Source organism: Streptomyces sp. NPDC058326 (genome assembly GCF_042879855.1).
Taxonomy (GTDB): domain Bacteria; phylum Actinomycetota; class Actinomycetes; order Streptomycetales; family Streptomycetaceae; genus Streptomyces.
In genome coordinates this window covers 1-348,688 of sequence record NZ_JBHVZO010000006.1, presented here as the reverse complement: position 1 = coordinate 348,688, position 348,688 = coordinate 1, and the positions used below count along the sequence as shown (strand labels likewise).

The 348,688-nt window shown below is 72.8% G+C and carries 292 protein-coding genes, 12 pseudogenes and 2 riboswitches; of the genes and pseudogenes, 155 read left to right on the top strand and 149 right to left on the bottom strand.

Features of this window, described 5'->3' with window-relative positions; all coding sequences use genetic code 11:
* Nucleotides 1-256 precede the first annotated feature (256 nt).
* The 9 genes from nadE to ACFVYX_RS15280 all read left to right on the top strand — a co-directional run bounded on the left by nadE (nucleotide 257) and on the right by ACFVYX_RS15280 (nucleotide 8,930).
* Entirely contained in the window at nucleotides 257-1,087 is an 831-nt protein-coding gene (gene nadE, locus ACFVYX_RS15320; RefSeq protein WP_389681826.1) for an ammonia-dependent NAD(+) synthetase, read from the top strand.
* A gap of 97 nt (nucleotides 1,088-1,184) precedes the next feature.
* Nucleotides 1,185-1,574 carry a VOC family protein gene (locus ACFVYX_RS15315; protein WP_389681825.1) on the top strand — a complete coding sequence of 130 codons (390 nt, stop codon included), beginning with the start codon at nucleotides 1,185-1,187 and terminating at the stop codon, nucleotides 1,572-1,574.
* Between the two features lie 272 nt (nucleotides 1,575-1,846).
* Nucleotides 1,847-2,527 (top strand): ABC transporter permease, encoded by a 681-nt coding sequence (locus ACFVYX_RS15310; protein WP_389681824.1) that lies wholly within the window; start codon nucleotides 1,847-1,849, stop codon nucleotides 2,525-2,527.
* Nucleotides 2,524-3,198, top strand: coding sequence for an ABC transporter permease (locus ACFVYX_RS15305; protein ID WP_389681823.1), 675 nt, complete (start codon nucleotides 2,524-2,526; stop codon nucleotides 3,196-3,198). The genes ACFVYX_RS15310 and ACFVYX_RS15305 overlap by 4 nt, the downstream gene beginning before the upstream one ends.
* Nucleotides 3,195-4,163, top strand: a complete 969-nt coding sequence (locus tag ACFVYX_RS15300) for an ABC transporter substrate-binding protein (RefSeq protein ID WP_389681822.1) — start codon at nucleotides 3,195-3,197, stop codon at nucleotides 4,161-4,163. Before ACFVYX_RS15305 ends, ACFVYX_RS15300 begins: the two co-directional genes overlap by 4 nt.
* A gap of 124 nt (nucleotides 4,164-4,287) precedes the next feature.
* The gene (locus ACFVYX_RS15295; RefSeq protein ID WP_389681821.1) at nucleotides 4,288-5,385 is read left to right on the top strand and encodes a glycoside hydrolase family 5 protein; all 1,098 of its coding nucleotides are present in this window, start codon (nucleotides 4,288-4,290) and stop codon (nucleotides 5,383-5,385) included.
* A gap of 129 nt (nucleotides 5,386-5,514) precedes the next feature.
* Nucleotides 5,515-6,822, top strand: a complete 1,308-nt coding sequence (locus tag ACFVYX_RS15290; protein WP_389681820.1) for an alpha/beta fold hydrolase — start codon at nucleotides 5,515-5,517, stop codon at nucleotides 6,820-6,822.
* Nucleotides 6,823-6,917: 95 nt separating this feature from the next.
* Nucleotides 6,918-8,054: a substrate-binding domain-containing protein gene (locus tag ACFVYX_RS15285; protein WP_389681819.1), complete on the top strand. Its 1,137-nt coding sequence runs from the start codon at nucleotides 6,918-6,920 to the stop codon at nucleotides 8,052-8,054.
* A 123-nt stretch (nucleotides 8,055-8,177) separates the two neighbouring features.
* Nucleotides 8,178-8,930, top strand: coding sequence for a PIG-L deacetylase family protein (locus tag ACFVYX_RS15280; protein WP_389681818.1), 753 nt, complete (start codon nucleotides 8,178-8,180; stop codon nucleotides 8,928-8,930).
* A gap of 120 nt (nucleotides 8,931-9,050) precedes the next feature.
* Here ACFVYX_RS15280 and ACFVYX_RS15275 read toward each other — a convergent pair whose 3' ends face one another.
* Nucleotides 9,051-9,830 (bottom strand): VOC family protein, encoded by a 780-nt coding sequence (locus tag ACFVYX_RS15275; protein WP_389681817.1) that lies wholly within the window; start codon nucleotides 9,828-9,830, stop codon nucleotides 9,051-9,053.
* A gap of 147 nt (nucleotides 9,831-9,977) precedes the next feature.
* Nucleotides 9,978-10,943: an NAD(P)/FAD-dependent oxidoreductase gene (locus tag ACFVYX_RS15270; protein ID WP_389681816.1), complete on the bottom strand. Its 966-nt coding sequence runs from the start codon at nucleotides 10,941-10,943 to the stop codon at nucleotides 9,978-9,980.
* 66 nt (nucleotides 10,944-11,009) lie between these two features.
* Here ACFVYX_RS15270 and ACFVYX_RS15265 point away from each other — a divergent pair, with 66 nt between their 5' ends.
* From ACFVYX_RS15265 to ACFVYX_RS15220, 10 genes are all read left to right on the top strand, one after another.
* A complete protein-coding gene (locus ACFVYX_RS15265; RefSeq protein WP_389681815.1) occupies nucleotides 11,010-11,600 on the top strand; it encodes a helix-turn-helix domain-containing protein in 591 nt (196 codons plus the stop codon).
* A gap of 89 nt (nucleotides 11,601-11,689) precedes the next feature.
* Nucleotides 11,690-12,658 (top strand): NADPH:quinone oxidoreductase family protein, encoded by a 969-nt coding sequence (locus tag ACFVYX_RS15260; RefSeq protein ID WP_389681814.1) that lies wholly within the window; start codon nucleotides 11,690-11,692, stop codon nucleotides 12,656-12,658.
* Nucleotides 12,655-13,839, top strand: coding sequence for an acyl-CoA dehydrogenase family protein (locus tag ACFVYX_RS15255; RefSeq protein ID WP_389681813.1), 1,185 nt, complete (start codon nucleotides 12,655-12,657; stop codon nucleotides 13,837-13,839). Before ACFVYX_RS15260 ends, ACFVYX_RS15255 begins: the two co-directional genes overlap by 4 nt.
* 5 nt (nucleotides 13,840-13,844) lie before the next feature.
* Complete coding sequence (locus tag ACFVYX_RS15250) at nucleotides 13,845-14,948, top strand: acyl-CoA dehydrogenase family protein (protein ID WP_389681839.1); 1,104 nt, start codon at nucleotides 13,845-13,847, stop codon at nucleotides 14,946-14,948.
* 87 nt (nucleotides 14,949-15,035) lie between these two features.
* Nucleotides 15,036-16,652, top strand: coding sequence for an ABC transporter substrate-binding protein (locus tag ACFVYX_RS15245; protein WP_389681812.1), 1,617 nt, complete (start codon nucleotides 15,036-15,038; stop codon nucleotides 16,650-16,652).
* Nucleotides 16,649-17,641, top strand: coding sequence for an ABC transporter permease (locus ACFVYX_RS15240; RefSeq protein WP_389681811.1), 993 nt, complete (start codon nucleotides 16,649-16,651; stop codon nucleotides 17,639-17,641). Before ACFVYX_RS15245 ends, ACFVYX_RS15240 begins: the two co-directional genes overlap by 4 nt.
* Complete coding sequence (locus ACFVYX_RS15235; protein ID WP_389681810.1) at nucleotides 17,634-18,470, top strand: ABC transporter permease; 837 nt, start codon at nucleotides 17,634-17,636, stop codon at nucleotides 18,468-18,470. Before ACFVYX_RS15240 ends, ACFVYX_RS15235 begins: the two co-directional genes overlap by 8 nt.
* Nucleotides 18,471-18,580: 110 nt before the next feature.
* Nucleotides 18,581-19,477 carry an ABC transporter ATP-binding protein gene (locus tag ACFVYX_RS15230; RefSeq protein WP_389681838.1) on the top strand — a complete coding sequence of 299 codons (897 nt, stop codon included), beginning with the start codon at nucleotides 18,581-18,583 and terminating at the stop codon, nucleotides 19,475-19,477.
* On the top strand, nucleotides 19,470-20,135 hold the full coding sequence (locus ACFVYX_RS15225; protein WP_389681809.1) for an ABC transporter ATP-binding protein: 666 nt from the start codon (nucleotides 19,470-19,472) through the stop codon (nucleotides 20,133-20,135). The genes ACFVYX_RS15230 and ACFVYX_RS15225 overlap by 8 nt, the downstream gene beginning before the upstream one ends.
* A gap of 113 nt (nucleotides 20,136-20,248) precedes the next feature.
* Nucleotides 20,249-20,443 carry a hypothetical protein gene (locus ACFVYX_RS15220; protein WP_367827185.1) on the top strand — a complete coding sequence of 65 codons (195 nt, stop codon included), beginning with the start codon at nucleotides 20,249-20,251 and terminating at the stop codon, nucleotides 20,441-20,443.
* Between the two features lie 69 nt (nucleotides 20,444-20,512).
* Here the strand turns inward: ACFVYX_RS15220 and ACFVYX_RS15215 are convergent, their stop codons facing one another.
* The 4 genes from ACFVYX_RS15215 to ACFVYX_RS15200 all read right to left on the bottom strand — a co-directional run bounded on the left by ACFVYX_RS15215 (nucleotide 20,513) and on the right by ACFVYX_RS15200 (nucleotide 23,455).
* Nucleotides 20,513-21,307 carry a VOC family protein gene (locus tag ACFVYX_RS15215; RefSeq protein ID WP_389681808.1) on the bottom strand — a complete coding sequence of 265 codons (795 nt, stop codon included), beginning with the start codon at nucleotides 21,305-21,307 and terminating at the stop codon, nucleotides 20,513-20,515.
* 172 nt (nucleotides 21,308-21,479) lie between these two features.
* Nucleotides 21,480-21,980, bottom strand: a complete 501-nt coding sequence (locus tag ACFVYX_RS15210) for an NUDIX hydrolase (protein ID WP_389681807.1) — start codon at nucleotides 21,978-21,980, stop codon at nucleotides 21,480-21,482.
* Nucleotides 21,981-22,021: 41 nt separating this feature from the next.
* Entirely contained in the window at nucleotides 22,022-22,978 is a 957-nt protein-coding gene (locus ACFVYX_RS15205; RefSeq protein WP_389681805.1) for a universal stress protein, read from the bottom strand.
* Between the two features lie 78 nt (nucleotides 22,979-23,056).
* The gene (locus ACFVYX_RS15200) at nucleotides 23,057-23,455 is read right to left on the bottom strand and encodes a DUF5997 family protein (RefSeq protein WP_389681804.1); all 399 of its coding nucleotides are present in this window, start codon (nucleotides 23,453-23,455) and stop codon (nucleotides 23,057-23,059) included.
* A gap of 64 nt (nucleotides 23,456-23,519) precedes the next feature.
* Here ACFVYX_RS15200 and ACFVYX_RS15195 point away from each other — a divergent pair, with 64 nt between their 5' ends.
* Both ACFVYX_RS15195 and ACFVYX_RS15190 read left to right on the top strand, forming a co-directional pair.
* Nucleotides 23,520-24,368, top strand: coding sequence for a LysR family substrate-binding domain-containing protein (locus ACFVYX_RS15195; RefSeq protein ID WP_389681803.1), 849 nt, complete (start codon nucleotides 23,520-23,522; stop codon nucleotides 24,366-24,368).
* A 99-nt stretch (nucleotides 24,369-24,467) separates the two neighbouring features.
* Complete coding sequence (locus ACFVYX_RS15190; protein ID WP_389681802.1) at nucleotides 24,468-25,052, top strand: Type-2Aa cytolytic delta-endotoxin; 585 nt, start codon at nucleotides 24,468-24,470, stop codon at nucleotides 25,050-25,052.
* A gap of 69 nt (nucleotides 25,053-25,121) precedes the next feature.
* Here ACFVYX_RS15190 and ACFVYX_RS15185 read toward each other — a convergent pair whose 3' ends face one another.
* The 5 genes from ACFVYX_RS15185 to ACFVYX_RS15165 form a co-directional block, all read right to left on the bottom strand.
* Nucleotides 25,122-26,780: an FAD-dependent oxidoreductase gene (locus ACFVYX_RS15185; RefSeq protein WP_389681801.1), complete on the bottom strand. Its 1,659-nt coding sequence runs from the start codon at nucleotides 26,778-26,780 to the stop codon at nucleotides 25,122-25,124.
* Between the two features lie 33 nt (nucleotides 26,781-26,813).
* Nucleotides 26,814-27,725, bottom strand: coding sequence for a diiron oxygenase (locus ACFVYX_RS15180; protein ID WP_389681800.1), 912 nt, complete (start codon nucleotides 27,723-27,725; stop codon nucleotides 26,814-26,816).
* Nucleotides 27,726-27,926: 201 nt separating this feature from the next.
* A complete protein-coding gene (locus tag ACFVYX_RS15175; protein ID WP_389681837.1) occupies nucleotides 27,927-29,696 on the bottom strand; it encodes a S8 family serine peptidase in 1,770 nt (589 codons plus the stop codon).
* Nucleotides 29,697-29,926: 230 nt separating this feature from the next.
* Complete coding sequence (locus ACFVYX_RS15170; protein ID WP_389681799.1) at nucleotides 29,927-32,905, bottom strand: carbohydrate binding domain-containing protein; 2,979 nt, start codon at nucleotides 32,903-32,905, stop codon at nucleotides 29,927-29,929.
* 291 nt (nucleotides 32,906-33,196) lie between these two features.
* Complete coding sequence (locus ACFVYX_RS15165) at nucleotides 33,197-33,664, bottom strand: MarR family winged helix-turn-helix transcriptional regulator (protein WP_389681798.1); 468 nt, start codon at nucleotides 33,662-33,664, stop codon at nucleotides 33,197-33,199.
* A gap of 139 nt (nucleotides 33,665-33,803) precedes the next feature.
* Between ACFVYX_RS15165 and ACFVYX_RS15160 the strand changes: the two genes are divergently transcribed.
* Complete coding sequence (locus ACFVYX_RS15160) at nucleotides 33,804-35,267, top strand: MFS transporter (protein WP_389681797.1); 1,464 nt, start codon at nucleotides 33,804-33,806, stop codon at nucleotides 35,265-35,267.
* Between the two features lie 220 nt (nucleotides 35,268-35,487).
* Here ACFVYX_RS15160 and ACFVYX_RS15155 read toward each other — a convergent pair whose 3' ends face one another.
* Together ACFVYX_RS15155 and ACFVYX_RS15150 are read right to left on the bottom strand one after the other, a co-directional pair.
* Nucleotides 35,488-36,282: a VOC family protein gene (locus tag ACFVYX_RS15155; RefSeq protein WP_389681796.1), complete on the bottom strand. Its 795-nt coding sequence runs from the start codon at nucleotides 36,280-36,282 to the stop codon at nucleotides 35,488-35,490.
* 227 nt (nucleotides 36,283-36,509) lie between these two features.
* Nucleotides 36,510-37,421 carry a MerR family transcriptional regulator gene (locus tag ACFVYX_RS15150; RefSeq protein ID WP_389681795.1) on the bottom strand — a complete coding sequence of 304 codons (912 nt, stop codon included), beginning with the start codon at nucleotides 37,419-37,421 and terminating at the stop codon, nucleotides 36,510-36,512.
* 156 nt (nucleotides 37,422-37,577) lie between these two features.
* On the opposite strand from ACFVYX_RS15150, the gene ACFVYX_RS15145 reads away from it, so the two are divergent.
* Both ACFVYX_RS15145 and ACFVYX_RS15140 read left to right on the top strand, forming a co-directional pair.
* Nucleotides 37,578-39,113 carry an alpha/beta fold hydrolase gene (locus ACFVYX_RS15145; protein ID WP_389681794.1) on the top strand — a complete coding sequence of 512 codons (1,536 nt, stop codon included), beginning with the start codon at nucleotides 37,578-37,580 and terminating at the stop codon, nucleotides 39,111-39,113.
* A 106-nt stretch (nucleotides 39,114-39,219) separates the two neighbouring features.
* A complete protein-coding gene (locus tag ACFVYX_RS15140; protein WP_389681793.1) occupies nucleotides 39,220-39,942 on the top strand; it encodes a TetR/AcrR family transcriptional regulator in 723 nt (240 codons plus the stop codon).
* Between the two features lie 36 nt (nucleotides 39,943-39,978).
* On the opposite strand, the gene ACFVYX_RS15135 is transcribed toward ACFVYX_RS15140, so the two are convergent.
* From ACFVYX_RS15135 to ACFVYX_RS15125, 3 genes are all read right to left on the bottom strand, one after another.
* Nucleotides 39,979-40,191, bottom strand: a complete 213-nt coding sequence (locus ACFVYX_RS15135; protein WP_389681792.1) for a hypothetical protein — start codon at nucleotides 40,189-40,191, stop codon at nucleotides 39,979-39,981.
* 110 nt (nucleotides 40,192-40,301) lie between these two features.
* Complete coding sequence (locus ACFVYX_RS15130) at nucleotides 40,302-40,742, bottom strand: hypothetical protein (RefSeq protein WP_389681791.1); 441 nt, start codon at nucleotides 40,740-40,742, stop codon at nucleotides 40,302-40,304.
* A 421-nt stretch (nucleotides 40,743-41,163) separates the two neighbouring features.
* Nucleotides 41,164-41,829 (bottom strand): GPP34 family phosphoprotein, encoded by a 666-nt coding sequence (locus ACFVYX_RS15125; RefSeq protein ID WP_389681790.1) that lies wholly within the window; start codon nucleotides 41,827-41,829, stop codon nucleotides 41,164-41,166.
* A gap of 211 nt (nucleotides 41,830-42,040) precedes the next feature.
* On the opposite strand from ACFVYX_RS15125, the gene ACFVYX_RS15120 reads away from it, so the two are divergent.
* Together ACFVYX_RS15120 and ACFVYX_RS15115 are read left to right on the top strand one after the other, a co-directional pair.
* Complete coding sequence (locus ACFVYX_RS15120; protein ID WP_389681789.1) at nucleotides 42,041-42,985, top strand: LysR family transcriptional regulator; 945 nt, start codon at nucleotides 42,041-42,043, stop codon at nucleotides 42,983-42,985.
* Between the two features lie 241 nt (nucleotides 42,986-43,226).
* Nucleotides 43,227-44,597, top strand: a complete 1,371-nt coding sequence (locus ACFVYX_RS15115) for a carbohydrate-binding protein (protein ID WP_389681788.1) — start codon at nucleotides 43,227-43,229, stop codon at nucleotides 44,595-44,597.
* 86 nt (nucleotides 44,598-44,683) lie between these two features.
* On the opposite strand, the gene ACFVYX_RS15110 is transcribed toward ACFVYX_RS15115, so the two are convergent.
* The 4 genes from ACFVYX_RS15110 to ACFVYX_RS15095 all read right to left on the bottom strand — a co-directional run bounded on the left by ACFVYX_RS15110 (nucleotide 44,684) and on the right by ACFVYX_RS15095 (nucleotide 49,449).
* Nucleotides 44,684-46,087: a GH1 family beta-glucosidase gene (locus tag ACFVYX_RS15110; RefSeq protein ID WP_389681787.1), complete on the bottom strand. Its 1,404-nt coding sequence runs from the start codon at nucleotides 46,085-46,087 to the stop codon at nucleotides 44,684-44,686.
* 57 nt (nucleotides 46,088-46,144) lie between these two features.
* Complete coding sequence (locus tag ACFVYX_RS15105; RefSeq protein WP_389681786.1) at nucleotides 46,145-47,083, bottom strand: carbohydrate ABC transporter permease; 939 nt, start codon at nucleotides 47,081-47,083, stop codon at nucleotides 46,145-46,147.
* On the bottom strand, nucleotides 47,080-48,045 hold the full coding sequence (locus tag ACFVYX_RS15100) for a carbohydrate ABC transporter permease (RefSeq protein ID WP_389681785.1): 966 nt from the start codon (nucleotides 48,043-48,045) through the stop codon (nucleotides 47,080-47,082). Before ACFVYX_RS15100 ends, ACFVYX_RS15105 begins: the two co-directional genes overlap by 4 nt.
* Nucleotides 48,046-48,144: 99 nt before the next feature.
* Nucleotides 48,145-49,449 (bottom strand): extracellular solute-binding protein, encoded by a 1,305-nt coding sequence (locus ACFVYX_RS15095; RefSeq protein ID WP_389681784.1) that lies wholly within the window; start codon nucleotides 49,447-49,449, stop codon nucleotides 48,145-48,147.
* 284 nt (nucleotides 49,450-49,733) lie between these two features.
* On the opposite strand from ACFVYX_RS15095, the gene ACFVYX_RS15090 reads away from it, so the two are divergent.
* Nucleotides 49,734-52,511 (top strand): glycosyl hydrolase, encoded by a 2,778-nt coding sequence (locus ACFVYX_RS15090; protein ID WP_389681783.1) that lies wholly within the window; start codon nucleotides 49,734-49,736, stop codon nucleotides 52,509-52,511.
* A 61-nt stretch (nucleotides 52,512-52,572) separates the two neighbouring features.
* On the opposite strand, the gene ACFVYX_RS15085 is transcribed toward ACFVYX_RS15090, so the two are convergent.
* The gene (locus ACFVYX_RS15085) at nucleotides 52,573-53,598 is read right to left on the bottom strand and encodes a LacI family DNA-binding transcriptional regulator (RefSeq protein WP_389681782.1); all 1,026 of its coding nucleotides are present in this window, start codon (nucleotides 53,596-53,598) and stop codon (nucleotides 52,573-52,575) included.
* A 197-nt stretch (nucleotides 53,599-53,795) separates the two neighbouring features.
* Here ACFVYX_RS15085 and ACFVYX_RS15080 point away from each other — a divergent pair, with 197 nt between their 5' ends.
* Entirely contained in the window at nucleotides 53,796-58,685 is a 4,890-nt protein-coding gene (locus ACFVYX_RS15080) for a hypothetical protein (RefSeq protein ID WP_389681781.1), read from the top strand.
* A 120-nt stretch (nucleotides 58,686-58,805) separates the two neighbouring features.
* Here the strand turns inward: ACFVYX_RS15080 and ACFVYX_RS15075 are convergent, their stop codons facing one another.
* From ACFVYX_RS15075 to ACFVYX_RS15040, 8 genes are all read right to left on the bottom strand, one after another.
* Nucleotides 58,806-59,438 (bottom strand): hypothetical protein, encoded by a 633-nt coding sequence (locus ACFVYX_RS15075; protein ID WP_389681780.1) that lies wholly within the window; start codon nucleotides 59,436-59,438, stop codon nucleotides 58,806-58,808.
* Complete coding sequence (locus ACFVYX_RS15070) at nucleotides 59,435-63,910, bottom strand: SNF2-related protein (RefSeq protein WP_389681779.1); 4,476 nt, start codon at nucleotides 63,908-63,910, stop codon at nucleotides 59,435-59,437. Before ACFVYX_RS15070 ends, ACFVYX_RS15075 begins: the two co-directional genes overlap by 4 nt.
* A 42-nt stretch (nucleotides 63,911-63,952) precedes the next feature.
* Nucleotides 63,953-64,141, bottom strand: coding sequence for a hypothetical protein (locus tag ACFVYX_RS15065; RefSeq protein ID WP_389681778.1), 189 nt, complete (start codon nucleotides 64,139-64,141; stop codon nucleotides 63,953-63,955).
* Nucleotides 64,123-65,214, bottom strand: a complete 1,092-nt coding sequence (locus ACFVYX_RS15060) for a FecCD family ABC transporter permease (RefSeq protein ID WP_389681777.1) — start codon at nucleotides 65,212-65,214, stop codon at nucleotides 64,123-64,125. The genes ACFVYX_RS15065 and ACFVYX_RS15060 overlap by 19 nt, the downstream gene beginning before the upstream one ends.
* Nucleotides 65,211-66,245 (bottom strand): FecCD family ABC transporter permease, encoded by a 1,035-nt coding sequence (locus tag ACFVYX_RS15055; protein ID WP_389681776.1) that lies wholly within the window; start codon nucleotides 66,243-66,245, stop codon nucleotides 65,211-65,213. The genes ACFVYX_RS15060 and ACFVYX_RS15055 overlap by 4 nt, the downstream gene beginning before the upstream one ends.
* Before the next feature lie 15 nt (nucleotides 66,246-66,260).
* A complete protein-coding gene (locus ACFVYX_RS15050) occupies nucleotides 66,261-67,313 on the bottom strand; it encodes an iron-siderophore ABC transporter substrate-binding protein (protein ID WP_389681775.1) in 1,053 nt (350 codons plus the stop codon).
* A 233-nt stretch (nucleotides 67,314-67,546) separates the two neighbouring features.
* Nucleotides 67,547-68,215 carry a winged helix DNA-binding protein gene (locus tag ACFVYX_RS15045; RefSeq protein WP_389681774.1) on the bottom strand — a complete coding sequence of 223 codons (669 nt, stop codon included), beginning with the start codon at nucleotides 68,213-68,215 and terminating at the stop codon, nucleotides 67,547-67,549.
* Between the two features lie 26 nt (nucleotides 68,216-68,241).
* The gene (locus ACFVYX_RS15040) at nucleotides 68,242-69,189 is read right to left on the bottom strand and encodes a methionyl-tRNA formyltransferase (RefSeq protein ID WP_389681773.1); all 948 of its coding nucleotides are present in this window, start codon (nucleotides 69,187-69,189) and stop codon (nucleotides 68,242-68,244) included.
* Between the two features lie 237 nt (nucleotides 69,190-69,426).
* On the opposite strand from ACFVYX_RS15040, the gene ACFVYX_RS15035 reads away from it, so the two are divergent.
* The 4 genes from ACFVYX_RS15035 (at nucleotide 69,427) to ACFVYX_RS15020 (ending at nucleotide 86,621) form a co-directional block, all read left to right on the top strand.
* Nucleotides 69,427-70,794: a lysine N(6)-hydroxylase/L-ornithine N(5)-oxygenase family protein gene (locus tag ACFVYX_RS15035; RefSeq protein ID WP_389681772.1), complete on the top strand. Its 1,368-nt coding sequence runs from the start codon at nucleotides 69,427-69,429 to the stop codon at nucleotides 70,792-70,794.
* Between the two features lie 109 nt (nucleotides 70,795-70,903).
* Nucleotides 70,904-71,962 (top strand): iron-siderophore ABC transporter substrate-binding protein, encoded by a 1,059-nt coding sequence (locus ACFVYX_RS15030; protein WP_389681771.1) that lies wholly within the window; start codon nucleotides 70,904-70,906, stop codon nucleotides 71,960-71,962.
* A gap of 131 nt (nucleotides 71,963-72,093) precedes the next feature.
* Nucleotides 72,094-86,415: an amino acid adenylation domain-containing protein gene (locus ACFVYX_RS15025; RefSeq protein WP_389681770.1), complete on the top strand. Its 14,322-nt coding sequence runs from the start codon at nucleotides 72,094-72,096 to the stop codon at nucleotides 86,413-86,415.
* Nucleotides 86,412-86,621, top strand: a complete 210-nt coding sequence (locus ACFVYX_RS15020) for an MbtH family protein (protein ID WP_389681769.1) — start codon at nucleotides 86,412-86,414, stop codon at nucleotides 86,619-86,621. The genes ACFVYX_RS15025 and ACFVYX_RS15020 overlap by 4 nt, the downstream gene beginning before the upstream one ends.
* A 91-nt stretch (nucleotides 86,622-86,712) precedes the next feature.
* Here ACFVYX_RS15020 and ACFVYX_RS15015 read toward each other — a convergent pair whose 3' ends face one another.
* Together ACFVYX_RS15015 and ACFVYX_RS15010 are read right to left on the bottom strand one after the other, a co-directional pair.
* Nucleotides 86,713-88,542, bottom strand: a complete 1,830-nt coding sequence (locus ACFVYX_RS15015; protein WP_389681768.1) for an ABC transporter ATP-binding protein — start codon at nucleotides 88,540-88,542, stop codon at nucleotides 86,713-86,715.
* 74 nt (nucleotides 88,543-88,616) lie between these two features.
* On the bottom strand, nucleotides 88,617-90,314 hold the full coding sequence (locus ACFVYX_RS15010) for an ABC transporter ATP-binding protein (protein WP_389681767.1): 1,698 nt from the start codon (nucleotides 90,312-90,314) through the stop codon (nucleotides 88,617-88,619).
* A gap of 286 nt (nucleotides 90,315-90,600) precedes the next feature.
* Between ACFVYX_RS15010 and ACFVYX_RS15005 the strand changes: the two genes are divergently transcribed.
* Genes ACFVYX_RS15005 through ACFVYX_RS14985 form a run of 5 tightly spaced genes read left to right on the top strand, consistent with a single transcriptional unit; the run spans nucleotide 90,601 to nucleotide 95,540 of the window.
* Nucleotides 90,601-91,695 (top strand): FecCD family ABC transporter permease, encoded by a 1,095-nt coding sequence (locus ACFVYX_RS15005; protein ID WP_389681766.1) that lies wholly within the window; start codon nucleotides 90,601-90,603, stop codon nucleotides 91,693-91,695.
* Entirely contained in the window at nucleotides 91,692-92,807 is a 1,116-nt protein-coding gene (locus ACFVYX_RS15000; RefSeq protein ID WP_389681765.1) for a FecCD family ABC transporter permease, read from the top strand. The genes ACFVYX_RS15005 and ACFVYX_RS15000 overlap by 4 nt, the downstream gene beginning before the upstream one ends.
* The gene (locus tag ACFVYX_RS14995; protein WP_389681764.1) at nucleotides 92,804-93,703 is read left to right on the top strand and encodes an ABC transporter ATP-binding protein; all 900 of its coding nucleotides are present in this window, start codon (nucleotides 92,804-92,806) and stop codon (nucleotides 93,701-93,703) included. Before ACFVYX_RS15000 ends, ACFVYX_RS14995 begins: the two co-directional genes overlap by 4 nt.
* Nucleotides 93,704-93,729: 26 nt before the next feature.
* Nucleotides 93,730-95,304: an amidohydrolase gene (locus tag ACFVYX_RS14990; protein WP_389681763.1), complete on the top strand. Its 1,575-nt coding sequence runs from the start codon at nucleotides 93,730-93,732 to the stop codon at nucleotides 95,302-95,304.
* Complete coding sequence (locus ACFVYX_RS14985) at nucleotides 95,301-95,540, top strand: hypothetical protein (RefSeq protein ID WP_389681762.1); 240 nt, start codon at nucleotides 95,301-95,303, stop codon at nucleotides 95,538-95,540. The genes ACFVYX_RS14990 and ACFVYX_RS14985 overlap by 4 nt, the downstream gene beginning before the upstream one ends.
* 36 nt (nucleotides 95,541-95,576) lie before the next feature.
* Here the strand turns inward: ACFVYX_RS14985 and argB are convergent, their stop codons facing one another.
* From argB to ACFVYX_RS14970, 3 genes are all read right to left on the bottom strand, one after another.
* Nucleotides 95,577-96,470: an acetylglutamate kinase gene (gene argB / locus ACFVYX_RS14980; protein WP_389681761.1), complete on the bottom strand. Its 894-nt coding sequence runs from the start codon at nucleotides 96,468-96,470 to the stop codon at nucleotides 95,577-95,579.
* Nucleotides 96,471-96,657: 187 nt separating this feature from the next.
* Nucleotides 96,658-97,389 carry a hypothetical protein gene (locus ACFVYX_RS14975; protein WP_389681760.1) on the bottom strand — a complete coding sequence of 244 codons (732 nt, stop codon included), beginning with the start codon at nucleotides 97,387-97,389 and terminating at the stop codon, nucleotides 96,658-96,660.
* A 145-nt stretch (nucleotides 97,390-97,534) separates the two neighbouring features.
* Nucleotides 97,535-98,230, bottom strand: a complete 696-nt coding sequence (locus tag ACFVYX_RS14970) for a beta-glucanase (protein WP_389681836.1) — start codon at nucleotides 98,228-98,230, stop codon at nucleotides 97,535-97,537.
* A 205-nt stretch (nucleotides 98,231-98,435) separates the two neighbouring features.
* Here ACFVYX_RS14970 and ACFVYX_RS14965 point away from each other — a divergent pair, with 205 nt between their 5' ends.
* Complete coding sequence (locus tag ACFVYX_RS14965) at nucleotides 98,436-99,122, top strand: hypothetical protein (protein WP_389681759.1); 687 nt, start codon at nucleotides 98,436-98,438, stop codon at nucleotides 99,120-99,122.
* A 93-nt stretch (nucleotides 99,123-99,215) separates the two neighbouring features.
* On the opposite strand, the gene ACFVYX_RS14960 is transcribed toward ACFVYX_RS14965, so the two are convergent.
* Together ACFVYX_RS14960 and ACFVYX_RS14955 are read right to left on the bottom strand one after the other, a co-directional pair.
* Complete coding sequence (locus ACFVYX_RS14960; RefSeq protein ID WP_389681758.1) at nucleotides 99,216-100,784, bottom strand: polysaccharide lyase family 1 protein; 1,569 nt, start codon at nucleotides 100,782-100,784, stop codon at nucleotides 99,216-99,218.
* Between the two features lie 554 nt (nucleotides 100,785-101,338).
* A complete protein-coding gene (locus ACFVYX_RS14955) occupies nucleotides 101,339-101,803 on the bottom strand; it encodes a MarR family transcriptional regulator (protein ID WP_389681757.1) in 465 nt (154 codons plus the stop codon).
* Nucleotides 101,804-102,004: 201 nt separating this feature from the next.
* Between ACFVYX_RS14955 and ACFVYX_RS14950 the strand changes: the two genes are divergently transcribed.
* The 3 genes from ACFVYX_RS14950 (at nucleotide 102,005) to ACFVYX_RS14940 (ending at nucleotide 105,047) form a co-directional block, all read left to right on the top strand.
* Nucleotides 102,005-102,388 carry a VOC family protein gene (locus ACFVYX_RS14950; protein WP_389681756.1) on the top strand — a complete coding sequence of 128 codons (384 nt, stop codon included), beginning with the start codon at nucleotides 102,005-102,007 and terminating at the stop codon, nucleotides 102,386-102,388.
* 279 nt (nucleotides 102,389-102,667) lie between these two features.
* Entirely contained in the window at nucleotides 102,668-104,176 is a 1,509-nt protein-coding gene (locus ACFVYX_RS14945; RefSeq protein WP_389681755.1) for a DUF4246 domain-containing protein, read from the top strand.
* A gap of 496 nt (nucleotides 104,177-104,672) precedes the next feature.
* Complete coding sequence (locus tag ACFVYX_RS14940) at nucleotides 104,673-105,047, top strand: VOC family protein (RefSeq protein ID WP_389681754.1); 375 nt, start codon at nucleotides 104,673-104,675, stop codon at nucleotides 105,045-105,047.
* Nucleotides 105,048-105,100: 53 nt separating this feature from the next.
* Here the strand turns inward: ACFVYX_RS14940 and ACFVYX_RS14935 are convergent, their stop codons facing one another.
* Nucleotides 105,101-106,483, bottom strand: coding sequence for an amidohydrolase family protein (locus tag ACFVYX_RS14935; RefSeq protein WP_389681753.1), 1,383 nt, complete (start codon nucleotides 106,481-106,483; stop codon nucleotides 105,101-105,103).
* 159 nt (nucleotides 106,484-106,642) lie between these two features.
* Nucleotides 106,643-107,278: a GntR family transcriptional regulator gene (locus ACFVYX_RS14930; protein WP_389681752.1), complete on the bottom strand. Its 636-nt coding sequence runs from the start codon at nucleotides 107,276-107,278 to the stop codon at nucleotides 106,643-106,645.
* Nucleotides 107,279-107,598: 320 nt separating this feature from the next.
* Here ACFVYX_RS14930 and ACFVYX_RS14925 point away from each other — a divergent pair, with 320 nt between their 5' ends.
* Nucleotides 107,599-109,326, top strand: coding sequence for a BCCT family transporter (locus ACFVYX_RS14925; protein ID WP_389681835.1), 1,728 nt, complete (start codon nucleotides 107,599-107,601; stop codon nucleotides 109,324-109,326).
* Between the two features lie 9 nt (nucleotides 109,327-109,335).
* Here the strand turns inward: ACFVYX_RS14925 and ACFVYX_RS14920 are convergent, their stop codons facing one another.
* The 4 genes and pseudogenes from ACFVYX_RS14920 to ACFVYX_RS14905 form a co-directional block, all read right to left on the bottom strand.
* Nucleotides 109,336-110,643 carry a sugar ABC transporter permease gene (locus tag ACFVYX_RS14920; protein WP_389681751.1) on the bottom strand — a complete coding sequence of 436 codons (1,308 nt, stop codon included), beginning with the start codon at nucleotides 110,641-110,643 and terminating at the stop codon, nucleotides 109,336-109,338.
* Nucleotides 110,640-111,419 carry an ATP-binding cassette domain-containing protein gene (locus ACFVYX_RS14915; protein WP_389681750.1) on the bottom strand — a complete coding sequence of 260 codons (780 nt, stop codon included), beginning with the start codon at nucleotides 111,417-111,419 and terminating at the stop codon, nucleotides 110,640-110,642. The genes ACFVYX_RS14920 and ACFVYX_RS14915 overlap by 4 nt, the downstream gene beginning before the upstream one ends.
* 70 nt (nucleotides 111,420-111,489) lie before the next feature.
* Nucleotides 111,490-112,575, bottom strand: coding sequence for a sugar ABC transporter substrate-binding protein (locus ACFVYX_RS14910; protein WP_389681749.1), 1,086 nt, complete (start codon nucleotides 112,573-112,575; stop codon nucleotides 111,490-111,492).
* A gap of 142 nt (nucleotides 112,576-112,717) precedes the next feature.
* Nucleotides 112,718-116,817 (bottom strand): annotated as a pseudogene (locus tag ACFVYX_RS14905) (molybdopterin-dependent oxidoreductase).
* A gap of 312 nt (nucleotides 116,818-117,129) precedes the next feature.
* Between ACFVYX_RS14905 and ACFVYX_RS14900 the strand changes: the two are divergent.
* The 7 genes from ACFVYX_RS14900 (at nucleotide 117,130) to ACFVYX_RS14870 (ending at nucleotide 124,317) form a co-directional block, all read left to right on the top strand.
* Nucleotides 117,130-117,618 carry a DUF1269 domain-containing protein gene (locus ACFVYX_RS14900; RefSeq protein ID WP_389681748.1) on the top strand — a complete coding sequence of 163 codons (489 nt, stop codon included), beginning with the start codon at nucleotides 117,130-117,132 and terminating at the stop codon, nucleotides 117,616-117,618.
* 117 nt (nucleotides 117,619-117,735) lie between these two features.
* Entirely contained in the window at nucleotides 117,736-118,830 is a 1,095-nt protein-coding gene (locus ACFVYX_RS14895; protein WP_389681834.1) for a chemotaxis protein, read from the top strand.
* Between the two features lie 88 nt (nucleotides 118,831-118,918).
* Entirely contained in the window at nucleotides 118,919-119,512 is a 594-nt protein-coding gene (locus ACFVYX_RS14890; protein WP_389681747.1) for a hypothetical protein, read from the top strand.
* 44 nt (nucleotides 119,513-119,556) lie between these two features.
* Nucleotides 119,557-120,060, top strand: a complete 504-nt coding sequence (locus ACFVYX_RS14885) for a DUF1269 domain-containing protein (protein WP_389681746.1) — start codon at nucleotides 119,557-119,559, stop codon at nucleotides 120,058-120,060.
* Between the two features lie 607 nt (nucleotides 120,061-120,667).
* Complete coding sequence (locus tag ACFVYX_RS14880; RefSeq protein ID WP_389681745.1) at nucleotides 120,668-122,080, top strand: family 2B encapsulin nanocompartment shell protein; 1,413 nt, start codon at nucleotides 120,668-120,670, stop codon at nucleotides 122,078-122,080.
* A gap of 110 nt (nucleotides 122,081-122,190) precedes the next feature.
* Entirely contained in the window at nucleotides 122,191-123,417 is a 1,227-nt protein-coding gene (locus ACFVYX_RS14875) for a family 2 encapsulin nanocompartment cargo protein terpene cyclase (protein WP_389681744.1), read from the top strand.
* 15 nt (nucleotides 123,418-123,432) lie between these two features.
* Nucleotides 123,433-124,317 (top strand): geranyl diphosphate 2-C-methyltransferase, encoded by an 885-nt coding sequence (locus tag ACFVYX_RS14870; protein ID WP_389681743.1) that lies wholly within the window; start codon nucleotides 123,433-123,435, stop codon nucleotides 124,315-124,317.
* Nucleotides 124,318-124,344: 27 nt separating this feature from the next.
* On the opposite strand, the gene ACFVYX_RS14865 is transcribed toward ACFVYX_RS14870, so the two are convergent.
* Nucleotides 124,345-125,262, bottom strand: coding sequence for an adenosine kinase (locus ACFVYX_RS14865; protein ID WP_389681742.1), 918 nt, complete (start codon nucleotides 125,260-125,262; stop codon nucleotides 124,345-124,347).
* 234 nt (nucleotides 125,263-125,496) lie between these two features.
* Here ACFVYX_RS14865 and ACFVYX_RS14860 point away from each other — a divergent pair, with 234 nt between their 5' ends.
* Nucleotides 125,497-126,639, top strand: a complete 1,143-nt coding sequence (locus ACFVYX_RS14860; RefSeq protein WP_389681741.1) for a S1 family peptidase — start codon at nucleotides 125,497-125,499, stop codon at nucleotides 126,637-126,639.
* A 132-nt stretch (nucleotides 126,640-126,771) separates the two neighbouring features.
* Here the strand turns inward: ACFVYX_RS14860 and ligD are convergent, their stop codons facing one another.
* Together ligD and ACFVYX_RS14850 are read right to left on the bottom strand one after the other, a co-directional pair.
* Nucleotides 126,772-127,680, bottom strand: coding sequence for a non-homologous end-joining DNA ligase (gene ligD, locus ACFVYX_RS14855; protein WP_389681740.1), 909 nt, complete (start codon nucleotides 127,678-127,680; stop codon nucleotides 126,772-126,774).
* Nucleotides 127,677-128,411, bottom strand: a complete 735-nt coding sequence (locus tag ACFVYX_RS14850; protein ID WP_389681739.1) for a nucleotidyltransferase family protein — start codon at nucleotides 128,409-128,411, stop codon at nucleotides 127,677-127,679. The genes ligD and ACFVYX_RS14850 overlap by 4 nt, the downstream gene beginning before the upstream one ends.
* 434 nt (nucleotides 128,412-128,845) lie before the next feature.
* Here ACFVYX_RS14850 and ACFVYX_RS14845 point away from each other — a divergent pair, with 434 nt between their 5' ends.
* Nucleotides 128,846-129,058: a hypothetical protein gene (locus tag ACFVYX_RS14845; RefSeq protein WP_389681738.1), complete on the top strand. Its 213-nt coding sequence runs from the start codon at nucleotides 128,846-128,848 to the stop codon at nucleotides 129,056-129,058.
* A 24-nt stretch (nucleotides 129,059-129,082) separates the two neighbouring features.
* Here ACFVYX_RS14845 and ACFVYX_RS14840 read toward each other — a convergent pair whose 3' ends face one another.
* Nucleotides 129,083-130,096, bottom strand: a complete 1,014-nt coding sequence (locus tag ACFVYX_RS14840) for a DNA topoisomerase IB (protein ID WP_389681737.1) — start codon at nucleotides 130,094-130,096, stop codon at nucleotides 129,083-129,085.
* A 174-nt stretch (nucleotides 130,097-130,270) separates the two neighbouring features.
* On the opposite strand from ACFVYX_RS14840, the gene ACFVYX_RS14835 reads away from it, so the two are divergent.
* From ACFVYX_RS14835 to ACFVYX_RS14810, 6 genes are all read left to right on the top strand, one after another.
* Nucleotides 130,271-130,927, top strand: coding sequence for a UdgX family uracil-DNA binding protein (locus ACFVYX_RS14835; protein ID WP_389681736.1), 657 nt, complete (start codon nucleotides 130,271-130,273; stop codon nucleotides 130,925-130,927).
* A 191-nt stretch (nucleotides 130,928-131,118) separates the two neighbouring features.
* A complete protein-coding gene (locus ACFVYX_RS14830) occupies nucleotides 131,119-132,915 on the top strand; it encodes a thiamine pyrophosphate-requiring protein (RefSeq protein WP_389681735.1) in 1,797 nt (598 codons plus the stop codon).
* A 114-nt stretch (nucleotides 132,916-133,029) separates the two neighbouring features.
* Complete coding sequence (locus ACFVYX_RS14825; protein ID WP_389681734.1) at nucleotides 133,030-133,377, top strand: DUF3040 domain-containing protein; 348 nt, start codon at nucleotides 133,030-133,032, stop codon at nucleotides 133,375-133,377.
* 90 nt (nucleotides 133,378-133,467) lie between these two features.
* Nucleotides 133,468-134,055, top strand: a complete 588-nt coding sequence (locus tag ACFVYX_RS14820; RefSeq protein WP_389681733.1) for an SRPBCC family protein — start codon at nucleotides 133,468-133,470, stop codon at nucleotides 134,053-134,055.
* Between the two features lie 87 nt (nucleotides 134,056-134,142).
* Nucleotides 134,143-134,643, top strand: a complete 501-nt coding sequence (locus ACFVYX_RS14815) for an STAS domain-containing protein (protein ID WP_389681732.1) — start codon at nucleotides 134,143-134,145, stop codon at nucleotides 134,641-134,643.
* Nucleotides 134,644-134,804: 161 nt separating this feature from the next.
* Nucleotides 134,805-137,777 carry a HAMP domain-containing protein gene (locus ACFVYX_RS14810; protein ID WP_389681731.1) on the top strand — a complete coding sequence of 991 codons (2,973 nt, stop codon included), beginning with the start codon at nucleotides 134,805-134,807 and terminating at the stop codon, nucleotides 137,775-137,777.
* 84 nt (nucleotides 137,778-137,861) lie between these two features.
* Here the strand turns inward: ACFVYX_RS14810 and ACFVYX_RS14805 are convergent, their stop codons facing one another.
* From ACFVYX_RS14805 to ACFVYX_RS14790, 4 genes are all read right to left on the bottom strand, one after another.
* Nucleotides 137,862-140,147, bottom strand: coding sequence for a SpoIIE family protein phosphatase (locus ACFVYX_RS14805; RefSeq protein WP_389681730.1), 2,286 nt, complete (start codon nucleotides 140,145-140,147; stop codon nucleotides 137,862-137,864).
* A 171-nt stretch (nucleotides 140,148-140,318) separates the two neighbouring features.
* Entirely contained in the window at nucleotides 140,319-142,508 is a 2,190-nt protein-coding gene (gene katG, locus ACFVYX_RS14800) for a catalase/peroxidase HPI (protein ID WP_389681729.1), read from the bottom strand.
* 227 nt (nucleotides 142,509-142,735) lie between these two features.
* Nucleotides 142,736-144,295 carry a DUF4139 domain-containing protein gene (locus ACFVYX_RS14795; RefSeq protein WP_389681728.1) on the bottom strand — a complete coding sequence of 520 codons (1,560 nt, stop codon included), beginning with the start codon at nucleotides 144,293-144,295 and terminating at the stop codon, nucleotides 142,736-142,738.
* Nucleotides 144,296-144,300: 5 nt separating this feature from the next.
* Nucleotides 144,301-146,385: a DUF4139 domain-containing protein gene (locus tag ACFVYX_RS14790; RefSeq protein ID WP_389681727.1), complete on the bottom strand. Its 2,085-nt coding sequence runs from the start codon at nucleotides 146,383-146,385 to the stop codon at nucleotides 144,301-144,303.
* A gap of 268 nt (nucleotides 146,386-146,653) precedes the next feature.
* Between ACFVYX_RS14790 and ACFVYX_RS14785 the strand changes: the two genes are divergently transcribed.
* Nucleotides 146,654-148,132 carry a glutamate--cysteine ligase gene (locus tag ACFVYX_RS14785; protein ID WP_389681726.1) on the top strand — a complete coding sequence of 493 codons (1,479 nt, stop codon included), beginning with the start codon at nucleotides 146,654-146,656 and terminating at the stop codon, nucleotides 148,130-148,132.
* 78 nt (nucleotides 148,133-148,210) lie between these two features.
* Entirely contained in the window at nucleotides 148,211-149,086 is an 876-nt protein-coding gene (locus ACFVYX_RS14780) for an SDR family NAD(P)-dependent oxidoreductase (RefSeq protein WP_389681725.1), read from the top strand.
* A gap of 95 nt (nucleotides 149,087-149,181) precedes the next feature.
* Here ACFVYX_RS14780 and ACFVYX_RS14775 read toward each other — a convergent pair whose 3' ends face one another.
* Together ACFVYX_RS14775 and ACFVYX_RS14770 are read right to left on the bottom strand one after the other, a co-directional pair.
* On the bottom strand, nucleotides 149,182-150,099 hold the full coding sequence (locus ACFVYX_RS14775) for a S1 family peptidase (protein ID WP_389681724.1): 918 nt from the start codon (nucleotides 150,097-150,099) through the stop codon (nucleotides 149,182-149,184).
* Between the two features lie 713 nt (nucleotides 150,100-150,812).
* Nucleotides 150,813-151,433, bottom strand: a complete 621-nt coding sequence (locus ACFVYX_RS14770; protein ID WP_389681723.1) for a TOPRIM nucleotidyl transferase/hydrolase domain-containing protein — start codon at nucleotides 151,431-151,433, stop codon at nucleotides 150,813-150,815.
* A gap of 227 nt (nucleotides 151,434-151,660) precedes the next feature.
* Here ACFVYX_RS14770 and ACFVYX_RS14765 point away from each other — a divergent pair, with 227 nt between their 5' ends.
* On the top strand, nucleotides 151,661-152,758 hold the full coding sequence (locus tag ACFVYX_RS14765; protein WP_389681722.1) for a glutamate--cysteine ligase: 1,098 nt from the start codon (nucleotides 151,661-151,663) through the stop codon (nucleotides 152,756-152,758).
* A 78-nt stretch (nucleotides 152,759-152,836) separates the two neighbouring features.
* Here ACFVYX_RS14765 and ACFVYX_RS14760 read toward each other — a convergent pair whose 3' ends face one another.
* Genes ACFVYX_RS14760 through ACFVYX_RS14750 form a run of 3 tightly spaced genes read right to left on the bottom strand, consistent with a single transcriptional unit; the run spans nucleotide 152,837 to nucleotide 160,495 of the window.
* A complete protein-coding gene (locus tag ACFVYX_RS14760) occupies nucleotides 152,837-158,938 on the bottom strand; it encodes an amino acid adenylation domain-containing protein (protein ID WP_389681721.1) in 6,102 nt (2,033 codons plus the stop codon).
* A complete protein-coding gene (locus ACFVYX_RS14755; protein ID WP_389681720.1) occupies nucleotides 158,935-159,696 on the bottom strand; it encodes a class I SAM-dependent methyltransferase in 762 nt (253 codons plus the stop codon). Before ACFVYX_RS14755 ends, ACFVYX_RS14760 begins: the two co-directional genes overlap by 4 nt.
* A gap of 46 nt (nucleotides 159,697-159,742) precedes the next feature.
* The gene (locus tag ACFVYX_RS14750) at nucleotides 159,743-160,495 is read right to left on the bottom strand and encodes a thioesterase II family protein (RefSeq protein ID WP_389681719.1); all 753 of its coding nucleotides are present in this window, start codon (nucleotides 160,493-160,495) and stop codon (nucleotides 159,743-159,745) included.
* A 208-nt stretch (nucleotides 160,496-160,703) separates the two neighbouring features.
* On the opposite strand from ACFVYX_RS14750, the gene ACFVYX_RS14745 reads away from it, so the two are divergent.
* A complete protein-coding gene (locus ACFVYX_RS14745; RefSeq protein ID WP_389681718.1) occupies nucleotides 160,704-161,432 on the top strand; it encodes a hypothetical protein in 729 nt (242 codons plus the stop codon).
* Between the two features lie 83 nt (nucleotides 161,433-161,515).
* Here the strand turns inward: ACFVYX_RS14745 and ACFVYX_RS14740 are convergent, their stop codons facing one another.
* The 6 genes from ACFVYX_RS14740 to ACFVYX_RS14715 are packed head-to-tail and all read right to left on the bottom strand — an operon-like array spanning nucleotide 161,516 to nucleotide 167,068.
* Nucleotides 161,516-162,760 (bottom strand): cytochrome P450, encoded by a 1,245-nt coding sequence (locus ACFVYX_RS14740; RefSeq protein ID WP_389681717.1) that lies wholly within the window; start codon nucleotides 162,758-162,760, stop codon nucleotides 161,516-161,518.
* On the bottom strand, nucleotides 162,757-163,986 hold the full coding sequence (locus ACFVYX_RS14735; protein ID WP_389681716.1) for a cytochrome P450: 1,230 nt from the start codon (nucleotides 163,984-163,986) through the stop codon (nucleotides 162,757-162,759). Before ACFVYX_RS14735 ends, ACFVYX_RS14740 begins: the two co-directional genes overlap by 4 nt.
* Entirely contained in the window at nucleotides 163,983-164,600 is a 618-nt protein-coding gene (locus tag ACFVYX_RS14730; protein WP_389681715.1) for an ATP/GTP-binding protein, read from the bottom strand. The genes ACFVYX_RS14735 and ACFVYX_RS14730 overlap by 4 nt, the downstream gene beginning before the upstream one ends.
* Complete coding sequence (locus tag ACFVYX_RS14725; RefSeq protein ID WP_389681714.1) at nucleotides 164,581-164,934, bottom strand: DUF742 domain-containing protein; 354 nt, start codon at nucleotides 164,932-164,934, stop codon at nucleotides 164,581-164,583. The genes ACFVYX_RS14730 and ACFVYX_RS14725 overlap by 20 nt, the downstream gene beginning before the upstream one ends.
* On the bottom strand, nucleotides 164,931-165,332 hold the full coding sequence (locus ACFVYX_RS14720; RefSeq protein WP_389681713.1) for a roadblock/LC7 domain-containing protein: 402 nt from the start codon (nucleotides 165,330-165,332) through the stop codon (nucleotides 164,931-164,933). Before ACFVYX_RS14720 ends, ACFVYX_RS14725 begins: the two co-directional genes overlap by 4 nt.
* Nucleotides 165,329-167,068 carry an ATP-binding protein gene (locus tag ACFVYX_RS14715; protein ID WP_389681712.1) on the bottom strand — a complete coding sequence of 580 codons (1,740 nt, stop codon included), beginning with the start codon at nucleotides 167,066-167,068 and terminating at the stop codon, nucleotides 165,329-165,331. Before ACFVYX_RS14715 ends, ACFVYX_RS14720 begins: the two co-directional genes overlap by 4 nt.
* Nucleotides 167,069-167,338: 270 nt before the next feature.
* On the opposite strand from ACFVYX_RS14715, the gene ACFVYX_RS14710 reads away from it, so the two are divergent.
* Nucleotides 167,339-168,532: an MFS transporter gene (locus tag ACFVYX_RS14710; protein ID WP_389681711.1), complete on the top strand. Its 1,194-nt coding sequence runs from the start codon at nucleotides 167,339-167,341 to the stop codon at nucleotides 168,530-168,532.
* Between the two features lie 141 nt (nucleotides 168,533-168,673).
* On the opposite strand, the gene ACFVYX_RS14705 is transcribed toward ACFVYX_RS14710, so the two are convergent.
* Nucleotides 168,674-168,937, bottom strand: coding sequence for a DUF6479 family protein (locus ACFVYX_RS14705; RefSeq protein WP_389681710.1), 264 nt, complete (start codon nucleotides 168,935-168,937; stop codon nucleotides 168,674-168,676).
* 332 nt (nucleotides 168,938-169,269) lie between these two features.
* Between ACFVYX_RS14705 and ppk2 the strand changes: the two genes are divergently transcribed.
* On the top strand, nucleotides 169,270-170,253 hold the full coding sequence (gene ppk2, locus ACFVYX_RS14700; RefSeq protein WP_389681709.1) for a polyphosphate kinase 2: 984 nt from the start codon (nucleotides 169,270-169,272) through the stop codon (nucleotides 170,251-170,253).
* Nucleotides 170,254-170,293: 40 nt separating this feature from the next.
* Here the strand turns inward: ppk2 and ACFVYX_RS14695 are convergent, their stop codons facing one another.
* Together ACFVYX_RS14695 and ACFVYX_RS14690 are read right to left on the bottom strand one after the other, a co-directional pair.
* Nucleotides 170,294-170,779, bottom strand: coding sequence for a flavin reductase family protein (locus ACFVYX_RS14695; RefSeq protein WP_389681708.1), 486 nt, complete (start codon nucleotides 170,777-170,779; stop codon nucleotides 170,294-170,296).
* A 2-nt stretch (nucleotides 170,780-170,781) separates the two neighbouring features.
* Nucleotides 170,782-171,822: an iron-containing redox enzyme family protein gene (locus tag ACFVYX_RS14690; protein WP_389681707.1), complete on the bottom strand. Its 1,041-nt coding sequence runs from the start codon at nucleotides 171,820-171,822 to the stop codon at nucleotides 170,782-170,784.
* 377 nt (nucleotides 171,823-172,199) lie between these two features.
* Here ACFVYX_RS14690 and ACFVYX_RS14685 point away from each other — a divergent pair, with 377 nt between their 5' ends.
* The 5 genes from ACFVYX_RS14685 (at nucleotide 172,200) to ACFVYX_RS14665 (ending at nucleotide 176,809) form a co-directional block, all read left to right on the top strand.
* Nucleotides 172,200-172,826 carry a flavodoxin family protein gene (locus ACFVYX_RS14685; protein ID WP_389681706.1) on the top strand — a complete coding sequence of 209 codons (627 nt, stop codon included), beginning with the start codon at nucleotides 172,200-172,202 and terminating at the stop codon, nucleotides 172,824-172,826.
* A 43-nt stretch (nucleotides 172,827-172,869) separates the two neighbouring features.
* Nucleotides 172,870-173,766 (top strand): SDR family oxidoreductase, encoded by an 897-nt coding sequence (locus tag ACFVYX_RS14680; protein WP_389681705.1) that lies wholly within the window; start codon nucleotides 172,870-172,872, stop codon nucleotides 173,764-173,766.
* Between the two features lie 147 nt (nucleotides 173,767-173,913).
* Nucleotides 173,914-174,561, top strand: coding sequence for an alpha-ketoglutarate-dependent dioxygenase AlkB (locus ACFVYX_RS14675; protein WP_389681704.1), 648 nt, complete (start codon nucleotides 173,914-173,916; stop codon nucleotides 174,559-174,561).
* 108 nt (nucleotides 174,562-174,669) lie between these two features.
* Nucleotides 174,670-174,778, top strand: a riboswitch (ZMP/ZTP riboswitch).
* 28 nt (nucleotides 174,779-174,806) lie between these two features.
* Nucleotides 174,807-175,661 carry a bifunctional 5,10-methylenetetrahydrofolate dehydrogenase/5,10-methenyltetrahydrofolate cyclohydrolase gene (locus ACFVYX_RS14670; RefSeq protein ID WP_389681703.1) on the top strand — a complete coding sequence of 285 codons (855 nt, stop codon included), beginning with the start codon at nucleotides 174,807-174,809 and terminating at the stop codon, nucleotides 175,659-175,661.
* Nucleotides 175,662-175,795: 134 nt separating this feature from the next.
* Nucleotides 175,796-176,809: a hypothetical protein gene (locus tag ACFVYX_RS14665; RefSeq protein ID WP_389681702.1), complete on the top strand. Its 1,014-nt coding sequence runs from the start codon at nucleotides 175,796-175,798 to the stop codon at nucleotides 176,807-176,809.
* On the opposite strand, the gene ACFVYX_RS14660 is transcribed toward ACFVYX_RS14665, so the two are convergent.
* Together ACFVYX_RS14660 and ACFVYX_RS14655 are read right to left on the bottom strand one after the other, a co-directional pair.
* Nucleotides 176,790-178,208, bottom strand: a complete 1,419-nt coding sequence (locus ACFVYX_RS14660; protein WP_389681701.1) for an SWF or SNF family helicase — start codon at nucleotides 178,206-178,208, stop codon at nucleotides 176,790-176,792. The two genes, ACFVYX_RS14665 and ACFVYX_RS14660, sit on opposite strands and share 20 nt — an antisense overlap.
* The gene (locus ACFVYX_RS14655; RefSeq protein WP_389681833.1) at nucleotides 178,205-181,183 is read right to left on the bottom strand and encodes an SNF2-related protein; all 2,979 of its coding nucleotides are present in this window, start codon (nucleotides 181,181-181,183) and stop codon (nucleotides 178,205-178,207) included. Before ACFVYX_RS14655 ends, ACFVYX_RS14660 begins: the two co-directional genes overlap by 4 nt.
* Nucleotides 181,184-181,450: 267 nt before the next feature.
* Here ACFVYX_RS14655 and ACFVYX_RS14650 point away from each other — a divergent pair, with 267 nt between their 5' ends.
* Nucleotides 181,451-182,539 (top strand): fatty acid desaturase family protein, encoded by a 1,089-nt coding sequence (locus ACFVYX_RS14650; protein ID WP_389681700.1) that lies wholly within the window; start codon nucleotides 181,451-181,453, stop codon nucleotides 182,537-182,539.
* An 86-nt stretch (nucleotides 182,540-182,625) separates the two neighbouring features.
* Nucleotides 182,626-183,171 carry an MOSC domain-containing protein gene (locus tag ACFVYX_RS14645; protein WP_389681832.1) on the top strand — a complete coding sequence of 182 codons (546 nt, stop codon included), beginning with the start codon at nucleotides 182,626-182,628 and terminating at the stop codon, nucleotides 183,169-183,171.
* Between the two features lie 25 nt (nucleotides 183,172-183,196).
* On the opposite strand, the gene ACFVYX_RS14640 is transcribed toward ACFVYX_RS14645, so the two are convergent.
* From ACFVYX_RS14640 to ACFVYX_RS14610, 7 genes are all read right to left on the bottom strand, one after another.
* The gene (locus ACFVYX_RS14640; RefSeq protein WP_389681699.1) at nucleotides 183,197-184,573 is read right to left on the bottom strand and encodes a tannase/feruloyl esterase family alpha/beta hydrolase; all 1,377 of its coding nucleotides are present in this window, start codon (nucleotides 184,571-184,573) and stop codon (nucleotides 183,197-183,199) included.
* A gap of 120 nt (nucleotides 184,574-184,693) precedes the next feature.
* A complete protein-coding gene (locus ACFVYX_RS14635) occupies nucleotides 184,694-185,713 on the bottom strand; it encodes a hypothetical protein (RefSeq protein ID WP_389681698.1) in 1,020 nt (339 codons plus the stop codon).
* Nucleotides 185,714-186,019: 306 nt separating this feature from the next.
* Complete coding sequence (locus ACFVYX_RS14630; protein ID WP_389681697.1) at nucleotides 186,020-188,956, bottom strand: hypothetical protein; 2,937 nt, start codon at nucleotides 188,954-188,956, stop codon at nucleotides 186,020-186,022.
* Between the two features lie 2 nt (nucleotides 188,957-188,958).
* Complete coding sequence (locus tag ACFVYX_RS14625; RefSeq protein ID WP_389681696.1) at nucleotides 188,959-190,842, bottom strand: HSP90 family protein; 1,884 nt, start codon at nucleotides 190,840-190,842, stop codon at nucleotides 188,959-188,961.
* 156 nt (nucleotides 190,843-190,998) lie between these two features.
* Nucleotides 190,999-191,985: a hypothetical protein gene (locus ACFVYX_RS14620; RefSeq protein WP_389681695.1), complete on the bottom strand. Its 987-nt coding sequence runs from the start codon at nucleotides 191,983-191,985 to the stop codon at nucleotides 190,999-191,001.
* Between the two features lie 129 nt (nucleotides 191,986-192,114).
* A complete protein-coding gene (locus ACFVYX_RS14615) occupies nucleotides 192,115-192,453 on the bottom strand; it encodes a hypothetical protein (RefSeq protein WP_389681694.1) in 339 nt (112 codons plus the stop codon).
* A 386-nt stretch (nucleotides 192,454-192,839) separates the two neighbouring features.
* Nucleotides 192,840-193,481: a class I SAM-dependent methyltransferase gene (locus ACFVYX_RS14610; protein ID WP_389681693.1), complete on the bottom strand. Its 642-nt coding sequence runs from the start codon at nucleotides 193,479-193,481 to the stop codon at nucleotides 192,840-192,842.
* 151 nt (nucleotides 193,482-193,632) lie between these two features.
* Between ACFVYX_RS14610 and ACFVYX_RS14605 the strand changes: the two genes are divergently transcribed.
* The 5 genes from ACFVYX_RS14605 (at nucleotide 193,633) to ACFVYX_RS14585 (ending at nucleotide 199,139) form a co-directional block, all read left to right on the top strand.
* The gene (locus ACFVYX_RS14605; RefSeq protein WP_389681692.1) at nucleotides 193,633-194,457 is read left to right on the top strand and encodes an MHYT domain-containing protein; all 825 of its coding nucleotides are present in this window, start codon (nucleotides 193,633-193,635) and stop codon (nucleotides 194,455-194,457) included.
* A 73-nt stretch (nucleotides 194,458-194,530) separates the two neighbouring features.
* Nucleotides 194,531-197,680, top strand: coding sequence for a nitrate- and nitrite sensing domain-containing protein (locus tag ACFVYX_RS14600; RefSeq protein ID WP_389681691.1), 3,150 nt, complete (start codon nucleotides 194,531-194,533; stop codon nucleotides 197,678-197,680).
* The gene (locus ACFVYX_RS14595) at nucleotides 197,677-198,111 is read left to right on the top strand and encodes a roadblock/LC7 domain-containing protein (RefSeq protein ID WP_389681690.1); all 435 of its coding nucleotides are present in this window, start codon (nucleotides 197,677-197,679) and stop codon (nucleotides 198,109-198,111) included. Before ACFVYX_RS14600 ends, ACFVYX_RS14595 begins: the two co-directional genes overlap by 4 nt.
* A gap of 13 nt (nucleotides 198,112-198,124) precedes the next feature.
* Nucleotides 198,125-198,541, top strand: coding sequence for a DUF742 domain-containing protein (locus tag ACFVYX_RS14590; RefSeq protein WP_389681689.1), 417 nt, complete (start codon nucleotides 198,125-198,127; stop codon nucleotides 198,539-198,541).
* A complete protein-coding gene (locus ACFVYX_RS14585; RefSeq protein WP_389681688.1) occupies nucleotides 198,522-199,139 on the top strand; it encodes an ATP/GTP-binding protein in 618 nt (205 codons plus the stop codon). Before ACFVYX_RS14590 ends, ACFVYX_RS14585 begins: the two co-directional genes overlap by 20 nt.
* A gap of 21 nt (nucleotides 199,140-199,160) precedes the next feature.
* Here ACFVYX_RS14585 and ACFVYX_RS14580 read toward each other — a convergent pair.
* Nucleotides 199,161-199,331, bottom strand: a pseudogene (locus ACFVYX_RS14580) (PPOX class F420-dependent enzyme); the annotation flags it as partial.
* Between the two features lie 150 nt (nucleotides 199,332-199,481).
* Here ACFVYX_RS14580 and ACFVYX_RS14575 point away from each other — a divergent pair.
* The 7 genes from ACFVYX_RS14575 (at nucleotide 199,482) to ACFVYX_RS14545 (ending at nucleotide 205,881) form a co-directional block, all read left to right on the top strand.
* Entirely contained in the window at nucleotides 199,482-199,895 is a 414-nt protein-coding gene (locus tag ACFVYX_RS14575) for a roadblock/LC7 domain-containing protein (RefSeq protein ID WP_389681687.1), read from the top strand.
* 187 nt (nucleotides 199,896-200,082) lie between these two features.
* On the top strand, nucleotides 200,083-201,333 hold the full coding sequence (locus ACFVYX_RS14570) for a DUF6397 family protein (RefSeq protein ID WP_389681686.1): 1,251 nt from the start codon (nucleotides 200,083-200,085) through the stop codon (nucleotides 201,331-201,333).
* 72 nt (nucleotides 201,334-201,405) lie between these two features.
* Nucleotides 201,406-202,953, top strand: coding sequence for an ATP-dependent DNA ligase (locus tag ACFVYX_RS14565; RefSeq protein WP_389681685.1), 1,548 nt, complete (start codon nucleotides 201,406-201,408; stop codon nucleotides 202,951-202,953).
* 115 nt (nucleotides 202,954-203,068) lie between these two features.
* Nucleotides 203,069-203,446, top strand: coding sequence for a hypothetical protein (locus ACFVYX_RS14560; protein ID WP_389681684.1), 378 nt, complete (start codon nucleotides 203,069-203,071; stop codon nucleotides 203,444-203,446).
* 190 nt (nucleotides 203,447-203,636) lie between these two features.
* Nucleotides 203,637-204,422 carry a polysaccharide deacetylase family protein gene (locus ACFVYX_RS14555; protein ID WP_389681683.1) on the top strand — a complete coding sequence of 262 codons (786 nt, stop codon included), beginning with the start codon at nucleotides 203,637-203,639 and terminating at the stop codon, nucleotides 204,420-204,422.
* Between the two features lie 377 nt (nucleotides 204,423-204,799).
* On the top strand, nucleotides 204,800-205,513 hold the full coding sequence (locus ACFVYX_RS14550; RefSeq protein ID WP_389681682.1) for a hypothetical protein: 714 nt from the start codon (nucleotides 204,800-204,802) through the stop codon (nucleotides 205,511-205,513).
* The gene (locus ACFVYX_RS14545; protein ID WP_389681681.1) at nucleotides 205,510-205,881 is read left to right on the top strand and encodes a peptidase inhibitor family I36 protein; all 372 of its coding nucleotides are present in this window, start codon (nucleotides 205,510-205,512) and stop codon (nucleotides 205,879-205,881) included. Before ACFVYX_RS14550 ends, ACFVYX_RS14545 begins: the two co-directional genes overlap by 4 nt.
* A gap of 33 nt (nucleotides 205,882-205,914) precedes the next feature.
* Here ACFVYX_RS14545 and ACFVYX_RS14540 read toward each other — a convergent pair whose 3' ends face one another.
* A complete protein-coding gene (locus ACFVYX_RS14540) occupies nucleotides 205,915-206,364 on the bottom strand; it encodes a peroxiredoxin (RefSeq protein ID WP_389681680.1) in 450 nt (149 codons plus the stop codon).
* A 129-nt stretch (nucleotides 206,365-206,493) separates the two neighbouring features.
* Nucleotides 206,494-207,084, bottom strand: a complete 591-nt coding sequence (locus ACFVYX_RS14535) for a PadR family transcriptional regulator (RefSeq protein WP_389681679.1) — start codon at nucleotides 207,082-207,084, stop codon at nucleotides 206,494-206,496.
* A gap of 146 nt (nucleotides 207,085-207,230) precedes the next feature.
* On the opposite strand from ACFVYX_RS14535, the gene ACFVYX_RS14530 reads away from it, so the two are divergent.
* Entirely contained in the window at nucleotides 207,231-207,716 is a 486-nt protein-coding gene (locus ACFVYX_RS14530) for an SRPBCC family protein (protein ID WP_389681678.1), read from the top strand.
* A gap of 130 nt (nucleotides 207,717-207,846) precedes the next feature.
* The gene (locus ACFVYX_RS14525) at nucleotides 207,847-208,164 is read left to right on the top strand and encodes a CU044_2847 family protein (protein ID WP_389681677.1); all 318 of its coding nucleotides are present in this window, start codon (nucleotides 207,847-207,849) and stop codon (nucleotides 208,162-208,164) included.
* Nucleotides 208,165-208,200: 36 nt separating this feature from the next.
* On the opposite strand, the pseudogene ACFVYX_RS14520 reads toward ACFVYX_RS14525, so the two are convergent.
* A pseudogene (locus ACFVYX_RS14520) lies at nucleotides 208,201-208,592 on the bottom strand (ABC transporter permease); the annotation flags it as partial.
* A gap of 1 nt (nucleotide 208,593) precedes the next feature.
* Between ACFVYX_RS14520 and ACFVYX_RS14515 the strand changes: the two are divergent.
* Nucleotides 208,594-208,944: pseudogene (locus ACFVYX_RS14515) on the top strand (hypothetical protein); the annotation flags it as partial.
* A gap of 87 nt (nucleotides 208,945-209,031) precedes the next feature.
* Here ACFVYX_RS14515 and ACFVYX_RS14510 read toward each other — a convergent pair.
* Entirely contained in the window at nucleotides 209,032-210,126 is a 1,095-nt protein-coding gene (locus tag ACFVYX_RS14510; protein ID WP_389681676.1) for a hypothetical protein, read from the bottom strand.
* Between the two features lie 168 nt (nucleotides 210,127-210,294).
* Between ACFVYX_RS14510 and ACFVYX_RS14505 the strand changes: the two genes are divergently transcribed.
* Nucleotides 210,295-210,798: a tetratricopeptide repeat protein gene (locus ACFVYX_RS14505; RefSeq protein WP_389681675.1), complete on the top strand. Its 504-nt coding sequence runs from the start codon at nucleotides 210,295-210,297 to the stop codon at nucleotides 210,796-210,798.
* Between the two features lie 20 nt (nucleotides 210,799-210,818).
* On the opposite strand, the gene ACFVYX_RS14500 is transcribed toward ACFVYX_RS14505, so the two are convergent.
* Both ACFVYX_RS14500 and ACFVYX_RS14495 read right to left on the bottom strand, forming a co-directional pair.
* Complete coding sequence (locus ACFVYX_RS14500; protein ID WP_389681674.1) at nucleotides 210,819-211,139, bottom strand: cupin; 321 nt, start codon at nucleotides 211,137-211,139, stop codon at nucleotides 210,819-210,821.
* Nucleotides 211,136-212,398 (bottom strand): MFS transporter, encoded by a 1,263-nt coding sequence (locus ACFVYX_RS14495; protein WP_389681673.1) that lies wholly within the window; start codon nucleotides 212,396-212,398, stop codon nucleotides 211,136-211,138. The genes ACFVYX_RS14500 and ACFVYX_RS14495 overlap by 4 nt, the downstream gene beginning before the upstream one ends.
* Nucleotides 212,399-212,516: 118 nt before the next feature.
* On the opposite strand from ACFVYX_RS14495, the gene ACFVYX_RS14490 reads away from it, so the two are divergent.
* Nucleotides 212,517-213,401 (top strand): LysR family transcriptional regulator, encoded by an 885-nt coding sequence (locus ACFVYX_RS14490; RefSeq protein WP_389681672.1) that lies wholly within the window; start codon nucleotides 212,517-212,519, stop codon nucleotides 213,399-213,401.
* Nucleotides 213,402-213,412: 11 nt separating this feature from the next.
* On the opposite strand, the gene ACFVYX_RS14485 is transcribed toward ACFVYX_RS14490, so the two are convergent.
* Together ACFVYX_RS14485 and ACFVYX_RS14480 are read right to left on the bottom strand one after the other, a co-directional pair.
* A complete protein-coding gene (locus ACFVYX_RS14485) occupies nucleotides 213,413-214,705 on the bottom strand; it encodes a M20 family metallopeptidase (RefSeq protein ID WP_389681671.1) in 1,293 nt (430 codons plus the stop codon).
* A gap of 103 nt (nucleotides 214,706-214,808) precedes the next feature.
* On the bottom strand, nucleotides 214,809-215,261 hold the full coding sequence (locus tag ACFVYX_RS14480) for an Lrp/AsnC family transcriptional regulator (RefSeq protein ID WP_389681670.1): 453 nt from the start codon (nucleotides 215,259-215,261) through the stop codon (nucleotides 214,809-214,811).
* A 106-nt stretch (nucleotides 215,262-215,367) separates the two neighbouring features.
* On the opposite strand from ACFVYX_RS14480, the gene ACFVYX_RS14475 reads away from it, so the two are divergent.
* Nucleotides 215,368-216,327 (top strand): SMP-30/gluconolactonase/LRE family protein, encoded by a 960-nt coding sequence (locus ACFVYX_RS14475; protein WP_389681669.1) that lies wholly within the window; start codon nucleotides 215,368-215,370, stop codon nucleotides 216,325-216,327.
* A 27-nt stretch (nucleotides 216,328-216,354) separates the two neighbouring features.
* On the opposite strand, the gene ACFVYX_RS14470 is transcribed toward ACFVYX_RS14475, so the two are convergent.
* The 3 genes from ACFVYX_RS14470 to ACFVYX_RS14460 form a co-directional block, all read right to left on the bottom strand.
* Complete coding sequence (locus ACFVYX_RS14470; RefSeq protein WP_389681668.1) at nucleotides 216,355-217,344, bottom strand: hypothetical protein; 990 nt, start codon at nucleotides 217,342-217,344, stop codon at nucleotides 216,355-216,357.
* 204 nt (nucleotides 217,345-217,548) lie between these two features.
* The gene (locus tag ACFVYX_RS14465; RefSeq protein WP_389681667.1) at nucleotides 217,549-218,166 is read right to left on the bottom strand and encodes a TetR/AcrR family transcriptional regulator; all 618 of its coding nucleotides are present in this window, start codon (nucleotides 218,164-218,166) and stop codon (nucleotides 217,549-217,551) included.
* Nucleotides 218,167-218,302: 136 nt separating this feature from the next.
* Nucleotides 218,303-218,887, bottom strand: coding sequence for a TMEM165/GDT1 family protein (locus ACFVYX_RS14460; protein WP_389681666.1), 585 nt, complete (start codon nucleotides 218,885-218,887; stop codon nucleotides 218,303-218,305).
* A gap of 463 nt (nucleotides 218,888-219,350) precedes the next feature.
* Here ACFVYX_RS14460 and ACFVYX_RS14455 point away from each other — a divergent pair, with 463 nt between their 5' ends.
* The 5 genes from ACFVYX_RS14455 to ACFVYX_RS14435 all read left to right on the top strand — a co-directional run bounded on the left by ACFVYX_RS14455 (nucleotide 219,351) and on the right by ACFVYX_RS14435 (nucleotide 226,050).
* Nucleotides 219,351-219,926, top strand: coding sequence for a TetR/AcrR family transcriptional regulator (locus ACFVYX_RS14455; RefSeq protein ID WP_389681831.1), 576 nt, complete (start codon nucleotides 219,351-219,353; stop codon nucleotides 219,924-219,926).
* Nucleotides 219,923-221,383 (top strand): MFS transporter, encoded by a 1,461-nt coding sequence (locus tag ACFVYX_RS14450; RefSeq protein WP_389681665.1) that lies wholly within the window; start codon nucleotides 219,923-219,925, stop codon nucleotides 221,381-221,383. The genes ACFVYX_RS14455 and ACFVYX_RS14450 overlap by 4 nt, the downstream gene beginning before the upstream one ends.
* Before the next feature lies 1 nt (nucleotide 221,384).
* Nucleotides 221,385-222,494, top strand: a complete 1,110-nt coding sequence (locus tag ACFVYX_RS14445) for a PP2C family protein-serine/threonine phosphatase (protein ID WP_389681664.1) — start codon at nucleotides 221,385-221,387, stop codon at nucleotides 222,492-222,494.
* Nucleotides 222,495-222,690: 196 nt separating this feature from the next.
* The gene (locus ACFVYX_RS14440) at nucleotides 222,691-224,637 is read left to right on the top strand and encodes a CocE/NonD family hydrolase (protein ID WP_389681663.1); all 1,947 of its coding nucleotides are present in this window, start codon (nucleotides 222,691-222,693) and stop codon (nucleotides 224,635-224,637) included.
* Nucleotides 224,638-224,838: 201 nt separating this feature from the next.
* Nucleotides 224,839-226,050 (top strand): alpha/beta hydrolase family protein, encoded by a 1,212-nt coding sequence (locus tag ACFVYX_RS14435; RefSeq protein WP_389681662.1) that lies wholly within the window; start codon nucleotides 224,839-224,841, stop codon nucleotides 226,048-226,050.
* Nucleotides 226,051-226,070: 20 nt separating this feature from the next.
* Here ACFVYX_RS14435 and ACFVYX_RS14430 read toward each other — a convergent pair whose 3' ends face one another.
* The 3 genes from ACFVYX_RS14430 to ACFVYX_RS14420 all read right to left on the bottom strand — a co-directional run bounded on the left by ACFVYX_RS14430 (nucleotide 226,071) and on the right by ACFVYX_RS14420 (nucleotide 229,123).
* Nucleotides 226,071-226,655: a nucleosidase gene (locus tag ACFVYX_RS14430; RefSeq protein WP_389681661.1), complete on the bottom strand. Its 585-nt coding sequence runs from the start codon at nucleotides 226,653-226,655 to the stop codon at nucleotides 226,071-226,073.
* A gap of 204 nt (nucleotides 226,656-226,859) precedes the next feature.
* A complete protein-coding gene (locus ACFVYX_RS14425; protein ID WP_389681660.1) occupies nucleotides 226,860-228,248 on the bottom strand; it encodes a VWA domain-containing protein in 1,389 nt (462 codons plus the stop codon).
* Nucleotides 228,245-229,123: an AAA family ATPase gene (locus ACFVYX_RS14420; RefSeq protein ID WP_389681659.1), complete on the bottom strand. Its 879-nt coding sequence runs from the start codon at nucleotides 229,121-229,123 to the stop codon at nucleotides 228,245-228,247. The genes ACFVYX_RS14425 and ACFVYX_RS14420 overlap by 4 nt, the downstream gene beginning before the upstream one ends.
* Nucleotides 229,124-229,418: 295 nt before the next feature.
* Here ACFVYX_RS14420 and ACFVYX_RS14415 point away from each other — a divergent pair, with 295 nt between their 5' ends.
* A complete protein-coding gene (locus ACFVYX_RS14415; RefSeq protein ID WP_389681658.1) occupies nucleotides 229,419-229,784 on the top strand; it encodes a luciferase family protein in 366 nt (121 codons plus the stop codon).
* A 74-nt stretch (nucleotides 229,785-229,858) separates the two neighbouring features.
* Here the strand turns inward: ACFVYX_RS14415 and ACFVYX_RS14410 are convergent, their stop codons facing one another.
* Nucleotides 229,859-230,374, bottom strand: coding sequence for a PaaI family thioesterase (locus ACFVYX_RS14410; protein WP_389681657.1), 516 nt, complete (start codon nucleotides 230,372-230,374; stop codon nucleotides 229,859-229,861).
* Nucleotides 230,375-230,486: 112 nt separating this feature from the next.
* On the opposite strand from ACFVYX_RS14410, the gene ACFVYX_RS14405 reads away from it, so the two are divergent.
* Both ACFVYX_RS14405 and ACFVYX_RS14400 read left to right on the top strand, forming a co-directional pair.
* Nucleotides 230,487-230,960, top strand: a complete 474-nt coding sequence (locus ACFVYX_RS14405) for a winged helix-turn-helix transcriptional regulator (protein ID WP_389681656.1) — start codon at nucleotides 230,487-230,489, stop codon at nucleotides 230,958-230,960.
* Between the two features lie 251 nt (nucleotides 230,961-231,211).
* Nucleotides 231,212-232,081 (top strand): YhjD/YihY/BrkB family envelope integrity protein, encoded by an 870-nt coding sequence (locus ACFVYX_RS14400; RefSeq protein WP_389681655.1) that lies wholly within the window; start codon nucleotides 231,212-231,214, stop codon nucleotides 232,079-232,081.
* 6 nt (nucleotides 232,082-232,087) lie between these two features.
* Here the strand turns inward: ACFVYX_RS14400 and ACFVYX_RS14395 are convergent, their stop codons facing one another.
* On the bottom strand, nucleotides 232,088-232,912 hold the full coding sequence (locus tag ACFVYX_RS14395) for an ABC transporter permease subunit (protein ID WP_389681654.1): 825 nt from the start codon (nucleotides 232,910-232,912) through the stop codon (nucleotides 232,088-232,090).
* The gene (locus ACFVYX_RS14390; protein ID WP_389681653.1) at nucleotides 232,909-233,817 is read right to left on the bottom strand and encodes an ATP-binding cassette domain-containing protein; all 909 of its coding nucleotides are present in this window, start codon (nucleotides 233,815-233,817) and stop codon (nucleotides 232,909-232,911) included. Before ACFVYX_RS14390 ends, ACFVYX_RS14395 begins: the two co-directional genes overlap by 4 nt.
* A 135-nt stretch (nucleotides 233,818-233,952) precedes the next feature.
* On the opposite strand from ACFVYX_RS14390, the gene ACFVYX_RS14385 reads away from it, so the two are divergent.
* The 3 genes from ACFVYX_RS14385 (at nucleotide 233,953) to ACFVYX_RS14375 (ending at nucleotide 236,584) form a co-directional block, all read left to right on the top strand.
* Nucleotides 233,953-235,281 (top strand): sensor histidine kinase, encoded by a 1,329-nt coding sequence (locus ACFVYX_RS14385; RefSeq protein WP_389681652.1) that lies wholly within the window; start codon nucleotides 233,953-233,955, stop codon nucleotides 235,279-235,281.
* Nucleotides 235,278-235,955, top strand: a complete 678-nt coding sequence (locus ACFVYX_RS14380; protein ID WP_389681651.1) for a response regulator — start codon at nucleotides 235,278-235,280, stop codon at nucleotides 235,953-235,955. Before ACFVYX_RS14385 ends, ACFVYX_RS14380 begins: the two co-directional genes overlap by 4 nt.
* Before the next feature lie 113 nt (nucleotides 235,956-236,068).
* The gene (locus tag ACFVYX_RS14375) at nucleotides 236,069-236,584 is read left to right on the top strand and encodes an NUDIX domain-containing protein (RefSeq protein ID WP_389681650.1); all 516 of its coding nucleotides are present in this window, start codon (nucleotides 236,069-236,071) and stop codon (nucleotides 236,582-236,584) included.
* Between the two features lie 95 nt (nucleotides 236,585-236,679).
* Here ACFVYX_RS14375 and ACFVYX_RS14370 read toward each other — a convergent pair whose 3' ends face one another.
* Nucleotides 236,680-237,201: a hypothetical protein gene (locus ACFVYX_RS14370; protein WP_389681649.1), complete on the bottom strand. Its 522-nt coding sequence runs from the start codon at nucleotides 237,199-237,201 to the stop codon at nucleotides 236,680-236,682.
* Nucleotides 237,202-237,301: 100 nt separating this feature from the next.
* Between ACFVYX_RS14370 and ACFVYX_RS14365 the strand changes: the two genes are divergently transcribed.
* The 3 genes from ACFVYX_RS14365 to ACFVYX_RS14355 all read left to right on the top strand — a co-directional run bounded on the left by ACFVYX_RS14365 (nucleotide 237,302) and on the right by ACFVYX_RS14355 (nucleotide 238,783).
* Complete coding sequence (locus ACFVYX_RS14365) at nucleotides 237,302-237,937, top strand: DUF6629 family protein (protein WP_389681648.1); 636 nt, start codon at nucleotides 237,302-237,304, stop codon at nucleotides 237,935-237,937.
* A 7-nt stretch (nucleotides 237,938-237,944) separates the two neighbouring features.
* A complete protein-coding gene (locus ACFVYX_RS14360; protein ID WP_389681647.1) occupies nucleotides 237,945-238,160 on the top strand; it encodes a hypothetical protein in 216 nt (71 codons plus the stop codon).
* A gap of 125 nt (nucleotides 238,161-238,285) precedes the next feature.
* Nucleotides 238,286-238,783, top strand: a complete 498-nt coding sequence (locus tag ACFVYX_RS14355) for a peptidylprolyl isomerase (protein ID WP_389681646.1) — start codon at nucleotides 238,286-238,288, stop codon at nucleotides 238,781-238,783.
* A 143-nt stretch (nucleotides 238,784-238,926) separates the two neighbouring features.
* Here ACFVYX_RS14355 and ACFVYX_RS14350 read toward each other — a convergent pair whose 3' ends face one another.
* From ACFVYX_RS14350 to ACFVYX_RS14340, 3 genes are all read right to left on the bottom strand, one after another.
* A complete protein-coding gene (locus ACFVYX_RS14350; protein ID WP_389681645.1) occupies nucleotides 238,927-239,763 on the bottom strand; it encodes an SDR family oxidoreductase in 837 nt (278 codons plus the stop codon).
* Nucleotides 239,764-239,922: 159 nt separating this feature from the next.
* Nucleotides 239,923-240,171 (bottom strand): type B 50S ribosomal protein L31, encoded by a 249-nt coding sequence (locus ACFVYX_RS14345; protein WP_389681644.1) that lies wholly within the window; start codon nucleotides 240,169-240,171, stop codon nucleotides 239,923-239,925.
* Nucleotides 240,172-240,283: 112 nt separating this feature from the next.
* Nucleotides 240,284-242,908, bottom strand: coding sequence for a SpoIIE family protein phosphatase (locus tag ACFVYX_RS14340; protein WP_389681643.1), 2,625 nt, complete (start codon nucleotides 242,906-242,908; stop codon nucleotides 240,284-240,286).
* Nucleotides 242,909-243,064: 156 nt separating this feature from the next.
* Between ACFVYX_RS14340 and ACFVYX_RS14335 the strand changes: the two genes are divergently transcribed.
* Together ACFVYX_RS14335 and ACFVYX_RS14330 are read left to right on the top strand one after the other, a co-directional pair.
* Nucleotides 243,065-243,829, top strand: a complete 765-nt coding sequence (locus tag ACFVYX_RS14335) for an alpha/beta fold hydrolase (RefSeq protein WP_389681642.1) — start codon at nucleotides 243,065-243,067, stop codon at nucleotides 243,827-243,829.
* 128 nt (nucleotides 243,830-243,957) lie between these two features.
* Nucleotides 243,958-245,241, top strand: a complete 1,284-nt coding sequence (locus ACFVYX_RS14330; RefSeq protein ID WP_389681641.1) for a phosphoribosyltransferase family protein — start codon at nucleotides 243,958-243,960, stop codon at nucleotides 245,239-245,241.
* Here ACFVYX_RS14330 and ACFVYX_RS14325 read toward each other — a convergent pair.
* Nucleotides 245,238-246,110 (bottom strand): transglycosylase SLT domain-containing protein, encoded by an 873-nt coding sequence (locus tag ACFVYX_RS14325; protein WP_389681640.1) that lies wholly within the window; start codon nucleotides 246,108-246,110, stop codon nucleotides 245,238-245,240. The genes ACFVYX_RS14330 and ACFVYX_RS14325 overlap by 4 nt on opposite strands.
* A 4-nt stretch (nucleotides 246,111-246,114) precedes the next feature.
* Nucleotides 246,115-246,298: riboswitch (cyclic di-AMP (ydaO/yuaA leader) on the bottom strand.
* Nucleotides 246,299-246,639: 341 nt separating this feature from the next.
* Between ACFVYX_RS14325 and ACFVYX_RS14320 the strand changes: the two genes are divergently transcribed.
* Complete coding sequence (locus tag ACFVYX_RS14320; RefSeq protein ID WP_389681639.1) at nucleotides 246,640-247,266, top strand: hypothetical protein; 627 nt, start codon at nucleotides 246,640-246,642, stop codon at nucleotides 247,264-247,266.
* Between the two features lie 101 nt (nucleotides 247,267-247,367).
* Here the strand turns inward: ACFVYX_RS14320 and ACFVYX_RS14315 are convergent, their stop codons facing one another.
* The gene (locus tag ACFVYX_RS14315; protein ID WP_389681830.1) at nucleotides 247,368-248,246 is read right to left on the bottom strand and encodes a LysR substrate-binding domain-containing protein; all 879 of its coding nucleotides are present in this window, start codon (nucleotides 248,244-248,246) and stop codon (nucleotides 247,368-247,370) included.
* Between the two features lie 90 nt (nucleotides 248,247-248,336).
* Here ACFVYX_RS14315 and ACFVYX_RS14310 point away from each other — a divergent pair, with 90 nt between their 5' ends.
* On the top strand, nucleotides 248,337-249,293 hold the full coding sequence (locus ACFVYX_RS14310) for a DMT family transporter (RefSeq protein WP_389681638.1): 957 nt from the start codon (nucleotides 248,337-248,339) through the stop codon (nucleotides 249,291-249,293).
* Between the two features lie 181 nt (nucleotides 249,294-249,474).
* On the opposite strand, the gene ACFVYX_RS14305 is transcribed toward ACFVYX_RS14310, so the two are convergent.
* Nucleotides 249,475-249,942, bottom strand: coding sequence for a hypothetical protein (locus ACFVYX_RS14305; RefSeq protein WP_389681637.1), 468 nt, complete (start codon nucleotides 249,940-249,942; stop codon nucleotides 249,475-249,477).
* 69 nt (nucleotides 249,943-250,011) lie between these two features.
* Between ACFVYX_RS14305 and ACFVYX_RS14300 the strand changes: the two are divergent.
* Nucleotides 250,012-250,752, top strand: a pseudogene (locus ACFVYX_RS14300) (transposase).
* A gap of 74 nt (nucleotides 250,753-250,826) precedes the next feature.
* On the opposite strand, the gene ACFVYX_RS14295 reads toward ACFVYX_RS14300, so the two are convergent.
* The gene (locus ACFVYX_RS14295) at nucleotides 250,827-251,243 is read right to left on the bottom strand and encodes a transposase (protein WP_389681636.1); all 417 of its coding nucleotides are present in this window, start codon (nucleotides 251,241-251,243) and stop codon (nucleotides 250,827-250,829) included.
* A 6-nt stretch (nucleotides 251,244-251,249) separates the two neighbouring features.
* On the opposite strand from ACFVYX_RS14295, the gene ACFVYX_RS14290 reads away from it, so the two are divergent.
* Entirely contained in the window at nucleotides 251,250-251,639 is a 390-nt protein-coding gene (locus tag ACFVYX_RS14290) for a transposase (RefSeq protein WP_389681635.1), read from the top strand.
* Between the two features lie 365 nt (nucleotides 251,640-252,004).
* Here the strand turns inward: ACFVYX_RS14290 and ACFVYX_RS14285 are convergent.
* Nucleotides 252,005-252,508, bottom strand: a pseudogene (locus tag ACFVYX_RS14285) (IS5 family transposase); the annotation flags it as partial.
* Between the two features lie 77 nt (nucleotides 252,509-252,585).
* Here ACFVYX_RS14285 and ACFVYX_RS14280 point away from each other — a divergent pair.
* Nucleotides 252,586-253,137: a hypothetical protein gene (locus ACFVYX_RS14280; RefSeq protein ID WP_389681634.1), complete on the top strand. Its 552-nt coding sequence runs from the start codon at nucleotides 252,586-252,588 to the stop codon at nucleotides 253,135-253,137.
* Nucleotides 253,138-253,456: 319 nt separating this feature from the next.
* Here ACFVYX_RS14280 and ACFVYX_RS14275 read toward each other — a convergent pair whose 3' ends face one another.
* The 3 genes and pseudogenes from ACFVYX_RS14275 to ACFVYX_RS14265 form a co-directional block, all read right to left on the bottom strand.
* On the bottom strand, nucleotides 253,457-253,777 hold the full coding sequence (locus ACFVYX_RS14275) for a hypothetical protein (protein ID WP_389681841.1): 321 nt from the start codon (nucleotides 253,775-253,777) through the stop codon (nucleotides 253,457-253,459).
* 281 nt (nucleotides 253,778-254,058) lie between these two features.
* Nucleotides 254,059-254,149 (bottom strand): annotated as a pseudogene (locus tag ACFVYX_RS14270) (IS5/IS1182 family transposase); the annotation flags it as partial.
* A 73-nt stretch (nucleotides 254,150-254,222) separates the two neighbouring features.
* Nucleotides 254,223-254,660 (bottom strand): nitroreductase family deazaflavin-dependent oxidoreductase, encoded by a 438-nt coding sequence (locus ACFVYX_RS14265; protein ID WP_389681633.1) that lies wholly within the window; start codon nucleotides 254,658-254,660, stop codon nucleotides 254,223-254,225.
* Between the two features lie 167 nt (nucleotides 254,661-254,827).
* Here ACFVYX_RS14265 and ACFVYX_RS14260 point away from each other — a divergent pair, with 167 nt between their 5' ends.
* The 3 genes from ACFVYX_RS14260 (at nucleotide 254,828) to ACFVYX_RS14250 (ending at nucleotide 257,307) form a co-directional block, all read left to right on the top strand.
* Nucleotides 254,828-255,619, top strand: a complete 792-nt coding sequence (locus ACFVYX_RS14260) for an alpha/beta fold hydrolase (RefSeq protein ID WP_389681632.1) — start codon at nucleotides 254,828-254,830, stop codon at nucleotides 255,617-255,619.
* Nucleotides 255,620-255,701: 82 nt separating this feature from the next.
* Nucleotides 255,702-256,679 (top strand): threonine/serine dehydratase, encoded by a 978-nt coding sequence (locus ACFVYX_RS14255; RefSeq protein WP_389681631.1) that lies wholly within the window; start codon nucleotides 255,702-255,704, stop codon nucleotides 256,677-256,679.
* 94 nt (nucleotides 256,680-256,773) lie between these two features.
* On the top strand, nucleotides 256,774-257,307 hold the full coding sequence (locus ACFVYX_RS14250; protein WP_389681630.1) for a GNAT family N-acetyltransferase: 534 nt from the start codon (nucleotides 256,774-256,776) through the stop codon (nucleotides 257,305-257,307).
* Between the two features lie 33 nt (nucleotides 257,308-257,340).
* Here the strand turns inward: ACFVYX_RS14250 and ACFVYX_RS14245 are convergent, their stop codons facing one another.
* Nucleotides 257,341-258,612 carry a serine hydrolase domain-containing protein gene (locus tag ACFVYX_RS14245; protein ID WP_389681629.1) on the bottom strand — a complete coding sequence of 424 codons (1,272 nt, stop codon included), beginning with the start codon at nucleotides 258,610-258,612 and terminating at the stop codon, nucleotides 257,341-257,343.
* A gap of 266 nt (nucleotides 258,613-258,878) precedes the next feature.
* On the bottom strand, nucleotides 258,879-259,379 hold the full coding sequence (gene tpx / locus ACFVYX_RS14240) for a thiol peroxidase (protein WP_389681628.1): 501 nt from the start codon (nucleotides 259,377-259,379) through the stop codon (nucleotides 258,879-258,881).
* Between the two features lie 265 nt (nucleotides 259,380-259,644).
* Here tpx and ACFVYX_RS14235 point away from each other — a divergent pair, with 265 nt between their 5' ends.
* The 3 genes from ACFVYX_RS14235 (at nucleotide 259,645) to gap (ending at nucleotide 263,166) form a co-directional block, all read left to right on the top strand.
* Nucleotides 259,645-260,910 carry an RICIN domain-containing protein gene (locus ACFVYX_RS14235; RefSeq protein ID WP_389681627.1) on the top strand — a complete coding sequence of 422 codons (1,266 nt, stop codon included), beginning with the start codon at nucleotides 259,645-259,647 and terminating at the stop codon, nucleotides 260,908-260,910.
* 111 nt (nucleotides 260,911-261,021) lie between these two features.
* Entirely contained in the window at nucleotides 261,022-261,981 is a 960-nt protein-coding gene (locus tag ACFVYX_RS14230) for a GlxA family transcriptional regulator (RefSeq protein ID WP_389681626.1), read from the top strand.
* A gap of 186 nt (nucleotides 261,982-262,167) precedes the next feature.
* Nucleotides 262,168-263,166 carry a type I glyceraldehyde-3-phosphate dehydrogenase gene (gene gap / locus ACFVYX_RS14225; protein WP_389681625.1) on the top strand — a complete coding sequence of 333 codons (999 nt, stop codon included), beginning with the start codon at nucleotides 262,168-262,170 and terminating at the stop codon, nucleotides 263,164-263,166.
* 214 nt (nucleotides 263,167-263,380) lie between these two features.
* Here gap and ACFVYX_RS14220 read toward each other — a convergent pair whose 3' ends face one another.
* The 4 genes from ACFVYX_RS14220 to ACFVYX_RS14205 form a co-directional block, all read right to left on the bottom strand.
* Nucleotides 263,381-263,926 (bottom strand): HAAS signaling domain-containing protein, encoded by a 546-nt coding sequence (locus tag ACFVYX_RS14220; protein ID WP_389681624.1) that lies wholly within the window; start codon nucleotides 263,924-263,926, stop codon nucleotides 263,381-263,383.
* Nucleotides 263,923-264,294, bottom strand: a complete 372-nt coding sequence (locus tag ACFVYX_RS14215) for a PadR family transcriptional regulator (protein WP_389681623.1) — start codon at nucleotides 264,292-264,294, stop codon at nucleotides 263,923-263,925. The genes ACFVYX_RS14220 and ACFVYX_RS14215 overlap by 4 nt, the downstream gene beginning before the upstream one ends.
* A 94-nt stretch (nucleotides 264,295-264,388) precedes the next feature.
* A complete protein-coding gene (locus tag ACFVYX_RS14210; protein ID WP_389681622.1) occupies nucleotides 264,389-267,466 on the bottom strand; it encodes a glycoside hydrolase family 3 N-terminal domain-containing protein in 3,078 nt (1,025 codons plus the stop codon).
* 44 nt (nucleotides 267,467-267,510) lie between these two features.
* The gene (locus ACFVYX_RS14205; protein WP_389681621.1) at nucleotides 267,511-269,475 is read right to left on the bottom strand and encodes a lectin; all 1,965 of its coding nucleotides are present in this window, start codon (nucleotides 269,473-269,475) and stop codon (nucleotides 267,511-267,513) included.
* A 204-nt stretch (nucleotides 269,476-269,679) separates the two neighbouring features.
* Here ACFVYX_RS14205 and ACFVYX_RS14200 point away from each other — a divergent pair, with 204 nt between their 5' ends.
* From ACFVYX_RS14200 to ACFVYX_RS14170, 7 genes are all read left to right on the top strand, one after another.
* Nucleotides 269,680-270,690 carry a LacI family DNA-binding transcriptional regulator gene (locus tag ACFVYX_RS14200; RefSeq protein ID WP_389681620.1) on the top strand — a complete coding sequence of 337 codons (1,011 nt, stop codon included), beginning with the start codon at nucleotides 269,680-269,682 and terminating at the stop codon, nucleotides 270,688-270,690.
* A gap of 295 nt (nucleotides 270,691-270,985) precedes the next feature.
* Entirely contained in the window at nucleotides 270,986-274,357 is a 3,372-nt protein-coding gene (locus ACFVYX_RS14195; protein ID WP_389681619.1) for a CARDB domain-containing protein, read from the top strand.
* Nucleotides 274,358-274,385: 28 nt separating this feature from the next.
* Entirely contained in the window at nucleotides 274,386-278,393 is a 4,008-nt protein-coding gene (locus tag ACFVYX_RS14190; protein WP_389681618.1) for a discoidin domain-containing protein, read from the top strand.
* A 291-nt stretch (nucleotides 278,394-278,684) separates the two neighbouring features.
* Complete coding sequence (locus ACFVYX_RS14185) at nucleotides 278,685-280,103, top strand: ABC transporter substrate-binding protein (protein WP_389681617.1); 1,419 nt, start codon at nucleotides 278,685-278,687, stop codon at nucleotides 280,101-280,103.
* Nucleotides 280,104-280,183: 80 nt separating this feature from the next.
* On the top strand, nucleotides 280,184-281,146 hold the full coding sequence (locus tag ACFVYX_RS14180) for a carbohydrate ABC transporter permease (protein ID WP_389681616.1): 963 nt from the start codon (nucleotides 280,184-280,186) through the stop codon (nucleotides 281,144-281,146).
* Between the two features lie 16 nt (nucleotides 281,147-281,162).
* Nucleotides 281,163-282,038 carry a carbohydrate ABC transporter permease gene (locus tag ACFVYX_RS14175; protein ID WP_389681615.1) on the top strand — a complete coding sequence of 292 codons (876 nt, stop codon included), beginning with the start codon at nucleotides 281,163-281,165 and terminating at the stop codon, nucleotides 282,036-282,038.
* Nucleotides 282,039-282,075: 37 nt separating this feature from the next.
* Nucleotides 282,076-283,680 carry a glycoside hydrolase family 13 protein gene (locus ACFVYX_RS14170; protein WP_389681614.1) on the top strand — a complete coding sequence of 535 codons (1,605 nt, stop codon included), beginning with the start codon at nucleotides 282,076-282,078 and terminating at the stop codon, nucleotides 283,678-283,680.
* A gap of 85 nt (nucleotides 283,681-283,765) precedes the next feature.
* Here the strand turns inward: ACFVYX_RS14170 and ACFVYX_RS14165 are convergent, their stop codons facing one another.
* Nucleotides 283,766-284,542 carry an NADase-type glycan-binding domain-containing protein gene (locus ACFVYX_RS14165; RefSeq protein ID WP_389681613.1) on the bottom strand — a complete coding sequence of 259 codons (777 nt, stop codon included), beginning with the start codon at nucleotides 284,540-284,542 and terminating at the stop codon, nucleotides 283,766-283,768.
* A 55-nt stretch (nucleotides 284,543-284,597) separates the two neighbouring features.
* On the opposite strand from ACFVYX_RS14165, the gene ACFVYX_RS14160 reads away from it, so the two are divergent.
* Complete coding sequence (locus ACFVYX_RS14160; protein ID WP_389681612.1) at nucleotides 284,598-285,011, top strand: hypothetical protein; 414 nt, start codon at nucleotides 284,598-284,600, stop codon at nucleotides 285,009-285,011.
* A 67-nt stretch (nucleotides 285,012-285,078) separates the two neighbouring features.
* On the opposite strand, the gene ACFVYX_RS14155 is transcribed toward ACFVYX_RS14160, so the two are convergent.
* The 7 genes from ACFVYX_RS14155 to ACFVYX_RS14125 all read right to left on the bottom strand — a co-directional run bounded on the left by ACFVYX_RS14155 (nucleotide 285,079) and on the right by ACFVYX_RS14125 (nucleotide 291,795).
* On the bottom strand, nucleotides 285,079-285,648 hold the full coding sequence (locus tag ACFVYX_RS14155; RefSeq protein ID WP_389681611.1) for a phage tail protein: 570 nt from the start codon (nucleotides 285,646-285,648) through the stop codon (nucleotides 285,079-285,081).
* On the bottom strand, nucleotides 285,645-287,633 hold the full coding sequence (locus tag ACFVYX_RS14150; RefSeq protein WP_389681610.1) for a putative baseplate assembly protein: 1,989 nt from the start codon (nucleotides 287,631-287,633) through the stop codon (nucleotides 285,645-285,647). The genes ACFVYX_RS14155 and ACFVYX_RS14150 overlap by 4 nt, the downstream gene beginning before the upstream one ends.
* A gap of 10 nt (nucleotides 287,634-287,643) precedes the next feature.
* Nucleotides 287,644-288,042 carry a GPW/gp25 family protein gene (locus ACFVYX_RS14145; protein ID WP_389681609.1) on the bottom strand — a complete coding sequence of 133 codons (399 nt, stop codon included), beginning with the start codon at nucleotides 288,040-288,042 and terminating at the stop codon, nucleotides 287,644-287,646.
* 34 nt (nucleotides 288,043-288,076) lie between these two features.
* Nucleotides 288,077-289,891: a VgrG-related protein gene (locus ACFVYX_RS14140; RefSeq protein WP_389681608.1), complete on the bottom strand. Its 1,815-nt coding sequence runs from the start codon at nucleotides 289,889-289,891 to the stop codon at nucleotides 288,077-288,079.
* Entirely contained in the window at nucleotides 289,888-290,628 is a 741-nt protein-coding gene (locus ACFVYX_RS14135; RefSeq protein WP_389681607.1) for a LysM peptidoglycan-binding domain-containing protein, read from the bottom strand. The genes ACFVYX_RS14140 and ACFVYX_RS14135 overlap by 4 nt, the downstream gene beginning before the upstream one ends.
* A 1-nt stretch (nucleotide 290,629) precedes the next feature.
* Complete coding sequence (locus tag ACFVYX_RS14130) at nucleotides 290,630-291,067, bottom strand: phage tail protein (protein WP_389681606.1); 438 nt, start codon at nucleotides 291,065-291,067, stop codon at nucleotides 290,630-290,632.
* 68 nt (nucleotides 291,068-291,135) lie between these two features.
* Nucleotides 291,136-291,795: a hypothetical protein gene (locus ACFVYX_RS14125; protein WP_389681605.1), complete on the bottom strand. Its 660-nt coding sequence runs from the start codon at nucleotides 291,793-291,795 to the stop codon at nucleotides 291,136-291,138.
* Between the two features lie 151 nt (nucleotides 291,796-291,946).
* Here ACFVYX_RS14125 and ACFVYX_RS14120 point away from each other — a divergent pair, with 151 nt between their 5' ends.
* The 3 genes from ACFVYX_RS14120 to ACFVYX_RS14110 all read left to right on the top strand — a co-directional run bounded on the left by ACFVYX_RS14120 (nucleotide 291,947) and on the right by ACFVYX_RS14110 (nucleotide 294,082).
* On the top strand, nucleotides 291,947-292,222 hold the full coding sequence (locus ACFVYX_RS14120) for a hypothetical protein (protein WP_389681603.1): 276 nt from the start codon (nucleotides 291,947-291,949) through the stop codon (nucleotides 292,220-292,222).
* A 1,149-nt stretch (nucleotides 292,223-293,371) separates the two neighbouring features.
* Entirely contained in the window at nucleotides 293,372-293,713 is a 342-nt protein-coding gene (locus ACFVYX_RS14115) for a hypothetical protein (protein WP_389681602.1), read from the top strand.
* Nucleotides 293,714-293,863: 150 nt separating this feature from the next.
* On the top strand, nucleotides 293,864-294,082 hold the full coding sequence (locus ACFVYX_RS14110) for a hypothetical protein (RefSeq protein ID WP_389681601.1): 219 nt from the start codon (nucleotides 293,864-293,866) through the stop codon (nucleotides 294,080-294,082).
* On the opposite strand, the gene ACFVYX_RS14105 is transcribed toward ACFVYX_RS14110, so the two are convergent.
* The 4 genes from ACFVYX_RS14105 to ACFVYX_RS14090 are packed head-to-tail and all read right to left on the bottom strand — an operon-like array spanning nucleotide 294,046 to nucleotide 296,702.
* Nucleotides 294,046-294,198: a DUF6760 family protein gene (locus tag ACFVYX_RS14105; RefSeq protein WP_167346856.1), complete on the bottom strand. Its 153-nt coding sequence runs from the start codon at nucleotides 294,196-294,198 to the stop codon at nucleotides 294,046-294,048. The genes ACFVYX_RS14110 and ACFVYX_RS14105 overlap by 37 nt on opposite strands.
* Entirely contained in the window at nucleotides 294,195-294,617 is a 423-nt protein-coding gene (locus ACFVYX_RS14100; protein ID WP_389681600.1) for a hypothetical protein, read from the bottom strand. Before ACFVYX_RS14100 ends, ACFVYX_RS14105 begins: the two co-directional genes overlap by 4 nt.
* Entirely contained in the window at nucleotides 294,617-295,060 is a 444-nt protein-coding gene (locus ACFVYX_RS14095) for a phage tail protein (protein ID WP_073814308.1), read from the bottom strand. Before ACFVYX_RS14095 ends, ACFVYX_RS14100 begins: the two co-directional genes overlap by 1 nt.
* A gap of 58 nt (nucleotides 295,061-295,118) precedes the next feature.
* The gene (locus ACFVYX_RS14090) at nucleotides 295,119-296,702 is read right to left on the bottom strand and encodes a phage tail sheath family protein (RefSeq protein ID WP_389681599.1); all 1,584 of its coding nucleotides are present in this window, start codon (nucleotides 296,700-296,702) and stop codon (nucleotides 295,119-295,121) included.
* A gap of 552 nt (nucleotides 296,703-297,254) precedes the next feature.
* Here ACFVYX_RS14090 and ACFVYX_RS14085 point away from each other — a divergent pair.
* Nucleotides 297,255-298,901 (top strand): peptidoglycan-binding protein, encoded by a 1,647-nt coding sequence (locus ACFVYX_RS14085; protein ID WP_389681598.1) that lies wholly within the window; start codon nucleotides 297,255-297,257, stop codon nucleotides 298,899-298,901.
* 90 nt (nucleotides 298,902-298,991) lie between these two features.
* Here the strand turns inward: ACFVYX_RS14085 and ACFVYX_RS14080 are convergent, their stop codons facing one another.
* The 8 genes from ACFVYX_RS14080 to ACFVYX_RS14045 all read right to left on the bottom strand — a co-directional run bounded on the left by ACFVYX_RS14080 (nucleotide 298,992) and on the right by ACFVYX_RS14045 (nucleotide 307,290).
* Nucleotides 298,992-300,986, bottom strand: a complete 1,995-nt coding sequence (locus tag ACFVYX_RS14080; protein ID WP_389681597.1) for an AAA family ATPase — start codon at nucleotides 300,984-300,986, stop codon at nucleotides 298,992-298,994.
* A complete protein-coding gene (locus ACFVYX_RS14075) occupies nucleotides 300,983-301,714 on the bottom strand; it encodes a DUF4255 domain-containing protein (RefSeq protein WP_389681596.1) in 732 nt (243 codons plus the stop codon). Before ACFVYX_RS14075 ends, ACFVYX_RS14080 begins: the two co-directional genes overlap by 4 nt.
* Nucleotides 301,714-302,364, bottom strand: a complete 651-nt coding sequence (locus ACFVYX_RS14070; RefSeq protein WP_389681595.1) for a LuxR C-terminal-related transcriptional regulator — start codon at nucleotides 302,362-302,364, stop codon at nucleotides 301,714-301,716. The genes ACFVYX_RS14075 and ACFVYX_RS14070 overlap by 1 nt, the downstream gene beginning before the upstream one ends.
* Nucleotides 302,365-302,792: 428 nt before the next feature.
* On the bottom strand, nucleotides 302,793-303,395 hold the full coding sequence (locus tag ACFVYX_RS14065; protein WP_389681594.1) for a hypothetical protein: 603 nt from the start codon (nucleotides 303,393-303,395) through the stop codon (nucleotides 302,793-302,795).
* A 418-nt stretch (nucleotides 303,396-303,813) separates the two neighbouring features.
* The gene (locus tag ACFVYX_RS14060) at nucleotides 303,814-305,019 is read right to left on the bottom strand and encodes an ABC transporter permease (RefSeq protein WP_389681593.1); all 1,206 of its coding nucleotides are present in this window, start codon (nucleotides 305,017-305,019) and stop codon (nucleotides 303,814-303,816) included.
* A complete protein-coding gene (locus tag ACFVYX_RS14055; RefSeq protein WP_389681592.1) occupies nucleotides 305,019-305,708 on the bottom strand; it encodes an ABC transporter ATP-binding protein in 690 nt (229 codons plus the stop codon). Before ACFVYX_RS14055 ends, ACFVYX_RS14060 begins: the two co-directional genes overlap by 1 nt.
* Entirely contained in the window at nucleotides 305,705-306,775 is a 1,071-nt protein-coding gene (locus ACFVYX_RS14050) for a peptidoglycan-binding protein (protein ID WP_389681828.1), read from the bottom strand. The genes ACFVYX_RS14055 and ACFVYX_RS14050 overlap by 4 nt, the downstream gene beginning before the upstream one ends.
* Nucleotides 306,776-306,792: 17 nt before the next feature.
* Entirely contained in the window at nucleotides 306,793-307,290 is a 498-nt protein-coding gene (locus ACFVYX_RS14045) for a hypothetical protein (RefSeq protein WP_389681591.1), read from the bottom strand.
* An 89-nt stretch (nucleotides 307,291-307,379) separates the two neighbouring features.
* Between ACFVYX_RS14045 and ACFVYX_RS14040 the strand changes: the two genes are divergently transcribed.
* A complete protein-coding gene (locus ACFVYX_RS14040; protein ID WP_389681590.1) occupies nucleotides 307,380-308,039 on the top strand; it encodes a response regulator transcription factor in 660 nt (219 codons plus the stop codon).
* 5 nt (nucleotides 308,040-308,044) lie between these two features.
* Complete coding sequence (locus tag ACFVYX_RS14035; RefSeq protein ID WP_389681827.1) at nucleotides 308,045-309,241, top strand: sensor histidine kinase; 1,197 nt, start codon at nucleotides 308,045-308,047, stop codon at nucleotides 309,239-309,241.
* Nucleotides 309,242-309,283: 42 nt separating this feature from the next.
* Here ACFVYX_RS14035 and ACFVYX_RS14030 read toward each other — a convergent pair whose 3' ends face one another.
* Genes ACFVYX_RS14030 through ACFVYX_RS14020 form a run of 3 tightly spaced genes read right to left on the bottom strand, consistent with a single transcriptional unit; the run spans nucleotide 309,284 to nucleotide 312,009 of the window.
* The gene (locus tag ACFVYX_RS14030; protein WP_389681589.1) at nucleotides 309,284-309,685 is read right to left on the bottom strand and encodes a VOC family protein; all 402 of its coding nucleotides are present in this window, start codon (nucleotides 309,683-309,685) and stop codon (nucleotides 309,284-309,286) included.
* Between the two features lie 57 nt (nucleotides 309,686-309,742).
* Entirely contained in the window at nucleotides 309,743-310,348 is a 606-nt protein-coding gene (locus tag ACFVYX_RS14025; protein ID WP_389681588.1) for a hypothetical protein, read from the bottom strand.
* Nucleotides 310,345-312,009, bottom strand: a complete 1,665-nt coding sequence (locus ACFVYX_RS14020; protein WP_389681587.1) for a serine/threonine-protein kinase — start codon at nucleotides 312,007-312,009, stop codon at nucleotides 310,345-310,347. The genes ACFVYX_RS14025 and ACFVYX_RS14020 overlap by 4 nt, the downstream gene beginning before the upstream one ends.
* 248 nt (nucleotides 312,010-312,257) lie before the next feature.
* Here ACFVYX_RS14020 and ACFVYX_RS14015 point away from each other — a divergent pair, with 248 nt between their 5' ends.
* The 3 genes from ACFVYX_RS14015 (at nucleotide 312,258) to tpg (ending at nucleotide 316,101) form a co-directional block, all read left to right on the top strand.
* The gene (locus ACFVYX_RS14015) at nucleotides 312,258-313,136 is read left to right on the top strand and encodes a hypothetical protein (protein ID WP_389681586.1); all 879 of its coding nucleotides are present in this window, start codon (nucleotides 312,258-312,260) and stop codon (nucleotides 313,134-313,136) included.
* Between the two features lie 103 nt (nucleotides 313,137-313,239).
* On the top strand, nucleotides 313,240-315,534 hold the full coding sequence (gene tap / locus ACFVYX_RS14010; protein WP_389681585.1) for a telomere-associated protein Tap: 2,295 nt from the start codon (nucleotides 313,240-313,242) through the stop codon (nucleotides 315,532-315,534).
* A gap of 9 nt (nucleotides 315,535-315,543) precedes the next feature.
* Nucleotides 315,544-316,101 carry a telomere-protecting terminal protein Tpg gene (gene tpg / locus ACFVYX_RS14005; RefSeq protein ID WP_389681584.1) on the top strand — a complete coding sequence of 186 codons (558 nt, stop codon included), beginning with the start codon at nucleotides 315,544-315,546 and terminating at the stop codon, nucleotides 316,099-316,101.
* Between the two features lie 100 nt (nucleotides 316,102-316,201).
* Here tpg and ACFVYX_RS14000 read toward each other — a convergent pair whose 3' ends face one another.
* Both ACFVYX_RS14000 and ACFVYX_RS13995 read right to left on the bottom strand, forming a co-directional pair.
* A complete protein-coding gene (locus ACFVYX_RS14000) occupies nucleotides 316,202-316,894 on the bottom strand; it encodes a response regulator (protein ID WP_389681583.1) in 693 nt (230 codons plus the stop codon).
* Nucleotides 316,891-318,039 carry a sensor histidine kinase gene (locus ACFVYX_RS13995; protein ID WP_389681582.1) on the bottom strand — a complete coding sequence of 383 codons (1,149 nt, stop codon included), beginning with the start codon at nucleotides 318,037-318,039 and terminating at the stop codon, nucleotides 316,891-316,893. The genes ACFVYX_RS14000 and ACFVYX_RS13995 overlap by 4 nt, the downstream gene beginning before the upstream one ends.
* Before the next feature lie 217 nt (nucleotides 318,040-318,256).
* Here ACFVYX_RS13995 and ACFVYX_RS13990 point away from each other — a divergent pair, with 217 nt between their 5' ends.
* A complete protein-coding gene (locus ACFVYX_RS13990; RefSeq protein ID WP_389681581.1) occupies nucleotides 318,257-318,580 on the top strand; it encodes a DUF6223 family protein in 324 nt (107 codons plus the stop codon).
* A gap of 112 nt (nucleotides 318,581-318,692) precedes the next feature.
* Here the strand turns inward: ACFVYX_RS13990 and ACFVYX_RS13985 are convergent, their stop codons facing one another.
* The 5 genes from ACFVYX_RS13985 to ACFVYX_RS13965 form a co-directional block, all read right to left on the bottom strand.
* The gene (locus ACFVYX_RS13985) at nucleotides 318,693-319,733 is read right to left on the bottom strand and encodes a vWA domain-containing protein (RefSeq protein ID WP_389681580.1); all 1,041 of its coding nucleotides are present in this window, start codon (nucleotides 319,731-319,733) and stop codon (nucleotides 318,693-318,695) included.
* 123 nt (nucleotides 319,734-319,856) lie between these two features.
* Nucleotides 319,857-320,753 (bottom strand): NAD-dependent protein deacetylase, encoded by an 897-nt coding sequence (locus ACFVYX_RS13980; protein ID WP_389681579.1) that lies wholly within the window; start codon nucleotides 320,751-320,753, stop codon nucleotides 319,857-319,859.
* A 144-nt stretch (nucleotides 320,754-320,897) separates the two neighbouring features.
* Nucleotides 320,898-323,021 carry a xanthine dehydrogenase family protein molybdopterin-binding subunit gene (locus tag ACFVYX_RS13975; protein WP_389681578.1) on the bottom strand — a complete coding sequence of 708 codons (2,124 nt, stop codon included), beginning with the start codon at nucleotides 323,019-323,021 and terminating at the stop codon, nucleotides 320,898-320,900.
* A 10-nt stretch (nucleotides 323,022-323,031) separates the two neighbouring features.
* Nucleotides 323,032-324,015, bottom strand: coding sequence for an FAD binding domain-containing protein (locus ACFVYX_RS13970; RefSeq protein WP_389681577.1), 984 nt, complete (start codon nucleotides 324,013-324,015; stop codon nucleotides 323,032-323,034).
* Nucleotides 324,012-324,593 (bottom strand): 2Fe-2S iron-sulfur cluster-binding protein, encoded by a 582-nt coding sequence (locus ACFVYX_RS13965; protein WP_389681576.1) that lies wholly within the window; start codon nucleotides 324,591-324,593, stop codon nucleotides 324,012-324,014. The genes ACFVYX_RS13970 and ACFVYX_RS13965 overlap by 4 nt, the downstream gene beginning before the upstream one ends.
* 200 nt (nucleotides 324,594-324,793) lie before the next feature.
* On the opposite strand from ACFVYX_RS13965, the gene gvpO reads away from it, so the two are divergent.
* From gvpO to ACFVYX_RS13910, 11 genes are all read left to right on the top strand, one after another.
* Complete coding sequence (gene gvpO / locus ACFVYX_RS13960) at nucleotides 324,794-325,108, top strand: gas vesicle protein GvpO (protein WP_389681575.1); 315 nt, start codon at nucleotides 324,794-324,796, stop codon at nucleotides 325,106-325,108.
* A 66-nt stretch (nucleotides 325,109-325,174) separates the two neighbouring features.
* Nucleotides 325,175-325,609, top strand: a complete 435-nt coding sequence (locus ACFVYX_RS13955) for a gas vesicle structural protein GvpA (RefSeq protein WP_389681574.1) — start codon at nucleotides 325,175-325,177, stop codon at nucleotides 325,607-325,609.
* A complete protein-coding gene (locus ACFVYX_RS13950) occupies nucleotides 325,606-326,325 on the top strand; it encodes a GvpL/GvpF family gas vesicle protein (RefSeq protein ID WP_389681573.1) in 720 nt (239 codons plus the stop codon). The genes ACFVYX_RS13955 and ACFVYX_RS13950 overlap by 4 nt, the downstream gene beginning before the upstream one ends.
* 3 nt (nucleotides 326,326-326,328) lie before the next feature.
* A complete protein-coding gene (locus ACFVYX_RS13945; RefSeq protein WP_389681572.1) occupies nucleotides 326,329-326,568 on the top strand; it encodes a gas vesicle protein GvpG in 240 nt (79 codons plus the stop codon).
* Nucleotides 326,565-327,068 (top strand): hypothetical protein, encoded by a 504-nt coding sequence (locus ACFVYX_RS13940; protein WP_389681571.1) that lies wholly within the window; start codon nucleotides 326,565-326,567, stop codon nucleotides 327,066-327,068. Before ACFVYX_RS13945 ends, ACFVYX_RS13940 begins: the two co-directional genes overlap by 4 nt.
* On the top strand, nucleotides 327,065-327,376 hold the full coding sequence (locus tag ACFVYX_RS13935) for a gas vesicle protein (RefSeq protein ID WP_389681570.1): 312 nt from the start codon (nucleotides 327,065-327,067) through the stop codon (nucleotides 327,374-327,376). The genes ACFVYX_RS13940 and ACFVYX_RS13935 overlap by 4 nt, the downstream gene beginning before the upstream one ends.
* Complete coding sequence (locus ACFVYX_RS13930) at nucleotides 327,373-328,230, top strand: GvpL/GvpF family gas vesicle protein (RefSeq protein WP_389681569.1); 858 nt, start codon at nucleotides 327,373-327,375, stop codon at nucleotides 328,228-328,230. Before ACFVYX_RS13935 ends, ACFVYX_RS13930 begins: the two co-directional genes overlap by 4 nt.
* Nucleotides 328,227-328,412: a gas vesicle protein gene (locus ACFVYX_RS13925; RefSeq protein ID WP_389681568.1), complete on the top strand. Its 186-nt coding sequence runs from the start codon at nucleotides 328,227-328,229 to the stop codon at nucleotides 328,410-328,412. The genes ACFVYX_RS13930 and ACFVYX_RS13925 overlap by 4 nt, the downstream gene beginning before the upstream one ends.
* The gene (locus tag ACFVYX_RS13920; protein WP_389681567.1) at nucleotides 328,409-328,684 is read left to right on the top strand and encodes a gas vesicle protein K; all 276 of its coding nucleotides are present in this window, start codon (nucleotides 328,409-328,411) and stop codon (nucleotides 328,682-328,684) included. Before ACFVYX_RS13925 ends, ACFVYX_RS13920 begins: the two co-directional genes overlap by 4 nt.
* A 175-nt stretch (nucleotides 328,685-328,859) precedes the next feature.
* The gene (locus ACFVYX_RS13915) at nucleotides 328,860-329,117 is read left to right on the top strand and encodes a hypothetical protein (protein ID WP_389681566.1); all 258 of its coding nucleotides are present in this window, start codon (nucleotides 328,860-328,862) and stop codon (nucleotides 329,115-329,117) included.
* 131 nt (nucleotides 329,118-329,248) lie between these two features.
* Nucleotides 329,249-329,410, top strand: coding sequence for a DUF5670 family protein (locus ACFVYX_RS13910; RefSeq protein WP_158984609.1), 162 nt, complete (start codon nucleotides 329,249-329,251; stop codon nucleotides 329,408-329,410).
* A gap of 172 nt (nucleotides 329,411-329,582) precedes the next feature.
* Here the strand turns inward: ACFVYX_RS13910 and ACFVYX_RS13905 are convergent, their stop codons facing one another.
* Nucleotides 329,583-329,810: a DUF5133 domain-containing protein gene (locus tag ACFVYX_RS13905; protein ID WP_389681565.1), complete on the bottom strand. Its 228-nt coding sequence runs from the start codon at nucleotides 329,808-329,810 to the stop codon at nucleotides 329,583-329,585.
* A 276-nt stretch (nucleotides 329,811-330,086) separates the two neighbouring features.
* On the opposite strand from ACFVYX_RS13905, the gene ACFVYX_RS13900 reads away from it, so the two are divergent.
* Both ACFVYX_RS13900 and ACFVYX_RS13895 read left to right on the top strand, forming a co-directional pair.
* Complete coding sequence (locus ACFVYX_RS13900; RefSeq protein ID WP_389681564.1) at nucleotides 330,087-330,542, top strand: ATP-binding protein; 456 nt, start codon at nucleotides 330,087-330,089, stop codon at nucleotides 330,540-330,542.
* 122 nt (nucleotides 330,543-330,664) lie between these two features.
* On the top strand, nucleotides 330,665-331,549 hold the full coding sequence (locus ACFVYX_RS13895) for an RNA polymerase sigma factor SigF (protein WP_389681563.1): 885 nt from the start codon (nucleotides 330,665-330,667) through the stop codon (nucleotides 331,547-331,549).
* 106 nt (nucleotides 331,550-331,655) lie between these two features.
* Here the strand turns inward: ACFVYX_RS13895 and ACFVYX_RS13890 are convergent, their stop codons facing one another.
* Nucleotides 331,656-331,925, bottom strand: coding sequence for a WhiB family transcriptional regulator (locus tag ACFVYX_RS13890; protein WP_389681562.1), 270 nt, complete (start codon nucleotides 331,923-331,925; stop codon nucleotides 331,656-331,658).
* A 54-nt stretch (nucleotides 331,926-331,979) separates the two neighbouring features.
* Nucleotides 331,980-333,260 (bottom strand): MFS transporter, encoded by a 1,281-nt coding sequence (locus tag ACFVYX_RS13885; protein ID WP_389681561.1) that lies wholly within the window; start codon nucleotides 333,258-333,260, stop codon nucleotides 331,980-331,982.
* Nucleotides 333,261-333,395: 135 nt separating this feature from the next.
* Here ACFVYX_RS13885 and ACFVYX_RS13880 point away from each other — a divergent pair, with 135 nt between their 5' ends.
* The 3 genes from ACFVYX_RS13880 to ACFVYX_RS13870 all read left to right on the top strand — a co-directional run bounded on the left by ACFVYX_RS13880 (nucleotide 333,396) and on the right by ACFVYX_RS13870 (nucleotide 337,731).
* The gene (locus ACFVYX_RS13880; RefSeq protein ID WP_389681560.1) at nucleotides 333,396-334,331 is read left to right on the top strand and encodes a LysR family transcriptional regulator; all 936 of its coding nucleotides are present in this window, start codon (nucleotides 333,396-333,398) and stop codon (nucleotides 334,329-334,331) included.
* A gap of 236 nt (nucleotides 334,332-334,567) precedes the next feature.
* Complete coding sequence (locus tag ACFVYX_RS13875; protein WP_389681559.1) at nucleotides 334,568-335,251, top strand: esterase/lipase family protein; 684 nt, start codon at nucleotides 334,568-334,570, stop codon at nucleotides 335,249-335,251.
* A 1,313-nt stretch (nucleotides 335,252-336,564) separates the two neighbouring features.
* Entirely contained in the window at nucleotides 336,565-337,731 is a 1,167-nt protein-coding gene (locus tag ACFVYX_RS13870) for a twin-arginine translocation signal domain-containing protein (protein WP_389681558.1), read from the top strand.
* Nucleotides 337,732-338,326: 595 nt separating this feature from the next.
* Here ACFVYX_RS13870 and ACFVYX_RS13865 read toward each other — a convergent pair.
* The 3 genes and pseudogenes from ACFVYX_RS13865 to ACFVYX_RS13855 form a co-directional block, all read right to left on the bottom strand.
* On the bottom strand, nucleotides 338,327-338,524 hold the full coding sequence (locus ACFVYX_RS13865; protein WP_389681557.1) for a hypothetical protein: 198 nt from the start codon (nucleotides 338,522-338,524) through the stop codon (nucleotides 338,327-338,329).
* Between the two features lie 238 nt (nucleotides 338,525-338,762).
* On the bottom strand, nucleotides 338,763-339,374 hold the full coding sequence (locus ACFVYX_RS13860) for a helix-turn-helix transcriptional regulator (protein WP_389681556.1): 612 nt from the start codon (nucleotides 339,372-339,374) through the stop codon (nucleotides 338,763-338,765).
* Nucleotides 339,375-339,471: 97 nt separating this feature from the next.
* Nucleotides 339,472-339,681: pseudogene (locus ACFVYX_RS13855) on the bottom strand (AraC family transcriptional regulator); the annotation flags it as partial.
* 167 nt (nucleotides 339,682-339,848) lie between these two features.
* Here ACFVYX_RS13855 and ACFVYX_RS13850 point away from each other — a divergent pair.
* A pseudogene (locus ACFVYX_RS13850) lies at nucleotides 339,849-340,380 on the top strand (LexA family protein).
* Nucleotides 340,381-340,440: 60 nt separating this feature from the next.
* Here the strand turns inward: ACFVYX_RS13850 and ACFVYX_RS13845 are convergent.
* Nucleotides 340,441-341,472: a hypothetical protein gene (locus ACFVYX_RS13845; protein ID WP_389681555.1), complete on the bottom strand. Its 1,032-nt coding sequence runs from the start codon at nucleotides 341,470-341,472 to the stop codon at nucleotides 340,441-340,443.
* Nucleotides 341,473-341,929: 457 nt separating this feature from the next.
* Nucleotides 341,930-342,445, bottom strand: a complete 516-nt coding sequence (locus ACFVYX_RS13840; RefSeq protein WP_389681554.1) for a M23 family metallopeptidase — start codon at nucleotides 342,443-342,445, stop codon at nucleotides 341,930-341,932.
* Nucleotides 342,446-343,567: 1,122 nt separating this feature from the next.
* Between ACFVYX_RS13840 and ACFVYX_RS13835 the strand changes: the two genes are divergently transcribed.
* Nucleotides 343,568-344,008 carry a hypothetical protein gene (locus ACFVYX_RS13835; RefSeq protein WP_389681553.1) on the top strand — a complete coding sequence of 147 codons (441 nt, stop codon included), beginning with the start codon at nucleotides 343,568-343,570 and terminating at the stop codon, nucleotides 344,006-344,008.
* A gap of 35 nt (nucleotides 344,009-344,043) precedes the next feature.
* Nucleotides 344,044-344,622: pseudogene (locus ACFVYX_RS13830) on the top strand (DEAD/DEAH box helicase); the annotation flags it as partial.
* Between the two features lie 32 nt (nucleotides 344,623-344,654).
* Here the strand turns inward: ACFVYX_RS13830 and ACFVYX_RS13825 are convergent.
* On the bottom strand, nucleotides 344,655-345,389 hold the full coding sequence (locus ACFVYX_RS13825) for a hypothetical protein (protein WP_389681840.1): 735 nt from the start codon (nucleotides 345,387-345,389) through the stop codon (nucleotides 344,655-344,657).
* Nucleotides 345,390-345,583: 194 nt separating this feature from the next.
* On the opposite strand from ACFVYX_RS13825, the pseudogene ACFVYX_RS13820 reads away from it, so the two are divergent.
* A pseudogene (locus ACFVYX_RS13820) lies at nucleotides 345,584-345,985 on the top strand (helicase associated domain-containing protein); the annotation flags it as partial.
* Nucleotides 345,986-346,359: 374 nt separating this feature from the next.
* On the opposite strand, the pseudogene ACFVYX_RS13815 reads toward ACFVYX_RS13820, so the two are convergent.
* Nucleotides 346,360-346,644, bottom strand: a pseudogene (locus tag ACFVYX_RS13815) (ATP-binding protein); the annotation flags it as partial.
* 904 nt (nucleotides 346,645-347,548) lie between these two features.
* Between ACFVYX_RS13815 and ACFVYX_RS13810 the strand changes: the two are divergent.
* Both ACFVYX_RS13810 and ACFVYX_RS13805 read left to right on the top strand, forming a co-directional pair.
* Nucleotides 347,549-347,887: a MerR family transcriptional regulator gene (locus tag ACFVYX_RS13810; RefSeq protein ID WP_389681552.1), complete on the top strand. Its 339-nt coding sequence runs from the start codon at nucleotides 347,549-347,551 to the stop codon at nucleotides 347,885-347,887.
* Nucleotides 347,888-348,131: 244 nt separating this feature from the next.
* Nucleotides 348,132-348,335 (top strand): cold-shock protein, encoded by a 204-nt coding sequence (locus tag ACFVYX_RS13805; RefSeq protein ID WP_030325187.1) that lies wholly within the window; start codon nucleotides 348,132-348,134, stop codon nucleotides 348,333-348,335.
* Nucleotides 348,336-348,688 lie beyond the last annotated feature (353 nt).

Genomic DNA, 348,688 nt, shown 5'->3' with positions numbered 1-348,688 from the left:
ACCCGCTACGACAAACGAGCCACCCATTACCAAGCCATGGTCACCCTCGCCTGCCTCCGACTCTGGCTCCCATGACTTTCCGGACACCCCCTAGGACGCGACCGCTGCCTGAGGCCGGGGACGTACGGGGGCAGGGCGACGGCCGGGGGCACCGGTGCGTAAAGTCGACCCTCGTACCCCTGTCGGCGGGCTGCCCCGGTACCCCTCGGTACCCGCCGCGTGTCCGCCGCCGACCGAACCCGACGAGGAGACCTCCGTGACCGACCCGGCGTCCACCGCCCTCCAGCAGCAGATCGCCCGGGATCTCCAGGTCTCCGAGACCTTCGATCCGCGGACGGAGATCGAGCGCCGGGTGGCCTTCCTCACCGAGCGGCTCACCTCCACCGGTCTGCGTTCCCTCGTGCTCGGCATCAGCGGCGGCGTCGACTCCACGACCGCCGGCCGGCTCTGCCAGCTCGCCGTGGAGCGGGCCCGCGCCGCCGGCCACGACGCCACCTTCTACGCGATGCGCCTGCCGTACGGCGTCCAGGCCGACGAGCAGGACGCGCAGACCGCCCTCGGCTTCATCCGCGCCGACCGGGTCCTCACCGTCGACGTCAAGGCGGCGAGCGACGCGGCCCTCGCGGCCTGTGTCGCCGGCGGGGTCACCTTCCGCGACGCCCACCACCAGGACTTCGTGCAGGGCAACATCAAGGCGCGCCAGCGCATGATCGCGCAGTACGCGGTCGCCGGCGCGCACGACGGTCTCGTGGTCGGTACCGACCACGCCGCCGAGGCCGTCTCCGGCTTCTTCACCAAGTTCGGCGACGGTGCCGCCGACGTCGTCCCGCTCACCGGCCTCACCAAGCGGCGTGTCCGCGCGGTCGCCGCCGAGCTCGGCGCCCCGGGCGACCTGGTGTGGAAGGTCCCCACGGCCGACCTGGAGACCCTGGACCCGGGCAAGCCCGACGAGGACGCGCTCGGCGTCACGTACGACGACATCGACGACTTCCTGGAGGGCAAGCCGGTCGGAGAGGCCGCCTTCGCCTCGATCGTGCGCCGCTACGAGCTCACCGAGCACAAGCGACAGCTGCCGCTCGCCCCCTGAGCGGTCCGGGACGGGAGCGGGACGGGCGGCGGATTCCGGACGGTCGGCGGATCCTGGAAGGGGTGCCTGGGAGCAGGCCCCCGGAAGGGAGCACGTCATGTTCGGCGAAACCTCGGCATTCAGCGGCTTCTCGGTCGACGACCTCGACGCCGCCCGGCGCTTCTACGGAGAGACCCTCGGCCTGCGGGTGGAAGAGGAGGGGGAGGGGGACATGCGGATGCTCCTCCTCACCCTGGCCGGCGGGGCCCGGATCTTCGTGTACCCCAAGGAGAACCACACCCCCGCCACCTTCACGATCCTCAACTTCGAGGTCGACGACATCGACGGGGCCGTCGACGAGCTGACCGGACGCGGTGTGACCCTGGAGCGTTACCCCGAGTTCGAGGCCGACGAGAAGGGCATCACGCGGGCCGAGGGCGGACCGGCCATCGCCTGGTTCACGGACCCGGCGGGCAACGTCCTCTCGGTACTCCAGGAGCAGGGCTGACCGAGTGGACCGGTCCGGGGCCAGGGCTGACCGAGTGGACCGGTCCGGGGCCAGGGCCGACTGAGCGGACCGGGGCCGGGGGCAGAGCCGACCTGGCGGCAGGTCCAGGATCAGGGCCGACCGCGCGGCCGGCGCCCGGGACCAGGTCCGACCGACCCGAGCGGGCCGCTCCAAGCCCGGCCTGACCAGGCTGGCCGCTCCTGGGCGGGCCCGACCGACCCGAACGGACCGGTCCGGGTGCGCCGCGGCCCCGTACCCCCTCGAATGGGAGGGTGATCGCGCCGCCCGACGACTGCCTCGCCCGCAACGAGTGGATCTGCGGCGCCTATCTCTCCTCGCGGCGCGAGATCCTCGGCGACGCCGTCGCGCAGCACCTCCAACTGACCGGCGTCTCCGTGGTCCTCGGCCTGCTGATCGCCCTGCCGCTCGCCGTCGCCGCCCGCCGCTGGCGCTGGGCGGCGGGTCCGGTCCTCGGGATCACCACGCTCCTGTACACGATTCCGGCCCTGGCGATGTTCTCGCTGCTCCTCCCCGTGTACGGACTGTCCGCCGCCCTGGTCGTCGCCGGTCTCGTCCTGTACTCCCTGACCCTCCTCGTGCGGAACATCCTCGCCGGGCTCCGGGCCGTCCCCGAGGAGACCCGGCAGGCGGCGCGCGGCCTCGGATACGGGCCGGTCCGCCTCCTTCTCGCCGTCGAACTGCCGCTCGCGCTGCCCGCAGCCATGGCCGGGCTGAGGATCGCCACGGTCTCCGCCGTCTCCCTGGTCACCATCGGCGCGATCGTCGGCCACGGCGGCCTGGGGAACCTCATCTACGCCGGGATGAACACCTACTTCAAGGCCCAGGTCCTCACCGCCTCCGTGCTCTGCGTCCTCATCGCCGTCGCCGCCGACCTGCTCCTCCTCGGCGTCCAGCGCCTGCTCACCCCCTGGACCCGGGGCCGGGCCGCGTGACCACCGTCGCCGACGCGTGGTCCTGGCTGACGACCTCCGCGCACTGGTCCGGCGAGAACGGCGTCTGGCACCGGCTCGGCGAGCACCTGTTCCTCACGGTCGTCTGCCTCGTCATCAGCTGCGCGATCGCCCTGCCGGTCGCCCTCGTCCTCGGCCACCTCGGCAGGGGCGGCGCGCTCGCCGTGAACCTCGCCAACGCGGGCCGGGCCGTCCCCACCTTCGCGGTCCTGGTCCTGCTCCTGCTGAGCCCGATCGGCACGTACGGCCAGTGGCCGACGATCATCGCCCTGGTGCTGTTCGCCGTGCCTCCGCTGCTGACGAACGCGTACGTGGGCATGCGGGGCGTGGACGCCGACGTCGTACGGGCCGCCCGGGGCATGGGCATGACGGGCGGTCAGACCCTGACCCGCGTCGAACTGCCGCTCGCGCTGCCGCTGGTCCTCACCGGCGTACGGATCGCCGCCGTCCAGCTCGTCGCCACCGCGACCGTGGCCGCCCTCGCGGGCGGGGGAGGGCTCGGCCGGATCATCACCGCCGGGTTCAACCTGGCCTCCACCCCGCAGGTCGTCGCCGGTGCCTGTCTCGTCGCGGTGCTCGCGCTCCTCGTGGAGGGAGTCTTCGAGGGCGTCCAGCGCCTCACGCCCGCCGGGGCGCGGCGGAGCAGCGTGTGAGACCGCCGCGCGTCCCCCTGGTGGCCCTCTGTCTGCTCCTCGGAGCCGCAGGCTGTGCCACGGGCCCGTCCCTGGAGGACCGGGGCGCGGTCACGGCCGCGCCGGGCGACAGCCGCCGGCTGACCGTCGGCTCGGCCGGGTTCACCGAGAGCGACCTCCTCGCCCAGATGTACGCCCTGCTGCTCGAAGAGGCCGGATACCGGACGAAGATCCTCAGCGTCACCAACCGCGAACTGTACGAACCCGCCCTGGAGCGCGGCCAGATCGACGTCGTGCCGGAGTACGCGGCGACCTTCGCCGACTGGCTGAACGCCAAGGTCAACGGGGCGGACGCGCCGACCGTCGGCTCGCCCGACCTGGCGGCGACCATGACCGCGCTCCGCGCGCTCGCGGGTCCGCGCGGCCTGACCGTCCTCGACGCGGGCCGGGCCGTCGACCAGAACGCCTTCGCCGTGACCGCGGCCTTCGCCGCCGAGCACCGTCTGAAGACCCTCAGCGACCTCGGCGCGACCGGCCTCCCCGTACGGCTCGCGGCCGGTGACGAATGCGTCCGGAGGCCGTACTGCGCGCCCGGTCTGCGGAAGGTCTACGGCATCGACGTGACGGCCGTCGACCCCAAGGGCGTCGGCACCACCCCGGCCAAGCAGGCCGTCCAGAACGGCGAGGACCAGCTGGTGCTCACCACGACCACCGACGCCACGCTCGACGAGTTCGGGCTCGTCCTGCTCGCCGACGACAGGCGGCTGCAGAACGCCGACCACGTCGTCCCCGTCGTGAACCGTGCCCGCGCCGGGAGCGCGGGCGTCACCGGGGCGCTCGCCCGCCTCAACACGGTCCTGACCACGGCCGATCTGGCCCATCTGAACGAACAGGTGGACAGCTGGCGGCGGCTCCCGGAGGACGTCGCACGGAACTACCTCGCGGACAGAGGCCTCGTACGACCCCAGGACGCGTCAGCCCGCTGAACAGCGTCTCCTGTCATGACCCTTGCGAGCTGCTTCCCGTCCCTGCTATTCATCCGTTAGGAAAGTTTCCTTCCATTCCTGCGGGACTTCCGCAGCCCTCGTTCGTCGTACCGTGGAGACCCCCATGACTTCGGCACGATCCGCACGATTCGTCCAACCCCCCACCCGCCTCCGCCGTCTCGGGATGGCGGGAACCGCCCTCGGCGCCCTCCTCCTCGGCCTCGCCGCGGCACCGCCCACCGCCAGCGCCGGCCCCGTCGCCGGCACCGTCAAGGCCGTCGCCACCCCCGCCGCGGTCAACGGGCAGCTCACCGTCTGCGGCACCAAGCTGTGCAACCGCCACGGGAAGCCGATCCAGCTGCGCGGTATGTCCAGCCACGGCATCCAGTGGTACGGCAAGTGCCTGACCTCCGGCTCGCTCGACGCCCTCGCCAAGGACTGGAACGCCGACGTCCTGCGCGTCTCCACGTATGTCCAGGAGGGGGGTTACGAGACCGACCCCCGGAAGTACACCGACCTCGCCCACTCCCTCATCGAGCAGGCCACCGCACGCGGGATGTACGTGATCGTCGACTGGCACATGCTCGACCCCGGCGACCCTCACCACAACCTCGCCCGCGCCAAGACCTTCTTCACCGAGATCGCGCAGCGCCACGGCGCCAAGACCAACCTGCTCTACGAGATCGCCAACGAGCCCAGCGGTGTCTCCTGGTCCCGGATCAAGAGCTACGCCGAGCAGCTCATCCCGGTCATCCGCGCCAAGGACGCCGAGACCCCGGTCCTCGTCGGCACGCGCGCGTGGTCCTCGTTCGGCGTCTCCGAGGGCGCGAACGAGTCCGAGGTCGTGTCCAACCCCGTGAACGCCCGCAACATCATGTACACCTTCCACTTCTACGCGTACTCGCACCGGGACGAGTACCTGAGGACCCTCTCCCGCGCCGCCGACAGACTGCCCGTCTTCGTCACCGAGTTCGGCACCCAGAACTACGCCGGAGAGGGCACGAACGACTTCGCCATGACACAGAAGTACCTCGACCTCATGGCCGCCAAGAAGATCAGCTGGGTCAACTGGAACTACTCCGACGACCACCGCAGCGGCGCCGTCTTCAGGACGGGCACCTGCGGCGCCGGCGGCCCCTGGGCGGGCACGACCTCCCTGAAGCCCGCCGGCGTCTGGATCCGTGACCGCATCAGGACGGCCGACGATTTCCCGACCTCCTGAGGCCCCCGATCTCCTGACGTCCCCGGCCCGCTGACACTCCGGGTCCCTTGGGGACCGCCGCCTCCGGTACGCCCCCGCCATGTGATCCACTGTCCTCGCGGGGGCGTACCGAACAGGAGCAGGAACAGCGTGACCACCTACCGGCAGCCGGGACTCGTCCTCACCGACCACCGCTTCCCCGTCCCCCTCGACCACGCCCGCCCCGACGGCGAGCGGATCGAGGTCTTCGGCCGCGAGGTCGTCGCGAGCGGGAAGGCCGGAGCGGACCGGGAACGGCTCCCCTGGCTGGTCTACCTGGAAGGCGGGCCCGGCTTCGGCGCCCGCCGCTTCGTCGGCCCGCAGGCCTGGCTCGGCCGGGCCGTCAAGGAGTTCCGCGTCCTCCTGCTCGACCAGCGGGGCACCGGCCGCTCCACCCCCGCCAACCGCCAGACCCTGCCGCTCCGCGGCACCCCGGCCGAGCAGGCCGACTACCTCGCCCACTTCCGCGCCGACTCCATCGTCGCGGACTGCGAGCTGATCCGCCGCCGGCTCACCGGCGGCGCCCCCTGGACCGTCCTCGGCCAGAGCTTCGGCGGGTTCTGCGCCACCCACTACCTCTCCACCGCCCCCGAAGGTCTGGAACGGGTCCTCGTCACCGGCGGTCTGCCGTCCCTCCACGCCACCGCCGACGAGGTCTACCGCGCCGCCTACCCCCGTATCCGGCGCAAGAACGAAGCCCACTTCGCCCGCTACCCGCAGGACGCCGAACGGGCCCGCGCCATCGCCGCCCACCTCGTCGACCACGAGGTCACCCTCCCCGGCGGCGGCCTGCTCACCCCCGAGGCCTTCCAGTCCCTCGGCATCCTCCTCGGCTCCGGCGAGGGCACCCACCAGCTCCACCTCCTCCTGGAGGGCGCCTTCGTCCCCACCCCCGGCGGACCCGCGCTCGCCGACGCCTTCCTCGAACAGGTCCAGGGCCACGTGTCGTACGCCGGACACCCGCTGTACGCCGTGCTCCACGAGGCCATCTACGCCCAGGGCCAGGGGCCCACCGACTGGGCCGCCGAACGCGTCCGCGAGGAGTACCCCGAGTTCGACGCCCGCGCCGCCCTCGCCGAAGGCCGCCCGTTCCTCTTCACCGGCGAGACCGTCCACCCCTGGCACTTCACCACCGACCCCGCCCTCCGCCCGCTCCGCGAGACCGCGGAACTGCTCGCCGCCCGCACCGACTGGACCCCGCTCTACGACCCCGAGCGCCTGGCCGCCAACCGGGTCCCGGTCGCCGCGGCCGTCTACCACGACGACATGTACGTGGACACCGCCCACTCCCTGGACACCGCGCGCACCGTCCGAGGGCTGCGGACCTGGGTGACCGACGAGTTCGAGCACGACGGGGTACGGGCGGGCGGGCCGCGGGTCCTCGACCGGCTGCTTGCCCTCAGCCGGGACGAGATCTGACCGCCCCGGGACGAGATCTGACTGCCCCGGGGCGGCCCGTGACCGCTCCCGCATAGGATGCGGCGCGCCAGGGAGGAGCGGACGAGGGGGCCCGGATGAAGGGACGCGAGACTCCGGCGTCCGGCCGTGAGCTGAAGTTCCGGGCCCTTATGGCCGAGCTGCGGCGCGGCATTCTCGACGGCACCTGGCCACCCGGCAGCAAACTGCCCACGGAACGCGCCCTCGCCACCGAGACGGGCCTGTCGGTGACGACCGTCCGCCGCGCCTACGAGGACCTCGTCGCCCTCGGACTCGTCGAACGCCGCCAGGGCGCGGGCACCTTCGCCGCTTACCGGCCCGAACGCGACGCCGGCGGACAGCGGATCGTCGGCGTCCTCGTCCCCGACACCACGTTCTACTATCCGCGCGTCCTCCAGGGCATCGAGAAGGAACTCGCGACGGCCGGCGCCCGGCTCGTCCTCGCCTGCTCCCACTACGATCCCGCCGAGGAGGACGCCGCCGTCGCACGCCTCCTCTCGGCCGGCGTCCACGGCCTCCTCCTCGTCCCCAGCCTGCACACCGCCACCGACCCGGGGCGGCGGGCCGAGGAACTCCTCGCCCTGCCCGTCCCCGCCGTCCTCGTCGAGCGCCGGCTCACCGCCCACGGCCCCGGCGACCCCACCGAGCACGTCTGCACCGACCACGAGGGCGGCGCCTACGACGCCGTACGCCATCTGCGCGCCCTCGGCCACGAACGCCTCGGGCTCGTCGCCCGCACCGACGCGCCCACCACCGCGCCCATCGAGTCCGGCTTCGCCCGCGCACTCACCGACCTCGGGCTGCCCGCCGCCCCGGCGTACGAGCGGGACGTGATGGCATGCTGGGACCCGGCCCGCGCCGACCGGGCCCTCGCCGCACTGCGGGACGCCGGAGTCACCGCCGCGCTCTGCTTCGGCGACCGTGAGGCCGCGCTGATTCTCGGAGCGGCCCGCCGCGCCGGGCTCCGGGTCCCGGACGACCTCGCCCTGATCAGCTACGACAACGAGTTCGCCGACGTCGCGGAGACCCCGCTGACGGCCGTCTCGCCGCCCAAGTACCAGCTGGGCAGGCTCGCCGCGCAGATCCTGCTCCGTCGCCTCGCCGAGGGCGAGGCCGCCCCCCTGCACCAGGTGCAGCTGCGCCCCCGGCTCGTCGTCCGGGCCTCGTGCGGCGGTGGAGGCGTCACCGGGGGCACGCGCAAGGCCCGGGGGTGAGCCGTCCTCAGTGCGAACGGCTGTGTTCCGCCCCTCAGTTGAGCCCCCGGCAGCGCTGGGTCGTGTGATCCTTTCCGGAGCGTTCCGCCCGGCGGCCCGGGCGCCGGCCCGTATCCTGCGATCATGAACGGAACCGATGTCACGGACCTCGCGGAGATGCCGGACGACTGGCAGCGCGCGCTCGCCGTCGTCGCCCACCCCGACGACCTGGAATACGGCTGCGCGGCCGCCGTCGCCGCCTGGACGGACGCCGGGAAGGAGGTCGTCTACGTCCTCGCCACCCGGGGCGAAGCCGGTATCGACACCCTGGCCCCGGACGTCTGCGGTCCGCTGCGCGAGCGGGAACAGCGGGACAGCGCCGCCGTCGTCGGTGTGGAGACGGTCGAGTTCCTCGACCACCGCGACGGCGTGGTCGAGTACGGGCTCAGGCTCCGGCGTGACATCGCGGCCGCGATCCGCCGCCACCGCCCGGAACTCGTCGTCACCCTCAACCACCGCGACACCTGGGGCGGCGGCCCCGGCGCCCCCTGGAACACCCCCGACCACCTGGCCGTCGGCCGCGCCACGCTCGACGCGGCGGCCGACGCGGGGAACCGCTGGATCTTCCCCGAGCTCGCCGACCAGGGCCTGGAGCCCTGGAACGGCGTCCGCTGGGTCGCGGTGGCGGCCTCCAGCACTCCCACCCACGCGATCGACGCGACCCCGGGCCTGGACCGCGCGATCCGCTCGCTCCTCTGCCACCGCGCCTACATCGAGGCCCTGACGGACGAGGACCCGGAGTCGTACGTCCGCGACTTCCTCACGACGACGACGGACCGCGCCTCCGCGCGCTTCGGCGACCGCCCGGCGGTGACGTTCGAACTCTTCGCCCGCTGACGGCGTACGCCCCGCCGCCGCGCGCCCGGCCGTCACCCCCCCCCGCCGCGCGCCCGGTCGTCACCCCGGCGACGCGGGCCTGGCCGTCACCCCGGCGACGCGGGCTTCGCGCCGGGCCGGTCAGCCCATCGGCGCGGGCTTCAGCACCGCGAAGGTGGCGCCGAAGGGGTCGGTGAGCCAGGCGATGCGGCCGACGTCCGGGATGTCGGCCGGGGGCATCAGGACCGAGCCGCCGTTGCCCTGGGTGGACATGGTGATCGCGTCGGGGTCCTCGACCTCGAAGTACGGGATCCAGCGCGGGGTCTCGCTCGCGTCCTGGAGTTCCGCGGCGCCGCCGAAGGAGGCGTCCTCCTGGTCGCCCTCCGCGGTGGAGACCACCCGGTACGTCATGCCCGGAGCCTCCATCTCCGCCCACCGCCAGTCGAACAGGGCCCGGTAGAACCCGAGGACGGCCTCCGGGTCGGCGACGTGCAACTCGGCCCAGACGAGGGTGTTGGTGGACGAGGTCCGCTGCAGGCCCTCGATGGTGCCCGGCTGCCAGACCGAGAACTGGGCGCCGCCCGGGTCGGTGAGGGCGGCCATCCGGCCCGCGTCCATGACGTCGAAGGCCGGGAGGCGCACGGTGCCGCCCGCGGCCTCCGCGGCCTTGACGGTGGCGTCCGCGTCCGGTGTCCGGAAGTACACCGTCCAGGCGCTGCGCGCGCCCTCCTCGGTGAGCGGGCCCAGCGCGGCGACCGTGCGCCCGTCCTGCTGGAAGAAGCCGTAGCCCCCGGCGCCGGGTCCCGCCGAGCGGAACTCCCAGCCGAACACGGCGCCGTAGAACGCGGCCGCCGCCTCGGTGTCGGGACTGCCGAGGTCGAGCCAGTTGGGAGAACCCTTGGTGAACTGCGTACCGAGCATGAGAGGTGTCCTGTCCTTCCGTCGTCCGTCGATGTGGGCCGCCGTCCGGTTCCGTCGGCCTCCGGAGCCGCCGGACCCCACGGCATCAGGCCACCATGACCGATGCTCGTCCCTGGCTTCCCGCGGCGCAGCCCCATCCGCCGGGGTTCATCCGACCGGCCGACCGGCCGCCTTCGCCTCCAGGTCCGCGAACACCAGCTCGCCGTTGATCGCGACACCGGCCCGGTAGCCCCGGCTCACCGCGTTGACCACCTGTTCCTGCGGCCCGGTCACGTTCCCGGCCGCCCACACCCCGGGCACGCTCGTCCGGCCCGTCTCGTCCACCACCACGAACTCGCCGAAGGGGGTGGGACGGAGCTCCGCGCCGAGCTGCCGCAGCACCCCGTCGCGGGCCACGAGCCGCGAGGCCCCGGCGAAGAGGATCGAGCGGGCCACGGTCCGGCCGTCGGCGAGCCGCACCCCCGTCAGCCGGTCGTCCTCCACGAGAAGCCCCGCCACCTCGCCCCTCTCGACACGGACGCCCGCCGCGTCGAGGAGGGCCGCGTCGTGCTCCGACAACTCGCCGGCGGTGTGGAGGAACAGGGTCACGTCCTTGGACCAGTGGGCGACCATGAGCGCCTGGTGCGCGGGCATCGCCGGATGGGCGATCACCCCGAACGCCTCGTCGCGGACCTCCCAGCCGTGGCAGTACGGGCAGTGCAGCACGTCCCGTCCCCAGCGCTCGGCGAGCCCGCCGATCGCGGGGAGTTCGTCGACGAGCCCGGTGGTGACGACGAGCCGCCGCGCGCCGACGGTGTCCCCGTCCGCCAGGGCGAGGGTGAAACCGCCCCGGCCGTCGGGGGCCGCGCCCGTCACCTCACCGGCCCGCGTGTGGACTCCGTACCGGGCGATCTCGGCCCGCCCGGCCGCCAGGTATTCCGCCGGGCTCATGCCGTCCCTGCTCAGGACGCCCTGCATGTGCGCGGCGGGGGCGTTGCGCGGCTCGCCGGCGTCGACGACCAGGGTGCGGCGCAGTGACCGGCCCAGGACCAGGGCGGCGCTGAGCCCGGCCGCGCCCCCGCCGACCACCACTGCCTCGTACGCGTACGTGTCGTTGTTCCTCTGTGCGTTCATGGGCCGAGCGTCGCCCGGATCCAGTGATCCGGCAAACAGTCTTGCCGTTTCTGCAACACTGGACGCATGACCGAAGACGATCGCATCGACGCCGTCCTCCACGAGGTCGGCCCCCGGCTCCGCAGGGTGCGCCGCGACCGCGGGGTGACCCTGGCCGAGCTCTCCGCCGCCACCGGCATCTCCGTGAGCACGCTCTCCCGCCTGGAGTCGGGGCAGCGCAAGCCCAGCCTCGAACTGCTCCTGCCGCTCGCCCGCGCCCACCAGGTCCCGCTCGACGAGCTGGTCGGCGCACCGCCGACGGGCGACCCCCGGGTCCGGGCGAAGCCGATCGTGCGCCACGGCCGCACGATGTTCCCGCTGACCCGGCAGCCCGGCGGCCTCCAGGCGTACAAGGTGATCCAGGAGAAGCCGGCGGAGCGTCCCGAGCCGCGCGTCCACGAGGGCTACGAGTGGCTGTACGTCCTCTCGGGGAGACTCCGGCTCGTCCTCGGCGAGCACGACGTGATCCTCACGGCCGGGGAGGCGGCCGAGTTCGACACCCGCGTCCCGCACTGGTTCGGGCCGACGGACGACGGCCCGGTGGAGTTCCTGAGCCTCTTCGGCCCGCAGGGCGAGCGGATGCACGTCAGGGCCCGCCCGAAGAAGCCGGAGCGGTAGCCGGTATTCCCGTCGCGCCGAGCCGTTCCCAACAGAGCAAGCGACCGCTTAGTATGCAACCGACCGCTCGGTACGGAGGAGGCTTCCGGATGCAGGCATGGCGTGTGTACGAGAACGGGGAACCGGGCGCGGTGATGCGCCGCGAGGAGGTGACACCGCCCACGCCCGGCGACGGCCAGGTCCTGCTCAAGGTCCGCGCCGCGAACGTCAACTTCCCCGACGCGCTGCTCTGCCGCGGCCACTACCAGGTGCGCCCGCCGCTGCCCTTCACCCCCGGCGTGGAGGTCTGCGCCGAGACCGGGGACGGCCGCAGGGTCATCACCACCGCGGCCCTCCCGCACGGCGGCTTCGCGGAGTACGTGCTCGCCGACGCCGCCGGGCTGCTCCCCGCCCCCGAGTCGCTCGACGACGCGGAGGCCGCCGCCCTGCACATCGGTTACCAGACCGGCTGGTTCGGCCTGCACCGCCGCGCCGCCCTCCAGGAGGGCGAGACCCTGCTCGTCCACGCGGCGGCCGGCGGCGTCGGCAGCGCGGCCGTCCAGCTCGGCAAGGCGGCCGGCGCCACCGTCATCGGGGTCGTCGGCGGACCGGAGAAGGCCGCCGTCGCCTGCGCGCTCGGCTGTGACGTGGTGATCGACCGGCGCTCCGAGGACGTCGTCGCCGCCGTCAAGGCCGCGACGGGCGGCCGCGGCGCGGACGTGATCTACGACCCGGTCGGCGGGGACGCCTACCAGCAGTCCGCGAAGTGCGTCGCCTTCGAGGGGCGGATCGTGATCGTCGGCTTCGCGAGCGGCACCGTCCCCGCCCCCGCCCTCAACCACGCCCTGGTGAAGAACTACTCCGTCCTCGGCCTCCACTGGGGCCTGTACGCGGTGAAGGACCCGGCCTCCGTCGGGCGCTGCCACGAGGCCCTCACGGCCTACGCGGCGAAGGGCCTCATCAAGCCGCTCATCGGCGAACGCGTTCCCTTCGCCGAGGCCGCGGACGCCGTCCAGCGGGTCGCAGACGGCACCACCACCGGCCGGCTCGTCGTCCTCCCGGAAGGGGTCCGCGCATGACCGACGCCGAGGAACTCCGTGCGCTCACCAGGAAGTTGCTGGAAGAGCACCCGCCCGCCACCACCGACCGCACCGACTTCCTGCGCGCCCGCTTCGACGCCGGACTCGCCTGGGTGCACTACCCGGCCGGTCTCGGCGGACTCGACGCCCCGCGCGCGCTCCAGGCGGTCGTCGACGCCGAACTCGCCGCCGCGGGCGCCCCCGACAACGACCCGCGCAAGATCGGCATCGGCCTCGGCATGGCCGCCCCCACCGTCCTCGCCCACGGCTCCGAGGAGGTCAGGCAGCGCTTCCTCCGGCCGCTCTGGGTCGGTGAGGAGGTCTGGTGCCAGCTCTTCAGCGAGCCCGGCGCCGGCTCCGACCTCGCCGCGCTCGCCACCCGGGCCGTCAGGGACGACGCGGGGGACTGGATCGTGGACGGGCAGAAGGTGTGGACCTCCAGCGCCCACACCGCCCGCTGGGCCATCCTCATCGCCCGCACCGACCCGGACGCCCCCAAGCACCGGGGCATCACCTACTTCGTCTGTGACATGACCGACCCCGGCGTGGAGGTCAGGCCGCTGCGCCAGATCACCGGCGAGGCCGAGTTCAACGAGGTCTTCCTCACGGGCGTCCGCATCCCCGACGCCCACCGCCTCGGCGAGGTCGGCGACGGCTGGCGGGTCGCCCAGACCACCCTCATGAACGAGCGGGTCTCGATCGGCGGAGCCCGCATCCCCCGCGAGGGCGGCATGATCGGGAAGCTCGCCACGACCTGGCGCGAGCGGCCCGAGCTGCGCACCCACGACCTGCACCGCCGTCTCCTCGACCACTGGGTCGACGCCGAAGTGGCCAGGCTCGCCGGGGAACGGCTCCGACAGCAGCTCGTCGCGGGCCGCCCGGGACCCGAGGGCAGTGCCATGAAGCTGGCCTTCGCCCGCCTCAACCAGGCCATCAGCGGTCTTGAGGTGGAACTCCTCGGTGACGAGGGCCTGTTGTACGGGGAGTGGGAGATGCGCCGCCCCGAACTCGTGGACTTCACCGGCCGGGACGCCGGCTACCGCTATCTGCGGTCCAAGGGCAACTCGATCGAGGGCGGCACCAGCGAGGTGCTGCTCAACATCGTCGCCGAGCGGGTCCTCGGCCTGCCGCCCGAGCCCCGCAACGACAAGGACGTCGCCTGGAAGGACCTGGCCCGATGACAGACGTGACGGAACCGGCGGAGCCGACGACCGAGCTCGACCTGCTCTACTCCGAGACCGAGGACGACCTGCGGGCGGCCGTCCGCGCCCTGCTCACCGACCGGGCGGGACACCAGACCCTCCTGAGCCGGATCGAGACGGACAGCCCGTACGTCCCCGGTCTGTGGAAGTCCCTCGCCACCGACATCGGCGCCGCCGGCCTCCTCGTACCCGAGAAGCTCGGTGGCCAGGGCGCGAGCCACCGTGAGGCCGCCGTCGTCCTGGAGGAGCTCGGCCGCGCGGTGACCCCGCTGCCGTACCTCGCCAGTGCGGTGGTGGCCACCGAGACCCTGCTCGCCCTCGCGGGGGAGAGCGGCGCGGCGGCCGGGCTGCTCGCCGACCTCGCGGGCGGGGGCACGGTCGCGGTCCTCGCCGTCCCGTTCTCCACCGCGCCCGACGCGGAGCCCTCGTCCTCCTCCTCGGCGGCCGGGGTCGCCGACGCGGGCGCGGCCGACGTGTTCCTCGTCCCGCGCGCCGACGGTCTGTACGCCGTACCGGCCGGAGAGGCGACGGTCGAGGCGCAGACCCCGCTCGACCTCACCCGACCGCTCGCCCGGGTCACCACCCCGGACGGCAGCGGCACCCGGCTGGCGGGACCGGAGGCGGCCCGCGCGGCGGTCCGGCGCGGACTCCTGGCGGGGGCCGGGCTCCTCGCCTCCGAGCAGCTCGGCCTCGCCGAGTGGTGCCTGGAGGAGACCGTCAGGCACACCCGCGAGCGCCACCAGTTCAATCGGCCGGTCGGCTCCTTCCAGGCCCTCAAGCACCGCATGGCCCAGCTCTGGCTGGACCTCGTCGGGGCCAGGGCGGCGGCCCGCGCCGCCGCCGACGCGCTCGCCGCCGACAGCGCGGACGCCCCGCTGCTCGTGGCCGTCGCGCAGGCGTACTGCTCCAAGGCGGCCGTCCGGGCCGCCGAGGAGTGCGTCCAGCTGCACGGCGGGATCGGGATGACCTGGGAACACCCCGCGCACCTGGCGCTGAAGCGGGCCAAGTCCGACCAGATCGCCCTCGGATCGGCGGGCCGGCACCAGGACACGATCGCCGCCCTGGTGGGCCTGGAGCCGCCGCTGTAAGGGGCCCCTGTGTCCACACCCCTTTACATACTGTTTAATTGCGAGCTGTTCGCAATAACAGTTGATCTTCGAAGAGGTGTGGACACGATGACCGCCCGATTCCTCCGCGGCACGGCCGCCGCGACACTCGCGGGGGCCGTGGCCCTCACCGCCGCGGCCTGCACGAACCCCGGCCCCGCCGCCGGGGGCTCCGGCGGACCCAAGGATTCCGCGGTCGTCGGCATCGCCTACGAGCCCGAGACCCTCAGCCCCCTCCTCGGCTACGGCAAGGACGGCAACTCCAAGATCTTCGACGGGCTCCTCGCCTTCGACGCCGACATGAAGCTGCGGCCCGCCCTCGCCGCCGAACTGCCCCACGTCAGCGACGGCGGCCTCACCTACACGTACACCCTCCGCGAAGGGGTCACCTTCAGCGACGGTGTCCCCTTCACCTCGAAGGACGTCGTCTTCACCTACCGGACGATCCTCGACCCGAAGACGAACAACGCCTCCCGCACCGAGCTCGACGCCCTCAAGAGCGTCGAGGCGGTCGGCGACGACACCGTCGTCTTCCGCCTCAAGTACCCGTACGCCCCCTTCGCCGAGCGCACCGTCCAGGCCATCGCCCCGGAACACGTGGCCGCCAAGCAGGACGTCAACACCGGCGCGTTCACCACCAAGCCGATAGGCACCGGCCCGTTCGTCCTCACCGGCTGGTCCAAGGGCGAGAAGCTCTCCTTCAAGGCCAACCCGTCCTACTGGAACGGCGCACCCGCGGTGAAGAAGTTCACCATGGCGATCATCAAGGACGACGACGTCCGCGCCACCCGGCTGCGCGCCGGCGATCTCGACGGTGCCATCCTGCCGCCGAACCTCGCCGCCGGCTTCAAGGACGACAGGACGAAGAAGACCTGGACGGCCAGGACCTACGACTACCGCACCGTCACCCTCCCCACCCACCACCCCGTCACCGGCGACACCGCCGTCCGCCGCGCCCTCGACATCGCCGTCGACCGGCAGACCATGGTCGACAAGATCCTCGAAGGAGCCGGGAAGCCCGCCTACGGGCCCGTCCCCACCGACAGCCCCTGGTTCACCAAGGGCACCGAGCGCCGCCACGACCTCGCGGGCGCCCAGAAGATCCTCGACGAGGCCGGCTGGAAGCCCGGCCCCGACGGCGTCCGCGTCAGGAACGGTGTCCGCGCCGCCTTCCCGCTCTGGTACCTCTCCGGCGACAAGCTCCGCCAGGACCACGCCCTCGCCTATGTCTCCGACGCCAAGAAGGCCGGCATCGACATCACCGCCCAGGCCGGCACCTGGGAGGTCATCGAGCCCCGGATGAAGACCGACGCCGTCCTCGCCGGCGGCGGCTCGCCCGGCGACCCCGACTTCGACCAGTACCTGCTCCTGCAGTCCGGCCTCGCCGGCGACGGCTTCAACAACATGGCCTGGTACGACAACAAGACCGTCGACCGCGCCCTGGAGGACGGCCGCCGCACGAACGACCCCGCCGAGCGCCGCGCCGCGTACGACACCGTCCAGCGGGAACTGGTGAAGAACCCCGGCTACACCTTCCTCACCCACATCGACCACCTCTACGTCGTCGCCGACAACTGGGAGGGGCTGAGCACCCAGGTCGAACCGCACGACCACGGTCTCGCCTCCGGCCCCTGGTGGAACGTCCAGAGCTGGAAGCCCAAGGACAGCGGAGCGAAGCAGAAGTGAAGCGCCGCCTCCCCTGGGGGGCCATGGCGCGGATGACGGGACGGCGGATCCTGGCCGCCGTCCCCGTCCTCCTCGCGGTCACCTTCGCGGTGTTCGCCGTCGCCGAAGCCTCCCCCTTCGACCCCGTCAAGGCCTACGCGGGCACCGCGGGCCTCACCGCCTCGCAGGAGAACCTCGACCAGCTCCGCGCCAACCTCGGCGTCGACCGGCCCCTCCTCACCCGCTGGTGGGAGTGGCTCACCTCCGCCCTCACCGGCGACCTCGGCGACTCCTCCGTCATGCGCCGCCCGGTCGCCGACGTCATCGGCGAACGCCTCGGCTGGTCCGTGCTCCTCGCCGTCACCGCCTTTCTCGTCGCCATCGCCCTCGGCACGCTCCTCGGCGTCCTCGCCGGACGCCGCCGCGGCGGTCTCGTCGACCGGGCCGTCAGCTCCGCCGCCTACACCCTGGAAGCCGCCCCCGCGTTCTGGCTCGGCCTCCTCGCCATCTGGTTCTTCGCCCTGAAGCTCGGCGTCCTGCCGGCCGGCGGACTCACCGACACCGCGAGCGACACCGTGACCGCCGACCAGGTCGCCCGCCACCTCGTGCTGCCGGCGCTCGTCCTCGGCATCTCCCAGCTGCCCTGGTTCTTCCTGTACGTCCGCCAGGGCGTCGGCGACGCCCTCGACGAGGACCCCGTGCGCGGCGCCCGCGCCCGCGGCCTCGGCGAACGCACTGTCCTCACCGGCCACGCCCTCCGCTCCGGAATGCTGCCCATGCTCACCCTCATCGGGTCCCGCGTCCCCGAACTCATCACCGGCGCGCTGCTCGTGGAGACCGTCTTCAGCTGGCCCGGTATCGCCGCCGCCACCGTCCAGGCCGCCACCTCCGTCGACTTCCCGCTGCTCGCCGCGCTCACCGTCCTCGCCACCGCCGCCGTCCTCCTCGGCAACCTCCTCTCGGACCTGCTGTACGGACTCGCCGACCCGAGGGTGGGATTCGATGGCTGACCCGCGCACCCACCGCCTGCGGCTCTGGAGCTCCGCCCTGATCGTCGGCGCCGTCCTCCTCGCCGTCCTGCTCGTGCCCCCGCTCGTCCAGCTCGACGAACAGGCCGTCGACCTCTCCCGCAAGCTCCTGCCACCCTCCTGGACACACCCCTTCGGCACCGACGACCTCGGCCGCGACCTCCTCCTCCGCTGCGTCTACGGCCTGCGGATCTCGCTCCTCGTCGGACTCGTCGCCGCGCTCGTCGCCACCGTCGTGGGTACCGCCGTCGGAGCCGCCGCCGGCGCGCTCGGCGGCTGGACCGACCGCACCCTCATGCGGCTCGTCGACACCTTCTCCTCCGTACCGCACCTGCTGCTCGGCATCTTCGTCGTCGCCCTCTTCCGGCCCGGCGTCTGGCCCGTCATCGTCTCCGTCGCCGTCACCCACTGGCTCTCCACCGCCCGGATCGTGCGCTCCGAGGTCCTCTCCCTGCGCACCCGCCCCTTCGTCGACGCCGCCGTCTCCGGCGGCGCCTCGCGGTGGCGGGTCGCGGTCCGCCACCTGCTGCCCGCCGTGCTGCCGCAGGCCGGCCTCGCCGCCGTCCTGATGGTCCCGCACGCCATGTGGCACGAGTCCGCGCTGTCCTTCCTCGGCCTCGGACTCCCCAGCCACCAGGCCAGCCTCGGCAACCTCGTACAGAACGCGCGCTCCTCGCTGCTCGCGGGGGACTGGTGGCCCACCCTCTTCCCCGGCCTCCTCCTCATCGTCCCCACCCTCGCCATCGCGGGCCTCGCGGGCGTGTGGCGGGACCGCCTCAACCCGCGCCGCCGATCGGAGCTGATGCTGTGAGCGCCCCCAACGCCTCAGGAGACCGACTCCTCCGCGCACTCGACGCCGTCACCGCAGAACGGGCCGAGGACGCCGTCCTCAGTGTCCGCGACCTCACCGTCCGCTTCCGGCTGCGCGGCGGCCGGACCGTCGCCGCCGTCACCGACGCGGGCTTCGACCTCGCGGCGGGCGAGTGCCTCGCCCTCGTCGGCGAGAGCGGCTGCGGCAAGTCCGTCCTCGCCTCCGCCCTCCTCGGTCTGCTCCCCGGCAACGCCGAGACGTCCGGCACCGCGTCGACCGACGGAATCGACCTGCTCGCAGCCGACGAGAAGACCCTCGCCCGCACCGTACGGGGCCGCCGCGTCGGCCTCGTACCGCAGAGCCCCGCCGCCCACCTCACCCCCGTCCGCACCGTACGGTCCCAGTTGGAGGAGACCGTCCGCGCCCTCACTGGCACCTCCCGCCGCGCCCGGCGGAAGGCCGCGGAGGACGCGGCCGAACGGGCCGCCTTCCCCGCCGGGCACCTCGACCGCTATCCGCACGAACTCTCCGGCGGCCTCGCCCAGCGCGCCGCCACCGCCCTCGCCCTCATCGGCGACGCCCGGCTGCTGCTCGCCGACGAACCGACCACCGGACTCGACCGCGACCTCGTCGACCGCACCGTCGACGAACTGCGCCGTCACACCGACGACGGCCGCGCCCTGCTGCTCATCACCCATGACCTGGCCGCCGCCGAGCGCATCGCCGACCGTGTCGCCGTCATGTACGCGGGCCGCATCATCGAGATCGCCCCCGCGCACCGCTTCTTCGGCCCCACCGGCCCCCGCCACCCCTACGCCCGGGGGCTCCTCGACGCGCTCCCCGAGCGGGCCTTCACCCCGATCCCCGGCATGCCGCCGGAGCTGTCCGCGCTGCCCGAGGGCTGCGCCTTCGCCCCGCGCTGCCCCCGCGCCACCGAACTCTGCGCCACCCGCCCCGCGTTCCACGCCGGAGTGGCCTGCCACCACCCGGAGCGGCCCCGTGCTTGAACTCGACACCGTCACCGCCGGATACGACCGCCGCGCCCCCGTCTTCCGAGGTGCCTCGCTGACCGTCGCCCCCGGCGAGTCCGTCGGACTCCTCGGCCCCAGCGGCTGCGGCAAGTCCACCCTCGCCCGGGTCGCCGCCCTCCTGCACCGTCCCGAGGCGGGTCGCCTCGTCCTCGACGGCGCCGAGGTCCGGGCCTGGCGCCACCGCGCCCCGCGCGCACTCCGCACCGCCGTCGGCGTGGTCTTCCAGCAGCCCCGTACCGCCGCCGACCCCCGGCTCACCCTCACCGACCTGATCGCCGAACCCCTGCGCGCCACCGGCCGCCGCGCCGAGGCGGCCGACCGGGTCGCCGCACTCGCCCCCGCCGTCGGACTCACCGCCGACCTGCTCGGCCGCCGCCCCCACGAGGTCAGCGACGGTCAGCTCCAACGGGCCTGCCTGGCACGCGCGTTGACGCTGCGGCCGCGCTGGCTGATCTGCGACGAGATGACCGCGATGCTCGACGCCTCCACCACGGCCGCCCTGGTCGCCGCCGTCGAGAGCTACCGGGCCGAGACCGGCGCCGGCCTCCTCGCCGTCGGCCACGACCGCGTCCTCCTGAACCGCTGGTGCGACCGTACGGTGGAGTGGAAGGACTGCCTGTCCGCCGCGGCCTGACCACATCTCACCCGTATGGCCGCCCCGCCATACGCCCGGACGGACCGCCCATTCCGCCACACTGTCGGCCGAACGCCGCAATTCCCATGCGGCGCAAGGAGGACGTGAGAGCGATGGCCGTTTCCATTTCTGTCGTGGTGCTGCTGCTGGTCCTGGCCGTGATCTTCCTGCGGAGCGGCGGACTCAAGGTCACCCACGCGCTCGTCTGCGCCCTGCTGGGCTTCTTCCTCGCCGGCACGAGCATGGCGCCCACCATCCACAACGGCGTCGCCGCCACCGCCAACGTCGTCTCCAGCCTCAAGCCGTGAGCACCGCACGGCAAGGGACGCGCGAAAGCCGCCGCGGGAAGCAGGTCCCCGGGCGGCTTCCCGTACCGGTCAGACCATCTCGGGCACCTCGCCGACGGTCGTCTTGACGTCGATCACGGCGAACGCGGCACCCTGCGGGTCCAGGATCGCCGCGAACCGGCCGAAGGGGCTGTCCATCGGCCCGAACACCTTGCGCCCGTCGAGACGTTCGGCCGCCTCGACGGCCTTGTCGCAGTTGTCCACGGCGAAGTACACCTGGATGTACGAGGGGACCTCCGGCGGGAACTCCTCCGTCATCACCATCCGGCCGAGCACCGGATCGGCACCGAGGTCGAAGACCCGGTAGTCCATCTCCCCGTCCTGCATCGTCTTGGACCGGTAGCCGAAGACCGAGCTGAAGAAGTCGTCCGCCTTCGCCGGCTCCCGGGTGAAGACCTCGGCCCAGACGTACGAGCCGCTCTCGCCCTCCAGCTCGAAGCCCTCGTGCGTGCCCGGCTGCCAGACACCGAAGACGGCGCCCGACGGCTCCCGCGCGATGCACATCGAGCCGAACTCGCCGACCTGCATCGGCTCCATCAGAACGGTGCCGCCCGCGCCGCGGATCTTCTCCGCCGTGGCCGAGACGTCCGGCGAGGAGAAGTACAGACACCAGGCCGACTGCGGCTCCCCGTCCTGCCCCGGCATCGGCGGGACCACGGCCGCGACCGCCTTGCCGTTCTTGTACGCCTGTGTGTAGTTGCCGAATTCCGTTGAGGACTCGCCGAAGGTCCAGCCGAGCACGTCGCCGTAGAACGTCTTGGCGCCCTCGACGTCGGTGAACATCGCGTCGGTCCAGACCGGCGTGCCTTCAGGTCGTGCGGCCATGACGGTGACTCCCACTTCCGATTCGATGACGTGTTCCTGTGGGCCACGCTAGTCACGCTCGCTCCGCGCCGCTCGGTGACGCGGTCCGACCGGATCCGAAGACCGCACCCTCGGCGTCGACGACGTGGGCCGCCGCCTCGCCCGCACGCTGCCGCGCCGAGCGGGCGGCGCGTCAGTCCGGCAGCCGGCCCATCGCGTAGCGGTGGAACGGACCGCCCGGCAGCGGAAGGCCGGGCCGCCACATCCGCAGCACCTGCGCCGACGGCACGAACAGCGCCTCCGGCAGGCGGTCCGGGTCCGTCCACTCCCAGCGCTCGATCTTGTCCGGCTCGGCCACGGTCGGCACCCCGCGGAAGCTCCGCAGCACCGTGGCCGCCGTCATCCGGGTCAGCAGCGAGGAGGTGACGGAGTCCAGGACAAGACCGACGACCTCCACGTCGGCCGCGTCCGCGACGAGCGTCGTCTCCTCGGCCAGCTCGCGGACCGCCGCCTCCTCGACGGACTCACCCGGCTCGACCATCCCGCCCGGCAGCTCCCACACCCCGGAGCGGTGCAGCCCGAGGAGCACCCGCCCGGCCTCGTCCGTCACCACCACCCCCGCGCCGAGAGAGGCCTGGGCGACCGGCGGCCGGACATTGCGGTGGGCGGCGGCGGCCGCCTCGGCGGTGTTCATGATCCTCTTCTACCAGCCGTGCTCCCCGCGCCGCCACAGAGCTACCGGGCCACCGGGGGAACCACGGCCACCGGGCAGTGCGCGTGGTGCAGCACCGCGTGCGCGACCGAACCGACGAGCAGCGACCCGAAGCGGTGCCGGTGGTGACGGCCCACGACAAGGAGACCGGCGTCCCGCGAGCCCTCCACGAGCAGACCCGCCGCGTCCCCCGGCATCACCACGGGAACGAGATCGACCTCCGGCCGGCGCGCGGCGAAGGGCCGCAGCCGCTCCTCCTGCTCCCGTCGGCCCTCCCGTACCAGCGAGTCCTCCATGTCGTCCGCGAGGGGCAGCGGGGGAGGCACCTGGAGCGCCGGGGACGGAGCGACGACCAGGGCGCCCGGCTGCGGAGGCAGCCGGAACGCCGTCACGACCTCCAGCGGTACGCCACGGTGGTGCGCCGCCTCGAAGGCGAAGGCCACCACCTCGTCCGGGGTCTCCTCCGTGTGCAGTCCGAGCAGGACCCTGCCGGCCCTCGCGCCGCTCTCCAGGGCGGCCGTGCGCGCCTCGTGCGGAACGACGACGAGCGGACAGGGGGCCGTCGCGGCGAGCGCCCGGCTGGTCGAACCGAGCAGCAGGCTCGCGAAGCCGCCGTGCCCGCGGGAACCGGTGACCAGGAGCCGCGCGCCCCGCGCGGCGGCCGGCAGCGCGTCGGTCACGGACCCGTCGAGGGACTCGTACCGCACGGGAAGGGTGTGCCCGTGCTCCTCGACCACGGTCCGTACGGCCGTGACGACCGTGTCGGGAAGCTCGGGGGAGGGGCCGAGGGAGGCGATCCGGGCAGCGCCGAGCTGGAGGGCGTCGGACCGCACATGGGCCACGACCAGCGGTGCCCCCAGGAGCTCGGCCGCGCCGATGGCCCACTCCAGGGCCCGGAGACTGTGCTCGGATCCGTCCACGCCCACGACGACCGGCGGCTCGGACGCGCTGCTCAGGTCGCCCATGGGGGACCTACTCATGTCGGAAGCACTCATGAGGGAATGACTCCCGTGCCCGGCGCCGCGCCACACCCGTCCGGGCGTGGCACGGCGGGACGGTCAGGCGTTCTCGTCGCGGCGCGCCCGCTCCGCGTCGCGCTCCTTGATGCGGACGGTCTCCTTGCGGACCTCCGCCTGGGTGGCCCGCTCCTTCTGGAGCCACTCGGGGAGCTCCTGCTTGAGCACGTCGATCTGCTCGGTGGTGAGCGGATCGGTGATACCACCGCGCGCGAGACCGGCGATGGAGATGCCGAGCTTCTGCGCGACCACCGGGCGGGGGTGCGGGCCGTTCTTCCGGAGCTCCTGGAGCCAGGCGGGCGGGTTCGCCTGGAGCTCGTTCAGCTCGGTGCGCGAGACGACACCCTCCTGGAAGTCTGCGGGGGTGGCCTCGAGGTACACACCCAGCTTCTTCGCCGCGGTGGCGGGCTTCATCGTCTGGGTGTTCTGGTGCGACGTCATGGTGTCAAGGGTATCGAGCGTGCGGGCGAGTTCCGACCACGGCAGCTACCGGTAACCTGGCGGAGTGACAGGCTCGGACGCTTCCCCCTCGGACACCCCGGCGGATTCCCCCGCGGTCTCCCCCTCTGCCCCCTCCTCCGGCACCCCCGCCTTCCGGCTGGCGTACGTGCCCGGAGTGACGCCCTCGAAGTGGGTGCGGGTCTGGAACGAGCGCCTGCCCGACGTGCCCCTCGCCCTCCTCGCCGTGACACCCGCCGAGGCCTTCGGCGCGCTCCGGGAGGGCGCGGCCGACGCCGGCCTGGTCCGGCTGCCCGTCGACCGGGACGACCTCAGCGCCATCCCGCTCTACACGGAGACGACCGTCGTCGTCATCCCCAAGGACCACCTGCTCGCGGCGGCCGAGGAGGTGACGGCCGAGGACCTCGCCGAGGAGCTCGTGCTGCACCCTCTCGACGACACCCTCGGCTGGGAGCGGCCGCCCGGCCGCCCGGCGAACGAGCGCCCGGAGACGACGGCCGACGCGATCGAGCTGGTCGCGGCGGGCGTCGGCCTGCTCGCCGTGCCCCAGTCACTGGCCCGGCTCCACCACCGCAAGGACCTCACCTACCGGACGCTGACCGAGGTCCCGCAGTCGCGGGTCGCCCTCTCGTGGGCGGCCGCCGACGAGGCCCCGGACCTGGTGGAGGAGTTCATCGGCATCGTGCGCGGCCGCACGGTCAACAGCACGCGGGGCCGCCGCGCCGAGGCCCAGAAGGGCCAGAAGCAGCCGAAGAAGGAGCAGAAGCCCACCAGGTCCGGGAAGCCGGGCGCGGGCTCGCGCACCGGTGGCAGGCCGGCGGCGGCCCGCAAGGGCGGCGGCAAGGGCGGCGGCTCCGGCCGCGGCAAGGGCGGGAAGCCCCGCGGCCGGTCCTGATCCACTCGGTGCTGTCCGTACGGCGGACGGCACACGACGGGGCGGACACCCCTCGGCATACTGACCCCTCCTGATCATCGAGATCACGCAGGAGGAGCTTTGGCCGCCAGTTTCAGGACCGTCGTCGAGGTGGGACCGGACCATCTCGAACGGGCCCGGTCCATCGACCGGGTGTTCCAGGAGGCGATCGCGCCCGCGACCGTCAACTTCGACTTCGAGGCGATACGGGCGGCTGCCGCGGCCGTCCCCGACACCACCGTCGTACGGATGGTCCGGGGCTGGGGGCTCCAGGAGCACGCCCCCGTCCTGGTCATGGTGCTCTCGCTGAAGGAGGCCGTCCGGCAGGCCCTTCCCCCGGAGTACGCGGAAGCGGGGTTCTGGGGGACCGTCGAGCGGGAGCTCGTCGAGGCCTTCACCCACCTCGCCGGGCAGGAGGGGCGGCCCGGACTCTCCTTCTACGAGGAGTCCGAGCACCGCACCCGCTTCTACCGGGACCTCTTCTTCGCCCTCCAGGACGAGGCGACCGGACAGGACGTCTACGCCCTCGCCTTCTGCGTCGACGTGACCGTCGAACTGCCGAAGGCGGAGACCGTCGCCCTGGAACTGACGGACGTCGTCCCCTTCGCCGTCCGGCTCAACGCGATCGTGGTCCGCCAGACGGCGGCCGCGGACGCCACCGTCTGAGCCGCACCGGCCCGCCGTCCCGGGCCGGAACACACTCGGGCCATCAACCCCGGCGGCCAACCCCGGCGGTCAGTCCTGGCGCCGCCACCGTCCGCCACGCGCCGCCGCGACGAGCTCCGGCACCGTCGCCAGTTTCACCAGCGGACGCCCGGCCTCCCGGCCCCTGGCCCGCTCCGTCCTGTCGATGGCCGCGAGACCGCGTGCGTCGACGAGGTGCCGGCTGCGGCTCCTGGCCAGCCTGCGGAACTCCTTGGCCGTGCCCTTCGGCGCCGGCAGCGCACCGGCGACCGCGTCCGCGAGCAGCGTCCCGACCGTCTCCTCGGCACAGGCCCGGTTGGCGCCGATACCCCCGGTGGGCCCGCGCTTGATCCAGCCGACGACGTACCCGCCGGGCAGCCCCGCCACCCGCCCGGCCTCGTGCGGCACCGTGCCGGTCGCCTCGTCGAAGGGCAGCCCGGGCAGCGGGACACCCCGGTAGCCGATCGCCCGTACGAGGAGCTCCGCCCCGATCTCCGTACCGGAGGGTGATCCCTCCTCCGTCACCCGGACCGCCCGCACGGCGTCGGTTCCCAGCGCCTCGACGGGCGCGGAGTGGAAGCGGAGCACGATCCGGCGCCGGTCCCGCGCGGGCCCCCGCGTCCAGTCCACCGTCTCCCGGGCCACGTCCCGCAGCAGCGCCGCCTTCTCCCCGGCCGCCGCCGCGTCGACGGCCGCGCCGGTGCGCGGGTCCCGGTCGTCGAGGACCAGGTCCACGCCCGGCAGGTGCTTGAGGGCGAGCAGTTCGGACGCTGTGTACGCCGCGTGCTCGGGTCCACGGCGGCCGAGCAGCACCACCTCGCGGACCCGGTTCTCCCGCAGTGCCGCGAGGGCGTGGTCGGCGATGTCCGTTCCGGCGAGGCCGTCCGGGTCCATGACGAGGACGCGGGCGACGTCGAGCGCGACGTTGCCGTTGCCGACGACGACGACCCGCCCGGCGGAGAGCCGGACGGCGTCCGCGCCGGTCTCGGGATGCGCGTTGTACCAGGAGACGACGGAGCTCGCCGGGACGCTGCCGGGCAGATCCTCGCCGGGGATGCCGAGCCGCCGGTCGGCGGGCGCGCCCACGGCGTAGATCACCGCGTCGTGGTGCGCGGCGAGTTCCTCGACGGTGACGTCCTTGCCGATCTCCACGCCGAGCCGCATCCGCACCCGGGGGTGGGAGTGGAAGCGGCCGAGGGTCTCGCCCGCGCCCTTGGTCGCCGGGTGGTCCGGCGCCACTCCGTACCGGAGGAGTCCGCCGGCCACCGGCAGCCGGTCGATCAGGGTCACCTCCGCGGCGGTGTGCAGGAGGAGGTCCTCGGCGGCGTACATGCCCGCGGGCCCGGTGCCGACGACCGCGATCCGCAGCGGCGCGAAGTCGGCGGGCAGCGAGCGGGGGAACGAGGGCGCGCCCCAGGTGTGGAAGGTGGGCGAGGCCAGGGCCGGGGCGGGCGTCCGGTCCGCGTAGTACTCGGCGTTGATCGCCTCGTACTCCCGCAGCCGTCCGGTGAGACGGTCGGCCGGGAAGACCGCGTCGACGGGGCAGGCATCGGCGCAGGCACCGCAGTCGATGCAGGCCTTGGGGTCGATGTACAGCATCTCCGTGGTCCCGAAGTCCGGCTCCTCGGGCGTCGGGTGGATGCAGTTGACCGGGCAGACGGCGACGCAGGTGGCGTCGTTGCAGCAGGTCTGGGTGATCGCGTAGGTCATGTCGTCGGCTCTGCTCTGCTCGGCTCGGAGGGGTCAGACGAGGTGGGCGCGCTGGTAGAAGAAGAGCGCGGGCCGGGTCAGCATCCCGACGTCGGCCAGGAACTCCATCAGGCCGGAGCAACTGGCGCGCAGCTGCGCCTTGTAGTGCTCGTTGGCGGCCGCCTCGCGGCGGGCCCGCTCGGGGTCGAGTCCGGCCCGCACGTACACCTCGGGGCTCACCAGGCTGGTGATGATGTAGTACGCGGCGATGGCGACCACGAGGGCCTGGAAGTGACGGCGCGTCCTGCTCGCGCGGGCGAGGTGGCGGCGCGTCTCGTCCCGGGCGAACTTCATGTGCCGGGACTCCTCGACGACATGGATGTTGCTGATGGTGCGGACGAAGGGGACGACCCGCTCGTCGCGCATCCAGTCGCGCTGCATGACGTCGAGGACCTCCTCGGCGACGAGGATGCCCGCGTACGCGGCTTCGCCGAAGCCGACGGTCTTCATCAAGCGCCCGAGTTCGAGGACGGCCCGCTTGGGCCGGTACGCGGGGGCGCCGAGCTTCTGGGAGCCACGGGCGAACATGATCGAGTGCCGGCACTCGTCGGCGATCTCGGTGAGGGCCCACTGGAACCGGGGATCGGTGTGGTCCATGCGGTAGATGTCGCGGAGCACCATCTGCTGGAGGATCATCTCGAACCAGATGCCGGTGCTGGCGACCGAGGCGGTCTCCTGCCGGGTCAGCTCCTTGCGCTGTTCCTCGGTCATCTCGTTCCAGTACGCGGTGCCGTAGAGGGAGTTCCACTCGGGGCTCTGCCCGTGGAAGTCCTTGTCGAGGGGGGAGTCCCAGTCGACTTCGACGGCGGGGTCGTACGAGAGCTTCGCGGCCGATCGGAGCAGCCGCTCGGCGACGTCCGAGTCGGTGACGTGCGGGTGGTCCGGGCGAGCGGTGCTGCTGGCCATGGTGCGGCTCCTTGGGTCGCGCGATCGGCTCGGGGAGCTTGTTAGACGCTGCGTCTAGCAAGCTTGTTAGACGGAACGTATAGCAAGGGGGGTGCCCGGGCCTACCCCTCGGTACGTACTTTCTTCCCCGGCCCTTACCCCGGGTACGCGAACGGGGCCGGAGCCATGGCGGCTCCGGCCCCGTCCCGGGGTGGCGCGATGTCAGAAGGTCAGGTTCCAGGCGTCGATCCGGCCCGTGTCCTGGTTCGCGTTGTCGTTCACGCGAAGCTTCCAGACGCCGTTCGCGACCTCCGCCGAGGCGTTGACCGTGAACGTCTGGACGATGTTGTCCGTGCCGCTGCCGGAGCGGTTGTGCACCGTGTAGACGGTGCCGTCCGGGGCCACCAGGTCGACCTTGAGGTCACCGATGTAGGTGTGCTTGATGTCCACACCCACCTTCAGCGTGGCCGGGGCGTTGCCCGTCACGCCGCTGACCGTGATGGGGCTCTCGACCGTCGCGTTGTCGGCGATCGCCACATCGGTCAGGTTCTCGAAGTACGCGCCGGGCGGCGGGGTGGTGCCCCCGACGGCCTTCAGGGCGTCGACCGCGCCCTCACCGAAGAAGCCGTTCTTGGTCGTGGTGCCCGTGCAGCGGGTGTCCGAGGGGCATGCCCTGTCCGTGGCCTGGACGCCGAGCTGGTCGCGGATCTGCGCCGGGGTGAAGGTCGGGTTCACGCTCGCGATCAGCGCCGCGACGCCGGCCACGTGCGGAGAGGCCATCGACGTGCCGTTCATGTTGCCGTACTTGCCACCCGGGAGCGTCGAGTAGACACCGGAGGCGCCGTCGCCGCCGGGGGCGGCGATGTCGATGACGCCGTTGCCGAAGTTCGAGTACGAGGCCTTGGCTCCGCCGTTGCCCTGCGCGGCGACCGTCACGACGCCCGGAAGCTCCGTCGGGATGTCGATGCAGGCGTTGGTGATCGTACGGGTGACCGGGGTCGAGTCGTTGGGGCTCTCGGAGTCGGTCGTCTTGTTCGCCAGGTCGTAGTTGGAGTTGCCGGCGGCGGCGACCTGGAGCGAACCCTTGTTCTCCGCGTACGCCTGGGCCCGACGGACGCCCTCGATGATGGCGGCCTGGTCCACGTTGTCCGGGCAGTTGAACTGCCACGGGTCCGTGTAGTAGCTGTTGTTGGTGACCTTGAAGCCGTGGTCACCGGCCCACATGAAGCCGCAGATCGTGTTCTCCGCGAAGAACAGGCTGCTGGTCGGCTCCGCGATGCGGACGGAGGATATCGTCACGCCCGGCGCGACACCGATGACGCCCTTGCCGTTCTTGGCGGCCGCGATCGTGCCCGCGACATGCGTGCCGTGGGTGCCGACGTCACGCCAGGCGCCCGCGCGGGTGTCCGCCTTGCCGTAGGCGCAGGAGGCCGAGTCGGCGGCGTTGAAGTTGGGCGCGATGTCCTGGTGCCGGTCGTCCACGCCGGTGTCGAGGACGCCGACCTTGACCGACGCCGAACCGGTGGTGACCGCCCAGGCCTGGTCGGCCTTGATCTGCGTCATGTCCCAGCGGTTCGACTCCGTCAGCGTCGTGGTCGACTGCGACGGGTTCGCGGGGAGCGCCGGGTTGTAGGCGTCGGCGGGGACGTCGGAGGTACGGGTCGCCCCGACCTGCTGGACGCCGCCGACCGTGCGCATCGCCGAGGCGAACGACGCGGACGTCGAGTGCGCCACGATCACGCCGATGGCGTCGTAGGTCGCGAAGACCGAACCGCCGTTGCTCGCCACGGCGCCGCTCACGGCCGCCGTGCCGCCGGGAGCCGTGATCACCAGGTACGCGCGGGTGCCGGCGGCCCAGGCCGCCGGTGCCGCCGCCGTCGTGGTGGCCGTCGTCGCCCCCGCCGAACGGGCCGCGACGGGCGCGGTGTCCGACGGTGCTGCGTGGGCGAATCCGGCGAGCGCCACGGTCGTTCCGAGCGCCGCGACGGCGATGGCCGACGTTCTCAACCGGCTGGATATCTGGGAAAACAATGCGTCCTCCGATGACCCGGTGGCGCGGGTGGCGCCGGCCGGGCCCTGTGATGTGTGGGGTGGACGCAAGATCCCAGACTCGTCCCCCGGAGGGAAGCCTTCTGTCCGAGAAGCCTGTTCGTGTTACGCACTGTTGACCGAACAGTGCCCGGAGGGGCAGGGTTTCCAGCGCCCTGCCCCCTTTGTTACGACTACTTCAGGTACGGACCAGCGGAACCGATCTTTCCGGGGCCGTTCAGGACGTACACCCGCAGATTGCCCTTACCGGGCGCGGCGACCGAGAGGGTGCCGTGGGTGACGGTCCGGACGTCGCCGGTGACGGCGTCGGTGTACGTGCCGTTCGGGACGCCCGAGTAGGTGGCGCCGCCCGAGATCGTGACCAGGGCGAAGCTGTCCGTCCCCCCGCTGGTGTACCGGCGCTTGAACGCCATGCCGCCGGAGATGCCCTCGGTGGAGTACTGGCCCATCTGGAGCGCGGGGATTGCGCGGCGGATCTGGTTGAGCCGCTGCACGTGCTGTACCAGGGGCTGCTGGAGCGTGGTGGCGACCGCCCCGGAGGCCGCGGAGACCCGGGAGAAGTCGGAGGCCGTGACGGACCCGGCGACGTGGTCGCCGAAGTAGGCGCGGCCGGTCGTGGCGAGCGGGCAGGTCGGCCCGCAGTCGATCTTCTGCCCCTTCTGGAACTCGATCTCGGAGCCGTAGTACAGGGTCGGGATGCCGCGGAACGTCCACATCAGGGACATGTTCTCGGCCCAGGCGTCCGTCCCGCCGGTGTACCGCTCGCTCGACTTGTTGGGGCCGTAGTCGTGGCTGTCGACGTAGACGACGTTGTACGTGGCGTCGTTGTAGCTGTCGTCCGAGTCCTTGCCGTTGGAGAAGGCGTTGTACGCGTCACCGAAGTTCATGTGCATGCGCATGTCGATGACGTTCATGCCGGAGAAGCGGCTGTGGTCGGGGGTGTGGTAGCTGTTCCCGTTCAGGAAGGCGTTGCTGGAGGTGGGCTGGCTCCCGGTGCCCTGCTGCTGCTCGTAGTCGTACATCTCCAGGGCGGCCTTGGCGTCGTCGGCGTCGTACTCCTTGCGCTCCTTCCAGGTGAAGAACTGCGCCGAGTGGTTCACCGAGCCGCGGTTCCACTTGTCGTTCACGAAGGCGGCGACCTCGCCGAAGACGAAGAAGTTCTTCGCCGCCTCGGCGCCGTGGCTCCGGGTCACCCGCTCCTGGATGGCGGGCAGGAAGCGACGGTTCCAGGTGGTGCGCGGGATGTGCACGGCCGTGTCGACGCGGAAGCCGTCGACGCCCATGTCGATGTACTTGTTGTAGGCGCCGATCAGGTAGTTCTGCACGGCCGGGTTCTCGGTGTTGAAGTCGGCCAGGTCCTCGTGCAGCCAGCAGGAACGCGAGTCCTCGCCCTCCCAGTTGCCGATCCAGCACTGGTGGAAGAGCGCCTTCGGGAACATGCCGGACGTGGGGCTCGGCCACTGGCAGTTGTAGACGGTGTAGCCCTCGGCGCTCTTGCCGCCGGTCGGCCTGCCCCAGTTGAGACAGGTGTTGCCGGTCGGTTCGGCCGTCGACCAGAGGTCGCCGTTGTAGTACGACTTCCCGGTCTTCGGGTCGATCGTCAGGCCGTCGTACTCGAAACCGGGCTGCTTCTCGTCGTAGTACCAGCTCCACTGGCTGTCCCGCACCCCGTACACGGTGGGCGTGAACAGGCCCTTGGCGCCCCAGCGGGAGGAGTGGTTGTAGACGACGTCCTGGTAGATCTTCATGCCCTTGGCGTGGGCGGCGTCGATCAGGTCCTGGTAGGAGGCGCCGGCCGACTCCAGGCGCGGGTCGACCTTGTAGAAGTCCCAGCCGTGGTAGCCGTGGTGGTCGTAGTCGGACCGGTTGAGGACCACGGGCGTGACCCATATCGCCGAGAAGCCGAGGCCCTTGACGTAGTCCAGCTTCTGGATGAGGCCCTTGAAGTCGCCCCGGAACATGGGGTCGTCGTTGGCCGCGTTGCCGGACTTGACGTGCTGGCTGCCGCCCCGGTTGTTCGACGGGTCCCCGTCGTTGAAGCGGGCGGTGAGGACGAAGTAGATCGGGTCCTTGCGGGGGTCGGTGCCGAGCGGCCTGCCCGTGCCGGGGTTCGCCGGCCTGTCCCCGGTGGTGGCGCTCGCGGGGGCCGAGGCGGCGGAGACGTTGCCCGCCGCGTCCACGGCCTTCACCGTGTAGGTGTAGGCGGTCCGTTCGGCGAGACCGGTGTCGGAGTACACGGTGGAGCCGACGTCGGTGACGACCGTGCCGCCGCTGCCGCCGGTACGGGTGACCTGGTACTTCGTCACGCCCCTGTCGTCCGTGGCCGGGTCCCAGGTGAGCAGCACCGAGACGCCGTCGGCGGCGGCGGTGAGCCGGCCGGGGGCGGTCGGCGCCCGGGTGTCGGGGGTCGCGGCGGCGCAGGGGTCGGTCGCGTTCGCCGTCACCACGTTGTTCCGCACGGTGCTGACGCCGGCTCCGAGAGGGTAGTCGGAGCCGCCGTTGTTGTCCCACGTGCCGTTGCCGTTGTTGAACGCGGCCTTGAAGGAGGTGGCCGTCCCGAGGTCGATGTCCCGCTTCCACCAGCCGGCGCAGGCGGCCTGCATGCCGAGGCCGGGAACGGTCGTCCAGGCACCGCCGGCCGGCTGGTAGTGGATGTTGGTGGTGGACCAGCCGAGTGACTCGGTGGAGTAGTACACCGTGGCCTTGGTGGTGGGGGTGGGCGTGGTGCCCGTGCACGGGTCGGAGTGGGCGACGACCCCGTCCTTGACGGTGAGGGTGCCGGTGCCCAGGGCGTAGTTCTTGCCGCCGTTGTTGTCCCAGGTGCCGGTGCCGTTGTTGAAGGTCGCCCGGAGTCCGGTGGCGGTGCCGAGGGTGACGGTCCTCTTCACCCAGTCCGTGCAGGCGGGCTCCATGCCGACGCCCGGGACGGTGGTCCAGGCGCCGCCGTCGGGGGCGTAATGCAGGTTGTACGCGGCCCAGTTCTTCGTTTTGGTCCAGTAGAAGACCGTCGCCGTGTTCTCCGCGGCGGCCGCGACCGGGGCGGTCCTGGGTGAGGGGATGTCGGGTGGGGCGGCGAGCAGGCCGAGGAGGCCGACGGCGACGGCCAGGACGGCCACCGGGCGTCCGGGCAGCCGCGTGGGGGTGCGGGTCATCTGATTCTCCAGGCAGGGGCGTGCTCCGTACGGGCCGGCGGGGAGCGGGGATCGGCACCGTTGGAAACGCGGTCGGAAAGTTTCAGAAACTTCTTGCGTGGCGGGAAGTTACCGCCGGTGCGGCCTGGGGGTAAAGACTTCTGCCCGAAGTGGCCTCCGGGCGGGGGCCGTTCGGAGCGGACCGGGGGGGCGACGGGCGGACATGCCGAACCGCCGCGCGGCGCGTCGGCCGGGCGGCGGAGGGGGTGGTGGGAGGGGGTGGGGAGTGGTGGGGGGGTGTGCGGGCAGGGCTCAGGGGCGCGGCCAGGGGCGCCCCTCCAGGCGCTCGATGTCGCGGTTGAAGCGCTCGAGGAAGGCGGCGAAGCGGGAGACGTCCTCGGGTGACCAGTGCTCCATGACCCGCTCCAGGCCCTCGATGTTCGAGGTCCGGTCGGCCTCCAGGCGGCGCTCGCCCTCCTCGGTGATGCGGAACTTGCGGGCGATGCCGCCCTCGGGGTCGGGGATGCGCTCCACGACTCCGGCGCGCAGCATCGCCGCCGTCTGCCGGTTGAGGGTGGAGGCGTCGAGGCCGAAGGCCTCGCTGAGCTGTCCGATGGACATCGGCCCGTGCATGTTGATCCGGCTCAGCAGGACGTACGCGCTGCGGTCGAGGTGACCGCCGGCGGCGCGGGAGCGGGGCGCGTACAGGAGGGCGTGCCGTCCGAGCAGCATGGTCTCGAACTCGACCAGACGGGTGGGCTTGTCCACGGGCTTGTCCATGGCTCCATTCTCTCCCGCGGCGATGCGTTGTGCAGCATGCATATGTTGTGTATTCCACAATCAATGTGCATGATGCATAAAGCTGCGCATGGCGAACCATGACGCACCCCGTACCCCATGTACGACCGAGGGAGAACCCGTGGACGGCTCCAAGCCCGACGCCCGACCCGGAGGCGTCGTCGGCGTCCTCGCGCTCGCCGGCATCGTGGCCGCACTCATGCAGACCCTGGTGGTGCCGCTCATCGGCGACCTCCCCAGGCTGCTCGACACCACCGCGTCCAACGCCTCCTGGGTGATCACCGCCACCCTGCTCGCGGGTGCCGTCGCCACCCCCGTGGCCGGCCGGCTCGGCGACACCCTCGGCAAGCGGAGAGTCCTCCTCGCCTCCGTGATCCCCCTGATCGCGGGATCCGTGGTCTGCGCGCTCGCCTCCTCGGTCGTTCCCATGATCGTCGGGCGCGGCCTCCAGGGCCTCGGCATGGGCGTCGTACCGCTCGGCATCAGCCTGCTCCGCGACATCCTCCCGCCCGAGCGGCTCGGCGGTTCCATCGCCCTGATGAGCGCCTCCATGGGCGTCGGCGGCGCCCTCGGCCTGCCGTTCTCCGCCGCCGTCGCCGAGAACGCCAGCTGGCGCGTGCTCTTCTGGGTCGCCGCCGGAACGAGCGTCCTGGTGGGCGTCCTCATCTGGCGCTTCGTCCCCGCGGGCCGCCGCACCCCCGCCGCCGGCCGCTTCGACGTTCCCGGAGCGCTCGGCCTTGGCGTCGGGCTCGTCGCGCTGCTGCTCGCCGTCTCCAAGGGCGCGACCTGGGGCTGGGGAAGCGGCACCACCCTCGGCCTCCTCGCCCTCGCCGCCGTCGTCCTGCTCGGCTGGGGCGCCTGGGAGCTGCGTACCCCCGAACCCCTCGTCGACCTGCGGGTCACCGCCCGCCCGGTCGTCCTGCTGACCAACACGGCGTCGGTCCTCGTCGGATTCGCCATGTACGCGCAGTCCCTCGTCGTCCCCCAGCTGTTCCAGCTGCCGGAGGCCACCGGCTACGGACTCGGCCAGTCGATGATGGCCATGGGCCTGTGGATGGCCCCCGCGGGCCTGATGATGATGCTCCTCGCGCCGCTCGGCGCGAAGCTCTCGGCCGCCCGCGGCCCCAAGGTCACGCTCTCCGTCGGCGCCCTGGTCATCGCCGCCGGCTACGGCTCCTCGCTCGCCCTGATGGGCTCCACCGGCGGCCTGCTCGTCGTCACGCTCATCTGCAACACCGGCGTCGGCCTCGCCTACGGCGCCATGCCGGCGCTCATCATGGGCGCGGTCCCGCAGGAGGAGACCGCGTCGGCCAACAGCTTCAACACCCTGATGCGCTCCATCGGCACCTCCGTCTCGGCCGCCGTGATCGGCGTCGTCCTCGCCCAGATGACCACGACCCTGGGCGGCCACGCCCTGCCGTCCGAGGACGGCTTCCGCGTCGCCATGCTCATCGGCTGTGGGGTCGGTCTGGTCGCCGTGCTCGTCGCCGCCGTCATCCCCGCCAGGGCCGCCACCGCCCCGTCGGACCCGGCGGACACGGAACACGGCACCGCCCCGCGCACACCCTCCGAGGCCACCGCCTGACCAGGCGGGGGACGGGGGCCTCTGACCGACCGTCGGCCGGTGCGGGCGCGGGGGAGACGCACCAGGGCCCGCACCGGACACCACTCAGGCCTTGCCGTCCTCAGCCGGTGCGGGCATGGGGGACACGCGCCCTGGCCCACACCGGACACCGCTCGGGCCTTGCCGTCCTCGGCCGGTGCGGGCGCGGGGGAGACGCGCCAGGGCCCGCACCGGACACCACTCAGGCCTTGCCGTCCTCGGCCGCCTCCAGCGTGAAGAGCGCCCCGTCCGGATCCCGCACCACCACCGTCCGGCGCCCCTCGGCCTCGTCCGGACCGCGTACGCCACCCCAGTCGTCGCCCGGCACCACCGACCCGCCGTGCGCGACGACCGCCTCCGTCGCCGACTCCGGATCGGGCACCCGGAACCGCACCAGCCAGCGCGGCCGCAACTGCGGCCGGGGCGAGCCGGACTCGACGGGACCGCTGTTCAGCCGGGCGACGGCCTCGCCGTCCCGCCGCAGCACCACCTTGTCCTGCTCGTACGACACCTCGAAGCGGCCAGGACCCTCGTCCGCCCAGTGGAGCACCTCGCCGTAGAACACGGCCGCCTCGAAGGCGTCCCGTGTGTGCAGCTCCAGCCAGGCCGGCGCCGAGTGCTCGCCGATGTGCCAGTGGGACTCCGTCCGTCCCTGCCACACACCGAACGCCGCGCCCTCCCGGTCGGTCGCGAGCGCCGCACGCCCCCGGGGCGGATAGGCGACAGGCCCCACGCCGACGGTGCCGCCGCGCTCCCGGATCCGAGACACGGCCGCGTCGGCGTCGTCCACGGCGAAGAACGCCGTCCAGGACACGGGTACGGAGAGCTCGGCCGCGACGGCCGCGATCCCGGCGACGGGCACCCCGTCCAGCTCACCGACCGCGTATTCCCGCTCCCCGCTGCCCCGCCGGAACGTCCAGCCCAGCACGGCCCCGTAGAAGCGCTCGGCCGCGTCCAGATCGTGCGCGTTCAGACTCAGCCAGCACGGTGCTCCCACCTCCTCTCCGGTCGTCGGCCCCGACACCGGCACCACCTCCTCGTCGTCCTGTCACGCTGCGTGCATCGTGCGCCCCTTCCCCGTCCCGCCGCCCTCCATGCGCGCGTTCACCCACGTGCCGCCGATGACCACCCGCCCGGGTGCGCCGACCACCGGCCGGGCGGATGTCCCGGCGGATCGGCATGCCGCCCGACCGCACACGCCGGGCGCCGCCGCGCCGGGGCCCGTCAGCCGGCCTGCTCCCCGGCCTGTCGGCGGAGGGCGACGGAGAGGTGGTGGTGAAGGGCGCCGAGGACCGGCTCGTCGGGGCCGAACAGACCGGTGGCGAGCTTCCAGTAACGGCGGATCAGGGGCCCGTCGCCCCGGGCGAGCAGCGGGACGAGCCCCCGCCGGAAGTCCGGGGAGTCCGCCGCCCCCAGCGCCCGGGCATAGGCCTCGACGAAACAGTCCAGGGCCCCGCCGTCCTGCGGGGCGCGGCCGGCCCGTACCTCGGCGAACGCCAGCCCGTACGCCTCCGCAAGGCCCTCGTACAGCACCGCGGGACGGTACTCCCCGTCCGGCAGCGGCGGCGCCGGACGGTCGAGGCGCGGGTCGGACACGAGCGCGTGGAGCCGCGCGAAGTCCAGCACCTGCCCGGAGGTCGGCTCCGCCGGCACCCCCGGTACCACCGAGTCGAGAACCAGGGACACCACCCGCCGCGGCAGCCGGACCGGCAGGATCCGGCGCCAGAACCGGGCGAGCGCCGCCGTGTCGGGCGGCACGGACACCGCACCGATCAGCCGCAGCCGGTCGGCGCGCTCACCGGCCGGGCACTCCTGGACCAGCCGCAGCGAGGCCTCGCGCCAGCGCAGCGCGGCCAGCCGGGAACCCACCTCCCGCAGCTGCGCCGAGACGGCCTCCTCCAGGGCCTCGTCCCTTTCCAGGGCCCGCTCCACCTCCGCGACGGGCAGGTCGAGGGCGCGCAGGGACCGGATCAGCCGCAGCCGCTCAAGGGCCTGCGGCCCGTACCGGCGATGACCGCCGGAACTGCGGCCCGCCGCGGGGAGCAGACCCCGGTCGGAGTAGTAGCGCACCGTCTTCACGGTGACACCCGCCCGCTCGGCGAGCTCCCCGATGCTCCACAGCCCGTCGGACACCACGACGCGATCCTCCCCATGGTCGGCTCCAGTCTGGAGCACGGCCGCTCCCGTGCGCCCTCCGGGTACGCCGGTGACGTGTCGCCGCCCTTGAACCTCCCGCAGGGGGAGTTCCTACCGTGCCGGCGAGAGATTCCCGGAAGTGGCGAGGAGACGATCATGACGGCGTATGTGCTGGTGCCGGGTGCCTTCACCGGTGGCTGGGTGTGGGAGCAGGTGGCCGCACGGCTGCGGGAGGCGGGAGCGGAGGCGTACCCCGTGACCCTGACCGGCATGGGGGAGCGACGGGACGAGGCCGGGCCCGGCACCGGTCCTGAGACCCATGCCGAGGACCTGCTGCGGGTCATCGACGCCATCGCGGACCCCCGGATCGTCCTCGTCGGGCACGGCTACGGGCTCCACCCCGTGCTCGCCGCCGCCGACCGGCGCCCCGGACGCGTCGCCCGGATCGTCTCCGTGGACACGGCCCTGCCGCAGGACGACGAGGCCGCCGAACGCTCCCTGCCCGACCCCGAGGCGCGGGAGCGACTCGCGGACGGAGCCGGCGACGGCGGCTGGCTCTCGCCACCGGAGCCGGGCGGCTGGCCCCGCTGGGGCAGCACCGAAGGCGTTCCCGCCGGATCCCTCGAACGCCTGGAGCGCCTCGCCGTACCCCAGCCGGCGCGCACCCTCACACAGCCGCTCCGGCTGACCGGACCGGCCGCCGCCCTGCCGACCACCGGCGTCCTGTGCACCGCCAACGGCTCGTCCATCGACCTGGTGGAGATGCTCGTGGAATCGGGGCCACCGCAGTTCCGGGCGCTCGCCGACGAACGGATGCGCTTCTTCGAACTCGGCACCGGGCACTGGCCGATGCTGTCCGCACCCGAGGAGCTGGCCGAGGTGCTGCGCGCGGCGGCGGCGGGGGAGGGCCACCGGGTGGCTGCCCCCGGACGTGCCCCGGGACCCGAGCGGCCGGCGCACCTCCTGCCGTTCCTCCTCGACGTACCCGAGGTGCCGCGCGAGCGACACGGACGGATCGACCTCCACCTGCCGGACACCGAACGGCCCCGGCCCGCCGTCGTGTTCGTCCACGGCGGCCCCGTCGCCCCCGACCAGCGGCCCACCCCGCGGGACACGCCGTTCCTCCTCGGGTACGGCCGCTACGCGGCGGCCCTCGGCGCGGTCGGCGTGACCCTGGACCACCGGATGCACGGCCTCGCGGACTACCCGCGTGCCGCCGAGGACCTCGCCGAGGCCGTCGCGCTCGTCCGCGCCCACCCACGCGTCGACGGGGAGCGGATCGCGCTCTGGTTCTTCTCCACCGGCGGACTGCTCACGGCGGACTGGCTCGCCGCGCCCCCGCCCTGGCTGCGATGCCTGGCCGCGAGCTACCCCGCTCTGGCGCCGCTGCCCGGCTGGGCGGGGGTGGAGCCCCGCTTCCGTCCCGTGGACGCCGTCGGCACGGCCGGGGGACCCCCGGTCGTGCTGATCCGGGCAGGCCGCGAGCACCCCGCCTTCGCGGCGACGGTCGAGGAGTTCCTGACCGCCGCCGGGACGAAGGGGGCCGCCGTCGAGGTCGTCGACGTTCCGCACGGCCACCACAGCTTCGAACTGGTCGACCCCACCGACGAGTCCCGCGCCGCCGTGGAACGGGCGATGCGCTCCGTCCTCACCCACCTGGGGAACGCGGCGAGCCCGGACGGAGACCGCTGAATGGCGGGGCACAGGCGGCGACGGGCCGACGGCGTCGATCAGGCGGCGAGGACCGTCCGCGCGCGGACCGTTTACACATCAAAGGTGTTGACGTAAGGTCCCGGCCATGTCCGAACGCGTGGTCCCCGAAGGCAGCCGGCAGCGCCGCCGCCCCACCAAGCAGGGCGCCGTCCTCTCGGAGCAGCTGATCGTCGACACGGCGCTCCGCCTGGTCGCCCGGCACGGCGCGGAGGCGCTCTCGGTACGGCGACTGGGCGCAGCGCTCGGCGCCGACCCGAGCGCCCTGTACCGCTACTTCCGCAACACCGACGCCCTGCTCCTGGCCCTCGCGGACGAACTCGTCGGCCGGGCGCAGGAGGGCTGGACGGCGACGGGGGACTGGCGCGAGGACCTCCGCTCCATGGGCCTGCGGATCCACGCCTGCTACCTGTCGCACCCGCAGGCCGCCGTCCTCGCCGCGTACCGCACCACCGGCCGCCCCCACGAGACCCGCGCCGTCGAGCGGATCCTCGGCATCCTCCGCACGGCGGGCTTCCCGGACCCGCTCGCGGTGCGCGCCTACCACGCCTTCGTCGACCAGGCCCTCGCCTTCGCCGCACAGGACGCCGCCGCGCTCGCCCTCCCGCAGGCGGCCCGGGAGGCGGACGAGGCGGTCTGGCACGCGGTGTACGGAAGGCTGCCCGCCGAGAGCCACCCGCACATCGCCGCGACCTTCCCGCTCCTCGCCGCCGACATGAGCGGCAGCGGCTACCCCTTCGCCCTGGAACTCCTGCTCGCCGCGCTGACGGCACAACACCCGGAGACGACGGGCGGCACGGGCCCGACCTGATCGGCAAGATCCCCTCGGGCCTGTCCGGTCAGGCTCCTAGGGATGCGAGAACACCCCGACCATCCGGGTGTCCGGGTTGCTGCTCATGCCGACGATCGCGCCGCCGTCGGCGCGGTTGGCGCGGGCGTGGGCGCCCGCGTAGCCCTCGTCCGTGAGGAAGATGCCCAGGGCCGCCACCCAGTCGTCGACGGTGCCGGTCGCCGGGTCGTACACCGGCTCGGGCCGGGGCACCACACGTTCCTGCACCACGTACCCGCCGCGCTCGGCGGCGAAGGCCAGCGCCTCGTCCCATTCGCTGTCGGTGCGCTCCCAGCCGACGAAGGTGTCCAGACCGCCGTAACCGGCGCCCGGCTTGAGGATCAGCCGTTCCCTGAGCTCCCGGCAGAGGTCGATGACAGCGGCGGGAGGCCGCCCACCTCGCTGCCGAGGTTGAACTCCAGGAGCCTGAACGACGTGCCGTCGTGGTACGTGTCCGCGCGGCCCATCCTGGCGGGGACGCCCGACCCGCCCCGGCGCAGCAGCGCCGCGAACGCGGGCCCGATCCCGAGGGCCGCCGCGTACCGCTCGCGGTCACCGCCGAAGAGCCGCAGCGGGAGCGACACGAGGAGGTCGAACAGCCCCTCCAGGTCCCGGGCGAAGGCGGCGGTCTCCGAAGCCCGTACGAACCAGGGCCGGGGCAGCAGGTGCGCCCGCCAGGCCTCCTCGAAGGCCGGCGGAAGCGCGGTCCGCGCCACGGCCCCCGCGCGCCCGCCGTTCCCGCTCAGGCACTCGTCCACGTACGTGCGGCCCAGCTCGGTCATCGCCTCGCTCGCTTCACTGAAGAGATGCGGATACGCGTGCGGAACGGCGAGCACACTACCGCGAGGCCGCCGAACGCGCCGGAGAAAGGAGAACCGCACCCGGCACGGGGCCACGCGGTGCCGGACCAACGCCACCGGGGCCGTGATGCGCCGCCGCGTTAGCGGAACGTCAGTGAGACGTGAGTGACGCGAGGGAAAATGGTGCCCGTCCGCAGGGGGAGCCGGCTGGTACCCGCCGCAACAGACGGACGACCAGCCGACACCGGTCGGCACAGACCGGATTCGGGGCGGGCCGTGGGGGCCCGCCCCGGATCCACGGCCGTCCGGCACGGGCCGACCGAGGCCCACCCCCGGGACGCGCCCGCGTGGCGGGCGCCCCGGACGCCGCCCGGCAGAGACGCCGAACGCCACGTGTCCGCGTTCAGCTGGTGACCGTCACCAGCGTCGCTGCCGTGACCGCGACCATCGCCGCCTGCATGTCGCGGATCGCCCGCCGCACGCCCTCCGCCGCCCACTCGCCGGCCGTCAGCTTCTCGAGGCGCGGCGCGATCTCCTTGCGCGGTACGTCGGGGAAGGCGAGGCGGTGCAGCTTCGCCCCGTGGATCAGGGCGAGGAGGCCCGTGGTGCGGGCACTGTGGGTGGTGCCTTCGAGGAGGACCGCGCCGAGCCTGCCCCGCAGTTCGCGCTCGACGGCGCCGTCCGCCTCCGGGTAGCGGGTGACGGGGAAGAGCCCGAGCACCCGGTGCTGCTCCTCGCGCACCAGACCACGCTCGCGCAGGCTCTCGACGGTGGCCTTCACGGCCTTGCCGTGGTCCTTCGTCAGCCACTCGGTGACCTTCGGAGCCCGGCTCTTCCTGCCGCACCAGTCGGTGAGCCGCCGCAGCCGCTCGTCGAGGAGCGGCACCTCGGTGGGCGTCGTGTCCGTCACCCTCACACGGCCGTCGTCGACCGACACGCGTCCGGCCAGCACGAGATCGAGCAGGATGCCTCCCGCGACGGCCCAGGCGGCGGACTGCCGTTCCTTCGCCGCCCCGGACTCGTCGTCCAGCGACAGCAGCATGATCTCCTCCGCGAGCGTGACCGCCACCCGATACCCCCGACCTTCCGCATGTGCCCGTCCTCGGTGCCCTGCATCCGCCGGCACCCTTGCCCCAGAGGACGGCCGAAGCGGGCCGTTGGTTCCCGGAGCCGGACCGGCGACCCGTGTGACCTGCGCCGTCCCGACAGGCCGCGGGCCGCGACCGACACGGGACGGCTTTGGTCTGGACCGCAGAGAGCGGGGGCGTCAAGCTCTCGGTATGGACTTGGAGTTGCGGCACCTCAAGACGATCCGGGCCATCGCGGACGCGGGGAGCCTCACGCGTGCCGCGACCGCGCTCGGACTCGCGCAGCCCGCGCTCAGCGCCCAGCTCAAACGGATCGAACGGGCCCTGGGAGGACTGCTGTTCGAGCGGGGACGGGAAGGGGTGCGGGCCACGGCGCTCGGGGACCTGGTCCTCGAACGCGCCCGCGTGGTCCTGCCCGCTGTCTGCGAACTGCAGGAGGAAGCGGTGCGCTTCGCACGCGAGGGCGCGGCGGGCTACCGGCTCGGCGGTACCCACGGGCCGCTGCTCGGAGGCCTCGTCGACCGGATCGCGCGCACCGACCCCGGGGCGCCGGTCACCACGTACACCTCCTGGTCGGAGCGTGAGATCGCCGGCGGGGTCGCCTGCGGCCGGCTCGACTTCGCCCTCGTCGGCGTCTGCGGGGAGAGCGGTCCGCCCGAGGCGGGACGCCTCGCGTGGACGGAGGTCGCCCGCGACCCGGTGTACGTGATGCTGGCCGCCGACCACCCGCTCGCGCCCCGCACCGAGATCGACCTGGCCGAACTCGCGGCGGAGGCCTGGACCGACGTACCCGGCGACGGCTGCTTCGGCGACTGCTTCGCGGCCGCCTGCGTCCGGGCCGGGTTCACCCCGGCCTGCGTGTACGAGACGGACACCGCCTCCTGTGTGCATCTGGTGCGGGTCGGCCGGGCCGTGGGCCTCTGCCGGGCCACCTTCCCCGTCACCCCGGGTCTCGTCACCCGCCCCCTCGCCGGTACCCCGCTCGTCTGGCGGCACCTGCTGGGCTGGCATCCCGAGGGACGAGCTGCCGGGCGCGCCGCCACCGTGCTCGGGCACATCCGGGCCGCGCACGCCGAGGCGCTGGCCACCAGCGCCGGCCGGACGCCCGCACCCGTGCGGGAGAGCGGCCCGCGGTGACCCCCAGCCGCTCCCGACCGCCGGGGACGCCCCCGGCGTGACGCCATGGCAGGGACGTGAGCACCCCCGGCATGACGCCACGGCAGTGACGTGAGCACCCCGGCGTGACGCCACGGCAGGGACGTGAAGACCCCCGGCATAACGCGATGGCAGGGGCCGAGCGGCAACTGCCGCACGCTCCTCGGTCTCCCTACGGTTCCACCAGACCCCCACCGAGAACCGAGCACCGAGGAGACACCCCATGCTCCGACGACACGCCCGCACGGCGTGTACCGCCCTCGTCGCCGCCGGAATGGCGCTGACCGGACTCCAGGCCGGCTCCGCCGCCGCTGCCCCGGACGGCCAGGGCCCGCACCGCACCGCGACCGTCAGGACCGCCGCCCAGACCCTCGGCGCCGATGCCGCCCGGCCCGAACTGCTCGATGCCATGCGGCGCGACCTGGGACTCACCCACTCCCAGGCCCTGACCCGCCTCGCCAACGAGGCCGAGGCCGGCGCCACCGCCGCCCGGCTCAGCCAGGGTCTGGGCGGCGCCTTCGCGGGCGCGTGGCTGGACGGCGCGGAGGCCGGCACCCTGACCGTGGCCACCACCCGCGCCGCCGACGCGGCCGCGATACGTGCCTCGGGCGCCCGCGCCCGGCTCGTGACGCACAGTCTGACCGCCTTGGAAAGGGCGAAGGAGGCCCTGGACCGGTCCGCCACCGCCGACGCGCCCGTCCGCTACGTCGACGTACGCGCCAACGTCCTGGTCGTCGAGGAGACCAGAGCGGGGGCGGGCGAGCGGCTCGTCGGGAGCGCCGGGGTTCCCCGTGACCTCGTCCGCGTCGTCCGCACCGCAGAGGCGCCCCGCCCGCTGTACGACATCAGGGGCGGCGACGCGTACTACATGGGAGGCGGCGGCCGCTGCTCGGTCGGCTTCGCCGTCACACGGGGCACCACCCAGGGCTTCGCCACCGCCGGCCACTGCGGCCGCGCCGGCACCACCACCAGCGGGTTCAACCAGGTGGCCCAGGGCAGCTTCCAGGGCTCGGTCTTCCCCGGCAAGGACATGGCCTGGGTCGCGGCCAACACCAGCTGGACCTCCACCCCGTACGTGAAGGGCGCGGGCGGCGCGAACGTCCAGGTGACCGGCTCGGTCCTGCAGCCCGTCGGCTCGTCCGTCTGCCGCTCGGGGTCGACCACCGGCTGGCACTGCGGCACCGTGCAGCAGCACAACACGAGCGTCACCTACCCCGAGGGCACCATCTCCGGCGTCACCCGCACGACGGTCTGCGCCGAGCCCGGCGACTCCGGCGGCTCGTACATCTCCGGCAGCCAGGCCCAGGGCGTCACCTCCGGCGGTTCGGGCAACTGCTCCAGCGGCGGCACCACCTACTTCCAGCCGCTGAACCCGCTGCTGCAGAACTACGGCCTGACCCTCAGGACCACCGGCGTCGACCCGGGCCCCGGGCCCGGCGAACCGGAGCCGGGCGGCACCTGGGCGGCCGGCAAGGTCTACGCGGCAGGTGACGTCGTCACGTACGGCGGCGCGAGCTACCGCTGCCTCCAGGGCCACCAGGCCCAGACCGGCTGGGAGCCGCCCCACGTGCCGGCGCTCTGGCAGCGCCTGTGAGCCGGACCGGCCGCTGACCGGGGGCGCCGCGAACCCGTGGGGGGTGTCGCGGCGCCCCCCACGGGCTCCCCGTGCGGTCCCCGCGGTCAGGCCTCCCCGAGGCCTCCCCGCGCGATGACCTCCGCGTACCAGCGGGCGCTGTCCTTGAGCGTCCTGCGCTGCGACGGGAAGTCCACGTGCACGATGCCGAACCGCTTGCTGTAGCCGTACGCCCACTCGAAGTTGTCCAGGAGCGACCACAGGAAGTACCCCCGGACGTCCGCGCCGTCCGCGAGGGCGCGGTGCACCGCCGTCAGATGCCCGTGGAGGTACGCCACCCGCTCCGGGTCCTTCACCTGGCCCGAGGGGTCGGCGTAGTCCTCGTACGCCGCGCCGTTCTCCGTGATCACCAGCGGTACGCCCGGCAGTTCGTCCCGCAGCCGGATCAGCAGCTCGTGCAGACCGCCGGCGTCCACCGGCCAGTCCATCGCGGTGCGCGGACCGGGCGCGGGCTCGAACCGGACGTGCCGCTCCGCTCCGGCCCACGGCGACGGCGACTCGGAGGTGCCCGCCGCGACGACGGACGGCGAGTAGTAGTTGATGCCGAGCGAGTCGAGCGGCGCGGCCGCCGTCGCCAGGTCGCCGTCCCGCACGAAGGACCAGTCCGTCACCGCGGCCGTGTCGCGGACCAGATCCTCGGGGAGCCGGCCGTGGAAGACGGGGTCGAGGAAGATCCGGTTGCCGACCGCGTCGATCCGGCGGGCCGCGTCCACGTCCTCGGGGGCCGCCGACAGGGCCCGTACGGCATGGAGGTTGAGGGTCAGGGACACCTCCGCCGAGCCGGGCAGCGCCCCCCGCAGCGCACGCGCCCCGAGCCCGTGCGCCAGGTTGAGGTGGTGGGCGGCGCGCAGCGCGGCGAGGTCGCTGGTGCGGCCCGGGGCGTGCACGCCGTTGCCGTAGCCGAGGAAGGCCGCGCACCAGGGCTCGTTGAGCGTGGTCCAGGTCGCGACCCGGTCGCCCAGGGCGTCCGCCATGATGCCCGCGTATTCGGCGAACCGGTACGCGGTCTCCCGGTGCGGCCAGCCGCCCGCGTCCTCCAGTTCCTGCGGCAGGTCCCAGTGGTAGAGCGTCGCCACCGGCCGGATCCCGGCGTCCAGGAGCCGGTCGACGAGGCGACCGTAGAAGTCCAGGCCCTTGCGGACGGCGGGGCCCCGCCCGGTGGGCTGGACCCGGGGCCAGGCGACCGAGAAGCGGTAGTCGGTGACGCCGAGCCGCTTCATCAGCGCGACGTCCTCGTCGACCCGGTGGTAGTGGTCGGCGGCGATGTCACCGGTGTCGCCGTTGCGCACCTTGCCTGGCGTACGGCTGAAGGTGTCCCAGATGGAGGGGGTGCGGCCGTCCTCTCCCGCCGCGCCCTCGATCTGGTACGCGGCTGTGGCGGTGCCCCAGCGGAAACCCTCGGGGAAGCGGAGGACGGTCGTCGTGCCGGTGCGGGCGTCGAGCGCGGTCATGGGGTGGGAACTCCCTGGAGTGAGACGTCTTGGGGGATACGGCGGGCGGCGCGTCGGTCAGCCCTTGACGGCGCCCTGCATGATTCCGCCGACGATCTGACGGCCGAGGAGGCCGAAGACCAGCAGGACCGGCAGGGTGCCGAGCAGCGTGCCCGCCATGATCACGGACTGGTCGTGGACGTAGCCGCCGCCGAGCTGGCGCAGGGCGACCTGGACGGTGGGCTCGGACGAGGTGAGGGCGACGACCGGCCAGAAGAAGTCGTTCCACGCGGCCATGAAGGTGAGGAGGCCGAGCACGGCCATGCCGGGCCGCGCGATCGGCACCACGATCGACCAGAAGATCCGGGCGGTGGAGGCGCCGTCGACCCGGGCGGCCTCGATCAGTTCGTCGGGCAGCGCCTGTACGAGGTACTGGCGCATGAAGAACACCCCGAAGGCGGACACCAGGCCGGGCAGGATCACCGCCTGGAGCTGGTTCACCCAGCCGAGCTCGGCGATCAGCATGAACAGCGGGATCACCCCCAGCTGCGGCGGGATCATCATGGTGCCGACGGTGACCGCGAGCAGCGCGCCCCGGCCCCGGAACCGGAGCTTGGCGAAGGCGAACCCGGCGAGCGTGCAGCACAGCACGGTGCCGAGGGTGATCGACCCGGAGACGATCAGCGAGTTGAGCAGTGCCTTGCCGATGTCCGCCTCTTCGAGGACCGCCTCGAAGTTCTTGATCAGGTTCGGTCCTGGCAGCAGGGCCGGCGGGACCTTCGCCAGGTCGGCGTTGGAGCGGCTCGCGGCGACGATCGTCCAGTAGAACGGGAAGGCGGAGAAGAGCACGGCGACGACCAGGATCGCGTAGGCGAGCGGACCGGCGTGCAGGGTCCGGCCCGCCCGGGAGGCCCCGCGCCGGGGCCCACGCGCGCGTACGGTGGCCGGGGGAGCGGTCGTCGGCTCGGCGGGGCCCTGCGGCGAGGGGACCGGGGCCGGGGCGATCGGCGCGGTCATCGGCCGGCCTCCTTGCGGGAACGGCGGCGCGCGATCAGGGCGTTGACCCCGACGAGCACCACGATGAGCAGGAACATCACCCAGGCGATGGCGGCGGCCCGCCCCAGATGGAAGAAGCCCCAGCCCTGCTCGTACATGTACAGGCCGAGGGTCTGGTACTGGTGCGAGATGCCGCCCGAGATGGACCCTTCGAGCAGCAGCGGCTCACCGAACAGCTGGGTCGCGCCGATCGTCGACACGATGACGGTGAACAGGATCGTGGGCCGCAGGCCCGGCAGTGTGACGTGGAAGAACTGGCGCCACCGTGAGGCGCCGTCCATCGCGGCCGCCTCGTACAGCTCGTTCGGGATGGACTGCATGCCGGCCAGGTAGATCAGCGCGTTGTATCCGGTCCAGCGCCAGATGACGACCGTGGAGACGGCGATCTGCGAGGCGACCGTGCCGTTCTGCCAGTCGACGGGGTCGATGCCGACCAGGCCGAGCGCGTAGTTGATCAGGCCGAAGTCGCGGCCGAAGAGCTGGGCGAAGACGAGGGTGGCGGCGGCCACCGAGGTCGCGTACGGCAGGAGGACGGCGGTCCGCAGGAAGGTGCGGCCGCGCATGCGGTAGTTCAGGAGGTGCGCGAGCCCGAGCGCCATGACCAGCTGCGGAACGGTGGAGAGCACACCGATGGTGAAGGTGTTGCGCAGCGAGATCCAGAAGTACTCGTCGCCGAAGAGCGCGGTGTAGTTGCCGAGTCCGCGCCACTCCATGTCGCCGGGCGTCTGGAGCTCCACCCGGTACAGCGAGACGAAGGCCGTGTAGATCAGCGGGAAGAGACCGAAGGCGGCGAACAGGGTGAAGAACGGGGCGAGGTAGGCGTACGGCGAGAACGTCTGCCAGGCCCGCCGGACGGACCCCCGCCGCGTGGGCGGCGGGACCGGCTTCGGCGGCGCCGGGGTCTCGGATGCGGTGAGGGTCACGGTGCGGCCCTTCGGAGGGTACGGGGGAGGGGGCGGGGGGCGCCCGGCGCGGGGGTCGCGGGGCGGGCGCCCGTGGGAGCACGGCCGACGGCGGTGGCGTCAGCCGATCGTGTTCTCGACGCCCTTCTTGGCGTTCGACCAGGCCTTCTCGGGCGAGGTGCCCTTCCGCTCGACCTCGCTCAGCGCGTTCGTGATCTGCTGCGCGATGTTCTGGTCGTGCACACCCAGCACCTGGACCGGGGCCGCCTTCGCCGCCTCGCCGAAGATCTGGCCGATCGGGGCGTCCGAGAAGAACGGGTCCTTCGCGCCGGCGACCTTCGCGATCGCGCCGGTGGCAGAGGGGAAGTTGCCCTGCTTCTCGAAGAGCCTGGTCTGCTGCTCGGGCGCGGTCAGCCACTTGACGAGCTCGTACGCCTCCTTCTTGTGCTTCGCCGCCTTCGGCACGGCCAGGTAGGAGCCGCCCCAGTTGCCGGCGCCGCCGGGCAGTGCGGCGACGTCCCACTTGCCCTTGCCGGCCTCCCCGGTCTGGCCCTTGATGTAGCCGAGCATCCACGCGGGGCAGGGGATGGTGGCGAAGGAGCCGGCCGCGAACGCCTGGTTCCACTGCGGGGACCACTGGTCGAGCTTGGCGCTCAGACCGTCCTGGGCGGCCTGGACGGAGTGGTCCCAGGCGGTGCGCAGGGCGGGGTTGTCCTCCCATATCAGCTTTCCGGAGGCGTCGTAGTACCGCTCCTTCTCCTGCCCGATCATGATCGAGTAGAGGCTGCCGACGCTGTCGAGCCAGGCGCTCTTCCCGGGGGCCTTCGCCTTGTACTGCTTTCCGAGCGCCAGGTAGCCGTCCCAGGTGGCCCACTTCTTCGCGAGCTCCTCGCGGTCGGTCGGCAGTCCGGCCTGCTCGAAGAGGTCGGTGCGGTAGCACATCGCCTCCGGGCCCACGTCCGTGCCGAGTCCGAGGACCTCGCCGCCCTTGCCGGTGGCGGCCGCCCACTTGGCGGGGGCGAACTGGTCCTTGAGCGCGTCCGCGCCGTACTTCCGCAGGTCCTCGAACCGATCGGCCTGCTGCTGGGTGACGGAGGCGATCCGGCCGACCTCGATGCCCTGGACGTCGGCGAGGCCGGCGCCACCGGCCAGGCGGGTCTGGAGGGACTTCCAGTAGTCGGCCTCGTCCTCCGTGTCCGTCTGCTTGATGGTGACGCCGGGGTGGAGCTTCTCGTACTCGGCGTACAGCCCGGCCTCCTTGTACCCGAAGGAGCCGAAGAGGTCGACGGTGACCGTGACCTTCCCTCCCGCGCTGTCCGAGGACGAGTCGTCCGTCGATCCGCCGCAGGCGGCGAGCAGGGCCCCGGCGAGCGTGACCGCACCCAGGCGGGCGACGGCTCTCTTGGCGGCTCGGGCGATGGGCATGGGAAGCCTCCCTTGGCTCCGGAACGAGCGAGAACAGCTGAGAGCGCTCTCAAGCGTGCGGGGGGAGCGTGCCTGTGGAGAAGGTCATCCGTCAAGGCTCGAAGGCGTAACGGACGAGAAGGGGCGGCAACTCCTCGCTGTGTTCAACCTCTTGACACACATGTTTCGGCGGTTCTACGTTTCCGGCGATCTGAGAGCGCTCTCTGGGTCTCTCCGATGCTCGTCGTCCCTCCCCGCACGGTCCTCCGTGCCCCCACTCGTCGCGACGACATGAGGTGCCGTTCATGCCAGCCCCCCGCACCAGGCCGGCCGCCGCGCTGGTCCTGGTCTCCGCCCTCGCCGCCCTGGGACTCGGCCCCGCCGCCGCCCCCGCGGCCGCCGCCCCCGTCCCCACGGGCGCCGGAAGCTACTCCGACACCCGCCCCGCCGGAACCTCCGGCCCCACCACCAACACCGGCGCACCGGTCACCCCCAAGGTCACCCCCGCCGCCCAGGGCAAGCCGGTCCCCACCAACGACTGGTGGTCCTCCCTCGCCTTCCAGCGGTACGGCGACAACCCGTACTCCACCCCCATGTACGGGCACCCGCTCACTTACCAGGCCGTCGCCGGCGGCCTCGAACTCGGCTACCCGACCAGCCCCGCGATCGTCGGCGACGGACGGCAGTACGAGTTCGCCCACAAGCGGGACCTCACCCTCGGCCTCACCGGTCTCAACTCCCCCGACGCGAAGGCCGACGCCTGGTCCGACTGGACCGTCACCCCCTACTGGTCCGACGGAGCACGCACGCTGCGGACCACCATCGGCCACGGCATGCCCTTCGTGTACGCCAAGGGCACCGGCGGCGACGCCCGCGTCACCACCGCCACCGCGCCCACCGTCTTCGCGGACCAGGGCAACGTCCTCGGCATCACCGTCGCCGGTCACCACTACGCCCTCTTCGCGCCCACCGGCACCGACTGGAACGTCTCCGGCTCCACCCTCACCGCGGGCCTCGGCGGCAAGGACTACTTCTCCGTCGCCATCCTCCCCTCCACCGGCGCGCTCGCGACCTACCGGAAGTACGCCTACAGCTTCGTCACCGGCTCCACCGTGAACTGGAGCTACGACGCCGGCACCGTCCGCGCCTCCTACACCCTCACCACCGAGGCCAAGGAAGGCACCGAGCGCGGCACCCTCCAGGCGCTCTACCGGCACCAGTGGCTGCACACCGCGGACCCGCTCACCCCGTACACGTACGTCTCGCCGCGCGGCACCATGAAGGTCCGCGAGGCGGCGAGCTTCACCACCACCCAGAAGGCCGCCGCCACCCTGCCCGGCCTGCCGGGCGGCACCGGCGCGGACACCGCCCGGCTGCGCGGCTACCTGAACGAGGTCGCGAACTCCGCCGACCCCTTCTCCGGCGCCGTCGACACCTACTGGACCGGCAAGGCGCTCGGCAAGCTTGCCCAGCTGGTGCCGCTCGCCGACCAGATCGGCGAGACCGCGCTCCGTGACAAGCTCCTCGGCCAGATCAAGGGCCGCCTCCAGGACTGGTTCACGGCCGGAGGAGCGAGCGAGTTCTCCTACGACGCGGCCTGGAAGACCCTCACCGGCTACCCGGCCTCGTACGGCAGCGACACCGAACTCAACGACCACCACTTCCACTACGGCTACTACGTGTACGCCGCCGCGATCGTCGCCCAGTACGACGCGGCCTGGGCGGCCGACTCCGCCTGGGGCGCCATGGTGAAGACCCTGGTCCGCGACACCGCCAACCCCAGCCGTACCGACGCCGCCTACCCCTTCCTCCGCGGCTTCGACGTCTACGCCGGACACAGCTGGGCCAGCGGCCACCAGGGCTTCGCCGCCGGCAACAACCAGGAGTCGTCCTCCGAGTCGACCAACCTCAGCGCCGCCCTCGTCCTCTGGGGCTCGGCCACCGGCAACACCCAGCTCCGCGACCTCGGCACCTATCTGCTGACCACCGAGGGCGAGGCCATCGCCCAGTACTGGTTCGACGCCGACCAGCAGGTGTTCCCCGGGGCCTTCCAGCACGACACCGTGGGCATGGTGTGGGGCAGCGGCGGCGCCTACGCCACCTGGTGGACCGCCAACCCCGAGGAGATCCACGGCATCAACGTCCTTCCGGTGACCGGAGGTTCACTGCACCTCGGCGGCCACAAGGACGCCGTCCGGCGCAACATCGCCGAGATGGAACGCGAGAACGGCGGACCCGCCGTCGAATGGCGCGACATCCTCTGGGAGTTCCAGTCCTTCGCCGACCCCGGCGCCGCCAAGGCCAAGTGGGACGCCGGCCACGCCGGGTACACCCCGGAGGCGGGCGAGTCCAAGGCCCACACCTACCACTGGCTCACCGCGCTCGACACCCTCGGCGCGCCCGACGCCACGGTCACCGGATCCATCCCCACCTCGGCCGTCTTCGCCAAGGGCACCACCCGCACGTACGTGGCCCACAACCACGGGTCGACCGCCCGCACCGTCACCTTCTCGGACGGCAAGTCCCTCTCCGTACCGGCGCGTTCCACCGCCAAGGGCACGGGAACCGGCGGCCCCGGCCCCGACCCGGACCCGGAGCCGGGCACCGGCAACACCTTCCAGCTGCGCACCGGCGGCGCGCTCACCACGGCCACCGGCGCAACGGCGGGCAGCGACACCATCGCCTCGGCCCAGGGCGGCAACCACGACGGGACGCCGAACCGGCCGCTCGTCTACGAGGCCAGGGGAGTCAACGGCACACTCAGGGCGGGCGGCTCCACCGCCTTCCGTCTCCAGGTCGACGCCGGCACGACCGTCGGACTCGGCCAGCAGGCCCGGATCAGCTACGACCTCACCGGCGACGGCACCTTCGAACGGACGGAGACGTACCACTACTTCGCCACCGACCCGGTCACCGGCTGGGAGGAGTACGCCCAGTCCCGCGGTCTGAAGTCCGCCACCGGAACGCTCGGCAACCTGAACGGCGGCACGGTCCGCCTTGAGGTCTGGAGCGCCATCGGCAACGGCGACGCGCGGCTCCAGACCGGCACCGACCGGTCGGTGGTGGTCATCCCGTACGACTGACCGGTGTACGGCGGCGGGTCCGGGATCCTCCTCACCCGGGCCCGCCGCCTCGCGTCCGCGGTCAGGCCGAGTCGCGGCGGACCAGCGAGGTCGGGGTGATCACGGAGCCCGGGATCTCGGGCCCCGTCCCGTCGAGCCGCCGCATGAGCAGCTTCACCATGAGCCGGCCCATCCCCTCGATGTCCTGGTGCACGGTGGTCAGGGCGGGAGAGGTACCGCCGACCACCGAGGCCATGTCGTCGAAGCCCACGACCGCCACGTCCTCGGGCACCCGTACGCCCCGCCCCCGCAGGGTCCGCAGCGCACCCGAGGCCATCAGGTCGTTGGCGACGAACACCCCGTCGACGTCCGGCCGCCGGTCGAGGAGCTCCGCCATGGCGCGCGCGCCGCTCTCCTCCGTGAAGTCGCCCGGGCACAGCAACGCCGGATCCGCGTCCATGAGGACGTCCCGGTAGCCGTGCAGCCGGTCGATCGCCGAGGTCTGGTCGGCGGGACCGGAGATGTGGGCGATGCTCCGGCACCCACGGTCCACCAGGTGCCGCACCGCCTCGCGGGCCCCGCCGCGGTTGTCGCAGTCGACGAACGGCACGGCCGGATCGATACCGGGGGCGGGCCGCCCGCCCAGGACCACCGGGATCCGCGCCCCCTCGATCACCGCCGGCAGCGCGTCGTCGCTGTGCAGCGAGAACGCGAGCGCGCCGTCGACATGCCCCCCGCCGAGATAGCGGGCGATCCGCTCGTGGTCCCCGGGTCCCTCCACCCACAGCAGCACCAGCTGGGCGTCGTGCACCGTCAGCTCCCGGCTGATGCCCCGTACCTGCTGCTCGAAGAACGGGTCGGAGAAGATCCGGAACTCGGGCTCGGCGATGATCACGGCCACCGCGCCGTTCCGCCGGGTGACCAGCGTACGAGCGGCGTGGTTGGGCACGTAACCGAGCTCGTCGACGGCCCTGCGCACCTTCTCGACCAGCGGAGGACGCACGCCCGCACCCCCGTTGACGACCCGGGAGGCCGTGGCGCGGGACACGCCGGCGCGAGCGGCGACGGCTTCCAGCGTGGGGCGGGGCCCCGTGGTCTGCTCGGGCAAGGCGGGCGCTCCTCGGCTGTGCGGCACGGTCTGCGGTCTGGGTCTGCGGGGTGTGGTCGGTTCTGTGGGTTCTCGTGGCTCAGGATCAGGATATCCGCAGCCCCGGACTTCTGAGAGCGCTCCCAAGCGTCTGGGCCCAGGGGCTCGACCGCCACCTCCCGGCAGCGGTGTCAGTAGGGCGTGCGACGATCCGAAGCATGATCACCTCGCTCGAATCCCTGTTGCCCACCGACGGTACGCACACCTCGACCGCGTACGCCGACTGGGTCGCCGCCCACGACCCGGACGCGGCCGCGACGGCGCGCGGGCTGGTCGAGGACATGGGTGCCGAGCTCAACCGGTCCTGGCAGAAGCCCGGCGCGTTCGTCGACGCGATGGCGTGGCACGCGCGGCGGCTGCCGCCGGCGCACCTGCCGTGGTTCTGGGACACCGTGGGCCACCGGCTGATCGGTTACGGGAGCCGGCCGGGCGGCCGGGCGTACGTGGCGGCTCGGGCGGCCGAGGCCCAGCACGGCCTGCCGGTGGACCCCGCCTACCGACGGGCCAACGGGCTGCTGTTCGCCAAGGGCGGGGCCATGCCGGCCAAGGAGTTCGGGGCTCACCAGAAGTTCCTCGCCGAGACCCTGGAGCCCGCCGAGGCGTACGCGGCCCTGGGCGAGTTCCTGACCGCGTGGGCGGCCTCGAAGGCGGACCTGCCGGCGGATCTCGTGCGCCGGGTGCGGGCCTCCGCCAAGGCAGCCGGGCACGGGGAGGACGAGGTCGCGCGGGTCGTCGGCGCCATCGTGTCGGTGTCCCGGAAGAAGTCCGTGCCGGACGCGCTTCTGACCGCCGCCGAGCCGGTCCTGACGGCCCATCCGCCGACGGACGAGGTCGCCGCCGGTCTCGTCGAGGTCTTCCCGGAGAGCGTCACCGACGGCGGGGCGTGGCTGCGGATGCTGATCGGCTGCGGCGCGACGGAGGCGATGGAAGCCGGACGGGTCGTACCGGAGGGCGGACTGCACCGCTGGGTCGGGCACTTCGTCCACATGTACCAGTACGCCAGGCAGCCCCGGGGCGGTGTCGGACGGCAGCAGCTGCCGCCGGAGTTCCTCGACCTGGTGGGCCGGCTGGGGCCGCGTCTGCGGGCGGCCGGCCACGCCGTGACCGTGCACACGACCCGGCACCACTACAAGGGCTTCGACGCGGACGTCCTCGACGCCTGCCTGGCGGCCGGGGTCACGGTCGTCGACCCGGGCCCGGAGACGCGGATGCGCTTCTGGGGCGAACGGTCCCGGCGTGATCTCGTCGCGCTCGCGGCCGACCCGGTGTTCGGCCGCCGTCTCGAAGGAACCGTGCACGCGGGTCTGCTGCCCGACGGGTTCGGGGTGCGCGGGCGCAAGCCCGGCAGCGCGGTGACGCTGCTCCCGGGTAACGAGGGGATCGCCCACGAGGTGGCGGGGCGGGTCGGCAAGCTCGTCGACACCGTCGGGGGCGGCGGCATGGCGGGGGCCGAGGAGGCCGTGACCGAGCTGGAGACGCTGCTCGACCGGCCGACGGTGACGGCGCTCGGCGGAATCGCCGACGCCCTCGCGGACGCCTCCGCCGGAGGCGCCCTGCGGCGCTCGCTCGCGGCCGGACTCCCGGAGGAACTGGCCTGGCCGGCCCTGGAGTCGGTGTACGCGCGGTTCGCGGAGGACGCGGCTCGCGAGGCGGCGGCCGGCGGGGCGGCCGACGGACCGGTGGTCGACGGCTCGGCGTCGGGCGCGGCGGCCGGGACGGCGCTCCCCGGCGCGACGCGAGCGCCGGAGGCGTCGGAAGGAGGCTCCGTCGCCGGAGCGCTCGGCGACTCCGTACTGCCCGGTGTGGAGGGCGTGACCTGCACCTGGCCGGTGCTCACGGTGTTCGGGCGCGACCGGGCCGTCGCCGTCGACCCCCACGGAGTGCGCGGCTCCTGCCGGTTCACCGTGCCGGAGGACGCGACCATGTTCGCCGTCCACTACGTGGGCGGCTCCTTCCTGGTGAGCTGGAGCCTCAAGCGGAACCCGTACTACTGCGACGTCGCCGTCTGGGCGGACCGCCCCGACGAGCCGTTCACCCCGACCGAACTGGGCGGCCTCGTTCCCTTCGGCGGCAGTCTGGACGGCGCCTACGGCTTCCAGTTCGAGACCGCCGACGGGGGTGGCCGCCACGGAGGCTTCCATGTGACGCGCCCCGGAGACACGGTGGGGGTCGACCGGGACGAGCTGCAACTCTCCGACGGCTCCCGGATCTGGACCAACGCCGTCTACGGACGGCAGCCGTGGGAGGTCGTGGACCCGGTCACCGGCGAGCGGCGGGGAGCGACACCGCTACCGGACTTCCCCGGCCGCTCCCCGAACCCCGATCCGGCCGCGGAACCGTCCGAGACCGGCATGTCCCTCGCCCGCGAGGCCCTGCAGCTGGCGCCGCTGCCCGCGGGCCTGGCCGATTCCCCGCTGGGCAGCCGGGACGGGCTCGTCGGCACGCGGATCCTCTACCGCACCAAGTACCGCGACAACGCGCCCGACCACTTCCTCCTGGAGAGCGTCGACGGGCGTACGGCCCGCTTCGACATCGACCGGCCCGGCCAGGAGCCCTGGGGGCTGTGGGCGCCGCCGGAGAGAGCGGCTGAGGACGCGGTGGAGGACGTGGTCCTCGCCGAGGCGGAGACCAGGACGGGCGTCCGCGCGTACACCGCGAGTGGATCCCTGCTGTGGGAGCTGGACGGGCTCGAGCCGCCCCGGAACCGCCGGGGGAGGCGGAACCGAGGGGTCACCAGATCCCCTGGTGCGGCCCTGCCCCCCGCCTTCTGGTACCTGCTGCGGACCCGGGACACGGCCGGCTCCCGGGCGCTGCGCACGGTGGGGCGCGCGACGGCCGACAGGCTCCTGGCCGCCGCCCTCGACGGCGACGCGGAGGCGCTGCGCGCCGCCGTGACGCGGGAGCTGCCGGAGATCACCGACCCGGTGCTCCGCGAGGCCGTCGCCGCGGTGGCCGGGCGCGCCGCCCGGGTGGAGGAGCGGCGGCGCGCCCTGCACCGGCGGGTCACCCTGCTCGCCGAGGCGCCGCCCGCTCCGCCCCGGCGGACCGCGCCGGACACCGAACTGGTTCCCGCCCTCTTCGGTCTCGTCGCCGAGGGCGGGCGCGACACCTGGCGCCGGACCAGTGACGTGGCCCTGCCGGCGACCCTGAGCGCCCTTGCCGCCGACGGCGCCTGCCTGACCGGGACGATCGTGGAGGAGGTACGGCGGCTTTCCCCGCCCGCGCCGCCGCACGACTGGTCGCAACTGCTCGGCGCGATCGACGCCGTCGCCTGGCGGGCGGCGGTGGCACCGACCCCGGACGAGGACCGGACCGCGCTGCTCGCGCTCCTGGACACCTGGGCCGAGCAACCGTTCGCCCGCGCGGGCAGCCGCTGGTGGGTGGGCGGTACGACCGACGCCGGAACCCTGGACGGGTTGCGGGAGGGCGGCACGGCCGCGGCCTCGGCCGCGGTCTGGGACGGTGGGACAGCGTGCTGGTTCGTCGCGCCCGCCGCCCGGGAGCCGGACGCCGACCCCGTCCCGGCGGCCTTCCCGGAGGCCCGGCTCGTAGAAGTCGAGCGGGACGACGCGGCCCGGCTGCGGGCGCTGCTCGCGGCGATCGACGCCCACGGCCCCGTCGCCGTACCGGAGACGGCGGCCGCGCGTTTCGCCGAACTGACGGGCGTACGGTGGCCGGTGGCCAGGCTCGTCGTCGCCGGTCTGGTCGGCCGGCCAGGCCGGGACGAGGGCCGCGCTCTCGCCCGCAAGGCACCGTACAGGGCGACTCCGAAGGCGATCGAGTTCTACGAGCAGGTGCGCGGGCGCCTCGGGGCCGCGGGCCGCAGGGCCGTCCTGGCCGCGGCCCTGCCGGACGACCCGGCCGAGTTGTGGCGGGCGGGCGGGGTCGAGGCGGCCGTCGAGCGGATGGCCGCCGGGTGGCGGGAGCTGGTCGGCGTGCTGCCCGCCGTGCACGACGAGGCGGCCGATTCCCTGGAGACCGACCTGGGGCTCTCCGAGGTGTGGGCACGACGCCTCGCGGGCGGCTACGAGGCCGCCGAGGACGCGACGGTGCCGGCGGCCGGCTGGGAGCTCGCCGCGCGCGCGTACGGCTCGGCGGTGGAGGTGAGGGCCCTGCCGCCGGAGGGAACCGAGGTGCGGTACGGCACCCCCGTGGGTCTCCCGATCGGCCTGATCGCGAGCGCACTGGTGTGGGCGTGGACCGACCGGCCCGTCGGCGACCCCGCGATGGCCGGAGCGACCGCCCTGTACGAGCGGCTGCGAGCCGAACTGGCCCGTCCCGAACTGCTCGTGGAACTGGTCGACGGGCGGATCCAGGACAGCTCGGTGCCGATCGCCGAGCGGTTCGGGCCCGAGCGGATCCCCGTGTCGATGGCCCGCCGCAAGGAGGAGGAGGGCGAGCGGCCTCCCGTCACCGCGTACGACTCCGGCCCGCTGGTGGTGTGCGATCCCGGCGGCGCCGCCTTCCTGCGGCCCGCGCAGGTCGCCGACCCCGAGGTGTGGCGGCGGGTCCGCGAGATCACCGACCTCGCCGAGCAACTCGACCGGTTCGCGCCGCTCCTCCCCGGAGGAGGCCTCGACCGGATGATGAGGAGGGCCGGTTCGGGAGCGGTACGGGACGGCGCGTACGAGGCGGATCCGCGCCATTCCTGCCCCGAACTGGTCGAGCGTGCGGCCGAGGAGCTGGGCGTGGGCCCGGACGCGGCCGCGCTGTACCTCCAGCTGGCGACCCTCGCCGCGCCCACCGACCGGAACGTGCGCCGCTGGAACGGCTGGACGACCAAGCGCCACGCGGAGGTCCGGGCGGAACTCCTCACCAGCGGCGCGGTGATCGAGGCCAAGCGGGCGCGGGCCGGCCGGACCCTGTTCCTGCCCGGCGGGTGGACCGAGCTCAAGGCACCGCACCTGCCGCTGGAGACCGTGAAACTGGCAAGCCACCTGGTGCGCCCGCTGTGGCGGGACCAGATCCGTGGACCGTTCCTGCGGATCCTGCCGGCGGCGCCGCTCCACGAGATGTTCGCCGAGGCGTGGGAGCGGCGCGGCGGGTGACGGCGGGCCCGAGGAGGGGGCAGTGACACCGGCTCCGACGAGAGGGTGGTGCCACCGGCCCGGAGGCAGGGGGGCGCCCCGGCTCCGATCAGGGGACGGGGCTCCCGGTGGCCCCCGCCCTTACCTCCGGTGCGACGCCCGGAGCGCCGTACGGGCCGCCCGGTACGCCACGGCGGGGTCGGGGTGAGGCTCGGCGGCCGGCTGCCAGGTGCCGTACCGCTCCACGTACGGATGCCAGCGGAGGTCGGGGCCGTACCGCAGCTGGACGCGGGCGGGCGCGTCGGTGAGACGGTTGTGGTGGCGCTCCACGGGGGCGGTGGGGGAGGGGCGGAGCGGCTGGACGGCGTGCTCGGCGGCGGCGAGGACGTCGGGTTCGGCCGGCTGCGGTGCGAGGCAGGTGGCGACGGCGGGCCGCCCTCCGAACCGGTGCGCCGTGACCAGCAGCCTCAGCTGCCCGGAGGACACGCCGAGCCTCGCGGCGGCGGGCTCCAGATGGGTGTCTCCGCTCCGGGCGACGAAGCGCACGATGTCCGCGGTGACGTCGTCGACGTCCCCGGCGCCGGCCGGGAGGGCGCCGGTGCTCGCGGAGCCGTCGAGGAGGGCTGCCGCGCGGTCGGCGGCGTCGGCGACGAGCGCGCGCAGCGTGTCGAGCGCGGGGAGCGGCGGCGGGGGCGGATCGCCGAGGCCGTCCAGTACGGAACCGATGCCGCGCGCGTCACCGTCGGGGAGCGGCCCGGCCGCCGAGGAGGTCACTCCCGGCCTCCCAGGCTGACGAGGTCCGCGAGCTCGCGGTCGCTGAGCCGGGCGAGCCCGGTGTCCCCCGCGCCGAGCACGGTGTCCTGCAAGGCCCGCTTGTGGCTGAGGAGTTGATCGATCCTGTCCTCGATCGTGCCGCGCGTGATCAGACGGTGGACGGTGACCGTCTGGCGCTGTCCGATCCGGTGGGCACGGTCGGACGCCTGGTCCTCGACCGCCGCGTTCCAGCTGCGGTCGAAGTGGACGACATGGCTGGCCCTGGTCAGGGTCAGGCCGGTGCCGCCCGCCTTGACGGAGAGCACGAACAGCGGTGAGCGGCCCGCCTGGAAGGCGTCGACGAGCTCCTGCCGCTGCCGGGTGTCCAGACCGCCGTGGAGGAACAGCGGGCGGTGCCCGAGGTGGGTGAGGTGCTCGGTGAGCAGCCTGCCCATGGTGACGTAACTGGTGAAGACGAGCGCCGCCTCGCCACGTCCGGTGATCGTCTCGACGAGTTCGGCCAGCGCCTCCAGCTTGGCCGAGCGGGCGGTGAACTCCGCCGCGCCGGAGGGCCCTGGGTGCTCCTCGCCCCAGTAGTGGGCGGGGTGGTTGGTGATCTGCTTCAGTGCGGTGATCAGTTTGAACACGAGCCCGGAGCGGGCGAGGGAGGGGCGGTCCGCGAGCTGCTCCATCGTCTCGCGGACGACGGCCTCGTAGAGGGCGACCTGCTCGGGGGTGAGCTCGACGATCCGCCGGGTCTCGACCTTCGCGGGCAGTTCGGGGGCGACCTGCGGGTCGGTCTTCCTGCGGCGCAGCAGGAACGGTGCGATCAGCCGGGCGAGGGCGCGGGCGGCGGGACCGTCCGGGTCGCGTTCGGCGGCGGCCGCGTACCGGGACCGGAAGTTCTTCAGGGGCCCGAAGAGGCCCGGGTTGACCCAGTCGAGCAGGGTCCACAGCTCCGAGAGGTTGTTCTCCACCGGCGTCCCGGTCAGGGCGAGCCGGGTGGCCGAGGTCAGCGCGTGCAGACGACGGGCGGTGGAGGAGGCGTGGTTCTTGGCGTGCTGGGCTTCGTCGGCGATCACCAGATCCCAGTCGCGGGAGGCGAGTGCGGTGTCGCGGCGCAGCACGCCGTACGTGGTGAGGACGACGGTGCGGTCCCCGGCGGCGTCGAGGCTCCGCCGGGTGCCGTGGTAGACGGTCACGTCGAGGTGCGGGGCGAACCTGCGGTACTCCCGCTCCCAGTTCGTCACGAGCGACGACGGGCACACCACGAGGACCGGGCCGCGGTGCCCGTTCTCGTACCGGTGCAGGGTGTACGCGATCGCGGTGAGGGTCTTGCCGAGTCCCATGTCGTCGGCGAGGACCGCGCCGAATCCGGTCCCGCCGGTGTGCGAGAGCCAGGCCAGTGCGCGTTGTTGATAGGCGCGGAGCACGGCGCGGAGGCCGTCCGGCGCGGGAACCGGGGCCGCGTGCTCGCCCCGGCGCAGGACCTCGACGACACCGGCGAGGTCACCGCCCGCCCGGCACGGCACCGTACGGCCGTCGACGTCCACGGTGCCGGTGAGGGCGGCGGTGAGCGCGTCGATGCCGGCGAGTCGGCCGAGCTCCCTGCGGCGCACGCGCGCGACCGTGAGGGGATCGAGGAGCACCCAGCGGCCCCGCACCCGGACCAGGGGGCGGGCCGCCTCGGCGAGCGCGTCCATCTCGGCCTCGCTCAGCACGTCGCCCCCGAGGGCCAGTTGCCAGCGGAAGTCGAGGAGCGCCTGGAGGCTGAAACGGGGGGCGCCGCTGGTGAGGGGCGTTTCAGGGGGCTGGGGTCCACCGTCCGCGCCGACGCCGGTCGCCGGGTTGAGTCGGGTCTCCGGGCCGGCACCGGTCGCCGGTCCGACGCCGGTCCCCTCGCCGACGACCGTGTGGGCCGAGAGTCGGTCGCGCAGTCCTGGCGGCCAGCGCAGCACGAGACCTTCGGCGGCCAGCTCGGCCTCGGCTTCCAGGAGCCCGACGATCCCCGCCGTGTCCGCGACCAGGCGCTCGGGGGAGGTGAGGAGCCCGGACAGGGCCGCGCAGTGGCGGACCGAGCGCTCGACGCACCGCCGCACCCGCTCCCGCAGCTGGTACGGCTCGACGCCGCCCACTGCCTCCTGGCCCGTCCCGAGGTGGGACGCGGCGACCTCGTGGTCCGGCCCGGCGGGGTCCGCGATGACCACGAGGAGACGGCCGGTCAGCCGCCCGGCGACGGCCTCGTCCTCGGACGGTTCGGCGAACTCGACGGCGAGCCCGGGGCGCGGGGCGGTGTCGAGCCGGTCCTCGACCATGTCCAGCCACGGCTGGACATGGTCGGCCTCCTCCTCGGCGAGCCGGCCGCCGGTCGGGGCGAGGAACGGTCCGGTGCCGAAGAGGGCGGCCGCCGGGGGCCGGAGCATCGTGTCGGCCAGGGCGTCGAGGAACGCCGGTACACGGGCCACGGCGTCGGCGTGCGGAGCCGTACGGCGGATCAGCTCCTCCACCTCCCGGGCGATGGCGGCGGGCAGCGGTCCCATCCGCCACCGGTCCGCCCCGTCCGGGGAGAGCGCCGGACGTACGCGCCCGGCGGCGACGGCCTGGAGCCCGAGGCGGGCCGCCTGTTCCCACGTCGACGCGGTCTGATGCCACCTGGAGCCCCGGTCCCGGCGCAGCAGTACGGGGAGGGCGTGGGCCAGCGGCACCCGCCACCCCGTCACCGGTGCGGACGCCGAGTCCTGAGGCGCGACCGGCGACCGGCGCGTCACGGACAGAGGCGCGGGCAGCTCGGCGTCCGGCATCGGAGCCCCGTCGGCCCGGTGGAGCAGCAGCGCGGCCGGTTCACCGTCGCCCTGGTCCGGGAGGAAGGCGACGGCGCACCCCGCCGCGAGGGCCTCTCCGACGACCTCGGCTGCCGGGACGCGCGACACGGGGGCGGGGGCCGTCACAGGGGCGGGAGGGGACGGCACGGCAGGCGTGGGCCGTGGCCGGGGCAGGGCGGCGGGCGAGGGAAGGGGCACGGCGGGCGGCGGAGTCACGGCGGGACGGGGCGGGGTGACGGCCGGCGGCGTCACGGTGGGACGCGGCGGGGCGCCGGCGGACGCCGGCGGATTCACGGCGTGTCGCGGCGCGACGAGGGTGGCCGGTGGAGTACCGGCGGTCCGCGGCGGATTCACGGCGGCCGGGCCGTCCGACGGCTTCGTCGCCCGCGCCTGCGTCGGGAGCGTCCGCGCCGCGTCCGCCGCGACCAGCTCCTCCATCAGCGCCGACGCGGCGGCGCGACGCGCGTCCCCCCTCGTCTTCGCCCGGCGGGTGACACGCACCTCCGCCCCCGTACGCACGAGCGTGCACGCGTAGGAGCAGACGACGCTCTTCGGGGCGGCCGTGAACGTCGACTCCGGCCTGGAGATGATCTCCAGCTGGGTGTACTTGTTCAGGTACTTCACCGGGTCCTGGCCCGGAGGCACCGGCTGGATCCGCGCCGCCGGACGGGCCCCCCGGTCGCCCGGGTCCCGTTCCTCCTCGGGCACGGGCAGCCCCGTGAGTTCCGCGAGGAGGGCGACCGCGCCGAGATGGACGGCCTGCCGGCGGTCGCGTGCCGTGCGCTCGGCGCCCTCGACCGCGGGACCGTCCGGGCCGTCCCAGCTCCAGCGGCAGGAGAAGCCGCCGTCGGACGGGACGACCGTGTGCCGGGGCTCCGCCCCCCGCGCGTCCGCGTGCCGGCGCAACAGCGTGGCCGCGGAGGCCTGCATCCGCGCGACGAGCCGCAGGGCGCAGAGGCGTGGCTCCCGCCAGGCGGGTCCCCGCGCGCCGAACAGCAGGACCTGGAGGTCGCGGTGGCGCAGCCGTGCCGATCCCGCCCTGCGGACGACCTCGGCCGTGAGGTCCTCGCCGGGTTCCCCCGTGTGGACGCGGGCGTGCAGCAGCGACTCGAAGGCCTCCGTGCCCATGCCCGGCACGGTGAGCCGCCCGCCCCCGGCCGTCCCCGCCGGTTCCTCGACGCCGGCGAGCCGGCGGAGCATCGCGTGGGCGGCGGACCTGCGGGCGAGCGACACCGTCGGGGCGCTTCGCGCCGGGCCCGTCACCTGGGCGCCGGCCGGCCCGAGCCGTACCGCCGCCGTGTGCCGCACATGCCCGCTCGCCAGGTGTTCCGCCGACTCCTCGTACGCCACCGGCGGCCAGGACTCGATCTGCGCGTGAGCCGTCAGCACCTGCTGCGGGACCTCCGGCGCGTCCTCCGTCGCCTCGACCGCGAGCCGACGGGCGGTCAGCCATCCCGGGTGGTCGTCCGTCACCAGGAGCAGCATCCGCAGATCCGGTCGCGTCAGCCGCCCCGCCCGCGCCAGGCTCTCCGCCTCGGACGCGAGCCCGGCGTCGAACCGGCCCGCCACGACGGCCTTCCTGGCCCGCTCGTGCCACGGGGGCCGTACGGCGGTTCCCGTGGGAGCACCGGACTGCCGGACGCCGTCGGCCGGCTGAGGACGACCACCCAAGAGGAGAACCTCCGTACGCGGAACGTGAGGGGACGTGCGCGCTCAGTATACGGAGCCGGGGTGGCCCTTGATCCGCCAACGGGCGCCGGAGGGGCCCTGGTTGCCCCGGGACGCGGACGGTGTCCCCGCGTCCGGAACGGCGAACAGCCCCGCACGCCGGAGGGCGTACGGGGCGGTCGGGTCGATCGTCCCGGGGCGGACGGAGCCCCGGGTCAGGAGGGGCGCTTCCACTCACGGAGCAGCAGATAGCCCAGGTAGGCGCCTCCGACGGCCATCGTGTACAGACCGACCGGCAGGTCGTCGAAGAGCGGCAGCTGCTGCGCGGTGAGGTCGGCGAGGACCAGGAGCAGCGCCCCCAGCAGGGTGGACAGGACGAGGTGCGGGCCGCCGCCGCGGGTGACGCGCTTGGCGATCTGCGGCGCCGTCAGGGAGACGAACGCGATGGGCCCGGCCACGCTGACCGCGCCCGCCGAGAGGACGATCGACAGCACGACCGCCGAGGTCGCGGTCCGGCCGGGGCGGGCGCCCAGGCCGGTGGAGAGGTCGTCGCCCATCTCGCCGACGCTCAGGGGCCGCGCCAGGAGGGCCGCGAACGGCAGGGAGACGAGCAGCACCGTCCAGATGGTCGCCGCGTCCTCCCAGGAACGGGCGTTGAGACTGCCGTTGACGTACGCGGTCAGGGCACTGGCCTTGTCGCGCTCGACGGCGTAGACCACGTACTGGGTGAGCGCCGTCGCCATCGCGGCCACGCCGATGCCGGCCACCACGAGCCGTCCCGGGCTGCGGAACCCGGTGCCGGTGGCGAGGAACACGATCGCCATCGCGATGACCGCGCCGAGCAGCGCCCCGACGGCCACCGGCAGGACGTCGGGCAGGAAGAGGGCCGCGGCCGCGGCCCCCGCCCCGGCGCCGGAGCCGAGCCCGATCACATCGGGGCTGCCCAGCGGATTGCGTGTGACGGACTGGAACAGTGCCCCGGACAGGCCGAAGGCCGCGCCGGTGGCGATGGCCACCACGAGCCGCGGGCCGCGCAGCCTGTTGAGGACGAAGGCGTTCTTGCCCGTGGCGTCACCGGCGAGGGCCGACGGCAGGTCGGGCAGGCCGATGCCGAGCCTGCCCATCGACAGGGTGGCCACGGCCGCCCCGCAGAGCAGCAGCAGCGTCACCACGGCGGCGACGACGGTGGCGCGGCGCACGGGGACGGCGACCCAGGGGCCGATCCGCAGCACTCCGCGGCCCGCGGGCCGCGTCCGCCCCGTCGTCACGGTGCTGTCAGAAGCGGTCGTCCGGTCGGCGGTCTTCATGCCGCTCCCCTCATACGGCGAACGGCGAAGAGCAGGGCGGGGGCGCCGACGAAGGCGGTGACCACTCCGACCATGAGCTCCTGCGGGCGCAGCAGGATCCGGCCGATGACGTCGGCGAAGAGCAGCAGCGTGGGCCCCGCGAGGCAGGTGAACAGGATCTGGGCCCGGAAGTCGGCGCCCACGAGGACCCGCACCACGTGCGGGACGGCGAGGCCGACGAAGGCGATGGGCCCGACGGCCGCCGTCGCGGCGGCGGCGAGCAGGGTCGCGGCGAGCAGCCCGGCGCCCTTGACACGGGCCGGACTGATGCCGAGGGAGGCCGCCTTGTCGTCGCCCATCGCCATGGCGTTGAGCCCCGGCGCGAGCAGCAGGGCGAGGAACAGGCCGGCCGCGGCGAAGGGCAGGACCGCCCAGAAGGCGTCGGAGCCGCGCCCGCCGAGGGCGCCCACCACCCAGTAGCGGTAGGTGTCGAAGACCCGCGGGTTCGACAGCGCGACGGCCTGGATGAACGCGGCGAGGACGGCGGAGAGCACCGCGCCCGCGAGGACCAGACGCACCGGTCCACCGCCGCCCCCGGCGGTGCCGACGACATGGACGACGACACCGGTCACGAGGGCCCCGGCGAGGGCCCACCAGATGGTCTCCCGCTGCCCCGCGGCGCCCAGGAACGCGGTGGCGGCGACGATGCTCGCGGACGCGCCCGCGTTGATGCCGAGAAGTCCCGGCTCGGCGAGCGGATTGCGCGTGATGCCCTGCATCAGGGTGCCGGCGACACCGAGGCAGAGCCCCGCGAGCACGCCGAGGGCGGTACGCGGGTAGCGGCTCTCGACGACGGTCCGGGTGTAGCCGTCGCCGTCACCGGTGATCACCCGCAGGACGTCGCCGGCGGAGGTCGGCTTGCTGCCGAACATCACGCTGGCGAGGAGCGCCAGGGCGAGCAGGACCAGGCAGAGGACGGCGGCCATGACATGCCGGGCAAGGCCCCGCCGTACGACGGCGGGGCCTTGCCCGATCCGGGAGAGAGTGGTCACGCTGGGGACCCGCTGTTACTTCCCGGCCTTGGCGACGGCCTTGTCGATCATCGGGAGGTAGCGCTCGATGCTGTACGGCACCGTCAGCGGGTTGATCATCGACGAGGCGGTGACGAAGGGCTGGTCGTGGCTGTAGACGAGCGCGTCCTTCTTCACGGCCGGGATCGCCGCGTACAGGGGCTGGGCCTCGATCTCCTTGCGGGACTTGTCGTCCATGTAGAAGGTGAAGGCGATGTCGCTCTTGGCCAGCTTGTTGGCGTTCTCCAGGCCGATGAGGGCGGAGTCGGTTCCCTCGGTCTCCTTGAAGGTGTTCACGACCGGGTCGACCTTGAGGCCCAGCTTGGAGACCATCGCGACGCGCTGCTCCTCGGGCTTGAAGACGCCGAGGGTGCCGGGGCCGGTGTTGTAGATGTACGAGAACGTGACGTTCTTGTAGTTCGGGCGGGTCGCGGCGGCGTCGGCGAGCTGCTTGTCGATCTTCGCCGTGAGCTCCTTGGCCTTCTCCGGCTGACCGAGCGCCTTGGAGACGATCTCGATCTGCTGGTCCCAGTCGGTGCTCCACGCCTTCTCGGGGTAGGCGACGGTCGGCGCGATGTCCTTGAGGATGTCGTACTGCTTCTGCGTGATGCCGGACCACGGGGCGAGGATGACGTCGGGCTCCAGCTCGGTGATGGCCTCGATGTCGAGCTCCTCGCCACCGTTGAACTGCTTCGGCAGCGTGGCGCCGGACTTCTTCACCGCCGCGTGGATCCAGGGCAGGTAGCCGGTCTTGTCGCTGCCCCAGGGGTAGCTCTCGATGCCGACCGGGACGTTGCCGAGGGCGATGGCGGTCTCCGCGGAGCCCTGACCGAGGGTCACCACACGCTTCGGCCTGTCCTTGATGACGGCCTCGCCGAGGGCGCTCTTGATGGTGACGGGGAAAGCGCCCGCCGGGGCCTTGCTCGCCGATCCTGCCGCGTCGTCTTTCTTCTCGTCCGAGCCGCACCCGGTCACCATCAGGCCGAGCGAGACCGCGGCGGCGCCCGCCACGAGGACGCGACGGGGCAGGGGGGTGAACACAGAAGGCATGGTGGATCCTTGTCTCCGGGCAGGGATGTACGGAGCCGCCGACGGACCTCCCTCATGCGGGGGCATCACCATCGCGGCTCTTGTTAGGTGAGCCTAACCTATGATTGTCCGCAGGTGAGCGCCAGGAGGTCACGGTGTGATCAACGCGGTGGGCCGGTGCCTGGCGCCGCTCGCGCGGGCTCGCCGGCGACCGGGGGCAGGCAGGGGGCGGGCGACCGTGGCCGCCCGCCCGGTCAGGGAGGGGAGCCGGGACGCTCGCGGGCCGGGTCGGCCGGTGCAGGTTCGAGGTGGCCGTGCACACGGCGCAGAAGGGAGGCCAGTTGCGCGCGTTCCCCCGCGTCGAGAGGGGCCAGGATCTCGTCGTCCGTGGACGCGATCTCCGCGCTGAGGCTCCGCAGGGACGTCTCGCCCTCCGGAGTGAGCCGTACGACGACGCGGCGCCGGTCCACGGGATCCCGGACGCAGTCCACCTGGCCGACACGGACCAGATCGTTGACGATCTTCACCAGGTCGCTGGCGTTCATGGCGAGCCGCCGCGCGAGGGCCGTCTTCATCTGGGGGCCCAGGTCCGCGAGGAGCGCCATCACGGTGAGATGCCACAGACGTAACCCCCGGGCCTCCAGTCTCTCCGTCAGTCTGCGGCGGGCGGCCCGGCCGACGGCGTGCATGAGGTACGCGTTGAGGTCGAGGACGCTGGGTGGCGTCATGCTCCGCGACGGCGGAGTGATGCCCGGGGCCGGAGGGGCGGCGCCGGCTCCCGGGAGCGAGCCGAGGGCCAGATCGGCGTCCGCGAGGGCGCGGAACACCTTCGCCCAGTCAGTCGGCCCGCTCGAGATGCCGACGACGGCGAACGTCGCCCCCGAGAGGTCGTGCGTGACACCGGAGACGACCGGCTGCTCCATCGGCTGCTCCTCACCCACCCCGGCGGTCAGGGACGGCTGGTGAGGTAGCCGCCCATGGAGGTGAAGTACTCGGTGGCCGGCAGCTCGCGGCCGTCCTCCGTCCGGACGCGGGTGAGGGCCAGGCCGTGGTTGCGGCCCGTGCGCGCGTCGGCGCCGGCGACGATCACGACGCCGTCGCCCTCGCGGTAGAAGACACGTCCCGGCGTGCCGCCGTAACACCCCTCGGAGACCACGGCGGAGAGGACTTCGAGGCGCTTGCCCCGGTGGAAGGTGAAGGCGCTCGGGTACGGCGCGGACTGGGCGCGGACCAGGCGCTCCAGGACCTCGGCGGGCCAGTTCCAGTCGATCCGGATGTCGTCCTCGGCCCGCTTGTGGAAGAAGCTGGCCCGCGAGCGGTCCTGCGGGGTGAACTCGGCCTCGCCGGAGGCGATCCGGTCGAGGGCGCCGATCGTGACCGGGGCGATGAGGTCGACCGTCCTGTGGAAGAGGTCGGTCGCCGTGTCCTTCGGTCCGACGGGGACCGCCCGCTGCTCGACGATGTCCCCGGCGTCGAGCACCTCGTCCATCATGTGGGCCGTCACGCCGACCTCCGGCTCGCCGTTGATGAGTGCCCAGATCAGCGGGGAGAAGCCGGCGTACTTGGGCAGCAGCGAGTCGTGGATGTTCAGCGTCCCGTGGCGCGGCAGGCTGTAGATGTGGGGCGGGATCCACGTACGCCAGTTGTTCGCGACGATGATGTCCGGGTCGGCCTCCTTGAGCCGCGCGAACAGCTCCTCGTCGTCGGGCCTGTTGCGGATGACGACCGGGACGCCGTGCTCCGCGGCGAGGTCGGCGACGGAGTCGCTCCAGATCTTCTCGTAGGCGTGCTCGCTCCGGGGGTGGGTCACGACGAGCACCACGTCGTGTTCGGATTCCAGGAGCGCTTGGAGGGTGCGATGACCCCAGGTCTGGTAGCCGAACATGACGACCCGCATCTGGTTCCTCCTCGGAAGAGCGAATGACCGTCAGAAGTAAAGCAAGGCTTACCTAACAGCGCAACTGGCTTGATTCGCGCGGTTGTTGAAAAGATTCGTTTGCGGCTTGTCCGTTTTGACCCGTCGACAGCGTCACCAGATCAGGTTAGCTTTACCTAAGTTCTGCGTGGCTGCCGCAACTCCGGTGTGGCCGAAGCCCGTTCCCCCTCAGCCTCTTTCCCGCACGATGGGAGTGACATGTCGCAGGTTCCTCCTGGTGACGCACCTCTGGTCCACGACCTCATCGGTATCGGCTTCGGGCCGTCCAATGTGGCCATGGCGATAGCGCTCAGCGAGCACAACGCGCGCGTCGGAAGGCAGGAAGCGGTCACCGCCCACTTCTTCGAGCGCCAGCCCCGGTTCGGCTGGCACCGCGGCATGCTGATCGACGACGCGACCATGCAGGTGTCCTTCCTCAAGGACCTGGTGACGCTGCGGAACCCGACCAGCGAGTACAGCTTCCTCTGCTACCTGCAGAGCAAGGGCCGGCTGATCGACTTCGTCAACCACAAGAACCTCTTCCCGCTGCGCGTCGAATTCCACGACTACTTCGAGTGGGCGGCGTCCAAGGTCGACGACATGGTCTCCTACGGCCACGAGATCGTCTCCGTCGAACCGGTCGAACGCGACGGCGTCGTGGAGTACCTCGACGTGACCGCCCGCTCCGGTACCGAACTCGTGGTGCACCGCGCCCGGAACCTCGTCCTCGGTACGGGACTCCGCCCGCGCATGCCGGAGGGCGTCGAGCGCAGCGACCGCGTCTGGCACAACTCCGACCTGCTCGCCAAGGTGGACGGCCTGGAGGGCACGTCACCCGAGCGGTTCGTCGTCGTCGGCGCCGGACAGAGCGCCGCCGAGAACGTCGCCTACCTGCACCGGCGGTTCCCCGAGGCCGAGATCTGCGCCGTCTTCTCCCGCTACGGCTACAGCCCCGCGGACGACAGTGCCTTCGCCAACCGGATCTTCGACCCCGACGCCGTCGACGAGTACTTCACCGCCCCGGACGACATCAAGCGCAAGCTGATGGACTACCACGGGAACACCAACTACTCCGTGGTGGACATCGACCTCATCGACGACCTGTACCGCCAGGCCTACCAGGAGAAGGTCCTCGGCACCGAGAGGCTGCGCTTCCTCAACATCTCCCGGCTCACCGGCGTCGTGGACGGCCCCGACAAGGTCCGTGCCTTCGTCACCTCCCTCGTCACCGGCGAGGAGACCGCGCTGGACGCCGACGTCGTCGTCTACGCCACCGGATACAGCCCCGCCGAACCCCTCGGCCTCCTCGGTCCCGTCGCCGACCGCTGCCACCGCGACGACCAGGGCCGCGTCCGCGTCCGACGGGACTACCGGCTCGCCACCGACCCCGAACTGCGCTGCGGCATCTACCTCCAGGGCGGTACCGAGCACACCCACGGCATCACGTCCTCCCTGCTCTCCAACACCGCGATCAGGGTCGGCGAGATCCTCGCCTCGGTCCTCGACCGGGGCCCGGCCGCGGACTCGCCCGTTCCCGCGGCCGGCGAGGTCCGGCCCATGGCCGACGGCGTCGGCACGGCGCGCTAGCGCGCCCCCCGCTCCACCCCCCACGCGACAACGTCACGTTCCGCCCGGGCGGCACCCTCCGTATCCGGCGGCCGTGGCACGCACAGTGAATCCCCCGAAAGGAACGTCCGTGTCCGCTGGTGCACGTCCCGCTCTGGCGCGGTTCGCCAGATCCGCCCCCCGTGTGGCCGCCGTCGTGGTGGCGGCACTCGCCCTCGCCGCCTGCGGCGGTGGGGCCGAGAAGTCCGAGTCGCCGTCCACCACCACCTCGGCATCGGCCGACGGGGGCGGCAAGTCCGCCGCGTTCCCCGTCACGGTCGAGCACAAGTACGGCTCCACGACGATCGACAAGGAGCCGAAGACGATCGTCACCCTCGGCCTCTCCGACCAGGACGCCGTGCTCGCGCTCGGCGTCAAGCCGGCCGGTGCCGTCGACTGGTTCAAGGAGAAGCCGTACGGCAAGTGGCCCTGGACCAAGGACAAGTGGGGCTCCACCCAGCCGCAGATCGTCGGCGAGCGCGACGAGTACAACATCGAGAAGATCGCCGCGCTCAAGCCCGACCTCGTCATCGCCCAGTACTCGGGCATGAAGAAGGAGCAGTACGACACGCTCTCCACGTTCACCAAGGTCGTCGCCCAGCCCAAGGACCACCCCGACTACGGTGCCCCCTGGCAGCTGATGACCCGGCAGATCGGCAAGGCGCTCGGCAAGGACGCCGAGGCCGGCAAGCTGATCACGGACATCGACGCCCGGTTCGAGGCCGTCCGCGAGAAGCACCCCGAGTTCGCGACGAAGACCCTCGCCGTCGCCGACAGCTTCGAGGCCGGCAAGTACTCGGCGTTCACCAAGACCGACCCCAAGTCGATCTTCTTCTCCGAGCTCGGCTTCAAGCTGAAGCCGGAGCTCGACACCCTGGCCAAGCCGGGCTGGAACGTCGCCGAACTCAGCGCCGAGAAGCTGAACGTCCTCGATGTCGACCGGCTCGTCTGGGTGACCTCGAGCACCGAGGCCAACGACCGCATCAAGGCCGAGCCGCTCTACAAGAAGCTGAAGGTCCACCAGGAGAAGCGCGACCTCTTCGTGCCGTACCAGGGCCCGGACATCGGCGCCGCCTTCTCCTTCAACACCGTTCTGTCGATCCCGTACGCCATCGACGAGATCGAGCCGCTGCTGGCAGCCGTCAAGTGACGCCGCCCACCAGCTGACGCGCCACCAGCAGGAGCCGACCGGGACCGACGGCGTGGCGGAACCTCGCCACGCCGTCGGCGTCCTGTGGGCCGTCTTCGCCCCGCACCCCCAGGGAAAGGCCACTTCGTACGATGTTTGACGTCGAGTCGGACCGGAACACCTCCGGCCTCCCCGTCACCGGCGGGCAATCCGGCATCTGGCTGGCCCAGCAGATCGAACCGGACAGCTCCGCCTACAACATCGTGTTCGCGCTGCACCTCCGCGGCGCACTCGACCTCGACCGCCTCGCCGCCGCCGTCCGCCGCGCCCTGGAAGAGGCCACGTGCCTGCACGTGAGCATCACCCCCGGCGAGGACGGGCCGCGCCAGACACCACGCACCGTCCCCTTCGGCCTTCCCGTGGTCGACCTGCGCGCCGCCGCAGACCCCGACGAGGCGGCCGCCGCGTGGATGGCCGCCGACCGCGACCGGCCCGTCGACCTCGCCCGCGACCCGCTCTTCGCCCACGCCCTGCTGCGGCTCGCGGACGACCGGGTCCTGTGGTGCCAGCGGTACCACCACATCGTGATGGACGGCATGGGCGCCGCCCTGATCACCCGGCGCGCGGGCGAGCTCTACACCGCCGCGGGCACCGGGGACCAGGTCCCCGCCCCCCTCGACCGGGCCCTCTCCCGTCTCGTCGCCGCCGACCACACGTACCGCACCTCCGAGCGGCACGCCGCCGACCGCGCCTGGTGGCTGGAGCGGATGACGGACCGGACCGAGCCCGTACGGCTCGTCGACCGGGCCGCGTCCCCCATGACCCGAAGGATCCGGCGCACCACCACACTGTCCACGGCGACCACCGAGCAGCTGACCGCCGCCGCCCGGCGCGCGGGCGTCCGGCCGTCCCGGATCCTGCTCGCGGCCGTCGCCGCCCATCTGCACCGCGCCGGCGGCGAGCAGGACCTGGTCCTCGGCCTGCCCGTCACCGCCCGCGAGGACGAGGTCTCCGCGCGCGTCCCCGGCATGGTGTCCAACATCCTCCCGCTGCGCCTCACGGTCCGCCCCGCCACCACCGGCGCCGCCCTCGTGGCACAGGTGCGCGACGCCGTCGCCGACGCCCTCGCGCACGGGCGGTACCGCGCCGAGGACCTGGCCAGGGAACTGGGCCTCGCCGACGGCGTACCGGAACTCGTCGGCCCCACCGTCAACATCCTGCCCCGCTCAGGAGACCTGCGCTTCGACGACCACCAGGCCGAGATGCGGCCCGAGTGGCTCGGACCGGTCAGCGACCTGGCGTTCAGCTTCGCCGAGGGCCCGGACGGCCAGGGCATCACCCTCCACCTCGACGCGGACGCCGACGTCTGCGACCCGGCCGCGCTCGCGGACCACGAGCGCCGCTTCCTCACCCTGCTGGGCACCTTCACCGCGGACCTCGACCGCCCCGTGGGCCGTATCGAGCTCACCTCCGCGACCGAACGCGCCCTCCTGCTCGACCAGTTCGGCACCGCGCCCCGCGAAGCACCGGAACTGTCCTGGCCCGCCGCCTTCGAGCGGCAGGTCCGCCGCACCCCCGACGCCGTCGCGCTCGTCTGCGAGGACCGGGAACTGACGTACGCCGCACTCGACGACTCCGCCGACCGGCTCGCCCGCCTGCTCCGCTCCCGGGGCGTCGGCGCCGAGGACGTGGTCGGCGTGGCCCTGCCCCGCTCGCCGGAACTCGTCGTCGCCCTGCTCGCCGTCATGAAGGCAGGCGCCGCCTACCTGCCGCTCGACGCGGACCACCCCCGCGACCGCATCGCCTACATGCTGTCCGACGCCGGGGCGCGCACCGTCGTCACCACGCGCGCACTCGCACGGCAGCTCCCCGAGACGGCCGGCGTCACCCTCCTCGAACTCGACGCCCCGGCCACCGTGGACGCCCTCGCCGCTCCCGCCGACCCCGAGCCGCTGCCGCCGGTCGGCCTCGACCAGGCCGCGTACGTCATCTACACCTCCGGCTCGACGGGCCGCCCCAAGGGCGTCGTCGTCCCGCACGACGGCGTCGGCAGCCTCATCGCCACCGCCACCGACCGGATCGGCGTCACCGCCGAGAGCCGGGTCGTGCAGTTCGCTTCCGTCGGCTTCGACGTGACGGTCTGGGACCTCGTCATGTCCCTCTGCGTCGGCGGACGGATCATCGTCGTCCCCGCCGAGCGGCGGGTCGCCGGCCCCGCGCTCACCGAGTACATCGCGCGCCACCGCGCCACCCATATGATCCTGCCGCCCTCGCTGGTCTCCGCACTCCCGCAGGAGTGCGAACTCCCGCACGGCGCGGTGCTCGTCGTCGGCACCGAAGCGGTGCCGAGCGAACTGATCGCCCGCTGGGACGGACGCCTCCGGGTCGTCGTCGCGTACGGCCTCACCGAGGCCACCGTCAACTCCACGCTCTGGCTCGCCGACCCCGACCGGCCCGGCCCCGCGCCCATCGGACGACCCGACCCCAACACCCGCGCCTACGTCCTCGACACGGCGCTGCGGCCCGTGCCCGTCGGCACGGAGGGCGAGCTGTACGTCGCGGGGCGCGGCCTCGCGCGCGGCTACCTCGGCCGCGCGGGCCTGACCTCGGAACGGTTCGTCGCCGACCCGTACGGCGCACCCGGCACCCGGATGTACCGCACCGGCGACCGGGTCCGCTGGGGCGCCGACGGCAACCTGGAGTTCCTCGGGCGCGCCGACGGCCAGATCAAGATCCGCGGGCACCGGGTCGAACCCGGCGAGATCGAGAGCGCCTTCATGGCCTGCCCGGGCATCGCCCAGGCCGCCGTCCTCGCCCGCGAGGACCACCGGGGCGTCAACCGGCTCGTGGCGTATCTGGTCCCGGAGTCCGACGCCGACGCCGACACCGGCGCGGTGGTGACGGCCGCACGCGCGCGCGTGACGGACACGCTGCCCGACCCCATGGTGCCCTCGGCGGTCGTCGTCCTCGAAGGACCGCTGCCGCTGACCCCCAACGGCAAGCTCGACGCCAAGGCCCTGCCCGAGCCGCCCTGGACGTCCCTGACCGGCGCCGACACCCCGAGCACCCCCGCGGAGACCGTGCTCGCCGCGCTGTTCGCCGAGGTCCTCGGCCTGCCGGCGGTCGGTGTCCACGACAGCTTCTTCGAACTGGGCGGCGACAGCATCGTCGCCATCCAGCTCGTCAACCGCGCCCGCGAGGCCGGGCTCGCGATCACCCCCCGGGACGTCTTCAGGAACCGGACCGTGGCGGCCCTCGCCAGGACGGCCGGCGAGGCCGTCGACGCCCCGGCGCGGCGGGCCGACCTCGACGCGGACGCGCTGCCCGTCTCGCCGCTCCAGGAAGGCTTCTTCTTCCACGCCGAGTACGACGGCGGGTCCCCGGACCTCTACCTCGTCCAGGAGCTCATCGACCTGGCGGGCCCGGTCGCACCGGACCGCCTCCGCCGCGCCCTCCAGCTGCTCCTGGACCGGCACCCCTTGCTGCGCGCCTCGTTCCGGCAGCTGTCCGGCGGCGAGGTCGTCCAGCGGCTCGCCGAGCGCGTGAGCCTCCCGTGGCGGGAGGCCGACACCGCCACGACCAGTCTGGACGACATCCTCCGCGCCGATCGCGCCGAATCGTTCCGGCTCGACCGGCCGCCGCTCCTGCGCGCCACCCTCATCAAGGACGGACAGCGCCACCGGCTCCTGCTCACCCTGCACCACATCGTCGCCGACGGCTGGTCCGTCTCCGTCCTGCTGCGAGAGCTGACCGCCGTCCACCGGGGGGCCGAACTGCCCGCCCCCGTGCCCCCGGAGCCGTATCTCTCCTGGCTGGCCGGCCGCGACCTGGACGCCGCCCGCGAGGCCTGGCGCCGGGCGCTCGACGGGCTCGCGGACCCCGCCCGCATTCCCGCGCTCTCCACGACCGACGGCGCGGCCCGGACGCCCGCCCGCCCCGAGCACGTCGACACGCGGCTGCCCCAGGACCTCACCGACGCCCTCACCGCCTGTGCCAGGACCCACGGCCTGACGCTGAGCAGCGTCTTCCACGGCCTGTGGGGGGTGCTGCTCGGCGGCCTCACCGGCGGCCAGGACGTCGTCTTCGGCACCACCGTGTCCGGACGGACGACGGAGGTCCCGGGACTCGACTCCGCCGTGGGCCTGTTCATCAACACCGTGCCCGCCCGGGTGACCCTCCGCCCCGAGGAGACGCTCACCGCACTCCTCCGCCGGGTCCAGGACGAGCACTCGGCCCTCCTCGACCACCACCACCTCGGACTCGCCGACATCCAGCGGATCGCGGGCGGCGGCGAACTCTTCGAGACGCTCGTCGTCTTCGAGAACCACCCGACCGGCGACCGTCCCACCGGCGACCACCCGACCGGCGACCATCCGACCGGTCAGGGGCCCGACGGGCCGCTCATCACCGGTGTCGAGGTCCTCGACGCCGTGCACTACCCGCTCGCGCTCGTCGTCGAGCCCGCCGACGCCGGTCTGCTGCTGCGGTTCAAGTACGACGCGGCACGCCTGGACCAGGTGACGGTGGCCGTCCTCGCCGACCGGTTCACGGGCCTCCTGCGGACCGTCGTCGCCGATCCCGGCCGTACTGTCGCCCGCACCGACCTGCTCTCCGCCCGCGAGCGGGCGCACCTCACCGAGCTCAACGCCACCGCGCACCCCGTGGCCGACGCGACCCTGGCCTCCCTCTTCGCAGCGTCGGCGGCCCGCACCCCGGACGCCCCCGCCGTCGTCTTCGAGGACACCACCCTCAGCTACGCCGAACTCGACCGCCGGGCCGAGACCCTGGCCCGCCGACTCCGGGCACGCGGCGCGGGCCCGGAGCAGTACGTGGCCGTCGCCGTCCCCCGCTCGGCCGAACTGATGGTCGCCCTCCTCGGCGTCCTCAAGGCGGGCGCCGCCTACCTCCCCGTCGACCTCGACTACCCCGAGGACCGGGTGGCGTTCATGCTCGCCGACTCCGGAGCCCGCCTCGTCGTGACGACAGCCGAAGCCGCCGCCCGGCTGCCCGGCGTACCCGGTCTTGAGCTCCTCGTCGTCGGGGCGGAGGACGACAGGACCACCGCTCCCGGCACCCCCGTGCGGGCCGCCGGCCCCGACCACCCCGCGTACCTGATCTACACCTCGGGCTCCACCGGCCGCCCCAAGGGCGTCGCCGTCACCCACCGGGCCGTCGTGAACCGGCTCGCCTGGATGCAGAGCGCGTACGGGCTGACCGCGGACGACCGGGTCCTCCAGAAGACCCCGTCCAGTTTCGACGTGTCGGTGTGGGAGTTCTTCTGGCCCGTGACCGAGGGCGCGACCGTCGTCCTCGCCCGCCCCGACGGTCACCGCGACCCGTCCTACCTGGCCCGCCTGATGGCCGACCGGCGGATCACCACGACGCACTTCGTGCCGTCGATGCTGGCCGCCTTCGTCCAGGTCATGGAGGCCGCCACGGACACCCCGGACTGGGCGGCGAGCCTGCGCCGGGTGTTCTGCAGCGGCGAGGCGCTCAGCGGCGCCGACGCCCGGCGCTGGTGGGAGCTGACCTCGCGAGCCCGGAGCACCCCCGTACCGCTGCACAACCTGTACGGCCCCACCGAGGCCGCCGTCGACGTCACGTTCTTCCCGTACGAGGGCGGCGGCGAGCCGGCCGTCCCGATCGGCCGGCCCGTGTGGAACACCCGGCTGCACGTGCTCGATCCCCTCCTCCGCCCCGTGCCGGACGGCGTGCCGGGCGAGCTGTACCTCGCCGGCGTCCAACTGGCCCGGGCCTACCACGACCGGCCGGGACTGACGGCCGAGCGGTTCGTGGCCGATCCCTTCGGAGCGGCGGGGGAGCGGATGTACCGCACCGGTGACCTGGTGCGCCGCCGCGCCGACGGGGCCGTGGAGTACCTCGGCCGCACCGACCGCCAGGTCAAGATCCGCGGCAACCGCGTCGAACCCGGCGAGATCGAGGCCGCCCTCGCGGCGCTGCCGGGCGTGGCCCGCGCGGCCGTCGTCGTCAGGGAGGGCGCCCTCGTCGGCTACGCCGTCCCCGCCCCCGGCGCCACGCCCGCCGCCGAGGCCCTGCACACGTCGCTCACCACCGCGCTGCCCACGGCGATGGTGCCGAGCGCCGTCGTCGTCCTCGCCGAACTGCCGCTGACCCCCAGTGGCAAGCTCGACCAGAACGCCCTGCCCGCGCCCGGGACCGCACCCCGGGCGGGCGGCCGCGCCCCCCGCGACGCGCGCGAGCAGGCCCTGTGCGAGATCTTCGACGACGTCCTCGGCGTGCCAGGGGCCGGCGTCGACGACGACTTCTTCGTGCTCGGCGGCGACAGCCTCAGCTCGATCACCGTCGCCACGCGCGCGCGTGAGAGGGGACTGACGCTCAGCCCCCGCGACGTGTTCGAGCGTCGCACCCCGGCCGCCCTCGCCGCCGCGACCACCCGCGAGGACGCCGAAGCCCCACCGGCCCCTGACCCGTCCGAGACAGCCGAGGTACCCGTGAACCCGGACGGCGTGACCGTCTCCGCCTCCGACGCCGGGCAGGCCGCCGCCGCCCTCCGGGCAGTCCTGGCGCTCCAGCAGCGGTCCGGCGCCGCCGTCGACCCCGCCCTGAAGGCCCTGCTGGACCAGCTGACCGCCGCCGCACCCCCGGAGCCCCCGGCACCCGAGCCCCCGGCCCCCCTGGGCGGACTCGACCTCGCCCCGGAGGAGACCGCGCGCGTCCACACCGCCGCCGGGCTTCCCGTCACGGACATCTGGCCGCTCTCCCCGCTCCAGGAGGGCATGTACTTCCACGCCACCTACGACGCCGGCGACGCACTCGACGTCTACCAGTCGCAGGAGACCCTGGACCTCGACCGCAGGATCGACGCCGACCGGCTCCGCGCCGCCTGCCGGACCCTCCTCGACCGCAACACCGGTCTCCGCGCCGGGTTCACCAGCGACGGCCTCCCCCGTCCCGTGCAGTTCATCGTGGACGGCGCGGAGATCCCGCTCGTCGAGGCCGACCTCTCCCAACTGCCCGCGGACGAACAGCGGACCCGGACCGAGGAGCTGCTCGCCGCCGACCGCAGGCGGCGCTTCGACCTGTCCGCCGCGCCGCTCTGCCGCCTGCTCCTCATCAGGCTCGGCGACGGCCGCGACCGGCTCGTCGTCACCCACCACCTCATCCTCTGGGACGGCTGGTCCGCCTGGCTGTTCCTCGAGGAGCTGTTCACGCTGTACGAGCGGGCCGGTGACCCCACGGGCCTGCCGCGGCCCGGCTCGTACCGCGACCACCTGGCCTGGCTCGACGCGCAGGACACCACCGCCGCCCTCGACGCCTGGCGCGAGGCGCTCGCCGGCTTCGACGAGCCGACGCTGCTCGCCCCGTCCGGGCGCGACACCGGCCCGGTCATCCCGGTGGACTTCGACGCCCACCTCACGCGGGAAGCCGGCGACCGGCTGCGGGCCGCGGCCCGCAGGCACGGACTGACGGTGAACACCGTCCTCAACGCGGCGTGGGCGCTGGTGCTCTCGGCGATGACCGGCCGCGCCGACATCGCCTTCGGCACGGCGGTCGCCGGCCGCCCCGCGGACGTCCCGAACGTGGCCGGCATCATCGGCATGTTCCTGAACACGATCCCCGCCCGGGTGGCCCTCACCCCGGACGAGCCCCTCCTCGACCTGCTGCGCCGGACGCAGTCCGAGCGCGCGGCCGTCATGCCGTACGAGTACGTGGGTCTCGGCTCCCTCCAGCAGGAGTCGGGTCACCGCCGGCTCTTCGACACCCTGTTCGTGCTCCGCTCGGCCGACGGCGAGGACCGGGCCGCCGCGCTCCGCGAGCGGCACGGCATCACCGCCGTGTCGAACGTCGACGGCACCCACTTCCCGCTCACGCTCATCGTCACGCCCGGAACACGGCCGCGGGTCACCCTCGCGGCCAGGCCCGACCTCTTCGACGCCGAGGCCGCCACCACGATCCTCACCCGGTTCACCACGGTCCTCGACCGCCTCGGCGAAGCCCTCGAAGGACCGGCCGCCGAGACCACCCCGACCGCCGGCGTCGACCTCCTGCTCCCCGCCGAGCGCGCCGCCCTGGCCACCGGCCGCGAGGCCACCCGCGAGCCGGTGCCGGACGAGACCGTCGCCGACATGCTCACGGCCCAGGTCGCCCGTACCCCCGACGCGGTCGCGCTCGTCTTCGGCGAACGCGCGCTGACCTACGCCGAACTCGACGCCCAGGTCAACCGGCTCGCCCGGCTGCTGCTCGCCCGAGGCGCAGGACCCGAGAAGGTCGTGGCACTCGCGCTGCCCCGCTCCATCGAGATGGTCGCCGCGCTGTTCGCCGTCCTGCGCACCGGCGCCGCCTACCTGCCGCTCGACCTCGATCACCCCGCCGACCGGCTGCGGCTCATGGCCGAGGACACCGGACCGCTCTGCCTGGTGTCCACGACCGCCGTCGCCCCGACGCTGCGGCGCGAGGACGGCCCCGTCGCCCCCGAACTCCTCCTGGACGACCCGGCCGTCACCGCGGAACTGGCCGCGCTCTCCGGCGACGAGGTCACCGACGCCGAACGGCCCGCGTTCGCCCACGGGGTGCCGGACCGCCTGGACCACCCGGCGTACGTCATCTACACCTCAGGATCCACCGGCCGCCCCAAGGGCGTCGTCACCCCCTACCGGGGACTGACGAACATGCAGCTCAACCATCAGCGGGAGATCTTCGCCCCGGCCATCGCCTCGGCCGCCGGGCGACGTCTCCGCATCGCGCACACCGTGTCCTTCGCCTTCGACATGTCCTGGGAGGAGCTCCTCTGGCTCGTCGAGGGCCATGAGGTCCACGTCTGCGACGAGGAACTCCGCCGCGACGCCGAGGCCCTGGTCGCCTACTGCGACGAGCACCGCGTCGACGTGGTCAACGTGACGCCCACCTACGCCCAGCTCCTCATCGAGGAAGGCCTCCTCGACCAGGACGAGACCGCGGGGAAGCACCGGCCCGCCCTGGTCCTGCTCGGCGGCGAGGCCGTGTCCGACACCGTCTGGACCCGGCTGCGCGAGACGGAGGGCACCTACGGCTACAACCTCTACGGCCCCACCGAATACACGATCAACACGCTCGGCGGCTCCACCACCGAGAGCGCCACCCCCACCGTCGGCAGGCCCATCCGCAACACCCGCGCCCACGTCCTCGACACGATGCTGCGGCCCGTCCCGCCGGGCAGCCCCGGCGAGCTGTACATCGCGGGCACCGGCCTGGCCCGCGGCTACCACGACCGGGCCGCGCTGACCGCCGAACGCTTCGTCGCCGACCCGTACGGCGAGCCCGGCGAGCGGATGTACCGCACCGGTGACCTCGTACGGCAGCGCCCCGACGGCCTGCTCGACTTCCTCGGCCGCACCGACGACCAGGTGAAGATCCGCGGCTACCGCATCGAGCTCGGCGAGATCTCCACGGCCCTGACCACACACCCCGAGGTGGCCCACGCCGCCGTCGTCGTCCACGAGACCGCCGGGACCAAGCGCCTGGTCGGCTACGTCGTACGCGAGGAGGGCGCCGGGGCCGACGACGGGCTGCCCCAGCGGCTCCGCGACCACCTCAGGTCCCGGCTGCCCGACTACATGGTCCCGTCCGCCCTGGTTGCCGTCGAGACCCTGCCGCTGACCGTCAACGGCAAACTCGACGTCAAGGCCCTGCCCGCCCCGGACCTCACCGGCACCGGCACCGGCCGATCCCCCCGCACCCCCCGCGAGCAGACCCTGTGCGGGCTCTTCGCCGAGGTGCTCGGGCTGCCCGCCGGCAGCGTCGGCATCGACAGCGACTTCTTCGAGCTCGGCGGCCACTCGCTCCTCGCCACCCGGCTCGTCAGCCGCGCCCGTACCGCGCTCCACGCCGAGCTGGCGATCCGCGACCTCTTCGAGGCGCCCACCGTCGCCGAACTCGTCGAGCGCGCCGCCGCCGCAGACCCCGCCGCCCGCCCCGCGCTCGTCGCGACCGAGCGCCCCGCCGAACTGCCGCTCTCGCACGCGCAGCAGCGCCTCTGGGTCATCCAGCAGATCGAGTGCACCTCGGCCGCCTACAACTTCCCGCTGGTCATGCGGCTGCACGGCACCTTCGACCGGGAGGCGTGGCGCGCCGCCCTCGCCGATGTGACCGACCGTCATGAGGCCCTGCGGACCCTGTTCGCCGAACGGGACGGCCAGGCGTACCAGCGGATCCTGCCCGCCGGAGCGGCCGCCCCGGCCGTCGAGCACCTCCACGCCACCGAGGACGAGGTGCCCGGCATCGTGGACGCCGCCGTCCGGCGGCCCTTCGACCTCGCCGCCGAACCGCCGCTCCGCGCCACGGTCGTGGAGGTGACGCCCGACGAGCACGTCGTCGTGCTGCTCCTCCACCACATCACCACCGACGAGTGGTCCGACCGCCCCTTCCTCCGGGACCTCACCACCGCCTACACGGCCCGGCTCGACGGCACCGCGCCCGACTGGGATCCGCTGCCCGTCCAGTACGCCGACTACGCCCTCTGGCAGCAGCGGCTCCTCGGCGACCCGGCCGACCCCGACAGCCTCGCCGCCCGGCAGCTGGAGTACTGGCGGACGGCCCTGGCCGGCGCCCCCGAGGAACTGGAGCTGCCCACCGACCGGCCGCGCCCCGCACGCCCGGCGTTCACCGGCGCCGCACTCGACATCACCTTCGACCGCACGGTCCACGAAGGCCTCAGGAGCCTCGCCCGTGACACCGGCGCCAGCATGTTCATGGTCGTGCACGCGGCCGTGGCCGCCCTGCTCCACCGGCTCGGCGCGGGCACTGACATCCCCCTCGGCGCGCCCATCGCCGGCCGCGGCGACGAGGCCCTGGACGAGCTCGTCGGCTTCTTCGTCAACACCCTGGTGCTCCGCACCGACCTCGGCGGCGACCCCAGCTTCACCGAACTCCTCACCCGCGTCCGCGAGACCGACCTCGCCGCCTTCTCCCACGCCGACGTGCCGTTCGAGGCCGTCGTGGAGAAGCTCAACCCGACCCGCTCGCTCTCCCGGAACCCACTGTTCCAGGTCATGGTCGGTCACCACGTCCGTACGGACGACACCCTGCGACTGCCGGGGCTCCGGGCCGGCCATCTGCCGCACCGGACCGGCGCCGCCAAGTTCGACCTCGTCTTCAGCTTCACCGAGCACACCACCGCCGACGGCGCCGGCGACTCCCTCGGCTGCCGCCTGGAGTTCTCCACCGAACTCTTCGACCGGGAGACCGCCGAGCGCGTCGGCGACCGCCTCCGCAGGCTCGTCGGCGCCCTCGTCGCCGCCCCCGACCAGCCGCTGTCCCGGGCCGCGATCCTCACCGACGAGGAACACCGCCTCGTCCTCGAAGGCTTCAACGGCCGGCCCCGCGACGTCGACGAGGAGACCCTGCCCGCGCTCTTCGCCCGGTGGGTCGCCGAGCGCCCCGACGCCGTCGCCGTCGTCGATCGCTCCCGACCGGTGACGTACGCCCAGCTCGACGCCCGCGCCGACCGCATCGCCCGGCTGCTCGCCGCACGCGGGGTCGGCGCCGAGAGCGTCGTCGGTGTGGCCGTACCGCGCTCGGTGGACATGGTCGCCACGGTCGTCGCCGCCCTGAAGCTCGGGGCCGCGTTCCTGCCGCTCGACCTGGTCCACCCGGGAGACCGCCTCACCTACATGATCGAGAACTCGGGCGCGGCCGTCGTCGTCGGCACCGAACCCGTCGCCGGCAAGATCCCGGACGTCCCCGGCGTCCCGGTGCTGCTCCTCGACGCCCCCGGCATCACCGCCGGACTCGACGCACCACCCGGCCCCCCGCCGCCCGGCGGACCGGCCGCGCTCGACCAGGCCGCGTACGTGATCTACACCTCCGGCTCGACCGGCCGCCCCAAGGGCGTCGTCGTCCCGCACGAGGGCATCGCCAGCCTGGTCGCCACCGCCGTCGACCGGATGGGCCTGCGACACGACAGCCACGTCCTCCAGTTCGCGTCCATCGGCTTCGACGTCTTCGTCTTCGAACTCGCCATGGCGCTCTGCCACGGCGGACGGCTCGTCCTCATCACCGACGAGGCCCGCGTCGCCGGACCCGCCCTCACCGACTTCCTCGCGGACCAGCGGATCACCCACATGATCCTGCCGCCGTCCCTCGTGTCGGCCCTGCCCGCCGGCTGCCGGCTGCCCGAGGGATCGACCGTCCTGGTCGGCACCGAGACCGTGCCGCCCGACCTCTTCGAACGCTTCGGTGCCACGGCGGACCTGATCTGCGCGTACGGACTCACCGAGGCCACCGTCAACTCCACCCTGTGGCCGGCCCGTGAACACGGCGGACGCGCCACCGGCCGGGTGCCGATCGGCCGCCCGGACCCCAACACCCGCTGCTACGTCCTCGACGAACACCTGCGGCCCGTACCGCCCGGCGTCGTCGGAGAGCTGTACGTGGCCGGGCGCGGCCTCGCCCGCGGCTACCTCGGGCAGCCCGGGCTCAGCGCGGAACGGTTCGTCGCCGACCCGTACGGCGCACCCGGCAGCCGGATGTACCGCACCGGCGACCGCGCCCGCTGGCGCGCCGACGGGAACCTCGACTTCCTCGGCCGGGTCGACACCCAGGTGAAGATCCGCGGCTTCCGCATCGAACTGGGAGAGATCGAGGCCGCCCTCGCGGGACACCCGTCGGTCGCCCAGGCCGCCGTCCTGCCCGACCGCGACGGCGACATCGTCCGCCTCGTCGGCTACGTCGTACCCGAGCCGGGCGCCGGTCCGGGCGAGCAACCCGATCCGCGGGAGCTGCGCGCCCACGTCGCCGCACTGCTCCCCGAGTACATGGTCCCCGCGCTCGTCGTCCCGCTCGACGGCCCGCTGCCGCTCACCCCCAACGGCAAGCTCGACCACAAGGCGCTGCCCGCCCCCGACTGGTCGGCGATGACCGGCGACGCCCGTCCCGCGACGGAGACACAGGTAAGGATCGCCGCGCTGTTCCGCGAGATCCTCCGACTGGACGACGTCGGCGCGCACGACAGCTTCTTCGCCCTCGGCGGCCACTCCATGGCCTCCATGCGGCTCCTCGGGCGCATCCGCGCCGAGTTCGGCGTCGAACTGAGCATCCGTGACGTCTTCGACGCGCTCACCGTCGCCGGCATCGCGGGCAAGCTGGACGGCGCCTCCGCCGCCCGTCCCGCCCTGCGGGCCGCCGGGCGGCCGACCCCCGACGGCGTCGACCTGCCGGCGGCTCCCGTCCAGCGCCGGCAGTGGCAGGCGTACCAGCAGAGCCCCGGCTTCGACCACGCCCTCGTCCTGCGCTCGCCCGGCGGCCTCGACGCGGACGCGCTCGCCGCCGCGCTCGCCGATGTGACGGACCGCCACGAACCGCTCCGCACAGCCTTCGCCGCACGCGGGGGCATCCTGGTCCGCCGGGCCGTGGACGCCCCGGTCCTGGCCGTGGAGGAGTGCGCGGACCTGGACGCCCGCCTCGCCGAACTCGCCGCCGCCGCACCGGACCCGGAGCGGGAGGCTCCGCTGCGGGCCCGGCTGCTCACCGGCCCCGACGGAGCCCAGGCCGTCCTGCTCACCGCGCACTACCTCGCGGTCGACGAGTGGTCGGTGGTCCCGCTGCTGCGCGACCTCACCACGGCGTACGGCGCGCGCACGGCGGGCCGGACGCCCGACTGGCCACCGCTGCCCGTCACGTACACCGACTACGCCCACTGGGCGCGCGAGGTCCTCGGCGACCTCGCCGACCCCGAGAGCCGCGGCGGCCGACAGCTGGCCCACTGGCGGCGCACGCTCAAGGACGCGCCGCGCGAACTCGCCCTGCCCGCCGACGCGGGGGCCTCAACCGGCACCCGGAGCGGCCGCCGGGCGGCGGGAGTCGTCGAGTTCGTCCTCGACGAGCGGCTGCACGCGGACGTGGACCGGCTGGCGCGCGCCACCGGCACCAGCATGTTCATGGTGCTGCACGCGTCCCTCGCGGCGCTGCTCACCGCCCATGGCGCGGGCACCGACCTGCCCGTGGGCACGATGGTCGCGGGGCGCGCCGACGACCGGCTCGCCGACCTCGTCGGCTGCTTCCTCAACACGGTCGTCCTGCGGACCGATACGGCGGGCGACCCGACCTTCACGGAACTCCTGACCCGCGTACGGGAGACCACGCTGAGCGCGCTCGACCGGCAGGACGTCCCCTTCGACGAGGTCGTCAGGGCGGCCGGGCTGCGCCCCGACGGCCCCCAGGTGATGGTGATCCACCACGAGCAGGCGGACCTGGAGCGGCTCGAGGGCGGCGTCGGCGCGCTCCTGGCCCTACCCACCGGTTCGACACGGGCGGAACTGACCCTCAGCTTCCACGAGCCCCGTGGCGAAGGACCGGTGCACTGCGCGCTGATCCACGCGAAGGACCGTATCGGCGCGACGACCGCCCGCCGGCTGGCCGGCGAACTCCAGACCCTGCTGCGTACCGTGACAGCCGCCTCCGAACAGCCCCTGTCCCAGCTGTTCGGCGTGACACACAAGAGGAGTGAGAACGCATGAGCACCAACCCGTTCGAGGACCCGCAGGGCCGCTTCCTGGTTCTGGTCAACGACGAGAACCAGCACTCGCTGTGGCCTTCCTTCGCCGAGGTCCCCGCCGGATGGCGGACCGTGTTCGGCGAGGACACCCGCGAGGGGTGCCTGGCCTATGTGGAGACCCACTGGACGGACCTGCGCCCGGCGAGTCTCATCGCCACGCAGGACTGACCCGCGGCCGGCGCCGGGCGCCGGCAGGACAGCGGAAGGGGGCGGCACGACCTCACGTCGTGCCGCCCCCTTCCCGCGCCGTGTGTTCGCCTCAGTGGGTCGGCGTCACCGGCAGGTCCGCCCCCTCGGCGGGCCCGGGCACCCGCTCCCCGGGCTCCCGGCGGCTGTCGGACCAGGCCGCCCACAGGTCGGCGTACCGGCCGCCCGCCGCCACCAGCTCCTCGTGGGTGCCGGTCTCCACGACCCGGCCCCGGTCGAGGACGACGATCCGGTCGGCGGCCGCGGCCTGCGGCAGCCGGTGCGCGACGAGGAGACCCGTACGGCCCTCCAGGGCGCGGGCGGCGGCCTCCTCCAGGACCCGCGCGCCCGCGCTTCCGGCGTCGGCGGTGGCCTCGTCGAGGATCGCGATGGGCGGATCCGCGAGGACGAGCCTGGCCAGCGCGAGATGCTGCGCCTGGGTCACCGTCAGCCGGTGCCCGCCCTCGCCGACGACCGTGTCCAGGCCCTCGGGGAGCGCCCGCGCCCACTCCAGGGCCCCGACCCGGTCGAGCGCGGCGCACAGCTCCTCGTCGTCGGCCTCAGGCCGGGCGAGGCGCAGGTCGTCGGCGAGGCTCCCCGCGAAGACGTGCACCTCCTGGCTGATGAGTGCGACCGCGCGGCGGACCCCGGCCGGGCCGAGTTCCCCGGCGTCGACACCGCCGAGCCGGATCGAGCCGCCGGTGGGGCTGTGGACGCCCGCGACGAGTTTGGCCAGGGTGGTCTTGCCGGCGCCGCTCGCGCCCACCAGCGCCACCCGCTCCCCGCTCCGCACGAGCAGGTCGACCTCGTGCAGCACGGGAGCCCCGGAGCCGTACGCGTGACGGAGCCCGGACACCTCGACCGAGCCGTCGGCGAGGGTGTGGTGTCCGCTGGGCGCCCGCTCCGCCGGAAGGTCCGACACGCCGACCAGGCGGGCGAAGCTCGCCCCCGCCGACTGGGCGTCGTCCAGGAGGAACAGGGTCGCGTTGATCGGGTTGAAGAGGCTGTGGAAGTACAGCGCGGCGGCCGTCGCCGTACCGATGCTGACCGCGTCCCGGTCGACCAGGACGAACCCGGTGCCGAGCATCGCGGCGAGCCCGATGAACTCGGCGAGGTTGAGCCGGGAGAAGAACCCGGTGACGATGTGGATGCCCCGCAGTCCCAGGTCCCGTGCCGCCTCCGACCGCCGTTCGAGCAGCTCGGAGTGCGTGCCGTTGAGCCGGAACGCGCGTACGGTCCTGACACCGCCGACGCTGTCGAGCAGCTGGTGCTGCAACGCGCCGGTGGCGACCCGGTGTTCGCCGTACACGGGGGCGGCGCGGCGCAGGTACCAGCGCACGGAGAGCACCTGGACCGGAGCCGCGAGCAGCGCCGCGAGCAGGAAACGCCAGTCGAGGACGGCGAGACCGACGAGCGTGAGCAGGATCGTCAGGGCGGAGCGGCTGAACTCGGGCAGCGCCTGCCGCACGGACTTCCCGATCATCGACACGTCGCTGGTGACCCGCGAGACGAGATCACCTGAGCCGGCCGCCTCGACGCGGTCGAGCGGCAGCCGCAGTGCCCGCTCGATGAACTGCTCGCGCAGGGCGGCGAGTACGGTCTCGCCGAGCCGGGCCACGAGGGTGCTGCCGACGGCGGCCGCCACGCCCCGCGCGACCGCGACGACGACCAGGAGCACCAGCGGAAGCGTCAGGGCGGAAGCGCCCTCCCGGCGCACCACCAGGTCGACGATGTGCCCGAGCAGGGGAGCGGTGAGCAGCCCGACGGCCGTCCCGGCGACCAGGACGGTCATCGCGGCCACGGCGAGGAGCCGGTGGCCGTGCAGCATGGCGCGGAGCGCCGCGAGGGACTCGGCGCCGGTGGCGGTCGGCAGGAGCACACGGTCGGGGCGGGTTCCGCTCATGGACTGTTCCGTCCCTTTCGTGCGGCCTTCGGAGGCCTGCGCCGGGCCCTCGGACGTCGTCGCGTCGGCGGTCGTCATGCCAGCACCGCCGCACGGTACGCCGGGTCGGCGGCGAGGAGTTCGGTGTGATGGCCGGCGGCCCGTACGGCGCCGTCCTCCAGGACCACCACCCGGTCGGTGACCGCGAGGAGCGCGGGGCTCGTGGTGACCAGAACGGTGGTGCGGTCCCGGCGGACCTCGCGCAGCCGGGCGGCGATCCGTGACTCGGTCACGGTGTCCACGGCGGTCGTCGGGTCGTGCAGCACCAGGACGGGCCGGTCGGCGGCGAGCGCGCGGGCGAGCGCGACGCGCTGCCGCTGGCCGCCCGAGAGGGACCGTCCGCGCTCGGCGAGCAGGGTGTCACCGCCGTCCGGAAGGAGCTGTGCGACGTCGTCGGCGGCCGAGGCCCTGAGGGCGCGTTCGACCGACGCCGTGCCGTCCTCGGCGCCGGCCCGGACGTTGTCGAGCAGTGTGCTCTCGAACAGGTCGGCGTCGTGATGGGCGACCAGCACCACCCGGCGCAGCGCGTCGGGATCGAGTGAGGTCAGGGGGGTGCCGTCGAGCTCGACCGCTCCGCCGGCGGGGTCCGCCTCCCTGGCGAGGCAGACCAGGAGGTCGTTGGCGGCGGCCGGGTCCCGGGTGACGATCCCGGTGAGGCTGCCGGCCGGGAGTTCGAGGTCCACACCCCGGAGCGCGCCGAGCGTCACTCCGCGCAGGGCGAGGTGTCCGGCGGCCTTGCCGGCGGGCACGTCGTGGCCCGCCGCGACGGTGACGGGCGAGGCGAGCACTTCGGCGATCCGCCGGGCCGACGCCCGCCCCTGGGCGAGCTCGGCGTTGACGTAGGTGAGGAGCTGGAAGGGCCCGAGGAGGAACTGCGCGAGGCCCACGGCGGCCACCAGGTCGCCGACGCTGATGCTGCCCTCCATGGCGAGGTAGGCGCCCACGACGCCGATCGCGGCGATGAAGACGCCGGTCAGCGCGAGGACCGCGCCCTCGTGCCCGGCCCGGCTGCGGGCCGCCCGCAGCGCGGCGGCGAGCGAGTCCTGGCTGGTCGTACGGTAGCGGGCGACGGCCGCCGACTCCGCGCCCATGCCCTTGAGGACCCGGAGTCCCGAGACGAGGTCGGCGGCGATGCCCGAGGCGTGCGCGGCGCGTTCCTGCTCGGTCTCGCTGCGCCGTTCGAGCGGCCGGCTGATGCGGTGTCCGAGCCAGAGCAGCGGGGGGATGCCGAGGAGGACGAGGAGACCGAGCGGGACGGAGATCCTGAGGAGCGCGACGGCGCTGATCACGAGGGCGGCGACGGCGGACACGCCGTACGAGATGACCGTGGCCACCGATCCGACGCGCCGGGCGTCGTTGGTGGCGATGCTGGTCAGCGCGCCGGGAAGCCGGTTGGCGTCGGCGCCGCCCCGGGGGTCGAGCACCCGCGCGGCCAGATCGAGACGGAGCCGGTGCGCGGCGAGTTCGCCGGTGCCCTCGGTGATCCGGGCGCTGGTGCGGTAGCAGGTCGACAGGACGAGGAAGAGCACCGCGAGGACCAGCAGCAGGCGCAGGAGCGCTTCGGAGGAGCCGGTCGCCACCGCCGTGTCGATGGTGGCGCCGATGACCACCGGCACCAGGGCCTCGCAGCCCTGGTGGGTCATGCCGAGCAGGGATGCCGCGATCACTCGGCGGCGTTGTCCTCTGATCGCTCGGCGGAGGACAAGTCCCCCTGTCGGTCCGCCCGTTGGCATGTGACTCCTTCACGGAGGCGAGTGAATGGTTAGGTAAGCCTACTCTCACTGGGGCGCCGGATGGTGGTGTCCGTGAGGAGTCGGACGGTGGTGTCCGGAGGAGTCGGGCGGGGGTGCCACGGGGTCGGACGGTGACGTCCACGGGAAGTCGGCGCACGGGTTCGGGCGGGTCCCGTCCGGCACGTTGACCGCTCGATACGGTTCGGTTAGCCTCACCTAAGTCGTGATCCGCCGGTGTGTGCGCCGAGGGACTCTCGCCGTACATCTGGACCACCGCCAGGGGGAGTTGTCGTTGTCCGTCGAATCCCGGGTGGTGTCGGGACAGCAGAACCACCCAGCGGAAAAGGCACCCGATCCGGCGGCGCCGCCGTCGACGGGCCGCGCCGGGGCCGCGTTCCGGGGGTTAGGACTGGTCCTCGCCCTCGCCGCCCTCGTCCTGGTCGGACTCCTCAGCGTATGGGTGGGCACCCGGGGCATCCCCTTCACCGCCACCTGGGACGTCCTGTGGAACCCGGACGGTTCGGAGACCTCGGTCATCATCCATGACTACCGCGTCCCCCGGACCCTCCTCGGGGTGCTCGTCGGCATGGCGCTCGGCCTCGCAGGCGCCCTGATGCAGGCCCTGACGCGCAACCCGCTCGCCGATCCCGGCATGCTCGGTGTCAACCTGGGGGCCTCCGCCGGCGTGGTGGTGGCCATCGCCTTCCTCGGCATCGTGGCCCCGCTCGGCTACGTCTGGTTCGCCCTCGCGGGCGCCGCCGCCGCGTCCGTCGGCGTCTTCCTCCTCGGCTCCTCCGGCCGGAAACTCGCCTCTCCCGAGCGGCTCGTCGTCGCCGGCGCCGCCGTGACCGCGGTGCTGTACGCCTTCAACTGGGCGATCCTGCTGCTCAATCCGAGGGCCTTCGACCAGTTCCGCTTCTGGACCGTGGGCTCCCTGGCGGGCCGCTACCACGACATCGTCCTGCTGATCCTGCCGTTCACCGGCGTCGGCCTCGTCATCGCCCTCGTCCTCGCCCCCTCGCTCAACGCCCTGGCCATGGGCGACCAGATGGGCCGGGCCCTCGGCGTGAACGTCGGCAGGACCCGCGTCCTGGGAGCCGTCGCCGTGATGCTCCTCTGCGGGGCCGCCACCGCCGCCGCCGGACCGATCGGCTTCGTGGGCCTCGCCGTCCCGCACATCGCCCGGTTCGTCGTCGGCCCCGACCAGCGGTGGGTGTTCGCGTACTCGGCGCTGATCGCCCCCGTCCTCCTCGTCGGCGCGGACGTCATCGGCCGGCTGATCGGCGCCCCCGGCGAGGTGCAGGTCGGCATCGTCACCGCCTTCATCGGCGCCCCCCTGTTCATCGCCCTGTGCCGTCGCCGAAAGCTGGCCATGCTGTGACCGCCGTACGGGAGGCGAAGACCTCCGCGCCAGAACCGGCGCCCGGGCCCGCCGCGGGTGACCGGCCCCGTGTCGTCAGCGGTCGGGTCGTCCGTACCCGCTCAGGCGTCATCTCCCTGCGCTTCCACGGCCGCACCGTCGCCGTCACCGCGGCCCTCCTCCTCGCGCTCCTCGCCGTCATGGGCGTCACCCTGACCACCGGCGACTTCGACCTGTCCGTCGGAGAGGTCCTCGCGGCCCTCACCGGCGACGGAACCGGAATCGCCGACTTCGTCGTCAACACCCTGCGCATGCCACGCCTCGTGACCGCCCTCTGCGTCGGCGCGGCCCTCGCCGTGAGCGGCGCCATCCTGCAGAGCATCACGGGCAACCCCCTGGGCAGCCCCGACATCATCGGCTTCACCAACGGCTCCGCCGTGGGCGCCCTCGTCGTCATCGTCGTCCTGCACGGCAGCATGACGCAGATCGCGCTCGGCGCGCTGATCGGCGGGCTCACCACGGCCCTCGCCGTGGCTCTCCTCATGCTCGGCCGGGGAATCCAGGGCTTCCGGCTCGTCGTCATCGGCATCGGCGTCAGCGCACTCCTCCTCGCCGTCAACTCGTACCTGATCACCCGGGCCACCTTCCAGGAGGCCCTGGAGGCACAGGCCTGGCTGATCGGCAGCCTCGGGAACCGGCTCTGGATCCACGCGAACGCCATCGGCCTCGCCGTCGCCGTGCTGCTGCCCCTCGCCTTCCTCCTCTCCCGCCGTCTCTCCATGGTCGAGATGGGCGACACCACCGCCATGGCCCTCGGCGTCGACGTGTCGCGCACCCGCACCACGCTCCTCGTGATCAGCGTCGCCCTCGCCGCGTTCGCCACCGCGGTGACCGGTCCCATCTGGTTCGTCGCCCTTGCCGCGCCCCGAGTGGCCCGCGGCCTCACCCGGTCGTCAGGACCCGCCCTGCTGCCGTCCGCCCTCATGGGCGCCGTCATGCTCGCCGTGAGTGACCTCGCCGTGCAGCGGCTCTTCGCCCCCGCACTCCTCCCGGTGGGCACCGCGACCGGCTGCGTCGGCGGGCTCTACCTCATCTGGCTACTGGTCTCCGAGTCGCGAAAGAGCCGCGCATGACAGCAACGAACCGTCCGGCACCCCGCCCCACCACGCGCCTGCGCGCCGAGAACCTGACCCTCTCCTACGACCGGCGGACCGTGGCGACCGACCTCGCCGTCGAGATCCCCGACCGCTCCTTCACCGTCATCATCGGGCCGAACGCCTGCGGGAAGTCCACCCTGCTGACCGCCCTCGCCCGGATGCTCACACCGCGCGCGGGACAGGTCTACCTGGACGGCGCGGCCATCGCCTCCTACCGCTCCCGGGAGGTCGCCCGCCGGCTCGGCCTGCTCCCGCAGTCCTCGACCGCGCCCGGCGGCATCACGGTCGGCGATCTGGTGGCCCGCGGCCGCTACCCCCACCAGGGCCTCCTGAAGCAGTGGTCCGCCGACGACGAGGCCGCCGTGGTCGAGGCCATGCGCCAGACCGGCGTCCTCGAACTCGCCGAGCGGCCCGTCGACGACCTGTCCGGCGGCCAGCGCCAGCGCGTCTGGCTCTCCATGGTCCTGGCCCAGCAGACCCCCATCCTGCTCCTCGACGAGCCGACCACCTTCCTCGACATCGCCCACCAGGTCGAGGTCCTCGACCTGTGCGCAGAACTCCACGCCCGCCGGGGCCACACCGTCGTGGCGGTCCTCCACGACCTCAACCAGGCGTGCCGCTACGCCACCCACCTGATCGTGATGCGCCCCGGCGGAGTGATCGCGGCCGAGGGCGACCCGTCGACGGTCATGACCGCCGAGCTGGTCGAGGACGTGTTCGGCCTGCCCTGCCGGATCATCGACGACCCCGAGACGGGAACCCCGCTGATGATCCCGGCCGCCCCCAGGCGATACGAGCCGACCGGCACCGACACGGCGGCGGACGCCGCCGTGGACGACACCCCCAGCACGGTGATGGCCAAGACCCCCTGACCACAGCGACCGGGAACGGACTGCCCATGCTCTGTACGAGGCTGACGAACGCGCGCTTTCTCACCATGGACCCGGACCACCCCGTCGCGCACGACCTCGGCATCTGGCGGGGCCGGATCGTGGGCCTGGACGCGGCGGCGACCTCGCTGCCCGCCCGCGAGGTCGTCGACCTCCAGGGCGCCACCGTCCTTCCGGGCTTCATCGACAGCCATGTCCACCTCGCCTGGGCGGGACTCAAGGCGAACACCCCGAGCATCGCGCCCTGCGAGCGCGTCGAGGACGTCCTCGCCGTCGTGGCCGAGGCCGTCACCAGGAAGGCCGCGCCCGGCGCCTGGGTGGACATCGCCGGCTACGACCAGCGCGCCCTCGGACGCCACCTCACCGCCGCCGAACTCGACCGGGTCGGCCAGGGCCGCAAGATCTTCCTCATGCACGACTCCGGGCACGCCTGCGTCGTCAACAGCGCCGTCCTCGACCTGCTGCCGGCCGACGTACCCCACCAGGACGGCTTCCTCGCGGAGAGCGCCATGACCGCCGTACGGAGGCTCCGGCTGCCGTACTCCCAGGAGGAACTCGCCGACGCGATCGAACGCGCCGGCCGCACCTGCCTCGACGAGGGGATCACCGCCTGCGCCGAGGCGGGCATCGGCGGCGGTCTCCTGGGGCACAGCCCCGTCGAGCTCGGTGCCTACCAACTCCTCAGGGACCGGGGGCGCCTGCCCCTGCGGGTCCAGCTCATGGCCGCCGGGGACACCCTGCGGCCACGCGCCGCCCACCGCGACGACGGCATCCCGCGCGCCCTCGACCTCGGCCTGCGCACCGGCTTCGGCGACGACTGGCTCTCTCTCGGCGCCCTCAAGATCTACACCGACGGCGGCATGATGGCCCGTACGGCGGCGCTCACCGAGCCGTACGAGGGGATGTCCCACACCGGGGAGTTCCAGGACGACCCCGAGCGGATCGGTGACCTCGTCATCGACGGTCACCTCGCCGGCTGGCAGCTCGCCGTCCACGCCATCGGGGACCGCGCCGCCGACCTCGCCCTCGACGCCCTCGAACGGGCCCAGCGGTTTCGGCCCCGCCCCGACGCCCGGCACCGCGTGGAACACGCCGGCCTGATCCGCCCGGACCAGCTGCCGCGCTTCGCACGGCTCGGCGTCAGCGCCGTGGTCCAGCCCCACTTCCTGCGCTCCTTCGGCGACGACTACGCGGACGTCATGGGGGAGCGGCGGGCGCCCTGGATGTACCGGGGCCGCGGATTCCTCGACCACGGCATCACGCTCGTCGGCAGTTCGGACCGGCCCGTGACGGACGGATCGCCGCTGCGGGCGATCCAGTTCATGGTCGAGCGCGCCTCGTCCTCCGGCCGGCTCATCGGCCCCGACGAGGCCGTCACCGTCGACGAGGCCCTGCACGCCTACACGACCGCCGGGGCGTACGCCTGCCACTGGGACGACAGCGCGGGCAGCCTCTCACCGGGGAAGCGCGCCGACCTCGTGGTGCTCGGGGACGACCCCCGGCGCGTCGACACCGCACGCATCGGGGACATCGAGGTCCTGGCGACGTACGTCGACGGGCGCACGGAGAAGGGGCAGCTGTGAGCGCGGGGGAGCGGGCGGAAGAGAAGCGGCTGGCACGGTTCGCGCCCCTGTGGGACGCGCCCGCCGCGCCGCCGCGGTGGGTCATCTGGCACCCGGACGCGGAGACCATGGTCTTCGACACGGAGCTCAACGTGCCGGTGGACGTCGACGACGCGTCCCTGGGCGAGGTCCTGCGCCGCATGCGAGAGGCCGGCGTACCGGAGAGCGACGAGTACCCGGGACGCGCCTGCGGATAGCGGCGCTCCCCGGGGCGGGTGCGGTGAGTAGAGGGGTCAGGCGGGGGTCCGCTCGCCCTCGGGCGTCGCGTCGGGCAGCACCGTCGTACCAGGGCTCTCCTCGGTGAGGACGCCCCGGAGCACGGCGTGCCGTGTCCGGCCGTCGAGGACGTGGACCCGTCCGACTCCCGACCGGACGGCACGCAGACAGCCCTCCATCTTCGGCAGCATCCCGCCCGTGAGCGCGGGGAGCAGGGCGTCGAGCTCGCCCGCGGTCAGACGGGGGATCACCTCGGTGCCGCGCGGCCAGTCCGGGCAGAGCCCGGGGACGTCCGTGAGCATCACGAGCCGGTCGGCGCCGAGGGCCACGGCGAGGGCCGAGGCCGCCAGGTCGGCGTTCACGTTGTAGATCTGGCCGTCCGTGCCGCGTGCGACGGGCGAGACGACCGGGATACGGCCCCCGGCCAGGAGGTTCCGGACGGTGTCGGGGACCACGGTCACGATGTCGCCGACGAGACCGATGTCGACGGGCCGGCCGTCCACCCAGGCGGGGCGGCGCACGGCGGTCATCGTGTGCGCGTCCTCGCCCGACATGCCGACGGCGAAGGGGCCGTGGGCGTTGATGGCGCCGACGAGGTCCCGCTGCACCTGTCCGGTCAGCACCATGCGGACCACGTCCATGGCCTCCGGGGTGGTGACCCGCATCCCCGCCTCGAACCGGACCTCGAGGGCGAGGCGGTCGAGCATGTCGCTGATCTGGGGACCGCCGCCGTGCACCACGACCGGTTGCAGCCCCGCGTGCCGCAGTTCGACGACGTCCTGCGCGAACGACCGCCGGAGAGCGGCGTCGACCAGGGTGCTGCCGCCGCACTTGAGGACGACGGTCCGGCCCTTCGACTCCACCTCGCCGGCAGGGCCACCGGCTTCGGCTGCAGCGACTCGTAAGGCCATGTTCTTCCGCTCTCCTGATGCGTGGGGGACGTGGCGCGCGCCCGGGTCGGAACACCCACGTCGGCGCACAGGAGATTAACTTAGCCTAACCTAAGTGGCCTTGGGGTGGAATCGATCGCACAGTCGCGCATCCCGGCGGTGAACAGACCCAACTGATCGCGGGTTAAGGCGAGTTGGAGGCGACAGTTCAGGCGGGCGAGCTCCACGCCGCCGTCAGGCCGTCGAGCCAGGCCGGCGGCAGCTCGGCCGCGTCCCACTCCTCGTGCAGGGCCGACGGCGTCACGGCGAGGCGTTCCAGTACGGCGACGCTGGTGGGGGAGTGGACGAGGGAGTACCGGCCGTGGATCGCGATCGGGCTGCCGGGCCCGTACTCCGCGTACAGCCGCTCCAGACGGGCGCGGTGGGCCGAGGCGAACTCCGTCAGACGCCCCGGATACCCGGCCCGCTGACGGGGGCTCATGGTGCGCAGCACAGCGCCGAGCACCTGCTCGGTCACCTCCGGGTCGAGGTCCGAGACATCGGCGAACGACAGATAGAGCGGCGTGACCGCCACCTTGGCCCGCTCCATCTCCGCCCGCCCGACGGGGGAGCGCTCGTCGGGCGACGAGGCCGAGGGGCCGGCGGTCACGGCCCGGACCAGGGCCCGCTCGGCGAGGGCCCCGAGCTCGTCGGTGACCGCCCGGGCGCCGTCGGACCAGCCGGACGCGTAGAGCGCCCCCTTCTCCTCCGGGGCGCTCCGGAAGGTCTCGTCGAGCTCCGTGTGCGCGAGGGCGAGGGCACCGGCCTCCACGAGCCCGATCAGCTCCTCGGCATCGCCGGTGTAGACCCCCGCGCGGGCGAGAAGCTGGAGGAGCGTGCTCTTGGCGTTGAGCACACTGGCCGCGTCGAGCTGCTGCCGTCCCTCGTCGGCGGTGTTCATGGGGAGTCCTCCTCGTCGTACGGACGCACGGTGCGGGCGCGCGGAACGCTCCGTCGGAGCCTACGCAACGCCCGTTCCCGGAACGCCCGCCTCCCCCTCGTGTTCCCCCTCGACGACGGCCGAGGGCGCGCGTGCCCGGGGAGGCTCAGTCCCGGTACACGCGCAACTCCGCCACCTCGTACGACATCTCCGACGTGCCGGGATCGGGCGCCGGATGGTAGCGGCCCGCGCACACCGACAGGTTCACGATGAGGTGGGCCTTCCAGGAACGCCCCACCCCGCGCCGGTCGTCGAAGACCCGGACTCCGTTGAGCCACCACACCACGCCGCGGGCGCCGAACTCGACCCGGAGGTCGACCCACGCCCCCGGCTGGACGGCCGGGTCCCGGAAGTAGAGGTGCCGGCCACGGATCCGGTTCGACAGCTCCAGCAGATCCGGGTTGTCGGGGTGGTACTCGAAGACGTCGATCTCCTGTCCGCCGTCCAGCCAGGTCCAGATCGCCGGCCAGGCGCCCGTCTCCACCGGCAGCCGCACCCGTGCCTCCAGGACGTCGCCGGCCCGCACCAGGAAGCCCTCGGGGCTGCCCTCCGTGGTGAGCAGCCCCGCGTCCCAGTTGCCGTCGGACCGGCGGGTCGCCCGGAACACGCCCGTCCTGCTGTACGAGGGATCGGCCACGAGGTGGTCGAGCTTGTTGTCGCCCGGATTGGTCGGCCCGCCGCCGGGATACGCCCAGGACCGGCCGGCCGTCCACTGCTCGGCGGAGGAGAAGTCCGCGTCGAGCACGAGGGTCCCCGGACGTCGCGCGGGCCCGCCCGGCGCCGCCCCGCGGCGACCCAGCAGCCGGTCGAAGAAGTCGGACAGCACGGCACGCTCCTTTCGTCCCGGTACGGCCGGGCCGTACCGGGACGAGGCTGCCCACCCCGTACCGCCCGCACGCGGCGGACCGCCCGATGGCGACAAGTCGTCACCGCAGCCACGCGCCGCCCCGACCACCCGACTGGCGGTGCCGCTGCATCCGGCACCCCGCCGGCTCGTTCTCCACCGCATGAAGGAAGACATCACACCTGGCCCACGTCTCCGGCTGCGGCTCCTCGCCGCGGCCGTCGCCGCCCTCGTGCTCGGTCTCACGGGCGCGGAGAGCACGTACGCGACCCCCACCGACCCCGGATGCCCGGCGGCGGAGATCTTCGCGACCGACAACACAGCGATCATCACGGACCCGGACGACCCACGGCTCAGCACCCGGCTGACCCGCTTCGACCATGAGGTGCGTGCGATCATCCGCGCCCACGGCGCCCGCCCGCGCTCCTCGACGCTCCTCGACGGCGTCTTCTGGTCCGAGGAGCTGCGGCAGGCCACGTACGAGCGGTCACGCGCGTTCGACGTCGAGAGGGTGGGCCGTGACGGGCTCCGTCACCTCGCCGGCGTCATCGCCAAGGAGTACGACCAGGAGGCCGTGCTCACCTTCCGCTGTCTGCCCCGTACCTCACCGGAGACCGACGCGGTCGAGATCGAGGTGCCGGGCGTCGGGGCGAGCGGTCTGCGCGAGGCACTCGTCGCGGACCCCGAGGCCCGCGAGAAGCTCGGTGGAGGCTCGGTCACCCTCGACGGCCGTCTCGTCCTCGTCGCGCCGGTCGCCGATCTGCCGCTGGCGCGGAGGTTCACGGCCGCACTGGGGGCCGACTGGAACGAGGCCCAGGTGCGCTACGGCGACCGGGAGTTCGTGAGCTGACCCGGCGGAACGCGCACGCGTGAGGGCGGTCGGCGGTCCGGGTCCGGGGAAGGTGGATCCGGACCCGGACCGCCGACGGGCCGCTGGAGACGGCTATCCGGCGTAGGTCTCGAACTCGGCCACCCGGGGCGTACCGGTCGAGCTGACGATCTCGAAGGTGATCTTCTTCAGCGCGGTGCGGGGCACGGTGATGACGCCCGCCCCGCTGCCCGACGCCAGTACGGTCCCGGTGTCGCCGTTCAGGACCCTCCAGGACCCGATGGCGCCCGTCGCGCCCGCCGCCTCACGGATGGCGAGGGAGGAGACGGTGGTGGCGGTGCCCCACTTGATCGACACGGATCCGGTCGAGCCGGCCGGTGACCAGTAGGTGCTCAGGTTGCCGTCCCGCACGTTGCCGTAGCTCGTACCGTCGGCCTTGCTCGAACCGTCGGACCCTGCCCCGATGCTGAGGTTGGTCCCGCCCGGCTGGGTCGGCCCCGGCGTGGGCGTGGTGGGGCTCGGCGTGGTCGGCTGCGGGGAGGGCGTCGACGGCGTCGGGGTGGGGGAGGGCGACTGCGGAGAGCAGTTGCCGTCCGAGACCTGAAGTCCCTTTCCGGCGCCCGCCGTCCGGCTGACGACGTCCGGCACACAGCCGGCGGCGTCGGGGGTGAAGGCGTACGGGATGGCGACGGTCGTGTTGGACTGCGGGTTCGGCCCGGCCGGGTTGTTGTCGGTGCCGCGGGCCGACCAGGTCACGTTGTCGAAGACGTTCCCGCTGACCTGCCAGTATCCGGCCGCGTCCGTGTAGAAGGTGCCGAGGACGTCCTTGGAGTCCTCGAAGTAGTTGTTGTCCACCTTGGCGCGGGCGCCGGCCCGGGAGTTGATGCCGGACTCGTTGATCCGCAGATAGTGGTTGTTGTACATGTGGGCGACGCCGCCGCGGAGCAGAGGCGCGCGCGAGTCGATGTTCTCGTACAGGTTGTGGTGGTACGTGATGAAGCCGTTCGAGAGCTCCGTCTCGCTGGATCCGACGAGGCCGCCGCGGCCGGAGTTGCGCAGGATGCTGTACGACAGGGTCACGTACTGGGTGTTGTCCTTCATGTCGAAGAGGCCGTCGTAGCCCTCCGACTCCCCGCCCGACGCCTCCAGCGTGACGTGGTCGACCCAGACGTTGCGGACGCCGCTCTCCATGCCGATGGCGTCACCGCCGTTGGAGACGGGCGAGCCCGACTTCTTGACGTTCTTGACGGTCACGTTCTGGATGATGATGTTGCTGGACTCACGTATGTGGATGCCGAGTTGGTCGAAGACGGCGCCCGCTCCGACCCCGACGATGGTGACGTTGCTGATCTGCTTCAGCTCGATCACGCCGGCGGCGGTGTTGCAGCTGGTGCCTGACACCTTCGCGGTGTTGGCGTGGTTGACGGTCCCCTCGACCTGAATGGTGATCGGGGTGCTGCTGCTGGCCCGGCCGCAGAGGGCGGCGTGGATCTGGGTTCCGGTGGTGGCGCGCACCGTCTGCCCGCCCGCGCCGCCGGTGGTTCCGCCGTTCTGTGTCGCGTATCCGCCGGCGCCGTTGGTGGCCGCTGATGCCTCGGGCATCGCCAGCACCACACCGGTCGCGGCCGCCAGGGCCATCGCGGCCGTGGCCGCGTGGAGTCGCCGTACGACTGGTCGTCTCATGCTCGCCGTCCTTCTCGTCTGTGAACGCTGGGGGGTGGGGATGGGGTGGGGATGGGCCGTTCAGTCCAGAAGAAACCGTCCATGGGCAGCCTGCGGGGAGACGCCCATGGACGGATGGAAAGCGCTTTCTTTCCCGGAGAATAGGGTGGCCCCCGGGGCGTGGCAAGGCTTCGCGCAACGACGGATACGGAGCGCCGGGAAAGGCCCGGGGGCCGCCGACGGACGGTGCTCAAAGGCGACGGAGGTCCGGCGGGGCCTCGGCTCGCAGGGGCGACGCGGGGTGGGAGACCGTGGGGCGTACGGGCGTTGCTCCAGACATCAAGATCGATGAAGGGTCCGGAGCCGGCGCGTGAGCCCGCGATCGTCGCGGCACGACGAGGGCGGGGGCCTTGATCGTCCCCGGGCGTCGCGCCAACGGGTTCCGCGACCACTGCCGGTCCGCGAAGCGTGGCCGTCCTCGCCAGGCCACGTCCCCGTCAGTCCATGTCCCGCCGGGCCACGTCCCCGCCACCTCGGGCAGAGGTCGCCTGCCCGAGGTGGCTCAAGGGCCTTCTTCAGGCGGGCAGGTCGCCGTCGCCGCCCAGATTGGCGACCATGCGACGCAGGACGTTGATCGTGGTCACGAAGTCGGCCGTGTCCACGCCTTCGTGGACCTGCTGATGGACACGCCTGTTGCGCTGCCTGGCCCGCACGCGTCCCTCCTCTCCCGCTTCGGTCAGCGTCATGAGCCCTCCGTCCTCGACCAGCCAGCCACGGTCGACAAGGTCATCGAAGACACCGTGGAAGTCGGTCCCGAGGTCGTCCCACTTCGTCAGCCGCTCGATCAACGCTGCGCGGGTCCATCTGCCCGGATCCCCGGCAACGTGGTTGATCGTCCACCAATGCGGTTGTGTGAGGTCCTCCACCGCCAACTGCTCACGGAGGGCTCCGACCACGAGCCGGTACGCCATGCCCGTCCACGCCCCGATGGGCTGAGCGGCCAATTCCTCCTGCGAGTACTCCCCGAGCGTCACACTCACGTGTCTCTCCTCCTCGTGATCGACGGAACATGATCACGGTAGAACCTCAGGTTTGGTCGAGGTCAAGGCGGTCCGGCCGGCCGGTTTCAGCGTCACGCGGCAGGCGGAGCCCCGAGGGGCGCAGCCCCCGCTGATGCGAACGCGCGAGCCATGACCGCAGGTCGGTGGCGTCCTGAGTGGAAGTCGGGGAAGCTGGTGCGCATGGTTTCGGTGATGCAGAACGTGGCGATCGACTGTGCGGATGCCTATGAGCTGGCCCGGTTCTGGAGCGGTGTGACGGGCCGTCCGGTGCATCCGGACGCCAGGCCGGGTGACCGGGAGACCGAGGTACTGCTGGCGGAGGGTCCCGTGCTGTACTTCAACCAGGTGCCAGAGGCGAAGACGATCAAGAATCGGATCCATCTGTGCCTGCGTCCTGAGACCTCGCGCGATCCGGAGGTGGACCGTCTGCTGGGCCTGGGTGCGACCTTCGTCGCTGATCACCGGAATCCTGATGGTTCAGGCTGGGCGGTTCTCGCTGATCCCGAAGGTAACGAATTCTGCGTTCTGCGGAGTGAGTCCGACCGAGCCGCTGCGCATTCCTGACGCTGAAACGCGGTCCCGGCAGGGTTCGGATCCCAGCTGGTCTCAGCCGTATGCCGATGCCGGTGCTGATGCCGATGCCCGCCGCGACGACACCTGCCGCCTCGTAGCGGCCGGCGAGCCCGTCGTCACGCCCGGTGCCTCCTGAGGCGAGGGGACGGCATGGCGCTCGCAGGAGGAGGCCTGGCGTCCGGACCGGCGAGGGCAGGGGCCACGGCCGCGGTGTCAGTCCGCTCACGTATCCTTCCCGCCACCGCACACCGACCGGGAGGACCAAGAGAATTGACTGGCCTGTCTGCTTTTCCGCTGCCCTTTTATGCTTCCCGTTCCCTTTCGTTCGCGAAACCCCGAACGTTGCGGGAACTTGACATGATGCAGTGCAGCTCGGACATTCGGGCGAAGCCCGGCTGGTTCGACAAGATGAACGATGCCGACATCGTCGCCAGGTGGACGAAAGAAGCGGTCGCCCAGGGGCTCACCGAAGCGCAGGTCCGTTACGTGCTTGCCGAACTCGCGCATTATGCCGCGCTGCGGGACGGCCGAACCGGCGTCGAGGTGTCCGCCGTCGACGGGGTGTGGCACTCGGACACACTGGTCGACGACGAACTCAGAACCCGGCTGCGCGAGGCGGTCCAGGTTCTGGAAGACGTCCCCGAGGCAGAGAAGGACTGGCATCCCGGATCCGACGGCCAGGTACTCGATCTGGTTCATCCCTCACTTTTCTGCCTGGTGAGAGAGGCGAGCGGCGCGCCCGAACGGGCTTGGGAGAACCCGACGCAGAGCTACTCGAAGTACGAGTTCTCGGAGAAGTTCCAGTGGCTGCCCACGGACGTCGACGTCAGCGAGGACGGGGACGTCGCCTTCCGTTCGTACGTCAACAACGTCCACCCCGAGGACCATCGCGAACTCGCCTCGGTCCTGCCGGACGTGTTCGCGTCGATGCGCCCGCTGCTGGAGAACGTACTCACCGATCTGCGCCATCCCCGGCCCCTGCGGATCGACGTCGATCCTTACGGATGGTACGACTCGGAGCCGGAGGAGCCGGAGGAATCCTCCTACAGCGATGACGCGGCCTACAGAGAAGCTCTTCGCGCGTGGGGAGCGGCCCAGGACGACTGGTGGGAGAACCGCCGCCCGGTCATTCCGGACGCCCCGGCCTTCACCCCGCCCGAGCTGCCCGATGCCTCCGGCCGAGTCGACCTGCGCGGCCGCCGTCTCCAGGTCATCGTCAAGCTCGCCACCATTCATCTCACCCCGGACAAGCCCGAGTACGCCGGCGGTTCCTGGCACGTGGAGGGGATGTTGAACGAGCGGATCGTCTCGACCGGCATCTACTACTGGGACAGCGAGAACATCACGGAAAGCCGGCTCAGCTTCCGGGCGGCACTCGACGACCCGTACTACGAGCAGAACGACGACAACGGCATGCGTGACGTCTACGGCCTGGAGAACGAGGACGCGCTGAACCAGGTGCTGGGATCGACATCGACCCCGGCGGGCCGCTGCCTGGCGTTCCCGAACATCCTGCAGCACCGCGTCGGCTCATTCGGTCTCGTGGACCCCACCCGCCCGGGACATCGCAAAATTCTCGCGTTCTTCCTTGTCGACCCTTCGGAAAAGATCGTCTCGACATCCGATGTGCCACCTCAGCAACCATGGTCCGACACCTCGACCATGACGCTTGAACAGGCCAAGAACTACCGCGAAGAGCTCATGAAGGAACGCAAGTTCTTCGTCGACGAACACAACGAGCAGCTCTACGAACGGGAATTCTCCCTCTGCGAGCACTGAACTGCCCGCCGGATCCCCCGCCACGCTTTCAGCCGCGCGAGGGGCGTGCTCCGGGCGCCGCAGCCGGATGACCACGGCGGAACTCCGGATCTCGCCCTGAGCGGGAACGACCGCCGCACCGACCGCCGCTTCGTACGAGGCGGCGGTCTCGTCGTACCTGGCGGCGATGCCGCGGGAAGCGCGCACGACGACGCGTCGTCCGGCGGGCAGCCGCGAGGGGAAGCCCTCCGCCGCGAACGGCACGACGGCAGCGGGGAGTTCGGGAGCGGTACTTGATCGCTGAAACCTCTTGCCACACCCGCAGTGATCACGTAGCGTCTTCCGACGTGAACACCGGACCGGCGACTCGACGCCATACACAGACGGGCCATCCGGTGGACGACTGATCGCTCGGTGGGTGCGTCGAAAGCACCCCCACGGTTCGGCACGCGGCCCTCCCCGTGCGCACGTACTGCGCATCCGTTTCCGTGTCGAATCACACAGCGAGGTCATCCACATGGCAGTCACGTTCAACCACACCATCATCGCCGCCAAGGACCGCCACGAATCGGCGAAGTTCTTCCGGGAGTTGCTGGAACTTCCCGAAGCACCGTCCTGGGGCCCCTTCCTCAACGTCCAGCTCACCGACGGCGTTCTGATCCAGTTCGCCGAGCCCCCGGTCGAGATCCAGATGCAGCACTACGCGTTCCTCGTCGACGACGAGCTCTTCGACCGCGCGTACGGGCGACTCCGCGACCAGGGGATCGAGCACTGGGCCGACCCGCAGATGCAGCGCCCCGGCGAGACCAACACCGAGCACGGTGGCCGAGGGGTCTACTTCAAGGATCCCGCCGGGCACGCCTTCGAGCTGATCACGCGGCCCTACCTGTAGGTGCCGCCGGCCGGCCGGGCACCGAGAGCGGTGCCCGGGCCGGCCGCTGAGGCTCAGGCCAGGAACTCCCCGTCGCGGGCCACGACGACACCGCCGTGCACCACCATGTCACGGCGCGGCATGTCCACGACGACCTGCGGCAGGCATTCGCCCCGGACGAGGACGAAGTCCGCCGGGGCGCCCGGCTCGAAGTCGGCGTGGTCGAGACCCATCACGTCCGCGCCCCCGTGCGCCGCGACGTCGTAACAGTCCGTCAGCTCCTCGTCGAGGCGTACGTCCGTCACCCAGCCGAGCAGATGCGCGCGGTGCATCATGTCGGCGTCGCCGAACGGGCTCCACGAGTCCCGCACCCCGTCGGACCCGAGCCCGACCCGCACCCCGTGCTCGCGCAGACGGGCGATCGGCAGGACCAGGGAATCGGACGGCGCGACCGTCGTCAGGGCGATGTCCTGCTCGCCCAAGTCCGCCGCGACGGAGCCGAGTTCACTGTCCGTCAGCCCTGGAAGGCAGAACACATGGCTGACGGTGACCTTTCCGGCGAGCGAGAGGGCCCGCGTCCGTTCGACGATGCCGCGCATGGCCCGCATGCCCTTCTCGCCGCGGTCGTGCAGGTGGATGTCCACGCCGACGCCGTGGCGGTCCGCGATGCCGAAGACGATGTCGAGCTGTTCGTCGAGAGCCTGGTCGAAACCGATCGGGTCGATGCCGCCGATCATGTCGATGACGCCTTCGCGCGCCGCCTTCTCGAGCAGCGCCGCCGTGCCCGGGGTGCGGATGACGCCGTGCTGGGGGAAGGCGACGATCTGCACGTCGAGCGCGTGGCGCAGCCGCTCCCGGGCTTCCGCCACGCCCTCCACCCCGGCCAGACCGTACGCCGGGGCCACGTCGGCGTGAGCGCGCATCGCGCGGGTGCCCCGGGCGACGGCGTGGGACATCAGCCCGTACGCGCGCTCCCCGACGGGGCGTCGCTGGCTGCGGAACAGTTCCACGTCCTGGGCGACGTAGTCCGCGATGCCGCTCGCCGGCCGGCGCGACACCCAGGAGCCGCCCCAGGTCGTCTTGTCGGGGTGGATGTGGGCGTCCACGAGGGAGGGCAGGGCGATCCTGCCGCCACCGTCGACGACCTTCGCGCCGCGCGGCGCCGGGCCGTCCGAGACGCGGCCGTCGACGACCACGAGGTCCGTCGCCCTCGCCGAGCCGAACGGGCGAACGTCACGGAAGACCACGTCCCGCCCGCCGCGTCCGGGGGCGCTCTTCGCGCCGGCGGAGACGGAGGCGGACGCGGCGGCCGAAGCGGAGGCGGACCCGGTCACGGCCTGGGCGGGCGCGGCCGCGGCGGCCGCCACGGTCGTCGCGCCGGCGAGGGCTGCCGCTCCGGCGAGTACGCCGCGGCGGGTGAGCTTGGCGGAGGGCGGCGGGGTGGATTCGACGCACATGGGTGCTCCTGGGGGAGTGGGCCGAGAGGCTTCCCTGTTTTGTATACCAAGTGTGCGACGGTGGGCAAGGGTGGAGATCCCCGAGGGAGAAATGCCCGTTCAGGGTTGGTGAAGTGTCTTCAGGTGGCGAGGCATGGCTGATCTGGTATACGAAAAGTCTCAGGCGTCGCCGAAGAGGGACCGCAGAGCCACGGATCTGCTGTCCCGTACGTGCAGCAGCGTGCTCGCCGCCGCCGCCTCCGCGTCCCCCGCCTCGATGTGCCGGTACATCTCGGCGTGCTGGGCCCGCATGTGCGCCGGCTCCTCGCGCAGGCCGAAGACGAGCCGCAGCTGCCAGCTCAGCTGCTCCATGGTGCGGGCGAGCAGCGGGTTGCCGGTCATGGCCACGACGCGCTCGTGGAACGCCGTGTGCGCGGCCACCTCGCGCGGCCCCTCGTCCGCGGCGGCGGCCGACTCGGCCTGCTGGAGCGCGGCCCGAAGGGCGGTGACACCCTGGGTGTCGCCCGCCGCGCGAGCCCTCGCCGCCAGCCGGGAGGCCTGCACCGCCAGTGGTTCCCACACCTCGTAGAGGTGCTCCACGTCGGTGCGTTCGAGGCGGCGCACGCGGACGCCGCTGTGCGGGAGCAGTTCGAGGAGTCCCTCGGTGACCAGCGCGCGGAGCGCCTCGCGCACCGGAACGCGGGACATGCCGAGCTCCTCCGCGACCTCCCGCTCGACGAGACGGGCCCCCTGCGCGTACCGCCGGTCGACGATGCGCTGAAGGACGGCCTCACGCGCGCGCGTACCGAGCGGCACCGGTGTGGGCTCCGGAGCCGGTTCCCGCGTCGGTTCCTGAGCCGGCGCCGCGCTGGGCTTCCTCCCGCCGGCGGACCGCCCGCCGCCACCCCCGGTCGTCGAGCCGGTCCCGCGTCCGTCCGCCACCTGTGCCGCCCTCTTCCGTGCTCTTCCGCCCCGCGCTCGGGGTGCCCCGGGCCGAGGATACGTCGGCCGGGCGGCGGCCATCGGAGAGGCCGTGGAGGTCTGTTGGTCCCCGGAGTCCGGCCTCGGCTGTGGTACTGCCTTACCTGAACATTCCTCTTCGTCGCGTATGCCGAGAAAGCCCTGAAAGGTGTGACCTGTTGCAGGAGGACCAGAGGCCGGACGGCCCCGTAGCAGGCGCCGAGCGGCGCGGCAGGAAGGGCCTGTCGGTGACGGCGAACCTTCCCCGGCGCCCCGACCGCCACCATCGCGCCTCCACCGACCGGATCGTGTTCGGAGTCAGTGCCGTCCTCACGGTGGCCTTCGTCATCTGGGGTGCCACGGCCACGGACAGCCTGGAGAGCACGTCGAGCAGCCTCCTCGAAGGGCTGATCACCAACGGCGGCTGGGCGTTCATGCTGGCCGCCTCCGGCTTCGTCGTCTTCGCGCTCTGGCTGGCCATCAGCCGCTACGGCCGGATCACCCTCGGTCAGGAGGACGAGGGCCCGGAGTTCCGCACGGTGTCATGGATCGCCATGATGTTCAGCGCGGGCATGGGCATCGGCCTCATGTTCTACGGTGTGAGCGAACCGCTCGCCCACTACGGCACCCCGCCGCCCGGCACCCAACCCCTCGACTCGGCCGAGCGGATGCAGACCGCCATGGCCACGACGCTCTTCCACTGGACGCTCCACCCGTGGGCCATCTACGCCGTCGTGGGGCTCGCCATCGCGTACTCCACGTTCCGCCGACGGCGCCGCCAGACCATCAGCGCCGTGTTCGTCCCGCTGATGGGCGAGCGGCGGGCGTACGGCGGGCCCGGCCGCTTCATCGACATCCTGGCCATCTTCGCCACCCTCTTCGGCTCCGCCGCCTCGCTCGGCCTCGGCGCGCTCCAGATCGGCAGCGGCGTCGAGGAGCTGGGGTGGATGGAGAAGACCGGCACCGGACTGCTCGTCGGCATCATCGCGGTCCTGACCGTGGCCTTCGTCGTCTCCGCCGTGTCCGGTGTGGAGAAGGGCATCCAGTGGCTCTCCAACACCAACATGGTGCTCGCCGGGGTGCTCGCCCTCTTCGTGTTCGTGGCGGGCCCCACCATCATCGTGCTCGACCTGCTCCCCACCTCGCTCGCCGCCTACCTGGGCGACCTGCCTCAGCTGGCCGGCCGCACGGAGGCGACGAGCGGCGCGAACATCCACGACTGGCTCGGCAGCTGGACCGTCTTCTACTGGGCCTGGTGGATCTCCTGGACGCCCTTCGTCGGGATGTTCATCGCGCGGATCAGCCGGGGCCGGACCATCCGCCAGTTCGTCGGCGGGGTCATCCTCGTGCCCAGCACGGTCAGCCTCGTGTGGTTCGCGGTCTTCGGCGGTACGGCGATGAAGCTCGGCGAACAGGGCGAGCTGGCCGGGGAGACGACCCCGGAGGGGCAGCTCTTCGGCGTGCTCCAGGAGTTTCCGATCGCAGGCGCGATGAGTCTCCTCGTGATGATCCTCGTCGGCATCTTCTTCGTGTCGGGCGCGGACGCCGCCTCGATCGTCATGGGCACGCTGTCCCAGCGCGGCGCCTTCGAGCCCACGCGTCCGGTCGTCGTGTTCTGGGGCGTGGTGACCGGAGCGGTGGCCGCCATCATGCTGCTGATCGGCGACGGCCAGGGCGACGCCCTCGCCGGCCTGCAGAACCTCACGATCCTCGTGGCGGCGCCGTTCGCCCTGGTGATGATCGGCATGTGCCTGGCGCTGATGCGGGACCTCCGCAACGACCCGCTCATCGTCCGGGGCGAGGTGGGCCTGGAGGTCGTCGAACTCGCGGTGATCGCGGGCCACGAACAGTACGACGGCGACTTCGAACTGCGCATCGGCCCCGGCACCACGGGCACACCCTGAGAGACCCCGTCACGCCCTGCCCGCGGCCTTCTGGCTCCGGCGGGACAGGGAGTCGACGACCACGGCCGCCAGCAGGACCGACCCCGTGATCATGAACTGGACGGCGTTGCTGACGCCCATGATGTTCATCCCGGACTGGATGGAGCCGATCACCAGCGCGCCGAGCAGCGCGGACCAGACCGAGCCGCGCCCGCCGAAGAGACTGGTGCCGCCGATGACGGCGGCGGCGATGACGTTCATCAGGAGGTTGCCGCCGCCGGAGGTCTGGCTCGCGGACTGGATCTGACCGGCGAGGAAGATGCCGCCGATCGCCGCCATCGTCCCGGCGATCGAGAAGACGGACATCCGCACGAACGGCACGCTGATACCGGCCCGGCGCGCGCCCTCGATGTTGCCGCCCACCGCGAAGATCCGCCGGCCGTACGTGGTGCGCCGCAGCACGAAGTCCAGGAGCACCAGCAGGATCAGGAAGATCAGGAGCGCGAGCGGCAGCCCCTGGTACCGGTTGAGGATGTACGCGGCGACGAAGGCGAGCGCGGCGATGACGACCGTACGCAGCACGATCTCGGCGACCGGCCGGAACGGCACCCGGGCCGCGCGGCGGCGCCTGGCGTCGAGCAGCGAGGCCGCGAGGAACAGCCCGACGCCGACGGCCGCCGTCACATAGGCGGCGGCGGGGCTGTGGTAGATCGTCGAGTAGAGGCGGGAGACGACGCTCTCGCTCGGGATGTTGACCGTGCCGCTGGTGCCGAGGACCTGGAGCATGAGACCGTTCCACGCGAGATTGCCCGCGAGAGTGACCACGAAGGCCGGTACGCCGACTTTCGCGAAGAAGAACCCGTGGATGAGGCCGACCACCGCGCCGCCCGCGACGGCGACCAGGAGCGCCAGCCACTCGTTCATGCCGTTCAGGACGTTGAGTACGGCGAAGATCGCGGCACACAGGCCGCTGACCGAGCCGACCGAGAGGTCGATCTCGCCGAGCAGCAGCACGAAGACGATGCCGACGGCGATCATGCCGGTGCCGACGATCTGCTGGCTGAGGTCGGAGAGGTTCTGGGCGGAGAGGAAGGTGCTGTTCAGACTGCCGAAGACCGTCCAGATGATGATCACGGCGAGCACGACGGGCAGCGAACCCAGCTCACCGCTGCGCATCTTGCGCCGGAACTCGCCCACGTATCCCTTGATGCCCTCCTCCCGGACGAGGAGGCGCGTGTCGACGGCGGGCACGGCACCCCGTGCCGGTTCCTGGGCGCCGGTGTCGCCGGTGCCGGAGCTGTCGGCCGGGGGCCCGGCGCGGCCGCGGTCGCGGCTCATCGCTCCTCCTCCCGCTTGCGGGCCTGGCGGCGGGTGACGGCGCTGTCGCTGGCTCCGGTGATGGCGGAGATGATCTCCTCGGTGGTCGTGGAGCGCCTGTCGAAGAAGCCGTTGTTCCGGCCGAGGCGCATCACGGCGATCCGGTCGGCGACCGCCATCACGTCGACCATGTTGTGGCTGATCAGAATGGTGCCGAGACCCTGCCCGCGGAGCCGTTCGACCAGGTCGAGGACCTCCGCGGTCTGCTCCACGCCCAGCGCCGCGGTGGGCTCGTCGAGGATGACGACCTTCGGGGCACCGATGAGCGAGCGCGCGATCGCCACCGTCTGGCGCTGACCGCCGGACAGGGAGGCGACGGGGATGCGGACGCTCGGGATCCGGATGGACAGGGTGTCGAGCAGCTCGCGCGCCCGCTGGTCCATGCGGACCTCGTCGAGCACGCCGAAGCGGCGGAGTTCCCGGCCGAGGAAGAGGTTCGCGACCACGTCGAGGTTGTCGCAGAGGGCCAGGTCCTGGTAGACGGTGGCGATCCCGAGGTTCTGGGCGTCGTGCGGCCGGTGGATGGAGACCGGACGGCCCTCCCACGTGATGACGCCCTCGTCGGGCGGGTTCACCCCCGCGATCGCCTTGACGGCGGTGGACTTCCCGGCGCCGTTGTCGCCGACGAGCGCGACCACCTCACCGGCGTGCACGTCCAGGTCGAAGTCCTTCAGCGCCTGGACCGCGCCGAACCGTTTGGAGATCCCCCGCAGTGTGAGCACGGCTGACTCCGGCAAAGGAACCGCCTCCTCCGCTCGCCCGCTCGCGCGGGCCGCTCCGCCCCACCGGGTATGGCACGCCGCGCGGCTACTGGAGGCCGGCCTCCTTGCAGGCTGCCGCGTACGTCGGGGTGCAGATCTCCTGGACCGTGTACAGACCGTCCTTCACGACGGTGTCCTTGATGTTGTTCTTGTCGACCACGACCGGTGTCAGCAGATTGGCCGGCACCTTCTCGCCACTGCCGCTGGTGACGGTGGTGGGCGTCAGGTCGGCCGGGAGCGGCTTGCCCTCGGCGAGGTTGACGGCCATGGTGGCCGCGATGTCCGCCTCCGGCTTGTACGGCTTCTCGACCGTGATCGTCTGGGTGCCGAGCAGGATCCGCTGGATCGCGTCGAGCTGGGCGTCCTGGCCGGTCAGCGGCACGTTCATGCCCGCCGCCTTGAGAGCGGTGGCGATGCCGGCGGCCAGTCCGTCGTTGGCCGAGTAGACACCCACGATCCTGTCCTTGCCCAGGGAGCTGATCGCGCCGGACATCTGCTGGTTGGCGTTGTTCGGGTCCCAGTTCGGCGTGTCGTACTCCTTGCCGATCTTCACCTTGCCGTCCAGGACCGAGTGGGCCCCGGCCTTGAACTCCGCCGCGTTCGGGTCGGTCGGCGAACCGTTGTGCATCACGATCTCGCCGGTCTCCGCCTTGTCGCCGAGCGCGTCCAGGAGCGCCTCGCCCTGCAGCTCACCGACCTTGCGGTTGTCGTACGAGACGTACGCGTCGACCGGGCCCTGGGCGAGCCGGTCGTACGCGACGACCTTCACGCCCGCGTCCCGGGCCTTCTGCACGGACGACTGGATCGACTTGGCGTCCACGGCGTCCAGGATGAGGACCTTGTCGCCCTTGGCGAGTGCCGTGTTCACCTGCTGCTGCTGGGTGGTGGCGCTCTCGGCGGCGTTGTAGTAGTCGATCTGGGCGTCGGGCGCCAGCTCCTTGATCTTGGCCTCGATGTACGGCCGGTCGAACTTCTCGTACCGCGTGGTCTTGCTCTCCGGCAGCAGAAGGCCGATGCGCACCTCGCCCTGAGCCTCCGACGCCGGCTGGGAGGCCCCGCTGGTCGCCACCGCTCCCAGGCAGAGGGCCGTCGCTCCGGCCAGGGCTATCGCGCCACGCAATGTACGGGTCATGGGAGGCTCCTTCCGTACGCCCCCGTCCCGCCGCCGCGTGACCGCGGGGCCCAGGGGACGCATGTGGCCATATATCGACATTAGCGTCAACCTGGTGACCGGCAAGCGGGTGACACCCACCCCCCGGAGACCGGGGCCGGAGTCAGTACACGTCCCGGACGTACCGCTTGTCGGCGGCCAGCTGCTTGACGTACACCCCCGCCGACTCCTCGTCGAGGCCGCCGTGGGCGACGGCGATGTCGCGCAGCGCCCGGTCGACGTCCTTGGCCATCCGGGCGGCGTCGCCGCACACGTAGAAGTGCGCGCCGGACTGGAGCCACGACCACAGCTGAGGTCCGTGCTCCCGCAACCGGTCCTGGACGTAGACCTTGGCGCGCTGGTCGCGGGAGAAGGCGGTGTCGAGGCGGTCCAGGGTGCCGTCGGCGAGCAGGGCGGTGAGCTCCTCCTCGTAGTAGAAGTCGGTGGCGCGGTGCTGCTCGCCGAAGAAGAGCCAGTTCGGAGCCCGGTGGCCGAGCGCCCGGCGCTCGTCGAGGAAGCCGAGGAAGGGCGCCACGCCCGTGCCGGGACCGACCATCACCATCGGGGTGGTGGGGTCCGCCGGGGGCCGGAAGTGCGGGGCGCGCTGGACGAAGACCGGGACGGGGGCGCCCGGCTCGGCATCGGCGAGGAACGGTGAGCAGACGCCCTTGCGGGGTCGGCCGCGCAGGTTCTCATAGCGGACGACGGAGACGGTCAGCGACACCCGGTGGGGGTCGGTGAGCGGGCTGGACGAGATCGAGTACAGCCGGGGCCTCAGACGGCCGAGCACGTCGGCCCACTCCTGCGCGGCGGCGCGGACGGCGTGTTCGGCCAGGACGTCCACGGCCTGCCGGCCCCATGTCCACTGCGCGAGGCCGTCCTTGTTGTCGGGCCGCAGGAGCCGCTTCAGGTCCCGGTCGCCGGTCCGTTCCGTGACGAAGCCGAGAAGGGCGGGGGTGACGCGGGTGATGTCGAGATGGCGGTGCAGGGCCTCACCGAAGGGCACGGGGCCGGCGCCGGACAGCTCCACGGGAACGTCGGCGTCGAGCCCGGTGACGGCCAGCCATTCGGCCACGAGCTCGGGACAGTTCACCGGCTGCACGCCGAGGGCGTCCCCGCTCTCGTAGCCGAGCGGACTCCCGGTCCCGCTCGTGTCGAAGGTGAACCTGCGTACCTCCTTGCCCGCCCCCGGCAGGCTGAGGAGCCGGTTCCCGACGAGCCGGGCGGGAGTCGTGGCGGGCCCGGACCGCCGCGCGGGGGCGGAGACGGCCGGAGCCGGCGCGGTCGGCGGAGCCGGTGTCGCCTCCGAGAGACCGGCGAGGACCTGGTCCAGCCAGGCGTGGGCCGAGGGCTCGTAATCGGGTTCGCAGTCGGTGCGGGGCGCCAGCCGGACGCCCCCGAGCTCGTCCAGACGACGGTCGAGGCGCCGCCCGTGCCCGCAGAAGTCGCCGTACGAGGAGTCCCCGAGCGCCAGCACGGCGTAGCGGCGCCCGTCCAGGCGCGGGGTGTCGGGCGCGGCGAGCGCGTCCCAGAAGCCGGAGCCGTTGTCGGGCGCGTCCCCGTCCCCGAACGTGCTGGTGATCAGGAGGAGATCGGCGGCGGGCGGCAGCGCCCCGGGATCGGTCTCGTCCATGCCCGCGAGCGCGGCCCGGTGACCGGCCGAGAGCAGCCGCTCGGCGGTGGCGGCGGCGAAGTCCTCGGCGTTCCCTGTCTGTGAGGCCCACAGCACGAGGACCTCACGGCCCGCCCGCTCCGCGACTCCGGCGGCCCGCTGCGCCCCCGGGGCGCGCGAGTACAGACCGGCCAGGACCCCGTTCACCCAGCGGGCGTGGTCCTCGCGGAACGGCGCGCCGGGCGCGGCAGGACGGGCACACCCGGCGCGCCCGTCTCCAGGCCCGCGAGGAAGCCCACGAGGTACTGGCGCTCCTCGGCGGTCAGGACGGGCGGCGGAGCGGGTGCGAGGCCCAGGGCGGCGGCGGGCCCGGGCGGCAGGCCACCGCTCGGAATCACCACCTGAGGAACCACGGCGGAAGGGACCACGCCGGAAGCAACCACGCCGGAAGGGACCACGGAAGGAGCCGAAGCCGCCGGAACGAGGGCCGCGGGAGCCGCCGCCCTCGTCAGCGCCACCGCGCACACCTTCAGCTCGGGCTGGAAGGAGAGGGGGTCGACGGCGTCCTGGGTGACGGCGTTGACACACAGGTCCTCGCCGAACAGGTCGTTCCAGTGGAAGGGGGCGAAGCAGCTGCCCGGCGCGACCCGGTCGGTGACGACCGCGGGGAGCACGGCCCTGCCGCGCCGCGAGGCGATCTCCACCGGGTCGCCCTCCGCGATCCCGAGCGGGCGGGCGTCCTCGGGATGCAGTTCGACGAACGGCGCCGGGTTGAGCCTGTTGAGCTTGGCGACCTTCCCCGTCTTGGTCAGGGTGTGCCACTGGTGCTGGAGACGGCCGGTGTTGAGGACGAACGGATACGCGTCGTCGGGCATCTCGGCGGGCTCCACGTGCGGCCGGGCGTGGAAGACGGCCCGGCCGCTCGGCGTCGGGAAGACGGGGCCGGTCCCGTCACCGGCCACGTACCGGACGGGATTCCGCGCGGGCCCCCCGGGCGCGGCGGGCCACTGGACGGGGGTGGCGCGCAGCCGCTCGTACGACACCCCGCTCAGGTCGTACCCGGTCCTCGGGTTCCCGGCGCGGCGGATCTCCTCGAAGACTTCCTCGGCGCTGTCGTACGAGAACGCCTTCTCGTACCCCATCGCGCGGGCGACGCGGGCGATGATCCGCCAGTCGGCGACGGCCTGGCCCGGCGGGTCGACGGCCGGCCGGGTGAGGGTGAGGCCGCGCTCGCTGTTGATCAGGACGCCCTCGGTCTCGGTCCAGAGGGCGGCGGGCAGGACGATGTCCGCGTACGCGTTGGTCTCGGTCTCGGCGAACGCGTCCTGGGTGATGACGAGTTCGGCGGCCCGCAGGCCCTCGACGACGGTGGAGCGGTTGCCGACGGAGGCGACCGGGTTCGTGCAGATGATCCAGCAGGCCTTGATCTCGCCGTCCGCCATGCGCCGGAAGAGGTCGACGGTGCCCTGTCCCGAGCCGTCCTCGCGGATCGTGCCGGGCGGCAGGTCCCACAGCTCCTCGGTGAAGGCCCGGTCCTCCGCGACCAGGACCGAGCGCTGTCCGGGCAGGCCGGGGCCCATGTAGCCCATCTCACGGCCGCCCATGGCGTTCGGCTGGCCGGTCAGGGAGAAGGGGCCCGAGCCGGGGCGGCAGATCGCGCCCGTCGCCAGGTGCAGATTGATCAGGGCGTTGGTGTTCCAGGTGCCGTGCGTGGACTGGTTGAGCCCCATGGTCCAGCAGCTGGTCCATTCGGCCGCTGTGCCGATCCACTCGGCGGCGGTACGGATGTCGTCCTCGGGTATGCCCGTGATACGGGCGACCACGGCCGGCGGGTAGTCGGCGAGGAAAGGCGGCATCGCCTCCCAGCCCTCGGTGTGCGCGGCGACGAAGTCCGGGTCGGTATGCCCGTTCTCGTGCAGCAGGTGCAGCAGCCCGTTGAGGAGTGCGAGGTCCGTGCCCGGCCGGATCCGCAGGAAGAGGTCGGCCTTCTCGGCCGTTGCGGTGCGCCGGGGGTCGACGACGATCAGCTTCGCCCCGGCCTTGACCCGCTCCATCATGCGGAGGAACAGGATGGGGTGGCAGTCGGCCATGTTGGAGCCGATGACGAGGAAGACATCGGCCTTGTCGAGGTCGTCGTAGGAGCCGGGCGGACCGTCGGCGCCGAGGGAGAGCTTGTAGCCGGTGCCGGCGCTCGCCATGCAGAGCCGTGAGTTGGACTCGATCCGGTTGGTGCCGATGAAGCCCTTGGCCAGCTTGTTGGCGAGGTACTGGGCCTCCAGGCTCATCTGGCCGGAGACGTAGAGGGCGATCGCGTCGGGGCCGTGCTCGTCGATGATCGCCCGCAGCCGGCGGGCGGTCTCGGTCACGGCCCGGTCGGTGTCCTCGGGCACGGGGCCGGCGCCGCGCTCCCGCCGTACGAGCGCGGTGGTCAGCCGGCCGGGGGCGGCGAGCAGGTCGGCGGTGGTGGCGCCCTTGGTGCAGAGCCGCCCCCGGTTGGCCGGGTGGTCCTTGTCGCCCGTCGCCCTGAGGACCGTACGGCGCCCGTCGGGCCCCGCGCCGATGTCGAGGAGCAGTCCGCATCCGACACCGCAGTACGAGCAGACGGTCCGCACCTGTTCGGCCGTACCGCCCCGGGGGTCCGCCGAGTCCTGTGGGGTCACCGGGCGCCTCTCTGTGGAACCGTTCGAGCCCCGACCCTACGGAACACCCGTTACACCCGTGTCAACCGGGCCGATCATGGTCCGTAACACCGGTCACACAGCGGCCCCGGGCGCTGTGTGAGCCCGTTGAGGGGACGACCGAGTCGCGAAGGCGTATATATCGGGACAAGATGACCTTTTGTGACCCTCGGAGAGGTCGCACGGTCTCTCCGCCGAAGGGCGACGCGGACGTCGGGCGCGCTGCCGCCGCGACAGGAGGCGGGAATGTCTGAGCTCATCGTCATCGGATACGACGATCCGGAGGCGGCCCAGCGGGGCTTCGCCACCGTGCAGGACCTGCAACGGGACTACGTGGTGCATCTGAACGGTCTCGCGGTGGTCTCCGTGGACGCCGACGGCACGACCCATGTCGACACCACCAGCCGCATCGTCGGCGTCTCGGCGGCCTCCGGGGCCCTGTGGGGAACGATCTTCGGCATCCTCTTCCTGCTGCCCGGCGTCGGACTCCTGACCGGCGCGGCCCTCGGCGGCCTCGTCGGCAGGATCAGCAGGTCCGGAATCGACGACCGGTTCCGCCAGCAGGTGGAGGACCTCCTCAAGCCCGGCTCGGCCGCCGTCGTGATCATGGCTTCGAAGATCACCGACGACAAGTTCACGGTGGCCATGCAGCCGCACGGCGGCACCGTCCTCAAGACCTCGCTCAGCGACGAGGACGAGAAGGAGCTGGCCGACCAGCTCGCCGGCCCCGAGTAGCCCGCGGCACCGCCTCGGCCGCACCCGCCGTATCCGCAGCATCGCCCGCCCGCGCCCGTGGCACCCACCCGCCCCGCCCGCGGCACCGCCGGAACCCGCAAGGAAGGCAGCATCCCCATGGACCCCGCGCTCAGCAGCGACGCGCTCGCGAAGCTGCGCCAGCCCCGCCCGTACCCCGCCGTGTCGCTCGTGATGCCGACACACCGCCGCGAACCGGAGAACGCCCAGGACCCCGTACGCCTCCGCAACCTCGTGGCCGCGGCGGAGAAGGCGATCCACGACGACCCCGCGGTCACCCGGGAACGGCGCGACGACGTCCTGGACCAGCTGCGCCGGGCGGTCGCCGAGATCGACCTCGCGCACGCCGAGGACGGCCTGGTGATCTTCGTCGCCCCGGGGGAGCACCACGTGTGGACGGTGGCCCGCACGGTCCCGGAGCGCGTCGTCCTCGCCGACACCTTCCTCACCCGGAACCTCGTCGCGGCCCGGGCCGCCGAGCAGCCGTGCTGGACGCTCGCGCTGGCCGCCGACCGGGTCTCCCTGTGGAGCGGCGACGCCGAGCGGTTCACCGAACACACCGCGGACGGCTTCCCGCTCGTCCGCGATCTCGACGACCCCGACGCGGAACGCGAGCAACGCGTGGGCGACCTCCCCAGCACCTTCCAGGACGAGGCCACCCGCCAGTTCCTCCGCGACGCCCACCAGACGCTGCGCGTGCTCCTCGCCTCCCGGCCGCGCCCGCTGTACGTGATCGGCGAACCCGCCGCCCTCGCGCTCCTGGAGGAGACCGGGCCGCTCCTGCCGGGCACAACGCCCGTGCGGCGCGGCGGGCTCGCGCGCGGACCCGCCGAGGCGGTACGGGAGGCCGTCGAGCCGGCCCGCGCCGCACGCGAGGCCGCCGCGTCCACCACGGTCGTGGCCGAGCTCGACACGGCCAGGGGCCGGAGGGAGTTCGCCGGCGGCATCGACGAGGTGTGGCAGGCGGTGAAGGAGGGCCGGGTCCGGCTGCTCGCCGTCGAGGACCACTACCGGACCGTCGTACGGGACGACGGCGGGCATCTGGAACCCGCGGAGCCCGACGAGGCCGAGGCACGGGACGACATGGTCGACGAGATCGTCGAACGGGCGCTCGACACCGGAGCCGAGGTCCAGTTCGTCCGCGACGACACCCTGATCGACATGGACCGCATCGCCGGTGTGCTCCGCTACTGAGCACCGCGGCCGCACCCGGAGACGAGAAGAGGACCATCCTGTGAACCCCGCATCGGCGCCCGTGAGACGGCCGGTTCGCGCACGAGCGGTGAGCGCGGCAGCCGCCGTCGTCGTCACCGCCCTCGGCGCGGCGGGTCTGGTGTCCTGCGACACCGGGAACGACGAGACCGTCGGCCCCGCCTTCAGCGCGCGCCCCACGGCGCCCGACACGGCCGGCTTCTCGGGCGAACCGCCCTCGGACATCGCCTCGTCGGCGGCGGAGGCCGTCGAATCCGCTCGCGCCTCGGCCTCGTCGGCGGCGGCCTCGGCGTCCGCCCGCGAGGCGTCGCGCAAGGCCTCCATCGGGTCGGAGATCGAGCGTTCGCGTCAGGAGGCCGAGAACGCCCTGAAGGGTGTGGAGGGCCGCGGCAACGCGCTGGGCGAGGTCGCGATGACCGGCAAGCCCCGGGCGGACACCGAAGGCGTCCTGACCGTCCTCCTGACGATCACCAACAAGACGGACCGGGAGGCCTCCTACGCCGCGCAGGTCGACTTCCTCGATCCCTCGGGCAAGGTCGTCGAGACGCAGTTCGTCGGCGCCGAGGACCTCGAACCCGGTGAACGCGCACAGCCTCTGGTCATCAGCGGGCAGCCCCCCGAGCCGGTGCTCACCCCCACGCTCGTCAAGGCGCAGCGGTACTGAAGAGCGGTGCCGGCAGAGCGGTATCGACACATGAGGAGAGCCGTATGTCCGAACTCATCGTCCTCGGCTACGACGATCGCGCCGTCGCGAACCGGGCCTTCGCCGAGGTCCAGGAGCTCGAGCGCGACCAGGTGCTCGATCTCACCGGGCTCGCCGTCGTGTCCGTGGACGCGAACGGTGAGACGCATGTGGACACCCCGGCCAGGAGAGAAGGGAAGGCCGCCCTCTCGGCCACCGCGGGCGCCCTCTGGGGAATGGTCTTCGGCATGGTCGTCCTCACGCCGGCGATGGGCGTCGTGGGGGCCGCCGTCGGAGGGCTGATCGGCAAGCTGAACCAGATGGGCGTCGACAACACGTTCCGCGACAAGGTCCGTTCGCTGCTCGAACCGGGCTCGACGGCCGTCGTGGTCATGGCCTCGAAGGTCACCGAGGACAGGTTCGCCGCGGCCATGGAGCGGTTCGGCGGAACCGTGCTCAAGACCTCCCTCCCGGAGCAGGCCGAGCGGGAGCTCGCGGAGCAGCTGGCGGGCCCGGAGCCGACGGGCTGACTCCTCGGGAAGCAGAGCCGGGACGAACCGGCCACCCCTGCGACGCGGGGTGGCCGGTTCTGTGGGTTCGCGAGCCGTCAGCACGTGACCGCGTCACGGACGAGCGGGCAGGTCGCGCGGTGGCCGCCGCCGCGCCCCCGGCCGGACGAGGGCCTTGCGGAGCCCTCCGGCCCCGGAGTACACGCCGAGCGCCGGCGCCCCGCCCGCACTCGTATCGATGTTCGACCGGACCTGCCTCCCGGTCCTCCGAAAGCCCGATAAGAGCAATGTGGCGCAATGGCGACCATTGCGTCTCGCTTGGGTCGCCTGAACCGGTGTCCCGGGGGAGGAGGGCTGGGGGTTCCGTCGCCCGCGCCGGGGCTCGGTCGACCTGTCTGAAAAGCGACGTTTGCTCCGTTAAACCTCGTGCGAATCAAGATCGCCGTTTCGAGGTAATGCCCCCGATCCGATGGGGCGACCGGGGTTCACCGGCCGCTACTGTTCCCCCGGATCTGGACGGATTCCCAGAGATTCATCCCTGTTCCGCCCTTCCCTCCTCTTTCTCCTCTTTCAGCGACCGCGCACCCGTGCGCCGGTCACCACCCCCCTCCGAAGGAGAGCCCGCCCCATGTCCGTTGACACCAGCCCGGACGCACAGCTGGACGCGCCGAAGCAGTCGAGCCTGAGCACAGCGGCCGCCCGGAACCTCGCCACCACCACCAAGTCCGCCCCGCAGATGCAGGAGATCAGCTCCCGCTGGCTGCTGCGGATGCTTCCCTGGGTGGAGACCAAGGGCGGCGCCTACCGGGTCAACCGCCGGCTGAGCTACACCATCGGTGACGGTCACATCGAGTTCGTCCAGGACGGTGCCCACGTCCGGGTGATTCCCCGAGAGCTCGGCGAACTGGCCCTGCTGCGCGGCTTCGAGGACGAGGAGGTGCTGAACGCGCTGGCCGGCCGGTGCGTCCAGCGCGACTTCGGCGTCGGCGAGGTCATCGTCGAGCGTGGCGCCCCCGCCGACCAGATCCACCTGATCGCCCACGGCCGGATCCGCCAGACCTCCGTCGGCAAGTACGGCGACGAGGTGGCCGTGGCGGTCCTCGCCGACGGCGACCGGTTCGGTGAGAACGCCCTTCTGGACGCCGACGCCCGATGGGACTACACCGCCACCGCCGAGACCTCCGGCACGCTCCTCACCCTCTCCCGCGCCGAGTTCTCCGCCGTGCTGTCCTCCGCGCCGGCCCTCCAGGCCCACATCGAGGAGTTCAGCTCACTGCCCCTCCAGCGGCAGAACCGTCACGGCGAGGCCGAGATCGCGATGTCGGCCGGCCACACCGGTGAGGTCGAGCTGCCGGGCGCCTTCGTCGACTACGAGCTCAAGCCGCGCGAGTACGAGCTCTCCGTCGCCCAGACCGTGCTGCGGGTCCACACGCGGGTCGCCGACCTCTACAACGGGCCGATGAACCAGACCGAGGAGCAGCTGAGGCTCACCGTCGAGGCGCTGCGCGAGCGCCAGGAACACGAGCTGATCAACAACCGGGAGTTCGGCCTCCTCCACAACGCCGACTTCAAGCAGCGGATCCAGACCCACTCGGGGCCGCCCACCCCGGACGACCTCGACGAGCTCCTCTGCCGCCGCCGCGGCACCAAGCTCTTCCTCGCCCACCCGAGGACCATCGCCGCGATCGGCCGCGAGTGGAACGCCCACGGGCTCTACCCGGACACCGTCGAGCTCGACGGCCAGCGGGTCCTGGGCTGGCGCGGCGTCCCGATCCTCCCCTGCAACAAGATCCCCATCACCAAGGAGAACACCAGCTCGATCCTGGCCATGCGCCTCGGAGAGGACAACCAGGGCGTCATCGGGCTGCGCCAGACCGGGCTTCCGGAGGAGTACGAGCCGGGTCTCTCGGTGCGCTTCATGGGCATCAGCGAGCAGGCGATCATGTCGTACCTCGTCACCACGTACTACTCCGCCGCCATCCTCGTCCCCAACGCGCTCGGCGTCCTGGAGAACGTGCAGATCGCCCGCAGGCGCGACTGACGGAGCTGTCCCGAGGCCGCCACGACGGTCACTCACGGCCCGGGTCCTCCCGGGCCGGCCCAGCGCGCCCGGGATCCCGGACAGCCCACCCCCTCACCAAGGAGTCACGGATGCCCGAACCCGGGCCTTCCCCTCTGCAGTCGAGCCTGCCCGCCGCCGCCACCCGCTTCGGGGGGCAGGTCCTCGGTCGGCCGGCCCCCGCCACCGAGCCCGCCGCGGCCGCGGCGGTCACGCCGTCCCGCCCCGACGCGGGGTGGACGCCGCCCGGCCCGACCGGGCTCGGTACGGCGGCCCTGTCCCTGGCCCGGCGCGCGCAGGCGCCGGAGCCTCCGGTCCCCTCGGCCTCCGAGGCGCCGGTGGGACGCCCGATCCCGGGTCTCTACTTCCACCCCGTGGCCGAGCCCGATCCGGTGCGGGTGGACGAGGTGAGCCGGCGGATCAAGGCCTGGGCCCTCGACGAGGTCCAGCTCTACCCCGAGGACTGGGAGGGCGAGTTCGACGGCTTCTCCGTCGGGCGCTACATGGTCGCCTGTCACCCGGACGCCCCGACCGTCGAGCACCTGATGCTCGCCACCCGCCTCATGGTCGCCGAGAACGCCGTCGACGACTGCTACTGCGAGGACCACGGCGGTTCGCCCGTCGGTCTCGGCGGCCGCCTCCTCCTCGCGCACACCGCGCTCGACCCCCTGTACACGACGAAGGAGTACCAGCCGCTGTGGGCGGAGTCGCTCCACGCGGACGCCCCGCGGCGCGCCTACCGCTCCGCCATGGAGTACTTCGTCGACCAGGTCACGCCCTCCCAGGCCGACCGGTACCGGCACGACATGGCCCGTCTGCACATGGGGTACCTGGCCGAGGCCGCCTGGGCCGAGACGGACCACATGCCGGAGGTGTGGGAGTACCTGGCGATGCGCCAGTTCAACAACTTCCGCCCCTGCCCCACCATCACCGATTCCGTCGGCGGCTACGAACTGCCCGCGGACCTGCACGCGCAGCCGGCCATGCAGCGTGTGCTCGCGCTCGCCGGGAACGCCACCACGATCGTGAACGACCTCTACTCGTACACGAAGGAACTGGCCAGCCCCGGCAAGCACCTGAACCTGCCCGTGGTGATCGCCGAACGCGAGGGCGTCTCCGACAAGGAGGGCTATCTGAAGGCCGTCGAGGTCCACAACGACCTCATGCGCGCATTCGAAGCCGCCGCCGCCGAACTCGCCGCCGCCTGCCCCGTCCCGACCCTGCTGCGCTTCCTGCGGGGCGTGGCCGTGTGGGTCGACGGCAACCACTACTGGCACCAGACCAACACCTATCGCTACAGCCTGCCCGATTTCTGGTAAGAAACGGATTCACCTGTGACCAGCACCGAGTACACCACCGTCAACGACACCTCCGCGTTCGTCCCCGCGCCGGCCACGCCGTATCAGGGGGACATCGCCCGCTACTGGAACGACGAGGCCCGGCCCGTCAATCTGCGCCTGGGCGACGTCGACGGTCTCTACCACCACCACTACGGCATCGGTGACGTGGACCACGCGGCCCTCGGGGACATCGAGGACAGCGAGTACGAGAAGAAGCTGATCGCCGAGCTGCACCGTCTCGAGTCCGCGCAGGCCGAGCTCCTCCTGGACCACCTCGGCACCATCGAGCGTGGCGACACGCTCGTGGACGCCGGCTGCGGCCGCGGCGGTTCGAGCGTCATGGCGCACCAGCGGTTCGGCTGCAAGGTCGAGGGCGTCACCCTTTCCTCCACGCAGGCCGACTTCGGCAACAAGCGGGCGAAGCAGCTCGGCATCGACGACCACGTCCGTGCCCAGGTCTGCAACATGCTGGACACGCCGTTCGAGAAGGGCAGCATCGCCGCCTCGTGGAACAACGAGTCGAGCATGTACGTCGATCTCGACGACCTCTTCGCCGAGCACTCCCGCTTCCTCAAGGTCGGCGGCCGGTACGTGACCATCACCGGCTGCTGGAACCCTCGTTACGGCCAGCCCTCCAAGTGGGTCTCCCAGATCAACGCGCACTTCGAGTGCAACATCCACTCGCGCCGCGAGTACCTGCGGGCGATGGCCGACAACCGTCTGGTGCCGCAGGCCGTCATCGACCTGACGCCCGACACCCTGCCGTACTGGGAGCTGCGCGCCACGTCGTCCCTGGTCACCGGCATCGAGGAGGCGTTCATCAGCTCCTACAAGGACGGCTCCTTCCAGTACGTCCTGATCGCGGCGGACCGCGTCTGACCGGCCGTGAGCACCGGGGCCGGGCCGTCACGCGACGGACCCGGCCCTTTCGGTGACCTCCGCGAGGAGCCGGGCGCGGTCGATGGCGTCGGTGCCGGTGGCCGGCACCGTGCAGGCGTAGGCCCCGGCCACCGTGCCGTAGAGGGCGCACCGGTCGAGGTCCTGCCCCGTCAGCCGGCCGAAGAGGAAGCCGGCGGCGAAGGCGTCGCCCGCGCCGTTGGAATCGACCACCGGCTCACGGGGCGTGACGGCCGGTACGTGGACGAGCCCGTCGGCCGTCGCCAGGTACGCGCCCTCGGCCCCGGCGGTGGCGACCACGACCTCGGCGCGGCCCCGCTCCAGGATCCGGCGCATGGTCCGCTCCGGGTCGGCGAGGGCGGTGGTGGAGACGAACACGATGTCCGCGCCGTGGGCGAAGGGTTCGTGGTACGGGTTCTCGCCGTCCCAGTTGTGCAGGTCGGTGGAGACGGTGAGGCCCGCCTCGCGAAGGAGGGGGAGGGTGAAGGCGCACGGGTACGTGATCGAGACGTGCGCGTGGCGGCTCGCCGACGCGAGGGAGCGGACCAGTTCCTCGGGCAGCCGGTCGGACTCCCGGGAGCGGGTGTCGTCGTAGAGCGACAGCCGCCGGCCGTCGGGGCCGACGAGGTTGACGGCCCGCTTCGTACCGCCCGGCAGGGGTACTTCGGTGAAGCCGATGCCCCGGTCGCGGTGGAAGGCGCGGACGAGATCGCCTGCGGAGTCGTCGCCGATCATGTCGATGTGGTGCGTCCGCAGCCCGAGGGCGCTGAGACCCAGGGCCACGAAGTCACCCGTCTGCCCGGCGCGGGTCTCGATGCCCGGCCGGATCATGTAGCTGTCCGCGTAGGGGAGGGGGAGCTCGGGCACGTGGACGATCGTGTCGACGCCCGCGCCTCCGAGGACGAGGACGTCGTACGTGCTGGTCATCGGGGGCTCCTTCGGCTGCCGTTGATCGCACGGGGAGTCAAGCAGCCGACCGGCGTCGCAGCAAGGGCTTGCAGAGAATTTCAGCAAGCTCGTGCCGGTGTCCATGGGGCGGTGGGCGCGGCGCGGTCTCGGATCCTGTGCATGGTATGGACCTGACAAGAAAGGGCGGCTAGCGTACGCGGTGCTCTCGTTGAGAGCGCTCTCAACGTCCTCTTCCCCCACCAGGAGGCCCCAGTGAGACGTACATCCGCCGTGCGCGCCGCCCTCGCCGCCCTTGTGCTCACCGTCGGACTCGGGGCCGCCCACGCCGCCCCCGCGAGCGCCGAACCCGACCGTGCCGAGCCCACCGCGTCCGCCGGCCTCCTCGCGGCCCTGCGCGGCGACCTCGGTCTCACGGAACACGAGGCCGGCGAACGGCTGGAGGCCGAGCGGGCCGCCGCGCGCGTGGAGGTCGAGGCGAAGAGGACGGCGGGCGACGCGTACGGCGGGTCCTGGTTCGACGCGGGCACCGGACGGCTCGTCGTCGCTCTCACCGACCGCGACGAGGAGGCCGAGGTCCGGGCGCTCGGCGCCGACACCCGGCTCGTCCGGCACAGCGCCGGCGCACTCGACCGCGCCAAGGCCCGGCTCGACGCCCGGTCCGCCCCGGCCGGTGTCGCCGGCTGGCACGTCGACCCCCGCACCAACAGCGTCGTCGTCACCGTCGTCCGCGCCGACCGGGACCTGCCCGCCGTGCGCGCCTTCGTCGAGAAGGCCCGCGGCACCGGCCCCGTCACCGTCGCCGAGACCGCGAGCGCACCCCGTACGTACGCCGCGGGAACCGTCGGCGGCGACCCGTACTACACCGGCAACGTCCGCTGCTCCATCGGGTTCTCCGTGCACGGAGGTTTCGTCACCGCCGGGCACTGCGGGCGGGCCGGGGCCGCCGTCCGCGGCTGGGACGGATCCGCGATGGGCACCTTCCAGGGCTCCTCGTTCCCCGGCGACGACTACGCGTACGTGAGCATCCACAGCGGCTGGTGGACGGTCCCCGTGGTGCTCGGCTGGGGGACCGTGCCCGACCGGCTCGTCCGCGGCTCGGCCGAGGCGCCCGTGGGGGCGTCGATCTGCCGCTCCGGCTCCACGACCCGCTGGCACTGCGGCACCGTCCTGGCCAAGAACCAGACCGTCAACTACAGCCAGGGCGCGGTTCATCAGATGACGAAGACCAGTGTGTGCGCCGAGGGCGGTGACTCCGGCGGCGCGTTCATCAGCGGCGACCAGGCCCAGGGTGTCACCTCCGGCGGCTGGGGCAACTGCTCGACCGGTGGCGAGACCTGGTTCCAGCCCGTCAACGAGATCCTCGGCCGGTACGGCCTGAGGCTCCACACGGCCTGACCTTCCTCCCTCGCTCCCGTAGCGAACGCGTGCCCCGGGCCGACGGGTCGAGAACCCGCCACCACTGGCCCGGGGCGCGCGTGCTGGGCCGTGCCGACCGCATGACCCTGCCGACCGGCCCGAGGCGGGCACTCACGACAGCTTCGCGAGCCTGCGGTGGGCAGCTGTCAGGGAGCGGCCACGGCGCGGTGCCTCCCGCCAGGGGTCGTCCTCCCCGAGGCGGTCCTCGATGGTGGAGACGGTCCACCGCCGCGCGGTGAGCCCTGGATCGTCCAGTTCCGCCCAGCTCACGGGGGCGGCGACGGGGGCACCGGGCAGCGCCCGGACCGCGTAGGGGGCGACGGCGGTCTGGCCGTAGGCGTTGCGCTGGACGTCCAGGTAGAGACGGTCCCCGCGCGCCTGCTTGCGGGCCGCCGTGGTGAGCCGGTCGGGGTGCCGGTCGGCGAGGACACCGGCGGCGTCCCGGGCGAACGCGCGGACCTCGTCGAACGCCGTGCGACGGTCCAGGGCGACCACGACGTGCAGGCCCCGGGAGCCGGTCGTCATCGGAACGCCGGGAAGGTCCAGCTCGTCGAGCAGTGCGTGCAGGAACCCCGCCGCCTCCCTGACCTGCTCGAAGTCGTCCCCCGGCGGGTCGAGGTCGAAGACCAGCCGGTCGGGGTGGTCCGGCCGGTCCGCCCTGGAGAGCCAGCGGTGCGGGGTGACGCACGCCTGGTCGGCCAGATAGAGCAGCGTGGCCAGGTCGTCGCGGACCGGATAGGTGACCGTGCCGTCCTCCTTGGCCAGTTCGGCGCGGTGGATCCACTCGGGGAAGTGATCGGGGGTGTCCTTCTGCATGAAGCGGCCGCCGCCGATCCCGTCGGGATGCCGTTCGAGCATCAGCGGACGGCCCCGGAGGTGAGGCAGCATCCGGCCCGCGACGGCGCGGTAGTACGCGGCCAGATCTCCCTTGGTGATGCCGTCGGCGGGAAAGAGCTCCTTGCCGGCCCGTTTGATCTCGACGGTCCGGCCACTCGCCCGCAAGGTCTCCGTGCCCGTCATCGATCCCTCTCGTCGGCGGTGGCCGCGGGGGCCTCCGGCCCGCTCTTCGCCGCCCCGTCGCGGGGCCGGATGACGTCGAGGAGTTCGAGCAGGTACAGGAAGGCGGCGGCCATCGGCCCCTCCCCGGTCTCCTCGCGTACACGGTCCCAGTCGACGCGCTCGCGCAGCCCTCGCGCGACCGGGAGGAGCTTTCCGTAGTCGCAGTGGTGCTCGGACAGGGCAGCCAGCCGTCCGACCATCAGGTCGGTCGGGTCGATGACCGGCATGTGGACCGAGTCCACGGGGAGGGTCCACGCCCGTTCGAGCAGTTCGGTGGTGACGGGCCGCCCCGCGAGGGAGAAGATCAGGTCGATGTGCTCTCCGCCCCTGCGGGCCTTCACCAGCCAGTCCTCCGGCGGATCGACGATCTCGATGCCGTGGGCGCGCAGCAGGCCCGTCACGGTGTCGGCGTCCTCGCGCCGCACCGCGAAGTCCGTGTCGTGCTGCAGCCCCACCGGGATGCCGTATGCGTAGGCCGCGACGCTCCCGACCAGGGCGAACGGGCACTCCGACGACTTGAGGACGCCGGCGATCTCCTTGGTGACCTCGAGAATGGCCTGCGTGTGGTCCAGGGGGAGGTCCTGTTCCGACCCGCCCCCTCCGGTGCGGGCCGCGATCCCCGCGAACCGGGCGGGAAGCCGGCCCGCCGGTGAGGAACGGACGTCCGCGTGGCGGCCTTCGACAAGGTTCATGGAGCTTCCTCCTCACGGATGCCGCCACTGCTCGGCGAGGGGCGGGGTTGTGCACCTACCCCGTACGCGGGGAAGAACGCGCGGTCGGATCGCCGCGCCCGATCTCGGGGTGTACTCGGACATATCGCGCGAGTTCCCGGGACGCAGTCGGGCAGACGCCCCGGACGCCATCCCGCGAGTGACGGCAGGCGATCGACGATGAGTCCCAGCGGCGTCCCCCACCGCCTGGTCCCCGACAGCACCGCCGCCCTCTCCTGAAGGGCCACACCTGGCTCCCGGACCTGCGGCGGCGCCACGACGGGCCCCGTGCGGACGCGGCTCCTCGGCCGGCCGGTACGGATCCTGGCCGGACCCCAGGACGTGGACTTCTTCTACGACGAGCGGCACGTCCACCGCGAGGGCGCCCTGCCGGGCCCCTCCTCGACACCCTCTTGGTGTGCGGCGCCGTCCACACCCTGGACGGCGCCGCACACCACGTGCGGAAACGCCTCTTCGTGGACGCGCCGACCGATCCCGGCGCCGTCCGGGCCCTCGCCGAGCTGGTGGGGGAGGAGTGGCGTGCGGCGATGGGGCGCGGCTCACCGACCGGGCGAGGACGGCCGCGCGGCGGGTTCCGCGTCGACGTCGGCGCGGGCAGCTCCCGCTGAGTGGACCGCCCCGGTCAGTCGCCGTCACTCGTCCAGAAGGTCGAGCACAGCGCGTTCGACGGCGCCCTGGGTCGCCGGATGGCCGAACACCCCGTGCTCGCCGAGCCGTTCGAGCACCGGGGCCACGGTGACTCCCTCGCCGTACCGCTCGATGACGCGAGGCGCGATGTACGAGCCGCGGCAGACGGCCGGGGTGTTGCCCAGGTACTCGCTCACCTCGCGCACGGCCCGCCGCACCGCCTTCCGGCGCGCCGTCACCGACTCGGCCCCGGCCTCCTCGGACACCGCGAGCGCGACGGCGGCGAGGACGGTCGCGTGCCAGGTGCGGAAGTCCTTGGCGCTGATGTCGGCGCCGGACCGGTTCCGCAGGTAGGTGTTGAGGGCCTCGGCGTGCACCTGGTGCCATGCCCCACCCTGCCAGTACGCGAAGAGCCACGGGCTGTCGTCGCCGCGCCGCAGGAGCGCCTGCACCACCCGGTGGACGGATCTGTCGGCCAGGTCGGCGGTCACCTGCTTGCCGGACTTGCCCGGGTAGTCGAAGACGACCCGGCCGCCGGAGCAGTGGACCTGGTCCCGTCGGAGCGTCGTGAGGCCGTACGAGCCGTTGCCGCGCCGGTAGCGGTCTCCGCCGACGCGGAAGAAACCCAGGTCGAGCAGGCGGGCCGCGCAGGCGAGGACGCGCTCCTCGCACAGTCCGCGGCGCGCGAGGTCGTGTTCGACGGCCTTGCGGAGCCGGGGCAGCGCCGCGGCGACCTCGTGCACGTGCTCGTGCTTGGCGCGCTCCTGACGGGCCCGGAACTCCTCGTGGTACAGGTACTGCCTGCGGCCCGCGTCGTCCGTGCCGACGGCCTGCACGTGTCCGTTGGGCCATGGGCAGATCCACACGTCACGCCAGGCCGGCGGGATCGCCAGGGCCCGCACGCGTGCCCGGTCGGCAGCCGGGAGCGGCCGGTTCTGGGCGTCGAGGTAGCGGAATCCCCGTCCGTGGCGGACACGTCGCCACCCCGGCCGGCTCGCATCGCTCGTCCTCAGTCGCACGCCTTCCGTGTGCCCCGGATCCGGTGGGATCACGCGAGGGGGAGGGGCGGCGGGGCGTGGACGAGGGGGAAGGCGGACAACCGGCCTGCCCGCCATGGTTGCGCGCACCGCCAGCGGGGCAGCCGCCGGAGACCTGAGGGGGAAGCCGACCACCACCCGCCGGGGAGGCACAGCATGTCAGGCAGCGGCGACAGCGGGCCCGCCCCCGAGGCGTACGACGCGACGCCCTTCCTGCCGCGCCGCGGCGGTCTCCCGGCGCACCGGCGGGCCGCCGCCGACTGCCGCGGCTGCCCCCTCTACCAGGACGCGACCGGGACCGTCTTCGGGGCGGGCGGCACGGACGCGCGCGTGATGCTGGTCGGCGAGCAGCCGGGCGACCAGGAGGACCGCGAGGGCGTCCCCTTCGTGGGGCCGGCGGGCCGCCTGCTCTCCAAGGCCCTGCGCGAGGCGGGCATCGACGAGGAGGGCCTGTACGTGACCAACGCGGTCAAGCACTTCAAGTTCACCCGTGACGAGACCCGGAAGCGCCGTATCCACAAGGCGCCCACCCTGCGCGAGACCCTCGCCTGCCGACCCTGGCTGACGGCGGAACTCCGCCTCGTGGCGCCCGAGTTGGTCATTGTCCTCGGCGCCACCGCGGGCCGGTCGCTGCTCGGTCCCTCCTTCCGTGTCGGCACCGACCGTGGAGTGCCGCGGCCTCTGCCCGGCTCGGAGGACGGAGCGCGGGTGCTCGCGACCGTGCACCCCTCGTCCGTGCTCCGCGCTCCGGACCGGAAGGCCGCGTACGAGGGCCTGGTCGCGGACCTCAGGACCGCGGCCGGGCTGCTCTGACCCCCCCCGTTCCGTTCCCGTGAGGGACCGCCCTCTCCCCCTGAGGGTTCCCCCGACCGCCGTACCCCCACGTTTCCGCGAGGGACCCCCGGGCAGCCGCTCCGGGAACGAACCCGACGGAACGGCAGCCGCTCCGGGAACGAACCCGACCGAACGGGCGGAGCCCGCGAAACGAACGGAGGCGACTCGTCATGACCAAGGCGACGGTCGGCGACCACCTGCTCGACCGGCTCCGCGCCTGGGGCGTCAGTCATGTGTTCGGCTACCCGGGAGACGGCATCAACGGGCTCCTCGCTGCCTGGTCACGGGCCGGGGACGAACCCAGGTTCATCCAGGCGCGGCACGAGGAGATGGCCGCCTTCGAGGCCGTCGGCCAGGCCAAGTTCTCCGGACACGTCGGCGTCTGCGTGGCGACCTCGGGCCCCGGCGCCATCCACCTCCTCAATGGCCTGTACGACGCCAAACTCGATCACGTCCCCGTCGTGGCCATCGTCGGCCAGACGGCCCGCAGCGCCATGGGCGGCTCCTACCAGCAGGAGGTCGACCTCCACACCCTGTTCAAGGACGTGGCGAGCGCTTATCTGGAGACCGTCACGGTCCCCGAGCAGCTGCCGAACGTGCTCGACCGGGCCGTGCGCACCGCGTACGCGCGCCGCGCCCCCACCGCCCTGATCATTCCGGCGGACGTCCAGGACCTCCCGTACTCCGCCCCCGGCCACGACCACAAGATGGTCCCCTCCAGCCTGGACGTGAGCGGCTGGGCTCCGGTGCCCGACGACGGCTCCCTCGCCCGCGCCGCCGCCCTCCTCGACGAGGGCGAACGCGTCGCCATGCTCATCGGACAGGGAGCCGCGGGCGCCGCCCGCGAGGTCGAGGAGGTGGCCGGAGTCCTCGGCGCCGGCGTCGCGAAGGCGCTGCTCGGAAAGGACGCGCTGAGCGACGAACTGCCGTACGTGACGGGCTCGATCGGTCTCCTCGGCACCCGCCCCTCGTACGAGATGATGCGGGACTGCGACACCCTGCTGACCGTCGGCTCCAACTTCCCGTACTCCGAGTTCCTGCCCCCGTACGGGCAGGCGCGGGCCGTCCAGATCGACATCGATCCGCACATGGTCGGGCTGCGCTACCCCTACGACGTGAACCTGGTCGGCGACGCCGCGACCACCCTGCGACGGCTCCTTCCGCTGCTCACCCGCAAGGAGGACCGCGACTGGCAGGAGACCGTGGCCGACGGGGTGCGCCGCTGGAAGACCGTCATGGAGCGCAGGGCCCGCGTCGCGGCGGATCCGGTCAATCCCGAACTCGTGGCGGCGGCCCTCGACCCGCTGCTGCCCGACGACGCGATGATCACCTCGGACTCCGGTTCCATGGCCACCTGGTACGCCCGCCACCTCACCATGCGGGGCGCGATGCGCGGCTCCCTCTCCGGCACCCTCGCCACCATGGGCTGCGGAGTCCCCTACGCGATCGGCGCCAAGTTCGCCCACCCCGACCGCCCCGCCATCGCCCTGGTGGGCGACGGAGCCATGCAGATGAACGGCATGGCCGAGCTGATCACCGTCGCCAAGTACGCCGCGGAGTGGACCGACCCCCGACTCGTCGTGGCCGTGTGGAACAACGGGGACCTGAACCAGGTCAGTTGGGAGCTGCGGGCCCTCGGGGGAACGGCTCCCTTCGAGGCCTCGCAGTCCCTGCCCGACGTGCCGTACGCCGACTTCGCCCGCTCGCTCGGGATGACCGGCATCCGCGTCACCGACCCGGACCGCGTCGAGGACGCCTGGCGGGAGGCCCTGGCGGCGGACGGGCCGTCGGTCCTCGACTTCCGTACCGACCCCGCCGTGCCGCCCATCCCGCCGCACGCCACCTGGGAGCAGATGGAAGCGACGCTGGGCTCCCTGGCGCACGACCGGGGCCGCGGCCACGTCGTCGTCCAGGGACTCAAGGCGAAGGCGCAGGAGCTGCTGCCGCGCGGCCGCGGCGAACGCTGAGGACCGTGTCCGGCCGGAGCGGCTTGCGGCCGGACCACCGGGGAGCGGTTCAGCCGGGTCTGCCTGGGCAGCGGCAGAACAGGACGTCGGCCGGAACGGCGGGAGGTGTCGGCGATGGACGAGGCCCGGCTCTCGGAACGAGAGCGACGCATCCTGGCGGAGATCGAGGAGCGGCTGGACCAGGACGAGCGGCTGGCCCGTCGGCTGCGCCCGACGCGCGGCGGGCGGCGACCGTTCCCGCGCCCGGCCCTCGGCGCGCGCCGAGGACCGACCGTCCTCGGCCTCTGCGCCCTCGGCGCCGTGACCTTGAGCCTGCTCGTCCTGGCCGTCGCCACCGAGGCCCCGCTCATGATCTGGGCCTTCGCGGCCGCCTGGGTGGTGACCCTGGTCGTCCTGCTGCGCCGCCTGGTCGTCCGCTGGTCCAGGCGCAGGACCGCGCCACCACAAGACCCCGAGCGCTGACGGGCCTCCGCTGCGGGGGGTTACGAGGGGTCCCGGGCGGGTAGCCGCGCAGCCGTCCCGGTACTCCACCGACCCAGGGAGATGACCGCGATGGTGCACGACACGATCAGGGTGGACGCCCCACTGCGCGAGGTCTACGACCAGTGGACACAGTTCGAGGAGTTCCCCCGCTTCATGGACGGCGTGGAAGAGGTCCGGCAGGTCGACGACCGGCACTGCCACTGGCGGACACGGGTCGCCGGGGTGACCCGCGAGTTCGACACCGAGATCGTCGACCAGCTTCCCGACGAGCGGATCGCCTGGCGCACCGTCGGCGGAGACGTACGCCAGAAGGGCGTCGTGACCTTCGAGCGCGTCGACGACTCACGTACCGAGGTGACCCTGGCGATGGACTTCGAACCGGAGGGCGTCGCCGAGAAGGCGGCGGCGGCCGTGGGCATGGTCGACAGCCGCGTCGGAAGCGACCTGCTCCGCTTCAAGGAGTTCATCGAGGACCGCGACAGGGCGACCGGCGCGTGGCGCGGCCGGCTGCGGCCCGCCGACGCGGAGGAGGGCACGGAGAGGCGGGACGCCGCCGGAACCGCCCCGGGATCGTCCGCCGCCCCGCCCACGCCACCGCCCGGCGAACCGCCCGGTCCTCCGGCCCGCCCGATGCCCGTGGACCCGGGGCACCTGTAGACGCGGGAGCCGGTCGGCGCCGGCCGCGAGGGACCCCCACGGGGTCCGTGCCCGGTCGCTACGGCGACGGGAGGAGGTTCACGATCCATGCAGGATGACCATCGTGCGGACGTACACGTCGGAACGGAACACGTCAGAACAGAACACAGGAGAGCGAAACCCCTCAGGAGGGACGGCGTCGGCGGGGAACGGGCCGGGACGGCGACCCTCGGAACATCCGCCGGTGCGACCGGCGCCGACCCGGCGGGGCCCCTGACCGTCGAGGCCCGGCCCGGCGCCCCCGCCGGAGCCGTGGTGCTCCTCGTGCAGGGGGAGCTCGACTACGGGTCGGCCGCCCCCCTGCGCGACGCCTTGGAGGAGCACGACAGGGCCCGGCGGGTCGTCGTCGACTGCGCCGGACTGCGGTTCTGCGACTCGACCGGGCTCAACCTGCTCCTCAAGGCGCGCCTGAGGATGCTGGACGCCGGAGGACGGCTCGACCTCGCCGGACTGCGCGCCTCGGTGGACCGCATGTTCGAGATCACGGGGGCCCGGCAGGTCTTCCGGGTGTACGGGGACGCCGACGAGGCGCTGCGGGACGCGGTCTGAGCCCCGGGCCTCCCGGCCCGGCAGGCTCCGCCCGGGCACGGCCACGGCCCCGGTCCTAAAGTGGAGGGGTGGGGCGACCACCGGGAGCGGACGCCCATCCCGGTCTCCCGCCCCTGGCGTGGACAGCCCCCTACGCGAGGTCCTTCATGGTGGAGCGCAGAGTGGTGCATCCCAGCGGCGAGAAGCCGCGTGCCCGGCCCGGTGCGGACGGCGACGGCGGCGACGACGGCCTTCAGCGCCTGCTCGCCGGCCTCACGGCCGTACGGGACGGCGAGCTCTCCATACGCCTCTCCGAGGGCTCCGACGGCGTCCTCGGGGAGATCGCGGGCGTCTACAACGACATGGTCGACCGGCTCTCCCTGCTCACCTCGGAAGTCACCCGCGTCGCGGGAGAGGTCGGCGGACAGGGCCTGCTCGGCAGCCGGGTGCGGGAGGCGCGGGCCCGTGGTGTGTGGCAGGAGGTCACCACCGGCGTCAACACGATGGCCGACAACCTCACCTCGCAGGTGCGCTCCATCGCCCAGGTCGCCACCGCCGTCGCACGCGGCGACCTCACCCAGAAGATCCGGGTCGACGCCCGCGGCGAGGTCCTCGAGCTGAAGGAGACCATCAACACGATGGTCGACCGGCTCTCCTCCTTCGCCGAGGAGGTCACCCGGGTGGCCCGTGAGGTCGGCACCGAGGGCAAACTCGGCGGCCAGGCCACCGTGGGGGGAGTCTCCGGCACCTGGAAGGACCTCACCGATAACGTCAACTCCATGGCCGACAACCTCACCAACCAGGTGCGCAACATCGCCCAGGTCACCACCGCCGTCGCCCAGGGCGACCTGACCACCCGCATCGACGTCTCGGCGCGCGGCGAGATCCTGGAGCTCAAGACCACCATCAACACCATGGTCGACCAGCTGTCGTCCTTCGCCGCCGAGGTGACCCGCGTCGCCCGCGAAGTGGGCACGGAAGGGAAACTCGGCGGGCAGGCGGAGGTCGAAGGGGTCTCCGGCACCTGGATGCGCCTCACCGAGAACGTCAACGAACTCGCCGGGAACCTCACCCGCCAGGTCCGGGCCATCGCCGAGGTCACCAGCGCCGTCGCCGAGGGCGACCTGACCCGCTCCATCACCGTCGACGCCCCCGGCGAGGTCGGCGAGCTCCGCGACAACATCAACGCCATGGTCGAGTCCCTGCGCGCCACGACCCAGGCCAACCAGGAACAGGACTGGCTGCAGACCAACCTCGCCCGGATCACCGGACTCCTCCAGGGGACGCGCAGTCTGACCGAGATGGCCGAACTGGCCATGGCCGAGGTGCCCCCGCTGGTCTCCGCCCAGTACGGCGCCTTCTTCGTCGTCGAGGAGGACGAACGCGGGCCCGGCCTGGTCATGGCGGCCTCGTACGGGCTGCCCGACGCGGGGGACGACGGCGAACCGCGCCGCTTCCGTCCCGGCGAGGGACTCGTCGGGCAGGCCGCCCGCGGCAGGCGCCCCCTCGTCGTGGACCCGGTCCCGCCGGGATACGTCACGATCTCCTCCGGCGTGGGCTCCGCCGAACCCCGCGCCCTGATCGTGCTCCCGATCGTCGTCGAGGACCAGGTCCTCGCGGCCGTGGAACTCGCCTCCCTGCACCCCTTCACGGGCCTGCGCCGCGACTTCCTCGACCGGTTCGTGGACAGCGCCGGCGCCGTCCTCAACTCGCTCGTCGCCAACCTGCGCACCGACGCCCTGCTCGGCCAGTCACGCACCCTCGCCGACGAACTCCGCTCCCGCACCGAGGAGTTGCAGGCCCGCCAGCGGGAACTCCAGCGCTCCAACGCCGAACTGCAGGAGAAGGCCGCGCTGCTCGCCGACCGCAACAAGGACATCGAGTCGAAGAACCGGGTCATCGAGCAGGCCCGGCAGGAGCTGGAGACCCGGGCCCAGCAGCTCTCGCGCACCTCCATGTACAAGTCCGAGTTTCTGGCCAACATGAGCCACGAGCTGCGCACCCCGCTCAACAGCCTGCTCATCCTGGCCCGGCTGCTCACCCAGAACCCCGACGGCAACCTGACGCAGAAGCAGGTCGACTACGCCGAGGTCATCCACTCGGCGGGATCCGACCTGCTCCAGCTGATCGACGACATCCTGGACCTGTCCAAGGTCGAGGCGGGCAAGATGGAGGTCCGGCACGAGCCGTTCGCCATGTCCCAGCTCCTGGAGTACCTGGAGTCCACCTTCGGCCCGGTCGCCGACGAACGGGGGCTCGACTTCTCCGTGACCGTGGCACCCGACGTCCCCGGACATCTCACCACCGACGAGGGACGGCTCCGCCAGGTACTGCGCAACCTGCTCTCCAACGCGCTGAAGTTCACCGACAGGGGCAGCGTCGAACTGACCGTCGAGCACATCCCGCCCGACGAGGCCCCGGCCGCCCTGCGCGACGGCCGGCCCGTCCTCGCCTTCCGGGTCACCGACACCGGCGTCGGCATTCCCGCCGACCGCCTCCGTCACATCTTCGACGCCTTCCAGCAGGGCGACGGCACCACCGCCCGCCAGTACGGCGGCACCGGCCTCGGCCTCTCCATCAGCCGCGAGGTCGCCAGGCTCCTCGGCGGCACCATCGCGGTCGAGAGCGTGCCCGGCCGGGGCAGCACCTTCACCTTCCACCTCCCGGAGCGCGCGGGCGCCCGCGAACCGGCCACCGCCGAGGCGGCGGAGGACCAGGAGGACCGCGAGGGCGGCCCCGCGAGCACGCCCTGGGGCGCCGGCGTCCCGGAATGGACCGGGAGCACCGTCCTCGTCGTCGACGACGACACACGGAACGTGTACGCGCTCACCGAGGTCCTGGAGGCTCAGGGACTGCGCGTCCTGACCGCCGACGGAGGCGAGAGCGGCATCGCGCTGGTGGCCGCGCACGGGGAGATCCGGCTCGTGCTGATGGACGTCATGATGGCCGGGACCGACGGCTACCGCGCCATCGAGGAGATCCGGAGGCTCCCCGGCCGCGCCGACCTCCCGATCATCGTCGTCACGGCGAAGGCGATGCCGGGCGACCGGGCCGGCGCCCTGGAGGCAGGCGCCGACGACTACCTCGCCAAACCGGTCGACCAGGCGGAGCTCCTGGTCAAGATCCGGCGCCGCCTGACGAAACCGGCCAGGTGAGGCGACCGACCGGTCCGAGGCGAGGTGCGCCGGCGGTCCGGGGTGAGGGACCGCCGGCGCTGCTCAGGACCCGTGTGGCGCTGCTCAGGACCCGTGTACGGAGCCCGGCTCCCGCAGCCGCACCGCCACGACACTGGTGTCGTCGTCGGTGTCCCCCGTCACCATGCCGAGCAGGCCGTCCACCAGCTGCTCCAGGTCCGGCACGGCGGCGAGCTCCTCGGCCGCCGCGACCAGCCGGCCGAGACCGGAGCCCAGGCCGTCGTGGCGCCGCTCCACCAGGCCGTCCGTGTACAGCAGCAGGGTGTCCCCGGGCCGCAGCGCGGTACGGCGCTCCTGGTACCGCGACGAAGGTGTCGCCCCCAGCAGGATGTCCTGCGGGGGGTCGAGCAGCGTCGCCCGGCCGCCCCTGAGCAGCAGCAGCGGCAGATGCCCCGCGCTCGACCAGACGAGTTCCCCGTCCGCGGGGTCGTACAGCGCGCACACCGCCGTCGCCGTGCTCCCGCCGCCCGTCCGCAGTGTCACCTCGTTGAGCCAGCTCATCAGTTGCCCGGGCCCCCGGCCGGTGAAGGCGAGCGCCCGCTGCGCGTTGCGCAGGGCCACCATGCCGGTCACGGAATCGATCCCGTGCCCGGCGATGTCACCGACCGCCACCAGGACCTTGCCGCTCGGCAGCGGCAGGACGTCGTACCAGTCTCCGCCCACCTGGTACTCCTCCGCCGCCGGGCGGTACCGGGACGTCACCACGAGGCCACCCGGCAGCTCCTGGAGGGCGGGCACCTCGGGCACGATCGCCCGCTGGAGCTGGAGGGCCAGCTGATGACGGACGTCCGCCTGGTCGCGGACGGCGGTGAGGTGGTCGAAGGTCGCCGTCAGAGCGAGCTCGGTGCGCCGGCTCGCCGACACGTCCTGGTAGACCCCCACACACCCGGTGACCGTCTCGCCGTCGAGAAGCGGCTCCGCCACCACCCGGACATGGCGCACCGAACCGTCGGGGAGCACCGCCCGGAGCACGGTCTGCGCGCCCGCCCCGCGTTCCGTCAGCGTCCTGAGCAGTTCGGTCAGCGCACCGCCGTCGTCCGCGTGGATCCGCCCCCGGAGCGCCAGGAGCGGCACCGGCGGTTCTTGCCGGGACATCCCGAAGATGCCGTAGGCCTGCTCGGACCACACCGTCTCGCCGCCGTCCAGGCTGTCCTGGAACGTGCCGACCGTCTGGAGCCTCGCGACGGCGCGGCGCACCGCGAGCCCGGGGTCGCCGGAGGTGTGCCAGAGCACGACGGCCAACTCCTCGCCCGCGGGCAGGACCCGTACGTCGAGGAGCGGCGAGGGACCCTCTTCCGGCCCTGCGCCGGCCGTCACGGGAAGCCGGGCCGCGTGCTGGGGACGCCTGGAACGGCGGGCCCGCCCTTCCAGGCGGATGAGCTCCCGGTGCGCCAGCGGGAAGACGCGGGTCAGCGACCGGTCGTCGGAGGGCAGCGGGCCGCCCAGCGCGGCGACGGCCTCCTCGTTGGCGTGCTCCACCGTCGGCGCGCCGGTCGTGCCGGGGGTGCGCAGGAGCACCGCCGGGTGGGTCAGGGCGTCGAGGACGTCCACGAGCAGCGGGGAACCGGGCTCGGGGGAGTCGGGGCGGTCGAGGACCGTGCTCGCCACGGTCATCAGGCCGGTGACGGCCCGCCGTGTCCTGGTGTCGAACTCCATCGGCTCCGGCCAGCCGGCCAGCGCCAGGCCGACGGTGGCGCCCCGTCGGCGCAGCGGCACGAGCACGCGGGCCGCGCCCGCCGAGGCCCCCGGCAGCGCGGCGGCGTCGGCCGGCCCGTCACCCAGCCAGACGGGCGTGCCCTCGACCAGGGCGGTCCGCATGGGCTCGGGGGCCAACGGGGGGATCCCCCACCAGGCCGCGGCCTCCGTGGCGGAGACCCCGGCGCACCCGGCGAGCCGCAGGTACCCGGCCTCCGCGCACCGCCACAGCCACAGGCTGTCCGCGCCGAGCAGGGCGAGGCCGTCGTCCAGGAGCGTGCGGGCCGCCTCGCCGACACTGTCCGCCGTCTCCGCGGCGGCGGCCGCGCGGCGGAGCCGGCGGGCGGGGAGCGGCGAGGCCGGGCCGGGGTCGGCGCGCGGGTCCCCGGGCGAGGCGACGGCGTTCACGACGTCGGCCGCGAGGTCCTCGGGCGACGTCCCCGTCGCCCGGGCGGTCTCCTCCAGGTGGTCGGCCGCCTCGGTCGTCGACTGCCCCAGCTGGACGGCGAGCATCCCCGTGGCGAGATCGATCAGATGACGGCGCGCCGCTGCCTCCCGCAGGAGCCGGTTCTCCACGAGGAGCCCGGCCACCGCCGCGCGGGCGGACCCCTCCGAGGAACCCTCGGCACCCGTCAAGGCGACCTCCGCTCCGCCCTCGCACAGACAGCTGGAGAAGGTTACAGATCTGGAGAATTTACGCGTACGCCTACGAATTCTACCCGGGCTCACCCTCCGCGCGGCCGGGACGAAGGCGAGACCCCGGCGGGCCGGACACCGGGTGGCCGGCGGCCCGCCGGGATCACCGGCTCAGGACAGGTCGAACCGGTCGAGGTTCATCACCTTGTCCCACGCGGCCACGAAGTCGCGCACGAACTTCTCACCCGCGTCCTGGGACGCGTAGACCTCCGCCAGGGCCCGGAGCTGGGAGTGCGAGCCGAAGACGAGGTCGACGGCGGTGGCCGTCCACCTGACCTCACCCGTGGCACGGTCCCGGCCCTCGAACACGTTCTCGGTGGCCGTCGACGGCTTCCACTCCGTTCCCATGTCCAGCAGGTTCACGAAGAAGTCCGTGGTCAACGCCCCCGGCCGCTCCGTGAACACACCGTGCCGGGAACCCCGGAAGCCGGCGTCCATCGCCCGCATGCCGCCGACCAGGACCGTCATCTCGGGCGCCGTCAGCGTCAGCAGATTCGCCCGGTCGAGGAGGAGCGTCTCCGGCGACAGCTTCTCTCCCGCCCGGAGGTAGTTGCGGAACCCGTCCGCCCTGGGTTCGAGCACGGCGAACGACTCCACGTCGGTCTGCTCCTGCGTGGCGTCGGTACGCCCCGGCGAGAACGGGACCGTGATGTCGTACCCGGCGTTCCGCGCGGCCTGTTCGACGGCCGCGCAGCCGCCGAGGACGATCAGATCGGCGAGCGACACCTTCACGCCGTCGGTCCTGGAACCGTTGAAGTCCTGCCGGATCCGGTCCAGGGCCTCCACCGTTCCCGCCACCTCCGGCAGGTCGTTCGTCTCCCAGTCCCGCTGCGGCGCGAGGCGGATCCGCGCCCCGTTGGCCCCGCCGCGCTTGTCGGTGCCGCGGAAGCTCGCCGCCGACGCCCACGCGGTGGTGACCAGCTGGGGGAGGGTCGGCCCGGAGGCGAGGATCCGGCCCTTCAGGTCGGCGATGTCCGCGTCCCCGACCAGCGCGTGATCGACGGCGGGAACCGGGTCCTGCCACAGCTGCGGCTCGGGGATCCACGGGCCGAGGTACCGCGAGACGGGTCCCATGTCACGGTGGAGCAGCTTGTACCAGGCCTTGGCGAAGGCCTCCGCGAGCCTGTCCGGGTTCTCGTGGAAGCTCTTCGCGATCGGACCGTAGACGGGGTCGAGCTTCAGCGAGAGGTCCGTCGTCAGCATCATGGGCGCGTGCCGCTTCGACGGATCGTGGGCGTCGGGCACCGTGTCCCGGGCCGAGGGATCCGTGGGCGTCCACTGCTTCGCGCCGGCCGGGCTCGTCGTCAGCTCCCAGTCGTACCGGAACAGGTTGTCCAGATAGCCGTTGTCCCACTTCGTCGGCTCGGTGGTCCACGCGCCCTCGAGGCCGCTGGTGAGGGCCTGGGCGCCGGTGCCGCTGCCGCACGTGTTCCGCCAGCCGATGCCCTGCTGCTCGATGGGGGCGGCCTCGGGCTCCGGACCGACGCAGCTGGGATCGACCGCGCCGTGACACTTGCCGAACGTGTGGCCGCCGATGATGAGAGCGGCCGTCTCCTCGTCGTTCATCGCCATCCGCCCGAACGTCTCGCGAATGTCCCGGGCGGCCGCGATCGGATCCGGATTCCCGTTCGGACCCTCGGGATTGACGTAGATCAGTCCCATCTGCACGGCCCCGAAAGGACCGGTGAGCTCCCGGTCGCCGCTGTACCGCTCGTCTCCGAGCCAGGTGTCCTCCGGCCCCCAGAAGACCTCCTCGGGCTCCCAGATGTCCTCACGGCCGAAACCGAAACCGAACGTCTTGAACCCCATGGACTCCATGGCGCAGTTCCCGGCGAAGACCAGGAGATCGGCCCAGGAGATCTTCCGGCCGTACTTCTGCTTGACCGGCCAGAGCAGCCGGCGGGCCTTGTCGAGACTCGCGTTGTCCGGCCAGCTGTTGAGCGGAGCGAAACGCTGGGCGCCGGAGCCGCCGCCGCCCCGGCCGTCCTCGATGCGGTACGTCCCCGCCGCGTGCCAGCTCATCCGGATGAAGAGCGGTCCGTAGTGGCCGTAGTCGGCGGGCCACCAGTCCTGCGACGCCGTCATCACCTCGAAGACGTCCCGCTTCAGCGCGTCGACGTCCAGGGTCGCGAATTCCTTCGCGTAGTCGAAGTCCGGGCCCATGGGATCGGACTGGGGTGAATTCTGGTGGAGCACCTGGAGGTCGAGCTGCTCCGGCCACCAGTCCCTGTTCGTCCTGGGGCGGGTCGGCGCGGGGGCCGGGGAGGGGATTGCCGGGTTCTCGCTTTCGCTGCCGGACACGTCCGTCCTTCTTCCTGTCGCGGTGTTTCCGTCTGCCGGCCGCCTGCTCCTGACGGTCGCTTTTATGCGTAGGACGGAGGCTCGGCGTCCGTATGGTCGCGCACCGCACACCGCGCCGCTGAGAGAACACGCAGGGCGTCACCGCGTAACAAGAAGTCGTGCGCCGAAGCCGTGGAGGCTCCGGGCCGGGCCGCCGACGGCCCCTCACCAGGCCGGGGCCGCCGGGCTCAGAGCCCGGAGACCTTGGAGCTCGCCGACAGTTCGTAGACCAGGGTGACCGTACGGCGCCCACCGGGCGGGAGGGTGACGTCCCAGCGGACGATGCCCTCGGCGTCGACCGCGCCGGGCGCGGGCGAGCAGTCCGCCTCGCGCAGGCGTACGTCCACCGCCGAGACCTCGGAGACGGGGATCCGCTCCCGGAGGACGACGACCCGCTCGCCGAGCTCCCCCGGCGGCGAGAACCGGGACAGGTGCAGCCGGACCGTGCGGGTGACCACGGTCCGCTGCGTGAGGCCGGCCGTGTCGCGGGACTCCTCGGTCTCCCGGACGACCCGAAGGTCGTCACGACTGCCGAAGGCCAGTTCGAGCGGGGCGCCGGGGGTGGTGAACTCCAGCGTGCCGCGACCGATGAAGCCACCGCCACGGACGAGGTCCACGGGACCCGCGAGCAGCACATGGCCGGACAGGTTGTCACCCCGCACCACCTGGGTGACCAGCGGCGACACCTCGGGCGAGCAGGCGTACTCGCTGCTCGCCGCCGTGGTGAACGCCGAGACCGGCACCCGGTGGGCGCGCCCGTCCGAGGGCACGGAGACCGGCGAGGGTGAGTGCAGTACCCGGGCCTCACCGCCGTCGTCGACCCCCGGCAGACCGAGCACCGGGGCCGGTCCGAGGTCCCCGATCTCCTCCTCGCGCAGCTCGACGTCGACCGTGCGCCGCTCCACGGCCGTACGGTCCTTGAGCGTCAGCCGGTCCTCGGCGAGCCGCGGCGGATCGGTGGCCGGCGCCGACCGGGCCGTCGACAACGTCAGCCGCGCGTCCGACCAGTCCTCGCCGGTGTGCTGCCACACCACCGCCTCGGTCTCGAGCGTCAGGGAGCCACCGTCGAGCACCGCCCGGTAGGCGGGCCGCCACAGCGCGCACGGTGTGAGGTGGCTCAGACGCAGCCCGGCCGGCCCGGCGACGGCCGCCTCCACGGTCAGCTCGATGTGACCGACCAGCTCGGCGGGCTCCTCCTCGGTGAGGTCCACGGCCCGCCGGACGTCACGGAGTTCGGCGGCGAGCGCGGTCAGCCGGGCCTCCACGGTACGGAGCAGCTCGCCGTGGGTGTCGCGCTCGGCGTCCACCCGGTCCAGTTCGCGGGCCCAGCGGAGTCCTTCGCTCTCCCCGGAGCCGGCACCCTCGGCGATCTCCCGCAGGACGTCGGCGGCGAGACGGCCGAGGAGGTCGAGGCGGGTCCGCAGCCGATCGCGCTGCTGCTCCAGGACGAGCCGCTCCTCCTCCAGGGCGTGCACGCGGTGCCGCAGGGCGGAGTCGTCGCCGGCCGGCCGCGGCCCCCGCGGGGTCCAGTCACGCACGACGCGTACGTCGAGCACCGTGGCCGGGTGGTCGGAGGTCAGCTCGGCGTGGAGGGTGCGGTCGACGGCCAGCGCACTGACCGGCCCGAGGCGCAGCCGCCGGACCCCGGCCTCCAGGTCGAGCACGACGGACCGCTCGATGTGGGCGCGGTCCTCCAGGCAGGTGACGGCGGTGACGGGAACGGCGATCGTCTTCGAGACCGTGGACATGGGGCTCAGCTCCTGCGGTTGCCGCCGACCAGGGCTTTGCCGGCCGGGATGCGGATCTCGTAGCCGCCGTCGAGGGCGGTGGTGCCACCGGCGGGCAGCTCCACCCGCCAGACGCGGGTGCCGGGGGCGTGCTGCTCGGGCCCCGCGCCGTCGGGCGCCGTCCAGCCGCCCCGCTCCTCGACGCGGACGTCCGAGTCGGAGGTGACGGGCACCCGTTCGCGGACCTCGACGGTCGCGGGCCTGCCGAGCCGGTTGGCCAGTTCTACATGGACCTGGTGGTCGAGCACGGTGATGTGGTTGCGCAGCCCGGACGTCGACTCGCGCAGGTTCGTACGGCGGGTGACACGGATGCCCTCGGCGGGCCCGAGCCCCACCCGGCGTACGCCGCCGGGCGCGAGCGTGGGCAGTGCGGCGGTCAGCAGGAAGTCGTCGTCGACGGTGACCTCCACCGGGCCGGCCAGCAGAGCCTGGTCGGTGGCGTTGGAGAGGACGAGCGTCGCGTACACGGTCTGCTCCACGGACGGCACACAGAGGTACTCGGTGCGCAGACCGACCGGGATCTCGGCGACGGTGACGGTGTGCCAGGTGCCGTCCGAGGGAACGTCGGCGCGCGCGGCCGCGTCGAAGCGGTGGTCGAAGGAGCCCGCCGACACGCGGGGGCGCACGGCGTGTCCCGGCAGCGGCAGGGCGGCCACCGCTTCGGCGCGACGCCGGTACTCGGCCGCCACCGCGTCGACGGGCGACACGGGGAAAAGCCGGCCCCGGCGACCGCCCGGCTCGTCGGGACCGCAGAGGGTCAGCTCGGCGTAGTCGAGCTCGGCGCCGCTCGGTCGCGGCGGACCGGCCACCGGCGGTGACGGGGGCGGCGGTGCTCCGGCGCCGGGAGGCGCGGGAGCGGCGGGAACCATGGCGGCGGGGGCGGGCGCCCCAGCGAAGGACCGGCCACCGGCGCGAGGCCGGGCTCCCGGCTGCCCGGGGGCCGGCCGGGCGGCGGGCGGCGCGCCGTAACCCTGCGGTGCGGGCGGGGGCGGCGGGGGCCCGCCGTACCCCACCGAAGGCGGTGGCGGCACCTGCCCGTACGCGATGTCCTCCGGTACGGCCGCGGGCGCGGCGCCACCGGCCGCGGCACCGACGGCGACAGCGCCACCGGCGGCCACGGCGGGCCGTGGACCGGCTGCCGCGTACCCGGTGAAGAGGTCGGCGAGGCCCGTCGGTGGCTCGCGCCAACCGGAGGGCGCGGGCTCGGACTGGCGGCGTCCGATCCGGACCGAACGAAGCTTCGGCAGATCGGTGCGGCGTCCGAGATCGGCTGTGGCCAGGGCGATGCGCACCCCGGTCCAGTCCTCGCCGGTGCGCTGCGCGACCGAGGCACGCAGCACCAGACGGCCGGTGTCGTCGCCCTGACGGTGGGTGAGACGGTACGTCGGGACCCAGACGGCGCCCGGCACCCCGTACTCGATGTCGAGCTCCACCTCCGTGCCGCCGGCGCCGGCGAGGGTCAGCAGCGCGGAGACCGCCGGGTTCACGTGTGCAGCCGGCGCGTCGGTGGAGGCGCGGTCGAGCCGGTCGGCGGCGAGGTCGAGCTCGTGCTCGACGTCGAGCAGTTCCCGCTCGAGCTCGACGAGACGGGCGTGCAGTCCGGTCAGTCGCCCGTCGACGAAGTCGGCGAGCTCCAGCCACGCGTCGACCGGGGTACGCCGGTGGGGGTCGTCGCGCTTGCGGCCGGGCGGCACCGGGTGCAGGCCCTGTGTCTCCGTGATCAGACCCAGCTGCCGGTCCCGGCGTCCACGCGCCGCCGCCGACGCGTCGCGCAGCCGCTCGACCTCGCGCCGCAACGCGTCGGGCGTGCCCCTGCCGTCGGCGTCGGGGACCTCGACCTCCACCCGGGCCTCGGTGACCCGCGCCCCGGAGGCGCCGAGGACACGGGCGCGCAGGGAGCCCGGATCCATCGCGCGGGGCAGCCCCGTCACCCGTACCCGGCCGTCCGCCGGAACGCTGCCCCGGGCCAGCCGGTGGCAGAGCGCGCCCCGCGCGTACACCACGACCGAATCGAGGGTCGATCCCCACCTCTGTGCCGTCTCCGCCGTCATGCGCCCCGCCCCCGTCGCGTGCCTGCTGAGCGAAGCCTACGCCGGAGCGCTCCGGGTGTCGGCGGGGGCCGGAGGATGCAGCGACATCGATCCCCTCACCGGCCGGCCACGGCGGGAAACCCCCAGGTCACCGCCGTGCGCATCGCGGGGTGCGGCGCCGTGGGCGAGGGCGCCGCGGGCGGCGGGCCGGCGGCTTCGGTGGTTGGGCGGGCCCCGGGGTGGGACGCTGGAGGTGGGGGTCCGTGCCGACGAGACTCGGGAGGGACCGATGGGGCGTGACGTCCCGGCGCTGGAGTTCACCCGTGACGACCGTCGCCGGTTCCGGAACAAGGTGCACACCTGCCTCGACGTGTTCGCGCGGATGCTGCGGGAGTCACGCTTCGACTTCGAGCGGCCGCAGGTCGGTCTGGAAATCGAACTGAACCTCGTGGACCCCGATGCCGAGCCGGCCATGCGCAGCACGGACGTCCTGGAGGCGATCGCCGATCCCTCCTGGTCGACCGAGCTGGGCCGGTTCAATCTGGAGATCAACGTCGAGCCGAGACTGCTCGCGGCGGGTGGCCCCGACTCCTGGGAGCAGGAGATCCGTGAAGCCCTCAACCACGCCGAGGAGAAGGCCGCCGCGATCGGCGCGCATCTGGTGATGATCGGGATCCTGCCGACGCTGGAACTGAAGGACGTCGGTCCGGAGTCGCTCTCGGAGAACCCGCGGTACCACCTGCTGAACGAGCAGATATTCGCCGCGCGGGGCGAGGACCTCCTGATCTCGGTGGACGGCGTGGAGAGACTGCGGACGTACGCGGAGACGATCACGCCCGAGGCGGCCTGCACCAGCACCCAGTTCCATCTGCAGGTCGCCCCGGACGAGTTCGCCGACTACTGGAACGCCGCCCAGGCCGTCGCGGGGGTACAGGTGGCGCTCGCGGCGAACTCTCCGTTCCTGTTCGCCAAGGAGCTGTGGCGCGAGACGCGCATTCCGCTGTTCGAACAGGCCACCGACACCCGGCCCGACGAGATCAGGGTGCAGGGCGTACGCCCGCGGGTCTGGTTCGGGGAGCGGTGGATCACCTCCGTCTTCGACCTCTTCGAGGAGAACGCGCGGTACTTCCCCGCGCTGCTGCCGCTCTGCGACGACGAGGACCCGGTGGAGACCCTCGAACGCGGAGGAACCCCCGGACTCGCCGAACTCACCCTCCACAACGGGACGGTCTACCGCTGGAACCGCCCCGTCTACGCCGTCGTCGACGGCGTACCGCATCTGCGCGTGGAGAACCGGGTGCTGCCCGCGGGTCCCACGGTGGCCGACGTGCTGGCGAACGGTGCCTTCTACTACGGCCTCGTCCGTGCCCTGGTCGACGAGGACCGGCCTGTCTGGTCCCGGATGTCGTTCGCGGCGGCGGAGGAGAACCTGCACACCGCCGCGCGGCACGGCATCGACGCGCAGCTGTACTGGCCCGGCATGGGCGAGGTTCCGGTGACCGAGCTTGTGCTGCGGCGCCTGCTGCCGCTGGCGGACCGCGGCCTCGAACGGCTGGGCCTGGACGCGGCCCGACGGGAGCCGCTGCTCGGAGTCATCGAGCAGCGGTGCGTCAGCGGCCGCAACGGCGCGGTGTGGCAGTCCGAGATGTTCCACCACCTGCACGACACCGTCCATGTGGACCGCCACCAGGCGCTGCGACGGATGACGCGCCAGTACATCGAGTACATGCATCTGAACGCTCCGGCGCACACCTGGCCGGTCGAATGACGCCCGGCATCCTGGTGGTGCCGACACCAGGACCAGCTCCCGCTCCCCAGCGGGCCGTCGCCCGGGCACGCTGGCGTCATGAACCCACGCACCGCACTCACCGTCCTCATCACCGGCGCCACCCAGGGGCTGGGGCGCGGCATCGCGCTCGACCTGGCCGCCCGTGGCCACCACGTCCTGCTCCACGGCAGGGACTCCGAGCGCCTCGAAGCGACCGCGGAGGAGGTACGGGCGACGGCGGGCCACGCGGAGGTGCGGACCTTCCTCGCCGACCTCGCGGACCTGGACCAGGTCCGCGCCATGGCCGACCTGGTACGAGCGACCGAGCCCCGGCTCGACGCGCTCGTGAACAACGCCGTCGCCGGAGGCGGCGCCGAACCGCTCCGGCGCGAACTGAGCGCCCAGGGGCACGAACTGCGCTTCGCCGTCAACCACCTGGCGCCCTACGTCCTCACCCGGGCCCTGCTGCCCCTTCTCACGGCCTCGGCCCCCGCTCGCGTCGTCAACGTGGCGTCCATCGGGCAGGAGCGCGTCGACTTCGACGACGTCATGCTGGAGGAGGGGTACGAGGGTCTGCGGGCCTACTGCCGGAGCAAGCTGGCGATGATCATGGCGACCTTCGAGCTCGCGGCCGAACTCGAGGACACCGGAGTCACCGTCAACACCCTGCATCCCGCGCATCTGATGGACACCCGAGGAGTGCGCGAGTACGGCCTCAGTCCGCTCGTCGGGATCGAGGAGGGGGTGCGGCCGACCGTACGGCTCGTGACGGACCCCGACCTCAGGGGCACCACCGGCCGGTACTTCGACCGGTTCACGGACGCCCGCGCGCACGACCAGGCCTATGACGCGGAGGCCCGCGGCCGGCTCATGGCCCTGACGGACGCGCTCGTCGGCGGTGGCGCCGGGGCGCCCGGCCGCGCGGTGAAGGAGCCGGCGGCAGGGCGGCGGTGACGAGGCCGGGCGGCCCCCGGGAGTGGGGGCCGCCCGGCCCGTCCGTGGTGCTCTGACGCTTTCCGGGATGCCGGGACGTTACGGTCGGCGTCCTGCTAGAAGACGCTCACGCCGTACGCGCTCAGTGCCTCAGTCACCGGCTGGAAGAACGTGGTGCCGCCGCTGGAGCAGTTGCCGCTGCCGCCGGAGGTGAGGCCGAGCGCGGTGCTGCCGGAGAAGAGCGCGCCGCCGCTGTCGCCCGGCTCGGCGCAGACGTTGGTCTGGATCATGCCGTAGACGACGTCGCCGTTGCCGTAGTTGACGGTCGCGTTGAGGCCGGTGACGGTCCCGCCCCGCAGACCGGTGGTGCTGCCGCTGCGCTGGACCGACTGGCCCACGTAGGCGTTGCCCGCGGCGGTGATGTCGCGGTAGCTGCCGTTGTAGAGGTAGACCCGGCCGTCCGCCGCCGAGGCGTTGGAGTGGCGGATGATGCCGTAGTCGTTGGTCGGGAAGCTGGAGCCGGCACGGGTGCCGAGCACCGTGGTGTTGGACGAGTTCGTGTACCAGGTGCTGCCGATGTTGGTGCAGTGGCCTGCCGTGAGGGCGTAGTAGGTCGAGCCGCTGCGGACGTTGAAGCCCAGCGAGCAGCGTCCGCCGCCCGCGTAGATGGCCTGGCCGCCCGCGATGAGCTTGGTGAACGTGCCGGGCGTCCGCTTGATCTCCAGGGCGGAGGCGCGGTCGCCGGCCGCCTTCTTGATCGCGGCGATCTCGGCGGCGGAGACGGTGGAGTCGGCGGTGAGGACGATCTTCCCGGTCGCCTGATCGGTGTACCACGCGGTGCCGGGCACATCGGCTCCGCGGACGGCCTCGCTCGCGGTGGCCAGCTGGGTGGCGGTGGCCCGGCCGTCCACGGCCGTGGCGGCGGACGAGGAGGGGACGGCAAGCGCTGAGGCGGCGAGCAGCGCGGAGGCCACGGCGATCAGCCGGGCGCCCTTGGCGGCGCCGCCGAGGGGGGACAGACGCTTGAGGTTCACTGGATCCTCCGGTGGGGGAGTGGGGGGATCGCTGGGTGGGCGATCCCTTGGTGCGGGGAGCGAGCAGGACATGACGCAGGGGTTGTGCGCCATGAACCTGTCAAGCTCGACAGGGGGAATCCTCGAATCCGGGCCACCCTGGCGGCAAGAACGCCTTTCGGCCTCTCTACGCGCGTACGTGCCACCCGGGATGCCACGGGTGCAGACCACGACCGGATCGCGGAGTGGGGCAGGAGGGGTGCGGCGGGCTCGCGCAAACGCTTGCGAAAGTTTGCTGACGGTCTTTCAGGGGACGTGGAGGGGAGTCGTGTTGATGCGGCAGGGGGGACCCGATGAAGCGGAAGGAGTTGTACCGTTTCTCCAGTTCAGCCGCCGGGGCGTCCCCCTCCCCCCGGTGCGGCGCCTCGCCGCCTCCGGCCCGGCGGGCCGGAGGTCCGCGGCCGCGCGCCGGAGGGGTAGCGGGTGCACAGATCCGGACGTGGCCTCGGATCGGGATCCGTGGGGGAAGAGCCCTTCCCCGACGGGAGAAGGGTCCGCCCACGGGCCCGTGACGCACCCGTGGACGCCCCTCGATGTCGCAATCGTTCCCTCCGTCCGGGGCGACCGCGTGTCCGGATCCCGTCGTGTCGGGTGCCGCAGGGCGTCAGAGCGCCGCGTACATGGCCTCGATCAAGGCCATTAGCAGCCGCGGCCGCGCCCTCGCGCGGCGGCGGTCACAGGCTCGCGAGGAGCTCGTCGAGCGGGCCCGGCACCTGCGCGGGGGTGAGAGCCTCCACCAGGAGGAGGCCGTAGCGGATCTTGCGGCCCTTCTTCGTGCCGAGGAAGCGGCGCAGCTGCCCGTGCCGGGGCCGGCCGTGCTGGGCGGGCTGGCGCATGAAGGTCTGCCAGGCGCGCAGGTCGCCCTCGTCCCCGATGATCTCCTCGACCCGGTCCGTGCCCAGCGCGCGGATCAGCTCGTCCTCCAGATCCGCCACGCACACGAAGAAGCCCCCGGACGAGGCGGACCCGGCCCTGCGCAGGGCGCGGTCGTAGTAGCGCTGCTCGCGCTCGTCGCACAGCCCTGTCAGCCGCAGGCCGAGACCGGAAGGACCGAGCAGGTCGGCGTACCGCCCCACGCTCATCGCCCCGCCGATCGACATCACGCACACCCCTTCGGCGGCGAGGTCCCGCCCGCGCAGCGCCGCCAGCGCCTCGACGGCCGCGAGGTCGCTCGGTCCCTCCAGCATCACCGCCGTCCGCAGCCCCAGCCGCACCGCCGCCTCACCCGCCGGTTCTCCGGGCCCGCCGGCCGCCCAGCGATCGACCGCGTCCCGGAACGCCCACATGTCCACCATGGAGCGAGTCTCCCCGCCCACCGGCCGCCGCACCAGGGAATATCCCGCGGCCCGCGGCCGCCGGAGGAACGTCCGAGCGCGAGGAACGTCCGAGCCCGAGGAGCGTCACGACGCGTCGCCGCCGTGGAAGTGGGCATACGCACATCGTCCGCGTCTCGCATCCGCTCATGGCCCCCGGGCCGGCCGGCGCCGCGGGGCTTTCACGCAGGAGCAGTACAGGAGCGTCGATGCGCACGGTAGGTGTCGAGGAGGAACTGATGCTGGTCGAGGCGAGGACGGGGGAGCCCCTCGCCGTCTCGTCCGCGGTACTGGCGTCAGCGGCCCTGCGAGGGGACGAGGCGGGCGATACCTTCGAGAAGGAGCTGCACCAGGAGCAGCTGGAGTTCTCCACCCGGCCGATGACCGGCATGGACGAGCTGCTGCACGAGATCGTCCGACTCCGCGGCGAGGCCCTGCGGTACGCCAGGGACGCCGGCGCGCTCGTCGCCGCCCTCGCCACCTCGCCGCTCCCCGTGGAGCCCTCACGCCACTTGGGGCTCAGGTACCGGTGGATGGCCGAGCAGTTCGCCCTCACCACCAGGGAACAGCTCACCTGCGGGTGCCACGTCCATGTGGCCGTGGACTCCGACGAGGAGGGAGTCGCCGTCCTCGACCGGATCCGGCCCTGGCTCTACCTCCTCAACGCGCTCAGCGCCAACTCCCCGTTCTGGCAGGGGCAGGACAGCGGGTACAGCAGTTACCGCAGCCGTGTGTGGAACCGCTGGCCGTCCGCCGGACCGTACGAACTCTTCGGCAGCGCCGAGCGGTACCACGCGCAGGTGGAGGAGATGCTGGCGACCGGGGTCCTGCGCGACCCCGGCATGATCTACTTCGACGCCCGTCTCTCCGCCGGCTACCCGACCGTCGAGATCAGGGTCGCCGACGTCTGCCTGGAGCCCGCCACGACCGTGCTCGTCGCCACCCTCGCCCGTGGCCTCGTCGAGACCGCCGCCCGCGCCTGGCGGAACGGCGAGGCACCGGCCCGCATCTCCGCCGGTCTCCTGCGGCTCGCCTCCTGGCGCGCTGCCCGGTCCGGGCTCCAAGGTCCGCTCGTCCATCCCGTCACCATGCGGGAGACCAGCCCGGAGGAGGCGTTCGACGCCCTCCTTCGGCACACCGAGGAGGCGCTGCGGGACAGCGGAGACCTCGAAGCGGCGCGCGAGGGAATCGCCGCCCATCTGGCCCGCGGCGGCGGCGCGGACCGCCAGCGTGCGCTGCGCGACGAGGGTCTGGCCCTCGACAAGGTCGTACTGGCCTGCGCCCACATCACGACCGCCGCTTCATGAGCCACGAGCGGTCGTACCGGTCGGGGGACGGGCCGGGGGCGCCGCCGCCCACCGGACCCGCCCCCCGACCGCCGAGCGTCAGGCCCCGTCGCTCACCCCGCTCACCCCGTTCTCGCCGGGCCCTTCGCTCCCGAGCCGTTCGACCGTGACCGCGAGTTCCGCGACCGTACGGGAGGTGAACACCGCGCGGAGACTGACCGGGATCCGGAACCGGTCGCGGATCCGGGCGACCAGGCGGGTCGCGGCCAGGGAGTTCCCGCCGAGCTCGAAGAAGTTGTCGTGGACACCCACCCGGGGCAGCCCCAGAACCTCGCACCAGAGGGCGGCGAGCCGTTCCTCGGTCGGCGTCCGCGGCGCGACGAATCCCGGTGCGTCACCGTCACCGGCCTGCCCGGGGGCGGGCAGCGCGCCCCGGTCGATCTTGCCGTTGGCGCTGAGCGGCCAGCTGTCCACGGTCACCACATGGCCAGGCACCATGTGCGAGGGCAGCCTGGCACCCAGCCACCCCTTGAGCCGCTCGGTGAGCGGCCCGGCCGGCGGCGCGGGAGCACCCGGGGCAGGGGCACCGCGGTCGACGCGGCCGCCGAGCAGGGAGTGCACGAGTACCTGGTTCCCACCGAGCGCGAGCAGCGGCCTGACCGGCTCGAAGGAGAGCGCGCCGATCGGGCAGAGACCGATCGTGGTGCCCGCCACCCGGTCCATGAGCAGCTGCCCCATGTACCCGGCTTCCAGCAGACAGAGATCGCGGGAGGCCCGGCCGTACATGGGCTCGATCGCGTCGAGGTCGGCGACGAGGAACAGGCCGAAGCCGGCGGCCTCGAAGAGGGCGCGGTTGTGCGCCGCGTGGATCCCGGCGTCGAGCGTCGCACCCTCGGCGAGGGTGACCAGCGCGTTCTCCCGCGGGTCGAGGTAGTACGTCCCCGCCGGAAGCCCCGCCACCGCACCGGCCTTCACATACAGGTACGTCTGGACCGGATAGAGCCCGCCGCCCGACGGATAGCGGCACCTGACCAGCCCATCCACCTCGTCCTGGCGCAGGGCGCCCAGGCAGTCCGCCAGTTCGGCGAGGCCGACCGGTTCGGCGAGGAACGCCCTGTCGCTGCGCCGCCGCCGAGGCTCGTCCGCCGCCCGGGGCAGGACGACCCGCGGCCGGTCCGGTTCAGGGCGCAGGCCGTGGCGGGCGAGCTTGAAGGAGGCGCGGGCCAGGGGATCGAGCAGGGTGACGCCGTTGCGGCGGGCCTCTTCGAGGTCGGTCGCGTCCGGCTGCGCGGAGCCGGACGACGGCCCGGCGATGACGTAGGCGACCAGGCCGTCGTGGCCCGGTCCCTCGGCTCGGCCGGTGGCGGTGACGACAGCCGAGACGACGGAGGGGTGCGCGAGCAGCGCCGCCTCGATCTCGCCGAGTTCGACGCGCTGGCCCCGGATCTTGACCTGGAAGTCGGCCCTGCCCATGAACTCGACGAGGCCGTCCGGCCGCCACCTGCCGAGGTCCCCGGTGCGGTACATCCGTGTGCCGGTGTCCGGGTGAGAGGTGAACGCCGCGGCGGTGCGCTCGGGGTCGCGCCAGTAGCCGTCGGCCAGGGACGTGCCGGAGACGTACATCTCGCCGGTCACCCACTCGGGGCACTCCTGGAGCCGCTCGTCGAGCACGTGGTACCGGACGTTGGCGAGGGGAGTGCCGTACGGGATGCTCCGCCAGGCCGGATCGATCGCACCGACGGAGTACCAGATGCTCCAGACGGTCGTCTCGGTCGGCCCGCCGACGGACACCACCTCGACGCCCGGCGCGGCCGCGGCGAGCCGGGGCGGCACGGTGAGCGGGATCCAGTCGCCGCCGAGCAGGGCGAGCCGGAGCGAGGCGAGCCGGCCGTCGTCGCCTGCGGCCGCCAGAAGCATCTCCATCATGGCGGGGACCGAGTTCCACACCGTGACCCGGTGCGTGGCGACGAGCTCCGCCCAGTGCGCCGGGTCGCGGCGGTCGGCGGCGGCCGGCACGACCATCGCGCCGCCCGCGCCGAGCACCCCGAAGACGTCGAAGACCGACATGTCGTGGTGGAGCGCGGTCACCGCGAGGCAGCGGTCGCCCTCACCGACAGCGAACGCCTCCACCGTCTCCCGCAGACAGTTGACGACCGCCCGGTGGTTGACCATCACCCCCTTCGGCTCGCCCGTCGACCCCGAGGTGAACATCGTGTACGCGAGGTCGCCCGGGTCGCCGCCGGAGGGGAGCGGTGTGTCGGTGTCGGCGGGCAGCGGCCGGTCCAGGGAGAGCCGCAGCGGCCCGGCCGGCCAGTCCAGGGTGTCGTCGAGCCGCGCCTGCGTGAGGACGAGGCCGACCTCGCCCCTGTCGAGCAGATGCCGGACGCGGGCGCCGGGCAGGTCCGGGTCGACCGGCAGGTACGCGGCACCCGAGAACAGGACCGCGTACGCGGCGACCGCCTGTTCCCAGCCCTTGTCCATGACGATCGCGACGAGCCCGCCGGGACGGGCACCGTGCGCGCACAGCCAGCGGGCCACCCGCCGGGCGGTGGCGTCGAGCCGGCCGTAGGAGAGGGTCAGGTCCGGGGCGATCACGGCGGGGGCGTCGGGACGGGCGGCCACCTGGCGTTCGAACAGGTGCTGCACCTGGATGTCGGGGACGGCGCGGACCGGGCCCGCGCACGCCGCGCGCCGCTCCGCCTGGGCGGTCGGCAGAGCGATCGGATCGCCCTGCGACCAGGTGCCCTCGTCGGTCGCGAGCCGGTGCAGCAGCGCCGTGAGCGCGGCGAACATGTCGTCGACGAGCCCGGCGGGAAAGAGCTCGTCGACCGCGTCCCAGTGCAGGAGCAGCGCGCCCTCCTCTTCCTGCACCTGCTGGTCGAGGGAGACCTGCGGGGTCTGCGAGACGGCGAAGACGGGGGTGAGCAGGTCCTCCAGCGGTGTCCTCCCCGAGGTGGCGAAGGCGAGGTTGCTCGTCATGACCACCGGCATGAGCGCCTGGTCGAATCCGCCCTGCAGCCGCATCAGCTCGCGGAGCACCTCGACTCCGCTGACGTCCTGGTGCCGCAGGTCGGACAACAGCTGCCGCTGCAGGCCGCGTGCCCGGTCGCGGAACGTGGAGCCGGTGCGGAAGTCGACCTCCAGGAGGGTGAAGGACGCGAACTGGCCGATCACCTCGTCGTACCCCGGATCGTGCACGGGCCGGGTGAGACGCGGCACGTTCAGCGTGAAGTGCCGTCCGCCGCTCCAGGTGGCGAGCACCTCGGCGTAGGCGGTGAGCAGCAGCCCGGTGGGCGTCAGACCGGCCAGGCGCGCCCGCTTCTTGAGGTCCTGCCACAGCTCGGCGGGCAGGCGGCTCTCCCGCCGGGTGAACCGCGGCCGGTCGACCGAGCGGGCAGGGGTGGCGGTGGGGAGCCGCGGCGCCGGGGGCAACTCCGGCAGCCTGCTCCACCAGTAGTCGCGCGAGCGCCGGTACGAGGCCCCGTGCCGGCGGTCCGCCTCGGCCCGTACATGGTCGCGGAAGGACTTCTCCGGCGCCGGCGGCCGGGCGTGCGGCTCCTCGTAGAAGCGGGACAGGTCGTCGAACAGCAGTCGCCCGGAGGAGAAGTCCGCGATCAGCGAGTCCACGCTGAGATGGACCCGCAGACCGTCGTCGAGCCGGGTGGCGGCGACCTCGAACAGCGGCCACCGGTCCGCCGGACGCACCTCGTGCGACAGCCGGTCCCGGGTGGCCGCGAGCCCCGCCTCGGCCTCGTGCCGTGGGCGGCCGCGCAGATCGGTCACCCGGATCTCGTACGGCGGTACCTCGGGAAGGATCCGCTGTTCGTCGGTGCCGGGCAGCATGACGGCCCGCAGCATCTCGTGGCGGTCGATCACCCGCCGCCAGGCGTGCTCGAAGCGCGGCAGGTCGAGCGCGGGGGCGTCGAACTCCAGATAGACGTGGGTGGAGACGTTCCCCAGCTCGAAGGCGCCGGTGCGTCCGAGGCTGTAGGCCTGCTGGGTGTCGGTCTGCGGGAAGGGCGCGTGCGGGGCGGGGGGTACGTCGGTCACGGCGGCGGGAGCGGACGCGGCCGGGCTTCCGGTGGTGTCCGCTCCGGTGGTCGACCCGGTGTCCGGGGCCGGTGACGCGGCCGGAGGCAGCCCGCCCGCGGCGGTGAGGGGGCTCCCCGCCGGACGGCGGTCGACGATGCCGGCCGCGAGCGAGGCGATGCTCGCGTCGCCGTTGAACACGGCGTCGGAGACGTCCACGCCCAGCTCACGCTCGATCCGGCCGGCGAGCCGGAGCGTGGTCAGGGAGTCCATGCCCAGGTCGAGCAGCGGGCGCTCCCGGTCCGGGACCTCCGCGCAGTCCGTCACCAGGGCCGCCACCAGCTCGCTCAGGTACGCCTCGACGGCGTTCCGGTGCGGGTCGCCCGCCGAAGCGGCCGTGCCCGTACCGCCCGTGTCGCCCGCGCCGTCCGTCCACTCTCCGACGAGAGCGAGCGTGCCGTCGAGGAGGGCGGCCCGGGCGGCCCGGCGCCGGATCTTCCCGCTGGACGTCTTGGGGACGGTGCCCGCCCGGACGAGGACCAGACGGTGGAGGCGTACGTCGAACTCCGCGGCGATCGCCCGGCCGATGTCCCGCACGACCTCCGCCACCGGCGGCAGGTCCGCCCCGCGCCGCACCTCGGCGATCAGCACCAGCTGCTCCGCCCCGCCGCCGTCGAGGGCGACCGCGGCCGAGGAGTTCGCCCCCAGGGCCGGATGAGCCCGCTCGGCGCAGCGCTCGATGTCCTGCGGATAGAGGTTGCGGCCCCGGACGATGATCAGGTCCTTGCTGCGGCCGGTGACGAACAGTTCGCCGCCGCGCAGGAACCCCAGGTCGCCGGTACGGAGGAACGGCCCCGCTCCGGTGGCGAGTTCCGCCTCGAAGGAGGCCAGGCTCTCGTCCGGCCGCCCCCAGTACCCGTGGGCGACGTTCGGACCGCCGACCCAGATCTCACCGATCCGGTCGGGGCCGCAGACGGTCCTGGTGGCGGGATCGACGACGAGCAGCCGCTGCCCGTCGACGGCCGAGCCGCAGCCGACGACCTCCCGGCTCCGGCCAGGACCGGTGTCCGCTCCGGCGGGAACGACACGGTGCGCCTCCAGGGCGGAGGCGTCGACGGTGACGGCGGTCGAACGGCTGAGGTGCTCCCCGCAGGACACCATCAGGGTGCCCTCGGCGAGCCCGAAGCTGGGCCGCAGGACCTCCCTGCGCAGCCCCCAGCGGGCGAAGTGGCCGGCGAATCGGTCGAGCGTCACGGCCCGCACCGGCTCCGCGCCGACGACGACGGTCTCCAGGGTGCTGAGGTCCAGCGGCTCGTGGCCGGCGGGGTCGACCCGTTCGACGCAGAGGTCGAGGGCGAACGGCGGAGAGGGGGAGACCGTCGCGCCGTAGGTGGAGATCGCGCGCAGCCACTGGACCGGATCCAGGACGAAGGTGCCCGGTGCCATCAGGACGCCGGGGCACCCGGCGACCAGGGGCTGCAGGATGCCGCCGATGAGCCCCATGTCGTGGTACGGCGGCAGCCAGCTGACGCAGACGGAGTCCTCCGAGGTCCGCGTACGCCGCTGGATCTGGGCCGAGTTGCGCAGCAGGTTGCCGTGCGAGACCATCACGCCCTTCGGCGCGCCGGTGCTGCCCGAGGTGTACTGCAGGAAGGCGAGGCTGTCGGTGCCGACGAGCGGATCGGTCCACTGCCCGGCACTCACGGTGAGAGAACCGGTGGGCAGCCAGCTCACGTCCCGCAGCTCGGGCGCGTCGAGCAGCCGCCCGCGGACGCCGGCGCTGATGCGGTCACCGCTCAGCGCGGCGGTGGGTGCCGCGTCCGCCGCGACGGCCCGCAGCCGGGCGAGGTTCCGGGAGTGCGGTGGATGGCACGGGACGGCGACCGTCCCCGCGTACAGGCAGCCGAAGTACGCGCTCAGGTAGTCGGGGCCGGGTGGGTGCAGGATCAGGACCCGGTCACCGGTCTTGGCCTCCTCCTGGAGGTTCGCCGCCACCACCTGCGCGCGGTGGTCGAGTTGCGCGTAGGTCAGACGGGACTCCTCCTCGCCGTGGCCGTCGAGGAAGACGTAGGCGAGCCGGTCGGGCTGCCGTGCGGCCCGTGACCTCAGCAGGTCGACGAGGCTGCCCGGCCGCCGTCCGTGTGCCCGGGGGAAGGGTGCGGAGAGGGTCATGACCGCCGCTCCCCGTCCAGGTCGCCGTGGTCCGGCTCGGCGGCGGGCTTCTCCGCGCTCACCAGCAGGGTCCGGATCCAGGGACCGCTCCACCACATCCGGGGACCGGCATCGGTGCGGCGGACGCGGACGGCACCCGCCGCGCGGAGGACGTCGAGCGAGCGGGCGCCGTGGAAGATGTCGGCGACGAGGAGCCGCCCGCCGGGCTTGAGGACCCGGTAGGCCTCGCGCACGGCGGCCTCGCGGCCCCGCGCACCGGTGATGTTGTGGATCGCCATACTGGACACCACAAGATCGAACGTGGCGTCCTCGAAGGGGAGTTGCCGCATGTCGGCGGTCACCAGGGCGACCCGGTCGGTGATCCCCTCGCGTGCGGCGGTACGGGCGGCGGCCCGTTCGCTGTTGCCGGACTGGTCGACCGTGCGCCAAAGGTCGACCCCGGTGACCCGGCCCTTCGGCACCCGGCGTGCCACCGCGGTCAGCACCGCTCCGCGCCCGCAGCCCAGGTCCAGGACCTCCTCGTCACCCCGCAGGCCGAGCGCGTCCAACTGTTCCTCCCAGACGAGGAACTTGCCCCGTACGGAGGCGTGCAGATACACCGCGGCCGGGACCGCCACCAGCGGCGGGACCCGCAGCAGCCAGCGGGGCGCTCCCGCGGCCACCGCGACCAGCGGAGCCACGACCCCACCCCCGAGGGCCAGCAGCCAGCCCGGACCGTCGACGCCGTAACGCCCCTGCCGTACAGCTTTTTTGCTCACGAATGACATTCCTAGACTCGATGGTGCAGAACGGATGGGATGCGGGTCAGCGGGAACCGCAGGCGGCCGACAGGAGGGAGAGGACCTGGTCGGTCGACTCGAAGGGGAAGAAGTGGTCGCCGGGGAGAACACGGACCGTGACATCGGTGCCCAACTCCCGCCAGCGCTCGACCTCGGCGGGCGGGGCGGCGGGGTCGTCGGCGCCGCCGAGGGCGATCAGACGCACACCGGCCGACAGCGTGCTCCCGGTCCGGTAGGTCTCGGCCGCCTCGAAGTCGGCGCGCAGCAGCGGAAGGAAGAGCTCCCGCCACTCGTCCTCGGCGAGCAGCTCCGGCGGGATCCCGCCCAGGGCACCGAGACGGACGCGGAACTCCTCGTCCGGCAGCAGGTGCATCGCCGGGGCGCGGCGGGGCAGGTGCGGCGGGACACTGCCGGAGACGACCACCGCCGCCGGTGGCCGTGGGCCGTCCTGGAGGGCAAGGCCCAGTTCATAGGCGAGCAGAGCCCCCATGCTGTGACCGAACAGCACATACGGAAGGTCTCCGGCTCGGCGGGCGACCGGCCCGGTCAGCCGCTCGCCGAGCCGGACGACCGACGTCTCGGCAGGCTCCTCGAGACGGATCCCGCGCCCCGGCAGCTGGACGGGCACGACCTCGATCCCGGGGCCGACCCCGCTCCGCCACGACCGGAACACCGAGCCGTCCGACCCTCCGTGCGGGACGCAGAAGAGCCGGGCACGGACACCGGCCACCGGGCTTTCGGGGGAGAACCACAGATCTGGGGAGGTGGTGACACTCACGGGCGGTACGTTCCTTCGGCTCGCTGGTGACGGTTGGTGACCCCAATGGATCTTGGAGTGCAACGACCGCCAGCGGCCCGAAGCAACGGTGATCATCCGCCAGACACCGGCTGATTCCCGTTCACACCGGACAGCGGAGTGCCGAGCGCGCGTGACGCGACCCTGACCCGGCTGCCACCCGGAGGGCGGTTCCGGGCAGACTGGACGGATGGAGACATGGACACCGTCGCAACGAGAACCCGCCCCCACGCGGTACGGGCGCCTGCGCGTCGAGACCACGGACCTCGGGGCGGCCCACTGGCTGACCGAACGCCGCCCGGGCCACGGGGACTTCGGCACCGTGGCGGGTGTCGCCGCGCCCGGCTTCCCGGCGTACGCGCGGGTGCTGCACCCCGCGGCTCTCGACGAGCGCCCGGTCCGCTGGGACACCGTCGCCGCCGCCTACCGGCGGCGGGTCGAAGCGCTGACGGACTGGCACGAGGTGATCGGCGTCGAGCGGTTCTACCAGAACGACGAGGAGTACGGCCTGCCCGGACTCTGGGACGAGCACCCGGCCGAAGGCCCCACGCCCGGCGGGGTCGCGCGGGCCCTGATCCCCGTCCTCGCGCGGCACACAGGGACGGCGGAGCGGTGCTGGTTCGGGCTGTGGCACGGGTACGGCCGCTGCGAGTGGGACGGCGTCCCGACCTTCCCCACCCCGGAACGCGAGGAGATCCTGCTCTCGGGACGGCTGGCCGACGCCATCTCTCCCGAGCTCCCGGACGAGTTCGCCGAACTCCCCGACCTGTGGTGGCCGCAGGACCGCGCCTGGTGCGTGGGCGGTGACGTCGACCTGGTCAGCACGTACGTCGGAGGCTCCGACGCACTGATCGCCGAGCTGCTCGCCGCCCCCGGGCTCGAGGCACACCGGGTGGCGGCAACCGACGCGGTCGGCTGACCGGGCTGCCGGACCGCCCGTATTCCGGCAGTCCGGGGATACGCCCCGGACCTCCCGTCGGGGGAGGCCGGGGCGTCAGGTGGTCAGGCCAGGAGGACCGGGAGGTCGAACAGGTCGTTCTGCGTGACGACCGGCTTGTTGCGGAGTTCCTCGCGCGGTACGGCGAGCCGGAGCTCGGGGAAGCGCGCGTACAGGGCGGGGAGGGCCACCGAGGCCTCCAGGCGGGAGAGGGCCGCGCCCGGGCAGACGTGCGGGCCGTGCCCGAAGGAGATGTGACGGTTCGGCGTGCGGGTCACGTCGAAGTCGCCCGCCGTCGGGCCGTACTGCACCTCGTCCCGGCCGATCGCGCCGAACGACACGATCAGGGCCTCGCCCTTCGGCAGCACCCGGTCACCGACCTCGATGTCCTCGGCCGCGAAACGGATCAGGACGTGCGAGGTGGGCGTCGACCAGCGGAGGGTCTCCTCGATGACGTTCTCCCACGGCACCTCGCCCTTGAGCACGAGCGCGCGCTGCTCGGGGTGCGTCTCCAGGGCCACGACGGCGTTCACGATCAGGCTGATGGTCGTCTCGTGCCCGGCCGCCACCATCAGCTGGAGGGTGTTGGTGATCTCCTCTGTGCTGAGCCGGTCGCCGTCCTCCGACGCCTCGATCAGCGCGCTGGTGAGGTCGTCCCCCGGGTTCTCCTGCTTGCCCGCCACGATGCCGGCGAAGAGCGCGCCGAGGTCCGCCATCATGCCCGGCACCTCCTCGGGCGGCGTCTGCGTCGAGAAGAACTTGTCGAACAGCGTCTTCATCCGCGGGTGGTCGGCCGCGTCGACACCCATCAGCTCGCCGACCACGTTCATCGGCAGGGGGTACGCGAACTCCGCCTTCAGGTCCACGACCTCGCCGGCCGGGCGCTCCGCGAGCCGGTCCAGCATGCCTTCGGTCAGGGCCTCGATGCCCGCGCGCAGGCGCTCCACCCGGCGCGCCGTGAGCGCCTGCGCGACCAGGGTGCGCAGCCGCCGGTGCTCGTCGCCGTCCACGGTCAGCATCGACTTCCCGGGGTTGGCGAGGCCGATCAGCGGCCAGTCGAGGGGTATCTCGCCGCGCTGCCACGCCCCCCACACGTCGATGTCCTTGACGAGACGGGAGTCGGTGAGCAGCTTCCGTGCCTCGGCGTGCCGGGTGACGGCCCAGCAGGGCACCCCGCCGGGCAGGACGACGCGGGCCAGCGGGCCGGCCGCGCGCAGCCGCGCGCTCTCCCCGTCGAGGTCGGCGACGAAGGGGTCGAGGGTGATCACATCGGTGCCGGACGCGGCGGTGTGGTCGTACGGGCAGCTCACGTGAGGGCTCCAAGGGCGGGGGTCGGGGTGTAGGTGACGGGGAGCGCGGTGAGGCCTCGCAGCCAGGGGGAGGGGCGGCGGGTGAGGGCGTCCTCGGCCACCGCGAGGTCCACGTCCGGCAGCCGGTCGAGCAGCACCTCGATGCCCGTCCGTGCGATGGTCTCGGCGACTTCCTGCGCGGGGAAGGGACAGCGGTGCTCGCCGTGTCCGAAGGAGAGGTGGGCGTTGTTGCCTCCGGTGAAGGCACCGGAGTCGGCCCGTACGTGCGGATCGGCGTTGGCGGCGGCCAGGCCGAGGAGGAGCAGGTCGCCCCGGTCGATCCGGCGGCCGCCGAGACGGGTGTCGCGCGAGGCCCATCGTCCGGCGACGTTCTGGGTGGGGGTGTCCTCCCACAGGACCTCGTTCATCGCCTCGCCGACGCTGTGCCGGCCGCCGGAGAGGGAGGCCGCGAACCGGTCGTCCGTGAGCATCAGGCGGAGCGAGTTGCCGATCCAGTCGGCGGTGGGCTGATGACCGGCCGCCATCATCACCATGAGGTCCTGGGCGACCTCTTCGAGGGTGAAGCCGGCGGTGTTGGCGACCATCCGCGAGGCGACGTCGTCGCCGGGCGTCCCCGCCTTGGCAGCGAGCAGCGCGAACATGGACTCGGCCAGGTGGCGCTGGCCTTCGAGCGCGCCCTCCTGACCGTTGATCATGTCGTTGAGAGCGGTCACCAGGCCGGGCCCCTGCTCGTCGGCGAAGCCGTAGACGCTGGCGAGGACCCGTACCGGCAGCAGCATCGCGTACTCGGCGATGATGTCGCAGGCGCCCTTGCCGCAGAGGGCGTCGATGAGTTCGTCGGCGAAGCGCTCGGCCCGTTCCTTCAGGACGAACGGGTCGACGGCCTCCAGGGCGTCGGAGATGACGCCGGCCCGCTCGCGGTGCCGCTCGCCGACGGTGTACAGGATGGACGGCTGCTTGCGCCCGATCATGGGCAGCAGCGGCCAGTCCGCGGGGATCGCGTCCCACTGGTTCCACAGCTCGGAGTCGCGCGAGAAGAGGACCGGGTCGCTGGTGACCTGGTGCAGTTCGCGGTAGCCGAGGACGAGCCAGGCGGGCACGTCGCCGTCGAGCACGACCGGGGCGACGGCGCCGTGCTCGCGCCGTATCCGCCGGTACAGCTCCACGGGGTCGGTCTGGAACCGGGGGCCGCTCAGCGGGACGGGCTGGGGCTCGGGGTGGGTCACGGGGTGGGCTCCGGTATCGGCTGCGGGTCCGGGGCGACGAGGGTCTGCAGGTGCTCGACGAGCGAGATGAGGACCTGCTTGCTGGACTCCCGCGACCGGGCGTCGCAGAAGACCAGGGGGACCTCGTCGGCGAGGTCGAGGGCCTCGCGGATCTGGGCGGGGGTGTGGGCGGGGCCGCCGAAGTCGTTGCAGGCGACGACGAACGGGGTGCCGTGGTGTTCGAGCCGGTCGACGGCGTACCAGGAGTCGGAGAGCCGCCGGGTGTCGACGAGCACGACGGCACCGAGCGTCCCGGAGAAGAGCCGGTCCCACAGGAACCAGAACCGCTCCTGGCCGGGGGCGCCGAACAGGTAGAGCACGTTGTGCGCGTCGAGCGAGATCCGGCCGAAGTCGAAGGCGACGGTGGTGGCCGTCTTCGCGGCGACACCGGCCGTGTCGTCGATGTGCTCCCCGGCCTGCGTCATCGTCTCCTCGGTGTTCAGCGGACGGATCTCGCTGACCGAGCGGACCAGGGTGGTCTTGCCGACTCCGAATCCGCCGACGACGACGATCTTCAGTCCGTTGTCGGCGGTGCTGCGCAGGGTCTGGCGCTGTTCAGAGGCTACGGAGTCCAACGAGCACCTGCTCCAGGATGTCGTGATCGGGAAGGCGGTACGTGGGGCGGGGATGGCGGGCGCTGATCCGGCCGGTGGCGTGCAGGTCGGCCAGGAGGATCCGGGTGATGGACACGGGCAGGCCGAGCCCGGACGCCACCTCCACGACCGCCAGGGGGAAGCGGCACATGCGCAGGATCGCCACGTGCTCGGACTGCATGCCGGGGACGGGATCGCTCTCGGCGACCACGAGCGTCACCACGTCGAAGGCGTCGGATCCGGCACGGCTGCGACCACCGGTGACGGTGTAGAGGCGGTCCGGGGAGTCGTCCCGGCCCGGCCTGATCCGGCTCATCCCCGGGGCCTGGCGACGAGGTGCTCGCCCAGCTGCTCGACCAGTTCCGACATGTTGTGACCGACGAGCCCGGCGTCGGCCTCCTCGTCGGCGACCAGGGCGAGGTGCGCACCGTCCCCGGCCTCCACGATGAACAGGATGCCGCCGTAGAACTCCGCCATCGCGGAGCGGACCCCGCCGGTGCCGTCGCCGAACTCCATGGAGGCGCCGTGCGACAGGCTCTGGATGCCCGCGGCGATGGCGGCGAGCTGGTCGGCCTGGTCCACGGAGAGCCCGGCGGTACGGCAGAGCTTGAGGCCGTCACGGGAGAGCACCAGCGCGTGCCGGGTGGCCGGGGTGCGTTCCAGGAGGCCCTCCAGGAGCCAGCTGAGCTTCTCGTCGGTGGTGGTGCCGGTCATCGCGGATTGCCTTCCGAATACGGGGGGTTCGAGGACGGCGACGGGTGCGGTGCGGCCGTCGGGTCCTGCGGGTCGGACGGTACGGGGTTGTCGGCCGGGCGGACGTCGGCCGTCCGGTCCTTCGGGGAGTCGGCGGGGCGGGCCGCCGGGCTCACGGGAGCACCGGCGGGGTGGGCCGCTCGGCTCGCGGGGGAATCGGCGAGGTCGGCCGCGGATCCTCCGGCGCCGGGACCGGTCGTCCCGGGTGCGTCCTCCGGCGGGGTGCCGGCCGCGCGTACGGCCCGGTGGAAACTGCCGAAGCGCGGCGGGGGCGCGGCCGCACCGGTACGGGGAGCCTCCTCGCGGGCCTTCGCGGATGCCTCCTCGTTCGTGAGCTGGGAGGCCAGGGTCTCGCCGCGCCGACGGCGCGGCAGGATGATCGTGTCCGCCGCGGGCTCGGGTGCGCCGCCGTCGGCCACGGTCCCGTGCACGGCCTCCGGCTCGGCCGGCCGAGCCGGGGCGGCGGCCGGGGCGAGGGCGGACGTCCGGCCGGAGGCGGGGGAGGTCACGCCACGGCCGGAGACCGGGAGCGGCGGTTCGCCGGAGGTGCCGGCCGGCTCCGTCGTGGCGTGGCTGACCAGCTCGTGAGGCACCATCAGGAGAGCCCCGGTGCCCCCGCGCGCGGACGGGCGGAAGGAGACGGTCAGACCGTGCTTGCGCGCGAGGCGGCCGACCACGTGCAGGCCGAGGCGGGTGCCGGAGAGCCCCGCCAGGTCGTGGGCCGACGCGCCGACGGCGGCCTCGGCGCGCCTCAGCTGGACGTCGCTCATGGCCAGTCCGCTGTCCTCGACGGTGATGACGATGCCGGCGGGGACTTCCTCCACGTACACGTGGACCTCCGCGCTCGGCGGGGAGAAGTTCGCGGCGTTGTCCAGGAGTTCGGCCAGCGCGTGCATGACGCCTTCGGCGGCGTGGCCCGCGACCGCCGCGTCGCTGCCGGAGTGCAGCCGCACCCGCTGATAGCCGCCGATCCGGCCCATGGCGCCGCGCAGGATCGATTCCATGACGATGGGGCGCGCCCAGCGACGACCGGAACGGGCGCCGGTCAGCACCGCGATCGAGTCGGCGAGCCGTCCCGCCTGGGCGGTGCGGTGGTCGAGGTGGAGCAGGTCGGAGAGGACGTCCTCGTCGGCGTGCCGGTGCTCCATCTCCCGCAGGTCGGCCATCATGCTCGTGGCCAGTGCCTGCATGCGTCCGGCCGCGTTGGCCGCGGCGGCCATGGCCGCGGACCGGCCGGACTCCGCCCGGCGCAGCCGGCCGTCGAGGCGTGCGGCGTCGGCGGCCCGTGCCTCGGCGAGCCGGGCCGTCTCGGCGGCGTGGGCCCTGGTGAGCTCCTCGGTCCGGGCCGCGTGGTCGGCGGCCGAGGCGGCGGCCTCCTCCTCGTACCGCTTCTTCAGCGCGGCCGCCTCGCGCTCGGCGGTGGCCTTGTACCGGGCGACGTAGGCCTCGCGGGAGGCGAGTTCGGCGGCGAGGACGTCGGCCCGCCGGCCGAGTGCCCGCGCGGTGCGCGCGTACCAGGTGACGGAGCAGGCCGCGGCGGACAGCAGCAGGACGCCGCAGACGGCGAACCAGCCGAGCGCGGGGCGTACCCCGGCCGGTGCCGCGGTCGTCGCCGCCGCCGCGAGCGCACCGCCCGCGGCGGCTGTCAGCAACGCGGCGGTCAGGGCAGGACGGAAGGGGGTGGGTGACGCCGACATCAACCAGACTCTCGGGAGCAGGCACGGGGGAAGGAGGTCGCAACGACGGAACTATAGAGGCGTTCTTGATCAGTTCGGAACGCTCTTGGGTCGATTGATATGCACAAGGTGAAGGAATCTTCCAGTCTTGCGCACAGGAAAGTCGCAATTCATGCGTTCTCTGACCAGTGCTCAGTTTGCCGACGCTTCGGCCCGGCAGGTCGGGTGACGTCGTCACGCGCGCCGCAGTTCGTGCCGCCGATCGACGGCCGCCGGGCTTACGGTCGCGCCATGGAAGATGAACGTCAGGGCCGGCTCCGGTGTCTCCTCGCCGGAGCGGTGTTCGTCGTGTGCATGGCCGGCACCACACTGCCGACCCCGCTCTACCCCCTCTACCAGGAGAAGTTCGGGTTCTCCGAGCTGACGGTCACCGTCGTCTACGCCGTGTACGCCTTCGGGGTCATCGGCGTCCTGCTCCTGGCGGGCAACGCCTCCGACACCGTCGGCCGCCGACCGGCACTGTTCTGGGGCCTCGGCTTCGCGGCCGCGAGCGCCGTATGCTTCCTCACCGCCGACAACCTGGCCTGGCTGTACGCGGGCCGCCTGCTGTCGGGCCTCTCGGCCGGCCTCTTCACCGGCGCCGCCACCGCCTACGTGATGGAGCTCGCCCCGCCGGGCGACCGGTCACGGGCGACCTTCGTGGCCACCGCCGCGAACATGGGCGGCCTGGGGTGCGGACCCCTGCTCGCCGGACTGCTCGCGGAGTACGCCCCCCGGCCCCTGCTGCTCCCGTTCGCCGTGCACCTCGCCCTGGTGGCCGTCTCGGCCGCCGTCCTGCTGCGGCTCCCCGAGACCGTGACCGGGCGGCGGCCCCTGGCCGCCGTACGACCGAGGTGGCCCGCCCTGCCGGCCCAGGTGAGGGCGGCGTTCGTGCCCGCGGCGATCGCCTGCTTCGTGGGGTTCGCGCTGTTCGGCGTGTTCACCTCGGTCAGCCCCGCGTTCCTCGCCCGCTACCTGCACGTGGACAACCACGCCGTGAGCGGGCTCGTCGTCGCACTGGCCTTCTTCGCCTCCACCGCCGGACAACTGGCCGTCGACCGCTTCGGGGTGGCACGCTCCCTCTCCCTGGGCTGCGCCGTGCTCTTCGCCGGCCTCGCGCTCCTCGCGGCGGCGCTCTTCACGGACCTCCTGGTGTTCATCTTCCTCGCCGCCGTCGTCGGGGGCACCGGACAGGGACTCGCCTTTCGCGCGGCCCTGTCCTCCGTCGCGGCCGCCGCGCCCGAGGACCGGCGCGCGGCGGTCATCTCGACCCTGTTCGTGGTCGCGTACACCGGCATCTCGATCCCGGTGATCGGCGTCGGCCTGCTGGCCGAACCGCTCGGCCTGGAAGGGGCGGGCCTGGTGTTCATCGCCTGCATGCTCGCCCTGGTGGCCTCCGCCGCCGTCTACCTGCTCCGGCGCCCGGGCAGCGTGAAGGCACACTGAGGGGCCGAGCGGTCATGGCGGCGGGAAGCCGTCGGGGCGGGGTGCCGGGGCCTCCCGGACGCTTTCGGCGTGGGCGGTCAAGACCGCCTGCCCCGTGCCGAGCAGGGGCCGGGACGGGCGCGGCGGTTCCGTACGGCCACGTCAGCGGTGCGAGTCGCCGAGGTCCCGGTCGTCGTCGGGAATGGTCCACGAGTCACGGTCCGCCGCGGCGTTCCCCTGGGTGGGGTCGCCGACCGGGCGGCGCCGCCGTGCGACCCGGCGGCTGCCCCACCAGAACGCGGAGAGCAGCAGGACGACGACCACCACGCCGATGGCCACGGCGAAGAGCACGGCGTTGGATCCGGCCGACGCGAGAGCGGGCCCGGGTGTGAGCGCGTGCGTGGCTGCCAAGGTGGATGTGATCATGATCGCCTTTCTCATGGAGCGGAACGCACCGCTCGGCCGCGGGGCGCTGTGGCGCCATCGGCGTCTGTCCGGTCCCGACCGGATCAAACGCGGGTCGCCGTCGGGGGAGGGGTCCGCGGAGCCCGACCGGCGTGGCCTCCGGACCGGAGCCACCTCCACGGAGAACGCCACCGCGGGGACCGCGATGAGGCCGGGACCAGGGGATACGACCGGGAACAGGGATACGACCGGGATCACTGGATACAACCGGAACCAGTGGATACGGCCGGGATCAGTGGGTACCAGGGGTTCGTGCGAACGAGCGAGGGCAGCGGGGCGACGGAGGGTTCGACGTGAACGGTGCCGGACGCGAGGACGAGGACCGGGGCCCGGTCCACGAGCAGGACCTGCTCGAAGGGCTCAGCGTGGACAACAGCCGGCCCGAGCAGCCCGTCCTGCTCAGCGCCGCCGGTGACTCCATCCGTACCTGGCGGGAGAACTATCCGTACCCCAGCAAGGTCCGCCGCCGCGAGTACGAGCGGCAGAAGCGGATCCTGCAGATCGAGCTGCTCAAGCTGCAGCGCTGGGCGAAGGACACCGGCGCCAGGATCGTGGTGCTCTGCGAGGGCCGGGACGCGGCCGGCAAGGGCGGCACCATCCAGCGGTTCACCGAGCGCCTCAATCCGCGCGGCGCCCGGATCGTCGCGCTCGACAAGCCGACCGAGCGCGAGGCCGGACAGTGGTTCTTCCAGCGCTATGTGGCGCCGCTGCCGGCCCCCGGCGAGATCGTGTTCTTCGACCGCTCCTGGTACAACCGCGCGGGCGTCGAGCGCGTGATGGGCTTCTGCACCGACGAGGAGTACCAGCTCTTCCTCCACCAGTGCCCCCTGTTCGAGCGGATGCTGGTCGAGGACGGCATCCACCTCGTGAAGTTCTGGTTCTCGGTCTCCCGCTCCGAGCAGCGGACCCGCTTCGCCATCCGCCAGGTCGACCCCGTGCGGCAGTGGAAGCTCTCTCCCACCGACCTCGCCTCGCTCGACCGCTGGGACGACTACACCGAGGCGAAGATCGCCATGTTCCGGGAGACGGACACCGCCCACGCGCCCTGGACCGTGGTCAAGAGCAACGACAAGCGGCGAGGACGGCTCGAGGCGATGCGCAGCCTCCTGGCCCGCATCGACTACGCGAGCAAGGACGCGGACGCGGTCGGTACGCCCGATCCGCTCATCGTCGGCGCGGCGGACACGCTGCTCGAACCGGGGGAGGAGACGACCGACCTCTCGCCCACCCCGCTGGCCCCCTTCAGGGAAGGCCCGGGGGAGCACCCGGGCCGCTGACCCGCTCGCCCCGGCCCCCATGGAACTCTGGCCGGGCATCTCAGGCCGGGTGGCCGGGCGAGAGGTCCGCGACGTCACTGAACCGCAGGAGCGGCGGCCGGACGGGGCCGGGCGGGTTCTCCGCCACGGGAGAGAGCAGGAAGCCCCTGTGGTCCCCGCCGTCGACGACCTCCCGCACCCGGCCCACGAGCCAGGCGCAGCAGTCGTCCAGGACGGGGGCTCCTCCCTGCCCCGGTGACCACGCCACCCGGTCGAACTTGTCGAGGTCGTCGCCGGTCCGCCCGCCGAACAACTCGGCCGTCGCCCGCTGATCGCTCCGCAGCGCGTGTACGGCGAGGTGGGAGGCGTGGCGCGCGACGCGGTACGTGCGGTTGGCCGTGGAGAGCCACACCATGAAGCGGGGCGGATCGATCGAGCACTGCGAGGCGAAGCCCACCAGGCAGCCCGCCCGCTCGGCGCCGGCCGCCGCCGTCACGACGTACATCGGGTAGTCGAGCACGTCGGCGAAGGCGTCGAGGCCGGCCACGGTCAGACCCCGTCCGGAGGGGACAGGGGGTTCCGCAGCGCGGAACGGCCCGCCGCCCAGGCGTCACGGATGTGGGCGTCGAGCTTGTTCTCCAGCAGTACGGTCGCCGCGCATCCGAAGGCGATGTCCGGTTCGAGGCCGGGTTCGTCGGCGAGCAGTCCGCCGATCACCTCGCGCCGGACGATCTGCTCGTGGACGGCGTCGGCCTCGACGTGCTCGGTGTAGAACCGCTCGGCCGCCTCCCCCGCGCCACAGCGCCGCATGGCCTTGGCGAGCCTGCGGGAGCCGGGCGAGGAGGTGACCTCGACACAGGCGAAGTGGCCGACGAGGGCTCCGCGCAGGGCCCGGTGCAGTCCGAACAGGGACATCAGGTTCACCGTCGCGAGCACGGGGGCGCCGACGTGGTCCAGGTAGTGGCCGTAGGCCGTGTCGAGGCCCAGGTCGGTCATGAGGTCCGCGAAGAGCCGCGCGTGGATGCGGTCGGCGTGACCGGCCCCGAACTCGTCGTACTCGACGGCCACCATCGCCGCCTTGGCCCGGCCGGTCAGCCGCGGGATGGCCCACGCGTGCGGGTCCGCCTCCTTGAGGTGGTAGAGGGAGCGCAGGGCCGCGTACTCGCGCAGCTGCCAGAGCTCGCCCTCGCTCTCCAGGTGGTGGCTGACGCCGCCGCCGGCCGGGTCGACGGGCTCGACGAGCAGCGGCGCGAAGGCCTCCTCGACGGACCGGGGCCCGTCGGCGAGGGCGGTGCGCAGCGCCTGGAGGAACCGGTCCTCCAGTTCCCGCCGCAGCCGCAGCAGTTCCGGGTCCCATTCGCGGGCGTCGTCGACGCCTTCGAAACCGCGGTAGTGGAGCTCGTACAGCAGGTAGAGCGCGAGCTGCAGGTCCTCCCCCCACGGGTCCGCCCTCCGGAGGCTTCCCTCGGTGTAGGCGGGCGGCCGGCCGGTCCGCAGGGCCCTCTCCACGGCACCCGAGAGGTCACCGCGCCCCGCGACCAGGCGGGGGCCGACGGTCGTATCCGGGGTGCTCGTGCTGGTCGGGGTCATCGGAGGCTCCTGTCATCGGCGCGGTGGCGGGTGCCCGTCCGCCGGGACGGGCGAGACCCCGCGTACCCGGTGTACGAGCGCGGACTCGCCCCCGGGAGGAACGAGCGCGAACTCGCCCCCCGGGGGGACGAGCACGAACTCGCCCCGGGGGTACGAGCACGAGCTCGTCCCCCGGGGGGTACGCGCACGGGTCGCTCCCCCGCAGCCGCCCACCCGGATACGAGCACGCACCGCCTACCCGGTCTGTAAGGCACTATTCGGCCATCGCGCCCCCCACGCACGGCGAAGACCGCCGCCTGGCCCACCCGGTGTCGCCGTCCGGGCCGGAGAACCCAGAAAGGTGAGATACGGACGCGACTCGGGGGTAGTCGGTGGCCATGGACGCCACCGAAACCACACCACTGCGCGCAGTCGCCCTGGTCTGCACCCTCTCCCCGTCCCCGGCCCCCTCCAGCTCGCACCTGCTGGCCGAGCAGACGATGGCCGCCCTGAGTGACCACGGCGTGAGCGGCAAGGTCATCCGGATCGCCGACCACGACGTACGCCCCGGCGTGAAGACCGACATGGGTGAAGGCGATGCCTGGCCCGAGATCCGGGACACCATCCTCGGCTGCGACATCCTCGTCCTGTCGACCCCGATCTGGCTCGGGCATCCGTCGAGCATCGCCCAGCGGGTGCTGGAGCGGCTGGACGCCGAGCTCTCCGAGACCGACGACGAGGGGCGGATGCTCACCTACGGCAAGGTCGCCGCGGTCTGCGTCGTGGGCAACGAGGACGGGGCGCACAAGGTGAGCGCCGACCTCTTCCAGGGGCTCAACGACGTCGGCTTCTCCCTCGCCCCGAACGCCGTCACCTACTGGGTCGGTGAGGCCATGCAGGGAACGGACTACCAGGACCTGGAGAAGACCCCGGAGAAGACCGCGACCACCACCGCGACCCTGGCCGCCAACACCGCCCATCTCGCCCGCCGTCTCAAGTCCGCGCCGTACCCGGCCTCGTCCTGAACGCGCGCGACGCCCGACCCGTCCAGCACCACGGAGGCCCCCGATGTCCCCACAGGACCCCCAGGCAGACGTCCCCGACCCGGTGACCGGCCACCCCCGCCCACCGTTCCCGGACCAGGACCAGGAGCATCCCGGTTCGACCGAGGAGATGCGTCCCCGACCGGACCACGGCGAGGACTCCTATCGCGGTCACGACCTGCTCCGCGACCGGGTGGCGGTGGTCACCGGCGGGGACTCCGGGATCGGCAGGGCCGTCTGTCTGGCCTTCGCGCGCGAGGGGGCGGACATCGTCCTCACCCACCTGCCCGAGGAGGCGGACGAGGCCGGGGAGACGGCGCGTCTGGTCCGCGAGGCGGGACGCGCGGCCCTGACCGTCGCCTGCGACATCCGTGACGAGGACCAGTGCGACGCGCTGATCGACCGTGCGGTGAGCGAACACGGACGCATCGACGTTCTCGTCAACAACGCCGCCTACCAGATGGCGCAGCCGGACGGGATCGAGGCCATCACCACGGAGCAGTTCGACCGGGTGATGAAGACCAACCTCTACGGCATGTTCTGGCTCTCCCGCAGGGCCCTGCCCCACATCCCGCGCGGCGGCTCCGTCATCAACACCACCTCCGTGCAGGGCTACCAGCCGAGCCCTCCTCTCCTCGACTACGCGATGACGAAGTCGGCGATCATCTCCTTCACCTACGGACTGGCGCAGATGCTCGCCGAGCGCGGCATCCGCGTGAACGCGGTCGCGCCCGGCCCGGTGTGGACGCCGCTGATTCCGGCGACGATGCCGGACACGAAGGAGTTCGGCGCGCAGTCGCCCCTGGGCCGGGCCGCCCAGCCGGCGGAGATGGCTCCCGCGTACGTCTTCCTCGCCTCGCCGCAGGCCGGCTACATCACCGGCGAGATCGTCAACGCGACCGGGGGTACGCCGCTGCCGTGAGGGCCGGCGCCGTCGGTCTCGCCGAGGCTTGATCAGCCTCGACGGAGATCGACCACGGCGGCGCCGGGTGAGGAGCCGGGTGCTGCCCGGCCTCGCCCCAGCCGGATAATTCGATCGCCTGTTCGGTTTTGGGGTTACGCTGGGACCATGACCGCAGCACGACCGGGCATCCCCGGCCTCCAGGGCTCCCTGTTCGACCAGGGCGACGAGCCGCGGCCCGGGCCGCTGGGCGGCATCCGGCGCACGCCCCTCGCGGGCGGTGCCTGGATCGACCATCTGCCCGGCTGGTTCCAGGGCGCCGACGCGCTGTTCGACGAGCTGGTCGAGCGGGTGCCGTGGCGTGCCGAGGAGCGCAGGATGTACGACGACGTGGTCGCCGTGCCCCGCCTCCTCGCGTACTACCGCGAGGAGATGCCGCTCCCGCACCCCGCGCTCGACGAGGCGCGCACCGCGCTCAGCGCCCACTTCGAGGCCGAGCTCGGCGAACCCTTCGTCACCGCGGGCCTCTGCCTCTACCGCGACGGGCGCGACAGCGTCGCCTGGCACGGCGACCGGACCGGCCGCTCCTCCACGCGGAACACGATGGTCGCCATCCTCTCCCTCGGTGATCCGCGCGACCTCGCGCTCCGCCCGCGCGGCGGAGGCCCCGTGGGACTGCGGCTGCCGCTGGGCCACGGCGACCTGGTGGTGATGGGCGGCTCCTGCCAGCGCACCTGGGACCACGCGATCCCGAAGACGAGCCGCGCGGTGGGACCCCGCATCAGCGTCCAGTTCCGCCCGCGGGGTGTCGGCTGACCCCGAGAACGTGTCTCGTGCCGGTCAGGCCGCGAGCCCGGCCCGATCGGCAGGGCACCCCCGGGGGCCACCCTCTCCGAAGCCGGCCCTCCCCCCTCCCGTACAGTGGGCCCGGGCCGTGACTGGCGCTTGAGGTGGATCACCACCGGGGAGCGGCCCGGCGGGAGCGCGCCCCACCGGCGCGACCGGACCGATGCCGTGCGCCTGGGCGAACCATCTGTCAGAGACGCAGCCCAGGAGTCGCCATGTCCACCAGCACCGCCACCCTCATGGACGGCACGGCCCTCGCCCGCCGGACGGTCGAGGAGACCGCCGCCCGCGCCGCCGAGATCACCCGCCGCACCGGGGTCACCCCGTGTCTCGCGACCGTACTCGTCGGCGCCGACCCGGCCTCCGTGACGTACGTCAAGATGAAGCAGAACCGCTGCGCGAAGGCCGGAATCCGCTCCCGGCACGTCGAGCTGCCCGCCGCCACGACGACCGAGGAGCTCGTCGCCGCGATCACCGCGCTCTCCGAGGACCCCGAGGTCCACGGCATCCTCCTCCAGCACCCGGTCGGCCCGCACATCGACGAGCGCGCCGCCTTCGAGGCCATCGCCCCGGAGAAGGACGTCGACGGCGTCACCATGGCCTCCTTCGCGGCCATGGGCTTCGGTCTGCCCGGCTTCGTCTCCTGCACGCCCGGCGGCATCATGCGCCTCCTCGACGCGTACGACGTCGAGCTCCGCGGCAAGCGTGCCGTCGTCGTCGGCCGCAGCGCGATCCTCGGCAAGCCGGCCGGACTGCTCCTCCTCGGCCGCGACGCCACCGTCACCTACTGCCACTCCCGCACCGAGGACCTCTCCTCCGTCGTCCGCGAGGCCGATGTCCTCGTCGCCGCCGTCGGCAAGCCGAACTTCATCAAGGGTGCGGACATCAAGCCGGGTGCCGTCGTCGTCGACGCCGGCTACAACCCGGGGAACGTGGGCGACGTCGACTTCGCTTCGGCCGCCGAGCGCGCCTCCCTCATCACCCCGGTCCCCGGTGGCGTGGGCCCCATGACCATCGCCGTGCTCCTGGCCCAGACGGTCGAGGGCGCCGAGCGCCAGCTCGGTCTGTAGGGCAGCGGCTCATGACGGGGCGTCGGCAACGGGGGACGGGAGCGCGGTCGGCGATTGTCACGGTTCTGTACGGGGCACGCCCGAGCCCCGAAAAAGGGTGGCCCCTGATCCGCCGACGGGCGAACCTGGACCCCGTGCCACAGCCGTCGACCGCCTCCCCGCCGCCGGACCACCGGCCGGGCGCGCCCGCCGAGGCAGGCGCTCCCGTCGCGTCCGCCACGGCGGACGCGACGGCCGCGCCCCATGAGGAAGGCGCGTCCGCCGTGAGCCCCGCGCTGCCCCGCCCCGCCGCTTCTCCGCCGGCCGGTTCCGAGGCCGGGTGGTCGCCGCCCCGCCTCGTCCGGCTCGGTGCGCCCCGGCCGGGACCGGCCGCGCGGCGCGCGCACCGGTTCGGCGTGCCGCTCGTCCCGCTGCTCGTCGCCGTCCTGGTGGCGGGCGCCTTCCTCGCCGTCGGGAGCGGGGCCGAGCAGGACCTCTCCGCCGACGGTCGACAGGGCGGCGAGCAGGCCGAAACGGCGGCGCCCGCCGTCGGAGACAACGGGGACGCCACCCCGTCGACCGTCGAGGGACCGGCCGACCCGCACGGGGACGGCAGCGCGGCAGCCGGCACCCGCACGGACGACACGCCGACGGCCGACGGGGCGACGGACACCGCACCGGCCCGTACGGCGTCCGCGCTCCCGTCACCTCGCCCCGACGGCGGCGCGCCCGGCGGGTCCCCGACACCTTCCCGTACCGGGAGCACCGTCCCCACCTCCCGGCCGACCGCCACCGCGACGCACGGCAGCGCGCCGCCCCGGCCCGTCTCCTTCGAGGCGCTGCGCGTCGGCGACTGCTTCGACATCGACCGCGACGCTCCGGGCACCGCCCTCCGGCGCTCGTGCGACACGCCGCACAACGCGGAAGTCGTCGCCCGTCTCCGGCTCACCGGCGTCCTCGCCACCGACGCGGCGGTCCGGGAGGCGGCCACGCTGCTGTGCCGCGAACCGCTGCGCCGCAAGGCCGCGCTGCAACCGCTCGGCACGCGCTGGACCACCTTCGTCCAGTACCCGTACCGGACGAGCTATCTCCTCGGCTCGGACACCGTCGCCTGCAGCCTCGTCGCTCCCTCGGCCACCGGAGGCACGCTCACCGAGCGGCTCCTGTAGGACCGGCGGCTCCTGCGGCAGACGTACCGTCGGCGCCTTCCGGACCACCGGCGCCTTCCGTGGCACCGGCGCCTTCCACGGCGCCCGCGGCGAGGGCCGTGGTCAGGGCCGTCGCCGGATCACGGTCGGCAGGGCCCGCGGGGGCCCACCGGGCGCCGGACCTGAGGTACGGCCACCAGCGGCCGTCCGCGCCGAGCCGCAGCTGCGCCTCCGCGCCCACCACCGTCCACCGGGCGCCGCCGGCCCGGCGCAGCACCGGCCGCTCATCGTCCTCCCAGGCCTCGGCGAGCCGGGCCCCGGCCCGCGCGAGCGCCTCCGCGTCCGGTGTCCACTCCTCCTGCAGTACGGCGAGGGCGGCGGTGCCCCCGAACCGCCACGCGCGCGTGGCCAGGTCGAGCTCCGCCCGCGTTCGGCCCGAACCGGCGGCGAGGCGCGCGACGACCCAGGGCGCGGACGAGCCGTCCGCGGCGAGCCGCACAGCGTCCTGACCGACCGTCAGGCCCGGCACAGGCGACACGGCGGACCATGCCGTCGCGTCAGGACCGAGGGCCTCGACGAGCATCCGGTGCGCGCGGGCCGCGGCGTCCGAGGCGAGGAACTCCAGTGCCGCCGGGTCGACCCCGGGTCCGGGCTCCGTCTCCGTGTCCAGGGACGGCGACCTGCCAGGCGTCTCCGGGACGGCCGGAGCGGCCGGCAGCGGCGGCAGGAGGAACTCCGCCGCGTACGCCTCCTCGGCCGACACTCCGGGCATCCCGCCGGCACCCTCCTCGGAGGCCGGCCCGGGCGTGTCGTCCGTTCCCGTGCCGCCGCGCGCGGCACGCGAAGCACTGCGCGTCTGCAACTGGTCGAGAAGTGTGCGTTCCCCCCGCCCCCGCATGAGGAGGAGGACGAACGGGTCCTCGTCGATCAGCCGCGCCACCTGGTAGCAGAGCGCCGCCGTGTGCGGGCAGTGGTCCCACGCCTCGCAGCCGCACTCCGGATCGAGGTCACCGATCCCCGGCAGCAGGTCGAGCCCGGCCGCCGCGGCGTCCTCCACCAGGTGCGGCGGCATCTCCCGGTCGAGGAGCGCGGCGATGTGGCCCGCGCTGTCGGCGGCGAGGCCGAGGAGCCGTTCCCACTCCTCCTCCGAGAACTCCCGGACCAGGACGTCGCTCCGATAGGGCGTGCCGTCATGGTCCTTGACCACCGCGGTGATGCGGCCGGGCCGTACCGACACGGCGCCCACCGCCCCCGCGCGCGCGTGCCGGCGCCCCGCCTTGAGCTGCCGGCCGTCGAGCGCGGTGTCCTCAAGCGCCTTGAGCCAGGCCCGGCCCCACCAGGTACGGGTGAAGGCGGAGCCCGGCGCGGGCGGCAGCGCGGCGAACGTCCGCTCGTCGCCCTCGTGTCCGTAGCCGCTCATCGTCCGTCCCCTCGCAGTCGTACGAGCTCCGCCAGTTCGGCGTCGGTCAGCTCGGTCAGTTCCGGTGGCGCGTCCCCGCCCGTGCCGAGGACGGTGTCCGCCAGCTCTCGTTTCCGGTCGAGCATCGTCGCGATCCGGTCCTCGATGGTCCCCTCGGCGATCAGCCGGTGGACCTGCACCGGCCGGTCCTGCCCGATCCGGTACGCGCGGTCGGTGGCCTGGGCCTCGACGGCCGGGTTCCACCACCGGTCGTAGTGCACGACGTGTTCCGCGCGGGTGAGGTTGAGTCCCGTGCCCGCGGCCTTCAGGGAGAGGAGGAAGACCGGCACTTCACCGTTCTGGAAACGGGCGACCATCGCCTCGCGCGCCGCGACCGGCGTCCCGCCGTGCAGGAACTGCGTCCGCACGCCCCGCGCGGCGAGGTGCGTCTCCAGGAGCCGGGCCATCCCCACGTACTGGGTGAAGACCAGGGTGCACGCGCCTTCGGCGAGGATCGTGTCGAGGAGTTCGTCGAGCAGCTCCAGCTTGCCCGAGCGGCCCTCGATCCTCGGCCGGGCCTCCTTGAGGTACTGGGCGGGGTGGTTGCAGATCTGCTTGAGCCCGGTCAGCAGCTTCACGACCAGGCCGCGCCGCTCCATGCCGTCGGCCTCGGCGATCGCGGCCAGCGTCTCCCGCACCACGGCCTCGTAGAGACCGGCCTGTTCCGGCGTCAGGGAGACGGCCCTGTCGGTCTCCGTCTTCGGAGGCAGCTCGGGTGCGATGCCGGGGTCCGACTTCCGGCGGCGCAGCAGGAACGGGCGGACGAGCGCGGCGAGTCGTGCGGCGGCGGCCGGGTCCCTGCTCCCCTCCACGGCGGCGGCGAACCGGGTCCTGAACGCGCCCAGGCTGCCGAGCAGCCCCGGCGTGGTCCAGTCGAGGATCGCCCACAGCTCGGAGAGGTTGTTCTCCACGGGCGTGCCGGACAGCGCCACGCGCGCGCGGGCCCCGATGGTCCGCAGCTGCCTGGCCGTCGCCGAGTACGGGTTCTTGACGTGCTGCGCCTCGTCCGCGACGACGAGTCCCCAGTTCCGCGTGGCGAGCCGCGCCGCGTCGAGCCGCATCGTGCCGTACGTGGTGAGGACGAAACCGCCGTCGGCGAGGTCCTCCAGGTCACGGGTCGCGCCGTGGAAGCGGCGCACCGGCGTGCCGGGCGCGAACTTCCCGATCTCCCGCTCCCAGTTGCCCATGAGCGAGGTGGGGCAGACGACGAGGGTGGGCCCGGCGGCCGCCGGGTCGGACTGACGGTGCAGATGCAGGGCGATGACGGTGATCGTTTTGCCGAGCCCCATGTCGTCGGCGAGGCAGCCGCCGAGGCCCAGGGAGGTCATCCGGTGCAGCCAGTCGAGCCCGCGCAGCTGGTAGTCGCGCAGGGTCGCGGCGAGCGCCGGCGGCTGGGACACCTCCGGGCGCCCGCCCTCCGGATCGGCGAGCCGCTCTCGCAGGCGCTCCAGCCAGCCGGACGCCGCCACCTCGACCAGCTGTCCTCCGAACTCCGTGGTGCCGGTGAGGACGGCCGAGAGGGCGTCCACCGGTGTGAGCTCGCGGTCCTGCCGGGAACGGGCCTGGCGCACCTCGGCCGGGTCGACGAGCACCCAGCGGTCCCGGAGGCGTACGAGGGGCCGCCCGGCCTCGGCGAGCCGGTCGAGCTCGGCCCTGGTCAGCTCCTGATCGCCGACGGCGAAGCGCCAGTTGAAGCCGAGCAGGGCGTCGGCGGAGAGGAAGGAGGGCAGCCCGGAGGAACGATTCCCCTCGGGCTCCCCCTCCGGTTCCCCGGCGGACCGCGGCGCGTCCGACGCGTCCGGGCCTCCCCAGGCCGCCTGCGCGTCCGTGTCCACCGGGCCGATCACGGCGCCGACGGTCAGCCGGTCGGCGAGTTCGCGCGGCCAGTGGACCTGGACGCCCGCCGCGTCGAGGGACCGGCCCGCCGCGCCGAGGAGTTCCGCGACCTCGTCGTCGGCGAGTTCGACGGTGTCGGGTACCGCCGCCGTGAGGAGCGGGGCCAGCGGTGGCCAGGCGCGGGCGGCACGCCGCAGGGCGAGGAGGGCGTCCATCCGGACCCGGGGGCCGAAGGCCGTACCGGTCCGTCCGGAGCCCGCCCACACCTCCGCCGCGTCCGCGACGAGCGTCGGGTCGGCGACGGCGTGCAGCTGCAGCACCGCGCGGAACGCCGGTGCCTCCTCCGACCGGGCGTCGAAGCCCGGGAGTTCGAGCCGCAGCGACAGCCGGATGCCCGCGTCGTGCACCGCCGCCACGTCCGCCGCCCACGGCCGCTGTTCCGGAATCCTCTGCGGTTCCCCGGCCGTGAAGGCGGGCCCGCCGGCGACGAGCGGAGCCGCAGGGGTACGGGGCAGGGTGTCCGCGACGGCGTCGGCGAAGGCGCGGAGCAGCGCCTCGGGTTCCGGAAGCAGCGGCGGCTCGTCCGGCGAGAGCGGCACGGCGTGGGCCGAGGGCGGCATCGACGCGGCGAGCGTCCGCAGCTCCGCCAGTTCCTCGGGGCCGAGCGGCCCGGCTCGCCACGCGTCGACGTCGCCTGAGGTGAGACCGGGCAGCAGCAGGCCCCGTGCGACAAGGCCGAGGGAGAGGAGCGAGGCGGCGCCCCAGAAGGCGGACGCGGGAGACGCGGCGCCGGAGAACCGGGCGCGGGTGAGCAGGGGCAGGGCGTCCCGTAGGGGAAGGGTGAGGGCCGGGACGCTCACGGGGCGGAGACCCGCACCCTCCACCACCGTGATCTCGGCTTCGGCCGGGGCGAGTTGAGCGGCGCCGGTGGTGTCCGGGGCGATCGGCGTCCCCGGCAGCGGGTCGCCGTCCGGGGACCAGAAGGCGATCCGTCCCGCGCGCGGCGGATCGGCGGGGAGGAAGACGGCGGCGTGGCGGGTGAGTGCGAGGGAGGGTTCCTGGGCGGTCTCGCGGGCGGAATCATCGGGTCCGTACGACAGCGACAACGCATTCCTCAAATTTGACTACCTGGCGACTGAGCGGCCGAGGATACCTCGCGGGACGGCCCCGGCGCGCACCGCGAGGACGTGATCCGCACCACAGCGGCGGAGGGGGTGGGGACCGCCCTACCCCCCGCCCCCGGCCACCCCCCGCCGGGGACGGGTGGTGACGCCATGGCCCCGGACGATCACGGATCCGTAGGTTCTCGGTAGGCGCCCACCGATCGCACCGTCCCCGCACCCGACCGACAGAAACCGGAGCCCGCCATGTCCCAGGCAACCGTCCTGACCCCGGCCGCCGCCCCAGCCGCGGCGCCCAGCCGCGTCAGGAGCGGCAGCGAGTTCACCCCGCTCCTGCGGACGGTGAGGGAACAGGGGCTCCTCGAACACCGCCCCGGCTGGTACGCCCGGGGGATCGCCGCCAACCTCCTCGGCATCGCCGCCGTGGTGACCGGGCTGGCACTCATCGGCCCCTCCTGGTGGGCGCTGCCGCTCGCCGTACCCCTCGCGCTGCTCTCCGCCCGCGTCGCCTTCGTCGGCCACGACGCCGGCCACGCCCAGATCACCGCCAACCGGAAGATCAGCCGGATCGTCCAGCTCGTCCACGCCAACCTCCTCCTCGGCATGAGCCGGGAGTGGTGGAACGACAAGCACAACCGCCACCACGCCCACCCCAACCACCTCGACAAGGATCCGGACGTCGCCGCCGACATCCTGGTCTTCGCCGAGCACCAGACGGCCGGCCGCAAGGGCCTGCGCGGCTTCCTCACCCGCCATCAGGCCTGGCTGTTCTTCCCGCTGACGACGCTCGAGGGCATCGCGCTGAAGGTGTACGGGGTCCAGGCGCTGCTGTCGAGGAACGGCCCCTGCCGCACCCGGCGCGAGCGGCTCGTCGAAGGCGCCCTGCTCCTCGCCCACTTCGCCGGATACACGGCCCTGCTGCTCACCCTCCTCACCCCCGTCCAGGCCCTGGTCTTCGCCCTCGTCCACCAGATGCTGTTCGGCGTCCACCTCGGCATGGCCTTCGCCCCGAACCACAAGGGCATGGAGCGGCCGGACGAGCACGCGGACGGCGACAGCTGGGGCCATCTGCGGCGCCAGGTGCTCACCTCGCGCAACATCCGGGGCGGCGCCCTGACCGACTGGTTCCTCGGCGGGCTCAACTACCAGGTCGAGCACCACCTCTTCCCGAGCATGCCGCGGCCCCACCTCCGTCTCGCCCAGCCGGCGGTCCGCGCCCACTGCGCCGCCCTGGGAGTGCCGTACACGGAGACCGGTTTCGTGGACTCGTACCGGCAGGCCCTCGGTCACCTGCACGACGTGGGCGCACCGCTGCGCTCCGAGTGGGCCGAGTAGGGTCGGGGACGATCACCTACGGTGTGATCATCGGTCCGGCGGTCGGGATGCGGCCGCCGGAGAGCGGAGAAGGGGAACTCCTCGCCATGAGCGTCGGCACGATCACCGCGGTCAGCAGCAACGGCACGTACTCGTTCACCAAGCCCAACCGGGAGGGCATCACCCTCCTCGCCGGGCTCGGGGTCGAGGGCGACGTCCACGCGGGCGTGACGGTCAAGCACCGCTCCCGCGTCGCCCAGGACCCGACGCAGCCCAATCTGCGCCAGGTGCACCTCATCCACGCCGAACTCTTCGACGAGGTCGCCGGCGCCGGTTTCGAGGTCGCCCCGGGGGACCTCGGCGAGAACGTCACGACGCGGGGCATCGACCTCCTCGGCCTGCCGACCGGCACCCGCCTGCACCTCGGCGCCGAAGCCGTCGTCGAGGTCACCGGACTGCGCAACCCCTGCGCGCAGATCGACGGCTTCCGGCAGGGACTGCTCAAGCGGGTCCTCGGCCGTGACGAGAACGGCGAGATCGTGCGCAAGGCCGGGATCATGGGCATCGTCCTCACCGGTGGGGAGGTGCGGCCCGGCGACCCGGTCCGTGCCGAGCTGCCCGAGGGGCCGCACCGCCCGCTGGAAAGGGTCTGAGCGTCGAACGACCGGTGTGCGGGGATCACTCCGCCAGGGCACAGGAGTTGACGACGTCCCCGCTCGCCGGCCGCGCGATCGTCCGGTCGGCGGGCGGCGCCGTACCCTCCTCGACCCAGCGGGTCAGAGCGTCGAACGCGGAGCGGTAGCACGGCAGGATCGGACGCAGCCGGTCCGGATACGTGTCGTACAGGCCGTCGGTGTGCGTCCCGTCCCGCACCGTGTAGTACCGGTGCAGCCCGCCCCGGCCCCGCCCGTCGATCATTCGCGCGTACACGTCGGAGCCGGTGGAGACGGGCAGCAGCGTGTCCAGGTCGCCGTGCAGCGTGATGAGCGGCTTGCCGATCCGTCCGGTGAGCGCGATCTCCGCGACCGCGCGATGGACGGACGCGGGCCGGGAGGCATAGTCGTAGGAGGCGTCCGAGGCACAGGGCGCGAAGATCCGCTCGACCGTCCCGCCGGCCGTCGTGCCGGGGCAGGACGGATCGTACGAGGGGTCGAACTCGGCCCGGAAGATCTTCTGCGTCAGTCCCCAGTACGCCCGCTCGTGGTACGGCCACAGGAAACGCGACCCCGGCGCGAAGCCCGCCGCGACCATGTCCTCCTCGGAGGCCTGCCCGAACGACCTGGCCACCGTCACCGGCAGACTCGTCAGGAGGTTGGGGCCGCGCGCCGTCCAGAGCACGCCCTCCCAGTCGACGCCGCCGTCGTACAGCTCGGGCCGGTTCTCCAGCTGCCAGCGTGTCAGATAGCCGCCGTTGGAGATCCCGGTCATGTACGTGCGCTCCGGGGCCCGGCCGTAACGCTGCCGTACGGCCTTCTTGGCGGCCCTCGTCAGCTCGGTCACCCGCCGGTTCCACTCGGCGACCGCGTCGCCCGGCCCCCGGCCGTCGGTGAAGAAGTCCGGCCCGGTGTTGCCCTTGTCGGTGGCGGCGTAGGCGAAGCCCTGGGCCAGGACCCGGTCGGAGATGAGCGCGTCCGTGGAGTACTGACGCCGGGTGCCCGGCGCGCCGGTGACGACGAGCCCGCCGTTCCAGCGGTCGGGCAGCCGGATGACGAACTGCGCGTCATGGGCCCAGCCGTGGGTGGCGTTGAGGCGTGAGTCGTCGGGGAAGTAACCGTCGATCTGGACGCCCGGCACCCCCGAGGGGTGACGCGTCCCCCGGGCGGCGAGACCGGCCTGGTCCGCCGGATCGGTGTACGGGGTGCCGGCGAGCCCGGCAGTCGTCAGATCGTCCAGGCAGGCGGACCGCTGGTGCTCGGCACCGGGCACCCGGAGCCGGTCCTGCCGCGCGCAGTGCGCGGCGGTCCGTTCCAGCGCCCCGGCGGGGCCCACGGGGGCGAGGACGGTGACTCCCGTGAGGAGCGCGGCGAGCAGGGAGACGCCTGGCAACAGGCGCATGGTGGGCCTCCGATGGGACGAGGGAACGGGTGCGGCGCCACATCGTGCGGCGCACCCCCACCACCGGGCCATGGTCCCGGACCACACCTCGGGCCCTCGCTCCATGGGGCCGAGAGGCGTTCAGGACGGGCGCACGGCCATCGCGTCGAGCCCTTCGAGGAGCGCGGGCAGCCGCGGTCCCCGCGCCACGGGCAGCACTTCGCCCGGCAGTTCGTCGAGCAGCACGAACGCCATGTCGTCGGCGCGGGCCACGAGCGACCAGCCGGGGCCGTCCGCGCGCAGCGTCCGCACGCCCTCGCTCTCGCCGGCGTCGGACCGCACCCGCCCGACCGGCGGCGGCTGGTCCAGATACCCCTGGAGCTCGTCGAGCACCCTGCGGACGCCGTCGTACGGGTCACGGCCGGCGCCGGCCGGCGCGGCGGCCGCATCCTCGGCGCCGCTCACGGCAGGGCCGGGAGCCGCCCCGGCGGCCGGTGCCGCCACCGGATCCGCCGGGGAGGCAGGCGCCGCCGCCACCGGAGCCGCGGGGGAGTCGGATGCCGCCGTCGCCGGATCCGCTGTCGTGGACGTGGACGGGGCCCCAGAAGGGGACGGCTCCGCTGCGGCGGACGGGTCCGCCGGCCGGTCACCGGCCCCTGGCGCGTCGGTCACCTGGGCCCGCCAGGCCGTCCACTGCCGGGCCACCTCATCGGCGCCGAGGCGGCGCTGGGCAGGTCCCCACTCCTCGCCGGAGGGCGGTACGAGCGGGGCGGGGTCGCCCTCCTCCGGCTCCGGGTCGTGCGGGGCCGGTACACCCGGAGCGCGGGACGCCACGTCGAGCGGCCACCCCGGCAGCCCTGTCACCACCGAGCGTTCGTCGGGAGAGAGGTCGTAGGCCATGCCGCAGTCCCAGGAGGAGATGGCGACCGCGACGAGCGACACGTCGTCGACCACGACCGTCCAGCGGGCCCCGAGCCCGTCCTGGCCGAACACGAGCCCGTATCCCTCGCCGTACGGCTCGAGACCGAGCGCCGCGCAGGCGGCCGGGTAGTCGTCACCGAGCACGCTCGGGAAGCGCGCGGGCGTCAGCAGCGCCGCCGTCAGCACAAACAGTGCGTCGGCGTCGCCGACGGCCTCGGCGATCGGGTCCGTCCCAGCCACGCATGCCTCCCCATCCGGTCGTCGGCGCACCTTAACCGGGGAGGAGGGAGACCTGTCCATAGCCCGGCGCCGTGACCTGCGTCGCCGTACGCCCGCCCCCGCGCCGCCACGGGGGAGGTGCCCCACCCGCGCGCGTCGCCGGGCGCGGTCGCCGTATGCCGCGCCCGGCTCCGCGTCAGCCGAAGCCGTGCCGACCGGGCCCGGCTCGGCGTCCGCCGTATGCGCGTCGACCGGGCCGGCTCCGCGTCCGCCGAAGCCGTGCCGACCCGACCCGACCCGACCCGGACCGGCTCGGCGTCCGCCGTCCTACGCCTCGTCGCGCAGCCTGCCCGCCAGGGCGGTCAGCGGCTCCGCCTCCTCGGTGCGGCCGAGGGCGGTCAGTCGGGAGACCGCCGCGTCGACGCGGGTCAGGGCGGGGGCGGGGCGTTCCAGATACAGGCCCTCCACCGCACCCGCGAGCCGTACGCACTCGGCCCACTCGCCGGCGCGGTCGTCCTCCGGTCCGGGCTCACCGAGCAGGGCGAGGGCCTTCTCCAGGGCGGCCAGGGCATCCTCGTACTCACCGGCGAAGGCGTTCACCCTCCCGTACTCGTAGGCCAGGGCGGTGTCCAGGGAACGGCCGTGGGCCTCGTACGCGGCGGCACGGGCCTCGTCGGCGACCCTGCCGGCGTCGGCGAGGAAGGCGAGGGCGCCCGGCAGGCCTTCGGGGCCGCCCTGCTGAGCCTGGAGGCGGGCCAGTTCGCGCAGGCAGTTGCTGAGCTGCTCGTAGCGCGGGGCCCGGGCGTGAGCGGCGAGTGCCTGGTCCGCGACCTTGCGGGCCCGGCCGAAGTCGCCGGACTCACCGAGGAGCGTGGCCGTCTCCCCGGCGATCATGGCGTGGCTCCCCGGGTCGTCGTCCCAGTCGGCCGACTCGGCCGCGAGGGCGACGAACTCCGCCGTGGCGGCCTTCAGGTCCTCCCCGGCGTGCAGCGCGCGGGCGCGGGTCAGGCGCAGCTGAGCGACGAGCCGGTCGTCCAGTTCCCCGGCGGCGACGTCCGGTTCGGCCAGGAGGGAGTCGAGCAGGGCGATGCAGTCCTCGATCCGGCCCAGGTCCAGGCTGAGCTGGGCCGCGTTGCTGTAGGCGCAGAACGCGTCCGTCCGGTTGCCCCGGCGCAGCTCCAGCTCGGCGGAGCGGGTCAGATGCCGCAGTGCCTCCTCCGGGCGGCCCAGGTGCATACAGGCCTCGCCCAGGTCGCCGAGGAGGCGGGAGGAGTCGACCGAGTCGGCCGGCCAGTCGGCGGCCAGGCGCAGGCCCTCGGACAGGTCCGCGTGCGCGGCCCCGGCGTCCCGCAGGCCGAGCTGGAGGCGGCCCCGCAGCCCGAGCGTGCGCGGCAGGTGCCAGGCGGGGCCGTCCGTCTTCAGCCGGTCGAGCAGGGCGTCGATCTCGGTGACCGCGCCGGGCAGGTCCCCGGACATGGCATGGGTGCTGGCCCGCAGCAGCAGGGCGTGCGACACCTGCCCGGCGAGATCGTGCCGCGTGGCGAACGCGTGGAGCAGGTCCACCTCGGCGAGGACCGGAGCGACGTGCTCCTCGCTCCTCGACGTCTGCAGACGCAGGCCGAGCGCGGTGGCCCGCATGCGCAGCAGACGGGCCTCCTGGTGCGGGGCGAGACCGGGCGTCTCCTCGTGCAGGCGGACCACGGCCTCGTGGGCTTCGGTGAAGGCGCCCGCCTTCGCCTCCGGCCCCTCGGCATCCTCCACGGCGACTTCGGTGGCGGTGAGCAGGGCGGCGGCGCGCTCGACCGCCGCGTCCCCCGGCTCTCCGGCGTCCTCGTACAGACCCGCGGCCTCCTCGTACAGGGCGGCGGCGAGTTCGCGGTCGCCGTCGCCCACCCGGCTCGCCTCGTCGGCCAGGAGATCCGCGCGCAGCCGTACGAGCGACCCGACGGCCGGGTCGTCGGGGTGGACGTAGTCACGGGCGGTGACGAGGGCGCGCAGCCGTGCCCAGCAGGCCTGCGCGTCCGGGTGACCCTGCGCGTCCAGCGCCCGCGCCCGGGCGACGAGTCCGGGCAGGGACTCGGGCTCGGCCGCGGCCGAGCGGGCGGCGGGCGCGGTGGCCGGAGCAGCGGGGGTCACGTCGTCGAGGCCGCGGGTGCGCAGGGTCAGTTCCAGCGCGTCCAGGAGCGGGGCGCGGTCGAGGCGGACCCCGCGGCGGTCGGTGTGGGCCGTGGTTCCGTTCCGCGCGTCGAAGCGGGCCGCGAGGTCGTCGGCGCGGTTCCGTACCTCGGCGCGCAGACCGGTCACCGTCCAGGTGCGGCCCGCGTATCCGGCGGCGGGAAGACCGCCGTGACCGAGGTCCTCCACGCGCCGCAGGAGGACCTCCACGCCGGTGAGGAAGTCGAGCACGTCCAGCGGCGAGTCCACCTCCTCGAACAGGTTCCGGTTCTCCCCGAGCAGCTCGAGACCGCGCGCCTCGTTGCCGGTCAGCGCGCAGAACTCCAGGTGCCGCCCGACCTCACCGGACATCGAGGGATTGCGGCGGCAGGCGCGGTAGCCGGCCAGGTGCAGCTCGCGGGCACGGTCCGTGCGACCGGTGCGCAGCAGGGGCAGCAGCGCGTACGAGACGGAGCGGGCCGGCTCCTCCTGGCAGGACTCCGTCCCGGCCAGTACGGGCTCCCAGCCGCGCAGCGCCCGTTCGTCGTCGCCCGCCGCGAGGTGGTGGAGGGCGCGCTCGCAGATCTCACAGGCCTCGCAGTCGCTCAGCCGGGTGCGGGTGCGGCCCGCCCACAGCTCGTACGCGAGGGTCGTGTCCTCACCGCGGTGAGCGGCCAGCTGGTACGCCTGTCCGTAGAAGGGTTGGAGGCCGAGGCCGGCCCGCTCGTACCGGTCGCGCATCTCCGTGAGCCACTGGCGCAGGCTGTTCAGCGGAACCTCGGGCAGCGCGCGCAGGGCGTTGGCCACCCACTTGAACCGCCAGAACAGCGTGTGGCGCATCCGCTCGTCGAAGACGTCGGGCTGTTCGTCGAAGAGGGTGAGCAGCCGGGCGAAGACGACGGGCGACTTACGGGGTTCGGAGCCGTAGGTGTACGCCTCCTGGAGTTCGAACAGCGCGTGGACGAGCGGGACCGGCTCCGCGAACTGCTCGGCCGCCTCGACCAGTTCCTCGGCGGTGACGGTCCGGGTGCGGCCGTAGGGGCGCCGGTCGTTCTCCTTGAGCGCCTGGTACAGCTCGTCCGTGCTCTGGGGGCGGGGTGCGGTCGACATCGTCAGCTGTCCTTGCGAAGGGCGTGGGCGAGAAGATCGAGGAAGGAACGGTTGATGAGGCTCGACTCGGCGGGCCTCAGCGGCCGCCGGGACAGCAGCGCGGCCTGCCCGTAGAGGGCTTCGGCGCTGGTGCACGCCAGCTCGGGCTCGTCGATGGCGACGGCGGTGCGCACCAGCGGATTGAGCTGGTTGAGGATCAGCTGGGCCCGCGGGGCCTCCTGGCGCAGGGCACCGAGGATGTCGCCCCACAGACCGCCCTCCTGCTCACGGGCGAGCTGGGAGCGGGTGCGCTCGTGCCGGGCCTCGCGGCTGTCGACGAGGAGGGCGGGGGCGGAGGCGGGTTGGAAGGTGCGCAGCGCCACATCGCAGTCGAAGACGGCGAGGGCGTCGCGCGCCAGGGCGAGATAGGCCGCGGCGGCCAGTTCAGTGTCCCGGTCGACGGGGTCCAGATGGGCGGTGAGGGTCGCCGGGTCGAGGTCGGCGACGTTGGCCTCGGGCCGGATCTCGGGCAGCCGGTGGACCAGCTCGCGGTCATAGGTGTAACCGCCGTTGACGACGCCGAGCCCGGCGGCCGAGGCGATCGCCGCGACCTGCCGGAACTCCTCCACGCTCGACGTCACGAGCACCGTGCGATGGGTGCGCGCGAACTCGTCCAGGGTGGTGTGCCCGTCGGTGGTCTCGAACGGCAGCCAGGGCAGCAGCATCCGAAGGATCTCGTCGTCGTGCACCGCGAGCGACTTCACGGCCAGGTGGTGGGCCTGGAGGAAGCGGGCGAGCAGATCCGGATCGCTTGCGGCGGCCCGGGCGATCCATCCGCGCAGCCGCTCGGCGAGGGCGTCACGGACGGCGGCGAGCGTGTCGTCCTCGTACAGGGACTCGCGGGACGCCGTCGGGCGGAGGCTCTCGGCATCGACGACGCAGCGCACGAAGAACGCCCACTCGGGCAGGATCTCCTCGGCCTGCTCCGAAAGCAGCATGCCCTTGACGTGCACGCGGTGGCCGTGTCGGCGCCCGGCCGGCACCGCCTCGGGCAGCACGCACGCGATGCCCTTCAGACCGACGGCCGGCAGGTCCAGCTCGATGGTGTCCAGAGGAGCGAACCCGAAGACCTCCTCGCCGTACGCGGCCAAGGCGCGCGAGCGGGACCCCGGGGTGGGGTACGTACGCGTCCAGGGTGCGGGCTCGGGGTTGACGGGTACGCCGGTGCCGCCCGTGCCGTCGTCGAAGGTCACCGGGTGACGCAGCAGGGAGCCGAAGTGCCGGGCCAGCGCGTGCACCTTCGCGGGCCGGGTCCATTCGCCCGCGTCGGCGCGCGGCGTCAGCGTGACGGTGGTGCCGGGCCGGGGGTGGGCGGAGGCGGGCAGCGTGCGGACGGTGTAGCTGCCGTCGCCCCGGCCCCGCCACTCCACGGCGGGTGCGTCGGGGGTCCTCGCCGAACGGCTCAGGACGTGGATCTCGTCCGCGACCAGGAAGCAGGAGAGCAGGCCGATGCCGAACTGGCCGATGAAGTCGCCGCGCTGTTCGGTGATCCCTCCCCAGCCTCGGACGGGCTCGGCCGCGGAGCCCTCCAGGGCACGCTTGCTGCTGCGGCCGATCGTGGCGAGGAAGGTGTGCACATCGGCCTCGGTGAGACCGACGCCGTCGTCCTCGACGCGCACCACCGAGCCGTCGGCGTGCAGACGGATGCCGAAGGCGTCGGCGGGGGCGCCCGGTTCGAGGCCGTGCCGGGCGGTGAGCGCGTCCACCGCGTTCTGCAGGAGTTCTCGCAGGTAGACGCGAGGGCTGGAGTAGAGGTGGTGGGAGAGGAGGTCGACGAGGCCGCGTAGATCCACCTGGAAGGTGCGGTCGGCGCCGGCCGGGGTCGCGGCGGTGTCGGCAGGAGTCATGGGGCAGTCCGGGGTGCGAGAAGCGGCGGGTTACGGGCGGGTCCGGGGGCGCGGCGTCGCGCTGAGGCGGCCGGTGATGGCGGGCGAAGGGTTCGGGCGCGCGCCGGTGGTGGCGGGCGAGGGTCCAGGCCCCGCCGTTGGTGGCGGGCGTGGGGTTCAGGCGCGCCGGTGGTGGCGGGCGAACTCCTTCTCGGGCTCCGCGAAGTAGGTCCAGGGCCAAGGGGCGTAGGCACCGTCGAGCGCCTGGAACACCCGCCGGACAGTGTGCCGTTCACCCGCGAGCGACAGGGCCATGGCGAACATGTTGAAGTCGTACTGCCAGCCCGGCCGTCGCACGTAGGCGGGGTGGAGGATGCTGTGGTCGGCCGCGCCGCGCAGCTCGGCCTGGATCGCCGGGTTCACGAGGCAGTCCTCCTGGTCCGACTCGACCCAGTCCTCGATGTGCGCCATGGCGATCACACAGCCGATCCGGTGCCCCTGCGGCGCCCGGGCGAACGCGTCACGCGCGAACGCCATGGCCCGGCCGGGCTCACCGCCCCAGCGGGGCTGCAGCTGCGACACCCACTCGAGGTGGCTCTCCACGTCCAGCGGGTCGCGGCGCAGCGCCGCGTCGAGCCGGGCCTCGTTGACGGCGGGACCCAGCGACATGCCGCGACCGGAGGTGAGAAGACGGCGCCACGGCGTGACCCACTCCGGCCGTGCCTCCGCGGCTTCGAGGAGCTGCTCCTCGGCGATGTGGAGCCGTTCGTGGAAGACCCGCCACTGCTCCTGCGTGACGTTCACGGCACGCGCGGCGGTGCGCGCCTCCCAGCCCCAGGTGATGTGGCGCGCCCCGGAGATCAGGAGGGCGGTCGCCCGGTGCTCCTTGTCCTCCTCGACGGCCCGCCCGATCCAGTGCTGCACCCCGTCCATGTCGGCGAGCTCACCCAGGACATGGTGGTCGCGGCCGAGGTCGAAGGGGACCAGTGCCTCCTTGACCGCCTCCCACTCACCCGCGTCGGCCGCCTCCACCAGGGCGAGGACCCGCGTGTCGCCGAGCGCGCGCAAGGTGTACACGCCGTTCCTCTGCCTGCGCGGGGCGGGAAGGGCGTACGGATCCGCCGCCGGTCTCTCCGCACCCCTGCCGAACACCTTGCCGAACATCGCCGCGCCCTCCCCAGGCCCCGTGTATGAGTCCGGTGCAGCATAAGCGGACCCAATGACACCGCCTCCACCGGGTTTCCACGGTCGTTTCGCCCGACGGGACGCGGGCCGGATCGTCTTTCGGTGGCCTCAGGCGTCACCCGCCGGACGTCCCGCTCGGTCGTCCCGGAGGCCGAGGAGCGACCGGGCCACCGCGGTCGGCGACTCGTTCCTCTCCCGGGCCAGGGTGAGAAGGGCCCGGCAGGCCAGCTCGTTGACGCCGAACGACAGCATGCCGGGGGAGACCCGGCCCGCCGCCTCCTCTGCCCGGGCCGCGTCGTCCTCGGCGCACGCGGCCACGTAGTCCGCCGCCGCCTCGAACAGGTTGTGCCCCTGCCGGTGGCGCGGTGGCGCCGCCGGTGCTTTGACCTCGGGCGCCCGCCGGGCGGAGGGCAGCAGCCTGCGCAGTCTTTCCGGAATCCGTGCCACCCCGCACCGCCTCTCCCGGGCACGACTGCCCGGTACGTCCACCGTAGACAGTGAAGTGCCGGGACAGAAGGGTGCGTTGACCCGTAGCGGTCACGAAGACGCGCCGGAGACGGTGGGCCAGTCGCGGGTTGGGGGAGTGGCCGCCGACAGGAGGGGGAGGGCCCTCGCCCCCGGACCCGTCCTGAGCGGCGAGGCCGGCCGGCAGAGCGTCGTCGGTGGTGACGGCGTCGACCGCGCCCGCGGCCAGGCCCTTGACACAGCGCGCGTGACTGTCGTGCGTCACGACGTCCTGGGGCGCGATCCGCGTACGGATCAGGAGCGCGGAGCAGGAGCCGGTGGCCCCGCACACCTTCCTGCCGGACCGGGACCCGGGCCGGGGCCGGGATTCACAGGTGCTCCGGGCCGGAAGCCATGGCGCCTCGGTCCGCGCGTACGGCCATGGCCAGATACCGCGTGTCCTCGTCGACGTAGCTGACGAGCCGCCAGCCCGCTTCGGCGAGCACGAGGCGCAGCCGGGGCTCGGCGCGCAGGTCGTCCGGTGTGATCTTCCGGCCGTGGCGGGCCGCGAGGGCGGCCCTGCCGATCGGGTGGAACAGCGCGAGCCGGCCGCCCGGCCGTACGACACGGGCGAGTTCACGCAGGCCCGCGACGGGATCCGCGAGGTGCGAGATGAGACCCGCCCCGAAGACGGCGTCCAGCGCGCCGTCGCGCACCGGCAGACGGTCGACGTCGGCGAGCAGCAGCGCCGCGGTGCCGGTCGCTCCGCCGCGCCCGGAGCGGAGCGCCCGTTCGAGCATCTCCGGCGTGAGGTCGGCGCCGAGCACGGTCCCCGAGGGGCCGACGGCGGCGCGGAGCGGCGGAAGGGCCCGCCCGGTCCCGCAGCCCGCGTCGAGTACCGCGTCGCCCGGACGCAGGCCGATCTCGGCCACGGCCGCCGCGTAGGCGGGACCGTCGTCGGGGAAGCGGCTGTCCCAGTCGGCGGCTCGGGCGCCGAAGAACTCTCGGACGTGTGTGGGGTCATCGCTCATGCGCTCATGATTCCGTACCCGGAGGTGTGAACGTCCTGTGTGCACGTTCGAGCCCGGCGCGATCGTTCGGGATCATCTCTCTGTCATATTCCATCAGCTTTCGAAATGCGCCCCCGGTGCGCCCCCCTCTGCGCACTAGCGTCCGTGAGCCATGGGACACCTGGACCACGCCACCTTCGGCTGGCTGACACCTGCACTGTCGTACGCGATGGCCTGCGTCGGCGCCGCCCTCGGGCTGCGCTGCACGGTACGAGCGCTCGACGCGACCGGCCGCTCACGGCGGAACTGGCTGCTCACCGCGGCCTCCGCCCTCGGCACCGGCATCTGGACGATGCACTTCGTGGCGATGCTCGGCTTCGGCGTGACCGGCACCGACATCCGCTACGACGTACCGCTGACCATCCTCAGCCTCCTCATCGCCATGGCCGTCGTCGGCGCCGGCGTGTTCGCGGTCGGCTACGGACGCGACCGGGTCCGCTCGCTCCTGATCGGCGGTCTGACCACGGGCGTCGGCGTGGCGAGCATGCACTACATGGGCATGGCGGCACTCCGGCTCCACGGCGAGGTCCGCTACGACCCCGTCCTCGTCGGCCTCTCGGTCCTCATCGCCGTCGTCGCCGCGACCGCGGCGCTGTGGGCGGCCCTCCACATCCACTCGCCCGCGGCCGTGGCCGTCGCGTCGCTCGTGATGGGCGCGGCCGTCAGCAGCATGCACTACACGGGCATGTTCGCCGTGCGGGTGGAGGTGGTCCCCTCCGGAGCGCCCCTGCCGGGCGCCACGGTCATGCAGTTCATCTTCCCGCTCGCCGTCGGCCTCGGCTCGTACCTCTTCATCACCTCCGCCTTCGTCGCCCTCTCCCCGACGGCCGGGGAGCGGTCCGCCTACGACTCCGCCGGCCGTCTCACCGAGCCGGACGAGCGCGCCGTCGACGTGGCGCCCCCCGGCTTCCGCACCGCCCGCACACCCACGACCTGACCCCACTCCGCCGGCCCCGCCCTCCCGCGGGACCCACCGCACCCACGACAGCCGCAGCCGGAACGAGGAGGCCATGCGAACTCCCCGCAAGACCAAGGGCGCCGAGGCGACGGCGCCGACGACGGGGGCCGCACGCGGGCGGCGCGCACACGCCGGGCAGCCCGCCGACGAGCCGGGGGAACCCACCCCCGAGGCCCCTCCGAGCCCCGGAGAGGCGGCCACCGGACGGCCGGCCGCAGCCGAAGCGCCCCCGGCGCTTCCCGCCTCGCGCAGGAACCACCCGGTACGTCACGGCCTCAGGCCCCGTACCGTCCGCGCCAAGATCGTCTCGCTCCTGATGGTCCCGGTCGTCTCGCTCCTCGCGCTGTGGGGGTTCGCCACGGTCACCACCGCCCAGGACGTCGCGCGGCTCCGTCAGCTCCAGCGCGTCGACGCCGAGATCCGTGAGCCCGTGACGGCCGCCCGCACCGCCCTCCAGGCCGAACGGCGCGCCGCCGTACGACAGGCCGCCGCCCCCGGCGCCACCCGGGCCGCCGAGCTCAAGGACCGGATCCGCCGCACGGACGAGGCCGTCGACCGGCTCCGCCTTGACGACACCCACACCGTCGGCGACTCCGGGGGCCTGCCCGGTGACGTCGCGGACCGGGTGGGCGTGTTCGTCGGGAAGGTCGAGGGTCTTGCCCGGCTCCGTACCGCCGCCGTCGAGGGGCGGGCCGACGGGGACCAGCTGTACGAGGAGTACACCGCGGTGGTCTCCGCCGCGTTCGCCGTCGGCGGCGCTCTCACCGGCATCCAGGACGCACGGCAGGGATCCGACGCGCGCGTGCTCCTCGAATTCGGCAGGGCCGGCGAGATGCTGTCCCGCGAGGACGCCCTCCTCACCTCCGCCCACCTCGGCGGCCGTCTCCCCGAGCACCGGCTTCGCGCATTCTCGGGAGCCGTCGAGACGCGGCGTATCCTCCTCGCGTCGGCCACCGCCGACCTTCCGGCCGCCCAGCGCGCCGCGTGGACCCGGCTCGCCGAGGGCGGGGATCACACCCGGCTCACCCGGGCGGAGGACCTGATCCGCGCCACGAGCCCGGGGCGAGCAGCGGCCCAGGCGGTGCCCTCCGCCGACTGGGACGTCACCGTCACCGCCGTAGGCAGCGGACTCACCGCGATCGAGACCGACGCGCGCACCGCCGCGGCCGACCGGGCCGACCCCTACGCCGGAGGCGTCCTCAGCGCGGGCGGTGCCGCGGTGGTCCTCGGCCTCGCGGCCGTCGCCGCCTCCCTCGTCATCTCCGTACGCATCGGCCGCGGCCTGGTCGTCGAGCTCGTCAGCCTCCGCAACACCGCCCTCGGCATCGCCCGGGGCAAACTCCCCGCCGCCATGCGCCGGCTGCGCGCCGGAGAGGAGATCGACATCCGGGCAGAGGCCCCGTCGGGACCCGTTTCCCAGGACGAGATCGGACAGGTCGGCGAAGCCCTCACGACCGTGCACCGCGCGGCCCTCTCCGCCGCCGTCGAACGCGCCGAACTCGCCAGCGGCATCTCCGGCGTCTTCGTCAACCTCGCCCGGCGGAGCCAGGCCCTCGTCCACCGCCAGCTCAATCTCCTGGACAGCATGGAGCGGCGCGCCGACGACCCCGACGAACTGGGCGACCTCTTCCGGCTCGACCACCTCACCACCCGGATGCGCCGCCACGCCGAGAGCCTCATCATTCTCTCCGGCGCCGCTCCCGGCCGCGCCTGGCGCCTGCCCGTCTCCCTCACCGACGTCGTCCGCGCCGCCGTCTCCGAGATCGAGGACTACGCGCGCGTGGAGGTCAGCCGGCTCCCCGAGACGGCCGTCGTCGGCGGCGCAGTCGCCGACCTCACCCACCTCCTGGCCGAACTCATCGAGAACGCCGCCCAGTTCTCCCCGCCCCACACCAAGGTGCGCGTCAGCGGCGAGCCCGTAGGCAACGGATACGCCCTGGAGGTCGAGGACCGGGGACTCGGCATGGGCAAGGAGACCCTCGCCGAGGCCAACGCCCGCATCGCCCGGTCCGAGGCCCTCGACCTCTTCGACAGCGACCGGCTCGGCCTCTTCGTGGTCAGCCGGCTCTCCTCCCGCCACGACATCAAGGTCCACCTGAGGACCTCCCCGTACGGCGGCACGACGGCCGTCGTCCTGCTCCCGACGGACCTCCTCCAGGGCGCGCCGCCACCGGGCCGCGGCACACCGGCGGCCGGGCACGCACCCGACACGGGCCACGCCGCACCGCCGCACGCGCGCGATCCCCGAACGGCCGCCCCCGGCGACAGCACCCCGGCCGCCCACGACCGCCGAAGCGCCCACGACCGCCGAAGCGCCGATGAGCACGGAAGCGCCGACGAGCGGGACGCCGACAGGTCCGGCCGCGACCGGTCCGGCGAGGAGCGGTTCGGTGCCGCACGGCGTACCGACGACTCGCGTGCCGCACGCGAGCGCGAGCAGGCGCACCGCGCCGAAGCCCGACGCTTCGGCCGCCCGGGACAGGCCGACCCGCCCAGCCCCGTCGGCCCCGCCCTCGCGGGAGCCGCACCCGCCGGCTCACCGTTCGGGGAATCCGCTCCCACCGGACCCGTCCCGGAGCCCCGCCGATCCGCCCCACGGCCGCCCGCCGGCGCGCGGCCGGGAAACCCGTCCCACGAGACGGGCGGCCCTCGGCCACCCGCCCCGCCGTCCTCCCGGCCCCATCCGTGGCCACGCCCCACCGCCGTCCCCGCACTCGCCGTGCCCCCGGAGCCCGGGCCACCGCCCGCACGGGTCACCGAGCTGCGCCGCCGCGGTCCCTCCGTACCGCGGCCGACGGGACAGGAGCCGCCCGGCACCCCCGCCGGGCACGGCGACCCCGAGGCCGAACTGCCCCGTCGTGTGCGGCAGGCCAGCCTCGTTCCGCAGCTGCGCGAGGCACCCGCCCCCGCACCGGCCGTCGCGCCGCCCGCGCCCGGCGCGGACCCCCGCACCCCGGAGCGGGTACGGGACCGCATGACGGCCTACCGGGACGGCTGGCAACGGGGCGGAGGCGCCGCCCCCGGCACCAGGCGCCCGCTCGGCACCGGCTTCGACGGCGAACCGGGCGCGGACCCCTCCGTCCTGCCGCGTACGGACTCCCGTACGGACTCCCGTACCGAGGCCGGCAGCGGAACCGGCCACGAGCTCGGCCACGCCACGACCCCCCTCGACGACCCCCGTTCCGAAGGAGACCGCACATGATCGACCACGAGAGGATCTCCCACCACCGGTCCGGCGAGCTCGACTGGCTCCTCGACGACCTCGTCACGCGGGTCCGCGAGGTCCGGCACACCGTGGTGCTCTCCAACGACGGACTCGCCGTCGGTGCCTCCAGCGGACTCAGCCGCGAGGACGCCGAACACCTCGCCGCCATCGCCTCCGGCTTCCACAGCCTCGCCAAGGGCGCCGGACGCCAGTTCCACACCGGCGGCGTCCGCCAGACCATGGTCGAGATGGACGACGGCTTCCTCTTCGTCGCCGCGGCCGGGGACGGCTCCTGCCTCGCGGTCCTCAGTTCCGTGAGCGCCGACATCGGCCTCATCGCCTACGAGATGGCCCGGCTCGTCAAGCGCGTCGGCGAGCACCTGCACACCCCGCCACGGCTCACGGTGACCCCGCCGGCCGCCGGCTGACCCGGAGAGACCCATGAACCAGGACAGCACCGGCCACGGCCCGTCCGTGCCGGGCAGTCAGTGGTACGACGCCGACGCCGGACCGCTCGTACGCCCGTACGCGATGACCGGCGGACGGACCAAGCCGGGGCCGAGCAACGTGAGGTTCGACCTCATCGCCCTCGTCGTCGTGGACGGCGACCCGCCCGGACCGGCCGGGGAATCGCTCCTCGGCCCCGAACACCGGTCCCTGCTCGCCCTGTGCCGGGCCGAGACCCAGTCGGTGGCCGAACTCTCCGCCGACGCCGACCTTCCCGTCGGCGTCGTCCGGGTCCTCCTCGGCGACCTCCTCGAATCGGGCTTCGTACGCGTCAGCAGACCCGTACCGCCCGCACAGCTCCCTGACGAAAGAATCCTGAGGGAAGTAATCGATGGCCTACGAGCGCTCTGAGAGCGGCGGCGCGGACGACGGCGCGGACACCACCGCCCTCGCCCTGAAGATCCTGGTCGCCGGTGGATTCGGCGTGGGGAAGACCACCCTCGTCGGCGCGGTCAGTGAGATCCGGCCGCTGCGCACCGAGGAACAGCTCAGCCGGGCGGGGGAGTTCGTCGACGACACCGGAGGAGTGGACCAGAAGACCACCACGACCGTCGCCATGGACTTCGGCCGCATCACCATCCGCTCCGGGCTCTCCCTCTACCTCTTCGGCACGCCCGGCCAGGACCGGTTCTGGTTCCTCTGGGACGAGCTGTCACAGGGCGCGCTGGGGGCGGTCGTCCTCGCCGACACACGGCGCCTCGAGGACTGCTTCCCCGCGGTCGACTACTTCGAGCACCGGAAGATCCCCTTCGTGGTCGCCGTCAACTGCTTCACAGGCGCGCGTACCTACGGCGCGGCGGATGTCTCCCGCGCCCTCGACCTGGACCGCGGCACGCCTGTCGTCCTGTGCGACGCGCGCGACCGCGACTCCGGGAAGGAGGTGCTCATCCGACTGGTCGAGTACGCCGGACGGATGCACACCGCCCGGCTCCTCGACACCGTCGGCTGAGCCGCCCGGACAGTCCTCCGTGGACACACCGCCCTCGGCGGCCACCTTGCGGACGCGCACCCGGACCAGAAGCCCGCCCGGGACCGCGTCGCGCTCACCGAACTCGTCCGCGCGGTCCTCACCCATGTAGCGCCCGCCGATACGGCCGGCCCAGTGGCGCAACGCGGCCGGGTCCTCGTCGAGGGTCGTGCGGCACGCGCGGGCGTGGTGCAGTGCTTGCCCTGTCCACGACAGTGCGTAAGGCTTGTGGGGATACGGCGACACGGCGGACCACGACGGCAGGGACCACAGGACCAGGAGAATCCGGCCGACGGGACGCACCACCCAGGGGGAGGACCACTGATGGCGTTGGACAAGGAACTCGACTGGTTGCTCGACGACCTGACCAAGCGGGTCGGATTCATACGGCACGCGCTGGTGCTGTCGAACGACGGTCTCGTGACCGGCACGAGCAGCGGACTCGCACGCGAGGACGCCGAACACCTGGCTGCCGTCTCGTCGGGTCTGCACAGCCTCGCCCGGGGCTCGGGCCGGCACTTCCGGGCGGGCAGGGCGCGGCAGACGATGGTGGAGTTCGACGAGGCGCTGCTCTTCGTGACAGCCGCGGGGGAGGGAAGCTGCCTGTGCGTCCTGAGCGCGGCGGAGGCGGACGTCGGCCAGGTGGCGTACGAGATGACGCTGCTGGTCAACCGCGTCGGGGAACACCTCGGTGTGGCGGCACGGCAGCCGGGCCGCCCGGGCGGCGGGCTGCTCTGACGCCCTGAGGCTCGCTCGTCGCTCCCTCCGCACGGCGAGCCGCCCTCCGGAGGTCGCTGACGGTCGCGCGTTGTCCACAGGCAGTTGTCCACAGGTCGTGCGAATGTCGTCACTCTGCGTTACGTTCTTGGTGTGGGCGGACGAACCGCGCCACGGAGACCACGAACGCACGGGGGAGGGTCACGGCATGACGGTGGACGAGGGGGCGCGCACGGTGACACCGGGGCGGGCCGCACAGGAACTGGAGCTGAGGCGCGACGAGTTCCGGCTCGCGGTCCAGCTCGGCCTGGTGAGGACGGCGCCGGGAGGGGGCGGTGGTGGGCAGCGGCGGATCGAACGGTCCGAGGTCGACCGTCTCAGGGCCGCACCGGACTTCCCGGACGGCCTGCGAGAACGGGTGCGCGCGGTCGGGACCGGGGAGGCCGCCGCACTGCTGGAGATCACCCCGGACCGGTTCACCAGGCTGGCCAGGACGGGGCACGTCAGTCCGGTGCGGTTCTCCCTGAACCGCTACCGGGCGGTGGTGTGGACGTATCTCGCGGAGGAGGTCGCCGAGTTCGGCCTCGCCTGCCCGGCGCTGCTCACCGGCCGGCTGCCCCTGGACCTTCGCGAACGCCTTGACGGGCGCGAGGACCTGCGGCCCAGGAACTGGCGGGCACGGCGACTCACGGTGCTGCTCCGCACCGCCGAGGGCCCCTGGGCGCGGGCCGCGGCCATCGCCTCGCTGCTCGACCCGGTGCAGGTGGCCGAGGTCGTCGACGATCCGTACGAGCGCGCGCACCTCGACCGGCTGCGGCCGGCACCGCCGCCCGGGATGCCGGTGGGTGCCGCCGCACGGGAGCGCGCCGAGCGGCTCACCCGGGCCGACGACCCGGACGAGATCCTCTGGCAGCGGATGAGCCTGGCCCTTGCCCTGGACGAGGCGCGCGCCGAGCGACCGGCTCCGTATCCCGGGGAGACCGGTGCGGTCCTGCCGGGTGCCGCGGCGGAGGCGTGGGCCGATGGCCGGTTGCCGGTGGCACCGGGGCCGCGGGTCCTGACTCTGACGCCTGCGCCCGCCCTCGGGCCTGCGTCTGCCGTATGGCCTCTGCCTGCTGTGCGGCCTGTGCCTGCTGTGCCTGCCCTGCGGCCTTCACCTGCTGTGCGGCCTGCGTCCGCTGTACCTGGGCCTGCCGTACGGACTGCGTCTGCCGTACGGACTGCGTCCGCCGTACGGCCGGCGCCTGCCCTCCGGCCAGTGCGGTTCGCGAACCCCGGGGCCGAGGTTCCACCGGCTCCGCCGCTCCCGCCCTCGCCGCCGACGGCCCTACCGGTCCCGGCGGGGCGTCCGGCGGGGACCGACCGTCCGCCGGGCCGGCCGGCGCGCTTCAGGCTCCTCGACCGGTTCCGCCGCAGGAGGGCGCACGCCGGGCGGAAGCGTTCGGTGTCCTGGCCCTGACGGCGGCGCCCGCGCGCGCCGCCTCGGTGGTGCCGGCGTGCGGCGGTCGAGAGGTGTGGGGAGGATGGGCCCATGCTGCTCGCCCGTGTCGCGGAGGTGTCCCGCGAGGTCACCGCCGCCTCCGCGCGTTCGCGCAAGATCGGTCTCCTGGCCGAGCTGTTCGCGGAGGCCGCGCCGGAGGAGAGCCCCCTCGTCATCGCGTACCTCTCGGGGCGACTTCCCCAGGGGAGGATCGGGGTCGGCTGGAGCGTCCTCAAGGACGTGGTCCCTCCCGCCGTCCCTCCCTCCGAGCAGCCGATTCTCACGCTCGGACGGGCCGACGAGGTGATGACGGAGCTGGCCGAGGTCTCCGGCGCGGGCGCTCGCGCCGCCCGGGCCCGGATCGTTCACGCCCTGTTCGCCGCGGCCACCCTGGACGAGCAGCGACTCCTGCTGCGGCTGCTCACCGGGGAGGTGCGACAGGGAGCCCTCGACGCCATCGCCCTGGAAGGGGTTGCCCAGGCCGCCACCGTGCCCGCCACCGCTCTGCGGCGCGCCGTGATGCTCGAAGGCGCGCTGCCCCCGGTCGCCCAGGCGGTGCTCGCCGAGGGTGCCACCGCCCTCGACCGGTTCACCCTGCGGGTGGGCAATCCCGTGCAGCCGATGCTGGCGCACACCGCCGCCTCTGTCACCGAGGCGATCGCCGCCCTCGGGCCCTGCGTCGTGGAGGAGAAGCTCGACGGCATCCGCATCCAGGTCCACCGGAGCGGGGACGAGGTCCGCGTGCACACCCGCTCGCTCGACGACATCACCGACCGGCTCCCCGAGGTCGTGGCGAGCGCCCGCGCGGTCCCCGCCGACGGATTCATCCTGGACGGCGAGGTGATCGCCCTCGACCCGGGCACCGGACGCCCCGTGTCCTTCCAGTCCATCGCGTCCCGGGTCGGCTCCCGCACCGACGTGGCCGGCGCGCGGGCCGTCCTGCCCCTCACGCCCGTGTTCTTCGACGTGCTCGCGGTCGACGGTGAGGGCCTCATCGACCGGGCGGGCCGCGAGCGGCACGAGGCGCTCACCCGGCTGCTTCCCGAGCCTCAGCGGGTCCGGCGCCTCGTCGTCACCGATCCGGCCGACCCGGCGCAGATCGGCGCGGCCGAGCGGTTCTTCACCGACACACTGGCCCGTGGGCACGAAGGCGTCCTGGTCAAGGCGTTGGACGCGCCGTACGTCGCCGGGCGCAGGGGACGCACCTGGCTGAAGGTGAAACCCGTCCACACCGTCGACCTCGTCGTCCTCGCCGTCGAGCGGGGCCATGGACGCAGGACCGGGCTCCTCTCCAATCTGCACCTCGGTGCCCGTGCCGCCGACGGCGGCTTCGTCATGCTCGGCAAGACCTTCAAGGGACTCACCGACGAGATGCTGCGCTGGCAGACCGAACGGCTGGGTGGACTGGCCGTGGAGGACGACGGATTCACCGTCCGGGTACGACCGGAACTCGTCGTCGAGATCGCCTATGACGGACTCCAGAGCTCGACCCGCTACCCCGCCGGTGTCACCCTCCGCTTCGCCCGGGTCGTGCGCCACCGCCCTGACAAGCCGGCTTCGGAGGCCGACACGGTCGAGGCGATCACCGGCCGTCACTGAGCTGTCGGGCGGGCCTCGCGCGACAGCGCCCGGCGAGGGATGCTGGAGTCGTGGCACGACGAGTGCCGGTACGACGAGCGCGGGTGCCCCTGAGCGACCGGCGGGCCGCGAGGAGATGAGCGACGTGTACGACTTGCACATCGACACCGACGTCACCGTGCAGCTGTGCGACTGCAGCCGGGAGGACGCCCAGGCCGTGTTCGACGTCCTCGACGGCGTCTACCAGCTGGAGGACATGACGGCCCCGGGCCCGAAGGCGGCCACGGGTCCTTCCCCCACCGTCTGGACGGCCACTTTCGACACGGCCGGAGGGCGGCGTCAGGAGGTGCGTCCGGCGCCCCTGAGTTCCCCGGTCGGCGCCACGCTCACCGGTGGCTACCACGCCGTCGACGAGGTCGAGAAGGTGCTCGCCGCCGGCTTCGACATCCAGTCCCTGCAGTCCGTCTCCGGTGACCAGGAGACCGAGGCGCGACTGCTGCTCGCCTCCCGCTGAGCGGGAGACGCGAACTCCCCGGACGGAGCGGACAGGCGCCGTCCGGGGTTCACGTGTGTCCGCGCGGCGGACGGACCCGCTGATCTCCCCTGTATACACCGTGTGTAGAGTGCTTGATCGGCCGTGAGTACGCCCTGACCAGGCGGTTTCCGGCCGTGTCGAAGACATCACCGGGAAAGCGGGTTCCACCATGTTCCGATCCAGGCTGGGCCGACGCAGGGGGACGGCCACGGTCCTGCTCGCCGCCGCGTCGTTGATGATGACGCTCGGCGGCTGCGGAGTTGACACCGTCACTCCGCAGGACGCCAGAGGAGAGGGCGGAACGGACGACAAGGCGGGCTCCACGACCCGCCGCGTCGACTGCGCCGAGGTCAAGTGCATCGCGCTGACCTTCGACGCGGGACCGGGCAAGGACACCCCCCGACTCCTCGACATACTCAAGGAGAAGAAGGTCCCCGCGACCTTCTTCCTGCTCGGCCGCAAGCACGTCGACCGCTACCCCCAGGTGGTCAAGCGCATCGCCGACGAGGGGCACGAGGTCGCCAACCACACCTGGACCCACCGGATCCTGACCGATCTCGACGAGGCGGAGGTCCGTGACGAGCTGTCCCGCACGCAGGACGCCGTCGAGAGGATCACCGGCCGGAAGCCCACCCTCATGCGCCCGCCGCAGGGCCGTACCGACGACATGGTGTCCGACGTCAGCCGGGAACTCGGGCTCGCCCAGGTCCTCTGGAGCGTCACCGCCAAGGACTACTCCACCACCGACTCGGCCCTCATACGGCAGCGCGTGCTGGAGCAGGCGCACGGCGACGGGATCATCCTGCTCCACGACATATACGACGGCACGGTCCCCGCCGTGCCGTCGATCATCGACGAGCTCAAGCGGCGCGGCTTCACCTTCGTGACGGTGCCGGAGCTCCTCGCCCCCGGCAAGGCCGAGCCGGGCGCCGTCTACCGTCCCGAGAAGGACTGACAAGACGACCGAAACCGGGTGAGGTGCCTCACACCACCCACTTGGGAACGCTCGGAACATTCGGGAAAGGTTTATCGTTCATACGTATGTGACGGCGAAGGGGCCCGGTCCCCAAGGTCCCCCCCCAGAGGTGACCGCCCTTCGCGTCACGGCGATCGGCCCCGGTTGGAATCCCCCGTCCAACCGGGGCTTTGTCGTTCCCGGCCCCGCTCGCGCACGGCACGCCGACGGCGCCCGAGGGGCGCGCGCACCGGCGCGTTCGACTCGTTCGAGTGAGGCCCGGCATGGCGGCCCCGCCCCCGGGCAGTGATCTTCCCGAGCCGCCGATCCGATCACCGGCCGGCCGCTCCGACCAGGGACGATCGAAGGGGGACACCGTGCTCCGTACCACCTCGCGCACCCGCCGCGCTCTCCCGACCGCTGCCGCCGCCCTCCTGATCTCCGCCTGCACCGCCGTCGGGCCCGGAGCGTCAGGGTCCTCAGGGGTCCCCTCCGAGCCGGCGGCCCAGGACACGCTGCTCAAGGCCGCCGAGCAGCGGCTCGTCGCCGACTGCCTCGACGGTCAGGGGCTTTCCCTGTCGTCCCGGCCCCGCGCCCCGGACGAGGACCGGACCTTCCGGGCGGCGCTCTTCGGCGCCGGCCCCCCGGAGCTCTCCGTCACCCTCGCCACGGGCGCCACCGTCACCGCCCACGCGGACGGCTGCCTCGCGTCCGCGCGCCAGCGGCTCTACGGCGACCAGCGCCGCTGGTTCCGGGCCCAGGTCGTCGTCGACAACCTCCGTGCCGAGGCCCAGGCCCGGATGAGCGCCGACCCCGACCACCGGGCGGCGCTCGCCCGCTGGACGCGGTGCGTGACCCCGTCCGACCGCCCCCGCCCCGACCGCCCGGACCCCGCCGTCGCCGCCCGCTGCGCCAGCGAGAGCGGACTCGACGAGATCCGCGCGCGGCTGGAGGCCGTCGAGCTGGCCGTGGTGCGCGCCCTGCGCCGCGACGAGCTCACCACCTATCGGCAGCTGCGCGAGCGCGCGCTGCGGCGGGCAGCCGAACTGCCCGCGCCCACCCACCCGCAGAAAGGCCACACCCTCTCGTGAAGCGACTTCTCGTCACCACTGCCGCGGCGCTGTTCGCCGCCACCGCCGGCCTGACGTTCGCCACCTCCGCGGGCGCCGCGGAATGCCCCAGCGGTGAGTTCTGCGTCTGGCAGGACTCGGGCTTCGGCGGCCAGCGGGCCAACTGGAGCGGGGATGACGGCTGGTGGGAGAGCTGGATCTCCGACACCGACTCCTCCTGGGCCAACCACGGCATCTCGGGCCCCGGCATCAAGGACCACGTCCAGGTGTACGAGAGCGCCTGGCAGGGCGGCGGTATGACCATCTGTCTCGCCCCGGGCCAGGAGGTGGGCTACAGCGGCGCGGCCAACGACCGCGGCGACTCCCACGTCTGGTCGACCGGCTGCTGACCTCGCCACCGCCCCTGACAGCCGCCCGTGGGGTCAGGCGCCGCGCAGGGCGGCGAGCGCGCGATCCGCGTGCGCGCTCATCCGCAGTTCGCTGCGCACGACGTCGCGCACCCGTCGGTCCTGGCCGATCACGAACGTGACCCGCTTCGTCGGGGCGAGCGAGAACCCGCGCTTCACACCGAACCGTTCCCGTATGGCACCGTCCGTGTCGGACAGCAGGGGGTAGCCGAGGGAGTGCCTCTCGGCGAATTCCCGCTGCCGCTCCACCCCGTCGGAGCTGATCCCCACGGGCAGCGCGCCGACGGCACGGAACTCGGCCGCCAGGTCGCGGAAATGACAGGCCTCGGCGGTGCAGCCCGGGGTCAGTGCCGCCGGGTAGAAGAAGAGGACGACCGGCCCTTCGGCAAGCAGACCCGTCAGGGAGCGGGAGGCACCCGTCTCGTCCGGAAGGCTGAAGTCCTCGACGAGGTCACCGACGTTCATAGAGGCCCGTCCCCGATCCGTCCCTGTGAGCCTCCGGAGCTTCCGGAGGCTGCGGCAGGTGACGTTACCGCAGAGTAGCTCCGAGGTCACCACCCCCGCCCCGGTCGCGGCAGCCGCAGGCCCGGCGGCTCACGACCGGTGTGCTGTCTCCGGCCTTCCGCTCCGCGCCGCGGAGCGGCGGTCGAGCACGGCGAGGGCCCGCTCGCCCCAGCGCAGGTTCTCCTCCTCGAAGAACCTGCCGCGCATCAGGGTGAGGTACGGGCCGACCCGCTCCGCCTCCGCGAGGTACCGCTCCTCGTCCCGGCCGTCGAGCATCCACTCCCGCAGCCGGTCGTAGCGGGCCAGCTTCGCCCGCGCCGTCTCCATCCGCTGGGCCACGAACCCGCGCACGGCCGCCGTGTCCCCCTCGTCGCAGGCCTGTACCTGCACCATCAGCTCGTCACGGACCGCACTCGGGCGCGGAGGCGTCGACGTGTAGGCAGCCAGATCCCGCAGCCCCGGCTCGGTGAGGCTGAACATCCGCTTGTTGGGACGTCGTTCCTGCTGCACCACACGGGCCGTGATCAGTCCGGCCTCGGCGAGCCGGTCCAGCTCGCGGTAGAGCTGCTGCGGGGTGGCGGCCCAGAAGTTGGCGACGGACACGTCGAAGATCTTGGCCAGGTCGTACCCGGATGCCTCGCCCTCCAGGAGAGCTGCGAGGACGGCGTGCTTGAGCGACATCCGGACACGCTAGCAGCACGTTGAATAGTTCCCTCCGCACCTATTCAACCAGCGCTCCGGGACCGTACGGGGGCCCTTCGCTGGCAGGTCCGTCCAGCGCCTGCCTAGGCTGGGGAGAGGGGACGGCAGACCCGAGGGGCAGCGCGATGGACAGCGGCACGTTCGTCTACACCAGCTACATGCGGACCACTCCCGACGAGCTCTGGAAGGCCCTCACCGACCCGGTGTTCACCCGCCGGTACTGGGGCGTGGCCTTCGAGACGGAGTGGACCCCCGGCGCGCCCATGGTCTGGGACGAGGGCGGACGCAGGACCGCCGACCCCCAGCAGGTCGTCCTCGCCGCAGAGCCCGGCCGCCTCCTCTCGTACACCTGGCACACCTTCACCCCCGAGTGGGCGGAGGCCGTGCACCTCGAACAGGACGTGTACGGGCGTCTCGCCCGGGAGCGCCGGTCCCGGGTGACCTTCGCGATCGAGCCCTCCGGCGACACGGTCAAACTCACGGTCACCCATGACGACCTGGAGGCCGACGGCTTGATGCGGGGGCTGATCGGCGAGGGCTGGCCCGCGCTGATCTCCAGCCTCAAGTCGCTGCTCGAGACGGGCGAGGAGCTCCCGGAACCTCCCCGCTGACGCACGGGCTGCCCCCGGGCCCGGCGGTCCCGTCGGCACCAGCGTCCAGGGCGCGGCGCGCCTCCAGGCCCGTACCCCTCGGTGATACTGACGGCCTGCCCCCATCGCCCGCCGACCGCAGGGAGCTTCGATGACGGACATCACCCAGGTCGACGTCGGGGACGCGACCCTCTTCGTGGAGGCGCGGCGCCTCGGCCCCGACGCGGAACTCGACGAACTCGAAGGGCTCGGCGGACGCCTGCCCGACCTCTCCGCGGTCACCGAGGCACTCTCCTCCTTCGCCGGACAGATCGGCGACGCCCTTCACCGGGCGGCCCCGGACCGCGCCACCGTCGAGTTCGGCTGCCAGCTCGGTCTCGACGCCGGCAAGCTCACCGCCCTGGTCGTCCAGGGAAGCGCGAACGCGAGCCTGCGCGTCACCCTCGAATGGGAGAAGCCGTCCCGCTGAGCGGACCGGCGCCCCACGCCCGCCCCACGGCCCCGCTCAGACCCGTCCGCCCCCTGTGGTGTCGGAGGACAGCCGCTGCGCCGCGTAGATGGGCACCACCGACAGCAGGACGAGCGCCGCGGCCACCACGTTCACCACGGGGCCTGCTGAGGGCGGGTCATGTTGGTGAAGATCCACACCGGCAGGGTCTGCACTCCGGGACCCGCCGTGAACGTCGTCACCACGATCTCGTCGAACGAGAGCGCGAACGCGAGCAGTCCGCCCGCGAGGAGCGCCGACCGCAGCAGCGGGAGGGTGATGTCCCAGAAGGTGCGGAAGGTGTGCGCCCCGAGATCCATCGCGGCCTCCTCGTAGGAGCCGGGAAGGCGGCGCAGCCGGGTCACCACGTTGTTGAACACCACGACGATGCAGAAGGTCGCGTGGCCCACTGCCGGGCCGTACGTGGACTACCTCTGCTCCGACGAGTACAGCCTGACGCTCTCCGCCCCCGTCGTGTGCGACGGCCGCTTCGTGGGGGTGGCCGCCGCCGACGTCTACCTCCGCCATTTCGAGGCGGCGGTGCTCCCCGTGCTCCAGCGGCTGCCCGGGCCCGCCCGGCTCGTCAACGCGCGCGGCCGGGTCGCCGCCTCCACCGACCCGGCCCACCTCGTCGGATCGCTCATGAAGGGGCCCGACCTCGGCGCCGTCCTCGCGGGGCCGCCGACCGGGCGGCAGACGGACGGGCTGTGTCTGCTGCCCTGCGCCGGCACCCCACTCGTCCTGGTCACCGCCGGGAACTGAAGCGGGGCGGGGCGGGCGAGGTCCGGCCCGCCCCGCCCCGCCTTCGCCGGCCCCGCCCACTCCTCTACCGGTACTCGACCGTCAGCGTCACAGCACCGTCCGGTGAGAAGCGGGCGGCGGCGTGCCCGTGCCGCGCAGAGCCCGCACCATGCCCATGACCGCCTCGATCTGCTTGCCGCCGTGCCGCGCGTACGCCGTGTCACCCAGGTAGCCCCACCAGTTCCAGCAGCCGTTCGGGTTCTCCAGGGTCGGGGTGGGCGCCGCCTGCGGATACAGCACGATCATGTCGTTGGTGTCGGCGTACTCGTTCAGGTACGCGTTCTCCACGAACCGGGTCCCGAATCCCTGGTACGTGTACCCCTGCTTGCAGCCGTGCAACGCCACGAGCAGTCGGCAGCGCGCCCCCTCCGCGCAGGACGCGGGCACGTACGCGAAGCCCTCCCCGCCCATCGAGAGCGCCGACGCCGAACCGCCCGGCGCGTACGCGTTCTGGTCGAAACGGATCAGCGAGCCGCCCGTGCCGGACCCGGGCGCCGCGACCGAGCCGAAGAGGTGGCCGAGGAGTGCGCCCTCCGCGTCGATTCCGCAGTCGTTCAGATAGGGACTCCGCGTCACCGTGCAGGAGTTGGGGCCGAGAGGAGTGATCCAGGCGTGCCCGGCCGCCGTCGACCGGTCGTACTGGACGCGGGCGCCGAAACGGCCGTAGTAGTCGGCGAGCGCGTCCACCACCGGCCGTTTCACCGTCGAGTCGCCCGAGCCGCCGAAGACGTACACCGGGTCGCCCGACAGGTTCTCCACCGGGTCGATCTGGCCCTGCGCCGACCGGTCCCGGGTGGTCTGCTCCAGTGCGGCGAGCTGGAGGTTCTGCGTCGTGTCCATACAAGCGTTCAGCGCGGTGGCGAGCTGCCCGCGTGCGCAGTCGTACGGCCCCGAGGCGAACACGGCGGAGCCCTCGAACGTGCCCGAGTACGCCACGTGCAACTGAGTGGCCATGTAGCCGCCGGACGACACGCCCGCACTGAACACGGAGTCGACGGCGTACGCCTGGAGCGTGCCCGGCACGGGCGGGGGAGCGGCGGCCCCGGCGGGGGTCGCGGTCGGGAGGATGGCCGCGGCTGCGCAGAGCAGCAGCGCCGCGAACCGGCGTGGTCCGTGGCGGCGGGCGGGGCGGGGTGGACGCATGGGAACTCCCGGATGGCTGGTTCCTGACGGAGGGTCGGCCGGGAGGCTATGGGCGGGGGGAGGCTTCCTCCATGGGCGAGGACGCCACAATCGGGCCCGCCCGGTATGGCGGCCCGTCACCTGGCAGCCGCCGCAGGGCCGGTGGCGGCGAGCTGCGAGGATGCCTCCATGGACCACCACGAGAAGAAGGACGTCCTCCTGGCCGAGGCGGTGGCGCTGCGCGAACGGGGCCGCACGGAGGAGGCCCGCGAGCGGCTCGTCGCACTCGCCGCCCGCCATCCGGACGACGCCCCCGTCGCGTACCAGACGGCCTGGGCGCATGACGTCCTCGGCCGGGAGGCGGAGGCGGTGCCGTACTACGAACGCGCCCTCGCGGGGACGGGGCTCGGCCCGGAGGACCGGCGCGGGGCGCTCCTCGGGCTCGGCAGCACCTACCGGGTCCTCGGGCGCCGCGAGGAGGCCGTCGCCCTCCTCACCGGCGCGGTCGAGGAGTTCCCGCGGGACGGTTCACTGCGCGCCTTCCTCGCGATGGCCCTCTACAACACGGGCCGCCACCACGAGTCGGTCCGGCTGCTGCTCCGGCTGCTCGCCGCCACCAGCGAGGACCCGTCCGTGCGCACGTACCGCCGGGCCATCGAGCACTACGCCGAGGACCTCGACGCGACCGGGTGAGGCGCGGCGCGGCGACGCCGTCAGTCGTTCACCGCCGTCAGGAGCACCACCGCGTCCTCCAGGGCGGTGAGCCCGTGCCGCTCCTTGGGGATCATCCGCAGCGTGCCCGAGGGAAGCTCCTCCGCCCAGCCGGCCGCCGTCAGGTTCACCCGGCCCCTGAGCACCTGGAGGCTCGCGGCCGGCGGCGCGTTGTGCTCGTCGAGGGACGTGCCCGAGGTGAGGGCGATGACGGTCTGCCGCAGCACTCCGTCATGCATCAGCAGATGGGCGCTGCGCCCGTGCGGCGCGGTGCGGGCCGCGGCCAGATGCTCGTCGGCGAGGGCGGTGAGGTCCTGCTTCATGTCTCTCCCTGCGGGGTGCGCGGGCGGATACCCCCAGCCTCCCGTGTGACGTCCGGTACGCAACTCGGGGCCGCCGGTCGTGCGGAGCGCGCCACCACGAGCCCCCCGGCGGCGACGGACGCCCCGGCGGCGAGCAGGGCGGCCTGCCAGCCGTACGCGGCGTACAGCCAGGCCCCGGCGAGAGACCCCAGCGCGCCGCCGCCGAAGGTGGCCAGCATGAACACCGTGTTGACCCGGGCCGCCACCGTCCGGCCGATGCCGAAGATCCGCGCCTGGTTGGCCACCTGGCAGCAGCTGACCCCGAGGACCAGCAGGTTCGCCCCGGCGACCAGCGCCGTGGGGGAGTACGGGGCGAGGCCCGCCGCGCCGAGGCCGAGCCCCGCGATCAGCAGTCCTCCGGAGCTCACGGCCCGTGCCCCGTACCGGTCGGTGAGCGATCCGGCCGACGCCGAGAGCAGCGCGGCGGGCAGCGTCAGCGCCCCGAAGAACCCGGCGGCCCCGGGCCCGTATCCCAGCGGCGGGGCCGCCAGATGGAAGGCGAGCACCGCCCAGAACACGCTGAAGGCGGCGAAGACGCAGGCCCCGAGCAGCGCCGAGACCCGCAGCTCCCGGTGGACGGCGAGGAGCCGGGGCAGCCCCGCGAGGAGCCCCGCGTACGAGCCCCGACCGGGCACCCCGAGCCGCTCGGGCAGCCGGCGGGGCAGGACGCACAGCAGGGCCGCCGTGGCCGCGGCCGCCACCAGGTACGCCACCCGCCAGCTGCCGCTCGCGTCGGTGACGGCCCCCGAGACCGTACGGGAGAGGGTGGCGCCCAGGGTGAGCCCGAGTCCCACCAGGCCGACGACCCTGCCCTGCCGTCCGGGTCCCGCGAGGACCGCCGCCACCGGCGTGAGGATCTGCGGCAGCACCGTCGTGGTGGAGAGCGCGAGGGTCGCGAGCGTCAGCGTGAGCACATCGGGAGCCGCCGCCGCGACGAGCAGCGCGACGGTCGTGACGGCGAGCAGCACCGAGGTGAGGCGGCGCAGGCGCGCGGTGTCGGCCAGCGGCACGAGCAGCAGGATGCCGAGCGCGTAACCGATCTGGGCCGCCGAGGCGACCAGACCCGCCGTCCGGTCCGAGACGTCGAGCCCACGGGCCACGGCGGCGAGCAGCGGCTGCGGGAAGTAGATGTTGGCCACGGTGACCGCCCCGGCCACGGCGAACAGCGGGACGTTCACGGGCCGGGCGGCACCGGGGGCGGATCGGGGACTCGGTTCCACGGACTCTCTTCCGCACGGGGGAGGCTGACGGCTCCAGGCTCCTCGCCGCGGGACGGCGGATCAAGGTGTCATCATGAAAGCGGCGTTGAGCCACGCTCAACGATCACGAGGGGGGAAGATGCTCGAACGCTACGAACTGGAGACGTTCCTCACGCTCGCCGAGGAGCTCCACTTCGGTCGCACCGGCGAGCGCCTCGGCGTCTCCACCGGCCGGGTCAGCCAGACCGTCAGGAAGCTGGAGCGCCGCGTCGGCACCCCGCTCTTCGCCCGCACCAGCCGCAGTGTCCGGCTCACTCCGGTCGGCCTCCGCCTGTACGAGGTCCTGCCCGTCCACCGGCAGCTCCGCGCCGCCGTGGAACGCGCCACCGAGGCCGGCCGGGGACTCCACGGCCGGCTGCGTACCGGCTTCGGCACCCCCTGGGGCGGCGAACTGCTCGCGGCCGCCGCCGACGCCTTCCTCGCCCGGCACCCCGGCTGCGAGATCACCCTCCACGAGGTCCCCCTCGACGGCGGGGTCCGGCCCCTCCTGGACGGCGCACTCGACGTCCAGCTCGCCGCCTTCCCCGTGGACGAGCCGGAACTCACCACCGGCCCCGTCGTCGTCCGCGACGACCGGGTCCTGCTGCTGCCCGCCGCCCACCCCCTGGCCCGCCGCCCGTCACTCCGCCTCGACGATCTCGCCGACCTGCCCCTGATCACCACCGGCGGAGCGAACTCCCGCCGCTGGGTCGATCACCACTACCCCCGGCACACCCCCTCCGGAGCACCCGTCGAGCGCGGCCCGGTCGCCTCGACCTGGCAGGAGGTCCTGTCGCACGTCTCGGCCGGCCGGGGAGCCGCCCCGGGGGCGGCGCGCGGCGCCCGCTACCACCCCCGCCCCGGTGTCGCCTATGTCCCCCTGCGGGACGCCCCGCCCCTCGAATACGGCCTCGTCCGGGCCACCGCCGCCGACTCCGGCCTGCTCAGGGCCTTCGTGACGTCGGTCGGCACCCAGCGGGCCTGACGCGCGACCGGTCAGCCGCCGTCACGCGGGACGAGCGCCCCCGTCAGATGGTCGTACGCCACGTGCGCGTGGAGCCGGACGCCGGTGACGAGGGTGTCGTCGTCCGCGTAGAAGCGAGGGTTGTGGTTGGTCACAAGGCCGCGCCCGCCGGGCACGGGAACCGGGCGCCCGGACGCGTCGAGCGTCGAGTCCTGGACGCCCAGCATCACGTACAGGCCGCCGAACCGGCTCACGAACTCGGAGACGTCGTCGTACCCGAGCGTCCCTCCCGTCTCCACCACCCGCTCCTCGCCCACCACCCGCCGGAACGTGGGCAGCCCCGCCTCGACCCACGGACCGCTGTTGTGCACGGGCGGCACGGACTGCAGGTACTCCACCGAGGCCGTCGCCCCGTACGCCGCCGAGTGCTCCGCGAGCGTCGTGAGCCGCCGCTGGACCCTCGCCATGTCGGACTCCACGGCGCAGCGGACCGTGCCCCACAGCGTCACCGTCTGCCCCACGATGTTGAAGCGGCCGACGTCCTCGACGTGCCCGATGGACACCGTGACCGGATCGAAGGCCGAGACCTGCCGGTACAGCTGGCCGATGCCCGTCAGGACCGCCCCCACGGCCGGCATCGGATCGATGCCCTCCCAGGGGGTGGAGCCGTGGGTCTGCTCGCCGGTGACGACGATACGGACGAGGGTGGAGGCACCGTACTGAATGCCGATCCGGTACCCCACGTACCCCTTCGGATGGGGCGTCACATGCAGACCGAACGCCATCGTCGGTACGGGGTCGGCGAAGGCACCCGCCTCGACCATCGCCAGGGCCCCGCCCTCCTCGGTCACCGGAGGGCCCTCCTCCGCGGGCTGGAAGACGAAGAGCACGGTGCCCGGAAGCCGCTCGCGGACCCCCGCGAGCACCGTCGCCGCGCCAAGGAGCGCCGCCGTGTGGCAGTCGTGCCCACAGGCGTGCGAGACGGGGAACGGGCCGCCCGGATAGCCGGCGTCGACCACCTCGGACGCGAACTCCGCCCCGCACAGGTCCTTCACCGGCAGCGCGTCCATGTCCGCCCGCAGTGCCACGACCCGCTCACCCGGCTCCCCGCCGCGCAGGACGCCGACGACCCCGTGCCCGGCGATGCCCGTGCGGACCTCGTCGAGACCGAGGGCGCGCAGCCACTCCGCCACCAGGCGGGCGGTGTTGACCTCACGGTTGGACAGTTCCGGATGCCGGTGCAGATGGCGCCGCCAGGCCACCACCCGCTCCGCCACCCCGGCCGCCCGCCGGTCCAGTTCGTCGTGGATCGCGTCGCTGCGCAACGGGGACTCCCTCTCGCTCCGGCCGGAGCCGCGGTCACGGGACACCTGCCCCACCAGGCTCCCATCCGAAGCGCGCGCCCGCCTCGGCATCGGCGAGGGGGCCTCACGCCCGGTCGGCGGCTCGCGGGGAGAGCGGCCGCTCGAAGAACGTCTCGAGGACCACCGTGGCCTGGGTGCCGCTCACCCCGTCGATCGCGTAGATCCGGCGCAGCACGTCCTGCAACTGCTCGGTGGTCGCGGTCCTCACCTTCACGAGGACCGAGGCGCTGCCGGCGATGACGTGGGCCTCCAGGATCTCCGGGAGCGCGGCGAAGGCCTCCGCCGCGTCGCCCATCCAGGACGTCGAGTCCACCATCACGTAGGCGAGGACCGCGCTTCCCACCGCGGCCGGGTCCACCTCCACGGTGGTACGCCGGATCACGCCCCGCTCCCGCAGCTTGCGCACGCGCTCGTGGGCGGCGCCGGCGGACAGGCCGACGGCCTGCCCGAGCGCGGCGTAGGACTGGGTGGCGTCCTCCTGGAGCAGGGCCAGCAGGGCTCGGTCGGTGTGGTCCACAACTCTCCGTTCGAAGTGTCCTTGCGTTGACCGTACTGCATCCTGCAATCTTCATCGCAGACAGGATGAGGTTCGGCAATCGACGCTTCCAGGAAGGCGGACTCCCATGACCGGCGAGGGTCCCGGGCTGTACGAGATGTTCGACGAACGGTTCCGCACCGGACGGTGCATGAACGGCGACGAGGCGCTGGAAGTCCTGTACACCGGCTGCCGCTGGGCCGAGGGGCCGATCTACGTGCCCGCCTGGCGCCAGCTGATCTGGAGCGACATCCCCAACGACCGGATGCTGCGGTGGGACGAGGAGACGGGCGCCGTCAGCGTCTTCCGCCGCTCCGCCGGGCACACCAACGGCAACACCCTCGACCGCCAGGGCCGACTGATCACCTGCGAGCAGGGCAACCGCCGTGTCACCCGCACCGAACACGACGGAACCGTCACCGTCCTCGCGGACCGGTGGAACGGCAAGCGCCTCAACAGCCCGAACGACGCGGCGGTCAGGTCCGACGGGTCGATCTGGTTCTCCGACCCTGACTTCGGCATCACCAGCGACTACGAGGGCTATCGCGCGGAGAGCGAGATCGGCTCCAACAACGTCTACCGCGTCGACCCGGCCACCGGCGAGGTGCGCCTGGTCGCCGACTGCTTCGGCGCGCCGAACGGTCTTGTCTTCTCGCACGACGAGCAGCAGCTGTTCGTCTCCGACACCAGGGCGGGGTTCATCCGGGTCTTCGACGTACGCGACGACGGCACGCTGTCCGAGGGCAAGGTCTTCGCCGACGCGGCGGCCCGGGAGGAGGCCCGCTTCGACAACCTCCGCTTCGACGACGCCGGCCGGCTGTGGGCCGCCGCGATGAACGACGGGGTGCACTGCTACGACCCCGACGGCACCCTGATCGGGCGGCTCGTCGTCCCCGAGGCGGTCGCGAACATCTCCTGGGGCGGGGCCAAGCGCAACCGGCTCTTCATCGCCGCCGAGACCAGCCTCTACTCGGTGGTCATGGGCGCCACGGGCACGCACCCGACCGGACCGGGGCGCCGGCCCTGGCTGGACCCGGCGCCCCGGTGAGCAGGCGAACCCAGGGGATCGCCCAGGTCAGGACGCGCCCTGGCCGCTGTGCCCCTGAAGCGTGGCGCGGAGGAGGTTCGGGTCCTTCACCTCGGTGAAGTACGAGGCGCTCGGGACGTGGACGGTGTTGCCGCGCACCGCCACGGAAGTCGGGTTGGAGAGGCCGTCCTGAGCGGTGAGGACGGTCTTGTGCGTGCCGTCCGGGCGTACGAGGGCGAGCTTGCTGTCCATGATCAGCGCGGCGAGGACGGTGTCGCCGTGCCCGGTGAAGGCGAAGTCGTCGATCCAGTCGAGCCCCGTCGCCCTGGTCTCGATCGCCCCCGCGCTCTCGTCGGCGCGGACGGGAACGCGCAGCAGCGTCTTGCGGTCGGTGTTGGACACCCACACGGCGCCGTTGTGGACCTTGAGGCCGTTGGCCCCGACGCCGAAGCCGTCGGGTGCGGGCAGCGGCCGGAGCGCGGTTCCCGTGGCCCAGGCCGTCGGGGCCCCTCCGTGCTGAGGGGCGCGCCACACGGTTCCTCGTACCGAGTCGGCGACGTAGAGCACCCCGCATTCCTCGTCGAGGGCGATGCTGTTGGGGAACCCGTCGGCCGGCAGCTCGACGATCTGGACGGGGGCGCTGCCGTCGGGCTCGACGCGCCAGATGCCGGTCTCGCTCGTACCGGTGGCGTAGGCGACGTAGAGGGTGCCGTCGTGAGAGCGTGCGATGCCCATCGCGGCGGCGGCGCCGATGACGGGGGTGTTCGGGTCCGCCACGGCGGGCAGCTCCGCGAGGGTCCGCTTGTTCCCGTGTCTGTCGACCTGGACGACCTGCCGGGCGAAGGACAAGGTCAGGATCGCGGAGCCGTCGGGTCCGAGGACGATGTTCTCCGGGGTCTGTCCGAGCGCGAAGTCGAAGCGGGCGACGACGCGCGGATCCCGCACGGTCGGCTCGCCGGCCGCTGTGGGGCCCGATACGAACACGGTGAGGGCGACGGCGGCCGTGGCCGTGGCGGCCAGGCGGGGGAGTCGGAACATGGACGTCTCCTTGGCGGGTCAGGGCCCCGGGAAGTGGGGCGCCGGACGACCATGACGGCACGTCGTCCCGGCGCGGCGGGAGCCCCGGCCGGGAGGTCGCCTGCGTGGCCGACGCCATGCGGCCGGTTGCCCGGCACGCGGGTGACGAGTGCGGGTCCCGCGGCGACGTCGTGACCGGTCGGGCGCGGTGCCGGGCGGGTGACCTCAGGGGTGGCCGGCTCCGGGGGCTCCCAGGGCACGCAGGGTGAAGGCGACGAGCGCGGGTACGGTGCCGGGCCCGACGGTCCCCTCCGCCAGCGGGCCCACGAGCGCCTCCGCGCCCGCGCCGACGAGCGCCGAGGCCGTCAGGACCGGGTCCTGCGGCGGCAGCTCGCCGGAGCGGACGCCCTCCTCGACACGCGCGGCGAACACGTCCCGGAACGCGCGCCGGAAGACGAGCCGTTCGGCGTCCACGGCCGGGTCGACCGGCTCGGCGAGCAGCGCGTACGCGAGGCGCGGCGATTTCAGGGCCCGTAGCGCGAAGGTCTCGACGACGGCCACCACGCGCTCGGCGGCCGAACGGTGCCCGGGGTCCCCCGCCGCCTCGGAGACGGCCGCGACCTCCCGGCTCACCATCGTCCTGAAGAGCTCCACGGAGAGCTCGGCCTTGCTGGGGAAGTGGCGGTACACGCTGCCCGTGGCGATTCCGGCCCGGGCGGCGACGGCAGCCACCGTGCATCCCGCGTAGCCCTGCTCGGCGAGCAGTTCCCTGGCGGCGTCCACGACGGAGGCGCGCTGGGCGTCGAGGCGGGCCTGGACGGCGGGGGTGCGGCGGTAGGGCATGGAAGGAGTGAATCAGCGCTTCACTGCTTGATCAAGCGGGGGCGGGACCCCTGGTGGGGCGGGGATCCCGCCCGGAACGGCGCACGCCCCCGCCGGAGAGGGCGGGGGCGCGCACCGTTCGCGGGGACGGCCGGGGTCAGCCGGTGAAGACCTCCGTCAGGGACCAGATCGCGAGCGCGGCCATGCAGACGCCGCCGATGCGCTGCACGGTCTTGAGCGGTACGCGCTTCGCGATGAAGCGGCCCGCGACCAGGGCGAGGGCGGAGACGCTCATCAGGGCGGCGAGGGAGCCGATCGCCGTCGACCAGGTGCCGTTCGTGGCGGCCAGGTTGGCGGTGGTGATCTGCGTGAGGTCCCCCCACTCGCTGATGAAGACGGCCATGAAGGCGGTCGAGAAGACGGGCCAGAAGCCGGTGACCGTCCGTCCGCCCTCGTCGGCCTCGTCGTCGTCGCCCCCGCCGCGCAGCAGCATGTAGGCGCCGAAGCCGAACATCAGGGCCGAGGCCAGCTTCACGGACCAGCCGGGGAGCAGCCCGAGCAGGCTGCCGGCCCCCACGGCGATGGCGACATGGGCCAGGAAGGCGGTCGAGGTGCCGAACCACACGTACAGCGGACGCATGCGCGTGCCCATGGCGAGGGACGCGAACATCGTCTTGTCGGGAAGCTCGGCGAGGAAGATCAGCCCGAAGGCGGTGAGGATCGCCAAGGGGTCGAGGTGCATACCGGGGCTCTCTGCTCGATCCGGGCCCGTGGACTCGGCACGGCGCCTCGGTGGGCGACGGGAGGACCACTCGGCCCGGCATGACGGACCACGCCCACGGAGGCGTGGACGCGGCTGATGCCTGGCCGAAGGTCTCGCCCGTCCGCGCGGAACGCGGACCCGGTCACCGGGAACCCGGGGGTTCCAGTGTGTCGACGACCGGTTTGCGGGGCTACTCCCCTTCGCTGTCCCTCAGTGTAACCGACAGGGGCGCGGGAGTGAGTAGACAGTGTCTACTCGATCTTGGTAGACAGTGTTCATGGATCAGCAGCCCGAGAAGTACGACGGTGAGCGCGGCCGGCACGGCGACCCTGAAGTTGACCTTGAGGGTGACCATGGCGGTGGCCGCCGGAGTGACCGTGACGGTGAGCGTGACGGTGACCGTGACGGTGAGCGTGACGGTGACCGTGACGGTGAGCGTGACCTGCACGGTGGCGGGCTGCGGGCGCGGCTCGTCGAGGCCGGCGTCGAACTCGTGGACGCCGAAGGCGCCCAGGCCCTCTCACTGCGCGAGATCGCCCGCCGCGCCGGTGTCTCCCACGGAGCCCCCCGCCGCCACTTCCCGACCCACCTCGACCTTCTGTCGGCCATCGCCCGCCAGGGCTTCGCCGAACTGTCCGCCCGCGTCGCCGCCGAGGACCGGGAGACCGCCGCACCACGCGAACGGATCGCGCTCCTCGCCCGCCTCTACCTCGACTACGCGGGCACCCGGCGCGGCATGTACGAGCTGATGTTCCGCCACGATCTCCTGGAGAGCGGCCGTTTGGGGCTGCGCGAGACGAGTCTGCCGCTGTTCGCCCGCCTCACCGGACTCGTCGCCCAGGTCCGCCCCGGCACCGACCCCCTCGTCGTCGCGGGCGCGCTCTGGGCCAACCTCCACGGCATCGCCCAGCTCTGGCACTGGGGCAGCCTGCGACTCGCGACCGGCGGCGACGACCCGGCGCCCCTGCTGGCCGCGGCCCTCGACGCCCACCTCGGCCCCAAGGAGCCGGTCACGTGAGCCCGCGTCGCGCTCCCGTCCTCGCGTGCAGTGTCGTCGGCGCCGCCGTGGTCGCCCTCGACGGCACCGTCCTCACCGTCGCCCAGCCGGCGCTCCAGCGCGATCTGCACGCCGGCGTCGAGCAGGTCCAGTGGACGAGCACCGGCTATCTCGTGGCCGTCGCGAGCCTTCTGGTCTTCGCCGGCCGGCTCGGCGACCGTTACGGCCACCGCCGGGTCTTCGCCGTCGGCGCTCTCGGCTTCGCGGCAGCCTCCACGGGCATCGCGCTGGCGCCCGGCATCGGCACCGTGATCCTGCTGCGCGTGCTCCAGGGAGTGTGCGGAGCGCTCCTGCAACCCGCCACCCTCGGCATGCTCAGGACCGCGTTCCCGCCGGAGCGGCTCGGGACGCCGATCGCCGTACGCACCGCCGCGATCGGCCTCGCCGCCGCCGCGGGACCGCTCGTCGGCGGCGCCCTGGTCTCCGCGTACGGCTGGCGCTCGGTCTTCCTCATCGGCGTACCCCCGACCCTCGCGATCGGACTCCTCGCCCTCACCGGCGGCGAGCCGGCCACCGAACGCCACGCGGAACCGTCCCCGGCCCGGCACCGGGACCCGCACGTCGAGCGCGGGTCCGGACTCGCCGCGCTCGATCCCTTCGGTGCCCTGCTGCTCGCCGTCGCGCTCGGTCTGCTCGTCCACGGGCTCGTGGAAGCGTCCCGGCCCGGAGGCATGACGGCCGGCGCGCTCGCCGGCGCCGGTGTCGCGGGGGTGGCCCTCTTCCGGCACGAACGCCGCGCCGCCCGCCCCCTGCTGCCGCCGGAACTGCTCAGGAGCGGCCCCGTCGTCGCCGGCCTCGCCGTCCTTCTCGCCGCCTCCGCCGCCCTCTTCGGCTCGCTCTTCGTGGCGACGTACTTCCTCCAGGACGTCCAGGGGCTCGACCCCCTCGACTGCGCCCTGCGCGTCCTGCCGCTCGCCGTCCTCATGGTGCTCGGCGCGCCCGTCTGCGCACCGCTCCAGCGGCGGTTCGGCCCCCGGCGTACGGCGACCGCGGGCGCCGCCCTGCTCACGCTCGGCGTCCTGCTCCTCTCCCGGTTCGGCGCGACGGCCGGCCCGGCCTCCGTCGGCGCCGCCGCCGCCCTGCTCGGCGCCGGGTTCGTCGTCCTGATGGTCACGGCGACCTCGGTCGTCGTGCACCGGGCCCCCGAGGCCCACGCCGGAGTCGCCGGAGGTCTCCAGCAGACCGCGATGAACGTGGGACCCGCGCTCGGCGTCGCCGTCGCGACCCTCCTGCTCGCCCTCGTCCCGCGCGGCGGATTCGTCCCGGCCGAGGGCGCCGCCCTCCCGGCCCTCGCCGTGATCGCCGCGCTCGCCCTCCCGGCCGCGCTCGCCCTTCCCGCCGGCGAAACGGACCGGCGGGGGACACGCCCGGGGCCGCCGTCACCCCGGCCCGGACGTCGCTCCTGCGTACGATCATGAGATGCCCGCAGGCCACCGGGGCCGCCCCGGCACAGCGACGCGCACCCAGTTCAACCTCGGTCGCGCACTGCCCTTCCTGGCCCTGGGGCTCGCCTTCCTCGCCGATGTGATCACCCCGGACCGGGAGCGTTTCGACCGGCTCCTCGTCGCCGCGCCCGCGCTCGCCGCCGTCACCTGGAGCGTGCGCGGGACCGTCGGCATCGGGCTGCTCGCCATGGCCGCGCGCATGCTGCTCAGCCTCCTCAGGGGGGACACCCTCACCGCCGAACTCGCCTCGAGCGAGACCGTGCTCGCGGTCGTCACCGCGGCCGCGGCGTGGGTCAGCCGGGTCCGCACCCGCTACGAGCAGGACCTGCGGGAACTCACCGCCGTCGCGGAGGTGGTGCAGCGCGTCGTGCTGCGCCCGCTCCCCGCCCGCCTCGGCCGCTTCGACCTGCACCTGCTGTACGTCGCCGCCGCGGCCAAGGCCAGGATCGGCGGCGACTTCTACGAGGCCGTAAGGGTCCCGGGCGCGGTGCGGATCATGCTCGGCGACGTGCAGGGCAAGGGCCTCGGCGCCGTCGAGACCGCCTCCGTGCTGCTCGGCTCCTTCCGCGCCGCCGTCAGCGACGCCCCCGATCTGGCGGCCCTCGCCGACCAGCTCGACGAGGGCCTTGCCCGCTACGGCGCCTGGGACCCGGACTCGGACGCCGCCGAACGCTTCGCCACCGTCGTCCTCGTCGAACTCCCCGACGGCCAGGACGTCGCACGGCTCCTCAGCTGCGGCCACCCCGCACCGCTGCTCCAGCGCGGCGCCGAGGTCGAGTGCGTGCACTTCGGCGACCCCTCACTGCCCGTCAATCTGGCGGGCCTCGCCGACTCCCGGCACCGCGTCGAGGAGGTCCCCTTCGGCCCGGGGGACCGGCTGCTCCTCTACACCGACGGCGTGAGCGAGACCCGCGACAGGACCGGCACCTTCTACCCGCTCGAACTCCGCCTGCGCGGGTGGGCACGGGAACCGGCCGAGGAACTGCCGGAACTCCTCCACAAGGACCTCGCCCGCTACGGCGCCGACGGCGTCGACGACGACGTCGCCGCCCTGCTCGTGGTGTGCCCGCCCGGACCCCGCTGACCGGACCCGTCGGCGCTGACGCGACCCCTCCGCGGTCACCAAACATCGGCTTCGGGGCGGCTTGTGTCGTTCCTTACGGGTTGGGTGATCCGTGCGCTGTTCGCGCGCTCTGGCCGCTCCCGCCCGCATAGGTGAGGCTTGCGACCGTCCGCGTCGCGCGGACGGTCACCAGTCCAGTCGAGAGGAACGGGTGCACGTGCCCCAGGAGAACCCCTTCAGCGCCGGCTCGTCCGAACACTTCCCCGGCTTCCCGGACGTCAGGGTGGGCCTCACCGCCGCCGAGACCGCCCGGATCACGGGACGCGGCCTCTGGGCCGCAGACGGAACGGTGGATCCGGGTGCCGTACGGCTCGGCCAGACACTCGCCAACGCGCTCCTGGGAGGCCCGCCCGACGACGCGGACGGCACCGACGGCACCGGCGGTGCGGACGGCACCGACAGTGCCGACACGCTGCTCCCGGCCGAACTCGCCGCGTTCGTCAGGGAGGTACGAGGCCTGGCCCTGCCCGCGTACCACCGTGTCGAAGGCGCGACGGAGGACGTCCGGCTCTCCGCCTTCAGCCTGCGGCAGCTCGGCCCGGGCCCGCACCCGCTCGTCGTCGTCCCGGCGGGCTGGACCCCCTTCGGCTGGCCGTTGTTCCTCTGGTCGTACCTCGTCCTCGCCCACAAGGGCTACCACGTCCTCGCCTACACCCCCCGGGGCCTCGGCGTCCCCGGACTGCCGTCCACCTCCGGAGGCCTCGTCGACGTCGCCGGACCCCACGACTGGGCCGACGGCTCCGCCGTCATCGACTTCGCCGTCGACCACTTCGCCCCGAGCGCCATCGGCTTCATGGGCGAGTCGTACGGCTCCGGCATCAGCCAGCTCGTCGCCGCCCACGACGACCGGGTCGCCGCCGTCGTCGCCCTCAGCACCTGGGGCAACCTGGCGACCAGTCTCTACGACCACGAGACCCGCCACCTCGCGGCCGTGAAGGCCCTTCTCGCCCTCACCGGCGGGTCCGTGGAGAGCAAGTTCGACGAGGACAACCAACGGATCCTCGCCGACTTCCAGGCCGACCGGAACCTCGACACCGTCGTCGACTGGGGCCGGCTGCGGGCCCCCGAGTCGTACCTCCACCTGACCAACGAGAACGGCACGCCGACCTTCTTCTCCCACACCTGGCACGAGAGCCTCTTCGCGGTCAACCAGACCCTGGAGACCTTCAACGGCCTGGAGGTCCCCAAGCGGCTCAACCTGTGGATCGGCGACCACGCCGCACCCGAGGGTCCCTCGCTCATCGGTCCGCCCGCGACACCCGGCGAGGCCGACCTCCCCATGGCGGAGGCGTACGCCTGGCTCGACCACCACCTCAAGGGCGAGCGCAACGGCGTGGAGGACTGGCCGAAGGTCTGCAACCAGGTGATGTTCACCTATGTGACGGAGCCGGTCCTGGACCCGGAGACCGGAGAGCCGACGGGAGAGAACCGGATCGTCACGCCCGCCCGCCGGGAGACCAGCACCGACTGGAGCGAGGTCACGCGGTCCACCGAGGTGTTCGGCCTCACCGGCGACGGCGCGGGCGGCACCGACGGCCGCCTCCATCCCCTCGGAGGGGGAGCGCCAGGGGCGGAGGGGACCGGCTGGCGGCGCGCGTTCCTCGCGGGCGTGGACACCGAGGCCACCGCCATGGACGCCCTCCTGAAGACCGGCCAGGCGGAGTGGGCGGGCAACCCCAAGATCTACGACACCCGCAAGATCGACCGCCGGCACGCGGTCGCGTGGACGACGGATCCGCTCGTCCCGTCCGACGGCGGGCCCGCCGGCCGCCGTGTCCGCGGCATCCCGCGGCTTCGCCTCACGGTCCGCTCCACCGCCACCTCGGCAAGCCTGTACGCCCACCTCCTGGACGTCGCCGGGGACGACACGGCCCGCATCATCAGCCACGAACCGCTCAACGTGTACGGCCTGACGCCCGATCAGGACAGGACCGTCACCTGGAAGCTCCAGGCGGCCGCTTACGACATCGCCGCAGGCCACCGCCTGATGCTGGTCGTCGACAGCAAGGACCCGCTGTACGGCGACGCGTCCGTCACCTGGACGCAGACCGTCATCGGCTCCCCGGCGGGCGAGCCCTCGTTCCTGGAGCTGCCGCTCGGCTGACCGCCGCCAGGTCGTACCGCGGAGGGATACGCGCGCCGCACGGCTCGCGCACCCCTCCGCGGTCGCGCCCGGTCCCCGCCCCCGTCAGCATTCCTCCCGTGCCACGCCTTCCGTCACCGACCCGCGTCAGCCCCCGGTCTGACGCGGCATGAGCCCACAGCAGGACGCGCCGACCCGTCCCAAGTCCCTAGCGTGCACCCCATGAACCGATGCACCAGGACGGCCGCTGCCGCTCTTCTCGCCTGTTCCCTCGCGTTACCCGGCACCCTCGCCACGGCGGCCACCGCCACGGCCTCGGCCCCCTTCACCGCCCCGGCCCCGGGCGCGGCCCCGTCGACGGCCGCCGCACCCGCGCCGGGCCTCACGCGGGCCGTGCTCCCCGCGCCCACCGGACCGTACGCGCTCGGCAGCACCGTCCTGCCGCTCGTCGACCGGTCCCGAACCGACCCCTGGGTCCCGAGCGCCGACGGCCGCGAACTGATGGTCACGCTCCACTATCCGGCCGCGCGCCCCGGCGGCGGGCGCCCCGCCCCGTACGCCACCCGGGAGGAGGCGCGGCTGCTCGCCGGACAGCTCGGGCCCGCCGTCCCCGGCGACGTACTCGCCCGGACGCGCACCCACAGCAGGCCCGATGCCCGGCCCGCACCGGGCCGCCACCCCCTCGTGCTGCTCTCGCCCGGCTTCGGCGTCTCCCGCTGGACGCTCACCCACCTGGCCGAGGACCTCGCCTCCCGCGGCTACGTCGTCGCCTCCGTCGACCACGCCTACGAGTCGTACGGCATCAGCGTTCCCGGCGGCCGTACCCTCACCTGCGTCGCCTGCACCGCCCTCGGCGAGGGCGGGGTGCACGGCAGCGTGGTCACCTCGACCCGCGCCGCCGACATGCGGTACGTCCTCGACCGCCTCACCGGTCCCCGTCCCGCCTGGCGGTACGCCGACGTCGTCGACGCGCGCAGGATCGGCATGGCGGGGCACTCCATCGGCGGGGCGAGCGCGGCCACCGCGATGGTGGCCGATCCGCGCGTCGACGCCGGGATCAACATGGACGGGTCCTTCTGGGAGGACCTTCCGGCGGAGGGCCTGCGGGGCCGCCCCTTCATGATGCTCGGGACACACGACGCCATGCATCTGCCCGGCGGGACCGACACCACCTGGGACCGGACGTGGACCGCGCTCGACGGGTGGAAGCGCTGGATCACGGTGGCCGGATCCGAGCACTTCACCTTCTCAGACGGCCCCGTGATCTCGCGGCACTTCGGTCTGCCCCAGCCCGAGCTGCCCACCGACAGGGCCGTCGCCGTCACCCGGACGTACGTCGCCGCCTTCTTCGACCGGCATCTGCGCGGAGCCGCGCGGCCGTTGCTCGACGGCCCGTCACCGGCGAACCCGGAGGTCCACTTCCAGCACCGCTGACCGAGCGGGGCCCCGGCCTCTCAGCCGCGGTACGGGGTGTTCGCCTCCGCCCAGTCGGCAAGCGCCCGCGCGCACTCGGCGACCGACTCGCGCCAGGTGCGCGCGGCACCGTCACCGGCCTCGTCGCTGACGTGCTTCACGATGCGCAGCGGCACCCCGGCGAGCTCCGCGGCCACCGCGAGCGCGTACCCCTCCATGTCGACAAGCGGCGCCCGCTCCGCGAGCCGGGCCCGGGCGGCCTCGTCAGAGATGAACGCGTCCCCCGTGGCGAGGACCACACCGCCGCCGTCGGGCAGCGACAGCGGCGCCCCGTACGTCTCGCCGGTCAGCGTGGCGAGCAGCTCGCCGTCGAGGTCGTGCTGGACCACGGTGCCGACGACGTGCGTGCCGGTCCAGCCGCTCCGCAGCGCCCCGGCCGTCCCCAGATTCACGATCCCGGACGGGCGCGGGCCCCGGCCCAGGGCGGTCGCGAGCGCGGTCGCCGCGTTCACCTTGCCCATGCCGGTCAGCAGCACCGGCAGGTCCGTGTCCAGGAACTGCGCCTCCTCCTTGACGGCGAGGACGAGCAGCGGACGGCCGGCCGAGATCTCTCCCAAGAGTTCCATGGGGGCCACGCTAGTTCGAGTGCCCGCCCGCCGTACAACCGGGACCGGAACTCCTTCCAGCGGCGGCGGTACGACACCCCGGCCACCCCGGGGCCGGTCCGCTCTCTTCGAGCGCCTCACCGAGCACGCGCGGCGCCTTCGGCCCGACGCCGCGCAGCACGGCGAACCCGGCAGCGGGCCCTGTGCGACGTGCGCAGGCGCTCGTCAGACCGGCAGCAGGCGGCCGATCAGCGCACCCAGCTGGCGGGCGTTCCGGCACGGGCGCATCTCGACGAGACTGGCGTAGGCGGGGGCCACCGAGTCGCCCGTGCCCCACAGCGAGGGCTGTTCGGGGTTCAGCCAGTGGACCCTTCGGGCCCGGCCCGCGATCCGCTTCAGGGCCGCGAGGTTCGGATCGGAGCCGTTGGTGCGCGCGTCCCCGAGGACGAAGACCACCGTGCGCGGGCCGACGGCCTCCGCGTACCGGTCGGCGAACTCGCCGAGCGCCGTCCCGTAGTCGCTCTGCCCGTGCCATCCCGTCAGCTCCGCCTCGGCCAGGATCCGGTCGCCGAGCCCCGCCGGGTCCGCCGGACCCCGGGCGATCAGCCTCGTCACCTCGTCCACCCGGTTGACGAAGGCGAACACCCGCACCCGGCTGAACTGGTCGTGCAAGGCCTGCACAAGGAGCATCGTGAACTGCGCGAAACCGGCCACCGACCCCGAGACGTCACAGAGCAGGACCAGCTCCGGCCGCCGGGGGCTGCGCCGCCGCAGGACCGGGCGCACCGGCACACCCCCGGTCGACAGCGAGCGGCGCAGCGTCCGCCGCAGATCGATCTCCCCGCGCGCCGCCCGCCGCCGCCGGGCCGCGAGCCGGGTGGCCAGCTTCCGCGCCAGCGGCCGTACCGTGCGCCGCAGCTCGTCCAGCTGTGCTCGCCCGGCGAGGAGGAAGTCCATCTGGTCCGCCGTCCCCGCGACCGCCCGGCGTGCGACCGGGTCCCGCCCCTGCCGTTCGGCGACGCGCCGCCGTGCCTCGGTCCGCACCCGCTCGCGGAACGCCTCGATGAGCCGCCGGATCTCGTCGTCGAGCAGCCGGTCGGTGAACTCGGCGTCCTCCGCGGCGAAGGCCGCCCCGTGCCGCTCCCTCACCCGGGCGAGCAGCGTCTCCGGACGCAGCCGGGACAGCGTCCGGTACGAGGACCAGCCGTCGGAGCCGGGGGCGGAGCCGAAGCCGCCGAAACCGTCGACCGCCTCGGCGGCCAGCCGGTCGAGGGCGGCGCCGTCACCGGCGGTGAGGGCCTCCGCGAGCCGCTCGCGCAGCGTGGCGAGATCCGCCGGGGCGTGGGCGTGCGCCTCCGCCGCTCTGGTTTGCCCGAGCGGGAAGTACAGGTCGAAGACCCTGTCGAACACCGGGCGCTGTCCCTCCCCGTGCAGCAGGGTCGCCGCCAGCGCCTCCCGTACCCGCTCGCGGTCCGTGAAGCCGACGGCGTCGAGCGCGTGCCCGGCGTCGACCGTCTCACCGGTCCCGATTCCGAACCCGTGGGCGCGCAGCGCCCCCACCAGGCCGGTGAGCCGTGCGACGGCCCCCGCCTCCGTCGGCTCCGCCGGGCTCACACCGCGTCCAGATCGAGCTTGGCGGCAGCCTTCACGATGTCCTCCTGGTGCTTCAGCAGGACGCCCAGGGTCTCCCGTACGATCCGCTCGTCCAGCCGCTCCGCGCCGAGCGCGAGCAGGGTACGGGCCCAGTCGATCGTCTCCGACACGGACGGCACCTTCCGCAGGTCCATCGCCCGCAGTGCCCCGACGACGCGTACCACGGACGCGGCGAGCGCCGTGTCGAGGCCGGGGACCTTGAGCGTGACGATCCTCCGCTCCAGCTCCTCCCCGGGGAAGCCGATGTGCAGGAAGAGGCAGCGCCGGCGCAGGGCCTCGGACAGTTCGCGGCTCGCGTTCGAGGTGAGCACGGTGAACGGCCGCCGGTTCGCCCTGATCGTGCCGAGTTCGGGAACCGTGATCTGGAAGTCGCCGAGGACCTCCAGGAGCAGCCCCTCCACCTCCACGTCGGCCTTGTCGGTCTCGTCGATCAGCAGCACGGTCGGCCGGTCGGACCGGATCGCGGTGAGCAGCGGCCGGGGGAGCAGGAACTCCTCGCCGAAGATGTCCGTACGCGTCTCGTCCCACGACTCGCCACGCCCGGCCGTGATCCGCAGCAGCTGCTTGGCGTGGTTCCACTCATAGAGCGCGCGGGACTCGTCGACGCCCTCGTAGCACTGCAGCCGGACCAGACGCGCGCCCGTCACCTCGGACACGGCCTTGGCGAGCTCCGTCTTGCCGACGCCCGCCGGACCCTCGACGAGCAGCGGCTTGCCGAGCCGGTCGGCGAGGAAGACGGTGGTGGCGACGGCGGGCGACGCGAGGTAGCCGGTCGTGGCGAGCCGTTCGGCCACGTCGTCGACGGAGCTGAAGAATCCGGTCGTCACGGTCGTCATGGCTGTCTCCCCCGGAGCGAGTCGCTTACTGGCCAGTAGCCTCAGCTGTACCTGATCAGATCGCGCACCGTCGCACAACCGTCCCGCGCGAGATCGGCACGACCCCGACGAGACGACCCGTCCTCGCCGCCCGCGTCCGCGCGCGTGCACTCCAGTGACACCGAGTCACACCCTCCCCACGGACCGCCGTGACACACGGTCACACCACCCCCTCTCACGACGGGTTTCGCACCCGGGCGGGATTCTTCCGGCAGGACGCTTGTGCGCGGCCCCCGCGCCCGGCACGCTCCTCCGTATGAACACGGCCAGGCATGCCAGTGAACGTCTGATGAGCTGGCCCTCGCTGACCCCCGGCCGCGCCCACTGCGGCGCCGAGCTCGGCCTGGGCACCGCGACGCACGAGATCGTCCATTTCCACGGTGAACACGAGGCGGACGTCCATCTCACCCACGCCATGATCGCGAAGCTGCGCCCGGCCCTCCTCGGGTCGAGCGCGGTCCGTCTCCTGGCCGGATCCGGGTGGGTGACGGTCCGTCTGGACATGGGGTCGGACATCGACCTGCTCGCCACTCTGGTGAGCGCCGCCCTCCAGGCCAACGGCGTCCCCGACGTCGCCCCGGACGGCTGCACCCGCACCCGCCCGGTCTCAGGGATCCGCTGAGCCGGACGCGGGAGAACGACGGCTCCGCGCGCGTACTCCCGGATCCCCTTCCTGACGCGCGTGCTGCCGGTGCCTCACGCGCGCGTGCTCCCCGAACCCTCCGCCGGTACGGGGAACAGCATGCAGGTGCTGGTCGCGTGGGCGAGCAGCCGGTCCTCCGCGTCGTACAGGCCCGCCTCCGCGAGCGCGGTCCTGCGCCCCCGTGACAGCACCGTGCCGATCGCCCGCACCTTGCCGGTGGCGGTCGTGAGCGGCCGGAGGAAGCGGGTCGAGAGGTCGAGCGAGGTGTACGCCGTGCCGAGGGGGAGCGTCGAGTGCACCGCGCAGCCGGCCGCCGAATCGAGCAGCGTCGCGTACACGCCGCCGTGCACGCTGCCAATCGGGTTGTAGTGCTCCTCGCCCGGCTCGAAGACGAACACCGCGCGCCCGTCCTCGACCTCCTCGAGGCCGAAGCCGAGGAGCGCGGCGATCGGAGGGCCGGGCAGCCGCCCCGCCACCATCTCCCGCAGGAAGTCCAGCCCCGCCATCGTGCCGGCGGCCCGCGCGGTGGCGCCGGCGTCCTCCCACTCGACCGTGCGCGACCGCCCCATGACCACTCTCCGCCCGCCGTGGCCGGCCGGCACCCGGCTGGCTCTGTGGAGCGAAGCTAGCTCTCGCCGCAGCTGACTGTCAACGACGCAGTCAGGTGGCTACAGTGTGACGATGAAGTGGCTGGAGACGGACACGGAGAACTGCTCGGTCCGCCGCACCCTGGACCTGGTGGGCGAGAAGTGGACCCTGCTGATCCTGCGGGACGCCTTCAACGGCGTCCGCCGCTACGACGAGTTCCGCCGTCATCTCGGGCTCTCCGAGGCCGTCCTCGCCGACCGCCTCCGCAAACTGGTCACGGCCGGCCTCCTGCGAGCGGAGCCCTACCGCGAACCCGGCACCAGGACCCGTTACGAGTACCGGCTCACACCCAAGGGCGTCGACCTGTGGCCCGTGCTCCTCGCCCTCAAGCAGTGGGGCGACACCCACGCGGGAGACCCCGACGGTCCGGTCCTCGACATCCGGCACACCGACTGCGGTGCCCCCGTCCGGGTCGTCGTCCAGTGCGAGGGCGACGAACGGGCCACCCTCGCGGCCCGCGACGTCACCGTCCGCCCCGGGCCGGGCGCCCGCCCCCTCCACCCCTGAGCCCACCCCCGCGCTCCTGGACCGGGCGGCCGACGACCAGGCCGACCGTCCTCGGACCTGCCGGCCGCCGTCCCCGGACCGGCCGGTGGCCGTCCCGAAGGGGCCGGCCGGCCGCCCACCCCCCCGGACCGCCGGCCACCCGCGCCCCCGCACCGCCGGCCACCGACCAGCCGGTTCCACGAGACGCCGTCGGCACCCGTTCGGCCCCACCCCCGCGATGGCCCACCGCCCGGCCGGGTACCTCACGAGGCATGCGCTTCCCACCCGGTCCGCCGCACGACGGCGCCCCGGCCGAACACGGCCACCGGCTCCAGCGGCTCCACGCCCGTGTCCTCGCCTCGCCGCTCGGCCTGGCCTGGAACCGCGGCCGGGCCATGGAACTGATGCACCGAGCCATGGGCTTCGCCGCGCTCAGCCTGCTCACCCTCGTCCCGCTGCTCATCGTCGTCGCCGCGGCCGACCTCGCGAGCGGGCAGGGCTTCGCCCGCTGGCTCGTCCAGGGCCTCGGCGTCTCCCAGGTCTCCCAGGAGGAGGTCGAGCGGCTCTTCGGCCAGCCGGGACAGGCCCTGCAGCGCACCACCGCCTTCGGCCTCGCGGCCCTCGCCGCCTTCGGCGTCACCTTCGGATCCGCCGTACAGACCGGGTACGAGCGGGTCTGGGACCTCCCCACGGCCCGCTGGCACACGATGTGGCGCCACGTCGTCTGGCTCGCGGTCCTCGTCACCTGCCTCCTCCTCTTCGTCGCCACCCCCGCCCCCGCCGGGTCCTCGGCCGTCATGACCGCGCTCGTCGCCCTCGCCGACCTCATCGGAACCTTCGTCTTCTTCTGGTGGTCACAGCGCTTCCTGCTCTGCGGCCGCATCCGCTGGCGCGCCCTCGCCCCCGGCGCCGCCCTCACGGCGCTCGGCCTCCTCGGGCTGCGGATCTTCTCCCAGCTCGTGTTCTCCCCGCTCATCGCCTCGAACGCGGTGACGTACGGTCAGTTCGGCACCGTCCTCGTCCTCCAGTCCTGGCTCGTCGGCGTCGGCTTCGTCGTCTACGGAGGCGCCCTCACCGGACGACTCGTCCACGAACACCTCCTCCGGCGCCGCCTCCGCCGGGACGGCACGACCGCCGGCTGAGCGGCGTCACTGGTCCCGGCGCCGCACCGCGAGCACCGTGACCGCCACCGCGCCCACCGCCCACAGCGCGTACACCAGCCAGGCGCCGCCCGCCGACCAGGGGAACGGCGGCTCGACCGGACCGGGCCAGGCCAGCCGCTGCCAGGCACGCGCCGGCGTGCCGTGCGCGAGGACCGCCGTCAGACGTCGACGTTCGCTCAACATCATCGGCAGGAGCAGCAGCACCACCACCGACGCGACGATCGACACCGCGCCGCGCCGCAGCAGCGCCCCCAGGGCCATCCCGGTCAGCGCGCAGACGGGTGCGAGCAGCGCGGAGGCCACGACGATCCTCAGGGCCCCCGGATGGGTGATCGGCAGCCCCGCGCCCCGCGCCGAGAGCACCGCCTGCGTCAGCCAGAACGACGCGCCCGCGACCACCGCCCCGAAGAGCAGCTGGACCACGGTCACCGCCAGGACCTTCGCCGCCATCAGCGCTCCGCGCGCCGGCACCGCCGCGAACGTCGTACGGATCAGCCCGCTGCCGTACTCGCCGACCAGGGCCGTCGCGCCCATCGCCGCCGCGCACAGCATCAGGACCAGCGACGCGTTCCCCGTGAAGGCGTCGCTCAGCGGAATCTCGTTCGCGACGAAGTCCGCCCGGCTCCGCGCGTCGTACTGGTACCAGTAGCGGTAGTGGTCCCAGGCCGTGCCCACGTTGAAGGCGAGCACGGTCAGGGTGCTGAGCAGCAGCGCCCAGCCCGTCGAGCGCAGAGACCACAGCTTCAGCCACTCCGAGGCGACCAGGTCGAGGAACCGGGGACGGGGCTCCGTCACGGTGAGGACGGTCATCGGGCGTCTCCTGCCAGGTACTCGACACTGCCGGCGGTCAGTTCCATGAACGCCTCCTCCAGGGAGGCCGTACGCGTGGTCAGCTGGTGCAGCGGCACCCGGTGTTCCAGGGCGAGTTCGCCGATCCTCGCCGCCGGGAGCCCCGTCACCGTCAGCAGGCCGGACTCCTCTCGGACCTCCGCGCCCTCCGTGAGCAGCAGCGTCGTGAGGGCCGCGCGGTCGGGCGTGTCGACGGTCACGCTCAGCCGGGCTCCTCGCGACGCGAACTCCGTCAGGCTCTCCTCGGCGATCAGCGCGCCCCGGCCGACGACGACCAGTTCGTCGGCGGTGTGTTCCATCTCGCTCATCAGATGGCTGGAGACGAACACCGTGCGCCCCTCCGCCGCGAGACGCCGGAACAGCCCCCTCACCCACTTCACGCCCTCCGGGTCGAGGCCGTTGAGCGGCTCGTCGAACAGCAGCACGGGCGGGTCGCCGAGCAGCGCGCCCGCGATCCCGAGCCGCTGCCGCATGCCCAGGGAGTAGCCGCCGACCCGGCGCCGGGCGGCGGCCGTGAGGCCGACCTCGTCGAGGACCTCGTCGACCCGCGCGAGCGGGATGCGGTTGCCGCGCGCCAGGACCGCCAGATGGGCCCGTGCGGTCCTTCCGTCCTGCACATCGCCCGCGTCGAGCAGCGCGCCGACGTGCCGCAGGCCGCGAGGCCGGTCCCGGAACGGCCGGCCGCCGACCGTGACCGACCCGCTCGTCGGCCTGTGCAGCCCCAGGACCATCCGCAGCGTGGTGCTCTTGCCCGCCCCGTTCGGCCCGAGGAATCCGGTCACGCGCCCGGGCCGGACCGTGAAGCTCAGTGAGTCGACGGCGGTCGTGGCACCGTAGCGTTTGGTGAGTTCGCTTACTTCGATCATGAGTACCACCGTGCCGCCCCGCCCCCGGGCCGGGCATCGGACCGGCGCGGACAATCGGCGCCGAGGACTGTCACCCCTGGTCGTACACCCCAGGTCCGATGCCCGGGGCGAGGGGCGCCACCTACGATCACGCCCATGCACGCCACCCCGTCAGCACCGTTCCTCAAGAGGGTCACTCCGGGTGGCTGGACGGCCCTCGCCTGGGTCGTGGGCCTCCTCTTCACCGTTCTGCTGCGGATCCGGCTGCCCGGCCAGGAGGAGGCCGACGTCATGGCTGGTGTGATCTTCCTCCGCTGGGACGGGATCACCACGCTGGCCCTCGCCACCGCCCTCGCCCTGCGCGGCAGCGTGCTCCTGACCCGTCGTCCGGCCGCCGCTCTGTGGTTCCTCCTCGTCGCCGCGATCGTCGGCAGCAACCCGCTCGGCGTCACCGCCATCCCCTTCGCCCAGTACCTCGCCGTCGACGTCGCCCTGTACGTCATCGCCGCGGCCGGGCCGCCCCGCGAGGCCGTCCGGGCGCTCCTGCTCGCCGTAGGCGTCCTCGTCGCCCATCTGACGGTCCGACTGCTCGCGGGCTGGGGGATCGGCACCACCAGCGCCCTGGCCGTGGCCCTCGCCGCCGCCCTCGTCTGGCTCCTCGGCCGCTCGGAGCACCAGAGCCGGATGTACGCGGAACGAAGCCGCGCCCAGGCCGCCGAGCAGGCGGTCACCGCCGAACGGCTGCGCATCGCCCGCGAGATGCACGACATGGTCGCCCACAGCATCGGCATCGTCGCCCTCCAGGCCGGCGCCGCCCGACGTGTCATGGAGACCCAGCCGGAACAGGTCCGACAGGCCCTCACCGAGATCGAGACGGCGAGCCGGGAGACCCTGGCAGGCCTGCGCCGGATGCTCGGAGCGCTGCGCCCCGAAGAGCGCGGCGCCCCCGGTCGGCGCCTCGCCGACCCCGAACCGTTCCCGCGTCCTGGGCCGCCCCCGCCCCCAGGCCTTCCGGCGACGTCAGGCGTCCCCGAGACGTCATGCCCTGCCGCGACGCCCGGCGTCCCCGAGGCGCCCGGTCTCGCCGTGCTCGACCGGCTCGTGGAGGTCACCGCGGCCGCCGGTGTCCGCGTCGCCGTCCACCGCGCCGGCGCGCCCCGCCCCCTGCCCCCGGACATCGACCTCTCCGCCTTCCGGGTCGTCCAGGAGTCCCTCACCAACGTCGTACGGCACTCGGGCGCCGACTCCTGCACGGTCACCGTCGACCAGGGCGACCCCCGGGCGCTCGTCGTCACCGTCGAGGACCGGGGCGCCGTCCCCGGCAGGGAGCGGGCGCGCGCCGGAGGCGGGTCCGGGTACGGCCTCGCCGGGATGCGGGAGCGCGTCACCCTGCTGGAGGGAGACTTCGCCGCCGGACCCCGCCCCGGCGGCGGCTTCCGCGTCACCGCCCGCCTCCCTCTCCCCACAGGAGTCACCGCCCCATGAGCGACACCCTCACCCCCCGGCCCGTCAGGGTCGTCCTCGCCGACGACCAGCCCCTGGTGCGCACCGCGCTCCGCATGGTCATCACCGACACCGCGGACCTCGTCGTCGCGGGCGAGGCGGCGAACGGCGCCGAGGCCGTCCGCCTCGTCGAGGAGACCGGCGCCGACGTCGTCGTCATGGACCTGCGCATGCCCGGAACGGACGGCATCGAGGCGACCCGGCTCATCACCGGGGGCGCGACCGGCGCGCGGGTCGTCGTGCTCACCACCTTCGACGACGACGACCACGTGTACGGGGCGCTGCACGCGGGCGCGTCCGGGTTCCTGGTGAAGGACATGGCCCTGGACGACATCCTGGCCGCCGTCCGGGTCGTCGCCTCGGGCGACGCCCTGATCGCCCCGAGCGTCACCCGGCGCCTCATCAAGGAGTTCACCGACCGCCCGAGGACCGCCCCGGCACCGAGACGCCGGGCCGAGGGGATCACGGACCGCGAACGCGAGGTCCTTACCCTGGTCGGCCGTGGCCTCTCCAACACCGAGGTCGCCGCCGCTCTCCACATCAGCGTCGCCACCGCCAAGACCTATGTGACCCGGCTGCTCGCCAAACTGGACGCCCGCGACCGGGTGCAGCTGGTGATCATCGCGTACGAGGCAGGTCTGGTCTCCGCGGTCTGACGGGCCCCGCGTGGTCACACGTTCCGGTGATCGACTCGCGAGCGGGCGGGCGGCCGCGCGACGCCCGCTTGGATGAGGGCGAACCCATCGGTCCGTCGAGAGAGAGCCGCACCATGGCGAACATCTGGCTGCCGCCCGTCGAGTACGTGGCGACCCTGCCGAGAGCGACGGCGTACGCCTGCCTCTACTTCACCGACACCGCAGGCCGCCCCTTCCAGCTGCGCGCCACCTACCGCAGTGAGCTGTGGCAGTGGCCGGGCGGAAACATGGACCCGGGGGAGACCCCCTGGGAGACGGCGGTACGCGAGTGCCACGAGGAGACCGGCATCACCTTCACCGGCCAACCGCGACTTCTCGGCACGCACTTCGTCACCGACCGGGGCGAGGAGTGGCCCGCCAACCACATCGGCTTCATCTTCGACGGCGGGGAGCTGACGGACGAGCAGATCGCCGGGGTCGTCCTGGACCCCGAGGAGCACAGCGAGTACAGCCTGCGCACGCTGGACGAGTGGGAGCGGGAGATGGACCCGGGGGAGTTCGGCCGCCTGGCGGGCGTCGACCGGGCCCGCAGGACCGGCGTACCGGTGTACCTGGACAACCGGCCGGTGCCCCTGGACACCGGCCGGTGACGGCCGGGCGCACGAGGACGGCCGTACGGGAGGAGGAGTAGGGCGGACGAGCACGAGGAGTGGGGCCGTTCGTGACACGGCCCCACCCTCACCACTCAGGCGCGGCAGCCCACCGGGTGGGCGATGTCGACGACGAAGCGCTCCGGCGAGTGCAGCCGGAAGGTCTTGTAGGCGGGCTTGGTGTCGAAGGCGGCTCCGATGGTGACCACGCCCTCGAAGTCGCCGGTCAGCGCGACTCCCTTGAGCGCGGGCAGATGGATCTTCAGCAGCCGGGGCCCCTGGTAGACGGACCTTCCGGCATCGTCGTGGGCGGCGGCGGGGGAGAGACGGATCTCCAGGAAGTGCTTCCCGGCCAGCGGGACCCGCTGGCCCGATCCGTCGTGGTGGAGAGCGGCTACCTGCCGCACGGTGACCGGGGGCATGGCACCCCGTACGTCGATCACGAGCCGGTCGAAGTTCGCGTGGCCGCCCCAGCGGGCGTTGACGACCAGGGCCGTGGCCTGGGTCGAGGCGTTCGGGGAAGGGGCCTTCGCGGCGCCTGCCGGGATCGTGGCGCCGATCCCGGCGGTCAACAGGATTCCCGCGGCGACGGCCGCGAGGGTGTGACGGTGATGCATGACGTCCCCCACATTCTTCTGCTCCGGGGACAGTGGTGTCACTGGTAGAGACATCCACCACAACCATACGGTTCCAGCCGATATGGGGTAAATATGCGCTATGTGCTGGAGTGCGACGGCCGACCTCTGGGCGGGCATCGGGATCGGCGCCGTCGGGGTGGCCTGCCTCGCCTCCGTACGCCGCCCCGGGGACGCGCTCCTCGCCGCAATGCCCCTGCTCCTCGGAGCCCACCAGATCGTGGAGGCGGCCGTCTGGCGCGCCGGGGGCGGTACCGGAACCGCGACTCTCGCCTGGGCCGTGATCGCCCTGCCCCTGCTGCCCCTCTGGGTGCCGGCCGGCGTCCTCGCCGCCGCCCGCCCCGCCGACCGGGCGCGCCTGGTCCTCCCGCTCGCCGCCGGAACCGCGACCGCCGGATTCCTCGCGTACCGCCTCGCCACCCGCCCCGTCACCGCCGAGGCCCGGGGCCGCACCCTCGGCTACGTCGTCGACCTGCCGTACGCGCCCCTGATCCTCGCCGGGTATCTCCTCGCCACCGTCGGCGCGTTGCTCCTGGCCCGCGACCGGACGCTGCGGCTCCTCGGCCTCGTCACCGGGGCAGGCGCGGCCGTCTGCGCCGTCCTGTGGAGCACCGCGTTCCTCTCCACCTGGTGCGCCTTCGCCGCCGTCGCCTCCCTGCTGCTCCTCCTGTGGATCCGGCGGCGCCCGGCCGTAACCCATGGGCCGCTCAGCAGTTGACCAGGGCATGAAGAAGCGCAGCATGCTCGCCATCGCCTCCCTCGCCGCAGGCGTCGTCACCGCCCTCGTCACCCCTCCGCCGCAGGCGAACGCGACCGAAAGTCCCCTGGGCGGCGCCACCGGCCTCCTCCAGGAGGACCAGGCCGTCGGCACCGTCCTCCACGACACCGTCGAGAGCGCCGAAGGCACCCTCCCCGCCCCCGGCGCCGGCGGGGTGCTCTGAGGACCACCCGCCCCACGCGTCGACCGGTGCCCCGCGCCCTGACGGCCGCGGGGCACCGGCGTGCCGTGACACGGGAGGAGGCAGCCCGTGCGCGCGCCGTGCGCGGGTAATGACAGGATGTCCCCATGAGCGAGAACGTTTACTTCGACATCACCATCAACGACGAGCCCGCGGGCCGCATCACCTTCAAGCTGTTCGACGACGTCGTCCCGGAGACGGCGCGGAACTTCCGTGAGCTCTGCACCGGCCAGCACGGCTTCGGCTACGCGGGCTCCCCGTTCCACCGCGTCATCCCGCAGTTCATGCTGCAGGGCGGCGACTTCACCCGCGGCAACGGCACCGGCGGCAAGAGCATCTACGGCGAGAAGTTCGCCGACGAGAACTTCAAGCTGAAGCACGACCGCCCGTTCCTGCTCTCGATGGCCAACGCCGGCCCGAACAGCAACGGCTCGCAGTTCTTCATCACCACGATCGTCACCGACTGGCTCGACGGCAAGCACGTCGTCTTCGGCGAGGTCGTCGACGGCCAGGACCTGGTCAAGAAGATCGAGGGCCTCGGCTCCCGCTCCGGCGCCACCAGCGCCAGCATCAAGGTCGCCGAGTCCGGCATCGTGAAGGCCTGATCGCCTTCCCGAGCTGAGCGGAGGGCGCCCGGCGCCCTCGCTCGACCACCCCGGCCCGGGGCGGGGAACGCCGTCCGCGTGACGTGCGTCCCGCCCCGCCCGTCGGTTCCTGGCAGACCCGCGGCGGCTCTCGGAGACGTTCCTCAGACGAAGGCCGGCGCGTTGCGCTCCGCCCACGCCGAGAAGGGGCGCGGTGCACGTCCCAGGACACGCTCCACGTCCGGGCTCACCCGCTGCTCCTCCGCACGGGGCGCGCCCATCACGGACAGCATCCCGTCGACGGCCTCCTCCGGCAGGAACCGCGCCATCCGGGACCTGGCCTCGCCCGCGCTCAGCGCCACGAACCCGACCGGGCCACCCACGACGCCCGCGAGGGCCTCGACCTGTTCGCGCGGCGACACCGCCACCGGCCCGGTCAGGACGTACGTCCGTCCCCCGTGCGCCGGGTCCCGCAGCGCCTCCGCCGCCACCCCCGCGATGTCCTCGGGATCCACCACCGGCAGCGCCACATCCGCGAAGGGGGCCGCCACCGTACGGGCCGAACGCACCTGCTCGGCCCAGAGGAAGGCGTTCGAGGCGAAACCGCCCGGCCGCAGGACCGTCCAGTCGACCCCCGACTCCCGCACCGCCGTCTCGAACCGGCGCAGGATCTCGTGCGACACGGAATCGGTGCGCGTCCCCACCAGCTGCGAGGACTGGAACACGATCCGCCGCACACCGGCGGCCACCGCCGCCGCCACGATCTCCCGAGGACGCAGGTCGTCCCCGAGGCCCGCGACGAGCAGGTACACCGCCTCCGCCCCCTCGAACAGCCCCTTGAGGCCGTTCACATCGGCCAGGTCGCCCTGTCGGTGCGTCACCCCCGCCGGCAGCCCGCCGGCCGGGCGGCGGCTCACCGCCGTCACCTTCTCACCGGCCGCCGCCAGCAGCTCCACCAGCGGTCGTCCGACGTTTCCGGTCGCTCCGGTCACCACGATCACAGCAGTTCCCCTCCAGGGAGTCCGCGGCGGAGCGTGAGCGCTCCGCCGTCCTCGTGACCTCAGCCTGGAAGGCGAACTGGCCATCCTCCGGCCAGTTTCACCGGCGGGATCCGCCGGATGGGCGAGCGGGCCGGAAAAGAGCGGCCGAACCCCGGAGGTTCAGCCCGTCTCGCCGAACCGCCGCTCGAACTTGGCGATCCGGCCCTCGGAGTCCACCGTCCGCGCCTTGCCCGTGTAGAACGGGTGGCTCTCGGAGGAGATCTCGACGTCGATCACGGGATACGTGTGGCCGTCGTCCCACTCGATGGTCCGGTCGCTGGTCGCGGTGGACCGGGTCAGAAAGGCGTACCCGGCCGAGCGGTCACGGAAGACCACCGGGCCGTACTCGGGCTGCTTGTCCTGCTGCACGTGTCCTCCTCGGGCTGACGCCCTGACTCGTCCGGCCTGATCGGCACGGGCACCCCCAGCCTCCCCGGGCACACGGGAGCCGACCAGCGACACGGGCCCGACCGGGTGACCCTCAGCCGTGCCTGGGCCACCGCGCCGCGAGCAGCAGGGCGATGTCGTCCGGGCGGGCCGTGGCCTGCCGGGCCTCCCGGATCACCCGGTCGGCCGTCTCCGCGAGCGGCAGCGAACAGGCAGCGGCCAGAGCCAGGCGCAGCCGCTCGATCCCCTCGTCGATGTCCCGGCCCGGCCGCTCCACCAGACCGTCCGTGAAGAGCGCCAGCACCGCACCGGGAGCCAGCCGCAGCCGCGTCACCGGATACGACGCGCGGTCGTCGACCCCGAGGACCACGCCGCCCGCAAGGTCCACCGGCTCCGCCGTCCCGTCCGGCCGCAGCAGCAGCGGCTGCGGATGCCCGGCCCGTACCGCCCGCATGTCACCCGTGTCCGGGTCGAGGAGTACGTAGCAACAGCTCGCGAACTGCCCAGGATCCAGGTCGATGAGGAGTCGGTTGGTCCCGCGCATCACGTCCTGCGGCCGATGACCGCCCAGAGCGAACGCCCGCACCGCGCTGCGCAGCTGCCCCATCGTGGCCGCGGCCGCCACACCGTGTCCCTGCACGTCCCCGATCACCAGCGCCAGGCGTCCTTGCCCCGCCTCGATCACGTCGTACCAGTCGCCGCCGACGTCCATGCCCTGAGTGCCCGGCAGATAGCGGCCCACCGTGTCCACACCCTCCCGCACCGGCAGCCGGTGCGGCAGCAGCGCGTCCTGGAGGCCCCGCGCGACCGCCGACTCCGAGTCGTACCGCTGCGCCCGCTCCAAGGCCTGCGCGATGAGTCCCGCGAGCGCCGTGAGGACGGTCCGCTCCTCCGCGCTGAACCCACGCGGCCTGTCGAAGCCCAGGATGCAGGAGCCCACCGGCCGGCCCGAGGCGATCAGCGGCAGGAACGCCCGCGCCCCCGTGTGCGCGTCCAGCGGGAGCCCGGGATACGTCCGGCCCAGCTGCTCCATGGACTCGAAGAACAGCGGCCTGCCCGTGGTCAGCGTCTCCACCCCGGGCAACCGGGCGTCCAGGGCCACACCGTCGAAGGATTCGAGGAACCCCGGCGGGAAACCCGTCTCCCAGGCGAGGTAGAGACGCCGGTCGCTCAGCAGGTAGATGGCCAGCTGACGCCCGCCGAACGCCGGAAGCAGCTCCTCCGTCACCACCGCCGACACCTGGCGTGCCGTCACGGCCTCGGAGAGCGCGATGGCGAGGGCGACCGGCCGGTACGGGGTCGTCACCCTGTCCCCCGGCAGGGAGAGCGTGTCCTCCCTGCCCTTCCCCCCGTCGGTTCCCGGCGTGAGCCGCGCCGGGTCCTCCTCGGGGACGAGCACCATCGTCACCCCGTCCCGCCCCGGGTGCAGCGAGACCGACAGCCACCGGCCCGGCGCCGGGCGGGCCACGAAGCGCACCGGCTCACCGCCGACGAGGGCGGCGCGCAGCTGCTCCTCGTGGAACGGAAGGCCGAACCAGGGGAGCGCCTCCCACAGCGTCCGCCCCGCCAGAGCGGCCCGGGGACGGCCGAGCAGCCGCTCGGTGCGCTCGTTGACGTACGTGACGCGTCCCAGGCGGTCGATCGCCAGGATGGCCCGGGGCAGCCGGTCCGTGGCGTCCGAGCCGATCAGCCCGGTGCCGAGGTCGACGAGGGTGCACAGAAGCCGTACGGCGCCGGTGCCCTCGACGCCGTCGCTGCCACCGCCGGCCCCGCCCGCCCCACGGGCCTCGCTCGTCCCGTCGGCCGCGTTGGGCTCGGGGTACGCGTCGCTCGCTGTCCCCGGCGGCGGGCCCGTACGCGCCCGCGTGGAGACCTCCAACAGATGCAGTCCGCCGTCCGGACCCCTCAGCCGGAACCTGCGCACTGCGGGCCGCCCGTCCGTCCCCGTCGCCTGCCGGGCAGCCGCCCACAGCGCGTACCCGTCCTCCGGCTCCAGGAGCGACGTCAGCGACTCGATCGAGCAGGGCGAGGTCACCTCAGCGCCCAGGATCTCCAGGAGCCCGGCGTCCATCGTGACCGTGCCCGTCCGCAGGTCCCAGTCGAAGGAACCGAACCGGACCGGAGGCGCGCCCGCCGTGGACAGCTGCACACACACCGGGTCGCCCGGCCACTCGACCACCGTCCCCCGGCGGGTCAGACCGGCCAGCGCCTCCCCGAGGCGGAGCGCCCCCCGGGTCATCCGGCTCCGGTCCCGCGCGTCCACCGGCACCCCGGGGGTCGGTGCCCGCAGGGCCACCAGGACGCCGAACCGCTCACGGGCGGCGACGACCGGGGCGTACAGCGAGGCGAAGGGGAACGGCAGGCTCGCCACCAGCTGGGGGAACCGCCGCATCGCCTCCTCGACGTCGGCGAGGTGGACGGACTGGCCCGAACGGTGTACTTCCGCCACGGGGAAGGGCCGGTTCTCGTGCATCCGCCACCAGGGGCGGAAGAGGGGCCCCGGCAGCCCGACCAGGACCGCGAGCTTCAGCAGCCCCGTCGTCCCGGATCGCAGGTACACCCCGCCCGCGTAGCCGCCGACCTCCTCGACGGTCCGCAGCGCCGACTCGGCGAGAGCCCAGGTCAGCGCGCCGGAAGCAGGCCCGTCGGCAGCGCCGTTCCCGGACGGACGCCCGGTTCCGCCAGCCGGGCCGGGGCCGGTCGTGCCGTGCGAGGTCACACAGACAGCATGCCCCCCACCCGAAACGCCGTGCATCCCGGCGGGGCGGCTCCGCCCCTCCCGAGGTGTTGACCGCCCGCGCCCGCACCGTCACACTCGGTCGTCGACCGCGCCGCAGGCGCGCGGCGCACCACCACCTCGCGACCAGGGGGCACGATGACGGACCGCGTTCTTCCGTACGACGTACAGGGCGACGGCCCCCGGCGGGCCCTCGTGCTGCACAACTGGTTCGGTGACCGCACCAGCTTCGCTCCGCTCCGCGCCCATCTCGACGACGCCGAAGGCTCCTACGCGTTCCTCGACTGCCGCGGCTACGGCGAGGCGCTCGACCGCACGGGCGCGTACACGATGGAGGAGGTCGCGGCCGACGCCCTCGCGGTCGCCGACGATCTCGGCTGGGACTCCTTCTCCGTCATCGGCCACTCGATGGGCGGCAAGGCGGCCCAGCTGATGCTCCTCGACGCCCCCGACCGCGTCCGCTCGATCATCGGCATCTCGCCCGTCTCGGCGGCCGGTTTCCCCCTCGACGGCGAGACCTGGGAGCTCTTCGCCGGAGCAGCCGACGCACCGGCGAACCGGCGCGCGATCATCGACAACACCACCGGCGGCCGGTACGACGACGCCTGGCTGAGCAGCCTCGTCGAGCGATCCGTCCGGCGCTCCTCCGCGACGGCGTTCCGCGCCTACCTGGACTCCTGGTCCCGCACCGACTTCCACGAGCGCGTCCGCGACAACCCCACACCCGTCCTGCTCGTCGTCGGCGCCCACGACCCCGCGCTCGGCACCGAGGCGATGGAGGCCACCTGGCTGCGCTGGTACCCGAACGCCCGCCTCGAAGTCCTCAAGGACGCCGGCCACTACGCGCCGGAGGAGACCCCGGGGGCCCTCGCGGAGGCCATCGAGGCCTTCCTCGCGGCCTGAGGGGCCGAGGCGCCCTCCCGCCGTCCCGACCCGCCCCCCTCGGACGCCTCTACCCTGGAGACACGGGCAGGGGACGGGCACCCCGCTCCTCCCGCGCCCGGAGCCGCACAGGCGGAAGGGCGGCGGTCATGTACTTCAGCGACCGGATCGACGCGGGCCGGCAGCTCGCCACCAGGCTCGGCCGGTTCAAGGACCGTGACGTCGTGGTGCTCGGTCTGCCGCGCGGTGGCGTGCCGGTGGCCGCGGAGGTCGCCGACGCCCTCGACGCTCCGCTCGACATCTGTCTCGTACGGAAGCTGGGCCTGCCCCGTCAGCCGGAGCTCGCGATGGGCGCGCTCGGCGAGGGCGGTGTACGGGTGCTCAACGAGCGGGTGCTGCGGGAGACCGGCGCGGACGAGCGCGATCTCGCCGCCGTCGAGAAGCGCGAGCTCGCCGAGCTCGATCACCGGGCCCGGCGCTACCGGGGCAGCAGGCCGTCCGTGCCCCTGGAGGGCCGGACGGTACTCGTCGTCGACGACGGCCTCGCCACCGGCGCCACGGCCCTGGCGGCCTGCCGGGTGGTACGCGCGCGGGGCGCCGCCCGGATCGTGCTCGCCGTGCCGGTGGCACCGCCGGACTGGACGGCCCGTCTCGGCGGCGAGGCCGACGAGACGGTGAGCGTCCGCACTCCGGAGCAGTTCTACGCGATCGGGCAGTTCTACCGGGACTTCACCCAGACCCCGGACTCCGAGGTCATCGCCTGCCTGGACCGGAACCGCGCCGCCCACGGCCCGGTCGTCCATGACGCTGACGTACGGATCCCCGCCGCCGGGGCCACGCTCACCGGACGGGTCGCGGTGCCCGAGGGGGCCGCGGGGATCGTGCTGTTCGCCCACGGCAGCGGCAGCAGCCGGCACAGCCCCCGCAACCGGGCGGTCGCGGCGGCGCTCAACCGGGCGGGCCTCGGAACGCTCCTCTTCGACCTGCTCACCGAGGCAGAGGCGGGGGACCGGGCCCGTGTCTTCGACACACCGCTGCTCGCAGGCCGGCTCGCCGGCGCCACCCAGTGGCTCGCCCAGCGGCCCGAGGGCGGCGGCCTTCCGCTCGGCTACTTCGGCGCGAGTACGGGAGCCGCCGCCGCGTTGTGGGCGGCGGGCGACCCCGCGTCCCCGGTGGCCGCCGTCGTCTCACGCGGTGGCAGACCCGACCTCGCGGCCGACCACCTGGCCCGGGTCAGGGCCCCGACGCTGCTCATCGTGGGCGGCCGGGACGAGCTGGTCCTCGACCTCAACCGGCGGGCCGGTTCCCGGCTGCGCTGCGAGAACCGGCTGGCCGTCGTGGAGGGCGCCACCCATCTCTTCGAGGAACCGGGTGCCCTGGAGGAGGTGGCGGAGCTCGCCGCCTCCTGGTTCACCCGGCACTTCCGTGACTAGTAGGGACCGTTGACGTTGTCGATGGACCCGTAGCGGGCGGCCGCGTAGTTGCAGGCGGCGGTGATGTTGGCGACCGGGTCGAACAGATCCGTGGACGTGCCCGGCACGTGGTAGGTGTCGAAGGTCGGCTGGATCACCTGGAGGAGCCCCTTCGAGGGGGTGCCCTTCACCGCGTTGGAGTCCCAGAGGTTGATGGCCTGGGGGTTGCCGGACGACTCGCGCATGACGTTGCGGAGGATCCCGTCGTAGGAACCGGGGATACCGTGCCGGGCCATGATGTCCAGCGACTCCCGGATCCAGCCGTCGAGGTTGTTCGCGTACTGGGTGGCGGCGGCCGGGGCGGCCTGGACCGGAGCGGCGGCGGGAGCGGCCTGCGCGGCGGAGGCTCCGGTGCCCTTGGCGACGGCCGGGGCGGCCGCCCGGCGCTCGGAACGGCTCGCCCGTTCGGCCGAACCGGACTTCTTCGGCTGCGCGGGGGTCGCCTTCACGGAATTCCGACCGAGCGTCAGTTCAAGGCCCGGGTGAATAAGTGACGGGTTGTCACCCACAGTGGTCTTGTTGGCCTGGTAAAGGCTCTTCCAGCCGCCCTGAATTCCCTTCTTCTGGGCGATCAGGGAAAGCGAGTCACCGCTGGCGACGGTGTAGGTCCGGGCGGCGGCCGGGGCGGCGGGAGCCTTGGCCGTGGCCGCCGCGGCGGGGGCGGCGAGGGGCCGGGCAGCGACTTCCGGGGCTCCGGATACGGTCGCGGCGCCGGCTGCGGCGGGGGCGATGAGCGGCAGGGCGAGGGCTGCCCCACCCGTTCCGACCAGCGCGATTCCACGCGAGACGGAGTGGCGTCGGGGGCGGCGGTGCTTACCGTGTGCAGGCATGACGGATTCCTCTCCGGCGCCTTCGGGGTGAGCTGTCGGGTTCGGACTGGAGATGTCCGGCCGCGCGCACGCGGCTTCACCCCGAGCCGTTCCGGATTCCGGGCCGGCGTATTCGTGGGTCCCCCGCTCCTGCCGTCGGGTGAAAGGGAGGTATTCCGAGCGGTGGCAGGATTCGGCGATCCGCTCGAATGGAGGTGACCGTAGGCCAGTCGTGCCGGAGAGAACAAGGGGTGTGGATGTCTCTGCTCGGTGAATGGATCACAGAATTCATCGAATTCAAGATCGACCGTTTCTCCGGCCCGCCGAACTTCCTTGTGCGGCGCGGCATGCGCCGGCTCGGGGAGCGGGCGAGTGCTGGGAAAAGTGAGTCGCATCACCAGGCGTTCAATGTCCGTATATGGCCCTTAATTCTCTTAATAGAAGAGTGTGTTGGAAAGTGCCCGTCGGTCGGGGTGTACTCAAGGGCATACGTCGCAAAGCCGACATTCGTCCTGAACGATGGAGTGACCCCGACCGAGGAGCCGCCCGGATGTCGCCCTCCGCCTCCCTGCTCACCCCCGACACCCTCGACCGTGAGGCCGCCGCCCTCTACGAGAGCGCCACCTGGCAGCGGATCGTCACGGACTGGACCGCCGCAGCTTCACCCACGACCGCCCCCGCACCCGACGCCCCGCCGGACACCGAGAGATGGAGAGCCCTGCTCTCCGTGCCGGTGGACCGGCTCGTCGCCGACGCGCTCGACGCCCTGCCGCCGCCCCTTCCGGCCGAGCGCCGCCTCCCGGGACGGCTCGGAGCCGTACTGCCCGACCGGCTCCACGCCTGGCGCCGCGTCGGCCAGCCCGAGCTGCGCCCCTCGGTCCACCTCGGCTACGCCCGCCTCGTGCTGACGGAGTGGGGCTGGCAGAACGCCCCCTACAAGCTGCGCGACGCCCGCGGCGCCCGGTGCGTCTGCGGCGCCCTCCTCGCCGCCCACCGGCTCGGCTACGGCAGCGCGACCACGATGAACGAGGCGGCGGCGTGGATCATGGCCGAACTCCGGTCACGGGGATGGCGGGACCTGATCGGGCCCTGGAACAGGGCGCCCGGCCGTACCGCCGCCGACGCCCTCGCCCTCCTCGACGCCACGATCCACCGCGCCGCGCACGCCGGCCACTGACGCCCGCCTGTCGTGCCGCCGGGCTACGTGATGGATGCTCAGGTGCGCCAGGAGCAGCCATCACATGTGGTCCGGGCGGAGAACAATGAGCTGCGAGCCGCTCACTGTGCCGCCCTCGCCCCGACCTCCTGAAGTGCGGTGAGGAGACCGCGCACGGCGGGCAGGGCGAGCGAGGACTCGCGTACCGCCGCGTGGATCGAACGGACCGGCTCCGGACCGCGGACCTTGCGGACGGTCACGTTCGGGTGGCGGCTGCCCAAGGCCGTCAAGGGGATCAGGCTGACGCCGAGACCCGCCGCGACGAAGCCCTGCGCGGTGGCGTACTCCTCGCACTCCACCGCGATGTCCGGAGTGAACCCGGCCGCGGCGCATGCCTCCATGACCGCGTCGAGGCACGGGCCCGGTCGCTCGCTGCCGACCCAGGGTTCGGAGGCCAGCGCCGCCAGGTCGACGGCCGTGCGGCGGCCGGCGAGCGGATGCCCCTTGGGCAGCACGGCCCGGTAGGGGTCGTCGAGCAGATGGACCAGCCGGAGCCCGCCACCGGACGCGCCGGCGCCGCCGACCCGGGGACGTACGGTCAGGGTGAGGTCCGCCTCCTCGTCGGGCGCCCCGTCGGCGATCCTCAACTCCACGCGTACGCCCGGGTGTTCGGCACGGAATCGGGCCAGCGCGGGAGCGACGAGCTCGGCGCCCGCCGTGACGAAGTAGTGGACCGAGATCTGTCCGGTGCGGCCCGCCCGCAGATCGGCGAGGGCGGTCTCGGCCTCGGCGACCTGCCGGCCGATGGCGGCGGCGTGCTCGGTCAGGAGACGTCCGGCGGCGGTCGGGCGCACGCCCCGGCCGAACCGTTCGAGCAGCGCGATCCCGGCCTCCTTCTCCAGGACGCCGATCTGCTGACTGACGGCGGAGGGGGTGTAACCGAGGTGCGCGGCAGCGGCCGTGACGGAGCCACTGCTGACGACGGCCCGGAGCACCTGCATGCGTCTCACATCGAGCATGTAGCAGAGCTTAACGGCGACCCCATGATTCTTCGCTTGTCCTGTCAGATCGGGCGGGGGACCGTGGGTGACATGACATCGGCGACACGCATGGGCGTCCTGGCCCTGCTCTGGGGCTCCGGCTTCCTCTGGATCAAGATCTCCCTCGACGAGGGCCTCACTCCCGGGTGGATCACCTTCGTACGGTGCCTGCTCGGCGCGACGGTCCTCCTCGTGCTCGCCTACGCGGCGGGCCAGCGGCTGCCACGGGACAGGACGACCTGGGGGCGGCTCGTCGTCGCCGCCTTCTTCTGCAACGCGCTGCCGTTCCTGCTCTTCTCGATCGGCGAGCAGACCGTGGACAGCGGCGTGGCGGGCGTACTCAACGCCACCACCCCGCTCTGGTCCCTCCTCGTCGGACTCGCCCTGGGATCCGAACGCCCCCTGCGCGCCACCCGCGCGGCCGGCCTCGCGCTCGGCTTCGCCGGAGTCCTGCTGATCTTCGCGCCCTGGAGCCACGGCTCCAGCCTGATGAGCTGGGGCGCCCTCGCACTCCTCGGCGCCTCCGCGAGCTACGCCGTGGCCTTCGCGTACATGGCCCGCCGCCTCACCGGCCAGGGCGCCGCCCCGCTGGCGCTCTCCGCCGCGCAGCTCCTGACGGCGACCGGCCTCAGCACGCCCGCCCTGACGGCCGGCGGACCGACGACGGTGACCTGGGCGGGGGTTCTCGCGGTCGCCGTCCTCGGGATCCTCGCCACCGGAGTCACCTTCCACCTGAACTACCGGATGATCGCCGACGAGGGCCCGACCGCCGCCGCAACGGTCGGCTACCTCCTGCCGGTGGTGTCCGTGACGCTGGGGGCACTGGTCCTCGACGAGCCGCTGACGGCACGCGTGGTGGCGGGCATGGCGGTCGTCCTGGTCGGAGTGGGCCTCACGAGACGGCGGCTCGCCGGGGCACAACCGAGGGCCCGCGCGCGCGTGACGCCCGGGGCCTGTCCTCCGGGTCACACCGCGAGCCCGGCACGGCCCGAAGGACAGGCCCCCTGACACGATAGGGGGGCCGCAGCGCTCACGCCCGGCAACGCCAACGACGCCACCGCCTTGGGCCAGGCCCTCGACAGCATCCGCATCCCGCGTGCCCTAGGTCGTTGCGGCTCCCGGCGGGCGGACGGCCGACCACGACGACCAAGGGCTGTCCCGTAAAAGATTTCCGGACCTCTGCGGTGGGCTACCCCATGACGGCACGAGCCGTGTCGAGAAACGCCGATCGGTTGCCCTCCAGGTAGTCCCGCACGCTCTCGTCTTCGGGCAAGCCTTCCCACACGGTTCGGTTGAGGTCGAGGAAGTGTGCGTGTGCAGCTTCATGCACGGCAGGGGGGAACTGGATGCGGATGAGCCGGTCCGCGACCCAGAAGCGGTACATCACATCCCGGGTCGTGAGGTACCAATCGTCGGTGTCCTCCCAGTCGGAAGGCCGGGTGTACGCGCAGCGTTCCGCCTCTGCCGACACCTCGATGAATCGCTCCAGCAGTGACAGCCGCTCCGCGCGCCGGGTTTCTGACAACGCGATCTGCTGCCGTTCCTGTTCAGCGCGTTCCGCTGACCGCTGAGTCCTGTGCTGGACGAGGTAGGACAACATGCCGCCGAGGACAACGCCGCCCAACGATATGAGGGACAACCAGATCTGACCTGACATGACGATCACCATCCGATGACGTCGCTCTCTGAGACGATCGCAGTGGCTGCTGTGATCACGGCGTAGGTCCTGTCCTGGACAGCCCCGTTCACCGGGCTGAGCCCGCGCCTGTTCGGCAAGCTGGTGACCGTGCTGCGGCGTGAGGGTGCGGATGCGAGTCCGTAAGGGCCGGCCGTGGAGCCTTCCGCTGGAGGACCGGGCTCTGCTGGTCGCGGCTTACTGGCGCACGGACCTGACGTTGCGCCAGCTCGCCCTGTTGTTCGGGGTGTCCAAGTCGGCGGCGGACCGCATCATCAACCACCTCGGGCCGATGCTCGCACTCCAGCCCCGCACGCGGTTCTCCAAGGACACCGTGCTCATCGTGGACGGCACCCTGGTCCCGACCCGGGACCACACGGTGGCGGAGCAGTCCAAGAACTACCGGTACTCGACCAACACCAGGTCGTCATCGACGCCGACACCCGCCTGGTCGTCGTGGTCGGCCGTCCCCTCGCCGGAAACCGCAACGACTGCGAGGCGTGGGAGGAATCCGGCGCCAAAGCCGCCGTCGGCAGAACACTCATGATCGCCGACGGCGGCTATCACGGTACCGGGCTCGCCATGCCCCACCGCCGACGCAAGGACGAGGACCTTGCGGACTGGAAAGAAGCACACAACAAGTCCCACAAGCAGGTCCGGGCCTGCGTCGAGCACGTCTTCGCGCGCATGAAGACCTGGAAGATCCTTCGCGACTGCCGCCTGAAAGTCGACGGAGTTCACCACGCCATGCTCGGCATCGCCCGGATGCACAACCTTGCCCTCGCCGGGTAGACGAGCGGCCCCCACAACGGCCAACGACGCCTGAGGCAGCTCGTAGATCATTTACGGGACAACCCTTAGAGCTCCTATCGGAATGCGTTCAAGCGTCGCCGGCAGCTGAGTGCGCACCCGAGGGTGAGGAAGGCGACGTGGATGTCGTCGCGTATCTCCCAGCGGATCCATGGACGGCGGAACCAGTGCAAATGAGCGAACGCGCGCTCCAATCCCCAGCGTTGGGCACCCAGAGCGGAACTGTGTTCGATGCCGCGACGGGTGATCAGTGGCTTCACGCCGAGATCCCAGACGAGGCGGCGGTACTTGTTGTAGCCGCGGTCCGCAAGGATCACATCCGGGCGGCGCCGAGGCCGGCCGCGCTTGCCCCGCACCGGCGGTACGGCCAGAAGCAGCGGGATCAGCTGGGTGACGTCGTCACGGTTGCCGCCGGTCAGGGCAGCGGCGAGCGGGATCCCAGGACCTGCCCAGACCAGCTGACGGGTGGGCAATGGGCGGTGTTGGAACCGCTGTTGCCGAAGGGCAAGAAGCCTGGTCGGCCGCCGATGTGGGCCAGGCGGCAGCTGATCGACGGGATACGGTTCCGGGTTCGCACCGGCATCCCGTGGCGGGAGATCCCCGCCGAGTACGGGCTGTGGGGCCGGGCGTACGACCTGTTCCGGCGGTGGCAGCGGGACGGCACCTGGTTTTGGATCTTCACCGCGCTGCAGGCCCAGGCCGACGCGAAAGAGCTGATCACCTGGGACATCAACGTCGACTCCACGGTGTGCCGGGCCCACCAGCACGCCGCCGGGGCGAGGAGAAGGGGGAGCTGCAGAAGGAACCGCCCGGCGGCGTCACCGTCGAGCCGGACGACCATGGGCTCGGGCGCTCGCGCGGCGGCCTGAGCACGACGCTGCACCTGGCTGTCGAGCAGGGCCAGAAGCCCATGTCTATCGTGATCACGGCCGGGCAACGGGGCGATTCCCCGCAGTTCGAGCCTGTCCTGAAGTTGGAACGGCGCTGCTGGTCAGGCGGTCGGCCCAGTGCGGAGCCGCCGCACGTCCCGTACGAGCGTGTATGAAGCGCTGAGGAAGATCACGGCTCCAGCCCCGATCCAGAGGACCGATGCCCCAGGGTGATACTCACGAATGGCATGAGCAAGCAGCATCATGCCGGCAAGGACGCCGAAGGCCGAGATCAGAGCGCTGATGCGGTGAGTCACACGGACATCATCAACGACAACCCCGGCCAGGGGAAGTGATCCACATGAAGCGGCCTGGACCCGTATCCGGATCAAGATGGCTGCGAGGTGGAGTGCGCCCTCGTAGGCGATGGCGAGCTTGTCCGTTGGCATGGCCAGGCCGCGCCGCTGCTTGAGACGGCTGATGCACCGGGCGACGGTGTTGCGTTGCTTGTATGCCTGCGCGGCGAAGCCGGGCCGACGACCGCCGGCCCGGCCTCGCCGGAGGCGGTGTCCGATCTGGGCAGAGGGCTGCGGGACGACGGCCCGGATGCCTCGGCGGCGAAGACGCCGGCGGGTCGCCCGGGATGAGGAGGCCCTGTCTGCAAGGACGACGTCGGGTCGGGTTCGTGGCCGGCCCAGCCCCGTGCGCGGGACTCTGACGCGGGCCATGACCGCTTCGAAGGCGGGTGCGTCGCCGGCCTGTCCGTCGGTGACATGGACGGCGAGGGGCCGTGCCTGAGCGTCAGCGGCGATATGAATGTTCGTGCTCAGGCCGCCTCGGGAGCGTCCGAGTGCGTGATCGGCGGGTTCAGGCCGGCTCCATGCCGAGCCGATCCCACAGCTACGCTGATCGGGGCAGTCCACAGCGAGCAAGACCAGGGGAATCCGTGAACCGACCGCTGCTGTTCCTCGACGTGGACGGGCCACTCAATCCTTACGCAGCCAAGCCGGAGCGGCGTCCCGACGGCTACACCACACTCCGAGTTCCCCGGAACGACGCCCACGAGGACGTCAGGGGCCTCTCGTCCCGACGACGCCCCCTGCGGGTCTGGCTCAATCCAGAGCACGGGCGAATCCTGCTCCAGCTCGGCTTCGAGCTGTGCTGGGCCACCACATGGATGGAGGACGCCAACCGGTGGATCGCACCGGTCCTCGGCCTTCCGGAACTTCCCTTCGTCGACTTCGGCGATGTCCTGCTCCAGGAGCGCCCCGATGGAGTCCACTGGAAGACCGGACCGCTGGTGAACTACGCACAGGGCCGTCCTTTCGCCTGGGTGGACGACGAGCAGAGCGAGCTGGACCAGACGTACGTGTCCGCCCACCACCGAGGGCCCGGGCTCCTGCACCACGTCAACCCGCGGATCGGCCTGCGGGAGAGCGACTTCCACGCGCTCGCCGACTTCGCCCGGTTCCTGGCCACCTCACGCACCATGGGCTGAGCACCCCGCCAGCTCTTCGGGCTGCTCCGCACTCGGAGCCAAGAACTTCGCGGGACAGCCCTCAACTTGTTCGTTGTCTTCCAGCCTCGAGCGGTGGCTCGAACTGAGCAGCTCACCTGGGGGCAGGCTTCGTCTGATCCTGCGCTCCGACCAAGGCGCACGTGACCACGACGAAGGCCGTGAGGTGCGATGTTCCCGAACCGCGAGGCAGCGGCCCCGGACGGCCACCCGGCACCAAGATCAGACACCGTGCACCCCGCTACGACGTCGGCAAGACCGTCGAACGCCCCAAGACCCTCAAGGCCATGGGCAAGCAGACTCAGGTACCGAGGAGTTCGATGATTTCGCTCACCCGGCGGGCCGGGAAGGGGGTCCACCGCGGCGTTGGTGCCAGCCGGGAGACCGCTGTGCTGAGCCACTCCGGGTCTCCGAGGCGGTGCAGCGCCTTCGCATCGGACATCTTCGCGACCAGGTCGATGACCAGGGCCATGTGCATGGACGTGTAAGTGCGGTCGTGGTGCGTGTAATTCACCGACCAGGGCTTGTACCGGTCACGAATGCCGGACAGGGAGCAGCCGTCCCGGCCACCGTCCATGTAGCCGCCTGCGTCGACGATGACACCCCCGGTGCGGGTGGCCATCCATGGCTTCATGGTGGTCCTCAGCCGAACGGTGTGGAGGCTGCTCCACGGGACGACGTCCCGGGGGTCCGTCTCTCCCCGCACGTGGTGCTCGATGCCTTCCGCGGCGAGCACCAGGCACGACCCATCGTTTCGCTTTGGGTCCCCGATGACCCATCGGTCCCCGACCAGTTCCAGCGGCCCCAAGTGCTGCATTCGGCTTCCCCCATGGATCCTGTGTTCCCCTGCCCGAAATTTACCCTCGGCAGGTCCGTCCAGGAGTCGTGCCACCGAGGAAGTCCCCCGCCGCCAGGACCGTTACCGCCCCGGTCCCGGGCGACCTTCAGACAGCCGCTCGAACTGCCTCATCCGCAGGCCCGTGAACGTTTCCATCCATAACGGCTCACCCCTCAACAGCCCACCTTCACAGGGGAATGGCCCGCGAGGCAGCCTTCTGCAACACGCTTTAGTCGACCCGTTCGACGACGAAGACCGGGATCTCGCGGTCGGTCTTCCGCTGGTAGTCGGCGTAGTCCGGGAACGCCGCCACGGATCGTTCCCACCACGCCCGGCGCTCCTCGCCGGTGACCAGACGGGCCTTCATGTCCCACACCTGCGGGCCGTCACGGAGTTCCACGAGCGGCGAGGCGACGAGGTTGTGGTACCAGACGGGGTGCTTGACCGCCCCGCCGTTCGACGCGACCAGCGCGTACGCACCCTCGTGCTCGACCCGCATGAGCGGGGTCTTGCGGAGCTTGCCGCTCTTCACGCCGACGTTCGTCACCAGGACGACGGGCATCCCGCGCATCGTCGTGCCCTTGGTGCCGCCGGACGACTCGTACAGCTCGACCTGGTCGCGCACCCACGTCGTCGGGCTGGGCTCGTACTCGCCTTCGAGGGGCATGAGTGTCCTTTCGGGAAGTCCGGCGTCACCGGCTGCCTGCTGCGTCCCTCCGACGCTATCGGACGGCCCGGCCGGGGCGGAGCATCCTGGTCCGTGCGTTGTCAGTGCCGACTCGTAGGGTGGCGCCTGACGGCGCGAGAGCGGTGACCCAGGGGAGAGTGGGCGGCATGCGGGAGTTGTTCCTGGCGGAGCGGCAGGCGTACATCCGGTGGATCGACCTGCCCGGAGACGGACCCGCGCGGGTCTTCGTCCACGGCCTCGGCTGCACTGCGGCCTCCGACTTCGCCCACATCGCGGCCCACCCCGCCCTCCGCGGCGGCCGGGCGCTGCTCGTGGACCTCCTCGGCCATGGACTGAGCGACCGGCCCGCGCACTTCGACTACCGCATGGAGTCCCAGGCGGCGGGGGTGGCCGCCGTCCTCGACCACCTCGGACTCACGGGCGTCGACCTCGTCGGGCACTCCATGGGCGGTGCCGTGACCATCCATCTGGCCGCGGCGCGCCCGGAGCTCGTGGCCCGGCTCGTGGTGGCCGAGCCGAACCTGTACGCGGGCGGAGGAGCTTTCAGTTCCCCCGTCGCCGCTCAGGACGAGGACACGTTCGTGGCGGAGGGGTTCGCCCGGATGTCGGCCACCGTCGACCGCGCCGACTACGCGGCCCGGCTGCGCCTGGCCGACCCGGTGGCCGTCCACCGCAGCGCGATCGCCCTCGTCGAGGGGAGTGTGCCCGCGCCGGGCGACCTCCTCGCCGCGCTCGCCGTGCCCCGGACGTTCCTGGTCGGAGAGTTCAGCCTGCCGGATCCCGACGCGGAGAAGGCGCGGGGCTTCGGGATCCCGGTGATCGAGATCCCCGGCGCGGGACACAACCTGATGCTGGACAACGCGGACGGATTCGCCACGGCGCTCGCCCGCGCCCTGTCGGACGTCCCGGCCCCGGCCCCAGGACCCCGCTGCAGCTGATGCGAGCCCGGGCGGCCGACATACCGGTGAACCACGGGCGCCGGCCGTCCTCCCCCGTCACCCACCCCTCCAGGAGTCTCAGGTGCACAGCCTCACGTACGCCGACGTCACGACGGCAGCCCACCGGATCGCGGGCCACGTCCGCCCCGTCACGGTCACCCGGACCGACCCGGGCTCCGAGCCGTACGAGCTCCATCTCGCCCTGGAACTGATGCAGCACACCGGCTCCTTCAAGGCCCGGGGCGCGCGGAACTTTCTGCTCGCCCACGGTGAGGAAGGCACCCTCCCCGCCGCCGGCGTCACGATCGCCTCCGGCGGCAACGCGGGCCTGGCCTGCGCCTGGGCCGCGCTCCGGCAGGGAGTCCGCGCCACGGTCTTCCTGCCGACCACCGCCCCCAGGGTGAAGGTCGACAAGCTCCTCGGTCACGGCGCCGACGTCCGTCTCGTCGGCACGGAGTACGCCGAGGCGCTGACCGCCTGCGAGACGTTCGCGGCCGAGACCGGCGCGCTCGCCTCCCACGCCTATGACCATCCCCTGATCGCCGCCGGGGCCGGCACCCTGCTCGACGAGATCCACGACAGGATCCCGGACCTCGACACCGTCGTCGTCGCGGTCGGCGGAGGCGGCCTCTTCGCCGGAGTCGCCACCGCCGCCCGGCACCACGGCATCCGGACCGTCGCCGTCGAACCGGAGCACTGCCGCGCCCTCGACGCCGCCCTCCGGGCAGGCCGCCCCGTCGACGTGGGCGTCGAGTCCGTCGCGGCCGACTCGCTCGGCGCCCGCCGTGTCTCCGCCACCGCTCTGGAGGCCGCCCGGCAGGGCGACGTCCGTACGGTTCTCGTCACCGACACCGAGATCGTCCGCGCCCGGCAGGCCCTCTGGGACGACCGGCGCCTCGCCGTGGAGCACGCCGCCGCGACAGCCCTGGCCGCCCTCACGACCCCGGACCGGTCCGACGCCCCCGACCGGGGCTATCGCCCCGAACCGGGCGAGAAGATCTGCGTCGTCCTCTGCGGCGCCAACACCGACCCCACCGACCTCACCCGCGCCCCCGCGTAGCCGACCCACGGCCGGACGGACGGAGTGCCGGGCTGGTGAGGAGTGTGGGGAGCCGGTGGCGTGACGGGCTCGCCGCGTGCGTCAGGATGGGGACATGACCGAAATTCGTACCCCCCGTCTCATCCTCCGCCGCTGGAGCGACGACGACCTCGTCCCGCTGTCCGAGATCAACGCCGACCCGGAGGTCATGCGCTGGATCGGTGACGGCTCGGTCCGGGACCTGGAGCAGACCGCCGAGGACATCGAGCGGTACGAGGAGGAGTGGGACGAGGAGGGCTTCGGGATCTTCGCCGTCGAGCTCATCGCCTCGGGCGAGCTCATCGGCTTCGCCGGACTGTCCGTGCCCGAGTTCCTGCCCGAGGTCATGCCCGACGTGGAGATCGGCTGGCGCCTCGGCCGGCCCTTCTGGGGCCAGGGGTACGCCTCCGAAGCCGCCCACGCGGTCCTGGAGTTCGCCCTCCAGGACCGCGGGCTCGACCGGGTGGTCGCCATCACGCACATCAGCAACCAGGCCTCCGAGAACGTCATCGGCAAGCTCGGCATGACCGCCGAGCGGGAGACGAACCACCCGGCCTTCGACGTCCCCCTGCGCGTCTACGCGATCGACCTCACCGAGTACGAGGCCTGAGCCTTCCGAGGGGAGTACCCCTCAAGGGGCCGGTCAGTGCCGCTCGGGCAGGTCACGCTCAGCCGGCAGCGACGTGAGGTCCCGGGCCGTGGACGGGGCGGCGGCGCGCGCGGACGCCGGGGCGGCGGGCTTCTCGCCGCAGAAGGCGGCCTCCAGCGTCCCGCCGAGTGCCGTGTTGGCCGCGCCGTGGTTCGAGGTGTTGGCCAGGGCGGAGAGGCTGCGCCGGCCGTCCCGGGTCGAGAAGGCGTACGTGTAGAAGCCCTGCACGGTGCCGGTGTGCCCGTACACCCGCGTTCCGCACGACAGGTCGTAACGGCGCAGCCCGAGGCCGTAGAACCGGGTGTTGGTGGCGTCGGTCGGCGTCACCGTCGTCATGGCCTCCATCATCGCCGGGGACAGCAGCCGGCCGCGCATCAGGGCGCTGGTGAAGGTGTTCAGGTCACCGGGGCTGGAGATGACGGCCCCTGCGGACTGCGCCCAGGAGACGGTCTGCTCCGTGGAGTCCACGAGCGCGCCGCCGGCCTCGTCGGGGTGCAGGTAGCCGCGGACGTGCGTGCCCCTGATCCGGGTGTCGGGGTGCACGTACGAGGTCTTGCGGAGCTTCAGCGGCTTGAAGATACGCCGCTCGTACGCGTCCGCCACGGTCCTGCCGGTGGCCTTCTCGATGAGCATGCCGACCACCACGAAGTTGGCGTTCGAGTACTTGTAGGACACGCCGGGCTCGGTGGTCCGCGGCTCGCTCAGGGAGAGGTCGACGAGCTCCTGGTAGCTGAACACCCGGTTCCGCACGGCCTCGAACCCCGGCACGGTGTTCGCGAACATCGCGTTCGTGTAGTCCGCGAGACCGCTGCGGTGCGTCAGCAGATGACGGACCGTGATGCGGTCGTCGGGGAGCAGGCCGGGCAGGTAGCTGTTCACCGGGGCGTCCAGCTCCAGCCTGCCCTCCTCCACCAGCTGCAGGAGCACGACCGTGGAGAACGTCTTGCTGACGCTGCCGATCCGGAAGCGCGAGTGGATGTCCATGGACGCCCCGGAGACACGGTCCTGGACGCCGACGGTACGGCTCCGGACCCCGTCGGGTCCGGTGAACCGGGCCATCGCCCCCGGCGCGCCGTTGGCCATGGCCGAGTCCAGCGCGGCGACGACGCCGTCCATGTCGGGCGCGGGAACGGCGGGCGTGCCCGCGACGCTGGGGGAGACGGGAGTACTGGGGGCGGCGAACGCGCTGGTGGCGGGGACGACGCCCGCGGCGAGCGCGGCGATCAGGGTGGCGCTCACGGCCAGGCGTCGGTGCGACAGGGGCACGGTGGTTCCTCGACTTCTTCCGGATCGGTCGGCGCGGCACACGGCAACGGTGCGCCGCGGGGCTCGGGAGGACCGGCTGGGCCTGGCCCCCGGTGTGCCCATGGATCATGAGTGCCAACGCCCGAGATCGGTTCCTGACACGGGCCACGGGTTACGGAGCCGCCGGCTCCGGTGCCGGCCCGGCTGCCGCGGCACGCGAGGAGCCCCTCCACCGTGAGGGTGGAGGGGCTCCTCGTACGCGATCCGACCCTGCCAGGGTCTTCCGGCTACTTCAGGACGGCCAGAGCGGCGTCGTAGCTGGGCTCGTCACCGATCTCGTTCACGAGCTCGGCGTGCAGCACCTTGTCGTTCTCGTCGAGAACGACGACGGCACGGGCGGTCAGGCCGGCCAGCGGGCCGTCCGCGATCTCCACGCCGTAGTTGGTGTGGAACTCCCGGCCGCGGAGCGTCGAGAGGTTCTTCACGTTCTCCAGGCCCTCGGCACCGCAGAAGCGCGCCTGGGCGAAGGGCAGGTCGGCGGAGATGCACAGCACCACCGTGTTCTCCACCTCGCCGGCCTTCTTGTTGAACGCGCGGACGGAGGACGCGCAGGTCGGGGTGTCGATGCTCGGGAAGATGTTGAGGACCTTGCGCAGACCGGCGTAGTCCTTCAGCGACTTGTCAGCGAGGCCCTCGGCGACGAGCGTGAAGTGAGGCGCCTGGCTTCCGGGAGCGGGCAGGCTGCCGTTGACCTGTACCGGGTTGCCCTTCAGCGTGACCTGGGCCATGGGGAATCTCCTTCGGGCGGTGTAGATGACAACGTGAGGAATCGTACGGCGTGCGGACCCGCGCGCCCGACGCGAGCCGCTCGAACGCGTTCATCGACCACCGATCCGGCCTTGTCCAGACCTCTTGACGCCCCCTTACCTCACTCCTTAAATCATGGGGTGACGAAGTAGGTTCGCCTCGCTCGGGTGAACGACCTGTCATGCCCATGACGCACCACCCTTCTTTCCTCCCCAGACCCACAGACCCCGCACGGAAGAGAGAGCCATGCCCTCCTCCCGCTCCCCACGGCGCCCGCTCTTCACCGCCGTGACGGCCCTCGCCCTCGCCGTGGCCGCCGCGGCACTCGGACTCGGCCCCACCGGCCCCGCCCCGGCCCTCCAGCCCACCGCCGCCACCGCCGCCGTGACCTTCTCCGACGACTTCGACGGCGCCGCCGGGCTCCCCGTGGACGGCACGCGGTGGCAGATCGAGACCGGCGACAACGTCAACAACCACGAGCGGCAGTACTACACGGCCGGCAACAGGAACGCCGCGCTCGACGGCCGGGGCCACCTCGTGATCACCGCCCGCAAGGAGAACCCGGGCAACTACCAGTGCTGGTACGGCCGGTGCGAGTACACCTCGGCCCGGCTCAACACGGCCGGCAGGTTCACCACCCGGTACGGCCATGTCGAGGCGCGCATGAAGGTGCCGCGCGGCCAGGGCATGTGGCCCGCGTTCTGGATGCTCGGCAACGACCTCGGGCAGGTCGGCTGGCCCGCGTCCGGCGAGATCGACGTCATGGAGAACGTCGGCTTCGAGCCGTCCACCGTGCACGGCACCCTGCACGGCCCCGGCTACTCCGGCTCCGGCGGCATCGGCGCCGCGTACACCCTGCCGGGCGGCCAGGCCTTCGCCGACGCCTTCCACACCTTCGCCGTGGACTGGTCGCCCGACCGGATCAGCTGGTCCGTGGACGGCACGGTCTACCAGACCCGTACGCCCGCCGACCTCGGCGGCCGTACCTGGGTCTTCGACAAGCCGTTCTTCCTCGTCCTCAACCTCGCGGTCGGCGGGTACTGGCCCGGCGACCCCGACGGCTCGACCGCCTTCCCGCAGCAGCTCGTCGTCGACCACGTCCGCGTCACCACCACGGACGGGCCCGGCGCCGCCGGACCGATCACCGGCGTCGGCGGCAAGTGCGTCGACGTGGCCGGAGCGAACCCCGCGAACGGGACCCCCGTCCAGCTCTACGACTGCAACGGGACCGGCGCTCAGCAGTGGACCGTGGGAGCGGACGGAACCGTACGCGCGCTCGGCAAATGCCTCGACGTCGCCTCCGGCGGCACGGCCGACGGGACACCCGTCCAGCTCTACGACTGCAACGGCACAGCGGCCCAGCGCTGGACCGCCAACGCCGCACGAGACCTCGTCAACCCCCAGGCCGGCAAGTGCCTGGACGCCACCGGCAACAGCTCGGCCAACGGCACCCGGCTGCAGATCTGGACCTGCACCGGGGGCGCGAACCAGAAGTGGACGGTGACGAGGTGAGCCGGTGACCGGATGAGTACGAGGGCCGGGTGACCGGGAACGAGGGGGGCCGGGCACGGTCCACCGGGCCGCATCGAGGCCTGCCCCGTCCCGCCACGTACGCTCGATCCCGTGCCACCTGCCCTCCGCCTCCACCGCGTCGCCGTCCTCGTGCTCGAAGGAGCGAAGCCGCTCGACGTCGGCATCCCCGCGCAGGTCTTCACGACCCGAGCGAGCATGCCGTACGAGGTGCGGGTCTGCGGCGCGGAACCCGGCCCGGTCACCGGCGGCGACGGACTCTCCTACGCCGTCGCCCACGGCCTCGACGCCCTCGCGTGGGCCGACATCGTCTTCGTCCCCGGCTACCGCTTTCCCGACCGCGACGACCCGCCGCGCGCCGTCGTGGAGGCGCTGATCGCGGCCCACGACCGGGGCGCGCGCCTGGCCGCGATCTCCACGGGCGCCTTCGCGCTCGCCGCGACGGGACTGCTCGACGGCAAGCGGGCCACCACCCACTGGCACTACACCCAGGCCCTCGCGGCGAAGCGCCCCCTCGTGCGGGTCGACGAGAACGTCCTCTTCGTCGACGAGGGCAGCGTGCTCACCTCGGCGGGCGCGGCCTCCGGCATCGACCTGTGCCTGCACATCCTCCGCGGCGACCTGGGGGTGGCCGCCGCGAACCACGCCGCCCGGCGTCTCGTCGCCGCGCCCTACCGCAGCGGCGGGCAGGCCCAGTACGTGCCGCGCAGCCTGCCCGAGCCGCTCGGCGAACGGTTCGCCGCGACCCGTGAGTGGGCACTGCACCGGCTCGGCGAGCCGCTCACCCTCGACACGCTCGCCCAGCACGCGGCCGTGTCGCCGCGCACGTTCTCGCGGCGCTTCGTGGAGGACACGGGCTACACGCCCATGCAGTGGGTGATGCGGGCCCGCGTCGACCTCGCGCGTGAACTCCTGGAGCGCTCGGAGCGGAGCGTCGAGCAGATCGCCGCCGACGCCGGGCTCGGCACCGGCGCGAATCTGCGGCTGCACTTCCAGCGCATCCTCGGCACCACACCGAGCGAGTACCGGCGCACCTTCACCCAGGGCGACTAGGGAGGTGGCCTCGTCCCCCTTCACCCACACCCGTCCACCACGAATCGTCGGGGTCCAGCCCCTCGGTGCGCATGGCGGGAAGCCGCCGATGTTCTTGGCGCGATCCTTGCGGACCATGGCGATCCCGCCTCTGTCGACAGGGGTTCCGCCGAGCGAACCTGGTGGCGACGCAGAAAGGGACACCTCATGACTCGCATCGCCATCAATGGTTTCGGCCGCATCGGACGCAATGTGCTGCGCGCACTGCTGGAGCGCGACACCGACCTCGAGGTCGTGGCTGTCAACGACCTGACGGAGCCGAAGGCCCTCGCGCGCCTGCTCGCCTTCGACTCGACCTCGGGCCGCCTCGGCCGGCCGGTGAGCGTCGACGGGGACACCCTCGTCGTCGACGGCCGTCGTATCAAGGTGCTCGCCGAGCGCGAGCCGGCGCAGCTGCCGTGGGCCGAGCTCGGCGTCGAGATCGTCCTTGAGGCGACCGGCCGTTTCACGTCGGCCAAGGCCGCCCGCGGCCACATCGACGCCGGCGCCGAGCGCGTCCTCGTCAGCGCGCCCGCCGACGGTGCCGACGTCACGCTCGCGTACGGCGTCAACACCGACGCGTACGACGCGGACCTGCACACGATCGTCTCGAACGCCTCGTGCACGACCAACGCGCTCGCGCCCCTCGCCAAGGTCCTCGACGACCTCGCCGGCATCGAGCACGGCTTCATGACGACGGTCCACGCCTACACGCAGGAGCAGAACCTGCAGGACGGCCCGCACCGCGACCCGCGCCGCGCCCGCGCCGCCGGCGTCAACATCGTGCCGACCTCGACCGGCGCCGCCAAGGCGATCGGCCACGTGCTGCCGAACCTCGACGGCAAGCTGTCGGGCGACTCGATCCGGGTGCCCGTCCCGGTCGGCTCGATCGTCGAGCTCAACACCACCGTCGCCCGCGACGTGACCCGCGAGGACGTCCTCGCGGCGTACCGTGCCGCCGCGGAGGGCCCGCTCGCCGGTGTCCTCGAGTACTCGGAGGACGCGCTCGTCTCCTCCGACATCACGGGCAACCCGGCCTCGTCGATCTTCGACTCGGAGCTCACCCGCGTCGAGGGCCGCCACATCAAGGTCGTCGCCTGGTACGACAACGAGTGGGGTTTCTCGAACCGCGTCATCGACACCCTCCAGCTGCTCGCCGCCCGCTGAGCCGACGCCGCTTTCCCGCTGCCCCCGCCGAACCACGGATTCGGCGGGGGCAGCGGCGTTCTCACGCGCTCCGGATCGCCGGGCCCGCGACCTGGCCTCGGCGCCGCGCGTACGGAGGGCGCCGGGGCGTTCCTTCGACGGACCGTCCCGGAGAAGACCTGGCCTCGGCGCCGCGTGTACGGAGGGCGCCGGAGCCGTGTGTCGTTCCCCCGTGTCAGCGGCGTACGGCCCGCAGCAGCAGGGTGGCGCCGAGGACCGGAACGCCCAGCGAGAACACGAGGAGCAGCAGGAGCTCCATCGGCCCGATCCGGGACGAGGCTCCGAGCAGGACGCCCAGGAGGACCACGACGGGCACGGCCACTCCGGTGACGGTTCCGATCAGCTTCTGACGGCTTTCCCACTGAGGTGCGCCCCAGAGCAGCACCAGGGCGGCGATCAGCGCGATCGCTCCGGCGTACGGGCTGATCAGGAGGAGCACTCCGGACGCGCCGAGGAGGATCGCGGTCAGCTTGGTGCGGCCGGGCGCGGACGCGGATCCGGCCGGCGTCTCCTCGGCGAGGGCGGAGGCGGCGACGGTACGCGGGTCCCCGAGGCCCGCCAGGACCGCGCGGACCTGGTCGTCGTCGTGCGCACCGCTGACCTCGACGTGCTCGCGGAGGTCCGCCAGGAGCTCGGCCCGGCGCTCGGCGGGCAGTCCGGCCGTCTCGCGCCCGACGGCGTCGAGGTAGGCGGCGACGAGCGGGTGGTCGATGGCGTTCATGCGGAATCCCCCTGTGGGTCGGTGAGGAAGTGGTCGACGGCGTCCCGGAACAGCGGCCACGCCCGGGCGAACTCGGCGAGGGAGGCCCGGCCGACGCTCGTGAGCGTGTAGTAGCGGCGTGGTGGACCGCTGGGGGAGTCACGCAGCTCGGTGTCGACGAGGCCTTCGCGCCGCAGCCGCGACAGCAAGGGGTAGATCGTCCCCTGGCTGGTGGTCATGACGCTGACCGCGGAGAGCTCGGCGACGAGCTCGACGCCGTACTTCGGCTCGTCCCTGAGCAGCGCGAGGACGCAGTACTCCAGCAGCCCCTTGCGGAGCTGGCTCGGGACCCTGCTGCCCGCCTCGTGCATTGCGTTACCAGGAACCATGTAATGCAAGGTAGTCGCCCGAGGGCCCCTCCGACAAGCCCGGCCCCCGGGACGGACCTCGTCCCGGGGGCCGACTCGTCGGCAGGCCGCCGCGTCAGCCCGCGGCCCGGTACGCCTCCGTCAGCTTGCCGACGGCGCCCGCCGGATCGCCGGTGAGCAGCAGGTGGTCCGCTTCGGCGAACGGCCCGGCGACGGCCTCCGTGACGTTCTGGCCGATCCGCTCCTGGACGATCAGCCGCGCCGCCGCGACGAGCCTCCGGGCCTCGGGGGAGCGGCCCCGGCCGGCCGCCTGGAGCGCCTTGGCCGCCACGCGCACCGTCCGCAGCGCGGGCTCCCCACCGGACGGAGCCGGAGTGAGCGTCGTCAGCCCCCAGCCGTACGGGTACTGCGGGTCATAGCTGCGGTCGCCCACGTTGATCGGCAGCTGCGCCTCCGACCTCGGCCAGGTCACCGGCAGCTGACCGGTGAACGGCCGCCTGCCGTAGAGGACGTCGGCGACACCGGCGCCCTCCGTGCCGGGCAGCCAGGACGCGACGAGCGCGTCGACGGCCGGCAGCCGGTCGCCGATCAACTGCGGCCGCCCGGACACCACCAGGACCGCGCACGGCATCGCCGCGCAGACCTTGTCCACCGCCGCCTTGTCGGCGGGGGTCAGTTCGAGGTCGTTGCCGTTGCCGACGTCGCCGAACCCCTCCGCATACGGGGTCTCGCCGACCACCACGACGCCGACGTCATAGCCGCCGGTCGGGGCGGAGGCGTCCTTCGACCAGGCGATGTCGGCGTCCGGCGCCGCCTCGCGCATCCCTTCGAGGATGGTGGTCCCGGTGGTCGTACGACCGGAGGAGCCCTGCCAGCTGATGGTCCAGCCACCGGCCTGGTTGCCCAGGTCGTCGGCGTTCGACCCGGCCACGTACACCTTCTGCGAGGGCTTCAGCGGCAGGACCGCGCCCTCGTTCTTCAGGAGCACCTGGGACTTCGCCACGGCCTCGCGTGCCACCGCGCGGTGCTCGGGGGAGCCGATCGACGGCAGGTTCGTGGTGTCCGCGTAGGGCTTCTCGAACAGGCCGAGGCGGAACTTCTGGGTGAGGACGCGGGCCACGGCGTCGTCGATCCGCGCGGTGGAGATCCGGTCGGCCTCGACCTCGGCGGTGAGGGTCCGGGTGAACTCCTGGTAGTTCGTCGGCACCATGATCATGTCGAGACCGGCGTTGACCGAGGTGCGCACGTCGCTGGGGTAGTCGCCGGGGATCTGGTCGATGGCCTGCCAGTCGCTGATGACGAAGCCCTCGAAGCCCATGCGGTCCTTGAGGACTCCGTTGATCATCTCGGCGTTGGCGTGCATTTTGACGGGCCCCTGGTCGTCGCCGAGCACGTCGAGCGACGAGTACGAGGGCATGACCGTGCCGGCGCCGCGCTTCACCGCCTCGGCGAACGGGGCGAGATGCACGGCTTCGAGCTCCGCGCGGGTGACCTTCGTGACGCCCTGGTCGATCGTGTACGAGCCGGTGGTCGAGGAGCCGAAGGCGGTGCCGCCGTCGCCGACGAAGTGCTTGGCGCTGGTGAGGACCTTGTCGTTCCGGTCGAGGTCCTTGCCGTTCCGCGCGCCCTGCATGCCGTTGATGACCGTCTCCATGGCGGTGACCAGTGCCGGGTCCTCGCCGAAGGCCTCGTAGGAGCGGCCCCAGCGCTCGTCGCGGGTCACGCAGACGCAGGGGGCGAAGTCCCAGGGGACGCCGGTGGCCCGTACCTCCTTCGCCGTGACGGCGCCGGTCCTCGCGGCCGACTCGGGATCGCGGCCGGCGCCGATGCCGATGTTGTGCGGCATGATCGTCGCCCCGATGACGTTGTTGTGACCGTGCACCGCGTCCACGCCGTAGATCAGGGGAATCTGGTAGCGGGTCGCCCGAGCACGCAGCTGGTACGCGTCGACCATCGCCGCCCACGCCTCCGGCGTGTTGGGGGTGGGGACCGATCCGCCGCCGGAGAGCAGGGACCCGAGGGCGTAACCGGCGATGTCGCCCGGCGCGCGCAGCGCGTTGCGCTCGGCCTGCGTCATCTGCCCGGCCTTCTCCGCGAGGGACATCCGGGAGAGCAGGTCCGCGACCCGCTTGCGTACCGGCAGCCGGGCGTCGAGGTACGGCAGGCCGTGCGCGTTCACCACGACGAGCGGGTTCTCCGCGGGGGCCTTGGCGCCGTCGACCGTCAGCCGGAGCGGAACGGTCTCGGCGGACTCGGCCGCACCGTCCTTCAGCGTCGGCACCGTGATCGAGCGGGTCGTGCCGGAGGGCGTCCCGGCGGGGAACACGACGCTGCCCGTCACGGGCCGGTAGTCCTTCCCGGGCTCGGCGCTGCCTCCGTCGCCCGTCTCGTACGTGACGGTGACGGGCTCACCGACCGGACCGGAGCCCGTGGTCGCCACGGAGACGTCGACCCGGGCGCTGCCGCCCTCGTCGACGGGATGTACGACGGACCGCGTGACCACCTTGGTGTTCAGGGCGGGCTCCGCCGTGCCGTACAGCTCCACGCCGTCCAGGGCGAACGCCCCCGGCCCGCCGGTGGGGAGCGTGACGGCGTACCCCCACATCCGGTCGAGGCCGAGGACCTGGTCGATGCCGCCGACGGGCTGGTAGTCGGTCCGGTAGGTGAACTCGGAGAACGGGATCTCGACGAGGTGCCACCCCTCCCAGTCGTCGGTGAAGGACGTCGTCCACAGCTCGGACGCCTCCCCGTTCGCTCCGCCGTCCTTGATCTCCAGGGCGATCCGCCGCCCCGATCCGGGAGGCAGCGGCGCGGTGTTCTGGCCGTACCACCAGAGCCGGATGCCCTTGTACGCGGTCCAGTCGTGGGCCGGCCGGTCGAAGGCGAAGTCGTGGGTGAAACCGCCCCAGCCGCCGATGTCGTAGCGGCCTTCGAGGACCTTGCCGCCCTCGGGCGCGTCGGGGCGTTCCGCCAGGGCGAGCGTGGGGTGGGACTGCGTGGCGTCGCCCCAGGTGAACAGGCCCTCGGCGGGCGGACTCGCGAACGGCACCTCGCCCTCGAAGCGGTCGACGGCCCGGGGAGCGGGCTCCTGGGCGGCGGCGCTCGGCAGACCGCCGGTGAGCAGGCCGGTGAGCACGGCGGTCACGGCGACCACCGCCGCGCTCACCGTCCTTCGGGAACGTGCGGGGGGCATACGGGCTCCTTGGAACAGGTACGGGGGACCGGGGAGGGACATGGTCAGGACGGGCTGTGGGTCCACTTCTGGTTGGCCCCGCCGGTGCAGGTCCAGATCTGCGCCCGGGTCCCGTCGGCGGAGGAGTTGCCGGTGACGTCGAGGCACTTGTCCGCACCCGTGTTGACCACGTCGTGCGTCGAGGCGTTGTAGGTCCAGCGCTGCGCGGCGGTGCCGTTGCAGTTGTACAACTGCACCCGCGCCCCGTCGGCCGTCGAACCGCCGGTGACGTCGAGACACTTGCCGAGGGCCCGTACGCTGCCGTCGGCGGCGACCGTCCAGCGCTGCGCCGCGGTGCCGTTGCAGCCGTACAGCTGGACGGGGGTGCCGTCGGCGGTGGCCCCGCCCGCCACGTCCAGGCACTTCCCGGCCAGTCCGGTCAGCGGCCCGGCGCCGCTCCCGCCGCCGGGCGTCCCCGCCCAGGCGAAGGTCGCGGTGGTACGGGCGGGCAGCGCGTACGTGAAGGACTGGCCGCCCCAGTCGACCCGGACGGACTGGGCGGAGGTGCCGCCGTTGTGGGCGATGAGCGCCTTGGTGCCGTCGGAGTTGCGCCAGGCCACGTTCCGCACGGTGCCGTTGGCGGTCGAGGCGATGCGGTACGCCCCGGGCCTGACGAACTTGGTCAGGTGGCCCGTCGTGTAGTACTCGATCGTGTAGTCGACCTGCCCGGCGCGGGCGCCGCCCTCCTGCACGGTGATGAGACCGGTGCAGGTGCCGCAGCCGCCGTTGTGCGGGCCCATGTCCTGGTTGAGAGCGAGGCTCCACTTGACGAGGCTGCCGCTCCAGTTGCGGGCGTAGCCGACGATGTCGTTGAGGTCCTCGTTGTGCTGGTTCGCGATCCAGGTGCCGCCCGAGTGCTCGGTGCTGAACTGCCTGACCGTCGGATACTGGTCGTGGACCTGGGTGCCGACGGCCGGGTCGCCGAAGTAGCCGTGCCAGGCGATACCGCCGAAGAGGGGGTCGTTGCGCACCCCCGCGTCGCTCAGGATCCCGGCGCCGAAGTTCGCGTAGTCGCCGTAGTTCCAGTCGTGGACGAGGACCTTGGTGGTGATGCCGGCTGCTCGGAAGGCCGGGTAGACGTGGTTCTTGGTGAACTCGACGAGCCCGGCCGGGTTCCAGCTCATGCCCGGGTAGTTCATGGCGGTGGGGTTGCCGGCCTGACAGCAGTTCGGCTCGTTCTGCACGGAGAGGTAGTCCACCTTCACCCCGGCGGCCTGGTAGCTCTGCACGTACTTGACCAGGTACTGGGCGTACAGCGGGTAGTACTCCGCCTTCAGCCAGCCCATCTGGTCCATCCGGCCGTTGTCCTTCATCCAGCCGGGGGCGCTCCACGGCACGCCCTTGACCCGCAGCGCGGGGTTGAGCTGCTTGGCCTGCGCGGTCAGCAGCCGGACGTTCGTGTCGTAGCCGTTGGACCCGAAGTCGTTCAGGTCGCAGCAGGTGTCGTCGAGGGAGACGTTCCCCGGCCGGGAGAGGTCCGAGGCGCCGATGGGATTGCGGACGAAGGAGAGGCCGATGCCCTCGGTCGGCGAGAACAGCTTGCGCATCACCTCGTCGCGGGTGGCCGCGCTGACGGCGCCCCCGCGCAGCAGATGGGCGGTCGTGTCGGTGATCGACGCTCCGCCGCCCTCGTACTGCTGGTAGGTGGTGCTCTCGTCGACGGTGATCGTGTGGTTCGCGGTGCCACCGGCCGGGCCGAACGAGAGGGGCGCCTGCAGGGCGAGACCGCGGGTGACGGTACGGCCGCCGGAGTCGGACGTGGTGGTGAGCCAGACGTCGACGCGTTCGCCGGCGGCCTGCGCGGTGCCGGGACCCGCGAGGACCAGGCTGCCCGCGACGAGGGCGCCGGCGGTGAGCGCGGTGAGGGGCCGGTGGCGGCGGGCCCGGTGATGAAGGACTCGGGGACGGGGGGCTGTTCCTCGTCTCCCCCCTCGGAGGAACGCGAGACCCCACATAAGTGTGTTATGCACCTGACAACCCTTTCGCCGTTCCGCGCCGCGGCGGATCGCAACAGCAGGCCTTTTATCAAGGTTTGAAGTTATGGGTCCCCTCGGAGGCCGTCAACCCTTCGGATCCGAAAGCCAAGCAGCTCTCGCGCCCCGGTTGCGTTTGTCACGTGCAAGGAGTGGAGAACGACGCAACTCGCTTGCGCGGCTTGCGATACTCTTGCGCTCATGACGCGACGACTTGCTCAAGTGGCCAAGAAGGTGGGAGTCAGCGAGGCGACGGTCAGCCGCGTCCTCAACGGCAAACCCGGTGTCTCCGAGGCGACACGGCAGTCCGTGCTCACCGCTCTCGACGTGCTCGGTTACGAGCGGCCCACGCAGCTGCGCGGAGAGCGCGCGCGTCTGGTCGGGCTCGTGCTCCCGGAGCTGCAGAACCCCATCTTCCCGGCGTTCGCCGAGGTCATCGGCGGCGCCCTCGCGCAGCAGGGCCTGACCCCGGTGCTGTGCACACAGACCAAGGGCGGCGTCTCCGAAGCGGACTACGTGGACCTCCTCCTCCAGCAGCAGGTGTCCGGAGTCGTCTTCGCCGGCGGACTGTTCGCGCAGGCGGACGCGCCGCACGACCACTACCACCAGCTGGCCGAGCGCAACATCCCGGTGGTCCTCATCAACGCCTCCATCAAGGGGCTCAACTTCCCCTGTGTCTCCTGCGACGACGCCGTCGCCGTCGAGCAGGCGTGGCGCCACCTCGCCTCCCTCGGCCACGAGCGGATCGGCCTCGTCCTCGGCCCCGGCGACCACGTCCCCTCGCGCCGCAAGCTCGAAGCGGCCCGGGCCATGGTCGAAGCCGCCGGCGGAGAACTGCCGGACGAGTACGTCGTACGGTCGATCTTCTCGCTCGAAGGAGGCCAGGCCGCGGCCACCCGCCTCCTGGAGCGGGGCGTCACCGGGATCGTCTGCGCCAGCGATCCGCTCGCCCTCGGCGCCATCAGGGCCGCGCGCCGCCGGGGACTCTCCGTCCCCTCGCAGGTGTCGGTCGTCGGCTACGACGACTCCGCCTTCATGAACTGCACCGAGCCTCCCCTCTCCACGGTGCGCCAGCCCATCGAGGCGATGGGCCGGGCCGCCGTCGAACTGCTCTGCGCCCAGATCTCCGGCACTCAGACGGATCCCGGAGAGCTCCTCTTCGAGCCCGAGCTCGTGGTGCGCGGGTCGACCGCGCCGCCGCCGACCGTCTGACGCTTCTCCGCTCCGTTCCTCGGCTCCGGCGCCGGGGAGGCCTTCGTGCCTCCTCGGCGCCGGAGCCGTTCGTCGTTGACCTGCGGGGATGTGAGCCCTCAACCCCCGGTTCTGCCACGGCTGTTGACAAAGCGGTGACCTGCTAGAAACCTGACACCCCGGCGGCGCAAAAGATTAACGAAAATGCTCAATAAGTCTGTATCTCGCCGTCATTCATTGTCAGAGTTCCGCTGGGTTCCTGGCGAGAGGCCCTGTGCCGGCTCCGAGCCGTGGCCCAGCAGACGGAGAGGCCCCTATGAGAGGCACCATCCTGAGCCGGCGGCTGACGGTCGGCGTACTGATAGCCGCACTGTTCGCCCTCGGACTCCTGCCCGTCACCGCGTACGCGGCAGCCGCACCCAACCTGGCCCTCGGCAGAACCGTGACGGCGGGAGGCGCCCACGGGGCGTATCCGACGGGCAACGTCACCGACGGAAGCCAGCAGTCCTACTGGGAGGGCCCGGCCGGGTCGTTCCCCCAGTGGGTCCAGATCGACCTCGGCGCCGGAACGCGCGTCGACGGCGTCGTCCTGAAACTCCCCACCGCCTGGGAGGCCCGCTCCCAGACCGTCGCCGTGCTCGGCAGCACCGACGGCGACACCTTCACCACCCTCGCCGCGCCCCAGTCACGGGCGTTCACGCCCTCCTCGGCGAACACCGTCACCCACGCCCTCACCTCCACGACGGTCCGGTACCTCCGGATCCAGGTGACGGCGAACACCGGCTGGAACGCGGCCCAGCTCTCCGAGGTCGAGGTCTACGGCGAGAGCGACCAGGGAGGACCGGTCGACCCGCCGCCCCCGGGCACCAACCTGGCGCGCAACAAGCCCATCGAGGCGACCTCGACGACCCAGACGTACGTCGCCGCCCACGCCAACGACGACAACACCGCCACCTACTGGGAGTCCGCAGGCTTCCCCTCCAGCCTCACGGTGAAGCTCGGTGCCGACGCGAACGTCACCGCCGTCGTCGTCAAGCTCAACCCGGACCAGGTCTGGGGCCCCCGGACGCAGGCGATCCAGGTCCTCGGACGCGCACAGGACGCCTCAGGCTTCAGCTCACTGAAGGCCCGCGCCGACTACGTGTTCAGCCCCGGCACCGGACAGAACACCGTCACCATCCCCGTCACCGGCCGCTACGCCGACCTGCGGCTGACCTTCTTCTCCAACACCGGCGCCCCCGGCGCCCAGGTCGCGGAGTTCCAGGTCGCGGGCACGGCGGCGCCCGGCCCGGACCTCACCGTCACCGATCTGACCTGGTCTCCGTCCACCCCCTCCGAGACGGACGCCGTGACCGTCAACGCCACCGTGCGCAACGCCGGCACCGCGGCGGCCGCCGCCACGACCGTCCAGGTCAGCGTCGAAGGTGCCGTGGCCGGTTCCGCCCAGGTCGGCGCGCTCCCCGCCGGAGCCTCGGCGACCGTCCCGGTGGCCGTGGGCAAGCGGCCCATGGGCTCGTACACCGTCTCGGCGGTGGTCGACCCGACCGACACCGTCCCGGAGCAGGACAACGGGAACAACAGCCGGACGGCCGCCACGAAGCTGGTCGTCGGCCAGAGCCCCGGCCCCGACCTGCGGGTCACCGGGATCACCAGCAACCCGAGCAGCCCCGCCGTCGGCTCCGCCGTCACCTTCACCGTCGCGGTCCAGAACCGCGGCACGACCACCGCCGCCGGCACGGTCACCCGTCTGACGGCGGACACCACCACCCTCAACGGCACGGGCTCCATCGGCGCGGGCCAGACGGTCAACGTGCCGATCTCCGGCAGCTGGACCGCCACCTCCGGCGGCGCCACGCTCACCGCGACCGCCGACGCCATGGGCACCCTCACCGAGACCGACGAGACGAACAACGTCTTCTCGCGCTCCCTCGTCGTGGGCCGGGGCGCCGCCGTTCCGTACACCGAGTACGAGGCGGAGGACGCCCGCTACCAGGGCACCCTGCTCACCGCCGACCAGAAGCGGACCTTCGGGCACACCAACTTCGCCACCGAGTCCTCCGGCCGCAAGTCGGTCCGGCTGGGCGCCACGGGTGAGTTCGTCGAGTTCACCTCCGCCAACCCGGCCAACTCCATCGTCGTCCGCAACTCCGTGCCCGACGCGGCCACGGGCGGCGGCGCCGACGCCACGATCAGCCTCTACGCCAACGACGTCTTCGTCCGCAAGCTCACCCTTTCGTCCAAGCACAGCTGGCTCTACGGAAGCACCGACGACCCCGAAGGACTCACCAACCGCCCCGGCGGCGACGCCCGGCGCCTCTTCGACGAGTCCCACGCCCTGCTCGCCCAGTCGTACCCGGTGGGCACGGAGTTCCGCCTCCAGCGCGACGCGGGGGACGCCGCGTCCTTCTACATCATCGACCTGATCGATCTGGAGCAGGTGGCGCCCCCGGCCGCCAAGCCGGCGAACTGCGTCTCCATCACCGAGTACGGCGCCGTCCCCAACGACGGCATCGACGACACCGACGCCCTCCAGCGCGCGGTGACCGCCGACCAGAACGGCCAGATCCCCTGCGTCTGGATCCCCGCCGGCCAGTGGCGCCAGGAGCAGAAGATCCTCACCGACGACCCGCTGAACCGGGGCCAGTTCAACCAGGTCGGCATCCGCGACGTCACCATCCGGGGCGCCGGCATGTGGCACTCCCAGCTGTACACGCTCACCCCGCCGCACGAGGCGGGCGGCATCAACCACCCGCACGAGGGCAACTTCGGTTTCGACATCGACCACAACACCCAGATCTCCGACATCGCCATCTTCGGCTCGGGCACGATCCGCGGCGGCGACGGCAACGCCGAGGGCGGCGTCGGCCTCAACGGACGCTTCGGCACGGGTACGAAGATCAGCAACGTCTGGATCGAGCACGCCAACGTCGGCGTCTGGGCCGGCCGCGACTACTCCAACCTCCCGGAGCTGTGGGGACCCGGAGACGGCCTTCAGTTCACCGGCATGCGGATCCGCAACACCTACGCCGACGGGATCAACTTCGCCAACGGCACCCGCAACTCCACCGTCTTCAACTCGTCCTTCCGCAACACCGGCGACGACGCCCTGGCCGTCTGGGCCAGCAAGTACGTCAAGGACACCTCGGTCGACGTCGGCCACGACAACCACTTCCGGAACAACACCATCCAGCTGCCCTGGCGCGCCAACGGCATCGCGGTCTACGGCGGCTACGGCAACACCATCGAGAACAACATCATCTCGGACACCATGAACTACCCCGGGATCATGCTGGCGACCGACCACGACCCGCTGCCCTTCTCCGGACAGACCCTCATCTCCAACAACGCCCTGCACCGCACCGGCGGCGCGTTCTGGAACGAGGACCAGGAGTTCGGCGCCATCACCCTGTTCGCCCAGGGCCAGCCGATCCCCGGCGTCACCATCCGTGACACCGACATCCACGACTCGACCTACGACGGCATCCAGTTCAAGACGGGTGGCGGCGAGATGCCGGACGTGAAGATCACCAACGTCCGCATCGACAAGTCGGTCAACGGCTCCGGGATCCTCGCGATGAGCGGCGCCCGCGGCAGCGCGACGCTGACGGGCGTGACCATCACCGACTCGGCCGAGGGCGACGTGCTCGTCGAGCCCGGTTCCCCGTTCGTCGTCCACAGGGCCGGCTGAAGCCCGTGACCCCGAATCGAGGACACAGATGACCCTCCGCAACCGCGGATCACGGTGGCTGAGAACCGTGATCGCGACGAGCCTCCTGGCGCTGGGAGGCCCCCTGGCGGCCGCCCATGCGGCGGGCGGCCCCAACATCGCCCTGGGCGACGCCGCCGCGGCGTCCGGATCCCACGCCGAGTACGGCGCCGCGAACATCACCGACGGCAACCAGGGAACGTACTGGCAGAGCGCCGGCAGCACCCTGCCCCAATGGGTCCAGGTCGACCTCGGCGCCACCACCCGCGTGGACGAGGTGGTTCTGAAACTGCCCGCCGGCTGGGAGAGCCGCAACCAGACGCTGTCGGTCCAGGGCAGCGCCGACGGCACGAGCTTCGCCACCCTCAAGAACTCCGCCTCCTACACCTTCGCCCCGGGCGCGGCCAACACCGTGACGGTCTCCTTCCCGGCCACCCAGGCCCGGTTCGTACGCGTCGACATCACCGCCAACACCGGCTGGCAGGCCGCCCAGCTCTCCGAACTCGAGGTCCACGCGGCCGACGGGTCCTCGGCCAACCTGGCGAGCGGCCGCACCCTGACCGCGAGCAGCCACACCGAGGTGTACACGGCGGGCCACGCCAACGACGGCAACCGGGCCACCTACTGGGAGAGCGCCAACAACGCCCTCCCGCAGTGGATCCAGGCCGACCTCGGCTCGTCCGTCCGCGTCGACCGGGTCGTCCTCCGGCTCCCCGACGGCTGGGGCGCGCGCAGCCAGACCCTGAAGATCCAGGGCAGTGCGAACGGCACCGCCTTCACCGATCTGACCGCCTCCCAGGCGTACACCTTCGACGCCGCCGGGGGACGGGCCGCGACGATCACCTTCGACGCGACCACCATCCGGTACGTCCGGGTCCTCGTCACGGCGAACTCCGTCCAGCCCGCCGCCCAGCTCTCCGAGCTGGAGGTCTACGGGCCGACCTCGGGCGACACCCAGGCACCGTCCGCGCCCGCGAACCTCGCCCTCACCCAGCCGGCCACCGATCAGATCCGGCTGACGTGGAACGCCGCCACCGACGACACCGGTGTCACCGGCTACGACATCTACGCCAACGGCACCCTGCTGACCAGCGTCGCCGGGAACATCACCACCTTGACCGACACCCGGCCGGCGAACCAGACGGTCACCTACCGCGTCCGAGCCAAGGACGCGGCGGGCAACCAGTCCGCCGACAGCAACGCCGTCACCCGCGCCGGAAGCGGCGGTGGAGGCTCCAACCTCGCCGTCGGCAAGGAGATCAACGCCTCCTCCACCGTCCACACCTTCGTCGCGGCCCACGCCAACGACAACAACACCAGCACCTACTGGGAGGGCGCCGGCGGCAGCTATCCGAACACTCTGACCGTCAAGCTGGGCTCCAACGCCGACGTCAACAGCCTGGTCCTCAAGCTCAACCCGGACACGGCCTGGTCGACCCGCAGCCAGACCGTCGAGGTCCTCGGCCGCGAGCAGAGCGCCACCGGCTTCACCGGTCTCGTCGCCGCGAAGAGCTACACGTTCGACCCGGCGGGCGGCAACACCGTCACCCTCCCCGTCTCCGCCCGGGTCGCCGACGTCCAGCTGAAGTTCACCGCCAACACCGGTTCCGCGGCGGGCCAGCTCGCCGAGTTCCAGGTTGTCGGCGTCCCCGCCCCCAACCCCGACCTCGAGGTCACCGGACTCACCACCACGCCCGCCTCTCCCGTCGAGTCGGACCCGATCACCGTCACCGCTACCGTCCGCAACAGCGGACCGGCCGCCGCACCGGCCGGCGCCGTCGCGCTGCGCCTCGCGGGCACCAAGGTCGCCACCGCGCAGGTCGGCGCCCTGGCCGCCGGTGCCCAGACCACGGTCAGCGCCTCCATCGGAGCGCGCGACGCCGGCAGCTACCAGCTCAGCGCCGTCGCCGACGAGGCGAACGCGATCATCGAGCAGAACGAGTCCAACAACACGTACACCCGACCCACCCCCCTGGTGGTCACGGCGGTGTCCAGCTCCGACCTGGTCGCCGCCTCCGTGACGACCTCGCCGTCCAGCCCGGCCGCCGGTGACACGGTCACCTTCAAGGTGGCCCTGAAGAACCAGGGCACCGCGGCGAGCGCCGCGGGCGCCCACGGCGTCACCCTCACCCTGACGGATTCGACGGGCGCCACCGTCAAGACCCTGACGGGCACCCACAGCGGAGCGCTAGCGGCCGGTGCGGGCGCGGAGGTGAACCTCGGCCCGTGGACGGCGGCCAACGGCTCCTACACGGTGAAGACGGTCGTCGCCGACGACGCCAACGAACTCCCGGTCAAGCGCGCCAACAACACCTCCACGCAGCCCCTCTTCGTCGGACGCGGCGCGAACATGCCGTACGACATGTACGAGGCGGAGGACGGCACTGTCGGCGGCGGAGCCACCGTCGCCGGGCCCAACCGCACCGTCGGTGACATCGCCGGCGAGGCCTCCGGCCGCAAGGCCGTCAGCCTGGACGCGACGGGGGAGTACGTCGAGTTCACCACCCGGCGCTCCACCAACACCCTGGTGACCCGCTTCTCCATCCCGGACTCCCCGGGCGGCGGGGGCATCGACTCCACGATCAACGTCTACGTCGACGGCGTCCTGAAGAAGGCGATGCCGCTGACGTCGAAGTACGCCTGGCTGTACGGCGCCGAGACCGCGCCGGGCAACTCCCCGGGCTCCGGCGCCCCCCGGCACATCTACGACGAGGCGCACCTCCTCCTCGGCGAGACCGTACCGGCGGGCAGCAGGATCCGGCTCCAGAAGGACGCCGCGAACACCTCCACGTACGCGATCGACTTCGTCAACCTGGAGCAGGTCGCACCGGTCGCGAACCCCGACCCGGCCACGTACACCGTGCCCACCGGATTCAGCCACCAGGACGTACAGAACGCCCTGGACAAGGTCCGCATGGACACCACGGGCACGCTCGTCGGCGTCTACCTGCCGCCGGGCGCCTACCAGACGTCCAGCAAGTTCCAGGTGTACGGCAAGCCCGTCAAGGTGGTGGGCGCCGGACCGTGGTACGCCCGGTTCCACGCTCCGTCCACCCAGGACAACACCGACGTCGGCTTCCGTGCCGAGGCGGCCGCCAAGGGCTCGCTCTTCAAGGGCTTCGCCTACTTCGGCAACTACACCTCGCGGATCGACGGGCCGGGCAAGGTGTTCGACTTCGCCAACGTGTCGGACATCGTGATCGACGACATCTGGAACGAGCACATGGTCTGCCTCTACTGGGGCGCCAACACCGACCGGATCACGATCAAGAACTCCCGCATCCGCAACATGTTCGCCGACGGCGTCAACATGACGAACGGTTCGACGGACAACCACGTCACCAACAACGACGCCCGGGCGACGGGCGACGACAGCTTCGCCCTGTTCTCCGCGATCGACGCCGACGGCGCCGACATGAAGAACAACGTCTACGAGAACCTGACCTCGACCCTCACCTGGCGGGCCGCCGGGGTGGCCGTCTACGGCGGCTATGACAACACCTTCCGCAACATCCACATCGCCGACACGCTCGTCTACTCGGGCATCACCATCTCCTCCCTGGACTTCGGCTACCCGATGAACGGCTTCGGGACCGGACCCACGACCTTCGAGAACATCTCCGTCGTGCGGGCGGGCGGTCACTTCTGGGGCTCCCAGACCTTCCCCGGCATCTGGGTGTTCTCCGCCTCCAAGGTCTTCCAGGGCATCCGGGTGAACCACGTGGACATCGTCGACCCCACCTACAGCGGGGTGATGTTCCAGACGAACTACGTGGGCGGCCGGCCGCAGTTCCCCATCAAGGACACCGTGTTCACGGACGTCTCCGTCACGGGCGCGCGCAGGAGCGGTGACGCCTTCGACGCGAAGTCCGGGTTCGGCCTCTGGGCCAACGAGGTGCCCGAGTCGGGGCAAGGGCCCGCCGTGGGGGAGGTGACCTTCAACGGGCTGCGGCTGAGCGGAAACGCCGTGGACATCCGCAACACCACCTCCACGTTCAGGATCAACGTCAACCCGTAACCCGTCCGCTCTCCAGCGAGGCCGATGCAGGTGGCTTGCAGCCACTTGCATCGGTCTTGCGTGCGTTCTGGCCGGGCCCCGCCCCATACCGGGCGGGCGGACCCCGTGCGGAGTCGTTGAACTGTCGGCTTCCTGAGCGGCGAACTCGACCCATCAGCCCTTGACTGTCAGGCAATTACGAAATCAGCGCGATATCTTGCGTTCACTTGTTGGGGGTGGTTGAGTGAGCCGCGCCCCACAACGCACAGGCGGTGGGGCGACCTCCACGTTCAGGCCCGAAGGGGACCACCCATGAGAAGTGCCCGGTTCCGCCGCACGCGCCGCGCCAGCGCGGTCACCCTCGTCTCCGCGCTCACGCTGACCGCACTCGCCGCCTGCGGCACGAGCAGCAGCAACAACGGCGGCGGCGGCCCTTCGGAGGGCGGCGGCTCGTCCGACCCCACCGCCCCGCTGGACCCGAAGACCAAGGTGACGCTCACCATCGACTGCATGCCCCCCGCGGCGAAGGCGGCCGAGCTCAAGGAGTGGAAGGAGGACGTCGCCGAGTTCAACAAGACGTACCCGAACGTCACCATCGAGGGCCGCTCCACCCCCGGCCAGTGCCTGGAGCCGCCGCGCTTCACCGCGATGCTCAAGGCCAAGTCCCAGCCGGACGTGTTCTACACCTACTTCACCGACCTGCCGCAGGTGCTCTCCGAGGACGGAGCCGCCGACATCACCGCGTACGTCCACGACAAGAGCGTGCCGCTCCTCAAGGACATCGACCCGAACGTCCTCGGCTCCCTCAAGCACGACGGCAAGCTCTACGGACTGCCCACCAGCAACTACACGATGGGCCTCCTGATCAACCGCAAGCTCTTCTCCCGGGCCGGCCTGGACCCCGACGCCCCGCCACGCACCTGGCCCGAGGTGCGCGCCGCCGCCAAGAAGATCGCCGCACTCGGCGAAGGCATCGCCGGATTCGGCGAGTACAGCGCCGGCAACACCGGCGGCTGGCACTTCACCGCGCAGATGTACAGCATCGGCGGCGAGGTCGTCGACGCGAGCGGCAAGAAGGCCGCGTTCAACAACGAACTCGGCAGACAGGTCGCGAAGAACCTCCACGCCATGCGCTGGGAGGACGACAGCATGGGCAAGACCCAGCTGCTCAAGTGGGGCGACCTCCAGAAGCAGATCGCCACCGACAAGCTCGGCATGTTCCTCGCCGCCCCCGACGACATCGCGTACATGGTCCAGCAGCTGGGCGCGACGTACGAGAACTTCGGCATGGGCCCGATCCCCGGCGAGAAGAACACCCTCGCCGGCGGCAACAACTACATGATCAAGAAAGGGATCTCCGGCGACAAGATCAAGGCCGCCGTCGCCTGGCTCAACTTCAAGAACCTCACCGTCGGCAAGGGCCAGTTCGACTGGGCCCGTACCAAGAAGGACGCCCTGCCCGTCGGCGTGCCGCAGCCCAACTTCTGGCTGAACGAGTCCAAGGCCACGGACGACGCGGCCCGGCTCGCCAACGCCACCATGCCGGTCGCGAACTTCAAGTCCTTCATGGACAACCCCGTCGCGGGCAAGGCCGAACCGCCGAAGGCGCAGGAGGTCTACAAGGTCCTCGACAACGTGATGTCCGGACTCCTCACCAACAAGGACGCCGACATCGACAAGCTCCTCGCCGACGCCGAGGCACAGGTCAACCAGGTCCTCGCCCAGCAGTGACGGACCCCGGCGGGGGCGCGGCGAACCGCCCTCGCCGGCCCCCGCACCCCACCCCGGCAGACCAGTACCGAGGAGCGATGATGTCGGCCCCCAGCATGACCCCGAGCAAGGCGGGCCGCCCCCGCCACTCCCCGCCGCCGGCGGGCCCCCCGGCCCCCGCCGGCCGTGACCGCCTCGCGAAGAGCGTGCGGCGCAACCTCACCGCCCACGGCTTCCTCATCGGCGCCGTCCTCTGCTTCGCCTTCTTCTCCTGGTACCCCATGGTCAGGGAGTTCCTCCTGGCCTTCCAGAAGACCGAGAGCGGACAGACGACCTGGGTCGGCCTGGACAACCTCATCACCGTCGTCAACGACCCGGCCTTCTGGCAGGCCTGGCGCAACACGCTCCTGTTCACCGCGCTCGCACTGGTCTTCGGCTTCGCCGTCCCCTTCGCCGTCGCCCTCGTCATCAACGAGTTCCACCACGGCCAGGGCTATCTCCGGCTGCTGGTCTACCTGCCCGTCATGCTCCCGCCGGTCGCCTCCGTCCTCCTCTTCAAGTACCTGTACGACCCCGGCTACGGGCTCCTCAACGAACTGCTCCGCCTCCTCCACCTCCCGGAGCAGCAGTGGCTGCAGGACCCCGACCTCGCCATGCTCTCCGTCGTCATCGCATCGACCTGGATGAACATGGGCGGCGCCGCCCTCATCTACCTCGCCGCCCTCCAGAGCATCCCCGGCGAGCTGTACGAGGCGGCCGAACTCGACGGCGCCGGAATCCTCCGCAAGATCTGGCACGTCACCATCCCGCAGACCCGGCTCATCCTCTCCCTGATGCTGCTCATGCAGATCATCGCGACCATGCAGGTCTTCGTCGAACCGTTCCTGCTCACCGGCGGGGCGGGACCCGAGGGATCGACCACGACCGTCGTCCACCTCATCTACCAGTACGCCTTCAACTTCAACAACTACGGTGCCGCGGCGGCGCTCGGCCTGCTCCTGCTCGTACTCCTGGCCGGATTCTCGGCGGCGTACGTCAAGCTCAGCCGCGCCGAGGACGAGTAGGACCGGGGAGACCAGCATGTCCACACGCACACTCATCTCGCCGGCGCAGCTCGCCCGCCCCCGCGGCAAGGTCCTCTACTGGACCGTCTTCGCCCTGGTCGTCGGCGGCTTCACCCTGGCGTTCCTCGGACCCCTGTACTGGCTGGTGTCCAGCGGCTTCAAGGACACCCAGGAAGTGATCCAGACACCGCCGACCCTGGTGCCGGGATCCTTCGCCCCGGAGAACCACACCCGGGCCTGGGAGGTCATGGACCTCGCGACCCTGCTCTTCAACACCCTCTACTACGCGTTCGGAGCGCTCGCCTTCCAGCTCGTCCTGGACGTGGCCGCCGCCTACTCCCTCTCCAAACTCCGGCCGGTGTTCGGCAAGGCCGTGCTCGGCCTGATGCTCGCGACCCTCATGATCCCGGCGACCGTCCTCGTCGTTCCCCAGTACCTGACGGTCCTCGACGTGCCGATCTTCGAGCGCAACCTCCTCAACACCCCCTGGGCGATCTGGCTGCCCTCGGTCACCAACGCGTTCAACATCTTCCTGCTCAAGCGCTTCTTCGACTCGATCCCGAGGGAACTCCTGGACGCCGCGTCCATCGACGGAGCGTCCCCGACGCGGATCCTGTGGTCGATCGTGCTGCCCCTCTCGCGCCCGATCCTCGGAGTCGTGTCGATCTTCGCCGTCGTGGGCGTCTGGAAGGACTTCCTCTGGCCGATGCTCACGCTCCCCGACCCCGCCCTGCAGACGCTCAACGTCGGCATCTACTCCCTGTCCAACGGCGTGCCCGTGAACGTGCTGATCGCCGCGCTCACCATCGCCTCCGTGCCGACGCTGCTCATCTTCCTGGTCTTCCAGCGAAACATCATGAGCGGCCTCACCGCCGGCGGACTCAAGGGCTGACGGCCCACCACCCCGACCTGCCCGAAAGGACCCTCACGTGGCAGCCCCTCACTCGCATCGCACCGAAGACTGGTGGCGCGACGCCGTCATCTACCAGGTGTATCCGCGCAGTTTCGCCGACGGCGACGGCGACGGCACCGGGGATCTCGCGGGCGTCCGGGCGAGACTGCCCTACCTCGCCGAACTCGGCGTCGACGCCGTCTGGTTCACCCCCTGGTACCTCTCCCCGCTGGTCGACGGCGGCTACGACGTCGCCGACTACCGCACCATCGACCCCGCCTTCGGCACCCTCGCCGACGCCGAGAAACTCATCACCGAGGCCCGCGACCTCGGCATCCGCGCGATCGTCGACATCGTCCCCAACCACGTCTCCGACCAGCACACCTGGTTCCGCGAGGCACTGGAGGCGGGCCCCGGCAGCGCCGCCCGCGCACGCTTCCACTTCCGGCCCGGCCGGGGAGAGCGCGGCGAACTCCCGCCCAACGACTGGCCGTCCCAGTTCTCCGGGAACACCTGGACCCGCGTCGCCGACGGCGAGTGGTACCTCCACCTCTTCACCCCCGAACAGCCCGACCTCAACTGGTCCCACCCCGACGTCCGCCGCGAGCACGAGGACATCCTCCGCTTCTGGTTCGACCGAGGAGTCGCGGGCGTCCGGATCGACTCCGCCGCCCTGCTCACCAAGGACCCCGGCCTCCGCGACTTCGTCGAGGGCGTCGACCCGCACCCGTACATCGACCAGGACGAGATCCACGACATCTACCGCTCCTGGCGCGCGATAGCCGACGAGTACGGCGGTGTCTTCGTCGGCGAGGTCTGGCTGCCCGACGCCGAACGCTTCGCCCGCTACCTCCGCCCCGACGAACTGCACACCGCCTTCAACTTCACCTTTCTCACCTGCCCCTGGGAACCGGACCGGCTGCGCCGCACCATCGACGACACCCTCGCCGAACACGCCCCGGTCGGCGCCCCCGCGACCTGGGTCCTGTGCAACCACGACGTGACCCGCACCGTCACCCGGTACGGACGCGCGGACACCGGCTTCGACTTCGCGAAGAAGGCCTTCGGCACCCCCACCGACCTCGCCCTCGGCACCCGCCGGGCCCGCGCCGCCGCGCTGCTGACCCTGGCACTCCCGGGCTCCGTGTACGTCTACCAGGGGGAGGAACTCGGCCTTCCCGAGGCGGACATCCCGCTCGACCGGATCCAGGACCCCATGCACGCCCGCTCCGGCGGCACCGACCCAGGCCGCGACGGCTGCCGCGTCCCCCTGCCGTGGATCGCCGACGCGCCCTCGTACGGGTTCGGATCCTCCTCCGAGCCCTGGCTCCCCCAGCCCCGGGACTGGCACTCCTACGCCGTGGACCGGCAGCGGGACGACGAGGCGTCCATGCTGTCCCTCTACCGTGAGGCGCTCCGGCTGCGCCGAACCCGGGAGGGCTTCGGCGACGGCCCCCTGACCTGGCTGCCCGCGCGCGAGGGAGTACTCGCCTTCACCCGGGCCGCGGGCCTGCTGTGCGTCGTCAACCTCTCCGCCCCGCCGGCCGAACTCCCGCCGCACGAGCGCCTGCTCCTGTCGAGCGGCCCGCTCGACCCGGACGGCCGCCTACCGGTGGACACGGCGGTGTGGCTGCGCGCCTGACCCGACGGCCGGACCCTCGGGGCGCCACCACATCTGAGAAGGCGTCAGGAGAACCTCCCGGGGGTCCCAGCCCCGGCACGGGACGTCAGGAGACGGACCTGCCGAAGAACTCCAGCTCCGCGACGGCCACCTGCTTCCGGGGATCGGCCCGCCACGCCGTACGCAGCACCAGCCGCACCGACAGCGCGTCGCGCACCCGCACGTCGACCCGCTGGGTGCCGCCGTCGTTGACGCGGTGCTGCGAGACCCGCGTCTCGCCCGAGGAGTCCCGCACCACCAGGTCGAACGTGCGCGGGGTCGCCTGACCGTCCGCCTGGGTGGTGTTCTTCGAACTGCCGGGGGTGATCAGGACACTCAGCAGATCGGTCGGCTCGGCGAAGCGCGCCTCCAGGTACTGGCCCGCCGAGTCGCCCGCGTACCCCGTGCCCCACCAGGTGTTGGAGTACCCGTCGCCCGCCAGCTTCGGCTCCTGCCTCGGCGCGGAGTGCGAGGCGGCCCAGGCGACCGGATGCACCGGGACCCGGGTGGCGAAGTGGTCCTGGACCGCCCGTGCGGCGGGCGGACCGCCGACGACACCGCCGACCACCACGGCCACGACCGCGGTGGCGATCAGGGCTCGGACGATCCAGCGGCTCCGGTCGCGGATCAGACCGGGACGCCGTCCCGCGTACGGGCCCTCGGCCGTGGAGAGCCGCTCGGGGACCATCGGCGTCGCGCAGAAGCGGCAGAAGTGACGGCCCGGGGTGTTGGCGAGCGAGCACGCCGGGCACGGGGTGCCGCCCTGGACCGGCGCGGGCGCCTCGGCGGCCCGCACCGCAGGACGCGCGGCCTCCGGACGAGCGGGCAGCACGGGCGCGGCCACGGCGGGCTCCACGGGCCGGTTCCCGGGAACCGGGACGAGGAGGGAGCGTACAAGCGTGTCCGACGGCCCCTCGGACGCCGGCCTCGCCTCCGGTGCGGCCGCCGACGCGGGCGTCTCGGGGGACGCGGACACGGCGGGCAGCGGGGCGGTCACCTCCTCGGGGCCGACGCCCGGACGGGCGGCGTCCGCCGCGTCGGAGGCTGGGACACCCGACGTGCCGACGGCGGCCGATGCCGGAGCCGGCGCTCCGGGGGCAGTCGTGGACTCCGCCGCCGGGGACGGCTCGGGACGCGCCACGGCGGGCGCGGCGTCACCGCCCGCCCCGCCGCCGGCCGGCTCCTCCCGGACCGCCGACTCGGCGCCGGACGGGGACCCCCCGGCCGCCGCGGCGGCCCCACCGGCCGAGCCCGGGCCCGAGGCCGGGCTGTCCCAGCGCAGGAACGCTCCGCAACTGTCGCAGAACGACTGATCCGTCGTCCGGACCGGGCTCGCGCAGTCCGGGCAGGGACGGGTCTGGGGCGCGTCACTCATCAGGGTCAAGCTCCTTCGGACGTACGGGAAGTGGTCACCGACACCGTGAACGGCAGGTGCGCGGGACGGGCCGCGGCCACGACCGCCCGCAGTCGGTGCGGATCAACGGCTGCCGGGTCGGCGACCCGGAGAACGACACGCAGCCCGGCCACGGGCGTCCCGGGGAACGGGCCGAGCGGAGCGGCGGACCAGCTCGCGCCCCCGCTCTCGGAGATCTCCGGCGGCACGCCGAACGCCAGCCGGACCGCCGCCGCGAGCCCCTGCCGCGTGCCGCGGACCCGGTGCAGCGCCACGGCGGACGCGACCGCGTGCCGGCGCAGCGGAAGCGGCTCGCCGCCGTCCAGCTCCGCGCCGACCCAGGTCGCGAGGTAGTCCACGAAGTCGGCCGGGGCCAGCGCGGGCGAGAAGTACGCCTCAAGGGAGTCCAGGACGCTGAAGAGGGGGGCCAGGACGACATCGAGACCGGAGACGAACCGCTGCCCGAAGTCGTCCTCCGCGTAGACGGCGGGCAGCGCCGCCCCCAGCGGGTAGGGCGTCGCAAGCCCGGGAACCGTCCCCCGCGCCGACCCGCTCACCGCGCCTCGATCACACGGACGCGGTGGTCGAACGGGAAGAGCAGCGCGGACGGCGACAGCTCGATCCGGTCCGTCACGTCACCCCTGCGGCCGGTCAGCGGGTCCGCCGGATGCAGCAGGACCTCGTCCACCAGCTCCACACCCGGCACGCGCTGGAGCGCCGCGAAGACCTCCCCGGCCCGCAGCGGGCGCCCGAACGGCCACCCCTCGCCGTGCGCCCCGCCCGTCAGCGGGTCCAGATACGCGTACAGCGTGTCGAGGGCCGCGGCCCGCACCCGCTCCGCCTCCGCCGCCCGGAAGGAGTGGAGCGTCGCCACCACCGTCACCCCCTGGTAGAACGGCGGCCCCACGGCGAGCCGGGTCCCCAGCGGACGCCGCTCGTCGAGGAAGCCGGTCACCCGGGAGAGAAGCTCCTCACCCGGGACCAGCTGCTCGAACCGCAGCCGCCCGCCCCGGTCCGGCACCGCCTGCGGCACCACCAGGACCCGCACGGCGTTCTCGCCCGCCTCGGCCGCGTCCGCCGCCAGGCAGGAGATACGCGCGGCCTCGGGCGCGGCCCGCCGCGCCAGCTCCTCGTAGTCACGGGCGGTGACCGCACGCTCCTGCGCCCGCAGGGTGATGGGCGCCCGGGACTTCGCCTCCTCGACGGTCTCCCCGTCCACCCCGCCCCGCGCCGCCTCCCGGTTCTCCACCCGCGCGATGTACGGGATGGAACTGCGCAGCACGGTGATCGTGGAGCGGGCCACGTTGCCCGCCCGGCCGCCCCCGGTACCGTAACGGACCGCGCGGATCGCCGCGCCCTTCGGCGGCACCGCCCCGAACTGCCTCAGGGTGCCGTCCGGCTGGCGCACGCACGGACCGAAGGCGATCTCGCCGGTGGTCGCGTCCAGGGTGACGTGGCGGTCCTCCGGGCGCGAGGAGGCGAAGTCGCGGACGACGCTCCACTCCTGCCAGCCGGCCTCCGGATCGTCCTCGTCCCCACCGCCGTCCGCCCGCTCGGCGACCTGCAGCAGCAGCGGAGGACGGTCGACGACCGGCGCGTGCGCGAGCCGCACCCGCTGACCGGCGACGCCCTCGGACTCACCGAGCGGCTCGTCCCGCACCGCCTCGGCGTGCGCCGCCCGCACCGTCCCGCCGATCGTGAACGCCGCCGCGGCCCGTACGGTCGGAGACTCGCTGTACGAGGGCAGACCCTCGACCGGCTCCACGACCCGGCAGCGCACCCAGCCCGCCTCGTGCCCCGCGAGCCGCGAGACCGTGTGCCCGGACGGCATGTGCAGCACGACCTCACCCGGGCGGTTCAGGCCACCCGTGGTGTCCTCGTCGACCTCGCACCCGACCCAGCCGTCGGCCGCCGTCCACGCCTCCCACAGCAGGGGCGGCCGGCGTGGGTCCACGCCGACGCCGTCCACCCTGCTGTCGAGGTCGAGGACCAGCAGACAGTCCGGTACGGCCGCGGACAGACCGAGCAGCAGCAGATCGCCGACGCGCGGCGCCGGCGAGAAGACGGGCACGTCCTCGCCGCCGGCCAGGTCCTGCGAACGGTCCTCGGGCGTACCCCCGCTCTCCTGGCGCACGAGACGGGTCAACGCGCAGGGCACGACGGTCAGATCGGCGGTGGTCGCGAACACCACCGCCTCCTCCGTCTCCGTACGCCCGGTCGACACCTCCGTCCCGGTGGGCAGCACCACCGGCTCCGGCTGCGGAGCGGAGAGCCGGAAGGTGATCTCGGCACGCGCGGCGGCGGGCGGGAACAGCGTCACCCCGAGCAGGTCGAGGAAGGCCAGATGGTTCTTCTCCGGGACCCGGTTGAGACGGTAGACGAGCTGGTCCGCCATGTGCGCGACGGCCTCGACCAGGGTGACGCCCGGGTCCGAGACGTTGTGGTCGGTCCACTCGGGGCACGCCTGCTGGATGTAGCGCTTGGCGTCGTCGACGAACTGCTGGAAGCGGCGGTCGTCGAGATGGGGTGCGGGCAGGGCCATGGCGGCTCTTTCAGTCCTCGGAGGGGATGACGTAGAAGGGGAAGACGAGATTGCGCGGATTGTTGGCCCCGCGGACCCGGTAGCGGACGTCGATGTACAGCGTGGTCGGTTCGCCGGGCGCGGGGGCGACCGTGACCTCCTCGACGTCGATGCGCGGCTCCCAGCGGTCGAGCGCGGACACCACCTCGTACCGGACCCGGCCCATCGTCGCGTCGTTGACGGGCGCGAACACCAGCTCGTGGACCGCGCAGCCGAACTCGGGGCGCATCGGCCGCTCGCCCGGAGCGGTCGCGAGCACGAGCCGCATCGACTCCTCGATCTCGCGGTCGCGCCGGACGAGGGCGATGGCACCGCTCGGGCCGGTCCGCAGCGGAAAGGCCCAGCCGGCGCCGACGAAGTGCTCACTCACAGGAAGGTCCTCCTCAGGACCGGCAGACCGGCCATCAGAACGGCAGGTTCGCCACGACGGGGTTCGGCATCGGGACGGTCGAGGTCACGAACGTCGGGGCGTTGACGACGGCCTGGGTCAGCGCCGACACCTTGAACTTCACCCCGGCCTTGATGTCCACACCCAGCCCCGCGTCGAGCTTGATCCGCCCCTTGGCGGAGAGCGTCAGATCCGTCCCCGACTCCACCGTGACCCCCCTGGCCCCCGTGATGGTGACCGTCCCGTCGCTGTCGATGGTCAGCGTGGTCCGCGCCTCGTTCAGCTCGACGCTCAGTGCCCCCTTCGACGTACGCAGCCGGATGCCGTGCGAGGCACGCGTCCGGCCGCCCTCCTCCCGCAGCTCCACGGTGTGACCGGTGCGGGAGGTCAGCGCGCGCCACTGGACCCGCCCGCTCGTCGGATCGACGGGCGGCACCCGGTCGGTGGCCGGGGTGTGCTTGTCGACCCCGTTGTAGAGCCCCGCCAGGACGTACGGGTGTTCCAGCGACCCCCGGTCGAAGGCACACAGCACCTCGTCGTCCACCTCCGGCAGCATCAGACCGCCCCCACCGCGCCCGCCGAGCTGGGCGACCCGGCACCAGCCGCTCTCGTACGTCGCCGAGAGCCACGGGAAACGCAGCCTGACCCGGCCCTGCGACAGCGGGTCCTTCGTGTTGGTGACGAGCGCGACCGCCACACCCGGCATCGGCGGCGCCGGCTCCCCACCGCCCGAAGCCGTCCCGTACAGCGAACGGAACTGCCGGCCCGACACGGTCAGCCACGTCGTGAACTGCCGTCCCGACGCGAAGACATGGCGGACACCGGTGGCCGTGTAGCGCCCCTCGAAGGGGAAGCCCGCGCCCTTCACGGCCACCGGCTGCCCCGGCTTCAGCGCCGGATTGCCCGTCACGGCGACCTCCAGCTCCGCGAACGACCCGGTGACGTCGTCCGCGAGCGCCAGGGCCGCCCGCGTCACCTCCGACTGCGTCGTGAACGGCGTGCCCGTCGCGGCCAGTTCGGCCGGGCCGAAGGGCGCGGACAGCTGCGCGGGCGTGATGTCGGAGACGATCTCGGCGCTTGCCACGGCGGGCGTCGGAGACGACAGCGCCTGCTTGGTACGGGGATCCCAGCCCCGCACGTCGACCTTCCCGACCTGCCCGGCGGCGGTCACGGACACCCGGCTGTGCAGGGTGTTGCTCCCGAAGTCCAGGACGTACGGGCTGACCGCCGCGGGCGTCGTGTCGGCGGGCGCGGACGAGGCCGGAGGCAGCGCGGCGAAGACGAGCCGGCCCGCCGGGTCCAGCGAGAGACGGACGTCGTTCTCCCGCGCCAGCCGGGACAGGAAGTCCCAGTCGGTGATGTTGGGCTGGGTGGCCAGCTCGTACACCGTCGGAGTCGCGTCGATCTTGCCCAGCGGGATGCGGTTGAGCGCGGCGAGCTTCCTGACGATGTCGGACGCCGTCATGTTCGGATAGCCCTCGACACGCCGACTGCGCAGCAGACGGTGGCCCGGGTCGTAACCGCGCACGATCAGATACCGGCCGTGGCCGGGCGCCGCGTCCACCTCGACGGCGGTGACCTCGCCGGTGAGCATCGGCTCCCCGAGCTTCCCGTCGGTGAAGGGCGAGAGCACCGCCATGGCACCGACCTTGAGGAACGGGAACTTCCCGGTGAGGGTGCCGTCCTTGTCGCCGAAGGTCAGCTGGAAGGCGGACGGGACGTTGACACTCGCGTCCACCCACCCCTCGGTCAGGCGGACCGCGAGCGGGTCCGGCAGCGGCGTGCCGTCGAGCTGCACGTGGAGGACGGTGGTGAAGGTCTTCTCGCTCATGAGGCGCCCTCGGTCTCCGGCGTTTCGGTGGTGGAAGGGAGCAGCAGTTCGGTGCCCGGCCGCAACCGCGTCGGGTCGTCGATACGGTTCGCCTCGGCGATGACCCGCCAGCGGGTCGCGTCGCCGTACTCCCGCCAGGCGAGGGAGGCGAGGGAGTCCCCGGCGACCGTGCGGTGCACCCGACGGGCCGAGAGCGCGCCCGAGGTCGGGTTCTGCTTCTTGGTCGCGCTGGAGATCTCGGTGAGCGCGAGCGAGCAGGTGGCCCGGATCGGCATCCCGCTGGGGCTGAACAGGGTGTACGTCGCGGAGACGGAGGTGACGTACGCGACGAACTGCACCGTCGAGAACGACCCCCAGGTGAACTGCACCCATGGCGGCGACGGCGCCTTCGCGCTGATGCTCTGCTGAGTCACCTCGCAACAGGAGAGCAGCAGTTCCACCTGCTGCTTCACATCGTCGGACGACGGGTCACCGGAGCGGTCGAGGAAGACCTCCAGCTGCAGCTCGGCGGGCCGGCTGCCGGTGAACTTCGGCGGCGCGCCCCGGTCGTAGGCGACGGCCTGCTCGGTGTGCCAGCTCGCGGACCGGCTGAGCCTGAGCTGATCCGGGTTGAACTCGAACTTGACCTCGCCGAGCTTGCCGCCGTAGTTGCTCGACAGGTCGGTGGGCGGCTGGTGGATGGCGAGCGTCGCGCGCGACAGTCCGCTGGCGACGAGCCCGCCGAAGGACGGTGCCATCTCAGGCGCCTCCCGCGTCGGTGAACCCGTGGTGCGCGATCTCCAGCGTCTCCGTCGCCACGGCCGGGTTCGCCGGGTCGAGCGTCGGCCCCGTCCAGCGGACCGGGAGCACCTCCACCAGGCCCCACTGGGCGACGAGCGACCCGTCCGCGCGCAGCGCCGCGATCTGCGCCGTCGGTCGGGTGATGCCGGTGGCGAGCGACGAGACCCAGGCGGCGACCTTGGCGGTGTCGGGGGTGAGGGGGCGGGTGAGGCGGATGGTGGAGAAGGTGACGCGGGTGGGGAGCTGCCAGACGAAACCGTTGTTCCCCCCTTCCCGACGCTGCTCCACTTCGACCTCGGAGGAGAGACCGTCACAGCTGTTGAACAGGCCGAGGTCCTGGCCGTCGATGCTGAGCTTGAAGAAGACGGTGGATGCGGGGTCCAGCTGCTGGGGCATGGTGGCGGGTCTCTCGGATCGTCGTGTCGGTGTGGGGCGGAAGCCTGGGAAAGGGCCCGGACGGCCGGTCAGCGGCCGTGGTCGCGGAGGCGGCCCACCCGCTCCCGGTCGGCGCGGAGCTCGGCGCGCAGCAGCCGCGACAGCGGGGTGACGAGACGGCGGGCCAACTCGTCCAGCTGACTCGGCCCCTCGACGTCGGCTTCCGCGACGGCGTCGACGGCGTGCGGGGTGGCCCCGGTCCGCTGTACGGCGGCCCGAGCCGGCGCGGTCCTGGTCACGGTGGTGGCGCGGGGGGCGTGCGGGGCCGGAGCGGGGGCAGCGCCGGCCCGCTGGAGCGGGACGGGGGCCGCGACGGGCACACGGGGCGCGGGTGTCGGGGGCGTCGCCTCGGGAGCGGCGTGACGCTGGACGGCCACCGGGCGCGCGACCGCCCGCGCGGCGGAGGGCGCGGCGATGGGGACGACGGGACGCGGGGAACCCGGCGGCGGCGCGTCGGTGCGGCGCTGGACGGTGGCGACGGGAACGGAGGCGGGCCGGGAGAGGGGCACGGCCGCGGTGGCGGGGGAGGTGCGCGGGACCGGGCCGCCGGGGGCACGGGGAGCGGGCGGCACCGTGGTGTCCGCCTGCTTCGGCGTGAACGCCCGCGTGCCGGCGAGCGGAAGCGTGGCCTGCCGCTGCACGGTGGACACGCCGGCACGGGGTACGTCGGTGACGGTGACCACGGGCATGGGGAGTTCGGTGGGAGCAGGAGCAGGAGCAGGAGCAGGAGCAGGAGCAGGAGCAGGAGCAGGAGCAGGAGCAGGAGCGGGCGGCTGTGCGGCGGCCGGGGGAGTGGGAGCTGACGCACTCGGGAGCGCGGCGCTCTGCCGAGGTGCGGCCGTGGACCGCTGTACGAGGGGACGCCGCGCGGCGACCGTGGGCGTGACGGGAGCCGCAGGAACACTGTCCGGCACGGTCGTCGGCGGCGCCGGATCTCCCGGAACGTCAGCCGCCCCCGGGGCGGTCGCCCGCTGGACCGGCGCCGACGCAGAGGTACGCGGAACCGGCGCGACCGGCGGAAGCGCGGGCGCGGTCAGGGGGGTGCTCGGGGCCGGGGCGGCCGGCCGGGGCGCGGGCGCCAGGGGGATGCCCGGAACGGTCGAGGCCGTGGCCTGAGCGGAAGCCGGCCGACTCGGGGCGGGCGGGGTGACAGACGGGGTGCTCGGCGGTGTGATCGGCGCGCCGATCGGAGACCGGCGCGGCGTGGCGCTCGTACGAGGCGTGGGGTTGCCCCGTGGCGTCGGCTGCGAGCGTGGCACGGGTGCCTCGACGGCCGAGCGCTGCACGGGAGCGCCGAGACCCGGCGCGGCCGGGGGAGGCGTGGTGGCCGGGCGCGGCGCGGCCGCCGGGGTTGCCGGGGGAGTCCCGGGAGCCTTGGGCGTCGGGGGATTCGGCGGTGCCGACTGACGTACAGGAGCGGCAGGAGCCTTCCGCGGTGCGGGTCCTGACGGACGCGGCGGGCCCGCCTGGGGTTCCGGAGTCACCGAGCCCGACGGACGCGGCGAGCCCACCTGGGGTTCCGGAGCCATGGGGATCGCCGGGTCCGGCGGCGGCGTGGACGCCGTTGTGTTCCAGTCCGCGCCGGGGGCACGCCGTGAGCGGCGCACGGCAGGGCGGCGCTGCACCGGCGCGTCGGCGGTGCCGACGGGAGTCCCGGGCCCCACGGGGGAAGCGGGGCCCGGGACGTTCTGGGGCCGACCGGCAGCCGAGGGCTCCGGTGCGGCGGTGTCGTGCGCGGTCGTCGGCACCGTCCCGCGCTCGGACGCCGGGACAGGGGCTGCCGCCCGCTGGACGGGCGCCGCGCCGGGCGTGACCGTGCCACCCGGCCGGGCCGCCCCGGCGGGGGCGAGTCGGCGCGGAGGCTGCGCGGGCCGGGCGGACACGAGCGACGCACGGCGAACGGGCGCCGGCCGTACGGGCCCGGGCGGCGTGGCGGCGACGGACGGCGTCGCCGTACGCACCACGGACCCGGCCTCGGAGGTGGGTTCGCCGGCGCCGCGCGTGGACGCGGACGTAGAGGCCGTGCGCTCGGGACTCCTTCCGGACGCGGCAGCGCGCTGGACCGCCCGAGACGCGGACGGGGCCGGCCCCGAGGACGTCAACGGGCGCGGCGCGCCGCCACCTCGTACCGGAGCGTCGGCCGCGTCCCGTACGACGGCATTGTCCCGAACGGGAGCGGCGGCAGGCTCACGCCGCACCGGTGCCGGTGCCTCACCCCGTACGGGACGGGCCGCCCCGCCCTCCTGTCCTCGCGGAGCCGTCGCCGTGCGCCGCGCCACGGACGGCGTGGCGCCACGAGCCCCGGCCTCCGGGGGCACCGAACCGCCCGCACGACCGGAAGCCGACCGCGCGGCCGAGTCCCCGGCCGAGCCGGGAGCCGACACAGAAGCGGACCCGGAGGCCGCTCCCGAACGCGGGACCGGCCCGGGAACCGAACCGGAGGCCGCTCCCGAACGCGGGACCGGCCCAGGAACCGAACCGGAGGCCGCTCCCGAGCCCGGGACCGGCCCGGAAGCCCTCGCCGAGCCCGTCGTGGACGCCGCCGCCGCGCTCGTTCCCGTCACCGGCAGCCGCAGTCCCGGCAGTTCCGCCGTCGCCTCGGCGTGAGCCGCCGACCGCTGTACGGGCCGCACCGCGTCGAGCAGTACACCGCCCGGCGCGTCCGGCACCGCCCCATGGCCCAGGTCGCTCTGGAAGGAGGGGTTCCAGTGGGTCGCGAGCGAGGCGGCGAACCCGTGCTCCGCGACAGTACGCGGAGTGGTGGTGTCCAGGACCCGCTGCAGGGGCGGCAGCCCACGCCAGGAGGCCCCCGGCGCCGTCACGGGCGCGGTGCTCTCCTCGGGCGCGGCGCTCCGCGCACCGCCGCGCGCCGACCGCGCCGCCCGCCATCTCTCGAACATCCCCACCGTCTCCTCCGACCCCCTCTCCGTACAAAGCCGTTACGCCTGCGACCGCTCCACGAGGGACGCCACCTGAGCCACGTACCTCCGCCGGTCCGCGTGCTCCAGATCGAGGATGTCGTCCATGCCCCAGTGGAAGTGGAAGGCGAGGTACGCGGTCTCCTCCTCGATCCGGTCGGCCGCGTACGTCACGATTCCCCCAGGCGGCTCCCCGCCAGCTCGACCTCGAAGGACTCCTCGCAGTGCGGGCAGGCGACGGCGGCCCTGGTGTGGCCCTCCGCGTTGATCTGCCGGTAGAAGTCCTGGAGGAACGCCAGGTCGGAGGCGAACATGTTCTCCACCGTCCCGTCGTGGACCGACGGGAGCGTGCCGAGCCGCGTGATCACCCGGCCGAGCAGCACCACCGACAGGTACGCCGGGTTCTCACGGACCCGGATGTCCCGCAGCGGGAGCAGCTCGTCCCTGGCCGTGGCCAGCCGCATCGCCCCTTCGCGGTGCACGGTGCCCGCCTCGTCGACGAACCCGCGCGGCAGCTCGAACGCGAACTCCGTGCGCAGCGGCTCCTGCCGGTGGCCCGGCAGCGCTCCCGCCGCTCCTCCTTCGCGTCGCATCAGCCGAGCGTCAGCTCTTCGAAGGTGATGGTGACCTGCTCGGTCAGGGCGGCGGCGTCGCCGGCCTTGGTCGCGCTCAGCTCCACCTTGGTGCACCAGGCGTTGCGCAGGTTGTACCGCTTCACCTCGGTGAGCTGGTAGTCCAGGAAGATGATGGACGCGTCCTTGCGGGCCGAGCCCATGTCGCCCGCGATGGAGGACGTGATCCACTCGGTGAAGGCGGCGGACTGGGTCGCGCCTCGGGTCACCGTGCACTCACCGGCCTTCTTCACACCGGGCAGCTTCTTGATGATCGGCTTGCCGTCCGCGGAGACCTGCTGGAACTCGATCACGTCCTGCTCCATCGAGAGGCCGCTGATCTCCTGGAGGGTCTCGACCATGACGCCGTCGATCTGCAGGCCGAAATTGTGGGTGGTGAGGGCGTCACCGGTGTCGAGGGACATACGGTTCACTCCTGTTCATGAGAGGGGTTTCGGGTGCTGAGGGGAGGCGGGCGGAGGACTACTCCTCCAGCTCGCCGCCGCCGCCCTGGAACTGCGCGAGACGGAAGACCACGAACTCGGCGGGCTTCACCGGGGCGATCCCGATCTCGCACACCACCCGGCCCAGGTCGACGGACTCCGGCGGGTTGGTCTCGGCGTCGCACTTCACGTAGAACGCGTCCTCGGCACGCTGGCCGAACAGGGCGCCCTGACGCCACTCGTTGACGAGGAAGGCCGAGATGTTGCGGCGGATACGGGCCCACAGCGACTGGTCGTTGGGCTCGAAGACCACCCACTGGGTACCGACGAGGATCGACTCCTCGAGGTAGTTGAAGTAGCGGCGGACGTTGAGGTAGCGCCACGCCGGGTCGGAGGCCAGCGTCCGCGCGCCCCACACGCGGATGCCGCGGCCGGGGAAAGCGCGGATGCAGTTCACGCCGATCGGGTTGAGCAGGTCCTGCTCACCGCGCGTGATCTGGAGCTCCAGGTCGACCGCGCCGCGCACGATCTCGTTGGCGGGGGCCTTGTGGACACCGCGCTCGGAGTCGTTGCGGGCCCATACGCCGGCCATGTGGCCGGACGGCGGAACCGTGCGCGTCTGGCCGCTCGCCGGGTCGAAGGCCTTGATCCACGGGTAGTACAGCGCCGCGTACCGGGAGTCGTAACCGGCCACCTCCTGGCGCCACTTGCGGATGTCGCGGGCGTTGAGCGAGGGCGGCGGGTCGAGGATCGCCATCCGGTCGCCCATCAGCTCGCAGTGCGCGATGAGGCCGATCTGGACGGCCTTGACCTGCTCCAGATCGATGAGTCCCTGCTGGTAGGCGGCCATCAGGTCCGGCACCGCGACCATGTTGATCTCGTCGAAGGCCTCAAGACCGCCGAATCCGGTGCGGTCGGCGGAGTCGCCGATGAACTGCTTGGACTCCAGCGCGGCGGCGACGTCGGCGTGCGCCGAGACCTGCGCGGGCACCTGTGTGGGCGGCGCGAGCGTCACGGTCTGCGCGTCGGGCCTGGCGAGCTGCCCGCCGGCCGCGGCCTCCTCCAGGACGATGGTCTTGGAGCGCTGCTTGACCTGCGCCACGACGTAGTTGCGGGCGCTCTTCTTGGCGGAGGCGTCGAAGCTCTCGACGACCTTCTCACCGTCCTTCACGACCAGCTTGAAGCGCTCCGCCTCGCCCTCGACGTCCTGCACCTCGACGGTGAGCGCCCCGCCGGCCTCGGAGCCGGCGGCGACGGCGGCGACCCGGAAGGTGCCGAGCGCGACGGACTCACCGGCGACGAGCTGCGGCGCCGCGACGGCGGGCGCGGATCCGACGGCCCGCGTGGCGCCCTGCGCGTCCCCACCGCCGACGCGCACGACGTACGCGGCGGTGCCGCCGTTGTTGAAGAACCCGTACACGGAGTGGGCGAGGTAGTACCCGTCCGTGAAGTCACCGAACGCCGCGACGTACTGCGACCAGTTGGTGACGAGCACCGGCTCGTTCAGCGGTCCGACGGGCGCCAGGCCGACGAAGGCGGCGACGGAGGTCCCGAGGCCCTCGATGGGGCGGGAGCCGCTGGCGACTTCCTCGACGTAGACGCCGGGGGACAGGTACGTGGGCATGGTGCGTGTTCTCCTCGGGGAGCGTGGTGCTGCGGAAGGCGATGGTCGTGCGGTGTCACGGGGTGGTGCGGACGGAGCCGAGGGCGGCGCGGGCGGACATCCGCCCGGGGCGGGTGCGCGCTCCGTTCCACCGGCGCGGGCGGGTCCCGTTCCACCGGCCGAGGCGCGTACCGCTCCTCCGGCCGGTACACGGACCGCTCCTCCGGCCGGTGCGCACCGCGAACGTGCCGTGCCCCGCCGCCCTGGAGCGCGGACGTCTGTGCCGCGTCGGATTCATCCGCTCGCCCTCCCCTCGGCCGTCGGCAGCGGTCGCACGCTTCCGACTCTCGCCGAGCCCCGCCGCCCCGACCAGGGAGGAAGGGGCGTTCGCGAGGGCAGCGACGGTTGCCCTCGCGGACACCGCTCCGCGCGGCCCGCCCTCCACCGGGCCCCCGCCCCACGGAGTCCGGCGGCCACCGTGGCCGCCCCGGGGCCCCGGGGGCACGACGCGCTGCCCCCGAGCAGGGACTTTCGGGCAGCCTGAGGCCCCCTCCGCCCCCTTAACGTTCGCCCATGACCATGTGGACCTCTCTGGACCCGGCCGAGGTGACCGTCGAGCCCGGAGCACGCGCCGGCGCCCGACTGCGGGTACGGAACACCGGCGACACCGTCGAGGAGTACCGGCTCTCCCTCGTCGGGAAACCCTCGGGCTGGTCCCGGGTGGAGCCGGACGTACTCCGCCTCTACCCGGGCAGCGAGGGGACCGCCGAGATCTCCTTCGCCCCGCCCCGCTCCTCCGACGTGGAGGCCGGACCCGTCGCGTACGGCATCCGTGTCGACCCCCGCGAGAACGGCGCCGCCCGCGACGTGGTGGAGGGCCGGCTGACCATCACGCCCTTCACCGAGACCCGCGCCGAACTGCTGCCGCCCTCGCTCCTCGGCCGCTTCCGCGGGCGGGCCCGGATAGCCGTGGACAACCTCGGCAACACTCCGCTGACCGCGTCCCTCGTGGCGCGCGACGACGCGAACCGGCTCACCTTCGACGTACGGCCGAACTCCGTGCAGATCGCCCCGGGCCGTGCCGCCTTCGGGGAACTCGTGGTGCGGCCCGAGGCCGTGCGGTGGACCGGCGCCGAGGAGTCGCACCGGTTCACCGTCGCCGTACGGCGGGCGGGCGACGACACCACCCTCGACCTCGACGCCACCTTCGACCAGCGGCCCGTCCTCGGGAACTGGCTGATGGTGGTCGGCGGACTTCTGCTGACCGCCGTGATCGCCTTCGTCGTGCTCTGGTTCAACTTCTCGCCGAAGATCGTCAGCGCGGCGAAGGAGATCCGGGCGACCGGCGCACCCAGGCCCGCACCGCAGGGCACGGGGTCGGCGCTGCCTGAGGCGCCGCCCCCGCCGGGCGGCCCCGGAGAGCCCACGCCCGGCGGCCCTCCGCCCGCCACGGACGGCGGACCGCCGCCGGCCGGCGGGGACGGCGGGCAGGGCGGAGCCCCGGGGGGCAGCGGCGGCGGCCCGACGGAGCGCGACCAGGGCGGTGGCGGCCAGGACGGCGGTGAGCAGGACGGCGGCGGAGCGACCCAGCCGCCGCCGGACTCCGGTGACGACGGGAACGAGCAGCCGCCGGCCCCGCCCGTCGCCCCGGAGCCCGTGCCGCCCTGGGTCCCCGGCTCCCCGAAGGACGTCATCGTCGAGTTCGCCCAGGAACGCCTCGCGCACATGGCGTCCACCAACCCGTGCAGGCTCCAGCCGGGTTGGAGCCCCGGCGTGATCGACCCCCCCACCCGCCGATCCCTCGCCTGCTACCAGAACGCCGTCGTGCGGGACGGGGAAGAGAACGGGAAGAACTCCGCCGAGATCCTCAAGACGGACGCCGAGGGCACCCTCGGCCCGGCCACCCTCACCTCTCTCTGGGCTCAGGGCATCACGCCGGAGAAGGTACGGACCGGGGGCACCAGCTGGGAGACGACCCAGTTGATGGCGGCGTTCTGGGCGGCGTACAACCGCGACTACAACGAGACCGACTTCGAACGGGCACGCACCAACGCCCGGTGGGGCATCGACCACTTCCGCTCGAACAAGGACACGACCAGCCGCTACAGCACCCAGGTCGAGTCGAAGATCCGGGCCTACCAGGCGGCCGTCGGCGTCACCGTGACCGGAAACGTCGACTGGCCGACGCTCCGCAAGATGCTCGGCGGCAGCATCATGTGAGCCGACGGGTGAGCGGTCCGACAGCCAGGAGGGGGCCACCCGCACGGGTGGCCCCCTCCTCCGGTTCGACCGCTCCACCGAGCACGCCCGTCACGGCGCCCAGGGCGCCCCCGCGTCCAGGACGAGCCGTCCCGCCTTCTGGTACTCACGCCGAGCCCCCGCCCGCACGTCCTCGCCGGTCACCGCCGAGCCACGGGCCGCCGCCAGGTATCCGGCCGTCACCGCGGCCGAGCGGATCGCGCCGCCCGCCAGCTCGAACTCCTCGGCGCAGCGCGCGATCTCCTCGCGCGCGCCCTCCGCCTTCGGCGTGCCCGCCAGGCAGGAGTGCCAGAGCGAGACCCGCTGCTCCGGATCCGGGAACGGGAAGTCCACGACCAGATCGAGCCGGCGCGTGAACGCCTCGTCGATGTTGGCCCGGAGGTTGGTCGTCAGCACCGCGATCCCGGAGAACGACTCAAGGCGCTGGAGGAGATACGCGCTCTCCAGGTTGGCGTACCGGTCGTGCGAGCTCTTCACCTCCGACCGCTTGCCGAACACCGCGTCGGCCTCGTCGAAGAGCAGCACACAGTCCGTGCGGTCCACCTCGACGAAGATCCGCTCCAGGTTCTTCTCGGTCTCGCCGACGTACTTGTCGACCACCGACGAGAGGTCCACCACATAGAGGTCCAGGCCGAGGTCGCCCGCGACGACCTCGGCGGCGAGCGTCTTCCCGGTGCCCGACTCCCCGGCGAACAGCGCGACGACTCCGCGTCCGCGCCCGCCGCCGGTGCGCAGCCGCCACTCGCCGAGCACCCGGTCCCGGTTGCGGGCCCGGCCGGTCAGCTCGCGCAGCAGCCCCAACGGCTCCTCGGGAAGGACGATGTCGGCGAAGTCGACCGCCGGCCGGATCCGCCGCGCATGACTGTCGAGCAGCGGCGCCGACACCAGCCGGGCACCCCGCTGCACCTGCGCGGAGGTGAGCGCGCCGCCCTCGAACGCGGCGAGCGCCCGCGCCGTACGGGCCGCCCTCCGGACCTGGTCCCCGCTGAGGCGGTACGGCGCGGTCGCCTCGTCCAGGTCGAAGTCACGCTCGACCGGGCCGAGTTCGGCGCGCCACAGCTCACCCGGGCGTGCCGTGTCCTCCGGTGCGTCGATGACCAGCAGCTCTCCCTCCGGCGCCCACCCGGGGTCGGGGGCGTCCGTGCCGGCGAGGACCACCGTCGTATCCCGCGAGAAGAGGGCGCGCACCAGCGGGCCGGGCCGCGGTGGCAGCGGCTCGACGACCACGGCGGCGCCGCGGAGCCGTGCCTCCCGCAGCAGCACCCGCGCCACTGTCTCGTCGACGGACTCCGGCCGGTACCGCAGCACGGGCCGCCCAGAACCGAGCAGCGCGGCCACCACCGAGCCGGTGGCGGCCCCGGGAACACGCTCCCGCAGATGTACGGTGACGGGGCCGGCCGCGGCGACCCGCGCGCCGAGCCCCGTGGACGCGGCGTCCGGGTCCGCCCCGGTCCCGGCGAGCAGCTCGACTCCCTGGCCGGCCAGCCGGGCGTCCAGCCGCCCGTCGTCGCCCAGCAGATGCGCCACCACCCGCTCCGGTACCCGCAGGGCCCGCCCGGGCAGCGGCCTCTCCTCCTCCTCGACGTCAAGGAGTCCACCGGAGCGGAGCGGCGCCGTCGGATGGAACCGGTCGCGGGCGGCCGGGTCGGCGGGACCCGTGCCCGCGAGGTCGAGGGCGAGGGCCACGGAGGCCCGGCGCCGCGCGACATCGTCGTTGAGGTACCCGTACAGCGTCTCGAAACCCCGGTCCACATCGGGCGCGAGAGCCACGAGCAGGATGTGCGCGTCGAGCGGGGACAGCCCGAAGGACCGTGACAGCGCCCCGAGCCGGTCCGCCCGAGCCGTGTCGGGCAGGGGGAGGCCGGCGCCTCGTGCCGGGGCGGGGACCGGCTCCGATGCGGACCGACGGGCCGCCTCCGTACTGACGTAGAGCCCGCGCAACGGGTCGCCGGCCGTGGGGTCGCCCGCACTGCGGGTGTCCACGAGCGCCCCGATCCTCGACCGCAGCGCGTCGATCAGCTCAAGGACACCGTGCGGACCGTTCACGCCCCGGCCTCCCTCTCCGCACCGGAGCGGGCGCCGGGCCGGGGGCCGGAATGCGAGCCGCCGCCCTGAACCCCCTTGAGCCCCCTGGCACCCTCGATCCGCTCGGCTTCCCCGACCGCCGTGGTCCCCGTGCGCCGGATCATCCGAGGCCTGCCGTCGGCGGGCACGCCGTCGCTCCCGCGCAGGATGAACTCCGCCTCGGTGACCGGCGGGGCCACGTCGTGCACCGGTGTGACGGGGAACGGCGTGCTGATGACGACGTCCAGTGAGGGCTTGAGTTCGCCGCCGAGCGCCGACCAGATGTCGGCGAGCGACCGCGACTCGGCGGGCGGCACCGCGACGGAGATCGGCAGGGAGGAGGTGAGCGGCCGCACCGACTCGGGCACGGAGCCGTCCGGCAGCACCTCGTGCGGCAGCAGCAGCGCCATCGCGCCCGAGAGCAGCCGGTGCTCGTCCTCAGGCCGTGACGTCCAGGCCGTCACCAGGTAGGAGAGCCGGAACCAGCGCGGTGGCCGGCGTCTGCGCGACACGACGCCGCCGGCGTCCCGCTCGGCGTAGGCGCCGCGCTCCCGTCGCGCCACGTCCTCCCGGATGTCGTACAGATAGGCGTTCAGGGTCGGGGCGTTGCGGCGGGCCGCCCAGTCACGGGTCGGCGCGTCGAAGGCGACGTCGCCGGTGACGGCGGGCGCGAGCAGCCGGCGCAGTGCCTCGTCGATCTCGTGGATCATCAGATGTAGCCTTCACGGAGCGCGTACGCGACGGCATGCGCCCGGTTGGTGAGCTGGAGCCGCGTCATCAGCGCGTGCAGGATGTTCTTGACGGTGCGTTCCGAGTAGGCGAGCTTCTCGCTGATCTGCCGGGTGTCGAGCCCCTCGGCGAGGAGCCGCAGGACGTCCACCTCGCGCGGCGCCATCCCGAAGAGCGGCACCGCCCCGCCGGCTGTCGCTCCCGTGGTCGTCGCCCTCTGGAGCCGTCCCACCTGGTTCAGCAGACGGCTGACCAGATCGGGCGGCAGTTCGCCCTCGCCGCGCGCCGCGCAGTGCACGGCGCTCAACAGCCGCTGTTCGGTGGCCTGGTGCCGCCAGATGATGGCCCGCACCCCGTATTCGACCACTGCCAACAGGTCGGGCTCGCGCAGCTCGCGCGCGACGAGCACGACGCGCTGGTCCCTCCCGCGCAGCAGGCGTCGCAGTTCGGTGGTGGTCGGCTCGTCGATCTGTTCCGCGAGCATCACGGCGACCGCCGGGCCGTCCCGGTCGCCGTCGTCCTGGTCAGGGACGACGTCGACGGTCGGCTGATGCCGCAAGTGGCTGATGAGCCCGGCCCTGCTGAGCGGATCGGATGCGTGGACGGTCACCGTCACCCGCTTGGTGAGCACTTCCCCTACCTGCTCTTTCTCACTCGCCTCGACGGTCCGGGAGCGGCAGGGGTCTTCGGCGCGACCGCCGAGACGGCCGTCCTGGTGTCCTCCGCCGGATGGTCGGCACGCATGGTGAGCCCCCCGAGGTCTACTGATCCGTGGCGGAGGCGCCGGCCGCGGGTCTGCTGATCCGCGGCCCGGGCGCGCGCCGGCCACGTGTGGTCCCGTCCAGCTTCCCGTGCGCGACTCACGTCTCACTGGCGTCGCGCTAACGTTCTACTGCCGCTGTTCGGAACCCGGCTGACCCCGCCCCACCAACGTTCTCCCGTGTGGTGCCTGTCACGTGCCGCGGCCGGGGAAGGCGAGCGGACGGCACCACGTGCCTCAGGCGATGAGGAACCAGCCGGACAGCCTCCGCCGTTCGGGCGCCCCGCTGAGCGTCCGCCCTAGTACGGGCCGCCGCGGAAGAGGAGGCTGCCATGGTGGCGCGGGCCGAAGCCGTGCTCGTGGGCCGCGTCGGAGCGGTCGGCGGGGGACGAGCGTCCGGCGAGCGCCCGGAGCCTCGCCAGGCCGGCCAGCACCTCGTCCCGGTGGTCCGCGGACTTCATCCAGACGGGCAGCCGGGCGAACATCGCCAGCGTCGGAGAGGCGTGACGTTCACGCAGGCGGGCGCCCACATAAGCGGCGAGCGCGTCGACGTGCTCCTCGTCGTACGCCCAGAGGATCCGCCCCGCGCAACGGGTCTGCAGCCAGAGCGGCCGCCCGAAGAAGGGGTCCTCGGTGCCACCGGGCACCACCCCGACCAGCGCGGTGCCCCGCCGCTCCGCCGTCCACTCGGCGACCGCGCCGCAGCCGGCGCAGCTGAGGCGGCGTGGCTGGAAGAGCAGGGCGCTGACGTACTTCGGTGCGTCGAGCCGGGGCAGGGGCACGACGAGTGCCCGGCCACCGCACCGGGGACAGACCACCTGCACCCGGCGGGTGAACCGCACGAGCCACGTGCCGTGGTCATGGTGGCGCTCCGGTCCGGGGCGTGCGGGCTGGGAACTCATACCGGACACCCTGCCAGGCCCGCCGCACCCCGGGCGACCGGATTACGTCGGACCGTGGGAGCGGACCGGCGCGCGCCCCCTGGGAGTCGGCGCCCCCGCGCCGTCGGGCGACGCGGAGGACGCTCTTGCCGCGCGTGGTCCCCTCGGCGAGACGCCGCAGGGCCGGCGCCGGGTCACCGAGGCAGTGATCGGCGGTGACGTCCGCGCGGACCTCGCCCCGGGCGACGAGGCCGAGCGCACGGCGGGCACCACCGGCGAGCTGATCCGGACGCCGACCCGCGTCGCGACCGTCCGCACGGACGCGGACGCGGGCGGCACGCCCTCCGCCCGTGCGACCGCCCACGCCCGACCGTCCGCACGGACGCGGACGCGGGCGGCGCACCCCCCGCCCGTGCGACCGCCCACGCCCCCTCCGCTCCTACGCCGCCGCCAGCGCCAGCGTCGGCGACAACCGTGACGCCCGGACCGCCGGATAGAGGCCCGCCACCGTGCCGATCGCGAGCGTCGCGGCGAAGCCACCGCCCACCGCCCACAGCGGTACGACCCACGGCAGCCCGCCCGTCGACGCGTACACGCCCGTCGCCGCACCGCCCAGCGCCACGCCCGCCAGGCCGCCGAGGCCCGACAGCATCAGGGACTCCGTCACGAACTGGATCCTGATCTGGCCCCGGGTCGCGCCGAGGGACCGGCGCAGGCCGATCTCGTGGCGCCGTTCGAGCACGGAGATGATCATGGTGTTGGCGACACCGACCCCGCCCACCAGGAGCGCGATCCCGCCGAGGCCGAGGAGCAGCGTGGAGAACGCGCCCTCCGTCGCCGCCTTCGCCTTGAGCGCCGATGACGGATCACCGACCGACACGTTCTGCGGGTTCCGCGGGTCGATCGTCGGCGCCAGAAGCCGCTGGACGTCCCGTACGGACGCGTCCGTGGACCGCTCGTACACCGCCGTCGGATGCCCGTCGAAGCCGAGCAGCCGCGCCGCGCCCTCCCAGCCGACCAGCGCCGACCGTTCGATCTCGGGGGCGAGCGGCAGCGGGTCGAGGACACCGATGACCGTGAAGTACCGGTCGTCGATCCACACCTGCTGCCCCGGCCCCGTGATGCCGAGCCGTCCGGCCGCGACATGGCCGAGCACCACGGACGGATAGCGGCCGTTGGCGCCGTTCAGCCACGTGCCGGACGCCGTCCCGCCGCGCAGCACACGGAGGAGCCCCTCCGTGGCAGCCTTCACCGCGATCCCGCCGGTCTCACCCTCCGGGATCTTCTCCGTGCGGCGCGCCGAGCTCTTCAGGTCGCCGGTCCCGGCGGCCTCCTCGACCCCCGCGATCCGGCCGACCATGCCCACCGCGTCCTTGGGCAGTTTGACCTCCTGCCCGCTGAACATGCCCTCGCCGGGCTTGGCGACCAGCATGTTCGTGCCCAGCGCGTCGAGCTGCCGGAGCAACTGCGCCTGGCTGGAGGCCGAGATGCCCACGACGGCGATCATCGTGGCGATGCCGATGGCGATGCCGAGCGCGGACAGCACCACCCGCACGGGCCGGCTCCGCAGCCCGGCGGAGCCGACGTGCAGGACATCGCGCGGTCCGAGCCGGGCGGCCTTCGGAACAGTGCGCGTACGGGACATCAGGCCGCGACCTTTCCGCGAGCGGTGTCCGCCACCACACGTCCGTCACGGATCCGGACCTGCCGGGGCAGCCGTCCCGCGATCTCGGTGTCGTGCGTGATGACGGCGATCGTCGAGCCCTCCGCGTTCAGTTCCCGCAGGAGCCCCATCACCGCCTCCCCGGAGGCCGAGTCGAGGGCGCCCGTCGGTTCGTCGGCGAGCAGCAGCGCCGGTTCGCCGACCACCGCCCGCGCGATGGCGACCCGTTGTCTCTGCCCGCCCGACAGCTCGTGCGGCCGGTGCTTCATCCGGTCGGCGAGACCCACCCGGGCCAGCGCCTCGGCGGCCATCGTCCGCCGCCGGGCCCTGGGCAGCCCGGAGTACAGCAGCCCCTCGGCCACGTTCTCCAGGGCGCCCACGCCGGGCACCAGATGGAAGGCCTGGAAGACGAAGCCGATGTGCCGGGCGCGCAGCGCCGAAAGCCCGCGGTCCGACAGGGAGGCGATGTCGTGCCCGGCGATCTCGACCGTTCCGGCGCTGGGCCGGTCCAGGGTGCCGACGATGTGCAGCAGCGTCGACTTGCCCGAACCCGACGGTCCGACGATCCCCAGCAGCTCGCCTTCGGTGACGGTGAGGTCGACGCCGTCGAGGGCGCGGACCCCGCCCGCGTACTCCTTGGTGACTCCGGAGAGCCGTACCACCGTGCTCATGAGGACGGCACCCCGACCTTCATGCCCTCGCGCAGCCCCTCGCCGCTGACCTCGACCCTGCCCTGCCCGAACATGCCGAGCTCGACCTCCACGTCGCGTGCCGTGCCGTTCTCGACGACCTGGACGCCGAAACCGCCGCCGGGCAGCGCGAGCAGCGCGTTGACGGGCACGGACAGGACGTCCCGGCGCGTCTCACCGGTGAGGTCGACGGTGACCGGGGACTGGTCGATGCCCCTGACCTTCCCCGGCTCGTCGAAGGAGACCGTGACGGGGACCTTCGGGGTCCTGTCCTGCGGGTCGTCGCCCGCCGACGCGGTCCTCCCGACGGCCGACACCTTCCCGGGAAGCTCCGTACCGTCCGGCAGCCGGACCTTGACCCGGGTGCCGGTCCTCGCCGACGCCGCCTCCGACACGGGGATCTCGAAACGGACGACGCGCTCGGAGCCGGTCACGGTGAGCACCGCCGCACCCGGCGCGATCCGGTCGCCGACCGCGGCACCCGCCTCCTTGATCCGTACGGCACTGCCCGCGAAGGCGATCCGGTCAGGACCGATCGTGCCCGTCTGCTTCAGACCGTGGGACTTCTGCCAGCGCTTCACGGCGGCGGCGGTCTTCACCGTGTACTCCTCGTCGACGTCGAAGCCCGTGTACCCGAGGGCGGCGAGGTTCTCCTCCAGCTGCCGCACGTCTCTGCCCTCGTCCCCCACCTTCAGCGTCCGGTACATGGGCTCGGCGCCGTACATCAGCCGGACGGGACCGCCCTCGACCTCGTACAGCCGCTCGTCCCGCCGGACGACGGATCCGGCGGCCGCGATCCGGGTGAGGACCCCGGCGGGCCCGGCGTTGATCTTCCGCTCGCCGAGATGCCCCAGCGTGCCGTCCCGCTGGGAGCTGTCGCTGAGATCGCCCCGGGTGACGGAGGCGGTCGCGCCCGGCAGCCCCGCGGAGCCGCCCGAGCCGGCCGCCGTGTCCCGCTGTTCCGGTGCGGACAGGGCCGTCACCGCGGCGCCGCCGCCCGCGACGGCCACGATCGCCGCGAGGGCGAGCACCAGCCGACGCCGGCCCATCGGCCGTTCGCGGCCGCTCACCGGGCCACGCTCTCGCAGGCCTTGGCGGCCTTGTCGAACTTCTGCTTCTCCGCGCCCTGCGGTATCGGCCGGGCCGCCTGCGCCCCGCCGTCGAACGTCGGGTCGGGCATGTTGAAGCCGTTCTCGCGCATGCACTTCGCGTACGCGAGCGCCTTGTCCTTGTCGGCCTGCGTCGGCTCCTCACCGAACCCGGCGCCGCCCGCCTTGTCCCGGCAGGCCTTGAACGCCTTCTCCATCTGCTCCTTCGACACGCCGTCGCCGCCGATCGTGAGCCCGACGCCCTGCTCGCCCGGCTTGGGCTCGGGCACGTCGAGGCCCTGCTCGCGCAGGCACGCGCGGTGCTCGAAGGCCTGGTCGGCCTTCTTGCCCTCCTCGCTCACTCCTCCGTCGCTCCCTCCGGAACCGGAGTCCGAGCCGGAACAGGCGGTGGCGAGCAGGGACACGGCGGCGGCCAGGGAAGCGGCGGCGGCCCGGGTGATCCTTCGAATCGTCATGCCGTGGAGCGTGCCGCGAAGGGATGTTTCGTCTCTCTCAGCGGTTTTGTTTACACCGGCGAAAGGTCACTCTCGGATACACAGGGGACATGCGTGTACTGGTGGTGGAGGACGAGGCGTTTCTCGCCGAGATGATCGCCGAGGGGCTGCGCCGCGACGCGCTCGCCGTGGACATCGCGGCCGACGGCCTCGAAGCCCTCCGGAAGATGCAGCTCGGCGAGTACGACGTCCTCGTCCTGGACCGTGACCTGCCCGGGATACACGGCGACGACGTGTGCCGCCGCGTGGTCGAGCAGCGGCTGATGACCCGGATCCTGATGCTCACGGCGGCGGGCACGGTACGGGACTGCGTGGAGGGCCTCGGTCTCGGCGCCGACGACTACCTGACCAAACCCTTCGCGTACGACGAGCTGCTCGCCCGGGTCCTCGCGCTCGGCCGGCGCGCCCGGCCCGCGCTTCCACCCGTACTGGAACGGGCCGGGATCGTCCTCGACACCGCCCGCCGCCAGGCCTGCCGGGACGGACGCCACCTGCATCTGTCACGGAAGGAGTTCGCGGTCCTGGAAACACTGCTCCGGGCCGAGGGAGCCGTCGTCAGCGGCGAGGACCTGATCGAGCAGGTCTGGGAGGAGCACACGAGCTATCGAACGAACGCGGTACGGGTCACGCTGAGCAAACTCCGGGCGAAACTCGGCGAACCGACGGTCGTGGAGACGGTGCCGGGCTCGGGCTACCGGATCGTGCCGTGAAGCGGATGCCGACGGGGGAGCGGTCCCGGCTGACGGCCCTGTACGGAGGGCTCCTGCTGCTCGCGGGAGCCCTGCTCACCGGGGTCGTGTACCTCCTCGTCCAGGAGGGCCTCTCCTCGTCGATCAGCCTGGCCGTCACCGGGGCCGTACCGGCCCGGCGCCTCGAGGATCTGCCGACCATGTACCCGACGGACTTCCGGACGGCCGAACCCGCACGTCCGGCACCCACCGACCCCGCCCGGATCCCCGGCGAAGCCCTCGCGATCACCCGGACGGTGAGCGACGCGGCGGAGTCGGCGGCCCTCGAACGGCTCCTCACCGTCTCGCTCGTCGTCCTCCTCGCCTACGCGGTCCTCTCGGTCGTTCTCGCCTGGTGGATGGCGGGACGGGTGCTCCGGCCGGTGGCCGTGATCACCGAGACGGCCCGCCGGCTGTCGGGCGAGAACCTGCACGAGAGGATCGCCCTCGGCGGGCCGCCGGGCGAGCTGAAACGACTCGCCGACACCTTCGACGGCATGCTGGGCCGGATGGAAGGGCTGGTCTCCGCGCAACAGCGGTTCGCGGCGAACGCGGCGCACGAACTGCGCACACCGGTCGCCGTACAGCGCGCCGCGGCCGAGATCGGGCTCGCGGGGGAGCCGTCACCCGAGCGGATCGCCCGGATCCGTACGAAGCTCATCGAGGTCGCCGACGACAGCCAGCGGATCATCGAGGGCCTGCTGCTGCTCGCCTCCTCCGACCAGGGGCTGCGGGAAAGGAGCCCGGTGGCGGTGCACGAGGTGGCCACCGAGGCCGTGGACGCGCTGGCCGCGGAGGCGGGCGAGCGCGGGGTGACGCTGACCGTACGGGCCCGCCCGCTGACCGTCGACGGCGACGCGGTGCTCCTCGACCGGCTGATCCACAACCTGGCCGTGAACGGCGTACGCCACAACGTCCCCGGAGGCCGCGTGGCGGTCCGGACGGGTCCCGACGGCATCGAGGTGACGAACACCGGCCCCGAGGTGCCGCCGGACACCGTCCCCCTCCTCTTCGAACCCTTCCGCCGCCTCACGGAACGCACCGGCGCCTCCGGCGAGGGCGCGGGCCTCGGCCTGTCGATCGCCGCGTCGATCGCCCGCGCCCACGACGCCACGGTCGAGGCGTTCCCGAACCCGGAGGGAGGCGGTCTGACGGTACGGGTGCGGTTCGGGACGGCCGACTGAGGGCGCGCGCCCCGAGGCGGCCGCCCCGGGGCGAACGGCACTTCAGCGGCCGGGACCCGACCCGTCGCCCTGCCGGCCGAGAACCTCCAGGTAGTGCGGGTTGCGCATGATGCCGAGGATGTTGCCGAACGGGTCGAGCACCGCCCCCGCACGGAAGTCGCCGTAGTCGCGTAGCGGTTCGTGCTCCTTCGCGCCCAGGCCGAGCAGCCGGGCCATCTCGGCGTCGGCGTCGTCCACGTGCCAGTACGCGACGACACCGGCCGGGGCGGAGACGGTCCGCGAGACGCCGAACTCCTGCAGATAGTCGCCGAGCCGGAACTCGATGTACTCGGGACGCTCGAAGTACGGCTCGACGCCCAGGGCCTCGGAGTACCAGGCTCGGGCGGCGGCCAGGTCGTCGGCGTGATAGCGGATGGTCGCGAGACCGCGGAATGTCGTCGTCATGGGGAACACTCTGCCCGCCATATAGGTCAGTTGTTGTCCTGGATCGACGTCCGACCGTCAGTCGCACCGATACGTGAACGCCGCCGCCGATGTGTGGGCGGTGGGCGAGACGATCACGAGGCGCGCCTCCGCGTGGTGCGTCCCGGGTCCGTGGAAGGTCCACAAGAGACGCAGCCTGGCCTCCTCCTGTCCACGCGTCAGGCGCTCGCGCAGCGGCGCGGACCGGGTCCCGTCACTGCGTTCCCAGCGGTACGTGAGGGTCCCCGGCCGCCCGTCCGTACGCACCACACCCACGACGTCCGCCGTGCCGTCGCAGCCGATGCGCTGCCCCGTCACGCCGACCGTGACGTCCCGCACCGCGACGCGGGGACCGCCATGGCGCCAGGCGAGGAACACGAGGACGGCGGCCGCCACGACGGCGGCCCACGCGAAGCGGAGCGGCCACCGGGACCGGGCGGGGCGCGGTGCGGGGACGCCGGGGACGGTGCCGTGCCAGACCCGCACCGCGGTGGGCGGGATCGCGCCGCGCCGCGCCGCGGCGGCGGTCACGCCGGGACCGAACCGCAGGACCTCGCCCTCCGCCCGGTCCGGCGCCGTACCGGGCGCCGGGCGTGCGAACCAGTGGCTGCCGAGCCGGGTGGCGCTGTAGTCGTCGTCGCTCATGAGACCGCGCACCGCCGGACGAAGACCTGTTGGAGGGAACCGCCGTTCGCGGCGGCGGGGTTCGTGGTCACGCGCAGCCCCCAGTGGCAACCGGCGCCCCGGACCTCGTGGGTGAGCGCGACGGTGTACCGGGTGGCGCCCTCGCGCCGGAAGGTCTCGGAGCCGTCGGGCGCGCCCGGTGACCCCTTCTCGTCCCCGGTGAACCACTCGACGGAGATCGTCACCGGTCCCGTTCCGTCCGTCGTGACCTCGACGCTGCCGGTGGCGGTCGCCGGCCCGGTCTGGCGCGGTCCGGTGACGGAGACCGCCGTCACGGACACGGGCGGAGAAGGGGCGGCGGTGGTCGGGGGCGGGGTCGTCGGTGTCGTCGGCGGGGACGTCGCGGGCGCCGTGGAGCCGGAAGGTGTCGCCGGGTCCGGCGGGGCCGGGGACGGCGTCGGCGGGCCCTCCGAGGGGGGCGCCGCCGGGGAGACGGCGGGCTCCGGGCTCTGCGAGGAGGAGGGCAAGGGACCCGGCACGGTCGGAGCGGGCGCCGTCGTGGCGGGCGTGACAGGGCCCGGTGGCGGCGCGCTCGGCGGGGCGCTCGGCCCGGTACGCGTCGTCGCGAACGCCTGGGCGGCCTCGTCGCCCTCGGCCTCCTCACCGCCGGCCCGCGCGGCGAGGGCGAGCAGGAGCGCCAGGACGAGCCCGGCGGCACCCGCCGGCAGCCCCCGCGGGATACGCCACCGCGGGCGGGACCGCGGGGTGGGCAGGGTGGTGGTGGCGAGCGCGGTCGTCCCCTCCGACCTGCCGCCGGAGGAGGGGAACAGCAGGGGCAGGAGCGCGGCGAGCGCCGCAAGCCGCCTCCGGCCCTTCTCCTCCCAGTCCGCGCCGTACGCGGCCGAGGCCACCGCCTCCAGCTCCGTCACGAACGCGGCCGCGTTCTCCGGTCGCTCGTGCGGGGACTTGGCGAGACCCCGCCGGATGAGCGGACGCAGCGGCTCCGGCGCCTGTCCGTCGGGAACGGGCGTGTCCAGGTGCTGCAGGGCGAGCTCCGCGACGCTACCGCCGGAGAACGGCTTCCGCCCGGTCAGACACTCGAAGAAGGTCGCGGTCGCCGCGTACACGTCGGCGGCCGGCGACGCCGGCGCGCCGTTCCACTGCTCCGGCGCCATGTAGGCGGGCGTGCCCGCCACTCCCGGCGTGGCACCCCGTCCGGTCGCGATGCCGAAGTCGACGAGCGTGGACGACCCGTCGGCGGAGACGAGGACGTTCGCCGGCTTGTAGTCACGGTGCACGACGCCGGCCCGGTGAGCGGCGGCGAGGCCCAGGAGCGAGCCCTTGAGCACGACGAGAGCGGCCTCGGGACCGGTCGAACCCTCCCGCGCCAGGAGGGCGCGCAACGCGACGCCGTCGACCAGCTCCATGACGATCGCCGCACCCTGGGGCGCCTCCACGTACTCGTAGAACCTCACGACGTACGGACTGTCCAGAGCACCGAGCAGCCGGGCCTCGGCCCGGAACCCCCGCACGAACGCCCCGTTCGAGCGGAACTTCTCATTCAGGTACTTCACGGCGACCGGCACACCGGTCGGATCGTGCGTCGCGAGCACGACCCGGCCACTGCCGCCCGCACCCAGCTCCCGCACCTCGCTGTACCCCGGGACCACCCATGCGCCCATCCCCGCCCCCTCGACGCCGTACCCGACACGCCCCCTCGACGCCGTACCCGACACGCCCCCTCATAGGGACACATTCCCGCCACGGCCGGTTCCCGGCGGTGCGGGCCGCCGCGTCGGCTCGTGCAGGCCGGAGGAGCGGCCCGCACCGGCCTCGGGCGGCGTCCACGCGGGTGATCGGGGCGGGCATCCGGTGGAGGCGGGGTGGGCGAGCTCGTGCCCGACACGAGGCGGCGGCGCACAGTGGGGGCGTGGATGTCGAGCAGGTGACCGACGAGCTGTACGGCCTCAAGCCGGCCGAGTTCGTCCCGGCGCGGGACGCGTACGTCGCCCGGGCACGGAAGGCGAAGGACACGGCCGCGGCGAAGGCGATCGCCGCCCTGCGCCGGCCGGGACTCGCGGCATGGGCCGCGAACCTCCTGGCCCGGGAGCGGCCGCAGGAGACCGCGCGCTTCCTGACGCTGGGCGAGACCATGCGGGAAGCCCACAGGACGCTCGACGGCGAGCAGTTGCGGGCGGCGAGCCAGCAGCGGCAACAGCTCGTGACCGCTCTGGCCCGTACCGCCGCCGACCTGGCCCGAGAGGCCGGACAGCCGGTGAGCGACGCGGTGCTCCACGAGGTCGAGCAGGCCCTCCACGGGGTACTGGCCCATCCGGACGTCGCCGAGCAGTGGTCGAAGGGCCGGCTGGTGAAGGTGCCGGAGGCAGCGGTCGGCTTCCCCGCGGTCGCCCCGGAGTCGGTGCCCGCCAGGCCCGCCCCCGCCGAGCAGCCGGCGCCGAGGAAGGCCGAAGGGGGGCGCGCCGCGGAGAGACGGCTGCGGGAACTCGATCGGGCTCGAACGGAGGCGGAGGCCGCGGAGCGTGGGGTCGGCAGGTGCGAGCGGGAACTCGGCGCCGCCCGTGAAGCGCGGGAAGCCGCAGAAGCAGAGGCCGAGGAGGCAGCCGGCCGGATTCGCGACCTGGAGTGGGCGCTGCGGGAGGCCCGTGAGAACAAGTCCGCGACGGCGGCGGCCGCGGCGGAGGCCGGTACGAGGGTGAAAGCGGCGGAACGTGCCCTCCGGGAGGCCCGCCGAGCCGCCGAACAGGCCGCACGAGCCGTTCACGACCTGGAGCGGCAGCCCGAGCCGTAGACCCCCGGCGCGCGGGAGCCGTATGCGAGGCGTACGCGTTGCGTACGGGGTTGGTCCGCTCTCCGTACGGTTGCCGTGGGTAGAGTGTCGGCCAGGAGGTCCCATGTCCGAGTTGTTCGACGCTGTCGACGCCCTGGTCGCGTCCCGCGCACCCCTGCCGCCGCCGGAGGAGCGCAAGCGACTGCGCACCGCACACGGTCTGACCCTGGACCAGGTGGCCGCCGCGCTGCGGGTGCGCCGGGCGACCGTCAGCGGCTGGGAGTCCAGGACGGAGCCGCGAGGACCGGAACGCGAGGCGTACGCCCGGCTGCTGAAGCAGCTCGCCGAGCTGTACCCCCTCGCCGCCGGTTCGGCGGAACCGGCCGAGGACACGGCGGCGACCACACGAGCCCCCGCACCGGAAGCCGGTCCCGCCGGTCCCGCCGGTCCCGCCGGCTTCCCCGGTCCGGCTGTTGCCACCCCCACGCCGGAAACCGGCCAAGCCGCGCCGCCGTCCTCCGGGCACGCCACCGGCCCGACCGCATCCGAGAGCACCCGGCCCCGTACCGCCGCCGCTCCGGCGGCCGCGCCCCGACCCGAGCGCCGCACCACGAGACCGTCCTCGGCAGCGCGCCGCCCCGGCGCGGTGAAGGCCGCCCCGGCGGGCGCCCCGGCCGGGGGCACGGACCCCCGGTTCGAGCACGGCCCCCTCGCGGTCGTCGACGTCACCGACGACGGCCGGGTCCTCGCGTACTGCGTCGGAGGCCTGGTCCTGGACGTGCCCGCGAAGTCCGTCCCGTCCCTGGTCGACTGGGCCCTCAAGGAGGCCCGGCTCGGGCAGCCGAAGCTGTCCGGCCCCGGCAAGGACGCCGACCCGCTCCTCGTGCTCACCGAGGCCGCCCTCGCACGCTACGGACTGCCCGTCACCCTGACCGACGAGGAGCAGCTCGCCGGGCGCATCCCCGAGGACCACCAGGTCGTCAAGCAGCTGGCCCGGGGCGACTGGAAGCTGACCAAGCGCGGATTCGGGCCGTGGGCGCGGATCTACCGCCCCGCCACCGGCTCCGAACGGGCCTGCGTCCAGCTGTGCGTTCCGTCCTGGAACGCGCTCGACGCCCGCCACTGGGGCGACGCCGCCCAGCTGCCGCCGGCGGAACTCGCCAGGGTCCTCGGTACGTACGCGGCCCGCGTGATGACGCCGCGCGGCTCCACCGCCGTCACCGGCCTCGAACTGATGACCGCGCTGCACCCGCCGACCCGCGCGTCCGAGCCCGACGCCGACGGCACGCGGCACTCCGAGCACAACCCCGGTTCGCTGGGCAGGGAACCGGTCGACCCGGCACCCTGCGAGGCCCCCGACGGGCACCCCGTACTGAAGGACCTGCCCCGCTTCCACCTGCGCGGCCCGGCCGAGGCGCTGTTCGAGGAGGCGTACGACTGGGCGCGACCGATGACGGACGACGAGTGCCTGCGCCGGAACCTGGTCGGCATCGATGTGAACCTCGCCTTCGCCGCCGGCGCCAACGGCCTGGTCGTCGGCCTCGGCGCGCCGACGCGTGTCGACCGGCCGGTGTTCGACCCGAAGCTCCCGGGAAGCTGGCTCGTCGATCTGTCCCATGTCGACCTGTCGAAGGTGAAGGTCGCCAAGGACAAGTGGGTGGAACTGGACGGCAGTCTGCTGCCGAGCCCCTTCACACGGACGGGCGATCGGCCCGAAGGCCCGGCGTGGTACGCCACGCCCACCGTCGCCTACGCGGTGGAGCTCGGCTACGACGTGGCGCCGATCGAGGCCTACGTCCGCCACGAGAACGGCCGCTACCTCGACGGCTGGTACAACCGCCTCCGTGACGCCTACCTCGCCACCATGGCCGAGCTCGGGGTGTCCGCGGAGCTGACACCGGCCGACTTCCTGACGGCGATGGACGGCTTCCGGAGCCGTGACCCGGAGCTCGCGATCGTCGTCTCGGCGATCAAGGCGACGGTCAAGGGCGGCCTGGGCAAGCTGCGCGAACGCCCGCGCGGTGAGGGCTGGCGCCCGGGCCGGCCGTGGCGGGCGCTGGCCCGCCCGACCTGGCGACCGGACATCCGCGCCGCTGTCATCTCCCGGACACGCGTCAACCTCCACCGCAAGATCGTCAGGCACGCCGCCTTCACCGGCGACTACCCGGTCGCGATCCTGTCCGACTGCGTGGTGTACGCGGTCGACGGCACCTCACCGCTGGACTTCCTCCCGTACCGCGACGGCAGACCGCTGCCCGGCGGCTTCAAGCTCGGGGTGAACCCCGGCCTCGTCAAGCACGAGGGAACCCAGACCGTCCTCTGGGGCGAGGGAGTGAGGGAGCGGTTCGACGCTCCCGAACTCAACCTGGCCCGGTACATCAAGGACGGCACCGTCACCGGCGCCGACAACGGAGAGTAGGAGAGGGCGATGACCCTGTTCGGGGACGGCCTCGACAAGGCGGTGCAGAAGTCGTTCACCCGCCCTGCCCCCAAGAGCGCCGGCGCGCAGATGCGGTACCTGGTCCGGCAGCTCAAGGGCACCAGGGCGGTCGCCCGGATGCTGAGGATCTCCCAGCGCACCGTCGAGCGCTACGTGAAGGACCAGATCAGGAAGCCGAGGCCCGACCTGGCCGCGCGCCTGGAGCACGAGGTGAGGCAGCGGTGGCAGCCCCAGATCAGGGCCAGGGCCCGGCAGAAGGCGGCCACCACCGGCGGCATCGTCATCGACACCCGCGCCCGCCTCGGCTACACGGCGCCGATCGGCTCGACGGACCAGGACCGCACCCGGCACCTGACCGTCGCTCTGCCGCCCGCGTACGCCGCCCGCCTCTTCGCGGCCCAGGAGGCCGGCGCAGGCGACGACGAGCTCCAGCACATCGCGGCCGAAGGGCTGAAGGAGGTGTACTTCCAGGACGGCGGTCGCCGCGCCGGAAGCCTGGAAGAGGTCCGCTTCACGGACATCCAGCACCTGGAGTTCGACCTGTGACCGGAGTGCGCCAAGGACGTTCCTTCGCGGGCGCCGAGGTCGTGGCACGCCATGCCACGACCACAGGAGTTCCGACGCGGCCGAGGGGTGCCCGAGCCCGTCAGCGTGACTTCCCCAGGGGCCGGGGCGTCCGAGGGGCCACCAGGCCGGATTCGTAGGCGAGGACCACGAGCTGGGCGCGGTCGCGGGCATGGAGCTTGGTCATGGCCCGGTTGACGTGGGTCTTCGCGGTGAGCGCCGTGATCACCATGCGGGCGGCGATCTCGTCGTTGGACAGGCCCTGCGCGACCAGGGTGACGGCCTCGCGTTCGCGGCTCGTGAGGGCTTCCAGCGCCGTGGAGACGCCGCCGTCCTCGGCGGGAAGCAGCCCGGTGACGTACCGGTCGATCAGCTTGCGGGTGATCAAAGGGGCGAGCAGGGCGTCCCCCCGGGCGGCGACGCGCACGGCGTGCAGGAAGTCCTCCGGCACGACGTCCTTGACCAGGAACCCGGCTGCCCCGGCGCGCAGCGCCTCCAGGACGTATTCGTCCATGCCGTAGTTGGTCAGGATGACGACGTGGACGGCGGCGAGTGCCGGATCAGCGGCGATGCGCCGGGTCGTCTCGATGCCGTCGAGGACCGGCATCCGGATGTCGACGAGAGCCACGTCCGGCACGTGCTCCCGTGCCAGAGCGAGCCCCGCGGCCCCGTCGGCCGCCTCGGCCACCACCTCGATGTCGTCCTCGAGGTCGAGAAGGGCGCGGAACCCGCCGCGGAGGAGCGGCTGGTCGTCGACCAGCAGGACACGGATCACGACGACCGGTCCAGGGGCAGCTCGGCGTGGACGGTGAAACCGCCCCCGTCCCGTGGTCCGGCGCGCAGCCGACCCCCGAGGGCGGTGACCCGTTCCCGCATGCCGAGCAGCCCGAGGCCGGGTGCCGTGACGCCCGCCGGTGTCGCCGAGGTCGCCCGGCCGTCGTCGTCGACGCGTATCGCCACGGCGTCCGTACGGCAGTCGATCCGCACCGAGGCCGTGCCCGCGTCCGCGTGCCGGGCGACGTTGGTGAGCGCCTCCTGAACGATCCGGTAGACGGTCCGGTCCACCGCCGCCGGCACGTCGTCGCGCCGGCCCTCGATCGTCAGCGTCGCGTCCACGCCGAACGCACGGGCCCCCTCCACCAGGTCCGGGACGTCATCGAGCCCGCACGGCGGAGCCGTGTCGTCGTCGCGCAACGCCTCCAGGGTCGCGCGCAGCTCCCGGCTCGCCTCCCGCCCCGCCTGCTGGATCGCGAGCAGCGAATCCGGCACCTCCTCTCCTCGCTTCCGGGCCACGTGCACGGCGACCTCCGCCTGCACCTTGACGACCGAAATCTGGTGGGTGAGCGAGTCGTGCAACTCTCGGGCTATACGGAGCCGTTCCTCGTCGGCGCGACGCCGGGCGGTCTCCTCCCGGGTACGCTCGGCCTCCTCCGCCCGCCGCTCGGCCTGCCGCAACGCCTCTCCCGCGGCGCCGGCCGCGACCAGCCAGGCGATCTCGAGCGCACCCCTGGCCTGCGCGAACGCCTGGCCCGTGTCGTGCAGACCCGAAGCCAGGGCCGCGACCGGGAGCGCGGCCAGCATGACGACGCTCGCCACCACCGTGACGGTGCGGTACCCCGCCCGTACCGCCGCGTACACCGCGAACAGGTAGGCGACGACGGGCACGTCGAAACCGGCCGCCTGATGGCCCACCGCGCAGAGCCCGGTGACGGCAAGGACGGCGACCGGTGCCCGGCGGCGCGCCGCCAGGGCAAGCCCGCCCGCCGTCAGGAGTCCGAGCCCGAGCAGCTCGAGGCGGGTCGTCGTGGCCGTGACCGGACGCAGCCCGGCGAGGCCGGTGACCAGGAGCGCCGCCGCCACGCCGGCCGCGATGACCCAGTCCCCGTACCGGTCCCACACACCGGCTGTCCGTGTCCTCATGCGCGCACCCTAAACCCGGTGGTGTCGGCGGCGAATCCTCCTCGCGGCCAGCGAACGGCTACCACGCCCGTGGTAGCCGGCGCCGTGCCTGCCGCAGACGCGGCAGTGCGAGGAGTCTGCGCTCGCCGGACGACCGGTGAGCGGTCCGAGGGCCAGGATCTGGGGGACAGCGGCGGGGCGGCCCCGCCCGCCCCGCCTGACCAGAAGGAGCATTCCCATGAGCCCCGACCTGTTGCTCGCCGCCGACGTCCTCAGCTTCAGCCCCGGCCGCCTCGGAGCCACGACGGGGGCGCTGCTCGGCCTCGCGGGCGTGATCATCGCCTGGCGCGCCCTGGCCCGGCCGACCAGTCGCCCCGGCCCCGTACCGGCCGTGGTCGCGGGCCTGACCGGCCTGCTCCTCGGCGGACTCGTCGCGGCGACCGCCGAAGGCGGCCTGGGCACCGGCAACGGCCTGGGCGGCGCCTACGTGGCCGTTCTGACGGGCCTGCTCGCCACAGCCCTCGGCGGTCGGGCCGTGTCCCGCTCCCGGCGCACCGGCTGAGGCTCGCCGGGCGCACCCCCGAGGCCGCGCGCACCCCGAAGCCGGGACCACCGTCGACGGCCGTCGGGAACCCGCCCCCCCAGAGCCGGGTTCCCGACGGGCCACCAGGGCGTCAGAGCATCAGCAGCAGCCGCGTGTTCGGTACGAGCTTGCGGTTCACGCTGGTGCTCTGCACGAAGATCGTGAAGTCGTCGTTGTGGTCCGGCTTGACGCGGACCTCCACGTCCGGCAGTCCGAGCAGGGCCCGGGCCTGGGGACCCGTGTACACCCGGTCCGTCTTCTTCTCCAGCACCGCGATCTGCTTCCGCGCCTGGATCTTCTCCGACTTGCTCAGCTGATAGAACGCACCACCGGTGCGGTACGTGTGGCCGGATTCGACGACCCATTCCCGTATCGCGGTGTCACGAGCCACCGGAATCAGCGCGTACGCGGACTGCTTCACCGGGGTGAGCCCGGCGGCTTCGATGGTCTTCTTGTTGACCGCGTCGGCACCCGCGGAGAAAACCGCTCGCGATCCACGGATTCCCTTGGTGCGGCCCACCATGAATTTCTCGGTGGCTTCCTGGATGACCTGCCCGGCCTCTTCCAGACCCTGGGTGCTCGTGGCGTCCCAGATGGCGATGTTGTCCTTCGGGAAGCCGTATTGCATGGCCTCACGCTTGCCCATCTGGTCCGGCACGAGGACGGCCAGCGTCCAGTTGTCCTCCTGCGTCTCGATCATCTTGCCGACGGCCTCGACCAGTTGGCGCGGATCACGCGCAGGGGCGTCCGAGCAGCGGTGACTCGCGTTCTCCTGCCCGTCGGTCAGCACGAACGTCAGGAAGCTGTGGTCGCCGTACAGTTGCGCCGTCTGCGCCAGCTCGCGCTGCGACTTCAGCGCGGCCGCCAGCAGCGCCGTCATTCCCCCGACCCGGTACAGCTGCTTCAGCGACGGCATCCGCAGCACGTCCTTGTCGTAGATGACGCATTCCACCTTGTCGGCGAAGACGTACACCGTGACACGCGTTTCCTGGTCCAATTCCCGCGACCGGCGGGCGAGATAGGCGATCTGCTGGTCGGCGACCTCGATGACCTTCCCGCTCAGCCGCGACATGGACGAACTGGCGTCCAGAACAAGAGCAACATGATTGATGTAGTTCTGCGTTCGGGTCATGGCGACTCCCCCTCTTTCCGACTGGATGCTCCTACCTTCTCACCCACCACTGACAATCGGTCCTGACTCCCGGGCCGAGCGGCATTCCGACCCCGTCAGGGGGTGAGGGCGGGGTCGGCGTCCCTACCGTTCCCGACCGTCGACAGGGACGCCCAGACGGGCGGCCACGGTGGTGAGGGCAGCTCCCAGGGGGAGCGCGACCCGGGTGAGGGCGTGCCGGTCGCCGCGTGTGGGGCCCTGGTTGACGATGAGGACGGGTGTTCCGGCCTGAGCTGCCTGGCGGACGAACCGGAGCCCCGACATCACGGTGAGGGAGGAGCCCAGGACGAGCAGCGAGGTCGCGCCACGGACCAGTTCGCGGCAGTGCTCGACCCTCTGCGGAGGGACGGCCTCGCCGAAGAACACCACGTCCGGCTTGAGGACGCCGCCGCAGACGCCGCAGGGCACCACGTGGAAGTCGCCGACCTGTTCGTCGGTGAGGTCGGCGTCGCCGTCCGGGTTGATTCCGGCCGCCTCCGGCTCGAAGCCGGGGTTGGCCTCATCGAGGCGCCGGGCGAGCTCGCCGCGCGGGCCGGCGGCGCCGCAGGAGAGGCAGACGACCCGGGCCAGGCTTCCGTGCAGTTCCACGGCGTCCTCGCTGCCGGCGGCCTGGTGCAGCCCGTCGACGTTCTGGGTGATCACACCCGAGAGCAGGCCGTGGCGCCCGAGGGCGGCCACGGCCCGGTGCCCGGCGTTGGGGCGGGCACGGCCGAAGGTGCGCCAGCCGAGGTGGCTGCGCGCCCAGTACCGGCGCCGCGCCCCAGCATCGGCGGTGAACTCCTGGTAGGTCATCGGGGTGTGTCGGGTGAGGCTCCCGCCCGCGCCCCGGTAGTCGGGGATCCCCGACTCCGTGGAGAGGCCGGCCCCGCTGAGCACCAGCACGCCGCCGGCGTCCAGCGCGTCGGCGACCGGCCCCAGGTCCGTGGTGCCCGGCGGCAGGTCCTCGGCAGGTGTCCAGCTCAGAGTGGGACGCATACGCATGCCGCCAGGGTACGAAACGAGGTCGCCCTCAGCGCTTCGACCGGCCCGTGCACGACGGACGGCTGTACCCGCGAGGACCGCGCCGATCGCTCGGCCGTGCCGGGCGCGGCTCAGCCCTCGCGGCTCAGCCTCGTGGGTCCCGGCTCAGCCCCCCAGGTGCGGAAGGAGGCGGTCCGGGGTCAGGGGAAGGTCCCGCAGCCGTACGCCCACCGCGTGGTGCACGGCGTTCGCGATCGCGGCGGCCGTCCCCACGATCCCGATCTCCCCGATCCCCTTGCTGCCCATCGGGTTGAGGTGAGGGTCCTCCTCGTCCAGCCAGCGCGCCTCGACCGCCGGCACGTCCGCGCAGACGGGGACGTGGTACGAGGCCAGGTCGCGTTCCGCGAAGTCACCGAACGCGGGATCCAGGGTGCTGCCCTCGGTGAGCGCCATGCCCAGACCCATCGTCATGCCGCCGATGAACTGGGAGCGGGCGGTATGCGGGCTGAGCACCCGGCCCGCGGCGAACACCCCGAGCAGCCGGCGGACCCGCACCTCGCCCGTCACGGCGTCCACCTCGACCTCCGCGAACTGCGCGCCGAACGCGTGACGCGCGTACGGGGATTCCCGCCCCGCCTCCTCGGTGGTGTCCGCCCGCGCGGTGAGGCCCTCGGGCGGAAGCGGACCGGCGTGGGCGCGCAGCATGCCGGCCAGGGCCGTGCAGGCCTTGTGGACCGCCCACCCCCAGGAGGAGGTCCCCGAGGAGCCGCCCGCGAGCGGGGCGGTCGGCAGTGCGCTGCTGCCGAGTTCCACGCGCACCGAGGACGCCGCCGCGCCGAGCGCTTCGGCGGCGATCCGGGCGAGGACGGTCCGCGCCCCGGTGCCGATGTCGGTGGCGTTCAGCCGTACGACGTGGCTGCCGTCCGGCGCGGCGTGCGCGGACGCCGTCGAGGGTTCGAGGAGGTACGGGTACGTGGACGAGGCCACTCCGGTGCCGGTCAGCCGGTCGCCGCTCCGCCGCACCCCCGGCCGGGGGTCGCGGTCCGCCCATCCGAAGAGCCGGGCGCCCTGCCGCAGGCATTCGGCGACGTTCCTGCTGCTGAACGGTCTGCCGCTGTCGGGTTCCGTCGCGGGCTCGTTGCGCAGCCGGAGCTCGACCGGGTCGACGCCCGTGGCGACGGCGAGCTCGTCCATGGCCGCCTCGAGGGCGTACATGCCGGACGCCTCGCCCGGGGCCCGCATCCACGAGGGGCTGGGCACGTCCAGGGCCACCACGCGGTGACTCGTGCGACTGTGCGGCGAGGTGTACATGACGCGGGCGGGGACGGCCGCCTGCTCCACGAACTCCCTGACCGTCGACGTCTGGGTGACGACCTCGTGGGCGAGGGCGCCGATCACGCCGTCGGCGTCCGCGCCGATGCGGACGCGCTGGACGGTGGGGGCACGGTGGCCGACGACGCTGGCCAGCTCACGGCGGGGGAGGACGACTCTGACGGGCCGCCCGAGGTGCCGGGAGGCCATCGCGGCGAGGACGACCTGCGGCCGCGGGGTGCCCTTGGAACCGAAGCCGCCGCCGACGTACGCGGAGACGACCGTGACGCGGTCCCCGGGCACCTTGAGCAGCTGCGCGAGGACGTCCCGTACGGTCGTCGACCCCTGGCTGGAGTCGTACACCGTCAGCTCACCGCCGTCCCACCACGCGGTGGAGGCGTGCGGCTCCATCGGGTGGTTGTGCTGGGCGGTCATGGTGAACGTCGCGTCGACACGCACCGCCGACGCGGCGAAGGCCGCGTCGAAGTCGCCGCGTTCCCGCAGGCCCGGTTGGCCGCCGTTGGCCTCCTCCGGGACGCGGAGACCGGGATGGCCGGCGGGGGGACCCGGGTCGTGGTCCTCCTCGGCGTACTCGATCCGCAGGCCGTCGGCGGCCGCGCGCGCGTTCTCCGGGGTGTCGGCGACCACGAGCGCGACGTACCAGCCCCGGTGCGGGACACGGTCGTCCTGGAGCAGGGCGAGGGTCCCGTCCTCGGCCTCGCCCAGCCGGGGCGCGTTCTCGTGACTGAGGACCGCGAGGACCCCGGGCCGCCGCAGGACCTCGTCGGCGTGGACGGCGGTGACCCTGCCGCGCGCGACGGCGGCGGGCACGGGGACGGCGTGGACGCAGCCCGGCGGAGTGTGCTCGGCGGCGTAGCGCGCCGTGCCGGTCACCTTCTGACGGGCGTCACGCCGGACGGCGTCCGCGGCGTCGACATCGGACGCGGACGGGGCCAGGGGCGGGGGAGCCGGGGTCATGACGGCCTCCTCAGGGGCGGGGCGTGAGATCGGTGAGCACACGGACGGCGAGGTTGCGGGCGAGCGGCACCTTGAAACCGTTGTCGCGCAGCGGCTCGGCCGCCGCGAGTTCGGCGTCGGCGGCCCGCGCGTACGTCTCCTCCGTGGCGGGCGCCCCGCGCAGCACCTCCTCGGCGGCGCGGGCACGCCACGGCTTGTGGGCGAGCCCGCCGAAGGCGAGGGCGGCATGGCGGACGACGCCGTCCTCCACGGTGAGCACGGCGGCGACGGATGCGAGCGCGAAGGCGTACGAGGCACGGTCACGGGCCTTGCGGTAGGCGCTGGGGGCCCCGGCGGCCGGTGGGAGCGTCGCACCGGTGACGAGCTCGCCGGCACGGACGACGGTGTCCTGCTCCGGCCGGTCACCGGGCAGCCGGTGGAAGTCGGTGACCGGCACGACACGCTCCCCGTCGGGTCCGAGCAGATGCACGCGCGCGTCGAGGGCGGCGAGCGCGACCGCCATGTCCGACGGGTGCGTGGCGACGCACCGCGCGGAGTGGCCGAGCACCGCGAGGTCGCGGTGGACTCCCTCCCGTGCGGGGCAGCCCGTACCCGGTTCGCGCTTGTTGCAGGGCTTCGAGGTGTCCTGGAAGTACAGGCAGCGGGTGCGCTGGAGGAGGTTTCCGCCGGTGGTGGCGGCGTTGCGCAGCTGTGCGGACGCGCCGGAGAGGAGCGCCTGCGACAGTACGGCGTACCGGCTCCGTACGAGCGGATGGACAGCCAGGTCGCTGTTGCGGACGGTCGCCCCGACGCGCAGGCCGCCGTCCGGCGTCTCCTCGACACCGTCCAGCGGCAGCCGGCTGATGTCGACGAGGAACGGAGGGTCGGCCACCCCGAGCTTCATCAGGTCGACGAGATTCGTGCCCCCGGCGAGGTACTGGGCGCGGGGGTGGGCCGCGTACGCGGCGAGCGCCTGCTCGGTGCGGTCGGCGCGCAGGTATCCGAAGGGCTTCACGAGGCGGCCTCCGCGATGGCGTCCACGATGTTCGGGTAGGCGCCGCAGCGGCAGATGTTGCCGCTCATGCGCTCACGGATCTCCTCCGGGGTGAGGTCCACCGGACCTTCGCCGTCCGGCGGGCCCGGTGGTGTCACGTGCGAGGGGTGCCCGGCCGCGGCCTCGTCCAGCATGGCCACGGCCGAGCAGATCTGGCCCGGCGTGCAGTAGCCGCACTGGAGGGCGTCCCGGGACACGAAGGCCTCCTGGAGCGGATGGAGGCGGTCCGGTGCGGCGAGGCCCTCGACCGTGGTGACGGGCTCGTCGCACGCCACGGCGAGCAGCAGGCAGCTGTTCACGCGCCGCTCGCCCACGAGCACCGTGCAGGCCCCGCACTGCCCGTGGTCGCAGCCCTTCTTCGCCCCGACGAGGTCCAGGTGCTCGCGGAGGGCGTCCAGGAGGGTGGTGCGGTGATCGAGACGCACGGTGTGCGTGGTCCCGTTGACCCGGAGGGAGACCGCCGACGTGAGGTCGTGGCGCCCTTCGGTTCCCCCTTCGCGCACGGCGGCGGTCCCACTGGTCCCTTCGGTACGGTCCACGGTTCCTGCTCCTCCGACGATGGCTGGGGTGACCCTCTCTGCCCGACATCCCCTTCCCCGCCACCTTCGCCGTATGTCCCCCTTGTCCGCCGAACGGCGTAGAGCGCTGATTACGCCGCCTTGTCGGCCATGCGTGGAACGTAGGGAGCCGGGAAGGCGGGCCGAAAGGCACCCGTCCGAGAGGGTGAGAGGAGAAAGCCATGCCCCGTGCACCGGAAAGCAGGGCGGACAGCGAGACGGCGGAGGCGCAACGGCCGCCGCCGGTGACCGAAGTGATCAGGACGGCGATGGAGCAGCTCGCGCTCCTGCTCGACCAGCCGGCGGAGGCCGTCAGCTCCTGCGGACGCCGCGAGGACGGCAACTGGCACCTGACGGTCGAAGTCCTCGAACTGCCGCGCGTGCCCGACACGATGAGCCTGCTCGCCTCGTACGACGTCGACGTCGACCACCACGGGCACCTCATCGGCTACCGGCGCACCCGCCGCTACGAGAGGGGACGGGCGGACCGCCGCTGAACGATGCGGCCCCCCGCACCCTGGCCCCACCCCGTCCCACCCGACCACAGAGGGAGAGCGAGAAGTATGACTGTCATGCCCACCCAGAGCGCTCCGGCATCGTCCGGGGGTGGCTCCAGCGGTCTGTACGACGTACTTGAACTGGTTCTGGACCGTGGCCTGGTGATCGACGCCTTCGTGCGCGTCTCCCTGGTCGGCATCGAGATCCTGAAGATCGACGTACGCGTCGTCGTGGCGAGCGTCGACACCTATCTGCGCTTCGCCGAAGCCTGCAACCGGCTGGACCTGGAAGCCGGCCCGCGAAAGAACCCCGGCCTGCCCGAACTCGTCGGCGACATGACCGAATCCGGATCGCACGCCAAGACCAAAGGCGCCCTGAGCGGCGCCGCGCAGACCATATCCGACGCCTTCCACCAGGCACGGGACGAGGCGACGGAGGAGAAGAGCGGCAGCGGCGGATCGCGCCGCCGCACCTCGACCCGACGGGAGGACAAGGAATGAGCACCTACGTCTACGGCATCGCCCCCGCCGACCGGAGGCTCCCCGACGCCCTCGAGGGCATCGGCGACCCCCCGCGGCCCGTCCGCACCGTGCGCAGCGGCGACCTGGTGGCCCTGTGCAGCGACGCACCGCCCGAACTGAAGGCCAAGCGCCGCGACCTGCTCGCGCACCAGCACGTGGTGATCCTGGCAGGCAAGGACGGACCGGTGCTGCCCCTGCGGTTCGGCGGGGTCGCGCCCGACGACGAGACCGTCGCCGCGATCCTCGGGGAGCACCACGACCGCTACGTGGATCGGCTGGAGAAGCTCGACGGCAAGGAGGAGTTCAACGTCAAGGTGTACCACGACGAGGAGGCCGTGCTGCGCGTCGTGCTCGCCGGCGACCCCGGCCTGCTGGCCCGGCACGCCGCCCAGCGCGAGGCGGGCGGTGGCAGCCACGAGGAGAGGATCGCCTTCGGCGAGCTGGTCGCGCGGGCCGTCGCCGAGCGGGAGAAGGACGACGCGGCGCTCGTCGAGCGGACCCTGGCGCCGTACGCGGCGGCGGTGGCGCGCGGGCCGGCAGGCACCGGCCGGCTGGCCGATCTGTCGTTCCTCGTCGAGCGCGAACGGCAGGAGGAGTTCCTGGCGGCCGTGCGCGCCCTCCCTCAGGAGCACGAGCACCTCAGGGAGCAGGTGACGGGACCGCTGCCCGCGTACAGCTTCGCCGACCCGGAGTGACCCATGGGACTGCTCAAGGAAGTCCTCCTGCTGCCGGCCGCACCGGTGCGGGGCACCGCCTGGGTACTGCGGCAGGTCGTCGAAGTGGCGGAGCGTGAGTACTACGACCCGGACGTCGTCCACCGCGAACTGGCCGGTCTGGTGGCGGCGTTCGAGGCCGGCGAGATCGACGAGGCGGAGTTCGACCGCAGGGAGGACGCCCTCCTCGCCCGCCTGGACACGGGGCGGAGGAACGGCCGATGACCCGCCCCGAGCGCCTGCTCATCGCCGCCGCCCGGGCCGTGGGCCGGTCCTCCGCCCGGCTCCACCACATCACCGGCGGCAACCGGGGGACGCCTCCCGCCTCACTGGTGGCCACCGTGCAGGTGGCGGTTCCGGTCGCCGCCGCGTACGAGCGGTGGGTCGACCACTGGTCCGTCCGGGGCCGCGCGCCGAGCGGTCCGGGCCACCGGCGCCCGGCCCGGGTCACCCACCGGGCCCAGGAGCGCAGCATCGCGTGGACCCGCGACGGGACGAAGGGCCCCGTCCGGGGCGCGGCGAGTTTCCACGAGGCCGCCGAGAACCTCACCTGCGTCGTGGTCGCCGTCGAGTACCGGCCGCGTTGGCGGGGCGGCCACACCGGCGGGGCGTGGAGGCTCCGCCGCCGGATCGAGCGAGAACTGCGGCAGTACGCCGGTTCCCTGATGCTCGACGAGACGGAAACGCCCGCCACCCCCGAAGAGACGGAGGAGGACGGCGTATGACGATGCCGTCGGGACTACCGCGTCCGTACGACGACCAGTCGGCAAATCTCGCCGACATCCTGGAGCGCGTCCTCGACAAGGGCGTGGTGATCGCCGGAGACATCCGCATCAACCTCCTCGACATCGAACTCCTCACCATCAAGCTGCGCCTCGTCGTGGCGTCGGTCGACCGGGCCAAGGAGATGGGCATCGACTGGTGGGAGCAGGACCCGGCCCTGTCGTCCGGAGCCCGCCGAGGCGAACTCGGCCGGGAGAACGAGGAACTGCGCCGCCGTATCGCCGAACTGGAGGCGAGGCAGGAGCCATGAGGAACGAACCGCTGAACCCCGAAGACCCCGGGGAGGAGCCCCCGAGGCACGAACCCCGCAACGACGAACCCCTGTTGTACGTGTACGCCGTCGTCCGCTCCGGCAGCACCGGGCCGCCCCCAGGCCCCCCGCCCGGCGAGACGCTGGGTACGGGCCTGGCCACCGTCACGCACCGGGGACTGACCGCCCTCGTCGAACCGGTCCCGGCGGCCGACTTCGACGAAGCACCCCTGCGCGACCGCCTGGAGGACCTGGACTGGCTCGCGGGAGTCGCCAGGGCCCACCACGGCGTGGTGGCAGCGGCGGGCCGGCACGTCACCACCGTGCCGCTGCGCCTCGCGACCGTCTGCCGCGGTGAGCGAGGCGTGCGCCGTCTCCTCTCGGAAGGGGAGCACCGCCTCACGGCAACCCTCGACCGCCTGACCGGCGCCCACGAGTGGGGAGTCAAGCTGTACGTCGAGGAGGCACCCGCGAGGACGACGTCCGCGGGCGGCGGAGCCCCGACCCGCGCGGCTTCCGGCCGCGACTACCTGCGGCGCCGGCTGGGCGACCGGCAGGCCCGGGAGAACGTCGACGACTCGGCGGCCCGCGCCGCACGACAGCTCCACGAGCTGCTCGTCCACGCCGCGGCGGAGGCGGTGCTTCACCCGCCCCAGCAGGCCCGCCTGACCCAGGGACCCGGCCGGAACGTGTTCAACGCCGCCTATCTCGTCCCCGACGAGAAGCGGCGCGAGTTCCTCGACCGTCTCCCCGCGCCCGAAGACATGCCCAACGGCCTGCGCGTGGAGTTCACCGGCCCCTGGGTGCCCTACTCCTTCACACGGACCGATACCGACGAGGAGGCGGAGGGATGACGGACCAGCGGGAGATCGCTCTCGTCGACCTGCTGGACCGGCTGCTGGCCGGCGGCGTGGTGCTCGCCGGGGACATCACCCTGAGGATCGCCGACGTCGACCTCGTACGCGTCGACCTGAAGGCGCTCATCAGCTCCGTCGGCGACTCCGTGCCCTCCCCGTGGGAGCGGGTGACACCGTGACGACACGACCGCGACGGGTGGAACTCGACCCCGACACTGTCGAACGCGACCTGGCATGCCTGGTCCTGACCGTCGTCGAGCTGCTGCGCCGGCTGATGGAACGGCAGGCCGTCCGCCGCTTCGAGGTGGGTGACCTCACCGAGGAGCAGGAGGAACGACTCGGTCTGACCCTCATGCTCCTGGAGGACCGGATGGAATTGCTGCGCGAGCGTTTCGGAATGGAACCGGAGGACCTCAACATCGATCTCGGCCCGCTCGGCAAACTCCTGTGAAGCAGGGTTTGTCGCGGCGAGGTCCGGTCAGACGATGATTATGAGCGCATCGGAGAAGAGCAACGAGAACCCGTCCGGCCGGAACAGTTCGCGCCATGCCTCGGACAGCACAGGCACCGGCACACGAAGCCGAACGAGCCGCGCCGCGGACGAGACGAAGAAGACCGTACATGCGGTGGAGGAGACCGAGGAGAAGGCCACCGGGGCCCTGACCGCGCTTCCCGCCCCCCTCGCCGAGAAGACCCTGGCGGCCGTCGAGGCCGTCCGGGGCACCGGTGGGACGCTGGTGACCGCCGTACGCGCCCGCAAGGCGGTCACCGGCAGCGCCGCCGTGAGCGCGGCCGCCGCCCTCACCGGCGCCTACGCGCTCGGACGTCGGGCGGGACTGCGCTCCCGCGGCCCGCTCTCCCGGCTCACCGGCGGCCGTATCTGATTCCAGGTCGCCCGAAAGGAAAAGAAAAAGGAAACCGATCCCTCCCCGGGAATCCCGTTCCCTGGGATCCCCATTCACGTGGAGCGGGAGGGGTCGAATACCGAACAGGGAATTCCGGAGGTTGTCGACATATGGTTCCCCTGCTGTTGGTTCTGCTGCTGGCACTGATTCTCTTCGGTGCCGGATTCGCGGTGAAGGCCCTCTGGTGGATCGCCGTGATCGTGCTCGTCCTCTGGCTGCTGGGCTTCGTGGCCCGGCCGAAGGGCGGCACGGGCCGCTGGTACCGCTGGTAGACCTTCCCGTCGCCCCTCGGGGTACGACGGACCGCGCCCGCTGCCGACACCGGCGGCGGGCGCGGTCGTGTCGCACCAGCAGCGGGCGCGAGCGCGTCGACCTGGTACCACGGCGAACCCGGCACGGTCCTCCTCCGAGGACCGTGCCGGGTTCGCCGTACCGTGGGGAGGTTCAGGCCATCAGGACCGAGTCGTCGCCGGGGCGCGCGCCGGGCAGCCGATGACGGGCGGCGACCAGTGCCGTGTCCACGTCCCGCGTGCCCGTGGAGACACAGAGCGTGTACGCGATGTCGTCCATGCGCCGCCGTACCTCGGCGCCGCCGTTCTCCGCGTGCAGCATCCTCAGCGTCTCGTACTGCTCGACCAGATTGCTCAACACCGCGGGATGGGCCATCAACACAGTGCTTCTCCCTTCGCCGTCAGGGCGCCGACCGCCCGGTTCGATGCCCCGGGTACCCCCGCTCCCGGGTTGTATGCGGAAGCCGGTACCGGCAGGCTCCGGCCGCTTGCTCCCCCCACCCCTCCACGGCCGCGCCCCCCTCCCACCCCGGACGGACGGCACGCGGCAGCGCCCGCGATCCCGCAAGCGGCGAATGGAAAGCGAAAAGGGGGGAAAGGCGCAGTACGAAGTGTGTGCGAAGCGCGGTAGGAAGCCGTGTGAGAGAGGGGGAGGCTGATGACGGACGCGATCGCCGCCGAGCGTGCGACACAGGAGCCCGTGCTGTCCGTGAGCGTCGACTACGACGCCGGGGACGCCGACGACGGCATGATCGCGTCAGCCCGCGCCTTCACCGCGGACTTCCTCGCCGCCGCACCGGCCGTGGGACGCGAGCCGGTGCCCCGGGAGCGGGTCGACATGGCGCGTCTGGTGGTCAGCGAGCTGGTGACCAACGCGGTACGGCACGCCCCGGGCCCCTGCCGGCTTCTGCTGGAGCTGTTCGAGCACGTACTCGACATCTCGGTGTACGACCGCGCGGAAGCCTCCCCCGTCCCGCGAGGTCACGATCCCGGCCGCGTCGGCCAGCACGGGGTGGAGATAGTCGTCGCGGTCTGCGAGAGCGTGCGCGTCGAGCCGCAGCACCCGACAGGGAAGCGGGTCAGGGCACGTCTGTCCCTCCTCGGATCCGGATGACCCGGGGACGGACGCGGCCGCGGCGACCCGATCTCGAAATTCCCGCGCATGCTCCGGGAGCGCCCGGGTATACGAGCCGCCCGGGGGAGAACGCGTTGCCGACGACTGAAGGGGTCAGTGGAGTGTCGACTGCAGTGCCGACGGAGACGAAGGACCGCACCGAGACGAAGGAGCGCACCGAAGGAACCGTGGGGGGCCTGCCCGTTCTCGAAGCCCCCCGCGAGATCGCGCCGAAGGACGCTCGTGAGCTGTCGAAGCTGTTCTTCGGCCGGATGTCCGTACTGGAGGAGGGGACGCCCGAGTACCAGTACGCACGCAACACGCTGATCGAGATGAACATGTCACTCGTCCGCTACGCGGCCGGTCGTTTCAGGGGCCGGGGCGACGAGATGGAGGACATCGTCCAGGTCGGCATCATCGGACTGATCAAGGCCATCGACCGGTTCGACATCACCCGTGAGGTGGAGTTCACCACCTTCGCCGTGCCGTGCATCGTGGGGGAGATCAAGCGGTTCTTCCGTGACACCTCATGGGCGGTCCACGTGCCGCGCCGGCTGCAGGAGGCCCGCGTGGAGCTGGCCAAGGCGACGGAGGAGCTGAGCTCACGCCTCGGGCGGGCGCCGACCGTGCCGGAACTCGCCGCCCTGATGAACCTCTCGGAAGACGAGGTGATCGAGGCCCGGATCGCCTCCAACGCGTACAGGTCCACCTCGCTCGACGCGCCCGTCGGCGGCGGCGACGAGGAGGACGGCGGCGCCATGCTCTCCGACCTCATGGGGGAGGAGGACCCGGCGCTCGAGCTGTTCGAGGACTTCCACGCCCTCGCACCGCTCCTCGACGAGCTCGGCGAGCGGGACCGCCGGCTCCTCCATCTGAGGTTCGTCGAGGAGCTGACCCAGTCGGAGATCGGCCAGAGGCTCGGAGTCTCGCAGATGCAGGTGTCACGACTGCTTTCGCGCAATCTGGCCCGCCTGCGCCAGGGCATGCTCGCTCCCCTGGAGGAATGAGCCGAGGAGCGAGCCTCCCTCCAGCAAGTGGAGGAATGAACCGAGGAGCGTGCCACCCTCCAGGAAGAATCCGACGGGAGAGACCGAACGGCCTCACCGGAAGCCCCTACCGGTGAGGCCGTTCCCCCGCACTCGCCCCACGGCGCAACCTCCGCTTGAGAGAACGGCGTTCGTCGTCGCTCAGACCGCCCCAGACGCCCGTCACCTGGTGGGAGTCGTCCATGGCCCAACGCAGACACGCGTCGCGCACGGGGCAGTGCCGGCAGACCGCCTTGGCCTCCTCGGCCTGGACCAGGGCGGGGGCGCCGGTGCCCACGGGGAAGAAGAGATCGGGGTCGACGTTCTGGCAGGCTGCGGACGCGCGCCAGCTGTCCATGGGTCCTCCTGACCGACGGGTGAAGGGAGAGTTCCTTTCTTCTCGGCTCACCGGTCACCGCCGCTTGAAACGCCGCCGCCATGGGTGAATTCGGCCCGTTTCGGGCTCCGGCTCCGCCTCGTCACGCCGTGCCGCGGCGCGACGGGGGAGCAGCAGTGGGGTCGTCAGCAGCAGCAGCCCGGCCAGCCCGATGGCCGTACGCGGGCCGAGCAGGCTGCCCAGCACCCCCCAGGCGGCCGTGAGGACGGCGGTCGAGGCCTTGGTCGTCACCGCCCAGGCGGACAACGTGCGGGCGACCCGGTCGTTCGCGGTGCGTTCGAGACGCCAGGTGGCGCTGACGGGGTTGAAGACCCCGCAGCAGAGGATGAGCCCGAGCTCCACGCCCACCACGAGAAGCAGCCCGCCGGGACCAGGACCGAGGTAGGCGAGCCCGACGGGCCAGATCGCGCGCAGCGCCCCGGCCGTGACCAGGATCCGGTGCTCTCCGAACCGGTGGACGAGCGGTCGGGCCAGCCGTGAACCGATGAGGCCGCCGATGGAGGGCAGGGCGAAGGCGAGGCCGTACTGCCACGGGGTGAACCCGAGCCGGTCGAGCATCAGGACGGCCAGCAGTGGCTGGACGGCCATCACCAGGCCGTTGAACAGGACGGTGTTGAAGAACAGGGGGCGCAGCGTCGGGTCGGCGAGGATGTACCGCCAGCCGTCGAGCAGGTCCCCGGCCGGCGTGCGCGTGGCCCTCCGGGGGTCGGGCCGCGGCTCGTGGCCGCCCATCGCGCGGATGCCCAGGGCCGAGAGCAGGTAGCTGACCGCGTCGGCCACCACGGTCGCGAACGGTCCGAGGAGCCCGATCGCGGCGCCGCCCAGCGGGGGCCCGATGATCGTGGTCGTCCAGGCGGTGGACTCGAACCGGGCGTGGGCGACGAGCAGGTCCTCGGCCGCCAGCAGATTCTTCAGACAGGCTCCGGAGGCGGCGCGGAACGTGATGTCGGCCGCCGCGACGACGACCGAGACCAGGAGCAGCTGAAGGAAGCTGAGCACGCCGAGTGCGAACGCGGCGGGAATCGTCAGCAGCGCCGCGCACCGCACCAGGTCCATCGCGATCAGCACGGTCCGTTTGCGGCGGAACTCCACCCAGGGGCCGAGGGGAACCGCCACGGCGGCGCCCACCGCGGCCCCCATGGAGAAGAGCGCGGCGACCTCGGCGGGCCCGGCTTCCAGCACCTGGATGGCGATCAGCGGGAACGCGCCGAAAGCGAGCCAGGTGCCGAGCGCGCTCGTTCCGTACGCGCCCCACAGCCACCCGAACCGCCGCCCCAGCCGGCGCCCGCTCCTCATGCCCGACGACCTCTCGCCCTTCACTGACACAACCGATCCGCGACCAGAAGCATCAAAGCGGTCGTCAAAGCCGGAGATCAAACAACCGAAAAGCCACCCGCCCACAACCAACGGTTGTGCCCTTACGATGCGGGCATGGATCTCCATACCGTCCGGACTTTCGTGGCCGCGGCAGACGCGGGGCAGTTCCAGGAGGCCGCCGCCGAGCTGTCGATCACCCAGCAGGCCGTCTCCAAACGGATCGCCGTCCTGGAACGCGACCTCGGCGTGCGGCTGTTCACCCGCACCGCGCGGGGCGCCGAGCTCACCATCGACGGGCAGGCGTTCCTGCCCCACGCACGCGAGCTGCTGCGGGTCGCCGAGCGCGCGGCGGCGTCCGTCAGCGCCGGCCACCGCCCGCTGCGCGTCGACGTCATCACCTTGCGCAGCGCGCAGTCCGGCCTGATGCGCGGCTTCCACCGCGTACACCCGCACATCGACCTCGACGTGATGACGCTGTTCGGCATCGAAACGGCTGTCGCCGCCATCCGCTCCGGTGCGATCGACGCCTCCTTCCGCGCCGTCGCCGCCCCCGGCAGGCCCCTCCCCGAGGACATCGCCTCGATGCGGGTGCTCGACGAACCGCTCCAGCTCCTCACCGGCCCCGCCCACGCGCTGGCCGGCGCCCGGTCGGTGACCCTCGCCCGGCTCGCCGGGCACCGGATCTGGATGCCCGGCCTCGTTCCCGGTACCGAGTGGGCCGCCTACTACGACGACCTCGTCGCCGAATTCGGCCTCACCATCGAGGCGACCGGCCCCAACTTCGGTTCCGAGGCGCTCCTCGACACCATCGCCGACACCCCGGCCCTGGCCACCTTCATGGGCGGCCGGACCCGGCTCGTCTGGCCCGCCGACCACGGCCTGCGCCGCATCCCGGTGACCGGTCCGACGCCCGTCTACCCGCACTCGCTCCTGTGGCATCGCGACAACCCCCACCCCGCGCTGACCACCCTCCGCGCCCACCTGACCGCCACGACGACCGACCACGACGCCGCCGAGACCTGGACGCCGAGCTGGGTGATTCCGAGCTGAACGGCCGTAGCCCAGATGCCACGTATCTCCCGCACAGCCTCTTCGCTCGCCGCGACAGAGGCCGGTACGGACCGCATGGCCGGGGCCGCCGGGAAGGCGAGTGAAGACGGCACGCCGACCGGCCCGGTCCACCCGCCCGGTGCTGTCACGTTTCTGCGGTGAATCCCTGCCCCCGGGCGGGTGAGAGGCCAGGTAACCGGCCGAGCCGTGGGGGCCCGGCACGCTAGAAACCGAATGTGACCAGCAACCTGCTCCGGAGCGTGCCGACGCTCCTCCTCGCTGCCGTACCCCTCCTCCCGCTCCCCGCGTCCGCAGCCGTCGCCTCGCACACCGAGGTGCGCCGGGACCCCGTGGTCTTCGTCCACGGTTGGAACTCGGACGGTTCCACCTGGCAGTCCATGGCGAAGCGATTCCGGGCGGACGGATGGCCGGCCGACCACCTCGACCAGTGGACCTACGACACCACCCGGTCCAACGCCACGACCGCCGCGCGGCTGGCCGACGAGATCGACCGCGTCCTGAACCTCACGGGCGCCTCCAGGGTCGACATCGTCACCCACTCGATGGGCGCCTTGTCTTCCCGCTACTACCTCAAGAACCTCGGCGGCTCGTCCAAGGTCGACGCCTGGGTCTCCCTCGGGGGGCCCAACCACGGAACGGCCACGGCACATTGGTGCGGCGGAGCCTCGTGTGTCGAGATGCGCCCGGGATCCGACTTCCTGAACAACCTCAACTCCGGTGACGAGACCCCCGGCTCCCCCCGCTACGCCACCTGGGGCTCGCCCTGCGACATCGTCATCAGCCCCAAGAACAGCGTCGCCCTCTCCGGCGCCCTGAACACCACCACCGCGTGCCTCGGCCACAGCGAGCTGCACGCCGACCCGACGGTCTACGAACAGGTCAGGACACACGTGCGTTAGTCACGGACGGGGCCCACCCCGGCAGCCGCACCACCGCCCGCACGGACGACGAGCGACGGGGGGCCGCGGCCCGGGGCGCCCTGCCCCCAGACCGCCGACCATTCCTGACGGAACATCCAGCAGCCGCCCCCCTACGGACGGGCAGACCACCTGCCGGCGAGGCCGGCGTGAGGCCGGCCCCGGTGCCCGCGCTCGCCTCGCGCCCTGCTGTGCTACGTGGGATGCGGCGGTTCGGTGTCGGTGGCCGGTGTAAGTGTTGGTGTGTCAGACCGGCGTGTTCTCGCTGGTCGGGCCTTGCGGCAGAGCATGGTCACTGGCATGGGGCCGTACCTGCGTGGGGTAGTGCCGTCATGGGGCGCTACACCCCGATCCGCTCCGCTGTCTCGGAAGCGGAACTTCTCAACAGCGGTGTCCATCACGCCCACCTCACCGATCCGGACAGGCGCTCGATCCGCTCCTCGTCCATGTCGCGACGGGCATGGAAAGCGGCGGGCTCGGCGATCCACTGCCCAACAGGAAGGACGCGAGCGCCGCCGGCCACGCCTCGGCCTCCGCCTCATGGCCGTCGCGCGAGGGCACGCGGAAGATGAAGGGGACCTTCAGGTCGCCATGTAGCCGGTGACAGACGGCGGGCGGCTTCGATGCCGCGCCGCCAACGCTCGTGCTCGGAGTGGAGGACCGCAGCCGAATGAACGCCGCGAGGGCGGCCGAGTCGCGGGACGTGAAGAACGCCAGCAGGCCCTTCGCCGGCCGCTGACACCTGCAGAGCCCTCGCTGCTGCTTCTCAGCCGTAGTGTCCTGTCCTCGCAGACGGGCTTGCAGCGGCTCGGGGCCTGCTGCTCCGCGAGGCACTCCACGATCCGGGCGTCGCGGGCCCCGCAGGGCTTCCAGGAGCTTGGCGAGCCCGCCGAACGCCTTGCTCGTGAGCAGCGGCCGCCGACGGCGGTGTCGGGCAAGATCCGCAGGGGGTCGGTGGACAGTTCCGCCTGGGCGGGCGGCACCGATGCTTTGGCCGGGCGGCCACATCGCCGTCGAGGTTGACCAGCTTCTGGCCGACCGCCGCCCGGACGGCCAGAAGCGCACCCGGCACGGCGCCACCGCCCATGTCCGGGCGAGTACCCGGCCGGTACGGAGTCGCCGCCGCACAACCCGATACGCGACAACCCGATGCGCGCGGGTGCTCGGGATCGTTGTCCGTCTGCCGGGAACACCGGTGCGTCGGCGCCTTCCCCGCGGGGAGGGCGGGCCACGCGCCGTCGACTTCGTGTTCCCAGCCGCTCGCCCGGCGAGTGGGCACTTATGGAAGGCGGAGAATGACCACACGCAGAAGGTTCCTCGGCCGTACCACCGCGGCCGGCGTCATGGCGGGCCTCGCGGCCTCACCGGCGGCGGCCGAGGACGGGAGCGGGGCACCCGCCGACGCCCCGGCCGTTCGGCGCGGTCGGGCCCGCGACGCGATCGTGGCGGTCAACAGCGGTATGCGGTCGCACTACGCCGCGCTCAAGTCGGATCTGATTGCGCAGCTCAGTCCCGTCCTTGTGGTCCAGAACGACGCCAGGGGCGGAAGGTTCACCCTTCTCCACGACGGCACGCGGGAGTCGCTGCATCCCGTCGGGGAGGTGTTCGAGCTGGCGAAGTCTGTCAGCCATGTGCCGCTCGGCGTCTTCTCGATCATCGCGCCCTACCTGAGTGACAGGGTTCCGAACGTCCCCGGCGCGGACCGCATCGATCCGCACGACCTTGCCATGGTCGCGTTCAAGGACGCCGCGACCACCGACTGGATCACACCGCTCCGGCAGTACGCCGACACGCTGGCCGCGGCCCGGCGGCGGCTCGACCAGGCCGGCATCCCGCCGGAGATGGTGGTCTCGTGCGCGCGGGTGCTCGACGGCGCGCTCGCGTTCATCGAGGTCTCCACCGCGGCCCGGTTCTTCGACATCAGGTCGTTCGAGGACTTCTCCCACAGCGTCTACGCGGACATCCGCACCAATATGAGGTTCGCGGCCGAGGCCCAGATCGCTGGTGTGCAGGGCGTCCTGCGGATGTGGCGGGCCCGGATCGGTGAGGAGGCGTGGCGCGACCTGTACACGGTCGTGCTGTCCCAGTGGGCCACGTCCGAACTGAACCAGAACTCGATCATCATCAGGCCGTGCATGAACCCGGCGAAGGTGGCCACCCATCTGATCGACCTGCCGGCCGCCGAGCCGCTCTCGGACCCGGTCTTCGTGGCCCTGGACAACCTTGCCCGGATCGTGCAGGACAACATCGCGGCCGAGTTGGTCTTCCCTTCGGACCGGGCGGCCGCCGATGCGCTCAAGGGCCCGCAGGATCTGCTCGCCGACGAGATCCTGGACCAACTTGGTGCGGCGACGCCGGGCGTGGCGGCGTACTCTGCGCCTGCCGGAGCCGGGATGGGCGCCTGCCCCGTCGCCCGAAGGGGCTCGGCTTCTCCACAGGGCGGTACGGCGCACGACCTCTGAGGCAGCTCCCGCCTCCGCCTGCCACCCCCGCCGGCCGCAGCGCGCGGGCCAGCCGGTCGAGGTCCCTCGGGGACCGGCTGAAGAGAGCGATCAGCAAAGCCATTCCAGCCTGAGGCGGCCTCGGCCTTCGGAAGGGAGGCCGAGGCCGCACCCAGGAGTACCCGGGGACAGGCCAGTTGCAGAGCGCTGGAGTCCGACAGGAGGGGAACGAAGGCGCTGAACAAGCAGGGGTCCCGGCGCATGACTGTTGACGGGGTCGAGTACCGCTGGAGAACCCGGAGGCCCTCCTCCACGCAGGGACTTCCCTGGACACCTATGAGCTACGCCGTCGAAGCGGCCAACGGCAACGAGTCGGGCACGACCTTGATCGCCACCAGCAGCCAGGCCCATCCCAGTGACTGGGTGGGTTTCGAGGGAGTGCCCATCCGCCCAGCCCACGTCGCTGCCACATCCGAGAAGTACGAGGACCGAGGATGGGAACCAACCAGGGCCGGGTCTCACCTTTCCAGCTCGACCGACTTGCAGGGCTCAGCGAACTGCCGCACAGGCTCCAGGCCTGGTTCGCCGAGCATGAGGACTAGGGCATCGTCCTGTCCTAGCGGTAGACGTAGCCGTCCCAGACATAGGCGTCGTCACCGAAGCCGACGCTCTCGTCTAGCCCCCACCACTGGTTGCCGGCATCGCTGACGCAGTCCCACGAGACCGGCCACGAGCCGGGCCTGGTGACGTTGAGGTAGCCGACGACGGGGGCCTTGCCCGCGGGCTCGGGCGAGTGCACGGGGGTGTGTGCCACGAACGTTATGGACCTGGTACTGATCGGGAAGCATCCCCAGGCTGGCGCGGCGCTCGCGGTGGCGGGTGCGGCGCCTGCGGCGGCGACCAAGACCATGGTGACCACTAACGGTCTGATCATGCTCTTCATGCCTCGTCCCTCTCGTCGTGTAGCTGACAAGCAACAGGGGAGGTTTCCCCTCGCCCAGTGCTTGGCTCTGGGCTCTCACGATGCCTGACATGTCAGCGCCCAGTCCTTGTCAGTCCGCGCAGGAGTGTTGGAGATTCACGCACGCCTCGGTCGGCAGGTGCCTGTAGTCGCGGGGCGGGAGGCCGTAGGCGGCTCGGAAGAGGCGGCTGAAGTTTGCCGGGTCGGTGAAGCCCCAGCGTGCGGCGATGGCTTGGACCGGGCGGGCCTGGAGGCGGGGGTTGACCAGGTCGAGACGGCAGCGTTCCAGGCGGCGATGGCGTATCCAGGCTGCCGGCGAGGTGCCGTCGGCGGCGAGGAGCTGCTGGAGATGGCGCAGGGAGATGTGGTGGGCGTCCGCGATCGCCTGGGGAGTCATGGCCGGGTCGGCCAGGTGCTCCTCGACGAACGCGTTGATCTGGACCCGCAGGGCGGTCTTGCGGGTCTCCGGGGTCAGTGCCTCCTCAGCCTCCAGGCAACGGGCGATCACAGATGCCAGGAGGTCCAGGGTGACCGAAGCGAGGGTGGGGATGTCAGCAGGGGTGAACTCCGCGGCGCGTGCGTTGAGGTCGGTCAGCCAACGAGTAAACACCCCGCCCATGCCGTGGCGCCCGTTGACCGGGACAGCGAACAGGCCTTGCGCCGCCTTCTCCGGCAGTGGCAGCAACCCACGAGGAAACTGCACGGTCACATGGGACCACCTGTCCGGAAAGAGCGCGAACACCGCCACGGTAAGGGCGGCTGCTGTCCAGGACCGTCAGGTCACCGGTGCGCAGCGTCGTGTCATTCCCGTCTAACGAAACAATCCCGGCTCCACTGAGAAAGTAGTTGATCAGGTACACCTCAGGGTCGGACTGTCGAATCAGCTTCGCCGTTCGCGCGATCTCCAGATGCGAGTAGGCCAGCGCGGACACCTGGACCTCCCCCAAGTCCAGGACGCGCATCTTGGCGAGGAAATCCTCGTGGTCCTCACTGCGCAGCCGGTTACGCATGTGCGAGTGCGATGTGGTTTCTTCCCACAGTGCGAACCGCTCCGGCGCGTCCACAACCTCCGTGGTGAACTCCGTCACCAGCATTCCCCAGACCCCCGTAGTTTCTGCTCCCCCGGGATCCAACCTGGCATGGGGAGGCGTAGGCAGTCCAGCAGCACTTCGGCCACATGCCGTCACGGGTCTCTTCGCCGGGCGACGAAGCCTCAAGATCAAGACGTATCGAGCTTCGCAAACAGATTCTTTCTCAGGGCTGTCCGCCCTCCATGCGAGAGATCGGTGCTGCGCTCAAGCTCAGCAGCACCTCGTCCGTCGCACACCAGCTCATGGCACTGGAGCGGAAGGAAGTGCTCTACCGCGACCCCTACCGCCCTCCGCGCGTACCGGGAATCGGTCGGGGACGTCTTCTCATTGCCACGGCAGCTGGTTCGCGAAGGCCGACTGTTCGCGTTGAAGGTGGTCGGTGACAGCGTGATCGACGCGGCTATCTGCGACGGAGACATCGTTACCGTGAGGCAGGCAGATGCCGCAGACCATGGTGACGTCGTCGCCGCGATGCTGGACGGCGAAGCCACGGTGAAGTGTCTGCGCCGCGAGGACGGCCGGGTATGGCTGATGTCCCACAACGCCGCTTACGAGCCGATCCCGGGCGACGACGGCGTCATCCTCGGCGAGGTCGTTGCCGTCCTGCGCACTCTGTAGCCCGGATCGCCAAGGTGACTGCAGCTCTGCTCGGGCGGCCCGCAGGGGCCCGTGTGGAGGTCACGCGGTTGCTGGCTGAGGATGGGCGGCACGGGTTCTGTGACCTGCGCCGGCCGTGTCAACAGCTTCCTCGGGATGGTTCGGGGCCAGGAGTTCGCCCTTCGTCTGCATCCCAACGGTGGCGAGCAGTTGATGCGACGCTGCCGCGGGTACGGCGGCTACCACGACGATCGCGCCCCGGGCCCGGAGCTCAGCCGGTCCTAGCGAGCTCGTGGATGGTTGGCTGTCGAGGAGGGAATCCGCCGTGATCACAATATGGAGGATGATCATGGCGTTGCAGCAGAAGACCTGGACGGCGCCCGCGTAGGTGTTCACCAGGTGCGTGAACGGCGATGCCGGCACCAGCACGTCCGCTGGGTCCTCCGGGGGGTGGGCCACGGTGATCGTGGGGCCGGCCTCGCCGTGCAGGAAGCCGCGGTATGTCCCGGTCGCGTCCGGGTAGATGTACGCCCCGCGGGACATCGTGGCCCGGGTGGCGGTCACCATGACGCCGTGCCGGTACAGCCAGCGTTCCCGCCGCGCGCGGATCACTCCGTAGAGGGCCGGGCACAGGCCCAGCCAGGCGAAGCCGCCCATCGGGACCGTGAGGAGCACCAGGTCCCATCTGCTCAGCGAGCCGGCCACCAGGCAGAGGACGACGAGCGCCAGCAGGTGCCACAGCGCGCCCCGCAGGATCCGGCGGTGGAACCTCGTCCGCCAGGTGGGGGTGAGCGAGCGGACCACGGCGAACGGGGCCCCGTCGATGTCGTCGCTGTCCGTCCGGTTCGCCAGGATCGCGTCGACCCCGTCGGCGAAGGCGGTGGCCGCCGCCTCGTCCACGTCGTCGACGCGGTGGACGCGCGGCGCCGCCCCGGCCTTCGCCCGCAGTTCGATCAGGACCGAGCGGCCCTCGGCGCGTATCCGGCCCAGCCCGTCGGGGGTGAAGGTGACCTGCTCGCGCGGGAGGTCGAGGACCAGTCCGATGTCCTCGACGGACAGGACGGCCCCGCCCCGGCCTCGGAGCACCGGGAGGGAGGAGATGGAGGTCGACATGGGCATGCTCGTAGAGCGGGTGTCGTCCCGGTCAGCCTCGGATCCCCGCTCGTCCGGCCCTTCCGGGGGGGAGGAGGGCGGCGAGGGCCGCCGCGACGCCTGGCTTCCGAGCGGGCGGGCCACCGGGGCGCGCCGGAGGCCGGGTGGAAGGCGGTGGTGTGCAGTTCGGCGTCGTCAGCGGACGCCGCCGATCTGGGTGCAGGAAGCGACGGACGTGCTGCATCGCTGCCTCGAGCTCGCGTTGGCCTTTGGGGGTGGGTTTCGGCTTTGCTGTGGAGATCGGAGCTCATCGATGTCGTTGTGGGGCCGGGCCCCTGTCGTGGTTCGTTGAGTCGTTGCCGGGCTGCCCGGGGGGTGGTTTTGGTGTCGTCGGGGGGGCCGTGCACAGCCGAGCGGGGCATGTCCCCGCCGTTCCCGGTTGTTTCTGATGCCAGGAGTGGCGGGGGCTTATCTGGTGTCAGGCGCGCGTGTTGACGCTCACCGGTCTTGATCCGGTGGGCGGCTTCCATCCCTGGACTGTGGCCGAGATGCCGACTCGGGTGCTGCAGTTGATGACTTGGAAGTGCAGGTGTGCGCCGTTGGCTGCTCCGGTGGCTCCGGACCAGCCGATGATCCGGCCTTGCGGGACCCAGTCGCCCTTGTTGTAGATTGCCCGGTTGAGGTGCGCGTAGTGGGTGCACTGGCCGTTCGAGTGGCGGATGATGACCTCGATGCCGTTTTCCCAGTACGGGGACCAGTCCGAGACGAGAACGGTGCCGCCCTGTGCGGCGGAGACCTCGTAGTTCGCCGGCAGTCCGAAGTCCCAGGCGTGCTCGTTGTAGGGGCCGGTGTGCGAGTACGTGCCCTCGGGGCCCTGGGTGACGAGGTAGGACTCGCCCGACGGATAGGGAAGTTCGTAGTAGTAGTCAACGGCCGCGGCCGGCGGGGCTGCTGTGAGTCCGATCCCTGCTGCTGTGAGCGCTGAGCTTGCCATGGCGCCGAATCTGAGGAGAAGTCGTCTCGCGTTGCGCACTGTGCCTCCCGCTGCGGGTCTGATCCAGACGGGACAACACTGGCACCAACTGCCCCTTTCAACAAGGTTGTTGAAAAAAGTTGCAGCAAGTTCTTTCGTCGGCGCGAGGGATCGAGGGGTGGGTGTACGACGGCGCCGGACGCCGGCCGGCAGCTGGGCGGACGGTCTCCTTCGATTTGGGGGAACGATGCGCGGCGAGCCGTCCCGGAGCGACACATTCTGCGCGGGGGTCATGAACTGTTGCCGGCCGGGTGACCAGGGAGCGCACTTCGGCGAGTTCCTTTGTCGCCTTCTCCTTCACCTTCGGCTGCCACTGCTTGCGCGCCTCCCTCCGCATCATGCCGGGCGGGTTTTCGCTGCCTGTCAGGCCGGTGAGGGCCGGATGCGTGAGGCCGTCGCCGAGGCGCTGAGGGGGTCTACTTCCCGCAGTGTGGTGCCCGCGCCGCGAGCCTGGAGGGGGTCCGGATGCTCGAGCATGGAGCGCATCGGGTTCGGCCTGTGACCGCGGTGGGCGAAGCGGTGTCCGGGCGGGGCGCCGCCGGTGCGCACCGCCGGGTGACCGGCCGTCAGGGGGCCGGTGTCGACGCCCGGCTGCGGCTGTTCGCCGTCTGGTGGCCGCCGGTGTTGGCGACTGCGAGGCGGACGGCCTTCTCGCTGCCGTCGAGGCGGGCGCTGTCGCCGGCGCCTACCTGGGCTGCTGAGGGGGAAGCTGCTGCCGCGGGGAGCGGTGAGGCCTATGAGCAGGGATGGTCCGGCGGCGTCGCCACCGTCTGCACGATGCTGGCCTGTGTGGCCGACCACCACCGCCGGCAGACGGGTCGGGCCGCGGATGCCCGCCGCCTTATCGAGCACCACGCCGTCCGCCGGGCGGTCGGCGCCGTAGGGGACGGCACGCGATGAGCATCTGGAGCGCGGCGGGCATTGCCCGGGACTCCGTCCGCCGTCAGGCGGCCGGCCTGGACGCCGGGCAGGTTGAGGAGAGGGCCGCTGAGGCGGCGCAGCGCGAGCGGGGGACCGCCCGCGACGCCCGCAACGGTATGGTGCCCGTGACAGACCTTCTGGCCGCCGTCGACCCGCAGCGGCTTGCCGAGAGGTGGGCGGCCAAGCACACCGCATGGCGCCGGATCCGGGAGCTGCTCGCAGCGGCCGGCCGGGGGCGTCTGCGCCCCGGACGCCGATGAGACCGGCACCGGCTGGGACCGCGAGCGTGAGACCTGCCGGCAGCAGCGCCTCGCGGCCGCCGAGGCGCACCAGGCCCGCCGCCAGGAAGCGCCGCCCGAGGCGCACCGGGCCCGCCTCCGCGAGGAGGCGTCGGCCGAGGCGGACCGGGCCCGCCGCTGCGAGGAGGCGTCGGCTGTCACCCCGCGGCTGTGGTTGAGCACTGCCCGGGCCGCCCCGGTCGGGCATGCCGCCGCCCGCACGGGCCTGATGCTGGAACAGGTCGTTGTGCAGCTCGCCGCCCGTATAGAGACGGGCGGCGACGGGACCCTGTCCGTGCCGCCGTTCCACCCCGACCACATCTGACCAGCACCACCCCGGCCGAAGGAGACAAGGGGTACGTGAGCGCGATTCAGCTCCGCGAGTACCAGAGGGCCGGTCTGGCCGCGATCCGGTCGTGGACCGGCTGGCCGCACCGCAGGGTGCCCGGGCAGGCGGGGGAGCGGGCGACGTTCGTCTCGGCGACCGGCTCCGGCAAGACCATCACGGCCGCCGCAGCGGCCCGCCAGTTCTTCCCCCACGGCCGGATCCTGGTCATGGTCCCCACCCTCGACCTCCTGGTGCAGACCGCCGCCTCCTGGCCCTGCGTCGGCCACATCGCCCCGATGACCGCAGTCTGCTCCCTCGGCGGTGACGACGTCCTCGACAGCCTCGGCGTGCGGACCACGACCAACCCCATCCGGCTCGCCCTGTGGGCGGGCTCCGGCCCCGTGATCGTGTTCGCGACGTACGCCTCCCTCGTCGACCGCGACGACCCTCAGGACATCATCGGCCGCCGCAAGGTCCGCGGACCGCTGGAGTCGGCGCTCGCCGGCGGGGACCGCCTCTACGGCCAGAAGATGGACCCCTTCGACCTGGTGGTCATCGACGAGGCCCACGGAACCGCCGGCGACGCCGCCCGCCCCTGGGCCGCGATTCACGACAACACCCGCGTCCCGGCCGCCTTCCGCCTTTACATGACCGCCACCCCCCCCGCATCCTCGCCGCCCCGCGCCCCGGCCAGGGCGGCGAGGACGTCGTGGTCGCCTCGATGGAAAGCGACCCCGGGGGCATCTACAGCGAGTGGATCCACGAGCTCGGCCTGTCGGAGGCGATCTCCCGGGAGATCCTCGCCGGTTTCGAGATCGATGTCCTGGAGATCCGTGACCCCGACCCCGTCCTCGGCATCTCCGAAGAATCGCTGCGCGGACGGCGTCTCGCACTGCTCCAGGCCGCGCTGCTGGAGCACGCCGCCCAGCACAACCTCAAGACCGTCATGACCTTCCACCACCGGGTCGAGGAGGCCGAGGCCTTCGCTGCCAAGCTCCCGAAGGCCGCCGCCGAGCTGTACGCCGCCGAGCCCGGTCCGGGCGCCCTCGCCGAGGCGGAGAAGCTGCCCTCCTCCTTGATCGATGCCCGCCTCTACGACCTCGAGCCCGGCCGCCACGTCCCGCCGGACCGGGTCTGGGCCGCGTGGCTGTGCGGGGACCACTTCGTGGCCGAACGCCGCGAGACGATCCGCCAGTTCGCAGGCGGCATCGACGCCAACGGCCGCCGGGTCCACCGCGCCTTCCTCGCCTCCGTGCGCGTCCTGGGCGAAGGTGTCGACATCACCGGCGAACGCGGAGTCGAAGCCATCTGCTTCGCCGACACCCGCGGCTCCCAGGTCGAGATCGTCCAGAACATCGGCCGCGCGCTGCGGCCCCATCCCGACGGCACCGTTAAGACCGCCCGCGTCATCGTCCCGGTTTTCCTCCAGGCCGGCGAAGTCCCGAAGGTCGTGGTGGCCTCCGCCTCCTACGCCCCCTCGTCGCCGTCCTCAACGGCCTGCGCTCCCACTCCGAGCACCTGGTCGCCGGCCTCGCCTCCCGCGCACTCACCCGCGGCGAGGAGAACCGCAAGATGCACGTCCACCGCGACGAGGAGGGCCGCATCGCCCCCGCCGGCGCCACCACACCCACGGGCGGCGGCGACGAGGAGGAGCAGGCCGCCGAAGCCGCCGCGCAGGCCGCCGCCGAATCCGCCCTCCTGCACTTCGCGCCCCCCCGCGACCCGGCCACCATCGCCGCGTTCCTGCGCGCCCGCGTCTACCGGCCCGAGTCCCTGGTCTGTCTGGAGGGCTACCAGGCCCTGCGCCGCTGGCGCGCCGAGCACAACATCACCGGCCTCGCCGCCGTCCCGTACGACACCGAGGCCGAGCTCGGGACGACGAAGACGTTCCCCCTCGGCCCGTACGACACCGAGGTCGAGCTCGGGACGACGAAGACGTTCCCCCTCGGCCGGTGGGTCCACCAGCAGCGCAAGAACCTGCGCGCCGGCGTCCTGGAGCCCTACCGCAAGGAGCAGCTCGACGACGAGGGCATGGTCTGGGAGCCCGGCGAGGAAGCCTGGGAGACCAAGCTCGCCGTCCTGCGCTCCTTCCACCACGCCCACGGCCACCTCGCCTCCCGCCAGGACGCCGTCTGGGGCGACAGCCAGGCAGACAGCATCGCGATCGGCCAGCTGATGGCCGACCTCCGCAAAGCCCACGGCCTCGGCAAGGACCCCGTACGCGCCGCCGTACGCGCCGCCCAGCTCGCGGCGATCGACGCCGACTGGGACTGCCCCTGGCCGCTCGACTGGCAGCGTCACCACCGCGTCCTCGCCGGCCTCGCCGCCGACGAGTCCGACGGCCGCCTGCCCGACATCGCCCCGGGGGCGCGCATGCGCGGTACCCGCGGGCTGGGATCGTGGACGGCCACCTCGATGCTGTCCGGGGGAGCGGTCAGGTCCAGGGTGCAGGTGCCGCCGGCATGGCGCAGGGCGTTGGTGACGAGTTCCGAGACGACCAGGACCACGGTGGCGGCGGCCTCGGCTCCGATCGGGCGTACGAGGCCGTCGAGGAAGGCCCGGGTGCGCTCGCGGGCGCCGACGATGGAGGCGGTGGAGCGGGCAGCCGCGACGTCGACGCTCATCGCGTCCATCAGGTTCGCCCTGGTCTCTGGTTCGCCAATGCCCGGTCCTGTCCGCCCAGTGCTTGTGCCCCGGCCTGTAGCGGGCAACCCCGCGATGGCCGCCCCTGCGCCTTTCAGCGTCGCTGTTCGAGGTCGATTACCTCATCTTCGGCCGCTCGGAAATCTATGTTGGCCGCAGTAGACATTGGGTGGTGGTGTGGTTATGGTTTCTCTCGTAGCCCAGAGAGACCGCAGGGCCCGGCAGAGATGAACTGCCGGGCAGCAGTACCCGCAGTTGCAGTTCGCAGGACGGTGCGGTGACGGAGTTTCGAAGCCAGAGTTTTTGCAGGACGGCGACGGGACTGGTGACCGGACCGGGTGGCCCGCAGTGATCAGGGGCCGCCGTGAGCGGTACCGCAGTCGCAGTACCCGCAGTAAGTGCAGTCCGCAGTAACCCAGCAGTGAAGTCAGTGAGCAGTACCTCGGTGAAGGCGTCGGCTGCGGGCGCGCGCACCGGGAGGTTCGGCAGTGGGGTTCTGAGCCAGAGCAGACGCAGGACGGGTGACGGGGCTGGCTGCCGAAGTGGCGCTGTGAGAGGCCACCAGAAGTACGCAACACCAGCAGTTCGCAGTAACAGCAGTACGAGTTCCCGTTTGGTAAGTGATCGATCCAGAGGGAAGAACGGAGGAGCCGAGCACCATCAGGATCGCCCGGGCAGATGTCTTGAGCCCGGGTACCGCAGGACATCGATAGTGAGGTGGTCTCCGGTCACGCAACCGCGATCCCCGCGCCCCCGACAGCATTCAGGTCGGTAGGCTGCGGACACAGAAGGCCGGTGCAGCATCAGGGCCGGCAGATGGTGTAGCAGTTCCTTCGGGGCCCGGGTGCCAGTACTGGCACCCGGGCCCCTCCACGCGTTCCACAGAGAGGTGAAATGACAGCAGACGACTCGTACGGCCGTCTCGACGACGACGACTACCCCGCCTACACGATGGGCCGGGCCGCCGAGATGCTCGGCACCACCCCCGGGTTCCTCCGCGCCATCGGCGAGGCCCGCCTGATCACCCCGCTGCGCTCCGCGGGCGGCCACCGGCGCTACTCCCGCTACCAGCTGCGCGTCGCCGCCCGTGCCCGCGAACTTGTCGACCAGGGCACCCCCGTCGAGGCCGCCTGCCGCATCGTCATCCTGGAAGACCAACTCGAAGAGGCCCAGCGCATCAACGCCGAACACCGCCGCGCCGCCGAAGCAGCGAATCCAACGGCCGCGGCTTGATCTGAACCGCGCCTGCCGCCGCTTGACAAGCCTGCCCGCACCCGGTCCACGACGTGTACTCGTTTCCTGTGGTGACAGCATGTGCAGGCGTGTACCGTCTGCGTCAGCTGTCGTGGTTCGGAAGTTCCCCTTTGCCCACGCCGAAGGCGTGGGCGTTTTGCTGTGCTGTGCCGCAGGAACCAGGGCGATCACCTCCCCCCCCCGCATCGTGCGGGAGGCGTTCATCGACTGGAAGGCATCAGACATGGCTACGGGAACTGTGAAGTGGTTCAACGCGGAGAAGGGCTTCGGCTTCATCGCCCAGGACGGCGGCGGACCCGACGTCTTCGCCCACTACTCCGCCATCAACTCCTCGGGCTTCCGTGAGCTCCAGGAGGGCCAGACCGTGACGTTCGACGTCACCCAGGGCCAGAAGGGCCCCCAGGCCGAGAACATCAACCTGGCCTGACCCTTCCCGCCCCATGGGCGGCTGAGCCTGCCCCCAGGCCCTGCTCCTTCAGGTTCATTCCCAGGAGGAGCAGGGCCTTCGCGCTTTCCCTCCCTCCCCTACGCCGACGAGCCGTTTCCTTCGTTGGGCCCGCTGACATCGCGACCCCATTGCGGGCCAGCCCTGGGCGACACCAAGCCGCGGCAGGGGCGCCTGTCTACCCAAGCGGCGACGGCGATGACAGGCCTCAGGTCAGCCGGCTGGCTGAGTTCCTTTGTCAGACACCCCCTAGGGGGTGTCCGGAAAGTCATGGGAGCCAGAGTCGGAGGCAGGCGAGGGTGACCATGGCTTGGTAATGGGTGGCTCGTTTGTCG

Coding starts and splice junctions, on each gene's coding strand:
- ACFVYX_RS14680 (WP_389681705.1), top strand. CDS start 172,870: ATGTCCCCACAGGACCCCCAGGCAGACGTCCCCGACCCGGTGACCGGC.
- ACFVYX_RS14235 (WP_389681627.1), top strand. CDS start 259,645: ATGCCCTCCTCCCGCTCCCCACGGCGCCCGCTCTTCACCGCCGTGACG.
- ACFVYX_RS14555 (WP_389681683.1), top strand. CDS start 203,637: ATGTTCCGATCCAGGCTGGGCCGACGCAGGGGGACGGCCACGGTCCTG.
- ACFVYX_RS13900 (WP_389681564.1), top strand. CDS start 330,087: ATGACGGACGCGATCGCCGCCGAGCGTGCGACACAGGAGCCCGTGCTG.
- ACFVYX_RS14020 (WP_389681587.1), bottom strand. CDS start 312,009: ATGGGCGCATGGGTGGTCCCGGGGTACAGCGAGGTGCGGGAGCTGGGT.
- ACFVYX_RS14900 (WP_389681748.1), top strand. CDS start 117,130: ATGTCTGAGCTCATCGTCATCGGATACGACGATCCGGAGGCGGCCCAG.
- ACFVYX_RS14220 (WP_389681624.1), bottom strand. CDS start 263,926: ATGAACGCCATCGACCACCCGCTCGTCGCCGCCTACCTCGACGCCGTC.
- ACFVYX_RS14960 (WP_389681758.1), bottom strand. CDS start 100,784: ATGAGACGACCAGTCGTACGGCGACTCCACGCGGCCACGGCCGCGATG.
- ACFVYX_RS14320 (WP_389681639.1), top strand. CDS start 246,640: ATGTCGCCCTCCGCCTCCCTGCTCACCCCCGACACCCTCGACCGTGAG.
- ACFVYX_RS14920 (WP_389681751.1), bottom strand. CDS start 110,643: ATGAGCCGCGACCGCGGCCGCGCCGGGCCCCCGGCCGACAGCTCCGGC.
- ACFVYX_RS14505 (WP_389681675.1), top strand. CDS start 210,295: ATGGACCACCACGAGAAGAAGGACGTCCTCCTGGCCGAGGCGGTGGCG.
- ACFVYX_RS14095 (WP_073814308.1), bottom strand. CDS start 295,060: ATGTCCCTCGACACCGGTGACGCCCTCACCACCCACAATTTCGGCCTG.
- ACFVYX_RS14360 (WP_389681647.1), top strand. CDS start 237,945: ATGAAGAAGCGCAGCATGCTCGCCATCGCCTCCCTCGCCGCAGGCGTC.
- ACFVYX_RS13985 (WP_389681580.1), bottom strand. CDS start 319,733: ATGACCCGAACGCAGAACTACATCAATCATGTTGCTCTTGTTCTGGAC.
- ACFVYX_RS14965 (WP_389681759.1), top strand. CDS start 98,436: ATGAAGGAAGACATCACACCTGGCCCACGTCTCCGGCTGCGGCTCCTC.
- ACFVYX_RS14200 (WP_389681620.1), top strand. CDS start 269,680: ATGACGCGACGACTTGCTCAAGTGGCCAAGAAGGTGGGAGTCAGCGAG.
- ACFVYX_RS14975 (WP_389681760.1), bottom strand. CDS start 97,389: ATGAACACCGCCGACGAGGGACGGCAGCAGCTCGACGCGGCCAGTGTG.
- ACFVYX_RS15060 (WP_389681777.1), bottom strand. CDS start 65,214: ATGAAGACCGCCGACCGGACGACCGCTTCTGACAGCACCGTGACGACG.
- ACFVYX_RS14365 (WP_389681648.1), top strand. CDS start 237,302: ATGTGCTGGAGTGCGACGGCCGACCTCTGGGCGGGCATCGGGATCGGC.
- ACFVYX_RS14745 (WP_389681718.1), top strand. CDS start 160,704: ATGGAGACATGGACACCGTCGCAACGAGAACCCGCCCCCACGCGGTAC.
- ACFVYX_RS14275 (WP_389681841.1), bottom strand. CDS start 253,777: ATGGCCACCCGCACCGGGGGTGTCATCGTCGACGCAGGCGGCTACATG.
- ACFVYX_RS14215 (WP_389681623.1), bottom strand. CDS start 264,294: ATGGTTCCTGGTAACGCAATGCACGAGGCGGGCAGCAGGGTCCCGAGC.
- ACFVYX_RS14325 (WP_389681640.1), bottom strand. CDS start 246,110: ATGCCTGCACACGGTAAGCACCGCCGCCCCCGACGCCACTCCGTCTCG.
- ACFVYX_RS15165 (WP_389681798.1), bottom strand. CDS start 33,664: ATGGACAAGCCCGTGGACAAGCCCACCCGTCTGGTCGAGTTCGAGACC.
- ACFVYX_RS15280 (WP_389681818.1), top strand. CDS start 8,178: ATGAACGGAACCGATGTCACGGACCTCGCGGAGATGCCGGACGACTGG.
- ACFVYX_RS13975 (WP_389681578.1), bottom strand. CDS start 323,021: ATGACCCCGGCTCCCCCGCCCCTGGCCCCGTCCGCGTCCGATGTCGAC.
- ACFVYX_RS15185 (WP_389681801.1), bottom strand. CDS start 26,780: ATGACCTACGCGATCACCCAGACCTGCTGCAACGACGCCACCTGCGTC.
- ACFVYX_RS14690 (WP_389681707.1), bottom strand. CDS start 171,822: ATGACCCCGACCAGCACGAGCACCCCGGATACGACCGTCGGCCCCCGC.
- ACFVYX_RS14025 (WP_389681588.1), bottom strand. CDS start 310,348: ATGAGCGACGACGACTACAGCGCCACCCGGCTCGGCAGCCACTGGTTC.
- ACFVYX_RS13870 (WP_389681558.1), top strand. CDS start 336,565: ATGACCACACGCAGAAGGTTCCTCGGCCGTACCACCGCGGCCGGCGTC.
- ACFVYX_RS14470 (WP_389681668.1), bottom strand. CDS start 217,344: ATGTTCCGACTCCCCCGCCTGGCCGCCACGGCCACGGCCGCCGTCGCC.
- tpg (WP_389681584.1), top strand. CDS start 315,544: ATGACCCTGTTCGGGGACGGCCTCGACAAGGCGGTGCAGAAGTCGTTC.
- ACFVYX_RS14390 (WP_389681653.1), bottom strand. CDS start 233,817: ATGATCGAAGTAAGCGAACTCACCAAACGCTACGGTGCCACGACCGCC.
- ACFVYX_RS15020 (WP_389681769.1), top strand. CDS start 86,412: ATGAGCACCAACCCGTTCGAGGACCCGCAGGGCCGCTTCCTGGTTCTG.
- ACFVYX_RS15035 (WP_389681772.1), top strand. CDS start 69,427: ATGTCGCAGGTTCCTCCTGGTGACGCACCTCTGGTCCACGACCTCATC.
- ACFVYX_RS15200 (WP_389681804.1), bottom strand. CDS start 23,455: ATGACGTCGCACCAGAACACCCAGACGATGAAGCCCGCCACCGCGGCG.
- ACFVYX_RS14135 (WP_389681607.1), bottom strand. CDS start 290,628: ATGGCACCGTCCTTCGGCGGGCTCGTCGCCAGCGGACTGTCGCGCGCG.
- ACFVYX_RS15120 (WP_389681789.1), top strand. CDS start 42,041: ATGGACTTGGAGTTGCGGCACCTCAAGACGATCCGGGCCATCGCGGAC.
- ACFVYX_RS14780 (WP_389681725.1), top strand. CDS start 148,211: ATGAACCCACGCACCGCACTCACCGTCCTCATCACCGGCGCCACCCAG.
- ACFVYX_RS14865 (WP_389681742.1), bottom strand. CDS start 125,262: ATGACCAGCACGTACGACGTCCTCGTCCTCGGAGGCGCGGGCGTCGAC.
- ACFVYX_RS14175 (WP_389681615.1), top strand. CDS start 281,163: ATGTCCACACGCACACTCATCTCGCCGGCGCAGCTCGCCCGCCCCCGC.
- ACFVYX_RS15285 (WP_389681819.1), top strand. CDS start 6,918: ATGAAGGGACGCGAGACTCCGGCGTCCGGCCGTGAGCTGAAGTTCCGG.
- ACFVYX_RS14510 (WP_389681676.1), bottom strand. CDS start 210,126: ATGCGTCCACCCCGCCCCGCCCGCCGCCACGGACCACGCCGGTTCGCG.
- ACFVYX_RS15295 (WP_389681821.1), top strand. CDS start 4,288: ATGACTTCGGCACGATCCGCACGATTCGTCCAACCCCCCACCCGCCTC.
- ACFVYX_RS14935 (WP_389681753.1), bottom strand. CDS start 106,483: ATGTGCGTCGAATCCACCCCGCCGCCCTCCGCCAAGCTCACCCGCCGC.
- ACFVYX_RS14795 (WP_389681728.1), bottom strand. CDS start 144,295: ATGTCCACGGTCTCGAAGACGATCGCCGTTCCCGTCACCGCCGTCACC.
- ACFVYX_RS14525 (WP_389681677.1), top strand. CDS start 207,847: ATGACGGACATCACCCAGGTCGACGTCGGGGACGCGACCCTCTTCGTG.
- ACFVYX_RS14125 (WP_389681605.1), bottom strand. CDS start 291,795: ATGCCCGTGGTCACCGTCACCGACGTACCCCGTGCCGGCGTGTCCACC.
- ACFVYX_RS14100 (WP_389681600.1), bottom strand. CDS start 294,617: ATGCGACGCGAAGGAGGAGCGGCGGGAGCGCTGCCGGGCCACCGGCAG.
- ACFVYX_RS14405 (WP_389681656.1), top strand. CDS start 230,487: ATGAAGTGGCTGGAGACGGACACGGAGAACTGCTCGGTCCGCCGCACC.
- ACFVYX_RS13955 (WP_389681574.1), top strand. CDS start 325,175: ATGACTGTCATGCCCACCCAGAGCGCTCCGGCATCGTCCGGGGGTGGC.
- ACFVYX_RS15040 (WP_389681773.1), bottom strand. CDS start 69,189: ATGCGGGTCGTCATGTTCGGCTACCAGACCTGGGGTCATCGCACCCTC.
- ACFVYX_RS14335 (WP_389681642.1), top strand. CDS start 243,065: ATGACGGACCGCGTTCTTCCGTACGACGTACAGGGCGACGGCCCCCGG.
- argB (WP_389681761.1), bottom strand. CDS start 96,470: ATGGCCTTACGAGTCGCTGCAGCCGAAGCCGGTGGCCCTGCCGGCGAG.
- ACFVYX_RS14415 (WP_389681658.1), top strand. CDS start 229,419: ATGAACACGGCCAGGCATGCCAGTGAACGTCTGATGAGCTGGCCCTCG.
- ACFVYX_RS15180 (WP_389681800.1), bottom strand. CDS start 27,725: ATGGCCAGCAGCACCGCTCGCCCGGACCACCCGCACGTCACCGACTCG.
- ACFVYX_RS13825 (WP_389681840.1), bottom strand. CDS start 345,389: ATGGGGCCGCAGCGCGCGGCCGATGTTCTGGACGATCTCGACCTGGGA.
- ACFVYX_RS14030 (WP_389681589.1), bottom strand. CDS start 309,685: ATGACGACGACATTCCGCGGTCTCGCGACCATCCGCTATCACGCCGAC.
- ACFVYX_RS15270 (WP_389681816.1), bottom strand. CDS start 10,943: ATGAACGCACAGAGGAACAACGACACGTACGCGTACGAGGCAGTGGTG.
- ACFVYX_RS14820 (WP_389681733.1), top strand. CDS start 133,468: ATGGTGCACGACACGATCAGGGTGGACGCCCCACTGCGCGAGGTCTAC.
- ACFVYX_RS14790 (WP_389681727.1), bottom strand. CDS start 146,385: ATGACGGCGGAGACGGCACAGAGGTGGGGATCGACCCTCGATTCGGTC.
- ACFVYX_RS15025 (WP_389681770.1), top strand. CDS start 72,094: ATGTTTGACGTCGAGTCGGACCGGAACACCTCCGGCCTCCCCGTCACC.
- ACFVYX_RS13845 (WP_389681555.1), bottom strand. CDS start 341,472: ATGTCGACCTCCATCTCCTCCCTCCCGGTGCTCCGAGGCCGGGGCGGG.
- ACFVYX_RS13995 (WP_389681582.1), bottom strand. CDS start 318,039: ATGAGGACACGGACAGCCGGTGTGTGGGACCGGTACGGGGACTGGGTC.
- tpx (WP_389681628.1), bottom strand. CDS start 259,379: ATGGCCCAGGTCACGCTGAAGGGCAACCCGGTACAGGTCAACGGCAGC.
- ACFVYX_RS14475 (WP_389681669.1), top strand. CDS start 215,368: ATGACCGGCGAGGGTCCCGGGCTGTACGAGATGTTCGACGAACGGTTC.
- ACFVYX_RS13885 (WP_389681561.1), bottom strand. CDS start 333,260: ATGAGGAGCGGGCGCCGGCTGGGGCGGCGGTTCGGGTGGCTGTGGGGC.
- ACFVYX_RS14380 (WP_389681651.1), top strand. CDS start 235,278: ATGAGCGACACCCTCACCCCCCGGCCCGTCAGGGTCGTCCTCGCCGAC.
- ACFVYX_RS14050 (WP_389681828.1), bottom strand. CDS start 306,775: ATGGGCCGGCGTCGGCTGGTGCTCGCCCTCGCGGCGATCGTGGCCGTC.
- ACFVYX_RS15245 (WP_389681812.1), top strand. CDS start 15,036: ATGACCGCCCGATTCCTCCGCGGCACGGCCGCCGCGACACTCGCGGGG.
- ACFVYX_RS14785 (WP_389681726.1), top strand. CDS start 146,654: ATGGGGCGTGACGTCCCGGCGCTGGAGTTCACCCGTGACGACCGTCGC.
- ACFVYX_RS15220 (WP_367827185.1), top strand. CDS start 20,249: ATGGCCGTTTCCATTTCTGTCGTGGTGCTGCTGCTGGTCCTGGCCGTG.
- ACFVYX_RS14605 (WP_389681692.1), top strand. CDS start 193,633: ATGGGACACCTGGACCACGCCACCTTCGGCTGGCTGACACCTGCACTG.
- ACFVYX_RS15215 (WP_389681808.1), bottom strand. CDS start 21,307: ATGGCCGCACGACCTGAAGGCACGCCGGTCTGGACCGACGCGATGTTC.
- ACFVYX_RS14435 (WP_389681662.1), top strand. CDS start 224,839: ATGAACCGATGCACCAGGACGGCCGCTGCCGCTCTTCTCGCCTGTTCC.
- ACFVYX_RS15045 (WP_389681774.1), bottom strand. CDS start 68,215: ATGGAGCAGCCGGTCGTCTCCGGTGTCACGCACGACCTCTCGGGGGCG.
- ACFVYX_RS15205 (WP_389681805.1), bottom strand. CDS start 22,978: ATGAGTAGGTCCCCCATGGGCGACCTGAGCAGCGCGTCCGAGCCGCCG.
- ACFVYX_RS14660 (WP_389681701.1), bottom strand. CDS start 178,208: ATGAGCGGCTACGGACACGAGGGCGACGAGCGGACGTTCGCCGCGCTG.
- ACFVYX_RS14950 (WP_389681756.1), top strand. CDS start 102,005: ATGGTTTCGGTGATGCAGAACGTGGCGATCGACTGTGCGGATGCCTAT.
- ACFVYX_RS14150 (WP_389681610.1), bottom strand. CDS start 287,633: ATGGCCCTGCCCGCACCCCATCTCGACGACCGCCGCTTCCAGCAGTTC.
- ACFVYX_RS13945 (WP_389681572.1), top strand. CDS start 326,329: ATGGGACTGCTCAAGGAAGTCCTCCTGCTGCCGGCCGCACCGGTGCGG.
- ACFVYX_RS14385 (WP_389681652.1), top strand. CDS start 233,953: ATGCACGCCACCCCGTCAGCACCGTTCCTCAAGAGGGTCACTCCGGGT.
- ACFVYX_RS14540 (WP_389681680.1), bottom strand. CDS start 206,364: ATGAACGTCGGTGACCTCGTCGAGGACTTCAGCCTTCCGGACGAGACG.
- ACFVYX_RS14835 (WP_389681736.1), top strand. CDS start 130,271: ATGTCAGGCAGCGGCGACAGCGGGCCCGCCCCCGAGGCGTACGACGCG.
- ACFVYX_RS14420 (WP_389681659.1), bottom strand. CDS start 229,123: ATGACGACCGTGACGACCGGATTCTTCAGCTCCGTCGACGACGTGGCC.
- ACFVYX_RS14500 (WP_389681674.1), bottom strand. CDS start 211,139: ATGAAGCAGGACCTCACCGCCCTCGCCGACGAGCATCTGGCCGCGGCC.
- ACFVYX_RS14575 (WP_389681687.1), top strand. CDS start 199,482: ATGGCGTTGGACAAGGAACTCGACTGGTTGCTCGACGACCTGACCAAG.
- ACFVYX_RS14650 (WP_389681700.1), top strand. CDS start 181,451: ATGTCCCAGGCAACCGTCCTGACCCCGGCCGCCGCCCCAGCCGCGGCG.
- ACFVYX_RS14190 (WP_389681618.1), top strand. CDS start 274,386: ATGACCCTCCGCAACCGCGGATCACGGTGGCTGAGAACCGTGATCGCG.
- ACFVYX_RS15170 (WP_389681799.1), bottom strand. CDS start 32,905: ATGACCCGCACCCCCACGCGGCTGCCCGGACGCCCGGTGGCCGTCCTG.
- ACFVYX_RS15265 (WP_389681815.1), top strand. CDS start 11,010: ATGACCGAAGACGATCGCATCGACGCCGTCCTCCACGAGGTCGGCCCC.
- tap (WP_389681585.1), top strand. CDS start 313,240: ATGTCCGAGTTGTTCGACGCTGTCGACGCCCTGGTCGCGTCCCGCGCA.
- ACFVYX_RS14400 (WP_389681655.1), top strand. CDS start 231,212: ATGCGCTTCCCACCCGGTCCGCCGCACGACGGCGCCCCGGCCGAACAC.
- ACFVYX_RS14640 (WP_389681699.1), bottom strand. CDS start 184,573: ATGCGCCTGTTGCCAGGCGTCTCCCTGCTCGCCGCGCTCCTCACGGGA.
- ACFVYX_RS14570 (WP_389681686.1), top strand. CDS start 200,083: ATGACGGTGGACGAGGGGGCGCGCACGGTGACACCGGGGCGGGCCGCA.
- ACFVYX_RS15095 (WP_389681784.1), bottom strand. CDS start 49,449: ATGCCCATCGCCCGAGCCGCCAAGAGAGCCGTCGCCCGCCTGGGTGCG.
- ACFVYX_RS14065 (WP_389681594.1), bottom strand. CDS start 303,395: ATGAGTTCCCAGCCCGCACGCCCCGGACCGGAGCGCCACCATGACCAC.
- ACFVYX_RS14310 (WP_389681638.1), top strand. CDS start 248,337: ATGACATCGGCGACACGCATGGGCGTCCTGGCCCTGCTCTGGGGCTCC.
- ACFVYX_RS14765 (WP_389681722.1), top strand. CDS start 151,661: ATGCGCACGGTAGGTGTCGAGGAGGAACTGATGCTGGTCGAGGCGAGG.
- ACFVYX_RS14770 (WP_389681723.1), bottom strand. CDS start 151,433: ATGGTGGACATGTGGGCGTTCCGGGACGCGGTCGATCGCTGGGCGGCC.
- ACFVYX_RS14710 (WP_389681711.1), top strand. CDS start 167,339: ATGGAAGATGAACGTCAGGGCCGGCTCCGGTGTCTCCTCGCCGGAGCG.
- ACFVYX_RS14725 (WP_389681714.1), bottom strand. CDS start 164,934: ATGAGCCGGATCAGGCCGGGCCGGGACGACTCCCCGGACCGCCTCTAC.
- ACFVYX_RS14370 (WP_389681649.1), bottom strand. CDS start 237,201: ATGCATCACCGTCACACCCTCGCGGCCGTCGCCGCGGGAATCCTGTTG.
- ACFVYX_RS15210 (WP_389681807.1), bottom strand. CDS start 21,980: ATGAACACCGCCGAGGCGGCCGCCGCCGCCCACCGCAATGTCCGGCCG.
- ligD (WP_389681740.1), bottom strand. CDS start 127,680: ATGACGGGCACGGAGACCTTGCGGGCGAGTGGCCGGACCGTCGAGATC.
- ACFVYX_RS14990 (WP_389681763.1), top strand. CDS start 93,730: ATGCTCTGTACGAGGCTGACGAACGCGCGCTTTCTCACCATGGACCCG.
- ACFVYX_RS14375 (WP_389681650.1), top strand. CDS start 236,069: ATGGCGAACATCTGGCTGCCGCCCGTCGAGTACGTGGCGACCCTGCCG.
- ACFVYX_RS14530 (WP_389681678.1), top strand. CDS start 207,231: ATGGACAGCGGCACGTTCGTCTACACCAGCTACATGCGGACCACTCCC.
- ACFVYX_RS14940 (WP_389681754.1), top strand. CDS start 104,673: ATGGCAGTCACGTTCAACCACACCATCATCGCCGCCAAGGACCGCCAC.
- ACFVYX_RS14705 (WP_389681710.1), bottom strand. CDS start 168,937: ATGATCACATCCACCTTGGCAGCCACGCACGCGCTCACACCCGGGCCC.
- ACFVYX_RS13925 (WP_389681568.1), top strand. CDS start 328,227: ATGACGGACCAGCGGGAGATCGCTCTCGTCGACCTGCTGGACCGGCTG.
- ACFVYX_RS15130 (WP_389681791.1), bottom strand. CDS start 40,742: ATGACCGAGCTGGGCCGCACGTACGTGGACGAGTGCCTGAGCGGGAAC.
- ACFVYX_RS15140 (WP_389681793.1), top strand. CDS start 39,220: ATGTCCGAACGCGTGGTCCCCGAAGGCAGCCGGCAGCGCCGCCGCCCC.
- ACFVYX_RS14880 (WP_389681745.1), top strand. CDS start 120,668: ATGTCCGTTGACACCAGCCCGGACGCACAGCTGGACGCGCCGAAGCAG.
- ACFVYX_RS13810 (WP_389681552.1), top strand. CDS start 347,549: ATGACAGCAGACGACTCGTACGGCCGTCTCGACGACGACGACTACCCC.
- ACFVYX_RS14600 (WP_389681691.1), top strand. CDS start 194,531: ATGCGAACTCCCCGCAAGACCAAGGGCGCCGAGGCGACGGCGCCGACG.
- ACFVYX_RS13910 (WP_158984609.1), top strand. CDS start 329,249: ATGGTTCCCCTGCTGTTGGTTCTGCTGCTGGCACTGATTCTCTTCGGT.
- ACFVYX_RS14040 (WP_389681590.1), top strand. CDS start 307,380: ATGCGTGTACTGGTGGTGGAGGACGAGGCGTTTCTCGCCGAGATGATC.
- ACFVYX_RS14465 (WP_389681667.1), bottom strand. CDS start 218,166: ATGCCCTACCGCCGCACCCCCGCCGTCCAGGCCCGCCTCGACGCCCAG.
- ACFVYX_RS14430 (WP_389681661.1), bottom strand. CDS start 226,655: ATGGAACTCTTGGGAGAGATCTCGGCCGGCCGTCCGCTGCTCGTCCTC.
- ACFVYX_RS14140 (WP_389681608.1), bottom strand. CDS start 289,891: ATGAGCGAGAAGACCTTCACCACCGTCCTCCACGTGCAGCTCGACGGC.
- ACFVYX_RS14355 (WP_389681646.1), top strand. CDS start 238,286: ATGAGCGAGAACGTTTACTTCGACATCACCATCAACGACGAGCCCGCG.
- ACFVYX_RS14180 (WP_389681616.1), top strand. CDS start 280,184: ATGTCGGCCCCCAGCATGACCCCGAGCAAGGCGGGCCGCCCCCGCCAC.
- ACFVYX_RS14265 (WP_389681633.1), bottom strand. CDS start 254,660: ATGCCCCTCGAAGGCGAGTACGAGCCCAGCCCGACGACGTGGGTGCGC.
- ACFVYX_RS13935 (WP_389681570.1), top strand. CDS start 327,065: ATGACGATGCCGTCGGGACTACCGCGTCCGTACGACGACCAGTCGGCA.
- ACFVYX_RS15090 (WP_389681783.1), top strand. CDS start 49,734: ATGCCAGCCCCCCGCACCAGGCCGGCCGCCGCGCTGGTCCTGGTCTCC.
- ACFVYX_RS14085 (WP_389681598.1), top strand. CDS start 297,255: ATGACCATGTGGACCTCTCTGGACCCGGCCGAGGTGACCGTCGAGCCC.
- ACFVYX_RS14045 (WP_389681591.1), bottom strand. CDS start 307,290: ATGACGATTCGAAGGATCACCCGGGCCGCCGCCGCTTCCCTGGCCGCC.
- ACFVYX_RS14875 (WP_389681744.1), top strand. CDS start 122,191: ATGCCCGAACCCGGGCCTTCCCCTCTGCAGTCGAGCCTGCCCGCCGCC.
- ACFVYX_RS14670 (WP_389681703.1), top strand. CDS start 174,807: ATGTCCACCAGCACCGCCACCCTCATGGACGGCACGGCCCTCGCCCGC.
- gap (WP_389681625.1), top strand. CDS start 262,168: ATGACTCGCATCGCCATCAATGGTTTCGGCCGCATCGGACGCAATGTG.
- ACFVYX_RS14910 (WP_389681749.1), bottom strand. CDS start 112,575: ATGACCCGTACATTGCGTGGCGCGATAGCCCTGGCCGGAGCGACGGCC.
- ACFVYX_RS14590 (WP_389681689.1), top strand. CDS start 198,125: ATGAACCAGGACAGCACCGGCCACGGCCCGTCCGTGCCGGGCAGTCAG.
- ACFVYX_RS14315 (WP_389681830.1), bottom strand. CDS start 248,246: ATGCAGGTGCTCCGGGCCGTCGTCAGCAGTGGCTCCGTCACGGCCGCT.
- ACFVYX_RS14535 (WP_389681679.1), bottom strand. CDS start 207,084: ATGTCGCTCAAGCACGCCGTCCTCGCAGCTCTCCTGGAGGGCGAGGCA.
- ACFVYX_RS14055 (WP_389681592.1), bottom strand. CDS start 305,708: ATGAGCACGGTGGTACGGCTCTCCGGAGTCACCAAGGAGTACGCGGGC.
- ACFVYX_RS14595 (WP_389681690.1), top strand. CDS start 197,677: ATGATCGACCACGAGAGGATCTCCCACCACCGGTCCGGCGAGCTCGAC.
- ACFVYX_RS14250 (WP_389681630.1), top strand. CDS start 256,774: ATGACCGAAATTCGTACCCCCCGTCTCATCCTCCGCCGCTGGAGCGAC.
- ACFVYX_RS14825 (WP_389681734.1), top strand. CDS start 133,030: ATGGACGAGGCCCGGCTCTCGGAACGAGAGCGACGCATCCTGGCGGAG.
- ACFVYX_RS15050 (WP_389681775.1), bottom strand. CDS start 67,313: ATGCCTTCTGTGTTCACCCCCCTGCCCCGTCGCGTCCTCGTGGCGGGC.
- ACFVYX_RS14035 (WP_389681827.1), top strand. CDS start 308,045: ATGCCGACGGGGGAGCGGTCCCGGCTGACGGCCCTGTACGGAGGGCTC.
- ACFVYX_RS14815 (WP_389681732.1), top strand. CDS start 134,143: ATGCAGGATGACCATCGTGCGGACGTACACGTCGGAACGGAACACGTC.
- ACFVYX_RS13840 (WP_389681554.1), bottom strand. CDS start 342,445: ATGGCAAGCTCAGCGCTCACAGCAGCAGGGATCGGACTCACAGCAGCC.
- ACFVYX_RS14060 (WP_389681593.1), bottom strand. CDS start 305,019: ATGTCCCGTACGCGCACTGTTCCGAAGGCCGCCCGGCTCGGACCGCGC.
- ACFVYX_RS14195 (WP_389681619.1), top strand. CDS start 270,986: ATGAGAGGCACCATCCTGAGCCGGCGGCTGACGGTCGGCGTACTGATA.
- ACFVYX_RS14720 (WP_389681713.1), bottom strand. CDS start 165,332: ATGACCGGCACCACCACCGACGAGAAGCTCAGCTGGCTCCTGGAGGGC.
- ACFVYX_RS13950 (WP_389681573.1), top strand. CDS start 325,606: ATGAGCACCTACGTCTACGGCATCGCCCCCGCCGACCGGAGGCTCCCC.
- ACFVYX_RS15260 (WP_389681814.1), top strand. CDS start 11,690: ATGCAGGCATGGCGTGTGTACGAGAACGGGGAACCGGGCGCGGTGATG.
- ACFVYX_RS13980 (WP_389681579.1), bottom strand. CDS start 320,753: ATGCGTATGCGTCCCACTCTGAGCTGGACACCTGCCGAGGACCTGCCG.
- ACFVYX_RS14625 (WP_389681696.1), bottom strand. CDS start 190,842: ATGACTCCTGCCGACACCGCCGCGACCCCGGCCGGCGCCGACCGCACC.
- ACFVYX_RS13805 (WP_030325187.1), top strand. CDS start 348,132: ATGGCTACGGGAACTGTGAAGTGGTTCAACGCGGAGAAGGGCTTCGGC.
- ACFVYX_RS15145 (WP_389681794.1), top strand. CDS start 37,578: ATGACGGCGTATGTGCTGGTGCCGGGTGCCTTCACCGGTGGCTGGGTG.
- ACFVYX_RS14850 (WP_389681739.1), bottom strand. CDS start 128,411: ATGAACCTTGTCGAAGGCCGCCACGCGGACGTCCGTTCCTCACCGGCG.
- ACFVYX_RS14610 (WP_389681693.1), bottom strand. CDS start 193,481: ATGAGCGATGACCCCACACACGTCCGAGAGTTCTTCGGCGCCCGAGCC.
- ACFVYX_RS14885 (WP_389681746.1), top strand. CDS start 119,557: ATGTCCGAACTCATCGTCCTCGGCTACGACGATCGCGCCGTCGCGAAC.
- ACFVYX_RS15110 (WP_389681787.1), bottom strand. CDS start 46,087: ATGACCGCGCTCGACGCCCGCACCGGCACGACGACCGTCCTCCGCTTC.
- ACFVYX_RS15010 (WP_389681767.1), bottom strand. CDS start 90,314: ATGCCAACGGGCGGACCGACAGGGGGACTTGTCCTCCGCCGAGCGATC.
- ACFVYX_RS15235 (WP_389681810.1), top strand. CDS start 17,634: ATGGCTGACCCGCGCACCCACCGCCTGCGGCTCTGGAGCTCCGCCCTG.
- ACFVYX_RS13930 (WP_389681569.1), top strand. CDS start 327,373: ATGAGGAACGAACCGCTGAACCCCGAAGACCCCGGGGAGGAGCCCCCG.
- ACFVYX_RS13880 (WP_389681560.1), top strand. CDS start 333,396: ATGGATCTCCATACCGTCCGGACTTTCGTGGCCGCGGCAGACGCGGGG.
- ACFVYX_RS14185 (WP_389681617.1), top strand. CDS start 278,685: ATGAGAAGTGCCCGGTTCCGCCGCACGCGCCGCGCCAGCGCGGTCACC.
- ACFVYX_RS13940 (WP_389681571.1), top strand. CDS start 326,565: ATGACCCGCCCCGAGCGCCTGCTCATCGCCGCCGCCCGGGCCGTGGGC.
- ACFVYX_RS14685 (WP_389681706.1), top strand. CDS start 172,200: ATGGACGCCACCGAAACCACACCACTGCGCGCAGTCGCCCTGGTCTGC.
- ACFVYX_RS14630 (WP_389681697.1), bottom strand. CDS start 188,956: ATGTCGACCGCACCCCGCCCCCAGAGCACGGACGAGCTGTACCAGGCG.
- ACFVYX_RS13990 (WP_389681581.1), top strand. CDS start 318,257: ATGAGCCCCGACCTGTTGCTCGCCGCCGACGTCCTCAGCTTCAGCCCC.
- ACFVYX_RS14075 (WP_389681596.1), bottom strand. CDS start 301,714: ATGATCCACGAGATCGACGAGGCACTGCGCCGGCTGCTCGCGCCCGCC.
- ACFVYX_RS14210 (WP_389681622.1), bottom strand. CDS start 267,466: ATGCCCCCCGCACGTTCCCGAAGGACGGTGAGCGCGGCGGTGGTCGCC.
- ACFVYX_RS14305 (WP_389681637.1), bottom strand. CDS start 249,942: ATGTCAGGTCAGATCTGGTTGTCCCTCATATCGTTGGGCGGCGTTGTC.
- ACFVYX_RS14460 (WP_389681666.1), bottom strand. CDS start 218,887: ATGCACCTCGACCCCTTGGCGATCCTCACCGCCTTCGGGCTGATCTTC.
- ACFVYX_RS14715 (WP_389681712.1), bottom strand. CDS start 167,068: ATGTCGGCGTCACCCACCCCCTTCCGTCCTGCCCTGACCGCCGCGTTG.
- ACFVYX_RS14585 (WP_389681688.1), top strand. CDS start 198,522: ATGGCCTACGAGCGCTCTGAGAGCGGCGGCGCGGACGACGGCGCGGAC.
- ACFVYX_RS14565 (WP_389681685.1), top strand. CDS start 201,406: ATGCTGCTCGCCCGTGTCGCGGAGGTGTCCCGCGAGGTCACCGCCGCC.
- ACFVYX_RS14620 (WP_389681695.1), bottom strand. CDS start 191,985: ATGTTCGGCAAGGTGTTCGGCAGGGGTGCGGAGAGACCGGCGGCGGAT.
- ACFVYX_RS13890 (WP_389681562.1), bottom strand. CDS start 331,925: ATGGACAGCTGGCGCGCGTCCGCAGCCTGCCAGAACGTCGACCCCGAT.
- ACFVYX_RS15105 (WP_389681786.1), bottom strand. CDS start 47,083: ATGACCGCGCCGATCGCCCCGGCCCCGGTCCCCTCGCCGCAGGGCCCC.
- ACFVYX_RS14675 (WP_389681704.1), top strand. CDS start 173,914: ATGACCGCAGCACGACCGGGCATCCCCGGCCTCCAGGGCTCCCTGTTC.
- ACFVYX_RS14895 (WP_389681834.1), top strand. CDS start 117,736: ATGGACCCCGCGCTCAGCAGCGACGCGCTCGCGAAGCTGCGCCAGCCC.
- ACFVYX_RS14645 (WP_389681832.1), top strand. CDS start 182,626: ATGAGCGTCGGCACGATCACCGCGGTCAGCAGCAACGGCACGTACTCG.
- ACFVYX_RS14330 (WP_389681641.1), top strand. CDS start 243,958: ATGTACTTCAGCGACCGGATCGACGCGGGCCGGCAGCTCGCCACCAGG.
- ACFVYX_RS14560 (WP_389681684.1), top strand. CDS start 203,069: ATGAGCGACGTGTACGACTTGCACATCGACACCGACGTCACCGTGCAG.
- ACFVYX_RS14090 (WP_389681599.1), bottom strand. CDS start 296,702: ATGCCCACGTACCTGTCCCCCGGCGTCTACGTCGAGGAAGTCGCCAGC.
- ACFVYX_RS14445 (WP_389681664.1), top strand. CDS start 221,385: ATGCCCGCAGGCCACCGGGGCCGCCCCGGCACAGCGACGCGCACCCAG.
- ACFVYX_RS14760 (WP_389681721.1), bottom strand. CDS start 158,938: ATGACCCTCTCCGCACCCTTCCCCCGGGCACACGGACGGCGGCCGGGC.
- ACFVYX_RS14260 (WP_389681632.1), top strand. CDS start 254,828: ATGCGGGAGTTGTTCCTGGCGGAGCGGCAGGCGTACATCCGGTGGATC.
- ACFVYX_RS14995 (WP_389681764.1), top strand. CDS start 92,804: ATGACAGCAACGAACCGTCCGGCACCCCGCCCCACCACGCGCCTGCGC.
- gvpO (WP_389681575.1), top strand. CDS start 324,794: ATGCCCCGTGCACCGGAAAGCAGGGCGGACAGCGAGACGGCGGAGGCG.
- ACFVYX_RS14410 (WP_389681657.1), bottom strand. CDS start 230,374: ATGGGGCGGTCGCGCACGGTCGAGTGGGAGGACGCCGGCGCCACCGCG.
- ACFVYX_RS14490 (WP_389681672.1), top strand. CDS start 212,517: ATGCTCGAACGCTACGAACTGGAGACGTTCCTCACGCTCGCCGAGGAG.
- ACFVYX_RS14830 (WP_389681735.1), top strand. CDS start 131,119: ATGACCAAGGCGACGGTCGGCGACCACCTGCTCGACCGGCTCCGCGCC.
- ACFVYX_RS14130 (WP_389681606.1), bottom strand. CDS start 291,067: ATGCCCCAGCAGCTGGACCCCGCATCCACCGTCTTCTTCAAGCTCAGC.
- ACFVYX_RS15255 (WP_389681813.1), top strand. CDS start 12,655: ATGACCGACGCCGAGGAACTCCGTGCGCTCACCAGGAAGTTGCTGGAA.
- ACFVYX_RS15315 (WP_389681825.1), top strand. CDS start 1,185: ATGTTCGGCGAAACCTCGGCATTCAGCGGCTTCTCGGTCGACGACCTC.
- ACFVYX_RS15115 (WP_389681788.1), top strand. CDS start 43,227: ATGCTCCGACGACACGCCCGCACGGCGTGTACCGCCCTCGTCGCCGCC.
- ACFVYX_RS15015 (WP_389681768.1), bottom strand. CDS start 88,542: ATGAGCGGAACCCGCCCCGACCGTGTGCTCCTGCCGACCGCCACCGGC.
- ACFVYX_RS14395 (WP_389681654.1), bottom strand. CDS start 232,912: ATGACCGTCCTCACCGTGACGGAGCCCCGTCCCCGGTTCCTCGACCTG.
- ACFVYX_RS15080 (WP_389681781.1), top strand. CDS start 53,796: ATGATCACCTCGCTCGAATCCCTGTTGCCCACCGACGGTACGCACACC.
- ACFVYX_RS15275 (WP_389681817.1), bottom strand. CDS start 9,830: ATGCTCGGTACGCAGTTCACCAAGGGTTCTCCCAACTGGCTCGACCTC.